We start from the raw sequence: 454,459 nt of genomic DNA, 5'->3' as shown, positions 1-454,459 counted from the left end.
GGCGATGGGGCGCTATGTCGCAGGTACCACGATCGGTGGCCTGGTCGGGAGGCTGATCCCGTCGGGGGTGCTCGACGTCGCGAGCTGGCGGTGGGCGATGCTGACGGCCACGGCGGTGGCGGCGGCGTTCGCGTTGGTGATGCTGCGCACGTTGCCGCCGTCGCGCCGTTTCCGGCCGCAGCCGGTGGGCCCCCGGGTGCTGGCGTCGAATCTGGTGGAACACCTGCGCAACCCGCGGTTGCGGATCCTGTTCGCGCTCGGATTCATTCTGATGGGCGGGTTCGTCTCGGCGTACAACCTGCTCGGCTTCCGGCTGCTCGACGAACCGTTCGCCCTGTCGGAGGCCGTCGTCGGCCTGGTGTTCCTGATGTACCTGGCCGGCACGGTGACCTCGTCGGCGGCGGGCCGGGTCGCCGACCGGTTCGGCAGGCGCTGGGTGCTGCTCGTGAGCATCGCGATCGCACTCGGGGGGTTGGCCTGCACTCTCGTCGACTCCCTGCCGTGGGTGCTGATCGGCATGTTGCTGTTCACCGGCGCGTTCTTCGCCGCACACTCGGTGGCCAGCGGCTGGGTCGGGGTACTGGCGACGCGGCACCGCGCCGAGGCGTCGGCGCTGTACCTGTGCGCGTACTACCTGGGATCGAGCCTGGCCGGGGCGGGCGCCGGAGTCGCGTACGGCCTCGGTGGATGGCCCGGCGCGGTCGGCTGCATCGGGGTCCTGCTCGTGATCGGTCTCGCGCTCGCGACACGGATGGCCCGGCTGGGCCGGGCATTCGCCGCGTCCGGTACCGGGTGCTGACCGCGGGTCACCAGCCGCGGGGAGCCCACGGGTCGGTCATTCGGGCCTCGCGACGATGCCGCGCGGGCGTCGGCTCGTCACGCCGCGTGGCCAGGCCGACGATCCCGACGGCGAGGACGATCACCCCCGCGACGACGGACACGACGGCTGCGCCGGTGGTCCCGGACGGAAACGCCATCGCGACCGGGGTGAGCAGCAGTGCCACACCGAGAATCACCAGTCCCCAGTGGCTGGTGCGCGACTCGGTCGTCATCGCCCACAGGCCGGCCGAGTAGGCGATCATCCCGAGGATCAGGATGGCGCCGGTGATCTGGTCGTCTCCCTGCGTCGGCAGCCACAGGCTCAGCAGGACGAGCGCCACACCCGTGGTGACGACGAAGATGTCCCTGCGCACCTCGCGGGCATGGGCGGTGTTCCGGGTGCTCGTGTAGGAGTTGTTCGAGTCGGCGACATCCACGGTCATGACGGCCTCCCTGCGTCCAGAGCTCTGGAAACCATTTTGATCCCGGAATGCTCGCGGTGTCGACCCGTATCTGCCCGGTCGGGGCGTCGGCGGATCGACACCGCGGTGAGGAGTGGGATCGATACCCGTCAGGCGCCGGGTGTGCGGAGTCGCTCGAGGGTCCGCTGCATGGCGGCCTTGGTCTGATCGCCTGTCGGGGCGGACAGCTGCCGGTCCAGGTAGCCGCGGCACAGGTCCTCGACGGTGTCGAATCCGTTCGGAAGGCCGGTGGGGCTGTTGACGATGCGGCGCACCAGTCGTCCGAGGCCGGCGGCCTGGTCGGTGGTGAGTGGGGACGTCTCCGCGTTCTCCAGTGTGCGGAAGGTGGCATGGCCGAGGTCGACGTCGGTCGATCGTGTTGTTGCGGAGTCGGCGATGCGTTCGCCGTGACGGGGTCGGGCCAGTGCTGCGGAGCGAGGGGACATCGGGGATGTGACGTGGGGAGACTTCATTTCCACCCACCGCCTTTCGGGGCCTCATCGGAAGTGCTCGTGCCAGGACAAAGGGCCAGGACTCGACCGTGAATCATGTTGATTCATAGTCAAGTTGGCCAATACGCAACGATCACCGCCCCCTCAGTGGTATCAGACGGCTCGCCGTTCGGAAATCCCTGCGGGGAGGATCGGGGGAAAGCGTTACCAAGTCGAGTCCGGGGTGACGGACCTTCCGGGATGCTCGGCATCTCACGGCGTCGATCGAAACTTGTTGTGGCACTGCGTGTTACAGAATCCATTTCGCGACGGAGGTGAGCGCTTGGACGCGCGTCCAACGTGATGATCGCCACAACGGTTGGTTAACGGGAGGCAAACAGCAGAACGTCCCGCCGGATGTTCCGGCGGGACGTGCGGTGCCCCCTCTCGGGCTCGAACCGAGGACCTGCGGATTAAAAGTCCGTAGCTCTACCAACTGAGCTAAAGGGGCAGTGCTGCTGAAGTCTAGTGCGCGCGTAGTGAACGCGAGAACAGCACCCCCGCCAGCAGGACCGCACCGATGGCCGCGATGGCCGCCCCGGTGCGGTGCAGGCCCGGGTCGGTGGCGCCGCCGTGCATCGTGACCTCGATGACGACCGCGGCCAGGTTGGCGCCGACGTACTGGACCGTCCGGTACATCCCGATGGCCGTTCCGACGTCCCGGACACCGGTCGCGGCGTTGACCAGGTTCTGGTTTCCCATGTTGTTGAAGCCGTTGGGGATGCCGACGATCGCGGCGACGACCAGCATCAGCCACACCGGGGAGTTCGAGTCCTCGACCAGCGCGAGCAGCAGCCCGCCGGCCAGCAGCCCGGTCGTGCCGACGAGCAGCGTGCGGCGGGCGCCGTACCGGCCGTAGACGCGCGAGGCGGTCATCGTCGCGAACACCCCGACCCCGGCGACGGGCAGCATCATCAACCCGGCCTCGGCCGGCGAAAGCCCGCGGCCGCCCTGTAGCCACTGCGGCAGCCCGAAGAAGACGCAGTAGAACGCGGTGTAGGTGACCAGTGTGCGGGCGAGGGTGGCGCTCAGCACGCCGTTGGACGCCAGCGCCCGCACGTCGATGAACGGTGCCGCGCAGTGCGCCTCCCATCCGACGAACGTCACCCACGCGATGGCCGACACGCCCGCGGTCCACCACCGCGGGGTCGTTGTCAGCGACAGCAGGAACAGCATCAGCGTCGACGTGCCGATCACGAACAGAACCGTCCCGGCCGGGTCGAGCGACCGCAGGACCTCGGCGGCACCGTGGCCGGCCCGGCGCGGGCCGTCGGGTGGAGCGACGGTGAGTACCCAGATCGCGCTGATCGCGACGACCGGAAGGTTGACCCACATGATCGACTGCCAGCCGAACGCCCCGACGAGCAGACCGCCGAGCGTCGGCCCGAGCGCCACCACGACCTGCGCGCAGGCCGCGAGCGTGGCGATGGCCGTCCGAGGCGCGGCGCCGTGCCGGTCGGCGTACTCGCGGACGATCGTCATGGCGGTCGGGTACTGGGTGGCGGTCCCGAGTCCGAGCAGCACCCGGGCGGCGATCAGCCAGCCCAGGCTCGGTGCAAGCGCCCCTGCGATGGCGCCGATCGCGATCAGTGCCAGGCCGGCGAGGTAGACGCGCCGCGCACCGAACAGGGCGCCGAGGCGGCCGGCGGTCGGTGCGGCGACGGCGGTCGCGATGTACAGCGCGGAGATCACCCACGCGGTGCCCGCCGTGGAGCCGAAGTGTGCGCCGATCCCGACGATCGCGACGGCGATCATCGACGAGTTCAGCGGTTGCAGAATGGTGCCGGACCCGAGACCGATGCTCAGCCGGCGGGGGACCGCGCGCTCGCGGACGTCGACGGTCGAGGTCACGAGCGTTGCTCTCCCAGTCTGCCCAGGATCCGGCCCGCGATGTACAGCAGTTCCCGCTCGGCTTCGGTGCAGTCCGCTTCCAGGGCGTCCGCGAGCCAGCGGGTGCGGCGCTCGCGGTCCGCGGCCAGGACTGCCCGGCCGTGGTCGGTGAGGCTGATCAGGCTGGCGCGCGCGTCGGTGGGGTCGGATCGGCGTGCGATCGCGCCGGCGTCCTCCAGCAGTGTCACGGTCCGCGAGATCGACTGTGGGGTGACCTGTTCGTGCGCGGCGAGGGTGGACGCCGTCATCGGTCCGCCGCGTTCGAGGTGCCCGAGGGCTTGCAGCTGGGACGGCGTGAGCATGTGCTCGGCGCGTTGCGCGCGGAGTCGGCGGAGGAAGGTGGCGATGTTCTCGCGGAGTTCGATCGCCGCGTCTCCGGTGTCGGTCATCGATCGCCTCGGTCCGTGTCGGTGTGTCCAGATCAATTCAGGGTAGCTGAATTGTTCCGAGCCAAATTCTGCCGATTTTCTGGACTGTATCGAAAGAAGTAGAAAGCAAGACTGAGTATATGCGTCGCGGGCTCGGATCGGTTCCGCCGGCACCCCGCGGGCACGGGCGAAGATGGGGTGGATCGACGATGCGGAGGGCCGATGGAGTCAACTGGGGTGCAGGTGTCGTGCGGGATTCGCAACCGTCTGTACGTCGACGGAGTGCTGTCGGGCACCGATCTGCCGCTGGACGAACTCGCCGCGCATCGCGCCGACGAGAACGCGCTGATCTGGGTGGACCTGCTCGCGCCGTCGGTTGCGGACATCGTCGCGCTGTCGCCGCTGGTCGGTGGTGAGGTCGAGTTGCATCCGCTCGCTGTCGAGGGCGCGATCTCGGGCAGGCAGCGGCCGCGGCTGGTCCGGTTTCGCGACCACAGCCTGCTGCACACCCGCGCGGTGCACTTCGACGCGACGACCGACCGCCTCACAGGCACCGACATCTCGGTCTTCATCCTGACTCGGGCTCTGATCACGATCCGCGGCGACGATCGGTTCTCGCTCGACCCGATCCTCGCCGACTGGGACGACAACCCGGACCTGACGACATACGGCGTGGGGTTCCTGCTGCACAGCGTGCTCGACAATCTGGTCGACGGCTATTTCGAGGCGATCGACGCCCTCGACGACCGGATCCAGTTACTGGAGGACGAACTGCTGCTCGGCTCGGGGCGGAAGAACGCCGTGCAGTTGCGGAGCTTCGTGTTGCGCAAGGCGGTGGCCCAGCTCGGCCGGGCGGTGCTGCCGATGAACGAGGCGTTCAGTGCCCTGTTGCGGCAGGGGGTCCACGTGCTGGACGGCAGTCTGGTGCCGTACTACCAGGACGTCTACGACCACACCCTGCGGGCGACCGAGCGGATCGACGGCTTGCGCGACACGATCGAGTCGATTCTCGCGACTCATCTTGCCATGCAAGGAAATTCGCTCAACGAGATCATGAAGAGGTTGACGGCCTGGGCGGCGATCATCGCGATTCCGACCGGTGTCACCGGCTACTTCGGGCAGAACATCCCGTTCCCCGGGTACGGCGAGCCGTCGGGCTTCTGGTTCAGCGTCGCGCTGCTTTTGGGATTGGGGCTCGGCCTGTGGTGGAACTTCCGGCGGAGGGGCTGGTTGTGACCGCCTCGGTGGTTGGGCAACTCGGGTGCGCACCCCCCTCCGGCGCACCCGAGTCACTCAAAGCGTACCACTCGGTGTGTTATCGCTCGGCCAACCCTACTGGCCGGTAAGGAGCATACCTGTTCGACCCCCGTGCGGCGATGTGTCCAATCCGCCGTGCCCGGGGTTAGTGTTGTTCGAGGTCTTCTGTGGCCTGTCGGGGCGCACTACACGACTTGCAGGTTTCGGAGGCGAGACAAGCTCACATGGCACGTCAACAGGAACGCGCGCGACGGACCCGCGCAGCGATTGTCGAGGCCGCGGCGGTCGAATTCGCTCGGCGCGGCTATGCGGCGGCATCGGTGAACACCATCCTCGAGGGCTCACACGCGACCAAGGGCGCGATGTACTTCCACTTCGAGTCGAAGGAGGATCTCGCGCGGGCGGTGTTGACCGCTGCGCTCGAGAAGTACACCGAGTCCACCGACCGCTGGAGGAGGGTCGACGCGGATCCCTTCCAGGTGCTGCGCGCGATCATCGTCGAGCTGGCCGATCGATTCGCCGCGGAGGTGATCGTCCAGGCCGAATTCCGGCTGATCATCGAGCCGGAGTTCTACTCCGACGTGCGTGCCGGAGGCAGCCAGGTGTGGGGGCACACCGCGCACGAGCTGGTGTTGCGGGCCCAGCGGGAGGGGCACCTGCGGCCGGGTGCCGACCCGGTCGTGTTCTCGCGGGTGCTCGGGGCCTGCCTGGCCGGCCAGCGCTACATGCTCGACATGTCCACCGACAGCACTGGCCTGCGGGAGCGGTTCGAGGAGGCGTTCGAGGTGCTGCTGCAGGCCATGGCGTCCGAGGAGTGGCTGGAGAACTGGCGTCGCGAAGGCTGGCAGGACCTCACCCCGCTGGCCGAGGCGGCCGCCGAGAGTGCCGAAAACGAGCCGAAAACCGGCGATGACCAGCCGATTTGAGTTCTGCGAAAGATGTGTCCTAAGCTATGCGAGCTCCCAACGGAACAGCCGTTGAGGGTACTTGCCGGAGAGATTCGGCGGGCCCCCTTCGTCTAGCGGCCTAGGACGCCGCCCTTTCAAGGCGGTAGCGCGGGTTCGAATCCCGTAGGGGGTACGGATTTTGGAAGTAGCGGGTTCGCCTGCTAGGTTTCAAACCGAGCAAGACCGAGAGCCACAAGCCAGTGGTTCTCAAGAAAAAGAGGTACAGCAAGGCCCTGTGGCGCAGTTGGTTAGCGCGCCGCCCTGTCACGGCGGAGGTCGCGGGTTCGAGTCCCGTCAGGGTCGCTTCACAAGCGATGGCATTCGGTTCGGGTGCCGCCCGGCCAGGTAGCTCAGTTGGTACGAGCGTCCGCCTGAAAAGCGGAAGGTCGCCGGTTCGATCCCGGCCCTGGCCACGAGGTCATGAAAACGGCCACCAGGTCATGAAACTCCCAACTCGTTTCGAGTTGGGAGTTTTCTGCATTTCGGGGTTCCGCCGCACCCATCGGTTTATGCGCATAGAAGTCTTTGACAATGATTTTCATGAGCGGCGAAGCTGTTGGCATGACGAAGACACTCCACGCCCTCGCCTCGGTGACGGTGTTCACAGCCGTGTTGTCGGGATGCTCCGCCGCCGCCGACGAATCCGGACCCGTGTCGGCCACCGCCACGTCGGCACCCGCCGAGCAGCCCTCGCCGCAGCCGCGACTGGCACTTTCCTACGAGGGCGGGGTGATGGTGGTCGACGCGACCACCCTGCGGGTCGTCGACACCCTGCCCGTCGACGGGTTCACCCGACTCAATCCCGCCGGCGACGGCCGGCACGTGCTGGTCACGGCCGGGTCGCAGTTCCGGGTGCTCGACACCGGAACCTGGTCCCAGACGCACGGTGACCACGCCCACCACCGCACCGCCGCGCCCGCGGTCGCGGACTGGGCGTTCGACGCGGACGAGCCGGGGCACGTCGTCCGCCACGCCGGGCGCACCACCCTGTTCGCGGACGGGTCGGGCGAGGTCGTGTCCTTCGATCCCGCCGACCTCGCCGCGGGCAGGCCGGACGTCGACGAGTACTCGGTCCCCATCCCGCACCACGGGGTCGCGGTCACTCTTCCCGACGGTGGGCTGATCACCACGATCGGCGACGACAAGGCCCGCACCGGCATCGTCGTGCTCGACCGCGACCGCCGCGAGATCGCGCGCAACGAGCAGTGCCCGGGCGTGCACGGGGAGGCGGCGGCCGCCGACGAGACGTTCGTGTTCGGCTGCCAGGACGGCATCCTCGTCGTCCGGGACGGTGTGATCACCAAGGTGCAGAGCCCGGACGCGTACGGACGCATCGGAAACCAGGCCGGCAGCGAGGCCTCGCCGATCGTGCTGGGGGACTACAAGACCGACCCGGATGCCGAGCTGGAACGGCCGCAGCGGGTGATGCTCGTCGACACCGTGGCACATCGAGTGACACCGGTCGATCTCGGGGCCAGTTACAGCTTCCGGTCGCTCGGCCGCGGGCCGGACGGCGAGGGCGTGGTGCTCGGCACCGACGGGGCCCTGCACGTGATCGACCCCGAGTCCGGCGCGGTGAGCCGCCGGATCGCGGTGGTCGACCCGTGGACGGAACCGGAGCGCTGGCAGGATCCGCGGCCGACCCTGTTCGTCGAGGGCGCGACCGCCTACGTCACCGACCCGGCCCGCAACGCGCTCACCGCGGTGAACCTGCACACCGGCGAGACGGTCGCGACGACGGAGCTGCCCGAGACGCCGAACGAGTTGACCGGCGTCACCGGCTGACGGCACGACCGGGCCCCCGGCTGAAGATCGAACCGGGGGCCCGGCGAGCATCTGCCGATCAGGCGAGGTCGAACCGATCGAGGTTCATCACCTTCGTCCAGGCCGCGACGAAGTCCGTCACGAACTTCTGCTTTGCGTCGTCGGCGGCGTACACCTCGGCGAGCGCCCGCAGCTGCGAGTTCGAGCCGAAGATGAGATCGACGGCGGTAGCGGTCCACTTCGCCTCTCCGGTGGCACGATCGCGACCCTCGTACACGTTCTCCCCGGACTCCGCAGCCGACCACTCCGTTCCCATGTCGAGGAGATTGACGAAGAAGTCGTTGCTCAACGCCCCGGGCCGGTCGGTCAACACGCCGTGCTTGGTGTCGCCGTGGTTGACGCCGATGCCGCGCAGACCACCGACGAGCACCGTCGCCTCGGGGGCGGTCAGGTTCAGCATGTAGGCCCGATCGAGCAGCAACCGCTCCAGCGGTGCCTTCTCGCCGGTCCGGGCGTAGTTGCGGAACCCGTCCGCCCTGGGTTCCAGCACCGCGAACGACTCCACGTCGGTCTCGTCCTGGGAGGCGTCGGTCCGGCCCGGTGCAAAGGGGACCGTGATGTCGAACCCGGCGTCCTCGGCCGCCTTCTCGACGCCCGCGGATCCGGCCAGCACGATCACGTCGGCCAGTGAAACCTTCTTGCCGCCGGAGGCCGAGCCGTTGAAGTCCTGCGCAATCCGCTCGAGTACGGGCAGTACGTCGGCGAGCCCGGCCGGGTTGTTGACCTCCCAGTCCTTCTGCGGCGCGAGGCGGATCCGCGCACCGTTGGCCCCGCCGCGCTTGTCGGTGCCTCGGAAACTGGCCGCCGCGGCCCAGGCGGTCCCGACCAGTTGCGCGACCGACAGGCCGGACTGCAGCACCTTGCCCTTCAGGTCCGCGATGTCCTTGTCGTCGATCAGCGGGTGGTCGACCGCGGGAACCGGGTCCTGCCACAGCTGGGGCTCCGGAACCCAGGGGCCGAGGTAGCGGGTGACCGGTCCCATGTCGCGGTGCAGCAGCTTGTACCAGGCCTTGGCGAATTCCACGGCCAGCTCTTCGGGATGATCCAGCCAACGTCGGGTGATCTCCCCGTAGATCGGGTCCACCCGCAGCGTGATGTCGGTGACCAACATCGTGGGGGCGCGTCCCGGACCGCCGAACGGATCGGGGATCGTGCCCGCGCCGGCGCCGTCCTTCGCCACGTACTGCCAGGCTCCGGCCGGGCTCTTGGTCAGCTCCCACTCGTAGCCGTAGAGCGTTTCGAGGAAGGTGTTGTCCCACTTGGTCGGGGTCGGCGTCCACACCACCTCGATGCCGCTGGTGATCGCGTCCTTGCCCACGCCGGTGCCGTAGGCGCTCTTCCAGCCGAGTCCCTGCTGCTCGAGAGGCGCGGCCTCCGGTTCCGGTCCGACGAGGGCGGCGTCACCGGCGCCGTGTGTCTTGCCGAAGCTGTGGCCGCCGACGATCAGCGCGGCGGTCTCGACGTCGTTCATCGCCATTCGGCCGAAGGTCTCGCGGACGTCCTTGCCTGCGGCGAGCGCATCGGGTTTCCCGTTCGGCCCCTCCGGATTGACGTAGATCAACCCCATTTGGACCGCGCCAAGGGGATTGTCGAGGTCGCGTTCGCCGCTGTATCGCTCGTCGCCGAGCCACGTGTCCTCCGGCCCCCAGTAGATTTCCTCCGGTTCCCAGATGTCCTCCCGGCCGAAGCCGAAGCCGAAGGTCTCGAAGCCCATCGACTCCAGCGCGCAGTTGCCGGCGAAGACCAGCAGGTCGGCCCACGAGATCTTCTGGCCGTACTTCTGTTTGACCGGCCACAGCAGCCGACGAGCCTTGTCCAGGCTCGCGTTGTCGGGCCAGCTGTTGAGTGGGGCGAAACGTTGGGCGCCCTGGCCGCCGCCACCGCGGCCGTCCGCGATGCGGTAGGTGCCCGCGGCGTGCCAGCTCATCCGGATGAAGAGCGGTCCGTAGTGTCCGTAGTCGGCGGGCCACCAGTCCTGGGAGGTGGTCATCACCTCGAAGACGTCACGTTTGAGTGCGTCGACGTCGAGGCCGGCGAATGCCTCGGTGTAGTCGAAGTTCTCGCCGAGGGGATTGGCGCCGGGCGTCTGTCGGTCGAGGACGCGCAGGTCGAGTTGGTTCGGCCACCAGTCCCGGTTCGTCTGCGGTCGGTGCGCCTGGGGGGTGGGAGACGCGATCGCCGGATTCTCGCTTTCGCTGCGATCGGCGCGGGGTTCCTCGGCGATGGGCTTGGTTTCTTCGGACACGGCATTCCTTCCGGGAGGGGGTGAATCGACGTGTGCTCAGGTGTGCGGTCTCGACGAGAACGAACCTTCGAGAAGCGTGTCCGCATAGGCCGGGTGTACCGGGGCCGCCTCCATCGCCGCGACCCGTGGAGGGGCCGTCCGTGGACCTGCGTCACGCAGCGGTGCTGCGTGGTCCGGCATCGAGGACACATAGTCAATATGGCACTTTTCTGGAATCAGTCAACACTTTGACGGGCCACGAATTGGTCGTGTCACCGGCGGAAAGCGCCGCGGCCCCCGGCTCGAATAGAGCCGGGGGCCGCGGGAGTTCACCGGCGGGGTCTCGCCGGATGGAGCGTCAGATCGAGGCGGTCCAGCTGTCCGGACCGAACACCTCGTAGTGGATCGACGACGCCGGCACCTGCCGCTCGAGGAGCGATTCCCGCACCGCGAGCATGAACGGCATGGGCCCGCACAGGTACACCTGGGTGCCGTCGGCGATGTCCACCGACGCCAGGTCGGCCAGCCCGAGGTGGAGGTTGGCGTCCTGTTCGCGCTGCCCGAGGTCCTCGTACCAGCGGTGCATGGTGGCGAACGGGATCCGCTGCACGAGCTCGGTGAGCTCCGCCCGGTGGGCGTGCCGGCTGGGGGAGCGGTCCGCGTGCAGGACCGAGACCTGCCGTTCGTCGGCGGTGGTCGCGAGGTGGTGGAGGATGCCGATCATCGGAGTGCACCCGATGCCGGCGGAGACCAGCAGCAGCGGGGCGTCGCTCTCCTCGAGCACCAGGTCGCCGAAGGGCAGCGAGACCTGCAGGACGTCGCCTTCGAAGACGTTGTCGTACAGGAAGTTCGAGACCTCTCCTGCCGGCGAGGTGGCCGTCGCCGCGACCGCCTTGACGCTGATCTGCCAGTCGTCCGCGGTGGGAGATCCGACCAGGCTGTACTGCCGGATCTGGCGGGCTCCGTCCGGGAGTGTGACGCCGACCGAGATGTACTGGCCGGGAAGGTAGTCCGGCAGTGGGTGGCCGTCGGCCCGGCTCAGGACGAACGAGGCGGTGTCGGCGGACTGCAGGACCCGCCGGCTCACCACGACCTTCCGCCAGACATCCCCGTCTTCCACCCCGGCATCGGTGTAGAGGCCGTGTTCCATCGCGATCAGGGTGTCGGCCATGAGCCAGTAGAGCTCGTCCCAGGCCGCGGCGACCTCGGGGGTGACGGCGGCGCCGAGCACCTCCACGATCGCCTCGAAGAGGTACTTGTGCACGATCTGGTACTGGTCGGCGGTGATGCCGAGCGAAGCGTGCTTGTTCGCGATGCGCGACATGATCAGGTCGGTGCTCGCGGCGTCGCCGCCGACCTGCATCGCGGCGAAGGCGGCGATCGAACCGGCCAGCGCCTTCTGCTGCTGGCCCTGCTGCTGGTTGCCGCGGTTGAACAGGTCGCGTTCGAGCTCCGGGTGGGCCGCGAACATCTTCTTGTAGAAGAGCGGGGTGATGTCCTCGATGGCTGCCCCGACGACGGGAAGGGTGGCTCGGATGACTTCGGTGGACGCTGCGGAGAGGCTCATGACCTGACGGTATTAATCTTGCATTTGAGATGCAAGATAGTGTGACGCAGTCCACTACGGCATGTAGTAGTCGATGACGGTACTGGTCAGCGCCACGCGGCGAGGCGTCGGCGGCTGGTGAAGGTGCGGGGGCGTCCGCTCAGGGGGTCGGTGAAGGTCAGCGACCGGGCGAGCAGTTGGAGCGGGTTCGAGTAGTCGTCCGGGGCGATGTCGTGCAGCGTCGGATAGAAGTTGTCCCCGACGATCGGGATGCCGAGCGAGTTCAGGTGCACCCGCAACTGGTGCATCTTCCCCGTGTGTGGCAGCAGCCGGTACCGGGCCAACTCGCCGCGGGACTCGATCAGCTCGACCCGGGTCTCCGCATTCGGTTCGCCGGGTACCTCGACGCACCGGAGCTCGCCGTCCGGCTTGACGATGCGGCTGCGGACGGTCCGGGGAAGGGCGAGGCCCGGATCGAACCCGGCGATCGCCTCGTACTCCTTGTGAATCTGCCGGTGCGCGAACAATTCCTGATAGGCGCGGCGCACCTGTGGACGGACCGTGAACACCAGTACTCCCGCGGTCACCCGGTCCAGTCGGTGCACCGGCGTCAGGTCCGGCAGGTCGAGGTCGCGGCGCAGCCGGACCAGCGCCGACTCCACCACGTGCCGGCCACGGGGTGTGCTGGCGAGGAAATGTGGCTTGTCGACGACGAGGAGATCCTCGTCGCGGTGCAGGATCTCCACCTCGAACGGCACCCGCGGCTCGGCGGGTGGGTCTCGGTACAGGTACACGAAAGTGTGTGCCCGATAAGGAGTTTCGCAGGTGATGGGGGTCCCGTGCTCGTCGACGACCTCGGCGGCGTCGACCTTCTCCCGCAGTCGGGTCGTGTCGTCCGGGAACCTGCCGAGGAGGTAGTCGAGCACCGTCGGCCAGGCGCCGTCGGCGGGCAGCCGCAACCGCGTCGGGTTGAGGCCGTCGCGCACGGGCAGTGGAGCGGAGGACACGTGAGAACCGTATGCGGCTCCGCCACCCTTGCGTGAATTTCTCCCCAGAGGGGCCCACTCGGCCGGGGTGAAACATGCACGGATCGGAGGCATTGACGCTGTAACCGGTCGCCGCTACCCTCCGGTAGGTTTGTGGCGCCGGTCACCGGTCTGGGTGGGCCTGGTCGCCTTCCTGACACGAGGGGGTTGTCGGTTGCGCGTGCGTACGAGGTTCCGATGGGGGTCGTTGATCACCGTCCTCGCGGTGGGGGTGGGCATGGCGGTGAGCCCCACCGTCGCCGCCGCGGATCCGTCCGGTGGCGCCGCCGCGCAGCGGTGGCAGGCCACCGCTGACGAGGCGCCGCAGTATCCCGGGATCGCGATCGAGTGGGACGTGCCGATCACGATGAGCGACGGCACCGTGCTGCGGGCCAACGTCTATCGCCCCGCGGACGCGCAGGGCCGCGCCGTCGAGGAGAAGCTGCCGGCGATCCTCAACGTCACCCCGTACACCAAGCTCGTGAGCGCAGTCTCCGACGCGGGCTTGTCGCTTCCCGGGGTGGACGCCACGCTGGTGCCCTTCCTGAACCAGCTCAACCTGACCGGTACTCCGCTCGACGGGCTTCCGGAGCTGACCGGGCTGGTCGCGAGCGGCGGCATGAAGGCGTTCGGCGTCAACCGGCCCCTGGTGCAGAGCGGGTACACGCAGGTCGTCGTCGACGCCCGCGGCACCGGATTCTCCCAGGGCGTATGGGACGTGCTCGGGCCGCGCGAGCAGCAGGACAGCGTGGAGATCATCGACTGGGCGAGCAGGCAGCCGTGGTCCAACGGTGCGGTCGGGATGGGTGGGGTCTCGTACTCCGGTATCAACTCCGTCCAGGCCGCCGGACACCGGCCGCAGGCACTGCAGGCGATCTTTCCCGTGGAACCGGGCAACGATCTCCTTCGCGACATCGTCGGTACCGGCGGCGGGCTCGGCGTCGGTTTCATGCCGCTGTGGCTGACTCTGGTGAACGGAACGAAGCTCATTCCCAACGCCCAGGACATCCTGCGCGGCACCATCGATCAGAAGTGGCTCGCCGATCGCCTCGCCGACCCTGCCGTCAAGATCCCCGAGCTCGTGCAGGCGGTGACGGCGCCGACCGTCGACGAGGTCACCCCGTCCACCCTCGACGTCGCGCAGGACGGGCCGTTCTATCAGCAGCGGCTGGCCGACCTGGACAACATCACCGTGCCGACGATGGTGTTCGGTGGCTGGCACGACATCTTCGCCAACAGCGAGCCGCGGATCTACAACGGCATCAACCTGCCGCCCGGCCGCAAGCAGCTCGTCATGGGCGACACCTATCACCTGAACCCCGGCCAGGGCTTCGGCACCGCCGGTGCGCCGCCCCGGATCGACGTCCTCGAGCGGGCCTGGTTCGACAAGTGGCTCAAGGGGATCGACAACGGCATCGACGAGTACGGCCCGGTGACACTGTGGCAGCAGGGCGGCGGCTGGACCACCACCGACCAGTTCCCCCGTGCGGGATCGGAGTACCAGCGCCTGTATCTGTCGGCGGCACCCAGCGGAACCGCCGGGCACAGCGTGCACGACGGCAGCCTGGTCGTGCAGGCGCCCGGTGACAGCACCCGGCTCACGGTCGCGCCCGGCGTGCGTGGTTTCTGCTCGCGGGACTCCGCGCAGGGAACCGCCGGAGTCACCGTGATCCTGGGCAGCGTGTGCAGCAAGGACTCCCGGATCCAGGAGGGCGACGGTCTGACCTTCACCGGCGCGCCGGTCACCGAACCGACCGCGATCTCCGGCCCGATCAACGTGCACCTCAACACCGTTCACGACGCGCCGGACGGATTCTGGGCGGTGACCGTCAACGACGTCGCGCCCGACGGCACCTCGACCGTTGTCACCAGCGGTGCCCTCACGTCGTCGCTGCGTGCGGTGGACGACGCGAAGTCCGGGAAGGCGCCGAATGGCGACTACACCGACACCCGTCACCACCTGACCCTGGCGCAGCGGCAGCCGACGGTGCCGGGGCAGCGCACGGTCCTCGACGTGAACATGGTGCCCACCGATGCGGTCCTCGCGCCGGGGCATCGGCTGCGCGTGGACGTGTACGCACTCAGCGTGCCTCGGTACCTGCCGCTCGGTCCGATGCGCGCCGACGGCGGGCTCCTCCCGCAGCACCTGCAGTTGGACCCGGCGCAGCCGAGCTTCGTGACCTTCCCGACCCTTGGTGTTGAACACTAAATCCTCTGCATCGGAGTTCCTTTCGTTTCGGTTCTGTGATCGGGCGATTTGCGGTACCGTCCTCCGGCAAAGCCGGTGCCGACGGGCGGCAACGGCCACACGAAATGGAGATGGGTATGGCCCTGGGTTTCATCGCCGACGAGACCACCGACGAGACCGGGGGCGGCGGTTCGTCCCTCACCACGATCATCGACCTGCTCAACTGGATCGCGAGCATGACCCAGGCCGGTGGGGTCACCGCCCCCCAGATCCCCGTGTAGACGGGCTGGGAAGCCGATCGTCGCAGGGGCGCGGAGTGATCCGCGCCCCTACCGTCGTTTTGTGGACGGCTTCCGCGTCAGTCCAGGTCGGTCAGCCGCACCGAGCGTCGCTCGGCCGCTGAGATCCGAATCGCATCCAGGACAGCCTGCCCGGCCACTCCGTCCTCGAAGGTGGCCGGTCGCGGCTCGCCCGCGCCGACCGGCTCGCCGAGGATGCGGCGCCGGAAGGCGTCCGCGAGCCTGGTGTACGGCGCGCGGTCGATCCCGGAGGCGTGCAGCCAGTCGTACGTGGTGGAGAACAGGTCGAACGGCGGCGGTACCGGTGCCCCGGACACCAGGTCGTCCGGCATCGGTACTTCGTGGTCGCCGCTCGCGTCGGCGCGGCGGACCCGGTCCCCGTCGAGCCACAGCGTGCCGGCCGTTCCCGCGACCCGGGTCGTCATCATCATCGGTCCCCAGGCGCCGACGGTGCTCTGCAGTACCCCGTCCACACCGGTGACCGTCCGGAAGTGGACAGTGAACGAGTCCTCGGCGGTCTGTCCGCGATCGGCCACGACCGGAAGCCCTGCGCTGACGGTGTCGAATTCGCCGAGCGTGCAGCGGATCTGGTCGATCATGTGGGTGCCCTGCGCCCCGAGCCACCCGCCGCCGGAGGCTCCGTCCGTCCACCAGTCCGGCGCCTCGGCGCCGTCGGCGGCGAACATCGGCAGGTGCAGCAGCAGAGTGGCCAGTTTGGGCGTGCCGATCACCCCTGCCGCGATCTGCCGGGCCAGTAGCGCCTGGGGCGGCGCGTACCTGAACTCGGTGCCCACCTGGTGCACCACGCCCGCGCGTTCCGCCGCGTCGAGCATCTTGCGTGCCTGCGACAGGTCCGCGGCGAACGGCTTCTCGCAGACCACGTGCAGGCCGTGGCCGACCGCCTCGATCACCAGGTCGGCATGGGTGTGTGGGGGAGTGGCGACGGTGACGGCGTCGATCTCGGTCAGCGACAGCGCCTCCTCGAGCGAGGTGGCCGCATGCGGAATGCCGAACCGCTCCGCCCGCGCGGCGGTGCGCTCCCGATCGCGGCCGATCAGGACTCGAACCTCGAAGCCTGCGTCGCGGAAGGCGGGAACGTGGGTGATGCAGCCGAATCCGGTGCCGATGACGGCGAGTCCGAGTGATCGACCAGGGCTGAGCGGTCCGGTTGTCCGGCTGTCTTGGGCGTCGGTCATGCGAGGGGACGATAGCCGCTTCGTATCCCGCTCGGAGGAACTTCCCGTCTCCCGGGACGGGTCACCGACGTAGGCTGGCGACATGGGGAAATGGACCACTCGCGACATCGCCGACCAGACCGGCCGCACGTTCGTGGTGACCGGTGCGAACAGTGGGCTCGGGGCGGAGGCGGCGACGGCGCTCGGTGCTGCCGGTGCGACCGTGATCCTGGCCTGCCGCAACGTGGACAAGGCCGCCCCGGTGGCCGCACGCATCGGCTCCAACGCGCAGGTCAGACGCCTGGACCTCGCCGACCTCGCGTCGGTGCGCGAGTTCGCGGACGGCGTCGAGCAGGTCGACGTGCTGATCAACAACGCCGGCATCATGGCCGTGCCGAAGTCCACCACCGTCGACGGCTTCGAGTCGCAGTTCGGCACCAACCACCTCGGACACTTCGCCCTGACCGGACTGCTCCTGGACCGGATCGCCGACCGGGTGGTGACCATGTCGAGTCTCATGCACCGGATGGGCGCGATCAACCTCGACGACCCGAACTGGCGGCGCCGCCGGTACAACCGGTGGGCGGCGTACGGACAGTCGAAACTGGCGAATCTGATGTTCGCCTACGAACTCGACCGTCGGCTGACGGCGTCCGGATCGAAGGTGAAATCGCTTGCCGCGCATCCCGGGTACGCGGTGACCGGGCTGCAGAGCCACACCAAGTCGTTCTGGGACCGGTTGATGGTCGTCGGAAACCTGTTCGGGCAGAGCGCCGCGATGGGTGCCCTGCCCGAGTTGTACGCGGCGACCGACGAGTCGGTGACCTCCGGCAGTTACGTCGGCCCGAACGGTCCGTTCGAGCAGCGCGGGTACCCGAAGGTGGTGGGTTCGTCCGGCCGGTCCCACGACCGGGCCGTCGCGGCGTCGCTGTGGGGCGAGTCGGAACGGTTGACCGGCGTCACCTACCGGTTCGAAAAGTAAGAGGAGCAAAGTGATTCGTCGTCTGAACCATGCCGTCCTGTTCGTCTCCGATCTGCAGCGCAGCCTCGCGTTCTACCGCGATGTGCTGGGCTTCCGTCCGCTGCCGGGCGGGTTCGCCGGGGCGGCGTTTCTGCAGGCCTCGGATTCGGCCAACGACCATGACCTCGGGCTGTTCCAGAGCCCGAACGGCCCCGGGGTGCGCCGGCCGGGCGACGTCGGTCTCTACCACCTGGCGTGGGAGGTGGGCACTCTGGCCGAACTCCGGACGATGGCCGAAAAGCTTGGTGCCGCAGGTGTGCTGACCGGTGCGAGCAACCACGGCTCGACGAAGGCGCTGTACGCGAGCGATCCCGACGGCATCGAGTTCGAGGTGTGCTGGCTGGTTCCCGACGACCGGATCGAGGAGGAACTGGTACCGGGGATGCCGCCGACCCGGCCGCTGGACTTCGCCGCCGAGATCGATCGCTACGGAGCCGACACCCTCGGCGGACCGCGCGAAGACCCGGCCGTGTGGCAGCGAATCTTCGCGGGCCGCTGAGGGACCGACGGGCTCAGTCCTCCGTGACGAGGACGGTGACGTCGATGTTCCCGCGGGTGGCGTTCGAGTACGGGCACACCTGGTGTGCCTTGTCGGCGAGCTCCTGTGCCTGATCGCGCGACAGGTGCGGCAGCGACACCTCGAGGGTAACCGCGAGTCCGAAGCCACCGCCCTCGATCTGGCCGATGTCGACGCGGGCGCCGACCGCGGAGTCGGTGACGTCGGCGCCGGCCTGGCGGGCCACCATCCGCAGTGCGGAGTGGTAGCAGGCCGCGTAGCCGATCGCGAACAGCTGTTCCGGGTTGGTGCCCTCGCCGGTGCCGCCCATCTCGACCGGGATCGCGAGGGTCAGGTCGAGGCGCCCGTCGGAGCTGCGGCCCTGGCCGTTGCGGCCGTCGCCGGTGACGAGGGCTTCGGCGGTGTAGATGGCTTCCATTCGATTCTCCTTGCGGTGTCGGGTTATTCGGGTGAAACGTTCGGTTGCGCCGCTTCGCGCAGAGCGGCGGTGAGGCGCTCGAGGGTCGACCGCAGCGCGATGGCCTCCTCGGCCGGCAGCCCGATGCACCCGGCGAGGTGCCGGGGTATGCCCAGTGCGCGTCCGCGCAGCGCCCGCCCGGCGTCGGTGAGGTGGATCTGGACGCGGCGTTCGTCCTCCGGCAGCCGGCGCCGCTCGATCAGATCGAGCGTCTCCATCCGCTTGAGCAGCGGGGAGAGGGTGCCGGTGTCGAGGTCGAGCGCGTCGCCGATCTCGCGCACGCCGCGCCCGTCGCGCTCCCAGAGCACGAGCAGCACCAGGTACTGCGGGTAGGTGATGCCGAGTTCGTCGAGCAGCGGGCGGTAGACCGCGGTGGTGGCCCGCGACGCCGCGTACAACGCGAAGCACAGCTGATTGTCGAGGGCGAGTTCGTCGGTCACCCGCACAAAGGTAGTGCACGGTTTGATTGTGCACAACCTTTCTGCACGAGGGGTATCGGTATCCGTAGCGGCGCGGACCGCCGCACCCGGGCAACGGGCGACTCGGCCCGCCCCTGACGTGGGACGGGCCGAGTCGCGCAAATGCCTCAGACCGTGGTCGGCTTCCAGGTCGACACGGCCCAGATCACCACGATGTCGAGAGCGATGATCAGGATCGACCACCACGGGTAGTAGGGAATCCAGAGGAAGTTCGCGATGATCGAGATCGCGGCGACCACGATCGCCGACACCCGCGCCCACCCAGCGCCCGTGAACAGTGCGAAGCCGACCCCTGCGACGATCACACCGAGCACGATGTGGATCCAACCCCAGGTGGTCAGGTCGAATTTGTAGACGTAGTCGATGCCCACCACGAACACTTCGTTCTCGGCGACCGCGGCGATCCCCTGGAAGAACTGGACGATGCCGACGGTCACCATGATGATGGCCGCTCCGAGCGACGTCCCCGCCGCCCAGCCCTGCTTCGTTGACATAGTTTCGGACATGATCGTCCCCTTCCGTAGGACTGATCGATCCTGAGCGCGGGCGGGCGCCCGACGCTCCCATTGTCGGCGACAGTTCGCCAATCCGCCTGTTGGCGAGTCCGGTTCGTGTCCTGACCAAGGTCACGCCCAGGGGACACGCCTGTCCCACCACGGCAGGGTGGCGGGTGCCTCGACTTCGACCGTCGCGTCCCGGTACCGCTCGTCGAGGCGGGTCACCGCCGCGCGGAGACGATGGGCGCGGCGGCCGTCGCGTCGCATGAGGCTCTCCAACCGGTCCCGGGGACCGTCGCCGAGGAGCCGGGCGTCGCACGCGGGGCAATCGGTGAGTTCGCCGCTGATGACGGTCCTGGCGGCGATCGCGTTGTCGATCACCGGTCCCCGTCGTGGGCCGCGTTCGACGGAGCGTTCGACCGACTCCACGCGTTGACGCCATTGCGCCAGGTAGCGGATCGCCGCGCCGTCCTGACGCGCGGCGCGCGTGCGGTGCCGGTTCACCGGCGAGGAAGGGACGCGGCCCCTTCGTGGATGGGCGCACGTACTGCGCGCGTGGGTGTGTCGGTAACGCTGTTGCGGTGGCGGCCCGCATCGTCCGGGATGCGGCGTGCGCGTTCGGAGTTCATTGTTCAGCCCCGCACACTCGGCAAGGTCCGAGCGTCGACGCACTCGGGTGCGGGGTCACCGTGACGGGCAGCGTAACAGGCTCGCCGGAGAATGATGTGGTGTGGCTACCGGCGGTGAACCCGGTGTTTGCGAAGCCTAACGACCAGTGACAACCGCACATCCGGGAGAGCAGGATGAACGCACCTGCCTTTCAGGGGTTGTCGCCCATGGAGATGGGGATCCGGCAGTCGACGGCCCAGGTCCACGACGGCTTTTCATTACTCCACGGATCTGTCCACTTTCCGGTAGGGGAGGTCGAACGATGCGTCGTCTCGTCATGTGCTGCGACGGAACCTGGAACACGCCGGGCCAGTTGGCACCTTCGAATGTGCGCCGCTTCTACAGCGCCCTGGTGGATACCGCGACGGACGGGGAGGCCGCGACCGACGGGCACGAGCAGTTGACGCAGTACCAGCCCGGGGTGGGGACCACCGGTGGTGGCCTGTTCGGCTGGCTGCTGGGGGGAGCCGCCGGGGTCGGGCTGTCGAGCGACGTGATGGACGCCTACCACTGGCTGACCACTGTGTACCGGCCCGGGGACACCATCGCGCTGTTCGGGTTCAGCCGCGGCGCGTTCACCGCGCGGAGCCTCGCCGGGATGATCGCGGCGTGCGGGCTGATCGACACCACCTGCCTGGACGAGGCCGCGACCTGGCGTCAGATCCGGGACGCGTATCTGCGGCGATACCGGCGCGGACGGGACGCCGATCCGGGCTGGAGCGACGGTCTCCGCTTCACGTACAGCGCCGAGCATCCGGATCGGATCCCGGTGGACTTCATCGGGGTGTGGGACACCGTCGGAGCGTTGGGTGTCCCGGACACGCTCGGGTGGACCAACCTGCTGGACCCGCCGACCCGGTACGCCTTCCACGACGTCAAGTTCAACCGCCATGTGCGGCACGGAAGGCACGCGGTGGCGCTGGACGAGCTGCGGGCACCGTTCACACCGACGTTGTGGTCCGATCTGGAGCCGGGCCAGGACGTCAAGCAGGTGTGGTTCCCTGGCAGCCACATGGATGTCGGTGGCGGGCACCCGCAGACGGGGCTGAGTGATGGTGCGCTGCAATGGATGATCGACGAGTCACACGAGGCGATCGAGCTCGCGTTCCGCGGTGCGGTCGAAAAACAGATCCAACCCGACCCGCTCGGCATGCTGCACGACGACAACCAAGGTATCTACGGCCTGCTCGAGCCGCTGTACGAGCCCGTCCTGCGCTCGCTGATCGAGCCGTTCATGCAGCCGCGGCCCCGCGCCATCCCCAAGATCGAGGCGAGCGAGAGAAACCCCTCGGTGCACGAGTCGGTGTACGACCGGCAGGATGAACCACCGATCACCAGCGGCCCGTACCGGACCACCCGGACCCTCGCGCCCGGCGCGTCCGCCACGGTAGGCGTATCCGCCCGCGATCCGTGGAACTGGACCGGCCTCTACCTCGACGCCGGCGAGTACACCTTCGCCGCCACCGGCGAATGGACGGACCAGAACGTCGCGTCCGGCCCGGCCGGCACCACCGGCTGGGCGCGGTTCCATCCCCGGGAGGCGCTCCGCCTCGCCGGCACCGTGCTCGGTCAGGGCGAGCGGTTGTTCCGGCGCGTGACCGGGAACCCACAGGCCGACTTCCTGCTGGCCCGCCGGGACGAAGACCAGCCGTGGATGTCGCTGATCGGCGTCGTCGCCAACGACGCGATCGCCGTCAAGGGTGCGCAGGCCCTGCACGAGCGCATCGCCATCGGTGCGGGAACCGTCCACCGGGTGTGCCGCTCCGGATATCTGTACGCCTTCGCGAACGACGCGTGGGGCTTCTACGGCAACAACAAGGGCAGTGTGCACCTCAGGGTGACCAGGACGCGGTGACGGCGGTGGTCCCGCGGGGCGACCGAAACAAAGGCCGGCGCGACCACCTCGACCCAGTGAATGGCAGGGTCAGCCGAGAGCCTGAAGGCGGCCCTGCTTCCGGGCCTGCGCCAGTCCGCGCCGTGCCAGAAAGCCGTTGGCCAACAGGATGATCGTCTTGTTCGCCGGCGCGCGGAATCCGGACTCGGTGTGCGGCGCGTACACCGCCCCGTCGTCGGTGACCTCGATCCAGCCGGTGTTCTGGCGGGACTCGAGGCCGATGAGCTGGGCTCCGTAGGAATGCGCGAGCAAGCCGGCGCGGCGGCCGCCGTGAGGAACCCAGGTGGGCACCCGCAGGTGCACACCCGCGGAATCCGCCGACATCACCTCGACCGGGGCGACGGCGGGAGATCCGTCTCCCTGCCGGTACGCGAGCAGCACGTGCGGCAGCGTCGCTGCACGTGCGCCGGTCCGTGCGGCATCCACTCGTGGGCCGGTGCCCTTCTTCGGCGGGGTCTGCGGTTCGGCGGGACGGTCGGGCAGCAGCTCACCGAATATCTCCGGTTCGCCCGCCGCGCGCAGGTCTGGCCAGGAGACGACCCGGGACGCCGTCACCGTCACCAGTACCCGATCCTCGTAGTAGGCGTGTAGCCAGCGACTCCAGAACCAGCCCCGTCGCGGTGCGCCCAGGTACGGCTCCGAACGCCGGCCGATGTCCTCGACGGTGGAGCGGTCGGGGTGGGCGTCGAAGTTCGCCTCGCCCTGGACGAGCACGAACCGTCGATTGCTGGTGTCGCCGAGGCCGTGTTCGCGTGCGTGGTAGGCCAGCGCGACCCGGGGATTGTCCCTGATGCGTTCGAGTTTGCGGCCGAAGCCGAGGGAGGTGGTGAAACTGACGGTGCCGCGTTCGCGGTCGCGCGGACCGAATGGCGAGACGCTCGTCACCACCGCACCCCCTGTCGGGGTCAGGCAGGCGAGACCGCAGGTGAGATCGCCGCCGAGGATGTCGTCGACGCCGTCCGACCAGGTGACCGGCATGATGCGAGCCTACCCGCCCGATCGGCAGCGGAGCGATGCGCAGCTGTTGGGAAGGATTTTCCCCGTACGGTGGAGCGATCCTTCCCGATCGACCGCGTTCGCTGCGTGGGCCTCGACGCGGGTAGTGGTTGGCGTGAGTTTCCTTCCAGCACCGGTGACTTCGCAGGGAATGGGGGTGGTGGAGTTGGCGCCTGGCGAGCAGAGGTCACCCCTGGAGTATTCGGCGGGACAGGAACTCGATCTGGTCGCGCAGGACGGTCGTCTGCCAGGGATCGCGGTACACGTCGAAGTGGTCCACGGGATAATTCCGCAGTTCGCTCGGAGCGGTCGCCTTGCGCGCGGCCCGCTCGGCAGCAGGTGACGAGACGACCGTGTCGAGGTCGCCGACCTGTATCAGCAGTGGCACAGCAATCTTGCGGACACTCAGCACCGGGCGGTTGAACGCGACGTCGAGGGTGCAACGGGCGCGCACTTCGTTGCGCCACGACGGACCCACCACTGCGAGAAACTCCTCCAGCGCACCGTCTTTGGCGATCACGGCCGACGATCCGGCCGGTCCCACCGCGGGAAGCATGTGCGGGCGTCGACCGACGCGGTCGCGCAGGCCGGCCCAGGTGAGTGCGAGAATCTTGCCGATCCCCTCAGACTTGACGACCATGCCGAGCACCGGCACTCCGTCGACCGCGGGTGTGAGCGAGAGGACCGCGGCGATCCGCTGGTCGTGCGCGGCGACGTCCAGCACGTGTCCACCGGAGTACGACGTACCCCACAGGACGATCCGGTCGGGGTCGACCCCGGCCAGTCGCCGGGCGGCAGCGACCGCGGCACGGTAATCGGCCCGCTGGCCGCGGTAGTCGACGTGCTGGCGCATCTCACCATCGGACCCGCCGAACCCGCGATAGTCGAAGAGCAGTACGTCGAGGCCTGCCGCGGCGAACCCCTCGGCGTAACCCTCGAGGCCGGCATCCCGTGTGCAGCTGAAGCCGTGGGCCATCACGACACACGGGCGACCGGCCTCGGTTTCGAACGCCGCGCCTTGCCCGGTGTAATGCCATGCGGCACAGGTGGTGCCCGCGCTGCGGAAGGTGACGTCGGTGCGGCTCATGCCACACTCCCCGCCGCGGTCAGCCGCACACGGTCGGCGCTGCGCCCGAATTCCAGGGTGCCGTCGTCGATCGGACCCGCGAGGCGTTCGAGGTCGAAACCGTAGTGGCTCTTGAAACTCCACGGCCCGTCCTTGACCTGGCGCGGGAAGGCGGTGATGCTTCGGTTCACGTAGTTGGCCTTGAGATCGTCGATCATCGGCTCTCGCTCGGCGTCGGCGTCGTCGAGCCGAGGTACGACGGTGTCGAAGCCTCGAGCGTCCATCAGCTCGAGCAGCCGTGCGAGGTAGTCGCTGGCGAGGTCGATCTTGAGGGTCCACGAGTTGTTGGTGTAGCCGAATCCGAAGAAGAAGTTCGGTACGCCACTGAGCATCACCGACTTGTGGGCGACGGTATCGGACCAGTCGATAGGCTCGCCGTCCACCTCGACCGCGATGCCACCGAAGGGCAGCAACTTCAGGCCGGTGGCAGCGACCACGATGTCGGCGGCCAGGAACTGACCCGACGTCAGTTCGATGCCCTCCGGGACGAACCGCTCGATCGTGTCGGTGGCGATCGTGGCGCGTCCGCGCTTGATGGCCCCGTATAGGTCGGCATCGGGGACGAAGCACATCCGCTGTTCCCACGGGTTGTAGGAGGGGTTCAGATGGGTGTCGACGTCGAAGCCGCTCGGCAGGAACGCCTTGTTGATCTGCCGGACCAGCTTCCGCATGAGACGCGGATAGCGTCGGCTGAGGCTCACCACCGTGCGCAGTCGCTGGATGTTGGCCTTGCGGGTCAGCTCGAAAGCGGTGGTGGTGGGCAGGAAGCGCCGCAGCAGATCGAAGACCACGTCCTTGGCCGGGAGCGGCAGGATGTAACTGGGCGAGCGCTGCAGCATCGTGACGAACTCGGCCTTCTCCGCCAAGGCGGGCAGCAGGGTCACGGCCGTGGCGCCACTGCCGATCACCACCACGCGCTTGCCCGCGTAGTCCAGGTCCTCGGGCCACTGCTGTGCGTGGACCAGTGTTCCGGCGAAGTCCTGCTCGCCCTCCCACGTCGGGCGGTGGCCGCCGGCGTGATCGAAATACCCTGTGCCGGAAACGATCCACCGCGCCCGTAGTGTATCCACCTCTCCGGTGGCGACGTCGCGCAGCGTCACCGTCCACTGCGACTCCGCCGACGACCAGGCCAGTGATTCGACGCGGGTGCCCAGGCGCAGTCGGTCGGCGAGGCCGAATTCGTCGACCGTCTCGACGAGGTACTCCTTGATTTCGGCGCCCGGCGCGATGGCCTTCTCCTTGGTCCACGGCTTGTACTGGTAGCCGTAGGTGATCAGGTCGGAGTCCGACCGGATGCCGGGATAGCGGAACAGGTGCCAGGTGCCTCCGACTTCCTCGTGGGCGTCGACGATCAGCACGGACTTCTCGGGCTTCTCGACTTTCAGGCGCGACGCGAATCCGAGTCCGGTGAGGCCGGCGCCGATGACGAGCAGATCAACCTCGGGGGCGCCCGAGGGGTGCGCATGTGCTTCCGCGGTGCGAGTGGGGACGGGTCGCGTTGTCTTCGTCACGACAACTCCTATCTGGTCGATATGCCCATCGTCACGTGACGTAGATCACCAGGCAACGGCGATATGCACAGAAATTGGAGAAGGAATAGGCAGATGCACAAGAGGGGTAGGGTTCAGTCGTGCCGACCGGTAACGAACCGAATCCTCGACAGGCGTCGAGCGCACAGCGCCGGGGCGTCGAGAATCTTGTGCGCACAGTGGCGACCTGGTCACTCGACCCGGACAGCGGAGCGCTGTCTCGCGTCGAGGACGCAGCGCTCACCGGGGTCGGCGATCCGTTCAACACCGATCCCGTGATGGTGCAGGAGGTACGGGAGTCGACCCGCCTCAACGTCCAGCACTGGGCGACGACGATTGCGGCCAACCCATACGATCCCGTGATGCCGACGCTCGCACTGCCCGTTGTCGGCATCGCCCGAGAGGTGATCCGGCGGGGCGCCGATCGCGCGATATGGAAGGCGTACCACGTCGCGAAGGAGGAGGCCTGGCGGCTGTGTATGCAGCGAATCTTCGAACTGGAAGCGGATCCGGCGATCCTGGCCCCGGCGCTGGATCTGATCTCCCGCTCGCTGGAATCGTTGATCGAAACCACCCTCGACCAGCTGACGGCGCTCGTCCAGCGGGAACGTGAGGACTACCTGTGGCAGTCGCACACCGAGCGACTCGCGACCGTCACCCAACTCCTGGACGAGGACCCGACGGACATCGGTGTCGCCGAGCGCCGCCTGGGCTACCGACTGGGCGGCAACCAACTCGCCGGTGTGCTGTGGACCGTCGCCTCCATGCCCGACCAAGCCGCGCTGATGAGAACGGCGACCGAACTGATGCGGCGCGCCGGGGCGACGCAGGTGTTGGCCGTGCCCGCCAGTTCCTCCTCGCTGTGGCTCTGGCTGGGGTCCCACGAGCCACTGGACCCGCGGGTCCTCGCCGACGCCTTCGGCGACGGCTCTGTTGCGCCCGAAGAGCGTGCAGTGCGTCTGGCGGTGGGGGGCAACGGCATCGACGTCGAGGGCTTCCGGCGCAGCCATTTCGAGGCGGTGAGCGCCCAACTGCTCCTGCTCCGCACGCATCAGGTGCGCGCGGCGGCCTTCGACGACGTCGCCCTGGTCCACCTCGCGACCCAGAACGAGCAGGCGGCTCGCGCTTACGTCTCCCGGGTCCTGGGGCGGCTGTCCACCGCCGACCCGGACCTGCGCAAGACCGTGCGTGTCTACGTCCGCGAGGGCCACAGCGCCGCTCGTGCCGCCCGTGCCCTGTTCACGCACCGGAACACGGTGCTCAATCGTGTGCAGCGCGCCGAGCAGCTGCTGCCTCAGCGTTGGGCCGCAGGCTCATTGGAGGTCGGCGTGGCCCTCGAGATCGACCACTGGCTCGGACCACGAGGCTGATTCACCTGGCTCGGAGGCCTCGAAGGCCTCGGAGCCGCGAGGGTCGTGGCTGGGCGTTCGCCGGTCACAGTGCGGTCGGAGATCGGTGCCCTGCCCGACGGGCGCGGCAGCGGCCTTTCATCGTTGTCGAGTCTGAACGTGCTCGTCGAGGAATCGCTGTGTCATCTCGGCAATCGCGCCCGCGTGGGCGTGGAACAGGTAGTGGTGGCCGTTCATGATCGTGATCCGTTGGATTGCCGGGTTGCTGATCGCGGCGCGGTGCGAGGGTTCCCACTCCGGTTCCACTTCGAGGGAGGATGCGACGAGGATCGACAGGGCGGGCAGAGTCGGTGGGAACATGGCGCCCTCGGCTGCTCGCACGTTCTCCGCCCCGCGGGCCATTTCGTCCAGCACGGTTGGGTTCAACACCCACGCGTACGCACGCAGGTACAGGTCCTGCTGGTCCGGGGTGTATTCGGCCGCGTCGCCGAGGCTGTCCCGGTAGTCGGCCACCAGCCCCAGGTAGTCGGTGCTCTTGTCGAGGGCGATCAGGTCCCGGGTTCCGCCGATTGCGTTGACGCCGGCCATCCACCTCGGCCAGTCGGGGGAGTCCTGGGCGCCGGCCGAGGTGTAGCGCTCGTCGTCCAGGCCCACCACTGCGGCGACCTCGTCCGGGTGGTGGGTGGCCCACCGCATCGCATACAGACCCGAAATCGAGTGGGGCATCAGGACGTAGGGGCCGTTGAGTCCCAGTTCTCGGAGCGCGGACCGGGTCTCGTCGACGATCGCCTCGCTGGTGCGGCGGTTGTCGGTGCCGTCGCTGAGACCGAGCCCGAACGGCTCGACGGTGACGACCGTGTTCTGCGCGGCCAGGTTCCGAGCCAGTGGGGTGAAGCCGAGGATCGGTTCCGGTGTGGCCAGGCCGGGCATCAGTACGATGGTTCGCGGTCCTGAACCCTGGACCGCGACGCTCATCCGGTGCCCGTTGACGTCGACGTACCGGTGCTCGGGGCCGATCAGTCGTTCGATGGCCTGCTTGTCACGTGGCGTCTGCCACCAGTGGACCGTCGTTGAAGTTGCAACGGCAACAACGACTATCGAAACAAGTCCGATGAACATCCATCGCATGACACGTAACAGCATGCGTCGCGGCTTCAGGATCGGTGAATCCGTCTCTGCCCCTGGTTGATCGCCATCCGCTCGCTCGCCTGTCTCCGCATCGGCGGCAGACGGATCAGACCTCCCCGGTATCCCCATTCGCCCAACCTAGCCGACGTCGCGTTCGCAGCCGAGAGGTTTACTACAATTCGTAGTAAACAAGTCTTCGCGCCAGGCACCGGGTGCCAATCGCTCGAACCTGACCGCAACTGCGTCGACGGGCGGTGGCCGCCCCAGAAGATCCGGGTCGGCCACCGACCGTCAGGGTCGCGGCGATCGACGGGAACAGGGCACGTTCATGGGCGCAGAACGCAGTGCGCCCCACCGTAGATGGTTGTGATGCATTTGTTGCAGTGGATGCACAACGACTGCCCGCCGCCGCTGGACTGAATGGTGTTGACGAGGTCGGGATCACTCAGCAGCGCGCGTCCCATCTCGACGAACTCGAAGCCCTCGGTCATCGCCCGGTCGATCGACTCCTTGCCGGTGACCCCTCCGAGCAGCACCAGCGGCAGATCGACCGCCGCCCGGACCTGACGCGCGTAGTCGAGCAGATACGTGTCCTGGTACGGGTAGGTCCGCAGGAAATGCTTGCCCACCAGCTTGATTCCAAGCTTCTGGGGCTGCTTCATCAGTGCCCCGAACTCCCGCAGTGGCGCATCGCCGCGGAACGTGTAGAGCGGGTTCTCGAGGGAACTGCCGGCGGTGAGGACGACCGCATCCACGGACCCGTCCTGCTCGAGCCACTTGACCAGTTCGATGGCTTCGGCGAGCCAGAATCCGCCGGGCGCACCGTCGTCCATGCTGACCTTCGCCATGATCGCGATCCGGTCGCCCACCGCGGCGCGGACCGCGACGGCCGTCTCCCGGGCGAACCGGGCCCGGTTCTCGAGGCTGCCGCCGTACTCATCAGTGCGGTGGTTGAGCCGCTTGCTCAGGAACGAGCTGATCAGATAGCCGTGGCCGAAGTGCATTTCGATGGCGTCGAATCCGGCCTCGACTGCCTTGAGGGCGGCATCGACGTGTGCCTGTCTGATCCGTGCGATGTCCGCTGCCGTTGCTGCCTGCGCGAAACTCAGTGTGGTCAGGTGGAAGTGGCGGCTAGGTGCCAGGGAGGCGCTCCCGAGTGCCTTCGGCGGCGCCACCGCACCGGCGTGGCCGATCTGCGCGGACACCGCCGTACCCTCGGCGTGCATGGCGTCGGTGAGGCGGCGCAAGCCCGGCATGGCCTCGTCGGTCCAGAGGATCTGGCCCGGCGACGTGCGACCTTCGGGGGCGACTGCGCAATACGCCACCGTCGTCATTCCGACTCCGCCCGTGGCGAACTGGCGATGGAACTCGATCAGTTCGTCGGTGACCAGACCCTTGGGGGTTCGCCCTTCGAACGTCGCGGACTTGATGATGCGGTTGCGCAGGGTGATCGGGCCGAGCCGGGCGGGTGCGAACGCGTCCGGGACAACGGTTTCCGTATCGGTGCTCATGGAACTCCTTCTTGGGTTGGTCATCCGGCCGTCGTCGCCGTCGATTCGAGCTGCTGTTCGAGCAGGCCGATGCGATGTGTCAGCCATCCCGATTCCCAGAAGTTCTCGGCCGTAACCGGATCGGCGAGAAGTGCACGGTGGCAGTCGAGGAGGAGCGCGGTCGCCGCCGAGTCGTTCGGCGCATGCGCCAGCACCGCCTCGGCGAGTGCGGTCGCCTCCTCGGGTCGGCCCCCGTCCAGATGTGAGCGACCAAGCTCGAGGACGGCCTCGTTGCCGGCGAGGCGGACCAGGTCGGCAAGCGTCCGCTCGCGCGGAACGGCGTGCAGTTCAGAGGTTGCCTTGTGGTGGAACCAGCCCAGGTAGGTCTCCCAGATCGTCTTCACGCCCCACTTGACCTGACCGTAGCCCTGTCCGACGTACAGGTGGTCCGGCAGCGTCACTTCGCGAACGAGAGTCTCGACATCCTTGCCCGCGTTAATGCCGTCGAGGGTCGTCTGGTGGATGTAGGACACGGCGTCGTGCATTCGCTCGAGCACCGCGTCGATGAGGTCCTCTCCCTCGATCGGCTCGCCGCGTCCCGTGATCAGCGTTGCGGGTCGCAGATCGCGCAGCTTGGTGATCGTTGCGAGGTACGGCTCCGCGAAGCGGTAGCGCTGCCCTCGAATGGTGTTGAGGTTCGGGAAGTGTCCGAACAGCGGCCCGAGCAGGTTGCTGATCAGCGCGATGCGGTGCTGGGGAAGCCAGACCATCGCCCCGTCGACCGTCTCGCCGACGCCGGAGTGCAGTTCAATCTGCAGCCCGCCGACGTTGAACTCGAGACGCTCGTCGAACATCAGGTCCGGGGTGGGAATGTCCTGCGCGGGCGACACGTCGGGGCGGGCCTCGATGAAGCCGCGGACCGTCTCGGCGTCGCGGCCGAACCACACCGGCGCCCACTGGCGCATCCGCGTGATGACACGTTCGTCGTCGTGTTGCACCGCCGGGTTGAGCGCATTGGCCACATAGATCGCGCCTGGCTCACGGAATCCCGCGACGCCGCCGACATGGTCGGTGTGCCCCTGAGTTGTGACGATGTAGCGAGTGGGCCCCGCGTAGACGTCGTCGAACAGTTTGCGGTGGTGCGGCGCCTCGTAGCCGAGCCCGGTGTTGACGATCACCCGTCCTGCCGGTGTGACCAGCATGTAGGCGGCGCTCGAGCCCGGCGACATGTAGATGAAGTCGCCCAGGCGGACCGCCTCGGAGGCGTAGACGTGGTCGAGTAGGACCTTGCCGGGACGATTCTTGATGAACTCGTCGATCTGGGCGGCGGACACGGGGCTCACTGGACCTCCACTTTCACGGGAAATGTTTCGCAGTACTCGGTGAATCGGGTTCTGAGCTCGGCCGGCTCGCGACCGAAGTCGGCGCGCAGGTCGTAGACGACCTGACCGTTCGCGCCGCGCGGATGATGTGCGATGTGATCGTCGACGGCCGCACGGGCCTCGTCGGTGAACTCGATCCCGCTGTGCGCGTAAATGCGTTCGACGGTGCCGACGTCGTCGGCCATGAACCTGTCGAAGTACACGTCGATCCGGCGCTCCGCGGGAATGAGTGCGAGGTCCCGGGTTCCGGCATCGAGGAGGCGGCCGACGCGGTCGGTCCAGTAGTCGCACACGGCATCCATGTCCGGCACGAGGAAGTTCGAGCGGGCACCGTATCCGACCATCGTCGCCGCAGACTGCACCACCGACACCGGATCCCGGTGAGTCATCACGACCGTCGCGTCGGGGAAGGTATCCATCAGCGGACCGAGCTGCTCGAGATGTTGCGGGCACTTGAGGATCCATCGACTCGGTCCCCGCTGCCACTGCAGGACCTTGAGCATCGTCGCCATGAAGGCGTAGTGCGGGCGCTGGTCGTGCGACAGGTAGTAGTCCCGCCACCGAGGCGCCATCGACGATCCCCACTCGAAGTTGTAGCTGGAGAAGTCCAGGCACTCGAGTTCGAGTTCCTCGTGGATGTGGTCGGGGTTCATCGGGTGCATGGCGGCGACAAGCGGGCTCTTGGCCTGCATCTGATCCCACCTGCGCTGGGAGCGGACGATGCGGGGGTCGATCCCGTCCGGGCCCACCACGTCTCCGGCGAACGGCACCGGCTCCTGGCTCTCCCACAGCGGCAGCGACCGGAAGCGCGTGTCCGCCGCCAGTAGGTTCACCAGGTGCGTCGTTCCCGAACGCGGCAGCCCGACCACGACGATCGGTGCCTCGATCTCGATATCGCGGATCTCGGGATGTCTCTTGAGCAGGTCCAGCACACGCAGCCGGTTGGCCGCGTAGCGCACGCTGCCTGCAAACGTCACCATGCGCGAGACCGGGGAGCGGTTGGGATCGGAGTCGATCTCGTCGAGCTGCAAGGCGAGGCGCTCGTGGAAGTCATCAGGTCCGAAGTCGTCGAGACCGGCCTGCTCCGCGGCCGCCGCGAGGACCGCATCGACGCTGAGTTCCACCGGATTCGCCTCGGCGTACGCCCAGGTCTCGCGTTGGGAGTCGGTCAGGACCGGGTTGCGCAGATCGGTGATCCGGATCCGCCCACCGGTGGTAGTGGTCACCGGGATCAGCCCTGAATCGAGAAGCCGCCGTCGACCGGCAGAGTCTGGCCGGTGACGAATCGGGCGGCCGGGCTGGCGAGGAACAGCGCCACCGGCGCGACGTCGATCTCGGGATCGGCCCACCGACCCATCGGGGTGCGATCGAGCGACGGCTTGCTGTGCTCGGGTCGCTGCTGCAATCCGGATGTCATGTTCGTGGCGGTCAGGCCGGGGGCGATCGCGTTGACCCGCACGTTCTCGGTCGCCCACTGGGCGCCCATGGTCTTGGTCATCTGCACGATGCCGGCCTTCGACGCGCCGTAGCCCGGCACCATGCCGACCGCGAAGAAACTCGCCATGGAGGCGACATTGACGATGGCTCCGCCGCCGTCGAGTTCGCTGGCCGTCAGGAGCGGCAGGCATGCGGTGGCCATGCGGAATCCGCTCACGAGGTTCACCGAGAGCGATTCCTCGAAGACTTCCGGGTTCCATTCGCCCTTCTGTGTGAGGGTCTGCCCCGCGTTGTTCACCAGGACATCCAGCGCCGACAGCCCTGCCGCGACGTCGGCGATCTGCTCCCGGTCGGTCATGACGCACTGCCGGTATCCGAAGTCGTCCAGATCGTGCTCGTAGTCGCCGGCTGCGGGTCGCGTACCGGTGATGGTGACCTTCGCCCCGGCTGCCACGAAGCTCCGTGCGATCGCCAGGCCCAGCCCGTTGGATCCGCCGGTGACCAAAACCTGTGATCCCGAAAAGTTGTATGTCACAACACTGTTCACATCATGCGTCGTCATGGGTGTGACTGTAGGCACAGATTGATCATTGGTCAATCCATATTGACCATTGATCAATCTGTGCCTACAGTGGCTCCATGAGAGCAACGAACGGCGGCAATTCGGCCTACGGAGACGCCGAGGCGCGACGTCGCGGAGTCTTGGATGCCGCGGCTGAACTACTCGACGAAGGCGGCTACGGCGCCCTCACGAACCGTGCGGTCGCCAAACGGGCCGGCATCAGCCCCGGGCTGATCTACCAGTACTTCGTCGACAAGCAGGACATCTTCATCGCACTGCTCCACGAGAGCCAGGTGGAGTTGGCCGAGTTCATCGCCGCGTTGCCTCGCGACGAGGGTGTTGCGGCGCTCATTGCCGGAATAGTGCCCGCATCGACCCGACAATGGGCGCGCGTGGGACATCTCGTGGGGACCTGGCGCGACGTCGACGGCGAGACGGGTGAGCGTGAATCGGTTCACGTGTTGCGTAAATCGACAGATCACCAGTTCGCCGAACTGCGGCGCGCACTGATGGAAGCGGCCGGAGCCGAAGGGCTCCGACTTCGTGACGACCCCGCGCTCATCCCCTTCGTCTGGTCCGGCTTGATGGGCCTGGCCGACACCCTCGTCAACAACTGGGCCCGAGACGTCGAATCGGACGCGTTGATCGCGTACTCCGCTGACACCGTGGCAAGGGCCATCACCGAATGACTGGAGCTGTGAATGAACAGAGCAGACAACCCCGCCCGCCCCCGGGCGGGGTCGGGCAGTAGTGCCGCCGCGGCCACGGAGTTGGCGACCGAGGCGGGGTACCTGCTACTCGCCCATCGCGAAAACCTCTCCGCAGGAATGGGTCCCGCCGAGCTGAGGAACTCTGGCGATCGACTCAGTCACGAACTGCTCGCCGCGCTGTTGGCCGAGCGATTCCCCGGCGACGCTGTGCTCTCCGAGGAGGGCGCCGATGATCTCGTCCGCCTCGGCGCCGACCGCGTCTGGATCGTCGATCCGCTCGACGGCACTCGGGAGTTCGGCGAGCAGGGCCGGACCGACTGGGCTGTGCACGTCGCGTTGGTCGAAGGCGGTGAGCTGACGGCCGGTGCGGTGGCGATGCCGGCGCTCGGCGTCACCTACTCGAGTGACGGGCATCTCGACGCCACCGCGCAACCGATCCCGTCTGTGCCGCGCGTCGTCGTCAGCCGCACCCGCCGGCCCGAACCGGTGATGGCGATGGCCGCCGCGCTCGGCGCGGAGCTGGTCGAAATGGGCTCGGCGGGCGCGAAGGCGATGGCGGTGGTGCGAGGTGAGGCGGATGTGTACGCGCATTCCGGTGGGCAGTACGAGTGGGACTCGGCAGCCCCCGTTGCGGTGGCCCGTGCTGCGGGACTACATGTTTCGCGAATCGACGGCTCCACGCTGATCTACAACCAGGAGAACCCCTGGCTTCCCGACCTACTGATCTGCCGGCCCGAACTGGCCGGCGAAGCCTTGGAGGCACTTCGGCGATGAGCAGTCCCACGACGAGCAAGACCTTGACCCACCTCGAGCGGCTCGAAGCCGAGAGCATCCACATCATGAGGGAGGCCGTCGCGGGGAGCGAGAACCCCGTGATGCTGTACTCGGTCGGCAAGGACAGCGCGGTGATGCTGCACCTGGCCCGCAAGGCGTTCTTCCCGTCCCGGTTGCCGTTCCCGCTGCTGCACGTCGACACCACCTGGAAGTTCCAGGAGATGTACAAGCTGCGTGACGAGTCCGCTGCCGCAGGAGATTTCGATCTGCTGGTGTACCAGAACCCCGAGTGCGTGGAGAAGGGGATCAACCCGTTCACACACGGTTCGTCGACGCACACCGACATGTGGAAGACCGAGGGCCTCAAGCAGGCACTCGACCTCCACAAGTTCGACACCGCCTTCGGTGGTGCGCGGCGCGACGAGGAGAAGTCCCGCGCGAAGGAGCGGGTCTTCTCGGTTCGCTCCGCCGAGCACCGGTGGGATCCGAAGCGGCAGCGACCCGAACTGTGGCACATGTACAACGTCCGGCGGTCGCCGGGGGAGACGCTGCGGGTGTTCCCGCTGTCGAACTGGACCGAACTGGACGTGTGGGAGTACATCCGGCAGGAGAACATCCCGATCGTGCCGCTCTACTTCGCCGCCGAACGGCCGGTCGTCGAACGGGACGGCACCCTGATCATGGTCGACGACGACCGGATGCCGTTGCGGCCCGGGGAGGTTCCCGAACTCAAGAGCGTCCGCTTCCGGACCCTCGGCTGCTACCCGCTCACCGGGGCCGTCGAATCCACGGCCGCGACCCTGACCGACGTCATCCAGGAAATGTTGCTCACCACCACGTCGGAGCGTCAGGGCCGCGTCATCGACCACGACAGCAGCGCCTCGATGGAGAAGAAGAAGCAGGAAGGGTACTTCTGATGTCCCACTCGTCCAACCTGATCGCCGAGGACATCGAGCAGTACCTCGCCCAGCACGCCACCAAGTCCATGCTGCGCTTCATCACCTGCGGCAGCGTCGACGACGGCAAGTCCACCCTGATCGGGCGGCTGCTGTACGAGTCGAAGCTGGTGTTCGAGGACCAGCTCAGCGCGCTCGAGAGCGACTCGAAGAAGGTCGGCACCCAGGGGGAGGGTCTCGACTTCGCCCTCCTCGTGGACGGTCTCGCCGCCGAACGCGAGCAGGGCATCACCATCGACGTCGCCTACCGCTACTTCACCACCGAGCGGCGCAAGTTCGTCGTCGCCGACACCCCGGGCCACGAGCAGTACACCCGCAACATGGTCACCGGCGCCTCGACGGCCGACCTCGCGGTGATCCTGATCGACGCCCGCAAGGGCGTGCTCACGCAGACCCGCCGGCACTCGTACCTGGTCTCGCTGCTCGGCATCCGGCACGTGGTGCTCGCGGTCAACAAGCTCGACCTCGTCGACTACTCGCAGGAGGTGTTCGAGCAGATCGTCGACGAGTACACGGCGTTCGCGGCCGAGATCGGGCTGGGGAGCGTCGTCCCGATCCCGATGTCCGCGTACATGGGCGACAACCTCACCGACCGCAGCCCGAACACGCCCTGGTACCGGGGTCCGTCGCTGATCGAGCACCTGGAGACGGTCGAGATCGAGGACGAACTGTTGGGCGGTCCGTTCCGGATGCCCGTGCAGTGGGTGAACCGCCCGGATCTCGACTTCCGGGGGTTCTCCGGGCAGATCGTCGGCGGCGCGGTGCGTCCGGGTGACCGACTGCGGGTGCTGCCCAGTGGGAAGGAGTCCACGGTTGCCCGGATCGTGACGATGGACGGCGACCTGGACGAAGCGGTCGCGGGCCGGTCGGTGACGATCACCCTCGCCGACGAGATCGACGTCAGCCGTGGTGACGTGTTGGTCGCGGCGGACGCGCTGCCCGGCATCGCGGATCAGTTCGAGGCGCAGTTGGTGTGGATGGGCGAGCACGAGATGCTGCCCGAGCGTCCGTACGTCTGCCAGATCGGCACGATGACGGTGCAGGCCCGCATCACCAAGCCGAAGTACAAGATCAACGTCAACACGCTCGAGCAGACTGCCACCAACACGTTGGCGCTCAACGAGATCGGCGTGTGCAACATCAGCTTCGACCGGCCGGTCCCGTTCGACGCCTACGCCGACAACCGCGACACGGGCGGCTTCATCCTGATCGACCGGCTGACGAACACGACGGTCGGTGCGGGCATGATCGCGCATTCGCTGCGCCGGTCGGACAACATCCACTGGCAGACGGTCGATGTGAACGACGAGGCCAGGACCGTGCTGAACGGTCACCGGCCGCAGATCGTCTGGTTCACCGGACTCTCGGGGTCGGGCAAGTCGACGATCGCGAACGAGCTCGAGCGTCGTCTCTACGGGCTCGGCGTCCGCACCTATCTGCTCGACGGCGACAACGTCCGCCACGGCCTGAACCGGGACCTCGGCTTCACCGAGGCCGACCGGGTGGAGAACATCCGGCGGGTCACCGAGGTCGCTCGGTTGATGGCCGATGCCGGTCTGATCGTGTTGGCGTCGTTCATCTCCCCGTTCCGGGCGGAGCGTGACGCGGCCCGCGAGCTGATCGGCGAGGACCGCTTCTGCGAGGTGTTCGTCGACACTCCGATGGACGTGGCGGAGGAGCGGGATCCCAAGGGGCTCTATCGCAAGGCGCGGCGCGGTGAACTCGTCAACTTCACCGGCATCGACTCCCCGTACGAGGAGCCCGAGTCCCCCGCGCTGCGCATCGACACCACGACGACGAGCCCCGCGGAGGCGAGCGCCCTGCTCGTGGACCTTCTGCGCAGCCGCGGCGTCATCGCCTGATCGCGGACGGTGTCGTCCGAAGTCTTCGCCGGTTTCCACTCCGTCCATGCAAGTTTCAACCCAACAAGAAGGAGAGTCCCCATGCCCAACCGTGACGAAGTCCGCTCTGCTGTCGAGACCTATGTCAAGTTGCTTGCCGTTCACGACACCGACGGCCTGATGGAGCTGTTCGCCGCGGACGCGGTCCAGCACGAACCTGTGGGTGTCCGGACCAACCGGGGTCACGACGAGATCCGGGCGTTCTTCGCCGAATCCGAGAACACACCGTTCACGGTCAGCCTGCTGACGCCCGTCACCGTCGTCGGCAAGTTCGCCGCAATGATGATGCGCGTCGAGCGCGAGGGTCTGAAGGACTTCGGCTCCACCGACCTGTTCGAGTTCGACGACGAGTGCAAGATCCTCTCGATCACCGCGGTGCCGGACATCAAGGCGCTCGTCGACTGATCTGCCGAGATGTCCGACGCAAGACCGGTTCAGTGGTCCCGCACCCGCTGCGGGGCCACTGAACCTTGCGAGCACCATCAGGTCTCGGGCCGGGTCACTGCTGAAGACTGCGATGACGGCTCCCAAGTGCACGGAGACTGCACAGTATTCGAGCGGACGCTCTGATTCCCGACACTCGAGGGTCGAGCGGATGACGATGATCCTCGACGCCTTCGGCCAACGGCATTGGCTATCGCGGTGGTTCGTTGTTCGAGCCATGCTTAGAGCGCGTCGGCCGACCGCCCTTCAACGGATCGGCGTGCCCCCGTCATCGTCAGCGTCCGACGGTGGTTGGGTCTCAGCGAGCCGCTTGATGTTGAGTAGTTGCCTTCTCGCCATGACGAGGTCCCCGACCGACAGGACAGGAGCCAGCCAGCCGCACCCACTCATGACGACCTTCAGCAACAACCTCGTGTCTGAGCCGACAGGGACGAGCACGTATGACATGACAGCACCCAGAATGGAACCGGTGTAGTGCACCTGCGTTTCCACCGACAACAGTCGCCCTCGCGGGCGGTTCGCCGTACTCGTGAAATGTTGACCGGGTGCCGGCGCGGGACTGTCGAGCAGCTGCTGTGGAGAGCGACGTCCAAAGTTGTCGATCCAGTCATAGGAGTAGGGCGCCAGCTGGATCTGGGTGACCCAGGACCAGACCACCGCTGGAGTCGCGTGCACGGTGACGCCTCGCCACACCTGCAGATTCGGAGCGGGAACCACCTTGTCACACGGGTAGCGGCGAGCGACCTCATCGTCGGTCACACCCCAACGGTCGCCGAACATGCATCCCCTCCCGCCGCCACTTCGTCCAAATCGGTCCAGTATCACTACCAAGCGGACCGAGATCTTGTCCTCATCCTCCAGTGGCGGTGCTGGAGCTGTGAATCGTCAAAGTTTTTGGTGACTCCCGAGGACTTGACCTGTGGTGTGCCAACTACGGTGACCACCTTCGGGCGCGATCGTGATCGAGAGTTGGCAATTGATCGCGGATTCGCCGCGTGAATTCGGTCGCTTTGGCTGACGAACCGCATGTTGGTCAGGTGTCAACGAGCGAAAAGGTGACCCATCAGTTGTCCCAGGGTGCCCTCATCCAAACGGGGGAGGACGTCCATCCACACACGCAGTGGCGGCCGCCCGATCATGGGAAGGTCGACGAACGCGAGGTCACGCTGCGGTGAGGACCAGTCGCGCATATCGAGTGTCGAGCACCCGGGCGTCGGCTCGAAGCCGCTTGCGCAATACACCCTCACCCCGGGCTCGACCGGCGTCAGAACACGGGTTCCCCGGACATCGGGGTTCCAGAAACCAGGGTCCTGCGGACCGAGCACGTCGTTGACGGTCACGAGGGAGCCGCGGGGAATCGACGGGGTGGCCGGCTCGGCACCGGCAGGGGCCGATGCGAGCCAAACCGTCGCACCGGCAAGGGCGAGAACGACGCCGAGGCGCCGTCTCGAGGGAGTCGGTAGGGCCATGCCGGAGCTCCTTGATCATCGACCGTGGGAAATCGCATCCTCACGTTAGCCGTCCGTTCGAGCGTGGCGAAGCCTAATGGTTCGCAGGTCAGTTTGCCCCGGGCAGACCAAGCCTCCCGTTCTGCCCGATCCCGATCAGGCCCAGGGCCATCCAGAGCCGTACGCGCACGGGGCTCTGCGGACTCGACGCCGACGTAACGGCGGTTAGATCCGCTTCGCCGCAGCCTCGAGCGACGCACGGCACCCCTTGACCAGGCGCTGCACAACCTCGGCAGCGGGCCGCTCCGGCGCGAGCCGGTAGGCCTGTCCGGCCCAGAGATTCACCGCTTCGCTGTCTTCCCTCTCACGCGCGGCCTTACGCAGCGGCGACGTCGCGTAGTGGATCTCGGGATAGGCCGCGGGTGCGGTGGCGGTGTGCTCGTCGAGGAATCGGTTGCGGATGCCACGCGCCCACCGTCCGGTGAACGCACGAGTGAGCGCGGTCGACCGCGCCCCGGTGAGGGCGTCGCGCACCACCGCCGAGGTACCCGCCTCCGGGCAGCGCAGGAAGACCGTTCCGAGCTGCGCGGCGGCCGCGCCGGCCGCCAGCGCCGCGGCCAGCCCAGCGCCGGTGGTGATGCCGCCGGTGGCCACAAGGGGGACCGAGAAGACAGTGCCGCGCAACAACTGCATCAACGCGATCAGGCCGATCGGATCGGTGAGATCGTCGCCCGGACGGGAGAGGAAGCTCGCGCGATGCCCGCCGGCTTCGGCTCCTTGCGCGATCAGTACATCCGCACGCGCATTCACGGCGACCTGCGCCTCGATTGTCGATGTCACGGTGACCCACACCTCGGACCCGACGCCGTGCAGTCGCTCGATCTCTGCTGGCGACGGACAGCCGAACGTGAACGACACCACCGCAACGGGATTGGCGGTAAGTAGATCGAGCTTGGCGGACCAGTCGTCGTCGTCGAAACGCGGTTCGCCGACTTCGGCTCCGGTCGCGGCGAGCTCGTCGAGATACGGCGCGATCTGCTCGACCGGTGTCGGCGTCCCCGGTGCGAACACGTTCACACCGAACCGCGCCGAGGTGAGCTGCCGCGTCTCCGAAATCCGCTGCGCCAGTGTGTCAGCGCTCAGATATCCGGCCGCGAGGATGCCGAACCCGCCCGCCTCGGCGACGGCCGCGGTGAGTTCCGGCGTTGACGGCCCGCCGGCCATCGGGGCAAGAACGATGGGCGCAGGGATGTCGTCGAGGATCACGCGGAACTCCGTTTCTTCGAGTACCAACCCGACGGCACCGAGAATCAACACGGTCCGCTTTTCACCAGTATCCCCCGGCCGTCGGGGCGGTCGCGGGCGAATCGAGGTCCCGCCTGGCGGCGATGCCGCCGCGAGGACACCAGGAGCGGTGCTCCGCGTAGTCCGTCGACGCACCGGATCGATGCGGCCGTGAGCGCGGACAAGACGGCCATTTCTCGCATCCGAACTCGCCCGCTCCGGCACGTGTCGGGATTCATGCGGGGGCGCCGACCCTGTGGGGGAGCGGCGCGGCGGGTGACCTCACCGTGCGGTCATCGCCACAGTCGGCGCGCAGCTTTGCGTGCCGCTTTCCACTCGCTGCTCACGTGGTCGGCGCGTTCGTCGCCGATCTGCTGTTCCAGCTGGTGGAGAATGCCGAGTCCGAAGCTCGACTCGGCGGTGTGATCGTGTGCTGTGGCGATGGCCAGCAGGTGCTCCCTCGCCACCGTCGAGTCCTGAAATTCTCCGAGGACGTCCTGGAAGTCGTTGAAGCGCTTGAGCGCCCGTGCCGTCTTCTTCGGCGCGCGGTGGCGAATCACCTCCATCGCGTAGCGCATCCGCTTGGCTCGCTTTCGGGCGCGGTGGATCCGTTCGCCGCGTTCTCGGCGTGTCGCTGCGTCACCCGCCTTGTCCACCCGTTTGGACACCGTGGCGGCGAGACGTTTGAGGATCCGGACCGAATCCTCGGCACTCACCTCGCTGCGCGTGTCCCGGTCTGGTGCCTGCGCGGTCGGGGTGGACCCGGCCGGGGTGGCGAGGTCCTCGACGAAGACGTCGAGTGCATCGAGGAGAGTGAGATAGCGCTCGGAGTCGAGACCCGCGAGCGCCGAGGCCCGGGCCGTATCCGCCTGTTCGGAGAAGTACTCGTTCACGCGGGCGTACACGGTTTCCTGCCTGGGCAGGGCCGCCGATTCGGCGATCCGGGTGCTGATCCGTGCCCATTGGACCTCGACGTCACGCGCCGGGCCCAGTCGTCTGCCGAGCCAGCGCAGGTCGAGGATCAGCGGCTGCGCCCGCTCGTCGAGTCCGAACCCCGGGGCGTAGGCCTGCAGCGCGCTGCGGGCGCGCCGCGCCGCCTTGCGCATCTTGTGGACCGCCTCCGGTTCGTCTCGGCGGACAGCGATGTCGGCGAGGCCGAGACGGCGGATCTGCTTCTGCAGGTAACGGCGGAGGCATTCTCGGGGTTCGTCCGTCTTGCGGGCGCGCCGCTCCTCGAGGTCGGATGCGGTGACGACCTCGGCGAGCGCGCGGTTGAGCTTGGTGGGGTGGGTCGATCGTTCGATGCCGGCCTCGAGCAACCTCGTTTCGATGGCGTCGGCGAGCGTTCGCCCGGCGCCGGCCTGCTCCACCTCGATTTCGGTCCAGATTCGTTGCTCGCCGGTGTCGGGCAGCACTGCGGTGACGGTGTCCTCGACGATGTCGGCCTGTGGTGCACCGGCAGCGTCGAGGAGCCGGTTGCGGCGGCGTCGGGTGTCGAGCCGCGCGATCGGTGCCAACGCATGTGCGTGGGTGATTCCATGGACGAGAGCTGTGAGCTGTCGAGGTGGGGTGTCGCCGGCGGAGAGGGGGAGCCGCGTTTCGGTACGGGTGTCGTCGTCGCCGGCGGGGATCTTGAGGTGCCATCCCGCATCGTCACCACCGGTGCGTTTGCGGAGGGTGATCCCGTTACGTAGCAGTCGGTAGTCGGAGGTGTCGAAGTACTGGGCCGACAGTTGTTGCACCTCGACCACGGGTCGCCCGGCGATGCCGGGCAGATCCGACAACGGAGGCAGCTCCTGGTCCGGAGCGGCGTCGTACTTTCGTTCCGTTTCTGCCGATTCCTCGGGAATGCTGGCCTGCGCGGCGGTCATCGGACCCCTCCTCGGTGGTCGGCGCACCACACGACTCCACAAGACTGGTTCAGTGGTCGTGGTGTAGTTCGTTGTGCAGTTGCTCCTGTTCACTGATCTGTTCGTCCTCGACGTCGATCAGTTCGTTGTGTGCGCGGGCTGACGAGTGGATGAGTTCGTCGAGTTTGACCAGGATGGCGTGCGATTCTCGGTTGGTGGTGTGCTGGACGACGAACAGCATGAACACGCTGATGAAGGCGCCAGCGGTGTGTACGGCGTACGCCCACCCAGTCGAGAAGTCGCCGAGAGCGCCGACGACCAGAAGCGCAGCGATCACGGCCGCGGCCGCCGCGGGTGCCCAGGCAGAGCCGGACCAGCGAGCGACCGCTTCGGTGGCGGCAGCCAGGCGTGACTCGGCCCCTCGAACGGACATGTATGCCGCGTGCCCACAGCTGTCACCCACGAAACGTCAGTGGGCACATCTCCTTCGCTCACTGACGATGGTTGGACCCATGTCGCCGAACGCGGTGGGAACCGTTAGGCGCGAGGCCGGGTGACCTGACTGTTCCCACGATCACACGGTGGCGGCCGCAGCAGACGAGGCTCCTGCTACAGTGGCGGCCATGCAGCGCGCATATTTCTGGTTTAGCAGGCCGGCCCCGGGTGGGTCGGTCGGCGTAACCGCGCGCTGACCTCTCCACCCCGAGCCGGAACAGACCGGCTCGCGGATGCATTCAAGTCTCCTGGGTCGGCCTCCAACGAACAGCCGCCAAGAACAGGACGACGAATGACTCTCACGATCGACACCGCCCGCGATCTCGACGATCAGCGGACCATCTCGATCTCGCCACTGGCCCCGCCCGTCGAGGTTCGGGGCGAGCACCCCGCCGCTGACGCCGTCGCCGCCACCGTGCGCGCCGGTCGCGCCGCCACCGTCGACATCCTCACCGGTCGCGACGACCGGCTGATGGTCGTGGTCGGCCCCTGCTCGGTGCACGACACCGAAGCTGCGCTCGACTACGCGCGCCGGCTGGCCGCGAAGGCGGAGGAGCACCGCGACAACCTGCACGTCGTGATGCGCGTGTACTTCGAGAAGCCGCGCACCACCCTCGGGTGGAAGGGCCTGATCAACGACCCGCGCCTCGACGGCAGCTTCGACATCAACACCGGCCTGCGCATGGGCCGCAAGCTGCTCGTCGACATCACCGAGATCGGGCTGCCGGTCGGCTGCGAGTTCCTCGACCCGATCACCCCGCAGTACATCGCGGACCTGGTCAGCTACGGCTCGATCGGCGCCCGCACCGCCGCCAGCCAGGTGCACCGCCAGCTGTGCAGCGCGCTGTCCATGCCGGTCGGCATCAAGAACTCCACCGAGGGTGACGTGCAGGTCGCAGTGGACGGCACCCGCGCCGCCGGCGCCAGCCACGTGTTCCCCGGCACCGACCTCAACGGGCAGTCCGCACTGATCCGCACGGTCGGCAACCCGGATTGCCACGTCATCCTGCGCGGCAGCAGCGCCGGCCCGAACTACGACCGGGAGTCCGTCGCGGACACCCTTGCGCGCCTTGCGAAGTCGGGCCTTCCGGAGCGGGTGGTCATCGACGCCAGCCACGGCAACAGTCAGAAGAACCACGAACGTCAGGTCGACGTCGTCACCGACATCGCGAACCGGATCGCGGGCGGTGAGAAGGGCGTCGTCGGCATCATGCTGGAGAGCTTCATCGAGGCGGGCCGGCAGGACCTGACCCTCGGCAAGGCGGACGAGCTGACCTACGGCCAGTCCATCACCGATGCGTGCATCGACTGGAACACCACGGCAGCCCAGCTGGATCGGCTCGCCGAGGCGGTCGTCACCGCACGCCGCGCGTCCGGAACTGCACGCTGATCCGCGGGCCGGTGGGGCGCGCCGTCTTCGGGACGGCGTGCTCCCAGGTCCGCTGACAGGACCCGCCCATCACCAGTAGGTCGCCGTGGCCGAGGGAGAATCGGATCGTCTCTCCTCCACCGCCGCGGGGACGCAGCGTCAGCGGGCGGGCCTCGCCGAGCGAGAGGATCGCGACCATGGTGTCCTCGGTGGCGCTGCGGCCGATGGTGTCGCCGTGCCAGGCGACGCTGTCGGAGCCGTCGCGGTACCAGCACATGCCGGCAGTCGTGAACGGTTCGCCGAGTTCGGGTAGGTAGTGCGCGCTCAGTGCGTCCCGGGCCTCGGTGAGCACCGGGTCCGGCAGGGGCATGCCCTCGTCGTAGAAGCTCACCAGGCGGGGGACGTCGACCACGCGGTCGTACATCCGGCGGCGCTCCGCCCGCCACGGCACGGCGTCGGGTCGCGACGCGTCGATCAGGTCGGTGAACACCCGCTCGGAGCCGGTGAGCCAGCCGGGCCGCACGTCCACCCAGGCACCCGCGGTCAGGAGGCGACGCCGGATCGTCCCGCCGAGCGTCCCCAGGCGCGGGCCGCCGGTCGGGTCGTCGAACAGCGACGATTGCATCGCAATCTCCACGCGTCGGATCCTACACCCGAAATCGAACATTTGTTCGTAAAGCGCGGTCGGATGCCCGCACGGATATGATCTGGATCACATAATGCTGTCGAGCGGATGGATCGAGGTATCCGGATGCGAATTGCGGATGTACTGCGCGGCAAGGGCCCGGCCGTGGTCACCGTGGACCCCGGCACCTCGGTCGACGCGCTGATCGGAGAACTGACCAGGCGAAACCTCGGGGCCCTGGTCGTCGTGCAGGAGAATTCGATGGTCGGCATCGTGACCGAACGCGACGTGGTGCACCAGATCCACCAGCGAGGGCCCGGCGTGCTGAGCGCCACGGTCGGCGAGATCATGACCCCGTCGGTGTTCACGTGCGCGCCGACGGACACCGTCGACAGCCTCGCCGCGACGATGACCGAGAGAAGGATCCGGCACCTGCCGGTGCTCGACGACGGCCGGCTGGTCGGCATCGTCAGCATCGGTGATGTCGTCAAGAGCCGGATCGACGAACTGCAGAGCGAACGAGACCAGCTCGAGGCCTACATCGACCGTCGCTGACCGTCACCCGCGGCGGCAGCCGGCTCGGGACCTTACGTCCGCTGATCGGGTTCGCGCGTGCTCAGGATCGCTGCCGCGGTGGCCGAGACCGTCCGGTCACCGTCCTCGACCAGTGCGACGAGCGCGTCCCGCGCCGCTGCGCCCGGAATCTCCGCCAGCGCCTGGGTGATCCGCAACCGCGTGGCGAGATCGACCGTCCCGGCGAGCCTGTCCCGCATCGCCCCGACGATGGCGTCGTCCGAGGTCGACACCGCCGACAGTCGTCCAAGCACCTCGGCGGCCTCGACATCGCTGCGCCCGTCGAAGACCATCTCGAGGAGGGCTGGGACCGCGTCGGCCCCGCCCCTCGTGCCGAGAGCGAGGGCAGCACGGTCGCGGACCGTGTCGTCCTCATCCCCGAGCGCCCGCCTCAGCAGCACCGTCGCCTCCGCGGAGGGTAACGCCGCGATCGCCGACGTCGCGCGCCGCCGGACGGCGACCACCTCCGAGTCGAGGCCGACGGCGAGATCGGCGAGGCCCCGGCCTGCCCTCGCCAGCGACCACTGCAGCGCGCCGGCCACATTGGGGTCGTCCTCCGTCAGGGCCGCCAGGGCCAGTGCTTCGACGGGCAGCGCCGCACTTCCGTCGTGCGACAGGATCGCCTGCTGCCGGTGGGCCCCGGACTCCGATTCGAGCGCCCGCAGCAGCGCGACGAGGTGCAGGACGTCCGCCCACTCCGCGGGCCCGGCCGCGTCGACGTGCTCTAGCCGCGTGAGCAGTTCCTCCTCGGCGGCAATGCGTGCTCGCGTGTGCCGGATGAGGTTGCCCACCAGCTCGGCCGGCGCGAAGCCGGGCTCGTCCAGCGCGCGGCCGACATCGTGCAACGACAGCCCCAGCGTCCGCAGGCTCTCGACGTGGAAGAGGCGACGGATGTCGCCGGCGGAGTACTCGCGGTAGCCGCCGGACGTGCGCCCCGTCGGCGTCACCAGTCCGAGCGCGTCGTAGTGGCGCAGCATGCGCGTGCTGACGCCGCAGCGCCGCGAGACCTCACCGATCAACATCGCGTCTCCTCCTCACGCGTCCGGACCGGCGGCGGCAACGCGTTTCGCCAACTCGAGCGAGAGGGTGAACCCGCTGTCGGGGTCGTGGCAGAGCCGTTCGGTGGCCTCCGCGTGCGCGCGAACCCGCGGATCGGGACTCGCCGCCGCGGCGTCCAGGACCGGGAGGACGACCTCCCCGAGTCCCACCAGCGCGCGGCTCAGGCTGAGCTGCATGTCGCGGTCGCCCCGGCCCAGCTCCGACGCCAAGTCGGCCGCGAGCCCGCCCTCTGCACCGGGCGCCACGAGCGCCACGGCGGCCCGCCAGGCGCTGCGCGCGACCTCGTCATGCTCGTCGTGCAGCAGCGCCGCCACCGCGGGCCAGGCCCGCCGATCGCCGATCTTGGACAGGGTGTGGAGCGCCTGGCTGCGCGCCTGGTCGACGTCGGTCCCGAGCTCGTCGAGCAGCCGCGGCACCGTGTCCTCGGCGGGCATCCGGCACAGCGCCCAGGTCAGCATGTCGCGGACGAAGAAATCCGGTTCGACGGCGCACCGGGCGACGAGCGCCTCCGTGAGACGCGGGTCGCGGTCCGTACCCGCCGTCAGCGCCGCCCGCAGCCGGGCCGACGGGTGGTCACCGGCCAGAGCAGTGACGAGGTGAGTGTTCGACCCACCGTGGTTGATTGCGTTCATCGTCAACCACCTCCTTCGCCGATCACTACAGGTCTTGACACTGTGTCAGGGTCAAGGGCCCGGTGGCGCGGATCACTCGTGATGTCAGTGGGTCGACGTAGTGTCCGGGCATGAGCTACGACTTTCAGGTGACGGTGGATTCGCAACGCCCGCACGAACTGGCGAAGTGGTGGGCGCAGACCCTCGGCTGGCGGGTGGAGCCGAGCGACGAGGACTTCATCCGCGGCGTCGTCGCCGCGGGTCAGGCCAGTGAGGACGACACCGAGATCTTCGAAGGGGTGCTGGTGTGGAAGGCCGGCGCCGGGATCAGCGATCCGGAACATCCGGAACACCCGCGGGTCCTGTTCCAGTGGGTGCCCGAGGGCAAGACGGTGAAGAACCGGATGCACCTCGACCTGCGGGTGGGTGACGACAGGCAGGCGGTCGCCGACGCGCTCGTCGAACGCGGTGCGACGGTCCTTCACCACGCCGAGCAGGGCCCGTTCCGGTGGATCACCATGACCGACCCCCAGGGCAACGAGTTCTGCCTCACCTGAGGCCCGGAGTCAGCGGTAGGCGCCGGGGGTGCTGCCGGTCCAGCGCTTGAAGGCGCGGCGGAACGCGCTCGGCTCGGAGAACCCGAGCCGGGCGGACAGCTCGTCGACGGACTCGCCGCGGGCCAGGCCCGAAATGGCGGTGTCGCGGAGCACCTCCTCGCGCAGCTGATTCAGCGAGGTGCCCTCGTGCCGGAGCAGCCGCCGCAGGTGCGCGGCGCTGATCGAGAGCATGTCCGCGATGTCGTCGGCGGACGCGGTACGCCCCGCCACGCCGCGCTCGAGCGCCTTCCGGACCTGCGCCGCTGCGCTGCTGTCGTAATCCCGTTCGGAGAACAGCAGATTCGGGGACTCGCGCAGGTACTCCTCGAGGGCCTCCTCGGTCTGGATGATCGGCGCCCGCAACACCGCGTTGTCCAGTTCGATCGCGGCGTGATCGGCGCCGAAGCTGACCCGGACGCCGAAGATGGCGTCGTACGCGCGAGCGAGCACCCGGTCCGGTTCGGGAAGGGGGAGACGCACCGCGACGAGCTTCACGCGGCGACCCACCAGCCACGCCGCGAACCGGTGCAACAGCATCAGGACGAAGTCGGTGAGCAACTGGTCGGCCGCGTCCGCGATCTCCCGCGGCACCGCCGGATCCCGGTGCGGCATCTCCGCGTGCAGCGCGGTGGTCTCCGGACCGGTCTCCAGGCGGAGCGGCGACAGCCCCGGCATCACCCGGATCACGTCGACGAGCCGTTCGAGCGCGCTGCCGAGGTCGGGCCGGTGGATCAGGGTCAGGCAGATCACCCGGAACGTGCCTCGCGGGACCGGCGCGGCGCCGAGCCCGAACAGTTCGTCGTCGGTCAGGTGCCACGCCGCCTGCGTGAACCGCGTCAACTGGGCGGGGGTGATGCGCTCGGCGCCCTCGCCGAGGACCGTCGGGGCGATCCCGGCCGCCGACAGCGGCGCGGCCATGTCGAACCCGGCGCCGGCCGCGAGCACGGCGGCGCGGCGCACGAAGTCGGCGGGAACGGTGCGACCGGTCATCGCCGGATCACCACCGCCCCGCCAGCCGGTGCAGCCGCTCGACCGCTTCGGTCAGCACGTCGTCGCGTTTGCAGAATGCGAAGCGCACCAAATGATTCCACGGATCCTTGTGGTCGGCGAACACGCTGACCGGTACCGCGGCGACGCCGATGCGTTCGGGCAGCGCGCGGCAGAACGACTCGCCGTCGACGTCGCTCAGCGGGGAGATGTCCGCGCACACGAAATAGGTTCCGGCACTGGAGCGGACACCGAAACCGGCCTCGGCGAGGGCGGTGGACAGCATGTCCCGCTTGCGCTGCAACGTCTTCCGCTGCTCGCTGACCCAGGGCATCTCGTGCCGCAGGGCGTGCGCGACCGCAGGCTGGAACGGTCCGCCCGCGACGAACGACATGAACTGCTTCGCCGTGCGCACCGCGTCGACGAGCTCCGCCGGCCCGCACGCCCACCCGGTCTTCCAGCCGGTGACCGCGAACGTCTTCGCCGCGCTCGACACCGTCACCGTCCGCTCCGCCATGCCCGGCAGCATGCCGATCGGCGTGTGGCTGCGGCCGTCGAACAGCAGGTGCTCGTACACCTCGTCGCTGAGCAACAGCACGTCGTGCCGGACGGCGACCTCCGCGATCGCGGCCAGCTCGGCGTCGGACAGCACGGTGCCGGTCGGATTGTGCGGGGTGTTCACCACGATCATCCGGGTGTCCGGGCCGACCGCGGCCTGCAGCGCGTCCAGGTCAAGGGCGAAGCCGTCGCCGTCCGCGACGAGGGGCACGGTCCGGCGCACCCCGCCGGCCAACGCCACCGCGGCGGCGTACGAGTCGTAGTACGGCTCGATCAGCACCACCTCCTGGCCCGGTTCGACCAGGCCGAGCAGGGTCGCACTGATCGCCTCCGTCGCACCGACCGTGACCAGCACCTCGGTGTCCGGGTCGAAACGCTGGCCGTACCGGTCGGCCCGATCCGCAGCGATCGCCTCGCGCAGCACCGGCATGCCCGGACCGGGCGGGTACTGGTTCAGCCCATCGGAGATGGCGGTGCGCGCGACGTCGAGCATCGCGGCGGGTCCGTCGGTGTCGGGGAAGCCCTGCCCGAGGTTGATCGCCCCGTTCCGGACCGCGAGCGCCGTCATCTCGGCGAAGATCGTCGAGGCGAACGGCTGCAGTCGGGTCACCGTCTGAACACGTGGTGCGGGCATTGTCACAGCTTATCGGCCGTGTATCGGGCTACTTCGACGACCGCTGTCACGTTTACTGGTCCTGTCTCGTCCACAAGTCGAAGGCCCCTCTCGGGCGCCCGCCGCGAACAGGAGAAGACATGACCCGCATCGCCCCCCTCGCCCCGAAGGATGCCGGAGTGCTGGCCCGGATCGCGTACCGGTTCGCCACCCGCCGGTTCGGTGTCGTACCGGAACCGTTCACCGTCGTCGCGCATCACCGGAAGCTGCTGATGGCGTCCGCCGTGCAGGAACTGGCCGCGGAGAAGGCCTCGACGGTGCTGCCCGCCGCGGTCCGCGATCTCGCCGTGTACCGCGTCGCGTGGACCGTCGGGTGCTCGTGGTGCGTCGACTTCGGCGCGATGCTGATGCGCCTCGAGGATCTCGACGTCGATCGGCTGCAGCACATCGACGACTACGCGACCTCGCCGCTGTACAGCGAGGACGAACGCGCGGCGATCGCGTACGCCGACGCGATGACCGCGACCCCCACCACCACGACCGACGAGCAGGTCGCCGACCTCGAACGCCGCTTCGGGAAGGCCGGCGTCGTCGAGCTGACATTCCAGATCGCATTGGAGAACCAGCGGTCGCGGATGAACTCCGCGCTCGGGATCGTCGACCAGGGGTTCAGCACGGACTCGTGCCGGGTGCCGTGGGCCGACCAGCCGGCGGCCGTCACGTCGTCGGATTCGCCATCCTGACCCCGCCCAGCTTGGCGGGATTCGCGAAGTCGTAGGCGGCACAGACCTTTCCGTCGCGGACGGTGAACCCTTCCGCCCGCGCCGGAAAGCCGCGGTGGGCGCCATCGCCCGGAATTCCGCGCGAGTAGAACCCCAGACGCCCGTTGACCATCGCCGGTTCGAGGCTCTCGAACGCCCGGTCGCCGTACTTGGCGGCCAGGCCGAGGAAGAACCGCGCGAAGCGGTCCGCGCCGTGCAGCACGTTCAGGGCGGTGCTCGTGGTGCCGCCGGCGTCCCCGATCACCACCGCCTCCGGATGGAGCGCATCGATCACGGCGCGCAGGTCCCCGGTGGCCATCGCGGCCAGCAACCGTCCCACCGCGGCGTCGTGATCGGGGTCGGGCGGTGGCACGTCGGCGGCCGCCACCGTGCGCCGGGCCCGCGACGCGAGTTGCCTGCAGCCCGCGACGGAGTTCCCGAGCAGCCCCGCGATCTCGTCGAACGGGACCCCGAATCCGTCGTGCAGCACGAAAGCAACGCGCTGGTCCGGGCCCAGGGTGTCGAGGACGACCAGCGCGGCCAGCCGGGAGTCCTCGTCGCGGACCACGGCCTCCAACGGGTCGACGGCCGCACCCGACCCGACCGGAGTCACGATCGGCTCCGGAAGCCACTGTCCCACATACGTTTCCCGGCGTACCGCGGCGCTGCGCAGATGGTCGAGGCAGATCCGACCGACCACCGTCGTCAGCCAGGCCCGCAGATCCCGGATCGAGTCGGTGTCGGCGTCGGCCAGGCGAAGCCACGTCTCCTGCACCGCGTCCTCGGCGTCGCTGACGCTGCCGGTCAGCCGATAGGCCGCGGACAGCAGGTGCCGACGATGCTCCTCGAACTCCACGGTCGGTGTGGCGGTGGGCATGATCCGATACTGCCCCATCGGGCGGAGGTGCGTCATCCCTCGTAGGATTCACGGTCATGCGATTCGGAATGTTCGTGCCGCAGGGCTGGCGGCTGGACCTGGTGGGTATCGACCCCGCCGAGCAGTGGAACGCGATGAAGTCGGTGGCGCTGCGCGCCGAGGCCGGACCGTGGGAGTCGGTGTGGGTGTACGACCACTTCCACACCGTGCCGACGCCGACGGACGAGGCCACTCACGAGGCGTGGTCGCTGATGTCGGCGCTCGGCGCGGTGACGTCGTCGGTCCGGCTGGGGCAGATGTGCACCGCCATGAGCTACCGGAATCCGGCCTACCTGGCGAAGGTCGCCGCGACCGCCGATCTGATCTCCGGCGGCCGGATCGAAATGGGCATCGGCGCCGGCTGGTACGAACACGAGTGGCGCGCCTACGGTTACGGGTTCCCGGCGGCGGGGGAGCGGCTCGGCCGGCTCGACGAGGGCGTGCAGATCCTGCGGCAGGCGTGGACCACCGGTCGCGCCACGCTGGACGGGAAGCACTACCGGGTCGACGGTGCGATCGTGGCTCCGAAACCGCTGCAGGACGGCGGTATTCCGCTGTGGATCGCCGGTGGTGGCGAGAAGGTCACGCTGAAGATCGCCGCGAAGTACGCGCAGTACACGAACTTCGACGGCACCCTCGACGGGTTCACCCACAAGTCCGAGGTGTTGCGCGAGCACTGCGCCGCGGTCGGCACCGACTTCGGTGCGATCGTCCGCTCGGCGAACTACAACATCGCGATCGGCGCCACCGAGGCCGAGGTGGAGCAGCGGCTGGCGCAGATCAAGGCACAGATCGCGCAGTTCTCGGGGGAGGAGGTCGCCGAGGCGGCACTGTCGGCGTACCGCGGCATGCCCGGCGTGGGTACCCCGGAGCAGATCGTCGAGAACCTCACCGCACTGCGTGAGCGTGGCCTCGACTACGCGATCTGCTACTTCGCCGAGGCCGCCCACGACACCTCCGGCATCGAACTGTTCGAACGTGAGGTGATTCCCGCACTGGAGGCGTGAACGCGATGTTCGTGGTGGGCCTGTCCGGGCCCGGACTGTCACTGACGCCGCCGACCGAGGCGGACGTCGCGTCGATCACCAGCTGCTGCCAGGACGAGGCGATCGGACGGTGGACGACGATGCCGGTGCCGTATCGGCGGGCGGACGCGGAGGCGTTCGTGACGAGGGTGGTTCCGGCGGGCTGGGCCGACCGCAGTCCCACCTGGGCGGTGCGACACGGCCCCGACGGTCCGGCCGTCGGGATGATCGGTCTCGGCGCCCGTGACGAATCGGCCGCCGAGATCGGGTTCTGGCTCGACCCCGCCGAGCGTGGTCGAGGGCTGATGACCGCGGCGCTGAACCTGGTGTGCGACTTCGCCTTCCGTTCGGACACGCTGGCCCTCGAACGGATCGAGTGGCGGGCGTTCGTCGGGAACACGGCGTCCGCTGCGGTCGCGCGGCGGGTGGGATTTCGGTTCGAGGGCATCGCCCGCCGCGGGGGACTGCAGCGCGGCGTCCGCCGGGACGTGTGGGTCGCGGGACTGCTGGCCACGGACCGGCGCACACCCGACGAGGGCTGGCCCCCGCTCGTCTAGCGGATGTCGTTGGCGGAGACCGGGATCTGCTGGTTCTGCGCCTTCGCCACGTCGTCGACCAGCGGGATCGACTTGGTCAGCAGCTTCCACTCGGCGTTCGGGATCTGCTCGATCGCCCGGCGGAGGACCTTCGGGTCGCGGGTGCCCCACGCGATCGGCATCGGGCTGACCATCTGCCAGGTGTCGGCATGGGAGTTCGTGGTGCGGTCCGAGAGCACCGAGATCGACGGGACGCGTTCGCCGACATTGGTCAGCGAATGCCCCGGCAGGGTGCGGATCGTGCGGGTGACCAGCGCGTAGTGCGGCGCGTCGGCGCTCGGCTTGGCGGTGTTCACCAGCGCCAGCAGCGTCGCGCCGCGCGGGCGGGACACCGCGACGATCGCCGGGACCAGTTCCCCGTTCGCGTACAGGTCCTCGACCGACCCGACCTTGCGGGGCGCCCAGAACGCCATCCACAACGAGGCCACCGCGACCACGACCGCGACCGCGGCGAGGATGTACGACCACGGGTGCGCGAGCACGACGAACCAGGCGGCGAGCGCGGCGAACAGCAGGGCGGTGATGATCGCGGACCAGCGCAGGCGGCGAACGTCACCGACCGTCTCGTTGACCGACTTGGCGTGGGCGGTGTCTACCGGGAACTCGAAGCGACGCACAGTCCTATTCCTACCCGATCGCCGGTCCGAGGAGGTCGTCCGCGTCGGTGATCCGGTACGCGTACCCCTGCTCCGCCAGGAACCGCTGCCGGTGCGCCGCGTACTCGGCGTCGAGCGTGTCGCGGGCGACGACCGAGTAGAAGTGCGCCTGCCCGCCGTCGTGTTTGGGCCGCAACAGCCGGCCCAGCCGCTGCGCCTCCTCTTGCCGGGACCCGAACGTGCCCGACACCTGGACGGCGACCGACGCCTCCGGCAGGTCGATGGAGAAGTTCGCGACCTTGCTGACGACGAGGGTCTTGATCTCGCCCGCCCGGAACGCGTCGAACAGCGCCTCACGCTCCCGGGTCTTCGTCGACCCCTTGATCACCGGTGCGTCCAGCGCCTCGCCGAGCTCGTCGAGCTGGTCGATGTAGGCACCGATCACCAGGGCCGGCGAGTCGGTGTGCCGGTCCAGGATCGACTTGACCACCGCGTTCTTGGTGTGCGCGGTCGAGCACAGCTTGTAGCGCTCCTCCGGTTCGGCGGTCGCGTACGCCATCCGCTCGGCGTCGGTGAGCGTGACCCGCACCTCGATGCAGTCGGCGGGGGCGATCCAGCCCTGCGACTCGATGTCCTTCCACGGGGCGTCGTAGCGCTTCGGACCGATCAGCGAGAACACGTCGCCCTCGCGGCCGTCCTCGCGGACCAGCGTCGCGGTGAGGCCGAGGCGTCGCCGCGACTGCAGGTCCGCCGTCATCCGGAAGACCGGCGCGGGCAGCAGGTGCACCTCGTCGTAGATCACCAGGCCCCAGTCGCGGGAGTCGAACAGTTCGAGGTGCTTGTACTCGCCCTTCGTCTTCCGGGTGATCACCTGGTAGGTCGCGATCGTGACCGGGCGGATCTCCTTCTTCTCACCCGAGTACTCGCCGATCTCGTCCTCGGTCAGCGAGGTCCGCGCGATCAGTTCCCGCTTCCACTGCCTGCCCGCGACGGTGTTGGTGACCAGGATCAGGGTCGTCGCCTTCGCCTTCGCCATCGCGGCCGCGCCGACCATCGTCTTGCCCGCACCACACGGCAGCACCACCACACCGGAGCCGCCCGCCCAGAACGAGTCCGCCGCCATCTCCTGGTAGTCGCGCAGGTGCCAGCCGCCGTCCGCGGAACCGGGGAACCGGCCCTCGTAGTCCAGCTCGATCGGGTGCGCCTCACCGTTCACGTAGCCGGCGAGGTCCTCGGCCGGCCAGCCGATCTTGAGCAGCATCTGCTTGAGGTGCCCCCGCTCGGAGGGATGGACGACGACGGTGTCCTCGTCCACCTGCGCGCCGAGCATCGGGCCGATCTTCTTGTGCCTGCGCACCTCCGTGAGCACCGCCCGGTCCAGGCTGACCAGCACCAGTCCGTGGGCCGGGTTCTTCACCAGCTGCAGCCGTCCGTAGCGGGCCATCGTGTCGACGACGTCGACGAGCAGCGGCTGAGGCACCGCGAACCTCGAATAGGTGACGAGGGCGTCGACCACCTGCTCGGCGTCGTGCCCGGCGGCACGGGCGTTCCACAGCGCGAGCGGCGTGACGCGATAGGTGTGCACGTGCTCGGGCGCGCGCTCGAGTTCGGCGAACGGCGCGATCGCCTGCCGGGCCTGATCGGCCATCGGGTGGTCGACCTCGAGCAGCAGGGTCTTGTCGGACTGGACGATGAGCGGTCCGTCGGTCACGTACGCCTCCTAGCGATGACAACCACTCCATTGTCCACGCTTCGCGCAGGAGGCGACGTGACCCGACGTCGGGACCGCCGGGCATCCGCGGGGTGTGCCGGAAACAGGTGCGAATCGCGCCGGGTTCGTGCGCAACACCACGGAAGTGTTTCCGCAAGGCCGAATTTCTCGAAATCTTCGGCCGACCGCTTCCTTTTTCTAGCGCCCGAGATCCTGTCGAATATCCATCACCTGGACCAGCGCCTCGGAAATTCCGGCACGGTATCCGGCTTCGCGTTCGGTGTGCCCCGACGTGGCATCGAGTTCGTTTTCCAGTCGGTCCTTGATTCGATCAAGGGCCAAGAGTGTCTTTTTCACGAGGGGGCCTTCTGTTGTGTTCGATGCGGCGTGGATCGGGAATATCCAGTCCTGTGCGCACTCGTCGAGGACGAAGATTCGCGCGGAGGTCAGCGCCGCGAGCCGTCCGCGGGACCTGGGGCTCGGGGGTGCCGCACCGCCGGCGGACCCGCGCAACTGTCGGTAGAGGGTGTCGAGAACTCGGGAGGCCGCCGGTGCGGCGGTGTCGCAGTGCACGGAAATTCGGTCCGTCAGTGGCGCTTGCGTTTCCGGATCAACTCGCCGGACTCCGCCGTCCGGTCCCGCTTTTCCGCGCGCCTTTCCTTCAACGACTGTGCCGGTTTCTTGAGGTTTTTGCCGGGTTTCTTGTCTGCCATTGTCGCTCCTGAATTCGAAGAGGCAATCACTGGGCCCGACCATACTTCATTTTCCGAAGAAAGCCAGCCGTGCAGGCAGGCGGTCTTTTTCGAATTTTTTTCGGGTCAGTCGACCAGTGAGACCGACGTCACCCGGTGCAGGGTGAACCGGCGGATCGCGCCGTCGGCGGGGTCGAAGGCGTCGAGTTGGCCGCCACCGACGCTGACCGGGTCGACGATGCGTTCCGAGGCGATGCCCTGCGCGTCGACGTAGCCGATCCGGACGCTGCGCCCCACCTTCACCGCGAGCTGCAGCAGCGCCATCGTTGCGGCACTGCCGGCGCGGGTGCCGTCCGAGCGGACCGCCTCACCGCGCGGGGTGGAGGCCGCGCGCTGACCGGCCCGCAGCTGCCGGACCAGGAGGTCGAGCTGCTCGTCGGTCGGCGGGGCGGGTATCCGCCGGACGCCGCGCGCGCGGCGCCTGGGCACCCGGGCCCCCGGCGGGCGCAGATCCACGATCGCGCCCGAGGAGTCCTCCCCGGCCGGGGCGAAACCGGCCGCCCGCAACTGTTCGAGCACCTCGCCGAGCGACGCCTGCGAGACCGCAACGGTCGGCGCCAGCGCCCGCAACGCCAGCGCCTCGGCGACCGGGGAGGACAGCACCTCCGCCAGCATCGCCGGGTCGTCGCAACGGACGAATGCCTGCGCGATACCGGCCCGCAGTCGGCCGTGCCTGCGCGCCACGTCGTCGATCAGGTACGTCAGGGCCTGCGGGACCGGGGTTCGCGAATGCGACGCGAACAGGGCGTGCAGTTCGGCGGCGGTCCGCCCGGCGTCGAGGGCGCGCCGCACGCTGGCCTCCCCGACCCGGTACACCGTCGCCGCGCCCGCCGACTCGACGTCGGCGACCAGCGTGATCTGGGCGAGCAGATCCGGCACCAGCGGCCCCGGCGCGATCACCGTCAGGTCCGCCTGAACCAGCACGTGGTCGATCGGTTTCGGCAACGCCGCGACCATCTCGGCGAGCACCGACTCCGGAGGGCCGCCGTGCAGCAGGCTGCGGCCCGGTGACGACAGGGCCCCGCGGCCGATCAGCCCGACCACGGTCGCCTCCCGCAGGGTGTGCTCGATCGCGGACACCCCGAGCCGGCCCGCCCAGCGGGGCCGGCGCCACGCCACCACCGCCGCCACCGCCGCGGCGCTCGCACCCACCCCGGTGCCGAGTTCGGCGACGACGTCGAGCACGAACCGGCGATCCCGCGGGGCGCCGGACGCCCGCACCTCGTCGGAGAGGGCGGCGATCGGCTTGTCGTGTGGGTCGCGCAGCCCCACCGTCCACGGTCGGCGCGGCAGGTCCAGCCACACCTGCGCGAGCAGCTGCCACCGATGCCCCGGGGTGCCCTCGAGCCACGCGTCCGCGGCCGTGGTGGGCGCCCAGTACTCGTCGCCGGTGTCGGCCGCGGGCAGCGGGTCGGGGACACCTGCGGCGATCAGCCCGGCGGCGGACAACAGTTCGACGAGCAGGCTCACCCTGACCTCGTCGATCCCGACGACCTTGGCCAGCCGCCGCGCCTCGCGCACCCCGAGACCCCCGGCCTTGAGGGTCGGTGCGGGATGGTCACCGAGCGCGCCGAGCAGTTCCTCACAGTGCCGGATCAGTTCCAGCGCCTCGCCGGCGGCGGCCGCGTTCACCTCGGCGATCTTGTGCTTGGTCCCGCGGACCGCGGGCGGGGCCAGCACGGACGGGTCGGTGACGGTCTCGCCGCGCAGCACCTGGCCCACCTGGTGGGGCAGTTCGACGGTCTGCTCGTCGAGCCAGGTCAGCAGGCCCGATGCGAGGAGCCGCTGCACCGGCCGATCCGGCGAGGTGCCGGGGGCCGCGTCGCGGGTCCGGCCGATCGGTGAGCTGGTGGCGAGGGTGTCGAGCAACCGTCGTTCGTCCTCGGTGAGCCCCGCCACCGCCGCGGCGATCTGATCCGCGGTCAGCGTGGTGGTGGCCGGGTCGATCCGCCAGGTGACCGCATCGCGCGCCGCCGGTGTCACCCGCAGCGCCTTGGTGCCCCACACCAGCGCCCGGTCGCGCAGCACCGTCAGCGCGCGATCCACGGCCCGCGCCGGTGCCCGGCCCGCGACCGCGTCGGCGAGCTGGTCGCGCCGCACCCCGGACTCGGCGGCGCCGTCCCGGGCGAGCAAGCCGATCAACGTGAGTTCGAGCACGCTGAGGTCGTCCGCCACCCGCAACACCGACGCCCGCTGCTCGGCGCGGGACGCCAGCACCGACAGGTTCGCCGGCGGGGGGACCGCCAGGTCCGGGCGCAGTCGCAGCAATTCCGCCAGCTCGCGGTCGCTCCGCGTGCTGAGCCAGGTCGCCAGGCTGTCGGTCACGGCGGCGGGATCGGTTTCGGTCATCGATTGTCAGATTAGTGACCTGGGCTGTACCGGATGCCGACTCGGTGTCAAAATGGCCTCGTGGCTAACAATTCGAGCAAGCGTTACGTTGATCCAGGCTGGCCGGAGCACGTCAAGGAAGGTGACCACGCGGTCACCGAGCTCTCGTCGACTCGTTCCGGAGGGTTGTCCCCGTTCGGTGAGGAGACCGAGTTCCCGCGGCCGCTGTCCGAGCTGCCCTACACCCATCCCGTCACCGTCATCAACCGCTGACCGGACCGAACGGCAGAAGGGCCCCGCACCGAAACGGTGCGGGGCCCTTCTCGCGTTCTGGGTGGCTCAGCGCGGAGCGACGGACTTTAGGAAGTCGATGACCTGCGGGTTGAGCTTGGCCTGCTCGTACAGGTTCTCGATCTGCGGGTCGACGGCGATGCCGCGGGCCTTGACGGCCTGGATGGTGCTGTCGAGCGAATCGAACACGTCGGCGGTGCCGTCGGTGGTCGGGATGCTGGTGACGGCCGGGGCCGGCGCCGGCGCGGGGGTCTCGGCCTGGGCGGCCGGTGCGCTGCGCTGGGTCGGGGCGCTGGTGAGGCCGAGGCTGGAGGAGCAGGACGGCCAGGCGCCCCAGCCCTGCGAGGCGAGGACCTTCTCGGCGACCGCGATCTGCTGCTCGCGGGTGGCCTGGTTGGCGGTGGCCGCGTACTGGCCGCCGCCGTGGGCGGTCCAGGTGCTGGGGGAGAACTGCAGGCCGCCCTGGTAGCCGTTGCCGGTGTTGATGGACCAGTTGCCGCCGGCCTCGCACTGGGCCAGGCGGTCCCAGTCGGAGTCCGGGGCGGCACCTGCGGGGGCCGCGAAGGCCGCACCCGCCGCGCCGAACACCGCGGTGGTGACGACGACCTTGGCGGCGGTCTTGCGCGTGTTCGTGGGCTTGCGATGGCGTCCAGCGCTCATGGAGGTTTTCCTCTCCGCACGCGCCTGCGAGGTCAGCTGTCGGGTTCGGGCTGAGAGGTCGCCCGGCCGTGATCGCTCCGTGATCGGCGCGAAAAACGGCTTCACCCCAAGGAAGGCCGGTTGCTCGCCTCCCGGTGTCCACTGGGGACGTGGGTCCCCCGTCCTTGTCCCTGGTTTCCTCTGGGGAATCCGTTCCGCGGGACAAGGTTTGGCGCGGCGGTCCGGACTGGCCGGAACACCGACCGCTGACGACCGTACGTGGCCGATCGCGGTGAGTCACCTCCTACGAAATCGGCGTGTTTCTCGGCGTTTCGCCAGGAGAGGTGGGCGTTTTCGCAGGTCAGCTGGCCGCTGCGTGGTCGAGACCGGTCCGTGACTCAACCGTTATGTGAGGTAGATCACAAGACTTCTCGGGGGTGTCCTGGGGCTTCGAGCGGCCGCGACCCCGCGGCGCGATCAACGTCGCCGCCGCAATCACCACGAACAGCAACGGATACACCGCCGCGAAGAGCGGGACGAGGGCCGCAGGCGCCGGGATCATGAACAGCCCGATCGCGTACACGTCGTCCGGGAACCGGTGCGCCCAGCACAGCAGCGGCACCGCCAGCGCGACAGGAAGCAGCCAAGGCGTCGCCCGCCCGGCCCGCAGCGCCCGATCCAGCGCCAGGATCAGCAACGGCACGAACCACACCCAGTGGTGGCCCCACGAGAACGGAGAGACGGCGCACGAGGTGAGACCGCACAGTGTCGTGGCGAGGAGGGTCTGCCCGCGTCGGTGCGCGAGTCGCGCCGAGGCCAGCCCGAGCGCGGCGAGCGCGATCGCAACGCCCAGCCACAGCAGCCGCGGCGGCTCGTCGAGGTTCAGCCACCGTGCCAGGACACCCGACGCGGACTGGTTCGCCGGCCACGCCGTCTCGCCGATCCGGGTCGAATGCCAGATCACGCCGGTCCAGTACGCCCTGGAGTCGGAGAAGATGACCGCGAAGCCGAGGGCGACGGTGGCCGCGAAACCCGCGACCGCCGTCGCGGCCGCCCGCCACTGCCGGGTGAGCAGCAGATGGACGACGAACAGCGCCGGGGTCAACTTGATGCCCGCCGCGACGCCCACCCCGAATCCCCGCAGCCTGCTGCCCTCGGGGCGACCGAGATCCCACAGGATCAGGAGCATGAGCAGCAGGTTCACCTGGCCGAGCCAGATCGTGGTCCGTACCGGCTCGAGCCAGCTGAGGATCACCGTCAGCAATCCGGTGGTGACATACAGCGTGCGGTCGGTGCGGTAGCCGAGCAGGCGCCAGCACAGCAGCACGACCAGGTACAGCGCCACGAAGTTCGTCAGGTGGCCGAGCAGGGTCGTCATCTCCGGCGTGAACAGACCCAGCGGGGCGAACAGCACCGCGGAGAACGGGGGATACGTCCACCACATCCCGCCGTGCAGTGCATGGTCGTAGAGTCCGGCGCCGGTCAGGACGGTGGCGCCGCCGCTGCGGTAGACGAGTAGGTCCAGGCCGTTGCGGAAGAAGCCCCACAGTGGGTGGCCGAGCGGGACGACCCGGTCGTGGGCGACGAGGGCAGCGGCGGCGAGCACCGCGAGCGCGCCGAGGAAAAGGGGATGTGTGGGGAGCGACCGCCCCGCATCCGGGTCGGTGCGGGGCGGTCGGCTCATGCGGGGCTACCGGGTTGGTACGAGCGGACCGAGCGGACGTCCACGATGTCCTTGCCGAGTGGCATCAGTGAGATCGGGACCATCTTCAGGTTCGCGACGGCGAGCGGGATGCCGATGATGGTGATCGCCATCGCGACGGCGCTCAGGACGTGACCGATCGCGAGCCAGATGCCGCAGAGAACCAGCCAGATCACGTTCCCGATCAGGGACCCGACGCCGGAGGTCGGTTTCTCGACGACGGTCTTGCCGAACGGCCACAGCGCGTAGACGCCGATCCGGAACGAGGCGATGCCGAACGGAATCGTGATGATCAGGATGCAGCACAGGACGCCGGCGACGAAGTAGCCGAGCGCGAGCCACAGCCCGCCGAAGACCAGCCAGATGATGTTCAGGAGGATCCTCATGTCTTGTCCTCTCCACGTACACGCCGGCCTGCCATCAGTGCGGAGATGATTCCGAACAGGAAGCCGAGCGGACAGAGCAGCGCCAGCAGGTACAGCGCGAGTCCGGGGGTGTGGCCGGTCGCCGCGACGACGAAGATCGCGATGATCGCGACCAGGCCAAGGAAGAACAGGGCGATGGCGGCGCGGAACAGGATGCCGCCGCCGGAGGCGGGGGTGCCGTTGGTGGATTCGGTGCCGGGGGTCTGTGGTGCCACACCCCCACGTTATCCCCGGCAAACCCGAGTGCCCGGGAGGGGCACGCGGAGGTAGACTGCCGACCATCGCGTCCCACACACGGTGGGGCGCGTTCGTTTATATGGTCGTTTTACGTGGATGAGCAGGTGACGCGGTGCCTACCGGCAAGGTGAAGTGGTACGACGTTGAAAAGGGCTTCGGCTTCCTCTCCCAGGACGAGGGAGAGGACGTCTACGTCCGGTCGTCGGCGTTGCCCGAGGGGGTCGAGGGCCTCAAGGCCGGCCAACGGGTGGAGTTCGGCATGGCCGCCGGCCGTCGCGGTCCCCAGGCGCTGAGCCTGAAGGTGCTCGATCCGGCGCCGAACCTGCGCCAGACCGGTCGCCGCGACGACGCCGCTCGCAAGCACACCCCCGACGAGCTGCACGGAATGGTCGAGGACATGATCACCCTGCTCGAGGCGAAGGTGCAGCCGGACCTGCGCAAGGGCCGGTACCCGGACCGCAAGACCGCGCAGCGCATCTCCGAGGTGGTCCGCGCCGTCGCCCGGGAACTCGACAGCTGAGTTCGTCCGACTGAACGCGCGGAGCCCCCGGTCACCTGGACCGGGGGCTCCGCTGCTGTTCGGGCGTCTTACTGGACGGCTGCCGGTTCGGGCAGGTCCGGCAGGGTCTGGATCGCCCACACCGGGGCGAAGTCGCGCGACGACGGCTGCTGGATGATCACGCCGAGCAGCTGCTCGTTCTCACGCGTGGGGATCGTCACCGAGTACTTCTCGCCCGCGGTGTAGTCGCGGTATCCCTCGAACACCTCGCCGGTGCGGGGGTCGCCGAACTGGACGTTCAGTCGCCAGTCGCCCTCGGCGATGTCCTTCGGCAACGACAGCTGCAGCGACGAGCCGGCAGGCACCGGAAGGTTGGCGACAGCGAGGTCGGCGCAGCGCATGTTCGCGTCACAGATCCCGGCGTCGACGTCGACGGTCCGGCCGTGTGCGTACGCGGTCACTGTGGGCAGCTGCTCGGGTGCGTCGCGGACGAGCATCGTGACGACCGCGGCGAGTGCGCCGGCAGCCACCAGCGCCACCACGACCACCGCTGCGAGGATCTTCTTCGTCCGGGCTTGCAAGGTCATCGGTTTCCTTGTTCTCGTTCGTACCCGCCCGGTGTGGCGGGTTCGGTGTCAGTCGGCCCGGGAGCCGGGACCGACGGGTGCTTCCTGGTTCACGTGTTCGGGGCGTTTGCCGCCGAGCCCCGGCAGCAACGTGCGGCCACGGTACGTGAGGAACGTCTGGACCAATCCGAGGACCAGCACCACCGACACGACGGTGAAGCCGATCCAGTACTCGGTGGGCAGCAGGACGCCGAGCGCGCCACCGATGACCCAGCTCAGCTGTAGCACCGTCTCCGAGCGGCCGAATCCGGAGGCGATGGACTCCTCGGGCAGGTCCTGCTGCAACGAGGCGTCGAGGGAGACCTTCGCCAGTGCGCTCGCCGCGGACGCGACGAGCGCGGCCAGGGCCGCGGTGAGCAGGCTGTCGGTGAAGGCCACGAGGATCGCCACCACCGTCACGGCCGCGGTGCACCGCAGCACGACGAGCGCGGGCCGGCCGAGCTTGAGCCGGGCGCCGGTCGCATTGCCGGCGAAGTTGCCGATGCCGGCCGCGGCGCCGACGAGGCCGAGCATCGCGGCCTGCATCCATGGTTCGTGTTCGGTGCGGGACTTCGCGACGAACGCGATGTACAGGGTGAGGAAACCGGTGAGCACGCGGATGGTCCCGTTGCCCCAGAGTCCGGTGATCGTGGCGCGGCCGAGCGGTTGGCGCCGCTTGTCCGGGGCGATCGTCTCCTTCTGCTCGCGGGTGATCACCTCGGTGACGGCGTCGTCGCCGTGGTAGGCGAGGGTCGCCGGGACCTCGCCCTCGGTGACCTCCACCCACGCCGGGATGCGCATGCTCAGGTAGGCGCCGAGAACCGTGATCGCGGCGGTGAACCACAGCACGCCGGTCGAGTGGAAGGCGAACGCGATCGCGCCCGCGATGCCGCCGGCGACGATGGTGCCGCCGATCAGGCCGAACACCGTCAGCCGCGAGTTGGTGCGCACCAGGTCGATGTCCGGGGGCAGCACGCGTGGGGTGACGGCGCTCTTGAGCACCGAGAAGGACTTGCTGAGCACCATCATCCCCAGTGCACAGGGGTACAGCGCCCAACTGTCGAAGTTGAACACCAGCAGCACCGCGAGCACGGTGCGCAGCGCGAACGAGGAGGCCAGCGCGATGCGGCGACCTCGCTGCAGCCGATCCAGGGCCGGGCCGATCAGCGGGGCGATCACCGCGAACGGCGCGATCGTGATCAGCAGGTACAGCGCCACCTTGGTCTTGTCCTCGCCGGTGGCGGCGGAGAAGAACAGGGTGTTGGCCAGTGCGACGGCGACGGCGGCGTCGGTGGCGAAGTTCGCCATCACCGCGTAGGTCAGGTGGGTCAGACCGGACTTGTCGGCGCCGTCGGCGGTCGCGGCCCGGCGGAACGTCGCGATCCCGCGGTTGGTCAGCTCCCGGCTGCGCATCGCCGCGACCCGGGTGACCGTCAGCTTGCGCGGGATCGGCGGCGGCTTCGGGCCACCGGACCGGGACGACGGCCGGATCTGCTCGGTGGGGGGCTCTCCGGCGTCGTTGCCACCGGCGGTTGCGCTCGTGTCCGTCGGGTGCAGCGGCGGCAGCGGTTCGCGGCGTCCGGACGGCCGGCGGGGCGGGTAGTTCGTGTACCCGGGATGCACCGCACCGCGGCCGGCGTCGGCGGCTGCCCGACGCCCGTCGGGTTCGGAGGGGTGGCGCGGTCCGGTCACAGGTCCAATTCTGTCCTAGGAGCCGGACAAACAACCACAGGCCCCGCTGACCGTGGCGCGGTCACGAGACGAAGCGCACATCGAAGATCGCCGGATAGAGCTTGCCGGTGATCAGGAAGCGATCGGTGCCGGGGATCGCGGCGATGCCGTTGAGCACGTCGACGCCCTTCTGTTGCTCCTCGGTCAGCAGCCCCGACGCGTCGATCACCGCCACCACCGCGCCGGTGGCGGGGTCGATCCGCACGATGTCGGTGGTCTGCCACACGTTGGCGTAGACCAGACCGTCCGCGGTGCATTCGAGTTCGTTGAGCCGGTCCACCGGCTCGCCGTTGAGGGTGACCGTGACGGCGCCGACGGAGGCGAACGTCGCCGGGTCGCGGAACGTCAGGGTGGCACTGCCGTCGCTCATCACCAGACGGTCGGGCTGCGCGCACAGGCCCCAGCCCTCGCCGGCGTAGGAGACGCGGGACCGCTCCGCGAGGGTGTCGCGGTCGCGTGCGAACGCGACCCCGTTCCGCCAAGTCAGCTGCCACACGGTGTCCCCTGCGACCGTGATCCCCTCGCCGAACATCCCGTCGGGGAGCGGGACACGGGCACGCTCGACATCGGTGTCGAGGTCGCGCGCGGCAATGTAGGAGCGGCCCACCAGTCCGGTGCCCTCGAGCAGCTCACCGCCCGACACCTCGAGCCCCTGGGTGAATGCCGCGGTGTCGTGTGGTCGGGTGCCCAGGACCTCGACGCGCAGCTGGGGCACCGAACTCGACGATCCGAGCCACGAGGAGCCGCTGTCGTCGGAGGATCCGGCAGCGCAGCCGCCGAGGGTCAGCGCCGTCGCGGCCGCGACGACGCTGAGCAGTCGGTACCGGGTCACGACCCAAGCATGGCAGCCCGAACGGGCACACCACCCACTCGATACGGCAAAATGGGGGTGTGAGTGCGCAGTCTGCCCCCGAGCTTGCCCCCGTGCGTCCCCTTCTGGCCGAGGCCGTGGAGTTCGCACGCCAGGCGCTGACCGACCTCGGTGAGGTGCACATCGGCGCACACCTCGGTGTCACCGCCGAGGACGAGAACACCGCGACCCACCGGTTCGCGGCGACCCTGCCGGGCTACCACGGCTGGCAGTGGGCGGTGGTGCTGTCCGCTCTGCCGGACTCCGATCGGGTGACGGTCAACGAGTCCGCGCTGCTGCCCGGCCCGGACGCCCTCGTCGCTCCCGAATGGCTCCCGTGGGATCAGCGGGTGCGCCCCGGCGATCTCTCGCCCGGGGACCTGCTCGCCCCCCGTGCCCACGATCCGCGACTCGCGCCGGGGTACGTCGCGACCGGCGACCCGGTCGTCGACGACCTGGCCCGCGAGGTCGGGCTGGGACGCAAGACGGTGCTCAGCCTCGAAGGCCGGCTCGACGCCGCGCAGCGGTGGCACGACGGCGACTTCGGCCCCGACTCGGAGATGGCGAAGGCCGCGCCGTCGATCTGCGCACTGTGCGGGTTCTATCTGCCGCTGGCCGGGTCGCTGCGCGCCGCGTTCGGGGTCTGCGGCAACGAGCTGTCCGCCGACGGTCACGTGGTGCACGCCGAGTACGGCTGCGGCGCCCACTCGGACACCGAGCTGCCCTCCGGCGCCGGAACCCCGCGCTACGACGCCTACGACGACGGCGCGCTCGAGGTCGTCGAGGTACCCAAGCCGGCCGGGACCGGCCCCACCGACGCGGAGACCGGCGAGGCCGCGACAGTCGAGGTCGAGAACGCCGAGCCTGCTGCGGTCGAGACCGCCGAGGCCGCCGAGACCGGAACGGACACGGCATCGACCGAGTGACCGATCCCTTCGGCACCGACGCGCTGCGGGCCGCGACGCTGCTCGCCTGGACGTCGTCGCCGACGCGGTTGCGGGAGGACGCGGCCACCGAGGCCGACCTCGTGCGCGGCGGCTACCGGGATCGGGTGCTGACCGAGCTGGCCCAGAACGCCGCCGACGCGGCCGAGCGGGCCGGGGTGCCCGGGCGGCTCGAGGTCCGGTTGGACGACGGGGAGTTGCACGTCGCCAACGTGGGTGCGCCGCTGGACGAGGCCGGTGTCCAGGCGCTGTCCGCGCTGCGGGTCTCCGGCAAGAGTGCGGGTGTCGGGCGCTTCGGCGTCGGGTTCACCGCGGTGCTCGCGGTCGGTGACGAGATCGAACTGCGCTCGACGACCGGATCGATCGCGTTCTCTGCGGACCGCACCCGTGACGAGATCGTCCGGGCCGGACTGTCCGAGCCCGAGTCCGGGATCCCGGTGTTGCGACTGGTGTGGCCCATCGACGCGGCTCCCGCCGCCGGGTGCGACACCGAGATCGTGGTGACGCTTCGTTCCGGACTCGACGGGGAGGCACTCCTCGACGCGATGCCCGGCGAAGCGGTGGACCTGCTGCTGGAACTGCCTGCACTGCACTCCATCCGAATCGGGGAACGCGAGTTCGTGCGCAGCGAAAGGGATCTCGGTGACGGTCTGACCGAGGTCTCCGTCGGCGACCGCACCTGGTGGCAGTACACCGGACCGTCGGCGCGATGGCTGGTGTCGGTGTCCGGGGGTGCGGTGCGGGCGTCGGACGGTGACGTGCTGCGCGCCCCGACCCGCTCCGACGAGGAACTGTCACTGCCCGCGCTGGTGGTGGCGAACACCGACCTGCAACCCGACCGCCGCCGCATCCTGCCGGGGGCCGCCATCGCACACCTCGCGGACGGATACACGGAATTCGTTGCGGCGCTGCCGCACTCGCAGCGCCTGGCGTTGGTGCCGCTGCCCGGGTTCGCCCGCGGCGCGGTCGACGAGCAGCTGCGCGAGGCGGTGCTGCGTCAGCTCGCCGACCACCCGTGGCTGCCCGGTGTCGCCGGTCGCGACCTGCGCCCCGGGGACGCGACGATGCTGCCCGGGCTCGGAGACGACCTCGCGGAACTGCTCGTCGACACGGTGCCCGGGTTGCTCGCGCCCGAGATGTCGGGTCCCGGCGGGGTCCGCGCGCTCGCCGCGGTCGGGGTGCACCGGCTCGGTCTCGCCCGTCTCGCGGAGCTGCTCGCCGGCCTCGAACGCGAACCCGCGTGGTGGGGACGGCTCTACGAGGCGCTGACGCCACTGGTGGTCGACGCCCTCGCGGTCGAGGAACTCGCCGCGATTCCGGTGCCGCTGACCGACGGGCGCACCGTCACCGGTCCGCGGACGGTGGTGCTCGGCCACGACCTCGCGGCCGCGGGGCGCGGCGTGGACTGGATTCGGCTGGTCCATCCCGACGCGGCGCACCCCCTGCTGACCCGGCTGGGTGCCGGCACCGTCGGCGCGCTCGACGTGCTCACCGATCCGGCGTTGCGGGAGCGGATCGAGGATCATGCCGACGGCCCGCCCGGGGCGGACGACTGGCCGGGCGAGAGTGGTCGCGGTGCAACCGAACTCGCGGACGCGGTGCTGCCACTGGTCGAGGCGGCCGCCGCGCAGGGTGCCCTGCCCGGCTGGCTGGGTGCGCTGCCGCTGCCCGACGAGGTGGGCGACGTCCGGCCCGCGGACGAACTGCTGCTGCCGGGCGCACCGCTGGCGACCGTGCTGGACGTGGACTCCCCCTTCGGCACCGTCGCGTCCGCCCTCGTCGAGACACACGGCGCCGAAGCGCTGCGAGCGCTCGGGGTCGGATGGGGGTTCACGGTCCTGCGCGCGGAGCTGCCGACCGGACCCGAGCACGACCTCGACGACGAATCCGACTGGTGGGCGACGCTGCCCGACGACCCCGAGGTGCTGATCGCGGTCCGCGACCTCGATCTGGTGGACCCCGACACCTGGCCCGCCGCGCTGGCGCTGCTGGCGTCGCAGCCGGAGACCGCGTCCCTGCTCGCGGACCGGTCCGGGTACACGGCGTGGTGGTTGCGGCGGCACGCGCGCGTGCGGGGTGTCGCGTTGGGATCGCTGCGCGCTCCGGACGACCGCACCTTCGAGGGACTGCTGGACGTGCTGGACCATCCGGACGCCGCGACCCTGTCCGGTGCGTTGGCGGCGGACCGCGTCGAGGGCACCGAGATGGCGGAGCTGTTGCTGGGCCGGCTGGCGGATCCGGATCGGGATCCCGGCCCCGCGGTGGTCGTGCGGGCCCACCGGCTGCTGGCGGAGGCCACCGCGGCCGGGGTACTCGACCTGGACGCGCTGATGCCGCCCGCGCGGGTGCGTGCGATCGACGGCACGGTCGCCGACCCCGCCGAGGCGCTGGTGCTCGACCGGGCGTGGCTGGCGGCCGCGATCCCGGCGGATCGGCTGGTCGTCGGCGACCTGGTGTCGGTGGATGCGCTCGCGGAGCTGCTGGACCTGCCGCCGGCCTCGGAGCGGGTGAGCGGGGAGGTTCTCGGCGTGGGCCGCGCCGGCGACTGGGCGCGTGAACCGGCGGCGGTGCTCGCGTCCGTGGCGTCCGGTCGCGCGTTGCCGTCCGGCGCCGTCGTGCTGCACGAGACGCTGACGGTGCGGCTGTCCGGCGCCGTGGAGGCCGACGTCGAGGTGCCGTGGTGGGTGGACGGGTCGGGCCGCACGCACGTCGACGAACGCAGGCTCGGGCCGGGGGTGACCGGTGGGTGGTGACCCGTTCGACCAGGCGGTCCTCGACCAGATGCTGCGCTGGCGCACGCCGTGGCTGACCGACGTGGTCACCGCGATCACCCATCTCGGTGACACGCTCGTCGCGTCCGTGATCACCACCGCCATCGTGATCGCGCTGCTCGTGCGCGGTCGCCGGGTCGAGGCGGTCATGGTCGGGGGTGCCATGGTCAGCGGGTTCCTGCTGATGAGCGGTCTGAAGCTGGTCTTCGGCCGGGAGCGCCCGCCGTTCCCGGAGCGTCTGGTCGAGGAGGTCACCCACTCGTTCCCGTCCGGGCACGCGATGATGTCGGCGATCCTGGTCTGCGTGGTCGGGTCGACGGTGGTCCGGTTGACCGGTCGGCTCGGCCCGGTCCTGGCCTGCGGGCTCGCGCTGTGGACCGTCTCCATCGGACTGTCGCGGGTGTATCTGGGCGCGCACTGGCTCACCGACGTGCTGGCCGGTTGGCTGCTCGGGATCGCGTGGGCGGCGTTGTGGATCTGGGCCGCGCCGCGGGTCGCCCGGCGCGGTACACCCACCCTCCGCCGACCTGGGCCGACGAGATCTGGCGAATCGGCCCCGGAACGGGACTGAACTCTCTACCCTGACCAACTTGGACGTGTGTCCAGCGGTTTGCCGGGGAGAGAGAAGCCAATGTCGCGACGAATCCATCTGACCCGTATCGCCCTCGCGATGCTGGTCATCGCCCCGTTGGCGCTGCTCGGCTTCTACATGTGGGCGTTGTGGAACCCCGGTGACACCGTCTCGCGGTTGCCGGTCGCCATCGTCAACACCGACGCAGGCGCCGACCTCGACGGCAGCCGGCTGACCGCGGGTGCCGACGTCACCGCCGCGCTCGTCGAGGGCGGCGACGTCAACTGGCACGAGGTGACCCTCGACCAGGCCCGGGAGGGCGTCGAGGACGGCCACTACTACTTCTCGGTCGTCATCCCCGAGGACTTCAGCCGGGACATCGCCAGCGCTGCGAGTGGCGCAGGCGAGAAGGCGCGGCTCGAGGTCGTCTACAACGATCACAACAGCCTGGTCGCGACCCCTGTCGGCGAATCGGTGATGGCGCAGGTGCGTTCCGCGGTCTCGGAGACCATCGGGGAACAGTCCGTGGACCAGGTGCTGCTCGGTCTCGCCGATGTCGGCAAGGGCCTGTCCGACGCCGCCGCGGGTGCGCAGCAGCTCAACGACGGCACCGGTGAGGCCCTCGCGGGGACCACCGAACTGGCCGCGGGCAGCGTCGAACTCTCGAACGGGCTCGGCCAGGCGCATGCGGGCAGCCTCGAACTCGCCGACGGCACCGGGCAGCTGGCGGCAGGTGCGGGGGAGGCCGCCGCCGGCTCGGGTGAGCTCAGCGCTGGGCTCGGACAGCTCGTGGCAGGCACCGATCAGCTCGGGGCCGGGGCGGCGCAGATCAGCGAGGTCATCGACACCGTCGTCGGCCCGCTGGTGGACGCGGTGGTCGCCGCCGGGCTCCCGATCGCGGACGACGACATCGTCGGGCAGCTCCAGCAGCTGCGCGACGGGGCCAGGCAGATTGCGTACGAACTCTCCGATCCGAACGCCGAGTACCGCGGCGGACTGGAAGCGGCCGCCGCGGGCGCCGCAGAACTCAACACAGGTCTCGGCCAGCTCACCGATGGCGCGGGTCAGCTCGACGCGGGTGCGCGCGAGCTCTCGACCGGACTCGGCCAACTCGACGAGGGGGGCGTCCAGCTCCGCGACGGTCTCGGCCAGCTGCTGGACGGCGTCGGTCAACTCGACGCGGGCAGCGCCGAACTCGCGACCGGTCTCGCCGACGGCGCCGGCCAGGTGCCCCAGTTCACCGACGACGAGCGCGTCGCCACCGCGGGCGTCATCTCGTCGCCGGTCACCGTCAGCGCCAAGAACATCGCGCCGGCGGTGGGATTCGGGCCGGGTGCGATCCCGGCGGTGATGTCGGTCCTGCTGTTCCTGATCGGCATCCTCACCTGGTTCGTGGTGCGCCCGCCGCTGCAGCCGCACGGGCGGGTGCACGAGTCGATCATTCGTGAGGGGCTGCGCCGTTACCGGACACCCGCCGTGATCACCGTCGCCGCCGCCGCGCTGATGGCGGTGCTGTCGATGACCGTTGCGAAGGCCGAGCCGCCGAGCGCGCTGGCGCTGTTCGCTGTCATGGTGCTGGTCGGGGCGGCCGCGGTCGCGACGGCCCGGCTGTTCACGGTGGTGTTCGGGGCGGTCGGTGGCACCTTCGTCGGCCTCGGGACCCTGATGATCCAGATCTTCGCGTTCGGCGCCGTCTACCCGATCGAGCAGATGGCCGCACCCCTGCGGTGGCTCCACGCCCTGATGCCGCTCACATACGCCCGCAACGCGATCCGCATGTCACTCGTCGGCTACTGGGGCCCCCGGTTCTGGCTGGCGATCGCGGTTCTGCTGGTGCTGGTCGCCGGGTCGGTGGCGCTGACCATCTGGTGGCGCAGCCGGCACCGGGACGAGGAGGCCGACGTCAACCCGGATCCCGACACCATCACCGAACGCTTCCCGGTGCCGGCCTACTGATCCGGGGCGCGCGTCCGGCCGGAGGGAACTCAGCCGAGCCCGCGTTGCGCGGTCCGGCTGCCACGCCGGGCCGCGCGGCGCTGCAGCAGGAACAGGCCCGAGCCGAGCGCTCCGAGCGCCAGGCCGGCCCAGCAGATCGGCAGCCACGACTCCCACCGGTCGCCCGAGGTCAGGACCACGACCGTGACGACCAGCCAGGCCGCGGCGCCGATCGCGATCACCGGGCGCGGATCGGTCAGGCGATCGGGTAGGAGGGGGTCCTTGCGGGTCTCGTCCACGGACACGACGGTACCGTTGTGCCGGTCACACCGACCCCGTGCCCTAGTCTGCCGGGGGCGAGCATTGTGCTTGCACCCCGGTTACTGAGGAATGGCTGATGGCGGGAACACCGCGGATACTGGACAACTACTTCAAGATCACCGAGCGTGGATCGACGCTGAGCACGGAAGTGCGCGGCGGCCTGGTCACGTTCGTCGCGATGTCCTACATCATCGTGCTGAACCCGCTCATCCTGGGCAGCTTCTCGGCGGAGGACGCCGTCGCGAAGACGGACGTCCTCGGCAACATCCTGCCGGTCAGCCAGGTCGCGGCGGTGACCGCGCTCGTCGCGGGCCTGATGAGCATCCTGTTCGGCATCATCGCGAATTATCCGTTCGCCATCGCCGCCGGCCTCGGCATCAACACCCTCCTCGCGGTGACCATCGCCCCGCAGGTGACGTGGCCGGAGGCCATGGGTCTGGTGGTGATCGACGGCCTCATCATCGTCGCGTTGGCCGTCACGGGGTTCCGGACCGCGGTGTTCAACGCGATCCCCGACGCACTCAAGTCCGCGATCGCCGCCGGTATCGGCATGTTCATCGCGTTCATCGGCTTCGTCGACGCCGGGTTCGTGCGCCGCATCCCGGACGAGGCCAAGACCACGGTGCCGGTTGGGCTCGGCATCAACGGCTCGATCGGGTCGTGGCCGACGGTGGTGTTCGTCTTCGGTGTGCTGGTGATGGGAGTCCTGGTCGCGCGGAAGGTGCGCGGTGGTCTGCTGATCGGCATTGTGGCCACCACGGTGCTCGCGGCCGTGCTCGAGGCGATCTTCGACGTGGGCCCGTCGGCGGGTGTGGACCCGAAGGGCTGGAACCTGAGCGTGCCCGGGCTGCCGGACGTGCTGTTCCAGATGCCGGACCTGTCCCTGGTCGGGAACGTCGACCTGTTCGGCGCGTTCACCCGCATCGGGGTGCTGGCCGCGAGTTTGCTGGTGTTCACCCTGGTGCTGGCCAACTTCTTCGACGCGATGGGCACGATGACCGGGCTCGGCAAGGAGGGCGACCTCGCCGACGAGCACGGCAACCTGCCGAACATCGGCAAGGCACTGGTCGTCGAGGGCACCGGCGCGATCGTCGGCGGCGGAGCCTCGGCGTCGTCGAACACGGTGTTCGCGGAGTCGGCCTCGGGTATCGCGGAGGGCGCGCGGACCGGTCTGGCGAATGTGGTCACCGGCCTGCTGTTCCTGGCCGCGATGTTCCTGACCCCGCTGTACGAGATGGTGCCGATCGAGGCGGCGGCGCCGGCCCTGGTCGTGGTCGGTGCGCTGATGATCGGTCAGGTCCGCGACATCGACTTCTCCCGGTTCGACGTGGCACTGCCTGCGTTCCTGACGATCGTCGTCATGCCGTTCACCTACTCGATCGCCAACGGCATCGGCGTCGGATTCATCACGTGGGTGGTGATTCACGCCGCCAGCGGCAAGTTCAAGCAGATTCATCCGCTGATGTGGGTTGTCGCCGCCCTGTTTGTCGCGTATTTTGCTGTCGGTCCTATAACTGACGCGATTACCTGAACCAGTTGTGTCCCAGTGCCGTATCCTCCGTGAGTGACCTTGGATACACGCTCACTAGCCAGTGATCTCTCCCTGGCCGTCGTGCGCCTGTCGCGGCACCTCCGCGGCCGTCGGGCAGATTCTCCGGTGTCGTTGACTCAGCTCTCCGCGCTCGCCAGCCTGGACGAGCACGGGCCGATGACCCCCGGGGGGCTGGCGGCGAAGGAACGGGTGCAGCCGCCGTCGATGACCCGGGTCATCGCCTCCCTCGCCGAGGCAGGCATGGTCGCTCGCACCCCGCATCCCACGGACGGGCGGCAGATCATCGTTTCCCTGACCGACACCGGTCACGCGCTGCTCGCCGACGAGACCAGCGCGCGGGAAAAGTGGATGACCGACCAGCTGGCGGGACTCGATGCGGAGCAACTGCAGGTCCTTCGTCAGTCGATCGACATCATCGGTGGGTTCGTCAACAACTCCGAGTAGGTGGGCACCGCTCGGGAGTGGGGGTTGAAACAGGGGGAGGTCGAGTGGGTCGGGGTGCCCGCTCGCGGTGCGGCAAGATGGTCGCGTGGCTGACGTTATCGACATCGACAATCCTGCGGACCCCAGGCTGGACGACTTCCGGGATCTGAACTCCTCGGACCGTCGACCCGACCTGCCCGACGGGAAGGGCCTCGTCATCGCCGAGGGCGTGCTCGTGGCGCAGCGCCTGTTGTCGTCACGGTTCCAGCCGATCAGCCTGCTCGGGGTCGATCGCCGACTCGACGAACTGTCAGCCGACCTCGACGGCGTCGAGGTGCCGTTCTACCGGACCTCGGCAGAGGTGATGGCGGAGGTTGTCGGGTTCCACCTCAACCGCGGCGTGCTCGCTGCCGCGCATCGTCCGCCCGCTCTCGATCTCGACGCCGTGCTCGAGGGTGCTCGCACCGTCGCGGTGCTCGAGGGAGTCAACGACCACGAGAACATCGGTTCGATGTTCCGAAATGCTGCCGGGCTCGGGGTGGACGCGGTGCTGTTCGGTGACCGCTGCGCAGATCCGCTGTACCGGCGCGCCGTGCGGGTGTCGATGGGACACGTGCTGCGGGTGCCGTTCGCCCGGGTTCCGGAGTGGCCGCACGGGCTTCAGCGGCTGCGGGACAAGGGTTTTCAACTCATCTCCCTGACACCGAACCCCTCGGCGACCACGCTGGCGGAGGCGATGACGGGGGAGAAGGTGGCGTTGCTGCTCGGCGCGGAGGGGCCCGGGCTGTCGGAGTACACGATGCGCAAGACCGATGTCCGGGCCCGGATCCCGATGGCCCCGGGCACCGATTCGCTCAACGTGGCGACGGCGGCGGCGATGGCGTTCTACGAGCGGGTCCGGCTCGGATGAGCGGTCCGGCGCTCGTTGTCGCCGGATTCTCGGCGGTGCTCGTCACCGTGGCGGTGATCGCCTGCGGCGCAGCGATGATCGCGGTTCACCCACTGCTCGCCCTCGTGGTGAACGTGGTGGTGGTCGCCGGGGTGGCCCCGACGGTCTGGCAGTGGCGCCAGGTGCCGGTGTGGCGCTGGGTGGTGTACGGCGCGGTCGCGGGTGTCGTGGCCGGTTGGCTCGCGCTGGTGTTCGGCGCCCGCTGAGCGCCGGTCAGCCGGCCAGTCGGCGCCACCACTTGCGCAGTCCCCGGATCTCGGGTTCGTCCGGCGAGGTGAGCGGTTCCTCCCCGGACGCGTACAGGGCGAATCCGCACACGGCGAGGTCACCTGCCGAGAGTTCGGCGTCGGGCGTCGGCGGACAGTGGCTGAATCCGAGCCATTGTGCGTTCGCGGCGTCCGCGAACTCGCCGGGATCGAAGGGCAACGACTGGGGGTCGGGGAGCGTGGCGATCGGGTGGTGCGCCGGATGCTCACCCGCCCAGAACTCGCGCTCCCAGACCAGTGGCAGGCCGACGTTCTCGTGGATGAAGGACGAGGTCGCGCTGAACGAGCGACGAAGCGCGCCGCGTTCCCAGTACGCGAACGCACCCCACGGTGTCGCGGCGTCCGCACTGACCAGGTAGGTCCGTTCGGAAGCCAGTGGGCGCGTCCATGATTCGTCGAGCAGTGACGGCTTGTTCAGGGCCAGATTCGGTCCGCACACCACGGTCAGTCCCGGGTAGCTGCCGATGAAGATCTCGCGACCGGTGGGCGCGGCGGAGCCGGCGAGCGGAGCGGAATGCAGTGGCACGGCCACCGTTTCGGGATACATCCGTCCGGCGAGGGCGTGGGCGGCCTCGGCGTCGGGTTCGGGGAGTTCCCGGAGCACCGCGGCGGGGTCGGGGGCGTCGACGTACCAGATCGTTGATGCAGTCGGCCCCACCGCGTACCCCGCTTTCGTCACCTTCCTACGAGGGTACGACGCTCACGCCCGATTTCTCGTCGGCGCACCGTGCGTCCGCCGAGTCGCGGTCGGCGCCGGGGTGTGGGGCGGTGAGCGGATCCACGCCGGGACGGTGCGGCACCGTCCCGAGGAACTCGTCGAGGATCGTCCAGGTGGTGTCCCGTGCTCCGGGGCCGGCGACGAGGCCGAGGTGGCTGCCGGGCACCGCCTCGAACCGGACGTACGGCGACCCGGTCAGCAGGTCGGTGATCGGGGCGACCGCCGCGGCCGGCGCGATCACATCGGTGGTGCCGCCGACGCCCAGCACCGGCACGGTCACGTCGGACAGTGTCACCGTCCGGGACCCGAACCGGAATCGACCTTCCGCCAAGGAGTTTCCGAGGATCAGCTGCGAGCACATCTGGTGGAAGACGCGGGCCGGGTAGCCGGGCATCTCGGCCATGAACCGGTCGATCGCCTCCATCCGTGCGAGGGATTCGGTGTTGCGCAGGTTGCGGGCGACGAACCACGGCTTGAGCAGTTCCCGGTGCGGCGCGGTGGCCCGGTACGTGGCCTGGACGATCGGTGCCGGGAGGCCCCCGAGCATGCGGGTGACCGCCGTCAGCGGGCGTTCCGTCGTGATCCGGCCGATCACCCGTAGTGGACTGATCACGGGGATCCGGGTGTAGTCGACGGGGGTTCCGATCACGGTCACGGAGCGGATCGGAAGGTCGGCGTGGGCGGCGGCGGTGAGCAGTGAGATGGTCCCGCCGAGACTCCAGCCGACGAGATCGACCTCGGCGCCGGCGTGCCGGTCGCTGATGTGACGGAGTGCCTCCGGCACGATGTCGTCGGCCCACGCCTCGAAGCCGAGGTCGCGGTCGGCGGCGGTCATGGTGCCGTAGTCGAGGAGATACGGCGCGTGCCCCCCGTCGGCCAGGTGTGCGGCCAGGCTCTGCCCGGGCCGCAGGTCGTAGCAGGTCGCGGGTACCGCCAGCGGGGGAACGAGCAGGATCGGCCGCGTTCCCGGCGTGGGCTGGGGGCCGAACCGGTACAGGTCGCGGTGCGGGCCGGAGCGGAGCAGTTCGGACGGTGTGCGGCGGATCGGGGCGACGCCATCGCCCAGCGTGAGCGCCCAGGCATTGCGGGCGGCGACGGCGACCTCGTCGAGGGTCGGCAGTCCGGCTGTGAGTCGCGTCCAGTCGAGCGTGAGCAACGTTCGTCCCCCTCCAGTAAATGTGACCGAAGGTTACAATAAGTTGCCTGTGGAGCGATAGGCGTCCCGGTCGGCGGGGTCGCGCGGAGTCGAAATCCGGGACCGGAAAACTTGCGGCAGCAGGTGTGGCCCGGCGGGCCATCGGGCACACCAGAGCCATGACACCCATCGGAGGCGGAGCGCACCGGGGGGCCGACATCGGAGGCCGGTTGCTCACACACGCCGGCGACCGCGACACCGAAGCCTTCCTCGACGAGGTTGCGTCACTGGTGATGCCCGACGGGGTCCATCACGGCCACTACGGGTGCGTGGTCGACTGGGTGGTGACCGCTCTTGCCCGAGTGGTCGTCGACAAAGTGGATCCCCTGGTCGACGCCGGTGACCTGGTCATCGCCGTCGAGGTGCCGGACGGTCGGATGGTGCCGGTCGATCGGCTGCCCGCACCGGCCTGCCACGTATGGACCGGTGTCGTCGACGTGCTCACCGGACAGGGCGACAAGGTGTCGGCCGATCTCGCGCCGCTGGTGTACGCGACCGCGGAGTCGGGGCAGGCTCGCGCGCTGATCGATGCGGTCGCCTGGCTGGACCAACTCCTCGCCATGCCGTCACCCGAGCCGGATCCGGACGCGGCCGCCGGCTAGCCGAGAGTTGCCGGGACGCGAGCTTATCGACGGGGTCGGCTAGCCGCGTCCACTGCTCCGAACGCCGAGCAGCACGTCGTCCCAGGACGGCAGGTGCGGCTTGCCGCGCTTGTCCTTGCCGCCCTGGTGCTGCGGGGCCTGCCGGGGCTGCGGTGCCTCTTCGTCGCTGTCCCCGACGTCGCCGACCGCGTCGGCGTCGAGGTCGGCCTCGACCTCGGGTTCGGCAGGTCCCTCCGGCTCGTCGGCGGGGGCGGGGGACTCGATCGCGAGGGGCGCGAGACCGCGCAGCGGCCGGCCGAAGTCGGGATCGATCAGGTCGGTTGCCGCAGCGTCCAGCGCGGCGATGGTCCCGCCGTGCGTGTCCGGCTGGTACCGCCAGTGTGCGGCATTGCGGGTGCGGCCCGCCTGCCACTGCAACTGGGCCACCCAGTGGCCGTCCTCGTCGCGCCAGGCATCCCAGCTCGCGTCGTCGAGGTTGTGGCCGCGAGCGCGGAAGGCCATCGCCACGATCTCGGCCAGGGTCTGAACGGTCGGGCCGTTGTCCCGAACCGGATGACCGCCCTGCGCCAACTGCGCGGCACGGGCACGCTCGAGCAGGACCGGATGCGCGAACCCTTCGATGCGCTTGATCGAGACGCCCGCCTCGCCGGCGACCTGTTCGACGGTCGCACCGGCCCGGATGCGGGCCTGGATTTCGCGAGGGCGCATCTGGCTCTCGGACTCGATTTCGATCTGCCCGAAACGGGCTATGTCGCCGCGGGATGCGGCTCGCAGCTTGTCGTCGGCGGGGATCCGGAACCGTTCTCCGGTCTCGGGATCGGCGCACACCACGTGCGATCCGCCGGGCTCGAGTCCGATTACGGAGAGCTCTCGCACATTGACCTCCTCATCGCGTCGATTTCGCGACATTGCCCGCGCCGACTGTAATCCACCCGTGATGCCGAGGGGGTGGCGACACGCCACTCCCGGTGAGGTCGTTGCGAACGCGGCGAGCTATAGTCTCTAGTTCTCCTTGAGGGTTGGGTGCTTTGCGGCGTGTCCGGCCGGCCGCGGCGTTACGATCGACACACCGATGTCGTCGACGCCAACGAAGGTCATCAGCGATGGTCGAGCGCAGTCCGCAGGTGTCCGGAACCGCTTCGCCCGCACGGCGTGCCTTCGATGCGTTCGCATCGCTGCTCGACGGTCCGCTGACCGGACTGACGCCGTGGATCGTGCTCGCGGTGTTCGAGGGGCCGGGTCGCCTGGAAGTGGCCGCCGGCGTCGCACTCGCCATATCGGTGCTCTTCCTCGTCGTGGATCGGCTGCGAGGGCGGTCCACGAAACTGCTCGCGGTCGTCGACGTCCTCTTCTTCGCCGGATTGGTCGCACTCCATTTCGCGCTGGACGAGGCCGGGCAGGAATGGATGGAGACGTGGATCGGTGAGATCGCCACCATCACGCTGTTCCTGATCGCCGTGGGCTCCATGCTCGCTCGGGTGCCGTTCACGGTGCAGTACGCCCGCGAGGAGGTCGACCGGGAGTTCTGGGAGACGCCCCTGTTCCTGCGGGTGAACTACGTGATCACCGGCGCGTGGGCTGTCGCGTTCCTGGTCGCCGCGATCGCCGGGTTCTACGGGGACGCGGTGCTCGGCGACAGCGACAACATCTGGACCGGTTGGGTGATCCAGACCGCCGCCATGCTCTGCGCGCTGCAGTTCAGCCAGTGGTACCCGGACGTCGCGACGGCCCGTGCCGCCGCGACGGCGGGCGAACCCGGCGAACCCGCGCCGGGGTGGGCCGAGTTCGTCGGCCCGCTGACCACCTGGCTGATCCCGATCGGCATCATCACTCTTGCGATGGACGGTGGTCCGACCTGGCTCGGCGTGGCGTTCATCGTGGCAGGGATCGGAGCAAATGCGTTGCTGCGCAACGTCGGTACGAAAGAGAAGGTGGTGTCGTGACCGAATTGACCTCGGACGACCTGGCCTATCTGCACAGGGCGCTCGCATTGGCCGTCGAGACCGGCGACGCCGGTAACCGGCCGTTCGGCGCGGTCGTCGTGGACGCCGCCGGCGTGGTCGTCAGTGAGGGTGCGAACTCGGTGGCCACCTCGGGGGACGTGACCGAACACGCCGAACTCGACGCGATCACCACCGCGTGCGAGGAGGGCAACGCCGACCGGCTGGAGGGCGCAGTCGTCTACGCGTCCGGGGAACCGTGCCCGATGTGCGCCGCGGCGATGGTGTGGGCCGGGGTGCGCCGGGTGGTGTACGCGGCCTCGGCCGCTGGGTTCGGTGAAATCCTCACCGGTGGGCCGCGATTCGACCTCGGTTGCGCGGACGTCATTCGGTCCGCTCACGCCGGGGTGGAGGTGAGTGGCCCGCATCTCGGGGACGATGCCCTCGAACCGTTCCACCGCTTCGTCGCCGAACAGCACACCCGGCCCTGACGGCGTGCAGTCGTCCTCGCGCCGCCCGACCCGCGGTCCCGCCAGGATCTGCGGTCCTGACAGAATCTGGGGAATGTCGAATCGAAACAACATCTCCTCCGGCTCCGACTGGGAGGCGAAGATCGGGTACTCGCGTGCCGTCCGCATCGGGCAGCAGGTGTCGGTGTCCGGCACCACCGCCTCGGGCCCGGACGGACCGGTCGGCGGCGACAGCCTGGCCGAGCAGACCCGCGAGGCGCTGCGCCGCATCGTCGGTGCGCTCGCCGAGGCCGGTGCCAAGCCCGAGGACGTCATCCGTACCCGCATGTTCCTCACGGACATGAGCCGTTGGGAGGAGGCCGGCCTCGCGCACGGCGAGGTGTTCGGCGAGATCCGCCCCGCCACCACCATCCTCGAGGTCAGCAAGCTCATCGACGCGGACCTGCTCATCGAGATCGAGGCCGACGCGATCGTCTCGGAGTAGTCCCCACCGTGTAGTCCCCACCGTGTAGTCCCCACCGCGCGGGTCAACCACCCCCCTTGTTGACCGAATGTGGGATTCGATCAGTTCAACTGACCGAATCCCACATTCGGTAGGTGGGGTGGGGTAGGTGGGGTGGGGTCAGGCCGTGCGTACTTCGGGACGTAGTTGGACATCGGGCCGGGGCCGTGATCGGGCGAGCTCGTAGTGGTCGCGGAGCTCTTGAAGCACGAGGTGCGGATTCTCGCGAACGGTCCGAGGTAGGTGTGAGAGCACGATGATGCCGTGGCTCTGCATGCGTGCGCGCCGGGTGAGGGTGCGCTCGTGGTCGCGGGGTGTGAAGTGATGTTTGAGCGAGTCGATTTCCCAGGCCATCGCCACGTCGTCGATCCATCCGTCGGGGGTGGCGATGAATTCTGAGGTTGCGGTTTCTACCGGGCGATTGTGAACCATCGGCGGGAGTCCGCTGCGGGCGTAGAGTTTCTGCGCCTCGATCTCGGCGACGGAATGTGCGCCTGCTCCCAGCTCTCGCAGCACCGATCGCGGCAGCGCGGTACCACGGCAGGAACCTTCGGAGAGTTCGATTGCCAATTCGTCCACCGTCGTTCCACCGCGCTGGACGACCTCCGACAGCAGTGCCCGGCAGTCGTTCGTGACCCGCGAACGGCGGGCGGCGTCGAGCGCTGCTCGGGTGATCGGGGCGCATCGGAGGGTTCCCTTGGTCACGGGTTCAGGCAGGCGCCACGTGCGTTCGATTCTGACGAATGCGTTCGACAGCTTGTATCGCTCCGCGGGTATCAGCAGCAGGATGTCGCTCATCGACGCCGACCCCCGGTAGCCGTGGGCGGTGAGTGCGGCATGTCCCGTCAGCACACTGTCGTTGCCGCCGTACATGAGCGCTGCCGTATTGCGTTGGAGTGTCGTCGGAAATCCGTTGTGCAGGAGAATTATTCCGGGGAGGAGGCGCTGCCAGAGGCCGCCCGGCCGGCATCGCCCGGTGATGGTTCCAGGAGCCACCCCGAGGGCGAGCAAGCGTGCGGTGCGGATGACACCGTTGCGGCTGTGCGCCGACAGGTACTCGACGTCCGAGGCCCAAGTTCCTCGTTTCATCCGGCCATGGTGCATGCAGCTCCTGTCGGAGGATCCGTCCCGACCAGGGGGTTCGGCGGACCTGTGGATGCGCGACCGGCCCTGTGGACAAGAGGAGGCCCGCGGCCGGCGATCTGACCGAATGTGGGATTCGATCAGTCCAACTGACCGAATCCCACATTCGGTGGGGCCTGGGGGAGGTGGGTGGCGACGGTGCGGTGGGATCCCGGCCGGAATCCCGCACGATCAACTGAACCGCATCACGCCGTCGTCGAGAGTGCGGTGGCGCAGGGTGACGAGGTCGTGGACGTAGCTCATCCCGAGCTGCCACGGCGCGCGGGACCCGGACCGCGGGAACTGGTCGACCGAGCGCTGCACGTACCCGGCCTCGAAGTCGAGCAGCGGGCGGGTGGTCAGCGTCGAATCGTTGTTGACGGGCACGCATACCGTCTCGCCGCGCTCGTCCATCCGCGTGAGCAGCCGGCAGAAGTACTCGGCGACGAGGTCGGCCTTGAGCGTCCACGAGGCGTTGGTGTAGCCGATCGTGAACACGAAGTTCGGGACACCGCTGAGCATCATGCCCTTGTAGGCCAGCGTGTCCGGCAGCGACACCGGCTCACCGTCGACCGACAGCTCCGCGCCGCCGAAGATGAGCAGGTTCAGCCCGGTCGCGGTGACGATCACGTCGGCGTCGAGTTCGGTGCCGGACTCGAGCGCGAGGCCACGTTCGGTGAACGACGCGATGCGGTCGGTGACGATGGACGCCCTGCCGTGACGGATGGCGCGGAACAGGTCGCCGTCGGGCACCAGGCACATCCGCTGGTCCCACGGGTTGTAGCGCGGGGTGAAGTGGGTGTCGATGTCGTAGCCGGCGGGCAGCTGCCGCTCCTGCGCCCTGCGCAGCACCTTCTTGACCACCCCGGGCAGGCGTTGGCTGAGCTGGTAGGTGACGGTCGAGAACCCGATATTCTTCCAGCGGGCGATCGGGTACGCGAGCCGGTTGCCCAGCACCCGGCGCAGCGTGTTGGCGATCGGGTCCCGCGCAGGCAGCGACGCGATGTAGGTGGGGGAGCGCTGCAGCATGGTGACGTGCTCGGCGTCGGTGGCCATCGACGGAACCAGGGTGACGGCGGTGGCGCCGCTGCCGATCACCACCACCTTCTTGCCGGTGTGGTCGAGATCGGCGGGCCAGTGCTGCGGGTGGACGATCTCGCCGCGGAAGCGCTCGGTGCCCTCGAACTTCGGGGTGAATCCCTCGTCGTAGCGGTAGTACCCGGTGCAGGCGTACAGGAAGCGGGCGGTCAGCGTCACCGTCTCGGCGCCGTGCTCGGCCGTCACCGTCCACAGTCCGTCGTCCGACGACCAGTCGGCGCGAACCATGCGGTGCCCGAACAGGATTCGCTTGTCGATCCCGGCCTCTGCCGCGGTCGCGCGGACGTACTCGAGGATCGCGGGGCCGTCCGCGATGGACTTCTCGTCGGTCCACGGCCGGAACCGGTAGCCGAGGGTCTGCATGTCGGAGTCGGAGCGGATGCCGGGGTAGCGGAACAGGTCCCAGGTGCCGCCGATCGCGTCGCGGGCCTCGAGGATCGTGTACGGCCGGCCGGGGAACGCGTCCTGGAGGTGGTGGGCGGCGCCGATGCCGGACAGTCCCGCTCCGATGATCAGGACGTCGACGGACTCCTCGGGCGAAGCCTCGGGCAAGGATTCCGGGGTTCTGGCGCTCACGGCGTTCTCCGATTCTATGCCAAAATGTGTGTGAATCACGGTATCACTCACATCTGCGGGTGGAAACGAAAACAGCCCCCGGCGTGCGGCCGGGGGCTGTTCACAGGGCGATCGGGGCTCAGAGCTGGCCGACAACCCAGTCGATGCTCTTGGTCAGCTGGCTGACGTCCTCGGGGTCGATCGCCGGGAACATGCCGATGCGCAGCTGGTTGCGGCCCAGCTTGCGGTACGGCTCGGTGTCGACGATGCCGTTGGCGCGCAGGATCTTCGCGACCGCCGCGGCGTCCACCTCGTCCTTGAAGTCGATGGTGCCGACGACCTGCGAGCGCAGCGCCGGATCCGTCACGAACGGGGTGGCGAACTCGGACGCCTCGGCCCACTCGTACAGCCGCGACGACGAGTCCTTGGTGCGCGCGGTGGTCCACTCCAGGCCGCCGTTGCCGTTCATCCACTCGATCTGGTTGGCGAACATCAGCAGGGTGGCCAGCGCCGGGGTGTTGTACGTCTGGTCCTTGCTGGAGTTGTCGACCGCGATCGGCAGCGACAGGAAGTCGGGGGTCCAGCGACCCGAGTCCTTGATCTCCGCGACCCGCTCGAGCGCCTTCGGGCTCATCAGCGCGATCCACAGGCCGCCGTCGGCGGCGAAGCACTTCTGCGGCGCGAAGTAGTAGACGTCCGCGTCGGTGATGGTGACGGGCAGGCCGCCCGCACCCGAGGTGGCGTCGATCGCGATGAGCGCGTTCTCCGAACCGGCCGGACGGCTCACCGGGACCGCGACACCGGTCGAGGTCTCGTTGTGCGCCCACCCGATCAGGTCCACCGAGGAGTCGGCGACGATCTCCGGTGCGCTGCCCGGATCGGCCGAGACCACGATCGGGTCGCCGATGAACGGGTTGCCCTTGGCGACGGAGGCGAACTTCGACGAGAACTCGCCGTACGTGAAGTGCTGCGACCGCTCACGGATCAGGCCGAACGCCGCGGCGTCCCAGAATGCGGTGGAGCCGCCGTTGCCGAGCACGACCTCGTAGCCCTCGGGCAGCGAGAACAGATCGCGCAGGCCGGAACGCACACGCGCCACGACGTCCTTGACCGGCTTCTGGCGGTGGCTGGTGCCGAAAACGGAGGCGCCCACCTCCACCAGCGACTGCAACTGCTCGGGACGGACCTTGGAGGGTCCGCAACCGAAACGGCCGTCGACGGGCTTGAGGTCGGCGGGGATGATCGGGGTGCTCATCAGCGATGTGTCCTTACTGCGTTGGAGTGACGAGACGTGCGAGGTGGGCGGGGACGGCCGGGCCTGCGGCTCAGCGGGCGATCTTGTCCCAGCCGGCGACGGACTCGGGGGAGCGCGGCGCGGGGCCGGTGTAGATGGCGGCCGGGCGGACCAGCTTGCCGAGACGCTTCTGCTCGAGGATGTGCGCGCACCAGCCTGCGGTGCGGCCACAGGTGAACATCGCGGGCATCATCGCAGCCGGGACCTCGGCGAAGTCGAGGATCACCGCCGCCCAGAACTCGACGTTGGTCTCGATCGCGCGGTCCGGGCGACGCTCGCGCAGCTCGGCGAGGGCGGCCTGCTCGAGCGCGGCCGCGACCTCGAAGCGCGGCGCGTTCAGACGCTTGGCGGTGTTGCGCAGCACCCGGGCCCGCGGGTCCTCCGCGCGGTACACGCGGTGCCCGAAGCCCATCAGCTTCTCCTTGCGGTCGAGGATGCCCTTGACCAGCGCGCGGGCGTCGCCGCTGCGCTCGGTCTCCTCGATCATCGGCAGCACGCGCGCCGGGGCGCCGCCGTGCAGCGGGCCGGACATCGCGCCGACCGCGCCGGACAGCGAGGCCGCCACGTCCGCGCCGGTGGACGCGATGACGCGGGCGGTGAAGGTGGAGGCGTTCATGCCGTGCTCGGCGGCCGAGACCCAGTAGGCGTCGATCGCGGCGACGTGCGCCGGATCCGGGTCGCCCTTCCAGCGGACCATGAACCGCTCGGTGACGGTCTTGGCCTCGTCGATGCGCTGCTGCGGCACCGCGGGCTGGTAGATGCCGCGCGCGGACTGCGCGACGTAGGACAGTGCCATGACGGCGGCGCGGGCCAGGTTCTCCCGGGCGGTCTCGTCGTCGATGTCGAGGAGCGGCTGGAAGCCCCAGATCGGCGCGAGCATCGCCAGGCCGGCCTGCACGTCGACGCGGACGTCGCCGGTGTGGATGGGCAGCGGGAACGGCTCGGCCGGCGGCAGGCCCTGGCCGAACTCGCCGTCGACGAGCAGTGCCCACACGTCGCCGAAGGTCACGCCCTGGCCGACGAGGTCCTCGATGTCGACGCCGCGGTAGCGCAGCGCGCCACCGTCCTTGTCGGGTTCGGCGATGTCACTGGTGAAGGCGACGACGCCCTCGAGTCCTGCGACGAAATCCTCGGGTACTGCCGCGCTGGATGCCATTTCTCGTGGATTCTCCTCGTCCGAGTGCCGCCGGTCCGGGCCGCACTGAGCCATCACCGTCCTGCGGGTGTGCATGCATGGTGTGCAGCACGTGTCGCCGCGGTCACCGAAGAACTCTATCCCGTTCGGCGTCGCCGATGAGCAGGGCATACCCGGGAGTAACGTGTTCGGCTGTGTCGTCCGATGCCGAACCTCCCGCCGCGGAACCCGTCGATCTCGCCGCGATGCGGGTCGCGTACCAGGCGCAGGAAGTGAATTCGCCTGCCCACGAATTGAACCTGGATGTCGTGACAGTCGCCGACGGCTGGCTGCCGCTGCTGCAACGGTGGATCGACCAGGCGACGGCTGCGGGCATCGCCGAGCCGAACGCGATGGTGCTGGCGACCGTCGACGCCGACGGCAGGCCCGCGTCGCGCACGGTGCTCTGCAAGGGCCTGTCCGAGGACGGGCTGGTCTTCTACACCAACTACGGCTCGAACAAGGCTCGGCAGCTGGACCGGTTCCCGCACGCGTCGGCGACGTTCGCCTGGACCGCATTCGCGCATCAGGTCACGGTGCGCGGCGAGGTGGGCCGGGTACCGGACGAGGTCACTTCGGAGTACTGGCGGACCCGCCCGCGCGGCTCCCAGCTCGGGGCGTGGGCGTCGGAACAGTCCACCCCCATCGACTCGCGCGCCGCGCTCGACGCCCGCCTGGTCGAGGTCACCGAACGTTTCGCCGACCTGGACGAGGTCCCACGACTGCCGGACTGGGGCGGCTTCCTGCTCCGGCCGCGGACGGTCGAGTTCTGGCAGGGCCGCGCCAACCGCATGCACAACCGGGTGCTCGTCACCCGTACCGGCTCTGGCTGGACCGCGGAGCGCCTGCAACCGTGACCGGGGGACCCCGGCGTCGGCTGCTCGCCGACGTCACACCGCTGCGCGAACCGCACTACCGGCGCCTGTGGGTGTCCGGCATCGTCACGGTGATCGGCGCCCAGCTCAGCGTCGTCGCGGTGCCGCAGCAGGTGTACGAGATCACTCGCAGCTCCGCGTACGTGGGGCTGACCGGGGTGTTCGGCCTGGTCCCGCTCGTCGTGTTCGGGTTGTGGGGCGGCGCGCTGGCCGACGTGATGGACCGGCGCCGGCTGATCACGATCACCACGATCGGGCTGATCGCGACGTCGGTGCTGTTCTGGCTCCAGGCCGCGGCGGGCACGAACAACGTGTGGCTGGTGCTCGGGCTGTTCTCGCTGCAGCAGGCGTTCTTCGCGGTGAACCAGCCGACCCGGGCGGCGATCATTCCGCGGCTGCTGCCGGGGGAGCAGCTGCCTGCGGCGAACTCGCTGAACATGACGGTCGTGCAGTTCGGGGCGATCGCAGGCCCGCTGCTCGCGGGGGTGCTGATCCCGACCGTCGGCCTGCCGAGCCTGTACCTGATCGATTCGATCGCGCTGCTGGCGACGCTGTGGGCGGTGTCGCGGCTGCCTGCGTTGCGCCCGACCGGTCCCACCCGGGCGGGCCTGCGGTCGGTCCTCGACGGGTTCTCCTACCTGTCCACCCAGAAGGTGTTGCTCGCGTCGTTCGTCGTCGACATCATCGCGATGGTGTTCGGGATGCCGCGGGCCCTGTTCCCGCAGATCGCGCACGAGACGTTCGGCGACCCGGCGTCCGGGGGTGTGGCGCTCGGCCTGCTGTTCGCGGCGATGTCTGCGGGTGCGGTGGTCGGCGGCGTGTTCTCCGGCTGGCTGCCCCGCGTCCGGTACCAGGGCCGCGCGGTCGTCGCCTGCATCGTGGCGTGGGGCCTGGCGATGGTCGGTTTCGGTGTGGCGGTCGGTCTCGCGGACCCGGAGGGCGGTCCGCTGCTGCTGTGGATCGCGCTGGCGTTCCTCGCGTTCGGCGGCGCCGTCGACATGATCTCCGCGGCGTTCCGCTCGACGATGCTCCAGCAGGTCGCCCCCGACGACATGCGCGGCCGGCTGCAAGGCGTGTTCATCGTCGTCGTCGCGGGCGGTCCGCGGATCGGCGACGTGCTGCACGGCGCGGCGGCGTACGCGTTCGGGACCGCGGTCGCCGCCGCGGGCGGTGGAGTCCTGGTCGTGATCGGGGTGGTCGTCGCCTGCCTGCTGTTGCCGGCCTTCCTGCGGTACCGGGTCGAGCGCGCCCAGCTCGTGTGAAACACCCCGCCGCCCGAAAGTTGTCGCGATGTCGTGCGATTCGTGGACACTGGCCTCATGCGTGTGCCCGTGTACGAGATCCGATTCGGCGACTACCAGGCGGAGGTGGTGGCCCGCGGTGCGGGCCTGCGGCTGCTCACCCACGCGGGACGGGCACTGACCGAGACCTGGCCCGCGCAGGAACGGCCACCGCTGTCCGCGGGGCTGGTCCTCGCGCCGTGGCCGAACCGGATCCGCGACGGCAAGTTCTGGTTCGACGGCGTCGACCACCAGTTGGCGCTGACCGAGCCGTCCCGCGGCAACGCGATCCACGGCCTGGTCCGCCGCGACGACTGGGAACTCGTCGAGCACTCCGAGCACCGGGTCGAACAGCGCATCCGGATCGGGCTGCACAAGGGCTGGCCGTACCCGTTGCAGCTGACCGTCGTACACGAACTCGGCGCGGACGGGCTCACCGTCTCGCACACCGCGACCAACGTCGGCGCCACCCCCGCACCGTTCGGTCTCGGGGTGCACGCGTACCTGCGGGCCGGTGACGTCCCTCTCGACGAGTGCACCCTGCGGCTGACCGCGGGCACCAGGCTTCCGCTCGACCCCGACCGGATGCTGCCGAGCGGACCGTCGCAGTCGGTGTACGACACCGAGTACGACTTCACCGTGCCGCGCCCGCTCGTGGGGGTCTCGCTGGACACCCCCTTCAGCTCGATCGTCCCCGACCCCGACGGCCGGGCCAGGCACGAGCTGCGTGCCCCGGACGGGTCCGGGGCGATGCTGTGGACGGACCGGGCATTCGGTTGGGTGCAGGTGTTCATCGCCGACCCCGCGAACGGTCAGGGCTACCCGGACCGCGGCCGGGCGTTGGCCGTCGAACCGATGACGTGCCCGCCGGACGCGTTCAACACCGGGATCGACCAGGTTGTGCTCGCGCCGGGCGAACGCTGGTCGGGCAGCTGGGGCATCGCCGCGGCGTGACCCAATCGCCAGGTCAGGGCATTTCGTTACGTCCTGACCCGGGCGAAACGGTGACCCACCCTGGGCGGGCACGGGTAACTGCGACTAGGTTCTCTAAGCGACTGACTATTGCAACTCGCAAAGCCTCGAGTTTGAGAGGGATCCTCCGTGCCCGCTGTCGATGACACCACGCCCACGCTCAGCTACCCGGGTGGCGCACACTCGATGTCCATTGCCAAGGCAACCGAAGGCAATGACGGCATCGAGCTGGGCAAGCTCCTTTCCGCGACGGGGTACACCACCCTCGATCCCGGATTCGTCAACACCGCCTCCACCAAGTCGGCGATCACCTACATCGACGGCGACCAGGGCATCCTGCGTTACCGCGGGTACCCGATCGAGCAGCTGGCGGAGAGCTCGACCTTCATCGAGGTCAGCTACCTGCTCATCTACGGCGAGCTGCCGACCACCGACGAGCTGGCGGCGTTCACCACCCGTATCCAGCGGCACACCCTGCTGCACGAGGACCTCAAGCGGTTCTTCGACGGCTTCCCGCGCAACGCGCACCCGATGCCGGTGCTCTCGTCCGCGGTGAACGCGCTGTCGGCGTACTACCAGGACTCCCTGGACCCCGACGATCCGGAGCAGGTGGAGCTGTCCACCACGCGCCTGCTGGCGAAGCTCCCGACGATCGCGGCGTACGCGTACAAGAAGTCCGTGGGCCAGCCGTTCCTGTACCCGGACAACTCGCTGTCGCTGGTGGAGAACTTCCTGCGGATGACCTTCGGGTTCCCCGCCGAGCCGTACGCGGTGGACCCGGAGATCGCCAAGGCCCTCGACATGCTGCTGATCCTGCACGCCGACCACGAGCAGAACTGCTCGACGTCGACGGTGCGCATGGTCGGCTCGTCGGACGCGAACCTGTTCACCTCGGTGTCCGCGGGCATCAACGCGCTGTGGGGCCCGCTGCACGGTGGTGCCAACCAGGCCGTGCTCGAGATGCTCGACGAGATCAAGGCCAGCGGCGGCGACACCAAGGAGTTCGTCCGCAAGGTCAAGAACAAGGAAGACGGCGTGAAGCTCATGGGCTTCGGGCACCGCGTCTACCGCAACTACGACCCGCGTGCCGCGCTGGTCAAGAAGGCCGCGGACACCATCCTGTCCAAGCTCGGCGGCGACGACGAACTCCTCGACATCGCGAAGGCCCTCGAGGAGACCGCGCTCACCGATGAGTACTTCATCGAGCGCAAGCTGTACCCGAACGTGGACTTCTACACGGGTCTGATCTACCGCGCGATGGGCTTCCCGACGCGCATGTTCACCGTCCTGTTCGCGATGGGCCGGCTGCCCGGCTGGATCGCGCACTGGCGCGAGATGCACGAGGATCCGGCCACCAAGATCGGCCGCCCGCGGCAGATCTACACCGGCTACACCGAGCGCAACTACGTCGATCTGGGGAACCGCTGATGAGCAACGCACCCGAAATCGAGCCCTGGGAGGGCCCCGCGCCCACCGAGCTGGTCATCGAGGACATCACCGTCGGTGACGGCGCCGAGGCTACGCCCGGCGCCAAGGTCGAGGTCGACTACCACGGTGTCGAGCTCGACAGTGGCGAGGTGTTCGACTCCTCGTTCCTGCGCGGCGAGTCCATCACCTTCCCGCTCGCCGGCCTGATCGCCGGTTGGCAGGAGGGCATCCCCGGCATGAAGGTCGGCGGTCGCCGCAAGCTGGTCATCCCGCCGGAGCTCGCCTACGGCCCGGCCGGCTCCGGCCACCAGCTGTCCGGCAAGACTCTGATCTTCGTCATCGACCTGCACGACGTCGTGGTGCCGCCGCCGGTGCCCGAGGTGGCTCCGGCCACCGGCCCGGCGCCGACCGAGCTGGTCATCGAGGACATCACCGTCGGTGACGGCGCCGAGGCGCAGCGCGGCGGGGTCGTGGACGTGCACTACCACGGTGTCGAGTACGACACGAACGCCGTGTTCGACTCCTCGTTCCAGCGGGGCGACTCGGTGAAGTTCCCGCTCGGCCGGCTGATCCCGGGCTGGCAGGAGGGCATCCCCGGCATGAAGGTCGGCGGTCGCCGCAAGCTGACCGTCCCGCCGGAGCTCGCCTACGGCGCCGCCGGCTCCGGGCACCCGCTCGGTGGCAAGACGCTGGTCTTCATCATCGACCTGCTCGGCACCAACTAGGTCACTCGCTCGAAAGGCCCCGTACCGCAAGCGGTACGGGGCCTTTCGCGTCCTGTGCCCTGCCACGCGCGGCTCGACAGGAGAAGCACGCAGCCTGCTCAGGGGCGATTGGGGAATTCGAACACCAGCCGCACTCCGCCGAGTTTGCTGTCCTCGAACCATGCTCGGCCGCCGTGCAATTGGGCCTGCTGGGCGACCAGGGCCAGGCCCAGCCCCGAGCCGCCCGTCGCGGCGCCGGAGCCGCGGCGGAACCGTTCGAAGACGATCTCGCGCTCGGTCGCCGGGATGCCGCGGCCGTTGTCGTCGACGGTGAGCCGGACCGTGCCGTCCCACCGCCGGTGCACCGCAAGCACCACCTCGGTGGCGCCGCCGTGCCGGACCGCGTTCGCGGTCGCGTTGTCCACCGCCAGGCGCATCCCGGCGGGCAGGCCGCGGATCACCAGTGACGGGTCGGCTTCGACGCGGACCGTCAGGTCCGGGTGCAGACGCTCCGCGTCGTGCGCGGCGGCATCGCACAGTTCGGCGAGGTCGGTGGGCACGTGGTCCCGGTCGCTGGACAGTTCGCCGGACGCGAGGCGTTCGAGCGCGGACAGCGTGGACTCCACCCGGCCCTGGGTGCGCGCGAGGTCGGCGAGGATCTCGCGGCGCTGCGTCTCGTCGAGTTCGAGGGTGGACAGCACCTCGATGTCGGTGCGCATCGCGGTCAGCGGGGTGCGCAGCTCGTGCGCGGACGCGGCCGCGAAGTCTCGGGCGGTCTCGAGTGCGGCCTCCGTCTGGCCCTGCGCCTCGGCGATCCGGGTGAGCATCTTCTCGATCGCGAGGGCCAGTTCCTCGGCCTCCCGGACGCCGGAGACCTTCGTGGGTTGCGGTGCGTCACTGCCGATCTGCTGGGTCAGCTTCACGATCGGGCGCACCGCACGACCACCGAACACCCAGCCGAGCCCGAGGGCCGCGGCGATCGCGAACACCCCGGCGATCAGGACCCACTTCCGCTGATCGGTGGTCACGTCCTGGGCCTCCGAGGCGGGCACCGCGAGCGACATCAGCATCGGTGTACCGGGAATCTCGTTGGTCGACACGCGATAGTCTGTGCCGTCGACCCGAACGGTCTCGGCGCCGACGCCCACGGCGGGCAGCCGGGTGGGGGTACTGGCGATGACGTCGCCGGTGCCCGTGGAGCGGATGGTGATCGCGAACGCGCCGCCGTCGCCGAAGGACGGCAGGAACGACGCGGCCGTCGCGATGTTGGCGACCAGCACGCTGGACGCGGTGTCGAGTCGACGGTCCAGTTGGGCGATGTTGTTCCGCGAGATCGCGATCGAGACGAAGATGCCGAGCAGCGCGACGATGACGGTGGCGCCGAGCGCGGCCGCGGCGGCGACGCGGGCCCGCAGCGAGTAGGAGCGCCGCCTGCTCACCGCGGCGCCCTCACGGCCGTCGTCCTCACGCGGGGTCCCGGAGCACGAAGCCGACTCCGCGGACGGTCTGCAGGATGCGGGGGTGCCCGTGTGCCTCGAGCTTGCGGCGCAGGTATCCGACGAACACGTCGACGACGTTGGTGTCGGCGACGAAGTCGTACCCCCAGACCAGCTCCAGCAGTCGTTCGCGGGTGAGGACGACGCCGTGGTTGCGGACCAGGACCGCCAGGAGCTCGAATTCCCTTTTGGTGAGATCGATTTCGTGGCCGTCCAGGACGGCGCGCCGCCCCGGCATGTCCATGACGAGCGACCCGACGGTGAGGCTGCCCTGGGCCGTCCCGGTCGGTCCGGCGGGCGGAACCGGTGCCGCGCGCCGGCGCAGCATCGCGTTGATCCGGGCGACGAGTTCGGCGAGCACGAACGGTTTGACGAGGTAGTCGTCCGCGCCCGCTTCGAGTCCGGCCACCCGGTCGCCCACCGAGGAGCGGGCACTGAGCACGCAGATGGGGATGTCGTTGCCCATCGCCCGCAGCGCCGTGACGACGCTGGCCCCGTCGAGGACGGGCATGTTCATGTCCAGCACCACGGCGTCGGGCGCGCGGTCCGCGACCACGGACAGCGCCTCCGCCCCGTCGCCGGCCGTCAGGATCGTGAACCCGGACAGGCGCAGGCCACGGCGAAGGGAGGAGAGCACGTCCTCGTCGTCGTCGACTACCAGGACGGTGGCGGATGCGGTCTCGGTCACCCCGCCATTGTGCATGTTGCGGGGGTCCGGGCGGTCCGCGTGACCCCGGCGGTGGTGTACGGGCCGAGCGCCACGGCCACCGGCCCCGGTCCCGGTCGCCGGGTGCGGGTCGGTGGCCGTGCCCGGCGACCTACGAGGTCGGGCCGAGGAGTCGCGCGAGCGCGTCGAGGACGGCGGGGTCCTCGATGGTCGACGGGACCGCGTAGTCCTCGTGGTCGGCGATCTGCCGCATCGTCTTGCGCAGGATCTTGCCGGAGCGGGTCTTCGGCAGTGCCTGCACAACCGTCACGTCGCGGAACGTGGCGACCGCGCCGATCTGGTCGCGGACCATCGCCACCAGTTCGGTGCGCAGCACCTCGTGGTCGATGTCGGCGCCTGCCTTGAGCACCACGTAGCCGCTGGGCCGCTGACCCTTGAGGTCGTCCTTGATGCCGACCACCGCGCACTCGGCGACCGCCACGTGCTGCGCGACGACCGCTTCCATCGCGCCGGTGGAGAGCCGGTGCCCGGCGACGTTGATCACATCGTCGCTGCGGCCGAGGACGAAGACGTAGCCGTCGGCGTCGATGTAGCCGGAGTCGCCGGTCAGGTAGTAGCCCTGGAACGTCGACAGGTACGACTTGACGTAGCGCTCCTCGTCGCGCCACAACCCGGCCAGCGTGCCCGGCGGCAACGGCAGCTTGATCACGATGTTGCCCTCGGTGCCCGGCGCGACCTCGGTGCCCTCACCGTCGACGATCTGCACCCGGTAGCCGGGCACCGACACCGTCGGCGAGCCCGCCTTGATCGGCATCGGCTCGAGCCCGCGCAGGTTCGCGCAGATCGCCCAGCCGGTCTCGGTCTGCCACCAGTGGTCGATCACCGGGACACCCAGCTTGGCGCCGGCCCACTCATAGGTGTCGGGGTCGAGCCGCTCGCCTGCCGCGAACAGTGTGGTCAGCGAGGAGATGTCGTACTTGGCGAGCTCGGTGGCCTCCGGGTCCTCCTTGCGGATGGCGCGGATCGCGGTCGGCGCGGTGAACAGCGCACGGACCCGGTGCTGCTCGATGACGCGCCAGAACGCGCCGGCGTCGGGGGTGCCGACCGGCTTGCCCTCGTAGACGATCGTGGTCGCGCCGACCAGCAGCGGTGCGTACACGATGTAGGAGTGCCCGACGACCCAGCCGACGTCGGAGGCCGTCCACATCACCTGACCGGCGCCGATGTCGTAGATGTTGCGCATCGACCAGGCCAGCGCGACCGCGTGCCCGCCGTTGTCGCGGACCACGCCCTTGGGCTTTCCGGTGGTGCCCGAGGTGTAGAGGATGTACAGCGGGTCGGTGGCGGCGACCGGGACGCAGTCGGCCGGGGCGCCCTCGGCGATCGCGGCGTCCCAGTCCAGCCAGCCGTCGTGGTCGGCGGCGCTGCCGGGGATCTGTTCGCGGTCCTTGACGATGATCGTGGCGGGAGCCTTGCCGGTCAGCCCGAGGGCCCGCTCCACCATCGGCAGGTACTCGATGGTTCGGCCCGGCTCGAGGCCGCCTGACGCGGTGATCAGGGCCTTCGGCTCGGCGTCGTCGATGCGGGCGGCGAGCTCGGCGGCGGCGAACCCGCCGAACACGACCGAGTGCACGGCACCGATGCGGGCGCACGCCAGCATCGCGATCGCGGCCTCCGGGATCATCGGCATGTAGACCACGACGCGGTCGCCCGCGGAGATGCCCTGGGCGGCGAGGACTCCCGCGAACCGGGACACCTGGTCGAGCAGTTCCGCGTAGGTGTAGGTGCGGGTGGTGCCGATCATCGCGGAGTCGTAGATCAGCGCGGCCTGGTCGCCGCGCCCGGCGGCGACGTGCCGGTCCAGCGCGTTGAAGCAGGTGTTGAGGCGGGCGTCGGGGAACCACCGGTACATCGGCGCCGTGGAGTCGTCGAGCGCCTTGGTCGGAGCGGTCACCCAGTCGATGGCCTCGGCAGCCTTGAGCCAGAAGCTCTCCGGTTGCTCGATGCTCTCGCGGAATGCCTCGGCGTAGGCGCCGTTCGCGTGCTCGACTGCACTCATCGACTCGTGTCCTCTCCTTGCCCGTGTGCCCGCATCTGCGATGCGCATTGCACAGCATCTGTGATGCGCACTACACCCTAGGGGATTTGCCCGCCCCCACATGCCTGGTCGGCGGGTCGGGCCGACACGGTGCGGCGGGCGGCGGTGAATTGTCGGTGAACGGCGCCGTCGGGCGTTGCGCGTCTGCGCCGGTTCCTGCCCGTACGGTGGGAACCATGACGCTGCTCGCCGAGGACCTGCTGCTGCTCCTGCTCGACGACGACACCGGCAAGCCCGTCGTGGACGGGGCCACGCTGCCCCGGGTCCTCGCGGGAGCGGTCCTGCTCGATCTCGCCATCGACGGGATCGTCGAACCGGCGACGGGGGACGGGGACGTGAAGAAGGGGCGGCTGGTACTGACCAATCGGACGGCGCCGCTGGACCCGATCCTCGCGCACGCCGTCGCGCAGCTGCGCGGATCGAAGCCGATGAAGCCGGAGCGGGCCATCGAGAAGCTCGGCACCGGCCTGAAGGAGGCGGTGCTCGGCCGGATCGTCGAGCGCGGCTGGGTGCACGAGTCCAAGGGCAGGCTGCTCGGCATCTTCCCGACGAAGACGTGGCCGTCCGTGGACGCCACCCACGAGCGGGTGGTCCGCGACAGGCTGTGGACGGTCCTCGTCGACGGTGCCGCGCCCGACCCACGCACCTCCGCGCTGGTCTCGCTGCTGTCCGCCGTCGACGCGGCGCCGAAGGTGTTCCCCGACGCCGGAAAGAAGGCGATCCGTAAGCGCGCCAAGGAGATCGCGAACGGTGACTGGGCCGCCGTCGCCGTCCATCGGGCCGTCGAGGCCGTGAACGCGGCCGTCATCGCCGCGGTGATCGTGCCGTCCGTCGCGGCGGGTGGCAGCTAGCCGGGTTCCGGATGAGTTGTGTGGGATTCCTCCCGGAATGCGGCAGGAATCCCGCACTTTCATCCGAGCGCGGCGACGATCTGCCTGAGGACCCGGTCCGGGTCGTGGTGCAGCTGGTGCCAGCTGAACCGCAATAGGTGCCAGCCTGCGTTCACCAGGACGTTCTGCCTCTCGAGATCGTGGTTGAACCGTTCGACGTCACGGTGCCAGGCCCAGCCGTCCACCTCTATTGCGACCCGGGCGCGGACGAAGGCGACGTCGATCTCGTAGCCGCAACTGGTCAAGTGCGGTTTCCATCCGGTGATCCCAGCCCGCCGCAGCAGTCGGTGGATCATCCGCTCGGCTTCCGACGCACCGCCCTCGCCCGCCGAGTGGAGTAGTTTCGCGGCGGCCACCGTGCCGCGCCGACCGGAGTTCCGCTCGTGCACGGCCTGCAGGATCGGCAGGGTCGTGTGCCTTTGCAGCGCGCGGTCCATCATCACTGAACCCGACCTCAATTCGACCGCCGCTTCGAGGACGGTCAGGGGCAGTTCGGTGCAGCGCAACGATTTCAGGTGCCCGATGTCGACCCACTCCAGGTCACGCCTGCGGATCCGTACGTTCTTGCGGGAGCGGACTGTGCGACATCGAGGAACGGTCACGTCGCACCGAGCCGGCGGTCTCTCGGTCAGTCCGTGCCACCAGGCTGCGCTCGGGCCGCATGCGACGGAGTCCGACCCGGCGCCGTATACGGCCGCCCGGAGTCGGACCGCGGCGCTATGGGGTCGATCGGCGCGAAGGTAGATGCCGGTATCCAGGCGTCGCCATTCACCCGACGCGACCCGTCTGCTGACGGCGGAGTCGCTCATCCCGGCGTGCAGTGCTTGGCGCAGTGTGATCACGCCGTCCTGCTTGGCCATGGTCGAGTGCACACGATTCGGGGTCATGCCCGGTTTGGACGCACCGAACGGCCGCGGGTTCCGTTCGACACGGAAGATGTGGGATTCCTCCCGGAATGCGGGAGTAGTTCCACACTTTCTCAGGCCGGCTGTTTCACCGCCCCGTCCTCCTCCGCGCGGATCGCGAGCCGGAGGCAGCCGAGCATCGCGAGGGACAGCACGAATCCGGTGAGCGCACCGAGCTGTTCCTGGGCGAACAGGAAGACCTGCGTCACCAGGAGATTGACGACGATCGAGGCGTACAGCAGCCGCAGTGCACGCAGGTACGGGCCGCGCCACAGGAACCACACACCGAGCACGGCCAGGGCTCCGGACACCGTGCTCGACAGTTGGACCATGGTGTCGGAGAGATCGTCGACCGCGGTCTCGTTGTCGGCGAACAGTGCGGCGGCCACCGACGCTACGGCGAACACGGCCTGGATCACGAACAGCGCCAGCACCAGCCGGCGCACGACGCGGTGCCCGAGCACCCGGTCGGTGCGCCGGGTGATGGTGTCGCGCACGCGGGCGATCCGCGTACCCGCGCTGTTGTCGGCGACCGCCTCCGAGATCAGCGCCGCGCGGAGGGTGGCCGCCAGATCGGCGAATCGCGGATCGCGGACCCCGTCGAGCACCCCGATCACGGCGCGGCGGCGGACGTCGTCGAGTTGCCCGAGAGCGAGATCGGTGATCGCGCCCGCACCGATCGCCACCCGCCGCTCGTCGGGCAGTCCGGCCCGGGTGATCGCCTCGCGGGCAATCAGATAGAACAGCACGAACACGACGTAGATCATCGCGATCGCGGGCTGGAAGAAGTAGTTGACGTCGGCGGTGACGAACTTGCCGATCTCGTCGACGAACAGGCCGAAGCCGATTCCGCCGACGAGGGCCGACAGCAGTCGGACCCGGCTGCCCTCGGAGATCCCGAGCGCGACGAGGGCCATCGCCATCAGCAGTCCACCCCACAGCACGTGCGCGACGTGCAGTGCGCCGCCCCCGATCTGCGGGTAGCCCGTCGCGGCGAGGTAGGCGCGGGTGACCAGGACCGTGGCCACCGCCGCGACCAGGAACAGTTCGAATCGGGCCAGCGCCGCCGAGTCGTGGTCCCGGGTGTCGGCCCTCATCGCTGCAGTCCGAGGTTGCGGTAGCGGGCGGTGCGGGCGGCGGCCCGCCGCTCGGCGGGGACGGCGGCGAGGGAGGCGAGTTCGCGCGCGATGGCCTCGCCGACGCGCTTGGAGAAGCCGATCGGTTCCTCGGCGGCGTCGGGCAGTTCGGGAATGATCGCGTCGACAACGCCGTCGCGCAACAGGTCGCGGGACCGGATTCCCTGTGCCTCGGCCATTCGCGGCGCGTGGGTGGTGTCGCGGTGCACGATCGCGCTGGCGCCCTCCGGCGGCAGGGGCGCGAGCCAGCCGTTCTGCGCGGCGAGCACGCGGTCCGCGGGCAGCAGTGCCAGTGCGCCACCACCCGTGCCCTGACCGAGCAGCACCGACACCGTCGGGGTGTCGAGGGTGACGAGATCCGCCAGGCAGCGGGCGATCTCGGGGGCGAGGCCCCGCTCCTCGGCCTCCTTCGACAGCGACGCTCCGAGGGTGTCGATCACCGACACCAGCGGGATGCGAAGTTCCCCGGCCAGTTTCATCGCCCGCCGGGCCTCGCGCAGGGCGCCGGGACCCATCGTCGTCTCGGGGGACTGGCCGCTGCGGTCCTGTCCGAACAGCACGCACGGTTGTCCCCGGAACCGTGCCAGCGACACCAGCACCGTCTTGTCGGCCTCGCCCTGCCCGGTGCCCGACAGCGGCACCTGCTCGGTTGCGGCGTACCGCAACAGTTGCCGGATACCGGGGCGGTCGGCGCGCCGCGACAGCATCACCGACTGCCAGGCGGGCACGTCCGGGATGGCGGCGGGTTCTGGGCGCGTGTCGACGAACTCGTCCGTCTCGCCGGTCATCACCCGCAGTGCGCGGGGGACCAGGTGCCGCAGCTCCCTCGGCTCGACCACGCCGTCGATGACGCCGTTGGCGTACAGGTTCTCCGACGTCTGCACCCCCTCGGGAAACGCCTCCCCGTACAGGGCCTGGTAGACGCGCGGACCGAGGAACCCGACCAGGGCGCCCGGCTGCGCGACGGTGACGTGCCCGAGCGAGCCCCACGACGCGAACACGCCGCCGGTCGTCGGATTCCGCAGGTACACCAGGTACGGCAGGCCCGCCGCCTTGTGCACGGTGATCGCCGCGGCGATCTTCACCATCTGCACGAACGCGAGGGTCCCCTCCTGCATCCGGGTGCCACCCGAGGTCGGGGAGGCAAGCAGCGGCAACCGCTGCGCGGTCGCGCGTTCGACGGCGGTGACGATGCGCTCGGCCGCCGCGACGCCGATCGAGCCGGCGAGGAAGCCGAACTCGCAGGCGATCACCGCGACCCGACGACCACGGACGGTGCCCTCCCCGGTGATCACGGACTCGTCGAGTCCGGTCTTCGCCCGCGCGGCCTCGAGGTCGGCACGGTAGCCGGCGTCGGCGTCCACCTCGAGCGGTGCGGTGTCCCAGGAGCGGTAGCTGTCCTCGTCGAGGACCAGGTCGAGAACGTCGTGGGCGGACAGTCGCGCGGGCATGTGCTCGACATTAGCCAACGGTCCCGGCCGTCAGCGGGTACAGGTTCGTTCGCGAGGGGGGTCGCGGCCGGGAACTCGCGGCACCCCTATGGTGGGGCACCCGAGAAGGTTGCGACGGACGGGGAGGATTGCGGTGGGTGTCTGGGGTCCGGGGAATTTCGAGAGTGACACCGTTGCGGACGGATTGAGTGCGCTGACGGACGGGATCATCGCCGACATTGCCGAGCAGTTCGGTGACGGATCCGACGATTCGGCTCTCGAACCGGATGAGTGGGGCGGGGAGATGGTGCCGGCGTGGCTCGAGATCCTGGTCGGGATCGTCGAGCCGGGACGGGTTGGTGCGACCTTTCCGGCGGTGGCGGTGGTGGCCGATTGGCGTGACCGGTACCTGCGTGCATGGGACGGGTACATCGACGATCTCGATCCGGATGCCGACTACAAGGAAGCCCGACGTGCGGTGCTCGTCGACACCTTCGAGCGAGCTGTGTCGCTCGCGGCGCAGCGCGAACAGGGCTGAAGCCCTCGAGAAGTCGGCCGGCCGGCGGAGCCCGGGCCGTTCACCGCCCGAATGCCTCCCGCCAGGAGACCGTCTTGCCGACCCGCAGGATCGAGCGCTGGTAGATCTTCGCCGCGATCAGCGAGGCACCGACGGTGGCGGCCAGCATGATCGCGACGGTGCCGATCACCTGCCCCGGGCCGGCCACCCCGGCCGCGATCCGCAGCGGCATCAGGATCGCGGAGAACGGTGGAATCCAGCTCAGCACGTTGCTCAGGGTGCCGTCGGGGTTGCCGACGGCGGAGAAGGCGGTGAAGAACATCGCCATGATCAGCAGCATCAGGGGCATGGCAGTGGAGTTGACGTCCTCCTGCCTGGACACCATCGACCCGGCCGCCGCATACAGCACCGCGAAGAAGGCGAAGCCGAGCACGAACCATCCGAGGGTGGACGCGAACACCGCCAGCGCGGTGCCGGTGACGGTGAGCAGTCCGGTCGCCAGGCCCGCGGCGACCCCCACGACGCCGTACGCGGTCAACTGCACCAGGCCGACCGCGCCGATGCCGATGATCTTGCCCCAGAGCAACTGCAGAGGCCGCAGCGTCGAGAGCAGCAGTTCGACCACCCGGCTCGACTTCTCCTCGACCACGCCCATCGCGACGTACATACCGAACCCGAGGATCTGCATGTACAGCAGGATCACCGCCGTGACGGACAGCGCCACCCGCTGTCCGCGTTCGGGATCCGGCGGGTCGAGTGCGTCGACGGTGACCACTGCACCCGAGGTGGCCGCGGCCAGCCGCGCGGTGTCGACGCCCTGCGCGGCGAGGGCCTCCTGCTGGGCCCGGGTGGCGACGGCGACGTCGAGGACGGTGCGCAGGCCTGCCTCCAGCTCGGATTCGGTGACGGCGGTGGCGGATCCGTCCGGGCGCGGGATCAGCGCGACGTCCAGGTCGCCGGAGGTGACGCGGTCGCGGGCGGTCTGTTCGTCGTCGACCGCGGTGACCTCGATGCCGGTGCCGACCTGGTCGCCCGCGGTCACGAGTGCGGCGCCGAGGGACTGGTCGCCGACGAGTCCCACGGAGGCCAGGTCGGGTTCGTCGGCGCCGGAGAAGAGCGAGTAGCCCACCACCGCGCCGACGATCGCGATCAGCACGATCAGGTTGCTGACCACGAAGCTCTTCTTGCGGGTCTGCGCACGGAACTCGCGCCGGGCGACCAGCGCGATGGCGCGGGCGTGGCTCGGCGACGGATCCTGGGCCTGCGCCACAGTCCGAGTCGGCGCGCTCATCCGGACACCACCTCTCGGAACAGTTCGGTCAGGGACGGCCGGTGTTGGGAGAACTCGTGCACGGGACCGGTTTTCAGCGCGGCGGCGAGGACTTCCTGATCGTCGACGCCGGGGTCGAGTTCGAGGACGGTTCGGCCGTCGCGGTGCTCGAGCGTGCGGATGCCTGCCAGGTGGTCCACCCATCCGGGTGGGGCGTCGGGGGCCCGCACGACCAGTTGGGTGCCGCCGCCCCCGCGCAGTTCGTCGACCGTCCCGAGCGCCCGCATCCGACCCGACGCGATGATGCCGACGCGGTGGCACAGACGCTGCACCAGGTCGAGCTGGTGGCTCGAGAAGACCACCGGCACGCCGGTGTTCGCCTTCTCCACCAGCACGTCGCTCATCACGTCGACGGCCACCGGGTCGAGTCCGGAGAACGGTTCGTCGAGGACCAGTACCGCGGGGTCGTGCACCAGCGCGGCGGCCAGCTGCACCCGCTGCTGGTTGCCGAGGCTCAGGGAGTCGACGGTGTCACCGAGCCGCTCGGCGATGCCGAGGCGGTCCGTCCACCGGGTCACCGCGGTCCTGGCCGCGGATCGGGAAAGACCGTGCAGTTCAGCGAGGTACGACAGCTGCTCGCCGACCTTCATCTTCGGGTACAGGCCCCGTTCCTCGGGCATGTAGCCGATGGTGCGGCGCACCTCGAGGTCGACCGGGCGGCCCCCGAGTGTGACCTTGCCTGCGTCGGCGGCGAGCACGCCGAGGACGATCCGCATCGTGGTGGTCTTGCCGGCCCCGTTGGATCCGACGAAACCGAAGATCTCGCCGGGGTGGACCTCGAAACTCAGGTCGTCGAGGGCGACCACATCGCCGTAGCGTTTCGAAAGATGATCGATGGCAAGGGTGTTCCCGCTCACAACGCCTCCTGGCGATCGTCGAGGTACGGGTCGGGTCTGGGGCAGCATCGACTGCCACTTCTCGGAGTTGGCGAGGAAGCGTCGCGCCCGGCCTGCCTGGTAGCGCTCGATCAGATTCTGTTCAGGCACTGCGGCCCTCTCCTGCCTCTCGGTCGCGCCGGTAGAGCTCGGTGGAGAGTGGGGTGAACGGGTGTCTGGAGAACACCGCTTCGACCGGCAGTTCGAAGACGTCGCAGATCCGCATCGCCAGGTCGAGGCTTGGGTAGTGGTCGCCCCGTTCGAGTGCGCCGACGGTCTGCGGGTTCACCTCGATCAGCTCCGCCAACCCCACCCGGCTCAGGGCACGTTCCGCGCGGAGCACGGCGATGCGGTTGAAGATGGGGCGGGACTCCCCGCGCCGTACCGGGCTCATGCCGTCAGTGTTGAAAAAACACAACAACTCGTCAAGTTGTCTCAATGCGCTGAGTCGTGCTCCCCGTCGTTCTACGACGAGATGTAGTAGCCTGTGGGCGTGTGCACCACCGCCGGGGGCGAGCTGTCCGCTCGGGTGCGCGGTGGTGCCGTCGGCGCAACCACCGTGGCCCTGGCCGTCGCGGCCCACGGCGCGGCCGGCGGGGGTCTTCCGGCGGGTTCCACGCTGGTCCTGCTCGTCGGGACGGCGACCGTCCTCGCTGCCCTGACCGCGGCCGTCCCCGTGCTGCGCCGGGGCACGGCGTTCCTGCCTGTCGTGCTCGCCACCGGGCAGGTGCTGTCCCATCTGACCCTGGCGGTCGGCGGTGGCCACCATCCCGCCGACCCGGTCGTGGCCGGCGGCCCGATGCTCGCCGCGCACGGCCTCGCGCTCCTCGTCTGTGCGGGCCTGATCGCCGCCGCGGAGCGGATCGGCCCCGCCTCCGCGGCGGCGCTGCGAGCGGTGGTCGCCGTTCGACTCGCGCGGATCGACCCCGTCGGCCCTGCTGTTTCCGCGCCGGTCGCGGTCCGGACCAGGCCGCTCGCCGAGATGTTCTGCCGCACGGGCCTGCCGCGTCGCGGTCCTCCAGTCCTCGTCTGATCCTCAGAGACCACCCCTGCGTGCCGACGACCCGGTCGGCACGTCACTTCGGCGCGCGCGTGCGCGCCCCTCGATCTTCAGCGAAGGACAACCGAATCATGATGACGAAGAACCGTTTTCGTCGGACCCTGCTCGCCGGCAGCGTCGCGTTCACGATGGGCGCGGCCCTGCTGGGCTGCTCCTCCGACTCCGAATCGGCCACATCCGCGGCGGCCGCGGTGAGCGTCACCGACGCCTGGGCGAAGGCCGCGGACACCGGCATGACCGCGGTGTTCGGCACCCTGGCCAACAGCTCCGGCTCCCCGGTCACGCTCACCTCGGTCGACACCGCGGTCTCGCCGCGGGTGGAGCTGCACGAGATGGCGTCCGACGGCGCCGGCTCGATGTCGATGCGGGAGAAGGAGGGCGGGTTCGAGATCCCCGCGCGCGGTGAGCAGGTGCTCGAACCCGGCGGCGAGCACATCATGCTGTTCGACCTGACCGCCCCCGTCCGCGCCGGCACCCGACTGCCGCTGACCCTGACCTTCTCGGACGGCAGCACCGCCGAGATCGAGGCCCAGGTCCGCGATTTCACCGGGGCGAAGGAGGAGTACTCGGAGCAGCACGGTGGCTGAGCTGAGCCGGCGCCGACTGCTCGGAGTCGGCGCCGTCGCGCTCGGCGGGGCCGCGGTGGGCGGGGCCGCGGTGGGACTGGGCACCGCAGCGGTCCGGGCCGAGACACCCGTCGCCGCGACCGTGCCGTTCCACGGTGAGCATCAGTCGGGGATCGCCACCGCGCCGCCCGCGCACGCCGTTTTCGTCGGGCTGGACCTGCGGCCCGACGTGGATCGGGAGGCGCTGATCCGCCTGATGAGGGTGTGGACCGACGACGCCGTGCGCCTGGCGGCGGGCCGTCCTGCCCTGGCGGACACCGAACCCGACCTGGCGACGGTGCCCGCCCGGCTGACCGTCACCGTCGGGTTCGGGCCGGGTGCGTTCGCGGCCGCGGCGATCGAGGAGCGTCGGCCCGCGTGGCTGGCGCCGTTGCCGCCGTTCGGGATCGACCGGCTCGACCCGAGGTGGAGCGACGGGGACCTGCTGTTGCAGCTCGGCTCCGACGATCCCGTGGCCCTCGCGCACGCCCAACGTGTTCTGCTCAAGGGTGCCCGTTCGGTCGCGACGGTCCGGTGGACACAGCGCGGTTTCCGCCGGGCCCGTGGCAGCGAACCCGACGGCACCACGATGCGGAACCTGATGGGACAGGTGGACGGCACTGTCAATCCGCGGGCAGGCACCGCCGACTTCGACGACCTGGTGTGGATCACCGACGGGTCGTCACTGGCGGGAGGCACGTCGGTGGTGATCCGCCGGATTCGGCTCGACCTCGACGCGTGGGACGAACTGGACCGTCCGGGACGCGAGATCGTCATGGGACGCAGGCTGTCCGACGGCGCACCCCTGACCGGGGACGCCGAGCACGACGAGCCGGACTTCACCGCGCGGGGACCGGGCGGCCTGACGGTGATCGCCCCGAACTCGCACATCGCCCTCGCCCGATCGGCGGACACCGCGGAACGGATGCACCGTCGCTCGTACAACTACGACGAGGCGCCGGCGGGGGAGGACGTGTCCGACTCCGGGCTGATCTTCGTCTCGTACCAGGCGGATCCGGTCACCCAGTTCGTCCCGGTGCAGCAACGGCTGGCGGACGCGGACCTGTTCAACACCTGGTCCACCCCCGTCGGGTCCGCGGTCTTCGCGATCCTGCCCGGCTGCCGGGAGGGGGAGTACCTGGGGCAGTCGCTGCTCGGCATCGGCTGAGCCGCCACTTCAACCGCGGCCGGTGGGTGCCGGGCATGAGGCCCGGCACCCACCGGCGCGGGCATCCGCGTCTTCCCTTCTGGAAGAATTCCGCTCGGGTGGGCACGTGGATACCGCGGTTGCGGTATGGAAGTCCATCCTGTCGGGGGACGCCCGGTGACCCGGCGTCGGCGATAGTCGACGATCCGGCAACCGAGAGGAGACGCAGTGGCGCGCATTCACACTCCGTCGGGTCGTCCGACGATGCACTGGATCGGGCATCTCGCCGTCGCAGTCGTGGTGCTGGTTTCGGGCACGCTTGCGCCCCGCCCCGGTGACGGGTTCGTCTGGTCCCCACCCGTGATGGCCCTGGACGTCGCCGTGGTTGTGATCCTGCTCGCCCGGCATCGCGCCCCGTTCGTGGTGCTGCCCGCCCTGGTCGCTCTCGTCGTCGTGAGTGTTCCGCTCGACCTGTTCAATCCCGGCATCGCCACGGCCACGGCAATCGCGGTCTACGCCGCGACGGTACGGGTGTCCCGTCCCCGAGGCGTGCTGATCGCCGTCGGCGTCGCCGCCGTCATGCTCGTCGCGGTCACGGTCGACGGGTACAACGGCTTCCAGAACGTTCTGACCGTCCTGCTCGGAGGCGCCGTTGGCGATGCGGTCCGCACCCAACGCGACTACGTCACATCGATCACCGAGCGAGCGGAACGCGCCGAGCGCACGCGCGAAGCACTCGCCCGTCAGCGGGTCGCCGAGGCCCGTCTGGCGATCGCACGGGACCTGCACGATGTTGTCGCGCATCAGATCTCGGTGATAAACCTGCACGCCGGCGTCGCCTCGTCGGCCCTGCGCGACCGGCCCCTCGATGCCGAGCGGTCACTGACCGTCATTCGTCGCGCCTCGCGCGCCGCCCTGACCGAGATCGGCGACCTGATGGCCACGCTGAGGGACCCCGCCGCCGCTGCAGCCGGTCCCGCGGGCCTGTCCCAACTCGACGACGTCGTACGCGAATTCGCCGGTCACGGAGTGGATGTCACGGTCCGGATCGACGGAGATCGGTACGAACTGCCCCCCACTGTCGACGTCACCGCGCTGCGGGTGATCCAGGAAGCGCTCACGAACGCTCACAAACACGGCACCGGACGCGAAGCCGACGTGCTCGTCGAGTACCTGCCCCGTTCGCTGCGCATCACCGTGACCAACCCGACCGCGCCGGACGGTGCGGCGCGTGCCGCGCCCGGTACGAGGCAGGGCCTGATCGGCATGGGTGAACGGGTGGAGTCGGTGCGCGGAACACTGTCCTACGGACTCGACGGGATCGGTACCTGGATTCTCGTCGCGGAGTTGCCCGTCGAACCCGTCGATCCGGTGGACACTGTCGACGACCGACCCGCCGCCCCGGAAGATCGCCCGTGACCACCGGGCCGGACCCCGCCCACCGCCGAGACCCACGTGAAGCGCGTCGTGACCGGGCTCCACGCCCACGACCGCGCGCAGCTCGTCGTCGCGGCCCAGTGATCGCGGGCCGGTCCATCCGCGAATCGACCTATCTCGATCCGGGATTCGGCGTTCCCGGAAGAACTCGGCCACGTCGCGGATACCGCGTCCGCGGTACGTGAAAATCCCCCGGTGGCGGGACGACGCGGCACGCTGCACCGAGCAGACTCGTGGCCATGACAACGGACAGCCTGACCGCCGGGCACGGCAGCGGTGGCCCGGTCGGGGACACCGCACGCAAGGGGCACATCGGCGCGGTGTTCGCCGGGCTGCTCGTCGCGATGCTCCTCGCGTCGCTCGACCAGACGATCTTCGCGACCGCACTGCCGACGATCGTCGGTGAACTGAACGGCGTCGATCACATGCTGTGGGTCACCACCGCATATCTCGTCGCCGCGACCGTCATGATGCCGATCTACGGCAAGCTCGGCGACCTGGTGGGCCGCAAGTCCATATTCATCGGCGCGCTGATCCTGTTCCTGATCGGCTCGATCATCGGCGGGCTGGCAGCCGACATGACATGGCTGATCGTCGGGCGCGCCGTGCAGGGCCTCGGCGGCGGCGGACTGATGATCCTGGCGCAGGCCATCATCGCCGACGTCGTTCCGGTGCGGGAACGGTCGAAGTACATGGGCGCCATGGGTGCCGTGTTCGGTGTCTCCGCCGTCGCAGGACCGCTGCTCGGCGGCTGGTTCACCGAGAGCATCGGCTGGCGATGGGCGTTCTGGATCAACATCCCGCTCGGTATCGCTGCGATCGCATGCGCTGCGATCTTCCTGAAACTTCCCAAGCACGATGTGAAGGTCAGGCTCGACGTCTGGGGCATCCTCACGATGGCCGTCGCGGTCACGTCGCTGATCCTCGTCACCTCGTGGGGCGGCACCGAACACGAGTGGGACTCACCGCTGATCATCGGCCTGATCGTCACCACGGTCGTGTTCTGGGCACTGTTCGTGCTCGCCGAGTACAAGGCGGACGAGCCGATCATCCCGCTCGCACTGTTCAAGAGCCGGAACTTCGTGCTCGCCACGACCGCCGGACTGTTCGTCGGCATTGCCATGTTCGGCGCGATCTCCTACATGCCGACCTACCTTCAGATGGTCACCGGCGTGAGCGCCACGGTGTCCGGCCTGCTCCTGCTCCCGATGGTCGTGGGCCTGATGGTCACGTCGGTGACCAGCGGCGCCATCGCCTCCCGCACCGGCAGGTACAAGTGGATGCCGATCGTCGGCATGATCGTCCTCGCCATCGGCTTCCTGCTGTTGTCGACGCTCTCCCCGTCCACCCCGCTGGCGTTGCTGCTGACCTACCTGTTCGTTCTCGGCGCGGGTATAGGCTTCGCCATGCAGATCCTCGTCCTGATCGTGCAGAACTCGTTTCCGGACAGGGTCGTCGGCACGGCGACCGCGGCAAACAATTTCTTCCGCGAGATCGGTGCGTCCCTGGGCGGCGCGGTGGTCGGCGCCCTGTTCACCAGCCGGCTCACCGACCTGCTCACCGAGCGGCTGCCTGTCGACACCGCGGCGAGCGGTGTCGACACGAACTCGCTCACTCCCGCGGCCGTCAACGCGTTGCCGGACGCCCTCGAGGACCTGATTGTCGGCGCCTACAACGACGCGTTGACCCCGGTGTTCACGATGCTGCTGCCGATGGTCGCGGTCGGCTTCGTCCTCGTGGTGTTCATCAAGCAGGTGCCGCTGCGCGCGAGCAGCGACGACGCCGAAGCCGCCACCGCGCTCACTCCTCGCTGAGCCGCCCGCCGTCCATCCGCCACCGGCGGGTGCTGCGCATCGTGTCCAGCATCCGCCGGTCGTGGGTGACGAGCAGCAGGGTTCCGGTGTAGGACTCCATCGCCTGTTCGAGCTGCTCGATGGCGGGCAGGTCGAGGTGGTTGGTCGGCTCGTCGAGGACGAGCAGGTTCACGCCGCGTGCCTGGAGGAGGGCGAGCGCGGCGCGGGTGCGTTCGCCGGGGGACAGGGAATTCGCCGACCGCAGGACGTGGTGGCCCTTGAGGCCGAACTTCGCGAGCAGGGTGCGCACGTCCGCGTCCGGCCAGTCCGGGACCTGCGCGCCGAACGCGGCCGCGAGGGTCTGGTCTCCCTCGAACAGTCCGCGGGCCTGGTCCACCTCGCCGACCGCCACGCCGGAACCGAGTGTCGCGGTGCCCTCGTCGGGGGCGAGTCGGCCGAGCAGGACGCGGAGCAGCGTCGTCTTGCCGGAGCCGTTGGGTCCGGTGACGAGAATGCGGTCACCCCAGTCGATCTGGGCGTGGATCGGGCCGAGCCGGAAGGTTTCACGTTGAACCACCACGCCGGTCAGTGTCGCCACGACCGCGCCGCTGCGGGGTGCGTCCGCGATCTCCATCCGCAGTTCCCACTCCTTGCGCGGCTCCTCGACGACGTCCAACCGTTCGATTCGGCGTTGCGTCTGACGGGCTTTCGCGGCCTGCTTCTCGGTGGACTCGGCGCGCGCCTTGCGGCCCATCTTGTCCGAGTCGGCGCCCTTGGCCTTGCGTCGGGTGTTGCGGACGCCGTGCTCGAGCCAGTTGCGCTGCATCTGCGCGCGGGCCTCGAGGCCGGCCTTGGTGTCCGCGTACTCGTCGTAGCGTTCGCGGGCGTGCCTGCGGGCGACGGCCCGTTCGGTCAGGTACGACTCGTAGCCGCCGTCGTACACGGCGATCTGCTGCTGCGCGAGATCGAGTTCGACGATCCCGGTCACGGTGCGCGCCAGGAACTCCCGGTCGTGGCTGACCACCACGACGCCGGTGCGGGTCTCGGCGACGAACCGTTCCAGGCGTTCGAGGCCGTCGAGGTCCAGGTCGTTGGTCGGCTCGTCGAGCAGCAGCACGTCGTAGCGGGAGAGCAGCAGTGCGGCGAGCCCGACGCGGGCGGCCTGCCCGCCGGACAGGGACGTCATCTCGGCGTGCAGTCCGACGGTGAGCCCGAGGTCGTCGAGTACCTGTTCTGCGCGCTCGTGCAGATCGGCGCCGCCCAGCCCGAGCCAGCGTTCCAGTGCGTGGGCGTAGCGGTCGTCGCCTCCCGGCTCCGTGAGGGTCTCCGCGGCCGCGTTCATCTCCGTCTCGGAATCGGTGACGCCGGTGCGCCGGCCCAGGTACGCCTCGACGGTCTCGCCGGGGATTCGCTCCGGCTCCTGCACCAGGTGCCCGACCGTCGCGTCCGGCGGGCTGAGGGTGACGGTGCCCTCCACGTCGGCGGTGGTGCGCCCGGACAGGATGGACAGCAGCGTCGACTTCCCCGCCCCGTTGGCGCCGACCAGCCCGATCACGTCTCCCGGCGCCACCACGAGATCGAGTCCGGTGAACAGGGTGCGCTCGCCGCGGGCGGCGGAGACGTCGTCGGCGTGCAGCGTGGCGGTCATGCCGGCCAGTCTCTCAGGGGGCGATGTCGCGCCGGACGGGGTGGAGGCCGGTGCCGGGTCGAAGGGTGACGACGGTCACGACGTGCGGTGGCGGTGCCGTGAGCACGGTGGAGCCGCGATTTCCGGCGATGTGGCCACCGTCACGGGGTGTGAATGCGCGTGGTGGGGGAACAACGAGAGCGCTCTCGTGGTTGTGTCGAGCCATGACCGCTGCCTCGGTACCGAACGTCCCCCTCAATGACGGCAACACGATCCCGCAGATCGGGTTCGGGGTGTGGCAGGTGCCCGACGACGAGAGCTACACGGCGGTGACCAGCGCGTTGAGCATCGGCTACCGGAGCATCGACACGGCCGCCGTGTACGGCAACGAGGTGGGCACGGGCCGGGCGATCGCGCACTCCGGGGTGCCGCGGGACGAGCTGTTCGTCACCACCAAGCTGTGGAACAACTCCGCACAGCCGTGGACCCGCGATGCGGTGTTCTTCGAGTTCGACGCCTCCCTGGACCGGCTCGGCCTCGACTACCTCGACCTGTACCTGATCCACTGGCCCCGGCCGATGCGGGACGACTACCGCGCCATCTGGCGGGCCTTCACCGAGCTGCGCGCGGACGGGCGGGTGCGGTCGATCGGCGTCTCCAACTTCGAGCCGGCGCAGTTGCGCACGATCATCGACGACACCGGTGTGGTGCCGGTGATCAATCAGGTCGAGCTGCACCCCGACTTCGCGCAGCCGGAGCTGCGGGCCGTGCACGCCGAACTCGGCATCGTCACCGAGGCGTGGTCGCCGCTCGGTCAGGGCCGAGGTCTGCTCGACGACCCGACGCTCGCCCGCATCGCCGAGAAGCATCAACGGTCGACCGCGCAGGTGGCACTGCGGTGGCATCTCCAGCTGGGCAACGTCGCGATCCCGAAGTCCGTGACCCCCTATCGGATTCGGCAGAACATCGAGGTGCTCGACTTCGAACTCGACGGCGACGACCTCGCTGACATCGCGGGCATGGACGCCGGCAACCGACTCGGTGGCGATCCCGCGACCTTCGATATGGGATAGTTGAGCAGGTATTTTCTGATCACGATTCGGCTTTCCGCGCACGGGCATTCCACGAAATCCGCACGGTCCGCGAAACCGGAGAAACTGGACAGACCGGTGGGTCTTTCGTGCTGCGAAGATTCGAGTCGTGACATGAGCCGTGCGCCGACCGCTGCGCGCGACGCACGGCTTCGGTGATGAGGGAGGGATGAGCATGCGGACGGAAACCGGCTCGAAGGTGGTGACCCGGCCGGTGGCCGCACCGGTGACCCCGCAGTCCACCCGGCCGGCTGCTCGGGAGACCGCGGCGTCGACCGGCCCGGTCTCGGCGGCCGCGCCCGCCGGAACTCCGCTCAGGGACGCGTCGGGTGCGGTGCCGGCCGCCGGTGCGGCGCGGGTGCCGGTCAAGTCACTCGTGCCCGCCCGTTCGGCGACGCGTACCCCGACCCGTCCGCCGGTCTGGGCGCTGGTCCCGGGCTCCCAGTTCGCGGGCGATCGTTACCGGTTGCTCGAACGTTGCGGGGGAAGCACCGACATCGCCTACTGGCGGGCTCGTGACACCGTCCTGGCTCGGGACGTCGCTCTGACCGTGGTCGAATTCCCGGAGGCCGACGGTGCCGCGGCGTTCTTCGACCGCACCGGCTGGCTGTGCCGGATCCGGTCCGACGCGACGGCCGCGATCCTGGACATGTTCGAGATCGACGGCCGCGCGGTGATCGTCGCGCAGTGGAAGCAGAGCCATGCGCTTGGGCTCGTGCGGGCGGGTCGACCGGCGGATGCGGCGGCGGCCGTCGTTCCTCTCGCCCGGCTGGTGCGGGATGCGAACGGCGAGGGGGCCCTCGTCGCGATCGACAACCCCGGACGGGTCCGGGTCGACGCCGACGGCGTGGCGTACCTGGCCTTTCCCGGGGTACCGGCCGACGCGACCGCGCGCGGCGACGTTCGCGGCCTCGGCAACGTCCTGTGCGAGCTGCTCACCGGCATGCATCACACCGGTGACGGTCGGCCGCTCTCGCCGAGTGCGGTTCGCCCCGACGTGCCTGCCGAGTTGTCGGAACTGATCGTGCGTGCGGTCGGTGCGGACGACGTCGCGGCCGGGCGGGTGGTGGACGTGCTCGGCGAGACGGTCGCCGAGGCTGCCGTCGTGCCCGCGGTGCCCGCCGCAGCCGCGTCGGAGATCGGGGCGTTCGTCGCGGCTCCGGCGGCCGAGCCCGAGCGGGACCGGACGTTCTGGAACACGTGGGGTCCGTTTGTCGCCGGGGGTGTGCTGCTGGTCGTGCTGGCCGTCATCGGATGGTTCGTCGGGGTCTCGGTGATCTGACCCACGGCGGTCCCGGTCCTGCTCTCTGGCGTGTTGCCGGGGTGTGCGCCCGACCCGAGTTAGGGTCGAGCAAACTTCTGTGGGCAGGCAGGGGATCGAGCGGTTGGACAGTGGCGGCACCGGAGCGCTGACGGAGCGCTTCCGGGGTGGAATCAGCATGGTCGGACGCGACGGCCTCGAGATGCTGTCCGGGATGTGTCGCTTCAGTTCGGATGATCCCAGTTCCTTTGCGGCCTCGATGATCTCGGTGGACCTCGGGTCCATCAGGGTGAACCGGATGCGCTCGACCGCCGTCCTCGGTGTCCGGGGGGCCGGTCAGCTCGGGGACGTCATGTCCGGCTACGTCGCCGTCGCCTGTGTGCGGTCGGGTTCCGTTGTGGTGGAACAGAATCAGGTGATTCACCACGCAGGTCCCGGCGATGCGGTGTGCGTCGACTTCGGGTGCTCCCTGTTCCTCGACATCGCCGACGGCAGCGACCTGGCCTTCGTCTACCTCCCGCGGTCCGTCGTGTTGTCCCGGTCCGTCGATCGGCGCCGGATCGCCGGAGCGGTGCTGACGGACTCCCCGACCGTGGCGGCTCTCGCGGGAGTGCTGGAACCGTTGACCACCAGTCGGGCTCGGGTGGAGCAGGCCTCGCTGATCGCGCACGCGGTCACGGACCTCGCTCTGGCGGTGCTGAGGGCGGCGCACCCGTCCGACGCCCGACCCGATGACGGTGCCACGGACCTGCGGTCCCGGGTGTACGAGTTCATCGAGCGGAACTTCACCGATCCGACGCTCACGGTCGAACGGGTCGCCGCCGGCGTCAATGTCAGCAGTCGCTACCTGCACAAACTGATGGAGTCGGAGGTCCAGTCGGTCTACGGCGTGATCCGCAGGAGGCGGGTGCGGTGCGGAGTCGACCTGCTCGCCGACCCGGCGCTGGCGGGACTGTCGATCGGGCAGATCGCGCGCCGCAGCGGGTTTTCCGGCCTGAGTCAGTTCGGCCGCGCGGTGCGCGACCTCACCGGTGAGACACCGCGGGACGTGCGTCGGCGGGCCGCGGCGGGTCCGTGACGCCACCCTCGACGTCGAGGCGGGGCAACGCCCGGTGCAGCCAGGGCGGCAGCCACCAGTTGGCCCGTCCGAGGAGCGCCATCGTGGCAGGCACCAGCACCATCCGCACCACGGTCGCGTCGATCAGCACGGCCACCGCCAATCCGACACCCATCATCTTCACCGTGATGTCCCCGTCGAGTGCGAACCCGGTGAACACCGCGATCATGATGGCGGCGGCGCAGGTGATGACCCGGCCGGTGGATGCCAGACCCCGGACCACGGAGCCGTGGGGGTCACCGGTGCGCAGCCAGAACTCCCGGACCCGTGAGAGCAGGAACACCTCGTAGTCCATCGACAGGCCGAACAGGATCGTGAACATCAGGATCGGTACCCAACTCGACACCGGTACCGCTCCGGGAAGGCCGAGAATGCCTGCACCCCAACCCCACTGGAACACCATCACCATCACGCCATAGGCGGCGGCCACCGAGAGCAGGTTCATCGCCGCCGCCTTCACCGCGACCACCGGTGCCCGGAACACCACCGTGAGCAACACCACCGACAACGCGACCACCACGGCGACCACCAGCCACAGGCGCTCGGCGAGCCGCTGGGAGATGTCCGCGAACAGGGCGGTCAGTCCGGTGACGTGGGTGCCCTCCGGCAGCTGTGCACGTAGCCGCTCCAGCGTGTCGGCGGTCGAGGGGTCCGGTGGCGCGGTGGTCGGTTCCACCCGCAGCACCGCCGCGGTGCCCGCGGCGTTCGACACGGGACCGTCGACCCGCGCGACGCCCGGGTCCGCCCGCAGCACGGCGGCCACGGCGGCCGGGTCCGCACCGCGGTCGAGATCCAACGCCACCAGCAGCGGGCCGTTGGCGCCGGGGCCGAACTCCCTCGCCACCAGGTCGTGGGCGACCCGGACGGTGCTGGTGGACGGCTGGCTGCCCGCGTCCTGGGGCCAGGTCCGCATCTGCAGGACCGGCGCCGCCAGCGCCAGCAGCACCAGCAGCGCGCCGAGGGCCCACGGCCACGGCTTGCTTCCCACCCGGTGCGCCCAGCGCGCGGTCGCGGTGTCCGAGTCGGCCCGGCGCGTTCGCGGCCGGCCGAGCACCCGATGTCCGGCCAGTCCGCACAGGGCCGGGACCAACGTCACCGCGGCCAGCATCACCGCGCCGACCGTGAGGAACGTCGCGTACCCGAACGACGAGTACACCGGAAGCCCGGCCAGCCGGAGACCGAACAGCGACACCAGCACCGTCGACCCGGCGAACAGCACCGACACCCCGGCGGTCCCGTTCGCGTGCCCGGCCGCCCGCCGCGGCGTCAACCCGTCCCGCAGGCCGTCCGCGAACCGGGTCACCAGCAGTAGGGCGTAGTCGATGCCGACACCGATCCCGACCATCGTCGCGATCGTCGGAGCGGTGGTGCTGACGTCGGTGAACCCGGCCAGGGCCGTGATCAGCGCGCCGCCGACCCCGACCCCGATCAGTGCCACCGCCAGTGGCAGGCCGGCCGCCACCACCGAGCCGAACGCGAACACCAGGATCAACAGCGCGATCCCGATGCCGATGGACTCCGCCGTCCCGGACGGCGCCGACTGATTCTCGTGGACCTGGCCCCCGAACTCGACCTGCAGGCCCGCGGCACGGGTGTCCTCGGCGGCGGCCTCGAGCGCGCCGGTGCCCTCGCCACCTGCGAAGTCGGTGACCGGCACCGTGTACCGCACGTCGAGGATCGCCGTGTCCCCGCCGGCCGACAGTCGCGGCGGCGCCACGACACCGACCCCGGGCAGGGCGGACAGCCGCGCACCCAGCGCGGACAGGTCGGCGGTCGGGACCGCGCCGTCCGGGGAGTGCACGACCACCCGGGCGTCGGCCCCGGACATCTCCGGGAACCGGTCGGAGAGCAGGTGACTGCCCGGGGTGGAGGCCAGCCCCTCGATGTCGTAGTCGTCGTGCGGGTCACCGCCGACCGTGGCGGCGAGCGTCACGGCGATCGCGAGGACCGCCAGCCAGGCCGACACGACGCGCCAGGGGTGCGCGGCGGCGGCGGATCCGATTCGACTCAGGAAGGTGCTCATGGCACCACCGTCGCGCCGGTCGCTAGTGAACGACTTGCAGCCTGCTGCGGGCGGCCTCGATCCACTGCGGGCACCCGCACCGCTCGGCGAGTTCGAGCGCCGCGGTCAGGTGGGTGCCGGCGGCCTCGGGGCGGTCCAGCAGCAGCGCGAGGTCGGCGAGCACGGTGTCCACCGGTCCGAGCGCGAACGAACCGGTGTCGGCGCCGCCGATCTGGCCGGAATACGCCGACAGCGCCGGATACAGGTCGGCGGCCTCGTCCCGGGATCCCAGCGCGGCCACCGCCACGCCCCGCAGGGTGAGCAGCAGTCCGTGGAAGAAGTCGGACCGTACCGGCCGCATGCCCACCCGCAGCGGGGGCGCGCTGCCTGCCTTGCCGTTGGCGACGAGCGCGAGGGTCAGCGGGTCGATCAGCATGTCCGGTGCCGCGGTGTCGAGCGATTCCAGCAGCACCTCGAACTCGCCGGTCCGGCCCTGCGTCACCCGCAGCGAGAGCAGCGCCATCAGCAGGATGCCGTCGGCATCGAATCCGCCGTGTCCCAGGAACTCCCGGTGTGCGCGCAGATAGCGGGACTCGGCGCCGTCGAGGTCGCCGGTCGCGTGCGCGAGCATGCCGTGCACCATCGCGTTGGTGGCCTGCGCCTGCCGCCACCGATACCGGTCGGCGAGCGCCTCGTTGTGCCGCAGATGCTCGCGCGCGGAGTCCAGATCACCGCGGGCGCAGAGCATCTGCAGAGTGTTGTAGTGACCGATCAGCGCGAAGACCGCGAGATCGTCGTCGCTGCCGATCGCGATCAGTTCCGCGGCGATCGCGGCCCGCATCGCCGCCGGATACGCGCCGTGCCGCAGGGCCAGTCGTGCGTTCAGCGCAAGGCCGAGCAGATGCGGGTCGCCGAGACGGCGGGCCAGTGACTCGGCCTCGACCCCAGCCACCTCGGTGCGGGCATCGTCCTCGCCGTACACCTCGTCGACGAGGATCACCAGGAGCCGGCAGCGTTGCTCGTCCGTGAGCGCGGGCAGTTCCAACGCCCGCTCGATCGCCGTCACGACCCGCAGGTCCACCAGCCCGTAGGGGCGGTTGATCCACGGTGTCGGACTGTCCCAGGCCGTGAGGGCAAGGACCGCGAGGTCGGGCCGCGCGGCGGACTCCGCGGCCGTCAGGGCACGGTCGCGGGCGTCGCGGGCCGGTTGCGCCGCCCCCGCCGCGAGGTGGCTGCGGCCGAGCCTGGCCAGCGCCTGGACGCGGTCGTCCACGTCCCCTCCGCCCGGCAGTCGGTCCATTGCGGCGAGCGCCTGCTCGTAGTGCGCGGCCGCCGCGTCGTGGGCGAAGCGCGCCTCTGCCTGACGGGCGGCCTCGAGTGCGTGGTTCGCGGCCCGGCGCGCGGTGCTCGCCGACAACGCGGCTCCGAAGTGATGGGCAAGCGCGGGCGCGTCGTGCGGATGCACCTGCTCGATGGCCTCGGCGACCCGCAGGTGCCAGCGGGCCCGGCGAACCTGGGCCAGATCGCCGAACAGGGTGTCCCGGACGAGGGCGTGGGTGAACCGCACGGTCATCGCGTCCGGCTCGTCGAGCAGTCCTGCCACCACACCCGCCTCGACGGCTTCGAGGGTTGCCTCCTCGTCGAGTTCCACGGCCCGCAGCAGCACCTCGACGTCCGCCTGCCTGCCGATCACCGCGATCAGCCGCAGCACCGCGACCGTCACCTCCGGCAGCCGGGCAAACCGCCTGCGCAGCACGTCACGGACCCCCGCGGGCACCTCCGAGGTTGCGACGAGTCCGCCCTCACTGCCCAGCAGTCGGGCACTTTCGCGCAGGTAGAAGGGATTTCCGCCGGTGCGTTCGGTGAGCGCCGCGACGGTCGCATCGTCGGCGTCGACCCCGGCGACCTCCCGCACCAGGGCCGCGGCGTCCACCGCCCCGAGACCGCCGAGCCGGATCCGTTCCGGCGTCAGCGGGGCGAGCACCGCGAGCGCCTCCTCGAGTGCCGGGGTCACCTCGTCCGGACGGTACGCGACGACGAGCAGCAGTGGCACGGACTCCGCGACCCGGGTCAGCAGGGTGAGAGTCTCGGTGTCGGCGCGGTGGAGGTCGTCGAGGAACACCGCCAGCGGTCGGTCCCGCCGCGCGAGGTCGAGGTAGTCGGTGACGGCCCGGTGCAGCAGGAACCGGCCGTGCGCCGAGGAGGCGGCCTCGTCGGCGGCCATCCGCGCGTCGTCGAGCAGCGGTGCGAGGGCGGCGGCCAGGGGACCGGGGTCGACCTCGGGTACGAGGGCACGCAGGATCTCGACCCACGCCCAGGCCGGCGGGGCGCCCTCGGCTTCGGGACAGCGCCCCACCAGGACCAGGCTGTCGTCGAGCGCCGCCCGAAGGCGCAGCAGCAACTCGGTCTTGCCGCCGCCCGCCTCACCCGAGACGAGGGCGACACGGGCCCGGTCCGAGACCGAACGCGACGCGGCGAGCAGGGAGTCGAGTTCGTCTCGGCGGCCGACGAATCCGGGCGCCGCAGGCATCGGAGCGGGCGTGGCCGCCGCCTCCTCCGTCACCCCCACGGTCCGTTCGCGCCGCGGGCCGGGGAGCGGCAGACGCTGGGCGAGCAGGTCCGCCTCGAGTTGCTGCAACGGCTGCCCGGGGTCCAGGCCGAGTTCGTCGGCGAGGGTCCCGCGGGCACGGCGCAGCGCGGCCAGCGCGTCGGCTTGCCTGCCGCCGGCGTGCAGCGCCAATGCCAGCAGCCGCCAGCCCTCCTCGCGCAACGGATGCGTACGGGTCAGCGCGCCGGCCTCGGCCGCGGCCGCCGCCGCGTCACCGGTGTCGAGCATCGCCGCGGCGAGCCGTTGATGCGCCACCAGCCGCAGCTCCTCGAGCCGCGCGACCTCCGGCGCGGCCCAGTCGTGGGCCGCGAACTCGGCGTGGGCCGTCCCGCGCCACAGCGCGACCGCCTCTTCGAGCAGCCGGCGCCGATCCGGTGCGGGCGCACCGTCAGCCGCCCGCAGCAGCGACTCGAACCGCCAGGCGTCCACGTCGTCGGTCCCCAGCGTGAGGCAGTACCCCGGCGCGCGGCTGACCAGGACCGCCGCCGGCGTGCGGGGCGCGCGGTCGGGTTCGAGTACGCGACGCAGGTTCGAGACGTACGCCTGCAGGGCGCCCAGTGCCCGCGGCGGGGGTTCGCCGTGCCACAGGTCGTCGATCAGCCGATCCACCGACACGACCGCGCCGCGGGCGATCAGCAGCAGGGTGAGCACGGCGCGCTGGCGGGGGCCGCCGAGATCGAGGACCCCGGTCCCGGTCTCCGCGTCCATCGAGCCGAGCACCCGTATGTACACCGCACAAGGGTAGGGGTTGCGGGGTACTGGCGCGGTACAAGTCGGCGCCAAGAGGGCCGCAAGTGGCGCGGGTGATCGTGACGAGGTCAGCGAACCCGACCCAGGAGGACACCATGAGCACCGCCCTCACCACCGATCGCCCGGACACCGGGGACATGCTCCTCGCCCACAACATCTTCCGACGCGGGTTCGGCTCGCTGCCCGAGCTGGTGCGTGCCGTCCCTGCGGGGGACACCGCCCGCGCTCGCCGGCTGGTCGCCTTCCATGCCGAGATGTGCACCGGACTGCACCATCACCACACCGGTGAGGACGAGCTGATGTGGCCGCTCCTGCTCGACCGGGCGCCCACGGATCACGCGCTGGTGCTGCGGATGGAGGAACAGCACGAACGGATCGGGGAGCTGGTCGAGCGCAGCCAGACCCGCGCGGCCAGGTTCGAGCAGACTGCGGCCGCGGACGACGGTGAGGCACTCGCGGCCACACTCACCGCGCTGGTCGCAGTGCTCGACGAGCATCTCGCCGAGGAGGAGAGCCACATCCTGCCGCTCGTCGAGCAGACCATGTCGGTGGCCGAGTGGGAGAAGCTGGGCGAACGTGGCCGCGCCGCGATCCCACGGAACCGGCAGCTCGTGTTCCTCGGCTTCATGATGCTCGGGGCGCCGCCGGAGCAGCGCACCCGACTGCTCGCGGACATGCCGCTGTCGGCCCGGCTCGCCTGGCGGCTGTTCGGGAACCGGGCCTTCACCAAGGAGTACCGGGAGATCTTCGGCGTCGACCCGAGTTGAGTTCCCGGGCTGCAGAACGTGTGTGCACACGGGTCTTCGTGCGTGCACAGGGGAGTTCGGCGTGCAGAAGGGGCGTGCATGCCGCAGAACCCGTGTGCACCGGGGTTCTGCCGGGGCGGGTCAGCCTGCCGTCAGGTGGTCGATCAGCTCCGCCGCCGCGGCGCGCCCGCCGCGGTTTGCGCCGATCGTGCTCGCGGACGGGCCGTACCCGAGCAGGTGCACGCGCGGATCGGCTGCGACCTGGGTGGCGAGCCGCCCGGTCATCGTGATCCCACCGCCGGGCCCGCGCAGTCGCAGCGGGGCGAGATGGTCGAGGGAGCTGCGAAAACCGGTGCACCACAGGATCACGTCGGCCTTCTGCTCGGTCCCGTCGGCCCACCGCACCCCGTCGGCGGTGATCTCGGAGAACATCGGCAACCGGTCCAGTGCCCCGCGCTCGCGGGCCGCCCGCAGCGCGGGAGTGAGCGGCAACCCGGTCACCGACACCACCGACCCCGGCGGCAGGCCGCGGCGTACCCGATCCTCCACGATCGCGACCGCGGCGCGGCCCTCGTCGCCGGTGAACGGGGTGTCCCGGAACTCCGGCGCCCGGCGGGTCACCCAGGTCGTGGCGGTGACCCGGGAGATCTCGTCGAGCAGCTGCACCGCGGAGATGCCGCCGCCGACCACCAGGACGTGCTTGCCGGCGAACTCGTCGGCGCTCTTGTAGTCGCGGGTGTGCAGCATCCGGCCGCGAAACCTCTCCGCGCCCGGGTACCGCGGCACGAAGGGCCGCTCCCAGGTGCCGGTGGCGTTGACGATGCCGCGCGCCGTCAGGGTCCCGGCGTCGGTCTCCACGGTCAGCGGGCCACTGCGATCATCGGCGGCTCCGACGCGGTGATCGCCGTGATCGCACACGACCCGGGTGTGGACGGGCCGGCGCACCGGCAGCTCGAACCGGCGTTCGTACTCGGCGTAGTACCGCGGTACCGCCTCGGCGGCCTCGACCTGCTCGGGAGCGGACGCGTCGAGTACGTCCGAGAAGGGCATGCCGGGCAGGTCGTGGACCCGATTGACGGTGCTCAGGGTCAGTGACGGCCAGCGGAACTGCCAGGCGCCACCCGGCCCGGGGGCATGGTCGAGGATCACGAACCGGATGCCCGCGTCGGCTCCCAGCTTGCGCAGGTAGTAGCCGGCGGACAGCCCCGACTGGCCCGCGCCGATCACCGCGACATCCACGGACTCGAGCATGCTGGCAACCTCCCAGGTCAAAACGGTACGGTCACCATCATGATCGGGACCAGCCGGGACGGCGACGTGGTGACCCTGGAGTTGCAGCGCGAGGAACGACGGAACGCGCTCAACACCGAACTGTGCGTGCTTCTGCGGGACGCCGTCGACGAGGCGGTCGGCGACGGCGCGCGGGTGATCGTGCTGACCGGCCAGGGCAGCGCGTTCTGCGCGGGCGCCGACCTGTCCGGCGACGTGTACGCGGACGGTTTCACCGACACGCTCCTGGAGATGCTGCACACCGTCGACTCGGCGCCGATCCCGGTGATCGCCGCGATCAACGGTCCCGCCGTCGGCGCGGGCACCCAGTTGGCGCTCGCGTCCGATCTGCGGGTGGTCGCGCCGGATGCGTTCTTCGCGGTGCCGGCCGTGAAGCTCGGCATCTCCGTGGATTCGTGGACCGTCCGGCGCCTGGTGTCCCTCGTCGGTGGTGGACCGGCCCGGACCGTCCTGCTCGGCGCGGAACAGATCGGTGCCGACGACGCCTACAACTTCGGTCTGGCGAACAAGATCGGCGACCTGACGGTCGCGCAGGACTGGGCCAAGCGGATCTCCGCGCTGGCGCCGCTGTCGCTGCGGCACCTCAAGCTCGTGCTCAATGACGATGGCACCCAGGACGAACCGACACCGGAGCAGCTCGAGGCGCTGCACGCCGCGTGGTCGAGCGAGGACATGCTCGAGGCGTCGCGGGCCCGGCAGGAGAAGCGCACTCCCACCTTCCGGGGGCGCTGAGGTGCGGGCGCGGGGAGCGGTCGTCGCGACGCTCGCGGCAGTCGGTGCCGCGGCGCTCGGGCGCGCGGCGTGGGGGGTCCCCGGACAGATCGGTGCCTCGGTCGCGGCGATCACACCGCGGGCGACCGGCTCGTCGCGCTACCGGGACAACCGATTTCACAACACCGACCCCGGCACCCAGATCGTCCGAGGCGACGAGTCGAGCCTGCTGTCGTCGGTGCTGACGCGACGCGGGCTCGGCCGCCCTCGTCGCCCGATCCCGCTCGCGACGCCCCTGGCCCCCGCCGAGGCCGCGGAACTCGCCGTCACCTGGTACGGCCACGCGAGCGCTCTGGTCGAGATCGACGGGTACCGGGTGCTGACCGATCCGGTGTGGAGCCAACGGGTTTCGCCGTCCACCGTGTTCGGCCCGGCCCGGTTGCACCCGACGCCGGTGGACGTCGCGGCGCTGCCGCGGGTGGACGCTGTGCTCATCTCACACGACCACTACGACCATCTCGACAAGGCCACGGTCACCGCGCTGCTGCGCACCCAGGACGCACCCTTCGTGGTGCCCAAGGGAATCGGGGCGCACCTGCGGCACTGGCGGGTGCCCGAGGAGCGGATCGTCGAACTCGACTGGGACGAGCAGACGACCGTCGGCGAGCTGGTCCTCACCTGCACCGAGGCGCGGCACTTCTCCGGGCGCGGCCTGCGGCGCAACACCACCCTGTGGTCGTCGTGGGCGGTGCGGGGGCCGAGTCACAGCGTGTTCTTCGGCGGCGACACCGGTTACACGCCGCGGTTCGCGGAGATCGGGGACCGGCACGGCCCGTTCGATCTGACGCTGCTGCCGGTCGGGGCGTACGACGAGCACTGGCCGGACGTGCACATGAACCCGGAGGAAGCGGTGCGCATGCACGCCGACCTCGGCCTCGGGGACGCCGCGGCCGGAGTGCTGGTGCCGGTGCACTGGGCGACGTTCAACCTGGCGTTCCACCCGTGGGCGGAGCCGATCACCCGGCTGCTCGCCGCGGCCGAGCCGCTCGGCACCACCGTCCGGGTGCCGATGCCCGGCCAGCGAATCGACGTGCTCCGCCCGAGCACCCAACGTCACTGGTGGCTCAGGCTGGCATAACCTGACTGGCATGGCCAACGACGAGACCCGCGCTGTCGGGACCCTCCCGCCCACCGAGGTGGACGTTCGGACCGGACTGACCGCCGCCGAGGTGGCGCAGCGCCGCGCGGACGGCAGGACCAACGATGTGCCTGGTCGCGCCAGCCGCTCGGTCCGGGAGATCGTCCGGGCCAACGTGTTCACCCGGATCAACGCCATCCTCGGTGTCCTGCTGGTGATCGTGCTGGCGACCGGATCGATCATCGACGGCATGTTCGGGTTGCTGATCATCGCGAACAGCGCGATCGGCATCATCCAGGAGACCCGCGCGAAGCGCACCCTCGACAAACTGGCGATCGTCAGCCAGTCGCGGCCGGTCGTCCGCCGCGACGGCACCGCCTCGGCGGTCGCGCCGAGCGACGTCGTCCTCGACGACATCATCGAACTCGGCGCCGGCGACCAGGTGGTGGTCGACGGCACGGTCGTCGAGGGGGAGCTGCTCGAAATCGACGAGTCGTTGCTGACCGGCGAGGCCGACCCGGTGCACAAGCGGCCCGGCGATCAGGTGCTCTCGGGCAGCTTCGTGGCGTCCGGCAGCGGCGCCTACCGGGCGACCAAGGTGGGCCGGGACGCCTACGCCGCCAAGCTCGCGGAGGAGGCCAGCAAGTTCACCCTGGTCCACTCGGAGCTGCGCAGCGGCGTCGACAAGATCCTCAAGGTCATCACGTACATGATGATCCCGGCGGGTGCGCTGATCATCTACAACCAGCTGTTCGTCAGCGAGCAGAACCTGGGAGAGGCCCTGAGCGGCATGGTCGCCGCGTTGGTCCCGATGGTGCCCGAGGGCCTGGTGCTGATGACGTCGCTGGCGTTCGCGGTCGGTGTCATCCGGCTCGGCCGCAGGCAGTGCCTGGTGCAGGAACTGCCTGCCATCGAGGGCCTGGCCCGGGTGGACGTGGTGTGCGCGGACAAGACCGGCACCCTCACCGAGAACGGCATGCGGCTGTCCGAACTGCGGCTGCTCACCGCCGACGAACCGGGCGGCGCCAAGGCCCGGTTGGAGAACGCGCTGGCCGCGCAGGCGGCCGACGACCCGCGGCCGAACGCGAGCGTGCAGGCGATCGCCGAGGCGTTCGACCACGACCCGGGCTGGACCCAGACCGCGGTCGCGCCGTTCTCGTCGGCGAAGAAGTGGAGCGGAAACTCCTACAGCGACAACGGGAACTGGGTACTGGGCGCGCCCGACGTGCTGCTCGACCCCGAGTCGGAGGCGGCCCGCACCGCGGAGTCGATCGGGGCCACCGGGCTGCGGGTGCTGCTGCTCGGCGAGAGCGACCTGCCGGTGGACGACGCGGCGGCGCCCGGCCGGGTCACCCCGCGGGCGCTGGTGGTGCTCGAGCAGCGGGTCCGGCCCGACGCGGCCGACACGCTCGCGTACTTCGCCGAGCAGAAGGTCGAGGTCAAGGTCATCTCCGGCGACAACGCGGTCTCCGTCGGCGCGGTCGCCGGGTCCCTCGGGCTGCCCGGCGGGGACCGGGCCGTCGACGCCCGCGAGCTGCCGGAGGACCGTGAGGCGCTCGCCGACGTGCTCGACTCCTCGACCACGTTCGGCCGGGTGCGCCCGGACCAGAAGCGGGCGATGGTCGGGGCTCTGCAGTCGCGCGGGCACACCGTCGCGATGACCGGCGACGGCGTCAACGACGTGCTCGCGCTCAAGGACGCCGACATCGGCGTCTCGATGGGATCGGGCAGCCCCGCCACCCGAGCCGTCGCGCAGATCGTGTTGCTGGACAACAGCTTCGCCACGTTGCCCCACGTCGTCGGCGAGGGCCGCCGGGTGATCGGCAACATCGAGCGGGTCTCGCAGCTGTTCCTGACCAAGACGGTGTACTCGGTGTTGCTGGCGCTGCTCGTCGGCCTGTCCGGGGTCGCCGCACAGCTGTTCGCCTTCGATCCGATGCCCTACCCGTTCCTGCCGCGGCACGTGACCATCGCGGCGTGGTTCACGATCGGCATCCCGGCGTTCATCCTGTCCCTCGCGCCGAACAACGAGCGGGCGCGCACCGGCTTCGTCCCCCGGGTGATGCGGTTCGCGATCCCGTCGGGACTGGTCATCGGCATCGCCACGTTCGTGTCCTACGCCCTCGTCTACGCCGGCCCCGAGCAGACCGAGACGCAGCAGGTGCAGGCGGGCACGACGGCGCTGATCACGTTGATCATGATCGCGCTGTGGGTGCTGGCGATCGTGGCCCGCCCGTACGTGTGGTGGAAGATCGTGCTCATCGCCGGATCCGCCGCCGGGTATGTGATCTTGTTCTCGATTCCCTTCGCCCGCGAGTTCTTCAAGCTCGACCCGTCGAACGTCGCGGCGACCACCACCGCGTTCGTGTGCGGTGCGGTGGGCATCGTTCTGGTCGAAATCGGCTGGTGGGTCTCGGGACGTCTGCACGGGGAACATCGGCGGCTGTTCTCACTGCCGGAGACCCCCAGCCGGTCGGCGGACTGACCGCGCCACGCCGGGAGGATCGATGTCGTGGCAAACAAACGGCACACCTGTGAAAATGGGGGAACGCGGGGGAGTGACCCCCGGCAGCTGGGTGTGTGCTCTGTGCACTGAGAGGAGACGGCATGGGCTTCGAGGACAAGGTCAAGGATCTCGTCGACAAGGGTAAGCAGCTCGTCGCCGACAACGCCGACAAGATCGAGGACGCGGTCGAGAAGGCCGGCGACTTCATCGACGAGAAGACGGGCGGCAAGTTCGCCGAGCACGTCGACAAGGTGCAGGACGCCGCCAAGAAGATCCTCCCGGACAGCGACCCGGTCGACGAGGTCAAGGACGCCGCCGCGGACGCCAAGGACGCGGTGCAGGACGCTGCCGCGGACGTCAAGGACGCCGCCGCGGATGCTGCTGACAAGGTCAAGGACGCCGTCGACGGCAAGTAGTCATTCCGCACAGGAGCCGCAATGTCCGACCGCACACCCACCGCGGACCGCCGCGTGGAGCTGATGTTCGATCGGGATTGCGGCTTCTGTGTGTGGTGCGTCGGGTGGCTCGGCCGGCTGGACCGCCGCGGTCGGGTCACCGCGACACCGCTGCAGGCGCCGGGCGCGGTCGACCACTTCGGGGTCAGCCTCGATCAGGCCCTCGAGCAGGCCTGGGCGCTGGACTGGCGCGGTGAGCGGCATCACGGAGCCGGCGCCGTCAACGCCGCCCTGTCGGGGATTCTCGGCAGCCGACTTCCCTTGCGCGTGTATGCGATTCCAGTCATCCGCCAGTTACAGGACGTGCTGTACCGGATCGTCGCACGGAACCGCCACAGGCTGCCCGGGCGGGGCGGGAGCTGCGCGCTCGGCTGACGCCGATCGACGACATGAACGGGGGCACGGGCAATGCCCGTGCCCCCGACTCATCGGACTCCCTACGCCACCTGCAGCTCCAGCTCGCCGTCGGCGACCTCGACCCGGACCTCGGCGCCCTCGGCGATCACGTCGTCGATCAGCAGGTCCGCGACCCGGTCGTCGACGACCCGCTGGATCGACCGGCGCAGCGGCCGGGCCCCGAACTCGGGCTGGTGCCCGTGCTCGGCGATCCAGTCGACGGCCGCGTCGCTGAACGTGATCCCGATGCCCTTGTCCGCCAGCCGCTTCCGGCTGTCGTCGAGCATGAGGTCGGTGATCCGGTGCAGCTGGTCGGCGTCGAGCTTGCGGAACACCACGATCTCGTCGATCCGGTTCAGGAACTCCGGCCGCATCGATTCACGCAGCCGGGCCATCACCCGGTCCCGCAGCGGCTTCTCGGCCGCGGCCTGATCGCCGGTGATGAAGCCGAGTGCGCCGCCCTTGCTCGAGATCAGGTCGGAACCGAGGTTGCTGGTCATGATCACCACGGTGTTGGTGAAATCGACCGTGCGACCGTGACCGTCGGTGAGCCGGCCGTCGTCGAGCACCTGCAACAGGGTGTTGAACAGGTCCGGGTGCGCCTTCTCGATCTCGTCGAGCAGGATCACCGAGTACGGGTTGCGCCGCACCTGTTCGGTGAGCTGGCCCGCCTCGTCGTAGCCGACGTACCCGGGAGGGGCGCCGACCAGACGGGAGACGGTGTGCCGCTCGCCGAACTCGCTCATGTCGAAACGGATCATCTTGTCCTCGTCACCGAACAGCGACGCCGCCAGTGCCTTCGCGAGTTCGGTCTTGCCGACGCCGGTCGGGCCGAGGAACAGGAAGCTGCCCACCGGACGATTCGGGTCGCCCATGCCGGCCCGGGAGCGGCGCACCGCCCGCGCGACCGCGTGCACGGCGTCGTCCTGGCCGACGACCCGCTGATGCAGCTCGTCCTCGAGCGACCGCAGCCGGTCCTTCTCCTCCTGCGTCATCCGGCTCGCCGGGATGCCCGTCGCACGCGCCACGACCTCCGCGATCGACTCGGCCGTCACCTCGGGGGTGTCGGCGGACGCCGAGGTCGCCGTGCCGTCGATCCGGCTCTGCACCTGCGCGATCCGGTCCCGCAGCTGCGATGCCTTCTCGTACGCCTCGTCGGCGACGGCCTGCTCCTTGTCCTTCTCCAGCTGTGCGAGCTGGGATTTCAGGGCGTCGGTGTCGACCTTCGGTGAGCGCAGCGACAGCCGGGCGCCGGCCTGGTCGATCAGGTCGATCGCCTTGTCCGGCAGGAAACGGTCGCCGATGTACCGGTGCGAGAGTTCGACGGCGGCGACGATCGCGTCGTCGGTGTACCGGACGCCGTGATGCTCCTCGTACCGGTCCTTCAACCCGGACAGGATCGTGATCGCGTCCGCCGTGCTCGGCTCGTCCACGATCACCGGCTGGAACCGGCGCTCGAGGGCGGGGTCCTTCTCGATGTGCTTGCGGTACTCGTCGAGGGTGGTGGCGCCGACGACGTGCAGATCCCCACGTGCGAGCTTCGGCTTGAGGATGTTGCCTGCGTCCATCGCGCCGTCCGCACCCGCGCCTGCCCCGGCGATGGTGTGGATCTCGTCGATGAACACGATCAGTTCGCCCTTGTGGGCGGTGATCTCGTCGACCAGCTTCGTCAGCCGCTCTTCGAAGTCGCCGCGGTAGCGGGTGCCGGAGACCATCGACGACATCTCCACCTGGACGATGCGCTTGCCGAGCAGGCGGTCGGGGACGTCTCCGTCAACGATGCGCTGCGCCAGACCCTCCACGATCGCGGTCTTGCCGACACCGGCCTCGCCGATCAGCACCGGGTTGTTCTTGGTGCGCCGGGACAGGATCTCGACGGTCTGCTCGATCTCCAGTGCACGACCGATCACCGGGTCGATCTCCCCGGCGCGGGCGCGCGCGGTGAGGTCGACGCCGTACTGGTCGAGCGTCGGGGTGTCGGTCGGGTTCTCGGCTGCGGTCTCGGGGCCGGCCTGGACGGCGCGCTGCAGGGACTCGAGAGTGATGCCCAGCTCGGCGAGCACCCGGCCGACCTTGTGGTCACGGTCGGAGGCGAGCGCGAGGAACAGGTGCTCGGGGTCGATGTAGGTCGAACCGAGGGCGCGCGCGAGCTGGTGCGCCTCGAGCAGCGCGGTCTTCAGGGCCGGGCTCAGCGAGGGCGAGGCGGTGAATCCGTCGCGGCCCTGCGGCAGGAGTGCCTCGGCGGCCTCGGCCACGGCCGACGGCTCGGCGCCGGAGCGCTGCATCAGGGTCCGGATCGGGTCCTGCCCGGCCATCACGTGGATGACGTGCAGGGCGTCGAGTTCGGCGTCACCGCGGCCCGCGGCGAAGCGGGCGGCCGCGTTCACGAGCTCCTGGGTGGACCGGCTCATGAGTCGGCTGATGTCGATGCGGCCGGGGCCCTGGGGGCCGAAGAATGCAGGCATTGACGAGCCTCCTGAAAGTTGAGTGATTCTGACTCAACTAACGTGTCTGATCCGCAATCAATTCCCGGGTGGTGAGATCGAGCTGTGATCCGCGGCACGACACCGTCCGGTGCGGGCCGCGGAGCGGCGCGAGACCGTGGGCGCGACGTTCACGGGAGCAGCCGGGCGCCGCGGCGCCAGACGGCGCGGGTGTCGAGCGTGTCGCTGATCGTCGTGGTGGGGTCCCCGGCCACCAGGACCAGGTCGGCGCGCAGTCCCTTCGCGATCCGCCCACGGTCCGTGAGGCCGAACCGGCGTGCGGGCGTACTGGTGGCGGCGCGCAGGGCCTCGACGGGGGTGAGGCCGGCGCGGACCAGGTACTGCAGCTCCTGGTGGACGCTCGCGCCGTGGGCGAGGCCACCCATGAACTCGACCGGAACCGAGGCGTCGGTGCCGACCAGGAGGTCGACACCCGCGTCGTGCAGGGCCTTGACGGAGGCGAGCACGTCGTCGATGTCGCCCTGTGGGTAATGGCCGAAGCTGGAGCGTAGCGTCGCGAGCCAGGCGTCGTCCAGCCGCGAGGACACCCGGGGGTCGGCGGCGAGCTCCGCGCCGGTGATGCCCATCATCGAGGCGTCGAGGACGACGCACGGCACGACGAAGGCGCCGGACGCGGCGATCTGCTCGATGATCCGCGGGGTGTGGGGGCGGTCCATGAACAGGTGGGTGAGGCCGCCGATGCCGGCGTCGATCGCCATCCGGGTCGCGTCGATCGTCAGGGCGTGCGCGACCGTCAGCATGCCGCGCCGGGTCGCCTCGGCGACGCCCGCGTCGAGGGTGGCCTGGTCGAGCATGGGGATTCCTGGGTGCCCCTCGACGCTCCCGTCGTCGACCATGAACTTGATGTAGTCCGAACCCGCCTCTATCAGTTGCGGGATGTAGGCGACCGCCTGCTCCGGGGTGGTCGAGTACGGGATCAGCGGCGGTGCCTGCCGGGCACCCGCGGGAGGACGGGCGCCGGGCGGCGGGCCGGGGTGGAAGTCCTCGGGGAAGAGCTCGTCGGGGTGGCCGCCGGGTGGGGTGATGGCGAACCCGGAGGAGCGGACGTCGGCCACGGTGTCGTCGTCCTCGATCGGTGCGCGGTTCGGGCGCGTGTTGGTGCCCTGCATCTCGAGTTCGGTGGTCACGCCGAACCGGAGGGCGACCGCCAGACTCTGCCGGCTGGTGTGGACGTGCGCGTCGATCAGGCCGGGCAGCAGGGTCGCTCCGGCGGCATTGACGATCTCGGCACCGGGCGGGACGGGTCCACCGACGGAAGCGATGGTCGGGCCGTCGATGACGACGGTGGTCGCCTCCAGCACCTCGACTCCGTCGAAGACGTTGGCGTTGACGATGGCGGTGGTGGGCATGGTGGTCCTCCTTCGGGGGGGTCGGGGAAGCGGTCTGTGGTCACCGTATGGCATGACGAACATGTTCGCAACGAACATGTTCGTTCCGAGATGCAGATCTTGCGAACGTGTTCGTTAGGGTTGGGGTCATGGCCGCAGTTCGAAGCAGGCGTGAGCGCCCCGCGAAGCCCGCACTCTCCCGCGAGTGGATCGTTGCCGAGACGATCGAGATCATGCGGGCAGAAGGCCTCGACAAGGTCACGATGCGTCGCGTCGCCCAGGCGCTCGACACCGGCCCGGCATCGTTGTACGTCTACGTCGCCAACGTCGCGGAGCTGCACGCGGCAGTCCTCGACGAGCTCATCACCTCGCTCCAGCCCGGCGACGGCGACTGGAGGACACGACTCGAGGGCCTGCTCTGCGGCTACGCCGACGTGCTGTACGCCCACCCGGGCCTGGCCCGATCGGCGCTCGTGATGCGTCCGACCGGCCCGGCCGCGCTGCGCCTCTACGACTGGATCCTCGCGCTGCTGCTGGAAGGCGGGATCGTCGCGAGCCGCGCCGCATGGGGCGTCGATCTCCTGTTGCAGCACGTCACGGCCACCGCCGCCGAGCACGATGCGCCGGCCCGAGGCGACGCCCGCGACTCCGCCGCTGACAAGGTCCACGCGCTGGCCGAGGCGTTCCGCGCGGCCGACCCGCAGGCCACGCCGCACGTTGCGGCACACGCCGGGGAGCTCGTCTCCGGAACACCGAGCGAGCGGACCCGCTGGGCGATCCGAGCCCTCGTCGCAGGCATCGCCGACACCCCGGTCCCCGCGACCGCGGCGACGGGACCGGACGCCGGGGAGCACGCCTGAGCGCTCCGCTCGGTTGCGCGTTGGCCCGGGCGGCGCGTTTCGGCCGCTGACGGCGCGATCCCGGCCGACTGTCGTAGCGTTGTCCCGTGACAGTCCCCAACTCCCTCGACCGGCTCCGGGCACTGTGCCTGCGCCTGCCCGAGGCCACCGAACGGATCAGTCACGGTGAGCCCGCGTGGTTCGTGCGGCGGGCGCCGCAGTTCGCCACCTACGCCGACCGGCACCACGACGACCGGGTTGCGTTCTGGGCGGCCGCACCGTCCGGCGCGCAACAGGATTGGGTGGCCCGCGACCCGGGGCGCTTCTTCGTACCGCCCTATGTCGGCGGCCGTGGCTGGATCGGGGTGTATCTCGACGTCGGCGCGAACGGCATTCCCGGGCAAGAGGATTGGCGGGACATCGAGGACATCGTCGAGGACGCGTACCGAACCGTGGCCCCGAAGACGCTGCTCGCCCGGCTCGACACGCCTGCGGGCGAGCGCTGATGTCCGGGACCGCCCTCGTTGCGTTGCTGGTCGCGGTGGCGGTCGTCGCCCTCGCTGCGGCGATGCTGCGCCTGCGCACCCGCCGCACCCTGACCACCCCGGAGGAGCGGGCCGTGCACGCGACCCTGCACACGGCGTCACTCGCGGCGCGGCCACTCCGGCGCGGACTGGACGCCACCTCCGCCGCCGAGGCGGCGCCGCACCTGCGCCGGCTCACCGCCGCCGATTCGCTGGCCCTCGCCGACGGCGACGGCACCGTCCTCGCGTGGAACGGTCCCAACGACCATCTCACCGACACGTTCGCGGTTGCCGCCCGCGCCGCCGCCGAGACGGGTCGGCGGGAACTCATCGCCCACCCGGACCCGGGGATCCGCGCGTTGATCGTGCAGCCGCTGGTGGTCGACGACGTCGGGGTGGTCGGCGTGATGGGGGTGCTCACCGGAGCCGAACCGGGGCCCGGGATGCTCGGGGCCATCAGCGAGGTCGCGCGGTACGCGTGCAGCCAGATCGAACTCGCCGAGCTCGACGCATCCCGCGCCCGCCTCGACCGCGCCGAGGTCCGCGCCCTGCGCGCCCAGATCAGCCCGCACTTCATCTACAACGCCCTCAACACCGTCGCGTCGTTCGTGCGGACCGACCCGGATCGGGCCCGCGAACTGATCCTCGAGTTCGCCGACTTCACGCGCTACTCCTTCCGCTCCGCCGGCGAGTACACCCTGCTCTCGGACGAACTGCGCAACATCGACCGCTACCTGACCCTGGAACGGGCCAGGTTCGGCAGCGCGCTCGAGGTGCGCCTGCAGGTGGCACCGGAGGTGCTCGGCGTGGTGCTCCCGTTCCTGGCACTGCAGCCGCTGGTCGAGAACGCCGTACGCCACGGCCTCGCCGGGCAGACCCACGGCACCGTCACCATCGTCGCCGCCGACGAGGGCACCGACTGCGTGATCAGCGTCGAGGACGACGGGGTCGGCATGGACCCGGAGCTGCTGCGGTCCGGCTCGCTCGACGCCGTCGCCTCCGGCACCGGTGGTCCGGCCGCGAAGGAATCCGCGCACGTCGGGCTCGCGAACGTCGACGACCGGCTGCGGGCCGCGTTCGGCAACGACTACGGCCTGGTGGTCGAGACCGCACCCGGCGCGGGCACACGGGTGAGCATGCGGGTGCCGAAGTTCCGGCCCGGGATCCGGGTCTGAGGGTTCCCGGCTCCACCGGACGGGGCCCGAAGGTCCCGGCTACGCCGGACGGTGCCCGGGGTTCCCGGCTCCGCCGGGGTGGGTGTGAGCCGTTCGACCCGGTCCGGCGTGGCACCATTGACCTGTTGTGACACAGACTCCCGAAGGGGTTTCCGAAACCCCGCTGACCGTGCTGGCCGTGGACGACGAGCGCCCCGCGCTCGACGAACTGGCGTATCTGCTGCGCGCCCAGGACGACGTCGGCGAGATCCTCACCGCCGGTGACGCGACCACCGCCCTGCGGGTGATCAAGGACCGGCTCGGTGCGGCAGCGCCGATCGACGCGGTGTTCCTCGACATCAACATGCCCGGACTGGACGGTCTCGAACTCGCCGGGGTGCTCGCGGCGTTCGCGACCCCGCCCGCGGTGGTGTTCGTGACCGCCCACGACGACCGCGCGGTCGACGCCTTCGACCTCGGTGCCGTTGACTACCTGCTCAAGCCGCTGCGGGAGGAGCGACTGACCGAGTCGGTGCGCCGGATCCGTGCCACCCGCCGAACCTCCGAGCCGGCGCCCCCGGAACCCGACGCGACCCAGGCGGACGAGGTGATCCCCGTCGAACTCGGCGGCGTCACCACACTCGTGCACCGATCCGACGTGGCGTGGGTGGAAGCGGACGGAGACTACGCGCGCCTGCACACCGCCACCGGCTCACACCTGGTCCGGATCCCGATCTCGTCGCTCGAATCCCGTTGGCAGCCCGCCGGGTTCCTGCGCGTGCACCGCTCGTACCTCGTCGCGCTGCCGCTGGTCACCGGCATCCGCAGCGTGGGAACCGGAACGGTGGTGTGCCTGCGGGTCGGTGAGGACACCCCGGTGGTGGAGCTGCCCGTCAGTCGCAGGCACACCCGCGAACTCAAGGACCGTCTGGTCCGGGTGCCGCGGCAGAGCTGGACGAGCCGATGAGCGGACCGCCGGACGGTCGACCCCGGGCGCGTGAGCGAGTGGTGCTCGCGCACCGGCAGGGAGCCCGGACGGTCCGCACTCGCGTCGAGGTCCAGGAACAGACCGAGGTGGGCGAGGCCATGATCCGGGCGCTGGTGCGCGCGCAGCTCGGCCTGGCGTTGCGGTTCGCGGCCGCGGTGGTGCTGGTGGCCGCTGCGATCCCCCTGCTGCTCGCGGCCTTCCCGTCTCTCGGGGACGTCACCGTCGCGGGGGCGCGGCTGCCCTGGCTGGTGCTCGGGGTGGCGGCCTATCCGGTGCTGTACGGGGCGGGACGGCTCTACATCCGCCTCGCCGAGCGCACCGAACAGGAATTCGTCGACCTGGCCGACGACTGAGCGGCGGAGGTGACGCGTGTCGGGGCAGCCGATTCCACTCGTGACCGTCGTCGCGCTCGCGATCGCGGCCGTGGCGACCGTCGCGATCGGCTTCTACGGCGTTCGCCTGGCGCGCACCACCTCCGATTTCCTCGTCGCCTCCCGCAGCGTCGGGCCGCGGTGGAACGCCGCCGCGATCTCCGGTGAGTACCTGTCCGCCGCCTCGTTTCTCGGGGTCGCGGGACTGATCGCCAAGTACGGCGCGGACGCGCTGTGGTACCCGGTTGGATTCACCGCCGGTTACCTCGGGCTGCTGTTGTTCGTGGCGGCCCCGCTGCGCCGCTCGGGCGCGTACACCGTGCCGGACTTCGCCGAATTCCGGCTCGGCAGTAAGCGATTACGCCTGCTGGCGATGGTCGTGGTCGCGGTGATCTGCATCCTGTACATGGTTCCGCAGTTCCAGGGCGCGGGCCTGGCGCTCGGGATCCTGCTCGGATGGCCCACCTGGGTGGGTGCGGTGGTGGTGGCGTTGATCGTGATCGCGAACGTCGTCGGCGGCGGCATGCGGTCGATCACCTTCGTGCAGGCGTTCCAGTACTGGCTCAAACTGACCGCCGTCGCGGTGCCCGCGCTCGTCCTCGCGGGCCATCTCGCCGGTGCCGGCGGTGCCCTCGGCACACCCGCGCCGCCAACGGTCGCCGAGCGCACCACCGTCGACATCACCACGGACGTGGTCGTGCAGGTGTCGGAACCGTTGCCCGCCAAGATGTCCGGCACCCTCGACGGGCAGCAGGTGGACGGTCCGGTCGCGCTGGCGGTCGGGGAGCACACGCTCGGGGCGGGCACCGCGCTGGTGCTCGACGCGGGCGCCGCGGTGCCCGTCGTCGCGGGGGCGCCGCCCACCGGACAGCAGTGGCTCGAGCCGGGCTGGGGCCTCGGCGGCGCCCACCCGCTCTTCCAGGTGTACTCGCTGATCGTCGGAATCTTCCTGGGCACCATGGGATTGCCGCACGTGCTGGTGCGCTTCTACACCAATCCCGACGGCCGGGCGGGGCGGCGGACCGCGCTGGTCGTGATCGGCCTGGTCGGCGGCTTCTACCTGTTCCCGACCCTGCTCGGGGTGTTCGCCCGGCTGTGGGTGCCGCAGCTGCTCATCACCGGGACCTCCGATGCCGCGGTGCTGCTGCTGCCCGCGTCGGTGGTGTCCGGGGTCGGGGGGCAGCTGCTGGCGGCGCTCGTCGCGGCCGGCGCGATCGCCGCGTTCCTGGCCACGTCGTCCGGTCTGCTGGTCAGCGTCGCGGGCGTGCTCAGCACCGACGTGCTGCGCGGCCGGATCCGCGACTTCCGGGTGGCTGCCGTCGTCGCGGGTGTGGTGCCGCTCGCGATGGCGATCGGGGTGTCCTCGATCGACCTGTCGCGGACCGTCGGGATGGTCTTCGCGGTCGCTGCATCGACCCTGTGCCCGCTGCTGGTGCTCGGCATCTGGTGGCGCGGCCTGACCGCCACGGGCGCCGCGGCCGGGCTGATCGTCGGTGGACTGGCGTCCGGATCGGCGGCGCTGGTGACCGCGTTCGGCGGTGTCGGCGCGGGTCCGTGGAGTGGCTGGCTGCAGGTGCTGGTCGGGTATCCGGCCGCGGTGACGGTGCCGCTGGCGTTCGTGACGATGGTGGCGGTCAGCCGCGCGACCCGCGGCAGCGTGCCCGCCGATGTCGGGCGCACCTTCACCCGCATGCACGCCCCGGAACGGCTCGGCGTCGGCCGCGACCGTGAGCGCGACCTGTAGCCAGCTCCGCTGCCTTTGAGTGCTTTTGGTCCCGGTGCGGGCCAGAAGTACTCACGGGCGCCGGACGCTCCTGCGCCGTTCGTCGCGCCGAACCGACCGTCCGGCGCGCGATCCGGCAGCTGGGCGTGTGACTGACGTCACGGTCTTCTTTTGTGACCTGGATCTCAATAACGTCTGTGGCCTGCCGGTCCTCACAGCCGGCCCCACAGACCGAGGAGTCCGACGTGACCACAGCAGACCTGAGTTCGGAGGCGACGCCGTCCCGGCGCACCCCGGACGCGCAGGCCTTCATCGAGATGCAGGCGAGTCCTGAATTTCAGGACCTGCGACGCAGGCTGCGCCGCTTCGTCTTCCCGATGACGGCGTTCTTCCTGACCTGGTACGCCGTCTACGTGCTGCTGGCGACCTACGCCTCGGACTTCATGGCGACCAAGGTGATCGGCAACGTCAACCTGGGCATCGTTCTCGGTCTGGGCCAGTTCGTGACGACGTTCGTCATCACCGCGCTGTACGTGAAGTTCGCGAACCGCGAGCTGGACCCGCGTGCCGCCGCCATCCGTGACGAGCTGGAGGGATAGAACCGATGACGACCATCCTCGCCGCCGGCGGCTCCCAGGTGGGCAACCCGGCCCTCAACATCGCCATCTTCGTGGCGTTCGTGGTGATCACGATGGGCATCGTGATCCGCGCGAGCCGCACCACGAAGAAGGCCTCCGACTTCTACACCGGTGGCGGCCAGTTCTCCGGCCCGCAGAACGGTTTCGCGATCGCCGGTGACTACCTGTCCGCGGCGTCGTTCCTCGGCATCGCCGGTGCCATCGCCGTCTACGGCTACGACGGCTTCCTGTACTCGATCGGCTTCCTGGTCGCCTGGCTGGTGGCGCTGCTGCTGGTCGCCGAGATGCTGCGCAACACCGGCCGGTTCACGATGGCCGACGTGCTCAGCTTCCGGCTCAAGCAGCGGCCGGTCCGGATGGCCGCCGCACTGTCCACGCTGGTGGTCTCGCTGTTCTACCTGCTCGCGCAGATGGCCGGCGCCGGTGGCCTCGTCGCACTGCTGCTCGACATCCACGACAAGGCCGGTCAGGCCATCGTGGTCGCGGTGGTCGGCGTCCTGATGATCGTGTACGTGCTGGTCGGCGGCATGAAGGGCACCACCTACGTGCAGATGGTCAAGGCCGTCCTGCTGATCGCCGGTGCAGGCATCATGTTCGTGCTGGTCCTGCTCGCCGTCCGCGGCAACTTCTCGCAGCTGCTCGCCGACGCACAGGACATGGTCACGAACTCGACCAACGAGGCCGTCGCCGGCCGCGACGTGCTCGCGCCGGGCGCCAAGTACGGCATCAGCTCGATGTCGCGACTGGACTTCGTCTCGCTCGGCATCGCCCTGGTGCTCGGCACCGCCGGCCTGCCGCACGTGCTGATGCGCTTCTACACGGTGCCCACCGCGAAGGAGGCCCGCCGCTCGGTGACCTGGGCGATCGGCCTGATCGGCGCCTTCTACCTGTTCACCCTGGTCCTCGGCTACGGTGCGGCCCGGATGGTCGGCCCGGACAAGATCCTCGCCGCCCCCGGCAAGGAGAACGCCGCCGCCCCGCTGCTCGCGTTCGAACTCGGCGGCACGCTGTTCCTGTCGATCATCTCCGCGGTCGCGTTCGCCACCATCCTCGCCGTCGTCGCCGGTCTGGCGATCACCGCGTCGGCATCGTTCGCCCACGACATCTACGCCAGCGTCATCAAGCGCGGCAACGCATCCGAGGAGCAGCAGGTCAAGGTCTCGCGGATCACCGTCGTCGTGATCGGCCTGGCGTCCATCGTGCTCGGCATCCTCGCGATGGGTCAGAACATCGCGTTCCTGGTGGCACTCGCCTTCGCCGTCGCGGCGTCCGCGAACCTGCCGACGCTGCTGTACTCGCTGTTCTGGAAGAACTTCAACACCACCGGCGCCCTGTGGAGCATCTACGGCGGCCTGGTCAGCTGCCTGGTGCTGATCGTCTTCTCCCCGGCCGTCTCCGGCGCCAAGAGCTCGATGTTCCCCAACAGCGACTTCTCCTGGTTCCCATTGGCCAACCCGGGGATCGTCTCCATCCCGCTGGCCTTCGTGCTCGGCATCGTCGGCACCTACGTCGGCCGCCGCAAGCTCGAGGACCCGGCCAAGCAGGCCGAGATGGAGGTCCGATCCCTCACCGGTGTCGGTGTGGAGAAGGCGGTCGCGCACTAGCTGCACCCCGGGGCTCGGCCCCACCAGATCCGTCCCGCACCTCGGAGCCCTCGCCCGAGGTGCGGGACGTTCGCACGACGGGGTCACCTGGAACGAGCGGGCCGCTACGATTCGCCCATGGCAAAGCTGAAGGTCTCGGTCGATGTGCCGCTCGCTCCCGACGCCGCGTGGGAAAAGGCAAGCGATCTGGCGGAATTCGAGAAGTGGCTGTCGATCCACGACGGCTGGCGCTGCGAGCTCCCGGTGGAGCTGGCCACCGGCATCACGGCCGAGTCGGTGGTCTCGGTCAAGGGACTGCGCAACCGCGTCCGCTGGACCATCACCGACTACGCGCCCCCGCAGAAGCTCGTCCTCAAGGGGGACGGCAAGGGCGGCGTGAAGATCGGGCTCGTGCTGTCGGTGGCGCCGAAGCACGACGGCGCCGAGGTCGGATTGAACATCGACCTCGGCGGCGCTCCATTGTTCGGTCCGATCGGCTCCGGAGTGGCCCGTGCCCTCAAGGGAGACATCGAATCATCGCTGAAGACGTTCGTCGCCCTCTACGGGTGACCGGCCGGCCATCCTGTGTTCCTGACGGCCGGCCGTCAGGAACACAGGTGCCTGGGCGTCAGCGGCGTTCCCGCACGATCATCAGCGGTCGTTCGGCGCGGTGCAGCAGGGTCCGGCTCGTCGAGCCGAGCAGCATGCCGCGGAAACCACCGCGTCCGTGGCTGCCGACGACCGTGAGCTGAGCCGACTTCGACTGGTCGAGCAGCTGTTCGACCGCGCGGTCCCGGACCACGACACGCTGCACGGCGACGTCGGGGAAGCGTTCCTGCCAGCCGGCGAGGCTCTCGGCCAGCGCCGCCTCCTCGTTCTCGGCCAGGCCCTCCCACGGCAGGTCCTCGACCGCGGCGGGCAGGGTGTCGAAGTCGACGTCGCTCCAGGCGTGCACCGCCACGAGGGACGTACCGCGCAGCGAGGCCTCGGTGAACGCGGCCTCGATGGCGGGCACGCTGTTCGCGGACCCGTCGACACCGACGACGACCGGGCCTGCGTCGGGCACGGTCTCCGCGCCGGGGACGACCACGAGCGGGCAGCGCGCGTGCGTGGCCAGTGCCGAGGTCACCGAGCCGAGCAGTGCGCCCCGGACGGCGCCGAGCCCTCGGCAGCCGAGCACGATCATGCGGGCGGACTCCGACAGGTCCAGCAGGGAGGGAATCGGAGAGCCGCGGAGCACCGCCGTCTCGACCTCGACGCCGGGGGCGGCCTTCTTGGCGAGCTCCGTTGCCGCGGCGAGGATCCGCTGCGTCTCGGCGGCGAGGTCGTCGAAGTATTCCTGGGACGTGACCAGGACCCCGCCGTACACGACCGGCGTCGGGAGTGCGGACACCACTCGTAGCGGTGCCTTGTGTCGCGCCGCGGCGTGGGCCCCCCACAGGGCCGCCGCGTTCGAGGTCTCCGATCCGTCGACGCCCACCACGATCGGGGGATTGATGATCATGTCGCCTCCTCCGCGGAGCGGGTCGGCGGTCGGTCCGTCGGTGCCCCGCAGATCCCATGCTCGTCGAGATGGGCCGCGGCGGCTAGGGGCGAACGTCCCGCCTCGTCGGTGTCCTCGATCACGGTGGCCGATCGCCCCGTGGACCGGGCGATCAGGAGCGGGTTGCAGCGCAGGTGACGGGCACGCCGAGTCGCTGCATCACCAGGCTCGCCGGACACCAGCCCATCGCGGCGTAGAACACCAGGTTGGCGCCGACGAACCCGGTGAGTACCAGCCACCAGGGGGACAGGACCGCGGCGAGGGCAGCGCTCAGCAGCACCAGCACGCCGGCGAGCAGCGGGACGACACGTGCGACGGTCCAGCCGTCGTGGCGGGGCAGGGGCATGACACTCTCCGGGGTCGGGTTCGACATCACGGCCCAGCATACCCCTGGGGGTATAAATTCGGCCGTGTCGGATCGGTCACGCTCCCGCAGGAGCCGATCGGGTGGCGGCTATTCCAGGATCGGGGTGGAGACGGAGTCGACCAGCCACGCCTGCGCGAGTTCGTCGAGAGTGCCGTCGGCGTAGAGCGAATCGACCGCTGCGGAGACGCACGGGGTCAACGGGCTGTTCTTCTCGAGCACCAGCCCGAAGAACTCGGTCACGGTGTTCGGCCGCGGGAACTGGCCGACCAGAATACTTTCCGGCAGATCCGACTCGGTGATCTGGAAGCCCGTCGGAATGTCCACCACCAGCGCGTCGATCCGGCCGTCGGCGAGTGCGGCCTTCGCCTCGTCGGTGGTGGCGAACGCGAGCGGCTCGTCGCCCGGCCGGATGGTTCCCTCGATGGCGGCGAGGCTCGTCGAGCCGGCCTGGGCCCCGAGCTGAAACCCGGTGAGGTCGTTGAGATTGCGGGCCGAGGCGGCGGGGGTGCCCGCCATCGCGACGATCGCCTGCGTCACCGCGTAATACGGGGACGAGAAGTCGACGGCGTCTCGGCGGTCGCCGACGATCGTCACCTGGTTGATGTCGAAGTCGAAGGATTTCGGTCCGGGCGCGATCGCCTCCGCCCACGGCACCCGGACGAACGTCACCTGCGTGGGGTCGTAGCCGAGGCGCTCCGACACCGCGCGCGCGACCGCACCCTCGAAGCCCTTGCCGTTGGCCGGGTCGTCGTCGACGAACCACGGTGCGTATGCGGGGGAGTCGGTGGCGACGGTGAGGGTCCCCGGGGTTGTCGTGGCCCCGGTGTCGGGGCCGCAGTCGCCGATCGCCGCGGTCGACGGCAGCTTCGTGTACGCGTTCGGAACCGGGGTCGACGTGGGTGCGGCCGAGGTGCCTGCGTCCGACGACGAGCAGCCGGACACTGCGAGGACCGCGGCCAGTGCGAGCGGAAACAGGGCGGCGGGTCGATGTCCGATTCTGGGCACCCGGACATAGTGCCTGCGTGGACGACCGGCGGCAACAGATGATGCAACGCCGGGTAACGGGTGTCTGCGGAGTCGGCAGTTCGCCATGCGGCGGGCGTGTCCGTGCGGCCCGTGGGCGCGCCTGGCTTCAGTGGGTGGCAGGCATTGAATCCAGGTCACGAGGACAGCGTGGGTCCGGACGTGATGAGTGCGATTCCGATGCTCGGTCCGCCGCCGAGCAGTTGTACCGGTGGGCTGTTGGTGAAGCGCTGATCGGTGGGCTCGAATTCCACCATCGGGAAGCCGACGTTCTCTTGGTGTCGCCAGGTCCGATTGATGTCGATCACGCTGGGGATCGAGTCAGGGGACACCCAGAAGGTGTCCGGCCCGGTCTCGCCGAACGTCACGAACTTCGTGGTCGGGGAACTCAGGTCGTAGTCGCTGGACACTCGCCGATATTCGATCATCCAGAACGCCCTCTTCGGGGATTGGTACTGCACCCTTTCGGCCGCCTCGTAGATCGGGAAACCCGCATTCCGGGCGGCGATCAGGGATTGAAGGGTCATGCTTGGAGGATTGATGAGGCTGGAAGCCGATGCGGTGATCGACTCCAACGAATCCGTGGATGTGGCACCCGCCGGAGCCGCCACCCCAACGCCGACCGCGACCGCGACCAGGCCCCCCGCGAATACGCGCTTGACCGAGATGTCGATCATCGATGAATTCCCCCTACCGTGATTGGCTGCAACCTACCAACCGGTATGTCGGTTTACTCCGATGAGCGTTACGTGGGTCGATTGCCTGGGGCGGCTCGGCGGCGTCAGGAACCCTCGCGGGCGCGCCGTGCGGCGAGTGATACTGCGTATGGGCGTGCAGGAGGTCGGCGGATGGGCGACGGTCGCGGCAGCGCGGTTCTCTCCACCTATCGGTACCTGAGGCTGGCCATGGTCGTGCTGGTCGTCACGCTCGCCGCCTCGGTGCTCGTCGCGACGGCGAAGTCCGGTTGCTGGCGGGACTCGATCAGTGCGTATTACTACAGCACGGCGCACAACGTCCTCGTCGCGGTCCTCTGTGCGCTCGGCGTCTGTCTATCGTCTACAAGGGCAGTTCGGACACCGAGGACGTCGCGCTGAACCTGTCCGGATTTCTCGCGTTCGTCGTCGCGGTCGTGCCCACCGCACCGCCGGAGCCGGGTTCGTGTGGCTGGCGGGAGATCGCGTTCGAGGGTGGCCTGTCGGACGCGATGCGCAACAGTGTCTGGGCGATCCTGATCGCTGCGGTGATCGCCCAGGTGGTGACATTGGTGATCGCGTGGCGGACGGGCGCCGACCGGTCGCTCAAACCGGTGGCCCGGTGGGTCCGCAACTTCGGGTGGGTGCTGCTGGCGGCCGGGGTGTCCTGCTTCCTGTTCTTTCCGGACTTCTTCGCGGCACACGGCCACACGATCGCGGCATCGCTCATGTTCGCGGGAATCGTCGGTGTGGCCGTGGCCAGCGCTGTCTCGGCCTCGTACACGCCGAACGCCGGGACCTACGTCCGCGCGTACCAGGCGATCGCCGGCTGGATGTTCGCCACCCTCGTGGCGGTCCTCGTCGTGCATCTGGCGTTCCCTGACTTCGGGCATCTGGTCCTCGTCGCGGAGGTCCTGCTCATCGCGGAGTTCGCGACGTTCTGGATCGTGCAGACCGTCGAACTGTGGAACGTCGTGGACCGGACGGACCTGTACGAGCGCGGTCAGGCGCCGGAGAAGTTGTGATCGACCGGCCGAATATCCGGTTGACCTGGGAAGATGTTGTGCCCTCGGCAGGATTCGAACCTGCGACACCGGCTTTAGGAGAGCCGTGCTCTATCCCCTGAGCTACGAGGGCGTGGGGTGCGGGCATCGCTGCCCGTCCCCGCTGCAGTAGGCAGTGTAGCGGGGACGGGTGGGGTGGGACGCCATCGCCCGTGGCGGGCGCTCCGGGTGAACGGTCTTGACGCCGCTCACCCGAGTGGTATGTTAACCGCAATTCGCATAGGTGCCGATCGTGACCGTGGAGGGGCGGCCACGATCGGGTTCGAGAACTGTTGGTGTGCCGACCGTTTCGCCCACGGGGGATCCATCGAAGGAGGGGCGTATGCCTCGCAGCTATGTCAATCTCGACGAGCGGCCGCGGCTGACCACCGCGCGGACCCGCATCACGATCACCAGCACCCGCAAGCGGTGGACCCGGAAGAACCCGGACCTCACCGATGCGCTGGACTTCTGGTCGTTCGCCGGCGCCGCCGCGAACGTGGCCATGCAGATCGGCTGGCCGGAGGTCGCATACGGGGTGATGGAGAGCAAGGTGCCGTCCGGCGCGCTGATGCATCATCCGTGGAAGCGGGCCCGCACCACCACCCAGTACCTGGCGGTCGCGATCCTCGGCACCGACGCCGAGCGGGAAGCGTACCGGGAGGCGGTCAACGGCGCGCACCGGCAGGTGCGGTCCGACGAGACCAGCCCGGTCAGGTACAACGCCTTCAACCGGGAACTCCAGTTGTGGGTCGCGGCGTGCCTGTACATCGGCTTCGAGGACTCGCACCAACTGCTGCACGGGAAGCTGTCCGCCGAGGACCTCGAGCACTTCTACCAGCGGTCCTCCACGCTCGGCACGACCCTGCAGGTGACCGAGGACATGTGGCCGGCCACCCGCGCCGACTTCGACGTGTACTGGAACACCGCCTGCGAGCGGGTGGTCTTCGACGAGCGGACGAAGGAGTTCTTCGAGGACCTCGTGGGCCTGCGGATGATCGCGTGGCCGCTGCGGGCGACCTTCCGGAACCTGCTCAGGTTCCTGACGATCGGGTTCCTGTCGCCGCTGTTCCGCGAGCAGCTCGACCTGGAGTGGACCGAGGACGACCGCCGACGGTTCGAGCACCTGTTCATCTTCGTCTCGTTCGTCAACCGGTTCCTGCCTGGCTTCATCCGCAACGGGGGCAGCTACCTGTTGATGCGAGACCTGCGCCGGCGAATCGGCAAGGGCTCGAACCTGATCTGATGGCGCGCGTCGACGACGAACTGGGCCCGGGGAGCCTGCTCTGGGACTACCTCGGAGACCGCCGATTCCTGCTCACCCTGCCCCGCGCGGTGTCGCTGCAGATGCTGCACCCGGTGATCGCGCGCGGCATCCGTGAGCACTCGCGCACCCCGCGGCACGTGTGGATGCACGCCCAGGCACACCGTCCCGCAACTGATCGCGATCGCCTACGAGGACCGGGACCTGTCCTCGGTGATCCGGTTCGGGCACGAGCAGGTCAAGGGGCGCCTGGAGAGCGGAGTCCGCTACCACGCGCTGAACCCGGACGTCTTCTTCTTTCAGCATGCCACCTACGTCGACACCCTGATGACGATGGTGGACACCTTCATCCGGCCGCTGCACGGTGACGAGCGGGAGCAGCTGTACCGCGAGTGCTGCTCGTGGTACCGCCGGTACGGGATCTCGGCGCGGGCGATGCCGGAGACGTGGGGCGGCTTCGAGAAGTGGTTCGCCGACGCCTGTGCCCGGGAACTGGCACTCGGTCCGGACGGTGAGTACTACCGCGACCAGGTGCTGCGGCCGGATCACTGGGTGGTCAAACGCGTGCCGTCCGCCGCGGTACGGCAGATGATGCATCCGCGGGCACGGGAACTGTACGGGGTGCAGTCCTCGGGGTCCGGTGGCCTCACCCGGTATGCGCTGCGGCGCAGGCTCGTTGCCGCCGCGGTGCCCGATCGTCGTCACATCGCCGTCGCCACCCGGGCGTTCGCCCGCGTGGATCAGGCGGCAGGATCGGGTTCGGCGACCGGTGCGGGGGTCGCGACCCCTCGGTGAAATCCCTTGCGGTCGTAGAGCGTCGTCACGACCGCGCCGAGTGCCAGTCCGATCACCAGACCGATCGTCGTCATCGCGACCGCGTGCGTCATCTCCCGTGAACCGCCCTCACCGAAGTACAGCAGCGCCCGCACCCCGAGGAACACCTGGTGCATCGGCTCGAAACTCGCCAGCCAACCGAAGAACGGCGGCGTCGCCTCGATGGGGATGGTGCCGCCGGCCGACGGCAGCCCGAGCACGATGAACAGGATCAGGTTGAGGATCATGCCCACACTGCCGAAAACGGCGAGGACCGACATCGCGGTGACACCCACGGCGATGATTGCGAAGCTGCCGTACATCCACAGCCCCAACGCGTTCGGCAGCGGCATCGACAGCAGGTGCGAGATCCACAGGTACAGACCCGACACGAGCGGACCGACGACGACCATGACCCCCCATTTGACGGCGAGCGTCTGCAGGCGGGAGATCTCCACCCTCGGGTTGTGGACGTAGCGGGGGCCGAACTCGGTGGGAGCGAAGCCGAGCATGCCGTCGACGAGGGTGTTCACGATCATCGCGCCGGTGAACCCGGCGAGGATGACCAGCAGTGCGTAATAGAAGGCGGACAGCCCGTTTCCGGTGCCGTCCGGCAGTGGCTTGTGCTGCACCGTCAGCACCTCGATCGGGTGCGCCAGCGTCAACCGGGCCGCACCGGCAACCGGCGTGTCGCCGACCGCGGCCGCGACCTGGTCGGACAGCTGGGTGCCGACCTTCTCGTTCACCGTGGTCAACGCCGGGCCGGCGATCGCACCGACGAGCGCGGTCCCGAACGTCCCCGCCCGCGGGTTGGTGTAGACGGTGATGACGGGTTTCTCCACGTCGCCGGGGACAACGCTGGACTGGGCCAGGATCATCAGCCGCTTGGTGAAATCGGACGGGATGACGATCGCGCCGTACACCTCCGCGGAGTCGAGCATCGACTGCGCGGTCCCGATCCCCACCTGCTTCAGATCCACCTTGTCGGAAGGAACCCCGGCGACGAGTCCGTCCACGATCTGGTCGCCGATGTTCTGCCGCGTGTCCGAACCCGGGGTGACGTCCCCCTCGTCCTGGTTGACCACAGCGATCGGGAAGCCGCGCAGGTTTCCCTTCGGATCGAGGATGCTGCCCAGGTACAGCGTGGCCAGCAGCGACATCAGCAGTGCCACGACCACGATCGGGGCCGCCCAGAACAGCGGACTACGCAGTTTTCCGGTCCGCTGCCCCGGAAGGATCGGCTCCGGTGCTTCGTGCTTGGGGGAGGTCACGGCCACTCGCTCACACTCTCGCTCTTGTCGCTGTCTACGAACGTGGGGTCCGCGCCCGGACCGCGTCGACCAGTTCGTCGACCAGATCGGCACTCATCGCGGGGCTGAACGAGGACAGCTTGGCCAGCGGCGCGCCCATCACCATCTGGAGCACGAGGGGGCTGACCTCGCCCATCCCGAGGGCGTCGTCGCCACCGGCCGCCGCGAACGCCTCCATCAACAGGGGTCCGCCGACCGGATGCGCGAACCAGTCGCCGAGCGTCGACATCCCGGTCAGGGTCGGCGGAATGCCGTCACCGGGGGAGGCGTGGGTCGCGGTCAGCCGGATGTCGCGGGAGGAGGCGCCGACCCGGATCTCGAAGTCGCCGGCCTCGACCACCCAGCGGTGTTCGCGCGACGACCAGAACGCGAACGCCCGGGAATCGAGGGTGATCGTCACCTCCCTGGCCTCGCCGGGAGCCAGGTGCACCTTGGTGAACCCCTTCAGTTCGTGCACGGGCCGGTCCACGCTCGCGTCCACGTCGCGCACGTACAACTGCGGCACCTCTGCCCCGGCCCGGTCGCCGGTGTTGGTGACGGTGAACGTCACCTCGAGCGCGTCCCCGGCGGGGGTGAGGGTGAGGTCGGAGTACTCGAAGGTGGTGTAGGACAACCCGAATCCAAACGGGTACGCCACCGGCATGTCGAGGGTGTCGAACCAGCGGTAGCCGACGTGGATCCGTTCGCCGTAGACGACGACACCGTCCGAACCGGGGAAGTTCATCCGGCTGGGGGTGTCCGCCAGGTCCAGCGGGATCGTCTCGGTCAGCCGCCCCGACGGGTTCGCCAGGCCGAACAGCAGGTCAGCGAGCGCCGGGCCGCCGGCCTGCCCGAGCAGCCAGCCCTCCAGGATCGCCTGTGCGCGGTCCTGCCAGCCCGCCGTCGCGACGACCGCACCGTTCGAGAGCACCACGGCGACACGGGGATTGACCGCCGCGACTGCGTCGAGCAGGGCCAGCTGGTTGGCGGGGATGTCGATGTCGGTGCGGTCGAAGCCCTCCGACTCCACCTCGGTCGGCAGCCCGAGGAACAGCAGCACCGTCTTCGCGGACTCGGCGAGGGCCACGGCCTCGGCGACCAGGTCGGCGTCGGCGGTGCCGTCGAATCGGAAGCCGGGCGCGAAGCGCACCGAGGCACCCTCCCCGCCGAGGGCGGCGATGGCGTCGAGCGCCGAGTCGACGCGGGTCGGCACGACCTGGGAACTGCCCGATCCCTGGAACCGCGGGGAGCGGGCGAACTCGCCGATCACCGCGACCGAGTCGAGGTCGGCGATGTCGAGGGGGAGCAGCCCCTCGTTCTTGAGCAGAACCGCCGACTCGGTGGCCGCGACCGCGGCAAGCTCGTGGTGGGCGTCGGCATCGTAGGCGCGCGCGGCGCCGGTGGGGGCCGTGGTGCGCTCGATCAGGGTGAGCAGTCGGCCGACCGAGTCGTCGAGCGCCGACTCGTCGAGTTCGCCCGACTCGACCGCCGCGACCACCCTCTCGTCGCCGGCCGCGGCGGGCATCGTCAGGTCCAGGCCCGCGGCCAGCGCCCGCGCCCGGTCGTTGACCGCGCCCCAGTCCGAGACGACCAGGCCGTCGAATCCCCACTCGTCGCGCAGCACTTCGGTGAGGAGCCAACGGTTCTCGCTGACCTGCACGCCGCGGACCTTGTTGTACGAGCACATCACGGTCCACGGCCTTGCGGTGGTGACGATCCGCTCGAAGGCGGGCAGGTAGATCTCGCGGAGGGTGCGCTCGTCCGCCTGGACGTCGATGCGCATCCGGTCGGTTTCCTGGTTGTTGGCGGCGAAATGCTTCAGCGACGCGGCGACCCCGCGGGACTGCACGCCCTGCACCCATGCCGCGCCGAGGACACCGGCGAGGAACGGATCCTCCGAGTAGTACTCGAAATTTCGTCCGCACAGCGGCGACCGGCGGATGTTCACGCCGGGGCCGAGCAATACGGAGACCCCCTCGGCGCGGGCCTCGTCACCCAGCGCGGTGCCGACGGTGCGGATCAGGTCGACGTTCCAGCTCGAACCGAGCCCGACGGCGGGCGGGAAGCAGGTGGCGGGGACGCTGTCGCCCAGTCCAAGCGCGTCACCGCCCTCGGACTGCTTGCGCAGACCGTGCGGGCCGTCGGTCAGCATGATCGACGGGATCGCGGCATCGGGCACGGAGGCGGTGTGCCAGAAGTCGGCGCCCGTGGTCAGGGCGGCCTTCTGGATACGGTTCAGGCCGGAGATGACGCCCGAATGCTTCTGGTGTGCCATGGAATTCCTAGTCTGCCGCCGGACGCGGGCCTCCGCCCGCACTGATCAGGACTTCAGCCTAGGTGGGGAACCGGGGCCGGACACGACGACACCCCCGGTCGTGTCGGGTGATCCGACAGGGCCGGGGGTGCCTCGAGTGCCGCGGTCTACGCGGTGGCCGGAACCTCCGCGGTGTCCTGCTCCGCCGGCAGTTCGCGGCGCAGCTTCTCGCCTTCGATGTCGACGTTCGGCAGGATCTTGTCCAGCCACTTCGGCAGCCACCACGCCTTGTCGCCGAGCAGGGCCATCACCGCGGGGATGATCACCATGCGGACGATGAAGGCGTCGAAGAAGACCGCCGAGGCGAGCGCGAAGCCGATCGACTTGATGAACGCGTTGTCCTCGAGGATGAACGCGCCGAACACCGAGATCATGATCAGTGCGGCGGCGGCCACCACGCGGGCGCCGTGGCTGAAGCCGATGGTCATTGCCTTCTTCGCGGAGGCGCCGTGCACGTACTCCTCCCGCATCCGGGTGACCAGGAAGACCTGGTAGTCCATCGCGAGACCGAAGACCACACCGATCAGGAAGATCGGCATGAAGCTGACCAGCGGCTGCGGGTTGGCGATCAGGCCGCCCCAGCCCTCCTGGAAGATCGCGACGGTGGCACCGAACGTGGCGGCGACGCTGAGCAGGAAGCCGAGGGCCGCGGTCAGCGGCACCAGGATCGACCGGAACACCAGCATCAGCAGGATGAACGCGAGCCCGACCACGATGATCAGATACGGGACCAGTGCGCCCTGCAGTCGGTCCGAGACGTCGGTCTCGAGCGCGGTCTGCCCGGTGACGCCGTAGTTGACGCCGATCTGCTCGTGCAGCGCGCCCTCGCCGTCGCGGATGGACTGCATCAGGTCGACGGTCTTCTGGTCGGTCGGCGCGCTGCCGGGGGTGACCAGGATCTGCGCGGTGTCCCCGGCCGGGTTCATCGCGACGATCTGCGCGTTGACGACGTCGTTCTGCGCGGAGATGGTCTTGACCACCTCGCCGAACGCCTCCGCCGCCGGGACGGTGGCGTCCTTGGCGTCGACGACGACCACGAGCGGGGAGTTGCGGCCCGGACCGAAGGCGTCGGAGACCAGGTCGTAGGCCTGACGCGAACTGGTGGCGGGATCGCCGGTGCTCTCGGACGGCAGGGCCAGCTTCAGCCCGGCTGCGGGCAGCGCCAGCGCACCGAGAACGGCGATGCCGGCGATCAGCGGGATCAGGGGCTTGCGCGCGACCCAGCCGGCGTAGCGGGTGGCCGGGCCGGGGGCCGCGTCCTCGGCCTCGGCGTCCGGGGCCTTGACGAACGGGATCCTGCCGGCGAACGCCTTACGGCCGAGCAGGCCGAGGAAGGCGGGCAGGAAGGTCAGCGCGACGAGCACCGCGACGAACACCGCGAACGCGGCAGCCATGCCCATGTCGCTGAGGAACTTGATGCCGACCACGCGCAGCGCGACGAGCGCGATGATCACCGTCAGGCCGGCGAACACGACCGCCGAGCCTGCGGTGCCGACCGCGCGGCCGGCGGCCTCCTCCCGGTTACCGGTGACGCTGACCTCGTGCTTGAAGCGCGAGACGATGAACAGCGAGTAGTCGATCGCGACGGCGAGGCCGATCATCACCGCCAGCGTCGGGGTCATCGAACCCAGTTCGGTGAATCCGGTGGCGATCGTGATGCCGAGGCTGCCGATACCGACGCCGATGATCGCGGCGATCAGCGGCAGCCCCGCAGCGACCAGCGAGCCGAAGGTCAGCATCAGGACCACCGCGGCCACGGCCAGGCCGATCAGCTCGGCGGATCCGCCGGGTGCCTCCTGGGTGGCGGCGGCGGTGCCACTGACCTTGACGGTCAGACCGGCGTCCCGGGCGGCCTGCGCGGCCGCGTCGATCTGATCGGTCAGTTCCGTGGTGACGTCCTTGAAATCACCGCTGAACGGCACCTCGACGTAACCGACGGTCCGGTCCGGGCTCAGCGGGGACAGGGCCTGCGCGTCGGCGGCCGCCTGGTCGAGCGGCTTGCCGGTCTGCTCGGCCTGTGCCTTCGTCATCTCCGTCAGGCCTGCGTCGGCGACGACCGGATTGACCAGAGCGCCCTGGGCGGCCTCGGGGGAGGCGGTGGCCGGGTCGACCTTCGCGGCCGGATCGACGAGGTCGATGGCGCGGACCTTGGCCAGGGTCGCATCCATCGCGGCCTGGCTCTCCTCGCTGTCGAGGGTCTGGCCCTCGGGAGCGGCGAAGACGAACCGGGCGGAGATGGAGTTGAACGGATCCTTGCCCGAGGACGGGAACCGCTCGGCCATCAGGTCCTGCGCCTTCTGCGCCGGGGTCCCGGGGATCGAGAACGAATCGTTGGTCGGACCCGACAGCGTTCCGGCGCCGACGCCCATCAGGACGAGCAGAGCGAGCCAGATCGCCAGGACGGTGCCCTTGCGCCGGTAGGCGAATTTGCCGATCCGGTACAGGTAGGTGGCCATGAAGGACCCTTCGGGTTGCGTGGGGACGGGTGTCTCGGGTGGGCGGTGTCGTCGGTGGGCGCGCTAGGGGACAGGTGGTTCGACGGTCGGTTGGGGTATGCCGGCGCGCAGCATCGCGAACGCCTCGCGTACGAGGGGTTCGGGGGTGTCGTGGCCGGTGTCGCCCTGCAACCACAGCTCGATCGCGCACTTGCAGGACGCCCCGATCGCCATCTGCAGGAGATTCGGGTACAGGTCGGTCGCAACGTTCGTGCCGGTCCGTTCCGCGATCGCCTCGCCGAGGATCCGGCTGACCCGGCCGTGCAGTTCCAGGTGGCAGGCCAGCAGGGCGGGGCTCTCCTCGATCAGCATCATTTCGGCGGCCATCTCGCCGAGGTCGCGGATCGGATCGAGCACGATCGACAGGACGACCGCCTCGAGCGAATCCCAGATCGGCTCGTCGGCGGGCCGTTCGCGCAGCCGCTGCGCCCAATGGGTGACGTCGGTTTCGAATCGGTACAGGACCGCTTCTTCCTTCGACGCGAAGTAGTTGTGGAAGGTCCGGGTGGAGACCCCGGCCTCGGAGGCGATGGCCTCGGCGGTGACGGCGTCGAGGCCGGCGGGCTTGGCCAGCCGGATCGCCGCCTCGCTGAGTGCGAGGCGGGTGGCGGCCTTCTTCTGGTCGCGCAGGCCGGGTTGGGTGCTCACCCCATTCAAGGTACGGAAGTTGCACAACCCTGCAAACTTGCACACCTATGCAATTTTGTGCGGTTGCCCACATGGAGCCGTGTGCTGTGACCGCCCTCACCGGCCGGCGGTCATCGATCCCGCTCGCCTCGGTCCTACGGTTTCGCGGCGACCCTGCGTAATGTCCCTCCCGAGCAGTCCCTCACAGCCGATTGGAGTGTCCCGGTGCGCATCGGAACGCAGATCACCTACAGCGGCGGGTTCGCCGAAACGGTCGCCGAGGTCGCGGACCTCGAACGCGCCGGACTCGACATCGCCTTCATGGCGGAGGCGTACTCGTTCGACGCCGTCAGTCAGCTGGGCTACCTCGCCGCCAAGACGACGACGCTCAAGCTCGCATCGGGCATCTTCCAGATCTACACCCGCACCCCGTCGCTGATGGCGATGACCGCCGCCGGCCTGGACTTCGTCTCGAACGGGCGGTTCGTGCTGGGGCTGGGGGCGTCGGGCCCGCAGGTCATCGAGGGCTTCCACGGGGTGCCGTACGACGCGCCGCTGGGCCGGACCCGTGAACTCGTCGACATCTGCCGCCAGGTGTGGCGCCGCGAGAAGGTGCAGTACGACGGCAAGTACTACCAGATCCCGCTGCCCCCGGAGAAGGGCACGGGGCTCGGCAAGCCGCTCAAGCTGATCAACCATCCTGTGCGCGAACGCATCCCGATCGTCATCGCCGCGATCGGCCCGAAGAACGTGGCGTTGACGGCGGAGATCGCGGAGGGCTGGCAGCCGATCTTCTTCCACCCGGAGCGTGCCATGGACGTGTGGGGTGAGTCGGTGGCCAAGGGCAAGGCCAAGCGTGACGCGTCGCTCGGCGAGCTGGAGATCTTCGCCGGCCCCGCGCTCGCGATCGGCGACGACGTCGACCACATGATCGACTGGATCAAGCCGCACCTGGCGCTCTACATCGGCGGCATGGGCGCCCGCGGCAAGAACTTCTACAACGACCTCGCCTGCCGCTACGGCTACGAGGCCGAGGCGAAAACCATCCAGGACCTCTACCTGGACGGCAAGAAGCAGGAGGCTGCGGCCGCCGTCCCGGACGAGCTGGTTCGCTCGATCTCGCTGATCGGCCCCGAGGGCTACGTCCGAGAGCGGGTGGCGGCGTTCAAGGAGGCGGGTGCCACGACCCTGACCGTCAACGCGATGGCCCCCGACACCGCCGGTCGGGTCGCGCAGATCGAGAAGCTGCGCGCAATCATCGACGCGTAGCCCCGACAGTTCGCCGAGTGTGCACTCGGGTGCGCACTCGGCGTCGGTCAGCGGGACAGTCGGGTCAGGATCGCGGTGAACACGTCGGCCAGCTCGCCCGGCACCGTCACCTCGTCGACGCCGAAGCGGCGCTCGTGCTCGGACAGGGCCTGCGCCGCGCGGTGCGGGTCGGCGTCCAGCAGTCCGATCCCGCCGGTCGCCCGGATCCGATCCGCGGTGAGGCCGTCGCGGCCGATCCAGGACGGCATCCGGTCGCCGACCCCGACGAGGGACAAGGTGAACGGCATTGCCGGACCACAGGACTCGCGGGCCCGGGTGACGGCGTCCGCCAGTTCGGGCACCGTGGTGGCGGGTCCCAGCGCGAGCGCCACCCGGTCCGCCACCCGCCCGGCCGCCGCCAGCATTCGCGGCCCGGCCGCCGACGCCACCACCTCGGGGGCCGGATCGACGCCCGCGCGCACCGCCGCGACGGACTCCTCGACCTGCGCGATCCGTTCGGTGGCGCCGCCCCAGGGCATTGCCAGCCGCCGTGCCTCCTCCTCGGCGTCCGGTCGGCCCGCGCCGATGCCGAGTTCGAACCGCGCGTCCGAGAGTGATTGCAGAGCAGCGACTTCCCGAACCAGCGCGGCCGAGGTGCGGAGCGGAGCCGCCGCCACCCAGGTGCGCAACCGCAGGCGTGAGGTCACGGCCGCCGCGGCGGCGAGGGCCGGGAACGGGGACGGTGTCCACAGGGTGTCCGGCACCAGAACGGCGTGAAATCCCATGTCCTCGAACAGTTTCACGCGGTCCGTCCAGGCGGCGCCGCCGACGCGAGGGGTGTCGACCACCACGAACCTCATCGTCGGGTCTCCCGCAGAACGGCGAGGCGGGCCCGGTACTCCGCCTCGGTGATCTCGCCGCGGGCGTAGACGTCGCGCAGCGTGGATTCGCCGTGGCGGCCGCGGCGCCGCCGCCCGAGGAGAACGAACGCGGCAATGACGATCAGCCAGAAGGTGATCGGGATCAGGATGAACCACGGGCCGACGCCCCATCCCGGTCCCCAGGGGCCGTCCCAGTGGTCGGCCAGTAACAGGGTTGTCTGTGCGTTCACGGTGTTCATGACGTCGAGCCTGCGCCGGTTCGGGTGCCGACGCGTCGGTCCGTGTGCGGAATCGTCGGTACGTCCGGATGCGTACGGCCGGTGTGCAGTTGCCGTCGCAATTCGCGGGTACCGGCGACGGCGACGGCATCTCAGCGCCAGCCGGGCCGGACCAGACCGGACTCGTAGGCCAGGACCACGAGCTGGGTGCGGTCTCGGGCGCCGAGCTTGAGCAGGATCCGGCCGACGTGCGTGCGCGCGGTGGCCGGGCTCAGCACCAGCCGCTCGGCGATCTCGGCGTTGCTCAGGCCCTCCGCAACCAGCGTCATCACCTCGCGTTCCCGGGCGGTCAGCGTGGCCAGCAACGTGCCGTCCGGGGCGGCCTTGGCGCGGGCGGCGAACTCGGCGAGCAACCGCCGGGTGACGGTGGGGGAGAGCAGCGCCTCCCCGTCAGCCACCACCCGCACCGCCCGGACCAGGTCGGCGGGTTCGGTGTGTTTGACCAGGAACCCGGCGGCACCGGCGCGGATCGCCTCGAAGACGTACTCGTCGAGCTCGAAGGTGGTCAGCACCACGACCCGGACCCCGGCCAGCTCCGGGCGGTCCGCGATCCGGCGGGTGGCCTCGAGGCCGTCGAGCACCGGCATCCGGATGTCCATCAGCACCACGTCCGGCCTCAGCTCCTCGGCCAGTCGCACCGCCTGCGCGCCGTCCTCGGCCTCGCCGACCACCTCGATCCCGCTCTGTGCGTCGAGCAGCGCCACGAAGCCGGCACGAACCAGCGCCTGGTCGTCGGCGACGAGCACCCGGACCGTCATGACGCGCCGGCCCCGTCGGCGGGCAGGGGAAGCCTGGCGCGCACCCGGAATCCGCCGTCCGGTCGCGTCCCCGCCGACAGCGTGCCGCCGAGGGCGCGGCTGCGTTCGGTCATCCCGGTGATGCCGTTGCCGGGAGGGTTCGCCGCGGCGGTGTGGCCGTCGTCGTCGACCTGGACCTCCAGCAGCCCAGGCAGGTACCGCAGGGTCACCCGGGCGGTCGACTGCCCGGAGTGCCGGGCCACGTTGGTCAGCGACTCCTGCACGATCCGGGCCGCCGCGAGGTCCACCCCCGTCGGTACGGGGCGGATGGTCCCGGAAATGTCTGTGGTGACATCGATTCCGGCATCGCGTGCCCGCGCGACGAGACCGTCGAGATCGGTGATCGACGGCGCAGGCGCCACCGGCGGCGCCTCGGGGCCCCGGCGCAGGGACTGCAGCATTGCGTGGACCTGGACGAGGGCGTCGCGGCTGGCCTCCTTGATCGACGCCAGCGCCATCCCGGCCTGTTCGGGTCGGCTGTCGAGCAGCTCGAGCGCGACCCCGGACTGCACGTTGATCATCGACAGACTGTGTGCCAGCACGTCGTGCAGTTCGCGGGCGATGTCCAGCCGTTCCTCGCTGGCCCGCCTCAGCCGCTCCTCCTCGGCGGCCCGGGCCAGTTCGCGGGCCCGCTGGCGCCGGGCCCGGATCGCCTCGCGCCGTTGCCGGATGACCTCGGCGATCGCCAGCAGGGTCAGCAGCCACGCCCCGATGCCGATCGCCGCGGCCGGCGTCGGGTACTCGCGGCCGGTCACCCACGGCACACCCCACACGTACACCACGTAGCCGACCGCCGGTGCCGCGTACAGCGGCCAGCGCGGGTACAGGGGCGCCGCGGTGAGAAACGCGATGACGATCGGCAGGAAGATCGGGCCCATCGGGTATCCGCGCAGCAGGAACACCAGCGCGGCCGCCAGCGTCACCGCCAGCACCGTCAACGGTGCGACCCTGCGCCACACCAACGCGGCCGACGCGGCCGCGATCAGGACGAACGCGTAGACGTCGAGTGGGTGGGCCGCGTTCTGATGGCGGGCCGAACCCACCGTGCCTGCGGCTGCGACGGCACCGACGACGAGTGCGACCGCGACGTCGACCGGACGGGCTGCCATGGACTCGAACCTAGCCGCGGATCGACCGGGCGGCGTCGTCCCACGTACGTAGTCGCGGGTCCGCCGGACGGCCGATGTGGACAATCGGGCCGGTCAGCTGCCGGACTTCCGCCGGCCGACCAGCCAGCCGGCGATCCACCCGATCACGAACACGGCCAGCAGGAAGACCCACAGCGCCGCCTCGAAGCTGAACCAGGCCAACTGGATCGTGGTCGTCGCGGTGTTCTGGAAGATGAAGATCACCGCCAGCACCACCAGGGCCAGCGCCAACCATCTGCCCGGGGTCATCCGCGACATCAGCGAGGTCTTCGCGCTTCCCTGATCGGACATCGCACACTCCTGCCTGGCTGCGCCCACCGGTGCCGGGCTGTCGACCCGACGGGTGAATCCGCAGGTCACACACCCCATGGTAGCCGCGGAGGCGGCCGATCCGGCGTCAAACGGGACTGTGTCGCACGGTCGCACCGGCCCCGCGTGCGACCCGGTGTGGGGCTCGTCCCGAGACGCATTTCACCGCCGCGAGCGCGACCGAGACGCGACACGGGGACCTTCGACCCACGCGAACCCGGCGCAGAACCCGGACAATAGGTGCGGGGCACACGATGCCCCGACTGTCGGTGACGGATCTCCAGTGAGGAAGCAGCATGAGCGCAAGCAATCCAGTCGTGGTGGGAGTGGACGGATCGGAGTCGGCGTCGACGGCCGTTGTGTGGGCCGCCCGTACCGCCGCGGCCCGCAAGCTTCCCCTGCTGCTGGTCTCCGTCGTGCACGTGCCCGCTTACTACTACACCGAGCCCTACCTGGTGCGCGGCTACGGCGACGACCTGAAGAACGCCGGCCGCGCCCACCTCGACAGCGCCGCGGTGCTCGCCCGGGAGGTCGCCGAGGAGGTCGGCGACCTGGACATCGACACCAAGCTGCACGAGGGGCGGATCGCGGAGATCCTGCTGCAGTACGCGCCGCAGGCGTCGATGATCGTGCTCGGCAGCCGTGGGCTCGGAGAGTTCAGCGGCGCACTCCTCGGTTCGGTGGCCCGTGCCGTCACCTCGCACTCGACCGCGCCGGTCGCGGTGGTCCGTGGTCGCACGCTCGAAGGCCGGCCGCCGACCGAGGGCCCGGTCGTCGTCGGTGTCGACGGTTCGGAGATCAGTGAGGACGCCCTCGCCGCGGCGTTCCAGGAGGCATCGGCGCTGGGTGCGCAGCTCATCGCGGTGAACGTGTGGAGTGACGTGTCCGTACAGCCGTCGCTCGGTGCGACCGAGGACGACCCGCACTGGACTTCCATCCAGGCCGCCGAGGAGGCGGTGCTGTCCGAGCGGCTCGCCGGGTGGATCGAACAGTATCCGGACGTGCCCGTGCAGCGGGTGGTCCGCCGCGACCGTCCGGTGCGGGTGCTCAGCGAATTCTCCGAGCAGGCGCAGCTTCTCGTGGTGGGAAGCCACGGCCGCGGCGGTTTCAAGGGCATGCTCCTCGGCTCCACCAGCGCGGCACTGATGAGCACCGCCGACTGCCCGGTGCTGATCGTGCGCCCGGCACAGTTGGCCGGATAGTTCACCGAACACGAAACGAAGGGTCGGTCCCCGGGAGGGACCGACCCTTCGTTTCGTGCGGACGAGTCTGCCCCGGATGTCGGTTCAGGGCCGTTGTCGGTTCAGCCGAACTCGTCGAGCCCCCCCGCCCGCAGCCGCGCCCACACATCGGTGGGGTGCACACCACGCCGGACGGCGTCATTTTCGATGAGCACGCCGAGCAGAACCGAGTTCAGGAACGCGAGCGCATCCGGGTCGTGCCGGGCGGACTTGGCCTCCGCCCATCGGGTGACGTTGCCGCGCTTGGCCGCGGACGCCATCTCCAGCGCCGTTTCGAACAGCGCCTGGGTGTCGGTCGATGGTCGTTCGGTCGTCAGATCCGTCATCACACACCCACCTTCTGTCCACGGGCCGCCGCACGGGCCAGCGCCCGGTCGCGGGACTCCTCGAACCTGGCCGCATCGGCGTGCAGGCTCTCGAGGAACACCGCCAGCTCCTCGCGGAGCGTCTCCGCCTCCCCGGTGAAATCGGTGCGGTCGAACACCTTCCACGTGCGCAGCACCGGCATCACCACGTCGTCGAGGTGTTGACGCAGATCGTAGATGCCGCCCTTGGCGATGAGCACCGCGTTGCGGCGGAACTGCGGCATCGTCGCGCCCGGCATCTGGAAGTTGGTGAGGATCTTGAGGATTGCGCGCATCGCCTGTGCCGGAGCGACGTCCAGTGCCGCACCGGTGATGTTGCGGTAGAACATCATGTGCAGGTTCTCGTCGGCTGCGACCCGTGCCAGCATCCGGTCGGCGATCGGGTCACCGCACGCCTTGCCGGTGTTGCGGTGCGACACCCGGGTCGCCAGCTCCTGGAACGTCACGTAGGTGACCGCGTCGAGGATGCCCTCCTGCAGGTTCGGGTTGAACCCGTGCGTCATGTGGGCCATCCGCGCGTCCTCCAACGCCACCGGATCCACCCCGCGAGTGACCACCAGGTAGTCCCGCATCACCACCGAGTGCTTGTTCTCCTCCGCGGTCCAGCGGCCCACCCACGTACCCCAGGCTCCGTCCCGGGAGAAGTTCTCCGCGATGACCCGGTGATACGACGGCAGGTTGTCCTCGGTGAGCAGATTCGTGATCATCGCGGCCTTCGCGACGTCCGTCAGCTGCGACTGCTCGGGGTCCCAGTCGACGCCGCCGAGTGCCGCGAAATTGCGGCCGTCGTCCCACGGCACGTAGTCGTGTGGATGCCAGTCCTTCGCCATCGACAGGTGCCGGTGCACATTCTCCTCGGCGACGGGCTCGAGTTCGTGCAGCAACTCGAGTTGGGTCAGTTCTCGTGCCACGGTGTCCTCGTCCCCATTCGCAGTGCCGGAAGTCCAGCGATGAGCCTGGCGGATCGAGACCCCTGGCCGATAGTGCCGAAAGTCCCGATGTGTTGGGATTGAGAAATGCAGACACGGCTTTTCCTGGTCGACGACCACGAGATCGTCCGGCGGGGCCTGGTGGACCTCCTCGGCGGCGCCCCCGACTTCACGGTGGTAGGGGAAGCCTCCTCCGTCGCGGAAGCGCTGGCGACGTTCCCGGCGTCGGGGGTCGACGTCGCGGTCCTCGACGTGCGGTTGCCGGACGGCTCCGGGGTGGAGCTCTGCCGGGAACTGCGGTCGGCGAACCCGGAGCTGCGGTGCCTGATGCTCACCTCGTACTCCGACGACGAAGCCCTCTTCGACGCGGTGCTCGCCGGAGCGTCCGGCTACCTGCTCAAGCAGATCCTCGGCACCGACCTGATCGCCGCGGTCCGGACCGTCGGAGCCGGCGGGTCGCTGCTCGACGACCGGGCCACGTCCGCCGTCCTGGCGCGGATTCGGGCCCAGCGCAACAAGAGTGGGCTCGTCGACGAACTGACCGACCAGGAGAAGGTGGTGCTCGATCTCATCGGTGAGGGTCTGACGAACCGGGAGATCGGCGCCCGCATGCATCTCGCCGAGAAGACGGTGAAGAACTACGTGTCGCGGTTGCTGTCGAAGCTGGGGATGCAGCGTCGCACCCAGGCCGCGGTCCTGGCCACCGAGCTGCGCGGTCGACCCGAGCGGGGACGGTGACCCGGTCCGGGGGTCAGGACGTCAGCCCGCCCGCGACCGCACGCTCGGCGAGGAGTCGACCGAGCAGGAAGTCGAGCTGGGTGCGGGCGTCGTCGAAGGGGCGGGTCGACTTGAGCGCGCGGCTCTGCACGATGGCGCCCTCGATCGCCGACAGCAGCAGTCCCGCCGTCGACCGCGCGGTCGCCTCGTCGAGGCCCGCCGCGACCATGCCGCCGGCGAGGCGGGAGGTCCACTCGGTGAACGCCTGGCCTGCCGCGGACCGGACCGCCGGATCCGGTTCGTCCAGTGCCGCCGCCATCATGAACGAACCGAGCCGGTAGTCGCTCGACTCGAGCGGTTCGAGCCAGAACGCGAACAGCTCGTCCAGCCACCGGTCCATCGACGGTGCGGTCGCGAACTTGTCCGCCATCACGGTCAGGTGTGACTGCACCAGGCGGGACACGATCCGGGTGGCGGTTTCCACGAGCTGGCCCTTGCCTTCGGGGAAGTGCTGGTAGAGCGAGTTGCGCGACGCGTTGCTGCGTTTGAGCAATTCCGTCAATCCGGCCGCATTCACGCCGAGTTCCTGCACCATCGTGATGGTGGTCGCGAGCAGGCGAGCGCGCGGTCGCGCCGTCGTCATGTGAGCTCCTTCCGAAACGCTTGTGTGGACCGATCGGTTCATGTTAGACCTGGAGATGAACCGATCGGTTCACATGGAGAGGATGTCATGCCCGCGAAGATCGCCACCGCCAGTCCCGTCACCCACGCGGCCCTTCTCGGCCTCGGTGTGTACCGACCCCGGCGCGTCGTTCCCAACGCCGAGATCGTCGACCTCATCGACTCCTCCGACGAATGGATCCGGACCCGATCCGGCATCACGGCCCGCGGCTGGGCCGAGCCCGACGAGACCATCGTCTCGATGAGCGTCGCCGCCGCCCGTGACGCGCTCGCGGCCTCGGGTCTGGTGGCCGAGCAGATCGACGCCGTCGTGCTGGCGACCTCGTCGCAGATGGTGCTTGGCCCGTCGGCGGGCGCGATCGTGGCCAGCGAACTCGGAATGCAGGACACCGCTGCCTACGACATCTCCGCCGGGTGCGCGGGCTTCTGCTACGCGCTCGGCAACGCCGCGAGCCTCGTTCGTGCCGGGCAGGCCCGCCACGTGTTGGTGATCGGCGTGGAAAGGCTGTCCGACCTGCTCGATCCGACGGACCGGACATGCGCGTTCATCTTCGCCGACGGCGCGGGCGCGGTCGTGGTGGGTCCCTCCGACGCCGAGGGGATCGGGCCGGTCGCGTGGGGTTCGGACGGTACCCAGACCACGGCGATCAAGCAGGACAAGGACTTCAAGGAGTTCTTCGCCGACGTTCTCGAGCGCGGCGCCGAGGCGGAGCGCCCGTACATCCGGATGAACGGTCAGGCCGTGTTCCGCTGGGCGGTCACCTTCCTGGAGAAGGCGTGCCGCGACGCGCTGGAGAAGGCCGGGGTCGCGGCCGACGACCTGGACGCGTTCGTGCCGCACCAGGCCAACAGCCGGATCACCGACGCGCTGATCCGGACGCTGGCCCTGCCCGACACCGTCGCGGTCGCCCGGGACATCGTGGAGACCGGCAACACCAGCGCGGCGTCGATCCCGATGGCGATGGAGCAGCTGCTCCGTTCCGGGGCCTCGCAGCCCGGTGACACCGCGTTGCTGCTCGGATTCGGTGCCGGACTGGCCTACGCCGGGCAGGTGGTCCGGCTCCCCGCGATCGCCTGAGCCGTCGGACCGCCCGCTCCGCGTCAGTGGAGCGGGACCCGCCAGGTGAGCCTGGTTCCCGCGCCGGGCTCCGAGCGGACCTCGCAGCGGCCGCCGCAGGCGGCCGCACGCCGGTCCAGGTTCGCCAGCCCGCTGTGGGGTTCGGTGCCGGTCATCCCGATGCCGTCGTCGTCGACGACGATCGTGAAGTCCTCGGCCGCGGACACCGTCACCGTGAGGGTGGTGGCGTTCGCGTGCCGACGCGCGTTCGAGAGTCCTTCCCGCAGAACCGCTTCCGCATGTGGGGCGACCGACGTCGGAACCAGGGTGTCGATCGGGCCGGAGAACTGTACGGACGGGGTGACGTCGGCGGTGAGCTCGCCGATCACGTCGAGTAGCCGGCGCCGCAGACCGGCGGCCGGCGCCGCGTCGGCGGACTGCAGGTCGAAGATGGTGGTGCGGATCTCGCGCACCGTCTGATCGAGCTGCTCCACCGCCCGGGCGAGCACCTCGGCGGTGCGGCCCTCCGTCGCAGCGGACACCGACTGCAAGCTCATGCCGGTGGCGAACAGACGCTGGATGACGTTGTCGTGCAGGTCCCGTGCGATCCGGTCGCGGTCGGCGAGGACGTCCAGCAGGCGCTGCTGGCGCTGCTGATGCGCGAATTCGAGGGCCACCGCCGCCAGGTCCGCCATCGACGCGAGCCGCTGCAGCTCGTCCGGATCCCATTCGGGCCCACCGGTTTCGCCGCTGACCACCAGGGCGCCCTGGACGTGCTGCGGACCGGCCACCGGCAGCGTCGCCGACCGGGTCGTGCCCGCGCTCAAGTCCGCGAAGTCCACGTCCTGCCCGACCGTCAGCCGCGAATCGGTGGTCGCGAGGACGGTGCTCCCGTCGTCCACCGTGTCGACGAGCGTGACCGCGTCGGCCGTGCCCAGCTCCCGTGCCTGCCGGACCAGCAGGTCAAGGGTCTCGGGCACCGACCCGCCGATCAGCAGCCGCGAGGTGATCGACGACATCGCGCTCAGCCAGCGTTCCCGGGTGCGGGACTGCTCGAACAGGCGCGCGTTGTCGATCGCGAGGGCCGCGGACTCGGCGAGCACCGTCAGGATCGTCTGGTCCTCGTCGCTGAACTCCGGTGCGCCGCGCTTCTCGGTGAGGTAGATGCTGCCGAACGCCTCCCCTCGCACGATGATCGGCATGCCCAGGAAGCTGTGCATCGGGGGATGGTTGGGCGGAAACCCGACCGACGCGGCATGGGTGGCGAGTTCCCGGATCCGCACCGGGCGGGGTTCGTTGATCAGCAGGCCGAGCAGGCCGCGCCCCTCGGGCAGATGTCCCATCGTCGCGCGAGTTCCGGGGTCGATGCCCTCGTACACGAATTCCGACAACCCGCCGCCGGGGGCGCGGACACCGAGCGCGCCGTAGCGGGCGCCGAGCAGTTCGGTTGCCGCGCGCACGATCCGCTGCAGCGTGGTGTCCAGGTCGAGGCCGGCGCCGACCACCAGTACCGCCTCGAGCAGATCGCGCAGGGTGCCGGGGGAGCTGACGTCCTCGCCGAGTCGCCGGTGCACGGTGTCGAGCAGGCCGTTCAGGCTGCCTGCGGGATCGTCGACCATGCCCCGAGCCTACTGGGGGCGAGCGCGCGTTCGGTCGTGGGCACTCCCGCCGCTCGGCCCGGGCGTGCGGCCCCGGCCGCCACGGCGCCCGCTCGGCGGTGGTCCGTCAGCGCAGGCCGAAGGCGGTGGCGGCGGCGTCGACGGCAGAGGGCACGGCCTGGCTCTTGTCGGGCGCGAGGTCGTGGCCCTTGCCTTCGACCAGGACGAGGGTGTGCGGTGCGGTGATCAGGTCCATGGCGGCGCGCATCTCGTCGGGGGTGCCGAACGGGTCGCGGGTGCCGTGTACGAACACGCACGGGCAGCGCAGGTCCGGAAGGTGTGCGGTGCGAGCCTTCTCCGGCTTGCCCGGTGGGTGCAGGGGGTACGAGAAGAGCAGCAGGCCGTCGCAGACGTCGGGACGTTCCGCCGCGAGCATCGACGACTGCCGGCCACCGTACGAGTGTCCACCGAGAATCAGTGGACCCGAGAACGATTCACGGATCGCGGCCGCGGCGGCGGCGATGCCGTCCCGGTCCTTGTCCGCGGTCGACGGACTGGGCGGGCCCTTCGGCCGGCGCTGACGGAAGGGTAGGTCGTAGCGCAGCACCAGCAGCCCTGCATCGGCGAACTCGGATGCCGCGCGCTGCAACAGTTTCGCGTTGCGGTCGCCGCCGGCGCCGTGCGCCAGTAGCAGCGCCGCGACCGGATCGCCGTCGGGTCGATGCAGGTCCCCGACCACGTCGTCGCGCTCGAACAACTCGCTCATGAGACACGAAACTACGGGATCGGCACGTCCAGTTCGACCTCGTCGAGCGGGTACGGCGGTGCGCCGGTGCCGCTGATCCGCAGGTGCCCCCACGGATCCTGCTCCCCGAGGACGGCCGGGCGCGGCTGCCCGGCGTCGATCGTCAGCGTCAACCGCGCCCGGTCGCGGCCGGAGAGACCGGCCAGATCCGGGCCGTCGACACGTCCGTACCAGTGGAAGTGCCCGTCCAGCGGTTCGAAGTGTCCGCCCAGGTGAACGACGACGTCGAGGGCGGCGGTGCCGGTGGCGAGCACGGCCGGGCCGTCGTAGGCGGTGTCGGGCTCGAGCATCTCGGAGGCAAGCGCCGCGGGGGGCTGCGTCGGGGCCCGCTTCCGGCGCCCTCGGATCACAGGAACCCTGCCCGTCGCCACATCGCGCGCGAGGGCGCCCGCATCAGTCCCGTTTCCTCGAGGAATGCGGCCAGGCTCGCGAACCCGCGGCGCTGGTTCGCGCGGAAGTGTGGATTCGCCAACGCCTGTCGCCGCGCCTCCTTGGGGTCCAGGCCCGCCCGCTTGTACATCGCGGGATTGGTGAACAGGCGCTGCAGCAGCGGGCCGCCGACTCCCTGCATCGTGCCCACCCACCGCTTCTCGATCGGGTGGGTGCCTGCCACCCGCCGCCGCACGCCCTCGCGAGCGAACGTGATGTGCCGGGCCTCCTCGGTGACGTGGATCCGCATCAGCCTCGACACCATCGGCTGCAGTTGTGGGTCGTCCATGACCCGGCGCTGGGTGGCGTCGAAGATCTCCTCGCCGATCAGCGCGGCCACCCACAGCATGGTGCCGCGGAACGTCTTCGGGAGCAGATTCGCCACCACGGCCTGGTGCGGTCGCAGCTGGAACGGCTTGGCGCCCATGGCTGCAATGGCGCGGCCGAACATCGTCATGTGCCGGCACTCGTCACCCATCTCGGTGAGCGTGTACCGGGTGTGCAGCGACGTCGGGTCGCGGTGCAGCAGGTCGCGCAGCAGTGCCTGCAGCAGGATGTTCTCGAACCAGGCGCCGACACTGAGAATGTTCGCGGCCTCCTGCCGGGACAGCTCGATGCGCTGGTCCTCGCTCATCGACTCCCACATCGGCGTGCCGTACAGCGACAGCACAGTCGGCGGCAGGAAGTACCGGTCCTCGGCCAGCGGGGCGTCCCAGTCGAGATCGACGACCGGGTTGTAGGAGCGTTTGATCGACCCGGCGAGCAGTCGGGCGGCCACGACCTCACGGTCCGTGGGAGTGGTACTTGGCATGCGGTGACCCTCCGTGTGCATCGGAGACTTCCGTGACACCTGGAAAGGTAGGCCCGCCCGCTCGCCGGGTCAAGAGGTGTGTGTGACCAAAATTCACACTTTTTGTCGTGGTCCCTATTTCTTGGCGACGGTCAGCAGGAACGCGACGTCCTCGACGGCCTCCACGCGGTGCCGGGCGGCGGGGATGACCAGCAGGTCGCCCGTCGAACCCTTCCACGAGTCGTCGCCGGCGATCAGCGTCAGGGTGCCGCTGAGCACCAGCAGCGTCGCCTCGCCCGGGGAGTCGTGCTCGGCCAGTTCCTGTCCGGCGGTCAGGGCGACGACCGTCTGCCGCAGGCTGCGCTGGTGGCCGCCGTAGATCGTCTGCGAACTGCGTCCGCTGGTGGCCGCGGTCGCGAGCTTGAGTTGTTGCCGTGCAACGGCGGTCAGCGACTTCTTGTCCATGTGGCTGCCTCTCGCTGGGAAAGACCGAATGGGGTCGTCGTGCCCATGCAGTATGGACCACCGAGCGGCGTATGGCGCCGCACTCGCCGAACGGGTCAGCGGGCGTAGGTCACGAATCGGAACCGGACACCGTCGCGGCTCGACGTCTGCCAGTCGCCGGTGCTCTCGGCGACCCACTCGCCGCCGAGGGCGGGTGCGTACGCGTCGCCGTCGACGTCGAGGTCCACCTCGGTGACCTCGATCCGGTCGGCCCGGTCCAGGGCGGCCGCGTAGATCTCGCCACCCCCGATCACCCAGGTCTCGGTGTCGCCGGCCAGGGCGAGGGCGTCGTCGACGGAGTGCGCGACCTCGACGCCGTCCGCCGACCAGTTCCGGTCGCGGGTGACGACGATGTTGCGGCGGTCGGTCAGCGGCCGGAACCGTGGCGGCAGCGAATCCCACGTGCGGCGGCCCATCACGACCGGGTGCCCGGTGGTGACGTCCACGAAGTGCGCCATGTCCTCCGGGATGCGCCACGGGATCGTGTTGTCGCGGCCGATGACGCCGCGGTGGGCCTGTGCCCAGATCACACCGATCACTAGACGGCCACCGGCGCCTTGATTCCGGGGTGGTGTCGGTAGCCGGTGATCTCGACGTCCTCGAAGGTGTAGTCGAAGATCGAGTCCCGCTTGTGCAGGGTCAGCGTCGGGTACGGGTACGGCTCCCGCGACAACTGCTCGGTGACCTGCTCGACGTGGTTGTCGTAGATGTGGCAGTCGCCGCCGGTCCAGACGAACTCGCCCACCTCGAGCCCGGCCTGCTGCGCGACCATGTGGGTGAGCAGCGCGTAGCTGGCGATGTTGAACGGGACGCCGAGGAACAGGTCGGCGCTGCGCTGGTACAGCTGGCAGCTGAGCCGGCCGTCGGCGACGTAGAACTGGAAGAACGCATGGCACGGCTGCAACGCCATCTCGTCCAGGTCGGCGACGTTCCACGCCGAGACGATCATCCGCCGCGAGTCGGGGTTGGAGCGCAGGGTCTCGATGACCTTGGTGATCTGGTCGATGTGCTCGCCGCCCGGCGTCGGCCACGACCGCCACTGCACGCCGTACACCGGCCCCAGCTCGCCGTCGGCGTCCGCCCACTCGTCCCAGATCGTGACGCCGTGCTCGCGCAGCCACGTGACGTTGGAGTCGCCGCGCAGGAACCACAGCAGCTCGTACACGACGGACTTCAGGTGCACCTTCTTGGTGGTGATCAGCGGGAAGCCCTCGCGCAGGTCGAAGCGCATCTGGTGCCCGAACACGCTGCGCGTGCCGGTGCCCGTGCGGTCCGCCTTCGGGGTCCCGGTATTCATGACCAGGCGCAATAGATCTTCGTAGGGCGTGTGCACGGCAGCCAGTCTAGTGGGCGGGCACCTTTGCGCCGGGCACCGGCAGGTAGCGTCGCCGAACATGCGTGAACTCCTCGTGATCGGCGTCGGCGCCGGTGACCCCGACCAGGTGACTGTGCAGGCGATCAAGGCGATGAACCGGGCCGAGGTGTTCTTCGTCATCGGCAAGGGCGAGCAGAAGCAGGACCTGGTCGACCTGCGGACCGGTCTCCTCGACGAGCACATGCGCGGCGACTACCGGATCGTCGACATCGTCGACCCACCCCGGGACCGGACCCCGAGCAACTACGAGGGCGTCGTCGACGACTGGCACGACCGCCGCGCGCAGGTGTTCGAGGACGCGTTCGCCGCGGTCGACGGCGTCGGCGCGATCCTGGTCTGGGGTGATCCGTCGCTGTACGACAGCACCCTGCGGATCGTCGAGCGCGTGCTGCGCCGCGGAGTCGTGGACTTCGAGTACTCGGTGATCCCGGGCGTGACGAGCGTGTCGTCGCTGGCGGCGCAGCACCGGATCGTGCTCAACAGGATCGGCGAGCCGGTGCTGACCACCACCGGCCGCCGACTGCGTGAGGGCCTGCCGGACGGCGTCCGGGACGCAGTGGTGATGCTCGACGCCGAGAACAGCTTCACCACCCTCGACGGGGACTGGGACATCTGGTGGGGCGCCTACCTCGGGACCGCGGACGAGACGCTGATCGCCGGGGACCTGCGCTCTGTCTCGGACGAGATCGTCCGGACGCGCGCCGAACTGCGCGAACGCAAGGGCTGGATCATGGACACCTACCTGGTCCGCAGGCGCTGACGCACCTGTGCGCGGTTTGCGGGTCTCTGGACCCGTAAACCGCGCACGAGCGCCGGAGGCGCCTAGTGTGGTGGGCATGCCCGAACTGCCCGAGGTGGAGGCCCTGGCCCAGTTCCTGCGCGACCACGCGGTCGGCGCGGTGATCGGACGGGTGGACGTCGCGGCGCTGAGCGTGCTCAAGACGTTCGACCCGCCGATCTCGGATCTGCAGGGCCGCGACATCAGCGGTGCCGCCCGGTTCGGCAAGCATCTCGGGCTGCGGTGCGGCGCCGAGGACGGGCTCTGGCTGATCACCCACCTGTCCCGGGCGGGCTGGCTGCGCTGGCAGGACAACCCGAGCGCGACACCACCGAAACCCGGCAAGGGTCCGCTCGCGCTGCGGGTGCACCTGTTCGCGCCGGACGGCACCACCCCCGCCATCGACCTCACCGAGGCGGGCACGCAGAAACGGCTCGCGGTGTGGCTGGTGCGCACCCCCGCCGAGGTGCCCGGCATCGCGAAACTCGGACCCGACGCCCTCGGCGTCACCGCGCCCGCGTTCGGCGAGCTGCTCTCGAAGTCCACGGCGCGGATCAAGACCGTGCTCACCGACCAGTCCGTGCTCGCCGGTGTCGGCAATGCCTATTCCGACGAGATACTGCACGAGGCGAAGCTGTCGCCGTTCGCGACCGCGAACAAGCTGACCGACGAACAGGTTTCGACGCTGCACGCGGTGATGCGGTCGGTGCTCACCGACGCGGTGACCCGCTCCGTCGGTCAGGATGCAGCCCGCCTCAAGGGCGAGAAGCGGTCCGGGATGCAGGTGCACGCCCGCACCGGGATGCCCTGTCCGGTGTGCGGGGACACGGTGCGGGAGGTCTCCTTCGTGGACCGCTCCTTCCAGTACTGCCCCACCTGCCAGACCGGGGGCAAGATCCTCGCCGACCGGCGGATGTCGAAGCTGCTCAAGTAGCGACGGGTCGAGTGGGGTCCCGCGCCCGGGGTGAACCCACTCGACCCGTGTGCCGCGACGCCGGGCTCTACCCGAGCAGCTCCTCGGCCGCCCCGGCGGAACCGGTGAAGAAGCTCACCGCACCGAGCAGATCGCTTGCCGCGCCGGTGAAATCGGCGGCGAAGTCGAGGAACGGAATGATCTCGGCGGAACCCATCAGTGCTCTCCTGTGTTGTTGCACGGAACATGTACGGGACCTCGGTCCCTCGATGAGCCTCCGTCGCCGCGGCGAGCCGTCGCAATGGTGTCGACGCGACCTTTATGGTGACCGCCGCGAATCTTGACGGGTCCTTTTCGTCGACGGTGCCGGTAGCCGATCTCACGTCGGGTTCTGCGGAACGGCGCTGGGTGGGCCTTCGTCACCGACGGTGCCGGTACCCGATCCACGCGCGGCGTTTGTCGCCGTCGGGATCGTTCTCGACGTGGGTGTCGGTGTCCACGATCAGGGTCTCCCGACGTTCGATGCTGTAGCGGGGCCAGGTTTCCCGGGGATGGCCGTGGCGGGCGAAGTGCAACCAGTGCGACTGCAGGACGTTGGTGACCGCGCGCAGGCCGTCTCGGCCGCCGACCGCGGTGGCGGCCTTGCCGAGCGGGTGGTCGACGGCGCCGAACACGGCGAGCAGTTCCGTGGCGTGAGTGGCGCCGAAACCGGTCCAGTTCAGCAGGTTCGGCGCGTAGTCGTAGCGGTAGGCGTAGGTGGGCGCCGTCGTGGTGTGTGCCTGCGCGACGAGGATCGCCGGCTCCCAGAAGGTGACGTCGCCGCCGAGTTGGACCGCGGCGTGGCGGTCGGGATAGCGGGGGTAGGCCGCGAGGATGCGGGCCTTCACCCGGGGTTCGGTCTCGGCGAACATCTTCTCGATCCGCACGGGGTCGGTCGGGATGATGTCGAGGAACCGCGGAAACATCGTCCCCTCGCGGGCATTGGTGCCGACGATGAGCGGGACGGGATGGGCGAGGCCCGCGGCGAACGCGTCGAGCGGATGTCGGGGCAGAAGTTCCCCGTCGACGACCGGGGCGAATGCGCGGGTGCCTGGTGCCTCGTCGGCGCCGCGCGCGGCGAGGGCGTCCCCGGCCCGGACCAACGCCTCGGGGGTCGCCTCATCGAGGGCACGGACGGGGTCGTCGGTGCCGCCGAGGAGTTCGAGGAACTCGGCGGCCCACACCCGGGCGCGGTCCGGTCCGTAGGCGGACGCGGCGGGGGGACTCTCGGCGATCGCCCGCTGGAACAGGCCCGCCGCGGAGGGCGTGCACATCAGGGTGGTGACGGCGTTGGCGCCCGACGACTCCCCGAACACCGTGACGTTGTCCGGGTCGCCGCCGAATGCGGCGATGTTGCGGCGCACCCACTGCAGTGCCGCGACCTGGTCGCGCAGTCCCAGGTTCGAGTCGAATGTTCTTTCGGGTGTGGAGTATTCGGTGAAGTCGAGGTAGCCGAGGGCGCCGAGCCGGTAGCCGATCGACACGTAGACGACGTCGCCGCGGCGGACGAGTGCGTCGCCCCGGTACAGCGGCGTGGACGTCGCGCCGCCGCTGTACGCGCCGCCGTGGATGAACACCATCACCGGATGCGGCTGCACACTGCGGGACGCGGGGGCCAGGACATTGAGGGTCAGGCAGTCCTCGCCCATCCGGCCGGATCGGCCGACGCGCCCGGACTGCGGTGGCGCGCTGCCGAACTCGAGTGTGTCGCGCACCGCGGTCCACGGCGTCACCGGTTGTGTTGCGCGCAGCCGGAATTCGCCGACGGGCGGCGCCGCGTACGGGATGCCCCGCCAGGACCGCAGGCCGTGGTGTTCGCGTCCCTGCACCGGGCCGTCGGCGGTGGCGATCACCAGCGGGTCAGGCACGGTGCGCCTCGAGCAGGCGCAGCCACACCTCGGAGACGGTCGGGTATGCGGGGACCGCGTGCCACATCGCGCTCAGCGGCACGGCGCCGACCACCGCGACGGTCGCCGCGTGCAGCAGTTCGGCGACCTCGGTGCCCACGAACGTCGCCCCGAGCAGGGTGTCGCCGGCGCGGTCGATCACCAGCTTCGCGTGCCCGGTGAAATCGTCGCGGGAGAGCGAGGAACCGGCGACGGAGATGTCGACCTCCACCGTATCGACGTCGAATCCCGCTGCGCGGGCGGCATGTTCGGTGCGACCGACGGACGCGACCTCCGGTGCGGTGAACACCACCTGCGGGACCGCGGATCCGTCGGCGCTCGCCAGGTAGCGGGCACCGTCGAGCGGGCGGGACTCGGTGCGTGCGGCGATGACGTCACCGCAGACCCGGCCGTGGTACTTGCCCATGTGGGTCAACGGGGTGCGGCCGCTGGCGTCGCCGACCGCGTACAACCAGTCGCCCGGCACACCCGCGACGGTGAGGTGGTCGTCGGTGTGGACCGCGTCGAGCCCGACCGTGTCCAGGCCGAGTGACGCCGTGGCGGGTCGGCGTCCGGCCGCGACGAGGATCTCGTCGACGACGAGGCCGGAGCCGTCGTCGAGGGTCAGTGTCACAGGGCCGCCGCGGATCCGGCCGATGCCGGTCTCGCGGGGAGCGTCGCGGTGGACTGCGGTCACGGAGGTGCCGGTACGCACCGCCGCGCCCCTGGCCCGCAGCGCCGTCGCGACGGCCTCGCCGGCGAACGGTTCCGCCGACGCGAGCAGCGCCGGTCCGCGGACCAGCAGCGTCACCTCCCTGGCGCCGAGGTCGAGCAGCCAGGTCGCGGCCTCGCACGCGACGACCCCGCCGCCGACGATGGCGATCCGCTCCGGAACGTCCACCAGGTTGGTCGCGTCCCGCGACGTCCACGGCAACGCCTCGCGCAGTCCCGGGGTGGCGGGCACCGTCGCGGTGGACCCGGTGGCCAGGACGACGGCGACGCGGGCCCGCACCGTGCGGGGGCCGTCCGGTCCGGTGACCTCGACGGTGCGCTCGCCCGCGAGCCTTCCGGACCCGCGGATCACGTCGACACCGACGCCGGACGCCCATCGCACCTGACCCGAGTCGTCGTGGTGGGAGGTGAACGCGTCGCGGCGGCGCAACACCGCGGGGACGTCGAGTGCGCTCGCGCCGAGTGGCTCCCGGACGCCGGGCATCGCCCGCCCCGCACCGAGGACGTTGCCGGGTCGCAGCAGCGCCTTGCTCGGCATGCACGCCCAGTAGGAGCATTCGCCGCCGAGCAACTCGTGTTCGACGATCACCGCGGTGCGTTCGGAACCGGCGACGGCGTACTGGGCCGCGATCTCACCTGCCGGGCCACCACCGATCACGACGACGTCGAACTCGTTCTCCGGTGTCGGGGACATGCCAACACCGTAGAACGGCCGGCGGCGAGCCGCTGAGTTACCTCATGGCGGCGAGCCGCTGGGTGACACCACAGAGGCGGGCTGCCGTCCTACTGCAGGTAGCCCTCGACCTGGCCGGCCGGGCTGACCGGCACCTCGTCCGGTGGCAGGCCGGCGTCGGCGCGGGCCCGGCGCTGCCGCAGCAGGTCCCAGCACTGGTCGAGGGTCTGCTCCACGGCGGCGAGCCGGGCCTGTTCGGTGTCGGGGTCGAGTTGGCCGGTCTCGATCTTGGCGCGCAACTCGTGTTCGGTGTCGACGAGTTCGCGGATGCGGGTCAGGATCTCGTGTTCACTCATCGGTGACTCCACTCGGTCGGTGGGACGTCCGCTGTCGGTTCCACCCTATGCCGGTGCGTCCCAATGCTGCGCGCGGAGGCCGTGGGCGGTCAGCTCGGTATCGGCGCGTTCCCGCAGGCCGGGGTCCTTCGAGACCAGGGCGAGGGTGTATCTGTCGCCGAACCGGCACAGGTACGCAGACAACCGGGTGCGGGACGTCGCCAGCTGCCGCGCCGTGATGCCCGGGTGCACCGCCCGGGTCGCGATCGCGTCGGCACGCTGCCCGCCCACCGAGCCGAGCGCGGTGGGGATCGTCCCGATGTTCGAGCACAGCACGTCGCGTTCGCCGGGGTCCGGGGCTAGCCGGTACGCGACGCGCTCGGGAACGAGCTGGAGAAGTTCGGGTGGGAACCCGGCGGGACTCGACATCGGGGGCTGGGCATACGCCTGCCGCAGCAGCGACCGCACCAGGGTGGGGGAGTCGCCGCGGCACACCGCGACCTCGGTCATGTCGACGGCATTGTCCGCCGGGCCCGCGCCGCGCCGCCGGTCCACCGGCACGCTGACCTGCAGCGGCGCTTCCCCGGTCGCCGCGATCCCGACCGCCAGCGTGACCAGCAGCGAGTTCGGCGTGCCGTCGGCGCGGGCCGCCTCCTCGTCCCAGTCGCCGGCGTCGATGTCCATGATCAGCGCCTCCGGCACCCGTGCGTGCACTCCACCCTCGTCGGGGCGAAATTCACGGACCGGCGCGGAGCGCAACTCGGCGCGGCGCGACGGGTGCAGCGCCAGTCCGGCGACGGCGCGGAGCGTGCGGGCGCCGACGGTGGTGACCATCCGGGCGGCGTCGGAGAGATCGTCGAGCAGGGGCCGGGCCGGGTCGGCCGGCATCGGTGCCGCGGTCCCGGACATCGCCGCTGCCAGCACCGCCGCGAGACCGCGGGCGTCGGCGAGCACGTGCGAACACACCAGCGACACCACCGTCCCACCGCCGGCGAGACGAGCCGCGGCCAGGCGCCACCCGGCGCCGGCCTCGGGGTCCACCGGGAGACCGGCCGCTGCGTCCGCCCAGCGCACCACCTCGTCCCGGGGGATCGGTTCGGGCGCCCAGTCGACCGGCCACACCCTCGCCCCGGACTGCCATCGCGGCCGGGCGCCAGGGACGGCGGCACGAATCACGATGCGCGACAAAGGTCCCCGGGCCAACTCCCGGTGCACGCCGAGCAGGTCGGTGGGGTCGACGTCGCCGCCGCGCCACAGCCCCTGCATCACCACCGGGGTCCCGAGACCGTGGTGGGCGCGCAGGAACATCTCGTCGACGACCGACAGGCGTTGCGCGCGGACCTTCGGCGGCGTCGGCGGGGACATGCCGGCGACGGTACCGCACCGCAAAAACCCTCGGTCCGTCCACAGAAACAGGGCGCATACTGAGAGTTCAACACCCTGCTGACCAAGGGTTTTCATAGCCGAGTTCGTCGTGGAGCGCAGGATCATGGCCCCGAGCACAGTCTGGAACACCTGGGGGAGCGAGATCGAGGTGCGCGTCACCGAGTGGGCCGCCCTGTCCGAGGCCGCATCCATCGTGGAGGCGGTCCTGTCGCAGGTCAGGGCCGTCTGCGACCTGGGATGCGGGGATGCGGAGATTCACGCCGTCAACCAGGCTCAGGGCACTCCGGTGCGGGTCAGTGACGAACTGGGTGGCCTGATTCGTGCGGCGCTGTGGGCGGCCCGGATGACCGACGGCGCCGTTACGCCGGTGTCGATCGAGGCAATGGACCCGGACCGGACCGTGCCGTCGTTGCCGGAAGTCGGCTTCCACGACGTGCGGATGGACGGCGACACCGTGTTCGCGCCGTTCGGGGTGTTCCTCGACGTCACCAGCACCGCCAAGGCCGGGGCCGCGCACCGGGTGGCCCGGCGCGCGGCGGACACCCTCGAGTGCGGCGTGCTGGTGCGAGTCGACGACGTCGTCGCGACCTGGGGGCACTGCCCGATCGGGGGGTGGCAGGTCGAGACCGGGACCGTCGTGCCGGGTCACGGACTGCATGTCGAGGTGCGGTCGGGTAGTGCGATGGCGTCCGCGAGGGCGCCGGCGCCGCACCCCGACGTCCCGGACACCGGTCTCGACTGCGTCACGGTGATCACCGACGACGGTCTGTGGGCGTACGCGGCTGCCGTCGCCGCGGTGCGGAGAGGCGTGGCGGCGTTGCGGTGGCTCGGCGAGAACGACCTCGCCGGGCGGGTCACCTATCGGCACGGCAGTGTGCGGACGACCGACGCGTGGGTGCACCTACTCCCGCACGATCACGTCGCCTGAGCCGTCTCAGGCCTGCCGGCCGCGGCGGTTGCGGTACCAGCGCACCAGCGTGTCGGTCGACGAATCACCTTGCTGCGCCGGTGCTTCCGGGTCGGTCAGGACCGGCTCCAGTTCGAGGGCCTGGACCTTGCCCAGTTCGACGCCCCACTGATCGAACGAGTCGATCCCGAACACCACGCCCTCGACGAACACCTGGTGCTCGTACAGCGCGATCAGCTGACCGAGCACGGACGGGGTGATCTTCGGCGCGAGGATGGTCGTCGACGGGCGGTTGCCCGGCATCACCTTGTGCGGCACCAGTTCCGGATCGGTGCCCTCGGCCGCGATCTCCTCCGCCGTCTTGCCGAAGGCGAGGACCTTCGTCTGCGCGAACAGGTTGCTCATCAGCACGTCGTGCATCGAACCCTCGCCGTCGATCGTCGCGAGATCGTCTGTGGGCTCGGCGAACCCGATGAAGTCCGCCGGCGACAGCCGGGTGCCCTGGTGCAGCAGCTGGTAGAAGGCGTGCTGGCCGTTGGTGCCGGGCTCGCCCCAGAAGATCTCCCCGGTCGGCGTCGACACCGGCGACCCGTCCGCGCGAACCGACTTGCCGTTCGACTCCATCGTCAGCTGCTGCAGGTAGGCGGCGAACCGGCCCAGATCGTTCGAATAGGGCAGCACCGCACGCGAATCCGAATCGAAGAAGGTCGAGTACCACAGGCCGATCATGCCGAGCAGGACCGGCGCGTTGGATTCCAGCGGCTGCTCGGCGAAGTGCCGGTCGAGGGTGTGGAAGCCGGCCAGGAACTCGCCGAACGCCTCCCGGCCGATCACGCACATCAGCGACAGCCCGATCGCCGAGTCCACCGAGTACCGTCCGCCGACCCAGTCCCAGAACTCGAACATGTTGACGGGGTCGATGCCGAACTCGGCGACCCGCTCGGCGTGGGTGGACACGGCGACGAAGTGCTTCGGCACCGCGTCCTCGCCGAGCGCGTCGACCAGCCAGCGCCGCGCCGCGGTCGCGTTGGTGAGCGTCTCCAGGGTGGAGAACGTCTTCGACGCCACGATGAACAGGGTGGTCGCCGGGTCCAGGCCGGCGAGCTTGCCGACCAGGTCGGCGGGGTCGATGTTGGAGACGAACCGGGCGGTGACCCCGGCGTCGACGTAGTGCCGCAGCGCCCGGAACGCCATCACCGGGCCCAGGTCGGAACCGCCGATGCCGATGTTGACGACGGTGGTGATGCGCTCGCCGGTGGCGCCCCGCCACTCACCCGACCGGAGCCGGTCTGTGAAGTCACCCATCCGGCTCAGCACGTTGTGCACGTCCGCGACCACGTCCTGCCCGTCGACGGTCAGTTCGGCGTCCTGGGGCAACCGCAACGCCGTGTGCAGCGCCGCCCGGTCCTCGGAGGTGTTCACGTGCTCACCGCGCAACATCGCGTCCCTGCGCTCCTCGACACCGGCCGCGCGCGCCACCTCGACCAGCAGCTGCAGCGTCTCCCGCTCCACCCGGTGCTTGCTGTAGTCGATGTACAGGTCACCGGCGGTGAGGGTGAGCTCGCGGCCCCGCTCCGGGTCCTCGGCGAAGAGCTCGCGCAGGTGCCGGTCGGCGACCAGCTCGTGGTGCGCGCGCAGCTTCTGCCAGGCCGAGGTCGCGGTGATGTCGAGGCTCATGCACTCGACACTAATGCCCGCGGATCGGGAGCGCTGGGGTGCTGTCGGCAATCGAGAGCGGCTGAATCGAACCAGGCCCGGCTCCGGCGGTCCTGGTACGCACGGTCGGTTCGCCGCACCCGGCCGTGAGGAGGCCCGCAGGTCGGGCGCGGAGTCGAATCCCCGTCGAGACGGCGGCGGTGAAGGAATCCGGCATGATCCGGGACTGCGGGGCTGTACGCCGGCGCTCTTCGCCACGCAATCGCGTGCTTCGAGGATGCCTCGGCAGTCTTCCGCGCCGACGGCGATCTGTGACGACAGATCCCGGCATTGGTCGGGCTCGTGGTCGCGTACGGACTGCGCGGTGCCGCGCGCCCGCAGTCCGGCGTCGACCCCGTCAGTTCCGGCGCACCGCGGTGTGCGCGGCCTGGCGCACCGCCGTCGGTCACGCCGCCAACCAGCTGTCGGTGATCCTGCGTGACACGGTGATTGGTCCTGCTGCACGTTCACGCGCCGACCCGGTGAGAAAACCTCAGGGGGTGAGCGGATTCCACACCTTGGTCGGCTTCTGGACCCCGCGACGACGGCGCAGTCTTGTTCATGTCACATCGAGCACAGAAAGGAGGTGGAGGAAATGCGTCGCATCAAGTTCACCGTCGCAGCGCTCGTCGGCTTCGTGCCGCGAAAAGCGCCGGGCATGTACGAATGGTCCTGAGAATTTCACACGTGCGGGCGGTGGACTTTGTTTCGCCGCCCGCACTCTCGTTAGGAGTTTCACATGGCAAGGCCACCAGTCCTCGGGGCGTCGCGAGCAGCACTGGCGGAAACGTACGATCGCGGGCGGCTGACCTTTCTGCTCGACGCCGCAGAACTCGGGCCGATAGTCGAACTCTGGCCGGGAACCTTCCTGGTCTCGGGTCACCGCGAGGTACACGACGTACTCGTCGGGTCGAATCGCAAGTTCTTGTCGACGCAGAATTTCCTCCGGAACAAGGTGTCGGGCGACCTCGGATCCGAATCGGTGCAGCGGTGGATGACGTCACGCAAGGCGGCGTCCGCGGCATTGGCTTCGCGTGATCGTCTCGAGGACCACCAGGTCGAACTTGTGCACGACACACACGCGATCCTCCGGGGTTGGCTGGGGAGGACGGTCGACGATCGCGAACTGATCGACACATTGCAGGTGCTCACGTCCGCGTCCATCAGTCGGTACTGCTTCGGAACGCGGAACTTCGACGAGATACCCCCTCTCGCACAAGAACTTCTCGATGCTCTCTTCCCGATCACGGCGAGCCCATTCGTCCTGCCCCGATGGTTGCGCTGGCGGCCTTCCGATCTGCGGGTCCGCAGGGCCCTGCGCAATCTCGAATCGGTCGTGGCGAAGCTGGTGCGGGCGCCGGGCTCGGACGGATTGTGTGACGACCTGCGACGCGCATCTCTTCCATTCAAAGACGTTGTGCAGATGGTTATTTCGACACTCTTGGCCGCGCACGGCGTTCCGGCGGCGGCGATCCTGTGGGGGATGGTCGAGCTCGGTGGACGCGGCGCCGTGCAAGAGCAGCTCCGAGGTGAGGGCGGTGCCGACGCACTCGGACACGTCGTGTCCGAGACGCTCCGCCTGTGGCCGCCGTCGTGGATGCTGGGCCGTGACGCGGCCGAGGACATCCGATTCGGGGACTGGGAGATGAAGAAGGGCAGCGTGGTGATGGTATCCAGTTGGGTCACCCACCGGGTATCGCCCACCTTCGCGCCGACCGGTGGCGACTTCAGGCCCGAGCGGTGGATCGATGCGGCGCCACAGCGCGGCGAGTTCATACCGTTCGGCGGTGGGCCGCGATGGTGTGTGGGCGCGAAGTTCGCGGAACGCGAGCTGTCAACCGTCCTGGGTGAGATCGTCCGAAACTCCACGATGCGAATTCAGCTGTCGGGTGCCGAACTGAAGGTGAACGAGCGCAGAACTCTCACCCCCGAGGGCTTCTCGATGAGGTTCTACGTCCCGGTAGGAACGTGATGCGCGGAAAACTCCGGTCCAGGCTGGGGTTCGTCTTCCTCCTCGCCGGTCCGGTCGCAGATTCCGCCATCGTGGTGATTACGGCCGGGTTGGTTGTTTCGGCCGGCGGAGACGCGGCGCTGCTTTCGCTGGCATTCGGTGCTCGATGCATCGGAATTCTCGGAGCCGGGGTCATCGCCGGCACGTTGGCGGACCGGCTCGACAAACGGGCGATCATCCTGTCGACCTATGCTGGTCGTGGTGCGCTGATCGCCATACTGCCTGCACTTGCGGGTGGACTTCACGTTCTGCCCGTCATGATCGCCTTGGGCGTGTGTAGTGGGCTCTCGCAGCCGGCCGCGACGACTGCGGTTTATCTTTCGGTGCCACGCGACGATCGGGCCGACCGGCTGGCGATCTGGCACTCGTTGAGCCTGACCGTACAAGTGGTTTCGCCCGCTGCAGCGGCACTGCTGATCTCGGCCACCGGACCCGCGGTGTCGGCAATTCTGCTCGTCGCGGCTGTGGCCGTGGGTGCCACGTGCGCGGGTGCGGTCCCCCCGGGCCCGTCGCGAACGGACCCGCCCACAGGGATTGTTCAGGACACGCGTGCGGGTCTCCGCTACGTCGGCGAATGTCGTTGGCTGCGCACGGTGATCCTGGTGTCTGCGGCACAAACCGCACTACCGGTCCCGGCCTGGCTTCTGATCGTCAACGCTGGGTCGAGCGAGCGATGGTTCGCGGGCGCCCAGGGATACATCATGGCGCTGTTCGCGCTCGGTGGCATCGGCGCCACGAGCCTGCTGGGAAAGCGGATTCCGTCTCGCACAGCGCAGTCGGCGCTGCTGGCGCAGGGGGCGATCTGCGTCGGCCTCGTGGCGTTGAGCCTGTATCCACCGTTCTCCGTCATGGCCGTGGTTGCATTGTTCGTCGGAGCCGCGATTCGGGTGGGCAGCGTCTGGGCGGATGTCCTCGTGGCGACGCGGGTGCCCGAAGCGATGCTCGGACGAGTCGCGGGACTGGGTGCGACCCTCGCCAATGTGTGCATGCCGGTCGGTTACATGATCGCCGGCGCGCTACAGGCGCCACTCGGTTCGGCGGTGACCGCGGGTCTCGCGGCCGCGGTGAGTGCGGCCGTGACGGCCGTCGGCGTCGTGCTGGTTTCGGCGCCTGCACGGACGGCGCCGGTGCGGACAACGGTCTGACGCCGCGGCGTTCATGTGCGCGTCGGCGGCGCAACCGCGGCGACCTCTCCACGAATCGGACCCCGGCAGTCAGGCCGGTCGGCCCTGTGCGGGGGACCTTCGACCCTGCCGCGAGGACGTCCGGACGACGAGGATGTGAAGAAGAGGGGGTCACGACGACAACACCCGGAGTCGACGACGGGAGGAGTCATGGGACATCTGGAACTGCACGCACACCTGAAGATCCGTCCAGGTCAACTGGAAGGGTTCAAGGCTCAAGCGGTCGAGATCATGCGGCTGACCCGAGAGCAGGACACGCAGACCCTTCGCTACGACTGGTTCATCAGCGAGGACGGAACCGAGTGCGAGGTCCACGAGACGTACCCGAGCGGAGAAGCGCTGATCGAGCACAACACACACATCATGGACGCGCGGGCGCTCCTCTTCGAGAAGTACGCGTACGACCACCGCATGACAGCCTTCGGCGAGGTCTCCCAGGAGCTCAGGGACCTCGCACGCAAACACGCCGGAGGAATCGCCGTCTACTCGTTCCTCCAAGGCCTCGGAACCGCGGCGGCCGTCTAGGCCACGGGGAAGGGACGTGAGGTCATGGCCGAGAGGCGGCTCCTGGAACGGGTGACTGCTTCGGACCTGTTCCTGCTGCTCTGGGACGACTACGGCTGGTCCACCGACATCGGTGGGCTCGCCGTCCTCGACGGCACGAGCCTGCTCGACGAGGATGGCGGCGTCCGGCTCGACGAGGTTCGGCGACACCTCGAGCCGAGAATGCACCTGGTGCCTCGCTTCAGACAGCTGCTGTACCGGCCTCGCCTCGGTCTGGGCTGGCCGCTGTGGGTCGACGCGCCCTCCTTCGACGTCGCCGAGCACGTCCATGTCCGTGCGCTCGCCGCGCCCGGGGGCCAGGACCAGCTGCTGGAGACATGCCGGCAGCTGGCCCGGCGACCGTTCGATCCCGCCAGGCCGCTGTGGGAGCTGTGGCTGTTACCCGGCCTGCCGGACCGACGGGTCGGCGCGTTCCTGAAGCTGCATCACGTCCTCGCCGACGGCCCCGCCGCGATGGCCGCCTTCGGGGCGCTGCTCGACCGGACCGCCGACGCGCCCGTCGAGGGTGCACCGGCGTGGACGCCGACACCCGCCCCGTCCACCGGTGAGCTGCTTCGCGACAACCTGCGACGCCGGCGACGGGAACTGGCGCGCGGGTGGTCGGGCCTCGTCCATCCGAGCAGAACGCTGCGGTTGGCGCGCCGCGCGTTGCCGGCCTGGCGGGAGGTGCTCACCGACAAGCCCGCCCCGCGGACCAGCCTCAACCGCCCCGTGGGCCCGGAGCGTCGATTGGCGGTCGTCCGCGCCCGCCTCGACCCCACCAAACACCTCGCCCACATCCATCACGCCACGGTCAACGACGTGGTGCTGACCGCGGTGGCCGGCGGTGTGCGCCAGCTGCTGGCCGGCCGCGGCGAGGATGTCCACGGGCTCGTCCAGCGCGCGATGGTGACCATCTCCCACCACGAAGCGCGCCCCGGGGAAGCGCAAGGCAACACCCCCGGATGGATGATGGTGCCGCTGCCGGTCGGTGAGCCGGACCCGGTGCGCCGGCTCACGTCGATCGCAACAGAGACCGGCGCACGGAAGGGCAAGGCTCGCCCCGAGGCGGGCAGCGGGATCTTCAGATTCGTTGCTTGCCAACGAATCTGGTACCGGCTGTTTCCGCGGCAGCGTTCGGTGAACCTGGTCGTGAGCAACGTCCCCGGTCCGCCGATGCGGCTGTATCTCGCCGGCGCGCCGCTGCTGGAGGTCTTCCCCCTGCTGCCGCCCATGGGCAACCTGACGCTGGTGGTCGCCGCCCTGTCGTACGCCGGCCAGCTCAACCTCACTGCCGCCGCTGACCAGGACAGCTGCCCGGACGTGGAGGTGTTCGCCCGCGGGGTGCGCAGCGCCCTCGACGAACTCGCGCAACCGGTCCCGGCGTCTGCTGGTGTCCGACCACACCGATGACGGGGACGCGCAACAATGACGGGGACGCGCAACGATGACGGGGACGCGGAAGTGTGCACCGGACGATGGAGGGGAGGACTCGGCGATGGGTGAGGGAACAGGCCTGGTTCGAGGCTGGCGGTATCGGGCGCGGCGTCGAATGTACCGTGGCGGACGGCCCGGGAACCTGGCCCGAGCTCTCAACCGGATCTCCGCGCTCCAGTTCGCGGCCGGCGTGCTGTCACCGAAACGCGCGGTGACGCTGGAGGTACGCGGGCGACGCACGGGCCGTCCCATTTCGTTTCCGTTGGTGGTGGCCGACTACGAGGGGGAGCGGTACCTGGTGTCGATGCTCGGCAACAACGCGAACTGGGTGCGCAACGTCCGCGCGGCCGAGGGGAGGGCGGTGCTCACGCGTGGCCGAAGCGAAATGGTGCGCCTCGAGGAGGTCGCCCCGGATGCCCGCGCGCCGATCCTGCGCCGCTACCTCGCCCTCGCCCCCGGAGCCCGGCCGCACCTTCCGGTGGACCGCGACGCCCCGCTCGAGGAGTTCGAGCGGATCGCCGCGCAGTACCCGGTCTTTCGCATCGTCGTCAGCTGAGTGCGACCAGCTCGTGCAGGGTCCGGCCGCGGCGCACATCGGTGGTGCCCTCGCGCTCGACCGTCAACTCGAACGACGACAGGAACCTGAAGTAGCCGGGGTGGCCGATGATCCGGTGGGCAAGCGGTCGCACCAGCCGGGTGCGGGCCACCGGGACGTCGTCGAGCAGGTCGTGCGCGTGCACCACCTCCTCGACGTCGAGCCGCAGCGACAGCCGCTCGGGAACCTCGAGGGTGAGCCACTCGGGTCGGGTGCGTCCCGCGCGGTCGTCGAAGACCGGCGGCCCCTCGGTCAGCACGACCTTGCCGGTGCTCAGGACGACCTCGCCCTGGTAGGCGAGCATCAGCGGCTGACTGCGGTGCCGTCCCTGCCGTTCCTGCGTCAGGACGGAGGCGAACAGCAGGGAGTAGTCGTCGTCGTACAACCGTCCCCAGTGCCAGTGGTCGATCACCTTGGTCATGTCGCCGAAACCCCAGTTGTGGTCGGCGTAGCCGCGCCCGGTGACCTCGGAGCTCACGCCGTCGATCGTGACGGTGCCGGTCACCGCGGCGCGGGGAGCGCCGACGCACCACCCGAACACCTCGGTGTTGCCGAAGCGGGTCTCGCCGCCGCCGGGCATCCAGCTCGGCAGCTCGTTCACGAACGTCAGGTCCAGCGTGATGCCGTCCTCGGACACGTGCACCTTGTGCACCGGCAGGCCGCCGTCGGGGAACTCGGCGTGCGCATGGTTGCCGCCGATCCGCACGTCGCACTTGCGGATCGACGCACTCGCCTGCGACCGCGGGAACCGCTTGCGCACCTGCCTGCGCGTGCCGTCCGGTTGATAGATCAGGATCTCGACGTTCGGCCGCGCCACCGCCGCGGGTTCCTCGGGACGGCGCATGTTGAGGAACGCGATGACGGTGCGTCCGTCGGCGAGGGTGGCGTCGAAGTACCAGTGCTCGAACGCCAGGTTCCGCGGGACCGGGTGCGCGGCGTTGTGGCGCGGCAGGACGGTGGTGAGGGTGTCGTCCTCGCCGTCGAGGCCGTTCCAGGCCTCCGTGATTTCCAGATCTGTTCCCGCGCTGGGGGACATGGGAGCGTTCCTCTCGGTGACGGTCATCGGCTCACAATCCCGTGTAGCCGATGTGGACGGTCTTCTCTTCGGTGTCGGCCTCGATGCCCGAACGCCCGAGTTCGCGGCCGATGCCGCTGCCGCCGCGCCCACCCCACGGCAGCGCGGGATCCGGGACGCCCCAGCCGTTGACCCACACCATCCCGACGCGCAGCTTCTCGATCACCGAGTGGATGCGGCCGATGTCGGAGGAGTAGATCATCGCGTTCAGACCGAACTCGGTGGCGTTCGCCAGCGCGACCGCCTCCTCGGTGGTGCGGAAGGTCATCACGGTGGCGACGGGGCCGAAGATCTCCTCACGGGCGATGGTCAGGTCGTTGTGGCCGCGGAAGACGGTGGGCTGGACGAACAGCCCGGGCCCGTCGAGGCGCCGGCCGCCGGTGACGAGTTCGGCGCCCTCGCTGCGGCCCGTCTCGATGTAGCCGACGATCCGGTCCATCTGCTTGGCGTTGACGATGGTGCCCATGGTGCTGGTCTCGGCGAACGGGTCGCCCATGACGGCCTGTTCGGCGGCGGCGACGAGGCCGTCGACGACCTGGTCGGCGATGGACTCGTGCACGATCACCCGGGTGCCGGCGGCGCAGACCTGGCCCTGGTGGTAGAAGTTGCCCATCGCGATCCAGGGCAGCGCCTCCTCGAGGTTGGCGTCCGGGAAGATCAACTGCGGTGACTTGCCGCCCAATTCGAGCGTCACCTTCCGGAACGTGGTGCCCGCGTAGGAGTGGATGCCGCGTCCGACCCGCGGGCTGCCGGTGAACGAGACCTTGTCCACACCGGGGTGTCCGGCCAGCGCGGCGCCGGCCTCGGGCCCGAGGCCGGTGACCACGTTGACCACCCCGTCCGGCAGCCCGGCCTCGGTGAGCAGATCCGCCAGACGCAGGGTCGACAGCGACGCGTCCTCGGCCGGCTTGACGACGGCGGTGCAGCCGGCGGCCAGCGCCGGCGCCAGCTTCCAGGCGGCGATGACGGCGGGGTTGTTCCACGGGGTGATCGCGGCGACCACGCCGAGCGGCTGGCGCATCGTGAATCCGAAGCGCTTCTGCGGGCCGATGTCGCACAGGGCGGCCGACTGCCCGGTCAGCTTGTCCGCCCACCCGGCGAAGTGCCGGAACACCGCGGCGGTGGCGGGGATGTCGCCGGCGACGGAGTCGCGGTACAGCTTGCCCATCTCGACGGCCTCGAGCGCGGCGAGGGTCTGCGCGTCCCGCTCGATCAGGTCGGCGGCGCGATTGAGGATCTTGCCGCGTTCGGCGGCGGGCAACCTCGACCACTCGCCGTCCTCGAACTGGGCCCGGGCGGCGGCGACCGCGGTGTCGACGTCGGCCGCGGTGCCCGCCGCGAGTTCGGCGACCTGCTCGCCGGTGGTGGGGTCGGTGGAGACGAACGTGGCGGCGCCGTCACCGGCGGTGGCACGACCGCCGATCCGGTGCACCGGTTCCGGCATGGTGAAGTCGGGGATGTTGCGCACGGTGGTGGTCATCTGCTCGTCCTCTCGTCGGGTCGATCGGGATGCACTGCTTGTGGGGAAACTGATTCAGGAGGCCGGGAAGTGGCGCCGCAGATCGCGCCAGGAGGAGTCGTAGTCGGGCTGCCGGTGCTCGGCGGTGTGGGCGAAGTCGGTGACGTGCAGCGGCCGCCGCGTCTCGAACATGAACGGCAGTGAGCCGTCGAGTTTCTGGGGTGTCAGGTCGGCCGCGACGGCCGCCTCGTAGGTCGTCGAGTCGGGGCCGTGCGGCGCCCACATGTTGTGCAGGCTCGCCCCACCGGGCACGAAGCCTTCCGCCTTCGCGTCGTGCACGCCGGTGACCAGCCCCATGAACTCGGTCATCACGTTGCGGTGGAAATACGGTGGGCGGAAGGAGTGTTCGATGACGTTCCATCGCGGCGGAAAGACCACCACGTCGACGTCGGCGACACCGGGGCGGCCCGACGGGGAGGTCAGCAGAGTGAAGATCGACGGATCGGGGTGGTCCCAGGTCACCGAACTCATCACGTGAAACCGGGCGGTGTCGTACTTGTAGGCCCCGTGGGTGCCGTGCCAGGCCACCACGTCGAGGGGCGAGTGGTCGAGTTCGCAGGCCCACAGGTGCCCGCCGAACTTGCGCACCACCTCGACCGTCTCCGGTCGGTCCTCGTACGCGGCAACGGGATACAGGAAGTCACGCGGGTGGGCGAGGCCGTTGGCGCCGATCGGCCCGAGTTCGGGCAGGGCGAGATACGCGCCGTAGTTCTCCAGCACGTATCCGCGGGCGCCGCCGTCCGGCAGTTCGACGCGGAAGCCGATCGCCCGCCCGATCACCGCGATCTCGCCCGGGGCGACGTCGAGAATGCCCACCTCTGTGTGGACCCGGAGCCGGCCGGACTGCGGAACCAGCAGGAGCTCGCCGTCGAGGTCGAACAGGTACCGCGACTCCATCGATCGTGTGCAGGCGTAGGTGTGGATCGCGATGCCGGTCTGCGAGGTGACGTCGCCGTTCGCGGCGAGGGTGTAGAGCCCGTCGAGGAAGTCGACGCCCGGACCGGCGTCCGGCATCGGGTCCCAGCGCAGCCGGTTGACGTCGAGGATCCCGTCGGCCAGCGGCGCCGCACGCAGGTTCCCGTCGGCGATGCGCCGGAACGCCCCGTGCCGGGCGGACGGCAGGATCCGGTACACCCACGTGCGGCGGCCCCGCCCGCGCGGCTCGGTGAACGCGGTGGCCGACAGTTGCTCCGCGTACAGGCCGTGCGGGGCGTGCTGGGGTCCGTTCTGGCCCCACGGCAGGGCGCCGGCCACGGCTTCGGAGTGGTGCTCGTTGCCGAAGCCGTGCAGGTAGTCCAGGGTGGCGATGGGTGTGGTCATCGGCGCAATCCGCTGCGCGCCTGGAACTCCGCCTCCCGGCCTGCCATCTGCGCGCGGTACCAGCTCTCGCGGTGCCGGGAGGTGATCCGGTCCCAGAGCCGGTCGACCCGGGGCGAGACGCGGCGGACGTACTCGGCGGCGGTGAGCAGCGGCCAGCGCGCGATGACCACCAGGATCCACGGCAGCGGCGACGGCATGTCGTAGCGGGCGCGGGTCACCGGGCTCATGAACAGGGTGGTGTAGGCGCTGTACATGCCGTAGGTGTAGCGGGCGCGCAGGCGCTGCAGTCCGCGCTGCTCCGGTCGGGGCGCGAATGCGGCGGGGAACGACTCGATGAGCTCCTTGCCGTGCACCCCGGCGTCGTAGCTGCGGCTGAAGGAGACCATGGCGTTCAGTCGCATCGAGTCCGCGATGGTCTCGGGGAACAGGCGCACGTCGACGCCGAGCAGGTACCCCATGTACTTCTGGAAGTGCAGCAACGCCGTCATGTCCGAGCGGCTGGTGTGGATGCCGACGAGCCGGAGCGCCAGTGCCGGAACGGTGCTGCCGCCGAGCAGGGTCAACATCTGGTAGCCCTGGCTGATCGGGTATCCCCACTTCTCGGTGTCCCACTCGGCGTGACCGTCGACCCGCCGCCGGACCGCGACATGCATGACCCGAACCCGCATCGCGGTGGCGCGGCCCGCCGAACCCGGGGTGAGGAGTGCGCCCGGCTCGGAGACGTCGATCCAGAACCGGGACGTCTCGAGGTAGCGGCGCAGCGCGTTGTCACCGGCGTAGCCGCCGGCGAGGGAGAGCGGCGTGGCGACCGCGGCCTCGGTGTACATCTCCAGCGTGATTCCGCCGGCGACGGTGAACAGCATGGTGCCCCACCGCCGCCAGATGGCGGCGCCGCGCTCGACGAGGACCGGGTCGACCCAGTCCGGGACGGTCTCGAACTCGGTGAACAGCTCGCGCATGCTCTCGGGAGCCTCGGGGATCGAGTCCAGGCCCTCGGTCAGCGCCCGGTCGAGCAGTGCCCGTCCGGTCGCGGGGTCGGCGCCGTACACCTGGTCGACGAAGTGCTCGGCCAGCGGGTCGCCGTGGAACAGGCTCTCGCAGAAGGCATGTGCCAGCTCGTCCGGGGGGAACAGTTCGTAGCCGAAGGTGCGGCGCAGCACCCGCTCGGCGCGCCGGACGCGTGGACCGGTCTTGCGGTCCCAGTAGGTGAACGCGCTGGGGCAGCGCTGCTCGCGGATCGGTGGCACCGCGGTCGTGGTGCTGTCCGTCTCGGGGTGAATGCCCATGTTCTCTCGCTCCCGCGAATCGTCTTTCGATGAGCTGGTTGAGGATTCAGGCGGCGAGGCCGTGGCCCGCCAGCCAGGTGCGAACCGCGCCGGTGACGTGTGCGACGCCGTGCGGCTGGTCCACCAGGTAGTGGTTCAGGTCGGGGACCTCGATCAGGGTCGCGGGCGCGCCGGTGAGTGCGGCGTGCATGGCCCGCGACTCCGAGGCGAACGCCGCCTGGTCGCCGAGCAGCGACATCACCAGGGTCGGGCAGGTGACGCCGGGCAGGTTGCGGAGGGCGTCGGCGTTGCTGTGGTCCACGCTCCAGGTGCTCAGCCAGCTGCGGACCGTGACGAACCGGGCCAGCCCGCCGGCGGCGGTGTTCGCGCGGGCCGGGTCGCCGTACATGCTGCCGGCGGCGCGGTCGCTCGGATCCAGAGTGACGTCCACGAACCGGGGATCCGCGACCGTGCGGTGCACGACGAAGCCGTGGTCGGACTCGCCGGTGCGGTTCAGCTCCGCGAGCCGGTCGAGTGCCCACGCGTCGATGCGACGCATCCGGTCCAGTTGCGCCAGCCGGTATTTCGTGACCCATCCGCGGTCCAGCGGTGCGGTCCGGTCCGGTGCGTACAGATCCAGGTCCGGGTCGGTGCGGTCCGGCTGCTCGTCGTCGGTCACCGCCGGGTCGATCCAGTGCCGGAGGACGTGGGCGCGGCCGGTGTGCGCGCCGATCAGCAGCAGTGCGTCGGCGGGGGGCATGTCGGCCTCGGCGAACCCGCTCGGGTCGCCGGCCGGGGTGTGGGTGACGGTCCGGTTCTCCGCCTGGTCCTGGTAGAAGGCGGCGAGCGAGCCTCCGCCGCTGAACCCGAGCAGGATCACCCGTTCGAAGCCGAGTTGCTCACGCATCCAGCGCACCGCCGAGCCGAGGTCGAGCGCGGCGCGTTCCATGATGAGCGCCGGCTCGTTCGAGTTGTAGCGGGTGTTCACCCCGAGTGCGGGAATCCCGGCGTCGGCGAACCCGCGAAGCAGGAAGTGGGACAGGAAGTCCGAGGCCGGGTGCGCCATCACGATGCCGACGGAACGGTCGTGGTCCTGGGTGGCCACGAGGTTCGCGTGCAGGGTCGGATAGTGGCGGGACAGGCCGGAGTGCATCTCCACCCTGCCGTCGCGGGCAGGCTCGTACGGAATGCGTTGGAACTGGTCGACGATCACTGCTCGGTCACACCTTCCGGGACGGACGGTAGAACACGGATGCGCGGCGCGCTGACAGCGCGAACCATACCGTACTCGATGGTATGGAGAGGTGTTTTCGGAATCATCGTGGGGCGTCCGATTCGGCGGCCTCCCGGCACAATTGGACGGTCGCGGCCCGGTACCCGGGATGCTCCAGGCACGGCAGATTGCGCGCCCCGCGGACCGCGGCCGGATCATCCGGTGCCACCGAGCAATACAGGCCCGGCGGCGTCGGAACCGTGTCCGTCTCGGTCGGGGACCTGCGCTCGGACGCGGACAGGAAGCCCGTCGTGCAGGGCGGGGGGTCGTTCAGTTGCGCGAGGAAGAAGGTGTTCTGCCCCGGATCGTCGGCGTTGACCAGTCCCGCGCTCTGGGTGGACGCGATGATCGGCGGGTACAGCACCAGGAGCTGCTCGATCGCCGGATCGTAGACCTGCGCCACCTGAGCGACGCTCGTCAGGTTCGCCAGCAGCACAGGGAGAGTCGGACGCAGTCGGTCCAGCAGTGCGGTTGCCTCCACCGTCGCCGGGCCACCACGCTCGAGCACCGATCGGAGAGCAGGATCGACCCCGGCGAGGGTCGCGGTGACATCCGCGAGGGACGCCGCCCACGAGCGAATCGGCGCACTGCTCGCCGCCAGCGGGTCGAGAACGGTGGCCGCGTCCGTGACGAGGCCGGTCAGCGCATCGCGATCGGCCGCGGCGGCCGCCGCGAACGAGGATGTCGAGGCCAGCAGCGCGGCCAGGTCCGGCCCGGCTCCGTCGACGGCGGTGAAGGATTCGTCGAGCACCCGGCGCAGGGCGCCCGGGTCCACCGACGCCAGGGCCGCGTGCAGGTGGTCGAGGGTGGGGCCGATCCGCGGCGGAACGGTGGTCCGCTCCCGCGCGACGACCGCGCCCTCCGTCAGTGGCGGCCCGTCCGCCGACCGGGGGAGAAGGTCGACGTACTGCTCGCCGATCGCCGACATGCTGTGCACCTCGGCGTCGAGGTCCGCCGGGACCGGAACACCGGATTCGAGCGAGAGGACGGCCCGCGCCCCGCCCGGAGCGGCGCGCAGTTCGGCGACGGTGCCGATCGTGGTGCCGCGATAGGTGACGTTCGCCCGCGGGTACAGTCCCGCCCCGTCCGGCAGCAGCACGGTGACGTGGTACCGGCCGACGCCGGCCTGCGCGGGCAACTGCGCATACCGCACCGCGGCGAACGCGATCGCCACCACGCCGAGCAGGCCGAAGGCGAGCAGCCGCAGGCGGATCGATCGGGTCATGGCGTGCCTCCGGGCGAAACGGGCGGGGCCGGGGAGAACAGACGATCGAGGCCCGGCAGGGTGATCGCGGTTGCGGGTGCCAGCGCACCGACCGCGCCCTCCGGTCCGGCGAGCCGGCCCGCCAGCGGTGTCCCGAGCAGCAGGGCGTTGTCCAGGGTGGCAGCCCGCAGGTCGAGGGTGACCTCCCCGTTGGCGTAGTCCCCGCGCACCGCGTTCCGGTAGGTGTCGATCGGGAACGGGTAGGTGAGCAGGTATCTCAGCGACTCGGTGAGCGACGGACCGGAGTCGGCCAGCGAACGCAGGACCGGTTGCAGCGAACGCAGATTCGCGGTGAGGTCCTCGCCGGTGCTCGTCACCAGGGTGGTCGCGGCGGCCCCGAGCCGGCCCACCGAGTCGAGGGCGCGGACCAGATCCTCGCGCCGGTCGGCGAGGGTGCCCAGCGTCGGGGCCAGACTGTCGATCGCGCGGGTCACGTCGTCGCGATTCGCCGCGACCTCGGCGGCCAGGCGATCGAGACCGTCGATCGCCCGCACGATGTCGAACTTCTGGACGTCGAGGGTGGCGAGCAGGGTGTCGAGCCGGCCGAGCAGGTCGCGCACCGTGTCCTCGCGGCCGCCCAGCGCGGCGTCCACCTCCGTCATGATCTCCTGCACCTGCGCCAGTCCGCTGCCGCCGAGCACCAGCGACAGCGAGGACAGCGTCTGCTCGGTGGTCGGATATGCACCGGCCCGGTCGATCCCGATCCGCGCGCCGTCGCCGAGCCGGCCCACCGGCGCTTCCCCGGTCGGCGCGGCCAGCTCGACGTGGGTGGCGCCGAGCAGGCTGGTCTGGCCGATCCGGGCGGTCGCGTTGGCGGGCAGGTTCACGTCGTCGCGCAGACCGACCGTCACCACGGCGTGCCCGTCGCCGAGCGCGATGTCGGTGACCGACCCGACGGTCACGTCGTCGACCAGTACCCGTGAGTTGGGTGTGATGGTCGAGACGTCCGGCAACTCGATCCGCACCGTGAACGCGCCCTCGCCGCGGCCCTCGGTCGCGGGCAGCGGCAGCGACTCCACCCCGCGCCACCCGCACCCGGTGCACAGCACGGCCACGGTGAGCGCCACACCGGCCAGCCTGTTCATTCGCCGTCTCCGCTCTGCACGACCTGACCCGGCAGGGCGGTCACCCCTCGGGTCGGATTCGACTGCAGCGGAAGGGAGTCGATCGTGAGGGTCTTCAGGACCGGCCCGAGGTACTGGACGCACAGTTCCGCGCCGCGCTCGGCACCGACCTGCTCCGCCGCCGCGAGCGCCGAACAGATGAAGTCGACCGGATTGGCGAAGTTGTCGGGCGCCAACGCGGAGACCACCGCGTTGTGGGCGGGCTGGTAGATGTTGCTCATGTTCGCCAGCGCGGTCGGCGCGACGTGCAGGATCTGCGCGATACCGTCGCGCTGCGCGGCGAGGGTCGCGAGCACGTCGGACAGTTGGTCGGCCGACGCGCCGACCGCGTCCCGGTTGTCCCGGACGAACCGGGTCACGTTGCCGACCGCCGTGTCCAGGGTCGTGATCGCCGCCCCGATGGTGTCGGTGTCGGAGCCGAGAACCTCCGTGACCGTGGCCATCCGGTCGTTGAACTCGACTATCTGCCGATCGCTGTCGGCCAGCGCGGCGACGAACACCTGCAGGTTGCGCACCGTCGCGAACAGGTCGGTGCGGCCGTCGGAGAGGATCCGCATCGCCTCGGAGAGCCGGGCGAGGGTGGTGCGCAGATTCTCGCCCTCCCCGCCGAGGGTCGCGTCGAGCGCGTCGACCAGGTCCCCGGCCGGTCCGGTGTCGGGGTGCGTGGCATCCGGCGGGCCGAGGGCGGTGGCCAGCCGGTCGAGCTGCGCGGTCATCGCGTCCCACTCCACCGGAACCGCGGTGTGCGACAGGCCGATCGTGTCCCCGTCCCGGAGCCGCTCGCCCCCGGTCCAGGCGGGGGTCAGCTGGACGAACCGCGCCGAGACGAGACTCTGGTTGACGATGATCGCGTCGGCGTTCGCCGGGATCGGCTGGGACCGCTGGATCCGCATCCGCACCCGGGCGGCCGTGGGACCGGGCCGGATCGACTCGATCCGGCCGACGGACACCCCCATGACACGGACGTCGTCCCCGGGATACAGGCCGGTGGTGCCGGTGAACTCGGCCTCCACGACCATCGTCGTCACCCGAGGCACCACCAGGTACGAGGCCGCGACGAGGACCGCGACGACGATTCCGAGCACCACCCAGGTGCGGCGGATCCTGCGAACCGGCTCCATGACCTCTCCGTTCGCCTCGGCGTCGCTCATCGTGGTGCCCCGTCCAGCGCGGACAGGGGATTGACGGTGCTGTTCTCGCCCGGCGCCGGTCCCATCCCGAGGGCGGCCCGCACGAACGGGGCGATCACCTGCCCCGGGATCAGGTTCTGGATGTACGAGTTGAAGAACGGTCCGCTCGACACCGCCTCGCCGAGCTCGGTGATGTACGGACCGAGCCGCTCGATCGCGGTCGCGATGGACGCCCGGTTCGTCTGCAGCACCGCGAGCACCGACCGCAGCGACGTCAGCGTCGGTCCGATCGCCGCCTCGTTGTCGGCGACCAGCCCGTCCAGTTGCCGGGACAGCGCGGCGACGCTGTCGAACAGGGAGTCGATCACGGCGCGACGCTCCCGCAGCTCGCCGAGCACGGCGGTGGCGTCGGTCAGCAGCGTGTCGATCTGCCCGCTGCGCTCGGCCAGGACGCCGGTGACGCTCTCGGCCGAGGCGAGCAGGTCGCGGAGCGACTCGTCGCGTTCGGCCACCGTCGCGGACAGTCGTCCCACGCCGTCGACCGCGGCCCGCACGTCGTCCGGAACGCGGTGCAGGGTCGACGTCAGGACGCGCATCGACTCCGCGAGCCGGTCGGTGTCGATCCGCTCCGCCCGATCGGTGAGGTCGCCGAGCGCCTCGGTCAGCTGGTAGGGGGACGTGGTGGACTCGGTGCCGATCGTCGAGCCCGGTCGCAGCGGCACCTCGCCGCCCGGCGTGACCCGAAGGTTCTTGGCGCCGAGCACGGTTGCGGTTGCGATGTCGACCCGGGTCCGGTCGCCGATCCGGACGGGGGCGTCGAGACGGAACGTCACGGCGACCGCAGCGCCCTCGATCTCGATTCCGGTGACCCGACCGGCATCGACACCGGCGACGCGGACCGCGTCACCGACCCGCAGTCCGCCGGTGTCGAGGAACAGGGCCCGGTAGCCGGCTCCGGACGCGACGAACGGCAGGGACCGGACCTGCAGGGCCGCCAGGACCGCGGCGAGGACGACGACGGTGCCGATGATGCCCAGCCGCAGGGTGTTCCGTTGCCGGTACCTTTCGTTCACCGGGGACCACACCTTCCGGTCGGCTGGCCGAACAGCGGGGTGGTGGCATCGGCGCCGTCGGGCCCGGTGTACTTGATCCGCAACGCGCACAGGTAGTAGTTGAAGAAGTTGCCGTAGACGCCGAGCCTGCTCAGCGCCGCGTAGGTGTCCGGCAGTCGCGTCAGCACGCTGTCGAGGGTGTCGCGTCCACTGTCGAGTTGCGCTGCCGTGCGGCCCAACTCGCCGACGGTGCCGTGCAGCGGAGGGCGAGACGTGTCGAGCAGGTCGGCGACCTCCCCGGCCGCGGTGTCGATCCGTTCGAGCGCCACGCCCCAGGACTGTCGCTCGCGGGCCAGTCCGCTGCTCAGCTGCGCGGCCCGATCGATTGCGGTGGCGAGGGTGTCGCGGCGGCCGGCCAGGGTCTCGACGGTGCTGTCGAGGTTGTCGATGACCCGCCCGATCACCTCCTCCCGGTCGGCGAGGGTCGTGGTCAACGAAGCCGTTTGCGCCAGAACCGATTCCACGGTCCCGCCCTGATCCTGCAGTACCGCGATCAGCTCGCCGGACAGCGCGTTCACCTGATCGGGCGCGAGCACCCCGAACAGGGGCTTGAACCCGCCGAGCAGTGCGTCGAGGTCGAGAGCCGGCTCGGTGCGCTCCGGAGGCAGGGTCGCCCCGCCGGGCAGGGTGCCCGCGCCGGTGCCGGGGCGGACCTCCAGGTACCGGTCGCCGACGAGGTTCTGGTAGCGCACCGCGGCGGACGCGTCGCCGGTGAGGGTGACCGCCCGGTCGACGGTGAATGCGACGAGCGCAGCGCCGTCCGGGGTGATCGTGACGTCGCGGACCCGCCCGGACTCGACGCCGGAGATGCGGACGAAATCGCCCGCATGCAAACCGGATGCGTCGACGAACAGCGCCCGGTACCCGGTGGTCGGCTGGAATCGGAACTGGCCGAACACCAGCACCAGTGCGGCGGTGACCGCCAGCGTCACGACGGTGAACACCGCCACCCCCACCGCCCGGCCCGTCATCGTGCACCGCCGGGCAGACCTGGGACCAGCACTGTCAGCAGCGAGTTCGGGTCGACGGTGGGGCCGGTGCGACCGTGGCCGAACACGTCCGCCCCCGTGTCCGCGGCGACGTACGGCGCGGGAACGTCCGCGGCCGTCAGTTCCGGAAGCGCCCCGCACCGGGGTCCGCCGGTCGCCCGCACCTCCGGCAGGTCGGTCGGGTAGCGGTATGCGTCGACGCCGAACAGGATGGTGCTGTTGAGCAGCATCGACCGGCCGTTGCCCCCGGACACCTTCTCGGCCCCGACCCGTGCCACGTCGGCGCCCTGGATGAAGCAGGTCAACCCGGACGAGTACTCCGCGAACAGCGCAGTCGTCGGACGCGACAGTGACGCGGCATCGGTGAGGGCTCGCGTGTTGTCGGCCAGCACCGGTGTCCCGGTGTCGGCGAGACCGATCACGCCGAGCAGCAGAGCGTCGAGGGACTGTCGGTGCGAGACCACGCTGTCGGCCGTGACGGTCGCCGACCGCGCCGATGCCACCAGGTTCGGGGCGACGTCGCCCAGTGTTCCGGACACCTCTGCGCCCGCGGAGATGTCGGTGGACAGGGCTCCGAGTGCCGGGTCGAGCGTGGCCAGCACCGCGTCGATGTCGTCCAGCGCCAGGCCGAGGTCCGTTCCCCTGCCCCGCAGTGCGGTCGCGGCGGCGCTCAGGGTGGCCTGCAACTGCTGCGGCTGGACGACGTCGAGGACGGCGGTGAGCCGGTCGAGGATCGAATTCGTTTCGGCGGTGACCGAATCCGCGCGGATCACCGCGCCGTCGGCGATCGGGCCCGTGGCCGCGACGGCAGGATCGGTGAGCACGACCTGCTTGGCACCGAACACGGTGGTCGCGGTGATGTCGGCGCCGACCCCGGCCGGGACGTCGGTCGCGGCGTCGGGGGCCAGTTCGACCCGGACCACCGCGCCCTGCTCCTCCCGGGACACCTCGACCACCCGTCCGACCTCGACGCCGTGGTACTTGACCAGGGACCCGTTCTGGAGCAGCAGGCCGGCGCGCCGCACCTCGAGCCACACCCGCACCGGATCGGCGGCCAGGATTCCGGTGTACGCCGCACAGGTCAGGACGGCGAGACCGACGAGCAAGGCCGCCAACACGATTGCCGCGAATCTGGTTGCCATCACGCCGCCAGGTGCACCGCGCGGGCGCTGCCGTACAGCGCCAGCGCGACGGCCAGGGTCACGGTCACCACCGCGATCAGCGACAGGCGCACCGCGCGGCCGGTCGCCGTGCCAACCCCGGCCGGGCCGCCACTCGCGTGGTAGCCGTAGTACGTGTGGATCAGCATCACCGCGAACGCCATCACGATCACCTGAACGAACGACCACAGCACGTCCGAGGGGACGAGGAACGTCGAGAAGTAGTGGTCGTACACGCCACCGGACTGGCCGAGCAGCAGGACGGTGGTGATCCGGCTCGACACGAACGAGGTGACCAGCGCGACGGCGTACAGCGGAACGACGGTGGCCAGGCCCGCGAGCAGCCGGGTGCCGACGAGGTAGGGGACCGATCGGATCGCCATCACCTCGAGGGCGTCGATCTCCTCGCTGATCCGCATCGCACCGAGCTGGGCGGTGGTGCCGGCACCGATCGTCGCCGCCAGTCCGATCCCGGCGGTGACCGGACATACGACCCGCACGTTCACGTACGCGGCGAGGAACCCGGTGAGGGCGTCGATGCCGATGTTGTCGAGCGAGTGGTAGCCCTGCACCGCGACGGTCGCACCGGCGAACAGGGTGATGAAGCCGATGATGACGACGCTGCCGCCGACCGCGGCGAGCAGTCCGGTGCCGAGCCCCACCTCGGCGATCGCCCTCAGGGTCTCGGGTCGGTACCGGCGCAACGCCTTGCCGGTCGACCACACCGCCGCCGCGAAGAAGAGGGCACGCCGGCCGAAGTCGTCGACCGCCCGGAGCGCCGACCGCGCCCCGCGCTTGATGCGATGTGTCGCAGTGGTCGTCAGAATGCTCGCCACGAACCCCCCTGTCGGTTGTGCGTTGTCACGCTCCGGTCAATGCCAGCCCGATCGATGTCAGCAGCATGTTCACCAGGAACAGCGCCACGAACGCGAACACCACCGTCTCGTTGACGGCCTGTCCGACACTCTTCGGCCCGCCGGTGACGGCGAGCCCGCGGTAGCAGGCGATCAAGCCCGCGACCGCACCGAACACGGCGGCCTTCGCCTCCGACAGCAGCAGTTCCGGCAGTCCCACGAGCAGGGTCAATCCCTGCACGTAGGCGCCGGGGTTCACGTCCTGCAGGTACACGGAGAAGACGAATCCGCCGACCAGGCCGATCGCGCACACCGCGCCGTTGAGCAGGGTGGCGATCACCGTCGCGGCGAGCACCCGGGGAAGCACCAGCCGGTGCACGGGGTCGATGCCGAGCACCTCCATCGCGTCGATCTCCTCGCGGATCGCCCGCGATCCCAGGTCGGCGGTGATCGCCGTCGCGGCGGCACCCGCGACCACGAGAACCGTGACCAGCGGACCGATCTGGGTGATCGTGCCGAGCCCGGCGCCGGCGCCGGACAGGTCGCTCGCCCCGATCTCGGTGAGCAACGAGTTCAGGGTGAACACCACCAGCACCGTGAACGGGATCGACATCACGATCGTCGGCAGCAGCGCCACCCGGATCACGGCCCAGCACTGGTCGAGGAATTCGCGCCACTGGAACGGTGTGCGCCACAGGGCCGCCGCCGTGTCCACGGTCAGCGCGTAGAACTCGCCGAGCGCGGAGACAGCGGCCGCTCCGGGACGGGTGGTCACGCGCACCTCATGTGACCACCCGGTACCGCAGCATCATTTCGTGGTCCTCGTGATCGAGGATGTGGCAGTGCCACATGTAGCCCTGCAGATCACCGCCCGCGGGGTGGGAGGCGTGGTCCGCGTGCTCGGTGGTGGCGTTCTCGGTGTCGGCCACGGGATCGCCGTGCCCGGTTCCGTGATCGATCCCGTTGTGGATCGGCGTCCAGGACCCCTGCATCGTCGGCGCAGGCGCCGACGGTGCAGGGAAGGAGGCGTCCGGGTCGAAGCCCAGCTCGTCGGCCGTCGGGAAACGCACCAGGATCCGGGTGACGGTCCCGCGGTCGACCCGCACCGTGTCCTTCCATCCCGCCTCCCACGGCGCGGGTGGCAGCATCGGTCCCGCGAGGTACGGCTCCGGGTCGGGTGTCCAGCGGATTCCCAACGGCGGCTGGAGATTCGTCGCCTGCAGTTCCACGGTGCGCAGCGGCGCGCGGCCGAGGATGCGGAACATCACCAGGTGCAGGTGGATCGGGTGGGGGTCGTCGGTGACGTTGACGATGTTCCACTGCTCAACCGTGCCTGCGCGGGGCATCTCGATGTCGGGATCTGTGTAGCGAAGGTTGTTCAATGCCATATACGCCGGAGGAATCCGCAAGGCGTACGGCTGGCTGACCGAGACGTTCCGGATCACGGACGGTGTCGGCAGCGGTGGCAGCGGATCGGGTGTGCGTCCTCCCGCCCGCAGCGTGGCCGGGACGGGTCCGCGGAACCCGCGCTCCGAACCGACGGTGAAGCGGCAGAACAGCGGCATCGCGACCTCGCCGAGCATCGCCGCCTGGAATGGGGGTGCCTCGTCGTTGCAGAGGTGCACCGAACCGCCCGCGTCGAAATCGGAGAAGTCGACCAGCAGGTCGTAGCGCTCGCCCGGCGACATGCGGATCGACGTCGTGGGGACCGGTGCGTCGAGCAGACCGCCGTCGTTGCCGATGACCCAGAACCGCATGTGGTTGTCGAAATGCAGGTTCCACACGCTGTACGACGAGCCGTTGATCGCCCGAAACCGGTACAGCCCGCGCGCCACCGGAATGTCCGGCCACACCGCCCCGTTCACCAGGCCGAGATCTCCGACGGCACCGCCCTCCCACGAACCGGAGGGGACGACGGGCGTCGACCGCAGGCTCAGGCCGCCGTCGGCACGGAGAATCCGCTCCTGCAGGATCAGCGGCATCTCGAACTCGCCGGCGGGTAGGCCCAGGGGATTGTCGGCGGTTCCGGTGTCGAAGCGGTCGCGCAGGAAATAGGTGCCGGCGAGACCGGCGTACACGTTGGCGCGGGTGATGCCCATGGCGTGATCGTGATACCAGAGGTGCGCGGCCTCTTGGTGATTCGGAAACCGGTGCGTCAGCGTGGTGCCCGGATGGATCAGTTGCTCGGCGTGGCCGTCGCTGTCGGGTGGCGTCTCGCCGCCGTGCAGGTGCAGCACGATCGGCGGGGACGACCGGTAGCTGTGCGAGACGCCGTGCAGGCTGAGGTCGAGGTCCGCGGCGAGCGGATGGCCCTGAATCTCGTTGGTCACCTCCATCACGACGGGTTGGTCGACGTGCGCCTCGATCGTCGGGCCGAGGTACGAGACGGCGGTGTCGTCGACCCGGTAGGCGAGTGTCGAGGCCGGGCCGTGGTCGGGGTGGAACCGATGGGAGGCGTTGACCGCGGCGACTCGGAGCCTCGAACCGGACACCGTCGGCAATGGTTCGAGGCCGGCACGGAACGGTGTCGTCGGCGGTGAATGGAAAAGCAGGGGGCTCGTGAACCCGCCGGCCTGGGCGCTCCCCGTCGCGACCGGACGTGCCACGCCGAGCCCGAACGCGACCCCGCCGACTCCGAGTGCGCGCAACACACTTCGGCGTCCAATTGCCCGTCCCTGCACGGTGACACCCCTTGTCGAGACTCTCGGTTCCCTCGGACCGAGGACCATACCGCACTGTATGGTATGGACCGGGGTTTGTGTGGAGATTCGCCGCACACGTGCGCGGTGTGCCGGGATTGCCCACCGAACGGTTCGTGAACGGGCCGCGGGCGCCGTAGCTTGGAATGGCAGTGCGGCATTCGAAGAGAGGCGAGATGGTGGCGAAACAGGGCGTGGCGGGTGCGAAGAAGCCGGCCCGCGCCGCCGGTGGCAAGGCCAGGCTGTCCGTCGACGACTGGATCGAGGCAGCCCTCGACCTACTGGTCCGGGAAGGCGTCGCCGGGGTGAAGATCACCCGGCTGTGCGAGGAGCTCGGCGTCACCAAGGGCAGCTTCTACTGGCACTTCACCGACATCGACCACCTGATGAAGGCGGTGGCCGACCGGTGGTGCGAGATCCAGAACGAGACACTGCAGGCGCTCAAGGAGACGACGTCGATCCCCGGCGACCAACGACTCGAGGCGATGGCCGCGCAATTGACCTCGCAGCGCGGCTGGGCGGTCGAAGTCGCGGTCCGGGACTGGGCGCGCAGCGACGCACAGGTCGCCGATTCCGTTGCCCGACTGGACAACCAGGTGTTCGCCGTCGTCCAGAGCGCTCTCCTCGACCTGGGATTCGACGCGGAGGAGGCCCGGCTGCGCAGTGGGGTGCTGGTCTACGCGGGTGTCGGATTCCTGCACGCGCGCGACCACCTGCCCGAGCCGACGGTGGACGAGCTGCGGCGCATCTTCGCGCTCCTCACCGCCCGAGACTGACGACCTCGACCGGCTGAGGGGCCTGTCGCAACCCGATCGCGCCCGGCTATTGTCGTCGGTGCAGTCGGTTCGCCGCGTCCCGGTCATGAGGAGCCCCTAAGCACGGAGCGCGGCGTCGAATCCCGGTCGAGCACGCTCGGTCGGGGTGAGAGGGAACCCGGTGAGAATCCGGGACTGTCCCGCAGCGGTATGCAGGAACGACCGCCGTCATCAGCACTGGGCATCCCGCCCGGGAAGCGACGGCCAGTAGGTCGGGTCGAGTACGACCCGGTGCCCGCGAGTCCGAAGACCTGCCCTCTGCGCCGGGCACGCCGTGCCCGGCGGTTCGCCGCCTCGTGGATCGGGCGGGTGGGCCTGCATGCGGCACAGTGCCGTCCCCGTCGTGGGCGGTATCGGCTGCTGCCCGACCTCGGGCGGCAGGTGGGCTTCGTCAGGTGTACCCGTCTCTCGGCGGCGGCCACACCTACGCACGCCATGGAGCACTTTCGTGACCGCAACACCTGACGATCAGCCTCGTTTCACCGCGACGGTGCTGGGATCGCCGCGGATCGGGCCGCGCCGCGAACTCAAACGCGCAGTCGAGTCCTACTGGGCCGGACGAATCGACCGCGCCGCACTGGACGACGTGGCCCGGACGCTGCGCGCCCAGACGTGGGCGCAGCTGCAGGACGCCGGGTTGGACTCGGTTCCGGTGGGTACGTTCTCCTACTACGACCAGGTCCTGGACACCGCCGCGATGCTCGGTGCCCTGCCCGCTCGGGTACAGGGGATCTCGGACCCGCTCGACCGCTACTTCGCCGCGGCCCGCGGCACCGCGGACGTCGCGCCGCTCGAGATGACCAAGTGGTTCGACACCAACTACCACTATCTGGTCCCCGAAATCGGGCCCGGGACGACCTTCGCGCTGGACCCGGGCAAGGTGCTCGGCGAGCTGGAAGAGGCCCTGGCGCAGGGTGTCCCGGCGCGGCCCGTCGTCATCGGACCCGTCACCTTCCTGCTGCTGTCGAAGGGTGTCGACGGTGCCGACGAGCTGCTCGGCCGGATCGACGAGCTGGTTCCGCTGTACCAGGACCTGCTGGGGCAGCTGTCCCGGGCGGGCGCGACCTGGGTGCAGATCGACGAACCTGCCCTCGTCACCGACCGCACCGATGCCGAGATCGAGACGGCCCGCCGGGTCTACGAGCAGCTGTCCGCGTCCGCGGAGCGACCGGCGATCCTCGTCGCCTCCTACTTCGGGGACCTCGGTCCGGCGCTACCCGCGCTGGCGAGCACCGCCGTCGAGGCGATCGCCGTCGACCTCGTCGCGGGCAACCCCGACGCCGGCGCGTGGTCGGTGCCCGCGCTGGCGGACAAGCTGGTGGTCGCCGGCATCGTCGACGGGCGCAACGTCTGGCGCACCGACCTCGACCGCGCCCTGGCCTCCCTCGGTGCACTCCTCGGGTCGGCCGGCGCGCTTGCGGTGTCGACCTCGTGCTCGCTGCTGCACGTGCCATACGGACTCGACGCGGAATCGAACCTCGACGAGGCCCTGCGCTCGTGGCTGGCGTTCGGAACGGAGAAGATCTCGGAGGTCGCGACCCTCGCGACCTCCCTGGCCCAGGGCCGCGACGCGGTGGCCGCGGCGTTCGAGGCGTCCGAGGCCGCTGTCGCATCGCGGACGAGCGACCCGCGTCTGCGCAACGACGAGATCCGGCGCCGGCTCGACGAGATCGCCGGCGAGGCCGGTCGTGCATCTGCCCCTCAACGTCGGGAACTGCAGTCGCAGCGGCTGGGTCTGCCGCTGCTGCCGACCACCACGATCGGCTCGTACCCGCAGACCTCGCGTATCCGGGTCGCTCGTGCGGAGCTGCGCTCGGGCACGATCGACCAGGCCGAGTACGTTGCGCGGATGCGCGCCGAGATCGCGGACGTCATTGCGCTGCAGGAGAAGCTGGGCCTGGACGTGCTGGTGCACGGCGAGTCGGAGCGCAACGACATGGTGCAGTACTTCGCCGAGCAGCTCGACGGTTTCGCGGCCACCGAGTTCGGGTGGGTGCAGTCCTACGGCTCCCGATGCGTGCGTCCGCCGATCCTCTTCGGTGACATCTCCCGCCCGCGTCCGATGACCGTCGACTGGACCGGATACGCGCAGTCGCTCACCGACAAACGGGTCAAGGGCATGCTCACCGGTCCGGTCACGATCCTCGCGTGGTCGTTCGTTCGGGACGACCAGCCGCTGGCGGACAGTGCGCGTCAGATCGCGCTCGCCATCCGCGACGAGGCGGTCGATCTCGAAGCGGCCGGGGCGGTGATCGTACAGATCGACGAGCCCGCGCTGCGGGAGCTCCTGCCTCTGCGGATCGCCGACCAGCGTGCGTACCTGGACTGGTCGGTGGGGGCATTCCGGCTGGCGAGCTCGGGAGTGGCCGATCACACCCAGATACACACCCATCTGTGCTACTCGGAGTTCGGTGAGGTCATCGACGCGATCGCGGGCCTGGATGCGGACGTCACCTCGATCGAGGCGGCCCGCTCGCACATGGAGGTGCTCGGCGACCTCAACGCGGTCGGGTTCGACCTGGGCGTCGGTCCCGGTGTCTACGACATCCACTCGCCGCGGGTCCCGTCCGCCGACGAGATCGCGGAATCCCTGCGCGAGGCGCTGAAATCCGTTCCGGCCGAGCGTCTGTGGGTCAATCCGGACTGCGGCCTCAAGACCCGCGGGCCCGTGGAGGTGGAGGCGTCGCTGCGCAACATGGTCGAGGCGACCGTCGCCGTCCGCAGCGAACTCTAGGCGCCTGCGGCACCTGTGCGCGAGTTTGGCAGCGGGAGTTACTGTTCAGTCCGGGTTGATGTGAGACACGAGATGTCTACCCAGATGTGAGACACGGTGCTGTGGTCGTAGGTGTGGACACCGAGACCGGTTACGGACATGTCCGTGACCAGATCGGATGCCCGCATGAAGCTGCTCGATGCTGCGTTGAGGTTGGCAATCACCGAGGGAGCCGACGTGTTCGGCGGCGACTTCCAGGCATGGTGCGCGGCGAACGGCATCGCCCGCGCCACCGCGTACCGGCACAGGAAACGGATCGAGGAGGAGGGTCGGTGGACCCCACGGTCACACCGGCCCTCCTCCTGCCCGCACCGCACCCCGTTCTGGGTGGAGGTCGAGGTCGTCCGCGCGCGCCTGCACCTGGGCCGCGACAACGGCGCCGACTCCATTCGATACCACCTGGAAACGGTGGCCCGGGAACAGGACTGGAAGTCTGAGGGGTGGACGATTCCGTCCCGCGCGACGATCAACAACATCCTGCGCCGTCACGGGCTGGTGGTCGCCGAGCCACGCAAACGCCCGAAGTCCTCGTACCGACGATTCGCCTACGCGCGGCCGCGGGACTGCTATCAGATCGACGCCACCCAGGTCGCTCTCGCGATCGGGGGTAAGGCGGTGGTCTTCGAGGTCCTCGACGACTGCACCCGCACCCTCGTCGCGTCGGTGGCCGCCGACGCGGAAACCGCGGCCGGTGCCATCGCCGCGATCGAGGCCGCGTTCACCGAGTTCGGGGTGCCCGCGATCGTGCTCTCGGACAACGGGGCCGCGTTCACCTCCCGGCTCCGCGCGGGAGGGGTGTCCCGGTTCACCCGACACGTCACCACCGCTGGTGCCCGGTTGATCCACTCGAGCCCGTATCACCCGCAGACGTGCGGCAAGGTCGAACGTCACCACCGCACCTTCAAGCAGTGGCTCGGTGACCAGCCGCCCCCGGCGACCGTGACGGCGCTGCAGGTCCTGTGCGACGCCTACCGCGCGTTCTACAACATCGAGCGTCGTCACAGCGCTTGGAACATGCCACCGCGGCGGGCCTGGGACACCGCCCCCGCCCTCGGTGGTCCCGACCGGCTCCCGGCCCAGCAGGACGCCACCATCGCCTCCCTGACGGTTGCCGCCACCGGGGTGATCAACGTCGGCGGCGCCGACATCAGCGTCGGCCGGCCACGCGCCGGCCAGAAGGTCACCGTCCTACGGGACGGTGACCACGTCACCGCCTACGACCAGAACGGAGCCGTCCTCGGCCACCTCCACCTGGATATGACCAGGCGATACCAAGGACGACTCCGCCCTGCCGCCTAAACTCGTGTCTCACATCTACGTAGACACCCGTGTCTCACATCTACGTAGACAGCACAGCAGCGGGAGTTACCGCACTCGCGCACAGGTGCCGAGCGCCTACGGGTAGGGCAGCCGGCTGCTGAGGTTCACGTCCACCCGGGTCGACCGGCCGATCTGCGGGAACGCACGCTGCGCGCAGTCCGTTCGCTCGCAGATCTTGCAGCCGGCGCCGATCGGCACCGGGGACATTCGGTCGTCCAGTCGCAGGCCGCGCGAGTAGACGAGCCGCGCGGCATGGGTGATGTCGCAGCCCAGACCGACGGCGAAGCTGCGCTGCGGCGTTCCGTACGGCCCGGCACCGTCGTCCGTCGTGCGCGCGATCCACAGGTATGTGCGACCGTCGGGCATCTGCGCCACCTGGGTGACGATGCGCCCCGGTGTGCCGAATGCGTCGTGCACCACCCACAGGGGGCAGCTCCCGCCGACGCGTGAGAAATGGAAGGCCGTGGCGGACTGTCGTTTCGAGATGTTTCCGGCTCGGTCGGTCCGGACGAAGAAGAACGGCACTCCGCGCCTGGTCGGGCGCTGCATCGTCGACAGCCGGTGGCAGACCGTCTCGAACCCGACCTCGAATTGCAATGCGAGCATCTCGATGTCGTAGTTCAGTTGCTCGGCCGCGTCGAGAAGCAGGTTGTACGGCAGCAGGAGTGCACCTGCGAAGTAGTTCGCCAGACCGATCCGCGCCAGTTCCCGGGCGTTGTCGCTCAACCCGACCGCCGATGCGACCTGCCGATCGATCTCCGTTGCCTGGGTGAGGAATGCCAGTTGCGTGGCGATCTGAAAGGCCCGCTGGCCCGCAGTGAGGTGGCGGGACAGCGTCAGGATCCGATTGGTCGCGTCGTACAACCGTTTCGGGCCCGGGCGGTCCGGGGGATCGGTGCGCAGCCGCACGACGATGTCGTGTTCCGATTCGAGGAGAGCGGTCAACTGGGTGTCCAGTGAGCCCAGGCGGAGGCCGCTTCCGGCGAACAGGCGCTCGGCGGCGTCGTCGAGTTCGGCGATGTGGTTGTGCCTGTCGTAGAAGAAGTCTCGCACCTCCTCGAACGGCATGGGGAGCGATTGTCCTGCGCCCGACTCGGACGGGGTGGCCAGGTGCGCGCTGTACTGTTCCAGTTGCTCGGTCGCCGCCAGGAGACGACGGTGCACGTTCACCAGCGCCGTGCCGATCTCCGGCATGCGCGCGACGAACTCTTCGACGAGGGTCGGCGTCGGTGGCGTCGTCCCCATCGCCGCGAGGACCTCTTGGAGATCCGCTGCGAGGCGGGCGTCTTCCTCCGCCGCGAAGAACTGGGCGTCCAGGTTGAACGTGGCGTTGAGCTTGAGAAGCACCGCCACCGTCAACGGGCGCTGGTCGTTCTCGATCTGATTCACGTAGCTCGCCGACAGGTCCAGGATCCGGGCGAGTTCGAGTTGGGTGAGGCCGCGTTCCTCCCGCAGTCGGCGCAGGCGCGGGCCGCCGTAGATCTTCTGCATCCTCGTCGCCCCTCGGCCGGTGCCACCTGGTTGTCGATCGTCCACCCAACCACGATCCGGGTGATTCGCACCATTCGCAAACTGAGCGGACACACACCACTCAAATACGCATATTCAGTGTCTTCACCTCGCTGGATCATCTGCATACGCTGCAACTATCGCCGCGTCGCCCGTCGTTATCGAGCGGCACAGATTCATCGGAGGACACACGTTGAAGACCCATTCCGTTCGCACACGCCGATCCGCCGAGGACTTCCCTCGGGACGAGCACCTGGCGTGGAAGGTCGCCGAGGTCGCGACCGACCCGGTGGAGGTCCCGGCCGACACCGCCGAGATGGTGATCAACAGGATCATCGACAACGCGGCCGTCGCGGCGGCATCCTTGACCCGGCGTCCGGTGTCCAATGCCCGGGCCCAGGCGCAGTCGCATCCGTACAGCCGGTCGCCATCGAACGGACGCGGATCGACTGTGTTCGGGATCGGTGGAACGTTCTCGCCGGAGTGGGCGGCATGGGCGAACGGGGTTGCTGTGCGCGAACTCGACTTCCACGACACGTTCCTGGCCGCGGAATACTCGCACCCCGGTGACAACATTCCGCCGATCCTCGCGGTCGCGCAGCACGCCGGCCGCAGCGGCGCCGACCTGATCCGCGGCCTGGCAACGGGATACGAGATCCAGGTGGATCTGGTCCGGGCGATTTGCCTGCACGAGCACAAGATCGACCACGTCGCCCACCTCGGGCCGTCCGCTGCGGCCGGCATCGGCACGCTGCTCGGCCTCGACACCGAGACCGTCTACCAGGCCGTCGGGCAGGCCCTGCACACCACGACCGCGACCCGACAGTCCCGGAAGGGTGAGATCTCCAGCTGGAAGGCGTACGCGCCTGCGTTCGCCGGCAAGATGGCGGTCGAGGCCGTCGATCGCGCGATGCGTGGCGAGGGCGCGCCGTCCCCGATCTGGGAGGGTGAGGACGGCGTCATTGCATGGCTGCTCGGCGGGCCGAAGGCGGAATACGCTGTGCCCCTGCCCGGTCCGGGTGAGGCTAAGCGTGCCATCCTCGACACCTACACCAAGGAGCACTCGGCCGAGTACCAGAGCCAGGCGCCGATCGACCTCGCCCGTCGGATGCGCGAGCGGATCGGGGACCTGGACCAGATCGCGTCGATCGTGCTGCACACCAGCCATCACACCCACTATGTGATCGGCACCGGATCGAACGATCCGCAGAAGTTCGATCCGTCCGCCAGCCGCGAGACGCTCGACCACTCGGTGATGTACACCTTCGCCGTTGCGCTGCAGGACGGGACGTGGCACCACGAGCTGTCCTACGCACCGGAGCGGGCGCAGCGCCCCGACACCATCGAGCTGTGGAAGAAGATCTCCACCGCAGAGGACCCGGAGTGGACCCGTCGCTACCACTCGACCGACCCCGACGAGAAGGCGTTCGGCGCCCGCGCCGAGGTCACCCTCAAGAGCGGCGAGGTGATCGTCGACGAGCTGGCGATCGCCGACGCGCATCCGCTCGGCGCCCGGCCCTTTGCACGGGACCAGTACATCGCGAAGTTCCGCACGCTCGCCGAGGGTGTCGTCGCCCCGGCGGAGCAGGACCGCTTCCTCGACGCCGCCCAGCGCACCGCCGACCTCGGCGCAGGCGAGCTGAACGAGCTCACCTTCACCGTCACCGACGAGGTGCTCGCCCGCGCCCCGAAGTCGCCGAAGGGACTGTTCTGAGATGACCGGACTCATCGCCGCCGCGACGTCCGCGGCCGACAAGCGTGTCGCACTCCGGGCGAGCTTGACCTCGACCGGGATCACGCGCCTCCCCGGTGCCATCAACCCGTTGACCGCCAAGCTGATCCAGGAGATCGGCTTCGAGGGCGTGTATGTCTCGGGTGGCGCCTTCTCCGCCGGACTCGGCCTGCCCGACATCGGGCTGACCACCCTCACCGAGGTCGTCTCGCACAGTCAGCAGATCGCCCGCGTGACCGACCTGCCCGTGCTGATCGATGCGGACACCGGTTTCGGTGAACCGATGTCGGCGGCGCGCACCGTCCTCGTTGCCGAGGATGCCGGCATCGCCGGCCTGCACCTCGAGGATCAGGTGAACCCGAAGCGGTGTGGGCACCTGGACGGCAAGGCAATCGTGCCGACGGACGAGATGGTCCGCCGCCTCCGTGCTGCCGTTTCGGCCCGCCGCGATCCGAGCTTCGTGATCTGCGCCCGCACGGACGCGGCGGGGATCGACGGGATCGACGCGGCGATCGAGCGCGCCAAGGCCTACGCCGACGCCGGGGCCGACCTGATCTTCACCGAGGCCCTGCACACCGAGGCCGACTTCGCGAAGTTCCGGGCCGCCGTCGATATCCCGCTACTTGCGAACATGACCGAGTTCGGCAAGTCGCAGCTGATCCCGGCGCAGACCCTGGAGAGCATCGGCTACAACGCCGTGATCTATCCGGTCACCACGCTGAGGCTGGCGATGGGCGCGATCGAGGTCGGCCTGCGCGAGATCCACTCGACGGGAACTCAGGAGGGATTGCTCGACCAGATGCAGACCCGCTCCCGCCTGTACGAGGTGCTCGAGTACCAGCGCTACAACGAGTTCGACTCCGGAGTCTTCAACTTCACCCTCTCGAGGAGCCAGTGATGACCGAAACCGCTGTCCCCACCATCTACAAGGGCCTGGCCGGCGTCGTCGTCGACACCACCGCGATCTCCAAGGTGGTGCCCGAGACGAACTCGCTGACCTACCGCGGCTACGCGGTACAGGACCTCGCGGCGCACTGCAGCTTCGAGCAGGTTGCCTACTTGCTGTGGAACGGCGAGCTACCCACCGACGCGCAGCTCGAACTGTTCTGCCAGCGTGAGCGCGCGAGCCGTCGTGCCGACCGTTCCTTGCTGGCGCTGGTCGCGAAGATGCCCGACAACTGTCATCCGATGGACGTGGTCCGCACCGCGATCAGCTACCTCGGTGCCGAGGACCCGGAGGAGTGGGACAACGATCCGAAGGCCAATCGCGAGAAGGCGCTTCGCATGATGGCTGTGCTGCCCACCATCGTCGCGGCCGATCATCGCCGGCGCCACGGTCTCGACCCGGTCGCACCGCACAGCCATCTCGGATTCGCCGAGAACTTCCTCAACATGTGCTTCGGGAGGGTTCCGGACCAGGAGATCGTGAGGGCGTTCGAGGTCTCGCTGATTCTGTACGCGGAGCACAGCTTCAACGCCTCCACCTTCGCGGCGCGGGTCGTCACCTCGACCCTTTCGGACATCTACAGTGCCGTCACCGCCGCCATCGGCACCCTCAAGGGGCCACTGCACGGCGGTGCGAACGAGGCCGTCATGCACGACATGCTCGATATCGGCGAGCCCGAGCTGGCCGAGGAGTGGATGCGGGGCAAGCTGGCCCGCAAGGAAAAGGTGATGGGCTTCGGTCACCGGGTCTACAAGAACGGTGATTCCCGGGTGCCGACGATGAAGAAGGCCTTCCTCGACGTCGCTGCTCACACCGGTGGCGAGAAGTGGGTGCAGATCTACGAGATCCTCGAGCGGACCATGAACGAGGCCACGGGAATCAAGCCGAACCTCGATTTCCCGACCGGCCCTGCTTACTACCTGATGGGCTTCGACATCGAGGTGTTCACGCCCATCTTCGTGATGAGCCGCATCACCGGATGGACGGCGCACATCATCGAACAGGGTGAATCCAACGCCCTGATCCGACCGCTGAGCGAATACACCGGCGTGCCCCAGCGCTCGGTGGTTGCCTGACCGCCGAGCGCCGTTGGTTGGCCACGAGATCTACTGATACGAGAGTCAAGTGTTACGCCGACGTCGTCGGCGCAATGCCGGCTCGGGCGGCGGCGTACGTCGATTGTCACCTCTGGACTCGGTCCGCACTAACTCTGCGAGACCGCCGCCGCCTGATCGCCCTGGCAGTGTCTCGGTCTGCTCCGAGTATGGCGGTCGCGCGGTTGACGTTGCACGTCCTCCGACGCACGGAGGTCTGTGCCGCCTGGCACTCCCAGGCCGGACGAACAACGGATGAGCTCGCGGACGTACTCCGGGACACTTCGATCCGCGAACACCACCTGGAAGCCGCGCTCGGTGCGAACTGGAGAAGCATCGTGGCCGGTGTCGCCGCGAAGGACTTGGCCGACAGTTGGCGGAACCAAGACCCACGCCCCCACGATGAGAACATCGCGGCGAGTACCGGAGTCCCATCGACACCCTCGCTTGCTAGAGTCGAGCGGCCTGGCGAGGGAATCCGGTGTGAATCCGGAACTGACGCGCAGCGGTGAGGGAGAAATCCCGAGTCCGAATGCTCGCCGGCGCGGCATCCGACGATGCCGGATTGTCTCGGCGGGCCCCGCGAAAGGGCCCTCAACGAAAAGGAAGCCCCAATGGTGCTCCATCTTGCTCGCCGCCTTGCGGTCACAGCATGTTCCGCAGCCCTCCTCGCGGGCTGCAGCAGCCCATCCGATGGTGAAACCGACTCCGTCCGGCCGATCGACGCCGTGGGCGCAACCGCGTACCCGTTGACGATCGACAACTGCGGGGAGCAGGTCGTGTTCGAGGCGCCCCCGAAGCGAGCGGTGTCGCTGTATCAGAGTTCGACGGAAATCCTTCTCTCCCTTGGTCTCGCGGATCGGATGGTCGGCACGTCGACCTGGTTCGACCCGGTTCTGCCCGGTCTCGAGGCCGACAACCAGCGGGTGCCCCGGCTGGCCGACAACGATCCGTCGCTCGAGACGGTGCTGGCCACCGAGCCGGATCTGGTGACCTCGGCCAGCGCGCACACTTTCACATCGGCGGTCGTCGCCGATCGTGCCCGTTTCGCCCAGCTCGGAGTGCCGACCTACCAGTCACCGTCCGTGTGTGTCGATTCCACGGTCAGTGGCGAGACCGTCACCAGGGACGCGCCGCTGGCGATCGACACGCTCTACCGGGAGATCCGCGAGCTGGCCGCCATCTTCGACGTCCGTGATCGCGGAGCGGCGCTGGTGGCGCAACTCGAGGAACGTATGGCTGCCGCGCGCGCGGACGCCGGTGAAGCGACACGGGACGGCACGGGGCCGACCGTCGCGTTCTGGTTCTCGGGTCTCGAGGCGCCCTACATGGCCGGATGCTGCTCCGCCCCGGGACTTCTCGCTGAAGAGACCGGAGCGGTCAACGTGTTCGCCGATGCGCGTGACGACTGGCCCGAGGTGAATTGGGAGACCCTCGCCGACCGGGACCCGGATGTTCTGGTGCTCGGCGACCTCAGCCGCAAGCGGGTCGACGGCGACTCATTGGATACGAAGATCGCCTTCCTGGAATCGAATCCGGTGACGAAGGAGCTGTCTGCCGTGCGCGAACGACGCTACGTCGTGCTCACCGGCTCCGAACTGGACCCCGGAATCCGCGAGGTCGACGCGGTGGAGAAACTTGCTGCGGGGTTGCGTTCGACACGGCAGTGACCGACCCGGACTCCCGTCACGGTGTGGTCGGGACGGGAGTCCGGGTGGCGCGCCGGTAGCTGACCGACGGAACCCCGTCGTCGAGGGTGACGGTGGCCCGGACCCGGTACACGTGCTCGACGAGTTCCTCGGTGACCACCTCGGCGGGTGTGCCCGCAGCGACGACGGACCCGTGGGCCAGCACCACCACCCGGTCGCAGAACATCGCGGCCAGGTTCAGGTCGTGCAGCGCAATGTAACTGGTCATCGGGAGCTCCGAGACCAGCGCGAGGATGTCGAGCTGGTGCGCGATGTCGAGGTGATTCGTCGGCTCGTCGAGCAGGATCTCGTCCGGTTCCTGCGCGAGCGCGCGGGCGATCTGCACGCGCTGGCGTTCGCCGCCGGAGAGGGTGTGCCACCGTCGATGCGCGTGCTCGGTCATACCGGTGTGGGCCAACGCCCACTCGATCGCGGTCGAGTCCGCGGCCTCGTCGCCGCCGAACGCGCCACGGTGCGGGATCCGGCCGAGACGAACGACATCGGCGACGGTGATGTCGACCTCGGTGTCGGCGTGCTGCTCGACGGTGGCGACCCGGCGGGCGATCTGGCGCCGCCGCATCGACCGGATGTCGCTGCCGTCCAGAAGGACCCGGCCGGAGTCGGGTCGGTGGACGCCGGCGAGAACGCCGAGGAGCGAGGACTTCCCGGACCCGTTCGGCCCGAGCAGCCCGATGGTCTCGCCCGGGACGGGTTCGACGGTCACCCCGTCGAGGACCAGATTTCCGCCCCGGCTCCACCCGATGTGCTTGGCGTGCAGAGGCATCAGTGGCACCGTCCTTCGCGTGTCATGAGGTTTTCCGCATCCGGAACAGGATGACCGCGAACGCGGGGACACCGATCAGCGCGGTGACGACACCGACCGGGATCTCCTGCGGTGCGAACAGGGTGCGGGCGACCGCGTCCACCCACACCATGAAGATCGCGCCGATCAGCGCGGTCGCGGGGAGCAGGCGGCTGTGGCGCGGGCCGACGAGGAACCGCGCGGCGTGCGGCAGCACCAGACCGACGAAACCGATCGCACCGGCCGCACTGACGAGCGCCGCGGTGATCAGCGCGGTGACCGTGAGCAGGAGGAGTCGGATCTTGCGCACCGACACCCCCAGCGACATCGCCGCGGAGTTGCCGAAGGTCAGCGCATCCAGAGACGAGGCCACCGCCAGGCAGATCACGATGCCGAGTACCGTCACACCCCCACACAGCAGCACATCGGTCCAGTCCGCCCCACTGAGCGAACCCAACAGCCAGAACAGCACCCCGCGCGTCTGCTCGGCGTCCGCCGAGGACATCACGATGAACGAGGTCAGCGCGGAGAAGAGCTGGGTACCGGCGACACCGGCGAGGATCACTCGCGCCGTGCCACCGCCGGCCCCCGCGGCGAGCGCGATCACCGCGGCGAACGCCACCACAGCGCCTGCGAAGGCACCCATCGACAGCGAGATGGCGCCGCCACCGATGCCGAGCACCGCCACCAGCACCGCACCCGTGGACGCGCCGGAGGAGATGCCGAGGACGAACGGATCGGCGAGTGGATTGCGCAGGAGCGACTGCATGATCGCGCCGCACAGGGCCAGCCCGGCTCCGCACACCGCTGCCAGCAGTGTCCGCGGGAGTCGCAGATCCCAGACGATGCCGTCCTGCAGTCGGCTCAAGCCCGACGAGCCGACACCCAGATGCTCGAGCACCACCGCGTACACGTCCCGCACCGACAGGTTCGCCGGTCCGATCGTGATCGTGACCGCGATCGAGGCGACGAGCAGGATCAGGCCGCCGCCGAGCACCGCGGTGAGGAACGGCCGCGACTCGGTGCGAGGTGACCCGGCCGACGAACCGGGTACGTCGGTGCTCCGTGTGCCGCCGGCCGGAGTCGTCACCACGCGGTTCACTGCCGCGGAGCGGCGAGGTTCCACTGCTCGAGCGCGGTTGCCAGTTTCTCCACACCGTCGACTGTGCGGATGGTCGGGTTCAGGTCGGCGCCATTGACGATGATGTACCGCTTGTCCCGCACCGCGGGCATCTGCGACGTCACCGGATTCGATTCGAGGAAGGCGATCTTGCTGTCCAGCGCGTCGCCGTCGATGCTGCGCCGGCTCAGGTCGGCGAGGACAAGCGCGGTCGGATTGCGGTCCGCGACCGTCTCCCAGCTGACCTGCGGCCATTCGTCGGTGGTGTCGGCGAAGACGTTGGTCGCGCCGACCGAGTTCGCGATGATCCCGGAGGACCCGCAGCAGCCCGCCATGTACGGGGTCTTGGTGTCGGCGAACCAGAACGCCAGAGATACGCCCGACGCGTCGACCGACTCGGCGGCCCGCGTGTACCGCTGCTGCAGCTCGGCGACGAACGCCTCGCCGCGCTCACGGACGTCGAAGATCGCTGCGAGTTCCCGGATCTCCCGGTAGACGCTCTCGAGCGTCAGCGGTTCGGTGCGGGCGCCATCGGCGTTCGATGCCGAGTTCGCGGTGCCGCTGCAGCCGTTGTCGGTGGGGGACAGGTAGGTCGGCACGCCGAGCGATTCGTACTGGTCGCGGCCGGCGTTCCCGCCGTCGCCGATCGACGACGCGAAGGACGCGGTGACGAAGTCCGGGTCGGCGTCCAGGACGACCTCGAGGGACGGCTTCTTGTCCGCGAGCCGCGGCACCGTGGCATTGGCCTCGGCGAGGTTCTCCCGGACCGGGTCGGTCCAGGTGGCGGTGCCGACCATCCGGTCCGCCAGACCGAGGGAGAGCAGGATCTCGGTCGACGCCTGGTTCAGCGAGACCACCCGCTCCGGTGGCGCGTCGACGGTGACGGTGCGGCCGCAGTTCGGGGTCGTCATCGGGTGGACACCGGTGGTGGCGTTCTCGGAGGCAGCCGAGTGGGGAGCGGGGGAGCCGGAACCGGAGCATCCGGTGAGTGCGAGAACCGCGGCGGTGGAGACGGCGGCGTATGCGGAACGAAGGCGCATGGGAGCGGAACTTCCTGGTGCGGGGCCCGGTCGCGGGGCCTGAGTCAACCTGACCCGATCCGGAGAGCATTCGGACTTCGGCCACTCGTGCCGTTACCGTTGCGCGTCAGTCCCGGATTCTCACCGGGTTCCCTCGCCGATCGGGGCCGCGGGGCGGCCGAGGCCACCGTATACCGCGGGTCGCTGCCCGATTTGTCCGGGCAGCCGCTCCGTCATTCCTGCGTGATCTTCACCGGCTGGGTGAGGATCGCGCACAGGCACCGAGCGCGGCGGAGCCGCCGCTCTGCACAGGCGCGAAGCGCAGCGGAGCCGCCGCTCTGCACAGGCGCGAAGCGCAGCGGAGCCGCCGCTCTGCACAGGCGCGAAGCGCAGCGGAGCCGCCGCGCTGCACAGGTGCGAAGCGCAGGTGCGTCAGCGACCCAGGCGACCGCGGCCGAGGCGCAGCAGCAGCATCGCGAGGGTGTGGCCCTCCTGGCCGAGCTCGCTGAACCGCTCGAGCACCTTCATCTCGCGGCTGTGCACGAGACGGGGGCCGCCGGACGCCATCCGGGTGCGGCCGATGATCCGGGAGACCTCGCTGCGGCGCTTGATCGCCGCGAGGATCTCGGCGTCGAGCCGGTCGATCTCCTTGCGGAGTTCGTCGATCTCGGCCTCGGTGGTCGGCAGGCCGGTGGTGTCGTCGGCGTCGGTGTTCTTCGTCGCGTCGTCGTTCGATGGGATGGGGGCGCCCATTTGTACTCCTCGTGTCACTCACTGGATCGTCGTCGGTCCCGCGGGTCGTTACCCGATCCAGGCCGTCTCACGAAAAAGCCCCGGATCCGTAGTCGGACCGCGGGGCTCGTGGGGTTGATCAGGCCACGGGCACCGGAGTCCGGTACCCGTAGAAAAATCGCCAGGGGTGGCGATCATCGGCGCTGAGCATGACCCCATTTTGCCATGCGTGACGAGGTGCACCCACGTGTGGGTGCCGCGCGGCGCCGATTGTCGGTGCGCGGCGGTAGCGTGGACGGGCGATGAACACATTCTCCGCTGCAGCCCAGGCCGGCCCCCGCACCTCGACCGCTGATCTCCTCGCGGGACTGAATCCGCCGCAGCGGGACGCGGTCGTGCACACCGGATCGCCGCTGCTGATCGTGGCCGGGGCCGGGTCGGGCAAGACCGCGGTCCTGACCCGCCGCATCGCGTACCTGCTCGCCGAACGCGATGTCACCCCGGGACAGATCCTGGCCATCACGTTCACCAACAAGGCCGCCGCGGAGATGCGCGAACGGGTGGCCCAGCTCGTCGGGCCCCGCGCGAACAGCATGTGGGTGGCGACGTTCCACTCCACCTGCGTGCGGATCCTGCGGATGCAGGCCGCGCTGCTGCCTGGACTCAACTCGAACTTCACCATTTACGACGCCGACGACTCGCGCCGGCTGCTGACGATGATCTCGAAGGACCTCGAGATCGACCAGAAGAAGTACTCGGCGCGGCTGCTGGCCACCCACATCTCGAACCTGAAGAACGAGCTGATCGGGCCGGAGCAGGCCACCGCCGACGCAGACCGCGACACCAACGAGGTGGTCCGGCTGGTCGCGCGGGTGTACGGGCACTATCAAGCTCGGCTCCGTGCGGCGAACGCGCTCGACTTCGACGACCTGATCGGCGAGACTGTCGCGCTCCTGCAGAACCATCCGCAGGTCGCCGAGTACTACCGGCGCCGCTTCCGGCACGTCCTGGTCGACGAGTACCAGGACACCAACCACGCCCAGTACGTGCTGGTGCGCACGCTGGTCGGGGAGGACGGCACGGCGGCGGTGCCGCCTTCTGGCCCTGCGCCGGTACCGGCGTCCGAGTTGTGCGTGGTCGGCGACGCCGACCAGTCCATCTACGCGTTCCGCGGCGCCACCATCCGCAACATCGAGGAGTTCGAACGGGACTATCCACAGGCCCGCACGATCCTGCTCGAACAGAACTACCGCTCCACGCAGAACATCCTGACCGCCGCCAATGCGGTGATCGCCCGCAACACCGGCAGGCGGGACAAGAAGTTGTGGACCGACTCCGGCGAGGGTGAGCTGATCACCGGCTACGTCGCCGACAACGAACACGACGAGGCGTCGTTCGTGGCGTCGGAGATCGACCGGCTCGTCGACGGCGGCGACACGAGGTTCGGTGACGTCGCGGTGTTCTACCGCACCAACAACTCCTCCCGCGCGCTGGAGGAGGTGTTCATCCGGCTCGGCCTGCCCTACAAGGTGGTCGGCGGCGTCCGGTTCTACGAGCGCAAGGAGGTGCGCGACGTCGTCGCGTACCTGCGGGTGCTGGAGAACCCCGACGACACCGTCAGCCTGCGCCGCATCCTCAACACCCCGCGTCGCGGGATCGGCGACCGCGCCGAGGCATGCGTCGCGGTGCATTCGGAGCAGCGCGGCATCGGGTTCGCCGCCGCACTGCGCGACGCCGCGGCGGGTACCGTCCCGCTGCTGAACACCCGATCCCAGAAGGCGATCGCCGCGTTCATCGACATGATGGACGAGATCCGCGAGTCGATGCAGCCCGACGACACCGGCCTGATCGACATCGGCGAGATCGTCGAGTCCGTCCTCGACAAGACCCGCTACCGTGCCGAACTGGAGGCCAGCAGCGACCCGCAGGACGGCGCCCGGCTGGACAACCTCAACGAACTCGTCAGCGTCGCACGTGAATTCAGCTCCGATGCGCGCAACGCCGCCGGGCTCGACACCGAGATCGACGAGGCTCTCGAGGGCGCGCTGGCCGCGGCAGGCGAGGACGACCCGGCGCTCACCGACGGCGAACCCGATCCGGGGTCGTTGGCTGCGTTCCTCGAACGGGTGTCCCTGGTGGCGGACTCGGATCAGTTGCCGGACAACGGTGACGGCGTGGTGACGCTGATGACGCTGCACACCGCGAAGGGCCTCGAGTTCCCGGTCGTGTTCGTCACCGGCTGGGAGGACGGTCAGTTCCCGCACATGCGCGCCCTCGGGGACCCCGCGGAACTGTCCGAGGAGCGGCGCCTCGCCTATGTCGGTATCACCCGCGCCCGGCAACGGCTGTACGTGACCCGCGCCGTGATGCGGTCGGCGTGGGGTCAGCCCATCACCAACCCGGAATCGAGGTTCCTGCAGGAGATTCCGCAGGATCTCATCGACTGGCGGCGGGAGGATCCCGGGCCGGGGCTCGGCGGCGCGATCGGTGGCGGCCGGTTCCGTGGCGGCCAGGGGTACGGCGGCGGCTACGGCAGTGGTGGCTTCGGTGGCGGCGGCTACGGTGGCGGCTTCGGCGGACGGGAGAAGGCCGAGCCGACACCCAGCTTCGGTGCCGCCCGGCCCCGTAACAACCACCTCGTGCTCGCGGTCGGGGATCGGGTCAGCCACGACAAGTACGGGCTCGGCACCGTCATCGAGACCAAGGGGGCGGGCACCACCGCCACGGTCACCGTCGACTTCGGCTCCTCCGGCAAGGTCCGGCTGATGCTCATCGGCGGCGTGCCGATGGTCAAGCTCTGACCCCTCCACCGTTCGTCGTTTCCCTCGCCCTTCAGCCGGGGGGTGCGGAGCCGAGGGGAGGCGCGCCCGGGGTGACGATCCCGTGGTCGAAGGCGTACACGATCGCCGCCGCTCGGTCACGGAGGCCGAGCTTGACGAATATGTGGCCGACGTGGCTCTTCACCGTGACCTCCGAAATACCGAGGGCCCGGGCGATCTCGGTGTTGGACCGGCCGCGTCCGATCAGCGCCAGCACCTCGGTCTCGCGCGCCGTCAGGTCCGAGGCGCCGCGTCCGTCCGTGACGGGAGCCGCCGAACGGTAGGTGTGCAGCACCCGTCCGGTCACCGACGGATCGAGGCACGACCCACCGGCCGCGACCGTGCGCACCCCGCGGATCAGCTCCTCGGCGGGGGAGTCCTTGAGGATGAACCCGGCCGCCCCGGCCCGCAGCGCACCCGACAGCAGTTCGTCGTCGTCGAAGGTGGTCAGCACCAGCACCGGTGGATGCGCGTTCCGGGCCCGGAGCTCGCGGGTCGCGGTGATGCCGTCGACGTTCTTCATCCGCAGGTCCATCAGCACCACGTCCGGGGCGTGCTCGCGCACCGCCGCCGGGACCTGCGACCCGTCCGAACACTCGCCGGCGATCACGAAACCGTCCTTGCGGCGCAGGATCCGACGGAGCCCCGACCGGACCAGCTCCTGATCGTCGACCAGCAGCACCCGCACCTCCGGAGCTGTCACGACAGCCCTGGAATCCGGCGCAGGATCCCGGTCGGGCAGGGGCCGCCGGGCAGCGGCATCCGCGCATGCACCCGCCAGCCGTCCCCGTCCGGTCCGGCGCGCAGGTCCCCGCCGAGCAACGTGACCCGCTCACGCATGCCGCGCAGCCCGCTGCCCGTCGACCTCGGCGCAGCCGGCACCCGAAGCCGATTGCGAACGTCGACGGTCACCGCGTCGGTCCCGATCGCGACCCGAACGTCGGCGTCGGTGCCGGGGGCGTGTTTGACCACGTTGGCGAGGGATTCCTGGGAGACGCGATAGATTCCGAGCCCGGTCGCGGCGGTGACCGCGGACGGATCTCCGTGCAACTCGAACCGGACCGGAAGTCCAGCGCGCCGGAAGTCGTCGACCAGATCGGGGACGTCGCCGATACCCGGTTCCGGATGCGCGCCGGACGGCCCCGTACCGAGCAGGCCCACCGTGCGGCGGATGTCGGCCATGGCCTGCCTGCCGAGCCGCTCCGCATCGGTCAGCGCGTCGACCGCTTCGTCCACGTCGCGGTCCTGTTCGAGTGCGCGGCGCGCCGCGGTCAGGTGCAGCAGGGTCACGCTGAGCGAGTGCGCGATCACGTCGTGCACTTCGCGTGCGATGCGATGCCGCTCCGCCGCGGCCGACTGTTCGGCCTGGATGGCGCGCGCCTCACGTTCCTGCTGCAGCAACCGGAGCTGGATCTGCATGAGCCGCCCGATGATCCAGCCCAGTCCGATGGTCAGGACGTACCAGGTCGCGGTCCCGTCGAGTCGGCCGCCGGCCGCGAAGGCGATCGGGACCGCCGCGGCCGCGGCCGCGGCAACCAGGCTCACCGCCGGTCTCGACGTGGCCGCCACCTCGCCGGCCGTCATCGCCAGCAGTAGTGGCGCGAAGTCGAACTGTGTGGCAGGAGGGTCGAGCATCAGCAGCGTCGTCGCGGTGATGACGAGGGCGGCGAGTGCCGGCCGTGGCATCAGCATCCCGGGTCTGACCATGTCGCCGATCATCGGGGTGATCGTGACGATCGCCCCGACCAGGAGCGGCCAGCCCGGAGGCACGAGGGCATCGCGCTGCGCGACCGCGATCACCGCGATCACCGCCGTGGCGGCGTGTTCGAACAGCGGGACGGCCATCGGGTAGTCGTACCCGCTCTCCGCCAGCCGTTGACGGAAGAACTCCGTGACCTGCACAGGGGCAGCGTAAACGCCGGTCGGGGGCCCGCGCATCCGTTCGGGGGTGGAGTCGGCCTCCGCCCTGGGTAGGAGAGCAAGTCCCGACTCCGGCACGGCGACGAGACCTGCGCCGAGTTCGTAGCGTGGGTGAAACGACGTTCCATGGAGGTGGCGAGATGTCCTGGACCGAATTCCGAGAACGACGACGAGTGCTCGAGGATGTGCTGGACCGAGCCGCGACGGATCCGGGCGTGGTGCATCGGCTCGGCGAGATACCCGGCGCCCGAGCGTATTTCAGGTCGCCCGACGAGATCCTGCTCGCCTTGCAGCATCGGTGGACCGGTCACCTCGCGGCACTGCTCGACCAGGCGGTCGAGGACGGCACGGCACCCCGGGACGCCTGGCTGCGTCTGGCGAACGAGCAACCGGCGCTGCGCGCGGTGCTCGACGCCGGGGCCGCGGTGTCCGCGGCACTGCGCCGGGAACAACGAGGGGAACAGCGGATGGCGGACGCCTACCTGACCGGCCGCACCACGGCGGCGGTGTCGGGGTAGAGCCTCAGTCGCGCTCGACGCCCAGGCTGATGCCACGGGTGGCCAGCCACGGGATGGGGTCGATCTTGTTGTCGCCGGCCAGGTGCACCTCGAAGTGCAGGTGCGGGCCGGTCGAGAAGCCGCGGTTGCCCATGCGGGCGATCTGGTCTCCGGCCATGACCTGCTGGCCGACGGAGACGAGCGAGGAATCGATGTGTCCGTACACCGTGATGGTGCCGTCGGCGTGCTGCAGACGCACCCACATGCCGAATCCGGATGCGGGCCCGGAGTCGATGACGACGCCGTCGGCGACCGCGTAGATCGGGGTACCGATCGCATTGGCGATGTCCACGCCGGCGTGCAGGGTGCCCCAGCGGGAGCCGTACCCGGAGGTGTAGGTGCCGAGCGCCGGGAGCACGAACAGCGGACGCCGCGCCGCGGCCTCGCGGGCGGCACGCTCCTCGCTGAACCGCTGGCCCTTGGCGAGCAGGTTCGAGAACTGGGTCAGGTCCGCGGGGTCGGCGACGTTGAGGACCTGCGGGGCCTGGGACGGCGTGGTGCTCGAGGTGGTCGCGGCGAACTGGGCGGCCTGCGGCTCGGCGGTGGACGCGATCGTCGAGGCGTCGTCGGCGGCGAGCGCGACTTCGGGGGCCTGCTCCGGGCCGCTGTTCGCGGCCTGTCCCGCGGCGACCACGGCGCCGGCGGCGACGGCCACGACCGCGGCGCGGCCCTTGAGGGCGGTGGGGGGAGTGGGGATGCGGTGCGCTCCACCGCGGCGAGCGGGAGCTGCGACATTCGCGAGGTCGGACCCGGTGGGGTCCGTGGTGGGCTTCGCGTGGGGAAGCGCCGTGACGACCGCGGTCGGGTCGTCGTCGAACGAGTCGATCTGCTGGAGGGGGGTGCTGCGGTAATCGGTGCCGGCGTAATCCGTGCCGGGGTAATCGGTGCCGGGGTAATCCGTGCTGCGGTAATCAGTGGTGCGGTAATTCATGGAGCCGTGGGTCTCGAAACGTGATGACCCGGTGTAACGCTGTGCCGAGTACTGCGGATATGACTGATTGCTCGCGTCGTCGGCGGCGAACCAGTCCCTCGGTTTACTGGGGGCAGGTGCCGTTCCCGGATGGGCTGCGACGGTCTGAGCTGCGAATTCTTCGGCGTATGCGGTGTCCGGTACTGGGACGGTGCCGAATTGGCTGGTCGTGGAGGGCGCGCGGTGCCTGGACAAGAACCTGCCGTCCTTCCGTTCGTGACCTGCCTGTGACTTGGACTCAGCGACGGTAACGAAACGGTCGCAACACCCGCAACCTTTGGAGGGGACCCGCCGAGCCATTGTGATATCCATCACAAATTGATCACGGACGAGCTGGGGCGCTGCTCCGCTGTGTGGGGCGGCGGACAGCACTCCCGGAGAGATTTCGTCGCGTGAGCCATGGCGCAACGGGAGGCTGCGGTGGGCGTGGCGATCGCGATGGCGTATACCTGATCGGGTGGCCCTTGACCAATGGTCGGGTCGCCGAGTCGGAGATCGCGCCGACGGACCGGCTCGCGATCGCCGGTGCGGCGCTTTTCCACGAGTCAGCCGCCGAGGCCCTTGTGTCCGGCGGCCGTGACCTGCGGCGCACGCACCCCAGGCCGTGACATATGCCACATAGCATCGACGCGAGGGCTGTGTCGCGGAATCAACTAGATATTGTCCCGAACGGACCCGCTCCTACCCCTCGAGCGGGCGTCAACGCAGACGAGACGGTGAGCAGATGGATCTCTTCGAATACCAGGCGAAGGAACTCTTCGCCAAGCACGACGTGCCGACGTCGGCCGGCCGTGTTACCGACACTGTCGCCGGTGCCCGCGAGATCGCCGAGGAAATCGGCAAGCCCGTGATGGTCAAGGCGCAGGTGAAGGTCGGCGGCCGCGGCAAGGCCGGCGGCGTCAAGTACTCGGCAGACGCGGATGCAGCGCAGGCGAACGCCGAGGCCATCCTGGGCCTCGACATCAAGGGCCACGTCGTCAAGAAGCTGCTCGTCGCCGAGGCGAGTGAGATCGCGGAGGAGTACTACATCTCCTTCCTGCTCGACCGCACCAACCGCACCTACCTGGCGATGTGCTCGGTCGAGGGTGGCGTCGAGATCGAGGTCACCGCCGAGGAGAACCCCGACGCCCTCGCGAAGATCCCCGTGGACGCCGTCAAGGGTGTCGACCTCGCGTTCGCGCGCAGCATCGCCGAGGCGGGCAAGCTGCCTGCCGAGGTCCTCGACGCCGCGGCCAACACGATCCAGAAGCTGTGGGAGGTCTTCATCAAGGAAGACGCTCTCCTCGTCGAGGTCAACCCGCTCGTCCGCACCCCTGACGACCAGATCCTCGCCCTCGACGGCAAGGTCACCCTGGACGCCAACGCCGACTTCCGTCAGGCCGGCCACGCCGAGTTCGAGGACCGGGACGCCACCGACCCGCTCGAGCTCAAGGCCAAGGAGAACGACCTCAACTACGTCAAGCTCGACGGCGAGGTCGGCATCATCGGTAACGGCGCCGGCCTGGTCATGTCGACCCTGGACGTCGTCGCGTACGCCGGTGAGAAGCACGGTGGCGTCAAGCCCGCCAACTTCCTCGACATCGGTGGCGGCGCCTCGGCTGCGGTCATGGCCGCCGGCCTCGACGTCATCCTGAACGACGCCCAGGTCAAGAGCGTCTTCGTCAACGTCTTCGGCGGCATCACCGCCTGTGACGCGGTCGCCAACGGCATCGTCGGTGCCCTGCAGACCCTCGGTGACGAGGCCAACAAGCCGCTCGTCGTCCGTCTCGACGGCAACAACGTCGAAGAGGGCCGCCGCATCCTGGCCGAGGCCAACCACCCGCTGGTCACGGTTGTCGCCACCATGGACGAGGCCGCCGACAAGGCCGCCGAACTCGCGTTCGCCGCGAAGTAAGGGACTAGAACAATGGCAATCTTCCTCACCAAGGACTCCAAGGTCATCGTCCAGGGCATCACCGGCGGCGAGGGCACCAAGCACACCGCCCTGATGCTCAAGGCAGGCACCCAGGTCGTCGGCGGCGTCAACGCCCGCAAGGCCGGCACCACGGTCTCGCACACCGACAAGGACGGCAACGCCGTCGAGCTCCCGGTCTTCGCGACCGTCGCCGAGGCCATGAAGGAGACCGGCGCGGACGTCTCCATCGCGTTCGTCCCGCCGGCGTTCTCGAAGGACGCCATCGTCGAGGCCATCGACGCGGAGATCCCGCTGCTCGTGGTCATCACCGAGGGCATCCCGGTGCAGGACTCCGCGTACGCGTGGGCCTACAACGTCGAGAAGGGCAACAAGACCCGGATCATCGGCCCCAACTGCCCCGGCATCATCACCCCGGGCGAGGCCCTCGTCGGCATCACGCCGGCCAACATCGCGGGCAAGGGCCCGGTCGGCCTGGTGTCGAAGTCCGGCACCCTCACCTACCAGATGATGTTCGAGCTGCGTGAGTACGGCTTCTCCACCGCCATCGGCATCGGCGGCGACCCGGTCATCGGCACCACCCACATCGACGCCATCGAGGCGTTCGAGAAGGACCCGGAGACCAAGCTCATCGTCATGATCGGCGAGATCGGCGGCGACGCCGAGGAGCGTGCGGCCGACTACATCAAGGCCAACGTCACCAAGCCGGTCGTCGGCTACGTCGCGGGCTTCACCGCCCCCGAGGGCAAGACCATGGGCCACGCCGGCGCCATCGTCTCCGGCTCCTCGGGCACCGCCCAGGCCAAGAAGGACGCCCTCGAGGCGGCCGGCGTCAAGGTCGGCAAGACGCCGTCCGAGACCGCCGCTCTCGCGCGCGAGATCCTCGAGACCCTGACCGTGGGCGCGTAACACCCCCTCGTTCACGCCGACGGGCACCTGCATCGCGCAGGTGCCCGTCGGCGTTTTCGTGTCCGTGTCCGGTAGGCCCGGCCGACGCCGTGGTCCACCCGTGCAGCGCGCCATCGGCCCACCGCGACGAGGTGCGCTAGCGTTGGTTCACCGACCTGCCCGAGAGCCCAGTGCCGCGTATCGACGAGGAGCCGACGATGACGTATCCGCCCACAGGACCCGGCTATCCGTCCGCGGGCCCCGCGGGTCCGGGCCTGCCGCCGGTCCCGCCGGCGCAGCCGGCGGGCGGTCTCGCCGCCAAGCCGCTGCCGCACCTGCTGTGCATCGCGGTGCTCGCCCTCGGCGTGGTGAACTTCCTGGTCGGGTTCGCGCCCTTCGCGAAGGTCACCACCTTCAGCGAGACCCCGCTGACGCAGAGTTCCTTCGAAGGCGGCTACCCGGTGATCGCCCTGGCGCTGCTGCTGGTCGGCGGACTGCTGGCCGGGCTGTCGCTGCTGCCCGGGCAGGACCAGTACCCGATCGTTGCGGTGACCTCCCTGGTGGGCTTCCTGGTCTCGCTGTTCTTCCTGTTCACCCTCTCGGATGGGGTGAGCCTGGCGTGGGGCGGCATCCTCAACCTGATCCTGGGGTTCGTGCAGGCGGCGGTCGCGATCGCCGCGCTCGCCCTCACCCTGGGCCTGGTCCGTATGCCGGCGCCGCGCCCGGTCGCGTACCCGGCGCAGCCGTACGGCCCTCCCGCGCCCGGCTACGGTCCGCCGCCCGGCTTCCCTCCCGGCTACGGTCCGGGGCAGCCGCCCGCGCCGGGGCAGCCGGTCGGCTACGGCCAGCCCGCCGGTTACGGTCAGCCGCAGCCCGGCTACGGCCAGGTGCCCAACCCGTACGCGCCGCCGCAGCCCGCGTCCCCGCCGCCCGCGCCCGGCCACGGCGCGCCGACCCAGCAGACCCCGCCGCAGCCCTACGGGCCGCCGCCGCAGCAGCCGTACGGTCAGCCGCCGGCCGGCAGCGCACCGGCCTCGCCGGATGAGGCCGCGGCAGGCGAGGACTCCGCGGCGCAGACTCGTGCCTTCGGCGTCGACCAGCCCGAACGTACCGACGACTGACGCAGTCGGCCCGATGAATTCCGCGCTCAGCCGCGCCGCCACCCGTCCCGACGGTCAGCGGCGCACCCCGCGCCCCCCGATCCGCAAACCCGCGACCGGCACCCGCCCCAGCCCGACCCCGGAGCAGGTGCGGGCCCTGCTCGGGCTCGGTCTGCGGCCTGCGCTGCTCGCCCTCGTCGTCATCGCCACGTGCATGCTCGTCACCCTCGTCGCGGCGAACAGCGACCTGACCGGGACGAGCGGTGCGATCGCGGCCGGGTGGCTCGCCGTCCACCAGGTGCCGCTGACCATCGGCGGCGCGTCGCTCGGGGTGTTGCCACTGCTGCCGACGCTGGTGATGGTCGCGGCGGTGGCCCGGGGCTGCTCCCGCGTCGTCCACGCGTCCACCCCGCGGCACGAGTGCTGGTGGGTGCTCGGCGCCGCGGTCGCGGGTCCGCTGGTGGTCACCGCGATCGCCCTGGCCGTGGTCGCCGACGCCGCATCGGTGATCGCCCTGTCGACGCCGAACCCGCTGTCCGCGTTCGCGTGGGTGGCTGCGGTGCACCTGACCGGCGCCGGGATCGGGATCGGAATGCGACTGTGGCGGCCGGCCGTGACCTTCCTCGGCGTGCCCGACTGGGTGCTCGCCGCCGCGCGTCCGGCGATGCGGGCTGCGATGGCGCTGTTGGCCACCGGCGCGGCGATCACGGTCGCCTCGCTGCTCGCATCCTGGTCGACGGTCGGGATGCTCGTCGAGGCCGGGGACGGTTTCACCGGTGGGCTCGGGCTGACCCTGCTGTCGATCCTGTACCTGCCGAACGTCGTCGTCGGGGCCACCGCGGTGCTGGTCGGGTCGGCCGTCCACGTGGGATCCGCGTCGGTGAGCCTGTTCGACGTGGTCGGTGGGCCGGTTCCCGCCCTGCCGGTGCTCGGCGCGTTGCCGGAGCAGTCCTGGGGTGACGGCTGGCTGGCGGCACTGGTGATCCCCGCTGCGATCGGCGTGCTGTTCGGCCGCGAATGCGCCCGCCGGTCCGGTTCCCCGCTGCTGGCCGCGAAGACCGCGCTCGTCGGGGCGTTCGCCGTCGCCGTGGTGTTCGCGGTGCTCGGGTTCGTCGCCGGGGGTGCGCTCGGGTCGTTCGGTTCGGTCGGCGTCACCGTGGCCACGTTCGCCGGCGCCACCTTCGGTTGGCTCGCCCTGTGCGGCGCTGCCGCGGCGGCGGTGACCCGATGGCGGGCCCGGCCGGAACCGGAACCGGAACCGGCACCCGAGCGGGCGCCGCGACCGCCGCGGCCGAACGTCGTCCCGGAAACCCCGGCACTGCCCGGTGGACGCATCGCCGACGGCACCGCGGCTGCGGAGTCCGAGGCAGGCGGGGGCGAGGTCCCACCGCCGTCCGAGGCTCCCGGGCCCGGCGACGGGACGGACGCGCCGGACGGCGCGGCTCCGCGGACCGCGGTGATCGAGGCCGAACTGCTCGAGGACGCCGAGACCGCCCCACCGGTCGTCGACATCGAACCGGGGTCGGTGGTCGACGCCGAGGTGGTCGACGAACCCGGCGACACCGGGGCGACCGAGGCCGGGGTGGTGCAGGTCACGGAGCCGAAGCCGGAGGAGGACCTGCCCGAGGGCACCCGGACCAGCAGCGACTAGTCTTACCGGGTGTCGGCGGCAGCCGACGGTATTCACGGCCGGGCCCCGGCCGATGCCCCGAGGAGTAGAGCGCTGACTGCCCCGCATGTGTTCCGGCCCGATGACACCGGTACGCCGGTCCGGGTCGTGGTCCTCGCTTCCGGCACGGGAAGCCTGCTGCAGTCGCTGATCGCGGCCGCCACCGACGACTACCCGGCACGGATCGTCGCGGTCGGCGTGGACCGTGAGTGCGCCGCCACCAAGCACGCCGAGGCCGCCGGAATCCCTGCCTTCAAGGTCGCGTTGGGGCAGCACCCCGACCGTGCCGCCTGGGACCTGGCGCTGACCGAGGCCGTCGCCGCGCACACCCCCGACCTGATCGTCTCCGCCGGGTTCATGAAGATCCTCGGCCCGGAGTTCATGTCGCGGTTCGGTGGCCGGATCATCAACACACATCCCGCGCTGCTGCCGTCCTTCCCCGGCGCGCACGCCGTCCCCGACGCCCTCGCCTACGGCGTCAAGGTGACGGGATCGACCGTGCACCTTGTGGATTCGGGTGTCGACACCGGGCCCGTGCTGGCCCAGGAGGCGGTGATCGTGCTCGACGACGATGACGAGTCGACGCTGCACGAACGCATCAAGACCGTGGAACGGCGACTGCTGGTCGAGGTCATCGCCGCCGTCGCTACCCGAGGAGTTGTTTCCGATGGACGAAAGGCCGTGATCCCGAAGTGACCGAACGTAAGGCACTGCGCCGCGCACTGGTGAGCGTGTACGACAAGAGCGGTCTGGTGGAGCTCGCCACCGGCCTGCACGAGGCCGGCGTCGAGCTGGTCTCGACCGGATCGACCGCCGCGAAGATCGCAGAGGCCGGCATCCCGGTCACGCCGGTCGAGTCGCTGACCGGGTTCCCCGAATGCCTCGAGGGTCGCGTGAAGACGCTGCACCCGCGCGTGCACGCGGGCATCCTCGCCGACACCCGCAAGCCCGACCACCTCGCGCAGCTCGAGGAGCTCGGCATCGAGGCGTTCCAGCTGGTCGTGGTGAACCTGTACCCGTTCACGCAGACCGTCGCCTCGGGTGCCACTCCGGACGAGTGCGTCGAGCAGATCGACATCGGCGGCCCGTCGATGGTGCGTGCCGCGGCGAAGAACCACCCCTCGGTCGCGGTCGTCGTCGACCCCGCCAAGTACTCCGACGTGCTGGCCGCCGTCGCCGCCGGCGGGTTCACTCTCGCCGAGCGCACCGCGCTCGCCGCGCAGGCGTTCCAGCACACCGCCGCCTACGACGTCGCGGTCGCGTCCTGGATGACGTCGACGCTGGTCGAGTCGGACTCGCAGTTCCCGGAGTGGACCGGCGCCAGCTGGGACCGCACCGCGGTGCTGCGTTATGGCGAGAACCCGCACCAGGCCGCCGCGCTGTACGTGAACCCGGCCGCGCCCGCGGGCCTCGCGCAGGCGACGCAGTTGCACGGCAAGGAGATGTCGTACAACAACTACACCGACGGTGACGCCGCGTGGCGCGCCGCCCACGACTTCGACGCTCCCGCGGTCGCGATCATCAAGCACGCCAACCCGTGCGGTATCGCGGTGGGAGCGGACATCGCCGAGGCGCACCGCAAGGCACACGCCTGCGACCCGGTCAGCGCGTTCGGCGGCGTCATCGCCGCGAACCGCGAGATCACCGTCGAGATGGCGGAGCAGGTCGCGGAGATCTTCACCGAGGTCATCATCGCCCCGTCCTATGCGCCCGGTGCCGTCGAGGTGCTGGCGCGCAAGAAGAACGTGCGCGTGCTCGAAGCGGTCGCGCCGACCGAGACGGGCGTCGAACTGCGGCCGATCTCCGGTGGCGCGCTGCTGCAGCAGCGGGACGTCCTCGACGCCGAGGGCGACGACCCGAAGAACTGGACCCTCGCGGTCGGCGAGGCGGCCGACGAGCAGACCCTCAAGGACCTCGAATTCGCTTGGCGGGCTTGCCGTTCGGTGAAGTCCAACGCGATCCTGCTGGCGTCCGACGGGGCGTCGATCGGTGTCGGCATGGGGCAGGTCAACCGGGTCGACTCCGCGCACCTCGCGGTGAACCGCGGTGGTGACCGGGTGGCCGGGTCGGTCGCCGCATCCGACGCCTTCTTCCCGTTCCCCGACGGCCTGCAGGTGCTGGCGAACGCCGGCGTGAAGGCGGTCGTGCAGCCGGGTGGATCCGTCCGGGACAACGAGGTCATCGAGGCCGCACGTGAAGCCGGCATCACCATGTACCTGACCGGGGCGCGTCACTTCGCGCACTGATCGACACGACACACGAGAGGTGTGCACCCTGCCGGGTGCGCACCTCTCGTGCGTTTCAGGCGGCGTTACCCGAGATGACGATCCGGGCGGCGCCGCGGTCGAGCAGTTCGCGGGCCAGATCGGTGGCCGCGGCGCGCTGCCCGGCGTCGGTGTGCGACAGGTCCAGCGTGACGGCGTGGCCGGTGAGGTCCGCAGGCAGGTCCGCCAGCGGTTGCGTCGGGGACAGTTGGTTGAAGCGAAGTTTCATGTCGGAGCTCCTTAGCTCGGTCTCGCGCCTTCGAGTGTGTCGGCGGCGTGTGTTCGGAAGGTTTCGTCGGGGCGACGGTTCGGGAAAAACTCGGGACAAAAGAAAAGGCACCCGGGCTGTGTGCCCTGGGTGCCGAGAACTCGATCCGCTTGTCGTCAGAATGGTTCTCGGCGCACACGCTTGGCAAAAATGCAGGAACGCCACATGGCCACGTGTGCTGCCGATACGTGCGCAAACTTCGACATGGCCGGGTTCCCTTCTTCTCGCAGCTGGTTGTTAGCCGAGAACGGTACATCACCGGGTGGGGTCCACGCATCCCGGTATTCGATTCCGGCGTGTCCCGCCGGGTGTTCACCCGATGTTGCGACCGTCGGCCGCGGCGGTTCGCTGTCGACGAGCGTCGGCCGGGTTCGAGTCTCGGGCGGCGACTCGGCGCCGCCGTCGATCAGATCGAGAACCTGGCGGAGACCAACGATTTCCCTTGTGCCACGGTACTTCTCGGTGGTTCGAGCCGACGATGCAGATCTTGTCGCGCGCCCCGGTGGTACCGCGACGCGGGCTGTGGACAACCCGCGCCGTCGTCCACAGCCTGCGAGTGTGCACCCCCGCCGCGGGCACCGACTGCGCGCGAGGGCGGTGCACACTCGGCGTCAGCGGGGGAGAGCGCCCAGCCAGTTCACGAACGCGGTCCGGAACTCCGGCGAGTACGGCAGGTCCTCGACGTAGTCGGCGCCGGTGGAGGGGCGCTCGCCGATCTCCTTGAGCACGTGGTTCGCCGTCGTCATCCGGACCGGGGTGACCTTCGCGCCGGTCAGGGCGGCATCGAGGGCGTCGACGTCCTCGAGGGAGACCTGGATGTCGCGGTCCGAGCAGCTCGTCAGCACGGGCAGGCCGGCGGGCAGCTGTGCGGCCAGTGCGCGAGGGTCGAGCGCATCCTCCTCGGCGAGGGCCTTGGCGTTGACGGAGACCAGGCCGGCGAGCCGGAGCGGTTCCGGCAGGTCGTCGGAGACGGTGCCGTCGGCGCGGAGCGACTCGACCGCGTCGGCGAGGCCGGTGCGCAGCTGGTCGGCGAGCTCGACGGGCAGCTGGCCGCCCGCGACGGCCGCGTCCATCTGTCCGGTGATCTGCCGGGTCAGCAGATCCAGCAACCGCACCGCGAGGGGCTCGAGCAGGCCCAGCCCGATCAGGTCGGGGGTGTCGTCGCGGACGGCGACGGCCATCGCGACCAGCGCGCCCTCGCTGTGGCCGATCACCAGCAGCCGGCGCGAATCGATGTCGGGCTGCGCGGCGAGGTTGCGCAGCGCGTCGGCCGCGGCGTCGACGAAGACGGAGAACCCCAGGTCGGCGACGTCGTCGACCGAGTAGGGACCGAGCCCGGTCACGCCGCTGCCGAGCTTGTCGTACCGCAGGCTCGCGATGCCCGCCTCGGCGAGGGTGTCGGCGAGGAATCGCAGGGTGCCGATCGAGCCGGGCATCACCGCGCTGTCGCCGTTGCGGTCGGTGGGGCCGCTGCCCGCGAGCAGCAGCGCGGCGGGTGCCGGGCCGTCGAGGCCGTCGGGGACGAGGAGGCTGCCGTGGACGGTGACGTCGCCGCTGGTGAACGTGATCTCGGTGTCGGCCATGTGGGCCAGTCTCTCAGGTCGGCGGGGCGGGCCCGGGTGCGACCCGCGTCAGCCGTTCACCGGGCGCCGGAGCCGGCGAACACCCTTCCACGCGAACCACAGCGCGAACGCGAGCACAGCCGGGATCAGCAGCGGCAGCAGGAAAGCCACCAGGACCAGCGTGAAGGCGGCGCCGTCCTCGGCGACGGAGAGCACAGGATTCGCCACCCCCGCCGTCGACGCGGTGCTGACCGCCCGGGCACCGGTCTGGGCGGTGCTGAACGCGAGTGCGGTCGGTGCGCCGACGATGATGCCCGCGATCACCGCTGTCGACGGTTCGAGATCGGTGAACACGGCCCCGGCGGCGATCGCGGCCGCGATCGGGCGGCTGACGGTGCCGAACACGCCGAGTGCGTTGTCCACGAACGGGATCAGGTCCGCGAGGAGTTCGACGGCGGTCGCGATCGTGAGCGCCACCAGTGCACCTGCCGATCCCACCCAGGCGAAGGACTCGCCCAGCGAGATGCCGAACAGTCCGAAATATGCGGCGGCGCTGAGCATCAGCAGCGGCAGGAAGGTCCGCAGCCCGGTCGCGGCGGCGAGGCCGAGACCGAGGAGAGCGGGAAGCACCCAGGTGTCCATGGGCGCAGTGTACGAATCGGGGACCGCCGAGGGCGCCTCCGGCGCTCGCGCGTGTCTCGTGAGTTCCTGGACTCGCCGAAGCGCACACGAGCGGCGCAGCCGCCTCAGGGACTCGGCGTGGCCTCCGTCGGGGTGGTGGGTAGCGGTTTCACGCGGGGGTCGCCGGTGTCCGCGAAGTAGTCGCCGGTGACGGTCGCGTCGATGCCGTCGGGTGCGTTCAGTGCCCGCAGTGCCAGGGTGAGCACGGCCGCGACGACGATGTTGATCACGAACGCGGTCAGCGCGATGTATCCCATCTGCGCGATCCCGGGGATCGAGGCGAGCGACCCGGCGAAGTGCTCCGTGGTCGGGGACGAGGTGTTGTAGGCGACGACGGTGCCGTAGACCATGCCCACCGCCCAGCCCGCGAGCAGCGCCCAGCGGTGGAACCAGCGGGTATAGAGCCCGAACACGATTGCCGGGAAGGTCTGCAGGATCCAGATCCCGCCGAGCAGCTGGAAGTTGATCGCGTTCTGCTTGTCGAGGGTGAGCACGAAGATCAGCGCCACGAACTTGACCACCAGGGAGACGATCTTGCCGACCTTCGCCTCCTGCGCGGGCGTCGCGGACGGCCGGAACCATTCGCGATACACGTTGCGGGTGAACAGGTTCGCCGCGGCGATGGACATGATCGCGGCGGGCACGAGGGCACCGATCGCGATAGCGGAGAACGCGACACCCGCGAACCAGGACGGGAATGCGTCCTCGAACAGTTGCGGCACCACCAACTGGGCGTTGGGCTTGCCGTCGAGCCCGATCGGTTTGGTACCCGCGGCGATCGCCACCCAGCCGAGCAGGGCGAGCAGGCCGAGCAGGAACGTGTAGGCGGGCAGGATCGAGGCGTTGCGCCGGATCGTGTTGCGGGACTTCGCCGACAGCGTCGCCGTCACCGAGTGCGGGTACATGAACAGTGCCAGCGCGGACCCCAGCGACAGGGTGGCGTACGCCCAGAACTGCTGGCTGCTCGGAATGAACGTCCCGGTGGGTTTGCCGGTGGCCGGGTTGGGGGTCTCCATCTTGGTCTGCGCGGCGTCGAAGATGTGCGCCCAGCCGCCGAACTTCGACGGCAGGTAGATCACCGCGACGATGATCACCAGGTAGATCAGCGTGTCCTTGACGAACGCGATGATCGCGGGCGCCCGCAGCCCCGACGAGTACGTGTACGCCGCGAGGACCGCGAACGCGATGAACAACGGCAGGTCCCTCGCGATCACGTTGTCCGCGCCGCCGATGCCGATCACCTCGAGGACCGCCTGGATGCCGACCAGTTGCAGCGCGACATACGGCATCGTCGCGAGGATCCCGGTCAGCGCCATCGCGAGCGACAGCCAGCGCGACCCGTACCGCCCGCGCACGAAGTCCGCGGTGGTCACGTAGCCGTGACGGTGGCTGACCGACCACAGCCGGGACATGAACACGAAGATGATCGGGTACACGACGATCGCGTAGGGGATGGCGAAGAACCCACTCACCGCGCCGAGGGCGAACATCGCGGCGGGCACCGCGATGAACGTGTACGCGGTGTAGATGTCGCCGCCGATCAGGAACCACGTCACCCAGGTGCCGAAACTGCGGCCGCCGAGTCCCCACTCGTCGAGGCTGGCCAGGTTCGCCGCCCGCCGCCACCGGGACGCGAGGAATCCGAGCACCGTGACCAGGGCGAACAGTGCGACCAGCACCGCAAGCGCGACCCCGTCGACCCCGTCGCCGGGGCCGGCCGCCAGCACCTCGGCGGTCACCGGTCGCCGTCCTCGTCGGCGCCCCGCATCGGGCGGTGCGGGCGGGCCCTGAGCACGATCCGGTACGCCGCGAAAGTGGCTCCGGCGCAGAGGAACACCCACACGAACTGATACCAGAAGAAGAACGGGAAGCCGCCCCACCTCGGTTCCTCGCGGGCATAGAACGGCACCCACAGGATCGCGACGATCGGGATCAGCAGGAGCACCGCGGCCAGGGCGAGCAGTGCCCTGTTCGCGGGTGGTGCGGTGGTCTCGTCCGGCTCGGTCACGGCGGTCTCCGTCCCCAACGGGTAGGTGTCGATGGCACAGCTCGGCGCCCTCGCTGGTCGGGTCCGAACTCGCCCCGCCCGCGCGGAAAGCTACTCCGACCGGGCGGCCGGCGTCGGCGGATCCGAATCTCGAATCGGCGACAGGGGTGCCGATTCGGCGGAAGCCTCGTAGCGTGGAGTGGTGACTGCGCCCAGCCCCGAGTTCCGGTCGCCGCGCCCCACCGCCGCCACGGTGGGCGAGTTGCGCGCGTCCGGCCACGTCCAGCGTCCGGTCAAGGACGAGATCCGCGACAACCTGCTCGCCGCCCTGCGCGACGGCCGCGACCCCTGGCCGGGGATCGTCGGCTTCGAGGGCACCGTCCTGCCGCAGCTCGAACGCGCCCTGATCGCCGGCCACGACATCGTGCTGCTCGGCGAGCGCGGGCAGGGCAAGACCCGGCTGCTGCGCACGCTGCCGCTGCTGCTGGACGAGTGGACGCCGGTGATCGCCGGTTCGGAGCTCGGTGAGCACCCGTACGAACCGATCACCCCCGCCTCCATCCGGCGGGCCGCCGAACTCGGCGACGACCTGCCGATCGCCTGGCGCGGACGCGACGAACGGTACTCGGAGAAGCTCGCGACCCCGGACACGTCGGTCGCGGACCTGGTCGGCGACGTCGACCCGGTCAAGGTCGCGGAGGGGCGCAGTCTCGGCGACCCCGAGACCATCCACTTCGGACTGGTGCCGCGGGCGCATCGCGGCATCGTCGCGGTCAACGAGCTGCCCGACCTCGCCGAGCGGATCCAGGTGTCACTGCTGAACGTGATGGAGGAGCGTGACATCCAGGTCCGCGGCTACACGCTGCGGCTGCCGCTCGACGTGTTGCTGGTGGCCAGCGCGAACCCGGAGGACTACACGAACCGCGGACGCATCATCACCCCGATCAAGGACCGGTTCGGTGCCGAGATCCGCACCCACTACCCGCTCGAGGTCGACGACGAGGTCGCCGTCATCGAGCAGGAGGCGCAGCTGCGCGCCGAGGTGCCGTTGCACCTGCTCGAGATCCTCGCCCGGTTCACCCGGCTGCTGCGCGAGTCCCCGTCGATCGACCAGCGCTCCGGCGTCTCGGCCCGGTTCGCGGTCGCGGCGGCGGAGACGGTCGGCGCGGCGGCGGTGCACCGTGGTGCGATCCTCGGCGAGTCCGACCCGACCGCGCGCCCCGTCGATCTCGGGACGGTGATCGACGTCCTGCGCGGAAAGCTCGAGTTCGAGTCCGGCGAGGAGGGCCGCGAGAGCGAGATCCTCGAGCACCTGCTGCGGCGGGCCACCGCGGAGACCGTCCGTGAACGGCTCGGCGGCATCGATCTCGGGCAGCTGGTGGCGGCGGTCGAGGAGGGATCGCCCGTCGTGACCGGCGACCGGGTCACCGCGAAGGACCTGCTCGGTGAACTGCCGGACCTGGCGGTGGTCGACCAGGTGGCCGAGCGGCTCGGTGCCCGGACGGTCGGCGCCCGCGCATCGGCCGTGGAACTGGCCCTCGAAGGGCTGTATCTGGCACGTCGGATCGCGAAGGACCCCGACGACGACGGGCAGCTGGTGTACAGCTGATGTACCAGCGTTACGGCCGCTACCACGGGGGACCGGATCCACTGGCACCCCCGGTGGACCTGCGCGAGGCGCTCGAGGCGATCGGCAACGACGTCCTCGAGGGCTCGTCGCCGCGGCAGGCGCTCCGCGAGCTGCTCCGGCGCGGCACCTCGACGATGCGCGGGCTGGACCGGCTTGCCGCGCAGGCCAACCGGCGTCGCCGCGAGCTTCTGGGCGAGCACAACCTCGGCGGCACCCTCGACGAGGTTCGCGAGCTGCTCGACCGTGCCGTGCTCGCCGAACGCAAGGAGTTGGCACGGTCGCTCGACGACGACGCCCGCTTCGCGGAGATGCAGCTCGCGGAGCTGCCGCCGTCCACCGCGCAGGCGGTGCGGGACCTGTCCGACTACGACTGGCGCGATCCGCAGGCCCGCGCCGACTACGAGAAGATCCGGGACCTGCTCGGCCGGGAACTGCTCGACCAGCGGTTCGACGGCATGAAGCAGGCGCTCGAGAACGCCACCGACGAGGACCGCCGGCGCGTCGACGAGATGCTGTCGGACCTGAACGACCTGCTGGACAAGCACTCTCGGGGTGAGGACACCCCGGAGGATTTCGAGCAGTTCATGGCCGATCACGGCGAGTTCTTCCCCGAGAACCCGCGGGACGTGGAGGAGCTGCTCGACGCGCTCGCCCGCCGCGCGGCCGCTGCACAGCGCCTCCGGAACTCGCTGACCCCCGAGCAGCGCGCCGAACTGGATGCGTTGGCGCAGCAGGCGTTCGGCAGCCCCGGCCTGATGCAGCAGTTGGACCGGCTGGACGCGAACCTGCGGGCGGCGCGGCCGGGCGAGGACTGGGACGGCAGTCGCCGGTTCCGCGGCGACGACGGCATGGGCCTCGGTGACGGCACGTCCGCGCTGGCGGACATCGCCGAACTCGAACAGCTCGGTGAGCAGCTGTCGCAGGAGTACGCGGGCGCGCAACTCGACGACATCGACCCGGAGGCGTTGCTGCGGCAGCTCGGACCGGAGGCGGCCGCCGACGCCCGCACCCTCGCCGACCTCGAGCGGGCGCTGCACCAGCAGGGCTTCCTCGACCGCGGTGCGGACGGCCAGTGGCGACTGTCGCCGAGGGCGATGCGCAAGCTGGGCCAGTCGGCGTTGCGTGATGTCGCGCAGCGGTTGTCCGGGCGCGACGGTGCCCGCGACACCCGCCGGGCGGGGGCGATGGGGGAGCCCACCGGATCCAGCCGTCCGTGGGAGTTCGGGGACACCGAACCGTGGGACGTCACGCGGACGGTCACCAATGCCGTTCTCCGCGAGGCGGGTTCCGGGCAGGTGTCGGTTCCGGTTCGGTTGCGGGTCTCCGACGTCGAGATCGCCGAGACGGAGCAGCGCACCCGGGCCGCGGTGGCGCTGCTGGTGGACACCTCGTTCTCGATGGTGATGGACGGGCGCTGGGTGCCGATGAAGCGGACGGCGCTGGCGCTGAACCATCTGGTGCGCACCCGATTCCGCGGCGACGACCTGCAGTTGATCGCGTTCGGCAGGCAGGCCCGCACCGTCACCCCGGAGGAGTTGGCGGGCCTGGACGGCGCGTGGGACCAGGGCACCAACCTGCATCACGCCCTGCTGTTGGCGGGCAGGCACCTGCGCCGGAACCCGAACGCCCAACCGGTGGTCCTGATCGTCACCGACGGTGAGCCGACGGCACATCTGGAGCCGGACGGCCGGGCGTTCTTCGACTATCCGCCGCACCCCAAGACTCTGGGCCTGACGGTCCGGGAACTGGACAATCTCGCCAAGCTGGGCGCGCAGGTGACGATCTTCCGGCTCGGTGACGATCCCGGCCTGGCCCGGGTGGTGGACAGAATGGCGCAGCGTGTCGGCGGGCGCGTCGTGGCGCCCGATCTCGACGGTCTGGGAGCCGCGGTGGTCAGCGACTTCGTGCGGCTCCGCCGCCTGTGAGTGATTTTCGCCCCGGTGAGCGGGCACTTCACGCACGGGCGGCGCGGTCGCGTCACGCCAGCAGTGCGGCGACCAGTCCGATGGCGGGGATCGAGGCGAGGGTGGTGACCAGGGCGGTGTCGCGGGCCAGGACCATGCCGCGCTGGTACCGGCTGGCGTAGACGAAGACGTTCTGCGCGGTCGGCAGGGCCGCCACCACGACCACCGCGAACAGCTCGTGACCGTCCAGGCCGAGGGCGAACCGTCCCATCAGGTACGCGAGGACCGGCTGCACGACGATTTTCAGCACCGAGGCGAGCGCGATCTCGCGGCGTGGCGCGACACCGCGCTGCAGCACCCGTACGCCATACAGCGAGATGCCGAACGCCAGCAGCGCGCCCGGCACCGATGCACCGCCGACGATGCGGAACGGTTCGGTGATCGCGGCCGGGGGCGTCCACCCGGTGATCGAGACCGCCAGCCCGGCGAGGCCGGCCAGCACGATCGGGTTCTTGAACGGCGTCGTCACCGTCTCGACCCAGGAACTGCTCTTTCGTCCGGTGGTCAGATCGAGCATGGTCAGGGCGATCGGGGAGTAGACGACGATCTGGAACAGCAGCAGCGGCGCGACGAACGAGGCGTCGCCGAGCACGAACACCGCGATGGGGATGCCGAGGTTCGCCGAGTTCACGTACGACGCCGCCAACGCGCCGATCGTCGACTCCGGGACCGGCCGGCGCATGACGGTGCGGGTGATCGCGAAGTAGGTGATGCCGAGCGCGAACGCGGTGGCCGCAGCGACGGCGAGGGTGGGGGAGAAGATCACCGACAGGTCGGCGTTCGCGAGCGAGTCGAACAGCAGCGCGGGCGTCGCGACGAAGAACACCAGCCGGCTGAGGACGAACTCGCCCTGCTCGCCGAGAACCCGGGAGCGGCCGAGCACGTAGCCGATGGCGATGACGACGAAGATGACGGCGAATCCCGAGAGCACTCCGGACACCGTGACCTCCTCGACGAACAAACCCCGAGGAGTCTAGTCGTCAGCCTTTCTAACGAATCCGGCCGCCGCCGAGCGTGCATCCGCCGGGTACGCGAAAGGCCGCACGGTCGGGGACCGTGCGGCCTTTCGGGAAACTCTTGCTACCGGCTGGTGAACGGCAGCAGTGCCATCTCGCGGGCGTTCTTCACCGCGACGGCAACCTGACGCTGCTGCTGCGGGGTCAGGCCGGTGACGCGACGGCTGCGGATCTTGCCGCGGTCGGAGATGAACGTGCGGAGCAGGTTCACGTCCTTGTAGTCGACGTGCTCGATCTTGGCCGCGAACAGCGGGTTCTTCTTGGGCTTGCGGCCGGTGTCCGCGCCGCGGGACTTCTTGGACGGGCCCCTCTTGACTGCCATTGCTTCCCTCTCGAGTGTTACCAGCTGGACTTGCGTACGCCGGGCAGTTCCCCACGATGAGCCAATTCGCGCACGCGCACGCGAGAGAGCCCGAACTTTCGCAGGTGACCGCGCGGACGACCGTCCGCAGCGTCACGATTACGCAATCGTACCGGACTGGCATCGCGGGGAAGACGCTGCAGTGCCGCCTGGGCCCGGGACCTCTCCTCGAGCGAGCTGGACGGCCGGCGCACGATCTCCTTCAGTTCCGCGCGCCGGGTCGCGTAGCGCGCGACGACCAGCGCTCGCTGCTCGTTTCTCACGATCTTCGACCTCCTCGCCACTAGGACATACCTCCCGAATCCCTACCGGCGCCCCTGGCGCCCGATCGCCGCCCGGCGGCGTTGTCGTCGTCGTCGATACAACCCCGGTATCGCCTCCTTCTCCGCCTTGCCGGACGACGATCGTTCGGCCAGGTGCATCCGGCTGGATTCGCGAGGCATGTCCTCACTTCTCCTCTCTGAAGTCGACATGGCGGCGGACGACGGGGTCGTACTTGCGCAGGACCAGCCGGTCGGGATCGTTGCGACGGTTCTTCCGGGTGACGTAGGTGTGGCCCGTGCCCGCGGTGGACTTCAGCCTCACGATCGGGCGGACCTCGGTGCTGCGGGCCATCAGATCCGCACCCCCTCGGCGCGGATGCGCGCGACGACGGCCTCGATGCCGTCGCGGTCGATGGTCCGGATCCCCTTCGCGGAGACGGTGAGCGTGATCCGGCGGCCCTCGCTCGGCAGGAAGTAGGTCTTGCGCTGGATGTTCGGATCCCACCGCCGACTCGTCCGTGTGTGTGAGTGCGATACCGACCTGCCGAATCCGGGTTTGCGCCCGGTCACCTGGCAATGCGCCGACATGCTGCCTCCTTTCACCCATTGTTGAAAATGGTTTTCGACAAATGCCGCCTGGGACGCTACCGTTCCTTCAGTGAAATGACAATCGTTGTCGAAAGGAGTGATAGTGACCGACCGCCGAACCCCGGTCGTCCTCGTCGCCGGCTGGGCCGACACCGAGGCCACTGCGGCGAGCCTGCTGACCGCCGGAACCGTCCTCGTCCACCACGACCTCGACCACCTGCGGGAGGGGGTGGTCCGGCGCACCGTCACCGGGTCGGACGGGGTGGTCGACACCACGCTGCTCGAACTCGCCCACGGCTGCGTCGGCTGCACCCTGCGGGAAGACCTCGTGCCCCTGCTGCGGCGACTGCACACGCGCGGCTCGGTGCGCCGGATCGTGCTGCAGCTCGATCGCACACTCGAACCGGAGGCGGTGTGCGAGGCGATCGAACACGTCCACGTGGGCGGGGTGATCGGGCAACTCGACGGTCCGGCATCCCGCGACGTCCGCATCGAGGCGGTGCTGACCTGCGTGGACGCGGCGACCTGGCTGGACGACGCGACCGGTGACGACGACCTCGCGGACCGCGGACTCGCCACCACCGCCGACGACGACCGCACCGTCGCGCAGGTCGTGGTCGGGCAGGTCGCCTGCGCCGACGCCCTGGTCGTCGCCGGACGCGGTGCGGACGGGTGGAGCCAGGCCCGACTGCACGCCGTCCTGACCCGACTGGCCCCGACCGCGCCGATCGACTGGATCGGCGACGACCTCGCGCCGGACGGCGACCGTGTGCTCGCGCGGGTGCCCTCCGATGCCCGGCGCGGAGCCGTCGGGGGCGCGCACGAGCCGTTGCTGCGTGGCCAGCCGCCGCTGGCCACCGACTGCGGCGTCACCCTCGTCGAGTTCACCGCGGACCGGCCGTTTCACCCGGAGCGCCTGCACGAGGCGGTCGACGTACTGCTCGGCGGTGTCGTCACCGCGCGCGGCCGCATGTGGCTGGCGACCCAGCCCGAGCACGTGCTGTGGCTCGAATCCGCCGGTGGCGGCCTCCGCGTCGGCCGGGCCGGACGCTGGCTCGCCGCGATGAGCACCGATGAACAGTCCGGTGCGGACGCGACGCGCCGTGCACTGGCCGCGCTGCGCTGGGACACCCGGCACGGCGACCGTCACACCTCCCTCGTGGTGCTGGTCCACGACACCGATCCGCGCGCCGTCGACCGGGCGCTGCGTCACGCGGTGCTCACCGATGCCGAGTTCGGGCGCGAGCACGCCTGGCCCACCTGGCCGGACCCCTTCGGCGACTGGCACGCCGAGCCCTGCGACGAGGGCCGATCCGACACCCGTTTCCAGCAGGCACACCGAGAGGACAAGGCATGAAGACATCGACGCACCCCGACTACCGCCCCGTCGTCTTCCAGGACGGCAGCACCGGCACGAGGTTCCTGACCCGGTCCACCGCCACCGCTGAGCGGACCACGGTGTGGGAGGACGGCAACACCTATCCGCTGATCGTCGTCGACGTCACCAGCGCGTCACACCCGTTCTGGACCGGTTCGGCCCGCGTCGTCGACAGTGCCGGGCAGGTGGAGAAGTTCGAACGCCGCTACGGATCGCGCCGCCCGCAGGAGCGCTGACCACCCACAACGAGGAGGCACAACCATGGCAGTACCGAAGCGACGCATGTCGCGGTCGAACACCCGCAGCCGGCGCGCCCGGTGGAAGGCGCAGGCCCCGGACCTGGTCGACGTGACCGTCGGCGGCGTCACGCACCGGGTGCCGAGACGGCTGGTCCGGGCGGTGCGGCTCGGCCTGTACGACCCCGCGCGGAGGTGATGCCCGACCGGTCGGTGCCCGGGCGCCGACCGGTCGTTCGCTACGATAACTACCGCCTGACGTCGTCCAACGCGCTCGGGCCCGACGTCCGCCGACGTCCAACGCATTCATTCACGGCGCCGCCGTGGCGAGGAGCATCCGTGTCCGAAGACACCCAGATCACCCGTGCGACAGAGCAGCAGCCGGGCCTGTCCCGGCAGCTGACCAACCGGCACATCCAGCTGATGGCGATCGGCGGCGCGATCGGGACCGGCCTGTTCATGGGCTCGGGCAAGACCATCTCGCTGGCCGGACCGTCGGTGCTGTTCGTCTACATGATCATCGGCACGATGCTGTTCTTCGTCATGCGGGCGATGGGTGAGCTGCTGCTGTCGAACACCGGCTACCGCTCGTTCGCCGACTTCGCCGGCGATCTGCTCGGGCCGTGGGCCGGGTTCTTCACCGGCTGGACCTACTGGTTCTGCTGGATCGTCACCGGCATCGCCGACGTCATCGCGATCGCAGGCTACGTCTCCTACTGGTGGGGCTCGCTGCCGCTGTGGATTCCCGCACTGGTCTCCGTCGCGCTGCTGATCGGGCTGAACCTGCCGACCGTCAAGGCGTTCGGCGAGACCGAGTTCTGGTTCGCCCTGATCAAGATCGTCGCGATCGTCGCCCTGATCGTGGTCGGCCTGGCGATGGTGTTCACCCACTTCATCGCGCCGAACGGGGCCGAGTCGTCCTTCGCGAACATGTGGAACGACGGCGGCTTCTTCCCGACCGGGCCGATGGGCTTCGTCGCAGGATTCCAGATCGCGACCTTCGCGTTCGTCGGGATCGAACTGGTCGGCACCGCCGCCGCCGAGACCAAGGACCCGGAGAAGAACCTGCCGAAGGCGATCAACTCGATCCCGATCCGCGTGATGCTGTTCTACGTCGTCGCGCTCGCGGTGATCATCTCGGTCACCCCGTGGCGGGAGATCAGCGCCGACCGCAGCCCCTTCGTCGCGATGTTCGGCCTCGCCGGCCTCGGCATCGCCGCGTCCGTCGTCAACTTCGTGGTGCTCACCTCGGCCACCTCGTCGGCGAACTCCGGCATCTACTCGACGTCCCGGATGGTCTACGGCCTCGCCCGCAACGGCGACGCGCCGTCGGCGTTCGCGCGGCTGACCAAACGGAGGGTGCCCGCCAACGCGCTGTACCTCTCGGGTGTGTTCCTGCTGTCCGGCGTGGTGATGGTCGCGGTCGGCGACTCGATCATCGGCGCGTTCACCATCGTGACCACCATCTCGTCGCTGTGCTTCATGTTCGTGTGGTCGATGATCCTGATCAGCTACATCGTCTACCGTCGGCGCCGGCCCGAGCTGCACGAGCGATCCACCTTCAAGATGCCGGGCGGCGTCGCGATGTGCTACGTGGTGCTCGCGTTCTTCGCGTTCCTGGTGTGGGCGTTCACCCAGAAGTCCGACACCCTGCAGGCGCTGCTCGTGACCCCGGTCTGGTTCGCGGTGCTCGGCCTCGTGTGGGCGGTGCTGCGGCGCCGGCCGGTGCAGATGGCGAGGGCCGCGGCGTTCGAGGCCACGCGGGTCGCGCCGATCGATACCGACACGCACGGACGCTGACGCGTTCCCCCGCCGCGGCTGGGCAAGATGAGACCGACGGGAGGGTGACGCGTGCTGCTGAAGGTGCTCGAGCTGGTCGGGGTGATCGCGTTCGCGGCCTCCGGTGCGCTGGTCGCGGTCACCAAACGCCTCGACTTCTTCGGGGTGTGCCTGATCGGCGTGTTCACCGCGATCGGTGGCGGTGTGCTGCGCGACGTCCTGCTCGGCATCACCCCGCCGACCTCGCTGAACACCTGGAAGTACTTCACCACCGCGCTGGTCACCTCGGTGGTGGTGTTCTTCGCGCACGCCGCCGTGCGCCGGCTGCGCCGCGAAATCCTCGTGCTCGACGCGGTCGGGATGGGACTGTTCGCAAGTAGCGGGGCGACGATCGCCCTCGACGTCGGTGCGAGCAGTCAGGCCGCGATGCTGATCGGCGCCACCACCGCGATCGGGGGCGGTGTCCTGCGCGACATCCTGGTCAACGAGATGCCGCTGCTGCTGCACCGTGACCTGTACGCGATCCCGGCGCTGATCGGTTCGACCGTGGTGGTCGCGTGCGCGGCGCTGGGGCTGACGGCCAACGCGGGCCTGGTGATCGGCACGGTGTCGGCGTCGGTGCTGCGATTGCTCGCGCTGTGGCGCAAATGGAACCTGCCCGGGCCGCGGCACGTGGACGACTGAGGGACACCGACTTGAGCGACACGGCTCAGCCGCCTCTCAGCGCGATCTCAGTTGCCGGGTAGAAACTATGGTCATGCGCATCCTGGTGGTCGACGACGACCGAGCCGTGCGGGACTCCCTCCGCCGATCCCTGACCTTCAACGGGTACACCGTCGACCTCGCGGTGGACGGGTTGAACGCGCTGGAGCAGGTCGCCGCGGCGCGACCCGACGCCGTGGTGCTCGACGTGATGATGCCGCGTCTCGACGGACTGGAAGTGTGCCGGCGCCTGCGCAGCGCCGGTGACGACCTGCCGATCCTGGTGCTCACAGCCCGGGATTCGGTGTCCGAGCGGGTTGCCGGACTCGACGCGGGCGCCGACGACTACCTGCCGAAGCCGTTCGCGCTCGAGGAACTTCTCGCGCGGCTGCGGGCGCTGCTGCGGAGGGCGGTGCCGGACGTCGGCGAGGATTCGGAGGCGCTCACGTTCGAGGACCTGACCCTCGATCCGGTCACCCGCGAGGTCGACCGCGGCGGTCGCTCGATCAGCCTGACCCGCACCGAGTTCTCGCTGCTGGAGATGCTGATGGCGAATCCGCGCCGGGTGCTCTCGCGCAGCCGGATCCTCGAGGAGGTGTGGGGATACGACTTCCCGACCTCCGGCAACGCCCTGGAGGTGTACGTCGGCTACCTGCGTCGCAAGACGGAGGCGGACGGCGAGCCGCGGCTGATCCACACGGTCCGCGGTGTCGGTTACGTGCTGCGGGAGACGCCGCCGTGATGGCTGCCCCGTTCGGCCGCTCGGCCACGAATTCGTCCGTACCGCACGAGATTCCCGAGATGCGGCCGCCGATGCCGCTGACTCGGTCCGTCTCGCTGCGGTGGCGGGTGACGCTGCTCGCCGCGTCGGTGGTCGCGATCGCGGTCGCCGTGATGGCGATCGCGGCGTACGCCGTCGTCTCCCGCGCGCTGTACAACGACGTCGACTCGCAGCTGCGCAGCCGGTCGACGACGCTGATCGCCAACAACTTCGACGCCCTCGACGTGCGGACCATCTCGCTGGCGACGGTGTACTCCAACGACATCAGTGTCGCGCTCATCTTCCCGGACCTGAAGGTGTACATGCCGCCGGGCTCGAACGCGCCCATCGGTGAGGCCGAGATGTCCGTTGCCCGAGGTGAACACGACTCGACGCTGCGCACGTTCGCCGGTCAGCGGGTGTTCGCCCAGCGGACCAATCTCGGGTCGACCCTGGTGATCGCGCAGCGGCTCGCGCCGACCGGAGAGGTGCTCGAGCGGCTCGCGTGGGTGCTGTTCGTCGTTGGCGGGTGCGGTGTCGGCCTGGCTGCCCTCGCGGGAATGGCCGTGGGGCGCACCGGGTTGCGACCCGTCGCGCGGCTGACCGCGGCGACCGAACAGATCGCCCGTACCGACGAGCTGACGCCGATCCCGGTCACCGGTAACGACGAGCTCGCCCGGCTCACCGTCTCGTTCAACACGATGCTCCGGGCCCTGGCGGAGTCCCGCGACCGGCAGAGCCGGCTGGTCGCCGACGCCGGCCACGAGCTGCGCACCCCGCTGACGTCGCTGCGCACCAACATGGAGCTGCTGATCGCGGCCGGTCGACCGGGCGCCCCGCAGATCCCGGACCAGGACATGGCCGATCTGCGTGCCGACGTGATGGCGCAGATCGAGGAGCTGTCCACGCTGGTGGGTGACCTCGTCGACCTGGCCCGCGAGGACGCACCCGAGACGGTGCACGAGCGAATCGATCTGGCGGACACCGTCGAACGCTCGCTGGAGCGGGTACGTCGCCGCCGCAACGAGGTGGACTTCGAGGCAGAGGTCGTGCCGTGGTTCGTCCACGGCGACGGTGCCGGGCTGGCCCGGGCGGTCCTCAACGTGCTCGACAACGCGGCCAAGTGGAGCCCTCCGGGTGCCGAGGTGCGGGTGCGGATGCGGGTGCTGGACGACGGGCATCTCGCGTTGACCGTCGACGACGCCGGGCCCGGAATTCCCGAGGAGGACCGGCAGCTGGTGTTCGAGCGGTTCTACCGGTCCACCGAGGCCCGGTCGATGCCCGGCTCGGGGCTCGGGTTGGCGATCGTTCGCCAGGTCGTCGTCAAGCACGGCGGCACCGTCGAAGCCGGCGCATCCGATCGCGGTGGTGCGCTGATCACCATCGTCCTGCCCGGCGAGGCGCCGGCCGAGCGCGTCGAGCGTATGGGCAGCAAGGTCTCGGCAAACTGAAAGCGCAGTCTCAGGTCCCTCTAAGCCCGACCCGACAGGCTGGAGTCAACGAGATCGCATCGCAGTCGCACCCACAGGTGCGCAGGGGAGAACGGACCACACAACGATGACCGAGGATCGCAGCGGCCGGAGCGACTCCGGACAGGAGAACTCGCCCTGGGCTCAGAACCAGCCCGCCACCCCGAACCAGCCGCCGAGCAGCGAGCAGCCGACGTCCCAGTACCCGGCCGGCGAGAACCCGACCTCGCGGTACCCGGCGGGGGAGCAGCCGACCGCCCAGTACCCGGCGGGTGGCAACCCGACGTCGCAGTACCCGACCGGCGACCACCCGACGTCGCAGTACCCCAGCGGCGACCATCCGACGTCGCAGTACCCGACCGGCGACCACCCGACCGCCCAGTACCCGACCGCGGCGCAGCACTACCAGCGGCCCGGCTACGGACAGGCCCCGTACGGCTCCTACCAGCCGCAGGGCGCGACGCAGGCCACCGACCCGCAGGCCGCCGGGCAGTTCCCGGCCGCCACCAAGCCGAAGTCGGGTCGCGCCGCGCTGGCGGCGGGCGCGATCGCGTTGGCGCTGGTCAGCGGTGGCGTCGGCGGTGCCGTAGGTGCCTGGACCCAGAGCGGGAACAGCTCCGGGACGGTGACGAACTCGCTCGACGCCCCGCGCACGAACGCCACCCAGACCGCGAACGCCCCGGCCGGCACGGTCCAGGCGGTCGCCCAGAAGGTGCTGCCGAGCGTGGTTCAGATCCAGGTCGCGGGCGCCCGCGCCGAGGGTGAGGGATCGGGCATCGTGCTCTCCTCCGACGGCCTGATCCTGACCAACAACCACGTCGCGACAGGTGCCGGTGCCGACGGCAAGCTCACCGTCGCGTTCTCGGACGGTACGACCGCGACCGCGAAGCTCGTCGGGGCCGACCCGATGTCGGACATCGCGGTGGTCAAGGTGGAGGGCCGCACCGACCTGACCCCGATCGAGCTCGGCACATCCGCGGACGTGCAGGTCGGGCAGCCGGTCGTGGCGATCGGTTCCCCGCTCGGCCTGGCGGGAACGGTCACCAGCGGAATCGTGTCCGCGCTCAACCGCCCGGTGTCGACGAGCGGTGAGTCCGGCAACCAGAACACGGTGATCGACGCCATCCAGACCGACGCGGCGATCAACCCCGGCAACTCGGGCGGTGCGCTGGTGAACATGGAGGGCAAGCTGGTCGGCGTCAACACCGCGATCGCCACCCTCGGCGGGGACGCGGCGGCCGGCCAGCAGGGCGGGTCGATCGGCCTCGGCTTCGCGATCCCGGTGGACCAGGCCCGGCGGGTCGCCGACGAACTGGTCAAGACCGGCAAGGCGACCCAGGCGATCATCGGGGTGTCGGTGTCCTCGCGGGACGTCACCAACGGTGCCGCGGTGCAGGACGTCACGGCAGGCGGTCCCGCCGAGCAGGCAGGCATCCCGCGCGGCGTGGTGATCACCCGGGTCGACGACCGTGTCGTCAACAGCGGAGACGCCCTGATCGCGGCCATTCGCTCGCACGCGCCCGGCGACAAGGTCCAGATCACCTACACCGATCCCAATGGGGGCAACGCGAAGACCGTCGAGGTCACCCTCGCTGCCGCACCCACCCAGGGTGGCCGTTGATGCCGACCCGACCGGCGTGGTTTGACCGGCACCCGGAGCCGGTGCGCGCCCGTACCACTACCGTAGGAGTCATGGACATCGAAGCCCCGCTGGCCGGCCGCGCACTCGTGGTGATCGTCGACGACCGAACCGCTCACGGTGACGGAGTGGATTCGACGGGACCACTGGTCACCGAGCTGCTCACCGAGGCCGGATTCTTCGTCGACGCGGTGGTCGCGGTCGCCGCGGACGAGGTCGAGATCCGCAACGCACTCAACACGGCGGTCATCGGCGGCGTGGACCTGGTGATCTCCGTCGGCGGCACCGGGGTGTCACCCCGCGATGTCACCCCCGACGCCACCGTTGCGGTGCTGGACCGGGAGATTCCCGGGATCAGCGAGGCGCTGCGGTCCTCCGGTCTGGCCGCCGGTGCGCTCGACGCCGGCCTCTCGCGCGGAGTCGTCGGGGTGTCGGGCAGTACCCTGGTGGCGAACCTGGCGTCGTCCCGCGCTGCCGTTCGCGACGGGATGGCGACCCTGACGCCGCTCGCCAGTGCCGTGATCGGCGAGCTGTCCCGAATCGAGGAATGACGAACACCGACGACGCACGAGGCGCGCACCCCAGCCGGGACCCGAAAGTTCGGGCCCGGCTGGCGCGCATCTTCGGAGAAGTGCTGCCCGAGACCACCCGCGACGAGCGGTCCGATTCCGACGGGGCCGGAGCCGAAGCGTCCACGGACGAGTGGCTGCGTCGCCAGGTCCCCCCACATCACGGTTGACGCCGCCTTCGTCGACTGCCGGCGCGCCGCGTTGCCAGGCGGTCGCTGATCGGCCGGCCACGCCCAGGCTCGTTCGTCCGTCCAGGTGACGGTGGACTCGGATACGGTCTCGGGCAGTGTCACCCTGTGGGGACAGCCGTTCAGCATCTGGTGAGCCGGAACCGCTTCTCCCGACACGACTGAAAAGAGTTGGGGCCGTGACGAAAGCGTCACGGCCCCAACTCTTTCCGATTCGGTGTGCGGACCGTCAGTCGACGGAGCGCTCGACCGGGCGCTCGGAGAGCAGGTCGCGGATCTCGGTGAGGAGTTCGATGTCCGTCGCCGCCTTCTCCTCCTTGGTCATGAACCGTTCCTTGGCGTGGTTGTACGGCACGATGAGGATGAAGTAGACGACCGCGGCGATGATCACGAAGTTGATGGCGGCGCTGATCACGGCGCCGATGTTGACGAAGGTCTCCGGGCTGTCGGTGATCTGGAATCCGAAGCCCATGTCTGCGCTGCCGACGGACGCGACGAGCGGGTTGACGATGTTGTCCGTGAAAGAGGTCACGATGGCCGTGAAGGCCGCGCCGACGACGACCGCGACCGCGAGGTCGAGCACGTTGCCTTTGAGCAGGAAATCCTTGAAGCCTTTGAGCATGCCTGGTCCTCGCTTCGATTGGGTACGGGGGCTCGGATCTTTCAAATGCTAAGGACAACCGTTACCCACTGGCAAAACGGACACGCGGTAATTTCCGGTGTGAGACCCGTGTGCGGGAGTCGCTGGGATCCCGGATGCCGAGCGGGGGCCGAGCCGAATCCGACGCGGCCGGTGCTCCGTCGGCGGCGGTGCGGTCAGGCCCGTTCGATGCGGCGATCGGCGAGGAGATCGCGGATCTCGGTGAGCAGTTCGATGTCCGTCGCGGTCTTCTCCTCCTTGGTCATGAACCGTTCCTTGGCGTGGTTGTACGGCACGATGAGGACGAAGTAGACGACCGCGGCGATGATCACGAAGTTGATGGCGGCGCTGATCACGGCGCCGATGTTGACGAAAGTCTCTGGGCTGTCGGTGATCTGGAATCCGAAGCCCATTTCCTGACTGCCGCCGAGTGCAGCGATGAGAGGCTCGATGAGGTTGGCGGTGAAAGCGGTCACGATGGCGGTGAACGCGGTGCCGACGACGACCGCGACCGCGAGGTCGAGCACGTTGCCTTTGAGCAGGAAATCCTTGAAGCCCTTGAGCATGGCCAGTCCTCGTTTCGATTCGATTCGATCTGACAAGGGAATCGGACACCCAAGATGCTAGGGACTGTCCGGGAAGGGCGGCAACCGCACGAACACGGACCGGCCGGCGCGCTGTGACGGTCACCGCAGTGTGACGGTCAGCGCACCGGTGAGGGATGCCGCTGCCACCGCGGTCGCGGTGGCCTCGGGAAGTGCCGCGAGAACCACCGGCGCGGGCGCCGACCGTCCACCGTCCCGCTGTCCCACCAGGACCACCGTCGCGGCGGAGGCGAGCACGCGCGGTGCGGCGCCGCCCTCGGCGTCGACGGCGAGGATGTCGACGCGGTCTCCGGCCCGCAACAGTCCGGCGACCTCGGAGTCGTCGATCCGCAGGGGCACGATCCGGGCATCGGGTCCAGCGGTGCCCTCGGCCAGGCGGGAGCCGAGCAGGCGGACGTCGGTCAGCGCCTCCCCGGACCGGGCGGGACCGGCCAGGGTGTGCCCGAGGGCGTCGTCGAGGCCCCGGAGCGCGCCGCCCGGGACGGCGGCAGAGGGCAGGGCTGCCAGTCGCAGATCGGATTCGTGGAGGACGGCACCCGGGCTCAGGTCGTGGGCCGCCGTCACGACCTCGACGCGGTCGTCGCCGGGATGATCGCGCACCGCCAGCAGCAGGGCCAGCACGGTCAGTGCGCCGGCGAGCACCCGGCGGGCGAGCGCGGTGCGGGTCCAGTCGGGGCGGATGAGCCGCGCGAACCTGTCGACCGGCGTGGGGGACAGGACGTCGCGGAGCCGCTCGAAGTCTCGGGTCATGTGCTCACGCTAGGGTGGGCACGACCGCGCAGGGCTGCTCCCGGACCCGTCCTGTGGAGGGATCCGGGGGCTGTGGAGAAACGAGAACTAGCTGGTGGTGGCGCTGGCGGCGGGGGCCGGGGTGCTCGACGAGGACGACGACGAGGAGTCGGACGTCGACGTGCTCGACTTGGCCGGCTCGCTGGCGGTGCTGCCGCCGCCGCGGCTGTCGGTGCGGTAGAAGCCGCTGCCCTTGAACACGATGCCCACCGAGTTGAACAGCTTGCGCAGCTTCCCGTTGCACTCGTTGCAGACGGTCAGGGTGTCGTCGGTGAACGACTGCACGATGTCGAAGCGGTTGTCGCATTCGGTGCAGGCATAGGAGTAGGTGGGCACTGCAGGTTCCTCCGCGCGGGTACTCGAAGCCTGGGCAAGTGATACCGCAGGCACTGGCACTTTACAGTCCTGAGTGCCAACGCCGGTAATCCGCTGCCTATTCCGCCGCCCCGAGCAGGCGCAGTCCGCCGGCCGGCGTCAACACCGCCTGCATCCGGATGTCGTGCGGATCCTCCGGCAGTTCGTCCACCAGTTCGTCATCGCGAACGACGGCGACGAGCCGGGTGCCCGTCCCGTCTCCGGTGGCCGCGAGTGACAGCGTGCGGTCGTAGAACCCCGCGCCGCGCCCGAGCCGCACCCCGCGGCGGTCCACCGCCAGGGCGGGGACAAGCAGCAGCGCGGCCTCGGCGACGGTCTCGGGCGGCAGGTACGGCGGCGCGGGTTCCCTCAGCCCGAAGGGGGCCGGGACCAGGGCGTCCACGCCGAGGTAGGTGGCCCACCGCAGGGGGCCCGGCTCGTGTGCGACCGGCAGGAGAACCCGGCCGACGAGGGCGGCCAGGGCGTCGAGCATCGCCGTCGAACCCGGCTCGCGCCCCACAGGCACGTATGCGCAGACCGTCGCGTCCGGCCCGAGCTGTGCACCGAGACCGGCGACAGCGGCAGCGATCGCGTTGTCCTCGTCGGCCTTCGCTCCGGGAGCCACGTCACGACGACGGGCCAGGATCTCCGTGCGCCACTGCGTCTTCGTCACCGGCACGGGCCGACTGTCCGACTTCTCATACCGGTAACCCTAAGAGCCCGGGCCGAGAGTCGGCACGGATAGGGTGTGCCCATGACAGACACCGGCACCAACACGAACAGGGCCTTCCGCACCGCGGTGGTCCCAGCGGCGGGACTCGGTACCCGATTCCTGCCCGCGACGAAGACGGTGCCGAAGGAACTGCTGCCGGTCGTCGACACTCCCGGAATCGAACTCGTCGCCGGCGAGGCGGCCGATTCGGGTGCCAGCCGACTGGTCATCGTCACCTCCGAGGGCAAGGACGGGGTCGTCGCGCATTTCGTCGAGGACCTGGTGCTGGAGAGCAAGCTCGAGGCGAGCGGCAAGTCACACCTGCTCGAGAAGGTGCGCAAGGCGCAGGGCCTGCTGAAGGTGGAGTCGGTCGTGCAGGACGAGCCGCTCGGGCTCGGCCACGCGGTCGCGTGTGCGGAGTCCGTCCTCGACGACGACGAGGACGCCATCGCGGTGCTGCTGCCGGACGATCTGGTGATGCCGCGTGGCGTGCTCGAGACCATGGCCCGGGTCCGGGCCAAGCGTGGGGGCAGTGTCCTGTGCGCGATCGACGTCCCGAAGGACCAGGTCGGCGCCTACGGGGTGTTCGAGGTCGAAGAGCTCCCGGACGCGGTCAACCCGGATGTGCTCAAGGTGACCGGCATGGTCGAGAAGCCGAAGCCGGAGGACGCCCCGTCGACCTTCGCCGCAGCCGGCCGCTACCTGCTCGACCGTGCCGTCTTCGACGCGCTGCGGCGGATCACGCCGGGCCAGGGTGGGGAGCTGCAGCTGACCGACGCGATCGCGTTGCTGATCGCGGAGGGGCATCCCGTGCACGTGGTGGTGCACCGGGGTGGGAGACACGACCTCGGAAATCCCGGCGGCTACCTGCGCGCTGCGGTTGACTTTGCGCTCGACAGCGAAGAATACGGTCCGTCGCTGCGTGAGTGGCTCGTCGAGAGACTGCAGCAGACGGAGCGGTAGTGGGGTCGGGAGGCAGCGTCTACATGCGCTCGGTTGAGGAGCAGCAGGCCAGGGTGACCGCCGCCGCAGTCGCACCCCGTCCCGTGCGGGTCGCCATCTCCGAGGCACAGGGGTTGCTGTGCGCGGAGGAAGTGGTTGCCGAGCGCCCCCTTCCCGGTTTCGACCAGGCCGCGATCGACGGCTACGCGGTCCGCAGTGTGGACGTGTCCGCGGCCGGTGGCGGGCACGTCGGTGACGACGGTGAACCGATCGAGGTCGTGCTGCCCGTCGTCGGCGAGGTGAGTGCGGGGTCGCGCCAGCCCACTCGGCTGCAGCCGCGGCAGGCGGTGCGCGTGGACACCGGCGCGCCGATGCCGACCCTCGCGGACGCCGTGCTTCCGCTCGATCGCACGGACGGAAACCAGAACCGGGTGCGGGTGCTGCGGCCGGTGCGATCCGGCGACTACGTGCGCCGCGTCGGCGACGACGTGCAGCCCGGTGACGTCGCGGTCCGTGCGGGCACCATCATCGGTGCCGCGCAGGTCGGCCTGCTCGCCGCGGTCGGTCGCGACAAGGTGCTCGTGCATCCGCGGCCCCGGCTGTCGGTGATCAGCGTCGGCGGCGAACTCGTCGACGTCGACCGCACGCCGGGTCCCGGTCAGGTGTACGACGTGAACTCGTACGCGCTGGCGGCCGCCGCCCGCGACGCCGGAGCGGACGTGAACCGGGTCGGTATCGCCGGCACCGACCTGCGGCGGCTGCGGGAGGTCGTCGAGGGCCAGTTGATTCGCTCGGAGATCGTGGTCATCGCGGGTGCGGTGGGTGGCGGTGCCTCCGACCAGGTCCGGGAGGCGCTGCGTGAACTCGGCGACCTCGAGGTCGAGCGGGTCGCGATGCATCCGGGATCCGTGCAGGGCTTCGGTCAGCTCGGGCGCGACGAGGTCCCGACCTTCCTGTTGCCGTCCAATCCGGTGAGCGCACTGGTGGTGTTCGAGGTGATGGTGCGGCCGCTGATCCGCATCGCGCTCGGACGCAGGCAGCCGATGCGCCGGGTGGTCACCGCCCGGACCGTCGCACCGATCACGTCGATCGAGGACCGCAAGGGATTCCTGCGGGGGCAGTTGATGCGCGACGAGACGAGCGGCGAGTATCTGGTCCAGGCGCTCGGCGGGGCCCCCGGCTCGTCCTCGCACCTGCTGGCGACCCTCGCGGAGGCGAACTGCCTGGTGCTGGTCGATCCGGAAGTGACCGACATCCGTACCGGCGACCGCGTGGACGTCGCCTTCCTCGCTCAGCGGGGCTGACCCGGTGTCGACGGCCCTGCGCCGGTACACCGTTCATCCCGGGTGGCCGGCCCGACTCGGCCCGCTCGTGGTGCCCGCGGGACAGGTCACCCTCCGACCCATCCGGTTGCGGGACGCGGCGACGTGGAGCCGGCTGCGGATCCGGGACGAGGACCACCTGCGGCCGTGGGAGCCGACCGGTGAGGGGCCGTGGGACGCCCGGCACCACATCGGGAACTGGCCCGGCCTGTGTTCGTCGCTGCGGGCGGAGGCCCGGAAGGGCCGGATGCTGCCGATGGTCATCGAGCTCGACGGGCGGTTCTGCGGCCAACTGACGATCGGCAACATCGTGCGGGGCGCATTGCGGTCGGCGTGGATCGGCTACTGGGTGTCGAAGGAGGACGGTGGTCGCGGGGTGGCGACTGCGGCACTCGCCCTCGGGCTCGACCACGGCTTCGGTCCCGTCGGACTGCATCGCATCGAGGCGACCGTCCGTCCGGAGAACCTGCCCAGCCGGGCGGTGCTCCGCAATGTCGGCTTCCGGGAGGAAGGCCTGCTGGAGCGGTATCTGGACGTGGACGGTCAGTGGCGTGACCACTTCCTGGTGGGGATGACCGTCGAGGAGGTCGAGGCTACCGTCGCGGATCGACTGGTCCGGGCGGGCCGGGCGTCGTGGGGCTGAAAGTAGCCCTGGCTACATATCCGTTACCCGGGGTGCGCCAATGCGGCAGCAGTGACTAATGTGGCATATGAGAAAGCTGAGTCGGCGCGTCTGCGGGGAACAGCGCGCCGACGCAACTAGCCTGAGTGGACCAACCGGGTCGAATACGCAGGTGACAGCTGTGCTGGCAGCCGACAGGGAGGGAGGTCGCCCGACATGCCGAACTCGCTGGTCGTCGTCGCGCTGGTGGCGATGTGGCTGTTCGTGCTGCTTCCGATGCAGGCCAAGCGCCGCCCCCGGATCCGGCAAACCACAGACGCGGCACTCGCCACTCGCGTACTCGATCGCGAACAACACGCCCGTCAGAACCGGCGCGGCCCGGCGAGCGGGCACCGGAGCGATCCGAACTGGCGCCCAGACCCCAATCGCCCGATGCACGCGGAGGACTGGATGGAAGCGCACGCTCGAGCAGACGTGGACCACCACAACCTCGACTACGACGACCCCGACCTGGGAGACGCCGAGTACGCCGACGAGGACGACCGGGAGGTGCCGCGGTACGACGACGGTGGCTCGGTTCCGTACCGCCGGGGACGCGGCGGCTTCGATCCCGAGGCCGATGCCATCGCCCGCGCGACCCGCTACGCCTTCCGGCAGCGGGCGGTTCTCGGGTTGGTGCTCGCCGCGATCATGGCGGCGGCACTGGCCCTGATCATCTCCCCGGCCCTGTGGTGGGCCTGTGTGGCCGCGGTCCTCGGTCTGGGCGGGTATCTCGCGTACCTACGTCGCCAGGTCCAGATCGAGCAGGAGATCCGGCTCCGCCGGATGGCTCGGCTGACTCGTTCCCGGCTCGGCGTGGAATCGCACGACGACGAGGAACTGCGGCTGGTGCCGTCCCGCCTGCGCCGTCCCGGTGCGGTGGTGCTCGAGGTCGACGACGAGGACCCGGTCTTCGATCACCTCGACCATCACGATCCGCACTTCGAAGAGGACGAGGGCCCGCAGGACGTGCGCCGGGTGGTCGGTCAGTAGCCGCGCAGGGTCCGCCGGAAACGGCGCCGACCAGCCGATTTCATGGTTGACGGATGGGCCTGTTAGAGTTGCCGGGCACTCCTTCGGAGGGCAAGGATTGGGGCTGTGGCGCAGTTGGTAGCGCGCTTCGTTCGCATCGAAGAGGTCAGGGGTTCGATTCCCCTCAGCTCCACCAGTTGGACACGAAAGGCGTCACCCGCACCGCGGGTGACGCCTTTCGTGCATCCGGCCCGTGTGGTAATTGCTGCCAGATAGCTCGTTTGGTGAAACATCGGTCGCTCCCCGTTTTTCGTGTGTCGGACGTTCGTCCATGTTCTCCTCCGAAACGCCTCTGAACTGACGAACAGTGTGATCTACTCCTCTCCGACTTTGTGCCCGCGAGGCCACATGCCGAGGTAACTGGCGCACCGAGACAGGAGTACGACGGGCCCGACGACCCTCCGGTCGCGGTCCGCCGTGGAGGAAACGCATGTCAGATGTGAACATTCGCCGTTTCGTCGGTGGGGTCAGCGCGTTTGCGGTGGCTGCCGGCTTCGCCGTGACGGCCGGTGCCGGCGCCGCGGGTGCGGCGCCCGCGACTGTCGACTGGTGGGATGGCAGCAGTCATTTCACGCGGACGATCAGTGATGCGAATCCGGCTGAGGGCGACGTGATCACGTCGTCGACGAAGTTCGAGCGCAAGGCGTTGACCGTGCTCGAGATCCTCTATCAGGTGAAGGACGTGCACCCGACGTGCCTGACCTATGTCGAGGGTTCGGCGAAGGTCGATGGGTCGCCGCGTGCGCTGGACAGTCAGGCCGCGGACTTCGCGAAGGTTGCCGGTAGCTGGACGGTGTACCCGAACATCGATCCGAAGTCGCACACGTTCGAGTTCTCGTACAAGGTCGGGCCGGACTGCGCGCGCGGCGTGCCGTTGATGACGACGATGCACTATGCGGGCAGCCTCGGTGAGGGTGTCTACCAGGACAAGGGGCCGGCGATCACGGTCCGTAAGAATGTCTCCACGACCACGTTGGCGGCGGTGTCGGGGGCGCAGGTCGGTCAGGCGGTGAGCCTGTCGGCGTCGGTGACCGGTGGGGCGAACGGTGACACCGTCGAGTTCTACGACGGCGGTACCAAGGTCGGTACCGGCACGTTGAACAACGGTGTCGCGACCTACAACTGGACCCCGACCGCGGGCGGTGCGCACTCGCTGACTGCGAAGTTCCTCGGCAACGCGCGCACCGACGGCTCGACCTCGGCCGCGCAGAACGTCACCGCCACCGTGCCCGACACGTCCACCACGACCACCGTCTCCGGTCCCGCGACCGTTGTCGACGGGCAGTCCGTCACGCTGACCGCCCAGGTTGCGCCGACCCCGACGGGTGGCACGGTCCAGTTCAAGGACGGTGCCACCGAGCTCGGGGCCGCGGTCACGGTCGGTGCGGACGGCAAGGCGTCTGTCACCGTGCCGTCGCTGAGCGCTGGAGCCCACCAGATCACCGCGGTCTACACCGGAGCGACCGGGTTCACCGGTTCGACGTCCGCACCGTTCACCGTGACGGTGTCGGTCCCGGACGAGGCCACGACCACCACCCTGACCGCGCCGGCAACGGCCACCGAGGGTCAGGCCGTCACGCTGACCGCCCAGGTCGCGCCGACCCCGGCCGGCGGCACGGTCCAGTTCAAGGACGGTGACACCAACATCGGTGCGGCCGAGCCCGTCGGATCCGACGGCACCGCGTCGATCAGCCGGGCACTGTCTCTGGGTGCCCATCAGCTGACCGCTGTGTACTCGGGTGCGCCCGGGTTCATCGCCTCGGTGTCCGAGGCTCGTACCTTGACCGTGTCGGCCGTCGTCCCGACGGACAAGGCCACCACCACGACGCTGAACGTCCCCGGTAGCGCGAAGACCGGGCAGGCCGTTCACCTCTACGCGACGGTCGCGGGCCCGGACAGTGCCCCGATCGGATCCGTCGGCACCGTGGAGCTCACCGTCGACGGCCAGGTGCTCGCGCCCGTGAACGTCGTCGCCGGCGTCGCCGATGTCACCCACACCTTCGCCACCCCGGGCGTCAAGAGCGTCAAGGCTCGGTTCACCGGCGGCACCGGCTTCACGGCGTCGACGGCGGCGGACGCGTCCATCACGGTCAGCGATCCGGATCCGTCCGACGTCGCGACCAGCACGGCGCTGACCGTCCCCGCGACCGCCGTCAAGGGCGCCGCGGTGGACCTCGTTGCGACCGTCACCCCGAGCCCGGCCGGAGGCACCGTCCAGTTCTTCGACGGGACCGCACCGATCGGAGGCCCGGTCGTGGTGACCGACGGCAAGGCGACCCTGTCGCACGCGTTCGCGCTCACCGGGGGCCGCGAGATCGTCGCGGTCTACAGCGGTGCGCAGGGCCATCTGGGCTCCACCTCCGCGGCGGCCACGGTGACGGTGTCCGATCCGGGCACCGATCCCGGCACCGATCCGGGCACCGGATCGCTCGACAACATCTTCGGCTCCTGAGCCGGTTCCGACACAGTCCAGAGCAGACGGGCCGTCCCGGCTCATCCTTGAGAGGAACAGCATGTCCGACAAGAACATTCGCCGCGTCGTCGGTGGGGTCAGCGCGTTTGCGGTGGCCGCCGGCTTCGCCGTGACGGCCGGTGCCGGCGCCGCGGGTGCGGCGCCCGCGACTGTCGACTGGTGGGATGGCAGCAGTCATTTCACGCGGACGATCAGTGATGCGAATCCGGCTGAGGGCGACGTGATCACGTCGTCGACGAAGTTCGAGCGCAAGGCGTTGACCGTGCTCGAGATCCTCTATCAGGTGAAGGACGTGCACCCGACGTGCCTGACCTATGTCGAGGGTTCGGCGAAGGTCGATGGGTCGCCGCGTGCGCTGGACAGTCAGGCCGCGGACTTCGCGAAGGTTGCCGGTAGCTGGACGGTGTACCCGAACATCGATCCGAAGTCGCACACGTTCGAGTTCTCGTACAAGGTCGGGCCGGACTGCGCGCGCGGCGTGCCGTTGATGACGACGATGCACTATGCGGGCAGCCTCGGTGAGGGTGTCTACCAGGACAAGGGGCCGGCGATCACGGTCCGTAAGAATGTCTCCACGACCACGTTGGCGGCGGTGTCGGGGGCGCAGGTCGGTCAGGCGGTGAGCCTGTCGGCGTCGGTGACCGGTGCGGCGAACGGTGACACCGTCGAGTTCTACGACGGCGGTACCAAGGTCGGTACCGGCACGTTGAACAACGGTGTCGCGACCTACAACTGGACTCCGGGCAACCGGGGCTCGCACTCCCTCGTCGCGAAGTTCCCGGCCACCGCGAAGGCGGACGCCTCGGAGTCGGCCGCGCAGAGCGTGCAGGTCTCCGACTCCGACGTCGCGTCGTCGACGGCTCTGGCCGCGGTCACCGGCGCACAGGTGGGTAGCCCGAGTGTGCTGAAGGCGACGGTCACCCCGGCCGCCGCGGGTGGCACCGTGGTGTTCAAGGACGGCGGTGCCACCCTCGCCGAGGTCCCGGTTGCCGCGAACGGCGAGGCCGCCTACACCTGGGTGCCGTCGACCGCGGGCAGCCACGCGATCAGTGCGACCTTCTCGGGCCGAACCGGCGTGACCGGGTCGGCCGCGAACGCGACCGTCGACGTCGCGCAGGCGCCGGCGGGCAACGTCTCGTCCAGCACCGCCCTCGCGGTCGGTGCGAACCCGCAGGTCGGCGTGGCGAACATGCTCTCCGCGCAGGTCACCCCGGGCAATGCGGGCGGCACCGTCACCTTCAAGGACGGCGACACCGTGATCGGGACCGCGCAGGTCGACGCAAATGGCGCCGCCAGCCTGTCGTGGACCCCGGCGACCGCCGGCCAGCGCGTGATCAAGGCCGAATACTCGGGGGCGGGCAACGTGAACGCCTCCGCCGACTCGGAGTCCGTGCAGGTCGCGGCAGGCAACGGTGGTGGCGACGGCGGTGACGGCGGCTCCGGCAGCCTGGGTTCGCTGTTCGGTTCCAGCTAGTCCGCTGAAACTCGGATCCCCGTCACCGTTCGCGGTGGCGGGGATCCGTGCTGTCCGGGGAGGGTCAGTGCGCCGTGTAGAGGTCCTCGATCTGCCGGGCGTACTTCGCGTCGATCGGCTTGCGCCGCAACTTCATCGTGGGAGTCAACTCATCGCCCCCCGGCTCCCAGACGTCGGGCAGCAGGGCCCATTTCTTGACCTGTTCGACGTGCGACAGATGGGTGTTGGCGGCCTCGACGGCGCGCGCGATCTCGGCGCGCACCTCCGGGTCCTCGGCGAGCGCGCTCGGCGAGTCGTCGGTGCCCCCGGTGCGGATCGCGAACGCCGCCGCCATCTCGGGGTCGAGGGTGAGCAGCGCGGTCACATACGGCCGTTCGTTGCCGATGGCGACTGCTCCGGCGATCAGAGGGCTCGCCGCGTGCAGTGCGTCCTCGATCGCCGCGGGTGACACGTTCTTCCCTCCGGTGGTGACGAGCAGCTCCTTCTTCCGGTCGACGATCGTGACGTAACCGTCGGCGTCGATGGTTGCGATGTCGCCGGTGTGCAGCCAGCCGTCGGCATCGAGGGCCTCGGCGGTCTTCTCCGGTTCGCCGCGGTACCCGCGCATCACGGTCGGCCCGGACACCAGGAGCTCGCCGTCGTCGGCCAGTTTCAGGGTCACGCCCGTCACCGCCTCGCCCACGGTCCCGATCCTGATCGAGCCGGGCCGGTTCGCGGCCCCCATCGCCGTGGTTTCCGACATCCCCCACAGCTCGTAGCACGGAATGCCGAGTCCGAGAATGAATGTCAGGACATCGGGCGAGATCGGCGCGGCCCCGGAGACGGCGAATCGCGCCTCGTCCATGCCGAGCCTTCGCCGGATCGGGGCGAGTACCAGCCGATCTGCGGCCGCGTGCTGCAGCTCCAATCGGTGGGGGATCGGGGTGCCTGCGGACCGCATGCGGGCGGTGCGCCTGCCGACGTCCAACGCCCACGTTGCCAGTCGCCGCCTGGCCGAGCTGGGCTCGGCGTCGAGCGCGGCCTCGACTCCGGCCTTGACCTTGTACCAGACCTGCGGGACCCCGAAGAAGATCGTGGGGCGCACCTTCGGCAGCGTCGTCACGATCTGTTTCGGATCGGCAAGGGTGGTCACCTCCTCCGCGAAGAAGATCGGGAGGTAGTGGGCCGCTCCGCGATTGCCGATGTGGGCGTCGGGCAGGTAGGACAGCACCCGGTCGTCCGAGGTCACATAGGCCACATCGGCGATCGCGTCGCGGAGCGCGACGGCATTCGCGTGGGTGAGCTCCACGCCCTTCGGTGGCCCGGTGGTGCCGGAGGTGTAGATGATGGTGATCAGGTCGTCGGGGCGGACCGCGCGCCAGCTGGCCTCGAAGTCGAAGTCCGGGTCGGGGTTCGCCTCGAGCTCCGAGAGTCCGACAGTGCCGTCGGGGGCGTCGTCGACGCAGACGATGTGCTCGACCGCGGTTCCCGGCACGGCCTCGCGGAGCACCGGCAGGAACTGTCTTTCGCACACCATGACCCGGTTGCCCGCGTTGGTGAGCACGTAGGTCAGCTGCTCGGCGGCGAGGGTGTTGTAGACCGAGAAGGGGGTGCCGCCCGCGTGCAGAGTGGCGGTGTCGACCAGGTGGAACTCGGGTCGGTTGGTCATCATCAGGCCAACCGTGTCGCCGTGGCGGACACCCAGCTTCGCGAGGCCGGCGGCGATGGCGCGGACTCTCTCGGAGTACTGGTGCCAGGTGATCGCCACCTCGTCGTCGGGCGTGCGCAGTGCCACCTTGTCGGGGTGCCGGGCGGCCGTGTCCTGGAACGCCGCGCAGAGGGTGTCGAGGCTCATGGTGGATCCTCCTTAGATCGCGCGCCGGCGAACCCGGACGGACTTGTGACCCACGTCACCTCTCAGGATAACGCTGCGCGGTCTGCTGTTCCGGGTTGTTGGCCGGTGCCGGGAAACGGGGCACACTGGGTGACATGGATCACAGGATGTCGGACGACGAACTGCGCAGGGCGATCCGGATGTTGCGGGATCGCGCCGACTACGCCCGCGGTCACGACGACCCGGCCACGGCCGAGGAACTCGAACGGACGATCCGCGGCTACCAGGAGGAGATGGCGACCCGGTCTTGAGAGCGCTGCGGCGAGCGGCGGCCTCGGCCGCTCGTATCGTGCTGCTCGTAGCGCCGTCCACGTAGAATCCGCCCCACTCGGATCGTCCGGACGGCAGGGGGCAGCGTGAAGGATCTCGGCGGCAAGAAGTGCCTCATCACCGGGGCGGGCAGCGGCATCGGTCGTGCGACGGCGCTGGCCTGTGCAGCCGAAGGCGCCCATCTGTTCCTCACCGACATCAACGAGTCCGGATTGTCCGAGACGGTTGCGCTGGTCACCGACCGAGGCGGCGTGGTGGCCGACTCGCGTGCGCTCGACGTGTCCGACTACGAGGCCGTCACCGAGTGGGCGAAGCAGGTCGACGCCGAGCACGGTGCCCTGGATGTCGTGATGAATGTTGCGGGCATCTCCGCCTGGGGCACCGTGGAGAATCTCGAACACCGGCACTGGAAGTCGATGGTCGACGTGAACCTGATGGGGCCGATCCACGTCATCGAGAACTTCGTCCCCCCGATGGTCCGAGCCGGTCGCGGCGGTCACCTCGTCAACGTCTCCTCGGCGGCGGGGCTGCTTGCGCTGCCGTGGCACGCCGCCTACAGCGCCAGCAAGTTCGGTCTGCGCGGGGTGTCGGAGGTGCTGCGTTTCGACCTGAAGCGGCACGGGATCGGGGTGTCCCTGGTCGTCCCCGGAGCGGTGCAGACACCGTTGGTCGGGACCGTCGAGATCGCGGGTGTGGACCGGGACGACCCGCGGGTGCGCAAGGCGGTGCACCGGTTCGAGAAGCGGGCGGCGTCGCCGGAGAAGGTCGCCCGGTGCATCGTGCGGGGGATCGAGAAAAACCGTTTCCTGGTGTACACGTCGGCTGACGTCCGCTTCGGCTACTGGTGGGCACGCAAGTTCGCCCCGCCGTACGAGTTCGTCATGCAGTTCGCCAACGACCAGTTCGGCAAATTCCTGCGTTAGCCTGCGGCGATCTTGAGCAGACCGAAAAGTCTGCTTGGCCGTGATCGGTCTGGGGTGGACGTCCGACCAACTTTGTCGAATCCACCGTCGCCGGTGATCGAACCGTGATCTACTGCTCCCCGATTTCGGAGCATTTCGTCCATTCACGCGGTGGACGTCGGGCTCCGTTTGCCACAGTCGGGGGCTCATCTGGGTCGCCCACCGGTTCGGAAGGAATGACATGTCGGGGATGTCTGGACGCCGTGCGATCGCGACAGCGAGCGCGCTGGCCGTGGCCGCCGGATTCGCGGTGACGATGGGAGCGGGAGCGGCGGGAGCCGACCCCGCCACCGTGACGTGGTCGGACGGCGCGGTGAGCTTCGGTCGCACCGTGAGCAACGCGACGCCGGGTGAGGGCGAGGTGGTCACCGCGACCACGACGATCACCGGCGCCGGGAACACCGTCAACTGGGTCGAGGACGTCCGGCCGACCTGCCTGAACTACAAGAACGACTCGGCCAAGGTCAACGGACTTCCGGTTGCGGTGTCGAGCCTCGGCGCCGGCACCGTCAGGGTCTCCGGCTCGTGGGACGCCACCACCGCGCAGACCTTCGAGTTCCAGTACACCGTCGGTGAGAACTGCACCCGCGAGGTCGCCCAGAACACCGGCGTCGCCTACGGCGGCACCACGGCATCCGGCGAATACCGCAACCAGGGCCCGGCATACACGGTCACGAAGAACGTCACCACCACCGAACTGAAGCCGGTCGGCGCACTGAAGGGCGGCGTGAAGTCGACGCTGACCGCGAACGTTCTCGGCGGCCGCAACGGCGACCTGGTCAAGTTCTACAAGGGTACCGACGAGGTCGGGACCGGCACGCTCAACGGCGGCGTCGCGACCTTCGACTGGACGCCGTCCAACACCGACGCGGGCACTTTCGACATCACCGCGAAGTTCCTGGCCACCGGCTACGCGCTCGAGTCGGTCTCGCCGGCGCAGTCCATCGCCATCGAGGCGGGCGACCAGAGCACCCAGACCACGTTGATCATCCCGACCACGTCGCTGATCAACACCGATGTGGCACTCCAGGCGCAGGTCTCGCCCTTCCCGGGCGCGGGCACGGTCACGTTCAAGAACGGCATGACGGTGCTCGGCACCGCCGACGTCGGTGCCGACGGCACTGCCGGCATCGTGCAGAACTTCAACGTCACCGGTGCCAAGTCCATCGTCGCGGTGTTCTCCGGCGCCCCCGGATTCACCGGTTCGACCTCGGCGGCGCAGACCATCACCGTCACCGCCCCTGGCGCCACCGATGTCGCGACGACTCTCACCCTGAACATCCCGGCGCAGGCGCAGAAGGGTCACTACCTCTTCCTGCGCTCGAGCGTCACGCCGAAGCCCACCGCGGGGACCGTGCAGTACTTCAGCGGTACCGAGCCGCTCGGCAACCCGGCGAACCTGTCCGACGGGCAAGCGCAGCAGAGCTACATGTTCAGCCAGAGCGGGACGTACGACATCCGAGCCGTCTACAGCGGTGCCCCCGGCTACCTCAGTTCCGAGAGCACGACGACGATCACCGTCACCGACGAGCCGGTGCCCAGCACCGGCGGCGGCAGCCTGGACCTGAACAGTCTCTTCGCTTCGTAGCGCATCATCGACCGCACACCCCCGCCCCGCCCCGGAACCTCCGGGGCGGGGCGGGAGTGCGTTCAGGCGGCTGCGGTCGTGGGACGGGCGCCGAGTGTCAGCGCCCCGCTGTGCATCTCGTACACATCGTCGACCAGGTCCAGCTGTCCGAGGTCGTGGGTGACCATCACGACCGCGACGCCCCGCTCGCGGGCAAGGGATGCCAGCAATCCGACGATCTCCCGGCTCCTGGCCTCGTCCAACGCGGAGGTCGGCTCGTCGACGAGCAGTACGGACGGGTCGTTCATCAGACTGCGGGCGATCGCCACTCGCTGCCGCTGGCCGCCCGAGAGCTGGTGCGGCCGCTTGTCGAGGTGCCCGCCGAGCCCGAGGGTGGTCAGCAGGTCCCGGGCACGGTCCCGCTCGCGCCGGACCCGGCCTCCGCTCAGGTGGGTCATCATCAGCAGCTGCTCCGTCGCGGTCAGCGAGGCGAGCAGATTGGACTGCTGGAACACGAACCCGAGTCGTTCGCGGCGCACCGTCGTGCGTTCGGACCGGCCGAGCCCGGTGACGTCGACGCCGTCGATGCTGACGGTGCCCGAGTCGGGGGTGATCAACAGCCCGGCAACTGCGAGCAGGCTCGACTTGCCGGACCCCGACGGGCCGGTCACTGCGACCAGTTGTCCGCGGTCGACCGCGAAGGAGACGTCGTCGAGGGCGCGCAGTCTGGTCTCCCCGTCGGGGTAGGTCAGGACGGTGTTGCTGAGCGAGATGCTCATCGAGGGTTCCTTCCTTCGAGTGTGTCAGCGGGCCGCGCCGAGCGCGGTGAGGGGGTCGACCGAGACGATGCGGACCAGGGCTGCGGTGGCGCCGAGGGTGCCCAGAGCGATCAGGGCGAGGAATGGCAGCAGGGTACCGGTGACCGTCAGCGTGAACGGGACTGCCTGGGCGGCAAGGGTTCCCAATCCGACGGCGGCGGCGGTACCGAGTCCGGCGCCGAGGACCAGCACCACCAGGCCCTGCCCCAGCGCGTCGCGCAGGAGGTAACCGGTCGAGGCGCCGACGGCCTTGAGAACCGCGATGTCCTGAGCGCGCTGGATGGTCCAGATCGTGAAGAAGGCACCGACAACGAGGGCGCTGACGGCCAGCAGCATGGTCTGCATCAACAGCAGCGACCCGTGCTCCGAGCTGTAGCCGCCGATCGCGTCGAACGCACCGTCCACGTCGGTGATCACGGTTCCGGTGGCCGCTGCGGTGGCCGCGGCGTCGAACCCGCCGGAGGTCCGCAGCGCGAGGACGGTGCCCTCGCTGCCACCGGCGGTCGGCAGCGCCAGCCAGTCGTCGCGGTCGAACCAGGCCACGGGCTGGTGGCTGTAGTAGGAGTCGTCGACCAGTGCCGTGACGGTGAAGGGGCGCCCGCCCGCCTCGACGCGCTGCCCGACCGACCAGCCGTTGTCGTCGGCGAACGCCCGGTCGACCGCGATCGTGCCCGCGGTGAGCGGAACGGGTGCGGCGAACGAGGACCCGTCGACACCGAACGCGCTGGCGCTGACATCGCGGCCGTCGACCGTCATGCGGGTCGGGGCGATACCGACGATCGCGGCGTCGTCGACGCCGGGACGTGCAGCTGCGGCGTCGCGCTCAGCCGCGGTCACCCGGGAATCGGAGAACGACAGTGGCTGCCCCTCGGCGGGCTCCCCGAAAGCGAAGTGGTCCGCGCCCATGTTCTGCACCGCGGCGATGGACTGGTTGCCCAGGCCCGCGGTCAGTCCCGACAGCATCACCACCATCAGCGAGATGAGGAACAGAACCGCGCTCATCAAGGCGAAGCGGCCCTTGGCGAACCTGAGGTCACGAATACTGAGGAACATGGCTTCCAGCGTCGTCGCCGAGGGCGGGTGCCGGCATCGCGCAACGGTTGAGTTTCGTGCTCAATCGAAAGTTGGAATCCGGCGGCTCCTGCCGCCCAGCGGCCCGGGGCGGTGTTAGCGTGGACGAAATGCAACTCCCTGTGCCTCGTGATCGGGGCTCGGCCTCGGTGCTCCACGAGCGCGGCCCGGCATCGGTGCTGCGCGTCATGGCGCTCGGCGCGCACGCACTGTTCGTGCTGCTGCTGGCCGTCGGGGTCGCTCGCGCTGTCGTCGACGACCCGAATCCCGTTCCGGCAGTTGCCCTCGCCGTCCTGGTACTCCTCTGGTATGTGACGGGTGTCTGGTTCGCCCGCAGGTCCGCGGCCACCGGCCGGGGCGGGTACGGGGCAGTGTGGCTCGCGATCCTCGTTGCAGGATGGCTGGGGCTGGCCGTGCTGAATCCGGACTTCGCGTGGGTGGCGTTCCCGCTGTTCTTCCTGTGTTTTCACCTGTTGTCGACGGTCGCGGCACTGACTGCGACGGTGGTGATCACCGCGATGGCGATCACGACGATCCTGTGGCACGGCACCGCCAACACGGTCGCATCGATCCTGGGGCCGATCTTCGGTGCCGGCGCGGCCGCAGGCATGGCGCTGGTGTACAAGCAGTTGGTCCGCGATGCCCAGCAGCGACACCGGTTGTACGACGAACTCACCCGCTCGCACAACGAATTGCTCAGCGCCCAGGACGAACTCGCGTCCGTTCAGCGTGAGGCCGGCGCGGTCGCCGAGCGGGCGCGACTTGCCCGCGACATCCACGACACTCTCGCGCAGGGGTTTTCGTCGATAGTCCTGCTCGCCCGCGCGGGTCAGCGTGGGCCGGACCCGGTCGCGGCACTCGAGCAGATCGCGGACACCGCGCAGGACAACCTGGTCGAGGCGCGACGGGTGGTCGGGGCGCTGACGCCGTCCGCGTTGGAGGACGCCTCGCTCGCGTCCGCGCTCGGTCGTCTGGTCGGACAACTGCGCGAGCACACCGGCATCGACGGTGAGTTCGTCGTCGACGGCGACCCGACGGTGCTGCCGATGGAGTACGACGTCGCACTGCTGCGCGTCGCACAGAGTGCGCTGTCGAACGTGCGACTGCATGCGCGGGCGCGGCACGTGCGGTTAACGCTGACGTACGCCCCCGACGAGGTGCGTCTCGACGTCGTCGACGACGGCGTCGGGTTCGACCCGGCCGCCGGGCCCGCTCCCGGCACGTTCGGCCTGCAGGCGATGCGGGACCGTCTCGACTCACTCGGTGGGTCGTTGGTGGTCGAGTCCGCCATCGGTGACGGGACGGCCTTGGCCGCAACGCTTCCGGTGCCGTCATGATGCCCGCGGTGGGTCGCGTCATGACGCCCGCGGTGGGTCGCGTCATGACACCGCGGTGGGCCGCGTCATGACACCGCGGTGGGCCGCGTCATGACACTGACGGTCGTGTTGGTGGACGATCATCCCGTCGTCCGGGCCGGACTGCGTGCACTGCTGGCCTCCCAGGACGGACTCGAGGTGGTCGGTGAGGCGGCCTCCGGCGAGGAAGCGCTGGCGGTGGTCCGGGCCCGGCGGCCCGACGTGGTGCTCATGGACCTGCGTCTCGGGGAAGGCGCAGACGGCGCGCAGGTCACCGAGGCGCTCCTCGCGGACCCCGACCCGCCCCGGGTGGTCGTGCTCACCACCTACGACACCGACGCCGACATCCTGCGCGCGGTGGAGGCGGGGGCGTCGGGGTATCTGCTCAAGGACAGCGACCCGCAGGTGCTGGTCGACGCGGTGCGCGCGGCGGCGCGAGGTGAGACGGTCCTCAACCCGGCTGTCGCACAACGTCTCTACCGCCGGATCAGCTCTCCCCGAGTGGAGTTGAGTGCGCGCGAGACGGAGATCGTCGGACTCGTCGCCCGGGGTCTGTCCAACCGCGCCATCGCCAAAGAACTGTTCGTCACCGAGGCGACCGTGAAATCACACCTCGTGCACGTGTTCTCGAAGCTGGGCGTGGACAGCCGCACCGCTGCGGTGGCGGTGGCACGCGAACGCGGCCTGATCGGCTGAGGGCCAACGCGGGCCCGCCGCGGCCGTGATTCGCGGCCCGCCGCGGCCGTAGTTAGCGGCCCGCCAGGGTGGGGACTACCGTTTAACCATGAGCGAGCACGAGTCTCCGAGGGTCGATTCCGAGGTGGGGCGGCTGCGTACCGTGCTGCTGCACAGGCCCGGCGACGAGCTCAAGCGGCTGACTCCGCGCAACAACGACCAACTGCTCTTCGACGGGCTGCCATGGGTCGATCGTGCCCAGGACGAACACGATGCGTTCGCCGACCTGCTGCGCTCGCGCGGGGTGGAGGTGCTGCTGCTCTCACAGGTGCTGACCGAGGCGCTCACGGTCAGCGGCGCGGCCCGCATCCAGGGCATCGCGGCCGCTGTCGATCCGCGTCGGCTCGGACACACCCTCGCCCAGGAGCTTTCGGCCTACCTGCGCACCGTCGACCCGGCCGCGCTCGCCACCGTCCTGACCGCCGGGATGACATTCGACGAGCTGCCCATCGGGCCGGGTGGCCCCTCGCTGGTGCGCCGGATGCACCACGGTGGGGACTTCGTCATCGAACCGCTGCCCAACCTGCTGTTCACCCGCGACTCGTCGTTCTGGATCGGGGACCGGGTGGCGATCACCTCGCTGGCGCTGCCCGCGCGGGTGCGCGAGGCGTCGCTGACCGACCTGATCTACGCCCACCATCCCCGGTTCCGCGGGGTGCGCCGTGCGTACGAGTCGCACACCGCGCCGGTGGAGGGCGGCGACGTGCTGCTGCTCGCGCCCGGGGTGATCGCCGTCGGGGTGGGGGAGCGGACCACCCCCGCCGGTGCGGAGGCGTTGGCGCGCAGCGTCTTCGAAGACGGTCTCGCACACACCGTGCTCGTCGTGCCGATCGAGCAGCGGCGCGCGTCGATGCACCTGGACACCGTGTGCACGATGGTCGATGTCGACGCCGTGGTGATGTACCCGGCGGCCGCGCACACCCTGTCCGCGTTCACGCTGCGCCACGAGGATGGTGGTGTGTCGATCCGCGGTGCCGAGCCGTTCATCGACGCGGCGGCCGCGGCGATGGGAATCGACAAGCTCCGCGTCATCGACACCGGCCTTGACCACGTCACCGCCGAACGCGAGCAGTGGGACGACGGGAACAACACCCTTGCGCTCGCACCGGGCGTCGTGGTCGCGTACGAACGCAACGTCGAGACCAACGCCCGGCTCGAGGCGTCCGGCATCGAGGTCCTGCGTATTGCCGGTTCCGAACTCGGTTCCGGTCGCGGTGGACCCCGCTGCATGTCCTGCCCGATCCTCCGGGACCCGGGCGCGTCCTAGCGCAGGTCACCCAATCCCCATTCCGGCTCATCCGAGAGGGATCAGGAGACACGCCCTAGAGGATCGTGGTGACCTTCTCGACGGGGCGGGCGAGGACCGTCCCGCGGTCGGTGACGACGAGGGGGCGTTCGATCAGGATCGGGTTCTCCACCATCGCGTCGAGCAGTTCGTCCTCACTCGCGTCGGCGAGCCCGAGTTCCTTGAAGACTGCCTCCTTCTTGCGGATGGCCTCGCTCGGGTGCAGGCCGGCGTCGTCGAGGAGCTTGCGCAGGCCGTCCCGCGACGGCGGGGTCTCGAGGTACTTGACGACGGTCGGGACGATGCCCGCCTCCTCGATCAGTGCCAGCACCTTGCGGGAGGTGCTGCAGCGCTGGTTGTGGTAGATCGTCGCCCTGCTTGCCGGAGAACTGGTTGCGGAAGTCGTTGCCATGAACCACATTGTGCCCGCTCGGCCGGAACGCCGGACGGAGGCGGCCTCGGTGCGGTTTCATGGCCCGATGGATACCGCGTACCTGCATTTCTGGATCGAGGCCCATGATCTGTTGACCCGGTACGCCCGTGCCGTCGACAGCAGGGACTGGGATCTCTACCGCACCGTGTTCGCCGCGGACGCACACATCGACTACAGCACGTCCGGTGGGCCGACGGGGGACCGCGAGACGGTCATCACCCAGCTGGAGCCGATGCTCGCGCTCTTCACCCGCACCCAGCACTACGTCACGAACGTCGACATCCGACGTTTCGACGCCGTCACCGGGACCGCGGAGGTCAGTGCGATGTTCTACAACCCGATGATCGTGACGCCCGGAAAGCAGTTCTTCTGCGGGGGCTGGTACCACCACGAGTTGGTCCGAACCCCGAACGGCTGGCGGAGTGTCCGGCTCGTAGAGGACGGGGCCTGGTTCGACCGGGCCGAGGACGCGTTCGCGCAGTGAGTTTCTTTGCGCACGTGCAGGCTCTCGGCGGGTTAGCCTCGCGACATGCGCATCGACATCGATCCGACTGCGGCGACGGCCCCGTTCGAACAGCTCAGGCTGCAGATTCTCGAACAGGTGCGTGACGGTCGGCTTATCGCAGGCACGAAGTTGCCGACCGTGCGGGCCCTGGCCGAGCAGTTGGGGCTGGCCGCCAACACGGTCGCCAAGGCGTACCGGGAACTCGAGTCGATGGGGGCGATCGAGACGAGGGGCAGGCTCGGGTCGTTCGTCGCGTCGATGGGCGACGCGTCGACCGGACTGGCCGAACGCGCGGCGACCGAGTACGTCGCGACGGTGCGCGGTCTCGGACTGTCCGACGACGTGGTTCGGGCACTGGTCGAAGCCGCGATTCGCGGGGCCTGAGGGGCCTACTCTCGAACCGTGGGGGTGTGCCCGCGGAGGTGGTGATGTTCTACCGCGCGATCGAGGTGCTCAGCGTCGTCGTGCACTTCGCATTCATCGGGTACCTGGTGTTCGGTGGCTTCCTGGCCTGGCGGTGGCCGCGGACGATCGTGCTGCACGTCGTCGCGGTCGTGTGGGGAGCGGGTTCGGTGCTGGTCGGCTACGAGTGTCCGCTGACGGCGGTCGAGAACTGGGCGCGGATCGCCGACGGCCGACCGCCGCTGCCCTCGTCGGGTTTCATCGCGCACTACATCACCGGTGTGCTCTATCCGGCCGACGCGGTGAACCTGGTGCGGCTCCTGGTCGTCGCGGTGGTTGCGCTCTCGTGGGCCGGATACCCGCGCCACGTCCGACGTCGGAACGCGCGGTCGGCGATAGTTGACGCTTCAACTTAGTCGTGCCACAGTTGGTGCGTTCCGTTCCCACCGTGGGAACCCGCGCCGTACCTCGCAAAGGACCACGACATGAAATCCAGCGCACTCCGCGACCTCGCCCTTCTCGTTGCCCGACTCGGGATCGGCGTGATCTTCGTCGCGCACGGCTGGCAGAAGTTCTTCACCTACGGCATCAGCGGTGTCCAGGCGTCGTTCGAGCAGATGGGTGCGCCCCTGCACAACCTGTCCGCGATCCTCGCGGCGACGATCGAGCTGGTGGGCGGCTTCGCACTCATTGCGGGCATCGCCACACCGATCGTCGGCATCCTGCTGTTTCTCGACATGCTCGGTGCGTTCTTCATCACGCATACCGGCAACGGCATCTTCGTCTCCGAAGGAGGCTACGAGCTGGTCCTCGCCCTCGGCGTCTCCTCGCTGCTGATCGCGGCGATCGGTGCCGGTCGGTTCAGCGTCGACGCCCTGATCGGCGGCGCACGGCAGGCGAAGGTGAAGGTCTAGCACGCACTCACCCGCGCGGGCGGTTCCGGCCCCGGCCGAACCCGCCCGCGCGTGACCGGGATCAGCGCCAGCTCGGCAGCCAGAGCTGCTGCTGCCACATCTCCGGGGTGATCGGCACGGCCGTCAGGATCGGCCACAGCCACACGAAGTTCGCCACCACCAGGCCCAGATACAGCGCGACGGCGAGCAGGCCTGTGCCGCGACGTTCGGCTGCGGCTCGGGCCGTGCCGATCACCTCGCCGCACACCAGCGCCAGGCCCATCACCAGGAACGGCGCCAGCGCGACCGCGTAGAAGTAGTACATCTGACGATCCATCGTCACGAACCACGGCAGCCAGCCGGCGGCGTAGCCGACGAGAACAGCCGCATACCGCCAGTCCCGTCCGGCCACGGTGCGCCACAGCGCCCACCCCAGCATCGGCAGCGCCAGCCACCACATCGCAGGCGTGCCGATCAGCATCACCGCCTTGACGCAGCTCGCAGCGCCGCAGCCGGACACGTGATCGCCCTCGGCGAAGTAGTAGAGCATCGGCCGCAGCCCCATGGGCCACGTCCACGGCTTCGACTCCCACGGATGGTGATTGCCCGCGGAGTTCGTCAGGTTCCCGTGAAACTCGAGCACGTTGGCGCTGTAGTACCAGAGCGAGCGCAGCGCGCCCGGCACGAACGAGAAGGATCCGCCGAACCCGATCTGGTCGCCGACCGCGTGCCGATTCACTCCGGTCTCCGATGCGAACCACGCCCAGTACGACGCCAGATACACCCCGATCGGCACCAGCACCAGCGCGTACAGCGACGGTCCGATGTCACGGAGGGCGGTGCCGACCCAGGGGCGCCGCACCCCGTGGTACCGCCGGGCGGCGACGTCGAAGGCCACGCACATCAGACCGAAGAACGCGATGAAGTACACGCCCGACCACTTGGTCCCGCAGGCCAGGCCGAGCAGGATGCCCGCACCGAACCGCCACCACCGCACACCGAGCCGCGGCCCGTACACCGAGTCCGCGATCCGGCCTTCGGCGAACACGGTCGCCATCCGGGCCCGCACCTGATCGCGGTCGACGATCAGGCAGCCGAACGCGGCCACCACGAACAGCGCCATGAAGATGTCGAGCATCCCGATCCGGGAGGAGACGAAGGTGACGCCGTCTGCGATCAGCAGGATTCCCGCGATCGCGCCGACCAGGGTGGACCGGGTCATCCGGCGGACGATCCGGATCACCAGCAGCACCATCACCGTGCCCGCGACCGCGGCCGCGAACCGCCAGCCCCACCCGTTGTATCCGAAGATCGCCTCACCGAGCGCGATCATCTGCTTGCCGACCGGCGGATGAACCACCAGGCCGTAGCCGGGGTTGTCCTCGAGCCCGCCTCCGGTCAGCACCTGCCAGCCCTGCGGCGCGTAGTGCTTCTCGTCGAACACGGGGGTGCCCGCATCGGTCGGGTAGCCGAGCATCGTGAACCGGGTGACGGCGGCGACGAAGGTCAGGAACAGGGTGACCACCCAGCCGCGCAGCCGGTCGGTCGGGCCGGGGTCCGACAGCGGTGCGGCGGGACCGGGGCTCACCAGGACGCGGCGGTCGACGCGGGGCGTCGCGCGCTCGTCGGTCAACTGGGTCACCGCACGATCGTAGGCTGTCGGGCATGAACGGTTGCCTGGTCCTCGCTGCGACACCGATGGGAGAGGTGCGCGACGCCTCGGAGCGACTGCGGGAGGCCCTCGCGACCGCCGACGTCGTTGCCGCGGAGGACACCCGGCGCACCCGGCACCTGGCGTCGGCGCTCGGGGTCACCATCACCGGAAAGGTGGTCAGCTTCTACGACCAGGTCGAGACCACGCGGCTGCCCGCCCTCGTCGAGGACGTCGCCGAGGGACGCACGGTCCTGTTGGTCACGGACGCCGGCATGCCGTCGGTGAGCGACCCCGGGTATCGGCTGGTCGCCGCGTGCGTCGCGCGGGACCTGCCGGTCACCTGCCTGCCCGGACCCTCCGCGGTGACGACGGCGTTGGCGCTGTCGGGGCTGCCGGTCGAGAGATTCTGCTTCGACGGCTTCCCGCCGCGGAAGCAGGGGCCGCGACGGGCCTGGCTGGAGACGTTGAAGGCCGAGGCGCGGGCGTGCGTCTTCTTCGAGGCTCCGCACCGTCTCGCGGACTGCCTCGCCGACGCGGTCGACGTACTGGGCGGCGAGCGCCGCGCCGCGGTGTGCCGGGAGCTGACGAAGACCTACGAGGAGGTTCGGCGGGGCACCCTGGCCGAACTCGCGCAGTGGGCGCGCGACGGCGCCCGCGGCGAGATCACCGTGGTTCTGGAGGGCGCGACTCCGGTGGCGGCGCGGCCCGAGGACCTCGTCGGTGAGGTGGAGCGGCTCGTCTCCGACGGGGCACGGCTCAAGGACGCGTGCGCGACGGTGGCGACCGCCGGCGTGTCCAAGCGCGAGGTGTACGAAGCGGTCCTGGCCGCGCGTAAGGAATGACGCCGCGGCCGCGGACGGTGGCGCCGCGGGCCGGGGCCCGGCGGTCAGTTCGGCATGCCTGCCAGAACGACGATCAAGGCGACCGAGGCCGCGATGACAAGCGCGGCGGCAAGGGTCGGCGGAATCATGGCGACGATCTTGACGGCGATTCGGCTCATGGTCGGCTCCTCGGGTTCCCGGTCGCATTCGCCTGAACGAATGTGCGCGCCCGGCGGGAACTACCCCTCGAAAATCGTCAGTCCCCGCCGGCGCCGCGTGTGGCGCAGGACCCCACCTGCACCGCCGACAACTGTGCCGGTCCAGCCGGACCCGACCAATCGGTGTGAAGCCGGAACCCGGTATTCTCCCTGTTCACAACGCGTGAGGAACTATTCCGCAGCGGATTTTCCGCACGTGGGAACGAGGAGTGGACGGACCGGATGGCGGATGAACCCAGCGCCAGGCTGCACTTTGCCGACCATTTGCGGCTGCTGTTCGCGACCGCCGGTGGGCCGCCCCTGAAGACCGTCGTATCGGAGGCGAGTGCCCTCGGCCGAGCCATCGGCGCGGACAAACTGGTGTCGATCCAGCGGCTGAGTGACTGGCGGTCCGGCAAGCGGGTGCCGGCGAGTTTCGACGCACTCCGGCCGGTCCTCGTCGTCCTCATTCGCACCGCGCAGTCCCTGCACGGCAACCAGCCACCCTCGCCCGGTCTGTACTCGCTCAAGCAATGGCACGCGTGGTGGCAGGCCGCCCGCGACGGCGGCACCGCGACGCGGGCCAGGTCCGAGTCGGAGAGGGCGGAGGCGTCCCCGCCGCTGGCAGGCGTGCGGCCGTACCGCGGACTCGAGCCGTACCGTGCGGAGGACGCCCGCCTGTTCTTCGGCCGGACCGCGAGCCTGCAGCGGTTGGTCGACGTCGTGACCGCAGCGCGGGGACGGGGCATGACGATCGTCACCGGTGCGTCCGGGGTCGGGAAGTCCTCCATCGTCCAGGCCGGTCTCGTACCGGAACTCCTCCGCGGCGGATCGCTCCGGTCCGAGACGGGAACCTCGACCGGGGCCGCGATCGTCCTCACCCCGGGACCGTCCCCCCTCGCAGCACTCGCCGCGGCCGTTCCCGAACTCGGGGAGCTGTCCGCCGATGCGGATCGAACGGCCGTCCGGCAGGCCGTGCGGGCCGCCGCGAACCGGCTCGGTACCTCGCAACTGGTGATCATCGTCGACCAGATCGAGGAACTGTTCACCCAGTGCGACGACGCCCGCGCGCGACACCGCTTCCTGACGATCCTCGACCAGGCCGCCACCACTCTCGACGCCGACGAGACCTCCGACGCGGCGCCGATGGTGATCGCGACGATGCGGTCGGATTTCTATGCGCAGGCGATCGCCCATCCGGTCCTCGCCGACGCTCTCGAGCGGCGCAGCCGTGCGGTGTCACCGCTGTCCCGTGCTGACATGGTCGAGGTCATCACCCGGCCGGCGCAGCTGATCGGTCTGAAGCTGGAGTCGGGTCTGGTCGACCTGATCCTGCACGACCTCGGTGTACTGACCTCCGACGACGGCGGCAGCACCGTGCTTCCGCTCCTCTCGCATCTCCTCGATTCGATGTGGGAACGCCGTCGCGGGGGCCAGCTGACGGTGTCCGCTTACCGCGCGACCGGCGGCGTCCGCGGGTCCGTCGCGGCGACCGCGGAGCGCACCTGGGAGGACCTCGACGAACGGGGACGGGTGCTGGCCCGCGCGATCATGGTGCATCTGGTGTACGTGACGCAGACGGGAACCGACGTCAAGATCCGCCGGACTCTGCCGCAGTTGCTGGCGTTCGCCGGGGACGATGCGGACGCGGCCCGCAAGGTGGTCGACCAGTTCATCGCGGCGCGTGTGCTGGTCGCGGACGCCGACAGCGTCGAGCTGATCCACGATGCGGTGATCGAGGCGTGGCCGCGGCTGAAGACCTGGATCCAGGAGGACGGGTCGTATTCGGCGGTCCGGCAGCAGATCGAGGAGGATGCGGTCCGCTGGGAGGAGTCGAACCGCGACAGCAGCCTGCTGTACCAGCGCGGACGCCTCGACATCGTGCGCGAGTACGACGCGCCGCGGATCGCCGCCGAGGGGTATCCGGGTGCCACGCGTGACCCGGGCCGGGTGGCGGCGACGCTGACCCCGTCGGCGACCGAGTTCCTGTCGACCTCGACGAGGCACGTGCGTCGCAACACGTGGGTCGCGCGAACTGTGATGGCCGCGCTGGTGTTGTCCACCGTCGTCGCGTTGGTTGCGGTGTCGATGGCGGTGTCGGCGAAGAACCGCGCCGAATCGGAGCGCAGCGCCGCCCAGTTCCGCCAGGTCGTGGCGCTGGCCGATTCGCTGCGCGCCACCGACCCGACGACCGCGGCGCGATTGTCGCTGGCAGCGTGGCAGATGCGTCCCGGCAGCGACGCCGCCTACTCGCGGCTGATCGCGACCGAGGCGACGCCGATCGGGCAGACTCTCGACGGTCATGCCGGGCCGGTCTACGGGGTCGCGATCTCCGCCGACGGCGCGATGATGGCCTCGGCCAGTGACGACCGCACGGTCCGGTTGTGGGACCTGAAGGACCCCGCCGGACCCAGCCCTGTCGGGGCGCCGCTGACCGGGTCGGCGAAGTACATGGCCTCGGTGTCGTTCGCTCCGACCGGAAAGGTTCTGGCCGCCGGTACCGGAGACGGCACGGTGTTCCTGTGGGACGTCTCCGACCCGGCTGCGCCGCGCCTGCTGCTCGATGGTGTGCGGGCGGGAACGAAGTCCGTCCACAACATCCGCTTCAGCCCGGACGGCCGCACCCTCGCCGTGCCGAACGACGACGGCACCGTGAGCCTGTTCGACACCTCGGCCGCGTTGGCGTCACCGCCGGCGCCGGGTCCGTTTCCGGTGACGACGCTGCAGGCGCACCCGGCGGGGGTGCGGACCATCTCGTTCCGCGCGGACTCCGCCGTGATGGCGACCTCCAGCGACGACCGCAGCATCCGGTTGTGGGACATGGCGAACCGGGCGGCGCCGGTGCAACTGCCGCCGGTGCACGCCGACTTCGGGGACGTGGTGCACTCGGTGTCCTTTGCGCCGGACGGACGGACCCTCGCTGCCAGCAGTGACGACGGCGTGATCCGGCTCTTCGACACCACGGATGTCCGCGCGGTCCGGGAGATCGGCACGCCGGTCCAGGCGCACACCGGCGCCATTTGGACGATCGCTTTCGCGGAGGACGGCGCCACGCTGGTCAGCGCGTCCTGGGATGGCACTGTCAAGCGATGGTCGGTCGCCGCGGGCCGCGGCACAATGCGTGAGCTGAAGCCGGCGATGACCGGCAACGGTGGCGGGGTCCCGGCGTTGGCGTTGTCGCCGGACGGCGCGACCGTCGTCACCGGCGGTCAGGACTCGAACCTGCGGGTGTGGACGTTGCCGAGGTCCGCGCTGTCGGTGTCGGAGTCGGCGCTGACGTTGCCGTCGATCAGCCACGACGGATCGCTGATGGCCACCGGCGGCTATGACTCGGTGATCAGGTTGTGGGGTGTCGGCAGGGACGGGCGCGCCCGCATGGTGGGCTCGGTGCCCCTGCCCCGGCCGTTCGGCGGGGCGCACATGGTGGCCTTGTCGCCGGACGGAACACTGATGGCGACTGCCGCCACGACCGGTGGACAGGTGCAGATCTGGGATGTCCGCGACCCGGTGCGGCCGCAACCGTTGGGCGAGCCGATCGCGACGCAAACCCGATACACCTGGGAGTTGGCGTTCAGTCCGGACAACCGGACGCTGGCCACGGGCGACGACGACACCAGCGTGAGGTTGTGGAACCTCGCCGATCCGGCGCACCCGGTGCCGTGGGGGGAGCGTCTCGACGGTCCGAGCAACCTGGTGCGGACCGTCGTGTTCAGCCCCGACGGTGCGTCGCTGGTGGCCGTCGATGCCGACGGCGGCGTGTTCGCGTGGACGGTCACGGATCCGGCCCGGCCGGAGCAACGCGACGTCGAGGACGGCGGTGGCGGTGCCGGGATCAACGGGGTGTCGTTCAACCCGGAGGGCACGGTGATGGCGACCGGGACCGACGACCAGACGCTGGTGCTGTGGGACCGTGCCGCGGACGGGTCGATGACGGTGCGGGAGCCGGAACTGCGCGGGCACAGCGGCACCGTCTACTCGGTGTCGTTCGACTCGGACGGCCGCCATGTCGTGTCAGGCAGCGACGACGGCACGGTCCGCCTGTGGGACGTGTCCGATCAGGCGCAGATGCGGGAGGTGGGCGGTCCGATCGCCACCGACGGGTCGGGACGCTGGCAGGTGGCGTTCCTGCCGGGCTCGGACACCGTGGTCGCCGCCGACGGGGACGGCGTGCTGCGGGCCTGGCGGCTGGACGTGGACTCGATCATCGAACGGATCTGCGCGGCGTCGTCCCCGCTGACCGGTCCGCAGGAGACCGACTTCGAACTGACCGGATCCGCGCGAGGGGAGTGTTAGGAGGACTGGCTCCTCGTGGGGAACCCGTTGTGCGCCGAGCGCAACGTCACGATGCTCGACGCCTTGTCCAGACACTCCTGCCACTCCGCGTCGGGGTCCGAGTCGATGGTGATGCCGCCGCCGACGCCGAGCGCTGCCTGACCGTGCGGGTCGAATTCGACCGTCCGGATGGCCACGTTCAGTTCGGTGCCCGCCAGCGGGGAGGCGAACCCGACGGTGCCGCAGTACACCCCGCGCGGATACGGCTCCCACGCGGAGAGCAGTTGCCGGGCACGGTGTTTCGGGCACCCGGTCACCGAGGCGGGCGGGAAGCTGGCGTCGAACAGATCGGCGGCGGAGGTTTCGGGCGGTACGGTTGCCGCGACTGTGGACACCAGGTGCCACACGCCCGGTGCCGGGTGGACGCCAAGCAGGTCGGTGACGGTCACCGTGCCCGGGATCGCCAGGTGGCCCAGGTCATTGCGGACCAGGTCGACGATCATGACGTTCTCGGCGACATCCTTCACCGAGGCGCGCAGCAGGTCCGGGTCGGCGCCGATCGGCAGCGTGCCCTTGATCGGGCTCGATGTCACGCGGTCGCCGTGGCGCGAGAGGTACAGCTCCGGCGACAGTGACGCCACCGCACCCCACCGTCCCTGCAGGAAGACGGCTCGAGCCGGGCGGGTCGCTTCCACCGCGTCGGCGAAGAAGTCGAGGGGGGCGCCGTCGATCCTTCCGGTGTATCGGGCGCACACGCATGCCTGGTACACCTCGCCGGCAGCGATCGCGTCGAGGCACTGCCTCACACCGGACTGATGCGCAGAGCGGTCGGGTGGCGTCCACTCGAGTCGCCAGGATCGCGGCGACACCTCCGGTCGGGTGACCGCCGCGAACCAGTCTGGGGGACAGGGGGTCTCGGTGAGTGACTCGTACCACCAGCAGTCGTCGGAGTCGAGGCGCAGGATGCTGTCGGTCCAGCCGCCCGCGGATTCCGGCAGCTCCGGCATCCGGCCGCTGTCGGGGAGGTCGGGGTAGCCGCGGTAACCGATCCACCCACCGCCGAGCAGTGGCCCGGCCACTCCGCCGTCGGTGGGGTGCCCGGGGGCCGGGCGCCCCGTCACGGCGAATGCCTCTCGGGGAGCCACCGAACGGGTGGCCACGCTGGGGGCGAGGATCGCCCTGGCCCCGAACCAGTCGCCGATCAGTGCGGCCGGAGCCGGGGTGTCACCGACGGCGGCGAGGTGCGCGAGTGCTCGCAACACCGCTGCCGGGGTGCCGCCCGTGCCCAACCGTTCGATCCGCATTCGGAAAGGGTGTCACGAGCGCACCCGGGTCCGGCAAACCGGCAGGTGCGGGTGGTCCCTGTCATCCGGCGACCGCCCGCCGGTCGGGGGCCAGGCGTGCGGCGTCCGCCGCCGACCGGCCGGCCGCGACCCCGCCGAGATCGCTGACGGTGAAGCCCCACGACCGCAGTTTCGGGCCGAACAGGCGGTCCACCTCGACCTGCACCGCGTCGGAGCGCCGGGCGAGGATTGGCAGCAGGTCACCGAACTCTGCGCGGGCGTCGACGACCGCCTGCGCGGTCGCCGCCTTCTCGGCTTCGGTCAGTCGTTGCCCGATCCGGATGGCGAAGCCGTACAGGAATGCCCGCCGGAAGGCCGCCGATGTCGCGCCGCGCGCCTGTTCGGCGTGCATCGCCCGCGTCGCCTGCACCAGCAGCGAGGTGAACAGCAGGTCCACCTTCTCGAGGTCGGACGGGGTGCCCAGCACCGTCGCGATGTCATCGACGGCGTTGTAGAGGGTGCGGATGTGGTTGGCCTCGCCAACCGTGGTCAGGAGCAGGCCCTTCTGTTTGCTGTAGGGCCGGTCCAGGTGAATGCGCCGCGCATGCACCGTGATGTCCCGACCGGTGATGCCCCGTTCGGACGCGGCCTCGAGCAGCGTGGCCGTCACGGAGTGACGGGTCATCAGTTCCTGCGCCTTGGCCGTGAGGGTTTCGGCTTCCTCGGTGAACTCGGTGCTCTCCGCCTTGGCCAGCAGGCCGCGAATCCGATTCAGCACCTTGGCATCCGCGATCTCGGCGTCCGTTCCGTCGCCGGGTTGCGGTGCCCGGACCTCGGGCCACAGGGACGGCGGTGGGCACAGTCGCCGCAGTGGCTGCAGGCGCCGCAACAGACGCAGTGCGGACACGGTTAGTGGTGGCTCGTCGACCCGCCGCGGATAGGTGTGGGCGAGGACCTTGAGTTGGTCCGCCCAGTGCAGTGGGGCACGCGCCCACGCCCCGCTGCGGTTGGCCTCCCGCAGGATCAGCAGCGCGACCGGCGCGACCTCGACGGAGGCCAGGCCCCGCCGGGCGACGTGTACGACGTCGCCCGGCTGCCAGCCGTTCTCGTAGGCGCGGCGCAGCGCCTCCTCGGCGCCGAGGCCGTCACGCGTCCCGGCCTCGGCAGCATCCCCACGGTCTCGAATACCTGTTCGATTGGTCCCCATGGGGGCAGTCTGCCCCGGGGGTACGACAAGTTCTCTCGCCGCAGGTCACGGCGTGATTTTCAGGCGTCTTCGGGCTCGACGTAGCGGGGGAAGACCGGGGCCGGTGCGGGCAGGGGGGTGCCGGCGACGATCCGCGTGCCGAGATCGGAGAACTGACGGTTCTCTGACGCCTGGCCGAGCACCGCCAGGATCTTGTCGGCGGCGTCGGGCATCACCGGCTGCACCAGGATGCCGACGATGCGCACCACCTCGAGCGTCGTGTACAGCACGGTCGCCATCCGCGCGGGGTCGGTCTTGCGCAGGACCCACGGCTCCTGGGCGCTGAAGTACCGATTGGTCTCGGCGAGCACGTGCCAGAGCGCCTCGAGGCCGAGATGGATGGCCTGCACGTCGAACTCGGCCCGCACCTTCTCCAGGAGCGCGTCGGCCTGCGCGAGGAGCGCGGTGTCGGCGTCGGTGAACTCGCCGGGAGTCGGTACCTGTCCGTCGCAGTTCTTCGCGACCATCGACAGCGACCGCTGCGCGAGGTTGCCCAGTTCGTTCGACAGGTCGGCGTTCATCCGGGTGACGATCGCCTCGTGGCTGTAGCTGCCGTCCTGGCCGAACGAGATCTCCCGCAGCAGGAAGTAGCGGACGGCGTCGAGCCCGTACTCCTCGACCATCTCGAGCGGGTCGACGACGTTGCCGACCGACTTCGACATCTTCTCGCCCTTGTTGTAGAGGAACCCGTGTACGAACACGCGCTCGGGCAGTTCGATGCCGGCCGACATCAGGAACGCGGGCCAGTACACGGTGTGGAAGCGGCTGATGTCCTTGCCGATGATGTGCAGGTTCGCCGGCCAGTACTTCCCGAACGACTCGGAGTCGACGTCCGGGAAGCCGACACCCGTCAGGTAGTTGGTCAGCGCGTCCACCCACACGTACATCACGTGGTCGGGATCGCCCGGAACCGGCACACCCCAGTCGAACGTGGTCCGGGACACCGAGAGGTCCTTGAGTCCGCCGGAGACGAAGCTGACGATCTCGTTGCGGCGGGTCGCGGGAGCGATGAACTCGGGGTGCGACTCGTACAGGGCGAGCAGCCGGTCCTGGTAGGCGGACAGCTTGAAGAAGTAGGTCGACTCCTCGGTCCACACCACCGGTGTGCCGGTGTCGGTGGAGATCCGGCTGCCGTCCTCCTGCAGCGTCGTCTCGGCCTCGGTGTAGTACGCCTCGTCGCGCACCGAGTACCAACCGGCGTAGGTGTCGAGGTAGATGTCGCCGGCCGCGACCATCCGCTCCCAGATGGCCTGACTGGCCGTGGTGTGGTCGCTGTCGGTGGTGCGGATGAACCGGTCGTACGAGATGTTCAGCACCTTGTCCATGGCCTGGAACACGTCGGAGTTGCGGGTGGCGAGGTCGCGGACGTCGACGCCCTCCTTCGCCGCGGTCTGCTGCATCTTCAGTCCGTGCTCGTCCGTGCCCGTCATGAAGAAAACGTCGAACCCGTCGAGCCGCTTGAAGCGGGCGAGCGCGTCCGAGGCGATGTACTCGTAGGCGTGCCCGATGTGCGGGGCGCCGTTGGGGTACGCGATCGCAGTGGTGATGAAGAACGGGGGCCGGGTCGCTGCAGTCATGGTGGCCTTACTCTATCTGCGTGCCCAAGGATCGTCCGGCTCCGGACCTGCCCGAGCCTCTAGCGCCGCTGATCGACGCCCACACCCACCTCGATGCGTGCGGGGCGAACGACGCCGCGTCGGTCGGCGAGATCGTCGACCGCGCCGAGAAGGTCGGCGTCGGCCGGGTGGTCACCGTCGCCGACGACCTGGCCGCCGCGCGGTTCGCGGTCGACGCCGCCACCTGGGATCCGCGGGTGTACGCCGCGGTCGCCATCCATCCCACCCGCGCGAACGTCCTCGACGACGCGACCAAGGCCGAGATCGAGCGGCTCGCCGCGCACCCGCGCACGGTCGCGGTCGGGGAGACCGGGCTCGACTACTACTGGCCCGGCAAGCTCGACGGCTGCGCCGAGATCGAGGATCAGGTCGAGGGATTCCGCTGGCACATCGACCTCGCCAAACGTCTGGGCAAGCCGCTGATGATCCACAACCGTGAGGCCGACCACGACCTGCTGACCGTGCTGCTCGACGAGGGCGCGCCCGAGACGGTGATCTTCCACTGCTTCTCGTCGGACGCGACGATGGCGCTGGCCTGCGTCGAGGCGGGATACGTGCTCAGCTTCTCCGGCACGGTCAGCTTCCGCAATGCCCGCGAACTGCACGAGGCGGCGAAGCTGGTGCCGGACGACCAGCTGCTGGTCGAGACCGACGCGCCGTTCCTGACCCCGCACCCGTTCCGCGGCGCCCCCAACGAGCCGTACTGCCTGCCGTACACGGTCCGGTCGCTTGCCGCGACCCGCGGTCAGGACCCGTTCGAGCTCGCCGCCGCCGCAACCGCCAATGCGGAGCGCGTTTACCGCCTCTGACGTCGCTAGAGCACCTTCCGCAGGAAGTCCTGGGTGCGCGGTTGCTGTGGGTTGCCGAAGACCTCCTCGGGGGTGCCCTCCTCGACGATGTAGCCGTCGGCCATGAAGATGACCCGGTCCGAGACCTCGCGGGCGAAACCCATCTCGTGGGTGACGACGACCATGGTCATGCCCTCGGCGGCGAGGTCGCGCAGGACCTGTAGCACCTCGCCGACCATCTCGGGGTCCAGCGCGCTGGTGGCCTCGTCGAAGAGCATCACGTCGGGGTTCATCGCGAGCGCCCGGGCGATCGCGACGCGCTGCTTCTGTCCGCCGGAGAGGTTGGCGGGCTTGGCGTCCTTCTTGTCGGAGAGCCCGACCTGTCCGAGGAGCCGGATCCCGATGTCGCGGGCCTCGTCCTTGGTGGCCTTCTTCGTCTGCACCGGCGCGAGCATGACGTTCTCGAGGGCGGTCATGTGGGGGAAGAGGTTGAAGTGCTGGAAGACCATCCCGATGTGCTGGCGCACCTTGTCGATGTCGACCTTCTTGGCGGTCAGGTCGACGCCGTCGACAACGACGCTGCCCTCGGTGATGTCCTCGAGCCGGTTCAGGCAGCGCAGGAAGGTGCTCTTGCCGGAGCCCGACGGCCCGATCACACACACCACCTCGCCCGCGGCGATGTCGACGTCGATGCCCTTGAGGACCTCGTTGTCACCGTAGGACTTCTTCAGCCCGGCGACCCGGATCTTGCTTTCGGTGGTGACGGACTCGCTCACGCGTTGATCCTCTTCTCGAGCCGGGCGGACAGCTTGGTCAGGGCCATGATGATGACGAAGTAGAAGATGCCGACGATCAGCCACATGTTGAACGACTCGAAATTCCTGGCGATGATGATCTTGCCGGTCTGGGTCAGTTCGGCGATGCCGATCACCGACAGGATCGAGGTGTCCTTGAGCGTGATGACGGCCTGGTTGACGAACGACGGCATCATCGTCCGCACCGCTTGTGGCAGCACCACCTTGCGCATCGCGGGCAGGTAGCCCATGCCGAGGCTGCGGGCGGCCTCCATCTGTCCCTTGTCGACGGCCTGGATGCCGCCGCGGATGATCTCGGTGATGTACGCACCGGCGTTCAGGCTCAGGGTGATGATGCCCGCCGTCATCGCGGGCATCTGGAAGTCCAGTGCGGCGGGGATGCCGAAGTAGATGAAGAACGCCTGCACCAGCAGTGGGGTGCCGCGGAAGATGTCGACGTAGGTGACGCCGATGCCGCGCAGGATCCTGCTGGTCGAAACCCGGAAGAAGCCGAAGATCAGGCCGAGCACCAGCGCGATCGCCAGCGAGACGACGGTGAGCACGAGCGTCAGCCACAGACCCTTCATCAGCAGCGAGAAGTTGTCCTTCAGCAGCGAGAAGAAGGTGTTGCCGCCCTGCACCTCGGGCTGTTCGCCGAGGTAGCGGTTCAGGATCTCGTCGTACTCGCCACTGGCCCGCAGGTTGGCGAGGCCGGCGTTGAACTTCGACAGCAGTTCCGCGTTCTGGCCCTTCGAGACCGCGAAGCCGTACGAGTTGCCCGCCTCCTTGCCCGTGACGGTCTTGAGGCCGTTGCCCTGTGCGATGCCGTAGAGCAGTACCGGGTAGTCGTCGAAGACCGCGACGGAGTTCCCGGTCTTGACGTCGTCGTACATGCTGGCCGAGTCGTCGAAGGTGACGATCGTGAAGCCGTACCGGTCGCGAATGGACTCGGCGAACGCGGCTCCCTCGGTCCCGGTCTTGACCGCGACCCGCTTGCCCCTCAGATCCTCGTAGGACTTCATCGAGTCGTTGTTCTTCGCGACGGCCATCTGGACGCCGGAGTCGAAGTACGGGTCGGAGAAGTCGAAGACCATCTTGCGTTCGTCGGTGATGGACATGCCCGCGATGACGCCGTCCACCTGCCGCGACTGCAGCGCCTGCACGGCCGCGTTGAAGCCGAGCGGTTTGATCTCGTATTGGAAACCCTGGTCTGCCGCGGTGGCGGATAACAGATCCATGTCGATGCCGACGAAGTTGCCCTGCTCGTTCTGGAACTCGAACGGCGCGAACGTGACGTCGGTGGCGATCACGTAGGTCTTGCCGGATCCCGACTGCGCGGCGGCGGAGCCCTGTCCGAGCAACATGCCGAGCAGCCCGACCAGGGCGACGACCGCGGCGGTGACCAGGCGTCGACGGCGGCCGAGCCGATCCCGTGAGGACTGCCGAAGGTTCATCCAACTGCTCATCCAAACCAGCTTTCGTGGTCGCCGTGCATTGGTTGTGCCTGGGTCTCGACCCTAGTGAGCTTCACCCCTTTTTTACTGCTCACGAACGGCAGCGGTTGCCGGAGCTCCGCCCTTTCGTTACCGTACTGTGATCGCTTAAGGCCGGGATCACATCCCGGTAACCGACAGCACAGGACTTCTTCGTGTCACCTCTCACTCGGATCAACAAGGCCAATTCGCCGCTGCTGCGTCTCGTCGTCGGGGCACTTCTCCTCACCCTCATCGCCGGCGGTGCGCTGGCGGTCAGCCGACACAAGACCGTGCTCGTCGACGTCGACGGCGAGACCATCTCGCTCAGCACGATGTCCACCGACGTCGACTCGGTCCTCGCCGATGCCGGCTACGCGATCGGGGACAAGGACGCCGTGGCGCCGTCGAAGGGCGCCTCGGTTTCCGACGGTGACACCGTCGTGTTGCGCCGTGCCCGCGAGGTGACCCTGACCGTCGACGGCGAGCCCCGCACCCTGTGGACCACCGCGCTGACCGTCGACGAGGCGCTCGCACAGGAACGCCTCGCGGGTGACGTGCACGTGTCGGCGTCGCGCTCGGAGAGGTTGCCCCTCGACGGCACGGACCTCGAGGTCATCAGCCCCAAGATGGTGCGCCTGCTCGACGGCGCCGCCGCGGCCGCCGACATCCGACTGGCCGCCCCGACCGTCGGTGACCTGCTCACCGCGCAGGGTGCGCCGCTCGAACAGCAGGACACCGTCGAGCCCGCCGCCGACGCCCCGGTCACCGAGGGTCTCGAGGTGAAGGTCACCCGCATCCGCACCGAGAGTCGGACCGAAACCCAGCCGGTGGCTCCGCCGGAGCAGCGGATCGAGGACCCGACGATGAACATGAGCCGCACCGTCCAGGAATCCGCGGGCGCCCCCGGCGTTCGGGACGTGACGTTCGCGGTGACCACCGTCAACGGTGTCGAGACCGGTCGTGAGGAGTTGTCCGAGAACGTGACGACACCCGCGCAGCCGAAGGTGGTGCGGGTCGGTGCCAAGCCGGGCACGGAGGTGCCGCCGGTGAGCAATGGCGCAACCTGGGACGCGCTCGCGCAGTGCGAGGCGACGGGCAACTGGCACATCAACAGCGGCAACGGCTTCTACGGCGGCGTGCAGTTCGACCAGAACACCTGGGAGCGGCAGGGCGGCCTGAAGTACGCGCCCCGCGCCGACCTCGCCACCCGCGAGGAGCAGATCGCGATCGCCATGAAGACGCAGCAGACGCAGGGGTGGGGTGCGTGGCCGTCCTGCTCGTCCCGGCTCGGCGTACGGTGAATTTCGCCGCCGTGACACCTGCCCGCTAAGTTCGATCCGTGTCGGATTCACAGCCCCGCGGCCAAGCCGCCCTGCTCGGCCCCGCCGAGGTGCGTGCGCTCGCGGCGGAGTTCGACATCCGCCCGACCAAGCAGCTCGGGCAGAACTTCGTGCACGACGGCAACACCGTCCGCAAGATCGTCGCGGTCTCCGGTGTCGCCCGTGACGACGTGGTCCTCGAGGTGGGACCCGGTCTCGGCTCGCTGACCCTGGCGCTCCTCGACGTGGTGGAGAAGGTCGTCGCCGTCGAGATCGATCCGAAGCTGGCGGCCAGGCTGCCCACGACCGTCGCCGAACGTGCCCCGGAGCTGTCGAGCCGGCTCGACGTGGTGCTCGAGGACGCCATGCGGGTGATGCCGTCGCAGGTCCCGGCCGAGCCGACCGCCCTCGTCGCGAATCTCCCGTACAACGTCGCGGTGCCGGTGCTGCTGCACCTGTTCGCCGAGTTCCCGTCGCTCCGGACCGCGTTGGTCATGGTGCAGGCGGAGGTCGCCGATCGGCTCGCCGCGCGACCCGGCAACAAGATCTACGGCGTGCCGAGCGTGAAGGCGTGCTTCTTCGGGCAGGTACGGCGCGCGGGATCCGTTGGGCGACAGGTCTTCTGGCCGGAACCGAAGATCGAGTCCGGGCTGGTCCGCATCGACCGGTACGAGGACGCGCCGTGGTCGATGGACGAGGAACATCGCAAGCGTGTGTTCGCTGTCGTCGACGCCGCGTTCGCGCAGCGTCGCAAGACGCTGCGTGCAGCCCTGGCGACGTGGGCAGGATCGCCCGCCGAGGCGGAGCGACGTCTGGTCGCGGCGGGCATCGAACCCTCCGCACGCGGCGAGGTTCTGGACGCGGCAGCCTTCGTGCGCCTGGCGAACGTCGAGCCGTCTGCCTGATTCGTTTGTGTTGAACGAATCAACAAGTACTGCTTGGTGATTCAAACCATCCGCGTGGTATGTCTCGTTCCGGTACGGTGGCGGCGGCGTCGGATCCGACGCCGCCAGCGTGCGCTTGTGGGGCGCTCATCGTTGTCGAGGGGTAGGTCATGTCTCGTTTCGCAGGACGTCGTATCGCATCCGCTGTTGTCGCCGCGGCCGCGTTGGCCGGTGGTCTCGCCGCCGGCGCCGGTACCGCCGGGGCCGCCGACGGGTCGTCAAGCCTCGACCCGGGGTCGTTCACACTGTTGTCTGACGGGTCGCTGGAAGCCCTGTACCTCACCGGATCGGCGGATAGTGAGTCCGCAGCGAGCGTGCTCGGCATGTTCCCCTACTGTGGTGGGGGCGCAATCGAGGGAGTGGAGGGCGGCGGAATGCAGTATGGTTGTGTGCTCTTCGGGCACTACGTCCATATCCCCGGGTTGACGCCCGGGTTGTCGTAGAGCGGATTGGAGCGACACTGTCGCTGCTGCGCCCGGCTGCCGCTGCATCGACCGGCGTTCGTGCCCCTGGCGAACGTCCAACCCCCCGCGTGATTCGTTTGTGTTGAACGAATCAACAAGTACTGCTTGGTGATTCAAACCATCCGCGTGGTATGTCTCGTTCCGGTACGGTGGCGGCGGCGTCGGATCCGACGCCGCCAGCGTGCGCTTGTGGGGCGCTCACCGTTGTCGAGGGGTAGGTCATGTCTCGTTTCGCAGGACGTCGTATCGCATCCGCTGTGGTCGCCGGGGTCGTGTTGGCCGGTGGTCTCGCTGCGGGCGCGGGTTCCGCATCCGCCGCCGGATCGGTCTCCGGCGAGTCGGTGAACAGCGCGGGATCGTTCGAGGGGGCGACTGACGATCCCGTGCTGTTTCTCGTCGAGGCGGTGGGTGCAATTCCTGGTGTTTTCTTGATGGTTGGATCCGGGGCCATCTGTGGGAGTTTGATGGTCACCGGAGACGACGATCCCTGCGGGTGGCGGGAGGGGCCTTGGTGATCTGACATTCGCGAGTGGCTCGGTGCAGGGACTTACGGTGTGTCGAGTGTGAAGGCATGCTTCTTCGGTCGGGTGCGCCGGGCGGGTCCGTTGGCAGGCGGGTCTTCTGGCCGGAACCGAAGATCGAGTCCGGACTGGTCCGCATCGACCGGTACGAGGAGGCCCCGTGGCCGCTCGGCGCCGAGCACCGCAAGCGGGTGTTCGCGGTTGTCGATGCCGCATTCGCCCAGCGCCGCACGACCCTTCGCGCCGCACTGGCCAGCTGGGCCGGCTCCCTCGCCGAGGCCGAGCGTCGCCTCGTCGCGGCCGGTATCGACCCGACCGCCCGCGGCGAGGTTCTCGACGCGGCTGCCTTCGTGCGTCTGGCGAACGTCCAGTCGCTCCCGGGACCGGGTTACGTATAACGAATAGTCAATTACTGCAAGGGAATGCGAGAGTCATCCTCTCGACGCAGTGCGCGGTCGTGCAGTGACGCATTGCGTCGGATCGGCGCAACCGACAGTGCGCGAGAAGCCCTGTCGGTGCCACTATCGGCGGGGGTTTGTCATGTCTCATTCCTTGGGGCTTCGCATCGCATCCACTGCTGTTGCTGCGGCCGTGTTGGCTGGTGGTTTCGCTGCGGGTGCGGGCAGCGCGTCGGCCGCTGAGTCGTCGACCGACGAAAACGTGGGATCGTACGAGACAGTGACACACGATTTCGTGGGATCGTACGAGGGAGTGGCGGACGATCCCGCCAGCTTCCTCCTCGATGCGGTGGGCGCAATCCCCGGTGTTTTCGTGCTGGTTGGAAGCATCGCCATCTGCTCGAGCCTGGTCGATGACGAGAACCCGTACCCCTGCGGGGGAGGAGCGGACGACAATCTCCCCGGGTAGTGAGACAGTGACGGCCCGCTGGTAGCGGCAGCGCCGGGTCGGTCCGCTTGCCCCGACCTGTGATATTGATAAATCATTTGTGAGTTAGCATGCGGGCGTGCCTCAGGACCTGGACTCGCACGGCAGCGCGTTCGCCGACTACGACCGCCCGTCGGTCGCGGTGGACGTCGCCGTCCTGACCTACCGAGACGGTGCGCTCCGGGTTCTGGTGGTCGAGCACGAGAAGCTCGGCGGCCGAGCACTGCCGGGGACGTTCTTGCATTCAGGAGAGCGGCTCTCGGACGCTGCGGCGCGAGCGCTCACCGACAAGGCGGGGCTCTCCGGCGCGGCGTTCCGACAGCTGGCGATGTTCGACGATCCGCAGCGCGACGACCGCGGCTGGGTGATCTCGATGGCGCACGCGGCGGTGCTGCCGGCTCGCGCCCTGCCCGACACCGCGCTCCTCGTGGAGGTGGCTGACGGTCGGGTCGCCGAGGACCTGCTCTTCGACCACGCCGACATGGTGCGGCTCGCCATCGACGACCTCCGCAATCGCTACGCGCAGCAGGTCGACCCCGACGGTCTGCTGGGGGAGAAGTTCACGATGCTCGCACTAAACGAGCTCTACCGGGTCGTGTTCGGGCTCGACAGGCTGCAGAAGGACTCGTTCCGCCGGCACGTGATCGCGGCGCTGGAGCCGACGGACGAGCTGGTGACCACGGGCGCGGGCCGGCCGGCCGAGCTCTTCCGGCGTAACGGTGAGGCTTACCTCTCGCCCAAGGCCGCGGCTCTGTTCACGAAATAGCCTGTGCGCCTTTCCGGCAGCCGGAGCTACCGGAAAGACGCACAGGCGGCGCAGACGACTACGTGAAGCGCCGCAGCCGCAGGCTGTTGCTGACGACGAAGACGCTGGAGAACGCCATTGCGGCGCCCGCGAGCATCGGGTTGAGCAGGCCGGCGGCGGCCAGCGGCAGGGCGGCGACGTTGTAGGCGAACGCCCAGAACAGGTTGCCCTTGACGGTGCGCAAGGTCTTGCGGGACAGGCGGATCGCGTCCGCCGCGGCCCTCAGATCACCGCGCACCAGGGTCAGGTCGCTGGCCTCGATCGCGACGTCGGTGCCGGTGCCCATCGACAGACCGAGATCGGCCTGGGCCAGCGCGGCGGCGTCGTTGACGCCGTCACCGACCATCGCGACCACCTTGCCCTCCGCCTGCAGACGTTTGACGGCCTCGACCTTGTCCTGCGGCAGCACCTCGGCGATCACCTCGTCGATGCCGACCTGGTCGGCGACCGCGCGGGCGGCGGCGGCGTTGTCGCCGGTGAGCATGATCGGCGTCAGGCCGAGCGCCTTCAGCTGTGAGATCGCCTCCGCCGACGTCGGTTTGACGGCATCCGCGACCACGAGTACGCCGCGGGCCCTGCCGTCCCAGCCGACCGCGACCGCGGTCCGGCCCGCGGATTGGGCCGTGTGCAGCGCCCTTTCGAGATCGGGTGTGAGGGCCTGGGCCCAGTCGGCGAGCAGCCGTGGCCGGCCCACGATCACCGCGTGCCCGTCGACGACGCCCTGCACGCCGAGACCCTCCACGTTCGCGAACTCCGCGACGGTCGGCAGTGCCCCGGCACCGGCGGCCGCAGTCGAGATCGCCCGCGCGATCGGGTGCTCGGAGGAGTGCTCGAGTGCACCGGCCAAACGCAGCACGTCGTCGGCCGACTCGCCGTCCGCCGCGTGCACCTCGAGCAGCGTCATGGTTCCGGTGGTGACGGTGCCGGTCTTGTCCAGCACGACCGTGTCGACGCGGCGGGTCGACTCGAGCACCTCGGGTCCCTTGATCAGGATTCCCAGCTGGGCACCCCGGCCGGTGCCGACCATGAGCGCGGTCGGGGTGGCCAGACCCAGGGCGCAGGGGCAGGCGATGATGAGCACCGCGACAGCGGCGGTGAAGGCCGCGGCGACGGAACCTCCGGTGCCGAGCCAGAATCCGAGTGTCGCGACGGCCAGTGCGATGACGACGGGCACGAAGATGCCGGAGATGCGGTCGGCGAGCCGCTGGGCCTGCGCCTTCCCCGTCTGCGCGTCCTCGACCAGCTTCGCCATCTGCGCGAGCTGGGTGTCGGATCCGATTCGGGCGGCGCGCACCACGATCCGTCCGCCGACGTTGACGGTGGCGCCGACGACCGCATCGCCCGGGCCGACCTCGACCGGTACCGACTCGCCGGTCAGCATCGACGCGTCGACGGCCGATGCCCCCTCGATCACCTCGCCGTCGGTGGCGATCTTCTCGCCGGGCCGGACCACGAACTCGTCACCGACCGCGAGTTGGTCGACGCCGATCCGCTGTTCGACACCGCCGCGAAGCACCGACACCTCCTTGGCGCCCATCTCGAGCAGCGCGCGCAGGGCGGCCCCGGAGCGACGCTTGGCGCGGGCCTCGAAATAGCGGCCGGCCAGGATGAACGTCGTCACGCCGGCGGCGGCCTCGAGGTAGATGTTTCCGGTGCCGTCGGTGCGCGCGATGGTGAACTCGAACGGGTGCGTCATGCCGGCGACCCCGGCGGTGCCCCAGAACAGCGCGTACAGCGACCAGCCGAGCGCGGCGAGTGTGCCCATCGACACCAGGGTGTCCATCGTGGCGGTGCCGTGCTTCAGGTTGGTCCACGCGGCCTGGTGGAACGGCCAGGCGCCCCACACCACGACCGGGGCGGCGAGGGTGAGGGAGAGCCACTGCCAGTTGGTGAACTGCAGTGCCGGGATCATCGCCATCGCGATCACCGGCACGCTCAGTGCCAGCGAGATCAGCAGTCGTCGGCGGAGCCCGGCCGTCGGATCGTCTTCGGCGGTGGCGGCATCGGTGTCGTCGGCGGTCGACGGCGGTGCCGGGAGTGCGGCGGTGTACCCGGCGGACTCGACGGCGGCGACGAGGTCGTCGGGGGTGATGTCGCCGGTGAAGTCGACGCGGGCCTTCTCGGTGGCGTAGTTGACGGTGGCGGTCACCCCGTCGAGCTTGTTGAGCTTGCGCTCGATGCGGTTCGCGCAGGACGCGCAGGTCATGCCACCGATCAGCAGTTCGACCTGTCCCTCGGTCGGCGCGGGTGCGACGGGGTTCATCGTGACTCCTCTCCGGGTGGTGTGTCAGTGCCCGTGGCCGGCCGGTGCGGCAGGTGCGGCGGGTGCGGTGTCTGCGTCGGCTTCGACGGTGAATTCGGCTGTGCGGACGGTGTTCTCGTGCTGGAAGTCGAGGAACAGTCGATAGGTGCCGGGGCTCGGAGCCTGCGCGTGGAACACCACGTCGGGTCCGGGCGCGGTGACGCCGTCGCCGGGCGCGCCCTGCGGGTGCACGTGCAGGTAGGCGAGGTCGCCGGTGCGCAGCGCGACCAGATGTCCGTAGGCGCCGAGGTAGGGCTGCAGGTCGGTGACCGGGCCGCCGTCGCGGGTGACCGCCAGGGTGAGCGCGCCACCGGCGGTGGTCAGATCGCCGGACAGTTCGACCCGGTATCCGTCGACCTCCGCGGTCCGCGAGGGTGCAGGCAGCGGGACCGGGGTCAGGTCGCCGGCGACGTCGACGTTGCGGCCCAGCGTCAGTGCGGGCCCGTCGACGGGCTGGAAGTCCGCGAACACGCGGTAGGTGCCGCCGGTCGGCCAGGTCCAGTCGATCGCCCAGGTGCCGTCGGCGGCCAGGGCCGGGTGCACGTGCCGGAACTCGCTGGTGTCGGCGCGGACGACGATCAGGTGCAGCTGCTTCTCGTGCTGGTCGGTGAACGCGGTGACGGGGTCGCCGGACGGTCCGGTGATCCGGAAGGTCAGTGCGCCCGGGGTGCGGGCCGTACCCGGCGCGGAGATCTCCGAGAGCGTGTATCCCTGTTCGCTGACCTGCAGGCCGGCCGGAATCCCGGTCTCCGTGGCGGCGGTGGGTTCCTCGGTGTGGGTGTCGTGCGTGGTGGTGGACATGTCGGTCGGGCTCCCCACGGCCGCCCCGACACCGAGGGCCGCCGCGAAGATCACGGCGAGGCCCCCGGTGTAGGCGGCCAGCTTGGTGGCGGTGTTCATGACTGTGCGGTGTAGCCGGCCTCTTCCACCGCGGCGCGAACCGCGGCGGGGTCGACGGGGTCGATCGAGGTGACGGTCAGCAGCCCGGTGGGGACGTCGACGGTGATCTCGGTGACCCCGTCGAGCTTGGCGACCTCCTCGCGGACCGAGCTCGCGCAATGCCCGCAGGTCATCCCGGTGACGGTGTAGTTCGCGATCTCCATGGCGTTCTCCTTCGTCTGCTTCGTATACCCACTGGGGGTATATGACCAACGAGTCGAAACATACCCCCCGAGGGCATGTGACGCAACCCTCTGGTTGGGATTGTGTCAGATACCCATGGGGGGTATAAACCGAACGGCGACGGTCGAACCACGGTCATCGCTCACCGATGCAGGGAGGGATCGAGATGAATCAGGAAACGGGCCGGGTGCAATCGCGAAAGTGGTTGGCGCTCGGATTGATTGCGCTCGCGCAGTTCATGGTCATCATGGACACGTCGATCATCGGCGTCGCGCTGCCACGGATGGGTGAGGATCTCGGCTTCACACAGGAGGACCTCACCTGGGTTTTCAACGCCTATGTGGTGGTGTTCGGCGGGCTGCTTCTGCTCGGCGGCAGGCTGTCCGACCTGTTCGGCGCTCGTCGCATGTTCGGCCTGGGGTGGCTGATCCTGCTGGTCGGCTCCCTGGCGGCCGGGCTGGCCACGAACGTCCCCGCCGAACTCGTCGGCCGCGCCGTCCAGGGGGTCGGCGCGGCCCTCATCGCGCCGGCCGCGCTGACACTGCTGATGATGCTGTTCGGGTCGAACCCGCGCGACCTGACCAGGGCGCTCGCCGTGTACGGGGCCGCGGCGCCTGCCGGTGGGACCGCGGGCGTGTTCCTCGGCGGGCTGCTCACCGAGTACGCCTCGTGGCCATGGGTGTTCTTCGTCAACATCCCGGTCTCGGTCCTCGCCCTGGTCGCGGCGCCGGCGCTGCTGCCGGGCGGGCGCGGCACCGGAACGGGTGGCGTCGACCTGCTCGGCGCGGTCACCGTGACGCTCGGCATCGGTACGGCGGTCTACGCGATCGTCCGGGCGCCCGAGGTGGGCTGGCTGTCCGTGCAGACCTGGGGTGTCCTGCTCGCCGCGGCCGCGTTGCTCGCGGGATTCCTGGTGATCCAGGCGATGCGGCGCGAGCCGCTCGTCCGGTTGGCGATCTTCCGCACCCCCAACCTGGGTGCCGCGAACCTCGCCCAGTTCCTGCTCGGCGCCGCGTGGATTCCGATGTGGTTCTTCCTGAACCTGTACCTGCAGCAGGTGCTCGGCCTCTCGGCGTTCCCGAGCGGGGCCGCGCTGATCCCGATGACGGCACTGATCATGGTCGGGATGATCGTGCTCGCGCCACGTCTGATCGCACGGTTCGGGCCGAAGCCTGCGGTGGTGGCCGGGCTGCTAGTGCTCGCGGCGGGCCTGGGCTGGCTCTCACTGGTGCGTCCGGACGGCAGCTTCTGGGTGGACGTCCTGCCCGCCTCGCTGATCTCCGCGCTGGGGATGGCCCTCGCCTTCATCCCGTCGCTCGGCACCGCCATCTCCAGTGCCCGCCCCGAGGAGGGTGGTCTCGCCTCGGGCATCGTCAACACCAGCTACCAGTTGGGTTCGGCGCTGGGCCTCGCCGCCGCCACCGCCGTCGCGGCGGTCGCCGGAGCGGGGCGGGTGGGTGATCACGCGGCCCTGACCGACGGGTTCTCGGCCGCGTTCCTCACGGCCGCGGTGATCGCTCTCGTCGGCGCGGCACTGGCGGCCGTGACGCTCCGCCCGGCCCGGGCCGCCGAGACGGTGCCGGTCCGATGAGGCCCGTCGAGGTGCTCGACGATCCGCGGCTGCGGGCGGTGTTGCGGTGCGCGGGCGGATGTCTGCTCGCGGCGCTGCACGCCTGGATCCGTCCACGTCCGCGGGATCTGCGGGACGTGTCCCAATAGCGGACGGCGCCAACGGAGTTCGCTCCGATGGCGCCGTTCGGTGGTGAAATCAGTGGGCGCCGCCGGAATCCCTCCGGCGGCGCCCACTGCGTTGGCTGATCGTGCTTACTGGGCGGCGAGAACCTTGCCCATGCCGCGCTCGACAGCGGAGACCAGACGCGGCCGCAGGTCCGCGGCGGCCACGATGTCGTGCACGGAGCCGACCTCGCGGGCGCGTTCGATGTTGTGGATGCCCTCGAACTCCGCGGCCACCTCGCCGAGCTTGGCGTTGCGGACGGCGACCCGCTCGGCGGCGAGCTCGACGCGCAGCGTGGCGCGCTCGGCGTCGTCGTCGCTGGCGGCGAGCCGGGCCTCGAGGTCGCGCACCGCCGGGTCGGCGTCGGTGCGGGCGTTGACCTCGCGGGTGAACACGACGGCCGCGGCAGGGGCGCCACCGAGCACCGAGGCGAACGAGCCCTCGACCGCGAGCACCTCCATGTTCTCGTTCAGGGCGCCGGAGAACACCACGAACGCACCGCCGTGGTAGCGCGAGATCACGACGAACACGATCGGGCCGTCGAAGTTGACGATCGCGCGGCCGATCTCGGCGCCGTATTCGAGCTGCAGGTTCCGCAGCGACTCCGGGGAGCCGTCGAATCCGGACAGGTTCGCCAGCACCACGACCGGACGGTTTCCTGACGCCGCGTTGATCGCGCGAGCCGTCTTCTTCGACGAACGCGGGAACAGCGTGCCCGAGGTCCACTGGTCCGGGCCGTCGGTCGGGAACCAGCCCTTGCGGGCGATGGCCCGGGACTCGATGCCGACGACGGTGACGGCGTTGCCGCCGAGGTGCGCGTCGAACACCACCGACGTGTCGGCGTCGGCCATGTCGGCCCAGCGTTCGAGCACGGCGTGGTCCTGGTCGACCACGGCGTGCATCACCGTGCGGATGTCGAACGGCTTCTTGCGGTCCGGGTTCGTCTCGGCGGAGAAGATCTCACCGACCGTGGTGAACTCGCTCGACGGGTGCACGTGCGGGAACGAGCGCACGTCACGGTCGATCGGGTCCGACGACTCCGCCTTGCGCGGGAAACGTTCCCCGACAGCGAGGTACGCGTGCTCGTAGTGCGCGAACAGGACGCCGATCGCGGCGGTCAGGTCCGGTGCCCAGTACTGCGCCTGGCCGTTCGGGCCCATCACTCGGTCGTAGCCGCCGATACCGAAGTTGTCCTCCGCCGAGACGCCACCGGAGTAGTCCAGGGACTGCTTGCCGGTGAGCACCATCGCCGACTCCGGGGTCATCACAAGGATGCCCTTGGTGTGCATCAGCATCGTGGCCTCGGCGTTCCAGTACGGCTGGGCGCCGACGTTGATGCCCGCGACGATGACGTTGATCTCGCCGCCGTTCTGGGTGAACGTGATGATCCGGCGCAGGCCGCGCGAGACCCAGTCCATGTTCTCGGTGCCGGACTCCATGGAGATGGTGGCGCCGGAGGAGAGCGCGAACCATTCCACCGGGGCGCCGAGCGACTCCGCGAGGTCGATGGCCGCGACGATGCGCGAGCACTCCGCCTCGGCGACGGTGCCGAGAGCCTTCGTCGGGTCGCCGAACAATGCGACCCGGGTCATGCCCTCGGGGTAGCGCTCGGTGGGCGTGGTGACCAGGCCGACGATGACACCGGCCTTGTTGCGGCCGTAGGGGCGGTCGACGGGCACCAGCGCGCCGGTGTCGTCGAGGTCGTACTCGACGAAGCTGCCGCCCGCGCTCAGCGCGGGGATCAGCTCGTACGGGTAGACGGTGCCGCGCGCCCGCGACCGCTGCACCTTCTGGGTGTACTCGTCGAGCGGCTTGAGCGGCTGGGTCGGCGGTTCGGTGACCGCGACCTGCAGGCCGGCGCCGGAGCGGTACGAGAACCGGATGGCGACCTGGCGCGGCTTCGCCGTCGGCGATTCCTGCATGCGGCAGATCAGGGTGATCTGCTCGATGCCCGCGCCGACGGTGAGCGGTGCGACGTGGCTGGCGATCGCGGACAACCGGTCGGCGGCGACGTCGAGCCGCGGCCACACGTAGAGCACGACGCGGTTGTTGTCGAGACGCTTGCGACCGCGCTCGGCCTGGGCGCTGCGGATGCCGGCGAGGCACGACGCGAGGGCTCGCTCGATCGCCGGGGCGGCCTCGATCTCGCCGGCCTCGTCGAACTGCAGCGTGAGGTCGCGCACCTGAGCCATCGCGATCAGGCGCTGGTCGGCCGGGTTGTCCTTGGCCGCAAGGTGATACACGTAGGTGTCGGCCGGGGCGGGCAGGCGCGTGCCGTTGAAGTTCTTCAGGCGCCACATGTCCAGGCGCTGCGCGGTCAACGGGTGCATACCGCGGATGATGCGGTCCTCGTCCAGCCCGCCGGACTCGGCGGGACGGAAGGTGGCCTGACGCTGAGTCGTCATCGCGCCGGGCACGGTGACGGTCACGGTGACGCGTCGCCACGGCACGGACGTGTTGTGCGACAACAGCTCCGACCGCAGCGACTCGGCGAGTGCGTCGTCGTCGGCGGGCGCGTCCGGCCACGTGACGTACAGGTCGGCGACCAGGTTCACGGGCGACGGGCCGGCGACCGCGTCCACGACGCGGAGCGCCTCGGTCAGCTGCCCCTGGTCCGCGGCGACCGACACCAGGCGCAGCTGCTCACCGGAGAGTTCGAAAGTGCCGGTGACGCAGGGCAGTCCGTGGCCGTCGATGGCCTTGACGTCGGAGAGTCCGCGGATCTTGTAGTACTGCCGGGTGACCACCTCGAGCAGGTCGGCGGGAGCGGACCACGGCTCGGCGAGAAGGCCGACGAGCGGCTCCGGGGTGTCGACCATCGCGTCGATGCGGGCGGCGCGATCGGTGGCGCCGGGCTGCTCCGCCAGGTACTGCAGGCTGCCGCGGACGCCGTCGTAGATCTGCTCGCGCGACTTGCGGACCACCGGCTCGTCGAAGATGCGGAAGTGCAGGCCGCGGGCCATGTCGCCGATCAGCGGGTAGCGCAGCTGGGTGGCGACGATCAGCCGGTTGAGGACCTCCTCGAACTCGCCGGCGAGCTCCTCGCCGATCGGGCACTCCCGCTGCCAGTGCGCGAGCAGGCCTGCGACGGTCGGGACCTGCGCCTCGAGCCGCTGCAGGGCGACGAACAGCCGGTGCACGGCCTCCTCGAGCTCCGGGGTGCGGTCCAGCTCGGTCACGTCGTAGTGGCGCAGCGAGCGGGACAGCTTGGCGCGGAACGACTCCGGCAGGCCCTCCAGCTCGACGTCGAGCGAACGCAGGAAGGAATGGAAGTGCTCGCGGGGGGAGTGCACCCGCTCGTCGTTGTCGTCGCCGCCGGCGGGCCGGTTGCGCGACAGCTCGCACAGGTCGGCGAACGTGGTCAGCAGCGCCAGCTCCGCGCGAGCCAGGGTGGGGTCGGATTCGGGCAGCCGGTCGCGCAGGGTCGCGTACTCGGTGCGCAGTGCGGTGGCGCGGGTGTCGTCGACGTCGAATCCGGTGATCATCGCGGTCAGCGCGTCGAGCCGGGCGAGTGCCTCGGTCAGGTCGTCGCGGTCGCTGGTCTCGGGGGCCGTGAACTCGACCCGCGGGGCCTGGGTGGTGACGGTCTCCTCGGCCACCGGGTCCACCCGCAGCAGTGCGGCGCCGGCGTCGACCTGCGCATTGACGATGGCGAGGACTTCCCGGACAGTGCCCGCGTTCTGCGCGCGGATCGCGGTCTCCATCTTCATCGCCTCGAGCACCACGAGGGTGTCGCCTGCCTCGACCTCGTCGCCGACCGCGACGGGCAGCGCCACGACGACGGCGGGGGAGGGTGCGCGGACGACGCCGGCCTCGTCCTGGCTGATCTGGTGGCTGACACCGTCGACCTCGACGAGGTGGTGGGCGGGCCCGGTGACGGAGACGACATGGTGGCGCCGTCCGCCGACGACGATCCGGCGCTCGTACTCGCTGAGCCGGTCCACGTCGACTTCGACCTCGCCGCTGTCGCCGTCGATGCGGTAGCGGTGCGGGCCGATCTGGCCGACCTCGAACTGGTACGCCTGCCCCTGGTAGCTCAGCTCGACGCCGCGCCCGACGGTGTTCTTGGTGCGGGGCCGTCCGCCGCGGGCGGCGGCGAGGAACGCGCTGCGCTCGTGCGCCTCCTCGGTCTCGTAGACCTCGATCGCGGTGGCGAGCAGGGCGACGGCCGCGGCGGGGGTGGGGCCGTTCGCGGTCCCGGCGCCGGTCCGGTCGAGCCACCCGGTGTCGGCGGAGGCGGTGATGACCTCCTCGCGGTCGAGGAGGTCGAGCAGGAACGACTTGGTGGTGGTGCCGCCGTCGAGGACGACGGTGGTCTCGCGCAGCGCGGTGCGCAGCCGGGCGAGGGCCTCGGAGCGGTCCCGGCCCCAGGCGATGACCTTCGCGACCATCGAGTCGTAGTCGGGCGGGATGACGTCGCCCTGGGCGATGCCGGTGTCGACGCGCAGGCCGGAGCCGAGCGGGAACTTCAGCAGCTGGACGGTGCCGGGGGCGGGCGCGAAACCGTTGTCGGCGTCCTCGGCGTTGAGGCGGGCCTCGACGGCGTGACCGAACTCGGTCGGGCACTCGCCGACCAGCGGCTCGCCGCTCGCGACGTGGATCTGCAGCTTGACCAGGTCGAGTCCGGTGGTGAACTCGGTGATCGGGTGCTCGACCTGCAGGCGGGTGTTGACCTCGAGGAAGGTGAACACCTGCTGCGACGGCTGGTAGAGGTACTCGACGGTGGCGGCGCCGCAGTACCCGGCGGCCTTGACCAGTTCCGCGGACACCTTCCGCAGCTGCGCGGACTGCTCGGCCGTCAGCAGCGGGGAAGCGGACTCCTCGATGACCTTCTGGTTCTTGCGCTGGATCGAGCAGTCGCGCACGCCGGGCGCCCACACGTTGCCGTGCGCGTCGGCGATGACCTGGACCTCGACGTGGCGGGCCTCGGTGACGAGGCGCTCGATGAACACGACGGGGTCGCCGAAGGAGCGCTCGGCCTCGCCCTGGGTGCGCTCGAGGGCGAGTTCGAGCTCGTCCTCGGAGTAGACCTTGCGGATGCCTCGGCCGCCGCCGCCGGAGCGCGCCTTGATGATGAGCGGGTAGCCGATGGCCTGGGCGTGCCTGCGGGCGTCGGCGCGGGTCTCGACCGGTCCGCCGGACCACGGGGCGACGGGGACACCGACCTTCTCGGCGAGCAGTTTCGCCTCGACCTTGTCGCCGAGCAGCCGCATCGCCTCGGCGGAGGGGCCGATGAAGGTGATGCCGAGGCGGGCGCAGACGTCGGCGAAGGCCGGGTCCTCGGCGACGAATCCCCAGCCGACCCAGACGGCGTCGGCGCGCGCCTCGATCAGGGCGCGCTCGAGTTCGGCGTGGTCGAGGTAGGGCGTGGCCGCGGTGGTCGAGGGGCGCAGTGTGACGCCCTCGTCGGCTTGCCGGACGAACATGGCGCGGCGCTCGGCCTCGGTGTGCAGGGCGATGACGGTGAGGGGCTGGTCGCGTTCGGCGTTGAGTTCCCGGACGGCGCGGATCAGGCGGACCGCCGCCTCGCCCCGGTTGACGACTGCAATTCGTCTGAACATCTGGTTGGCCACCGTTCCTCGTACCTCGTTGTTCACAGTTGTCGTCCACACGTGTGCGCGGGCACCCGGTACGGACAGGCCGTGGCGCGTCGAGCCACTCGGGGCTGAGCGCGGGCCGCTCGACTGCCCGTGACAGGACGGACGGCCGCTTGATCACCGGAACACCGAGCGGTCGGAGGGTCGTCGCGAGGCGACTGTCGACCGGAGAATTCCGGTCTTCCTCCGGTGCGTTGATCGGCGCTACCGGTATGCCAGCATCCATTATTTCGGCGGCTCTGTCATGTCGTTACAGAGTCGCCCAACGTCGTTTTGCCGCAACGCGATTCGTGTAGGAATCGATCCTTTGTATCGTGTCGGCAGGCTACTTTCGAGTAGCTTTACGCGTACTGGTCAGTAGGCATTTGCCGGCCGATCGGATCCCGCTCCGTGGACTTGCTGTGACCGCGCGTAGCGAGGTGTGGCGAACGCGTCGCGTCCGTGCAGGTGAGCGACGCGACCGGCCGGCGAGGCGGAATGGCCGGTCCGGACATTCGGGGCATCGGCCGGCGTGACGCTCGACGCCTGGACGTTTGCCCAGGTGGTGACGCATCTCTCGATGGGGTAGAACATCTACATCCCGACTCGGTCGTGACCATTCTCACATCCGTTTGTGACCAAAGGTGACGCACATCACTCTTGCTCGATCCCGCGATCCGGTGCCCCGAGACTTGATAGGTCAGAACATGCTGCTTCCGATGTCGCCCACCGACTCGATGTTCCTGCTAGCCGAATCCCGCGAACACCCGATGCACGTCGGGGGGCTCGTGCTCCTCGAGCCTCCCGAGGGCGGTGATGCCGGGGACGTGCGCGCGATGCTCGACGCCGCCCTCGAACGCAACCTGGTCGCCCCGCGGCTGCGGCGCCGCCCCCGGCGCTCGGTGACCACCCTCGGGCAGTGGGGGTGGGAGACCGACGACGACCTCGATCTCGCGCACCACGTGCAACACGACGCGCTGCCGCGGCCGGGTGGCATGCGGGAGCTGATGGATCTGGTGTCCCGCCTGCATGCCGGCCTGCTGGACCGCAGTCGTCCGCTGTGGGAGATGCACCTGATCGAGGGGCTCGCCGACGGCAGGTTCGCCGTGTACATGAAGATCCACCACGCCCTGGCCGACGGGGTGTCCGCGATGCGCATGCTGCGACGGGCGCTCAGTGAGGATCCCGAGGCTCGGGAGATGTCCGCGCCGTGGGAGCCGGGTGCGCCGCGCCTCGGATCGGCGGAGCCCGCGTCGACCGTCGGCGCGTCGGACATCGCCGGTGCCGCGGTCCGGGCGGCGCGGGACGTGGTCGGGGAAGTGGCCGGACTGGTGCCTGCATTGGCCGACACGGTCGATCGCGCGCTGCACGGTCGCGGAGGCGCGTTGTCGTTGGCCGCGCCGTCGTCGCTGCTCAACGTGCCGATCGGGGGTGCGCGCCGCTTCGCGGCGGGCTCGTGGCAGCTCGAACGCCTCCGGCTGGTGGCCAAGTGCGCCGACGCGACGATCAACGACGTGGTGCTCGCCATGTGCTCGGGTGCGCTGCGCACGTTCCTCGCGGGGGTGGATGCCCTGCCCCTCGAGCCGCTGCTGGCGATGGTCCCGGTCTCGCTGCGCGATCAGCGGCGGACCGGCGGCGAGGGGAACGAAATCGGTCTGCTGACCTGCAATCTCGGCACGAACCTGTCCGACGCCGGCGACCGGCTCGACACCGTGCGGACGTCGATGCGCGAGGGCAAGGAGACGATGCGGGCCCGGAGCGCCACCCAGATCCGTGCGATGAGTGCGCTCGGGGTTGCGCCGCTGGCGATGGGGATCGTGCTCGGGCGGGGCCTTCCGATCCGGTCGGCGAACGTGATGATTTCCAACGTGCCGGGCCCGCGTGCGCCGCTGTACTGGAACGGGGCGCGGATGACCGCGCTCTATCCGCTGTCCATCCCGGTGGACGGCCAGGCGCTGAACATCACCTGCACGAGTACGGACGAGGAGATCGCGTTCGGTCTCACCAGCTGCCGGCGCAGCCTGCCGGAGTTGGCGCCGATGCTCGGCCATCTCGACGACGAGCTCGCCTCGCTCGAGCGAGTGGTGGGTCTGTGAATCAGAAAGGTATTGCTGCACAGATGAATTCATCCGATGTCGGCGCGGCCGACGAGCGAGTGGCGGGCCCGGGGATGCGGGCGGCGACACCACTCGCGCACCGCTCGGCCATGAGCACCGCCGAGATCAAGGCCAGGATCGAGGCGATGTTCGAGGACCGCCCGCGCCGGTAGAGGCCGCCGGGTGCGCGTCCGGGAGTTCGCCACCCGTGGCGCCTCCACTAGGCTGATTCCCCGTGCTGTCCGTAGTTCCGCGCCCGGTGACCGTCCGGGCGCCGTCGAAGGTGAACCTCCACCTGGGAGTCGGTGACCTGCGCGAGGACGGCTATCACGAGCTGACCTCGGTGTTCCAGGCGCTGTCGCTCAGTGACGACGTCGTGCTCGCCGACGCCGACGGGCTGTCGGTGCAGGTGCGGGGCGAGGACGCCGCGTCGGTGCCGACCGATCGGACGAACCTCGTGTGGCGGGCGGCGGAACTGCTCGCCGAGCGTGCGGGCCGGGCCGCGGACGTCGCGATCACCATCGTCAAGGGTGTGCCGGTGGCCGGCGGCATGGCGGGCGGCAGTGCCGACGCGGCGGCCACCCTCGTCGGACTCAACGAGCTGTGGCGGCTCGGCCTCGGCCGCGACGAGCTGTTCACGCTCGGCGCGGAGCTCGGCAGCGACGTCCCGTTCACTCTGCACGGTATGACCGCGCTCGGGACCGGACGTGGGGAGAAGTTGCTTCCTGTCCTGTCCCGCAACAGCTTTCACTGGGTTCTCGCGCTCGCAAAGGGTGGACTGAGCACTCCGGCGGTGTTCCGTGAACTCGACCGTCTCCGCGCTGCGGGCAGCCCGCCGCGGATCGGCGGCGCGGAGGGCCTGATCCAGGCGCTCGCCTCGGGTGACGCCAATCAGCTCGCACCGCTGCTCGGCAACGACCTGCAGCCCGCCGCGCTCTCCCTCAAACCGGAACTGCGGCGCACCCTGCGTGCGGGGACCACTGCAGGGGCGTTGGCCGGCATCGTCTCCGGGTCCGGACCGACCTGTGCATTCCTGTGCGCCGACTCCGACTCGGCGGTCGCCGTCGGGGCGGAACTGGCCGGGGCGGGCGTGTGCCGCACCGTGCGGGTGGCCCACGGCCCGGTGCCGGGTGCGCACATTGTCGACGTCGAGAACGATCACCGGGGAACGGAACGCTGATGGCCAATCTGATCAACCTGGAGCAGGTGTCGAAGTCGTTCGGCATCAAGCCGCTGCTCGACTCCGTGTCCCTCGGCGTGCAGGAGGGCGAACGGATCGGTGTCGTCGGCCTCAACGGCGGCGGCAAGACCACGATGCTCGAGGTGCTCGCCGGCCTCGAGGAACCCGACTCCGGCCGGGTCAGCCGGGTCGGTGGCCTGCGCATGGCCGTGGTCACCCAGCGGGGTGTCCTCCCGGCCGGTGCCACTGTCTCCGACGTGGTGCTCGCCCCGCTCGGGCTGGCCGAGCACGAGTGGGCGGGTGATGCGCGGATCCGTTCCATCCTCGCCGGTATCGGCATCGACTCCGTCGGCCTCGACCGCGGCGTCGAGGGCCTCTCCGGCGGGGAGCGGCGGCGCGTCGCCCTGGCGGCGGCGCTGGTGCAGGACCTGGACCTGCTGGTCCTCGACGAACCCACCAACCACCTCGACGTCGAGGGCGTGCAGTGGCTGGCCGAACACCTGCTGGGCCGTCGCAGCGCGCTGGTGGTCGTCACCCACGACCGCTGGTTCCTCGACACCGTCGCCACCCGCACCTGGGAGGTCGTCGGCGGCAAGGTCGAGAGCTACGACGGCGGCTACAACGACTGGATCTTCGCGCGCGCCGAGCGGGCCCGGCAGGCCGACGCCGCCGAGGAACGCAGGCAGAACCTGGCCCGCAAGGAGCTCGCGTGGCTGCGTCGCGGCCCTCAGGCCCGCACCTCGAAGCCCCGCTACCGGGTCGAGGCGGCGGAGGCCCTGATCGCGAACGTCCCACCGCCGCGGGACTCCGTCGCGCTGGCGTCGTTCGCCAAGCGGCGGCTCGGCCGCGTCGTCATCGAACTCGAGGACGTCCGCCTCGAAACGCCCGACGGCCGGGAACTCGTCCACGACCTGACCTGGCGGCTCGCGCCGGGCGAGCGGGTGGGTCTGGTCGGTGTGAACGGTTCGGGCAAGACGACGCTGCTGCGTACCCTCGCCGGCGAGCTCGAACCCGCCACGGGTCGGCGCATCCAGGGGCAGACCGTCAAGATCGGGTGGCTGCGCCAGGAACTCGACGACCTGCCGACGGACATGCGGGTGCTCGAGGCGGTCAAGGACGTCGCGGAGCGAATCGTGCTGGGGGACAAGGAGATGTCCGCCGGTCAGCTCGCCGAGCGACTCGGCTTCACCCCGGCCCGCCAGCGCACCCCGGTCGGCGACCTGTCCGGCGGTGAGCGGCGTCGGCTGCAGCTGACCCGGGTGCTGATGAGCGAGCCGAACGTGCTGCTGCTCGACGAGCCGACCAACGACCTCGACATCGACACGCTGCAGCAGCTCGAGGACATCCTCGACGGCTGGGCGGGAACGCTGGTGGTGATCAGCCACGACCGCTACCTGGTCGAGCGGATCTGCGACAGCACCTGGGCGCTGTTCGGGGACGGCAAGCTGACGAACCTGCCGGGTGGGATCGAGGAATACCTGAGGCGTCGCGAGGCGGTCGCCGCTGCCGCCACGCCCGGCCCCGCCCCGGTGAGCGGGCCTGCGGCCGCGAGTGTCGGCGAGCCCGTCGCCGTCCGCGACGGTGCCGCGGACCGGGCCGCCCGCAAGGAGCTGAGCCGCATCGAACGGCAGGTCGCCAAGCTGTCCGATCGGGAGGCCGTCCTGCACGAGGCGCTCGCCGCCGCGGCCACCGATCCGCAGGAGCTGCAGAAGCTCGACGCGGAACTGCGGACGGTGGTGGCGGAGAAGGAGACCGCGGAGGAGCGCTGGATGGAGCTGGCCGCCGACCTCGAGTGATCGGTCTCGCGTGCCTGACACCGTGACGTGTTCACCGCCCGGCGGGGCGGGAAGGCGACTAGGCTGCCTGAAAGATCGGTCTTGTCGTTTCATGGTCCCTGTCATGGAAGGCTCGCGCGATGGATCTCGAGGCTCTCGCTGAGATAACGAAGCTCAAACATCGCTACACGCGCGCGCTGGACACCAAGGATTGGGCACTGTTCCGCGAGACCCTGCTGCCCGACGCGACCGCCACGTACGGCGAGCACCTCCGATTCGAGGACCGGGACGCGTTGTGCTCGTTCATGGAGATCACGCTCGGCCCGCACGTACTGTCCGAACACCTCTGCGGCCAACCGGAAATCGACATCACCGGGGACAGTGCGACCGGGACGTGGGTTCTCGCGGACACGGTCATCTTCCCCGAGGACGGAATGCTGTTGCGTGGTGCGGCTTTCTACCACGACCGATACGCCCGCGACGACGGCGGCCAGTGGCGGATCGCGCACACCGGGTACGAGCGGACGTACGAGATCGTGGTGTCCTTGTCCGACCTGCCGAGCCTGCAGTTGATCTCGAACCGGTGGGCGATGGCGATCACCCCACAACCCGAGGCCGAGTCGTCCGCCTGATCCGCCTGATCCGCCGACTGCCCACCTGCCTCCATCCCCACCCGGGCGACGCGCCGGTGGGTGCACACTCGATGCCATGATCCGTGAGTTGGTTGCCCGCGCCGCCCTCAACCCGCTGCCGTCGTTGCGGTCCGTCCGCGCCCGCGTCCGGCCGGGGCCGGACCGTGTCAGCGGCCGCACGGTCCTGATCACCGGCGCGTCCTCCGGGGTCGGGGAGGCGGCCGCGACGGCGTTCGCCGCGCTGGGGGCCGAGGTGATCCTGGTGGCCCGCGGCGCCGGCGACCTCGCCGTGGTTCGCGACCGGATCCGGGCCGACGGCGGGGTCGCGCACAGCATCGCGTGTGACCTCACGGATCCGGACGCCGTCGCGGCACTGGTGGCGACCGTCGCCGCCGACCACGGACCGCTCGACGTGCTGATCAACAACGCCGGACGCTCCATCCGCCGCCCCGTCGTCGACACCGTGGACCGATTCCACGACTACGAGCGGACGATGGCGCTCAACTACTTCGGCCCGGTGCGGCTGACGCTGGCGGTGCTGCCCGGAATGCTCGACCGCGGGTGCGGGCACATCGTCAATGTCGCGACGTGGGGTGTGCCCGGCGGGGTGATGCCGAAGTTCGCCGCCTACCACGCGTCGAAGGCGGCCATCGGGGCGTTCGGCCGCGATCTGGGCGCCGAGATCGCCGGGCGCGGTGTCGCGGTCACCACGGTGCACTTCCCGCTGATCCGCACCCCGATGATCACCCCGACCAGGGACTACGACGCGATGCCTGCCCTGACCCCTGAACGGGCGGCCGGCTGGCTGGTCGAGGCGGTCCGGACCCGCCCGGTGGAACTGCTGCCCGGCTACGCCGAACTGCTGCGCCACCTCGGTGCGGTGTCGCCCACGTTCGCGGACTCCCTCGTCCGCCGCGCCGGGATCTGAGCGTCGGTCAGGGGGCGGACCGGGCGACCCCCGCGCGGCGCTGGACCCGCAGCCACACCGCGAACCCCCACAGCACGAAGGCGCCGTACACGAGGTAGAGGATCGCGGACGGGTAGTACCCGGCCACGAACAGCTGCGGCACCCCGACGGCGTCGACGGCGATCCAGATCAGCCAGAACTCGGTCCACCCGCGCGCCATGCCGTAGGTGGCGAGCAGCGACCCGGTGAAGATCCACGCCTCCGGCCAAGGCCCGTAGGACCCGATGCGTTCGAAGATCTGCGCGAAGACGACGGTCCCGCAGATCATCGCCGCGACCAGAAGAAACCGGTCGCGGCGCGGCGCCCAGTGCGGCAGCACCGCCTCGCCGGACGCATGCCGGGACCGCAACCACTGGGTCCAGCCGTACACGCTGACGGAGATGAACATCAGCTGCCGTCCGGCCTGTCCGTACAGGTTCAGCTCCTGCGGGGTGTGGAACAGCGCACCCATGAACACCGTGAACAGCAGTGCATTTCCCGCGATGCCGACGGGCCACGCCCACACCACGCGCTTCATGCCGCCGATCGCGGACGCGATCCCGAACCCGTTGCCGATGATCTCGCGCCACAGGATGGTGGCGTCCCCGATGTGCAGTTCGGCGTCGAACAGGGTCTGCAGCGGGCTCATACGTGCAGCTCTCCCGGATCCCGGGGGGTCAGTCGGCGGTCGCGACGAGCGGTTCCAGGGTCAGCTCCGGGTGCTCCTTCTGGATGTACTGCAGTCGCCACTTGTCGCTGACGAGGGCCAGCATCACACCGTCGGAGCGGGTGAAGACCTCGACGCCGCGCTGGCGGCCGAGCTCGGTGGCGGACTCGGAGTCGGTGCGCCGCGCGAGCTGGTACGGCAGGCCCTCCATCCGCGCCTCGACGTTGAACTCGGCCTTCATCCGGGCCGCGACGACCTCGAACTGCATCGGGCCGACCGCCGCCATCACCGGCGACGCATCGCCGCGGATGTCGTTGCGCAGGATCTGCACGACGCCCTCGGAGTCGAGCTGTTCGACCGCGCGCCGGAACTGCTTGTACTTGCTCGCGCTCTCCGCGCGCAGCACCGAGAAGTGTTCGGGTGCGAACGACGGGATCGGCGGGAACTCGACCTTCTTGTCGGAGAACAGGGTGTGGCCGGGCGCCAGGGCGGTCGCGTTGACGAGGCCGACGACGTCACCGGGGTAGGCGCTGTCCACGGTCGAGCGTTCCCGGCCGAACACGGTCTGCGCGTACTTCGTCGCGAACGGCTTCCCGGTCTGTGCGTGTGTGACGACCATGCCGCGTTCGAAGACCCCGGAGACGACGCGCATGAACGCCAGCCGGTCGCGGTGTGCTGTGTCCATGCCGGCCTGCACCTTGAACACGACCGCGCTGAACGGGTCGGTCACCGCGCGCGCGGCGCCTGCCACGTCGTCGCGCGCACCCGGCGGCGGCGCGAGCGCGACCAGGGTGTCGAGGATCTGCCGGACGCCGAAGTTCAGCATCGCGGACGCGAAGATCACCGGAGACGTCTGTCCGGCGAGGAACATCTCCTGGTCGTGGTCCTGGCCGGACGCCGAGAGCAGTTCGCTCTCCTCGACCGCCGTCTCCCAGGCGTCCCCGTCTCGTTCTGCGGCCCCGTCGGCGTCGAGGATCTCCTCGGGCGCGATCTTCGCGCCGCCGGCCGTACGGGTGAAACGGACGTATTCGCGGGGGGCGCCGTCCTCGCCGCGGCGCAGCAGGCCGCGGAAGTCACCGGCGATGCCCACCGGCCAGTACAGCGGCGTCGGGGTCAGGCCGATCCGCTCCTGGATCTCGTCGAGCAGTTCCAGCGGCGACTGGCCGGGCCGGTCCCACTTGTTGATGACCGTCACCACCGGGATACCGCGGTGGCGGCACACCTGGAACAGCTTCAGGGTCTGCGGCTCGAGGCCCTTCGCCGCGTCGATCAGCATGACCGCGGCGTCGACGGCGGTGAGGACCCGGTAGGTGTCCTCGGAGAAGTCGGAGTGACCGGGGGTGTCGACGAGGTTTACGACGTTCGGTTCCTCGTCCGGATCGGTCTCCGGGGACTTGTAGTTGAACTGCAGCGCGGTGGAGCTGACGGAGATGCCACGGGCCTTCTCCATCTCCATCCAGTCGGACACCGTCGACTTGCGGCCGGCCTTGCCGTGCACGGCGCCGGCCTCCGCGATCATCTTCGCGTGCAGCGCGAGCGCCTCGGTGAGCGTCGACTTGCCCGCGTCGGGGTGGGAGATGACGGCGAAGGTGCGCCGTCTCCCGGCCTCCCCGGCGAGTGCCCGGACCGACTTGTCGGCGGTGCCGACCTCGGGGACGTCGGCGGTGCCGACTTCGGGGTCGGTGGCGGCGGTCGTCGATGCGGGATCGGTGGTCACCGGGGAGTTTCCTTTGCTGACGGACTTCGGTCTGCTCACCAGGCGTGGGAGCAGTGGCGATACGCCGGTAGTCCAGATTACCCGCCGCGGGATCGCCCGATTCGACACGCTCCTCCGAACCGCGGGCGCATGCTTTGCGTGTAACACCACGACAGGTGTGGCGCGTAACACAACGGCGGCAATCGAGGGATATTACGTATAGCGGCCCGGTGAGGAGAACGCGATGAGCAGATTCACCGACGAGATGTACGAGGCGTCCGCGACCAGCATTCGAGGGGTGGTCACCGGCGAACCTGGGGTGCCGCTGCGGCAGACCTGGGACCAGATCCACGACATCGCCCGCCGCATCGCGGGCGGACTCGCCGCCGTCGGGGTCGGTCCCGGTGACTCGGTCGGAGTGCTGGCGGGGTTGCCCGTCGACGTCGCGCCGACGTGCCAGGCCGTCTGGATGCGCCGTGCCGCGCTGACGATGCTGCACCAGCCGACCCCGCGGACCGACCTCGAGGCGTGGGCCCGCGACACCGAGGTCGTGGTGGCGATGATCGGCGCGCACGCCGTGGTGCTCGGGGAGCCGTTCGGAGCCGCTGCCCCCCTGCTCGCGGCGCGTGGCATCACCGTCGTGACGGTCGACGAGTTGAGAGGTGGCTCCGCGGTGGATCCGCTGGACGCCCTCGAATCCGATATTGCCTTGCAGCAGTTGACTTCCGGCTCCACCGGGTCGCCGAAGGCCGTGCGGATCACGCACGCGAATTTCTACTCCAACGCCAACGCGATGCTCAACCGGCTCAAGATCGATGTCACCACCGACGTGATGATCAGTTGGCTACCGCTGTTCCACGACATGGGGATGGTCGGGTTCCTGACGCTGCCCATGCAGATGGGCGCCGAGATCGTCTGCGTCACTCCACTCGACTTCCTGCACAACCCGCTGCTGTGGGCAGAGTTGATGGACAAGTATCGCGGAACTGTCACCGCCGCACCGAATTTCGCGTACTCGCTGCTGGCCCGTCGGCTCGAGCAGGCGCCGGACGGGGCATACGACCTGTCGACGATGCGGTGCCTGATCAACGGTGCCGAACCCATCGACGCCGACACGATGCTCGCACTCGCGGCGGCGGGAAAGCGGTTCGGCCTCGACCAGGCGGCCCTCGCGCCGACCTACGGGATGGCGGAGGTGACGCTTGCGGTGTCGTTGCCCTCACCCGGCCGGGGGCTGGTCCTCGATCTGGTCGATCCGGACCTGCTCGAGGCGATGCAGCATGCCGTGCCGTCCACCAAGCACAATGCGCGCAAGATGGTCACCCTCGGCAAGATGGTGCCCGACCTCGAGGGACGCGTGGTCGACGAGGAACGCCGGGAACTCAGCGCCCGCAACGTCGGGGTCATCGAGGTCCGCGGCAAGCCCGTCACGCCCGGCTACCTCACCGTCGACGGACCTCGTCCCGCGCAGGACGAGGACGGCTGGCTCGACACCGGCGACGTCGGTTACTTCACCGAGGACGGGCTCGTGGTGGTGTGCGGCAGGGTCAAGGACGTCATCATCATGGGCGGCCGCAACATCTACCCGACCGACATCGAACGGGCCGCGCTCACGGTCCGGGGCGTCCGGCCCGGCAACGCGGTCGCGGTCCGGCTCGAGGCCGGGCAGAAACGAGAGTCGTTCGCTGTCGCTGTCGAGACCAACGCGATCGACGACCCGGCCGAGGTGCATCGCATCGAACACGCCGTGGCGCACGCGGTGTTCACAGAGGTCGGGGTGCGGCCGCGCACGGTCGCGGTCCTCGGCCCCGGCAGCATCCCGAAGACCTCGTCCGGAAAGCTGCGCCGCACCCACTCGGCGGCGCTGCTGCGCTGACACCGCGCGGGTGTGGGGTGCGCCCTCCGCCGGCCAACCCCACACCCGGCAGCGGGATCAGCGCACGTCCCGCAGTTCCCGTCGCAGGATCTTGCCGGTGACCGTCTTCGGCAGTTCGCCGACGAACTCCACCTGGCGCGGATACTTGTAGGCGGCCATCTGTTCCTTGCAGTACGCGATGATCTCGTCCGGTTCCACCGACGCGCCGGGCTGGAGGGAGACGTAGGCCTTGACCGTCTCGCCGCGGTAGTCGTCCGGCACACCGACGACGGCGGCCTCCCGGACAGCGGGATGTGCGTAGAGCACGTCCTCGACCTCCCGCGGCCACACCTTGTACCCCGAGGCGTTGATCATGTCCTTCTTGCGATCGACGACGTAGAACCACCCGTCGGCGTCCATGAATCCGACGTCGCCGGTCTTCAGTTCGCCGTTCGGGATCGACTCGGCGGTCTTGTCGGGCTTGTTCCAGTACCCCTTCACCACCTGGGGTCCGGAGGTGACGAACTCGCCGACCTCGCCGACCGGGACGTCCTCGCCGTCCTCACCGACGACCCGCACGACCGTGTTGAACACGGGGACGCCGACCGACAGGGCGCCCGAGGTCGGGTCGACGGGGGCGCGGACACCGAGCGGGACGCCGTGGGAGGGCGACGATGTCTCGGTGAGGCCGTAGATGTTGTGGATGTAGGCGCCGAACACCTTCTCGAGCCGGTCCGCCATGGCGGGCGCGATCGGGGCGCCGCCCGAGTAGAGCACGCGCAGACTCTGGAAGTCCTCGGGTGTGGCACCGGGGGCGGTGGACAGTGCGTTGTACGCGGTGATCGCCGCGACGGTGAACGCCGGCTTCCATTCGCGGATCGCGTCGAGTGCCACCTCCGGGGTGAACCGGTGCGTGAGCGTCAGCGGTGCCCGCGCCGACATCGCGACCATGATGTGCCCGACGAGCCCGGTGATGTGGAACAGCGGGGCGATGCCGAGCACCCCCTCGCCGGGGGCGAGCCCGGTCCAGTCCCGGTAGGTCTGCGCGTTGAATGCCAGGTTTCCGTGGGTGTTCATGGCGCCCTTGGGTTCTCCGGTCGTCCCCGAGGTGTAGGTGAGCACGGCGACGTCGTCGGACGTCAGTGCTGGTGCGGGCGGTGGGGTGCCGTCGTACGACGCGACGGTCTCGACGAGGTCGCGGGTGCCCTCGCTGCGATGCCGGTCGGCCGAATCGAACAGGCGCGGATCGTTCCGTGTCTGGAAGTCGAGCGCGGACGTCGTGTACACCGTCCGCACCGAAGTCTTCCCGGTCTCGAGCACCGTTGCGGCGACGTCGCGGTACAGGTCGTCGAGGGTGAGGAGAGCCGTTGCCCCGGAATCGATCAGCATGTACGTCAGTTCCCGCTGGCGGTTCATCGGGTTGATCGCGACCGCGACGCCGCCCGCCTTCCAGGCCGCGACGAGGCCGATCGCATAGGAGGGGTTGTTCTGCACGTACACCGCGAGTCGCTCCCCCGCGGCGAACCCGTCCGCGACCAGTGCTGCGGCGAGCGCGTCCGCGGCCCGGTCGACGTCGGCGAAGGTCAGCGTCGCGTCGAAGTAGTGCAGGAAGGGCCGATCGGGGTCCGACGCCACCGCCGCGTCGAAGACCTCGAGCGCGGTGGCGTGCTCGGCCTCGATGTCGGAGGGGGTGCCCTCCGGATACCGGGCCAGCCACGGCCGGTCGGTGTAGGTCACTTGATCACCACCGGGTTCACCGGGGCGCCGCTGGCGCGGTGGATCTTCAACGGTGCTGCGACGTAGAAGAACTCGTAGACACCGTCGGCGGCGCAGTCCTCGGCGAGCTTCTCCAGGTCGCAGATCTCGGTGAACGCGATTCCCAGGTTGCGCATGAGTGCGTTGTGCAGCACGAGGGCGACGCCGTTGTGCGGGTCGGTGGTGATTTCGTTGGCGATCGTGTCGGTGACGAGGTTCGGGATCTCCTTGTCCTGGAACCACTGCACCAGCTCGGGGGAGTAGACCAGGCCGGGCTCGCAGAAATCGCCGTAGAAGGCATCCGCATCCTGGAAGAACAGCTCGAGGTGATTGGTGCGGATCAGTATGATGTCGCGCGGCTTGATCTCGATTCCCTGTGCGGCGGCACATTTTTCGAGGTCGGTGTGGTCGAATGTCTCTCCCGCGCACAGATGCTCCACACCCCGGAAGCGGGCCATGTCCAGCAGTACCGCACGGCCGGCGACACCGCGCTGGGCGATCGGCTCGACGCTGGCCTTGTCCAGGCCGCCGACGGTGGTGCGGGCGTCGTACCCGTTGTAGATCCGGCCGTCGTACCAGACGTGACCGAGTGCGTCGTACTGTGTGCTGCCCTGCAGGAATGCGTTGATCTTGTCGTCGGCGTAGTGCAACCCGCCGGGGAACTCGGGGCCCTCGCCGCCCTCGTCCCAGTCGGACTCGTCGAGGATCATCTCCCGGGTCGCCGGGCTGCGGCCGGGCCACACCGGGTCGCCGTTGGGATCCCCGATGAGACGCTGGAGGGTGAACAGGGCGCCCTTCCGGATGAGGCCGACGCCGCTCAGAACCTGTTCGGGGGTCAGGTAGTTCAGGCTGCCGACCTCGTCGTCGGCGCCCCACTTGCCCCAGTTGGACGGGGAGTCGGCGAGAAGTTCGGTGAGATCGGGCGTGGTGGACATCGGCACCTCTTCAGTGAGTCGATCCTGCGGAACTGAACTATCCGATCGATCGTTCGAACGGTTCAGTGAGATCAGGATCACACCGAATCGAGCCGCCGTCAAGGGGGTGGCGGAACGCGAAAATGATTGGCGGTCAGCGGATCTCGATGTTCAGCGAGGCTGAACCTGCATCATCGCCAGCGCGTGACCGGCGTAGTCGCGGGCGACCTCGGCCGGGGTCATCGGTCCGGTGGGGGAGTACCAGTAGGTCAGTGCCATGCACAGGGTCGTCACGGCCCGGGCCGTGCCGCGCGGGTCGGGTGTCGTGAAGGTCCCGTCGGCGGTGGCGGCGACCGCCGCGGCGTCGAGCCGTGCCTGCAGGCGTCGGCGCGCGTCCGCGACGGTGCCGCGGACGGGCTCCTCGAGGCTCCGCATCTCGGTGGCGGTGATGAAGGCCAGGTCCCGGCGGACCGCATGGCACAGGGCGAGCGCTTCGACCATGAGGGCGAACTTCTCGGCCGGGGCCCGCCCCTCGGCATCGGCGGCCGCGACACGCCACTCGATGTCCTCCATCGTCCGCGTCACCAACGTCGCAAGAAGGTGCTGCTTGCTGCGGTGATAGTGGTAGATGCCGGCCACGCTGCTGTCTGCGGCGGTCGCCACCAGGCGCATCGTGGCGCCGTGGTAGCCGAGGTCCGTGAACACCTCGACGGCCGCCCGGAGCGCCGGGTCGAGGTCGAGTGCGGAGAAGTGTCGCCAGTCCGTGTCGCCGGGAGTCGCCGGTCCTCCGATCGGTGCCCGGTCCGGGGGTGGGCTGAGTAGGCGGGCGGAGGGGACGCCGAGGTGTCTGGCGATCTCGTGCAGGCGGTCGATCGTCAGCGCCACCTTCCCGTTCTCGATCGCGCTCATGGTCCCGACGCTCACGCCGACCGCCGAGGCGAGGGCGCGCAGGGTCATGCCGGACTGCTGTCGGGCCCGACGCACGGCGGGCCCGGTCGAGTTCTGTTCGGCCATGCTGAACACGGTAGCGTGGGTCCGATCGCGCCGGGGACCGGCGGCCGGACGGACGAGTGACGGAGTTGGGGGTCGGGTGAGCGCATACGACGACCGGCCGTGGCTCGCACACTACGGTGATCGGCCGTCGCATCTGCGCGTCGAATTCGGTACCGCGATGGACATGTTCGACGCGGCGGTCGCGGCGGCCTCGGACGATCCGGCCGTGCAGTACTTCGATGGCACGATCTCATGGGCTGAACTGGATCGGGCGTCGGATGCGCTCGCCGCGCTGCTCGCGGCGCGCGGGTTCCGGCCCGGGGACCGGTGTGCGCTGTACGTGCAGAACGACCCGGCGTTCGTGATCGGATTGGTCGCCGCCTGGAAGGTCGGGGGTGTTCCGGTCGCAATCAGCCCGATGAGCAAGGCCGGCGAACTCGAGTGGTTTCTGCGCCGTTACCGGCCCACGGCATTGCTGGCGCTCGACGACCTGTACGTCGAGGTGGTCCGCCCGGTCCTGGCAACCGATCCCGACCTCGCGGTCCCCGTCGTGGTCACGGTGTCCGGGCTGGACGGCCAGTCCCGCACCGACCCGCGAGTGTTCGCGGGCGTCGAGCGGCTCCGGCCACCCGACACGATCGACCTCGCCGCGCTGATCGCCGGGCACGACGGCGCGGTCGTGCAGCGGCGTCCGGTCGGACCCGGCGATGTGGCCGTGTTGCTGGGCACTTCGGGAACGACGGGGTTCCCGAAGGGCGCGCGGATCAGCCACGCGAACCTGACGTTCAGCACCCAGATGTACCGCGCCTGGACGGGAGTGGGTCCGGGGGAACCGATCCTGGCGCTGGCACCGGTGTTCCACGTGACCGGCCTCGTCGGTGCCGTCACGCTCGCGATGCTGCTGAGATCGCCTGTCGTGCTGACCCATCGCATTCATCCGGGGGTGATCGCCGACGCGATCCGGGAACATCGCCCCGTGTTCGCGGTCGCGGCGATCACCGCCTACATCGCGCTCGCCGACGAATCCGACATCACCGCGGCCGAGATGACGTCACTCCGGCTGCGCTATTCGGGCGGCGCGCCGGTCGATCCCGTCGTCGCGGACCGGCTCGAGGCCGCGCTCGGTGGCTACATCCGCAACGTGTACGGACAGACCGAGACGACGTCGCCGACGCACATCGTGCCGCCCGAGTCGCGTGCACCCGTCGATCCGGAGACCGGGGTGCTGTCGGTCGGGGTGCCGGTGTCGAACACCATGGTCCGGGTTGTCGACGACGACGGTCGAGATCTCCCCGTCGGTGAGATCGGCGAGCTGGTCACGAGCGGTCCGCAGGTGATCGGTTCGTACTGGGACGACCCGGAGGCGACCGCGGCGGCGCTGACCGGTGGCGAGTTGCGTACCGGCGACATCGGGTTCATGGACGCCGACGGCTGGTTCTACGTCGTCGACCGCAGCAAGGACGTCATCAACGCCGCCGGATACAAGATCTGGCCGCACGAGGTCGAGTTGGTGCTCGCGGGGCATCCCGACGTTGCGGAGGCCGCGGTCGTCGGTATCCCCGACGACTACCGGGGCGAGTCGGCCAAGGCCTTCGTCGTGACGCGCCCCGGGAGCACGGTCACCGAGGGCGACCTCGTCGACTATTGCCGGGAGCGGTTGGCGGCCTACAAGTACCCGCGCGAAGTGGAGCTGGTCGGAGCCCTGCCCCGGTCGGCGACGGGGAAGCTGTTGCGGCGCAAGCTGCGTGGATGAGCACACCTGCAACGGCGCCCGCGTAGGAGAGTGGAGCTGCGAGAAGGGCTGTGGAAGCGCTCGTCGCCCGCCCGCTCGAGCACTCGGCGGCCGCAGCGGGCGAGGTGCCCGGTATGGCTCGGATTCGTGCCGAGGGTGACGAGCCGAGCGATCACGAGGTGGCGCAGGCGTCGCTGACGGGAACCTCGGCGGACCAGCGGTTGGACGCGATGTCGCGGGCCCGGACGTAGACGTCGGCATTTCCGTCGCAGTCGTCGAGCACCGAGGACTCGTAGCTGAACGCGCCGGCGACGAATTCGGGCAGGGTCCGGGTCGTCGTGGTGAACGTGGAGGCCGTGCCGTCGGACCGCCGGACGGTGAGGTCGACCGGGCTCTTCACGGTGAAATGGTCGCCGTTGATCCTCACCCGGGCGACACCGTCACCCACCGGGGCACAGACGCCGTCGCCGCACACGATGGACTGCCGATAGGTGGTCAGCCAGATCGCGGGGACGTCGGGTCCGTGGTTCTGGGCGGTCGCGGCCGGTGCGACCGCGAACTGGGGCAGCGCGAGGACCGCCCCGATTGCGAGAGGCGCGAAGAGTTTCATGACGTGTCCCTTCCTCGTGGGTGGTGTCCCGGGCCTCGGGAGTTGTCCCGAGGGCGTGGGGTGAAGGAACTTCATCGTCCGGCCCGCCGAGGAGTGGCACACGCGTAGTCGGCTACGCGATCAGGTGTTCAGTGCAGCTGGTTCTGTGCCGCCTCCAGTCCGACGCGCAGCAGCAGTTCGACGGCGTCGGCGGCCTCCTCGCGGACGAGGTCCAGTTCCTTGCGCTCCACCGACGAGAACGGCTTGAGCACGTAGTCGGCGGGGTCCATGCGGCCGGGCGGGCGTCCGATGCCGACGCGGGTGCGCAGGTAGTCCTTGGTGCCGAGGGCCTGCGAGATGGACCGCAGGCCGTTGTGGCCGCCTTCTCCGCCCCCGAGTTTCAGGCGCAGGGTGCCGAAATCGAGGTCGAGTTCGTCGTGCACGACGACGATGTTGCCGGGGTCGACGGAGAAGAAGCGGGCGAGCGCGGCGACCGGCTTACCGGACAGGTTCATGTACGACCGGGGCTTCGCGAGGATCACCTGACGGCCCGCGATGCGGACGGTGACGGCGTCGGCGCCGGACTTCTTGTGGACGCCGAAGCGGGACCGCTCCCGGTCCGCCAGGGTCTCGACGACCATGAATCCGATGTTGTGCCGGGTCTTCTCGTACTGGGGTCCGGGGTTGCCCAGCCCGACGACGAGTGCGGTGTCGTTCGGCTCGCTCAACGCTCAAGTTCCTGTCCTGGTGAAACGCGACGACGCGCCGCCCGGAGTGGGCGACGCGTCGTCGACGTCAACTGATGTGTTCCGAGGTTGGGAGACTAAGCCTCCGACTCGCCCTCGGCAGCGGCCTCGGCGGGAGCCGCGGCGCCCTCCTCGCCTGCACCCTCGCCCTCGAGGGACTCGGCGGACGGGGCCTCGACGATGTTGACGAGCAGCAGCTCGGCGTCGTCCTGCAGGGCCGCACCGGCGGGCAGCTCGACGCCGCCGGCCAGGATCTGGGTGCCGGCCTCGGCGCCCTCGATGGAGATCTCGATCTGCTCGGGGATGTGCAGGGCCTCGGCCTCGAGCTTGATGGTGGTGACGTCCTGGGTGACCAGGGCGCCGGAAGCGGCCTCACCGGTGAGGACGACGGGAACCTCGACGGTGACCTTCTCGCCCTTCTTCACGACGAGCAGGTCGGCGTGCTCGATGTGGCGGCGGATCGGGTGCACGACGACCGACTTGGTCAGCGCGAGCTGCTCGGTGCCCTCGATGTCCAGGGTGACGACGGCGTTGGTGCCGTGCGCGCGCAGAATGGCAGCGAACTCACGGGCGTTCACGCTCAGGTGCTGCGGCTCGGTGCCGTGGCCGTACAGCACGGCGGGAACGTTGCCGTCGCGGCGGGCACGGCGGGCAGCACCCTTGCCGAACTCGGTGCGGACGGCGGCCTTGAGGTTGTTGACGTCGGTCGACATGGGGAATGGCTCCTACGGATCACATCAGAATTTGCTTGGGGTGCCGGCTCGACGGGGGCAGACGGACGCGCACGGCCCCGGAGCACTGCTCGAAGGAGTAGCCATGGCCGCGTCGATCACGGTGAGCCTGCGCATGCGGGTTCACCCTCGCCGAGACAACGCAGGACAGCATACCCGACGAGGGGATGCCCCGCTATCCGCCGGTGAGCGCACGGATGCCGGGACTGGTGGACTGCAGGACGAATGCGCAGTCCGCGAGGCGTTCCGCGTCCCCGAGGACCAGTCGCAACTGCACGGAGTCTGCGAGCCGGTACGGACGGCCGTCGACCACGGATCCGAGTGCGCGGCGCAGTCGGGAGATCTCCGCTCGCACCGCGACCGCGTGGTCCGGGTCTCCGTATATGCCGGAGCTCAGTTCGGTGACGGACAGACCCCGAGGGCCGCTGTGGTGCAGCAGCAGCAGGATCTCGGCGTGCCGTCGCGGCAGGGGGGCGCGCCAGGTGGACTCGGAGCCGGTCACGACCACGACCGGCGGTCCGGACAGGTCGAGTTCCATCGCGATGCGGGTGCCGGGGCCGTCCGGTCGCACCAGCCAGCCGTCGCCGATGCGTTCGGGGGTACACACGCCCAGGCCGGGGACGGTCAGGGTGCGGTCGGTCCGGGGTGCGGCGATCCGTTTGGTGGCCGCGACTCCGGAGGATTGCGCGACCCAGCCGTGCTCGTCGACGAGGAGGACGGGCCCGGACGTCGACGCCAGCAGTGGCGCGGCCACCGAACGCAGGCGTTCCAGGTTCGACTGGTGGTGCCGCCACAGTTGTGCTTCCGCCAGTCGCACGGCGGTCTCGACGAGGGCGGTGACGGCGGGGTGCAGCGTCAGTGCGGGACCGCTGACGTCGACGACACCGAGCAGTTCGCCGGTGCGGGGGTCGTGGATCGGGGCGGCGGTGCAGTACCAGGGATGCTGGGACTGCTCGAAGTGTTCCCCCGAGAACAGTTGCACCGGAGCGGCTTCCGTCAGTGCCGTGCCGATCGCGTTGGTGCCGACGGTGGTCTCGGTCCAGTCGGCGCCCTCCCGGAACCCGAGTGAGTCGGCGCGACTGCGCACCTTCGCCGAACCCGAGCGCCAGAGGATGACGCCGTCGGCGTCGGCCACGACCATGAGCATGTGCGATACCTCGGCGACCGTGGAGATCACCTGGTCCAGATCGGCGATCACCTCTGCCAACGCGGAGCGCCTACGGCGCCCTTCGATCTCGTCGAGGGGGAGTAGCGAGCGGGTGTTGGCGCCGTCCGGGGCGAGTCCGGAGCCGAGAACCCGACTCCACGACCGCTGCACCACCGCGCGTGGTTGCAGCGCGGAGCGGCCCCCGCCGATCACCGCCTCGTGCATGCGGACCAGGTCACGGGCGTGCCGGGACAGGTCCGTACCCGGCTCGATCGCCCCGTAACCCGTGGCACTGAAATTGCCCACGACCTCCACTTTCGTTGCTGGTCCCGCGAGCATAGGCCGTGCTGTGGCGGGTGTCACAGCCCCCGGCCGTGTGATGCAACGCGCTGCAACGCTTGTTGCCCGGCCCGGGACGCGGTGTGCTCTGCATCACACGGCAAACGGAAGGGATTGCGCCATGACTCAGACACTCGAACCGGTCACGAGCGAAGCGACGGGGAGCGTGGTGGCGACTCGATACGGCACCGGTACCCCCCAGCAGCGGGTCGACGCCTGGCTGGCGGCGTTCGAGTCCGCGCTCGCGGCCCGTGATGTCGATGCCGCGGCCGGTCTCTTCGCCACCGACAGCTTCTGGCGTGACCTGGTCTCGTTCACGTGGAACATCACGACGGTCGAGGGCCGGGACGGCGTCACGGACATGCTCCGTGATCGCCTCGACGACACCGACCCGTCCGGTTTCCACACGATCGAGGTGCCGACCGAGGCGGACGGTGTGGTGACCGCGTGGATCGGGTTCGAGACCGCAACCGGGCGCGGTGAGGGCCACCTGCGACTCGGCGACGAGGGGGCGTGGACGCTGCTGACCACGCTTCAGGAGCTCAAGGGCCACGAGGAGGGGCTGGGCGTGCGCCGGCCGAAGGGTGCCGAGCACGGCGCCGACCGGGACCGGGTGACCTGGTCCGAGCGACGGGAGATCGAGGAACGCGAGCTCGGGTACACGACCCAGCCGTACGTGGTGATCGTCGGCGGTGGTCAGGGCGGCATCGCTCTCGGCGCCCGCATGCGTCAGCTCGGGGTGCCGACCCTGGTGCTGGACAAGCACGACCGTCCCGGCGACCAGTGGCGGGGGCGCTACAAGTCGCTGTGCCTGCACGACCCGGTCTGGTACGACCACCTTCCGTACCTGCCGTTCCCCGCCAACTGGCCGGTGTTCGCGCCGAAGGACAAGATCGGCGACTGGCTCGAGATGTACACGAAGGTGATGGAGGTGCCGTACTGGTCGAAGACCAGCTGCACGTCCGCGTCCTACGACGAGAAGCTCGGGGTGTGGACGGTCGAGGTGGAGCGGGACGGTGAGCCGATCACGTTGCGGCCCAGGCAGCTGGTGCTGGCGACCGGCATGTCCGGCAAGGCAAACGTGCCGTCCTTCCCCGGCATGGAGAAGTTCACGGGCGACCAGCACCACTCCAGCGCGCATCCCGGCCCGGACGCCTACGCGGGCAAGAAGGCCGTGGTGATCGGCGCCAACAACTCCGCCCACGACATCTGCGGCGCACTGTGGGAGCACGGCGCGGATGTGACGATGGTGCAGCGGTCCTCGACGCACATCGTCAAGTCCGATTCGCTGATGGAACTCGGGCTCGGCGACCTGTACTCCGAGCGGGCCCTGGCTGCCGGAATGACCACGCACAAGGCGGATCTGACGTTCGCGTCGATGCCGTACCGGATCATGCACGAGTTCCAGATCCCGGTCTACGACGCGATCCGGCAGCGGGACAAGGACTTCTACGACCGTCTCGAGTCGGTCGGCTTCGAACACGACTGGGGGGACGACGGGTCCGGCCTGTTCATGAAGTACCTGCGCCGCGGGTCGGGCTACTACATCGACGTCGGCGCCGCCGAGCTGGTCGCGAACGGCGACATCAAGCTCGCACACGGCAACGTTCGTGAACTCACCGAGACGTCCGTGATCCTCGAGGACGGTACCGAACTCGAAGCGGACGTGGTGGTCTACGCGACCGGCTACGGATCGATGAACGGCTGGGCCGCCGACCTGATGGGCCAGGAGATCGCCGACAGGGTCGGCAAGTGCTGGGGTCTCGGGTCGGACACCACCAAGGATCCGGGGCCGTGGGAGGGCGAGCAGCGCAACATGTGGAAGCCCACCCAGCAGGAGGCGCTCTGGTTCCACGGCGGCAACCTGCACCAGTCCCGGCACTACTCGCTGTACCTGGCACTCCAGCTCAAGGCCCGCTACGAGGGGATCCCGACCCCGGTCTACGGGATGCAGGAAGTCCACCACCTGAGCTGACCCGCTTCCGCGTCGAGCCCGGGGTGCGGGCGCGGACCGAAACATGCCGACGAGCCGTCACGGGGTGATCCACACCCCGTGACGGCTCGCGTCGCCCACCCCGAGCGTCTCCCTCAACCACCGAGCCTCCTCCCGGGTTGCGTGCTCGAGCCGCATGCGCCGGGCCCGCACCGGCACCATCCGCAGCTCCCGCAGTTCCCGCGTGTCCGCGGCGAAGACCGGCAGGTACAGCAGCCGCAGGTCGTCCCGGAACCGCTCGTACCCGCCGATGCCCTCATAGTCGTTGATCAGGTCACCGCAGCCGTACAGCACCGGGCGCCCGTGATGAATCTCGACCGGCCGCGGGTGGTGCGACGAGTGGCCGTACACGACGTCGACACCGCCGTCGACGAGTCGGTGCGCGAACCGAACCTGGTCGCCGGGAACGTCGTATCCCCAGTTCGATCCCCAGTGCACCGAGACCACCACGAGGTCGGTGGGGCCACGGATCGTGTCGATCCGGTCGAGCACATGGGCAGCGGTCGCGTCCGACAGGTTCGGCAGCATTGCCACCCCGGGACGCCCCGGAGCGGCCGCGGACCGGCGGGAGATTCCGCTGGACGCCGATCCCGTCGACCACACCAGCACCCGACCGGAACCAACTGGGATCGTCGCCGGCGCCCAGGCCCGGCGGTCGTCGCGGCCGGCCCCGGCGGGCCGCAGACCCGCAGACTCCAGCACGTCCACTGTCTCGAGCAGTCCGCGCCTGCCGAAGTCGAGGACGTGATTGTTCGCCAACGCGCACACGTCGATCCGCGCGATGTCGAGCACCCCGATGTTCTCCGGGTGCATCCGATAGTGAATGCCCTTGCCCGGCGCGTAGTTCCGCGACGTGGTCACCGATGTCTCGAGGTTCACGATCCGTGCGTCCGGCTCGGCGCCGTCGAGCACGGACAGCGCGACACCCCATGGGTGGTCGAATCCGACCGGGTGTGGGATCGGTCCGTTCCTCCGTTCGGCCAGTGCGACGTAGTCTCGTGCGTCCCGCACCAGTCCTTCGCGCAGCTGTGGGTTGCCCGGATGCGGCAGGATCTGATCGACACCCCGTCCGGTCATCACGTCCCCGGCGAGGAACAGTGTCACCGTGCTCGGCACACCTCAACGCTAGCGTCCGGAGCGCCGGACGGAGAGTGTGGATCGCGGCCGATCACAGTCCCGCGACCGCCGCGACCAGGCGCTCGAGGTCGTCGAAGGTGTTGAAGTAGTGCGGGGACGCGCGCAGCACGCCGTCGAGCCCTCGGCGGGTCATGTCGACGAACGTCGAACCGCGGCCGCTCACCGTGACGGTGATCTTCCTGTCCGCCAGCGCTTCTCGTGCGCTGTTGGGGTCGAGGCCATCGACGGTGAACGAGACGATGCCGGTGCGGTGACCGCCGAGGTCGCGAACGGTGACCCCGGGCAGTGCCGCGAGCTCGGTGCGGGCGAACTCCGCTCTCGCCGACACCGCGGCCTCGACCTCGTCGACCCCGAGGTCGAGGAGGTAGCGGACAGCGGCACCGAGACCGAGGCGGCCCGCGACCGAGCATTCCCAGAACTCGAATCGGGAGGCGTCCGGCGCGAGCCGGTACCCGGATTCCTCCGCCCACTGTGCGCCGTGCAGGTCGAGGGTCGCCGGTTCCATCGTCCGGGCCAGTTCGGGGCGCAGGTAGAGGAAGCCGGTGCCGCGGGGAGCGCGCAACCACTTGCGCCCGGTGGCGGACAGGGCATCGACGCCCAGGTCGTGGACGTCGATCGGTACCTGCCCGACCGACTGGCAGGCGTCGAGCAGCACCAGCGCGCCGACCCCGTGTGCGAGGTCGACCACCTCCCGCACGGGGTTGAGCAGGCCGCCGTTGGTCGGGGCGTGCACCAGGGAGACGATCCGCACCCGTTCGTCGAGCATCCGGTGGAGGGCGTCGAGGTCGATCTCGCCGGCAGGCGTGGACGGCACCACTTCGACGATCGCGCCGGTCGACCGGGCGCGTTGCAGCGCGGCGATGGCGTTGCTCGCGTACTCGACCTCGGTGATCAGGATCCGGTCACCGGCCGACAGGGGGACCGCGTAGAAGAAGTCGGCCCAGGCGCGGGTGGCGCTCTCGACCAGCGCCAGGTCGGTGGGCTGGGCGCCGAGAAGCTGCGCCAGCGCGACCTTGACCTCGGCCAGGTCGTCGGCGCGTTCCGCCGCCGCGAGGTAGCCGCCGATCTCGGCCTCCCGGCGCAGGTGGGCTATCACCTCGTCCAGAACCGGTGCGGGTGGCAGCGACGATCCGGCACTGTCGAGGAAGACGCGATCCACGCAGCCGGGTGTGTCGGCTCGGACACGGTCCTGATCGAGCATCGGGTCCTCCCGCGGTGGTCGACGGCTGGCGTCGACGCTACCCGCGCGTCGGCTTCCGCACGGGTGACACGGACGGCGGAACCGGTCTACCCTCGGTCACGTTCTGTGATCCGTACATGCCGCACGAGTGCCGTCCGAGGATCGGAGCACGGCGATGACCATGGCCACACACACGGGATCGGCCCGGCTCACCACCAGGGCCGCGGCGGAGGCGTACGTCGGTGGGGTCTGTTTCAAACTCGGCCCGCCCGCGCTGATCGGCGCCGAACTGGAATGGCTGACCTTCGCCCGCGACGGCGGGCGCCCGCGCCCCTCGGATTTCACGGACGCACTCGGATCACACGCCCCGACCACGATCGACCCCACCTCGCCGGCCGACCCGCTGCCCGGCGGCAGTCGCGTCACCCTCGAGCCCGGCGGACAGATCGAACTCTCCAGTCCGCCATCGACCACGGTCGACGACCTGTGCAGCGGGCTCGGCTCGGACACCGAGCACCTGCGCCGATTGCTCGCCGGCGCCGGGATCACCACCTGCGATGCGGCCGCGGACGTCGACCGCCCGGCCGAGCGGATCCTCCCCGCACCCAGATACGCGGCGATGCAGAGGCGTTTCGACCGGATTGGTCCGTTCGGGCGGTTGATGATGTGCAACACCACCGCCACCCAGGTCAGTGTCGATGCCGGCACCGACACCGGCGAGGTCGCGGCCCGCTGGACGGCGTTGTACGCGGTCGGTCCGGCGCTGCTGGCAGCGTTCGCCTGTTCGCCCCGGATGCGGGGCATCCCGGCCGGGACGTGGTCCTCGCAGCGGATGCGGTCGTGGCTCGAACTCGATCGCGGACGCACCGATCCGCCGCCGCTGGCCGATCCGATCGGCGATTACGCGCGCTGGGCGTTGGATGCACCACTGCTGTGCGTACGCGGCGGGTCCGAGGACCGGCCGGACGACTGGTCGGTCGCAGGGGACGCGAGTTTCGCGGATTGGCTTTCCGGCGAACTCGATTCGGAGATCGGTCGGCGACCCGGCCGGGACGACCTGGACTACCACCTGACCACCCTCTTCCCGCCCGTCCGCGCCGCGGGTCACCTGGAGGTCCGGTACCTCGACGCTCAGCCGGGCGGGTCGTGGCGGGTTCCGATCGCGGCGATCGGCGCGCTGCTCGGCGACCCGGCGACGATCGCGGAGGCGACCGCGCTGGCAGCGGGCACCGCGGGACGCTGGCGCGACGCCGCCGAATGTGGCCTGCGGGACTACGAATTACGTGCCGCCGCAGCAGATCTGCTCGACCTCGCGGCGTCCGGATCCGCATGCTACGCCGACGACCTCGGCCTCGCCGCCCGGCGATGTCGTCGGGGCCGCACCGTCACCGAGGACACGGACCGATGAGAGAGGCGACCCGCGAGATCCTCGCGGCGCACCTGACCCGGGCGCGTGACCGCAGTCGCACGTTGACCGACTCCGTCGACGACGGCGATCTGGTCGCGCAGCACTCGCCGCTGATGTCACCACTGGTGTGGGACCTCGCGCACATCGGCAACCAGGAGGAGTTGTGGCTGGTGCGCGACGTCGGTGGATGTGAGCCGGTGCGCAACGACATCGACGATCTATACGACGCGTTCCGGCATGCAAGATCCACGAGACCTGCTCTGCCGCTGTTGAATCCGAGTGAGGCGCGCCGATATGTGGCGCAGGTGCGGGAGAAGTCCTGGGAGGTCCTGGATCGCTCGACGCTGCGGGGCAGGCGACTCGAACAGGACGGGTTCGCGTTCGCGATGATCGCCCAGCACGAGCAGCAGCACGACGAGACGATGCTCGCCACCCACCAGTTGCGCAGCGGGCCGCCGGTGCTGACCGCCCCGGTTGCGCCGGGACGGGCCGTGGCGCTCCCGGAGGAGGTGGTGGTGCCCGGCGGCGGGTTCGAGATGGGCACGTCGACCGACCCGTGGGCGCTGGACAACGAGCGTCCCGCACACCGGGTGACGACGGCGTCCTTCGCGATCGACACCGCGCCGGTGACCAACGGCCGGTACCTGGAGTTCGTCGCGGACGGTGGCTACGAACGACCCGAGCTGTGGAGCGAGCGCGGCTGGTCGCACCGGCAGTCGGCGGGGCTGGAGGCGCCGCAGTTCTGGGAGCAGGACTCGTCCGGCACCTGGTGGCGTCGGGCGTTCGGGGTGATGACTCCGCTGAACCCGCTGCAACCGGTGGTGCACGTGTGCTTCTTCGAGGCGCAGGCGTTCGCGCGGTGGGCGGGCCGGCGCCTGCCCACCGAGGTGGAATGGGAGCGGGCGGCCCGGTGGGATCCGGCGACGCAGCGGTCACGGCGGTTTCCGTGGGGCGATTCGGAACCCGCCGAGGCGAACGCGAACCTGGGGCAGCGGCACCTCGAACCGGCCGAGGTCGGCGCCTACCCGGCCGGGGCGTCTCCGCTCGGCGTCCATCAGCTGATCGGCGACGTGTGGGAGTGGACGAGCTCGGATTTTCTTCCGTACCCAGGGTTTTCGGCCTTCCCGTACCGGGAGTACTCGGAGGTTTTCTTCGGCGGCGACTACAAGGTGCTGCGCGGAGGATCGTTCGGCACCGACCCGGTGGCGTGCCGCGGGACCTTCCGGAACTGGGATCACCCGATCCGCAGGCAGATCTTCGCCGGGTTCCGCTGCGCACGAGACGTCGCCGCGGATGTGTAGACACATCGCGTACCTGGGCCCACGGCGGTCCGTCGCAGACGTTCTCGCCGCGGGGTCGCACAGCCTCGTGACGCAGTCCTGGGCGCCGACCGACATGCGCGGCGGCGGCACGATCAACGCCGATGGATTCGGTGTCGCGTGGTGGCCCGAGAGTGGCGCCGGCGCGACCGCGTATCGAAACGCGAGGCCGATCTGGTCGGACCCCGCGGTCGTCGGTGTCCTGACCCAGGTCGCGTCGTCGGGCGTGATGGGAGCCGTCAGGTCTGCGACGGAGGGTATGCCCATCGTCGCCGAGGCGTGTGCGCCGTTCACCCACGAGCGGTGGGCGTTCAGCCACAACGGAAGAATCGATGGCTGGCCGGATTCTGTTGCTGCCCTTGCCGAGTGGCTCCCCGCGGTGGAGCTGCTCAGGATGCCCGCGCTGACGGACTCGGCGTTGCTGTGGACGCTGGTGCGCCGGCGACTCGCCGTGACGGCGCCGGCCGACGCGCTGCGTGAGGTGGTTGCGGAGGTGCTGGAGGCGGCACCGCGGTCGCGGCTGAACCTGTTGCTCAGCGACGGCGTCGGGGTGTGGGCGACCGCGGTCGATCATGCGCTGTCGGTGCGGGTGGAGGAAGCGAGCGTGCTGGTGGCTTCGGAGCCGATCGACGACCACGACGGCTGGGTGACGGTGCCGGACCTGCACGCCGTGGACGCCCGGCCCGGGCATCTGCGGATCACGGAACTGGCCATGGTGGGCACGGAAGGGGAGAAGCGGTCATGATCGAACCGACGATCGAGGTACACCTGTCGCCGGAACAGCTGGACGAGAACCTGCGAGTCGATGCCCGGATCGGGCTGACCTCGGTGCCGAAGTGGCTGCCGCCGAAATGGTTCTACGACGCCCGCGGCAGCCGGCTGTTCGAGCAGATCACCCGGCTGCCCGAGTACTACCCGACCCGGACCGAGCGGGAACTGCTGAGAGCCAGTGCCGGGCACATCGCCGAGGCGACGTCGGCCGAGATCCTGGTCGAATTGGGTTCCGGGTCGTCGGAGAAGACCCGGCTGCTGCTCGATGCCCTCGCTGCCCGGGGGACGCTGGAAAGATACGTGCCGCAGGACGTGTCAGTGGCCGCACTGGATTCCTCGGTGCACGATCTGGCCCGGGAGTTTCCGTCGTTGACGGTGCACGGGATCGTCAGCGACTTCACCGACACCCTGCACAACCTTCCGCGCGGCGGGCGGCGGATGATCGCGTTTCTCGGTGGGACGCTGGGGAATCTGGTGCCCGACGACCGGGCGGAGTTCCTGGGGTCCGTCGCCGAGGTGCTCGAGGAGGGGGAGCAGCTGCTGCTCGGTGTCGGTCTGGTGACCGATCCTTCGGTCATGGTGCCGGCGTACGACGACGCGGCCGGGGTGACTGCGGAATTCAACCTGAACGTGCTGTCGGTGCTGAACGAGCGACTGGGAGCGAACTTCGACCTGTCGAGTTTCCGGCATGTGGCCCTGTGGGATTCACGCAACGAGTGGATCGAGATGCGGGTGGAGGCGGTCGAACCGGTCAAGGTTCGGATTCCGGCGCTCGACCTTCACGTGGCCTTCGCGGAGGGGGAGCAGATGCGGACCGAGATCTCCGCGAAGTTCCGGGTCGAGGGCATCTGCAAGGAGCTCGACGCCGCGGGTTTCGGCAGCGATCGGGTGTGGACCGATTCCGGGGAGCGCTTCGCGCTCATCCTCGCCGATCGAGTGGGGTGAGACGCCGAAACCGGATCCGTCAACATTGAGGGGGGCGACGACGGATCCGGTTCGCGAGTCAGCGTGAATCAGGCAGCGCTGGCCGAGTTGATGGCGAGGCCGAGGCCGACGAGGGCACCGACGCCGACGAGGACGCCACCGAGGCCGGCGATGATCTTCTGGGCGTCGGCCAGGTCGCCGAGGGCAGCGGGGTCTTCAATGGAACCCATGTGAGGTCTCCTGTGTGTTTGAGGGGGTAAGTGACGCAGGTCTCAGCGCCGAGATATTCGTACCACAAGGTAAACAACTTCATAACAATGCGTATCAATATCTGAGAAGGCGCAGCTCGGAGGTGTTGAGCTTCGGTAACGGTTAGGTTGCGTTTCTCGATGGGTGGCGTGACCTGTGGGTTCTCGTCTTCGGCGCCGGTGGTCGGTCCGCGCACGGAGGGACGCGAACCGACCACCGAGCCCGCCGAAATCGAGTCCCACTCACCGAGACTCGCTGGATATCGCGAGTACGGGGTCGGGGACTTCGGGCGGCCCGGTCATCGCTCCGGGCCGGGAATGGTGCGGGTAAATCAGATGCGACCTCCAACGGCAACGTGCCACCATGGGCGTCCCCCACGCTGAGCGTCCTTCCGAAGAACGCCCGCGTCCCCGCCAGACCTCGGTCACGGAAAGGAACCGGCAGATGCACGCCCGTCACGGTAGTTACACGCCACTCTTGTGGCCACACGTGATTCGGCGACAGATGTACTCCGGATTCCACTCGAATCGCTCCCGACCCACCTGACGCGCCCGAACCCGCACGGTTCCCGGCGCCGCACCCCGACCCGAGAACAGTGACGAGAGTTCCGATGCGCACCCCACCGACCACCGTCGACACCAGTACCTGGCACCGAACCCGCGTCCTCGTGCTCAACGCCACCTACCAGGCGCTGTGCGAGGTTCCCGCCGAACGCGCCGTCACGCTTCTCGCCGTCGGTGCGGCCGAATCCGTTGCCGACCACGACCCGGCCGTCCCGATCCGTTCTCAGCACACCGTGATCCCACTCCCCGCGACGATCCGGCTGCTCGAGTACGTCTACGTACCGCACGTCCGCACCGTCACCGACCACAGTCATGCGACCTACGCGGGGGTGTTCCGGCGCGACCGGCACAGCTGCGCCTACTGCGCCAGTCCGGTGGCCACCACCATCGACCACGTGCTACCCCGCAGTCGCGGTGGCGCAAACAGTTGGTCGAACCTCGTCGCCTGCTGCCGCCCGTGCAATCAGCGCAAGGCCGACCGGACTCCCGAGGAGGCCGGGATGTCCCTGTTGTGGGAACCCAAGGTGCCCAACCACATCGACAAGGCGCAGGACCGGATCTGGCGCCGCCTGGCCGCCGTCTGAACCACATTCGGACACGAAAGGAGCAGCCGTGACAACGGCGCTGTCCCTCGACGACCCCACCCGGTGGCGCGATGCCGCCTGCCGCGACGATCCGAACCCCGAGAGCTGGTTCCCGTACCCCGCCGACGACTTCGTGCACGCCCGCACTGTCTGCGCCGGATGTCCGATCCGATTGCAGTGTGCTCACTTCGCCGTCGTCACCGCGCAGTCCGGGGTGTGGGGCGGAACCGAGTTCGATCGCGGCAGGCCGCGGCGTTGAATTCGCGGCCTGCCGCGGCGTTGAATTCGCGGCCTGCCGCGGCGATGAGCTACAGGATCAACTGCATGTAGGTCATGTCCAGCCAGCGGCCGAACTTGACCCCCACCTCGGGCATGACGCCGACCACTATGAAGCCGAATCGCTCGTGCAGGGCGATCGAGACGGTGTTGCCGGACTCGATGCTGGCGACCATGACGTGGACCCGGCCGGCGCGGGCGCGCGAGATCAGCTCGGTCATCAGCGCCGACGCGATCCCGCGCCGGTGATGGTCCGGATGCACGTACACCGAGTTCTCGACCGTGTGCCGGTAGCCGCTCTTTGCCCGCCACACCCCGTACGAGGCGTGGCCGGCGACCCGGCCCCCCGAGATCGCGACGATCACGGGGAACCCCTGCCTGCGCCGATCCTCGAGCCAGGCCCGGCGGTCGGCGACGTCGACGGTCTCCTCGTCCCAGATGGCGGTGGTGTTGCGGACTGCCTCGTTGTGGATCTCCAGGATGCCGGGCAGGTCCTCGTCGCGGGCGTCGCGGATCTCGATGGTCACCGTTCCATCGTGCCCTAGCGTTGGGCGCTCAGTCGCGCCTTCTCCAGCGCGCCGAGGGTGCGCATGATGGTCGCCTTCTGCTTCTCCAGGTCGCTGCGCCGCGCCCGCGCCGCCAGACCGGCCTGATCCGCCACCTGCGCCAGCTGGGCGTCGACCTGGGTCATCTGGTCCAACAGGGCCAGGGCCCGCGACTGGATCTCCTCGAGGTCCACGGCATCGGAGCGGACCGGAGCCGGCGGCGGAGTGGCCGCCGTGCGGGTGCTGCGGGCCGGGGAAGCCGAACCGCTCGCGGACGCGGAGCGGGATGCGGCAGTGGGGGACTCGGCGACGACGGCCGCGGCGCGGGGACGCAACGCCTTGCGGACCAGGGCCGGGTCGGGCGGCGTCGCGAGCTTGATCTGATTGAGCACCTGACGGGCGTCGCGGGCATTGACGCGCCACTCACGCTCTTCCTCGTCGTCCGACTGCAAGGTGCCACCGAGCGGACGCAGACCGTACATGCCGAGGAACCGGCGCGCGCCCTCGATGATCTCTTCCTTCTCGCGGCAGGTGCCGCACCGCGGCTCGTTGCGGTACATGTCGACCGCATCTTCGTCTCCGCACCAGACGCACGCTCCGGGAACCCAACGTCGGCCCGTCTGCATCTTCGTGGTTACGGCCGGAACATCGAGAGTCTGCGCGTCAATCACGACGCATGACAATAAAGCAGACCTTCCCGACCCTTCACACCGGCTCGGCACTGCACCTGGGGTTCTGCCTCCGGCCGTGATCAATCTCATGTTCGCTTGCGTTCCCCGTCCGGCCGTGAACAGGCAAACAGTTGTCGCGCAAGAGGTTTGCATCACTGCGGCGGCGCAGGCGGAGCATCGTCGGGGGCCAGCACGGCGCCGATCCTCCGGAACATCACGTCGGCCTGGTTCGAGTAGTTCCCGGCCGAGTCGAACGCGGCCTCGTCGTAGGTGACCGCGACGGCGATCGCCGCCTTCTGGGACGGCAGATACGCCATGACGCCGGCGGCTCCGGCGAACATCGGGTTCTGCATCAGCCAGTTGCCGGTGATGACGAGTCCGAGCCCATAGGTGTAGTGGTTGGACATCGGGCCGCACGTCGTGCAGCCCGGTAGCGTCGTGGTCCTGCCGATCAGATCCCGCGACACCATCTTCTGGTACGACCCCTGCGACAACAACGTCCCGGATCCGATCGCGACGGCGGTGTCGTGCAGGTCGTGGATGTTCGTGGTCTGGATGGCGCCACGGGCGAGTGTCCACGACGGGTTCCAGTACGTCGACTCCTCGTAGAACGGGACACCGGTGGGCACCTTCAACGCCTCGCGCCGCTCCGAGGTGTATGCGTGCAGTGCCGGGTCGGTGATTGCCGGTGTCCCCGGGTCGGTGGTGTTCGACAGGCCCAGCGGGTCGAGAACCTTCTCACGCATCAACGGCGCCATCGGCTGCCCGGTGATCTTCTCCACAGCCATGCCGAGGAGCACGTAGTTGGTGTGCGAGTAGTTCCAATTGGTGCCCGGCTCGTACAGCAACGGCTTCGAGGTGCTGAACGAGATCAGCTCCTCCGGGTTCCACTGCCGGAACGGGTTCTCGTAGAGCGCCGCCTCGAACGGTTCGTTCCCGATCACGTAGTCCACGTACCCGGACGTCATCTGGGCCAGCTGTCCGAGCGTCACCCTCTCACTGTGCGGGACCTCCGGTAGCCAGGTCGACACCTTGTCGTCAAGGCTCACCTTTCCTTCGTCCACCAACTGCAGCAGCAGCGTGGACAGGTAGGAGATCGCGACCGCGCCGTTGCGGAAATGCATGTCGGTGGTCGCGGTCACCCCGGGCATCGACTCGCCGAGCGCCTGCGTCACGACGTGGTGCCCGTCGACCGAGACGCTGACGATCGCCGCCTTCAGGTGCGCGTCCGCCATCGTCTCGCGGACCACCTGCAACACCGCGTCGGCCTGAGCCTGCGTTGCGTGGTCGGGGCTCGCATTGTCGGTCGCCGAGCAGGCTGCGACGAGCACGAGCGCTGCCAGCACCACCGTTGCACGCCGCATGATCGCCATGACCAGATGGTGGCACCTGGAGGGGGTACGCGCAGGGCTTCAGCGCGGGACGCGGCGCGGGGTGGTGTCAGCCGAGGACGTCGGCGAACCAGTCGACGAGAGGCCGCATCGTCTCCCACGCGGCGCGGACCTCCTTGACCGCGCGACGGCTGTCGATCCAGGAGGGGGAGGTGAACAGCCGGCCCGCGGTCAGCGACTTGTGTCGCAGCAGCTCGATCCTCGGATGATCGGTGGTGTAGCCGCGCGGCGCGGTCTTGAGGGTCTCGCCGCCGATCTCGAATCCCGCCGACTCGAGGTCGGCGGTGATCGTCTCGAGCTGCCCACCGCGCAGGTCCGTGTCCACCGCTGTGCGATAGCGGGCGACCCGTTCCGGGGTGTGTGCCCAGTGCCCACCGGCCACGAACAGTCCCCGGGCATCGATCTGGACGTAGAACCCTGCACCCGCACAGGCCTCGACGTACGCGCCCTGATGGGTCTTGTAAGGCGACTTGTCCTTGGCGAAGCGGACGTCGCGGTAGGGCCGAAAGAGCTTGCCGGAGCCGAACTCCGGCTCCAGCTCTCCGAGGAGTGCGGCCATCGGCGTGCGCACCGACTCGTCGTAGACGGCCTTGTGCGCGGTCCAGAAGCTCTTGCTGTTGTCCGACTCGAGGTCCTCGTAGAAGTCGAGCGCGGTGACGGGGAAACCGGTGAACACATACAAAAGGCTAGCGCCCGTGAGCCTTTCTGGCCCCTTCACGGACCAGAAAGGCTCACGGGCGCAGAATGCCTACGCGACGCCGTTGAACAGTGAGGTCACCGAGCCGTTCTCGAAGACCTCCTTGATGGTGCGTGCGAGCAGCGGGGCGATGGACAGCACCGTCAGGGTGGGGAAGCGCTTCTCCTCCGGGATCGGCAGCGTGTTGGTCGCGATGACCTCCTTGGCGCCGCAGGTGGCGAGGCGCTCGGCGGCGGGATCGGAGAACACGCCGTGCGTGGTGGCGATGACGACGTCACCGGCGCCGGCGTCCTTGAGGACCTTCACCGCACCGGCGATCGTGCCGCCGGTGTCGATCATGTCGTCGATCAGCACGCAGGTACGGCCCTTGACGTCACCGACGACGCGGTTCGACTTGACCTGGTTCGGGACCAGCGGGTCGCGGGTCTTGTGCACGAATGCCAGCGGCGCGCCGTCGAGGGCGTCGGCCCACTTCTCTGCGACCTTGACGCGACCGGCGTCGGGGGAGACCACGCAGACGTTGTCGGTGCCGTAGTTCTCGCGCACGTACTGGGCGAGCTGGCCGAGGGCGTGCATGTGGTCGACCGGTCCGTCGAAGAAGCCCTGGATCTGGTCGGTGTGCAGGTCGACGGTGATGATGCGATCCGCACCTGCGGTCTTGAGCAGGTCCGCGATCAGGCGGGCCGAGATCGGCTCACGGCCGCGGTGCTTCTTGTCCTGGCGGGCGTACGGGTAGAACGGCAGGATCGCGGTGATGCGCTTCGCGGAGCCCCGCTTGAGCGCGTCGATCATGATCAGCTGCTCCATCACCCACTGGTTCAGCGGCGCCGGGTGGCTCTGCAGCACGAATGCGTCGGAGCCGCGCACCGACTCCTCGAACCGGACGAAGATCTCACCGTTGGCGAAGTCGGTGGCGGTCTGCGGGGTGACCTGGATGTCCAGCTCCTTGGCAACCTGTTCTGCCAGTTCCGGGTGTGCGCGACCGGAGAAGAGCATCAGGTTCTTCTGGTTGTCGATCCAATTCGCGGTCACTGCTCTTCGCCGTCCTTGCTCGTGTTCTCGTTGTGCTGCTGCTGTGCGGAAGCGGCCGCCTCGGCGGCCGCGGTGCCGGGACGATTGCGCTCGACCCAGCCTTCAATATTGCGCTGCTTGCCTCCGGAGACGGCCAGCGCCCCCGGCGGAACATCCTCGCGCAGGACGGTGCCCGCCCCGGTGTACGCGCCGTCGCCCACCCGGACCGGGGCGACGAACATCGTGTCCGAGCCGGTCCGCACGTGCGACCCCACCACGGTACGGGTCTTGTTGACGCCGTCGTAATTGACGAAGACGCTCGACGCCCCGATGTTGCTGTGCGAGCCGATGCTCGCGTCGCCGACGTACGTCAGGTGCGGGACCTTCGTGTGATCGCCGATGTCGGAATTCTTGACCTCGACGAATGCACCCAGTTTGCCGGACTCGCCGAGCACGGTGCCCGGGCGCAGGTAGGTGAACGGGCCGACCGTGGCGCCGGCGCCGATCACCGCGTCGTCGCCGTGCGTGCGGACCACCGACGCGCGGGCACCGACCTTCACGTCGGTGAGGGTGCAGTCGGGTCCGACCACGGCGTCCTCACCGATCCACGTGCGCCCGTGCAGTTGGACGCCGGGCCGGATCGTCGCGTCCCGTTCGATGGTCACCTCGACGTCGATCCAGGTGGTCGCCGGGTCGACGATGGTCACCCCGGCGCGCATGTGGGCCTCGAGGATCCGCCGGTTCATGTCCCGCGCGAGCTCGGACAGCTGAACCCGGTCGTTGGCGCCGGCCACCTTGCCCGAGTCGGCCAGCTGCGCGGCGTACACGTCGCGGCCCGACTGCCGGGCGATCTTCACCACGTCGGTGAGGTAGAACTCGTGCTGCGCGTTGCTCGAATCCAGCCGCGACACGGCGTCCCTTAGTACCTGGGCGTCGAAGGCGTACACGCCGGAGTTGACCTCGGTGATCGCGACCTGTTCCGGGGTGGCGTCCACGTGCTCGACGATCTCCGACACCTCCCCGTCGGCGTCCCGCACGATCCGGCCGTATCCGTTGGCGTCGGTGGGGACGAAGGTCAGGACCGTCGCACCCGCCTGCGTCGGCTCCGCGAGATGCTCGTCGAGCAGCCCGCGGAGGGTGTGGCCGTCGAGCAGCGGCACATCGGCCGAGGTGACCACGACGGTCCCGGTGAAGTCCTCCGCCAACGCGGACAGGCCGCACTCGACGGCGTGGCCGGTGCCGTTCTGCTCCTCCTGGACGGTGGTGACGATCTTCCGGCCCAGTTCCGCGGCCACCTCCGCGACCGCGGCGCCGACCGCGTCCCGCTCGTGTCCGACGACGACCACCAGGTGTGCCGGGTCCAACTCCGCTGCCGCGTGCAGCGAGTGCGCGAGCATCGAGCGGCCGGAGAGGGTGTGCAAGACCTTCGGGGTCTTCGACCGCATCCGTGTCCCCGCACCCGCGGCAAGGACGATCACGGCGGTCTCGATCGGCATGAAGCTCCCTCGGAATCGACAGTGTTCTGCATCTGCAGGGTCGTGCACCTGCAGTTTTGTGGCCCTGCGTCGTTGTCTTCTCGTGAATGCGCGCGCATGCGTCAACTCCGCAAGCCTCGCTCCGCCGCCAGGACTCGAACCTGAACTATCTGAACCAAAATCAGAGGTGCTGCCATTACACTACGGCGGATTGCCTGCGGATTCGCAGAACATCCAGGGATCGAAACCCCGGCTTCGGCGGTCCGCTGTGCGCCCTAGATCCTCGCATGACGACTGGCGTCCTTGCCAACCGCCTCGCCGGAAATTCTTCCGAGGGCGCCTCGGCCGGTTCGGCGAGACCTGCCGATACGCTGACGGCATGTCGCGACCACCGCAGGCCCCCGCCGGCAAGCAGGCTCCCGCCGACAAACCGCCGCGGACCCGGATGACCGGAACGCAGCGCCGCGAGCAGCTGATCGAGATCGGGCGCAGTGTGTTCGCCGAGCGCGGTTACGACGCCACCTCGATCGAGGAGATCTCCGCTCGCGCCAATGTGTCCAAGCCGGTCGTCTACGAGCACTTCGGCGGCAAGGAAGGCCTCTACGCGGTGGTCGTCGATCGCGAGATGTCCGTGCTCTTGGAGATGGTGACCAGTTCCCTGGAACAGAACCGGTCCCGGGTCAGGGTCGAGCGTGCGGCGCTGGCACTGCTCACGTACGTCGAGGAACGGACCGAGGGCTTCCGCATCCTGGTCCGCGACTCACCCGTCTCCGCCGAGGAGGGGACCTATTCGAGCCTGCTCAACGAGGCGGTCTCTCGGGTCGGGCACATCCTGGCGGGCGACTTCTCGCGGCGCGGCTTCGATCCCGAGCTGGCACAGCTGTACGCGCAGGCGCTGGTGGGGATGGTCGCGACGACCGCGACGTGGTGGCTCGACGAGCGCACCCCGTCCAAAGAGGTCGTGGCCGCGCACCTGGTGAACCTCTGCTGGAACGGACTGACGAACCTGGAAGCGGATCCGCAACTCGGCGAGTGAGAGGGTCTGCCGCCGAGTTCGTCCGACCCGCCCGAATACAACTTCTGGTTCGAATGTACGAGTGCTGACCAGTTGCGTGTTACGTTTCGTACACACTTGACGTGGAGCGTGGTGCTTCACGCGGCGTTCATCACGAGGGCGGTCATGGTCAGGCAGGAACGCGCCGAGGCGACCAGGAACGCGGTCCTGTCGGCGGCGGCGGAGATCTTCGCCCGCGACGGCTACGCGGCGGCGAACCTCAGCGACATCATCGCCAAGTCCGGGGTCACCAAGGGCTCACTGTACTTCCATTTCGCGTCCAAGGAAGACCTCGCGCGCGGGGTGATCGACGAGGGCACGCGCAAGGTCGAGGCCGCAGGCGCGCCGCTGACGGATCTGCGCGACCCGGCCCTCGAAGTCATGATCGGGCTGTCCTACCTGGTCACCGATGTCGCGGCAGCCGATCCGGTCGTCGCCGCGATGTTCCGCCTCCACCACGAGATCGGCGACCACCGGGGGACCGGCGACAATGTCGTCGCCACCTGGCAGCGGTACCAGGTCGCGCTGGCGCGCCGGGCCCAGGAGGAGGGGGACGTCGACCCCGCCACCGATCCCGACGAGGTCGGGACCTTCATCTTCGAGACGTTGTTCGGCGTGCGAGTGGTCGCGCACGCGACCGGAACGCTCGACCAGGTGTCCGCCCGCCTGGAACGGGCGTGGCACTTCATGCTGCCCGCCCTCGTCGAGCCGTCGAAGGTCGAGTACTTCCGGCAGTTCGCCCACCGCCGCTCGCGGCGGTGACATCGCGCCGTTCCCGGCCATGACACGGCCCCGACCCGGCGGTGGCCGGGGTCCGGGACGGTCGGTCACCCGGCCTAGAATCGACCGTGGTCGTCGACACGGCGGCCGTACTCGTTCGGCGATCCAGGGGCGGTCACATTCACATGCCATCGACGCTGTCCACGGCCAACCCGGATTCCGGGCAGGCGCATCTTCCGCTCGCGGGCATTGCCCGGGTCGCGCTCGCAGGTGCGGCCTTCGACGCGGTCCGGGACGCCCTCGGTCGTGCGGAACTCGCGCTTGTCGCACCGAACCCCGTCCGGCCCTTCCTCGCGACGGCGATCGCCGAGCACAGTCAGCTGCTGTTGGTGACCGCGACCGGACGCGAGGCCGACGACCTGACGACGGAACTCCGGGAGATCCTCGGTGACGCGGTCGCCCAGTTCCCCTCGTGGGAGACCCTGCCGCACGAGCGGCTCTCGCCCGGAGCCGACACCGTCGGTCGCCGGCTGGAGGTGCTGCGTCGGCTGGCGCACCCCGAGAACGCCGACTACGGTCCGCCGCTTCGGATCGTCGTCACCACCGTGCGTTCGTTGGTGCAGCCGATGGCTCCGGGCCTCGGCGAGATCGAACCGGTCAACCTGCGGGTCGGGAGCGAGGTCCCGTTCGAGGAACTGATCACGCGGCTCGTCGAGATGGCGTACACGCGGGTCGACATGGTCGGTAAGCGCGGCGAGTTCGCCGTCCGCGGCGGCATCCTCGACATCTTCTCGCCGACCGCCGATCACCCTGTGCGTGTGGAGTTCTGGGGCGACGAGGTCACCGAGCTGAGGTCCTTCTCGGTCGCGGACCAGCGCTCGCTGCCGGAGCTGACCGTGACCACCCTCATCGCGCCGCCGTGCCGGGAGCTGTTGCTCACCGAGAAGGTCCGGGACCGCGCGTCGGCCCTGGCGCAGGACAACCAGGCCGACGCGGCCCTGGTCGAAATGCTCGACAAGCTCTCCGCCGGTATCCCCGTCGACGGCATGGAGGCGCTGCTGCCCGTGCTGCAGAACGGGGAGCTGGTGCTGCTGACCGAGGCGCTGCCTGCCGGAACCCACGTCCTGCTGTGCGATCCGGAGAAGATCCGCACCCGTGCAACCGATCTGGTGCGCACCGGGCAGGAGTTCCTGGAGGCGTCCTGGACCGCGGCCTCGATCGGTGCCGCCGCCCCGCTGGACACCTCCACCCTCGACACCTCCAGCGTCGGGGTGTCCGGCGTGGACCTGGCGGCATCGGCGTACCGGACGCTGCGACAGGTCCACGAGAGCGCGGTGGAGCAGGGACGGCCCTGGTGGACGGTCAGTCCGCTGGCTTCGGGCAGTGACACCGAACTTGTCCTCGACCTGCAGGCCGCCCCCGAGGTCCGCGGGTCGGACGAACTGCTCGCCGAGTTGTTCGTGATGCTGCGGGCCCACGTCACCACCGGCGGCCGCGCCGCGATCGTCGTCGCCGGATCGGGCACCGCGCAGCGGGTACTCGAACGCCTGTGGGACGCCGAGGTGCCCGCGGCACTGCTGGCGCCGGGCGCCGAACCGGCACGCGGGCAGGTGTCCGTGCTGTGCGGCACCCTGCAGAGCGGACTGATCCTTCCGGCGCAGCGCCCCGACGTCGGGCTGGTGCTGGTCTCCGAGTCGGATCTGACCGGCAACCGGGTCGCCGCGGCCGGTGACGGCCGGAAGCTGCCGCCGAAGCGGCGCAACCAGGTGGACCCGCTGGCACTGACCGCCGGCGACATGGTGGTGCACGACCAGCACGGAATCGGCCGATTCGTCGAGATGGTCGAGCGCACCGTCGGCGGCGCGCGCCGCGAGTACCTGGTGATCGAGTACGCGGCGAGCAAACGCGGCCACCCCGGCGACCGGCTGTTCGTCCCGATGGAATCCCTCGACCAACTCTCCCGCTACGTCGGCGGCGAGATGCCCGCGCTGAGCAAGCTCGGCGGATCAGACTGGGCGAACACGAAACGCAAGGCACGCAAGGCGGTTCGGGAGATTGCCGGCGAGCTCGTCCAGCTGTACGCCGCCCGGCAGGCGGCGCCCGGTCACGCCTTCGGCCCGGACACCCCGTGGCAGAAGGAGATGGAGGACGCCTTCGCGTTCACCGAGACCCAGGACCAGCTGACCGTCATCGACGAGGTCAAGGCGGACATGGAGAAGCCGGTCCCGATGGACCGGGTCGTCATCGGCGACGTCGGCTACGGCAAGACCGAGGTCGCGGTGCGGGCCGCCTTCAAGGCCGTCCAGGACGGCAAGCAGGTCGCGGTGCTGGTGCCGACCACCCTCCTCGCGCAACAGCACCTGCAGACCTTCACCGAGCGGATGGCCAGCTTCCCCGTCAAGGTGCGGGGGCTGTCCCGGTTCACCGATCCCGGTGAGTCGAAGGAGATCATCGCGCAGCTGGCCGACGGCGAGATCGACGTGGTGGTCGGGACCCACCGGTTGCTGCAGACCGGGGTGCGGTGGAAGGACCTCGGTCTCGTCGTCGTCGACGAGGAGCAGCGGTTCGGCGTCGAACACAAGGAGCACATCAAGGCGCTGCGGACCCATGTCGACGTGCTCACGATGTCGGCCACCCCGATTCCGCGCACGCTGGAGATGAGCATGGCCGGCATCCGGGAGATGTCGACGATTCTCACTCCGCCGGAGGAACGGCACCCGATCCTCACGTACGTCGGTGCCTACGCCGACAAGCAGGTCGCTGCCGCGATCCGGCGTGAGCTGCTCCGCGATGGCCAGGTGTTCTACGTGCACAACCGGGTCAGCTCGATCGACAAGGCTGCCAAGCGGATTCGTGACCTGGTGCCGGAGGCTCGGGTGGTGGTCGCGCACGGTCAGATGAACGAGGAGACCCTGGAGAAGACCGTGCAGGGCTTCTGGGAGCGCGAGTTCGACGTGCTGGTGTGCACCACGATCATCGAGACCGGGCTCGACATCTCCAACGCCAACACCCTGATCGTCGAGCGGGCAGATTCGCTCGGTCTCTCGCAGCTGCACCAGCTGCGCGGTCGGGTCGGGCGCAGCCGGGAACGTGGGTACGCCTACTTCCTGTATCCGCCGGAGAAGCCGCTCACCGAGACCGCGTACGACCGGCTCGCGACCATCTCGCAGAACTCGGACCTCGGTGCGGGCATGGCCGTCGCGATGAAGGACCTCGAGATCCGTGGCGCCGGAAACGTGTTGGGTGCCGAGCAGTCCGGGCACGTCGCCGGTGTCGGTTTCGATCTGTACGTGCGCCTGGTCGGTGAGGCGGTGGAGGCGTACCGCGCCGTCGCGGACGGCCGGCCGATCACCACCGACGAGGCACCGAAGGAGGTGCGGATCGACCTGCCGGTGGACGCGCACATCCCTCCGGACTACGTCACCAGCGACCGGTTGCGGCTCGAGGCCTATCGCAAGCTGGCGGCCGCGGGCAACGACGACGAGATCACCGCCGTCATCGACGAACTCGTCGACCGTTACGGTGCGCTGCCGGAGGAGGTCGGTCGGTTGGTGTCGGTGGCGAAGCTGCGGTTGCTGTGCCGTGAGTACGGGATCGAGGAGGTGGCCGTCACCGGTACCCAGCTGAAGATCTCGCCGATGCAGCTGCCGGACTCGAAGCAGTTGCGGCTCAAGAGGTTGTACTCGGCGGCGCAGTACCGGGCGACCACCGGCATGGTGCAGATGCCGTTGCCGCGGACCGGGGGTGTCGGTTCCGACCGGGTGCGGGATGTGCAGCTGTTGCAGTACATCGCGGACTTCCTGCTGGCGATGGACGGCAAGGCCGCGGGAGCCGTGGACGTGTCCGTCCCGGTGGGGGCGCCCGCGTGAGCGCCGAGGGCGGTCGACTCGGGGACGGCCTCGTCGAGGCCGCCGAGGTGATGGACCAGCTGTGGTCGTACGGCGGCTGGGAGGTCACCCAGACCCACGACTCGCTGCGCCGGTACCTGCTCGAGGAGACCTACGAGCTGCTCGACGCGATCGAGGAGGGCGACCCGGTCGGTCTGCGTGAGGAGCTGGGCGATCTGCTGCTGCAGGTGCTGTTCCATTCGCGGATCGCACAGGAGTCGGCCACCGACCCGTTCACCGTCGACGACGTGGCACGGGGGCTGGTCACCAAGCTCGCCCTGCGCAGTCCCCATCTGACCAACGGTCACACCGGCCCGATCGATGTCGCCGAGCAGGAGCGGGCGTGGGAGGTCGCGAAGGCGGCGGAGAAGGCGCGCGCCTCCTGTCTGGACGGGATCGCGATGGCGCAGCCGGCTCTTGCGTTGGCGGAGAAGGTGATCGAGCGGGCCACCAGGGCGGGGCTGCCTGCCGAGCTGGTGCCCGAGGAGTTGCGGGTGGTGCGGATCGTGGTGGGCGAGAACGCCGAGGACATGCTTCGCAAGGCCGTCCTGGCCTTCGCTGCGCGGATCCGGGCGGCCGAGCAGGCGGCGCGCAGGGCCGGGCCGGACTCCGGGGCGATCGCACCCGCGACCTGGTCGCAGGTCTGGTGACGGCGAGCCGACGGTCCGACCGTGGGACGGTGTGCAGCGTGAGGGTGCCTCCTGCACGCGTCACGTGGTGACGAAGTTCTCCGAGGTGACCTCACTACGGCCGGGCGTGACGGGGGATAGTGAAGGCCGTGCGAATACTCGTGGTGGAGGATGACCGCAACGTCGCGGAGACGGTGCGCCGCATGCTCGTGGCCGAGAGTTGGGTCGTCGACGTGGTCCATGACGGTCGCGAGGGCCTGGAGAAGGCGAGCACAGAGCATTTCGACGTCGTGGTCCTCGACATCATGATGCCCGGCCTCAACGGGTACGAGGTGGTGCGGCAGATGCGGCACGAGGGTGTGTGGACGCCCGTGATGATGCTGACCGCAAAGGACGGCGAGTACGACCAGGCCGATGCGTTCGATTTCGGTGCCGACGACTACCTGACGAAACCCTTCTCGTTCGTCGTGCTGATCGCGCGGCTGCGGGCGCTGGTGCGCCGTGGTGCACCGGTACGACCGGCGGTGCTGACCGCAGGATCCCTCACCGTCGACCCGGCGGCTCATGTCGCCAGGCGAGGCGATGTCGAACTGAACTTGACACCAAGGGAATTCGGAATGCTCGAGTACCTGATGCGGCACAAGGGTGAAGTTGTGACGAAGGCCGGGATCCTCGAGTCCGTGTGGGACGTCAACTATCGCGGTGACGAGAACGTCGTGGAGGTCTACGTCAGCTACCTCCGAAAGCGGATCGACGCGCCGTTCGGGTGCAAGGCGATCGAGACGGTCCGCGGTGTCGGGTATCGGCTTGCCGCCGACGGCGGCGGCTAGCCATCCTGCAACGGCAGGGTGAATCCGACGGTGGCACCGTCTCGTCCGTCGGCGACGACCACCTGTCCGTGGTGTGCATGCACGATCTCGCTGACGATCGCCAGACCGAGCCCCGAACCGCCGCTACCCCGTTCGCGGGCGGTGTCGAGGCGGACGAACCGTTGCAGGACACGTTCCTTGTCGGCGTCGGCGATGCCGGGCCCGTTGTCGGAGACGGTCACGCACACGTGGCCGCGATCGGCGTCGACGGTGATGGCGAAGTCGAGGTGGTCACGGGTGTGGCGGGCAGCGTTGTCCGCGATGTTTCGCAGGGCGCGGGCCAGTTTCTCCCCGTCGCCTCGCACTCGGGCCGCCACGATGCTCGCCGTGATCGTGTGGCGACCGAGTGCCTCGAGGCGGGCGACCTCCGCGCTGACCACCTCGTCGAGGTCCACATCGGCGACTCGCAGCGGGACGCCCTTTTCGTCGGCGCGTGCCAGGAACAACAGATCCGAGACCATGCCCTGGAGGCGGAGGGCTTCGGGCAGCATGACCGTCTCGACGGTCTCGGGATCGATGGGCAGCTGCTTCGTTCGGGACAGATCGAGCAGGCCGACCAGCGTGGTGAGCGGGCTGTTCAGCTCGTGTGACGCATCGTTCACGAACCGCATCTGCTGGGTCCGGGCGGTGTCGATGCGGTCGAGCATCGCGTTCATGGTGCTGGCCAGCGTCGCGATCTCGTCGCCGGTGTCCGGTACGGGGACACGCTGATCGAGGTTTCCGCCCGAGATGTCGTCCACCCGTTTGCGGATGTCGTCGACCGGTTTCAGGGTGCGCGCGACGAACCAGTAGGTCAGCAGCGCCGTCCCGAGCACGATGAGCGGGATCACGACGGCGCCCAGCTTGGCGACTAGGTGGACGAGCGAGTCGAGGCGTCCTTCGGATGCGCCCACCTCGACCGTGACCGGCCCGTCGTCGGGGGTGGTCACGCCGACCAGCGCGGCTCGGAATCCCGGACCGTCGGGCGTCGTCCTGAGGCCGCCGACCCGCGTCTCCTCGCCAGGCGCCAGACCGGGACTGAGCGGTCCGGTCGGGTAGCGCACGTCGCTGAAGACGACCCGCCCGGCACCGTCGACGACCTGGATGATGTCGACATACCGGCTTGCGGTCAGCAGCGACGCGTCGAGAGCGCCGAGTCCCTCGGACTCGGCGACCGCCGCGATCTGCCTGGCTCTCGCAGTGGTGGCCACGTCGGCGGAGTGCCGTGACGAGTTGTGGATGGCGACGAGCACCACCGCGGCGGCGGCGGTCAGCGTGACCGCAACCAACAGGGTGGCCAGCAGCGTCAGGCGGATGCGGACCGGTTTCGCCCGCCGCCGGGCCCGGCTCGCCCACGCCGGGATTCGGGATAGCACGGCTCCGACAGTAACCGTGCCGCCCGGACCGTCTGTAGCGCTACTCAGCGTCCCCTAAGTATTCCTGGGTCAGGATGAATTCGCGCACAGCGCACCACACCTGCCGCCACCCGCTGTGACGGGCTGACCAGCATCGTTCGCGACGATCGTCGCGGCGAGGCCGAAGGGACAACCTTCATGGCTACTCGTACCGGACGCCGCCTGGCCGCCGTAGGCACGCAGAGCCTGCTCGGCGGCGTCCTGAGCCAGTTCAGCAGCTAGGGGTGGTCGACACCGAGCCGAAGGAACTGTCGATGACGATGCCCGCGCGTGTTCGCGCCGCGTACTCCGCCGAGATGTACGACGCCCGCACGGCGTACGACGAAGCACAGAAGTGGACGCACCTCGAGCAGGCCCACATCCTGTCCCAGCACCACGCGTGGCCGCACACCCGCAATCACATCGCGATGCTCGCCTTTGCTCTGCGGCAACGGGATTGGCGCGAAGCCGCCGGACAGGTCCTGCGGATCGTCGTGGCCGCGCCCGCCGCCGCCCTGCGGCGATACCCCTCCGGCAACACCGGACGTACGGCCGTGGGACTCACGACGCACGTCCCGATCCCGGAGGACATGGCTCGGTTCCTCTCCGAGGCCGCCTAGACCGTCGGCGACCGCCTGGAACCCCGTGAGTGGCTCCCGGCGGTCGGCGACGAAGGGCAGACCCGCTCGGAGCGGGTCAGCCCTCCCGCACGGTCTTCGTCAGCCAGTCGATCGTCTGCATGCCGAACAGGTCCGTTCCCCAGCCGTACATGTTCTCGGTGAAACGCTCGATGCTGCAGTCGCTGCCCGCGTAGGTGACATCGGTGCCGCCGGCCCGGTACCGGTCGGCGAGATCTCGCGAATCCTGCGCCGGTACCAGCGACATCGGGGAGTCGTCGGCGCGGCACGACGCGATCAGCACCTTCGACCGGGGCGCGTCACCGCGGCCGAGTTCGTTGTCGGCGTAGACGTGCTGGAAGTCCGGGATGTCGGCGGGGGAGGCGCCGCCTGTGAACAGTGCATTCAGCGGTGCGAACGGCAACGTGAAGTAGGCGGGGGTCTGGCACTGCGTGCGGTACCAGTCGGCGACTTCCTTGCCGAGTGGGGTCAGCTTCTCGTCGATACGCATCTCCGGGTAACGGGGTTCGAGGCCGAGCAACGTGGCGAAGGCGAATCCCGCGCCGACCGACCCGTCCGCCATCCGGATGAAGTTCCGCTGTTCGACCACCATCCCCTCGAGTACCGTCGCGCGGATGTCGAGCTCCGGCGCATAGGAGTCGTGGTACTCGGCGGCGAAGGCCGCCCCGACACCGCCACCGGCGACGCCGAACAGTCCGACCGGTGCCTTCGGGTTCAGCCCGGCCGCGTCGAGGGTGAGCGCCGCGCGGATCGCGTCCAGTTGTGCCTTGCCGCCGAACCGGCCCGCGAACACGCCGTGCGGGTTCGGATCCGCGTCGTTGCCGACGTCACTGATCACCACGGCCTGGCCCCGGTTGAACATCTGTGCCAGCGGGCCGAGCGCGGACCACGACGATCCGTCGAGCGGGTTGGCGCCCGTCCACTGCGAGCTCGGATGACACTTCGCGCCGATGCTGTCGTTGGCCTGCTGGTAGGAGATCACCTGACGTTCGGAGTTCGGGGTGCCGTCCACCGGAATCATCACGATGCCGGTGCTGATGGTGGGGCTGCCATCGAGATCCGACGTGACGTACATCAGCTTCCACGCGTCGAGGTTCGCCGGTCGATAAGCGGCGAACTGGACGTCGACCTTCTTCGCCTTGAGTAGGGTGCCGGGACGTTCGGAGCCCGTCAGCGCCGGCTCGGCGTAGAACGGGTCGTCGGCGGCCAGACCCGCGTCGAACTCGGCGCGGGTTGCGAATCGTCCCTGTTCGAGCGCCTCCAGCGAGAAGCCGGTCACGACCTCGCCGATCGCGGGCGTGGACACCGGCGGCGCGGCCGGGTCCGCGGACGCCGGTCCGGCGAAGGCGAGTGCGGCCACCGCCGCCATCGCAGCAGTGGGGACCAGGGGAGCGATCCGCATCAGGACACCTCGACCTTCGTGTTGCGCAGGGCGGAGTCGAAGAACTGCGGCAACGTCAGCAGGGGACGCTTCGACTCGAACTGGGTCTCGTAGGGTACCTGTAGTTGCGCCTCGAGCACCGGCCAGTTGTTCTCCAGCTGGAACTTGTAGCGCGGCAACAACTCCGCGCTGATGTAGTCCCAACGATCCTCGAAGACCGACCAGTTCCACGAGGGCAGCGGTGTCGTCACTGTAGTGGCACGACCGTCGGGCAGCGTGACGCTCACCTGGATCGGGCGGATGGACCGCGGCGGCGTCACTCCCGCGACCGACGGCGAGGCGGCAACGGTCGACAGGTAGGTGATCGCCTCGCCGACATCGCCCTTGTAGCTGCGCACAGCGTCCCACTGATCCTTGATGATGACGCCCTGTTCGCGGCGCAGCAGCGTCCCGTTGCCCCGGGCGACACGCTCGGCATCATTCGACGCGATGTCGTACCAGGCGTCGAGGATGTCGTCGCCGAACAGGCCGGCGCGGTGCATCTCCTCGAGCGCCGGCAGGCCACCGGTCACGTATGCGCGGTGCATCGGCATCAGGTCGGAGAAGATGTTCTTCTGCATCACCAGGATCATGCCCAGGATGTAGCGCAGGTCCTCGGTCGTGATCCTCTCGCCCGCCGAGGCCAGGGCGCGCAGGCCCGCGGGGAGTTGGGCCACGGCCTGCGGGCCCGCGGCATCGACGACGGCGGTGACGACGGCCCGCGACAGCCGGCTCAGCCCGGGCAGGTCGTAGCCGTCGGTGAGGAGGTCGAAGTCGGCGAGACCGCCACCGAAGTCGGCACCGACCTGGCCGCCCATCCCGGCCCACTGCAGCTCGCGGTGGTCGAGTTGCAGGTCCTCGTAGTAGCGGTACGAGCGGATCAGGTTGTCCCGGTTGGCCTTCACGCCGGCCCGCGGATCCCACGACGCGAGGTCGATACCGGCAGTGCGGGTGACGTCGGTGAGCCAGTACTGGTGCAGCAGGGCCGCGTAGCTGGTCGGCGCGACACCCGCGGCGCGGGCCTGGTCGAGGAACCCGCGCAGCACATCGGGGTCATTGGGCAGAGCGGGATTTACGCCGCCCGGTGAGACCGAGGCATCTCGGTTGACCAGCGGCAGGTCGAGGTAGTTGTCGAGGTTGTCGGCCTGCGCGGCAGGTGCGACCGGGGCGACGGTCGTGGTGACCGCCGCGGCGAGCGCGATGGCCGCGATGGCGCGGGCGGCGCGGGTGGCGAGCTTCATTGGTCCCCCCGGACATTGTTCCTACTTTCCAGTAAGTATCCGAGGGGGCAGCTGAAGTGTTACTGCAATGCGATTGGGTGTCTGGGTGGCCGACGCGGACGGCGGTCGCACCTGGTGCGTCGCGTGTTCGATGGGCCGACTGCGCATGTTGGAGATTTCCATGCCGGCGTCAGGGAGATGTCGACGACCCTCACTCCGCCGGAGGAGCGGCACCGGATCCTCACGTACGTCGGTGCGCACGCGGACAAGCAGGTCGCTGCCGCGATCCGGCGTGAGCTGGTGCGCGACGGTCAGGTGTTCTATGTGCACGACCGGGTCAGCTCGATCGACATGGCTGCCAAGCGGATTCGTGACCTGGTTCCGGAGGCTCGGGTGGTGGTCGCGCACGGTCAGATGAACGAGGAGACCCTGGAGAAGACCGTGCAGGGCTTCTGGGAGCGCGAGTTCGACGTGCTGGTGTGCACCACGATTATCGAGACCGGGCCCGACATCTCCAACGCCAACACCCTGATCGTCGAGCGGGCAGATTCGCTCGGTCTATCGCAGCTGCACCAGCTGCGCGGTCGGGTCGGGCGCAGCCGGGAACGCGGGTACGCCTACTCGGGGACAGCCTCGTCGAGGCTGCCGTTGTGATGGACCGGCTGTGATCGTAGCGCGGCTGGGAGGTCACCCAGACCCATGACTCGCTGCGCAGGAAGCAGACGGGCGAGGATCCAAGACGAGCCGGCTTGACGGACTGGCGCGGGTATTGGTCGTCCGACTGCACCGGTCAGCGCGCGCGCCGTGGGGGACAAGTCAGCACCTCGTTCCTGATTTTCTGGCACACCGACGCCCAGTTGTCCTGTTCCCGGTCGGTGCTAGGCGAAGGCTTGTACCGGCCGCTCGCGACAAGGCGGATGCCCTCGGCGATTGCGGCCTCGTCGGTGGGATTCACCAGTAGCGCGTGCGTACCGACCGTTTCCCGGAAAACCGGAATGTCACTTGCCAGCACCTGTGCACCGCAATTGAGGGCCTCGACCGGTGGCAGGCCGAACCCCTCGTCCAGCGCCAGGTACACGAATGCCAGGCACCGCTGATACAGCCACTTCAGTTCCGGATAGGAAACTGCGCCGACCAAGACAACCGTCTGGTCGTTGATCGGGCCACGGAATTCGGAGTTGATCGCGGTGAGTCGACCGGAGGGCTCACCCACGATGACAAGGGGGCAGGACTCGGACACCGCGCCGGACCGCAACGCGGAGCGGATCGTTCGTTCGAGGTTCTTGCGCACGTTCAGTCGTCCGACGCAGAGCAGGTACCGGCCCGGAGTGAGACCCAGGCCCGGATCCCGTGCGGGACCGACAGACAGGGCGGTCGGGGTTGACAGGCCGCAGCCAACGACGCGATGGAGAGCCGGGTTGCAGCGCATGATGCGGCGGCACTCGGATTCAGAGGTCGTTATGACGCAGGTGGCCCTGCGCGCAAGGAGCGGGATCGCCGAAAAATATGCACGCTCACGCGAGGTGAACCACTCGGGGTTGGACTGGAAGAGCACATCGTGGATGAAGACGACTCCGCGTCCGGTGTATGCGGCAAAGTTGAACGCCAGCACTGCGTCGAGCCCCCGCCTCCGCGCGATGGCGGGCAGTTCCAGAATGTTGATGACAGGATGCCGGCGCAGGTGCGTTCGTGTAACCGCAATGCCGGGCGGAATGGGTTCCCCCGGTCGCGAATTTCGTCGCGCAGGTACTGCGAGAAGGAGGTCATCGTCCGGATGGCTTCGCACCCACTCTCGAACGATTTCGTGGAGAACCATTCGATTCGAGTGCGGGCCGTCCTCCCACCAGTACCCGTCGATCAGCAGTTTCATCCGATACCCCCCGGGACAGGGCGTGCCAGACTCCGGGGCGGATCGGACACCGCCTGAGCACCAGGCGGTCGCGTCTCGGGGATTGTTGGCGGATCCGCAAACGCTGCGCCGACGGACAGCGCCCACAGGCTCAGGATGCCCAACCATGAATGAATGGACAGGTAGTAGCCCGCGGCCGTGATCAGTACTGCTGTCAGTGTCCACCAGCGGTCCCATCTCAGCCGCAAGGCGACGACGACGATGGCGACGATCAGCGCCAGGGCGCCCAGGTACCCGAACTCGACCAACAGTTGGACGAACTCGGAATCCAGACTGTCAGATGCGTCGATAAGTCCGAAAGGCGATCGGAAAGTGTAGATGCCCGGAGGCAGCCCCTGAATGCCCCAGCCCCACGGCCGGTCGGACAGGGTTCGACCCGCGATCGAGTACAGCGCGCCGCGGTACTGTTGGCTGGCAGTCGCCGGATCGGAACTCGTGATTCCGGCGAAGCCCGCGTACCGCGTCATCATCATAAATGGCGCCACCGCAGATGCAGTGACAAATATTGCGCGGAATAGCTTTTCGTGTTCGTGGAGGCGCGGGAAGCGTTCCCAGATGACTGCGAGTGCAAGGAACACGAACGTCAAACCCAGGGCGCCTCGGCTGTCGGTCGCCGCCACTCCCGAAACGAGGATGGCGATCGCGATCCACCGAAGGTGTCCACGGAGCATGACGAACGCGATCGCCACGGCGCACAGCAGGAGTATCGCGAGAACGAGTGGTTGCCCCGACAAGAGGCTCGCGCGGTATTGTTCACCGAGATATGTCTCGAAGCGTCCTCGATTCGCGAAGAGCGGCCGATTGATCACGTACTCGACCACCGCGAGGGGTGATGCGACGAGGCCGATCGCCAAGAAGGCCTGGCCGAATTGCCGTGCCCGCCCGCCACGCACGAGGAGGTGGCCGTACGCCGCGGACAGCGGCACGATGGCCACGTATCGGAAGTACGAATCGGCGATCGCCGGGGAGGCGACCTCGAATCCGAGAAACTCGGTCAACACGATCGCCGCAAAGCAAGTGATGACCACGGACGCGAAGGTCTTGGTCGCGATGGAGGCGCCGCCACACATAATGCACCCGACTGATCCGACGGCGAGCAGCACGGCGAGCACGACGCGAGGGGCGAATGCGATCTCGACCGCAAGCGGAAACCAGATGCACAGGACGATCGCGACGGCCAGTATGTTGGCGAACGGTCGGGGTTCCACTGCACAGCACACCGCTCCGACGACGAGCATCGAGAGCAGGCCGATCAGCGCTATGTCGGGTGGCACTGGGTGGGACTCCTCTCGGCTTTCCGTCCCCACGGACACTTGCCGAACGTCCGATCACGTCACGGTCCGAATGACTGCTCGAAGTGGAGCGGCGCGCCACACCGGTCGTGGGTACCGCAGCACCTGCGACTGGATCGATGGCGTCCTGGACCGATCAGACGATGGGTGGTGATTGACCAGGACTTCAAGCCTACGTCGACCGTCGGTCGCTGTGGTGATATTTTGGGCTCGCGTGGAATGACGAATCGGACCGTGAAAACGGCGGTCGAATTCCTTTCCCTTGCTGAGTGTGCCTTGCGGATCTTCATGGCGAAGAGGTGGCGGCTGCTGTCGAACAGGTGTAGGTGACGGCCGGTGTCGGCGGAGTCGTAGGGGCGGTTCGCGGGTCGGTCCACCGTCGCGGTGCATCAGGGAGGTGCCCCCGTGCTCGAACTGCGAGAGTTTCTTCAGATCGCGCGTTTTCGCTGGCGAATCATCGTTGCGACAACCGCGTTGGGCGCTGTCGCACTGGGTCTGGTGGCCTTCCTGACCCCCACTCAGTACACGGCGTCCACCCGTCTGTTCGTGTCGAGCGCGAGCGACATCTCGCGGTATGACGCCCAGCAGGGGGGCATCTACGCCCAGGAGCGAGTGGTCTCCTACCAGAATCTCATCAACAGCAGGGTCCTGGCCCAGCGCACGATAGATGCGCTTGGGTTGGACGTCGATGCCGACTCGCTGGCGGCCGGCGTGACAGCGAGGTCTGCCCCCGACGCCGCGGTGATGGACGTGTCGGCGGTCGGTGACTCGCCTGAACAGGCGCGGGACGTCACCAACACCCTGGCGAGCGAGTTCGTGAGACTTGCCTCCGAACTCGAGACGCCGCAGAACGGCGGGGCGCCAGTCGCGAAGGTAGTGATCATCGACCCTGCCGAGGACGGCGTGCCAGGTGGGCTCCACCTGGGGCCGAGAAGCATTGCGCTCGGTGCGCTGCTCGGGATGCTCGTCGGACTGGTCCTCGCCTTCATCAGGGAACGGCTCGACGACAGAATCCGCAATCGCGATGCAGTGGAACGGGTCACCGGTGCGGCGCCACTTGCCGAATTGCCGTCCGAGGATGAGGCGGACTCGTCACTGCAGGCGGACACCGCGGAGGCTTATCGTCGGCTGAGGGTGAATCTCCCGGCGTCCGGCTCCGACGTGATTCCCGTGGTGATCGCGGTGTCGAGTGTGGGTTGCGGGGCGAGTGGCCCGCGGACGGTCGTACGGATGGCAGAAGGGCTAGCGGTCTCCTGCGCGGAGGAGGGGACGCCGACATTGCTCGTCGTCGCGGACCCGGCGTTCGACGATACCGAGCGTGCATATGTCGCTGGCACCGGTCGCACGAGTGAGATCCCCCAGCACGTCGCGAGTGCGGTCGAGGCGGTGCGCTCGAGCCTGGACATCCCCAGGCCGACCCAGTTCACCGGGGTCTTCGCCATGACCAGACTCCCCGATGCCGCGCCCGGTGCGCTCAGTAACCGCGAGGGTGTCACCGAGCTCTTCGGCGTGTTGCGAACGCACTTCCGCCGGATAGTGGTCGCGATCCCCGAGGCGGCCGGCTCTACCGAGGCTGTGGTGATCGCCTCCGCAGCCGATGGCGTCATTCTCGTGGGTGCCTATCGGAGTACAACAGGGCGTGAGCTGCAGGGCAGCATCGAGTATCTCGGTCGAACCGATGCGACGGTTCTCGGGAGCGTATTCGTCCGACGCCTCGTCAAGCACGTCGGACCGCGACCCCTCCAGTCCGCGCGTGAGTTGAGTTTCCCGCTTCAACCGGAGACCGTTGCGGGTGCCGAATCATGATCGATCGACGAGGCTTTATCAAAGTGTCGGCCGCGGCAGGTGCGGCTTTCGTGCTGGCCCCGATGGTGGCATCGAGTGCTCAAATGTCGAACACCGCCCTTCCTGGGTGTGGCGATGTCCCACCCTGTGAATGGGATCCTGCGACGATGCACGGCCTGGACCTGCACTTCGATGCGACCCAGCTGTGCGTCTTCCCAGTGGACAGCTCCGAATTTGCCGGAACCAGCGCAGGCGACCTGGGGGTGTCCCTCGGCGGCAACGGGTGGTCCCAGACCGGTGACCTGGCCCGGGTTGATGCCGGCGTGGCGATGCTCTCAGGGCATTCCGCGTCGGGCGAATTACCGGCGGCCAAGCCGTCGGATGTCGCTATCGATCTGACGGCGGCTCTCGGGCTCGAGCGTGCCTGCATCTGCGTGGTCCTCGAGGGGCGAGACCACTCGCGGCGCGAGATCGTCCTGGCGAAATCAAGCGACTTCGACGGCGTCACGGTCACGGGCGGCTCGCGGTCCGCCCCGCCCTCGCGCCGGGGATCGGGGCTGAGACTGGGTGAGGCGAACGTGATTCGCGTCGAGGTCGGACGGATGCGATTCGTCGTTATGTCGAACGGGACTCGCGCTGCTGCCGGTAGCCTGCCCGCGGACTGGGAACTACAGCGATACGGCTTCGGTTTTCGCGACGCCGACACCAGCTCCGTGGTCAGCAGTTTCGTGGTGCGCGACCTCGATGCGGTGCATCTGAACGACGGCCAACGTGTCGCGGCGATACCGCAGCTCGCACAGCCGAGTCGATGTGTGGAGGCCACTCAGGACGTCGAGGCATGGAAACCCCGGTTCTCGGCCGGCGGCCGTGGGATTGGGCCGGCGCTCTGTTTTGATGGGAGGGGGATGTCTCTCACATCGAATGCGTTTTGCGGCGCAGGCGCTTTCACGGTCTTCGCGGTTGTATGTTGCGGGCCGGGTGGGGGAGGGACGATCGTTGGATCGAACGAGGCGAATGGTGGCTTCCAGCTCCGCGTCGACGACGACGGTTCGGTGGTGGCGCTCAACTCCGGGAAGCGCGCGATTGCTTGGTCTGCGGCGGGGGCGGTCGGCGATATGCCAGCCATCATTGGATTCAGCCTGGACGCGGGGGGCAATGCCCACATCTATGTGAACGGGCAGCCGGTGGGTTGGGCGGCGGCACCGGATGTCGCACTCCCGCTGGAGGTGACGATGTCGATCGGCGTGACGAATGGCGGCGAGTACTTTTCCGGCCAGGTGTGTGAGATCGTGCGCTGGAATCGACCTCTCACTGGTGAGGAGTTGCGCACCGCTTTCCGGGGCCTTGCCGGCAAGTGGGGGATCGCGGTCGGCCCGGCCATCGCGGATCGAGTTGCCGCTCCGCTACTCGCGGTCGGGATAAAGGGCAGCAATATCATTCCCTCCCGTGTCGATCTCGCGGATGCGGACCCCACCGCGTCCGCATGGTTCAATCTCTGGTCGCGGTGGGACTGGAACTGGATCGATCGATCGGTTCGTCGGGCGGTCGACCAGGGGGCGAACGTGATCCGGCTGATCGGAGATGTCAACGCGGTCTACACCGGCGCCATCACCGAGGCGACCTACCACGACCGGCTCGAGCAGGTGATTAGTCGGTGCGCCGAGTTCGGTCGTGGGTTCTACTACTGTGCAATCGACCTGCGGCACAAGCGCAATGCCGACGCGGACTTCATTGCACGCTTCCTCGGTGGTGTGGGCGGTGTGCTCGCGCGCAACCCGAACGTACTCGCCGTCGACCTGTGCAATGAGGTCGCCAGTGGGTATCCTCTGTTTTCCGAGGCCCAGGTCGTGCGGTGGATCGGTTCCTGGAGCGCGGCAATCCGCAGGGCCGCGCCGCAGATCCCACAGTCCATCAGTGATGTCGCGCCCGGTGGACTGCTGGACAAGGTTTCGGCGGTCCGCTACTACGAGCTGTACGCCGATATGGTGGACTTCTTCGACCTGCACGTCTACGAAGGTGCGGTACTGGGTGAGGATTCTCGGATCCTCACTCCATACGAGCTCTCTGTGAACAGGCCGCTGCTAATCGGGGAATTCGGCGAGAATCGTCACGCGCCCGGCGCGCGCCCGGGTCCGTTCTATGCCCAGGTGAGGCGGCTGCGAGATTCGAGCCCGGTCGTGCGGGGAGCTGTTCAATGGGGTGCCGTAAACGACGACTATGGCCTGTACTCCGAAACCGGCGACATCCTTCAGATGGACATCGCGCCGGAATGGGCGCGGTTCTAGGGCACGACTCGATGGCCAGGGAGTGCGCACTGCCGAGGCGGGGCTGTTCTGGGTACCCCGGTATCCGGGTGATCTGCCTCGATGTGTCCTTGCGGCGGCTCGACGGTGGCGGGCGGCGGGTCCACGCGTTCATTCGGGCGCTCGAACACATGGGTCTGGAGGTGGAAATCACCGGGGTTGGTCCGCCTGGTGCCGGGGGCACCGGACGTGCGGTCACCTCCCGTGTGCACAGGCTCAAGCGCCGCATCCTGCCCATCGCTTTCCGGCGTCCGGTGGATGCGGCGCTCGCGGGCTTGGAAAGCCGATGTTGTCCCACGCTGAGCCTGGTTCCGTCGGCACACCGTTGGAGCCTCGATCACGGCCCTGCCTGGCTGGACTACCCGGACCTTTGGAGTGCGATCGCGCGGACTCAGGCCCGTACCGTCGACCCGGTGTCAGGCACCGTAACTGCTGCTCAGGCACGACTGTGGGAGTGGCGGGAGAGGTCGGAATCCAGGAGAGCCGCAATGGTTTCTGCTGCGTCCTGGTGCGATCGTGACCTTATCGGCGGAGACGCGGTCTGGCTCCCGACCCCGGTCACGGACACTCTCGAACGCGACCGGCGCGTTGGCCCCGTGTCGAACGGCGGTTGCACCTACGGAATGCTCGCGAATTTCGACTATCCACCCAATCGCGATGCATACGTGCGACTCGTGAAGCAGTGGCTCCCGGTGCTGCGCCCACTCGAGCGCAGAGTCGTGGTGGCGGGATTTGGGTCCGAGTCGCTGCCTCGAGTCGATGGCGTCGATGTGTGGGGGCCGGTCGACACAGTGTCGCGGTTCTATGACGCGGTGGACGCGGTGTTCGCGCCCATCGAACTCGGCGGTGGGATGAAGGTCAAGGTGGTCGAGGCGATGATGCACGGGGTGCCAGTCGTGGCGACTGAGCATGCCAGAGGCGGGTTGCCGCCTGCCATCGCGGGTGCATGCATCAGGTGGGGGCGGCGGCCCTTTGTATTGCGTGATCCTCGCTGCGACGAAGCGGTGGTCGACGAGCTCCGCGATTTCACCTTCGAGCGGTTCCAGCGCAGGTTAGGTGCGCTGTGGCGCGATCGGATGGGTGCGGGATGACAGGCTACGAACCGGAAGGCACGCCGATTGACACGGGAGGCGGCGCGGCCGAGCCCACCGTGTCGGTGATCGTCGTGACCTACAACTCTGAGCCAACGATCGCGCGCTGCCTGCGATCGATCCCAGAGGGGTGCGAGGTCGTGGTCGTTGACCAGTCCTCGCATGACGGTAGTGTCCGGGAGGCGGTCCGCGTACGCCCCGACGCGAGGGTGATCCGGGCGGGCGCAAACCGCGGATTCGGGGCGGGCTGCAACCTGGGGGCCGCAAATTCTCACGGCGAGGTGCTTATCTTTCTCAATCCGGACGCGTCGTTCGGCGCTGGCGCCACAGGGATCCTCGCAGGAACGGTGCTGCGCGAGAACGCACTGGTCGGGCCGAGGATCGTCGATGCGTCGGGGGCAGAGCAGACCCGTGCACGGCGCTGGTCTCGAGTGCCGTCGGACCTCGGGGAGGTCTTTATGCCGACCGTTCTCTCACAGCGGATGCTGCCTCGCGACATCCCGCCGGACGTTGCGGTATACCGGACCGGGGGACCGGTGCCTTACGTGCAGGGCGCGTGTATGGCGATTGGCGCCGAGAACTTCTGCAGGTCAGGCGGATTCGACGAACGGTACTTTCTGTACCACGAGGAGGAGGCGATCGCCCGCAAGCTTGCGCGGCTCGGCGTCGGGGTCGTGCTGGAGCCGCGGGCGGTAATCACCCATCTCGGGGGCGCTTCCACTGCGCCGGTCCGGGAATTCGCTGCTGGACAGTACTTCCGCTCCAAGGCGCTTTTCTACCTGGAGTTCTATGCCGCTCCTGTCGCGTTTGGTGCGGCGCTCGCGCTGTGGGGCACGCTACTGGCGATGGCGGCGCTGACCCCGCTACGGCGCATCATCGGCCTGCGGGCGGAGAATGGCTCCTCCTGGTATCGCGCCGCGGCCGCTGGCGTCGTCAGTGGCTGCTGTGGGCGAATGGTATTGCCGCCCTGACGCGGACGTGCCACGGCGGGTGTGGTGTTCGCGTCCGCGCGGGCTGGGTCCGCATTGCTCTGCGCAGCGTGCTTGCATAGCCCGCACAGATAGACTCCCAGGAATAGCAGTCACGTGCCCGCTGCTGTGCCCGTGATCCGAGTGACCGCTGCTGTGAACGGCTGGTCATCACTCCGTCGATTGCGGACTCGATGTCGCGGGGGTTGGGCTCGACAAAGACCGCGCAGCCCTGGAGGACCTCGCGGTTGAACGCGGTATCGAGGGCCACTGTCGGGGCCCCGCATGCCATTGCCTGGACGAGAGCCGGGTTGGTGCCGCCGACGCTGTGTCCGTGAAAGTACGTTCCGGCGTTTTGCCACAGGGAAAACAGCTTGGCATCGTCACATACGTGTCCCATCCAATGCACCCGATCGTTCGCTCGATCGAGCGCCCGCACGCGTTCCTCCAGCTGCCCGCCATAGCCGGACGAACCTACGATGACGATCTCGTGCCGGCTGGAAAGGGCCTCGGCGGCATCGATGAATTCGTTCACGGTATTTTCCGGCACGAAACGGGCGACCAGCAATACGTAACCGTGCCTGTGGAGCCCCGCGACGGGCTCGAGGTCTCGGTTCGGTGAATCGCCCCCGTACGGGAGGAACACGCTCTCACGCCGAAACTGTGCCATCCAATAGTCGGCTATCTCGTGCGAGTCGCAGACGAGGATATCGCCGTAGCGCGCGGTGAGGGCGGCCCCCTGCCGGAACATCGACTTCGCCACGCGGCCCCACTTGGCACGTTCCCACTCGATTCCGTCCACATTCACCACCGACGGGATGTGGCGGGCGCGCAGCACCGGCAGCCAGAAACCGTTGGCGACGTTCAGTATCAGCGCGACATCGGGGCGGACGCGGGCCGCGTCCAGGACCGACGTGGCGCCGTACGACAGCGTGCTTGCCGACCTCGACTCGATTCCCCTGGTGCTCCGCGTTCGCACGGCCGGGTGGCGATCGGCTGACAAGTCTGCGGTCGCGCCGGGGCGACCATAGACCGTAACGTCCCAGCCGTGATCGGCCAGATAGGGCGCGAGCTGGCGGACCAGGGTCTCGAAGCCACCGTAAAAGCTTGGATAGCCTCGCGAGCCGATTATTGCGACGGATCCAACGGTCATTGCGGATGTCCTCTGGGATCGGCGATCGCGGCGCGGCGAGTGACAGAGGCTCGGCCCCTCGTCTACCGACTTCTAGTCTGTTTCTACACTCCTAAACGGGATACCGGTAGGGTATGCTGGTCGAGTCTGTAGAGGTCGGATCGCGGGCTAGTTCTACCTTCGCGTGCAGACGGCGCGGACGTGCTCGCCGAGCTGACGGAATCGATTGGTGCGCTGTCCTTTCGGGAACGATAGTGTGGTTCGGGAGATTCCGAGTACACCGCGGGCCCACAGTGTGAGTGCGCGAAGTCGTACCTTCGCATCGAGGTCGGTGTTGTGCGCGAGACCCGAGAGCAGCCACAGGTGATCAAGCGATCCGGTCCTGGTGGTGTCGTGATGTGCGGTGAACGAGTTGTCGTGGTGCCAGCGCACCGTGAGCTCCTCGTCGACCCACGCGGCATCGGCCCGCGCCAGTATCCGAAGCCACGCGTCGATGTCCTGGAGGGTCGGCAGCTGTGGCCGGAAACCTCCAACCGCGACAAGGAGTTCGCGCCGTACCATCACGGATGTCGGCTCTCCGATCCAGTTGCCTACGGCACCCCCCGCGACGAATCGGCGCACTATCTGCGGTCCGCTGTTGACCGGTTCGAGCGGTTCGAGCGGACGATGCAACTGCGCATACCGCGCGTGCCATTGGGCGTCGGTGCTCTCCACGCGTCGCGGTGCGAAGGCGAGCCCGACATTGCCGGCCGAGAACCTCGGGACGAGCCGACTGAAGCAGTCGGGGAGCAGCCAGTCGTCGCCGTGGACGAACTGGAGCAGTTCGCCGCGGGCGAGGTGCAGGCACTTGTTGTGGTTACCCACCAGCCCGATGTTCGACTCGTTGCGCACCAACCTGAGCCGCTGGTCCACTGTGTAGCGCTCGGCTCGTTCAGCGGTTGTATCGTCGGAGTGGTTGTCGACCACGATGCACTCGAAATCCCGGAACGACTGCGCCAGTATGCTGTCGAGGCTGCGCTCGACGGTGTCCTCACTGTTGTACACAGGTACGCACACGCTGAGTCTGGGCACCGCGATCCCTCTCCGCCGGAGTGCAGGCCTGCGCTCACGCGCGTGGCCACCGCCATCATCGCACTGCGTCGTTGTGAGCCTACGCTTCGCCGGCCGGCGTTGTGCCGCGTTCGAGACAGCTAGCGATTCGAGGGAGAAGGCGATGCCTGCCGTTCTCGGCGTCCACTCACTCAAGCTCGGCGCGACAGCCCAGATGTTGCCGCTGTCTGTCGGCTTCGGCGCCAACCTGCTCGCGACACCGTTCGTGGTGTCCCGGCTCGGCCTGCACGACTACGGTATCTGGTCCATGACCGGCGCGATGGCTCAGTACGCGGCGCTGCTCGACCTGGGGGTTTCGCGGGCCGCCAATCGATTTGTCGCGCTTGACCATGCGCGCGGTGACAACGAGCACGAACGTGCGGTGGTTGGTGTGTGCGTCAGCGTCCTCGTCATGCTCGGTGCCGTCCTGTTGGCGATTCCACTGCTCGTCCCCGACCGGTTGGAGAGTGTGCTGCGTACAGGCGACGTGAGCGTGACCAGGACACTGTTCGTCTGTGCGGCAACGGTGCTGGCGACTGGCATGCTGGCTCGTGCGTTGGCAGCCGCCTCGTTCGGGCGGGGCCGGATGGTGGCTGCGAGCTTGGGGCTTTCGGTGCTGGGAGGCGCTCAGGTCATGGGCGGTGTCGTCGGGTTGCTACTTTCGCCCACGCTGAGCGCGTTCGCCCTCGGGACCGCGGTGGGTGCGGGTGTAGGACTATGTGCAGTTGTCGTCTCGATCCTGCTCGACGAGCGGCGCATCGTGATTGGAAGGCCACGGCTGGCGATCGCGCGGGAGATCGTCGTATTCGGCGTGAAGGGCCAGGCGCTGGGGGTCGCCGACATTGTGATTTTCCAGTCCGGCAAGCTGATTGCGGGTTTCGTGGTCGGGCCGGCTGCCGCTGGCGCTTACGAACTGGGAAGCCGGCTGGCGTTGGGAGCACAGGCATTCGGTTCGGCCGCTTCAGTGGCGCTGACCACCCATCTCACACGGGCGTTTGCGGCTGGTGGACTCGCGGGGATCCTGCGGGACTATGCGCGGTTGACCCAGCGGAACGCCGCGGTCGGGATGTTCCTGCCGCTGATACTCGCAACGACGGCGACGAGCGCCGTCCCGCTGTGGTTGGGGGCGAGCGATCCGCGAATCGTGGCGGTGGTAACGGCGCTGTGTATCGCGGTGGCTGTGAACGTCTCGACCGGTGTGTGCTCGGCGACCCTCTTCGCGATTGGGCGGGCCGGCTTGATTGCGATGACGGCGCTCGCTGATGCCGCGCTCTGCGTCGTGGTCGTTGTTCCGCTTGCTCTGGCGTTCGGATTTCCCGGGATCTTGGCCGGGTCGGCCGGATGGATCGTGGTTGCGAACGTGCTCGGAGTGGGGTTCCTGCACTGGCGTGTTGGCATCGGACAGGAACTCTATCTGCGATCGGTCGCGGGGCCGTGCGCGGCCGGAATGCTCGCGACGGCGGTCGCGCTTCCGATAAGCGCGACTGCTGCGCCAGGAGATCGCGCGTCCGCGGTGGTGCCGGGTACGGTCGCTGCCCTGACGTTCGCAATCGTATACATCGGGATCGGCCGCTGGCGGGGCTATCTCCCGCGGCTCGCCCCAGGAACGGTCGGCGACGAGCGAGGTCGTACCGAACCGCCACCTGGGAGTTCCCCTGGGCATGGGAGTTCCCCTGGGCATGAGGTGGATGGAAGTCCCATGTCGGCGAACTCCGTGGTTCGGAGATCTCCGTAGTCGGGCCCCGGAAATGGTCGGACGAAAGGACGGACCGATGGCATTCGTGATATCAACACCGACGGACGCATTCGTGACATCAACACCGACGGACGACAGTCCAAATAATCATCTGCTGATCGGCGGAATCCCCACGGGCAGTCGTGCCTGGTCGGCCAGCAACTCGTCGACAAGCCTTCCCTCGGGAAGTTGGACGTCGTCGTAGGTGAGCGTTGCGTCCTTCGGAATGTCTCGAATCACCGTGCAGTCTTGGGCCGCACCGATCGGGAGCAGTTGCTCCGACCTTGTAATGTGCGCCTTCTCGGCCTCGCCGTAGTAGTCGTACCCTCCGAGTCGATCGAGCACCGTGCCGGCCTTCAGATCATGCTTGGCAGTGGTGACCGCTTCGACGTGACGTGTGGGGAGCCCCCGCACGGTCGCGTCGCCGAGCAGAGCCGCACGCGCGATGGATTGCGGAACTTCGAAGTGGCACAGATGGTATGGAGTGTAGAAGCTGTAGAGGGGGCCCTTCCCGAGTTTGTACAACTCCAGGTAGTGCCTCTGCTTCGGGTCATCCTGAGCCGCCAGAACGTAGATCCCCGGATTCGGCTTGGCATATACGACATAGTCGACAGCCCCGCCGAGTGCGCGTAACTCGTCGAGGTCGTACATCTCCGTCAACTCGTCGACGTGGCCTTCATGATCGCGGCCCAGCATCCCGCGCCGGTGTACCGACATTCCGGTCGCATTGGCAACGATCGACTGCTCGACACTCATTTTGGTGCCATCGGCGAAGCTGGTCACCATCCACGGATCTTGACCCCATCTCTCGGCGAACCCTTGCTGGGTGGTCGGGTTTCGGTACGGGTCCTGGAGCCCCTTGATGTTTCCGCACACCAGCGGTGTCATTCCGATGCTGCGTACAAAGCGGTAAAGGTTCATCTCCACGCCGGGCTGATCGCCGTCGCATCCGGTGAAGACCACGCCTGCGGAATCGGCCCTGCGTCCCAGCTCCGCTCCGACGGTGGCGTCGACCTCGGCGTTCATCAGTACCAGGTGCTTGCCGTTCTGGAAGCAATCGAGGGCAAGGTGGCATCCGAACTCGACGGCACCCGTGACGTCGACGACCACATCGATTGCATCGGCCTGGGTGATCGCCTGGAAGTCTTGGGTCACCGCGGGTGTTCCGCGGTCGATTGCGCGGTTGAGGTCGGCGAGGCTGGTCACTTCGACTGATTCGACCACCCCGGCATCGTTGAGTGCGCGCAATGCCTGCTCGGGTCTGCGCACGGCGATTGCGGAAACAACCATTCCCGCAATGCTGTTGACGATCTGATTGACGAGACCCCGCCCCATGAAGCCGCATCCGGCGATCGCCACCCGAATCGGCTTGTCGGCAAGATGGCGCTCTTGCAGGAGAGTATCGATGTAGATCATTGTCGTGGCCTCTCGATGTCTGCAACCAACGGCCAGCTGGCGTCCTTGTCCGAGATGACGGTCACCGGGAGTGGCCACGCGATGCCGAACTCGGAGTCGTCGTAACGGAATCCCTCTTCGCCTTCCGGTTCGTACGGGCCGCTGACCTGGTAGATCACCTCGGTGTTGTCGGCCAGCGTCAGGAATCCGTGCGCAACGTATGGCGGCAGGAAGAGTGCGCGATGGTTGTCGGAGGTGAGTTGCACCATGACGTGTTTGCCGTACGTTGCCGAGTCTTCGCGCACATCAACAGCGACATCGACGATCGCGCCCCGCGTGCATCGCACAAGCTTCGCCTCGCTGTACGGCGGGCGCTGACGATGGAGGCCACGTAGCGTTCCGGTCACGTGATTGAAGGAGATGTTGGTTTGGATCACGGCGGACGCGAGATCGTGTGACTCGAACTCGTGGGTGTCGAAGGAGCGGGAGAAGAACCCACGGGAGTCCAGATGCGGTTCGATGTCGACGATCGTCACGCCGTCCACGTCGGTACGGCTGTATTCCATTGCCGGTCCTTCCAGAAGAGCTCCTCGTCGACCTGTCCGGTCTTCATCAGGTATTCGATCTGCTTCAGTCGCGTGTGACCCCGACCCCGGAATGTCGGTGCATCCAAGTCGATTCTGGCGAAGACGCGGTGCAGCTGCGCGGCGCCCGCCGCAAGGTCCCATTCGGTCCGAAATTCGGGAAAGTGGCGGTGAATCTTGGCGAACGACACGCGATAGCTGCGGTTGTCGGGGTTCGGTGCTCCGAAACTCACCGAACATCCAGGGAATTCACGACCGACTGCTTCGGCGATCGAGCGCACGGTGTAATTATTCTCGTCGGAACCAACATTGACAATCAGTGAATTCACCTCTGACTTGTCCGCTCGGAGTGCGCACCGGATTGCACCGGCTATGTCGAGAGCGTGCACCAAGGGGCGCCACGGGGTGCCGTCACTGGTCATGGCGATCTCGTGTTCGGTCCACGCGAGACCGGCGAGGTTGTTCAGCACGATGTCGAATCGCATCCGAGGCGAGGCGCCGAAGGCGGTCGCGTTGCGGAGGATGGTCGGGGAGAAAGTGTTGTCGGCCAACCCTGCGAGATCGCGCTCTACCAGTGCCTTGCATTTTGCATACGCGGTGAGCGGATTGATCGGACTCGTCTCGTCGACGGTGCCCTCGGCGACGCCGTAAACGCTGCAGGAGGACATGTATACGAAGCGGCTGACGCCGGCCTCTTTGGCCCGCCTTGCCAGGTGCATCGAGCCCCGATGGTTTATGTCGAAGGTGACGTCGCCGATCAGGTCGCCGATCGGGTCGTTGCTGAGCTCGGCCATGTGAACAATCGCGTCGTAACCCAGTAGATCGTGGGCGGTGACGTCACGGATGTCCTTGACCAGCGTGTGCGGTATCCGCGCCACGCCGTCGTAGAGCCATCCCGCTTTGTAGTAGCCGGTGTCCAGTCCGTCTACCTCGTGCCCGTCGTAGATCAGCGTTGGCGCGACCAGGCAGCCCAGATAGCCTTCGGTTCCCGTGACGAGTACGCGCATGGTCAGCTCCCTGCGAATCGGATGGTCGCCTTCTCCACCACGAACGCCTCCGCGTGCGGCTGGTGGCACTGCACTCCCCGCAGCCGCGACAGCCCGAGGAAGGCGCGTTCGTCGAACCAGTCATGGTCGGTCTGGGACGGGTAGTGCTTGAGGAGGATTCGGGCCTTCTCCTCGGCGATTTTCGCGGCGAGTGGATGGAACACCGTAGGCGTCGGCGCATCCGTCTCCCACTTGAGGATCTCGTAGCCGAGCACAAGATGATCACGGAATACCGTCGGAACCAGCTCGGCGAGTAGCCGGTGGTCCTGGTGTGCGTCGCTGCGATGCGGTGCGAACACCACGTCAGGTTCGACAGTGCACCTGAATGCCTCAAGGGCGTTCTTTATCGGCTCCCAGTATCCGGGTGCTCGTCCGTCTGGTACGTCGAGCACCGTCACTTCGAGGTCTGCGTCGGGGCATAGGGCGGCGAGTGCGTGCCGCTCCTCAATCTCTCGACCGGTATCGGTCCCGGACAGCGTCAGGGCCCGCACCCGCAGTCCGGGATGTGAGGTGGTGAGTGTGAGGAGTGTTCCGCCCGCACCGATGGCAATGTCGTCGCAGTGCGCGCCGAGGACGGCCACTTCGACGAGGTCGGTCGCGCGGAGACTGATCATGAGCTCGGAACGCCTGCTGAGTCGGCCCAGACCATCCACGGATGCTCGCCTCGGGCGTATCCCGCGTCCAGCTCAGCCCGTTCCTTGAAAGTGTCCGCAGGCTTCCAGAAGCCCTCGTGCCGGTAGCCGTACAGCCGGCCCTGACCGGCGAGGGTTCCACAAACGTCTGCGACGAGGTCGCCGCCGGGGGGAAGCAGCTCGAAGATCTCCTGGGTGAGCACGAAGTACCCGCCATTCTCCCAGATCGGGAACTGGCCGATCGGCGTCAGTTGTTTGATCTCACCGTTCTCGGCTACGTCCACGCAGTGGAAGGACGACTGCGGCGGAACCACGAGCAATGAGGCGACAGCACCCGACTCGTGAAATCTTTCGATCACCTTGTCGAGCGGCGCGTCGGTGAGTACGTCCGCGTAGTTGGCGAGGAAGCACGTGTCGCCGTTCAGGTGCTGTCGGACTCGACGTAGCCTTTCGCCGATCGGGGATTCGAGGCCGGTATCGACGAAGGTGATCGACCAGTCGCTGATATCGGTATGCAGCAGTTCGACACGGTTGCCGTGGAGCACGAAGTCATTGGACTGCTCCTCGTGATAGTCGAGGAAGTAGTCCTTGATCTTGGCGGCCCCGTACCCCAGGCAGAGGATGAACTCGGTGTGTCCGAAGTGCGCGTAGTACCGCATGATGTGCCATAGCAACGGCCGGGGGCCGACCATCTGCATTGGTTTGGGGATCTCGTCGTTGCGAGAATTTCTCATGCGCATTCCGTAACCCCCACAGAACAGCACGACCTTCATGGCGTTCGCCTTCCTCTGCGCTCTGTGTGGCCGGCCAACGGGCTGGAGGGTGGCCGCGTGGAGACCGGGCGGGGAACACGTGTTTCTCGCGCTGCTGCGCTACGTGCCGGCCTTGCTGGCGAGTCGATGGACGTGCCGCGTTGGCGACGGCGGCGGCGATGAGCCGAGTCGCACAGTCTGCACCGCATTGGTCTGTCTTCCCCTCGTTCGGACCCTCGAGTGGTGGACTCCGTCCAACTAACCACACTCTTCACCCGCTTTCAAGGGCAATAAAGTACTTGAAGTTTGTTTACATCCGACTTTTGAATCGTCGAGTTTGGTGCTCGAATGGTCTGGCGGGAATAGGCATTTCGTCATCCGGTCATGTCTCCCCAACGCCACGAATTCGCGGTTATGGTGGATCTGCTGTGACCGGACCGGGTGTCGACGCGAGCAAAGGGAAACCCGTTCCGGGGAGGGAGCGTGGTGGAATTGCGGTCCGGGGAGATTGAAGTCGTCGAACTCGGCCAGACGTTCGTGGGGGGACTGCCGGTGCGAAGTCCCAAGCGTCCGTTGGGGATGCTGCGGGATCCGAATCTCGAGCGAGCCTGGTCCTCGGTGCTCAAGCAGAATCCCCCAGGGCCGCTCGCGTCGATCTACACGGATCATTCAGCCGAGGCCGGATCCTTCTACACCCAGGTCGTGGGTTACCGGTGCGAGTCGATCGAGGACGTGATGCGCGGTCATGTCATGGCCAGGATTCCGGGCGGACGGTATGCGCGGTTCGTGTCGACCGGCGAATTTCCCGACGTAGTGAGCAACCTGTGGCAGCAGGTGCGGGAGGCGGAGGATGCGGGGCGGATCGGCAGGGTCGCCGCTGGCGCTTACGAGTGCTACCCGCACGCGTACCGAATCGACCTCTACATCGCGGTCGACGCCCCGTCCCGGAGATCTGGTCATGAGCTTTGAGATCGTCAAGTGCGGCGTCGTCGACATCGGAGGACTGGTCCTGCCGAATGTGGATCCAGCGTCGGGGGAACGGTCGGGCGGGCTGATGGAGTTCACCCGCGAACGCATGCGTGAACGCGGCGTCGCCGAGATCGTGACGGTGTACGCGCCGAACAAGGAGGGCGATTCGATCGCGGTCGTCGGGTACCGGTGCGACGGTGCGGAGCACCTTGCTGAAGGTGACGTGATGGTGCGGGTTCCGGCCGGCTACTTCGCGCGATTCGTCCCGGACGGACCTGTCGACGATCCGGCGGCCGATGTGTGGAACCAGGTGGAGGTCGCGGCAAAGGAAGGGATGATCGACCGTGCCTTCGCCGAGGAAATCGAGATCACCCGCGCGCCGAACGGGTTCGAACTCTTCATCTCGCTGACCTAGGCGCACGCTCCGCGGATGGTCGGGTTTCCGGTACGAATCCGAACTCGAACAGTCCGAAACTGGAGGCAGTGATGGCCCGTGCACTCTCCTGTGCAATTCGGGGGGCCGAGAAGAAATTCGAAGAGACCAGTGTGTGGGATCCGAGGTCGGAATGTCGATTCGTTGCAGCGCGACCGGACGAGGAACCCGAATTGTGGTCGGCATATCTCGCCGGTGCGTTCGAGAGTTACTCGAAGCACGGTGTGGTCGAGGCACTCGAGTACGACCGGATCCGCGACGGCAGGACGACCACGCTGTTCTTCGTCGCAGTCGCGGCGGACGGCACCGTGAACGGCGGCCTGCGGGCGCAGGGGCCGTACGACGTTCCGGAACAGTCCCACGTGATGGAGGAATGGTCGAACCAGGTCGGTGAGGGTGCCGCGCGCGAGATGATCGCGGACCGCATTCCATTCGGCGTGGTGGAGATGAAGGCGGCCTGGGTTCGCGACGGGGCACCGAATCGGCGGGCCCTCACCCAGTCGTTGGCCTCCGTCGGGGTGTGCGCGCTCGAGTTGCTCGACGTCCAGTTCCTGATGGCATCGGCCGCCGATCACGTGCTGGACCTGTGGGCGTCGTCGGGGGGAGTGGTGGCCACCCGGATTCCTCCGGCGGCCTACCCGGACGACCGCTACCGCACGCAAATGATGTGGTGGGACCGTGACAGCCGCCGTATCCGAGCGGTGGCGCAGCAGTTCGCCCGCCTGTGGGCGGTGCACGAACCGGGCCGGTCCGGGCCGGTCCGGCAGACCGACGAGGATTGCGATGCCAGTGCATGAGCATGAGGATGACTACACGGCAACGCTTCTCGACGAGGGGTCGCCTGCCGACACTCCGTGCATCGCGGAGCTGTGTCAGGGCGACGGGGTGCGATGTCACGACGAGCTCGAGGCCCAGCGTGCAGCGCTGCGCGCACTCGTCCCGGAGCCGCACCCGTCGGTTCTCGACGAGTCGGCCCGGTGGGCCTACTACCCATGGCGGCGGGCGGCGGTACGGATCCTCGGCCCGACCGGCTACCGGCTGCTACGGCTCGACCGGAACCGGAACAAGATCACCGACGACGAGCAGTTGCGCCTGGCCGAGCTGCACGTCGGCATAGTCGGGCTCAGCGTCGGACACGCCGTCGCCCTCGCCCTCGCCCTGGAGTCCTCGGTCGGCGCGATTCGGCTCGCGGACTTCGACACCCTCGAGCTGTCCAACCTGAACCGAGTGCCCGCCACGGTGTTCGACCTCGGCGTGAACAAGGCGATCGCAGCCGCACGCCGGATTGCGGAGATCGACCCGTACCTGCAGGTGTCCGTCTGGCCGGACGGGGTCACCGCGGACACGGTCGGTGCCTTCTTCGACGGCCTCGACCTCGTGGTCGAGGAATGCGATTCGCTCGACGTGAAGGTCGCGGTGCGGGAGGAGGCCCGTCGTCGTCGCCTGCCGGTTCTGATGGAGACCAGCGACCGGGGCCTGATCGATGTCGAGCGATACGACCTGGAGCCTGGCCGCGCACTGTTCCACGGTCTGCTCGGTGAACGCGACAGCGCGGAGCTGTCCGGGCTGTCGGCACGGGACAAGATCCCGCACATCCTGCGAATCCTCGGCGCGGCGGACCTGTCGACCAGGATGGTTGCCTCCCTCATCGAGGTCGGCAGCACGATCTCCACCTGGCCACAGCTCGGCGGCGACGTCCTCCTCGGCGGCGCCAGCGTGGCTGCGGCCGTCCGTCGGATCGGTCTGGGGCGTCCCCTGTCGTCAGGGAGGGTTCGGGTCGACCTCGACGAGCGACTCGACGACGTGCGCGCCCCGATCGTCGAGGCCGGCGGCGACGCAGTCCCGGACCAGGCTGTCGAGGTCCTGCCGACGGACGGTCCGACCGCGGTTGCGCGGGCCGCCTGCCTTGCTCCGTCGGGAGGCAATGCCCAGCCGTGGCGGGTCGTGGTGACGCGGGACGAGTTGCGGCTGTACCTCGACCCCAGCCGGTCGACGGCGATGGATGTGCAGTACCGCGGGAGCCACGTGGCGATCGGCGCGGCGCTCTTCAACGCGCGAGTCGCCGCCGCCACCCAGGGACTGCTCGGGCCGGTCGAACTGTTCGGCGACGTCACCACGCCCACCCTGGTAGCGACGATGACCTTCGGCTCCGGCACGGACCCGGAGCTGGCCCGCCGTTTCGACGGCGTGGTTCGGCGAGGGACCAACCGGCGGGCAGGCTCACGCCGACCGTTACCAGGTGAGGTACGTGAGGCGCTGGCCGGATCCGCGAGGACCGAAGGAGTGCGGCTGGCCATCGTCACCGAGCGGTCTGCCATCGACACGGCGGCGACGGTGTTCGCCGCCGCCGAGCGGATCCGGTTTCTCGATCCGCGCCTGCACGCCGAGATGATCGGTGAATTGCGTTGGCCCGGTGTGGATCGCATGGCCACCGGCATCGACGTGCGATCGCTCGAACTCGATGACGCGGATCTCTCGGCGCTGCGGGTGCTGTGCCGAGCCGACGCGATGGAGACTCTGGCCGACTGGGGACTGGGGCACTCGCTGGGCGCGGCCAGCCGCGATCGGATCATGTCCAGCACCGCACTGGCGGCCATCGTGGTGAGCGGGACGGATCCGGCGGATTTCGTCCGCGGCGGGTGCGCGGTGGAGTCCGTGTGGATCACGGCCGAGGACCATGGCCTGGCCGTGCAGCCGATCTCGCCGGTGTTCCTCTACGGACTGGAGGAGGATGAGTTGGCGGGGTTGGCTCCCGCGTACGCGGAGGAACTGGCTGTGGGTAGCGCAGCATGGCATGAGTTGTTCGAGGTCGGTCCGGGCGAGGCTGTCGCATTGGTGCTTCGAGTCAGCCACTCTGCTGCCGCATCGGTCCGGAGCCGGCGGCGCCCTGCGGATCCTGCGACGCCCTGAGGAGCCCGCCATGTCAGCGCACACACTCGAGGAACTCGTCACCGTCGTCGCCTCCCGCCTGACCGCGACCACCGCCCGCACCTGGGTGAACAGTGCCGAGGAGGTTCTGCACGACCTGGTCGACTACTTCGAACTGGACGCGTGTTTCCTACGACGCAACGACCATGACATCCGTGCGACGATCCTCGTCGCGGAATGGCCGCACCGAACGAACGTACCGGACCCGGATCCCCTCGCGGTCGTCTACTTCGAGGATGCCGACCCGGAATTCGCCAGGGCCGAACACCTCAAGGAGATCGGCTTCGTCCGGCCGGGAGGGGAGGACACCGGCTATCAGGATCGGGTGACCGCTGGATCCGGCGTACCGCGGGTGACACTGGCGGCGATACCGCTGCTGTCCGGCGACGTGACGACCGGGACACTCGGATTCGTTCGATTCGGTGACCGGGACTGGAGTCCCGCGGAGGTCAACGTGCTCAAGGCCATCGCCGCCCTCCTCACCCAGGTGCAGGAACGAGTCCGTGCCGAGGGTCTGCTTCTCTACTGGGCGCACAACGACGCGCTGACCGGGCTGGCCAACCGGCGGTCACTGCTCGAACAGCTCGATCGCCGAATGATGCCCGGGCAAAGGGGCCCGGTGGCGATGATGTTCCTCGACCTGGATCGGCTCAAGACCCTCAACGACTTCCTGGGGCACACCGCGGGTGACAGGTTCATCGTCGAGATCGGTGCCCGGTTGTCGGGCCGTTGCTCGTCGCAGGACCTGGTGGCGCGGCTCGGGGGGGACGAGTTCGTGGTCGTCCTCGGTGGGGAGGTCGACGTGGACGGGGCGTGCCGCGAAGCGGAACGGATCAGCGAGCTCGTCAACGAGCGGGTGACGCTCGGCACCGTGTCCTTCGGTCGCAGCGTGAGTATCGGCATCGCGGTTGGGGTGCCCGGTGAGTGCACGGCAGTCGATCTGCTGTGGCAGGCCGATCAGGCCGTCATCGCGGCGAAAGCGCGGGGTGGCAACGCGATCGCTGCGTTCACCGAGGACATGCGCGCGGAGATCGAGGCCCGGAGCATAATCGAACTGAGCCTCAGGTCGTCGATCGACGAAGATCGGCTTCACCTCGTGTACCAGCCGGAGGTCGACCTGCGGACCGGTGAGATCCTTGCCGTCGAAGCGCTGGCGCGGTGGGACCACCCGGCGCTGGGCCTGCTGTTGCCGCAGTCGTTCATCTCGGTTGCCGAGTCGACCAATCTCGCTGGCGAACTCGGGGCGTGGGTGTTGCGTCGGGCGTGCAGTGATTACGCGAGGTGGTGCGCGGACATTCCCGGGCTCGACGTCACGCTTCGGGTGAACGTGTCACCGGCGCAACTGGTGGGGCTCGAGTTCCTCGACGTCGTCTCGCGGATCCTCGACGAGTACGGTGTGACCGGGGATCGGATGTGCCTCGAGATCACCGAGAATGCGGTCGTCGGCGATCTCGATCGCACCCGGGTCGCGCTCCAGGGGCTGGCCGACCTCGGGGTGCGGGTGGCGATCGACGACTTCGGGACCGGGTACAGCTCCCTGGCCCAACTCAAACAGCTACGGTTCAACGTTCTCAAGATCGATCGCGAGTTCGTGCGCGACCTCGGCCATTCCTCGGGTGATCTTGCGATTGTCAAATCCATTGTGGGACTGGCCAAGTCGTTCGATCTTGATCTGGTTGCCGAGGGTGTGGAGACCGATCTGGCTGCGGGAGTGCTGCTCGGGTTGGGTTGCAACCGCGCTCAGGGTTACCTGCTCAGTCCTCCCGTTGCGGCGGAGCGCTGCGCCGACCTGCTCCGGGCCGGGTGGATTCCGGTGGCCGCGTCTCGATCCGCAGGTCCCAGTCTCAACGTCTAGTTAACCTCCTATAAGCGGGGTATGAACGTCCCTTGAGCGCTATAACCAACTTGAGGTATGTTTTAGCCCACGTTTGTTGGGGTGGATTATGAGCAACGGGTTGGGCATTCCAGATGTGTGAATGCGATGCAGTGGCCGATACGGGGAACAAGGCGGTCCGGGGCGGGCCGAGGCTCGTGTGCCCGATGTGTGGACGACTGCTCGCGGACGCGGTTCGCCCCTCTGGCGCATGGCGGCTACCGCTACCGCTTCCGCCCCCGCCACGGCCGGGCTGGGAATCGCGCTACGGCCTGATGGCGCTCGGTGTCGACACGCTGGGCGTGCTTGCCGCCGACGTACTCGTGTCGGCGGTCTACCACGATCCGGTCGTTCTCGACACTCACTCCAATCTGTTTGTTGCGCTGGCAGTCCCGATTCTGACGTTGCTGGCGCTCGCGTTGAATCACGCCTGGGATCCGAGGGTGCTCGGCTGTGGCTCCGAGGAATTCCGCCGGGTGATGTCGGCGTACGTGATGGTGATCGCGGTGATGGCGGTCGTCGGGTATGCCGTCGAGACCGCGGGCGGACACTCCTGGGTCTTCGGTGCACTGCCGCTCGGCGCCGCGCTGACGCTGTCCGGTCGGTACCTTCTGCGGCGGTGGCTGCATCGCCGCCGGAGGTCGGGTGCCTTCCTGCGGTCCGTGGTGGCTGCCGGCGACCAGGCGTCGGTGCGTGAGCTGATCAACCGAACCAGAGGGGCCACCTACGCGGGGTGGAAGGTCGAGGCGGTCTGCCTTGCCGGCGTCACGGCTTCGGAGGGCCTGCCGGTCGACGTCGACGGGGTGCCCGTGGTGGGCACCGAACAGGACATCGTCGGGATTGTCGCTCTGCGTGGCTACGCCGCCGTGGCCCTGCTGCCCTCGGTCGGTTGGTCGCAGTCGCGCACTCAGCGGCTCGCGTGGGACCTCGAGGGCACGGGGGCGGATCTGCTGATCGCTCCGGCGCTCATGGACATCGTCGGGCCGCGGCTGCACATCAGCCCGGTGGCGGGCACGCCGCTGCTGCAGTTGAGCGCGCCGCGTTTCACCGGACCCGCATGGGTGGTCAAGTCGGTTCTGGATCGCGTTCTGGCGTTGGCGCTGCTGGTCGCGTTGTCGCCGTTGCTGGTCTCGGTGGGCTGTGCGGTCCGGCTGACCAGTCCCGGTCCCGTGTTCTACCGGCAGACCCGGGTCGGACGCGCAGGCACGACATTCGAAATGATCAAGTTTCGGAGCATGTTTCGGGACGCCGACGCACGCTTGGCCGAGCTGGCCCGTGCCAACGAGGGAGCCGGTGTCCTGTTCAAGATCCGCGACGATCCACGCGTGACCAGGGTCGGTCACTTCATCCGGCGGTACTCGATCGACGAGCTGCCACAGTTGTTCAACGTCGTCGCCGGGCACATGTCCCTCGTCGGCCCCCGGCCGCCGCTGATCGCCGAGGTCGAGAAGTACGACGACGGCGGTGTGCGCAGGCGGATGCTCGTCAAACCCGGTCTGACGGGCCTGTGGCAGGTCAGCGGCCGTAGCGACCTCTCCTGGGAGGAATCGGTGCGGATGGACCTGCGGTACGTCGAGAACTGGTCGATAGCGCTCGACGTGATGATCCTGTGGAAGACCGCCGCCGCCGTGTTCCGCGCCGAGGGCGCCTACTGACCGCTCACTTCTCCGCCTGACCGTTCTGGGCGAGGGAGCCGCCGAACAGCGAGGATCCCCAGAACGCGTCGCCCTCGACGCCCGGCGGCACCGCGAACACCGCGGAGCCGACGTGCTTGATGTACTCGTTCATCGCGTCGTTGCGGGCCAGGTTCTGCTGCATCGGCACGAACTGCTTCTGCGGATCCCGGCAGTAGGCGATGAAGAACAGTCCCGCGTCGAGGTGGCCGAAACCGTCGGAGCCGTCGGTGAAGTTGTATCCGCGGCGCAGGATTTCGATGCCGCCGAGTTCCTCCTTCGATGCCAGGCGCACGTGCGCGGCCTCGTCCACGAGCGGGCCCTTCGGGCCCTTCGAGTCGAGGTCGAGCTCGTCGAACTCGTCCTGCTGTCCGAGCGGAGCGCCACTGCCCTTGGCGCGGCCGATGACCCGCTCCTGTTCGGTCAGCACGGTGCGGTCCCACGACTCGATCAGCATCCGGATGCGCCGGGCCACCAGGTAGGAGCCGCCGCCCATCCAGGACTGGTCGTCGGCCGGGTCCACCCAGACGAACTGGTTGACCGAGGCGTCCTCCTCGGCCTTGATGTTGCGCGTCCCATCCTTGAACCCGAACAGGTTTCGCGGAGTGGTCTGGCTCGTCGACGTGGACGAGGTGCGTCCGAACCCGAGCTGCGACCACCGGACCGCGACGGTGCCGAACCCGACCCGGGCCAGGTTCCGCACCGCGTGCACGGCGACCTGCGGGTCGTTCGCGCACGCCTGGATGCAGATGTCGCCGCCGCTGCGGGCCGGCTCCAGCGCGTCACCGGTGAACTTCGGCAGATCGACCAGGGCTGCGGGCCGCTTGTCCGCGATGCCGAAGCGGTCCTTGCCGTCCTTCTCGAACAGCGACGGGCCGAAGCCGATCGTCAGTGTCAGCTGGCAGGCGTCGAGATCGAGGGCCTCGCCGGTGTCGGAGGGCGGGTTGTGCGCGCCGGCACCCAGTGCGCCGTCCTCGGCCGCCTCCTTGCCCGCGGTCATCCGCTCGGCCATCACGGTCCACTTCTGCAGCAGCGCCACCAGGTCGTCCCGCGAGTCGGTGGTCACGTCGAATGCGACGAAGTGCATCCGGTCCTGCGCGGGGGTGACGATGCCGGCCTGGTGGGCTCCGCGGAACTCGACCACCTCGCCGTAGGAGGAGCCGGTGTCGGGTGCGGTGAGGCGACCGACGGCAGCGCCCGCCCCGGCGGCAACGACGCCCGCTCCGACCGCGCCGAACAGGGCACGGCGGGAGATCCCGGGCCGGGAATCAGACATGGAATCAGGCTTCGGCGACGACACCTTGCACCTGGCTGACCTCGACGGACAGTGCGTCGATCTTGTGCGATAGTTCCTGACGCTGCGGCTCGGTCACCGTGTCGTACGAGACGAACCCGTCACCGGCGCGGAACTGGGCGAGGGCGGCGTCGAGGTCGGCGAACCGCTGGTCGATCCGCTGACCCAGCTCCGGGTTGCGCTCGTCGATGATCGGACGGACGGAGGCGATCGCGGCCTGGGAGCCGTCCACGTTGGCCTGGAAGTCGTACAGGTCGGTGTGGCTGAAGATGTCCTCCTCGCCGGTGATCTTGGTGCGGGAGATCTCGTCGAGCAGGGTCTGGGCGCCGCCCGCGACCTGGATCGGGTCGACGGTGAAGTCCTCGGCGGCGATGCCGTCGGCGAGTTCCTGCAGGTCGGCGATCAGCTGGTCGGCCATCGCGTTGGTGTCGGGCTGCAAGCCCGTCACCCACAGGTCCTTCTCGAGCCGGTGGAAGCCGGTCCACTTCTGGCCCGGCTCGACGTCGACCTCCCGCAGGTCGATGCGGGGGTCGAGGTCGTCGGGGAAGGACTCGGCGATCGGCTCGATGCGCTCGTAGTAGGTGCGGGTGGTCGGGTACTGCGCCTTCGCGGCCGCGACGTCGCCGGCCTTGATCGCGGCCACGAAGTTCGCCGCCGTCTCCTGCAGTGCGGTGACCTGGCTGGTGACGTAGCGCTTGTAGCCGTCGGCGGCCTCGGCGAGCCGGCCCGACTCGTCGGTGGAGACCTTCGCCTCGCCGGTGACGGTGAACTCCGAGCGGATGCCCTCGCCGACCATGCCCGGCTTGCAGGCGGTGTGGAAGGTGCCGGGCTCGGGCAGGTTCACGATCAGCTGCCGGGTCAGACCCGGACCGACGTTCTCGACCTCACCCATTACCCGGTCACCTGCGCCGTAGACGTAGAACTCGGTGACCTTCGATCCGTTGTTGGTGATCGAGAAGGTGGTGGTGCCTGTGGTCGCGGTGTTCGCCGCGATGTCGCAGGTGGTGTCGGTCGCGGTGACCGCGATCGCGTCGGCGTCCGACTCGGTCTTCGCGGTGCACGCCGCGAGCGCGAGCGGGGTCAGCGCCAGCAGGGCCAGGGCGGGGGTGGATCGACGCACGGTGGTGGTGCCTTTCGGTTACGCGGGAAGGTCGGACGTTGCGGATGACGCGGGCTTCGGCGCCGCGGGCTGCTTCCTGGTGACCGGGCGCAGGAACAGCGGCAGCACGATCACGATGTAGGCCACCCACGCGACGACCTGCAGCACCGTCGGGTCGGGGCGGAAGTTGAAGATGCCCTGCAGCACGGTGCCGTACCAGCTGGAGGTGTCGAAGCTCGCGGACGCGTCGAACGCGAGGTTCGAGCCGCCGGGCAGCCAGCCGGCGATCTGCAGGGCGCGGACACCGTAGGCGAGGATGCCTGCCGCGACGACGATCAGGAAGACGCCGGTGTACTTGAAGAACTTCGCGAAGTTGATCCGGACGGCGCCGAAGTACAGCAGCACGGTCAGCACCGCGGCGACCGCGATGCCGAGCAGGAGTCCGATGAGCGGCCAGACGCTGTTGCCCGCGTTCTCCGCGTACCCGACGAGCAGTAGCGCGGTCTCGACGCCCTCGCGGCCGACGGCGAAGAACGCCATCGCGGCGACGGCGACCGGGCCGACCGCGAGGGCTTTCCCGAGGCTGTCCTTGAGGTGGCCGGAGATGGACGCGGCGGCGGTGCGCATCCACAGCACCATCGCGGTCACGATCGCGACCGCGACGAGAGAGGCGATGCCGCTGATCAATTCGGCCGCGGTGCCGGTGACGGTGGAGGTGCCGAAGTGGATGGCGGCGAAGATGATCGCCACCATCGCGACGGCGGCGCCGACGCCGAGCCACACCCACTTGAGGGCGTCGCGGCGGTCCGACTTGACCAGGAACGCGATCAGGATCATGACCACGATGCCGGTTTCGAGGCCTTCGCGGAGTCCGATGAGGCCGCTGCCGAACAGCTGGGTCGCGATGCTCGGCGCGGTGGCGTCGGCGGCGAGTGCGAGCACGGGTGGCCCCTCATTCTGTGCGTGGTCACCCGCCCGAATTCAGGGAAGGCGAACCTTGGTAGCTCCCGGATAAGGTAGCACTTACCACAAGCCGGATTCGGGGTGGTTGCCGGGGTGCCCGATATGCCCGGATTGGTTGCCGAGGGTTCGCGGTGTGGATGATGGACACGGTGACCCGCCGAACCGTGACAATGGGAGGCGTCGCTGCCTCGCTCACCTTCGCGGCCGTCCTTTCCGGCTGCTCGCAGCAGCCGACGGTGCCGATTCCGCAGGACGTCCCACCGCGGCCCGGCGCGCCGCTGCCGCCGATCGACGTCGACGGTCCCGGCCGCACCGCCGACCGGCTCGCCGACTGGGCCTCCGGGGTGTCGGACGCGATCGGCGTCTCGGGGACCGCGCTGGAGGCGTACGGGTACGCCGCTGCGGTGATGGCGCAGTCGCGGCCCGACTGCGGGCTCGCCTGGACCACACTCGCCGGCATCGCCGGGGTGGAGAGCAGGCACGGCACTCATCGGGGTGCCCGGGTGGCCGCCGACGGCACCGTCGCCCCGCCGATCCGCGGCATCCCGCTCGACGGCGGACCGGGGGTCGCCGAGATCCCCGACACCGACGGCGGTGCGATGGACGGCGACCCGGTGCACGACCGGGCCATGGGACCGCTGCAGTTCATCCCGGAGACCTGGCGCCGCTGGGGCGTCGACGCCAACGGTGACGGGGTGGCGGACCCCGACAACATCGACGACGCCGCGCTGACCGCCGGTCGGTACCTGTGCGCCCGCGGCGGCGACCTCACCACCGAAGCGGGCTGGCGGCAGGCGCTGATGGCGTACAACCTGTCCGGCCAGTACCTGCTCGACGTCCGGGACCGGGCCAACACCTATGCCGTGAAGAGTGCACCGTGAGTCGCCGTGTGGGGCGCGCTGTGACTCTCGGCCCGGCGTGTGCCACGGCACTGCAGCCGGTTGCCGCGGTTAGGCTCAGACCTGGCACTATGTAGCGAAATCGTCAACGCCCCGCGCAGCCGGGCCGTGTTGGCGTCGCCCACACAACGAAAAGCCGCCAATAAGGAGAACCATCCGTGGCCATCATTGAGCAGGTCGGAGCCCGCGAGATCCTCGATTCGCGAGGCAACCCCACGGTCGAGGTCGAGGTGCTGCTCGACGACGGCACGTTCGCACGTGCCGCGGTGCCGTCGGGTGCGTCGACCGGCGAGCACGAGGCCGTCGAGCTGCGTGACGGTGGCGACCGCTACAACGGCAAGGGCGTGCAGAAGGCCGTCGAGGCCGTGCTCGGTGAGATCGCACCGGCCATCATCGGCATCGACGCCGCCGAGCAGCGCGCCGTCGACCAGGCCCTCCTCGACGAGGACGGCACCCCGGACAAGTCCCGCCTCGGCGCCAACGCGCTGCTCGGCGCGTCGCTGGCCGTCGCGCGTGCTGCTGCCGAGTCCTCCGGCCTCGAGCTCTTCCGCTACGTCGGTGGCCCGAACGCGCACGTGCTGCCCGTGCCGATGATGAACATCCTCAACGGTGGCGCGCACGCCGACACCGGTGTCGACGTCCAGGAGTTCATGGTCGCGCCGGTCGGCGCCGCCACCTTCAAGGAGTCGCTGCGCTGGGGCGCCGAGGTCTACCACTCGCTCAAGTCGGTGCTCAAGGCCAAGGGCCTGTCCACCGGCCTCGGCGACGAGGGCGGCTTCGCGCCCGACGTCGCGGGCACCAAGGCCGCGCTCGACCTGATCAGCGAGGCCGTCGGCAAGACCGGCCTGAAGCTGGGCACCGACGTCGCGCTCGCTCTCGACGTCGCGGCCACCGAGTTCTACACCGACGGCACCGGCTACAAGTTCGAGGGCCAGAACCGCACGGCCGCCGAGATGGGCGCGTTCTACGCGGAGCTGCTCGGCGCGTACCCGCTCGTGTCCATCGAGGACCCGCTCAGCGAGGACGATTGGGAGGGCTGGGTCGCGCTCACCGAGGCGATCGGCGACAAGATCCAGCTCGTCGGCGACGACCTGTTCGTCACCAACCCGGAGCGCCTCGAGGACGGCATCGTCAAGGGTGCGGCGAACGCGCTCCTGGTGAAGGTCAACCAGATCGGCACCCTGACCGAGACCCTCGACGCCGTCGACCTCGCGCACCGCAACGGCTACAAGACGATGATGAGCCACCGGTCCGGCGAGACCGAGGACACCACCATCGCCGACCTCGCCGTCGCCGTCGGCAGCGGCCAGATCAAGACCGGTGCCCCCGCCCGCTCCGAGCGCGTCGCCAAGTACAACCAGCTCCTGCGGATCGAGGAGTCCCTCGGGGACGCCGCCCGCTACGCCGGCGAGCTCGCGTTCCCGCGTTTCGCGTTCGGCGCCTGATCCGGCCGACCGATCATGAGCCAGCGCGGCAGGTCCCGACCGGGCGGTAGCCCGGGAGGCCGTGATCCCCGTCGCAGCCGCGGCGGGGAGGGGGCGCGACGCCCGTCGTCGCGGACCCGCCCCACGGGATCTGCCGCGCCCGGCGACCCGGACACCTCCGGCCCGCCGGAGGCCGCCGGAGCAACACCGTCGCCGACCGAGAAGCCGGTCGGCGCACGGTCCCGTCGTCGCCGACCGGTGGCGCCGACCCCCGAACGGACCATCCTCGGGCTGTCCACCGCCCGTGCGGTCGTCCTCGCGATGGTGATCTGCGCGCTGGCACTGACCCTGGCGGTCCCGCTGCGCACCTACCTCACCCAGCGCAGCGAGGCCGAGCAGGTCGCCGAGCAGCGGGAGCAGCTCGAAGCCGACGTCGCGCGGCTCACGCGCGAGAACCAGCAGGCCGACGACCCGGCCTACGTTCGGGCGCAGGCCCGCGAACGGTTGCAGTACGTGATGCCGGGGGAGACCCCGTACCAGGTGCAGTTGCCGGGCGCGACCGCCCCGCCCGTCGAGGACCTCACCAAGCCCAAGCACGACGGCGACCCCTGGTACACGGACCTGTGGCGGCCGATCGTCGAGCCGCAACCCGACCCGACCGCGACCCCCGCACCGGCGCCGCAGGCACCCGCCCCCGCACCCGACGGTGCCGGGTCGATGACCATTCCACAAGATCAAGGAGGGCCCACCGGGTGACCGAGCCGGCCGAGAACAACGTTCCCCAGGCGGACCTGGAGGTCGTCGCAGCGCAGCTGGGCCGCGAGCCGCGCGGTGTGCTCGCGATCGCGTACCGCGCACCCGACGGCACCCCCGGAGTCGTCAAGACGGCGCCGCGCCTGCCCGACGGCACGCCTTTCCCCACGCTCTACTACCTCACCGACCCGCGGTTGACCGCCGAGGCGAGCAGGCAGGAGTCGGCCGGCGTGATGAAGGAGATGACCGAGCGCCTGTCCAGCGACCCCGAACTCGCTGACGCGTATCGCCGCGCGCACGAGTCGTATCTCGCCGAGCGCAACGAAATCGACTCGCTCGGAACGGATTTCACCGGCGGAGGGATGCCGGACCGGGTCAAGTGCCTGCACGTGCTGATGGCGCACGCCCTGGCCAAGGGGCCGGGCGTGAACCCGTTTGGTGACGAGTCCGTCGCCCTCGCCGCCGACGCCGGGCTGCGTGGCACCGCCATTCCCGAGGACTGGCCGCGGTACGTCGCACCCGAAGGCCGCGGCGAATGAGCAGCGTTGCCGGGCAGCGGGTCGCCGCGATCGACTGCGGCACCAACTCGATCCGTCTGCTCGTCGCGGACGCCGACGAGAGCGGCCGCCTCACCGACGTGGTCCGGGAGATGCGTGTCAACCGACTCGGCCAGGGCGTCGACGCCAACGGGCGGTTCGCCCCCGAGGCGATCGAACGCACCCGGGTTGCGCTGGAGGAGTACGCGGGGATGATCCGCGAGACCGGTGCCGGCAAGGTCCGGATGGTCGCGACATCCGCCACACGGGATGCCGCGAACCGTGAGGACTTCTTCGCGATGACGCGTGAGGTGCTCGGCGCCGTGATCCCCGGCGCCGGCGCCGAGGTGATCACCGGCGACGAAGAGGCGCGGCTGTCGTTCGCCGGTGCGGTCGGCGAACTCGACCCGGCGACAGGACCTTTCGTCGTCGTGGACCTCGGTGGCGGTTCCACCGAGGTGGTCCTCGGCGACGGGGGAGGGGTACACGCCGCATATTCCACCGACATCGGTTGCGTTCGGCTCACCGAACGGTGCCTGCACGACGATCCGCCCACCGAGGACCAGGTCGTGGCGGCGCAGGCCTTCGCGGCCGAGAAGCTCGGCGAGGCGTTCGACCGGGTACCCGTCGAGCAGGCGCGCACCTGGGTCGGTGTCGCGGGCACCATGACCACCCTCGCCGCGGTGTCTCTGGACCTGCCGCACTACGACGCCGAGCAGGTGCACCTGTCGCGGATGTCGCTGGAGCGGCTGCACGAGGTCAACCACAGCCTTCTGCACATGACGCACGAGCAGCGCGCCGCGATCGCCACGATCCATCCGGGCCGGGTCGACGTGATCGGTGGCGGCGCGATCGTCGCCGACGTTCTCGGCCGGGAACTCTCCCGCCGCGCCGGCATCACCGAGCTGATCGTCAGCGAGCACGACATCCTGGACGGGATCGCACTCTCGGTGCTCTGATTTCCACCACGGCTTCGGCCGGCCCCCATAGCCCAATTGGCAGAGGCAGCGGACTTAAAATCCGCAAAGTGTCGGTTCGAGTCCGACTGGGGGCACTCAATCGCCGCAGGTAGAAGCGGTTTCGGGCTCCTCGGCGTTCGCTGACCTGCTGGCCGTGATACCCCCGTGCTACCCGCCAGGGTGGCGCAGCGATCTTGTCGGTGGGCGGGGATATGCTCCTGGGCATGGAGCTGAGCACCGCCACCGCCTTCTGGAGCTACGCGCACGCGGACAATGACGCGACCGGGGGCCATGTACGCGAATTGGCGAAGCAAGTTGCCGGGAGCTACCAGCTGGAGACCGGGGAGAAGCTCACCCTCTTCGTTGATAGGGATGAAGAGTCTGGACTGAAGTGGGGGGACGAGTGGCAGGAGAAAATTTCCTCAACGATTGCTGGGACGACCTTCTTTATTCCTATCATTTCGCCGAGCTACCTTAATAGCGAGAACTGTCGAAATGAGTTTCTTGAGTTTTGGTCCCGAGCGAGCGAGTCCAACCTCGGGGAGCTGCTCTTGCCGATTCTGTATGCAGATGTAGACCTGTCGGCCGATAGCAGCGACGAAATCTGTAGGATCGTCGAGAAGATTCAGTTTTTGGACTGGCGAGAAACTCGGTTGGAGGAATTCAACTCCAAGATCTATAAGACGGAGCTGGCGAAAATCGGCAGGCGACTCAAAGAAGTTGCCACGATTGTCGAATTGAAGCCTGAATCCGTGGCTGAGGAGGAGTCGTCTGACGATGAGCCCGGGCTGTTTGAACTCCTAGCTTCCGCGGAGGCTGCTATGGAGTCGCTGCAAGGCGACATGGACCGTGTGAAACTGTCGTTCGGCCTTGTTGGAGCCACGTTTGAAGGGATCTCCCAGGCGCCGGCGAGATCATCGATGTCTGCGCATTTGAGTGATATTGTGCGAGTTGCGAACGCCCTGAAAGCTCCGACGAAGGAGTTTGATGATGCTTGCAAGATTCTAGAGGGGAAGACGCGCGAGATCGATTCGGCAGTGGTCGCGATGGTTGAATTCTCGGAGGATCCGATCCTTGGTGCGGCCAATTCTGATGCGATTGCGAAGATGCATGAGAATTTTGTGGAAATGCGTGATCAAATGGCTGGCCAGATTGGGGAATTCGCCTCGATGCGTCGGCAGATGAGTTCGCTGGGCAGGATGAGTAGGGCGATGAAAGCTCCGAGTAGGAACCTTCAGGCGGGGTTCCTGTCCTTGGAAAGCGCTATGGCCATAATCTCGGGTTGGGCCGAGGCGACAGCGAAAGTCGTTGGTAAAGGGGACTAACGTCCAAACAGTTGGATGACGTTGGTGCGCTGAGGTTCTGGGGTGGGTATAGGAACTGGCACCGCCTCGGGCTCGGGAAGGTTGTTGCCAGCGCCGCCTTCCTCCTCTGGAATCCAGTCGCCGTAGGTGTCCAGGGTCAGCGTGAACGTGCTGTGCCCCAGCCACCGCGACACCTGCATGAAGTGAACCCCGGCCATCAGCTGCATCACAGCGAACGAATGGCGCAGGTCATGCAGCCGGACGCCTTGCTGGGCCGGGGCGGTGGTGGTTGCGGGGCGGCTGGCCGGGAGACCGATCGCCTCCAATGCGGGCTTCATGATGGTGTCGTAGAAGGTGCCCATCGCCAGCGGCTGAGACCATTCCAACGGCACCGCGTACCGCTCGCCGTGCGCACGGTAGCCCCCGCCGTTCTTCCTCGACGGCCACAGGGGAGCGGTGGGCTCGTCGGCTCGGGGGTGGTCCATCAGGTAGGCGTGCATCCGCTCGGCCAGCCACGGCGGCAACGGCACCGACCGGCGCGACTTCCGCGACTTCGGCGTGCTGGTGACCCACTCGCCGCCCTTGCGATCCTTGGTCCGCCGGACGTTGACGACGCATCGCGCGGACTGGCCGGGGCGGGTGGTGAAGTCGAGGTCTTGCACTTCCAGACCGGCGTTCTCGCTCGCCCGGAGTCCGCTGTATGCAAGGAATTCCACCATCAGCGCGTACACCGGGTAGGCGGGCAGACCGTCCACGTTCCCTGCGATTGCCGCGCTCAGCTGTGCCACCTGTTGTGCAGTCAGCGGGTGGTGGTGGAACTTCTCGCGGTCGCCGGTGGCACGCTTGCCGTCGAAGTCGACGCGGTCGCACGGGTTGGAGGTCAGCGCGTCGTGCTGCATCGCGTAGCGCATCACCCGGCCGAACCTTCCCCATGCGTGCTTCACGGTCGCGGGAGTGATCGGCTTACCGCCATTCTGCCGCGACTGTTGCCCGACGAGCGCCGTGAGGAACTCCTCGCAGTCCTTCGGGGTGATGCTGGCAATCGCCTTCCCGCCGAAGCGATCCAGCGAGTACCGCCGCAGGGTCTTGTCGTAGTCGTCCAGGGTCCGTTGCTTCAACCGGCCCTGCGCCACCTTCGCCTGCTGGCTCTCGATCCACGCCTGCGCGTAGTACCCGAACGGTAGATCGCCGGCTCTCCGCTGCTCGGCGAGGGCGCTGGTCCGGCCGGTGTGCTTGGCGGCGTTCAGCTCGTCGCGGCGCGTCTCGGCTGCCTCGCGGGTGGCAAACGACTCCTGCCGGTTGCGGGTGCGTTTGCGGCCTTCGGGCTTTTCGGGGTCAACCGGGATCGGCAGGCCGTAGGCGTCGCGCTCGACCTCCTTCCAGATGACCGTGTAGGTCTTCACTGGCTTGCCCCGGTGCCGCTGCGTGGTCTCGTACGCCTTCACCCATGCCATGTCAGGCCACCGCCTTCGCTGCGGCGAGACGCTGGAGCACTCGCCGGACCGTCGAGTAGTGCCAGGTGTCGCCTCCGGTGGCCGTGGGCACGCCTTCCTCGGTGAGTCGCGAGGCAATCGCCTTGGCCCCGAGTCCTTCTGCACGGAGAACCTGGATGCGACGCTGCGCGCTCATGGCGACCAGGCCCGGCTCGCCCTTCTTGCGCTTGGCGTCGAGGGCTTCGCGGGTGCGGGTGCCGATCTTCCGGCGTTCCTCGGCTGCCATTGCGAGCCGGATATCGGCCGCGAAACGCTGGCTGGGTTCGCCGCTGTCGGCACCTTCGCAGTCCATGAGCCGCCAGCCGTAGTTCTCGGCCCGCTTCATGAGCTGCGCGGCGTCCAGCTGGTCGCGGCTCGCCCTGTCCAGTGCCCGGACGAGCAACGCCTGCGCCACGCCGTTCTCGACGGCCGCAATGGCGACCTCACGCCCGTGCATGGCGTCGGCCTTGGCTCCGCTGATGACGTCGGTGGTGACGGTCAGCAGCTCGTGCCCGCGAGCAATGCACCACTGCTCCAACGATTCCCGCTGCGCCTCCAAGCCAAGGCCGCTGACTCCCTGTTCCTTCGTGCTCACTCGCACGTATCCGATGATCCTCATACCCGTTGTCTCCCTTGCTGTTGCGGGGTGCGTGGGGTGCTGCGCTGGTTGCGCCCCTGCACCCTCACCCTACATCGCACACCTGTTCGAAACGGCGGCGTATTCGCAGGTCAGAGCGCCGCGCGTGGACTGCTGGACGGCTCGGGTGTGGCCCGGTTGTCGACTTCCGATTTGAGCGGTTGCGGCCAGCCGGGCGGGTAGTTGCCCACCTGGCCTGCGCTGCTCCGATGTGGCGATGCTCAGGCCGCTCTAATCGGGGTCAGGTGTGCCTGCGGCGGCGGGCCTGCGGGGCCGGGGGCGGTGATGTGCGACGCAAGGCTGCCAAGGCGTCCTCCATCGACATGAGGCCGTTGTCGGTCGCAGGCTCAGGCGACGTGGGCTCCGGAGCCAGGGCGGGGACGGGGTGATCGTCCACCTCCACCACCTCGGCGTCGAGCACGTCCGGTGCGTCGTCGGCGTCCACGGCTCTCGCGGTGTCCAGCTCGTCGGCCAGCCAGTCCGGCACGGCCTTCTCCTCGATGCCACGGGCCGCGCGAGATTCGGCACGGCTACCGCCCGAGAGCGCGGTCGTCAGGATCTCCTCGAAGGGCTTGCTCGGCCCAACCTCCACCGAGACCGCCGTCTTGGCGCTGAGTCCGGCGCGGTCCAGGATCGTCTCGGCCGCGCGCAGCTTTACGGAGTCGCTTACGTTGGGATCCTTCATCATCCGAATGAGTTCGCGGGCAGCAGGATCCGATGCCATCACCAGCCTCGTCTGCGCCTTGGCGCGGACAGCCGGTGCAGCTCCGCCGTGGGTCATGCAGACAGTGCCGCCCTTGATCGCCGTCTTACGGCACGGTTCACCGTTCGTCCTGCGCGCGGTGCAGATGCGCGACGGATCAGGCGTCCGCCCGTCCTTCCACAGTGGCTCCATGGGTACTCGGCTCGATGTCTCCGCCGTCGACTTCTCGCCGTATTCGCCGGCGATCTCGTCGACGACTTCGCTCTCCCGGTTCTCGTTCTGTTCGATCATGATCCGTTCCTCTCTCCGAATGACCCGCCCGAGGCGGACCGATCTGCGACTGCCGAAGTGACTCACTTTGGGCAAGTGACTCAGATGTGGCTCACCCCAAAACACCTGGTAGGCAGCACTTTGAGCCACTTAGCCACTTCAAGCCACTAATTTGAATAGGTATTAATAGGGCGCTGCGCCTATTGACTGTTTTGTATTACCCTTTGTGCAATGGCAATGCCTTTGCGCTACTACGCCAGCAATGCCAAAACCAAGTGGCTCAAGTGGCACAGTGGCTCAAACCCCTATCTACCAGGGGTTTTAGGTGAGCCACCGCACGCCGGCGAATCCATGTCGATAGGGACGCCCTGGTCCTTCATCCCTCCGCGGGTCAGGTACTGGACCCACTTGGTCGGCAGGATCGCCAATTCGTCGGCGTAGGGGATCTTCGGATCATGTCGGCGAGTGAATCGGATCTTCCCCTCGGCGGACTGCCCAGCCACAGTCAGATTGGACGAGTACCACGGGCTCGGCTTGCCGTCGGGGCATCGACCCGGCGCGTACCACAGGTACTGACCGCCGTCGGGATGCCACGACGGATACACCACCGCGTATCGATGCACCTTCTGGATGATGTCGACGCCGTCGCCAACCTCGCTGAGGTTGCCCCGCCAGGCCAACCCCACCGGAACCAGGAAGTACCTGATACCGCTCACACCGTCAGTCCGGGCTGAGCTGGTCCACGTCTCGGGCAGCGGCCCGAGCTGGCCCTCCAACTCCCGAATGATGTCGTCGCCGCGCTTGCCGTTGTAGTTGTCGGAGTCGATACCGACGACCTCCCACGCCTTGCCGTCAACATCCACCTGGCCGAGATGGAGGCCTATGTTGGCCTTCGGTCGGTACGCCGACACGCGGTTCTCGTTCTCGCCGGTGGCGTCCTTGTCCTTGCGCGCCAACCAGAAATCGATCTGCGCGGAGTCGGGATAGCCACCGTTTCGGCCGGTCCATCCCCTCGGCGGAGGGAACTTATCTTGCGACGGAAGGGGAATGGGTCCGGCCCAGCCCTTCGAGAGGTACTCGTGCGCGGAGGTCTTGAATGGTTCGGCAGACTTGATCTCGCGTACGTTGTCTGGATCAGACTGCGGCTGAGACGATTCCAGGTCGTCGGCGATTGCTGGCGGTACGGGCGTACTGCTATGCTGATGCGGCATTGATGGAGCCTTTCGTAGGGGTCTTCATTTGGTTCCGAGCTGGCGGCTCGGGATCTGGTCGGAATACGCCCAGCCACACCATTTTACCGGCGTGGCTGGGCGTATTTCTTTTTACTGCAACGCTTTACGAACGCCGCGCTCGCTCAGAATTGGCAGCAGTGGGACCACCACGAATCCGCGGGGTGCGAGCGAGGGGTTGTTCGGCGAGCCGTAGACCTCGGCGACGAACAGATCCGCCCGGTCGCGCTTGACCTGGGGTGGTGCCGCACCTTCGGTGAACCACCACACCCGCTCGAACAGATCCGGGTCCAGGTGCTCCAGTTCCTCTCGGGCGCGGTTGATGACGGACGTCTTGCCGATGCCGGGGCTTCCCATCACCGCAATGTCGCAGCCGCAGCGGAGCAAGTCGATCACCCACCGCGCACGATCATCAACCCACGTTTCCACTAGGTCTCGGGTTTGGACGTTCTCACTCATAGTTCTCTCCAAATCTGTTTGTTTGCAGTGCTATACGCTGATATTGCCCGCCTCAGGCGGGGGTTAAGAGAAGTGCTCAGCACTTCCGCGTCGAACGAGGGGTCGTCCAGGTCAGAGGCCGGGCGACCCCTCATCCATCGAGATCGCGGTTGACCTACCCGGCACCTCTGGCCGGTACCCCCGCAGCCGGTGCGGGTCGGCCTCCGTCGGCGTCAGGTGCCAGGGATAGGCAACCTGGCAGCCCTGCGCGGTACCCGCCGCAGCGCATCAGATGTACCGGTCGTCCGGGCCACCCGCGACCCGGAACCAGTCGTCACTGAGGATGTTCCAGTCGAGGCCGCGATAGTCCGTAGCGCGGTCGAACCGATCACGGCAACCCGAGCACGTCGGGAACACCCGCAGGAACCCCGTGTCGACCATCAGGTAGTCGTCCAGCGGAGCCGGCGACCGATCACCACACCAAAAGCACACCCTGGACGACTGCCCGGCCAGCCGGACGATCCGCCGCGCCGACATTCCCGCCACCACCGGAACCGTCAGGGCTCCTTCCTCGTCCGTCAACTCGGCGAAGTGGAACACCACCGCGCCGGTAGGCTGCCCGCCGTAGGCGGCCAGGTCGAGCATCCTCTCGTACTCGGCATCGAGCTGGGCTTGCTGCCGCCGTGTGATCCCCAGCCGCTTCAGCTCCTCGGCTCGCAGCTCGTCCGCTGTGTACCCGCCCCGGCGGAACGGCAGCACCCGCCGTCCGACGTTGCTGTAGATGCGATCGACCGAAGCCAACCCGGCCACGTCCCAATCCAGCCGTATCTTCCCCGCCCGAAGAAGACCCGCGCTGATCTCAGGGTGCCCCAGAGCTGCCGGTGACGACCTCCGCTGCGGACGGACGAGGAGAGACCCATCCTTGTCGAGGTCGAGCATCTGAGGGTTCCTGGCAGCGCCAGTCTGATCCACCATCGAATTACCCGGCCCTCGCATCGCGGTGTGGTCGTCGCGGTACAGCGCATCGAGCGCGGGGTGGTCCAGGCACGCCTGTTCTAGGGTGTACGCGGCGCTCATGCGGCATCACCGCCCTGGCGAGAACCCTTCGCAAGGCTCATGATCCAGTCGTACAGATCGCGCTCAGCGGTGAAGTTGGCCCCGCTGATCTTGTAGACCGGCAGCTCGCGACCCTCGATTGCCGCCCTCATGCGGGTGGGCGTCATCGGCACACCGAGAACCTCGTTGATGAACCGCACCGCTGCGTCGCGACCTTTGATCGTCGGCAGTTGATTGAGCTCGACGCGGTTGACGAGCGCGCGGCGCTGCTGATGGGGTGCGCTCGGCCGGAAGCCGGGTGCGTTGACCTGCTGACTCATGGGGAACCTCCTGGTCGGGTCCCCTGGAACGCAAGAATCCCAGGAGACCATCACGATTGGATGGAGACCTGGGAGTTCCGATTTCGTCCCGGCTAGTCGTGGGCCGTTCCGTGAGCCAACAGTGATCGGTCTCGCCCCGGAGGGCGACCGGCATCTTCGCTCGGTCGGGCTTGTTCTCGGTATGTCACTGAGCTGCGCTCAGCCACGACATTCACCGCACCCGGTACCGCCGTGGCGGTGTTGGTGCTGCCGCAAATGTAGCGCAACTAAGCCAATAGGCGCAACCAGTGCGCTGTCAGAATGCATTCCACTGCAACAGCTTTCGTGAATCTAGTTCGGTTTGGCGTGTCGGGGCGGTCTGTGATTTGAGCCCGAGATCGACGGAGGCGACCCAAACGCGATCGACGCATCCCGAGTGGCCGCGAGAACTTGGCAAGGAGCGTTTCCGCGTGACGTTCGAACGCAGCAGAACGGCCCCGCGAGAGGCAAGGATCGCGGGGCCGTTCTGTGAGTAGCCACCCGGAGGACACGTCGACTCCTGGCCTTACTCTCGCCGACCGCCAGAACAGGTTCACGTCCGATCGGCTTGTAATCCGCGCGGAGGGTGTCCTGAACGAAAGGCCGCGCGGAGTCTGTGAAGTTGTTGGCTGCGCCCCGGTGGCTCGGTGAACCGGGACGCAGCCGCGACCACGGGAGGGGTGTGGTCGTTTCCTCGGGAGGAGTGGCCCGAGGCCTCGCGGGCTCTGCCCTGCGAAGTGTTGTGGTGGCCGTGCTGGCCGGTGGGTGCCGCCGCCTCTGGTTGCTGGTTGCGCTGGCCTGGGCGTCGCGGTGGCTCGGTTGCGCGTGCCGGTGGGGGTATGCGCCCACCCACGGCCTGAGCTCAAGCGCGGTGTCGCCAGGTTGGGACTGGCTCAGGTGCCAGCTCTGCGGTCGAGGGCGTCGGCCAAGGCGCGCAGGGCGGGGTCGTCGACCGTCGCCGGCGACTTTCCTCGGTACCGCCCGCCTTGGCTTGGCGGGGCGACTTCGAGGTCCTTCGGCGTCAGCCCCGACCCCCACGAGTACTCCGACTCGAACTCGGAACCACGGCGGCGAGCCATCAGGACCACGACCAGGTCGGCGCGGTGTAGGTGGTTCCGGCGGTCACCTGGACCACGCAGGCCGCGCTCCGGTAGCGGACGCCGCAGCCGAACGACCGCTGGAAGAAGCTGTCCTGCAGTGGGTACCGCTGGTCCCGGCCCGGAATCATTCGGAGGCCGGAGTAGGCCGGGTTCACGTGCTGCCGGAACGCGATCGGGTTCAGCGACGAGTTCGGCCCGCCCGTCGCAACTACGGCGAGGTACCCCTGCGGGATGAAATATGACGGCACGATCCACGCCGGACCGTAGCCGCCGAGGACCTTCAGGCCGCCGAACTCGCCCGGCGCAACCTGGCCGACCACGTTCTCCTCGGTTAGGTATGCCGGGGCGCTGGCCGATGGGATGTAGTCGAACTTCGACGTGACGCCGCCGGACTCTATCCCAGCCTTGAAGGTCGAAATCTCCTCAGCTTCGGCGGGATTGCACAGGACGATCAGGTAGGTGTTCGCGCTGGTGCCGAATCCCTTGCTGCGCACCGCGTTGATCGCGTCGAGGAGGTCGCCGGGGTCGATCACGGAGTTGCCGGACGCGAGGTAGTGGCTCGTGGTGCTTGGGAACGTCAGCCCGGCGTGAGGGGGAGGCGTCATGCCGTCGGTTCCGTTCCAAAGTCCGAAGACGCGGTGCCCGTGCTCGTTCAGTGCCTGGGTGGGATCGAACAAGCGCCGCAACAGTTTCCCTGTCACCAGGCGGTTGTCGGCCTCGAACGCGCGGTTGATGTTGTCGCGGACTTGCTCAGAAGTGGCTTCCCGCAAGAACTTCCACGAACACCTGCTAGCCAGATCATAGTCCCTGAAGTCGTAGCCGAGGACCAACGCATCGGGGTTGCTACGGATACCCTCGGGCTCACCGTATTCCGAGGCGAGCTCGAAGTTGTCGGACGCCAGGGCCTGCGGGACGGCATCGCCAACGGCGGTCGTGGGGTAGGAGATCAGCGCCGCCAGGGCCGTGCGCTCCTTGTTGTAGAACGACATCGCCGCCGCGGCTTCTTCCCACAGCTTGCCGAGGTCGACGCCGTCGGCGGTCTTGTTGACGAGGACGTCGCCCTGCGTCGAGTAGCCGGAGTCGCCGCCCGAGGCGAGCAGTGCTGCCACGGCCTTGACGGTCGCGGGGGTGGCGGCACGGAAGGGGTGCAAGTAGAGCGGGTGGGTGATCGTCATTGGAAGCTCCATTCGGTGGCGCGCCGCGTGGGCGCAAGTGGAATAGGGGCGAGGTTCCGGCTGCATCTGGTCGCTTACCGATGCGTTCGTGGTTCCTCAGAAGCCCGGTCTCCGACCGAACTGGCATTGCTGTGACGCGGCACCACCGCGTTTCGAACTGACCGCCCCGGCCACTGACCGGAGGTGCTGCACCGGCTGCCGGGTGCGGCCCGGTGGTGCCGTGCTGGCAACCACGCTACGGCCTACTTCCGATGCCGCGCCAGCAGTGCGCCATGCAACCCCCGTGCTACCCACCGGCGCTACCTCAGGGGTGCTTTCGGGGTAGCCGCAGGTGCGCAGTAGGTGGCGATATATGGGTCTTTACCTGCGGAAATTCGACGGACTGGTCGTCGATGGCGCTGGTTGGGGCTCTCGGAAAACAGCCCACCGTCCTTACTTAAAATCCGCAAAGTGTCGGTTCGAGTCCGACTGGGGGCACTCGATCGCCACCCCGCGGGACACCTCCGACGTGGTCGCCGACTGACGCCGCCGGCGAGCCCGGACCGTACGTGTTCGGTTGGACACCGCGCTTCGTGGGTCGTTGCAGGCTCTCTGCGCGGCCATTCTGTCCCCAGGTCGGTCGCCGGCCTCGTCACCGTCCCGGGGCGCGCCTCACATCGGGACCATCGCCATGGATTCTCAGCCGCCCATTCGCGTAATACCCGGTCATTCTTCACATTTGGAACCGCCTGCTGTGGTGTGACCGGGAGGGGTGCCTCTTCATGTCGGGTCTGTTGGGGAAACTCCCGGTGGTGCGGAGGTTGCGTGCAGCCGAACTTTGAGTGCTCGTCCAGGGTGTTTGCCTGAGGTTCATGTAGAGGGCGCCAATACGGTGCTTTTCCTCTGGTACCAATGTGTCCGGCGCGCGAGAGATGCGCCGAAATCACCTCTCGATCAACAGGAGTCGTTCCATGGGTTCGTCCGAAGAAGACCTCAAGCTCATCAAGCAGATCCAGCCGATCGTCAGCGGTGTCGGCACCATCGTCGGTGGTCTGGGTGCAGTCCTGACCGTCGTCGGTGCGGCTGCTGCCTTCAGCTGATCGACGCTGACCGAGCTCCAAACGAAACGCCTCCCACCGCAGCCCCCCTCAGGTGGGGGGCGTTTCGTCGTTTCGGGGGGTCTGCATCCACCCGCATACCCCGTTGCGACGGGTGCGGCGACGAGATCGATGTCGAGATGGTCGGTTCAGATTCCCACTGCCGCAGCCGTTCTCGTTGCATCTACGTGCCCGGGAAGCGGTGACCAGAGGTGCCGGCGCGGCGTACCGGGGAGTGATGTGATGGAGGCCGGCGCGAGATATCCATAGCGAACTTTTAGCCGATGACGGCAGGAGGAGCCCGATCGGGTGCTCCGGCGCCGACTGGCGGCGCCGGAGCGCGGCGCACCCCAAGAGTCCCATCCCGGGCGCGCCGCGGTAACTGTAGCCAATCGTCGGTGAAAAATGTTGCAGCCGATTTGAACAGTGTGGAACGCGCGCTTCGGTCGACTCGAGGTTGACCAGAGAGGTCTCTGTCGGTTGGGGGTGGTCTGTGAGATCGCCGGGGTGTGCACTCGCCGGCCGGACGGAGTTTGCCTGTCGATAGCACGGGCGAATCGGCGCGGGGTGGTCAGCTGGACCGCCGACGGGTCCGGCCGTACGGTCGCCTGCGGTGGTGACGTAGCGCGAGTTTCTGCCAGGCGAACCGGTCTGTCGGTCGAACGGGGGCCGGGTCGAACCCGTCGGGTCGCGCCCGGCGGCCGTCCGGCACCCGAGCGGTCATCAACTTTTGGACGACTGTTCAGTTGAAACACACCCACGGGGCGCCTCGGTGTCGTACCGTTCCGTTCGACAGTACGAAATGCACCGAAGGAGCAATCATGGGTAGCGCGGAAACCATTCTCATCGGCGTTCTCTCGCAGGTTCTGACCGATCTGCTCAAGGATGCGCTGGGCTCGTAGGTGCCGACGGCCTCTGGGGTCGAATTCGCCGCGAAACGCGCGCGGGCGCGCCTGCGCCGGGACGTGCGGATCGATGCCCGCCACTCCGTCTGGAGTGGCGGGCATCGATCGTTCCGGGTGGGGATGCGCCCTGCGACGCGTGTCGTTCAAACGTCAGATAGCAACGCTGGAGCAAAATGGTGTGCGATGCTGTGCGCGCGCGGCCTGGACCACGGGTTCGGGGTGCGTTCCCTCGGGGGCGCGGTTCGTCCCTCGAAGTGCGTTGCCCCGTCCCGGACCACGGGGTGGGTCCTCCTCGTGAAAGTGGTTGCACCTCATGCTCGACTCGTTCTGGGAACTGCTCTGGTACACCCTGCTCGTCTTCGCCTTCGTCGCGTACCTGATCGTCCTGTTCCAGATCATCGGTGACCTGTTCCGGGACCGGAAGACCAGCGGCTGGATCAAGGTCGTGTGGATCATCTTCCTCGTCGTGTTCCCGTACCTGACCGCGTTCGTGTACCTCATTGCCCGTGGCCGGGGCATGACCGAACGGTCCGTCGCGGCGCATGCGGAGGCGCAGGAGGCAGCCGACGCGTACATCAAGAAGGTTGCGGGCGCCACGCCGGCCGACGCGATCGCGTCGGCGAAGTCGCTGCTCGATGCGGGCACCATCACGCCGGCCGAATACGACCAGCTCAAGGCCAAGGCGCTGGCCTAGGCCTCCAGGGCCCCGAAGGCCCCTGCCCCGCGTCCCCGAGGACGCGCGGCGGGGGCCTTTTTCGTGTCCGGAACCGAGCACGGCCGAGCCGGATCTCGCCGCGAAACGGCGATACTGTGACCGACGTCACTGTGCAGTGTACGAACTTCGGGAAGGTGCTGGACCTGCCGTTTTCGGCATCGGCCTCATCAAGATCAATTTTTGATAAATATTTGGACACGATCGACGTGTCGAGATGACTTCGTTACGTTCGTCTGCGTTCCGGGGGATCCCGGTCGTGCTGGGGAAGTGCGCGACCGAGCCAGTGGATGACGACGCGCCCCGCGTCGCGACGAAGATTGAAGGAAACAACTGTGGCCAACACCCACAGGACGGTTACTCGTTCTCACACGCTCACCCGCCGCTTCACTCTCTCGGCTGCCGCAGTCGTGACCGGCGCCATCGCCGTCGCCGGTGTCCAGTTCGGCGCCGGCGCCGCCTCGGCCCAGCCGATTCAGGTCCCGGCCGGCGTCCTGCCCGCCGGGGTTCAGGTCCCCGCGATCGACGTGCCCGCCGGTCCCACCGCGGACTGGGCCGCGGGATTGCTCGCCGCGGTCGGCCCCGGCAGCGGCACGCCCTTCAAGGCCCGGACGGTGCAGCCGGTCTCCGGGACCCTGAGTTCCGGCTACGGCGCGCGCTGGGGGACTCACCACGGCGGTATCGACATCGCCGCGCCGATCGGCACGCCGATCCAGGCCGCTGCCGACGGCGAGGTCATCAACGCCGGACCCGCGTCCGGGTTCGGGCAGTGGGTTCGCATCCGGCACGACGACGGCACGGTCACCGTCTACGGCCACGTCGACACGTACTCGGTGCACGTGGGTCAGCGGGTCGCGGCCGGGCAGCAGATCGCCACCGTCGGCAACCGAGGCCAGTCGACCGGCCCGCACCTGCACTTCGAGGCGTGGGACGCCGCAGGCAACCGGCTGAACCCGAATGCCTGGCTCGGCGACCGCGGCGTCGTGCCCACCTGGGGTTCCTGATCCGACCCGACATCAAGGTTCGGTAAATGTAGACGGGGCCGAGACCATCTTGTTATCTTCGGACGCGGACAAACGGTGCGCAGGAACCTGCGGGCCGCCGACCGAAGAAACGGATGAGGTATCGCCCGTGGCAGATCATCGCAGTTCAGGGGCGCGCACCGTCGCGTTCGCCGTCGTCGATCCCGACGCCGTCCGCGGTCGTCACCGCGCTCCTGCTCAAGGTCACGGAACGGGCGTCAAGGCCGCCACCGTGGCCGCTGCGACCGGTGCGATCATCGTCGGCGGTGCTCAGCTCGGCGGTGCCACCGCCGGGGCGGCCACCGTCGACATTCCGGTTCTGCCGTCCGACGTCACCGCTGGTCTGCGCTCGGTCGGTGTCGAGGTGCCCGCGACGGTGGAGGTGCCGGACCTCGCCGCGGACTCGATCCCCGGATTCGCGACCGCCAAGCAGTGGGTCGAGGACCAGAACTTCGGTTCCACGAACCCGTTGCCCGCGCGCACCGTCCAACCGGTCAACGGCACGCTGACCTCCGACTTCGGTTCCCGGTGGGGCGCGCACCACGGCGGCCTCGACATCGCCGCGCCGATCGGCACCCCGATCCTCGCCGCCGAGGACGGAACCGTGATCTCCGCGGGGCAGGCATCCGGCTTCGGGTTGTGGGTGCGGGTGATGCACGCCGACCGGACGATCACCGTCTACGGCCACGTCAACGACTACCAGGTGGCCGTCGGGCAGCAGGTCTCCGCCGGCCAGCAGATCGCGACCGTCGGCAACCGTGGCCAGTCCACGGGGCCGCACCTGCACTTCGAGGTGTGGGATCCGCAGGGCAACAAGGTCGACCCGTCGGCGTGGCTGCGCGACAACGGCGTCTCGGTCACCTGGGGCAACAACGGCCGCAACGTCTGAGTGGGACCGGTCGTGACGCCCCGGAATTCGACTCTCTAGGATCGGAATTCGTGACCGACACCGCCGTGGAACCCGCAACCCTCGCGACCCTGCTCTCATCGCGATTCAGTTGCCGAGCGTTCCTTCCCGATCCCGTCCCCGAGGACGTGATCGTCGAGATCCTCACGATGGCCCAGCGAACGCCGTCGTGGTGCAACACCCAGCCGTGGCAGGTCGCCGTCACCGACGGTGACGCCACCGAACGCTTCCGGCGCGGGCTCGCCGAGGCCGTGCGCTCGGTCGCGCAGGCCCCGGACATCGAGTTCCCCAGCGGATACCACGGGGTGTACCAGGATCGGCGCAAGGAGTGCGCGCTGCAGCTGTACTCGAGCCTCGGCATCGCCGGAGATCGGCAGGCATCTGCCGAGCAGACGTTGAAGAACTTCGACCTGTTCGGTGCCCCGCACGTCGCGATCGTCACCACCGACGCCGCTCTCGGCACCTACGCCGCCGTCGACTGCGGGCTCTACGTCAACACCTTCCTGCTCGCCGCGCAGAGCCTCGGGGTTGCCACCGTGCCGCAGGCGGCGTTGGCCGGATGCGCCCCGTACGTGCGGGACTTCTTCGAGATCCCCGACGACCGGAACGTGCTGTGCGCCATCTCCTTCGGGTATCCCGACCTGGCCCATCCGGCGAACACGTTCCGCACCGGCCGCGCCGACCTGGATTCCGTCGTCACCTGGGTGTCCTAGCGGCGGATCCGGGGACGGATCGGGAGACCTGCCGCGCACCTGAGAGACTGGGCGGGTGCCGGTCCCCGAGGAACTCTTCGCCACCCTGCGTCGCCATCCCGACGTCGAGGCGCCCAACCTGTACGCCGTCGACGGCGCCGATCGGCTGATCCTCGACGAGGCCGCTGTGGCGCTCGCGGCGGCGCCGCCGGGCGCGGTCGCGGTGATCGGCGACCGGTACGGCGCGCTGACCCTGGGGGCGGTCGCCGGGTTCGGGGCGAGCAAGGTTCGGGTGCATCAGGATCCGTTGACCGGGGAGCTCGCGCTCGCGGGCAACGCCGACCGCGCGGGCCTCGTCGGCAGGTACCGGCAGTGCGCGCTGGGGGAGGAGCTGCTCGCCGGTGCGACCGTGGTGCTCGTGCAACTGCCGCGCAGCCTGAGCGCACTCACGGAGATGGCGGAAACCGTTGCGCGGTATGCGGATCCGTCGGTGGTCGTGTACGCGGGCGGTCGCGACAAGCACCTCACCCACGCCTTCAACGACGTGCTCGCCTCGTGCTTCGCCGACGTGCACGCAACCCGGGGACGGCAGAAGTCCCGCGTCCTCGTCGCCACGAAGCCGACACCGGTGCCGGGGACCTATCCACGGCGTGAACGCCTCGCGGAACTGGGGCTCGACGTGGTCGCGCACGGTGCGGCGTTCGCCGGACCGGCGCTCGACATCGGCACCCGGTTCCTGCTCGATTTCCTGCCTCGCACCGACCCGACCGCACGCACGGCCGTCGACCTGGGCTGTGGCACCGGGATCCTCGCGGTCTCCCTCGCGCGGCTGCGACCGGACCTGACCGTGATCGCCACCGACCAGTCGGCGGCCGCCGTCGCGTCCGCCGCGGCCACCGCCCACGCCAACGGGGTGGCCGGGCGCGTCACCGCGCTGCGCGACGACGCGATGTCGACCCTCCCCGACGGCAGCGTGGACCTGATCGTGTGCAACCCGCCGTTCCACGTCGGTGCCGCGGTGCACACCGGTGCCGCTCTGGCGATGTTCCGGGCCGCCGGCCGCGTCCTGCGCCCCGGCGGTGAGCTGTGGACGGTGTACAACTCGCATCTCGGCTACAAACCCGAGCTGACCGCGGCCGTCGGGCCCACCGAGCAGGTCGGGCGTAACCCGAAGTTCACCGTCACCCGCTCCGTGGCGCGGTGATCCGGAGGTCGGGACGGTAGAGTCCGAATTGTCCGTCCCCGGGAACTTACTCGCAGGGCGCGGTCGTTGTACGGACAAGTGGGCGGGACAGACCCGCCGCGGTCGCGTCAAAATGACACGACGGGCCCACGGGCCATGAAAGAAGGGACACGCACGGTGCGCACCACCAGCAACCCGGTGTTCCGCAACCTCCCGAAGCAGGAGGGCGGATACGCCTCGTTCGGTTCTGCCGCGGCGGGCGCCGGGCAGATGACCCAGCAGTTCGGCCAGCCGCAGTACACGCAGGCCGAGCCCTACACCACCGGACCCGCTCAGCGGTCCATGACAATCGACGACGTCGTCACCAAGACGGGCATCACGCTCGGTGTGCTGACGATCGCCGCGATCATCTCGTACTCGCTCTCGCACGGGAACCCGGGCCTGGCGTCGGCGTTCGTCATCGGTGGCGGTCTCGTTGGCCTCGTGCTGGTGATGGTCGCCAGCTTCGGCCGCAAGATGGACAATCCGGCGATCGTGCTGGCGTACGCGGCCTGCGAGGGCCTGTTCCTGGGCGCGCTGTCGCTGATGTTCACCGACGTCCAGTTCGGCGGGGTCGGCGGAGCCGCACTGATCGCGCAGGCCGTGCTCGGTACGTTCGGTGTGTTCTTCGGCATGCTCGTCGTCTACAAGACCGGCGCCATCCGCGTCACGCCGCGGCTGACCCGGATGATCATCGGCGCCCTGATCGGTGTCGTGGTGCTCTCGCTCGGCAACCTGATCGCCAGCTTCTTCATCGATGGTGGACTGGGTCTGCGGGACGGCGGCGGGCTGGCGATCATCTTCAGCCTCGTCTGCATCGGCATCGCCGCGTTCAGCTTCCTGCTGGACTTCGACGCCGCCGACCAGCTGATCCGCGCCCAGGCGCCGGAGAAGGCGGCGTGGGGCGTCGCCCTCGGCCTGACCGTCACCCTGGTCTGGCTGTACGTCGAGATCCTGCGTCTGCTGAGCTACTTCAACAACGACTAGCGGACCCCGCCGAACGGGCGGTTACCGGGCAGGCACTGAAGCCGATGCTCAGGTAACCGCCCGTTCGGCGCATCCGGGGGGCATCATCGGGCGGGTGGACCACGACTTCTGCGTCATCGGCGGTGGGATCGTCGGGCTGGCGACGGCGCGGGCGCTGCTACGACGCAACCCCGGCGCGTCGGTGGTGGTGCTCGAGAAGGAACGTGAGGTCGCGGCCCACCAGACCGGGCACAACAGCGGTGTCATCCATGCGGGCATCTACTACGAGCCCGGCAGCCTGAAGGCGGACCTGTGCAAGCGCGGTGCCGAGGCGACGAAACGGTTCGCCGAGCGCCACGGCATCGAGTACCGCGTCACCGGGAAACTACTGGTGGCGACCGACCCGACGGAACTCGCACGGATGGACGCGCTCGTCGACCGCGCCCGGATCAACGGCATCGACCACGAACGGCTCGGCGCCGCCGAACTCCACCACCGCGAACCCCTGGTGTCAGGTCTCGGGGCGCTGCTCGTCAAGGCGACCGGCATCATCGACTACCGACAGGTGTGCCGCGCGCTCGCCGAGGGCGTCACGGCGTCCGGCGGCGAGGTCCGCACCGGTGCCGAGGTTGTCGAGATCTCCGAACGCTCCGACGCGGTCACCGTCTCGACGGCGGACACGACCGTCCGGGCCCGCACCCTGATCGCCTGTGCCGGTCTGCAGGCCGACCGGATCGCGCGGCTGGCGGGGCTGCACACCGACTTCCAGATCGTGCCCTTCCGCGGTGAGTACTACCGGTTGCGGCCGGAGAAGTCGTCGATCGTGCGGCACCTGATCTACCCGATCCCGGATCCCGACCTGCCGTTCCTCGGGGTGCACCTGAGCCCCACGGTCGACGGCGACATCACCGTCGGCCCCAACGCGGTCCTCGGGTTCGCACGGGAGAAGTACCGGCCCTTCGGGGTCGACCGCCGCGACGTCATGGAAATGTTGCGCTTCCCCGGGATGCGCCGGGTCGCCGCGGCGAACGTGCGCACCGGGATCCGCGAGATGCGCAACGCGGTCTTCAAGCGCGGCTACCTCGCGGAGTGCCGGAAGTACTGTCCGTCGCTCGAACTCGACGACCTGCAGGGCCGGCACGCGGGCATCCGCGCGCAGGCGGTCCGAGGTGACGGCAGCTTCGTGCACGACTTCCTGATCCGGTCCACCGACCGGATGGTGCACGTCGTCAACGCGCCCTCGCCCGCCGCCACGTCGGCGCTGCCGATCGGTGAGTTGATCGCGGACCGCACCGACCGCTGAGACGCCGAACGGGCGGCCACCTGGGCGGCTGCCCGGTGACCGCCCGTTCGGCGGAGGTGACTAGCTCAGGCGCTCGAGCACCATCGCCATGCCCTGGCCGCCGCCGACGCACATGGTCTCGACGCCGAAGGTCTTGTCCTGCTCACGCAGGTTGTTGAGCAGGGTGTTGGTGATGCGGGCACCGGTCATGCCGAACGGGTGCCCGAGGGCGATCGCGCCGCCCGAGACGTTGATCTTGTCCTCGTCGAGGTCGAGCGCGCGGGCCGAGCCGAGCACCTGGACCGCGAAGGCCTCGTTGATCTCGAACAGGTCGATGTCCGAGACGGACATCTTCGCGAACCCGAGTGCCTTCTTGACCGCCTCGATCGGGCCGAGGCCCATGATCTCGGGGGACAGGCCGGTCGCGGCGGTGGAGACGATGCGCGCGAGCGGGGTCAGGCCGAGGGCCTTGGCCTTGGTGTCGGACATGATCACCAGCGCGGCCGCGCCGTCGTTGAGCGGGCAGGCGTTGCCGGCGGTGACGGTGCCGTCCGGGCGGAAGACCGGCTTGAGCTGGCTGATCTTCTCGTAGCTGGTGCCCGCGCGCGGGCCGTCGTCGGTGGAGACGACGGTGCCGTCGGGCAGCGTGATCGGGGTGATCTCGTTGGCGAAGAAGCCGCGGTTGATGGCCTCCTCCGCGCGGTTCTGGCTGCGGACGCCCCAGCGGTCCTGGTCCTCGCGGCTGATGCCGGTGTAGGTCGCGACGTTCTCGGCGGTCTGGCCCATGCCCAGGTAGACGTCGGGGACGAGGCCCTTCTCTCGGGGATCGCTCCACACGACGCCGCCCTCGGCGTCCTTGAGCGAGCGCTCCATTGCCTCGCCGTAGCGGCCGGTGTTCTTGGTGTCCGGCCAGCCGTCGGCGTTGCCGGAGGTGAACGACGACACCGACTCGACGCCGGCGGAGATGAAGACGTCACCCTCACCGGCACGGATCGCGTGCATCGCCATGCGGGTGGTCTGCAGCGAGGACGAGCAGTAGCGGTTCACCGTCACGCCGGGAAGGAAGTCGTAGCCCAGGTTGACGGCGGTGACGCGACCGATGTTGAAGCCGGCCTGGCCGCCGGGCTGGCCGGAGCCCATGATCAGATCGTCGATGTCCCGGGGATCGAGCTCGGGCACCTTGGCGAGCGCCGCCGCGACCATCTGGGTGGCCAGCTCGTCCGGACGCATGTCCTTGAGCGATCCCTTGCCGGCGCGGCCGATCGGCGAGCGCACGGCGGAGACGATGACTGCCTCGGGCATGAGTACTCCATTCATTCGTGCTGTCGTGTCAGCTACGACAGCGGTGTCCTGTGTCAGACGTTACGTGGCGATGCCGCTGTTCCTACCATGCGCTTGCTTGGCCACCGGGACGGAGTGCGATCGCACCGGGTTCCCTCGAACGTCGTGGTGGAAGGTGCGGCGTCGAAATGGACTGGCCGTGAATCTGATTCGCAAGCGTATCCGGGGCGCCCGCAGAAGCAGGGCGTGCGGGGTGGAGTGTGAGCTCGCTCGCCCGTCCCACTCATCGAGAACCGGCAGGGGATCGCCGCCGTTCGCGACGGTCCGCCCAGGTGTTGCCGACCGGGCGCGCTCTGGGACGATGGGGGCATGCGCATCGCGGATCACGTCGTCGACCTCATCGGAAACACCCCACTGGTGAAGCTGAACTCGGTGGTCTCACCCGGCTCCGGCCTGGTGGCCGCGAAGATCGAGTACCTCAACCCGGGCGGCAGCTCCAAGGACCGGATCGCGGTCAAGATGGTCGACGCGGCCGAGGCGTCCGGCGCGCTGAAGCCGGGCGGGACGATCGTCGAACCGACGTCCGGCAACACCGGCATCGGTCTGGCGCTGGTCGCGCAGCAGCGCGGCTACAAGTGCGTGTTCGTCTGCCCCGACAAGGTCAGCGAGGACAAGCGCAACGTGCTCAAGGCGTACGGCGCCGAGGTCGTGGTGTGCCCGACCGCGGTCGCGCCGGAGCACCCCGACAGCTACTACAACGTCTCGGACCGCCTCGTGAAGGAGATCCCCGGCGCCTGGAAGCCGGACCAGTACTCCAACCCGGGTGGCCCGGACAGCCACTACGAGACCACCGGCCCGGAGATCTGGCGCGACACCGACGGCAAGGTCACGCACTTCGTCGCGGGTGTCGGCACCGGCGGCACCATCACCGGCACCGGTCGCTACCTTAAGGAGGTCTCGGGCGGGAAGGTCAAGGTCATCGGCGCCGACCCCGAGGGCTCGGTGTACTCGGGAGGCACCGGGCGGCCGTACCTTGTCGAGGGTGTCGGCGAGGACTTCTGGCCCACCGCCTACGACCCGTCGATCCCGGACGAGATCATCGCCGTCTCGGACGCCGACTCGTTCGACATGACCCGCCGCCTGGCACGCGAGGAAGGGTTGCTGGTCGGTGGCTCCTGCGGCATGGCCGTGGTCGCGGCGCTGCGGGTCGCCGAGCGGGACCCGGACGCGGTGGTCGTGGTGCTGCTGCCCGACGGCGGTCGCGGCTACCTGTCGAAGATCTTCAACGACAAGTGGATGGCGTCCTACGGCTTCCTGCGCACCCCCCTCGACGGCAGCAAGCCCGCCGAGCCGACCGTCGGGGACGTGCTGCGGGGCAAGTCGGGAGAGCTTCCGGACCTGGTGCACACCCACCCGACCGAAACGCTGCGCGACGCGATCGAGATCCTGCGCGAATACGGCGTCTCGCAGATGCCGGTGGTCGGTGCCGAGCCGCCCGTCATGGCCGGTGAGGTCGCGGGCAGTGTCACCGAACGGGAACTGCTCTCCGCGGTGTTCGAGGGGCGCGCGCAGCTGGCGGATCCGGTGGCCAAGCACATGAGCCCGGCGTTTCCTCTGATCGGTTCCGGGGAGCCGGTCAGCGCCGCGACGAAGGCGCTCGGCGACACCGACGCGCTGATGGTCGTCGACGACGGCAAGCCGGTCGGCGTCATCACCCGGCACGACCTGCTCGGGTTCCTCAGCGCCGGTGCGTAGTGACATCGGGTCGCCGGCGGCTCAGTGACATTGGGTCGCCGGGGCTCCAGGGACATGGCTCGCAGACGGCTCAGCGACATCGGTTGCCGGCGGCTCAGTAGGCTGAGCGGATGAGCGAGCAGCAGCAGGGATTCTCCACCAGGGCAGTTCACGCCGGGTACGAGCCGGATCCGCAGACCGGCGCGGTGAACGTGCCGATCTACGCCAGTTCCACGTTCGCGCAGGACGGGGTCGGCGGCATGCGCGGCGGCTTCGAGTACGCGCGCACCGGAAACCCGACCCGCCGGCCGCTCGAGGCGAACCTCGCCGCTATCGAGGGCGCGGCGTTCGGGCGGGCGTTCTCGTCGGGTATGGCAGCCACGGACTGCCTGCTGCGGTCGGTGCTCCGGCCCGGCGACCACCTGGTGATCCCGAACGACGCCTACGGCGGCACGTTCCGGCTCATCGACAAGGTGTTCACACAGTGGGGCATCGAGCACACCCCGGCGCCGATCAACGACGTGGACGCCGTCCGGGCGGCGATCCGGCCGAACACCAAGCTGGTGTGGGTCGAGACCCCGACCAACCCGCTGCTGAACATCGGCGACATCGAGGCGCTGTCCGCGGTCGCCCACGAGGCCGGGGCGAAGATCGTGGTCGACAACACCTTCGCGTCGCCGTACCTGCAGCAGCCGCTCGCGCTCGGTGCCGACGTCGCGCTGCACTCGACCACCAAGTACCTCGGCGGCCACTCCGACGTCGTCGGCGGTGCGCTGGTGACCGACGACGAGGATCTCGACACCAAGTTCGCGTTCCTGCAGAACGGTGCCGGTGCGGTGCCCGGTCCGTTCGACGCCTACCTGACCATGCGCGGTATCAAGACGCTGGCGCTGCGGATGGAGCGGCACAGCGACAATGCCGAGAAGATCGTCGACCTGCTGACCGGGCACTCCGCGGTCGAGAAGGTGATCTACCCGGGCCTGGCGTCGCATCCGGGCCACGCGGTGGCGGCGCGGCAGATGCGCCGGTTCGGCGGAATGGTCTCGGTGCGGCTCAAGGGCGGCAAGCAGGCGGCGCTCGACTTCTGCTCACGCACAAAGATCTTCACCCTCGCCGAGTCGCTCGGCGGCGTCGAGTCGCTGATCGAGCACCCGGGCGCGATGACCCACGCCTCGACCGCCGGTTCCGAACTCGAGGTTCCCGAGGATCTGGTGCGCCTGTCCGTCGGCATCGAAGACGCCGCCGATTTGCTGGCCGACGTCGAGCAGGCGCTGGGCTAGACACTTCCCGCCGGCGCGCGGCGCACGGGTCTCCGGACCCGTACGCCGCGCGCGAGCGGCGCAGCCGATCTAGGCTGGCCGCGTGGAGCCCGCGACGCTCGCCCGCAACATGACGGTGCGGCGCGCGCGGGTGCCGATGAACGGTGGCGACGACCATTTCCGTGCCGGTCGGCGCGTCGCTGCCGAACCTTGCCGTGACCCGTGCCTATCGTGCGATCGTGCACCTGCGGGGGAACATCGTCGACGCCGCCCCGACCGCCGCGTCCGAGTTCGCCGCCGTGAGTGGGTCGGGCCACCCCTTCGGCCAGGCCGGCAGCGCTTCCGTGATCGGCCGTGCCCACGTCGCGACACGGGTGGTGCGGTAGCCGTGGTGCAGGTCGACGGCTGTTTTCTCCGGGCGGGTGCTCGCGGTGCCCGACAACCTGAAGGCCGTCTAAGAGTTCGCTCGAAATGCGCCCGTTGCCGCGACATGCGTCATACGGTGATCCGAGTCACATACAGGGGGCGGCCCAGGGGCTGACGCGCCTCGGTCGAGATGAGGGAGGATGCGCATGGCGGTTGACCCATCGGCGGTCATCGTTGCCGTTGCCACGGCACTTGGCGGTCTCGTGCAGGGCGCGGACCTACCAGCCCCGGTCAAAGATCAAGCAGCACAAGCCATCCAATCCTTCCAAGCCACATCTCCCGCAGCGGATCAGCAGGTCGCCGACGTCATCGGCATGCTGCCCGAGCAGCTGCAGGGGCAGGCCACCCAGGCCGTGCAGGACGCGACGGCCGCCGCGCAGAGCGCTATCGAACCGTTACTGCCGCCGGCGCCTCCCGCTCCGCCCGCTCCGGAACCGGCTCCCGAACCGCCGCCGGCCCCGCCCGTCGCGCCGTCGACGCCGCAAGTTGACGCCTACGGCGGTGACGTCGCCGAGGTGCCGTTCGGCGGCGACCTGTCCCGCGCGGTGACCTCGCTCGACGCCGCATTCCCGGGCGGCAACATCGCCCCGATCGGCTCCATCGCGGTGTTCGTGCCCTGGTTCAACAAGGCAGGCGCGCTCTGCGACGGCATCAAGGCCCCGATCCTGGCCGCGCTGTACAACGCCGAGAACGGCTTCCGTTACGGCCCGACCGCTCCGGTGTCCCGGACCGGCGCCCGCGGTCCCGGCCAGTTCATGCCGGGCACCTGGGAGAAGTGGGGCAAGGACGCCGACGGAGACGGCAAGGTCGACATCCTCGGCGTCGCGGACCCGGTGATGGCGTCCGGGCACCTGCTGTGTGACATGTACGGCCAGATCGACGAGTGGAAGCGCCAGGGCGTCGTCCAGGGCGACACCCTGGACCTGACCCTCGCCGGATACAACGCGGGAGTCGAGGCCGTGCGCCGTGCCGGCGGCATGCCCAACGGCGCCTTCGATTACGAGCACCAGACCAAGCCCTACGTGAAGAAGATTCGGGATTCGGAACCGGTGTTCGCGGCGATCCTGGCTCCGCTGAGCGGGTCCGACGGCAGCATCGGCGGCAAGGTGGTCGAGGCGGCGCTGCGCTACCTGGGCCTGCCGTACGTGTGGGGCGGCGGCAACATCAACGGCCCGTCCGGTGGCGGCTTCGACTGCTCCGGCCTGACCTCCTACGCGTTGTACGCGGCGACCGGCGACACGCTCGTGCTGCCGCGGACGTCGGAGACGCAGTGGAACATCGGCACCGAGATCGCGCTCGCCGATGCGCGGCCCGGCGACCTGCTGTTCGGCAACTGGCAGTCCGGCGGCCCCGGCCACGTCGCGATCTACATCGGCAACGGACAGATGGTGCACGCCCCGCAGACCGGTGACGTGGTCAAGGTCGGGCCGGTGTTCGACGGGATGAAGGCCCGCCGGATCGTGTAGTGCGGCTTCGCTGCCCGTGAGTGAATTTCACCCCGGCCGGGGTGAAATTCACTCACGGTTCCGGGGGTTGTCGTCGCCGCCTACGATCACAGGGTGAGCGTGAATCCTGATCCCCGTGACCCGATTGCCGACATCGCACTGGCGGTGTTGCGACAGCATGGTCCGCTGACATCCGAGGACTGGGCGGAGATGCTTGCCGACGCCGGGCACGGCACTGCCGAGGAACTCCTCGAATCGGTCGACCTGCTCGACGACGCACTGCTGGTCGTCCTCGCCGACGGGCGCAATGCGGTCGTCGACACCCTGGTCGAGGGACGGGTGTTCACGCACCGGCTCACCGACCCGGAGATCGCGTCCGGTCTCCTGCACGCCGAACCGGATCTCGCTCCGCTGGTGCTGGCGACAATGGCCGACGACGGCCCGGTGCGGGCATTGTTCTCCGACTACGACGCCGACGAACTCGACGCGCTCGGGCTGTCGGACGAGGACTTTCCGGACGGATCCGGTCTGCTGTTCGGGCCCGAAGCGCTGCAACAGTATTCGTCGGGTGATCTGGTGTCCGTCACGGTCCGGGACGGTGCATTGGAGCTGGCCGCCGTCGCCGGAGGGGTCGCCGCGGCGCCGGACCTGTCCGCGGCGCTGGACCGGATCGTCGGAGACGACAACGCCGACAACCTCGAGACCGTCGCCTGGCAGATGCTCTCCGACGACCCCGCGCTGTTCACGGAGCCGACGGTGCCGCTCGGTGAGCTGATCGACTCGGCCGGATACACCCGGGAGGGCGACTACATCGCCGCCCGTGGATTCGATTTCGCCGCACATCATTTCGCTTCGCACATCGCGATGGTCGCGCGCCAGCACGAACTGCACCCGGAAGAGGTGGATGCGGTGATCGCGTTCGTCGACCTGGTCGCGGTGGTACGCGAGGACGAACTCGACCTGTCCGGCGCGCGCAGCTGCATCGACGGGGTCGTCGAATCCCTTGTCGGGCTGGAGGATCCGTCTGCAGCGGGTGCCGCGCTTGATGTGATCAACGGATTCGAAGAGGATCATCTGCCCGCGTTGTACACCGCGGCGCTGGCGGTGGCCGACCGGGCGCCGCGCCGGGTGAAGGCGTCCGGGCACTGGCTGGCCGGAATGGCCGCGGACTCGCTCGGCGACGTGCGAGAGGCGGAGCGGCACTTCGAGGATGCCGCCGCGATGGACGAGGAATGGACGCCGGCACTGTTCGAACTGGCGCAGATCGCCTCCGACCGCGGCGATGCGGAGCGAGCACTGTCGTTGCTGAGCCGGATCGAGGGCGGCGACAGTGAACACCTCCACGCGGTGCTGCTGCGTTTCGCTCCGGCCGAGCATCCGGAACTCGGCCGCAACGACAAGTGCTGGTGCGGATCGGGACGCAAGTACAAGGTCTGCCACCTCGGTAAGTCCGACAGCACCCTCGACGACCGCGCGCACTGGCTGTACGAGAAGGCCGGGCTCTACGCGCAGTCGACGTCGTTGTTCGATCTGGTGCTCGAGCTGGCGCAGCTGCGTGCCGAGCACTGGGAGAGTGAGGACGCGGTCGCGCGGGCGTTCGAGGATCCGCTGGTGCTCGACGTCGCGCTTTTCGAGGGGCGGCTGTTCGAGTTGTTCGTGTCCCGGCGCGGGGTCCTGCTGCCCGCCGACGAACTCGAACTTGCCGCCCGATGGCTGACGGCGCGGCGATCGGTGCACGAGGTCGTGGCGGCCGTCGGCGACGCGGTGGCGCTGCGGGACCTGCGTACCGGCGACCGGGCCGAGGTCGCGGTGGACGAGCCGCTGGACGTCGGCAATCTCGTCTGTGCACGGGTGGTCCCCACCGGTGACCGGATGCAGATCCTCGGTGGAGTCGAACCGGTGCCGGCCGAGAACCGGGACGAGGTGCTCGCCGTCCTGTCCGGCGACACCGTCGAACCCGAGGACGTCATCGCCGTGCTCGGCGCGAGGTTCCTGGGGTGACCGTCTCGACCGAACCCCGCGGTGACCGGCATCTCGAGATCGTGGGTCGTTCCCGCGTCGACACCGATCCCGACGCGGGCGACGTTGCCGAGAGGGCGATCGCGGTGCTGCGTCGACGCGGCCCGTTCACCACCGAAGGCTGGGTGGCCGCACTGGTCGACCTCGGGCTCGGCGCCGCCGCGGAGATGACCGAGCTGGTGCGCGGCCTCGACGGCCCGGCGCTCGGGATGCTCGCCGACGGGCGAATCGCCGCCATCGACGGCCTGCTCGAGGGTCGGGTGTTCACGCATCGGCTCTCCGCTGAGGAGATCGCCTCGGGCGTCGTCGACATCGATCCGGACCTGTCGCCGCTGACGGGCCTCGTCGGATCCGATGCGCACGTCGGCGACTGCGAGGTCGACGTCGTGTTCCCGACGTCGGACGCCGCGTTGTTGGCCGAGCGCGGCCGCACCGACGTCACCGCTCCGGAAGTCGAGCGGCTGCTGCTCGATCGCGACATGCTCGTCGGATACACCGCGGGGGACATGATCGGTCTGGGCCTGGCGGGCGGCACGCTGCGGTTGGTTCGCGTCGACCGGACCGTCGCGACCCCGGATCTCGCCGAGTCTCTGCGCAGGATCATCGCCGAGGGCACCGCCGAGCACACCGACCCCGTCATCTGGCAGCTCGTCGCCGACGACCGGGGCATGGACCTGTTCACCGCGCCCACCCTGCCGCTGGCGGAGCTGCTCGATCACGCCGGGTACGACTGCGAACGCAACTACCTGGCGCCGCGCGGCTTCGATTTCGACGCCTATCACCGCGCCACCCTCATCGAGTCGATCGCCCGGCAGAACAAACTGCACGTCGCCGACGCCGGCGCGGTCGTCGATTTCACCGACCTCGTCCACGAGATCACCGAGGGCGCGGAACGGGGCGAGCAGCCGAGCATCGTCGCCGCCGCCCGCGTTGCCGCCGATCCGGCCGTCTTCCTGCGGCTCGAGTCCCCGTCGACCGCGGCGGTCGCGCTCGACCTCGCCACCACCGGCGACGCGCGCGCCGAGTCGCTGCAGGCCGCCGCATCGGCATTGGTCGAGCACGCGCCGCGCCGACTGAAGGCGGCCGCGCACTGGCTGGCCGGCAAGGCCGCCGATCAGCTGGGTGATGTACGGATCGCCATGACGCATTACGAGCGCGCCCTGGACCGGGACCCGGACTGGATGCTGGCGGCGTTCGACCTGGCGTTGCTCGCCTCCGACGCAGGTGACGTCACTCGCGCACAGTCGCTGCTCGCCCGAGTCGAGGGCGGCGACGCGGAGACCCTGCAGGAGGTGCTCGCGCGCTACCAACCGGTGGAACGTCCAGAGCTGGGCCGCAACGACCGCTGCTGGTGCGGGTCCGGCCGCAAGTACAAGGCGTGCCACCTCGGCAGGTCCGATCTCACGGTCGACGCACGCGCAACCTGGTTGTACACGAAAGCCCTGATGTTCGCGCGGACGCCGGAACTGTTCGACCTGGTACACCGGCTCGCCGAGATCCGGGCCTCGCACGCCGACGAGGCCGAGGACGCCACCATCGCGGCGCTCGAAGGCGGTCTCGTCATCGATGCGGCGCTGTTCGAGGGCGGCGTCCTCGAACAGTTCGTCGCCCGCCGCGCGCAGGTGCTGCCCGCAGCGGAACTCGAACTCGCGCGCCGGTGGCTGGCCGGCAGGCGCGGCCTGTACGAGGTGACGGCGGTGGTGCCGAGCCGGTCGCTGACTCTGCGCGAGGTGACCGGCGGGGCGACCGTGGAGGTGATCGACTCCGTTGCGGGCCACAACTTCGCAGTGGGGGCACTGGTGTGCGCCCGGCTGCTGCCGACCGGCGAGTCGATCCGGGCGTTCGGCGGAATCGAACCGATCGACCCTCGGTATCGGGACGAACTGGCGGAGATTTGCGGGTCCGCGAACGCGGATCCGGACGAGTTGGTGGACGTGCTCAGCCTCGCGTTCCCCGCGGACTGAGTTCGGGAGTCCGGATTTTCCGGCGCGACGCTGGAACCGATCGAAGCTTCGCCGCGTCTGATCTGTTGTGAGCCGATGAGTGCAGGTCCTTGGGGAGGGGGCCGCGCTCGCGGATCCGGTTGCCGGTGGGGCAGTCATGCAGGGGGTGACTGCCCCACCGTGCGTCAGTACGAACGAGAAAACCCCGGTCCGGGCGGATGCCCTGGCCGGGGTTTCGTCGTGTGGAGCCGACTCAGCTGTGGTACGGCTCGGCGCTGAGCAGGGTGACCTTCATGGTCTTGCCGTTGGGCAGGATGTACTCGCGGGTCTCGCCGACCTTCGCGTTGATCAGGGCGCCACCGAGCGGGGAGCTGGGGGAGTAGATCTCGAGCTTGTCGTTGCGAGCACCCTCTTCGCGGGTGGCGATCAGGAAGGTCTCGGTGTCGGATTCGTCACCGTCGTAGAACACCTTCACCACGGACCCGGGCAGGGCGACACCGGACTGGGTGGGGGCCTCGCCGACCTTGGCGCTGTTCAGCAGCTCCTGCAGCTGGCGGATACGGGACTCCTGCTGACCCTGCTCCTCGCGTGCCGCGTGGTAGCCACCGTTCTCCTTGAGGTCACCCTCTTCGCGCCGCTCGTTGATCTCGGCCGCGATGACCGGACGGTTGGCAATGAGCTGGTCGAGTTCGCTCTTGAGCCGGTCGTGCGACTCCTGGGTCAGCCAGGTCACCTGGGTCTCGGTCATGCTCGATCACTCCTCGTAGTCGGAACCCGGACGGATCCCCTGGACGGACCACCGAAAACCGGTGGTCGGCTGCGGCTGGGCGCGCGTCTCCCCGGACGAATGTCATCCCCCGGTCGGCTCACCGTGAGGTGAGTACGCGTCCCGCCGCCTGATGCAGCTGGCCGCCGTGCATCCGGGTCCGCGTCACATGCGCATCCGGATGCAAATGCAGCAATACACGGCTCCAACGCGGAACCGTGTATCGCCGTATTCTAGCACGAGCTGGGATTTCCCCACGAAGATCGAGGTCGGGGGTGTGGCCGCAGCGGCCACGATTGGTCAGCCGACGTTCAGATATGAGGGGATGGTCGAGCCGCAGCCGTAGATGTCGGCAACGGCCGGTGACTGCGACGTCTTGATCTGGGTGTCGATCTGTACCGTTCCGTGTTCGGACGGTTGCACGACGATCTCGCGGCGGCCGGTCTCCGACCCGTCCCGTGACCTGACGCGCACGATGCACAGCGCAGCTTCGGTCGGTTCCTCGCGGGTGACGGTGAAGCTCAGCGCCATGGTCGAGTCGTCGACGATCGAGTACTGCACGACATTCGCTTCGATGTCCTTCGCGGCGAACTTGTTGTACCCGAGCCAGGCGACTGCCAGGCCGAGGAGGATGACACCGATGGTCAGCACGATCGCGGTGATCCGGGATCCGCGCACACTGCCCTGCGGCGTGGGGTAGCGGTCGGAGGGGATCGTCTCGGTCATCTGCTCGACTCTCGTGCATCGGTCCGGGCGAGCTCGCGTTGCCCGGGTGGGGCGCCCTCCACGCGGTGATCCGGACAGGGTCACGGTGACGCTGGAGGTGTCGGGTGGAACTATAGGGGAAGGGCACCGGGCCTCCGCTCGCGCGGTCGACGCGACGGACGGGCGGTGTCCGGCAGGCCGCCAGTGCCCGAAGGGGCCGGCCACCACACGGTAGGTTCCACGCGAAGCTGAGGTGAAGGAAGACTGTGAGCGGATTGCGTCTCATGGCCGTGCACGCCCATCCCGACGACGAGTCCAGCAAGGGCGCTGCGACGACTGCCCGCTATGCCGCCGAGGGCAACGACGTGCTCGTCGTGACGCTGACCGGCGGCGAGCGCGGCGACATCCTCAACCCCGCGATGGACGTGCCGGGGATCCGGGACCGCATCAGCGAGGTCCGCAAGGAGGAGATGGCCGAGGCGGCCCGCATCCTCGGGGTCCGGCAGACCTGGCTCGGGTTCGTCGACTCGGGACTGCCGGAGGGCGACCCGAAGCCGCCGCTGCCGGAGGGGTCGTTCGCGCTGGTCCCGCTGGAGGAGTCCACCGAGGCGCTGGTCCGGGTGATCCGCGAGTTCCGTCCGCACGTGATGACCACCTACGACGAGAACGGTGGCTACCCCCACCCCGACCACATCCGCTGCCACGAGGTGTCGATGGCCGCGTACGAGGCGGCAGGTGATCCGGAGCGATTCCCGGACGCGGGGGAGCCGTGGGAAGTGCAGAAGGTCTACTACTCGCACGGGTTCATCCGGAAGCGCCTGCAGTTGTTCCAGGAGGAGTACGACAGCCGAGGCGAAGAGTTCCCGATGGCGGAATGGCTCAAGAAGTGGAAGACCGAGCAGGGTGACCTGATGGCACGGGTGACCACCCAGATCACCTGTGGTGACTACTTCCCGCAGCGGGACGATGCCCTGCGCGCGCACGCCACCCAGATCGACCCCAACGGGTCCTTCTTCGCGGTGCCCCTCGACATTCAGCAGAAGATCTGGCCGACCGAGGAGTTCGAGTTGGCGAAGACCCGGGTGCGGACCGCCATCCCGGAAACCGATCTGTTCGCCGGCATCGACCACGTCGGCGCAGCGCCGGGACAAGAGGAGAAGAAGTGAATCTGGCAAGTGCGGCCGTCGGGTGGCTGGCGCAGACCCCCGGCTCGCCGACCGGCCCCGAGTTCGGCAAGGCGTCGCCGGTCGGCCTGGTCATCATCGTCGTGCTGCTGGTCGGCACCGTGCTGCTGATCCGGTCGATGAACAAGCAGCTGCGCAAGCTGCCCGACACCTTCGAACCGGACCACCCCGAAGCGGATCAGGCCGCCGACGAGGGCACCGACCGCGGTGCAGCGGGCCCGGCGGTCGACGGCGGATCGTCGACCCCCGAGAAGAAGGCCGAGCCGCCCACCCAGGCTCCGAGCTAGGCACCCGGCTGTGACGCGGTCCAGGAACACCCTCGGCGGCGCGACGAGCCCGTACCTGCGTCAGCACGCCGACAATCCGGTGCACTGGCAGCAGTGGGGACCCGAGGCGCTGGCATGGGCGCGGGAACGCGACGTGCCGGTGTTGCTGTCGGTCGGCTACGCGGCGTGCCACTGGTGCCACGTGATGGCGCACGAGTCGTTCGAGGACGAGGCGACCGCCGCGCTGATGAACGAGCATTTCGTGTGCATCAAGGTGGACCGCGAGGAACGGCCCGACCTGGACGCGATCTACATGAACGCCACCGTCGCGATGACCGGTCAGGGCGGCTGGCCGATGACCTGTTTCCTGACCCCGGACACCGAGCCGTTCTACTGCGGCACCTACTACCCCCGCACCCCCCGCGGGGGCATGCCCTCGTTCACACAGCTGCTGGAGGCGATCGCCGACACCTGGCGCACCCGCCGCGAGGACGTGCAGCGCGCCGCCGCGTCGATCACTGCGGAGCTGCGCGGCTCCGGTGGCGCGCTCCCGGCCGGCGCGGGGCCGCTGGACGCGGCACTGCTGGACCGGGCGGTGGCCGCGGTCCGCGCCGACGAGGACGTCGAGCGCGGCGGCTTCGGCGGGGCCCCGAAGTTCCCGCCGTCCGCGCTGTTGGAGGGGTTGCTGCGCAGTCACGAGCGCACCGGGTCGGCCCTCGTGCTCGAATCGGTGACGCGCACCGCGGAGGCGATGGCCCGCGGCGGCATCCACGACCAACTCGGTGGCGGGTTCGCGCGGTACTCCGTCGACGCCGAGTGGGTGGTGCCGCACTTCGAGAAGATGCTCTACGACAATGCCCAGCTGCTGCGGGTGTACGCGCACCTGGCCAGGCGCACCGGATGGCCGCTGGCGTTGCGGGTGGCCGAGCAGACCGCGGAATTTCTATTGCGCGACCTGCGCACCGACTCGGGTTGCTTCGCATCCGCCCTCGACGCCGACACCGACGGGGTCGAGGGGCTGACCTACGCCTGGACCGCCGAACAGCTGATCGAGGCGCTCGGGTTCGAGGACGGGGTGTGGGCGGTCGGGCTGCTCGCGGTCAGTTCGGCCGGCACCTTCGAGGCGGGCACCTCGGTGCTGCAGTTGCCGGAGGACCCGGACGACTGGACGCGGTGGAACAGGCTGCGTCGCACGCTCTTCGAGGTCCGCGCGGGTCGGCCGCAGCCCGCGCGGGACGACAAGGTGGTCACCGCGTGGAACGGGCTGGCGATCACCGCCCTGGCCGAGGCCGGTGCGGGGCTGGGCAGGGCGGAGTGGGTGGACGCCGCCGCGCGGTGTGCCCGGGTGCTGATCGACGAGCACCTCGTCGACGGCCGGCTGCGCCGCGCGTCCCTGGGTGGCGTGATCGGGGATGCCGCCGCGGTCCTCGACGATCACGCCGCGTTCGCGACGGGGCTGCTGAGCCTGCACCAGGCGACCGGTGAACTCGAGTGGCTCACCCGCGCACAGCAACTGCTCGACATCGCGCTCGACCACTTCGCCGACCCGGACGAGCCGGGCTGCTGGTTCGACACCGCCGACGACGCCGAGGCCCTGATCTCGCGGCCCCGCGACCCGGTCGACGGTGCCACGCCGTCGGGTGCCTCGTCCATGGCGGAGGCGCTGCTTACCGCGGCGGCGCTCTCACAACCGGAACAGGCCGAGCGGTACGCCGTCGCGGCTTCCGCCACGCTCGACCGTGGTGTCCTCCTGCTCCAGCGGGCCGCGCGGTCGGCCGGGCACTGGCTCGCGGTCGCCGAGGCGGCCGTGCGGGGACCCGTTCAGGTGGCGGTCTCGACGGACGGCGGGGCGGCCCCGATCGACGGTGCTCTGCTGGACGCGGCCCGCCGGCACGCACCGGGTGGCGCGGTCGTCGTCGGCGGAGGCCCGGACTCGGTGCCCCTGCTCGTCGACCGTCCCCGCGTCGACGGTGCGGATGCCGCCTATGTGTGCCGTGGGTTCGTCTGCGACCGGCCCGTCACCGTTGTCGACGACCTGATCGAGGCACTGAATCGCTAGGAAGTGGCGGCCTGGACCGTCGGCCAGGACCTGGCCAGCTCGTCACGCCAGTACGGCCAGGAATGGGTGCCGACCGGGGTGGAGCTTCGGGTGACCGTGGCACCGGCCGCGCGCAACGCGTGTTCGAGCTGGTCGGTGCACAGTCTCGACCCCAGTTCCAGGCCGCCGCCGACAACAACGGTCCGCGCGAATCCCGGCGCGGCCGGATCGTCGTGGGGGCCCGGCAGGCCGGATCCGGACGAGAGGTAGACGGGCTTGCCCGCGAGGGCGCCGGCACCGGCGATCGGGTCGTGCGCCTTCCAGGTGTCCCCGAACTGGGGTCCCCACATCTGCTCGGAGCGGGCACCGCCGTTGATGACCACCAGATCCGTGACCGCCTTCCCGACGGGGCCGTCGGTCAGGTAGCAGCCGCTGTAGCCGGCAGCGCCGGAGAACACGTGGGGAAACCGTTCCGCGAGCAGCACCGCGCCGGTCGCGCCGGACGAGATGCCGCCCACGGCGATCCGGCCGTTGGTGCCGAACTCGGCCTCGATCAGCGAGGGCAGCTCCTCGCCGAGGAAGGTCTCCCACCGGGTCCGCCCGAACGTCGGATGGTCCTGTTCCCAGTCGGTGTAGTTGGTCCCGGTCCCGCCGATCGGGAGGACTACGTCGACGTCCTTGTCCGCGAAGAACTCCCGCGCGTTGCCACGCTCGGGGTCGAGCCAGTTGGTGTCCGTGACCTGTCCGGAGTTGCCGTCGAGCAGGAGATACGCGCCGTGTGGGCGGCTCCCGTCGGCCGCGCGCAGGACCTTCACCGGGACCTGGCGTTGCATCGCAGGCGAGTCGACCTGGAGAAGCACCAATCGGTCGTCGAGTTCGGAGACCGACGCGATCGCGGCGGTGGCCTCGGGCGACACCGGGACGTAGTCGGGTACCACCGTCTGCGCCGTCGCGGCGGGCGGGACGGCGAAGGTCAGGCCGGTTGCCGTCAGCAGCGCAGCGATCACGCCGCCGGGGAACGATCGCCGCATCACCCTGCGACCCCGAGCGCGCCGCCGAGCAGTGGCCACGACTTGTGCAGGTCGTCCTCCCAGTACCCCCACGAGTGGGTGCCGTTGGGGCGGAAGTCGAACACCACATTGGTCATGCCGAGTTCGCGCGTGCGGTCGGCGAGTCGGTGCGTGCAGTAGTTCGTCGCGGCCTCGATGGCTCCGCCGAGGACGAACTGGCTGCCGAGGGTGATCGCATTTCCCTTCAGGCGCGGGTTGGCCAGGGAATCGTGATGTCCGGGCAGGCCGTTGCCGCTCGCGACGTAGATCGGAATCGGCGGAAGGGCAGCGGCATTGAGATACGGGTCGTGTGCCGCCCACTCGGGGTCGCCCGGCGGGCCCCACATGTTGTCCGCGTCCCCGGTTCCGGCGCCGACGACCATCGTCACGAACTGCCTGCCCGGGGTCTCGCTCGTCATCGCGCACCCGCTGTACGAGGCGACGGCGCTGTACAGGGACGGTGCCTGTATCGCCAGGTCGAGTACCGACGTACCTGCCATCGACAGTCCTGCAAGGGCATTCACGCCGGTGGTGCCGAGACGCGCATCGATCACCGCTGGTAGTTCCCGGGTCAGGAAGGTGGTCCACATGTTCCGGCCGTTGTTGCCGCTCGTCTTCGCGAGCCCGGGGTCCGGCAGCCGCCAGTCGGTGTAATAGCTGAACGCGCCCTCCATGGGCGTGACCACGTTGACGTGCTTGTCGGCGAAGAACTCCGCGACGTCGGTCTGCACGTCCCACGAGGCGCCGTCCTCGCCGCCGCCGGCCCCGTTGAGCAGGTACAGCGTCGGCGCCGGGGTGGTTGTGTCTGCCGGCCGCAGGATCTCCAGCGGGATGGTCCGGTCCATCGCGGGCGAGTACACCTCGATGGTCGCGCGCCGCTTGTCGGCTGCAGCGATGTCGGATGAATCCTGTTGTTTCTGAAGCGCGTTCGATGTCGGTGCGACGGCGACGGTGACGGCGGTCAGAGTCGACACGGCTACGAGAGCGATGCGCAGGCGGGACGAGGCGCTCAACGGCGATCCTTCGCTGGCTGTCGAATCGTCGCGGCCGGTCGGCCGCGGGAATGGGGCGGGGCGCGGACCCGCGCGGAGGGGAGCGCGGGTCCGCGCCGGACCTCGTGCTACTTGCCCGCGCCGGGGGTGCCGCCACTCAGTGAGATGAGCGCGTTGATGACCTTCATCCCCGAGTCGTTGACGCTGGTGACCAGGGGGCCGAGAACATCGCTGATCGATCCCATGCTGCTCCTCGAATTTGAGCGAGGGAAGCCTTCTGCCGCCCTCGTGTGAACACGTTGCGAAACAGATGAATTATTTTGCCGCGAGCGGTGATTGCGACGTCCGGTCAGGTTACGCGGGCGGCGTGCCGATGCTGCCCTCGACCGATCCCAGGAATACTTCGGACAGCCCGTCGGCTGCGATCATCGATCCCAGTCCGGGAATGATGGCAATGATGATGTCGGAAAGAGAACCCACGTGTGCCTCCTCGAGTCGAACCTTCGGACGGCGGTGCGCAATCTCGCAATCCACGGGCTCACGCACCGTATGGATCGTTACGACCGGTTTGTTTTCGTAACAACGGCACGGTAACAACTCTCCGTATACAACGTAAAGACCAGCAACGTAAATATTTTCGGCGTGTCGTGTCGATCACACGATCGACGCTCTGACCAGGTCGTTCAGCGAGGTCGTGAGCAGGCGCTTGTACGGCCGCGTGTCGGCCATCATCGCGGTGTCGGTGGTGAAGGTGAGGTCGACGGCACCCGGGTCCGAGGTCACGGCCAGGTGACGCAACCCGGAGCCGTCGACGACGCCGAGAACGCCGAGGATCCGTACGAGGGGCTCGCCGAGGAAGGTCAGGTCGGTGCCCGCCCACGGCACGTTGCTCACCATCGTGTTGTGCAGCGCCACCGTCGCGCCGGAACTCGGCGCGATGCGGCGCGCATGCCCGGCCAATCTGAGCAGCCAGGCCGGGCTGCTCTCGATCCGCCGGGACGCTCGACGGACATGCTCGTTGCCGTGTCGGGCCTTCTCGTTGCGCGCGGAGGTCATGATGGCGTGCAGGCGGGTGAGCGGATCGGCTGTGCCGGTGTGCAAGTCCACCGACATCAGCGCCAGGTGGGTGGCCCGGGGTCCGTCGGTGTCGGCCCCGGCTCCGGCCGCCGTCCCGCGCAGCGACATCGGGACCATCGCCGCGAGCGATCCGGCAGGGGATTCGCCGACCTCGGCCAGGTAGCCCGCGAGTGCCCCCGACACCGTGGCGAGCAGGACATCATTGACCGTCGCGCCGGGCGTTTCGGCGCGCACGGCATCGATCGCCCGGCGCGGCAGCCGCACGTGGTCGAAGGTGGGGTCGGGGGTGATCCTGCCGTTGAATCGGCACGCGGGCCTGGATGCGAGTGGTTCGACGATCTCGCCGGCGGCGGACAGTTCGCGCACCCGGCGCGCGGCCGCGCTGGTGTCGCCGAGACCTCGCCCGAACCGGATGAGTTGTCCGGGCAGGGTGGCCGCGGCCCGGGCGAATTCGGTCACGTCGCTGCCGGCGCCGGCCGGGGGCGGAGGCCGAGTGGCCTCCGGAGCGGGCCCGAACAGGCGCAGGCCGAGGTCGCGCGTGGCGATGCCGTCGCCGGCGCTGTGATGGAACTTGAGCACCACCGCGGTCATTCGGTCGGGGGAGTCGTCGATATCGGTGATCCCCGTGATCACGTGCAGTTCCCACGGTGGCCGCGTCAGGTCGAGCGGCGAACCCACGATGTGGGAGATCCTGCGCCGCACCGGCTCCCACCCCGGGCCGTCGATCGGTTCGACGGTCACGTGCCGACTCGCGTCCACGCCCGGATCTCGCTCCCAGCGGGGCAGGTCGAGGTCCAACGGGACGCGGCGGATTCGGTGGGTGAACATGCGGGCCTGCCCGAGTCGCTCGCGCATCCAGGCGGTCACCTCGGCCGTGCCGACAGCGGTGTCCGCGGTGGAGTCGAACAGGTAGATCGCGACGACATTCGAGCGGTGCCGTTCGAATTCGTTGTAGTAGTACTCGGCGTCCTGCGGTGCCAGGCGTGCAGGTGCCGGCTGTCGGCGAAACGATGTCACAAGTGCTCCCTTCGGACTCCCGGACAGCGCCAGGGTAGCCGCGAATGAGCGAACGGCGTGCGAAACCCGTGGCAGGCAAAGGGTTCAGCGTGTTCGCGGTGTCGATGCCACGGCGTTCGGGGCGCCCCCACGCGGCTCTGGAGCGTCGCCTTGTCGTTGCAATCGTGGAACCGATAGCGCCCGCCCTGCGTCTGAGTGGTGTGAGTGGACTGTTCGTCGTTGGCGAAGGCGTGGTCCGGGCTTCGAGAAATCAGAGGGGTTGACAGTGGCAGTGTCCGATTCGGGTCGGCGCACGACCGCGGCGATCGCCGGCCGGTGGCGGTTCACCGCACTGGAGTTCGATCTGCTGTGGCGACTGCACGGGCGGGATCGGCTGCCCTATCCGATGCAGTTCCGTGGTGACGCCGTCACCGTGGCCGCGCACGATCGTGCCCGCCGCGACGCGGCCCGGAGAATCCGCACGCTGCTCGACGAGGAACTCCACGCGGCGCTGTCGGTGCTGCTCGCCCCGACCGTGCGGGTCGAGGTGTGCGGCTTCCATGGCGCCGCGCTCGCGTCGGTGACTCGCCTCCATGCAGGGATCGGCGGCGAAGTGGGAGTCGTGGCCCAGCAGTTGCCGGGAACCGACCTCGACTGCGGCGGGGAAGTGTTGGTCTCGTCAGGGCCGGCAGCGAGGGTCGCCGAGGCCGTCGTCGCGGCTGTACCCGCGACCGCTCGCGGGTCGGGTCGGGGCGTGACGCCCCGGCGGGCGGGGGCGTCGCCGGCCGCGGGATCGCTGCTGCGCCAGGTCGGTGGTCGGGACCGGGAGGAGAACCTGCGGACCTTCTTCGCTCGGCCGCGCACCGGTGTCGGTGAAATCGGCGTCCACCCCGGCCCGGCGGTGGACTGGCGGCCCACCGAGGACGGCAGTGTCGTGCACTGGATCGACTTCGCGGACGGACGCTATCTCGTGCGCGGCGGCGACGAGGTCGAGGCACTGCCGGTGTCGGGGGAGGAGTTCACCGCCCACCTCCGGACGCTCATTGCCCGGACCGGCTGAACCGGTCGCGGTCAGGCGTACACCACCAGCCACACCGCGATGTAGTGGCACAGTGCGGCGACCACCGTGCCCGCGTGGAAGAACTCGTGGTGACCGAAGGTCGCGGGCCACGGATCCGGCCACCTCGTGGCGTAGAGGATCGCGCCGACGCTGTACAGCACGCCGCCCACCGCGAGCAGCACCAGCGGCGCCCACCCCACCTGGCGCACCAGGTCTCCCGCGACCGGGACGATCGCCCAGCCCAGCACCAGGTACAGCGGTACGCCCACCCAGCGGGGAGCGGTGGGCCACAACATCTTCAGGGCGACCCCGGCGAGCGCCCCCACCCACACCACGGCCAGTAGGGGTCTGCCGGAGTCGGCGGGCAGGGCGAGCAACGCGAACGGCGTGTAACTGCCTGCGATGAACAGGAAGATCATCGAGTGGTCGGCCCGCTTCATCCAGGTCCGCGCCCGAACCGTCGACCAGTGCACGCGGTGATACGCGGCGCTGACGCCGAACACCCCGCACACCGTCACCGCGTAGATCGCCGTCGCAAGGGCGGCTCGGGGGGACACGGTCGCCGCGCACGCCACCAGGACCGCACCGGCGACGACGGCCACCGCGAACGCCCAGAGGTGGATCCAGCCACGCAGTCGGGGTTTGACTGGTGCGAGCGGGTGGTCCAGCACGGTCATGCGGTGCTCCCGGTGTCGACGGAACCTAACCTACGGAACCGTAGGTTAGGGATTTTCCGGTCACTGTACGCCTGTCGAGTGCCGCCGCGACCGCAATGAGACCGCGGTTACGGCGCGAGGGGCACCGGTGCCCGACGACGGCTCGCCGGCCCGGCGTAATGTGGCCTCCCGTGCTGCTCGGGAACTCGGCGGAGAAGGCGGGCTGCTCGGGAACTCGGCGGAGGAGACGGTGGTGATGTCCAGGTGATGGTCTCGAACCTGCTGTACAGCATCTACGAGCGTCGCCTGGCACGGCAGCTCGACGGGATGCAGCGACCTCGGCACGTCGCCGTCATGTGCGACGGCAATCGCCGGTGGGCGCGGGAGAACGGCTTCACCGATGTCGCGCACGGCCACCGCATGGGTGCACTCAAGATCGCCGACCTGCTGCGCTGGTGCGGCGAGGCGGGGATCGAGATGGCCACCATCTACCTGCTCTCGACCGAGAACCTGCGCCGCGACCCGGAGGAGCTCGACACCCTGATCGAGATCATCACCGATGTCGTCGAGGAGATCTCCGGTCCCGACCAGAACTGGTCCGTCAAGATCGTCGGCACCCTCGACCTGCTGCCCGAGGACTCGGCCCGCCGTTTGCGTGAAGCCGCCGACCGGACCACGGGCCGAACGGGTACCCACGTGAACGTCGCGGTCGGCTACGGCGGCAGGCAGGAGATCACCGACGCGGTCCGGTCCCTGGTGCGGCAGAAGCAGGCCGAGGGGCTCGACGGTGCCGAGCTGGTCGACGCGATCACCGTCGAGGGCATCGACGGACACCTCTACACCTCCGGTCAGCCGGACCCGGATCTGGTGATCCGCACCTCGGGTGAACAGCGACTGTCCGGCTTCCTGCTGTGGCAGAGCGCCTACTCGGAGATCTGGTTCACCGAGGCGTACTGGCCCGAGTTCCGTCGGGTCGACTTCCTTCGCGCGCTCCGGGACTATGCGGCAAGGCATCGTCGATTCGGGGCGTGAGCGCGGGGAACCAGATGTCCGTCAGCACCGCTGCGGCCTGATCTCGCGGAAAGTCGAGGGTGCCGTGCACGGCCCATCGGGTGAAGAACCGCTCCAGTTGCGCCACGAGCAGCTCGATCCGCAGCCGTGCCTCGTCGCGCAGCGGCTCGGGCCATCGGGACAGGTACGACGGCATGGCGTCGGGTAGCGCGCGATAGGCGTCCCGGGCGATCTCCCGGAGGTCGGGTTCGAGTGCGATCGCTTCGTCCCAGGCGGGCAGGATCGCGCGGTGGGCGTCGAACCAGTCGAGTGCGCGCTCGAGCCACGCGGTGAACTCGGCGCGCGAGCCCGTCGCGAGCACGTCGTCGAGGTCCTCGTACACGGTCTCCGGGCGCGGGGCCCGCGCCTGCACCCCGACCGTCCTCAGCGCGTCCGCCTTGCTGGTGAAGTGCAGGTAGAACGTGGCTCGGCTGCACCCCGCGGCGGACGCGATGTCGTCGACCTTCACCGCGGCGTAGCCGTGTTCGGTGAACAGGGCGTGGGCGTGGGTGAGCAGGGCGGCCCGCGTCCGCAGTCGTTGCTCGTCCCGCCGCGTCGGCCGGCGACCGCCCTTCGTCTCGTTCATCGGATCCTCCGAACTCCATCGGGCAAGGCGAGTTTCCCGGTTTCGCTTGACAGCACGTCAGCGAGTGGGCTTGTATGGCGCAGATCACAGGCCCTCGGGTGTCACCGGTCCTGATCGTCGCAGGTTCACGAACGGCACGGGGTTCCAGGGAGGGAATTCATGGCGGCAATGCCCAGGGTGTGCATCATCGGTGCCGGCTGCTCCGGCTTCACCACGGCCAAACGGCTCAAGGACCACGGCATCTCCTACGACTGCTTCGAGGAGTCGGACGAGGTCGGTGGCAACTGGTACTACCGGAATCCCACGGGCCGCTCGGCCTGCTACGAGAGCCTGCACATCGACACGTCCTCCACCCGACTTCAGTTCGAGGACTTCCCGGTCCCCGAGGACTGGCCGCACTTCCCGCACCACACGCTGATGCACGGCTACTTCCGGGACTACGTCGACTATTTCGGTCTGCGTGAGACCATCACGTTCAACACCCGGGTCGAGTCGGCCCGCAGGCAGGCGGACGGCACCTGGACGGTCACCCTCGACAACGGTGAGAGCCGGTCCTACGAGGCGCTCGTCGTGGCCAACGGTCACCATTGGGACCCGCGGATGCCGGACTACCCCGGTCGGTTCGCCGGGACGATCATGCACAGTCACCAGTACCGGAGCCCGTTCGACCCCGTGGACATGCGCGGCAAGAAGGTCGTCGTCGTCGGACTGGGGAATTCGGCACTGGACATCGCGTCCGAACTTTCGCATCGTTCGATCGCCGAGCACGTCTGGGTCTCGGCCCGCCGCGGGGTGTGGGTGCTGAGCAAGTACCGCGAGGGCAAGCCGGCGGACAAGATGATGATGCCGCCGTGGATGCCGCGCAAGCTCGGACTGTCCATCGCGCGCAGGAAGATCAAGAAGTCGCTCGGCCGGATGGAGGACTACGGCCTGCCCACGCCCGACCACGAGCCGCTCGGTGCGCACCCGTCGGTCAGCGTCGACTTCCTCGCCAAGGCGGGCTCAGGGGACCTGACCTGCGTCCCGGCGATCGAGGCCCTCGACGGTGACCACGTGCGCCTCGTCGACGGACGCCGGATCCCCGCCGATGTGATCATCTGCGCGACCGGGTACAAGATGAGCTTCCCGTTCTTCGACGATCCGGCGCTGCAACCCGATGCGCGGCACCGCTTCCCGCTGTTCAAGCGGATCGTGCGGCCCGGGGTGGACAACCTGTTCTTCATGGGGCTGGCGCAGGCATCGCCGACGATCGTCAACCTCGCCGAGCAGCAGAGCAAACTCGTCGCCGGAATCCTCGCCGGCACATACGCGTTGCCCTCCGTCGCCGAGATGAACCGGATCGTCGAGGCCGACGAGGGTGCCAGCCTCGCCCAGTACTACCAGGCGCCGCGGCACACCATTCAGGTCGACTTCGCTCGCTACGTTCGTGACCTGACGAAGGAGATCGACGCCGGCCGGAAGCGGGTCAGAGCTTCCGCAGTCGTAGCCGGTTGATGGAGTGGTCGGCGTCCTTGCGCAGCACCAGGGTTGCGCGGGGGCGGGTCGGCAGGATGTTCTCCACCAGGTTCGGCCGGTTGATCGAGTTCCAGATGTCCTCGGCGGCGATCGTCGCGTGTGCGTCGGACAGGTTCGAGTAGTGGTGGAAGTGGGCGTTCGGGTCCGCGAACGCCGTCTTGCGCAGCGCCAGGAACCGTTTGATGTACCAGCGCTCGATGTCCTCCACCTTCGCGTCGACGTAGATCGAGAAGTCGAACAGGTCCGAGACCATCAGCCGGGGCCCGGTCTGCAGGACGTTCAGTCCCTCCAGGATCAGGATGTCGGGCTGGCGGATCAGGTGGTACTGGCCGGGCACCACGTCGTAGGATCGGTGCGAATAGACCGGCGCGGCAACCTCTTCCGCCCCCGACTTGACCTCGGTGACGAAGCGGAGCAACTTGCGTCGGTCATAGCTCTCCGGAAAACCCTTGCGGTGCATGATGCCGCGCCGGGTCAGTTCTGCTGTCGGGTAGAGGAACCCGTCGGTGGTCACCAGGTCCACCCGAGGGTGGTGGTCCCAGCGGGCGAGCAGGGCCTGCAGGACGCGGGCGGTGGTGGACTTGCCGACCGCGACCGACCCGGCCACCCCGATCACGAACGGCACCTGACGGTCCGGGTGCTTCTCGCCGAGGAACGTCGCGGTCGCGGCGAACAGGCGCTGCCGGGCGGCGACCTGCAGGTGGATCAGCCGGGACAGCGGCAGGTACACCTCGGCGACCTCGTCGAGGTCGATCTGCTCGCCGAGGCCGCGCATGCCCTGGAGCTCTTCCTCCGTGAGCACGAGCGGTGTCGACTTGCGCAGTGTCCGCCACTGCTTTCGGTCGAATTCGACGTACGGGCTGCTTTCGCTCACCCTCGCCATGCGCGCGTCCCGGCCTCGATCTGCATAGGGGAATTGTGCGCGTCCCCACACCGGAGCGCCGCGCCGGGTCCGGACACTAGGGTTCACAGGTATGGACGCCGCCACCTTCGTACGCGAGTATCTGCTGCTCGGACTCGGTTTCGATCGCATCGAGGAGGGGTTCGTCGACGCCTTCACCGGTGACCCGGCGTTGCGGCGTCAGGTGGACAACGCGCCGCCTCCGGAGCCCCGCGAACTGGCCCGCCGCGCCGCGCACCTGCGGGGCGAACTGCCGAACGTCGACCTGCCCGCCGATCGCGCTGAGTTCCTCGGCGTCCATCTGCGCGCACTCGAATGCTCGGCCCGCACGTTCGCGGGGGAGAAGATCGGCTTCGTCGACGAGGTTCACGCCTACTTCGACGTGCGGATCGAACCGGGGTCGGTCGAGGACTACCGGGACGCGCACCGGGCGATGGACGAGGTGCTCGCCGGCGACGGGAACCAGCCGCTGGCCCAGCGACTTCAGGCGCACCGTGCGGCCGACGAGATCCCACCGGAACGGCTCGCCGACTGCGTCGAGGCGTTCTCGTCCGCACTGCGCGACCTGGTGCGGGCCCGCTACCCGCTCCCGGAGACCGAACGCGTCGAGTACGAGGTGGTCGGCGACAAGCCCTGGTCGGGCTTCAACTACTACCTCGGCAACTACCGGTCCAAGGTCGCGATCAACTCGGACCTCAAGCAGCACATGGCGAATCTGCCGCATCTGATCGCGCACGAGGCATACCCGGGACACCACACCGAGCACTGCCGCAAGGAAGCCGGCCTGGTCGACGCCGGCCAGATCGAACACACCATCTTCCTGGTCAACACCCCACAATGCCTGATGGCGGAGGGGCTCGCGGACCTCGCGCTCGGTGCGATCGTCGGTCGCGGGAGCGGAGCCGGCGGGGTGACCCAGGGGCAGGGCTGGGGGAAGTGGGCGCAGGAGATCTACGCCGACCTCGGGCTGCGGTTCGACGGCGAGCGTGCGGAGGCGCTGTCGAACGCGTCCTCGAAGCTGCTCGGGGTGCGGCAGGACGCGGCGCTGCTGCTGCACGATCGGGGTCGTTCGCACGACGACGTCGCGCAGTTCCTGCAGACGTGGAACCTCACCACCCCGGAACGGGCCCGGCAGTCCCTGCGGTTCCTGTCGTCGCCGTTGTGGCGGGCCTACACCTCCACCTATGTGGAGGGGTATCGCCTGCTCGGATCGTGGCTCGACCGCGGCGGGAACGCCGAGGACCGCTCCGAACGGTTCCGGCGGCTGCTCGACGAGCCGCTCATCCCGTCCGTTTTGCGCTGACCGGGGTCCGGTCGCATACACTGGGGCCGCTTCACGAGTGCCGTCGCCAAGCCCCGACTGGACGGCCGCCAACCCCACGCTCGCGGGTGGCTCGGGTGACGAAGTGGCTGACACCGACCGGTGCCGGCACGAGCGCCCCCGGGATTCCGGGAGGCCCGAGGAACTCGGGAGTTTCACATGCCCCATCCGTCCAACGACGTTCCGGCCGTCGACCACCGCTGCACCAGCTACGGGCCCGGTCACCAGGTGCACTTCATCCACGCCCGCAAGAGCTGGGAGGACGAGCGGTCGATCGACGTCCTCGCCGTGGTGCAGTCCGACGGTCTGATCCGACTGGAATGGCCCGACGAAGTGGTGGTTCGCTGGCACCACGACGCGCGTCGACTCGCGGCCGCGCTGCGGCGCACCGGCGGCTTCGCCCGCTGGAAGTCGGGGTGGCACGCGCTGGCTGTGCCGTCCGGCCCCGGAGGGAACCTCCTGTTCAACCTCGCCGCTCCGCAGCAGGCCGCCGTCTGTGGAGCGTCGCGGGTGGCGCCCTCAGCCGCGCGGTGACCAGCCCTCGGGGCCGGGGCCGAGGACGGCGAAGGATCCGACGTGCCCGCGGGAGAGTTTGACGCGGCGGGCCAGCAGCCACGCGTCGCCGCGCCGGACCCAGGTGTCGTGGTAGTCGCCGAGGGTCTGGAAGGTCACGCCCGCGCGCTCACCGGTTCCGAGGTGCAGATCCGAGACGTACGCGCGGCTGGTCGCGGTGTCCCCGTCGACGTCGACGACGACATTGCCGAGCAGGTGCTGCGTCGGCCCGCAGGCGTCCAGGAACGACCGGATGCTTGCGACCATCTCGACGCGTCCATCCAGCTCGCCGGTGCCCAGGTTCGCGGTCGCGTCCGGGAGGACCAGGTGGTCGAGGGCCTCCCAGGCGCGGTCGTCCATCGCACGGGCAATCAAGGTCAGGGCGCGGGTGATCGCGCGTTCGGCGAGCAGATCGTCGAGGGTCATCCGTGTGCTCCCGAGGTCGGTGGCGGGTGGGATCGCCGTGGACGTTAACCGCGGCCGTGCCGGTGCCGGCGGCCCGTCCCGGCGATCGGGACGGTGCCGCGGGTCTCGTTCCCGGGAACCCGTGGTTGGGGGTCACTGACCTGGCCCTACAATGAGACCTGCCCCTGCCCGGCCTTTCGCTTGGAGATCCCTCGATGACCGCTGTGCCCAGCACCGACGTGAACAACGCTTCGCTCGCCGAACTCGACCCCGAGGTCGCCGCGGCAATGAACGGTGAGCTGGCCCGTCAGCGCGACACCCTGGAAATGATCGCCTCGGAGAACTTCGTTCCCCGCGCGGTGCTGCAGGCCCAGGGCAGTGTGCTGACCAACAAGTACGCCGAGGGCTACCCCGGCCGTCGCTACTACGGCGGCTGCGAGCACGTCGACGTCGTCGAGAACCTCGCGCGTGAGCGCGCCAAGGCCGTCTTCGGTGCGGAGTTCGCGAACGTGCAGCCGCATGCCGGCGCGCAGGCCAACGCCGCGGTGCTGATGGCGCTGATGAACCCGGGCGAGAAGCTGCTCGGCATGGACCTCGCGCACGGCGGTCACCTCACCCACGGCATGAAGCTCAACTTCTCCGGCAAGCTGTACCAGGTCGCGTCGTACGGCGTCCGCGAGGACACCCACGTCGTCGACATGGACAAGGTCCGCGAGATCGCCCTCGCCGAGCGTCCCCAGGTCCTGATCGCAGGCTGGTCCGCCTACCCGCGGCACCTCGACTTCGCGGCGTTCCGGTCGATCGCGGACGAGATCGACGCCAAGCTGTGGGTCGACATGGCGCACTTCGCCGGCCTCGTCGCCGCCGGTCTGCACCCGTCGCCGGTGCCGCACGCCGACGTCGTCTCCACCACCGTCCACAAGACCCTCGGCGGTCCGCGCTCGGGCATGATCCTCGCCAAGCAGGAGTGGGCCAAGAAGCTGAACTCCGCGGTGTTCCCCGGCCAGCAGGGCGGCCCGCTGATGCACGCGATCGCCGCGAAGGCCGTCGCCATGAAGATCGCAGGCACCGAGGAGTTCAAGAACCGGCAGGAGCGCACCCTCGCCGGCGCGAAGATCCTCGCCGAGCGTCTCGGTGGTTCCGACGTCGCCGGTAACGGCATCTCCGTCCTCACCGGCGGCACCGACGTGCACCTGGTGCTGGTGGACCTGCGCAACTCCGAGCTCGACGGCCAGCAGGGCGAGGACCTGCTCCACGAGATCGGCATCACCGTCAACCGCAACGCCGTGCCGTTCGACCCGCGCCCGCCGATGAACCCGTCGGGCCTGCGAATCGGCACCCCGGCGCTGGCCACCCGTGGCTTCGGCGATGCCGAGTTCGCCGAGGTCGCCGACATCATCGCCACCGCCCTCGCGAACGGTCAGGACTCCGACATCACCGCCCTGCGCGCGCGGGTGTCCAAGCTGGCCCTCGACTTCCCGCTCTACGACGGGCTCGAGGACTGGGGCATGCTCTCCAAGAACGTCTAGGCTTTCCGCGCGAAACGGCCCGCACCCCTTGGGGTGCGGGCCGTTTCGCGTGTTCTGCTGTGTCGTCGTTCAGCTTCCGAAGATGTTCTCGAGGCTGCCGGTGGTGGGCTCCTCGGTGCCCGGATCGGTGTCTGCGGTCGCGGTGAACGATGCGTCGTCCCGGGTCGGTGCGAAGAAGGAGACGGTGAACGGTGCGCTGGCGACCTGCCTTCCGTCTCCGTCCTCGAGTGAGTAGTGGTGCTCACCGTCGGTGATGTCGTTGGGGAGGGCGTCGGGGAAGGTGCCCTGGCCCTGTGCGTTGGTAGTGACGGTGCCGAGCCGGACCGGCGTCGAGTTGCGGTAGATGGTGTACTCGGTGTTCGGGGTGAGGCCGTCGACGGTGACTCGGATGTTCTGTTGTCCGGGTGCGAGGGAGGTTGCGGGGTCGATGCCCTCGGTGCTGCCGCCGGTTTCGGGGTCGGCATTCAACGCCAAGTACAGACCCCCATAGGGGGAGACGTTGCCACCGGTTTCGGGATCGGAGGCGACCACACCCTCGGGGAGGTAGAGGGCAAGGGCGAGGTGAGAGCCGGGCAGGGTCGTGTCGCATTGGAAGGTGCCGACACCTTGTTCGAGGGCGGCGCCACCCTCGCCGAACGCTGACCGGATACCCGCTGGGAGTTGGGGAGCGTCGCCGATCTGACCGGCGTCGAACCACGCCTCGTAGTCGGACCGGAATTGGTCGACAAGGCTACGCGCAGCGCATCCACCGCGAACGATTCCTGTTGCGTCAGAGGGAAGGCGGACGGTGACCGTCGAGTGGGGGGTTCCAGGTGTCAGGGTCAGTGACCCGGTCGGGATCAGCCTGCCGTTGGCCGGCATGATCGGGATCATGGTGGTCTTGCTCGCGGGACGGTAGTTGGCGTCTCCGGAATAGGTGACGGTTTCGGGTTCGTTGCCATAGAAGCCTTCGTCGAAACCGCCTCTCACGTATGGCTGGCCCGGTGAATCATGCAACCAGCCGTCGTTGAACGGGCCTTGGACCGGATCCGACTCGACGAAGGATGGGAGCGCCGAACTCGGATAGAGCTGTCCGACATAGCGCAGGAGCGAGTCGGGGGTGTCGGTCCTCAGTACGACTTGTCCGGTGGGTGTCTCGTTGTAGCCGTTTGCGGGGGTTATCTGCCGCCCGGATTCGTCCTGCAGTACGTATCGGTCGCGGTTGGTGGTGCTGTCGCGGACGATCCCGATCTGTGTGGTGATCGGAGCGGCCGGTTGCGCGCTGGCCGTTTCTGTTGCCAGTGCCGCGACGCACACCGCTGTCGCTCCGAGTGCGAGTACCCGCTGTCGGAGGGTCGCCCTTGTCATCCTCGTTGCCCCTACGTCTCGGTTTCGGGTCCGTGTGATTTGCGGCAGGTGATGCCAGGGAACTGTAAGGCGTGGTCGCGTTTGTGCGAGTCGTGCGAACGGATGATTCTGGCGACGTCGGTTTACGTAACGTTCACCGTGTTGCTCACGTGTCGGTGCGGGAGTTGGACGTAGCGTTCAGTTCAACGGGTGACAGGGGAAGTTGCCCGTCCGGGAGGTTCGAGTCGTGACTGACTTCGTTCAGGGCGAGGGGACCGGCGCCCGGTCCCCGTGGGTCGCAGACCCACCCGGACCGACCGGCCCAGCGAACCGCCGCCTGCGCGGGCGCCGTGCAGGTGTAGGAGCCACCGTGACCGCAAACCGCTCCGTCCGCACCTACGTCCTCGACACCTCGGTCCTGCTCTCCGATCCGTGGGCCGTCACCCGGTTCGCCGAGCACGACGTGATCATGCCGCTGGTCGTGATCAGTGAACTGGAGGGCAAGCGCCACCACCACGAGCTGGGATGGTTTGCGCGCGAGGCGCTTCGGATGCTCGACGATCTCAGACTCGAGCACGGTCGGCTGGACCAACCGGTGCCGATCGGCACCGACGGCGGCACCCTGCAGGTCGAACTGAATCACACCGACCCGAGCGTGCTGCCGGTCGGCTTCCGCACCGACTCGAACGACTCCCGGATCCTGGCCTGCGCACTGAACCTGGCCGCCGAGGGGCGCGACGTGGTGCTGGTCAGCAAGGACATCCCGTTGCGCGTCAAGGCCGGTGCCGTAGGGCTGCCGGCCGACGAGTACCACGCACAGGACGTGGTGCCCTCCGGGTGGACCGGGATGGCCGAACTCGACGTCGCCTCCGAGCGCATCGACGAGCTGTTCGCGGAAGGGGTTGTCGACCTCGACGAGGCGCGGGAGTTGCCGTGCCACACAGGGATCCGTCTCCTCGGTGGCCGATCGAGCGCTCTGGGCCGGGTCACCCCGGACAAGCGGGTGCAGCTGGTGCGGGGGGAGCGGGAGGCGTTCGGCCTGCACGGGCGCTCCGCCGAACAGCGGATCGCGCTGGACCTGCTGCTCGACGAGAGCGTCGGCATCGTCTCACTCGGCGGCAAGGCGGGCACCGGCAAGTCGGCGCTCGCCCTGACCGCCGGCCTGGAGGCGGTGCTCGAACGCCGCACGCACCGCAAGGTCGTGGTGTTCCGGCCGCTGTACGCGGTCGGCGGTCAGGATCTCGGCTACCTGCCGGGTAGTGAGAGCGAGAAGATGGGCCCGTGGGGGCAGGCCGTCTTCGACACCCTCGACGGCCTCGCCAGCCCCGAGGTGATGGACGAGGTCATCGGCCGCGGAATGCTGGAAGTGCTGCCGCTCACCCACATTCGTGGACGGTCGCTGCACGACTCGTTCGTGATCGTCGACGAGGCCCAGTCGCTCGAACGCAACGTGCTGCTCACCGTGCTGTCCCGGCTCGGTAGCGGATCGAGAGTGGTGCTCACCCACGACGTCGCACAACGCGACAACCTGCGGGTCGGCAGGCACGACGGTGTGGCTGCGGTGATCGAAAAGCTGAAGGGGCACCCGCTTTTCGCGCACATCACCCTGACCCGAAGCGAACGCTCCCCGATCGCGGCACTCGTCACCGAGATGCTCGAGGAGTTCGGGCCGACGCCGTAGAGCATGCCGGGCTCGTGCGGGTGCCGGCGACATGCCCCGCACGAGCCCGGGCCGGTGGTCAGCCGATGGTGACGTACGTGGCTGCCGCCACGTCGGCGAGGATCGCCGGGATCCGGGACGTCGCGCGACCGGTCTCGAACTGGACGTCGTACGGGGTGCGCAGGATCCTCTCCAGTGCAGGCCAGTCGTTCTCGACCATGTTCCGGTACCGCGGCAGCAGTTCGGTGCTGACGTACTGCCAGCGCTGGTCGTAGACCGACCAGTCCCAGCCGGGCAGCGGAGTGTGCAGCGTGGCTGTTCGCCCGTCGGGGAGGGTTGTCTCGACTTCGATCGACCGGTGGCTGCGCAGCGGTGGCACTCCCGCCACCGAGGGGGACCCGGCGAGCGTCATCACATAGGTCAGTGCGCTGCCGACGCCGGCGCCGTAGGCACGGACCTCGTCCCACTTGGCGCCGACGACATCTCGCTGTTCACGCCGCAGCAGGCTCATGTTGCCGTCCGCGACGCGGTCGGGTTCCCCTGAGGCGATGGCGTACCACGCCTCGCGGACGTCCTCCGGGATCAGCCCGGCGTCGTGGAACTCGTCGATCCCGGCGAGACCGTCGTGGGTGTAGGCGTAGTGCATGGGCATCAGGTCGGCGAAGATCGCCTTCTGCATCACCACGACCTGCTCGGTGAACCAGCGCAGGTCGGTCGGGGTGATCCTGCCGGCCGAGTTCGCGAGATCGCGCAACCCCTGTGGCAACCGGTCGACGACCTGCGGCCCGGCCACCGCGACGGCCTGGTTGATCACCGTGCTCGCCATCTGCTGCAACCCTGGGAGGCTGTAGATGTCGGAGACCAGGTCGATGTCGGCGATGCCGCCGCCGAAGTCGGCGCCGACCTGTCCGCCCATGCCCGCCCACTGCAGCTCACGGTGGGCGAGCTGGAAGTCCTCGTAGTACCGGTAGGACCGGATCATGTTGGAGCGGTTCACCGGGAAGCCTCGAGCCGGGTCCCATCCGGCGAGGTCGATGCCGGCGTCGGTGGTGGCCTGCGCCAGCCGGTACTGGAGCAGCAGCCCCGCGTACGAGCTCGGGGGCCTGCCGGACGACCGCGCCGCGTCGACGAGGGCCGCCAGTGCGCCGACGCCGGTCGGTAGTTGCGGGTTGACCCCGCCCGGGCCGCGGTCGAACGTGCGGTTCGGCATCGGCAGGTTCAGGTACTGCGAGACGTCGTCCGCGCCCGCCTGCGGGGGGAGCGCGATCGAGCAGGCGACGATCGCGGGCGCGAACAGTCCGGCGAGGACTCGGGCGGACACGCGAGGGAGCGGCATACGATTCCTTTCGGTTCGTCGGCAGCGGTCGACCGCGGAAGTCGTTTTGGGGCAACGGTTGTCAGGACCCGAGTTCGGTGGCGAGCCAGTCGACGGTGTGCATGCCGAACAACTCGGTGCCCCATCGGTAGGGGTCGGTGAGCAGTACGTCCGTGCCGCACTCGAGGGGGTGGTATCGCACGTCGGCTCCTCCCGCGCGGTACCGGTCGACGAGATCTCGGGAGTCCGACGCCGGTGTCACCACCATGAACGAGTCGTCGTCGGCGCACGAGCTGACGAGGACCTTCGACGTCGGTGCGCCACCGTCGCCGAGCCTGTTGTCCGCGTAGACGGGCAGGAAGTCCGCGATGTCCGCGGGATGCTCACCCGACCTGAAGAGCGCCTGCGTCGGTAGGAACGGTGTCGCGAAGTAGAGGACCTGGCAGCTACCGCGGAACGCGTCGGCAAGGACCTTGCCTGCGGGCGTGAGCTTCTCGTCGATCTGCATCTGTGGGTACTTCGCTTCCAGGCCGAGCAACGTGGCAAGGACGAATCCCGACCCGAGGCCGCCGGACGCGAACCTGACGAAGTTGCGCTGATCGGCCGCCATCGCCCCGAGGACCGTGGCCCGAAGATTGATCTCCGGCGCGTACCAGGGCTGGTACTCGGCGGCGAAGCCCCCGCCGACGCCCCCGCCGGCGATGCCGAAGATGCCGACCGGATTGGCCGGATTCAGCGAGGCGTCCGAAACCTGGTACGCGGCGCGAACGCCGTTGAGCAGCGCCATGGCCGCGTAGCGTCCGGCGAACACCCCGTGTGGATTCGGGTCGGCGTCGTTGCCGATGTCGGAGATCACCACGCCCAGCCCTCGACCCCACATCAGTGCAAGTGGTCCCAGGGCGGACCAGGCCGAGGCCTCGCTGAATGCACCACCCGACCATTGGGTCGACGGATGACAGCCGGCTCCGACGGAGTCGTTTGCCTCCTGGTACGCGACGATCGACCGCGTGCGGTTGTCGCGGCCGTCCTCCGGAAGCATGACGACACCGGTGGAGACATCGAGTCCGCCGTCGAGGGTCTCGGTGACGTACATCGTCTTCCACGCGGCGATGTTCCCCGGCTGGACGCCGCTGAAGAGCACGTCGAACGGCTCGGCTTTGAGCAGTGTGCCCGGTGTTTCGGTGCCGAGCAGTTCGGGCTCGACGAAGAACGGATCGGACGCGAACAGGCCGTCGAAGTTCTCCTGCGGCGTCGCGAGCGCACCGTGCCGGAGCGTTCCGAGGGTGAAGCCGTTGAAGACCTCGTCCGGTGTCGGCACGTCGAGCGGAACGCCGCCGGTCTGGGCGACCTGCGCGGCCGCGGGAACCGCCGCTGTGATCAGCGTTGCAGCGGCGGCAGCGGCAACCGCGATGCGGCGAACGGCACGGCCCCCCGTGCAGTGCCGGCTCACCCTATCGCCCTGTGTCCGCTCGACCCAGGTACCCGTGCGAGCGGCCGCCGCGGCGGCCGAGTGCCGCTCGGACGATGCCGACAGCGGTGCCGCGAGCGAGGTCGCGGACGCTGAAGTAGTCGCGCCAGACCGTGATCTTCCCGTCGCGCAGTTCGAACGTGCCGCAGACCCAGAATTCGATGCTCACCGGTCCGACGGTCAGCAGGTCGGTGCGCTCGGTCAGCACCACGCCGTCGGTCGCGGCGATATTGTGCATGATCGCGTCGAACTTCAGCCACGGGCTGTTCATCGCGCGGATGGACCGCCCGACCAGTCGAGCGCCGCGAAGGGAGGGAAACCCGACGTTGGTCCACTCGATGTCGTCGGCGATCAGCGCCAGTGCCGCGTCGGCGTCGCCGTGGGCGAGGTCGGTGAGGAAGGTCTCGACGACCGCGACCCCGTCGGTGCTGTCGAGTGCTGGTGAGTCCATGCCGGCCTCCGGAGCGGATCGGGTGTCGGGTTGCGGAGCAGATCCTTCCAGGCGATCCCCGCATTCGTGGCCGAATTCGGTTGCCCGTCCCGTCGATCCCGAGGGACGGGCAACCGTGCGAGCCGTGCGACCACCCGCCCGTCAGCGGTCAGGTGCCTCCCCATCACCCAGGGAGCCCCGGGGGTGGGCCGCACTCCCGTGCACCGCGACCGCAGCCGGCTCGAAGCCCGGCACGCTCGGCAGGGCGAACAGGAGTTCGTCCTGGTGCCGAGCCGGTGCAGGGTGGGCGGGTCGACTGTGCGACACCCCGAGGAGAACGAGGTCGGCGGCCAGCCGCACCGACCACGGTCCCGGGTCGATCACCGGGACGGGAAGCCGATCCGCCAGCGTGCTCGCTGCCTGGTGCATCGTGGTGCTCGCGAGGACGATGGCGTCGGCGCCGTCGTCGACGACGGCCGAGTGAGCGAGGGCGGCCAGAGCATCGATGACCTCGGGCTTGTCTGTCAGCAGTCTCGACACGTCGGGAGTCTCCGAGGACAGCGATCGGATCGAGGCGACCTTGTGGGACATCTCGTAGGTCACCAGGTTCTTGCGGCAGTTGTCCGCCCACCGCTCGAACGTGCTGACGATCGAGAAGCGCCGGCCCAGCAGGCTCGCCGTGTGGGCCGCGACCTGACCGGGACCGATGACCGGGATCGACAGTCGTGAACGAAGCGCGGCCACACCCGAATCCGATGCGGTGTCGACGCACACGGCATCGTAGCCGTCGGCCTCGGCGCCGATACCGGCCTCGACAACGAACAACTCGATCAGCAGATTGTCGTAGGCGCTGTCGGCCAGGACACCGCTGTTGCGCACGGGCACGTAGTCGACTGTGACGTCGGGGCCGAGCATCGTGGGTGACAGTTGCGCGGCGCGGCGGGCGATGGCTTCCTCGTCCAACGGGAAGGGCACGATCACTTTGATTCGCACGGTCGGGTGTCCCTGTCTCATTCCGGCCTGGCGGGCGCGGCTTCGGTGCCGAGCGTGCCTGCGGGTTCGAGTCCGGCGTCGAGTGTCGCCGAGCGGCCGCGCACGGCGAACGAGACCGCGCTGTACACCACGAATCCGAAGGCCAGTCCGAGGAACCAGCTGTAGGTGTAGAGGCTGCTGGTGGCCTCGACGAACTTGAGCAGGATCAGGCACAGCGTGCCGGCGGCGAGGGTGCCGATCGCGACCGGGTTGAATCCCTTGACGTAGCGGTACCGCCCGTTCGGGTCGTAGAGCGCGTCGACGTCGAGCCGGCCGCGGCGCAGCAACAGGAAGTCCGCGATCAGGATGCCGGTCGCCGGGCCGAGGAAGGTGCCGAGGTTGTCGAGCAACGAGTAGAGCGAATCGGCGTCACGCATCCACACCCACGGGCAGTAGACGAACGCGAGCAGGATGGCGACGACCGCACCGCTCTTGAAGGTGAACCGGCGGGGGAACAGGTTGACCAGGTCGTAGGCGGGGGAGATGAGGTTGGCGGGGATGTTGACGGAGATCGTGGCGACCGTGAGCAGGATGGCGCCGACGATCGTGACGAAGGGATTGCCGATGGCGGTCAGGACCTCGCCCGGATCCCAGATCGCGGTGCCGTAGGCGGCCTGCGTGCCGGAGACGATGATCGCCGCCATGCCGTAGTAGACGAACGTGCCCACCGGCAGGCCGACGAAGGTGCCGATGGCCTGGGCGCGATTGGATCTCGCGAAGCGCGAGATGTCCGGGTAGTTGAGGATCATCGTGATGAAGCCGGCATTCATGAAGACGGCGACGGCGGGAATCAGTCCGAAGGCGACGAAGTTCGAGACGGTCGGGTAGTCGGAGGGGGAGTCGAAGACCGGTCCGAGACCGTTGCCCACTTTCAACGCCCAGATGACCAGGCCGACCATGACGACGAGAACCAGGGGACCGGCCCAGGACTCGAACTTGCGGATGGTCTCGATGCCGTGCCGGATGACGATGAAGTTGACCGACCAGAACACCAGCAGACAGATCCACAGGTTCAACGACAGCCCGAAGACGTCGTGCTCGGTCAGGCTTGCCCAGAAGGGGAAGACCTCGCCGAACAGGGCGTTGAGGACGGAGGCACCCAGATAGTTCTGGATGCCGAACCAGAAGATCGCCGTGATGCCGCGAAGCACGGCGGGAATGTTGCTGCCGTAGGTCCCGAAGGCGGCACGGGCCCACACCGGGAACGGGATGCCGAACCGGCTGCCCACGCGCCCGGTGAGGGTGAGAAAGACGAGCTGGATGAGGCAGGCGATGAAGACCGCGGTCAGTGCCTGGAAGGCGGACAGGCCGGTTCCCATCATGCTGCCGATGACGGTGAAGCCGAAGATGTTGTGCACCATGCCCAGCCAGAGAGCGGTGAAGTTCCACGCGCCCCAGGTGCGTTTCGCTGCGGGGACGGGGAGCAGATCGTCGCTGGAGAGCGGGGAATCGGTTGGGGAGACGGGTGCCGGGTCGGGGGTCGATGGCGGGGCCGCAGGGTGGACGTGCACTGGTGTCAAGCTGTCGGTCATGGGAACCTCGTGTCGTGGTTGCCGGAACAGGCGACGCGAACCCGTGATCGGGGCGTCAGAAGGCGAAGAGGGTGAACCGTCGGATAGGACGTATGTTGTATGTCAACATTTGTCTGTTAAAGGTGTGTGACGCGGATGTACCTGCGCGGGAAATGATTTCGCCGGGTCGTGGTCAGAGCCGTGCCGCGGTCGTTGCGACGGACACGGCGAGCGGCACGGCATCGAGAACCGGTCGCCCGAACCTCGCGCTCAGCAGTGACCCGGCCGGGCCGAGCGCGGAACACCCCAGGCAGATGCTCGCCGCGCCGTGATCACGGAGGAGGTCACCGCACCGCTCCTCGACGGCAGGAAGGTACCGGTCCGGGTTCGCGGACAGCTCCCCGACCCCGACCCCGACGGCGGTCACGCCGCGGCACCAGGGGGCGAGTCCGTAGGATGCGACGAGCCGCTCCATGATCGGGACGGCATCCTGGGAGGCGGCGACGATGCCGAAGCTGCCGTATGCCGTTGCCGCGAAAGTCATTGCGGCCTGGGCCATACCGATGACCGGCTTCGATGTCAGCGTCCGGAGCTCCCCGAGTCCCGGATCGCCGAAACAGGCAATGCAGATGGCGTCGAAGTCATCCGGGTGCTCGAGCTGAGGGAGGGCAAGCATGGCTTCGACGGCACGGCGCTCGTCAAGTGCGGTGTCGATCGCGGTCGGGGCGCCCGGGGTGTGCGTCACGGTGATCGTGTGCGAGCGGTCCGAGGCGGACGCGGCGCTCCGCCGGATCGTGTCGGTCATGGTCTGCGACGAGTTCGGATTGATCACGAGAATCCGGGACATGGACTGCCTCTCAATCGTTTCGGGTGACCTCGTGCCTCAGGCCGCGGTCGATCGCGCGGTCTTGAGCAGGTAGTTGTCCCCGGAGGTGATCGGGTCGTACCGGGCTCCGTCCGCGCCCACGCAGGTCGGGATGGCCTCGATCAGCGCGTCGGCGTCGGGCTGGTGGAAGAAGGGAATCGACAGCCGCCGGCGGCCCAGCGCGATCCGAGGCGGGTTGGCCACCCGGTGCACCGTCGAGACCCACCGGTCGTTGGTCCACCGGGCCATCAGGTCGCCGATGTTCACCACGAACGAGCCGGGGATGTCGGGGACGTGCCGCCACTCGTCGTCCTGCAGAACCTGGAGGCCGCTCGGGTTCTCGTTGCGATAGAGGATCGTCACGCTGCCGTAGTCGGTGTGCGCGCCCAGCCGCGTGGTTCCCGGAGCGGGCTGGGCGTCGACAGGGGGAAAGCCGTTGGCGAACAGGACCGAGCAGTGATCCGAGCAGTAGGTGTCGAAGAAGTTCTCGTCCAGGTCGAGTCCGAGTGCGAAGCCTCGCAGGAGGGTGGTGGTCAGCGACTCCATCGCTTCGAAGTACGCCGTCCAGACCTCGCGGAACCGGTCGTCGTGCGTCGGCCACAGGTTGTGGTGGTCGAAGATGCCCGTGCCGGTCCGGTGTGTCGGTCCCATCGCGAAGTACTCCACGAAGTCCTTCTCGCCCATTCCGGTGCCGGACGCGGCCAGTGAGCGGGCGTGCGGTGCCATGTAGCCGCGGCTGATCGAGGGGTCGGGTTGCCGGACGGGAAGTTTCACGCCGTCGCTCTTGGCGAAGAAGTCCTCGCAGACGGTGTGCATCTCGGCGATGAGGTCGGCCGGCACGCCGTGGTCGGTGATGACCAGGAAGCCGACCCGGCGGTTGGCCTCGTCGATCCGCTCACCAACTGCTCGGCGGACCGCGGGGTCGGGGGAATGCAGGTCGGCGAGCGCGATGATCGGGATGTCGGCCTGGCGGATGACGGGTTCGTGCACGACGGAGTTCGACACGGTGTGCTCCTCTTTCGATGTCTGGTGGCGGTGGGCTCAGCGGGGCTCGGTGGCGGTGACCGGGGTGAACATCTCGACGCCCCAGCCCTTGTCGTAGGGGGTGGCGAACAGGGTGTCGACTCGCAGATGGTCGATCAGCCACTGCCCGTCACGGAGAACGAAGTCGTTCTCGTACCGCAGCCCGATCCACACCGGCATGGTGCCGCCTCGGATCGTCGACGGTTCGAAGCACAGCCAGCGACCCGTGCCGGTGCCTGCGGCGACGTCCACGTGGATCTCCGGGTTGGTGAGGTAGTGGATCGTGAACGGTTGGCGCACGTGGACGGTCCGGAAGTTGTCGGCGATCGCGGCCTTGCCGGTCGAGCGGCCGAACTCGACGTTGCGGCCGACGCCCTCCCAGACCGCGTCGTCGGTGAAGTGGCCGACGATGTCGTCGACGTTCTTCGTGATGTCGCAGCTGTGGATGTACGCGGACATCCGGTTCTCGATGGCGTTGCGGGCTTCCACTGTGGCGAGGCGTGCCTCGAGGTCGGTGGTCATGCTGCCTCTTTCGATGTCGGGTGGGAGCGGTAGTGGGACGCGCGCCGGTCAGGTCACCGCACGGCGGGCGACGAAACGCCCGCGTCCGGGTCGGCGTCCGGTGTCGGTGAGGGCGCCGCCGGAGACGACGAGTTCGCCGCGGGACCAGACGGCCTCGATGCGACCGTGCAGCTCCCAGCCCTCCCAGAGCGTGTAGTCCACGTTCTGGGTTTGGGTCGCGGCGGACACCGCGGTGGTGCCCCCGGGATCGAACACGACCAGGTCGGCGTCGGCGCCCGGGGCCAGGACGCCCTTGCGGGGATACATTCCGAACTGGCGTGCCGGTTCGGCGGCGGTGATCGTGACGAACGTGCCGATGTCGATGCGGCCGGCCCGCACTCCCTCGGACCAGGTCACGAGCATGCGGTGCTCGACACCCGGGCCGCCGTTGGGGATCTCGCGGAAGTCGTTGCGGCCGAGTGTTTTCTGTCCGTCGAAGCAGTAGGGGCAGTGGTCGGAACTGACGATGCCGAGAACGCCCGACGACAGCCCGGTCCACAGTGCCTTGCGGTGCGGCTCCTCGCGGAGCGGCGGGGTGAGCACGGCCTTCGCGCCCTCGAAGTCCGGCCGGTAGTAGATCTCCGGGTCGAGGGTGAGGTAGTGCGTGCAGGTCTCACCGCCGATGGGGCGGTTCGACAGCTTCGCCTCACCGATCAGGTCCACCGAATCCGAGGTGGACATGTGCACGAAGTACAGCGGTGCATCGGCCATGCCCGCGATGCGGATCGCGCGTGCGACGGCCTCGGCCTCGGTGGCCGGGGGACGGGAGAGCAGGTGGCCCTCCGGCCCGCGGACACCCTGCTTGACGAGGTCCGCGGCGAGGACGTCGATGATGTCGCCGTTCTCGGCGTGCACACACACCTGCATGCCGTTGTGTCCGGCACGTGAGAGGACACGGAACAGGTCGCCGTCGTCGAGCATCAGCGCCCCGCGGTAGGCCATGAACGTCTTCACGCTCGTGACCCCCGAATCGGCGAGGGACCGGAACTCCTTCTCGAACCCGTCGTAGAGCCGGGTGACGCAGGCGTGCAGTCCGTAGTCGATGACGGCCCGCCCGGCGGCCGCCTCGCCGTGGGTGTGCACCGATTCCGCGACGCTCGCCTCCGGCAGTTGCGGGGCGTAGTCGACGATCGTTGTGGTGCCTCCGACCGCGGCCGCCATCGTGCCGGAGTAGAAGTCGTCGGAGGTGACCGCGGCGAACGAGCGGGACTGCATGTGGGTGTGGACGTCGACCCCGCCCGGCAGCAGGAGGCGGCCGGTGCAGTCGACGACGTGGTAGTTGGACATGTCATGTCCGGCAAGCGACCCCACGGCGATGATCTCACCATGGTCGACGAGCACGTCGGCGCGCGTCAGGCCGGACTCGGAGGCGACGTCGCCGCCGACGAAGGCGATCGATTGAGACATGGCGTCAGGCTCCTGTGAGGGTCGCGCTCGCGGCGATGATGTCGGCGTAGGCGTCCGGGTCGGTGATGCCCTCGGTGCTGACGAGCAGGACGATGTCGTCGGGAGAGAGCAGTTCGGGCGCCCGGAGCAGGCCGGCCAGCCCGGCGGCACCACTCTCACCCGACGTGACGCCTTCGGCGTGCAGCAGCCGCATCGCCTCGCGGGCGGCGTCGTCGTCGACGGTCACGCACGCGGTCACGCCCGCCTGCAGTTCCGGCCACGCGAGCGGGGAGACCTCCCCGCAGTTGAGGCCTGCCATGATCGAGTCGAGGGCGCCGTCCGCGACCGTGCGACGGCCCAGCTCGAGGCTCGGCGCGAGGCACGCCGCGGCGGTGGGCTCGACGGCGATCGCCCGGACACCCCGCGGCACGAGCGCCCGCACCATGGATGAGGCGAAGGCTCCGACGCCCACCTGGAGCGAGACGACCGTCGGCTCCGGCTCGCCGGCGTCGTCGAGCTGCTCGAGCGTTTCCGCCGCAATGGTCGAATAGCCCTCGATCACCCACCGGGGAATCCGGTCGTAGCCCTCCCATGCGGTGTCGGAGACGACGATGTGCGTGGCTGTTTCCTGTGCCGCCGCAGCACGGACGGTTTCGTCGTAGTTGCCCTGGTGCACAACGACTTCGGCGCCCTCTTCCGCGATGGCCGTGATCCGGGCGGGTACGGTGCCTGCGGGGACGAGGATGCGGGACCGCAGGCCGAGCAACGCGGCCATGCGCGCGACCGCTCGGCCGTGATTGCCGTCGGTCGCGGCGATCAGGGTGGTCGGGGTCCGGTCGGGGTGGGAGGCACGCCGGGTCTCGAGTTCGATTCTCAGGTCGTCGAGACGGGTCTCCGGCCCGCCCGGGAGTTCCGTCAGGTCGGCGAGGGCCCGGAACACCGCCCACGACGCCCCGAGGATCTTGAAGGCGGGCAGTCCGAGTCGCGACGACTCGTCCTTGAGCCAGACGGTCCGCACACCGAGGCGTTCGGCCACCGCGGGGAGGGAGAGAAGCGGGGTGGTGTCGTACCCGTCCAGGTCGCGGTGGAATCGAATGATGTCGTCCGGGTCGACGGGGGTGACCTCCCCAGGGGCGCGTTCGGCGTTGACGACCACGTTCATCGGGCACCGCCCGGCAGCGCCGTCACGATCGCCTCGGCGATCGCCGCGTAGCCGAGGGCCGCGCGCGCGAGGTCCGCGACGGGGACCGACTCGTCGACGGTGTGCGCCTGGTCCTCCTCGCCGGGACCGTACCCGATGCTGGGGATGCCGAGAACGCCCGCCGAACCCGATGCGTTGGTGCAGAACTTGTAGACACCGAGGTCGTCGGGCAACCCGATCTCACGCAGGGCGGAGGTGGCCGCGACCACCAGATCCGAATCCGTCGGGGTGAGCCAGGCGGGAGCGAAGTTCGGGCAGACGACGGGTGTTCCGGTGTAGGTCGTGTAGTCGTCGGTCGCGATCCGGACCTCGCCGGTGGTGCCGTGCGCGGCGCAGACCCGATCGACGATGGCACGGACCGGGTCGAGCACGTTCGCCTCGGTCTCGCCCACGAGCAGGCGGCGGTCGTACGTCGCGGTGCACAGGTCGGGCTGGACGGACAGACCCGGATACGGCCGGCTGATGACGTCGGTGAGGACCTGGATTCCGGGGCCGAGGATCGGGTCGGTCGGCGGGGTGATCTCGCGCAGCGCCGCGATGACGTCGACCATCACCTCGGCGGCATTGATGCCTGCGGTCGGGTGGGCCGAGTGGCTCGACTTGCCGTGCACGTTGACGAGGATCTCGGCCCGGCCGCGCTGGCCGTGGTTGAGGGCGAGGTTCGTCGCCTCGGCGGTGATGACGTAGTCGGGACGGACGGTTTCGCACACCTTGACCAGCGCGGGTCCCTCCGCGAGTTCCTCGCCGATGGTTCCGGACAGCACCAGGGTGCCGATGGACCCGTCCTTGAGGGCGGCGAGTCCGTAGAGGGCGGCGGCGGTGGGACCCTTCATGTCCATCGAGCCGCGGCCGTAGAGTCGGCCGTCCTCCACCTCGCCCCAGGGGCTGTGCTTCCATTCGGTTGCGTCGGTGACGACGACGGTGTCCATATGTCCGTCGATCAGCACGGTGGGGCCGTCGCCGAGTCGGAGCGTGCCGATGACGTTGCCCCAGTCGTCGACCTCGACGGTGAAGCCGAGTCGCTCCATCTCGGCGCGCAGGACCGCGGCGGCGGCACCCTCGTCCGTCGAATAGCTCTGTGCGGCAATGTAACGCAGCAGGAAGTTCATCATCGCGTCTTCGTCGATGGCATGGTGGGTGGGGGTGTTCACGGGTGTCTCCGATCTCTGGGGTGGGTAAGTTCGGGCGGGCGCCGCCGGCGTCAGGCCGGGCTGGTGCGCACGGTTCCGTTGCGGGTCCCGGTGTGGGTGCCGTTCTCCCACGCGGTTTCTCCGCCGACGACCACGAGGTCGATGCCGTCGGGGCCCGCGGTGGGGTCTGCGAAGGTGGCCCGGTCCACGAAGGCGGCCGGGTCGAGGAGGACGAGGTCGGCTCGCAGGCCCTCGGCGACCAGTCCACGGTCGTGCAGCCCGAGCCGTTCGGCGGGTCGGCTGGTCAGCCGGGCCACCGCTTCCTGCACCGGGACGAGGTGATCGCGGAAGACGTAGCGGCCGAGGACCCGGCCGGTGGTGCCGTACAGGCGCGGATGCGGGGACTGGTTGAACACGCCGTCCGAGCCGACCATCGCGAGGCGGTGACCGAAGATCGAGCGGACGGTCTCCTCGGCCGCGTAGTGGTCGATCATCGCTGCGTCGAGCTCGGTGTCGACGAGTAGATCGAAGACCGCTTCCTCCGGGCTGGTGTGCCCTTCGTCGGCGATCTCCTCGATCGTGCGGCCGACGTCGGTGGACCGGGAACCGGTGGCCTGGGTGACGTCGACCCGACCCGGGCCGACGCTGCCGAGGATGTTCTCCCAGCCGCTCAGCCCGGTCCGCATGTCCCGGGCCATCCGCCGCCGCTCGGACGGATCGCCCAGCCGGCACAACAGCGCGTCGGCGCCGCCCTCGAACGCGTAGGGCGGGAGCAGCGCCGACAGCAGGGTGCTGCCCGCTCCGTAGGGGTACTGGTCGAAGGTGATGTCGATGCGGTCGGCGGCCTCGTCGATCAGGTTCATCAGGTCGTCGAGCAGGTGCGCGTTGCCGATGATCTTCAGGTGGGACAGGTGCAACGGCGCGCCGGTCCGTTCGCACACGTCGACGAACTCCCGGACGGAGTGCACGACCTGATCCGCCTCGTTGCGGATGTGGGGGATCAGCGGCACGCCGTACTCGGCCGCGGCGTCCGCGACGACGGTCAGTTCCTCGGTGTTCGCGTACAGGCCGGGGGCGTAGATGAGGCCGAACGACACGGCGGCGCCGCCCGCGGCCAGGCATTCGCCGACCAGGTCGCGCATCCGGTGCAATTCGTCGAGCGTGGCCTCCCGCGCCACGTTGCCCATGACGACCTCGCGGACCGCGCTGTGGGGGACGCAGGAGACGATGCTGGTGGCGGGGCGCGCGGAGTCGACCGCACCGAGGTAGTCGGCGAACGATTCCCACTCCCACGAGGCGGTTCCCGGTTCGAGGCCGGCCAGATAGCGGCGGCGGCCGTCTCGCTCCTCGGCTCGGACCGGCGCCGGACCCAGTCCGTCCGGGCAGATCAGTTCGGTGGTGAAGCCGGACGAGATCTTCGCGGCGAGTTGGGGTTCCGAGAACAGCCGGATCGCGCTGTGGGCGTGCATGTCGATGAAACCCGGCATCAGGTACCGGCCGGTGCCGTCGACGATCCGGGCGCCGGCCCCGTGTGTCCGGGCCAGGCCGTCGCCGACGGCGCAGATCCGGCCGTCCGCGACGGCGACGTCGACGACGTCGAATCGATGTGCATCGATCACCGTTGCCCCGGTGATCACCATGTCTACGCTCATTGCTCTCCTTTCGGAGACCAATCTGTACTACTTGTATTACGACTTACGACTGATGTCCGTTAACGCCTTGTTACGTGTGCGACACTGTCGGCATGTCTCGAGATTCCCGTTCGCCGCGCCGCTCGGAGTCGTTGCCGCCCACCACTGTTCAAGGGAGCAGGAGGAGCCTTGCGACCGAGATCAGAGAGGCGATCCTCCGCGAGCTGATCCTGTCCGGAGCCGTCGAGCCGGGTAACTACCTGCCGGCCGAGTCCGAGCTGTGCGCGCGGTACGGGGTGTCGCGCATCACGGTGCGTGCGGCGCTGGCCGGCCTGAGCGAGGCCGGGTACATCGAACCCAAGCACGGCAAGGGCAGCCTGGTGTTGCCGCGGCCGCACACGCTCTCGTCCGGACTGTCGCAGTTGTGCTCGTTCGAGGCGTACGCCGCCAAGCAGGGGCAGACCGTCACGAGCGCCAATCTGCGGATCCACGAACAGGATGCGGACGAGGACATCGCCGAGGCGATGGGGCTCGAGCCCGGCACTGGTCTCGTCTACGTGGAGCGGGTCAAGCTGTACGGCAAGAATAGGGTCGGATGGATCGTCGACGCGGTGCCCACGGCGGTGCTCTCCCGCGACGAACTCTCCGGCGCCTTCGAGGGGTCGGTGCTCGACCTCCTCTTCGCCAAGCCGGAACTCGACGTCGCCTACAGCGACTGCACCCTCGCGGCCGTCGCCCTCGACTCCGGGATCGCCGACGCGCTCGATGTGGCGCCCGGGCATCCGGCGATGTACATGGAGGAGCTCACCTGCGACAACGACGGCAGAATCGTGAACCGCAGCCAGGCGTGGATGTTGAACGAGTACTTCCACTTCACACTGCGCCGGCGGCGCTGACGATGGCGCCGTGCCGGCGGCGCCGAATCGCTGCAGCGTTTGACGGCGCGATGCCCGCCGGTCAGGATGTGGTGTGCGCAGTGTGATGTACGTCATACTCTCGACCGTTGTGGCGACGGTGCTCGCCCTGCTGACGGCGCCGATGGCGGCCGCGCAGGGGCCCTGGTTCGCGGATCGGGTCGGCGGCGCCAGCCAGGTGGTCGCGGTGGGCGGCACGGGTGGCTCGCAGGCGACGGTCGAGGCGTGGCAGCGGTCCCCGGTCGGCTGGCACCGTGTCTCCCCGGCGCTGCCCGCGACCGTCGGCGCGGACGGGTTCGCCGACCGCGCCCGGGACGGCATCCCCGCCACCCCGACCGGTGTGTTCACGCTCGACGAGGCGTTCGGCACGGCCCCGTTCCCCGGGGGTGGGCTCCCGTACCGCACCGTCGGCCCCGACGACTGGTGGGACGGCGACCCGGACAGTCCGACCTACAACACCCATCAGGTCTGCGTGCCCGGCACCTGCGCGTTCGACGAGGACTCCGCCGAGCAACTGCAGATCCCGGCCTACCGGTACGCGGTGGTGATGGGCGTCAACAAGGACCGGATCCCCGGCGACGGCGGCGCGTTCTTCCTGCACGTCGCCAACGGTCAGCCCACCGAGGGCTGCGTCGCGATCGACGAGGCCGCGCTGGTCTGGCTGATCCGATGGCTGCAGCCCGGTGCGGTCATCGCCATCGAGGCGTGACCGCGCAGGAAACCGGCCTGCTCAGCGGGCGCTGAGCACCCGCCGCAGTTCCTTGCGGCTGGTCTTGCCGACGCCGGTCTCCGGGAACGACTCCAGCACCTGCACCTTGTCGGGGATCTTCCACGCCGCGAGCCCGCGTTCGCGCACGAACGCCCGGATCTGCCCGGTTTTCGGCGGATTCGCCTCGTCGGCGGCGAGCACGAACGCGCATGTGCGCTCGCCGAGATACTCGTCGGGTATCGCGACGACCACCGCGTCCCGCACCGCAGGATGTGCCAGCAGGTGCTCCTCGACCTCCTCCGCGGAAACCTTCTCTCCGCCCCGGTTGATCCGGTCCACCGCGCGGCCGCAGACGGTGATGTTCCCGCCCGCGTCGACACGGACCACATCGCCGGTGCGGTACCAGCCGTCGGCGGTGAACGACCGGGCGTTGGCGTCGGAATTGCGGTAGTAGCCGCGAATTGTATAGGGGCCCTTGGTTAGTAGTGCGCCCTCGGTGCCGGCGGGGACATCCTCGTCGTTTTCGTCCACCACACGGATTCGGTCGAACGGCGACATCGGCCGGCCCTGGGTGGTGGTCACCACCTCGTCGGGATCGTCGAGCCGGGTGTAGCAGACGAGGCCCTCCGCCATCCCGAACACCTGCTGCAACCGGGCGCCGAGCGCAGGGCCGATCCGGGCGGCCAACTCGTCGGGGCAGCGCGCCCCGCCGACCTGGACGGTGGCCAGGGTGGAGATGTCGTGCGGGTGGCCGCGTTCGGCGGCCTCGGTCCACAGCCGGGCCAGTGGCGGCACCAGTCCGGTCATCGTCACGCCGGCTCGTTCGATCATCGCGAACGCCGCGGACGGGCTGGGCGACGGCGTCAGCGCGATCGTCCCACCGGCCGCGACCGCGCCGAGGATGCCCGGGGAACTCATCGGGAAGTTGTGCGCGACAGGCAGAGTCGCCATGTACACGGTGTCCTCGGTGACGCCGCACAGCTCGTTGCTGCGCACCACGCTGTAGAGGTAGTCGTCGTGGGTGCGGGGGATCAGCTTCGGGATTCCCGTGCTGCCGCCCGACAGTTGCAGGAACGCCACCGCGCCGGGATCGACCGCCGGGAACTCGCGCGGCTCGCCGTGATGTTGGATGCGCGGCTCGCCGCGGTGTTCGATGGGCGGCTCGCCGCGGTGCTCGCCGAAGGCCACCGTTCCCTCCGGTGCCGCGGCGCCCGCATCGGGCACGCAGACGACGATGCGCAGCGAGGGCGAGGCGGCCGCGACTTCGGCGGCGAGCGCCGCGTGGTCGAAGCCCTCGTGGTGGTGGGCGACGACGATCGCGACGGCCTCGGAGGCCGCTGCCAGCGCGGTCAGTTCCGCGGAGCGATGCGCGGGCAGGCAGAACACCGGTAGTGCGCCGATCCGGAACAGGGCGAAGACCGTCGCGACGTACTCGGCCCGGTTCGGCAGCTGCACCATCACCCGGTCGCGTGGAACGACGCCGAGGTCGGCGAGCCAGGCGGCCAGGGCGTCCACCCGGGCGTCGAGTTCGGTGTACGTCCAGGACGTCTCGGCGTCGATCACCGCGACCGCGTCGCCGCGCGCGGCCACCGTGTCGCGCAGGACCTGATCGAATGTCCGCCCGGCCCAGATGCCGTTGTCGCGGAAGCGGCTCGCCTCCTCGTCGGGCCACGGAGTGAACTCGACCGGACCCCGTGAGGACACCGACACCACTGGACTCCCATCTCGCGAAGCGCACACCGCGTGCGCGGCAAAGCGAAGCTAAGGATAGCCTAGGCTCATGGTGGTGGATGGAGTGACCGGACGGTCCGTGCTCGTGACGGGCGCCGCGGGTGGCATCGGGGCCGCCGTGGCGCGGGTGTTCGAGCAGGCCGGCGCGACCGTGGCACGGTGGGACATCGCCGGTGACGAGCAGGCCGACCCGCGCACGGGCGGGGTCCTCGCCGTCGACGTGACCGACCCCGACGCGGTCGCCGCCGGATTCACCACGACCGAGGACGCGATCGGGCCGGTCTCCATTCTGGTCCACGCCGCCGGCGTCCTGCGCACCGGCTCCGGGCTGGACCGCGGCGACGACTGGGACATCTGCATGGCGGTCAACGCGACCGGCACCCGCAATGTCGCCGGCGAAGCGGCCCGGCGTTTCGTGGCCGCCGTCGACGCGGGCGCGCGGCCGGGCGTGATCGTCGGGGTCTCCTCGAACGCCGCACCGACCCCGCGCACCTCGATGGCCGCCTACGGCGCGTCGAAGGCCGCGGCGACGGCCTACCTGCGCAGCCTCGGTCTCGAGCTCGCGCCGCACGGAATCCGGTGCAACATCGTCTCTCCCGGTTCCACCGACACCCCGATGCTGCGCGGCATGTGGTCGCGCGAGGACGAATCCGCCGCCGTGATCGCCGGTGACGCGTCCGCATTCCGGCTCGGGATACCTCTCGGTCGCCTCGCGCAGCCGGAGGACATCGCGCAGACGGTGCTGTTCCTCTGCTCGGACGCCGCCCGGCACGTGACGCTGCACGACCTGCGGGTCGACGGCGGCGCCACCCTCGACATATGAATCGCCACAACCGAACTCGACCACCGAACACGACAAAGGAGTAACCGGATGGCCATTCCTCCGATCGCGCCGTACCAGCTGCCGGGCCGCGACGAAGTGTCCGCCGACCGCGTCGACTGGGCGCTGGACTCCTCACGCTGCGCGCTGCTGATCCACGACATGCAGAAGTACTTCATCGACGCGTACGAGCCGGGTACCGAGCCGATCAGCTCGGTGGTGGCGAACATCGCCGCCATCCGGGATGCCTGTGCACGCGCCGGAATCCCGGTGATCTACACGATGCAGCCGGGCGATCAGCACCCGTCCCGCCGCGGCATCCTCGCCGACTTCTGGGGCGTCGGCATGGCCACCGGTCGTGACACCGAGGTGATCGACGAACTCACCCCGCGGCCGTCCGACATTCAGGTCACCAAGTGGCGGTATTCCGCGTTCCAGCGCACCGACCTCCGGCAGCTGCTGGGGCATTTCGGTCGCGACCAGCTGATCGTGACCGGGGTCTACGCACACATGGGGTGCATGCTCAGCGCCACCGAGGCGTTCATGAGCGATGTCGCGCCGTTCCTGGTGCTGGACGCGACCGCCGACTTCACCCGCGACGAGCACCTGATGGCGCTCGAATACGTGGCCAAGCGGGCCGGGCGGGTGCCGACGACGGCGGAGGTGGTCTCCGCGATCGACGCGACCACGGCGGTGGCGGATCCGGAGGCCGAGTCGGCCACCGCCTGACCGCAGGCTGCCGGGCCGGGATGAAGGTGAGGGGCGGGTCGGGCACCGCCTGGCGCGGAGGGGTCAGGCGGTGACGCCGAGTGCCGCCATGATGGTGCCGAATTTCGTTGTGGTCTCGTCGAGTTCGCTCTTCGGGTCGGACGCCTCGACGATCCCGCCACCGGCGTGTGCGGTGGCGCTGAGGCCGTCCGCGGCGATCTGCGCGCAGCGGATGGTCACCATCCACTCGCCGTCGCCGGACGCGTCGCACCATCCGACCGTGCCGGCGTAGAAACCGCGGCTGCCCTCGACGGCCAGGATCGTGCGCATCGCCTCCGGGGTCGGGGTGCCGCACACCGCAGGCGTGGGGTGCACCGCGAGCGCGAGCTCCAGTGCGCCCACTGCCCGGTCGCGCAGCGTCGCCCGGATGGGGGTGCCGAGGTGCCACAGCTGGGGCGTGTTGGTCAGCACCGGACTGCGCGGGGCGTCGATGTCGGTGCACAGCGGCTCGAGGGCGGCGCGCAAGAAGTCGATCACGTAGGCGTGCTCGGTGAGGTCCTTGGCCGAGGCCGCCAGCGCGCGGCCGCGGGCCGCGTCGATCTCCGGATCGGGATGGCGAGGTGCGGACCCGGCGAGGGGATGGCAGGTGACGAGGTCGCCGCGGCGCCGGATCAGCACCTCGGGACTGGACCCGACCAGGCGCACGCCCCGGTGCGCCTCGCCGGCTGCGCTGAGGTCCACCGAGAAGCCGTTCCCCGCGGGGTCCGCGGCGACGAGGCGTTCGAGGATCGTGGTGTGGTCGAGCGGTGCGGCGGCGTCGAGTTCGACGGCACGGGCGAGAACGACCTTCCGGAGCGCGGATTCGCGGAGCAGCGCGACCGTGTCGGCGACCCGACGGGCGTGGTCCGCGGGGGACGGGACGCGGCGCCGGATCGACACGGCGGGCACGGCGGCGTCGGGGCTGGCGACGGGCAGCGGCGCCGACGTGACGTCGAGGCGGTGCGGCACGGTGAGCGCGGCCGGTTCGCGGACGTCGAACGGCAGCGCCCCGACGATCGCGGGGATCCGTCCCGCGCGCAGGCGCGCCACCGCGTCGTTCGGGTCAATGGTGGTGTCGGCCACCCCGTGCCCGCTGACGGTGCCGTGCGGCCGGGACAGGACGAAATGCGGCCCGGTCGGGTGCGGTGCGTCCTGTGTGGTGGCCGGGTTCGTGGCCGCGGCGGTTGTCATCACCTGTTTCCTCGCCGGGGTGGCGCCTGAGCCAACCCCTGTCGCACTCTACTTCGCTTAGGCTAACCTATCGGTCGTGAACCGCATCATGCTCTCCGGGAAGATCCACCGTGCCACCGTCACCCAGGCCGACCTGCACTACGTCGGCTCCGTGACCATCGACGAGGACCTGATGGATGCCGCCGACGTGCTCGAGGGTGAGCAGGTGCACATCGTCGACATCGACAACGGCGCCAGGCTGGAGACCTACGCGATCGCCGGTGCCCGCGGATCGGGCGTGATCGGCATCAACGGTGCTGCGGCACACCTCATCTCACCCGGTGACCTGGTGATCATCATGGCCTACCGGCACGTCGACACCCGTGAGGCCGCGGACTTCGTGCCCCGGGTCGTGCACGTCGACGCGAGCAACGGCATCGTCGAACTCGGATCGGATCCGGCCGAGCCCGTGCCCGGCGCGGTGGATCAGCTCGCCACCCGCTGAGCGGATCCGGCCGCGCCGGCCGTCAGGCGTGCTCGCGCCGCCGGTGGTCGAGCGACTCGACGGCCTGATCGCGGAGCGCCCGTACCCGGGCGAGCGCGCCGGCGACCGGTGCGCGCCAGTACCCGGAGGCGTCGAGCAGTTGCTTCTGCACCCCGAGCTCCTTGGCGACCGCGCGCAACTCCCGCACGATCGCGGCCTCGCCGGCGATCCACATCCAGCCCTCACCGGTGGCGGGGGCGACCTGCCGCACCGCATCGGCGAGCAGCTTCGCGTCGGCGACGCCCTCGCGACGGTGCACCCAGGTGACACCGGTCAGGTCGGCCTGCTCCTCTTCGGGGCCGTCCACCAGGACGACGGCGTGCAGGGTCGCGGAATCGGCGTGCGTGTCGACGTAGCGGCCGATCGCGGGCAACGCGGTCTCGTCCCCCGCCAGCAGCCACCAGTCCGCGCCGGTCGGCGGGATGGTCGAGACCTTCGGCCCGGCCAGGTGCAGCACGTCGCCCGGCTTCGCGTCGCGTGCCCAGTTCCCGGCGACGCCGTGGCCGTGCACCACGAAGTCGAGGTCGAGTTCGCCGTTGACGGGGTCGAATCGGCGGACGGTGTAGGCGCGGGCGACCGGTGCGGGTTTGCGAGGCCAGTGCAGGTGGCCGTCGTGCTGCTCGGGCAGCACGGGCTCGGTCTCGCCCTCCTCCGGCAGGAAGATCTTCACGTAGTCGTCGGCGCCCTCGGTGCGGAACGCGGTCACGTCGAACTCGCCGGAGCGGAAGCCTTCCAGCTGCTCGCCGCCGACGGTGATCCGGCGCATCCGCGGAGTCACCTCGGTGGTGCGGATTACCCGCAACTCGCGCAGGACGATCGGGAGATCGAGCCGCCTGGACGGGGTGGTCACCGGCATGCGCTGGGTCCTTTCGTTGACCGAAACTCGCCTTGGGTAGGGTAGGTAATCCTAACCTGTAGGTGTCTGTGGTGGACCCCCGGGTTTTCACTGAGTGATCGCGAGGAGCCGTCGGTGGAGTCGAGTGTGCAGTACGCGCTGTCGTGCGCGCAGGCCGGTATGTGGTTCGCACAGCAGCTCGACCCGGAGAACCCGACTTTCGTCACCGGCCAGTGCATCGAGATCGCAGGCCCCCTCGACCCCGGTCTCCTCGCCCGGGCCGTGGACCGGGTCGTCGACGAGTCGCCGGAGCTCCGCACCCGCATCGACACCGTCGCCGGCGAGGTGGTCCAGGTGCCCGGCGGATGGCCGGGCCCGCCGACGGGCATCGTGACGACCGACGGGCTGGACGCGGCACTCGCCGACATGCGCACCCGGCTGCGGGAACCGATGGACCCCGCCGCGGCGCCCGCATTCGGCGCCACCGTCCACGTTCTCGGCGTGGACCATCACGCGCTGTTCCTGCGCGCCCACCACCTGCTGCTCGACGTCTACGGGTACAGCCTGCTCGGGCGGCGGATCGCCGCGGTGTACAACGCGTTCGCGGCCGGAGCGCAGCCCCCGGCGCCGCGTCTGGACCCGATCGCGAAGGTCGTCGCCGAGGACGCCGCCTACGCCGAGCGGACGGCCGTCGACCGCGACTTCTGGGCCGCGGAACTGCGCGGCGCCCCCGACGCGCCGACCCCTGCGCTCGCCCCGGCTCCACCCGCCTCTGCGGTGGCGTGGCAGCTGCGGCAGCGGGCCGTCACCGTCGGCGCCGAGGTCGGGGACCGGCTCGACGAGATCGGCCGCGCCGCCGGAGGTGGCTGGGTGGACGCGGTCACCGCGGTGATCGCCGCCTACCTGGCCCGGACCACCGGGGAACTCGATGTGACACTGGGCTTCCCCTCGATGAACCGGATGGGAACGGCCGCGGCGAAGGTGCTGACCACCGCGGTCAACATCGCCCCACTGCGGGTTCCGGTCGACCCCGGGGCAGGGGTGGCAACGCTGACCGGGGCGGTGCGCGCGGCGATCGCCCGGACCGCACCGCACAGCCGCTACCGCGCCGAGGACATCCACCGCGACCTGCGTCTGCCCGCGACCGCCGCCGGCCCGGTCGGCCCCACCGTCAACATCAAGCCGTTCGGCGACTCGCTGCGCTTCACCGGCGCCACCGCCACGGTGCATTCGCTGGCCCGCGGGCCGGTCCGCGACATCACGTTCGTGGTCCGCCGGCTCGACGACAGCCGTGAGCTCGAGATCCAGATCGACGCCGACGCCGCGCGGTACACCGATGCGGACGTGGAACGGCACGCCACCGGACTGGCCCGGATGCTGGACGCCGCGGTCGGTGCCGACCCCGCCGTCGCCCGGGTGTCGCTCCTCGACCCCTCGTCGCCGCAGTCGGTTCCGGTCGACTGGGAGGGCACGGTCGCCGCCGATGAATGCCCGGACGTGCTGACGCGGTTCGACGAGCAGGTCGCGACCCGACCCGACGCCCCGGCACTGGTCGCCGGCGCCGAGCGGCTGACCTACCGCCACCTCGCCGGCCGGGTCGACGCACTGGCCGCCGAACTCGCGGCCCGTGGCGCCGGACCGGAGTCGCTGGTCGCGCTCGCCCTGCCCCGCACCGCGGACGTGGTGGTGGCGCTGCTCGCGGTGCTGCGTACCG

General features: G+C 69.2%; 415 protein-coding genes, 8 tRNA genes, 5 pseudogenes and 4 riboswitches (2 of these 432 cut by a window edge). Of the genes and pseudogenes, 211 read left to right on the top strand and 217 right to left on the bottom strand.

The genetic code is table 11. The features are described from left to right. Positions 1-799, top strand: partial view of an MFS transporter gene (locus tag ACWDUM_RS04510; protein WP_450133034.1) — the 3' portion only. Its footprint begins 446 nt before the window's first position; only the last 799 of its 1,245 coding nucleotides appear in the window; its start codon lies beyond the left edge, outside the window; its stop codon occupies positions 797-799. A gap of 7 nt (positions 800-806) precedes the next feature. On the opposite strand, the gene ACWDUM_RS04505 is transcribed toward ACWDUM_RS04510, so the two are convergent. From ACWDUM_RS04505 to ACWDUM_RS04485, 5 genes are all read right to left on the bottom strand, one after another. After that, positions 807-1,262 carry an SPW repeat domain-containing protein gene (locus tag ACWDUM_RS04505; protein WP_450133033.1) on the bottom strand — a complete coding sequence of 152 codons (456 nt, stop codon included), beginning with the start codon at positions 1,260-1,262 and terminating at the stop codon, positions 807-809. A 128-nt stretch (positions 1,263-1,390) separates the two neighbouring features. Beyond that, positions 1,391-1,753: a hypothetical protein gene (locus ACWDUM_RS04500; RefSeq protein WP_450115156.1), complete on the bottom strand. Its 363-nt coding sequence runs from the start codon at positions 1,751-1,753 to the stop codon at positions 1,391-1,393. A 396-nt stretch (positions 1,754-2,149) separates the two neighbouring features. Next, a tRNA-Lys gene (locus tag ACWDUM_RS04495) sits at positions 2,150-2,222 on the bottom strand. 14 nt (positions 2,223-2,236) lie between these two features. Further along, positions 2,237-3,622: an MFS transporter gene (locus ACWDUM_RS04490; protein ID WP_450133032.1), complete on the bottom strand. Its 1,386-nt coding sequence runs from the start codon at positions 3,620-3,622 to the stop codon at positions 2,237-2,239. Continuing rightward, positions 3,619-4,050 (bottom strand): MarR family winged helix-turn-helix transcriptional regulator, encoded by a 432-nt coding sequence (locus ACWDUM_RS04485; protein ID WP_450133031.1) that lies wholly within the window; start codon positions 4,048-4,050, stop codon positions 3,619-3,621. Before ACWDUM_RS04485 ends, ACWDUM_RS04490 begins: the two co-directional genes overlap by 4 nt. A gap of 201 nt (positions 4,051-4,251) precedes the next feature. Here ACWDUM_RS04485 and ACWDUM_RS04480 point away from each other — a divergent pair, with 201 nt between their 5' ends. From ACWDUM_RS04480 to aztD, 6 genes are all read left to right on the top strand, one after another. After that, positions 4,252-5,265 (top strand): magnesium transporter CorA family protein, encoded by a 1,014-nt coding sequence (locus ACWDUM_RS04480; protein ID WP_450115097.1) that lies wholly within the window; start codon positions 4,252-4,254, stop codon positions 5,263-5,265. 245 nt (positions 5,266-5,510) lie between these two features. Continuing rightward, positions 5,511-6,212, top strand: a complete 702-nt coding sequence (locus ACWDUM_RS04475; protein WP_450133030.1) for a ScbR family autoregulator-binding transcription factor — start codon at positions 5,511-5,513, stop codon at positions 6,210-6,212. A gap of 81 nt (positions 6,213-6,293) precedes the next feature. After that, a tRNA-Glu gene (locus ACWDUM_RS04470) sits at positions 6,294-6,366 on the top strand. 96 nt (positions 6,367-6,462) lie between these two features. After that, positions 6,463-6,536 (top strand) — tRNA-Asp (locus tag ACWDUM_RS04465). Between the two features lie 36 nt (positions 6,537-6,572). Beyond that, positions 6,573-6,646: transfer RNA gene (locus tag ACWDUM_RS04460), tRNA-Phe, on the top strand. A 148-nt stretch (positions 6,647-6,794) separates the two neighbouring features. After that, the gene (aztD, locus tag ACWDUM_RS04455; protein WP_450133029.1) at positions 6,795-8,018 is read left to right on the top strand and encodes a zinc metallochaperone AztD; all 1,224 of its coding nucleotides are present in this window, start codon (positions 6,795-6,797) and stop codon (positions 8,016-8,018) included. Positions 8,019-8,076: 58 nt separating this feature from the next. Here aztD and katG read toward each other — a convergent pair whose 3' ends face one another. The 3 genes from katG to ACWDUM_RS04440 all read right to left on the bottom strand — a co-directional run bounded on the left by katG (position 8,077) and on the right by ACWDUM_RS04440 (position 12,834). After that, positions 8,077-10,302 carry a catalase/peroxidase HPI gene (gene katG, locus ACWDUM_RS04450; protein ID WP_450133028.1) on the bottom strand — a complete coding sequence of 742 codons (2,226 nt, stop codon included), beginning with the start codon at positions 10,300-10,302 and terminating at the stop codon, positions 8,077-8,079. Between the two features lie 337 nt (positions 10,303-10,639). Next, the gene (locus ACWDUM_RS04445) at positions 10,640-11,848 is read right to left on the bottom strand and encodes a globin domain-containing protein (RefSeq protein WP_450133027.1); all 1,209 of its coding nucleotides are present in this window, start codon (positions 11,846-11,848) and stop codon (positions 10,640-10,642) included. 86 nt (positions 11,849-11,934) lie between these two features. Further along, positions 11,935-12,834, bottom strand: a complete 900-nt coding sequence (locus ACWDUM_RS04440; RefSeq protein WP_450133026.1) for an RluA family pseudouridine synthase — start codon at positions 12,832-12,834, stop codon at positions 11,935-11,937. A gap of 256 nt (positions 12,835-13,090) precedes the next feature. On the opposite strand from ACWDUM_RS04440, the gene ACWDUM_RS04435 reads away from it, so the two are divergent. Both ACWDUM_RS04435 and ACWDUM_RS04430 read left to right on the top strand, forming a co-directional pair. Further along, positions 13,091-15,061 (top strand): CocE/NonD family hydrolase, encoded by a 1,971-nt coding sequence (locus ACWDUM_RS04435; protein WP_450133327.1) that lies wholly within the window; start codon positions 13,091-13,093, stop codon positions 15,059-15,061. Positions 15,062-15,177: 116 nt separating this feature from the next. Continuing rightward, a complete protein-coding gene (locus ACWDUM_RS04430) occupies positions 15,178-15,321 on the top strand; it encodes a hypothetical protein (RefSeq protein WP_450115091.1) in 144 nt (47 codons plus the stop codon). Positions 15,322-15,398: 77 nt separating this feature from the next. Here the strand turns inward: ACWDUM_RS04430 and ACWDUM_RS04425 are convergent, their stop codons facing one another. Continuing rightward, positions 15,399-16,535 carry a Gfo/Idh/MocA family protein gene (locus tag ACWDUM_RS04425; protein WP_450133025.1) on the bottom strand — a complete coding sequence of 379 codons (1,137 nt, stop codon included), beginning with the start codon at positions 16,533-16,535 and terminating at the stop codon, positions 15,399-15,401. A gap of 82 nt (positions 16,536-16,617) precedes the next feature. Here ACWDUM_RS04425 and ACWDUM_RS04420 point away from each other — a divergent pair, with 82 nt between their 5' ends. Beyond that, a complete protein-coding gene (locus tag ACWDUM_RS04420; RefSeq protein ID WP_450133024.1) occupies positions 16,618-17,496 on the top strand; it encodes an oxidoreductase in 879 nt (292 codons plus the stop codon). A gap of 13 nt (positions 17,497-17,509) precedes the next feature. Continuing rightward, positions 17,510-18,034, top strand: a complete 525-nt coding sequence (locus ACWDUM_RS04415; protein WP_450133326.1) for a VOC family protein — start codon at positions 17,510-17,512, stop codon at positions 18,032-18,034. Positions 18,035-18,047: 13 nt separating this feature from the next. On the opposite strand, the gene ACWDUM_RS04410 is transcribed toward ACWDUM_RS04415, so the two are convergent. The 4 genes from ACWDUM_RS04410 to ACWDUM_RS04395 all read right to left on the bottom strand — a co-directional run bounded on the left by ACWDUM_RS04410 (position 18,048) and on the right by ACWDUM_RS04395 (position 19,989). Further along, positions 18,048-18,470 (bottom strand): organic hydroperoxide resistance protein, encoded by a 423-nt coding sequence (locus ACWDUM_RS04410; protein WP_450115088.1) that lies wholly within the window; start codon positions 18,468-18,470, stop codon positions 18,048-18,050. Between the two features lie 23 nt (positions 18,471-18,493). After that, positions 18,494-18,949: a MarR family winged helix-turn-helix transcriptional regulator gene (locus tag ACWDUM_RS04405; protein WP_450115087.1), complete on the bottom strand. Its 456-nt coding sequence runs from the start codon at positions 18,947-18,949 to the stop codon at positions 18,494-18,496. A gap of 146 nt (positions 18,950-19,095) precedes the next feature. After that, a complete protein-coding gene (locus ACWDUM_RS04400; RefSeq protein WP_450115086.1) occupies positions 19,096-19,494 on the bottom strand; it encodes a DUF7144 family membrane protein in 399 nt (132 codons plus the stop codon). 120 nt (positions 19,495-19,614) lie between these two features. Further along, positions 19,615-19,989: a hypothetical protein gene (locus tag ACWDUM_RS04395; protein WP_450133023.1), complete on the bottom strand. Its 375-nt coding sequence runs from the start codon at positions 19,987-19,989 to the stop codon at positions 19,615-19,617. Between the two features lie 427 nt (positions 19,990-20,416). On the opposite strand from ACWDUM_RS04395, the gene ACWDUM_RS04390 reads away from it, so the two are divergent. After that, a complete protein-coding gene (locus tag ACWDUM_RS04390) occupies positions 20,417-22,009 on the top strand; it encodes a DUF2235 domain-containing protein (protein ID WP_450133022.1) in 1,593 nt (530 codons plus the stop codon). A gap of 69 nt (positions 22,010-22,078) precedes the next feature. On the opposite strand, the gene ACWDUM_RS04385 is transcribed toward ACWDUM_RS04390, so the two are convergent. The 3 genes from ACWDUM_RS04385 to ACWDUM_RS04375 all read right to left on the bottom strand — a co-directional run bounded on the left by ACWDUM_RS04385 (position 22,079) and on the right by ACWDUM_RS04375 (position 25,681). Then, positions 22,079-23,026 carry a hypothetical protein gene (locus tag ACWDUM_RS04385; protein ID WP_450133021.1) on the bottom strand — a complete coding sequence of 316 codons (948 nt, stop codon included), beginning with the start codon at positions 23,024-23,026 and terminating at the stop codon, positions 22,079-22,081. Positions 23,027-23,231: 205 nt separating this feature from the next. Next, positions 23,232-24,131 (bottom strand): alpha/beta hydrolase, encoded by a 900-nt coding sequence (locus ACWDUM_RS04380; RefSeq protein ID WP_450133020.1) that lies wholly within the window; start codon positions 24,129-24,131, stop codon positions 23,232-23,234. Further along, on the bottom strand, positions 24,128-25,681 hold the full coding sequence (locus tag ACWDUM_RS04375; protein WP_450133019.1) for a flavin-containing monooxygenase: 1,554 nt from the start codon (positions 25,679-25,681) through the stop codon (positions 24,128-24,130). Before ACWDUM_RS04375 ends, ACWDUM_RS04380 begins: the two co-directional genes overlap by 4 nt. A gap of 197 nt (positions 25,682-25,878) precedes the next feature. Between ACWDUM_RS04375 and ACWDUM_RS04370 the strand changes: the two genes are divergently transcribed. Beyond that, a complete protein-coding gene (locus tag ACWDUM_RS04370; RefSeq protein ID WP_450133018.1) occupies positions 25,879-27,069 on the top strand; it encodes a PucR family transcriptional regulator in 1,191 nt (396 codons plus the stop codon). Between the two features lie 117 nt (positions 27,070-27,186). Here the strand turns inward: ACWDUM_RS04370 and ACWDUM_RS04365 are convergent, their stop codons facing one another. From ACWDUM_RS04365 to ACWDUM_RS04345, 5 genes are all read right to left on the bottom strand, one after another. Beyond that, positions 27,187-28,167, bottom strand: coding sequence for an alpha/beta fold hydrolase (locus ACWDUM_RS04365; protein ID WP_450133017.1), 981 nt, complete (start codon positions 28,165-28,167; stop codon positions 27,187-27,189). A gap of 335 nt (positions 28,168-28,502) precedes the next feature. Beyond that, positions 28,503-29,687, bottom strand: coding sequence for an NADH:flavin oxidoreductase (locus ACWDUM_RS04360; protein ID WP_450133016.1), 1,185 nt, complete (start codon positions 29,685-29,687; stop codon positions 28,503-28,505). 20 nt (positions 29,688-29,707) lie between these two features. Further along, positions 29,708-31,009: an alkyl sulfatase dimerization domain-containing protein gene (locus ACWDUM_RS04355; RefSeq protein WP_450133015.1), complete on the bottom strand. Its 1,302-nt coding sequence runs from the start codon at positions 31,007-31,009 to the stop codon at positions 29,708-29,710. Then, complete coding sequence (locus tag ACWDUM_RS04350) at positions 31,006-32,274, bottom strand: sulfotransferase family protein (protein WP_450133014.1); 1,269 nt, start codon at positions 32,272-32,274, stop codon at positions 31,006-31,008. The genes ACWDUM_RS04355 and ACWDUM_RS04350 overlap by 4 nt, the downstream gene beginning before the upstream one ends. A 5-nt stretch (positions 32,275-32,279) precedes the next feature. After that, the gene (locus ACWDUM_RS04345; RefSeq protein ID WP_450133013.1) at positions 32,280-33,047 is read right to left on the bottom strand and encodes an SDR family NAD(P)-dependent oxidoreductase; all 768 of its coding nucleotides are present in this window, start codon (positions 33,045-33,047) and stop codon (positions 32,280-32,282) included. A 77-nt stretch (positions 33,048-33,124) separates the two neighbouring features. On the opposite strand from ACWDUM_RS04345, the gene ACWDUM_RS04340 reads away from it, so the two are divergent. The 5 genes from ACWDUM_RS04340 (at position 33,125) to ACWDUM_RS04320 (ending at position 37,793) form a co-directional block, all read left to right on the top strand. Next, positions 33,125-33,736 carry a TetR/AcrR family transcriptional regulator gene (locus ACWDUM_RS04340; protein WP_450133012.1) on the top strand — a complete coding sequence of 204 codons (612 nt, stop codon included), beginning with the start codon at positions 33,125-33,127 and terminating at the stop codon, positions 33,734-33,736. Positions 33,737-33,748: 12 nt separating this feature from the next. Beyond that, complete coding sequence (locus ACWDUM_RS04335; RefSeq protein WP_450133011.1) at positions 33,749-34,531, top strand: 3'(2'),5'-bisphosphate nucleotidase CysQ; 783 nt, start codon at positions 33,749-33,751, stop codon at positions 34,529-34,531. Next, positions 34,528-35,448 carry a sulfate adenylyltransferase subunit CysD gene (gene cysD / locus ACWDUM_RS04330; RefSeq protein ID WP_450133010.1) on the top strand — a complete coding sequence of 307 codons (921 nt, stop codon included), beginning with the start codon at positions 34,528-34,530 and terminating at the stop codon, positions 35,446-35,448. Before ACWDUM_RS04335 ends, cysD begins: the two co-directional genes overlap by 4 nt. Beyond that, entirely contained in the window at positions 35,448-37,349 is a 1,902-nt protein-coding gene (gene cysN, locus ACWDUM_RS04325) for a sulfate adenylyltransferase subunit CysN (protein WP_450133009.1), read from the top strand. The genes cysD and cysN overlap by 1 nt, the downstream gene beginning before the upstream one ends. Before the next feature lie 81 nt (positions 37,350-37,430). Continuing rightward, positions 37,431-37,793, top strand: a complete 363-nt coding sequence (locus ACWDUM_RS04320) for a nuclear transport factor 2 family protein (protein WP_450133008.1) — start codon at positions 37,431-37,433, stop codon at positions 37,791-37,793. 285 nt (positions 37,794-38,078) lie between these two features. On the opposite strand, the gene ACWDUM_RS04315 is transcribed toward ACWDUM_RS04320, so the two are convergent. The 5 genes from ACWDUM_RS04315 to ACWDUM_RS04295 form a co-directional block, all read right to left on the bottom strand. Beyond that, complete coding sequence (locus ACWDUM_RS04315) at positions 38,079-38,591, bottom strand: polyketide cyclase (RefSeq protein ID WP_450133007.1); 513 nt, start codon at positions 38,589-38,591, stop codon at positions 38,079-38,081. 281 nt (positions 38,592-38,872) lie between these two features. Then, entirely contained in the window at positions 38,873-39,172 is a 300-nt protein-coding gene (locus ACWDUM_RS04310; RefSeq protein ID WP_450133006.1) for a hypothetical protein, read from the bottom strand. A 333-nt stretch (positions 39,173-39,505) separates the two neighbouring features. Beyond that, complete coding sequence (locus tag ACWDUM_RS04305; protein WP_450133005.1) at positions 39,506-40,546, bottom strand: NAD(P)H-dependent flavin oxidoreductase; 1,041 nt, start codon at positions 40,544-40,546, stop codon at positions 39,506-39,508. A 311-nt stretch (positions 40,547-40,857) separates the two neighbouring features. After that, positions 40,858-42,435, bottom strand: a complete 1,578-nt coding sequence (locus ACWDUM_RS04300; protein ID WP_450133004.1) for a CYTH and CHAD domain-containing protein — start codon at positions 42,433-42,435, stop codon at positions 40,858-40,860. 49 nt (positions 42,436-42,484) lie between these two features. Beyond that, positions 42,485-42,847 carry a low affinity iron permease family protein gene (locus ACWDUM_RS04295; RefSeq protein WP_450133003.1) on the bottom strand — a complete coding sequence of 121 codons (363 nt, stop codon included), beginning with the start codon at positions 42,845-42,847 and terminating at the stop codon, positions 42,485-42,487. Between the two features lie 354 nt (positions 42,848-43,201). On the opposite strand from ACWDUM_RS04295, the gene ACWDUM_RS04290 reads away from it, so the two are divergent. Beyond that, positions 43,202-44,299: a 3-deoxy-7-phosphoheptulonate synthase gene (locus ACWDUM_RS04290; RefSeq protein WP_450133002.1), complete on the top strand. Its 1,098-nt coding sequence runs from the start codon at positions 43,202-43,204 to the stop codon at positions 44,297-44,299. On the opposite strand, the gene ACWDUM_RS04285 is transcribed toward ACWDUM_RS04290, so the two are convergent. After that, positions 44,265-44,945 carry an alpha-ketoglutarate-dependent dioxygenase AlkB gene (locus tag ACWDUM_RS04285; RefSeq protein ID WP_450133001.1) on the bottom strand — a complete coding sequence of 227 codons (681 nt, stop codon included), beginning with the start codon at positions 44,943-44,945 and terminating at the stop codon, positions 44,265-44,267. The genes ACWDUM_RS04290 and ACWDUM_RS04285 overlap by 35 nt on opposite strands. Positions 44,946-45,029: 84 nt before the next feature. Here ACWDUM_RS04285 and ACWDUM_RS04280 point away from each other — a divergent pair, with 84 nt between their 5' ends. Beyond that, on the top strand, positions 45,030-45,458 hold the full coding sequence (locus ACWDUM_RS04280) for a CBS domain-containing protein (RefSeq protein WP_450115179.1): 429 nt from the start codon (positions 45,030-45,032) through the stop codon (positions 45,456-45,458). A gap of 32 nt (positions 45,459-45,490) precedes the next feature. On the opposite strand, the gene ACWDUM_RS04275 is transcribed toward ACWDUM_RS04280, so the two are convergent. Both ACWDUM_RS04275 and ACWDUM_RS04270 read right to left on the bottom strand, forming a co-directional pair. Further along, complete coding sequence (locus ACWDUM_RS04275) at positions 45,491-46,498, bottom strand: MerR family DNA-binding transcriptional regulator (RefSeq protein ID WP_450133000.1); 1,008 nt, start codon at positions 46,496-46,498, stop codon at positions 45,491-45,493. Between the two features lie 12 nt (positions 46,499-46,510). After that, positions 46,511-47,167: a HEAT repeat domain-containing protein gene (locus ACWDUM_RS04270; protein WP_450132999.1), complete on the bottom strand. Its 657-nt coding sequence runs from the start codon at positions 47,165-47,167 to the stop codon at positions 46,511-46,513. A 110-nt stretch (positions 47,168-47,277) separates the two neighbouring features. Here ACWDUM_RS04270 and ACWDUM_RS04265 point away from each other — a divergent pair, with 110 nt between their 5' ends. Then, positions 47,278-47,703, top strand: a complete 426-nt coding sequence (locus ACWDUM_RS04265) for a VOC family protein (RefSeq protein WP_450132998.1) — start codon at positions 47,278-47,280, stop codon at positions 47,701-47,703. 9 nt (positions 47,704-47,712) lie between these two features. On the opposite strand, the gene ACWDUM_RS04260 is transcribed toward ACWDUM_RS04265, so the two are convergent. Next, positions 47,713-48,732: an AraC family transcriptional regulator gene (locus ACWDUM_RS04260; RefSeq protein ID WP_450132997.1), complete on the bottom strand. Its 1,020-nt coding sequence runs from the start codon at positions 48,730-48,732 to the stop codon at positions 47,713-47,715. A 7-nt stretch (positions 48,733-48,739) separates the two neighbouring features. Continuing rightward, a complete protein-coding gene (locus ACWDUM_RS04255; RefSeq protein ID WP_450132996.1) occupies positions 48,740-49,921 on the bottom strand; it encodes a pyridoxal phosphate-dependent aminotransferase in 1,182 nt (393 codons plus the stop codon). 119 nt (positions 49,922-50,040) lie between these two features. Between ACWDUM_RS04255 and ACWDUM_RS04250 the strand changes: the two genes are divergently transcribed. Beyond that, the gene (locus tag ACWDUM_RS04250; RefSeq protein WP_450115195.1) at positions 50,041-50,643 is read left to right on the top strand and encodes a carboxymuconolactone decarboxylase family protein; all 603 of its coding nucleotides are present in this window, start codon (positions 50,041-50,043) and stop codon (positions 50,641-50,643) included. On the opposite strand, the gene ACWDUM_RS04245 is transcribed toward ACWDUM_RS04250, so the two are convergent. Further along, positions 50,618-51,538, bottom strand: coding sequence for a sigma-70 family RNA polymerase sigma factor (locus ACWDUM_RS04245; RefSeq protein WP_450132995.1), 921 nt, complete (start codon positions 51,536-51,538; stop codon positions 50,618-50,620). The genes ACWDUM_RS04250 and ACWDUM_RS04245 overlap by 26 nt on opposite strands. 56 nt (positions 51,539-51,594) lie before the next feature. On the opposite strand from ACWDUM_RS04245, the gene ACWDUM_RS04240 reads away from it, so the two are divergent. Together ACWDUM_RS04240 and ACWDUM_RS04235 are read left to right on the top strand one after the other, a co-directional pair. Next, the gene (locus tag ACWDUM_RS04240; RefSeq protein WP_450132994.1) at positions 51,595-52,584 is read left to right on the top strand and encodes an LLM class F420-dependent oxidoreductase; all 990 of its coding nucleotides are present in this window, start codon (positions 51,595-51,597) and stop codon (positions 52,582-52,584) included. A 5-nt stretch (positions 52,585-52,589) separates the two neighbouring features. Next, the gene (locus tag ACWDUM_RS04235) at positions 52,590-53,159 is read left to right on the top strand and encodes a GNAT family N-acetyltransferase (RefSeq protein WP_450133325.1); all 570 of its coding nucleotides are present in this window, start codon (positions 52,590-52,592) and stop codon (positions 53,157-53,159) included. On the opposite strand, the gene ACWDUM_RS04230 is transcribed toward ACWDUM_RS04235, so the two are convergent. From ACWDUM_RS04230 to ACWDUM_RS04215, 4 genes are all read right to left on the bottom strand, one after another. After that, positions 53,156-53,815, bottom strand: a complete 660-nt coding sequence (locus tag ACWDUM_RS04230) for a DUF3239 domain-containing protein (RefSeq protein WP_450115203.1) — start codon at positions 53,813-53,815, stop codon at positions 53,156-53,158. The two genes, ACWDUM_RS04235 and ACWDUM_RS04230, sit on opposite strands and share 4 nt — an antisense overlap. Positions 53,816-53,825: 10 nt before the next feature. Then, complete coding sequence (locus ACWDUM_RS04225) at positions 53,826-55,505, bottom strand: DNA repair helicase XPB (protein ID WP_450132993.1); 1,680 nt, start codon at positions 55,503-55,505, stop codon at positions 53,826-53,828. Positions 55,506-55,703: 198 nt separating this feature from the next. After that, positions 55,704-56,261, bottom strand: coding sequence for a hypothetical protein (locus tag ACWDUM_RS04220; RefSeq protein WP_450132992.1), 558 nt, complete (start codon positions 56,259-56,261; stop codon positions 55,704-55,706). Positions 56,262-56,323: 62 nt separating this feature from the next. Continuing rightward, the gene (locus ACWDUM_RS04215; protein WP_450132991.1) at positions 56,324-58,606 is read right to left on the bottom strand and encodes a helicase-associated domain-containing protein; all 2,283 of its coding nucleotides are present in this window, start codon (positions 58,604-58,606) and stop codon (positions 56,324-56,326) included. 60 nt (positions 58,607-58,666) lie between these two features. Between ACWDUM_RS04215 and ACWDUM_RS04210 the strand changes: the two genes are divergently transcribed. Next, a complete protein-coding gene (locus tag ACWDUM_RS04210; RefSeq protein ID WP_450115208.1) occupies positions 58,667-58,858 on the top strand; it encodes a hypothetical protein in 192 nt (63 codons plus the stop codon). A gap of 66 nt (positions 58,859-58,924) precedes the next feature. On the opposite strand, the gene ACWDUM_RS04205 is transcribed toward ACWDUM_RS04210, so the two are convergent. From ACWDUM_RS04205 to ACWDUM_RS04190, 4 genes are all read right to left on the bottom strand, one after another. Next, on the bottom strand, positions 58,925-59,536 hold the full coding sequence (locus ACWDUM_RS04205; RefSeq protein WP_450132990.1) for a transglycosylase family protein: 612 nt from the start codon (positions 59,534-59,536) through the stop codon (positions 58,925-58,927). Positions 59,537-59,541: 5 nt separating this feature from the next. Continuing rightward, positions 59,542-59,745, bottom strand: a riboswitch (cyclic di-AMP (ydaO/yuaA leader). A gap of 131 nt (positions 59,746-59,876) precedes the next feature. Then, positions 59,877-61,199 carry a glycosyltransferase 87 family protein gene (locus ACWDUM_RS04200; protein ID WP_450132989.1) on the bottom strand — a complete coding sequence of 441 codons (1,323 nt, stop codon included), beginning with the start codon at positions 61,197-61,199 and terminating at the stop codon, positions 59,877-59,879. Then, positions 61,196-61,603: a YccF domain-containing protein gene (locus ACWDUM_RS04195; RefSeq protein ID WP_450115211.1), complete on the bottom strand. Its 408-nt coding sequence runs from the start codon at positions 61,601-61,603 to the stop codon at positions 61,196-61,198. Before ACWDUM_RS04195 ends, ACWDUM_RS04200 begins: the two co-directional genes overlap by 4 nt. Further along, positions 61,600-61,857: a hypothetical protein gene (locus ACWDUM_RS04190; RefSeq protein ID WP_450115212.1), complete on the bottom strand. Its 258-nt coding sequence runs from the start codon at positions 61,855-61,857 to the stop codon at positions 61,600-61,602. The genes ACWDUM_RS04195 and ACWDUM_RS04190 overlap by 4 nt, the downstream gene beginning before the upstream one ends. A 134-nt stretch (positions 61,858-61,991) precedes the next feature. Here ACWDUM_RS04190 and ACWDUM_RS04185 point away from each other — a divergent pair, with 134 nt between their 5' ends. Then, positions 61,992-62,399, top strand: coding sequence for a cold-shock protein (locus ACWDUM_RS04185; protein WP_450115213.1), 408 nt, complete (start codon positions 61,992-61,994; stop codon positions 62,397-62,399). A 68-nt stretch (positions 62,400-62,467) separates the two neighbouring features. Here the strand turns inward: ACWDUM_RS04185 and ACWDUM_RS04180 are convergent, their stop codons facing one another. From ACWDUM_RS04180 to ACWDUM_RS04170, 3 genes are all read right to left on the bottom strand, one after another. After that, complete coding sequence (locus tag ACWDUM_RS04180; RefSeq protein WP_450132988.1) at positions 62,468-62,965, bottom strand: DUF2771 family protein; 498 nt, start codon at positions 62,963-62,965, stop codon at positions 62,468-62,470. A gap of 48 nt (positions 62,966-63,013) precedes the next feature. Beyond that, positions 63,014-64,675: an MFS transporter gene (locus ACWDUM_RS04175; protein ID WP_450115215.1), complete on the bottom strand. Its 1,662-nt coding sequence runs from the start codon at positions 64,673-64,675 to the stop codon at positions 63,014-63,016. 61 nt (positions 64,676-64,736) lie between these two features. Continuing rightward, complete coding sequence (locus tag ACWDUM_RS04170) at positions 64,737-65,546, bottom strand: glutaminyl-peptide cyclotransferase (protein ID WP_450132987.1); 810 nt, start codon at positions 65,544-65,546, stop codon at positions 64,737-64,739. A 59-nt stretch (positions 65,547-65,605) separates the two neighbouring features. Here ACWDUM_RS04170 and ACWDUM_RS04165 point away from each other — a divergent pair, with 59 nt between their 5' ends. The 4 genes from ACWDUM_RS04165 to ACWDUM_RS04150 are packed head-to-tail and all read left to right on the top strand — an operon-like array spanning position 65,606 to position 71,806. Continuing rightward, a complete protein-coding gene (locus ACWDUM_RS04165; RefSeq protein WP_450132986.1) occupies positions 65,606-66,490 on the top strand; it encodes a DUF3027 domain-containing protein in 885 nt (294 codons plus the stop codon). Further along, positions 66,487-69,261 (top strand): sacsin N-terminal ATP-binding-like domain-containing protein, encoded by a 2,775-nt coding sequence (locus ACWDUM_RS04160; protein ID WP_450132985.1) that lies wholly within the window; start codon positions 66,487-66,489, stop codon positions 69,259-69,261. The genes ACWDUM_RS04165 and ACWDUM_RS04160 overlap by 4 nt, the downstream gene beginning before the upstream one ends. 28 nt (positions 69,262-69,289) lie before the next feature. Then, positions 69,290-69,850: a phosphatase PAP2 family protein gene (locus ACWDUM_RS04155; RefSeq protein ID WP_450133324.1), complete on the top strand. Its 561-nt coding sequence runs from the start codon at positions 69,290-69,292 to the stop codon at positions 69,848-69,850. Between the two features lie 60 nt (positions 69,851-69,910). Next, entirely contained in the window at positions 69,911-71,806 is a 1,896-nt protein-coding gene (locus tag ACWDUM_RS04150) for a YhgE/Pip family protein (RefSeq protein WP_450132984.1), read from the top strand. A 29-nt stretch (positions 71,807-71,835) separates the two neighbouring features. On the opposite strand, the gene ACWDUM_RS04145 is transcribed toward ACWDUM_RS04150, so the two are convergent. Further along, complete coding sequence (locus tag ACWDUM_RS04145; protein ID WP_450115220.1) at positions 71,836-72,084, bottom strand: DUF2530 domain-containing protein; 249 nt, start codon at positions 72,082-72,084, stop codon at positions 71,836-71,838. Positions 72,085-72,182: 98 nt separating this feature from the next. On the opposite strand from ACWDUM_RS04145, the gene ACWDUM_RS04140 reads away from it, so the two are divergent. The 4 genes from ACWDUM_RS04140 to ACWDUM_RS04125 all read left to right on the top strand — a co-directional run bounded on the left by ACWDUM_RS04140 (position 72,183) and on the right by ACWDUM_RS04125 (position 75,236). Continuing rightward, the gene (locus ACWDUM_RS04140; protein WP_450115221.1) at positions 72,183-73,637 is read left to right on the top strand and encodes an NCS2 family permease; all 1,455 of its coding nucleotides are present in this window, start codon (positions 72,183-72,185) and stop codon (positions 73,635-73,637) included. A gap of 33 nt (positions 73,638-73,670) precedes the next feature. Further along, positions 73,671-74,102: a MarR family winged helix-turn-helix transcriptional regulator gene (locus ACWDUM_RS04135; protein ID WP_450115222.1), complete on the top strand. Its 432-nt coding sequence runs from the start codon at positions 73,671-73,673 to the stop codon at positions 74,100-74,102. Between the two features lie 85 nt (positions 74,103-74,187). Continuing rightward, positions 74,188-74,991, top strand: coding sequence for a TrmH family RNA methyltransferase (locus ACWDUM_RS04130; protein WP_450115223.1), 804 nt, complete (start codon positions 74,188-74,190; stop codon positions 74,989-74,991). Next, complete coding sequence (locus ACWDUM_RS04125) at positions 74,988-75,236, top strand: DUF2537 domain-containing protein (RefSeq protein ID WP_450132983.1); 249 nt, start codon at positions 74,988-74,990, stop codon at positions 75,234-75,236. Before ACWDUM_RS04130 ends, ACWDUM_RS04125 begins: the two co-directional genes overlap by 4 nt. Before the next feature lie 7 nt (positions 75,237-75,243). On the opposite strand, the gene ACWDUM_RS04120 is transcribed toward ACWDUM_RS04125, so the two are convergent. Both ACWDUM_RS04120 and ACWDUM_RS04115 read right to left on the bottom strand, forming a co-directional pair. Next, positions 75,244-75,975, bottom strand: coding sequence for a DUF6928 family protein (locus ACWDUM_RS04120; protein ID WP_450132982.1), 732 nt, complete (start codon positions 75,973-75,975; stop codon positions 75,244-75,246). 4 nt (positions 75,976-75,979) lie between these two features. Then, positions 75,980-77,170 carry an alpha/beta hydrolase gene (locus ACWDUM_RS04115; RefSeq protein WP_450132981.1) on the bottom strand — a complete coding sequence of 397 codons (1,191 nt, stop codon included), beginning with the start codon at positions 77,168-77,170 and terminating at the stop codon, positions 75,980-75,982. A 158-nt stretch (positions 77,171-77,328) separates the two neighbouring features. Here ACWDUM_RS04115 and ACWDUM_RS04110 point away from each other — a divergent pair, with 158 nt between their 5' ends. Continuing rightward, complete coding sequence (locus ACWDUM_RS04110) at positions 77,329-77,811, top strand: hypothetical protein (protein ID WP_450132980.1); 483 nt, start codon at positions 77,329-77,331, stop codon at positions 77,809-77,811. A 39-nt stretch (positions 77,812-77,850) separates the two neighbouring features. Here the strand turns inward: ACWDUM_RS04110 and sepH are convergent, their stop codons facing one another. Next, positions 77,851-78,687, bottom strand: a complete 837-nt coding sequence (gene sepH / locus ACWDUM_RS04105; RefSeq protein ID WP_450132979.1) for a septation protein SepH — start codon at positions 78,685-78,687, stop codon at positions 77,851-77,853. Positions 78,688-78,914: 227 nt separating this feature from the next. Here sepH and ACWDUM_RS04100 point away from each other — a divergent pair, with 227 nt between their 5' ends. The 3 genes from ACWDUM_RS04100 (at position 78,915) to ACWDUM_RS04090 (ending at position 80,705) form a co-directional block, all read left to right on the top strand. After that, positions 78,915-79,754: a hypothetical protein gene (locus ACWDUM_RS04100; protein ID WP_450132978.1), complete on the top strand. Its 840-nt coding sequence runs from the start codon at positions 78,915-78,917 to the stop codon at positions 79,752-79,754. Next, entirely contained in the window at positions 79,751-80,242 is a 492-nt protein-coding gene (locus ACWDUM_RS04095) for a nucleoside deaminase (RefSeq protein ID WP_450132977.1), read from the top strand. The genes ACWDUM_RS04100 and ACWDUM_RS04095 overlap by 4 nt, the downstream gene beginning before the upstream one ends. Before the next feature lie 73 nt (positions 80,243-80,315). Further along, positions 80,316-80,705, top strand: coding sequence for a RidA family protein (locus ACWDUM_RS04090; RefSeq protein WP_450115230.1), 390 nt, complete (start codon positions 80,316-80,318; stop codon positions 80,703-80,705). Between the two features lie 138 nt (positions 80,706-80,843). Here the strand turns inward: ACWDUM_RS04090 and ACWDUM_RS04085 are convergent, their stop codons facing one another. The 4 genes from ACWDUM_RS04085 to ACWDUM_RS04070 all read right to left on the bottom strand — a co-directional run bounded on the left by ACWDUM_RS04085 (position 80,844) and on the right by ACWDUM_RS04070 (position 85,948). Continuing rightward, complete coding sequence (locus tag ACWDUM_RS04085; protein ID WP_450133323.1) at positions 80,844-81,812, bottom strand: hypothetical protein; 969 nt, start codon at positions 81,810-81,812, stop codon at positions 80,844-80,846. Between the two features lie 225 nt (positions 81,813-82,037). After that, complete coding sequence (locus ACWDUM_RS04080; protein WP_450132976.1) at positions 82,038-83,519, bottom strand: flavin-containing monooxygenase; 1,482 nt, start codon at positions 83,517-83,519, stop codon at positions 82,038-82,040. 118 nt (positions 83,520-83,637) lie between these two features. Beyond that, positions 83,638-84,753 (bottom strand): phosphoserine transaminase, encoded by a 1,116-nt coding sequence (serC, locus tag ACWDUM_RS04075; RefSeq protein ID WP_450132975.1) that lies wholly within the window; start codon positions 84,751-84,753, stop codon positions 83,638-83,640. A gap of 70 nt (positions 84,754-84,823) precedes the next feature. Beyond that, entirely contained in the window at positions 84,824-85,948 is a 1,125-nt protein-coding gene (locus ACWDUM_RS04070; RefSeq protein WP_450132974.1) for a citrate synthase 2, read from the bottom strand. Between the two features lie 173 nt (positions 85,949-86,121). Between ACWDUM_RS04070 and pdxH the strand changes: the two genes are divergently transcribed. From pdxH to ACWDUM_RS04040, 6 genes and pseudogenes are all read left to right on the top strand, one after another. Continuing rightward, on the top strand, positions 86,122-86,823 hold the full coding sequence (gene pdxH / locus ACWDUM_RS04065; RefSeq protein ID WP_450132973.1) for a pyridoxamine 5'-phosphate oxidase: 702 nt from the start codon (positions 86,122-86,124) through the stop codon (positions 86,821-86,823). Then, positions 86,820-88,103, top strand: coding sequence for an MFS transporter (locus tag ACWDUM_RS04060; RefSeq protein WP_450132972.1), 1,284 nt, complete (start codon positions 86,820-86,822; stop codon positions 88,101-88,103). The genes pdxH and ACWDUM_RS04060 overlap by 4 nt, the downstream gene beginning before the upstream one ends. 57 nt (positions 88,104-88,160) lie before the next feature. Next, positions 88,161-89,075, top strand: a complete 915-nt coding sequence (locus ACWDUM_RS04055; protein WP_450115237.1) for an aldose 1-epimerase family protein — start codon at positions 88,161-88,163, stop codon at positions 89,073-89,075. Between the two features lie 147 nt (positions 89,076-89,222). Beyond that, positions 89,223-90,521 (top strand): citrate synthase, encoded by a 1,299-nt coding sequence (locus ACWDUM_RS04050; protein WP_450115238.1) that lies wholly within the window; start codon positions 89,223-89,225, stop codon positions 90,519-90,521. Then, positions 90,521-90,874: pseudogene (locus ACWDUM_RS04045) on the top strand (FKBP-type peptidyl-prolyl cis-trans isomerase); the annotation flags it as partial. The gene ACWDUM_RS04050 and the pseudogene ACWDUM_RS04045, both read left to right, overlap by 1 nt. An 18-nt stretch (positions 90,875-90,892) precedes the next feature. After that, a complete protein-coding gene (locus tag ACWDUM_RS04040; RefSeq protein ID WP_450115256.1) occupies positions 90,893-91,246 on the top strand; it encodes an FKBP-type peptidyl-prolyl cis-trans isomerase in 354 nt (117 codons plus the stop codon). 98 nt (positions 91,247-91,344) lie between these two features. Here ACWDUM_RS04040 and ACWDUM_RS04035 read toward each other — a convergent pair whose 3' ends face one another. The 3 genes from ACWDUM_RS04035 to ACWDUM_RS04025 all read right to left on the bottom strand — a co-directional run bounded on the left by ACWDUM_RS04035 (position 91,345) and on the right by ACWDUM_RS04025 (position 95,447). Further along, positions 91,345-92,664: a sensor histidine kinase gene (locus tag ACWDUM_RS04035; protein ID WP_450132971.1), complete on the bottom strand. Its 1,320-nt coding sequence runs from the start codon at positions 92,662-92,664 to the stop codon at positions 91,345-91,347. Between the two features lie 25 nt (positions 92,665-92,689). After that, entirely contained in the window at positions 92,690-93,424 is a 735-nt protein-coding gene (locus ACWDUM_RS04030; RefSeq protein WP_450132970.1) for a response regulator transcription factor, read from the bottom strand. Between the two features lie 115 nt (positions 93,425-93,539). Next, the gene (locus ACWDUM_RS04025) at positions 93,540-95,447 is read right to left on the bottom strand and encodes a propionyl-CoA synthetase (RefSeq protein ID WP_450132969.1); all 1,908 of its coding nucleotides are present in this window, start codon (positions 95,445-95,447) and stop codon (positions 93,540-93,542) included. A gap of 215 nt (positions 95,448-95,662) precedes the next feature. On the opposite strand from ACWDUM_RS04025, the gene ACWDUM_RS04020 reads away from it, so the two are divergent. Beyond that, positions 95,663-96,337, top strand: coding sequence for a GOLPH3/VPS74 family protein (locus tag ACWDUM_RS04020; RefSeq protein WP_450115242.1), 675 nt, complete (start codon positions 95,663-95,665; stop codon positions 96,335-96,337). A gap of 59 nt (positions 96,338-96,396) precedes the next feature. On the opposite strand, the gene ACWDUM_RS04015 is transcribed toward ACWDUM_RS04020, so the two are convergent. The 4 genes and pseudogenes from ACWDUM_RS04015 to ACWDUM_RS04000 form a co-directional block, all read right to left on the bottom strand. Further along, positions 96,397-96,978: an endonuclease domain-containing protein gene (locus tag ACWDUM_RS04015; RefSeq protein ID WP_450133322.1), complete on the bottom strand. Its 582-nt coding sequence runs from the start codon at positions 96,976-96,978 to the stop codon at positions 96,397-96,399. 144 nt (positions 96,979-97,122) lie between these two features. Continuing rightward, positions 97,123-97,236, bottom strand: a pseudogene (locus tag ACWDUM_RS04010) (type IV toxin-antitoxin system AbiEi family antitoxin domain-containing protein); the annotation flags it as partial. 119 nt (positions 97,237-97,355) lie between these two features. Next, the gene (locus tag ACWDUM_RS04005) at positions 97,356-98,378 is read right to left on the bottom strand and encodes a hypothetical protein (protein ID WP_450132968.1); all 1,023 of its coding nucleotides are present in this window, start codon (positions 98,376-98,378) and stop codon (positions 97,356-97,358) included. Continuing rightward, positions 98,375-99,868: a carboxyl transferase domain-containing protein gene (locus ACWDUM_RS04000; protein WP_450132967.1), complete on the bottom strand. Its 1,494-nt coding sequence runs from the start codon at positions 99,866-99,868 to the stop codon at positions 98,375-98,377. Before ACWDUM_RS04000 ends, ACWDUM_RS04005 begins: the two co-directional genes overlap by 4 nt. A gap of 133 nt (positions 99,869-100,001) precedes the next feature. Between ACWDUM_RS04000 and ACWDUM_RS03995 the strand changes: the two genes are divergently transcribed. Continuing rightward, positions 100,002-100,385, top strand: a complete 384-nt coding sequence (locus ACWDUM_RS03995; protein WP_450132966.1) for a DUF4259 domain-containing protein — start codon at positions 100,002-100,004, stop codon at positions 100,383-100,385. 40 nt (positions 100,386-100,425) lie between these two features. Here ACWDUM_RS03995 and ACWDUM_RS03990 read toward each other — a convergent pair whose 3' ends face one another. The 3 genes from ACWDUM_RS03990 to ACWDUM_RS03980 all read right to left on the bottom strand — a co-directional run bounded on the left by ACWDUM_RS03990 (position 100,426) and on the right by ACWDUM_RS03980 (position 102,963). Next, complete coding sequence (locus tag ACWDUM_RS03990) at positions 100,426-101,655, bottom strand: ABC transporter permease (RefSeq protein WP_450132965.1); 1,230 nt, start codon at positions 101,653-101,655, stop codon at positions 100,426-100,428. Continuing rightward, entirely contained in the window at positions 101,652-102,599 is a 948-nt protein-coding gene (locus ACWDUM_RS03985; protein WP_450133321.1) for an ABC transporter ATP-binding protein, read from the bottom strand. Before ACWDUM_RS03985 ends, ACWDUM_RS03990 begins: the two co-directional genes overlap by 4 nt. 73 nt (positions 102,600-102,672) lie before the next feature. Next, positions 102,673-102,963, bottom strand: coding sequence for a helix-turn-helix transcriptional regulator (locus ACWDUM_RS03980; RefSeq protein WP_450132964.1), 291 nt, complete (start codon positions 102,961-102,963; stop codon positions 102,673-102,675). A gap of 99 nt (positions 102,964-103,062) precedes the next feature. Here ACWDUM_RS03980 and ACWDUM_RS03975 point away from each other — a divergent pair, with 99 nt between their 5' ends. The 5 genes from ACWDUM_RS03975 to ACWDUM_RS03955 all read left to right on the top strand — a co-directional run bounded on the left by ACWDUM_RS03975 (position 103,063) and on the right by ACWDUM_RS03955 (position 108,632). Further along, positions 103,063-103,602, top strand: a complete 540-nt coding sequence (locus tag ACWDUM_RS03975) for a hypothetical protein (RefSeq protein WP_450132963.1) — start codon at positions 103,063-103,065, stop codon at positions 103,600-103,602. A gap of 98 nt (positions 103,603-103,700) precedes the next feature. Beyond that, entirely contained in the window at positions 103,701-104,216 is a 516-nt protein-coding gene (locus ACWDUM_RS03970; protein WP_450132962.1) for a copper chaperone PCu(A)C, read from the top strand. Further along, positions 104,209-105,402, top strand: coding sequence for a Dyp-type peroxidase (locus ACWDUM_RS03965; RefSeq protein ID WP_450132961.1), 1,194 nt, complete (start codon positions 104,209-104,211; stop codon positions 105,400-105,402). Before ACWDUM_RS03970 ends, ACWDUM_RS03965 begins: the two co-directional genes overlap by 8 nt. Before the next feature lie 207 nt (positions 105,403-105,609). Continuing rightward, complete coding sequence (locus tag ACWDUM_RS03960; RefSeq protein ID WP_450132960.1) at positions 105,610-106,800, top strand: sensor histidine kinase; 1,191 nt, start codon at positions 105,610-105,612, stop codon at positions 106,798-106,800. A gap of 257 nt (positions 106,801-107,057) precedes the next feature. Further along, positions 107,058-108,632 (top strand): MDR family MFS transporter, encoded by a 1,575-nt coding sequence (locus ACWDUM_RS03955; RefSeq protein ID WP_450132959.1) that lies wholly within the window; start codon positions 107,058-107,060, stop codon positions 108,630-108,632. Here the strand turns inward: ACWDUM_RS03955 and ACWDUM_RS03950 are convergent. Next, positions 108,619-110,259 (bottom strand): ABC-F family ATP-binding cassette domain-containing protein, encoded by a 1,641-nt coding sequence (locus ACWDUM_RS03950; protein WP_450132958.1) that lies wholly within the window; start codon positions 110,257-110,259, stop codon positions 108,619-108,621. The two genes, ACWDUM_RS03955 and ACWDUM_RS03950, sit on opposite strands and share 14 nt — an antisense overlap. A gap of 203 nt (positions 110,260-110,462) precedes the next feature. On the opposite strand from ACWDUM_RS03950, the gene ACWDUM_RS03945 reads away from it, so the two are divergent. From ACWDUM_RS03945 to ACWDUM_RS03935, 3 genes are all read left to right on the top strand, one after another. Then, a complete protein-coding gene (locus ACWDUM_RS03945) occupies positions 110,463-111,311 on the top strand; it encodes an aldo/keto reductase (RefSeq protein ID WP_450132957.1) in 849 nt (282 codons plus the stop codon). A gap of 187 nt (positions 111,312-111,498) precedes the next feature. Next, complete coding sequence (locus tag ACWDUM_RS03940; protein ID WP_450132956.1) at positions 111,499-112,611, top strand: hypothetical protein; 1,113 nt, start codon at positions 111,499-111,501, stop codon at positions 112,609-112,611. A 157-nt stretch (positions 112,612-112,768) separates the two neighbouring features. Next, a complete protein-coding gene (locus ACWDUM_RS03935) occupies positions 112,769-113,668 on the top strand; it encodes a helix-turn-helix domain-containing protein (protein WP_450132955.1) in 900 nt (299 codons plus the stop codon). On the opposite strand, the gene ACWDUM_RS03930 is transcribed toward ACWDUM_RS03935, so the two are convergent. Together ACWDUM_RS03930 and ACWDUM_RS03925 are read right to left on the bottom strand one after the other, a co-directional pair. Then, on the bottom strand, positions 113,616-115,730 hold the full coding sequence (locus ACWDUM_RS03930) for an MMPL family transporter (protein ID WP_450132954.1): 2,115 nt from the start codon (positions 115,728-115,730) through the stop codon (positions 113,616-113,618). The genes ACWDUM_RS03935 and ACWDUM_RS03930 overlap by 53 nt on opposite strands. 22 nt (positions 115,731-115,752) lie before the next feature. Next, complete coding sequence (locus tag ACWDUM_RS03925) at positions 115,753-119,049, bottom strand: BTAD domain-containing putative transcriptional regulator (protein WP_450132953.1); 3,297 nt, start codon at positions 119,047-119,049, stop codon at positions 115,753-115,755. 113 nt (positions 119,050-119,162) lie between these two features. Between ACWDUM_RS03925 and ACWDUM_RS03920 the strand changes: the two genes are divergently transcribed. After that, complete coding sequence (locus ACWDUM_RS03920; RefSeq protein ID WP_450132952.1) at positions 119,163-119,834, top strand: hemerythrin domain-containing protein; 672 nt, start codon at positions 119,163-119,165, stop codon at positions 119,832-119,834. 120 nt (positions 119,835-119,954) lie between these two features. On the opposite strand, the gene ACWDUM_RS03915 is transcribed toward ACWDUM_RS03920, so the two are convergent. Beyond that, the gene (locus ACWDUM_RS03915) at positions 119,955-121,064 is read right to left on the bottom strand and encodes an NAD(P)-binding domain-containing protein (protein WP_450132951.1); all 1,110 of its coding nucleotides are present in this window, start codon (positions 121,062-121,064) and stop codon (positions 119,955-119,957) included. A 39-nt stretch (positions 121,065-121,103) separates the two neighbouring features. Between ACWDUM_RS03915 and ACWDUM_RS03910 the strand changes: the two genes are divergently transcribed. From ACWDUM_RS03910 to ACWDUM_RS03890, 5 genes are all read left to right on the top strand, one after another. After that, on the top strand, positions 121,104-121,835 hold the full coding sequence (locus tag ACWDUM_RS03910) for an enoyl-CoA hydratase (RefSeq protein ID WP_450113371.1): 732 nt from the start codon (positions 121,104-121,106) through the stop codon (positions 121,833-121,835). A gap of 1 nt (position 121,836) precedes the next feature. Then, positions 121,837-122,952 carry an MBL fold metallo-hydrolase gene (locus ACWDUM_RS03905; RefSeq protein WP_450132950.1) on the top strand — a complete coding sequence of 372 codons (1,116 nt, stop codon included), beginning with the start codon at positions 121,837-121,839 and terminating at the stop codon, positions 122,950-122,952. Positions 122,953-122,962: 10 nt separating this feature from the next. After that, positions 122,963-125,437: a cation-translocating P-type ATPase gene (locus tag ACWDUM_RS03900; RefSeq protein ID WP_450132949.1), complete on the top strand. Its 2,475-nt coding sequence runs from the start codon at positions 122,963-122,965 to the stop codon at positions 125,435-125,437. A gap of 122 nt (positions 125,438-125,559) precedes the next feature. After that, complete coding sequence (locus tag ACWDUM_RS03895) at positions 125,560-125,874, top strand: antitoxin (RefSeq protein WP_450132948.1); 315 nt, start codon at positions 125,560-125,562, stop codon at positions 125,872-125,874. Between the two features lie 21 nt (positions 125,875-125,895). Beyond that, positions 125,896-126,288, top strand: a complete 393-nt coding sequence (locus ACWDUM_RS03890) for a thiol-disulfide oxidoreductase DCC family protein (RefSeq protein WP_450132947.1) — start codon at positions 125,896-125,898, stop codon at positions 126,286-126,288. A 62-nt stretch (positions 126,289-126,350) separates the two neighbouring features. Here ACWDUM_RS03890 and ACWDUM_RS03885 read toward each other — a convergent pair whose 3' ends face one another. After that, on the bottom strand, positions 126,351-128,774 hold the full coding sequence (locus ACWDUM_RS03885) for an ATP-dependent Clp protease ATP-binding subunit (RefSeq protein ID WP_450132946.1): 2,424 nt from the start codon (positions 128,772-128,774) through the stop codon (positions 126,351-126,353). A gap of 149 nt (positions 128,775-128,923) precedes the next feature. Then, the gene (locus tag ACWDUM_RS03880) at positions 128,924-130,162 is read right to left on the bottom strand and encodes an amidohydrolase family protein (protein ID WP_450132945.1); all 1,239 of its coding nucleotides are present in this window, start codon (positions 130,160-130,162) and stop codon (positions 128,924-128,926) included. A gap of 128 nt (positions 130,163-130,290) precedes the next feature. On the opposite strand from ACWDUM_RS03880, the gene ACWDUM_RS03875 reads away from it, so the two are divergent. The 9 genes from ACWDUM_RS03875 to ACWDUM_RS03835 all read left to right on the top strand — a co-directional run bounded on the left by ACWDUM_RS03875 (position 130,291) and on the right by ACWDUM_RS03835 (position 138,531). Beyond that, a complete protein-coding gene (locus ACWDUM_RS03875; protein WP_450132944.1) occupies positions 130,291-131,001 on the top strand; it encodes a TetR/AcrR family transcriptional regulator in 711 nt (236 codons plus the stop codon). 86 nt (positions 131,002-131,087) lie between these two features. Beyond that, positions 131,088-131,486, top strand: coding sequence for an MmcQ/YjbR family DNA-binding protein (locus ACWDUM_RS03870; protein ID WP_450132943.1), 399 nt, complete (start codon positions 131,088-131,090; stop codon positions 131,484-131,486). Beyond that, a complete protein-coding gene (locus ACWDUM_RS03865; protein WP_450132942.1) occupies positions 131,486-132,679 on the top strand; it encodes a sensor histidine kinase in 1,194 nt (397 codons plus the stop codon). Before ACWDUM_RS03870 ends, ACWDUM_RS03865 begins: the two co-directional genes overlap by 1 nt. A 127-nt stretch (positions 132,680-132,806) precedes the next feature. After that, complete coding sequence (locus ACWDUM_RS03860; RefSeq protein ID WP_450132941.1) at positions 132,807-133,625, top strand: LytR/AlgR family response regulator transcription factor; 819 nt, start codon at positions 132,807-132,809, stop codon at positions 133,623-133,625. Next, the gene (locus ACWDUM_RS03855) at positions 133,622-133,999 is read left to right on the top strand and encodes a hypothetical protein (protein ID WP_450132940.1); all 378 of its coding nucleotides are present in this window, start codon (positions 133,622-133,624) and stop codon (positions 133,997-133,999) included. The genes ACWDUM_RS03860 and ACWDUM_RS03855 overlap by 4 nt, the downstream gene beginning before the upstream one ends. 16 nt (positions 134,000-134,015) lie before the next feature. Beyond that, positions 134,016-135,761 carry a sodium/solute symporter gene (locus tag ACWDUM_RS03850; RefSeq protein ID WP_450132939.1) on the top strand — a complete coding sequence of 582 codons (1,746 nt, stop codon included), beginning with the start codon at positions 134,016-134,018 and terminating at the stop codon, positions 135,759-135,761. A 224-nt stretch (positions 135,762-135,985) separates the two neighbouring features. After that, entirely contained in the window at positions 135,986-136,339 is a 354-nt protein-coding gene (locus ACWDUM_RS03845; protein ID WP_450113359.1) for a DUF485 domain-containing protein, read from the top strand. A gap of 5 nt (positions 136,340-136,344) precedes the next feature. Then, the gene (locus ACWDUM_RS03840; RefSeq protein WP_450113358.1) at positions 136,345-137,982 is read left to right on the top strand and encodes a solute symporter family protein; all 1,638 of its coding nucleotides are present in this window, start codon (positions 136,345-136,347) and stop codon (positions 137,980-137,982) included. 117 nt (positions 137,983-138,099) lie between these two features. After that, positions 138,100-138,531: a type II toxin-antitoxin system Rv0910 family toxin gene (locus ACWDUM_RS03835; protein ID WP_450132938.1), complete on the top strand. Its 432-nt coding sequence runs from the start codon at positions 138,100-138,102 to the stop codon at positions 138,529-138,531. Positions 138,532-138,589: 58 nt separating this feature from the next. On the opposite strand, the gene ACWDUM_RS03830 is transcribed toward ACWDUM_RS03835, so the two are convergent. From ACWDUM_RS03830 to ACWDUM_RS03815, 4 genes are all read right to left on the bottom strand, one after another. Beyond that, positions 138,590-139,465 (bottom strand): universal stress protein, encoded by an 876-nt coding sequence (locus ACWDUM_RS03830; RefSeq protein WP_450113356.1) that lies wholly within the window; start codon positions 139,463-139,465, stop codon positions 138,590-138,592. 151 nt (positions 139,466-139,616) lie between these two features. Further along, positions 139,617-139,877, bottom strand: coding sequence for a YgaP family membrane protein (locus ACWDUM_RS03825; RefSeq protein ID WP_450113355.1), 261 nt, complete (start codon positions 139,875-139,877; stop codon positions 139,617-139,619). A gap of 81 nt (positions 139,878-139,958) precedes the next feature. Next, on the bottom strand, positions 139,959-140,867 hold the full coding sequence (locus ACWDUM_RS03820; RefSeq protein ID WP_450133320.1) for an ABC transporter substrate-binding protein: 909 nt from the start codon (positions 140,865-140,867) through the stop codon (positions 139,959-139,961). A gap of 164 nt (positions 140,868-141,031) precedes the next feature. Beyond that, entirely contained in the window at positions 141,032-141,421 is a 390-nt protein-coding gene (locus ACWDUM_RS03815) for a hypothetical protein (protein WP_450132937.1), read from the bottom strand. Between the two features lie 321 nt (positions 141,422-141,742). Here ACWDUM_RS03815 and ACWDUM_RS03810 point away from each other — a divergent pair, with 321 nt between their 5' ends. Then, positions 141,743-141,988 carry a hypothetical protein gene (locus ACWDUM_RS03810; RefSeq protein ID WP_450132936.1) on the top strand — a complete coding sequence of 82 codons (246 nt, stop codon included), beginning with the start codon at positions 141,743-141,745 and terminating at the stop codon, positions 141,986-141,988. A 35-nt stretch (positions 141,989-142,023) separates the two neighbouring features. Then, positions 142,024-142,611, top strand: coding sequence for a hypothetical protein (locus tag ACWDUM_RS03805; protein WP_450132935.1), 588 nt, complete (start codon positions 142,024-142,026; stop codon positions 142,609-142,611). 39 nt (positions 142,612-142,650) lie between these two features. On the opposite strand, the gene ACWDUM_RS03800 is transcribed toward ACWDUM_RS03805, so the two are convergent. Then, a tRNA-Arg gene (locus ACWDUM_RS03800) sits at positions 142,651-142,723 on the bottom strand. Between the two features lie 249 nt (positions 142,724-142,972). Here ACWDUM_RS03800 and ACWDUM_RS03795 point away from each other — a divergent pair. Together ACWDUM_RS03795 and ACWDUM_RS03790 are read left to right on the top strand one after the other, a co-directional pair. After that, complete coding sequence (locus ACWDUM_RS03795; RefSeq protein ID WP_450113352.1) at positions 142,973-143,875, top strand: oxygenase MpaB family protein; 903 nt, start codon at positions 142,973-142,975, stop codon at positions 143,873-143,875. Positions 143,876-144,007: 132 nt separating this feature from the next. Next, on the top strand, positions 144,008-144,688 hold the full coding sequence (locus ACWDUM_RS03790) for an oxygenase MpaB family protein (RefSeq protein ID WP_450132934.1): 681 nt from the start codon (positions 144,008-144,010) through the stop codon (positions 144,686-144,688). Here the strand turns inward: ACWDUM_RS03790 and ACWDUM_RS03785 are convergent. The 4 genes from ACWDUM_RS03785 to ACWDUM_RS03770 all read right to left on the bottom strand — a co-directional run bounded on the left by ACWDUM_RS03785 (position 144,634) and on the right by ACWDUM_RS03770 (position 151,452). After that, positions 144,634-145,977, bottom strand: coding sequence for a YhgE/Pip domain-containing protein (locus ACWDUM_RS03785; RefSeq protein ID WP_450132933.1), 1,344 nt, complete (start codon positions 145,975-145,977; stop codon positions 144,634-144,636). The genes ACWDUM_RS03790 and ACWDUM_RS03785 overlap by 55 nt on opposite strands. Positions 145,978-146,011: 34 nt before the next feature. Beyond that, positions 146,012-148,312 (bottom strand): glycoside hydrolase family 3 C-terminal domain-containing protein, encoded by a 2,301-nt coding sequence (locus tag ACWDUM_RS03780; protein ID WP_450132932.1) that lies wholly within the window; start codon positions 148,310-148,312, stop codon positions 146,012-146,014. Between the two features lie 104 nt (positions 148,313-148,416). After that, positions 148,417-150,765 carry an MMPL family transporter gene (locus tag ACWDUM_RS03775; RefSeq protein ID WP_450132931.1) on the bottom strand — a complete coding sequence of 783 codons (2,349 nt, stop codon included), beginning with the start codon at positions 150,763-150,765 and terminating at the stop codon, positions 148,417-148,419. A gap of 63 nt (positions 150,766-150,828) precedes the next feature. Next, on the bottom strand, positions 150,829-151,452 hold the full coding sequence (locus ACWDUM_RS03770) for a TetR/AcrR family transcriptional regulator (RefSeq protein ID WP_450113347.1): 624 nt from the start codon (positions 151,450-151,452) through the stop codon (positions 150,829-150,831). 204 nt (positions 151,453-151,656) lie between these two features. Here ACWDUM_RS03770 and ACWDUM_RS03765 point away from each other — a divergent pair, with 204 nt between their 5' ends. Continuing rightward, complete coding sequence (locus tag ACWDUM_RS03765; RefSeq protein ID WP_450113346.1) at positions 151,657-152,700, top strand: LLM class F420-dependent oxidoreductase; 1,044 nt, start codon at positions 151,657-151,659, stop codon at positions 152,698-152,700. A gap of 47 nt (positions 152,701-152,747) precedes the next feature. Here ACWDUM_RS03765 and ACWDUM_RS03760 read toward each other — a convergent pair whose 3' ends face one another. The 5 genes from ACWDUM_RS03760 to ACWDUM_RS03740 form a co-directional block, all read right to left on the bottom strand. After that, positions 152,748-153,539, bottom strand: coding sequence for an LLM class flavin-dependent oxidoreductase (locus ACWDUM_RS03760; RefSeq protein WP_450132930.1), 792 nt, complete (start codon positions 153,537-153,539; stop codon positions 152,748-152,750). Further along, on the bottom strand, positions 153,536-153,799 hold the full coding sequence (locus ACWDUM_RS03755) for an SHOCT domain-containing protein (RefSeq protein ID WP_450113344.1): 264 nt from the start codon (positions 153,797-153,799) through the stop codon (positions 153,536-153,538). The genes ACWDUM_RS03760 and ACWDUM_RS03755 overlap by 4 nt, the downstream gene beginning before the upstream one ends. A 131-nt stretch (positions 153,800-153,930) precedes the next feature. Beyond that, a complete protein-coding gene (locus ACWDUM_RS03750) occupies positions 153,931-154,596 on the bottom strand; it encodes a response regulator transcription factor (RefSeq protein ID WP_450132929.1) in 666 nt (221 codons plus the stop codon). Further along, entirely contained in the window at positions 154,593-155,744 is a 1,152-nt protein-coding gene (locus tag ACWDUM_RS03745) for a sensor histidine kinase (protein ID WP_450132928.1), read from the bottom strand. The genes ACWDUM_RS03750 and ACWDUM_RS03745 overlap by 4 nt, the downstream gene beginning before the upstream one ends. A 93-nt stretch (positions 155,745-155,837) precedes the next feature. Further along, positions 155,838-156,074, bottom strand: a complete 237-nt coding sequence (locus ACWDUM_RS03740) for a LapA family protein (protein WP_450132927.1) — start codon at positions 156,072-156,074, stop codon at positions 155,838-155,840. Between the two features lie 314 nt (positions 156,075-156,388). Between ACWDUM_RS03740 and ACWDUM_RS03735 the strand changes: the two genes are divergently transcribed. Further along, positions 156,389-157,294: a universal stress protein gene (locus tag ACWDUM_RS03735; protein WP_450113340.1), complete on the top strand. Its 906-nt coding sequence runs from the start codon at positions 156,389-156,391 to the stop codon at positions 157,292-157,294. 101 nt (positions 157,295-157,395) lie between these two features. Here the strand turns inward: ACWDUM_RS03735 and ACWDUM_RS03730 are convergent, their stop codons facing one another. Next, on the bottom strand, positions 157,396-157,659 hold the full coding sequence (locus ACWDUM_RS03730) for a hypothetical protein (RefSeq protein ID WP_450113339.1): 264 nt from the start codon (positions 157,657-157,659) through the stop codon (positions 157,396-157,398). Then, entirely contained in the window at positions 157,659-158,609 is a 951-nt protein-coding gene (locus ACWDUM_RS03725) for an acyl-ACP desaturase (protein ID WP_450132926.1), read from the bottom strand. Before ACWDUM_RS03725 ends, ACWDUM_RS03730 begins: the two co-directional genes overlap by 1 nt. Positions 158,610-158,714: 105 nt before the next feature. Here ACWDUM_RS03725 and ACWDUM_RS03720 point away from each other — a divergent pair, with 105 nt between their 5' ends. After that, positions 158,715-159,365, top strand: a complete 651-nt coding sequence (locus ACWDUM_RS03720) for a response regulator (protein ID WP_450113337.1) — start codon at positions 158,715-158,717, stop codon at positions 159,363-159,365. A 13-nt stretch (positions 159,366-159,378) separates the two neighbouring features. Here ACWDUM_RS03720 and ACWDUM_RS03715 read toward each other — a convergent pair whose 3' ends face one another. Next, the gene (locus ACWDUM_RS03715) at positions 159,379-159,987 is read right to left on the bottom strand and encodes a TetR/AcrR family transcriptional regulator (protein WP_450113336.1); all 609 of its coding nucleotides are present in this window, start codon (positions 159,985-159,987) and stop codon (positions 159,379-159,381) included. Positions 159,988-160,074: 87 nt separating this feature from the next. On the opposite strand from ACWDUM_RS03715, the gene ACWDUM_RS03710 reads away from it, so the two are divergent. Next, positions 160,075-161,103: a beta-ketoacyl-ACP synthase III gene (locus tag ACWDUM_RS03710; RefSeq protein ID WP_450113335.1), complete on the top strand. Its 1,029-nt coding sequence runs from the start codon at positions 160,075-160,077 to the stop codon at positions 161,101-161,103. A gap of 23 nt (positions 161,104-161,126) precedes the next feature. On the opposite strand, the gene ACWDUM_RS03705 is transcribed toward ACWDUM_RS03710, so the two are convergent. The 7 genes from ACWDUM_RS03705 to ACWDUM_RS03675 form a co-directional block, all read right to left on the bottom strand. Beyond that, positions 161,127-162,701: a sensor histidine kinase gene (locus ACWDUM_RS03705; RefSeq protein WP_450132925.1), complete on the bottom strand. Its 1,575-nt coding sequence runs from the start codon at positions 162,699-162,701 to the stop codon at positions 161,127-161,129. Between the two features lie 106 nt (positions 162,702-162,807). Beyond that, positions 162,808-163,446: an alpha/beta hydrolase family protein gene (locus ACWDUM_RS03700; RefSeq protein WP_450113333.1), complete on the bottom strand. Its 639-nt coding sequence runs from the start codon at positions 163,444-163,446 to the stop codon at positions 162,808-162,810. Between the two features lie 11 nt (positions 163,447-163,457). Further along, positions 163,458-163,775: a DUF4873 domain-containing protein gene (locus ACWDUM_RS03695; protein WP_450132924.1), complete on the bottom strand. Its 318-nt coding sequence runs from the start codon at positions 163,773-163,775 to the stop codon at positions 163,458-163,460. Between the two features lie 56 nt (positions 163,776-163,831). Next, positions 163,832-164,725, bottom strand: a complete 894-nt coding sequence (locus ACWDUM_RS03690) for an AurF N-oxygenase family protein (RefSeq protein ID WP_450132923.1) — start codon at positions 164,723-164,725, stop codon at positions 163,832-163,834. A 114-nt stretch (positions 164,726-164,839) separates the two neighbouring features. Beyond that, entirely contained in the window at positions 164,840-165,169 is a 330-nt protein-coding gene (locus ACWDUM_RS03685; protein WP_450113330.1) for a cupin domain-containing protein, read from the bottom strand. 95 nt (positions 165,170-165,264) lie between these two features. Beyond that, on the bottom strand, positions 165,265-165,747 hold the full coding sequence (locus ACWDUM_RS03680) for a dihydrofolate reductase (RefSeq protein WP_450132922.1): 483 nt from the start codon (positions 165,745-165,747) through the stop codon (positions 165,265-165,267). Continuing rightward, positions 165,747-166,505, bottom strand: coding sequence for a thymidylate synthase (locus ACWDUM_RS03675; protein ID WP_450113328.1), 759 nt, complete (start codon positions 166,503-166,505; stop codon positions 165,747-165,749). Before ACWDUM_RS03675 ends, ACWDUM_RS03680 begins: the two co-directional genes overlap by 1 nt. A 97-nt stretch (positions 166,506-166,602) precedes the next feature. Here ACWDUM_RS03675 and cobF point away from each other — a divergent pair, with 97 nt between their 5' ends. Both cobF and ACWDUM_RS03665 read left to right on the top strand, forming a co-directional pair. Then, the gene (cobF, locus tag ACWDUM_RS03670) at positions 166,603-167,343 is read left to right on the top strand and encodes a precorrin-6A synthase (deacetylating) (protein ID WP_450132921.1); all 741 of its coding nucleotides are present in this window, start codon (positions 166,603-166,605) and stop codon (positions 167,341-167,343) included. 76 nt (positions 167,344-167,419) lie between these two features. Continuing rightward, positions 167,420-168,295 (top strand): Fpg/Nei family DNA glycosylase, encoded by an 876-nt coding sequence (locus tag ACWDUM_RS03665; RefSeq protein ID WP_450132920.1) that lies wholly within the window; start codon positions 167,420-167,422, stop codon positions 168,293-168,295. A 67-nt stretch (positions 168,296-168,362) separates the two neighbouring features. Here ACWDUM_RS03665 and ACWDUM_RS03660 read toward each other — a convergent pair whose 3' ends face one another. The 5 genes from ACWDUM_RS03660 to ACWDUM_RS03640 form a co-directional block, all read right to left on the bottom strand. Then, a complete protein-coding gene (locus tag ACWDUM_RS03660; RefSeq protein ID WP_450113325.1) occupies positions 168,363-168,491 on the bottom strand; it encodes a hypothetical protein in 129 nt (42 codons plus the stop codon). Between the two features lie 202 nt (positions 168,492-168,693). Beyond that, positions 168,694-170,181 carry a carboxylesterase/lipase family protein gene (locus tag ACWDUM_RS03655; RefSeq protein WP_450132919.1) on the bottom strand — a complete coding sequence of 496 codons (1,488 nt, stop codon included), beginning with the start codon at positions 170,179-170,181 and terminating at the stop codon, positions 168,694-168,696. Next, a complete protein-coding gene (locus ACWDUM_RS03650) occupies positions 170,174-171,625 on the bottom strand; it encodes a dihydrolipoyl dehydrogenase family protein (RefSeq protein WP_450132918.1) in 1,452 nt (483 codons plus the stop codon). The genes ACWDUM_RS03655 and ACWDUM_RS03650 overlap by 8 nt, the downstream gene beginning before the upstream one ends. A gap of 89 nt (positions 171,626-171,714) precedes the next feature. Then, positions 171,715-171,960, bottom strand: a complete 246-nt coding sequence (locus ACWDUM_RS03645; protein ID WP_450113322.1) for a DUF2630 family protein — start codon at positions 171,958-171,960, stop codon at positions 171,715-171,717. Between the two features lie 45 nt (positions 171,961-172,005). Next, a complete protein-coding gene (locus ACWDUM_RS03640; RefSeq protein ID WP_450132917.1) occupies positions 172,006-173,304 on the bottom strand; it encodes a hypothetical protein in 1,299 nt (432 codons plus the stop codon). Positions 173,305-173,428: 124 nt separating this feature from the next. On the opposite strand from ACWDUM_RS03640, the gene ACWDUM_RS03635 reads away from it, so the two are divergent. Further along, entirely contained in the window at positions 173,429-174,253 is an 825-nt protein-coding gene (locus ACWDUM_RS03635; RefSeq protein ID WP_450113320.1) for an FAD:protein FMN transferase, read from the top strand. A 6-nt stretch (positions 174,254-174,259) separates the two neighbouring features. On the opposite strand, the gene pgi is transcribed toward ACWDUM_RS03635, so the two are convergent. After that, positions 174,260-175,909 carry a glucose-6-phosphate isomerase gene (gene pgi / locus ACWDUM_RS03630; protein WP_450113319.1) on the bottom strand — a complete coding sequence of 550 codons (1,650 nt, stop codon included), beginning with the start codon at positions 175,907-175,909 and terminating at the stop codon, positions 174,260-174,262. Positions 175,910-176,666: 757 nt separating this feature from the next. Here pgi and ACWDUM_RS03625 point away from each other — a divergent pair. The 5 genes from ACWDUM_RS03625 to ACWDUM_RS03605 all read left to right on the top strand — a co-directional run bounded on the left by ACWDUM_RS03625 (position 176,667) and on the right by ACWDUM_RS03605 (position 181,658). Next, on the top strand, positions 176,667-177,899 hold the full coding sequence (locus tag ACWDUM_RS03625; protein ID WP_450132916.1) for a cytochrome P450: 1,233 nt from the start codon (positions 176,667-176,669) through the stop codon (positions 177,897-177,899). Then, positions 177,899-179,083, top strand: a complete 1,185-nt coding sequence (locus tag ACWDUM_RS03620) for an MFS transporter (protein WP_450132915.1) — start codon at positions 177,899-177,901, stop codon at positions 179,081-179,083. Before ACWDUM_RS03625 ends, ACWDUM_RS03620 begins: the two co-directional genes overlap by 1 nt. 189 nt (positions 179,084-179,272) lie before the next feature. Then, the gene (locus ACWDUM_RS03615; RefSeq protein WP_450113317.1) at positions 179,273-179,647 is read left to right on the top strand and encodes a putative quinol monooxygenase; all 375 of its coding nucleotides are present in this window, start codon (positions 179,273-179,275) and stop codon (positions 179,645-179,647) included. 24 nt (positions 179,648-179,671) lie between these two features. Further along, the gene (locus tag ACWDUM_RS03610) at positions 179,672-181,078 is read left to right on the top strand and encodes a wax ester/triacylglycerol synthase family O-acyltransferase (protein WP_450132914.1); all 1,407 of its coding nucleotides are present in this window, start codon (positions 179,672-179,674) and stop codon (positions 181,076-181,078) included. 85 nt (positions 181,079-181,163) lie between these two features. Further along, complete coding sequence (locus ACWDUM_RS03605; protein ID WP_450132913.1) at positions 181,164-181,658, top strand: nitroreductase/quinone reductase family protein; 495 nt, start codon at positions 181,164-181,166, stop codon at positions 181,656-181,658. Here ACWDUM_RS03605 and ACWDUM_RS03600 read toward each other — a convergent pair. The 14 genes from ACWDUM_RS03600 to ACWDUM_RS03535 all read right to left on the bottom strand — a co-directional run bounded on the left by ACWDUM_RS03600 (position 181,651) and on the right by ACWDUM_RS03535 (position 198,511). Continuing rightward, entirely contained in the window at positions 181,651-182,733 is a 1,083-nt protein-coding gene (locus ACWDUM_RS03600; RefSeq protein WP_450132912.1) for a lipocalin-like domain-containing protein, read from the bottom strand. The two genes, ACWDUM_RS03605 and ACWDUM_RS03600, sit on opposite strands and share 8 nt — an antisense overlap. A 31-nt stretch (positions 182,734-182,764) precedes the next feature. Then, on the bottom strand, positions 182,765-184,252 hold the full coding sequence (locus ACWDUM_RS03595) for an aldehyde dehydrogenase family protein (protein ID WP_450132911.1): 1,488 nt from the start codon (positions 184,250-184,252) through the stop codon (positions 182,765-182,767). A 54-nt stretch (positions 184,253-184,306) separates the two neighbouring features. Next, complete coding sequence (gene hmgA, locus ACWDUM_RS03590) at positions 184,307-185,611, bottom strand: homogentisate 1,2-dioxygenase (RefSeq protein WP_450132910.1); 1,305 nt, start codon at positions 185,609-185,611, stop codon at positions 184,307-184,309. Further along, positions 185,608-186,897 (bottom strand): oxygenase MpaB family protein, encoded by a 1,290-nt coding sequence (locus ACWDUM_RS03585; RefSeq protein WP_450132909.1) that lies wholly within the window; start codon positions 186,895-186,897, stop codon positions 185,608-185,610. The genes hmgA and ACWDUM_RS03585 overlap by 4 nt, the downstream gene beginning before the upstream one ends. A gap of 46 nt (positions 186,898-186,943) precedes the next feature. Beyond that, complete coding sequence (locus ACWDUM_RS03580; protein ID WP_450132908.1) at positions 186,944-188,089, bottom strand: alpha/beta hydrolase; 1,146 nt, start codon at positions 188,087-188,089, stop codon at positions 186,944-186,946. A gap of 103 nt (positions 188,090-188,192) precedes the next feature. Continuing rightward, complete coding sequence (locus ACWDUM_RS03575; RefSeq protein WP_450132907.1) at positions 188,193-189,374, bottom strand: MCE family protein; 1,182 nt, start codon at positions 189,372-189,374, stop codon at positions 188,193-188,195. After that, on the bottom strand, positions 189,371-190,498 hold the full coding sequence (locus tag ACWDUM_RS03570) for an MCE family protein (protein ID WP_450132906.1): 1,128 nt from the start codon (positions 190,496-190,498) through the stop codon (positions 189,371-189,373). The genes ACWDUM_RS03575 and ACWDUM_RS03570 overlap by 4 nt, the downstream gene beginning before the upstream one ends. Next, a complete protein-coding gene (locus ACWDUM_RS03565) occupies positions 190,495-191,688 on the bottom strand; it encodes an MCE family protein (RefSeq protein ID WP_450132905.1) in 1,194 nt (397 codons plus the stop codon). Before ACWDUM_RS03565 ends, ACWDUM_RS03570 begins: the two co-directional genes overlap by 4 nt. Next, entirely contained in the window at positions 191,685-192,740 is a 1,056-nt protein-coding gene (locus ACWDUM_RS03560) for an MCE family protein (protein ID WP_450132904.1), read from the bottom strand. Before ACWDUM_RS03560 ends, ACWDUM_RS03565 begins: the two co-directional genes overlap by 4 nt. Next, the gene (locus ACWDUM_RS03555) at positions 192,737-193,750 is read right to left on the bottom strand and encodes an MCE family protein (protein WP_450132903.1); all 1,014 of its coding nucleotides are present in this window, start codon (positions 193,748-193,750) and stop codon (positions 192,737-192,739) included. Before ACWDUM_RS03555 ends, ACWDUM_RS03560 begins: the two co-directional genes overlap by 4 nt. Next, positions 193,747-194,910, bottom strand: a complete 1,164-nt coding sequence (locus ACWDUM_RS03550; protein WP_450132902.1) for an MCE family protein — start codon at positions 194,908-194,910, stop codon at positions 193,747-193,749. The genes ACWDUM_RS03555 and ACWDUM_RS03550 overlap by 4 nt, the downstream gene beginning before the upstream one ends. Beyond that, positions 194,910-195,764: an MlaE family ABC transporter permease gene (locus ACWDUM_RS03545; protein ID WP_450132901.1), complete on the bottom strand. Its 855-nt coding sequence runs from the start codon at positions 195,762-195,764 to the stop codon at positions 194,910-194,912. Before ACWDUM_RS03545 ends, ACWDUM_RS03550 begins: the two co-directional genes overlap by 1 nt. Before the next feature lie 25 nt (positions 195,765-195,789). Continuing rightward, positions 195,790-196,557 (bottom strand): MlaE family ABC transporter permease, encoded by a 768-nt coding sequence (locus tag ACWDUM_RS03540; protein WP_450132900.1) that lies wholly within the window; start codon positions 196,555-196,557, stop codon positions 195,790-195,792. A gap of 7 nt (positions 196,558-196,564) precedes the next feature. Next, positions 196,565-198,511 carry a multicopper oxidase family protein gene (locus tag ACWDUM_RS03535; protein WP_450132899.1) on the bottom strand — a complete coding sequence of 649 codons (1,947 nt, stop codon included), beginning with the start codon at positions 198,509-198,511 and terminating at the stop codon, positions 196,565-196,567. Between the two features lie 146 nt (positions 198,512-198,657). Between ACWDUM_RS03535 and ACWDUM_RS03530 the strand changes: the two genes are divergently transcribed. From ACWDUM_RS03530 to ACWDUM_RS03520, 3 genes are all read left to right on the top strand, one after another. Then, positions 198,658-199,257, top strand: a complete 600-nt coding sequence (locus ACWDUM_RS03530; protein WP_450132898.1) for a TetR/AcrR family transcriptional regulator — start codon at positions 198,658-198,660, stop codon at positions 199,255-199,257. Positions 199,258-199,377: 120 nt separating this feature from the next. Further along, a riboswitch (cobalamin riboswitch) is annotated at positions 199,378-199,550 on the top strand. A gap of 194 nt (positions 199,551-199,744) precedes the next feature. Continuing rightward, entirely contained in the window at positions 199,745-202,030 is a 2,286-nt protein-coding gene (metE, locus tag ACWDUM_RS03525) for a 5-methyltetrahydropteroyltriglutamate--homocysteine S-methyltransferase (protein WP_450113299.1), read from the top strand. Between the two features lie 138 nt (positions 202,031-202,168). Then, on the top strand, positions 202,169-203,368 hold the full coding sequence (locus tag ACWDUM_RS03520) for a DDE-type integrase/transposase/recombinase (protein WP_450132897.1): 1,200 nt from the start codon (positions 202,169-202,171) through the stop codon (positions 203,366-203,368). Between the two features lie 96 nt (positions 203,369-203,464). Here the strand turns inward: ACWDUM_RS03520 and ACWDUM_RS03515 are convergent, their stop codons facing one another. After that, positions 203,465-204,880 carry a short-chain fatty acyl-CoA regulator family protein gene (locus tag ACWDUM_RS03515; protein ID WP_450113298.1) on the bottom strand — a complete coding sequence of 472 codons (1,416 nt, stop codon included), beginning with the start codon at positions 204,878-204,880 and terminating at the stop codon, positions 203,465-203,467. 211 nt (positions 204,881-205,091) lie between these two features. On the opposite strand from ACWDUM_RS03515, the gene prpD reads away from it, so the two are divergent. From prpD to ACWDUM_RS03495, 4 genes are all read left to right on the top strand, one after another. After that, on the top strand, positions 205,092-206,612 hold the full coding sequence (gene prpD / locus ACWDUM_RS03510; protein WP_450132896.1) for a 2-methylcitrate dehydratase PrpD: 1,521 nt from the start codon (positions 205,092-205,094) through the stop codon (positions 206,610-206,612). A 1-nt stretch (position 206,613) separates the two neighbouring features. Next, positions 206,614-207,528, top strand: a complete 915-nt coding sequence (gene prpB / locus ACWDUM_RS03505; protein WP_450132895.1) for a methylisocitrate lyase — start codon at positions 206,614-206,616, stop codon at positions 207,526-207,528. Continuing rightward, positions 207,528-208,652, top strand: a complete 1,125-nt coding sequence (locus ACWDUM_RS03500; RefSeq protein ID WP_450132894.1) for a bifunctional 2-methylcitrate synthase/citrate synthase — start codon at positions 207,528-207,530, stop codon at positions 208,650-208,652. The genes prpB and ACWDUM_RS03500 overlap by 1 nt, the downstream gene beginning before the upstream one ends. Positions 208,653-209,143: 491 nt before the next feature. Next, a riboswitch (cobalamin riboswitch) is annotated at positions 209,144-209,206 on the top strand. 78 nt (positions 209,207-209,284) lie between these two features. Beyond that, positions 209,285-210,340, top strand: coding sequence for an ABC transporter substrate-binding protein (locus ACWDUM_RS03495; protein ID WP_450132893.1), 1,056 nt, complete (start codon positions 209,285-209,287; stop codon positions 210,338-210,340). A gap of 16 nt (positions 210,341-210,356) precedes the next feature. Here ACWDUM_RS03495 and ACWDUM_RS03490 read toward each other — a convergent pair whose 3' ends face one another. From ACWDUM_RS03490 to ACWDUM_RS03475, 4 genes are all read right to left on the bottom strand, one after another. Further along, the gene (locus ACWDUM_RS03490) at positions 210,357-211,142 is read right to left on the bottom strand and encodes an ABC transporter ATP-binding protein (protein WP_450132892.1); all 786 of its coding nucleotides are present in this window, start codon (positions 211,140-211,142) and stop codon (positions 210,357-210,359) included. 22 nt (positions 211,143-211,164) lie between these two features. Continuing rightward, complete coding sequence (locus ACWDUM_RS03485; protein ID WP_450133319.1) at positions 211,165-212,157, bottom strand: FecCD family ABC transporter permease; 993 nt, start codon at positions 212,155-212,157, stop codon at positions 211,165-211,167. Positions 212,158-212,258: 101 nt separating this feature from the next. Continuing rightward, positions 212,259-213,320, bottom strand: coding sequence for an ABC transporter substrate-binding protein (locus tag ACWDUM_RS03480; RefSeq protein ID WP_450132891.1), 1,062 nt, complete (start codon positions 213,318-213,320; stop codon positions 212,259-212,261). A 411-nt stretch (positions 213,321-213,731) separates the two neighbouring features. Further along, the gene (locus tag ACWDUM_RS03475) at positions 213,732-214,052 is read right to left on the bottom strand and encodes a chorismate mutase (protein WP_450132890.1); all 321 of its coding nucleotides are present in this window, start codon (positions 214,050-214,052) and stop codon (positions 213,732-213,734) included. A gap of 281 nt (positions 214,053-214,333) precedes the next feature. On the opposite strand from ACWDUM_RS03475, the gene pcrA reads away from it, so the two are divergent. Then, entirely contained in the window at positions 214,334-216,832 is a 2,499-nt protein-coding gene (pcrA, locus tag ACWDUM_RS03470) for a DNA helicase PcrA (RefSeq protein WP_450113290.1), read from the top strand. Between the two features lie 31 nt (positions 216,833-216,863). Here the strand turns inward: pcrA and ACWDUM_RS03465 are convergent, their stop codons facing one another. Beyond that, positions 216,864-217,532, bottom strand: coding sequence for a response regulator transcription factor (locus ACWDUM_RS03465; RefSeq protein WP_450133318.1), 669 nt, complete (start codon positions 217,530-217,532; stop codon positions 216,864-216,866). A gap of 17 nt (positions 217,533-217,549) precedes the next feature. Continuing rightward, positions 217,550-218,752: a sensor histidine kinase gene (locus ACWDUM_RS03460; protein ID WP_450132889.1), complete on the bottom strand. Its 1,203-nt coding sequence runs from the start codon at positions 218,750-218,752 to the stop codon at positions 217,550-217,552. A gap of 158 nt (positions 218,753-218,910) precedes the next feature. Between ACWDUM_RS03460 and ACWDUM_RS03455 the strand changes: the two genes are divergently transcribed. Next, positions 218,911-219,288, top strand: coding sequence for a hypothetical protein (locus ACWDUM_RS03455; protein ID WP_450132888.1), 378 nt, complete (start codon positions 218,911-218,913; stop codon positions 219,286-219,288). 4 nt (positions 219,289-219,292) lie between these two features. Here the strand turns inward: ACWDUM_RS03455 and ACWDUM_RS03450 are convergent, their stop codons facing one another. Next, the gene (locus ACWDUM_RS03450; RefSeq protein WP_450132887.1) at positions 219,293-220,258 is read right to left on the bottom strand and encodes a M23 family metallopeptidase; all 966 of its coding nucleotides are present in this window, start codon (positions 220,256-220,258) and stop codon (positions 219,293-219,295) included. A gap of 763 nt (positions 220,259-221,021) precedes the next feature. On the opposite strand from ACWDUM_RS03450, the gene sucC reads away from it, so the two are divergent. From sucC to purH, 6 genes are all read left to right on the top strand, one after another. Continuing rightward, positions 221,022-222,191, top strand: coding sequence for an ADP-forming succinate--CoA ligase subunit beta (sucC, locus tag ACWDUM_RS03445; protein ID WP_450113286.1), 1,170 nt, complete (start codon positions 221,022-221,024; stop codon positions 222,189-222,191). 12 nt (positions 222,192-222,203) lie between these two features. Continuing rightward, positions 222,204-223,118, top strand: coding sequence for a succinate--CoA ligase subunit alpha (gene sucD, locus ACWDUM_RS03440; RefSeq protein WP_450132886.1), 915 nt, complete (start codon positions 222,204-222,206; stop codon positions 223,116-223,118). Positions 223,119-223,315: 197 nt separating this feature from the next. Then, the gene (locus ACWDUM_RS03435; RefSeq protein ID WP_450113284.1) at positions 223,316-224,218 is read left to right on the top strand and encodes a DUF5336 domain-containing protein; all 903 of its coding nucleotides are present in this window, start codon (positions 223,316-223,318) and stop codon (positions 224,216-224,218) included. Positions 224,219-224,231: 13 nt separating this feature from the next. Continuing rightward, positions 224,232-225,848: a cell division protein PerM gene (locus tag ACWDUM_RS03430; RefSeq protein ID WP_450132885.1), complete on the top strand. Its 1,617-nt coding sequence runs from the start codon at positions 224,232-224,234 to the stop codon at positions 225,846-225,848. Between the two features lie 72 nt (positions 225,849-225,920). Beyond that, the gene (purN, locus tag ACWDUM_RS03425; RefSeq protein ID WP_450113384.1) at positions 225,921-226,562 is read left to right on the top strand and encodes a phosphoribosylglycinamide formyltransferase; all 642 of its coding nucleotides are present in this window, start codon (positions 225,921-225,923) and stop codon (positions 226,560-226,562) included. Further along, positions 226,559-228,112, top strand: a complete 1,554-nt coding sequence (purH, locus tag ACWDUM_RS03420) for a bifunctional phosphoribosylaminoimidazolecarboxamide formyltransferase/IMP cyclohydrolase (RefSeq protein ID WP_450132884.1) — start codon at positions 226,559-226,561, stop codon at positions 228,110-228,112. Before purN ends, purH begins: the two co-directional genes overlap by 4 nt. Positions 228,113-228,167: 55 nt before the next feature. Here purH and ACWDUM_RS03415 read toward each other — a convergent pair whose 3' ends face one another. The 5 genes from ACWDUM_RS03415 to ACWDUM_RS03395 form a co-directional block, all read right to left on the bottom strand. Continuing rightward, positions 228,168-228,359, bottom strand: a complete 192-nt coding sequence (locus ACWDUM_RS03415; RefSeq protein WP_450113281.1) for a hypothetical protein — start codon at positions 228,357-228,359, stop codon at positions 228,168-228,170. A gap of 650 nt (positions 228,360-229,009) precedes the next feature. Continuing rightward, entirely contained in the window at positions 229,010-229,981 is a 972-nt protein-coding gene (locus ACWDUM_RS03410; protein ID WP_450132883.1) for an alpha/beta hydrolase family protein, read from the bottom strand. Between the two features lie 48 nt (positions 229,982-230,029). After that, positions 230,030-230,602, bottom strand: coding sequence for a DUF4126 domain-containing protein (locus ACWDUM_RS03405; RefSeq protein WP_450113279.1), 573 nt, complete (start codon positions 230,600-230,602; stop codon positions 230,030-230,032). Positions 230,603-230,706: 104 nt separating this feature from the next. Next, complete coding sequence (mctP, locus tag ACWDUM_RS03400; RefSeq protein WP_450132882.1) at positions 230,707-232,380, bottom strand: monocarboxylate uptake permease MctP; 1,674 nt, start codon at positions 232,378-232,380, stop codon at positions 230,707-230,709. Further along, positions 232,377-232,649 carry a DUF3311 domain-containing protein gene (locus tag ACWDUM_RS03395; RefSeq protein WP_450132881.1) on the bottom strand — a complete coding sequence of 91 codons (273 nt, stop codon included), beginning with the start codon at positions 232,647-232,649 and terminating at the stop codon, positions 232,377-232,379. The genes mctP and ACWDUM_RS03395 overlap by 4 nt, the downstream gene beginning before the upstream one ends. A 178-nt stretch (positions 232,650-232,827) precedes the next feature. Between ACWDUM_RS03395 and ACWDUM_RS03390 the strand changes: the two genes are divergently transcribed. Together ACWDUM_RS03390 and ACWDUM_RS03385 are read left to right on the top strand one after the other, a co-directional pair. Further along, complete coding sequence (locus ACWDUM_RS03390; RefSeq protein ID WP_450132880.1) at positions 232,828-234,237, top strand: ATP-binding protein; 1,410 nt, start codon at positions 232,828-232,830, stop codon at positions 234,235-234,237. Continuing rightward, positions 234,237-236,183: a VWA domain-containing protein gene (locus ACWDUM_RS03385; protein WP_450113275.1), complete on the top strand. Its 1,947-nt coding sequence runs from the start codon at positions 234,237-234,239 to the stop codon at positions 236,181-236,183. Before ACWDUM_RS03390 ends, ACWDUM_RS03385 begins: the two co-directional genes overlap by 1 nt. A gap of 52 nt (positions 236,184-236,235) precedes the next feature. On the opposite strand, the gene ACWDUM_RS03380 is transcribed toward ACWDUM_RS03385, so the two are convergent. The 5 genes from ACWDUM_RS03380 to rpmB form a co-directional block, all read right to left on the bottom strand. Then, complete coding sequence (locus tag ACWDUM_RS03380) at positions 236,236-237,162, bottom strand: AEC family transporter (protein WP_450113274.1); 927 nt, start codon at positions 237,160-237,162, stop codon at positions 236,236-236,238. Positions 237,163-237,302: 140 nt separating this feature from the next. Next, positions 237,303-237,560 carry a 30S ribosomal protein S18 gene (gene rpsR, locus ACWDUM_RS03375; RefSeq protein WP_050062834.1) on the bottom strand — a complete coding sequence of 86 codons (258 nt, stop codon included), beginning with the start codon at positions 237,558-237,560 and terminating at the stop codon, positions 237,303-237,305. A 17-nt stretch (positions 237,561-237,577) separates the two neighbouring features. Continuing rightward, the gene (rpsN, locus tag ACWDUM_RS03370; RefSeq protein WP_450113273.1) at positions 237,578-237,883 is read right to left on the bottom strand and encodes a 30S ribosomal protein S14; all 306 of its coding nucleotides are present in this window, start codon (positions 237,881-237,883) and stop codon (positions 237,578-237,580) included. Positions 237,884-238,046: 163 nt separating this feature from the next. Continuing rightward, positions 238,047-238,217 (bottom strand): 50S ribosomal protein L33, encoded by a 171-nt coding sequence (rpmG, locus tag ACWDUM_RS03365; RefSeq protein ID WP_450133317.1) that lies wholly within the window; start codon positions 238,215-238,217, stop codon positions 238,047-238,049. Further along, positions 238,214-238,450 (bottom strand): 50S ribosomal protein L28, encoded by a 237-nt coding sequence (gene rpmB, locus ACWDUM_RS03360; RefSeq protein ID WP_450113272.1) that lies wholly within the window; start codon positions 238,448-238,450, stop codon positions 238,214-238,216. Before rpmB ends, rpmG begins: the two co-directional genes overlap by 4 nt. 103 nt (positions 238,451-238,553) lie before the next feature. Between rpmB and mrf the strand changes: the two genes are divergently transcribed. From mrf to ACWDUM_RS03305, 11 genes and pseudogenes are all read left to right on the top strand, one after another. Beyond that, a complete protein-coding gene (gene mrf, locus ACWDUM_RS03355) occupies positions 238,554-239,807 on the top strand; it encodes a ribosome hibernation factor-recruiting GTPase MRF (protein WP_450132879.1) in 1,254 nt (417 codons plus the stop codon). Continuing rightward, positions 239,804-240,064, top strand: a complete 261-nt coding sequence (locus tag ACWDUM_RS03350) for a type B 50S ribosomal protein L31 (protein ID WP_450132878.1) — start codon at positions 239,804-239,806, stop codon at positions 240,062-240,064. Before mrf ends, ACWDUM_RS03350 begins: the two co-directional genes overlap by 4 nt. Before the next feature lie 25 nt (positions 240,065-240,089). Beyond that, positions 240,090-240,263, top strand: coding sequence for a 50S ribosomal protein L32 (gene rpmF, locus ACWDUM_RS03345; RefSeq protein ID WP_450132877.1), 174 nt, complete (start codon positions 240,090-240,092; stop codon positions 240,261-240,263). A gap of 140 nt (positions 240,264-240,403) precedes the next feature. Further along, positions 240,404-241,864, top strand: coding sequence for a D-serine/D-alanine/glycine transporter (gene cycA, locus ACWDUM_RS03340; protein ID WP_450132876.1), 1,461 nt, complete (start codon positions 240,404-240,406; stop codon positions 241,862-241,864). A gap of 51 nt (positions 241,865-241,915) precedes the next feature. Continuing rightward, the gene (locus ACWDUM_RS03335; RefSeq protein ID WP_450113267.1) at positions 241,916-242,527 is read left to right on the top strand and encodes a trimeric intracellular cation channel family protein; all 612 of its coding nucleotides are present in this window, start codon (positions 241,916-241,918) and stop codon (positions 242,525-242,527) included. Positions 242,528-242,600: 73 nt separating this feature from the next. After that, positions 242,601-243,287 carry a response regulator transcription factor gene (locus ACWDUM_RS03330; RefSeq protein WP_450113266.1) on the top strand — a complete coding sequence of 229 codons (687 nt, stop codon included), beginning with the start codon at positions 242,601-242,603 and terminating at the stop codon, positions 243,285-243,287. Then, the gene (locus tag ACWDUM_RS03325) at positions 243,287-244,756 is read left to right on the top strand and encodes an ATP-binding protein (protein WP_450132875.1); all 1,470 of its coding nucleotides are present in this window, start codon (positions 243,287-243,289) and stop codon (positions 244,754-244,756) included. The genes ACWDUM_RS03330 and ACWDUM_RS03325 overlap by 1 nt, the downstream gene beginning before the upstream one ends. Before the next feature lie 106 nt (positions 244,757-244,862). Beyond that, entirely contained in the window at positions 244,863-246,395 is a 1,533-nt protein-coding gene (locus ACWDUM_RS03320; RefSeq protein ID WP_450132874.1) for a trypsin-like peptidase domain-containing protein, read from the top strand. 71 nt (positions 246,396-246,466) lie between these two features. After that, complete coding sequence (locus ACWDUM_RS03315) at positions 246,467-246,964, top strand: MogA/MoaB family molybdenum cofactor biosynthesis protein (RefSeq protein WP_450113263.1); 498 nt, start codon at positions 246,467-246,469, stop codon at positions 246,962-246,964. Then, a complete protein-coding gene (locus ACWDUM_RS03310) occupies positions 246,961-247,152 on the top strand; it encodes a hypothetical protein (RefSeq protein WP_450113262.1) in 192 nt (63 codons plus the stop codon). The genes ACWDUM_RS03315 and ACWDUM_RS03310 overlap by 4 nt, the downstream gene beginning before the upstream one ends. A 52-nt stretch (positions 247,153-247,204) precedes the next feature. After that, positions 247,205-247,306, top strand: a pseudogene (locus tag ACWDUM_RS03305) (MspA family porin); the annotation flags it as partial. A gap of 93 nt (positions 247,307-247,399) precedes the next feature. Here the strand turns inward: ACWDUM_RS03305 and mscL (ACWDUM_RS03300) are convergent. The 5 genes from mscL (ACWDUM_RS03300) to ACWDUM_RS03280 all read right to left on the bottom strand — a co-directional run bounded on the left by mscL (ACWDUM_RS03300) (position 247,400) and on the right by ACWDUM_RS03280 (position 250,237). Next, positions 247,400-247,792 carry a large conductance mechanosensitive channel protein MscL gene (gene mscL / locus ACWDUM_RS03300; protein WP_450132873.1) on the bottom strand — a complete coding sequence of 131 codons (393 nt, stop codon included), beginning with the start codon at positions 247,790-247,792 and terminating at the stop codon, positions 247,400-247,402. A gap of 194 nt (positions 247,793-247,986) precedes the next feature. Continuing rightward, positions 247,987-248,376 (bottom strand): large conductance mechanosensitive channel protein MscL, encoded by a 390-nt coding sequence (gene mscL / locus ACWDUM_RS03295; protein WP_450113260.1) that lies wholly within the window; start codon positions 248,374-248,376, stop codon positions 247,987-247,989. A 120-nt stretch (positions 248,377-248,496) separates the two neighbouring features. Then, positions 248,497-249,165: an SAF domain-containing protein gene (locus tag ACWDUM_RS03290; RefSeq protein WP_450132872.1), complete on the bottom strand. Its 669-nt coding sequence runs from the start codon at positions 249,163-249,165 to the stop codon at positions 248,497-248,499. A gap of 87 nt (positions 249,166-249,252) precedes the next feature. Beyond that, a complete protein-coding gene (locus ACWDUM_RS03285; protein WP_450132871.1) occupies positions 249,253-249,540 on the bottom strand; it encodes an FmdB family zinc ribbon protein in 288 nt (95 codons plus the stop codon). A gap of 97 nt (positions 249,541-249,637) precedes the next feature. Beyond that, positions 249,638-250,237, bottom strand: a complete 600-nt coding sequence (locus ACWDUM_RS03280; protein ID WP_450132870.1) for a 5-formyltetrahydrofolate cyclo-ligase — start codon at positions 250,235-250,237, stop codon at positions 249,638-249,640. 75 nt (positions 250,238-250,312) lie between these two features. Between ACWDUM_RS03280 and ACWDUM_RS03275 the strand changes: the two genes are divergently transcribed. The 7 genes from ACWDUM_RS03275 (at position 250,313) to ACWDUM_RS03245 (ending at position 258,174) form a co-directional block, all read left to right on the top strand. Next, positions 250,313-251,233: a UTP--glucose-1-phosphate uridylyltransferase gene (locus ACWDUM_RS03275; protein ID WP_450113256.1), complete on the top strand. Its 921-nt coding sequence runs from the start codon at positions 250,313-250,315 to the stop codon at positions 251,231-251,233. Between the two features lie 23 nt (positions 251,234-251,256). Then, positions 251,257-252,516, top strand: a complete 1,260-nt coding sequence (glp, locus tag ACWDUM_RS03270; protein WP_450113255.1) for a molybdotransferase-like divisome protein Glp — start codon at positions 251,257-251,259, stop codon at positions 252,514-252,516. A gap of 4 nt (positions 252,517-252,520) precedes the next feature. Beyond that, on the top strand, positions 252,521-253,177 hold the full coding sequence (locus ACWDUM_RS03265; protein WP_450132869.1) for a GNAT family N-acetyltransferase: 657 nt from the start codon (positions 252,521-252,523) through the stop codon (positions 253,175-253,177). A gap of 195 nt (positions 253,178-253,372) precedes the next feature. After that, positions 253,373-254,188 carry a divisome protein SepX/GlpR gene (gene sepX, locus ACWDUM_RS03260; protein ID WP_450113253.1) on the top strand — a complete coding sequence of 272 codons (816 nt, stop codon included), beginning with the start codon at positions 253,373-253,375 and terminating at the stop codon, positions 254,186-254,188. A gap of 99 nt (positions 254,189-254,287) precedes the next feature. Next, positions 254,288-254,363, top strand: a tRNA-Ala gene (locus tag ACWDUM_RS03255). Between the two features lie 294 nt (positions 254,364-254,657). Next, a complete protein-coding gene (locus ACWDUM_RS03250; protein ID WP_450132868.1) occupies positions 254,658-256,679 on the top strand; it encodes an Ig-like domain-containing protein in 2,022 nt (673 codons plus the stop codon). A gap of 61 nt (positions 256,680-256,740) precedes the next feature. Continuing rightward, on the top strand, positions 256,741-258,174 hold the full coding sequence (locus tag ACWDUM_RS03245) for an Ig-like domain-containing protein (RefSeq protein WP_450132867.1): 1,434 nt from the start codon (positions 256,741-256,743) through the stop codon (positions 258,172-258,174). Between the two features lie 64 nt (positions 258,175-258,238). Here ACWDUM_RS03245 and ACWDUM_RS03240 read toward each other — a convergent pair whose 3' ends face one another. Continuing rightward, positions 258,239-260,008 (bottom strand): AMP-dependent synthetase/ligase, encoded by a 1,770-nt coding sequence (locus ACWDUM_RS03240; protein ID WP_450113250.1) that lies wholly within the window; start codon positions 260,006-260,008, stop codon positions 258,239-258,241. 134 nt (positions 260,009-260,142) lie between these two features. Here ACWDUM_RS03240 and ACWDUM_RS03235 point away from each other — a divergent pair, with 134 nt between their 5' ends. From ACWDUM_RS03235 to ACWDUM_RS03225, 3 genes are all read left to right on the top strand, one after another. Next, positions 260,143-260,298: a hypothetical protein gene (locus ACWDUM_RS03235; protein WP_450113249.1), complete on the top strand. Its 156-nt coding sequence runs from the start codon at positions 260,143-260,145 to the stop codon at positions 260,296-260,298. A gap of 105 nt (positions 260,299-260,403) precedes the next feature. After that, the gene (locus tag ACWDUM_RS03230; protein ID WP_450113248.1) at positions 260,404-261,240 is read left to right on the top strand and encodes an SDR family oxidoreductase; all 837 of its coding nucleotides are present in this window, start codon (positions 260,404-260,406) and stop codon (positions 261,238-261,240) included. A gap of 229 nt (positions 261,241-261,469) precedes the next feature. Continuing rightward, complete coding sequence (locus ACWDUM_RS03225; RefSeq protein WP_450132866.1) at positions 261,470-262,867, top strand: Ig-like domain-containing protein; 1,398 nt, start codon at positions 261,470-261,472, stop codon at positions 262,865-262,867. Between the two features lie 62 nt (positions 262,868-262,929). On the opposite strand, the gene ACWDUM_RS03220 is transcribed toward ACWDUM_RS03225, so the two are convergent. Both ACWDUM_RS03220 and ACWDUM_RS03215 read right to left on the bottom strand, forming a co-directional pair. Next, positions 262,930-263,625 carry an ABC transporter ATP-binding protein gene (locus ACWDUM_RS03220; protein WP_450132865.1) on the bottom strand — a complete coding sequence of 232 codons (696 nt, stop codon included), beginning with the start codon at positions 263,623-263,625 and terminating at the stop codon, positions 262,930-262,932. 24 nt (positions 263,626-263,649) lie between these two features. Further along, the gene (locus ACWDUM_RS03215) at positions 263,650-264,717 is read right to left on the bottom strand and encodes an ABC transporter permease (protein ID WP_450113245.1); all 1,068 of its coding nucleotides are present in this window, start codon (positions 264,715-264,717) and stop codon (positions 263,650-263,652) included. A gap of 128 nt (positions 264,718-264,845) precedes the next feature. On the opposite strand from ACWDUM_RS03215, the gene ACWDUM_RS03210 reads away from it, so the two are divergent. The 3 genes from ACWDUM_RS03210 to ACWDUM_RS03200 all read left to right on the top strand — a co-directional run bounded on the left by ACWDUM_RS03210 (position 264,846) and on the right by ACWDUM_RS03200 (position 268,092). After that, positions 264,846-266,072 (top strand): sensor histidine kinase, encoded by a 1,227-nt coding sequence (locus tag ACWDUM_RS03210; RefSeq protein ID WP_450132864.1) that lies wholly within the window; start codon positions 264,846-264,848, stop codon positions 266,070-266,072. Positions 266,073-266,162: 90 nt separating this feature from the next. Next, on the top strand, positions 266,163-266,786 hold the full coding sequence (locus ACWDUM_RS03205) for a response regulator (RefSeq protein WP_450113243.1): 624 nt from the start codon (positions 266,163-266,165) through the stop codon (positions 266,784-266,786). A gap of 88 nt (positions 266,787-266,874) precedes the next feature. Beyond that, on the top strand, positions 266,875-268,092 hold the full coding sequence (locus ACWDUM_RS03200; RefSeq protein WP_450113242.1) for an arginine deiminase: 1,218 nt from the start codon (positions 266,875-266,877) through the stop codon (positions 268,090-268,092). Positions 268,093-268,147: 55 nt separating this feature from the next. Here ACWDUM_RS03200 and arsC read toward each other — a convergent pair whose 3' ends face one another. Further along, on the bottom strand, positions 268,148-268,522 hold the full coding sequence (gene arsC / locus ACWDUM_RS03195) for an arsenate reductase (glutaredoxin) (protein ID WP_450113241.1): 375 nt from the start codon (positions 268,520-268,522) through the stop codon (positions 268,148-268,150). A 67-nt stretch (positions 268,523-268,589) separates the two neighbouring features. Between arsC and ACWDUM_RS03190 the strand changes: the two genes are divergently transcribed. The 4 genes from ACWDUM_RS03190 (at position 268,590) to ACWDUM_RS03175 (ending at position 270,364) form a co-directional block, all read left to right on the top strand. Beyond that, positions 268,590-269,027, top strand: coding sequence for a nuclear transport factor 2 family protein (locus ACWDUM_RS03190; protein ID WP_450113240.1), 438 nt, complete (start codon positions 268,590-268,592; stop codon positions 269,025-269,027). A gap of 45 nt (positions 269,028-269,072) precedes the next feature. After that, the gene (locus ACWDUM_RS03185; RefSeq protein ID WP_450113239.1) at positions 269,073-269,432 is read left to right on the top strand and encodes a GntR family transcriptional regulator; all 360 of its coding nucleotides are present in this window, start codon (positions 269,073-269,075) and stop codon (positions 269,430-269,432) included. Between the two features lie 44 nt (positions 269,433-269,476). After that, positions 269,477-269,866: a DUF2784 domain-containing protein gene (locus tag ACWDUM_RS03180; RefSeq protein ID WP_450113382.1), complete on the top strand. Its 390-nt coding sequence runs from the start codon at positions 269,477-269,479 to the stop codon at positions 269,864-269,866. A gap of 69 nt (positions 269,867-269,935) precedes the next feature. Further along, on the top strand, positions 269,936-270,364 hold the full coding sequence (locus ACWDUM_RS03175; protein ID WP_450132863.1) for a DoxX family protein: 429 nt from the start codon (positions 269,936-269,938) through the stop codon (positions 270,362-270,364). A 61-nt stretch (positions 270,365-270,425) separates the two neighbouring features. Here ACWDUM_RS03175 and ACWDUM_RS03170 read toward each other — a convergent pair whose 3' ends face one another. Further along, complete coding sequence (locus ACWDUM_RS03170) at positions 270,426-271,985, bottom strand: dolichyl-phosphate-mannose--protein mannosyltransferase (protein ID WP_450132862.1); 1,560 nt, start codon at positions 271,983-271,985, stop codon at positions 270,426-270,428. Positions 271,986-272,008: 23 nt separating this feature from the next. Between ACWDUM_RS03170 and rsmI the strand changes: the two genes are divergently transcribed. Together rsmI and ACWDUM_RS03160 are read left to right on the top strand one after the other, a co-directional pair. Then, complete coding sequence (gene rsmI, locus ACWDUM_RS03165; protein ID WP_450113236.1) at positions 272,009-272,839, top strand: 16S rRNA (cytidine(1402)-2'-O)-methyltransferase; 831 nt, start codon at positions 272,009-272,011, stop codon at positions 272,837-272,839. A 419-nt stretch (positions 272,840-273,258) separates the two neighbouring features. Further along, positions 273,259-277,308 carry an nSTAND1 domain-containing NTPase gene (locus tag ACWDUM_RS03160; protein WP_450132861.1) on the top strand — a complete coding sequence of 1,350 codons (4,050 nt, stop codon included), beginning with the start codon at positions 273,259-273,261 and terminating at the stop codon, positions 277,306-277,308. Here ACWDUM_RS03160 and ACWDUM_RS03155 read toward each other — a convergent pair. The 3 genes from ACWDUM_RS03155 to metG all read right to left on the bottom strand — a co-directional run bounded on the left by ACWDUM_RS03155 (position 277,305) and on the right by metG (position 281,393). Further along, on the bottom strand, positions 277,305-278,591 hold the full coding sequence (locus tag ACWDUM_RS03155; protein ID WP_450132860.1) for an aminodeoxychorismate synthase component I: 1,287 nt from the start codon (positions 278,589-278,591) through the stop codon (positions 277,305-277,307). The two genes, ACWDUM_RS03160 and ACWDUM_RS03155, sit on opposite strands and share 4 nt — an antisense overlap. Before the next feature lie 61 nt (positions 278,592-278,652). After that, positions 278,653-279,777: a DUF2786 domain-containing protein gene (locus tag ACWDUM_RS03150; RefSeq protein ID WP_450132859.1), complete on the bottom strand. Its 1,125-nt coding sequence runs from the start codon at positions 279,775-279,777 to the stop codon at positions 278,653-278,655. Positions 279,778-279,836: 59 nt separating this feature from the next. Continuing rightward, positions 279,837-281,393 carry a methionine--tRNA ligase gene (gene metG, locus ACWDUM_RS03145; RefSeq protein ID WP_450132858.1) on the bottom strand — a complete coding sequence of 519 codons (1,557 nt, stop codon included), beginning with the start codon at positions 281,391-281,393 and terminating at the stop codon, positions 279,837-279,839. A 20-nt stretch (positions 281,394-281,413) separates the two neighbouring features. Between metG and ACWDUM_RS03140 the strand changes: the two genes are divergently transcribed. Further along, positions 281,414-282,241 carry a TatD family hydrolase gene (locus ACWDUM_RS03140; protein WP_450132857.1) on the top strand — a complete coding sequence of 276 codons (828 nt, stop codon included), beginning with the start codon at positions 281,414-281,416 and terminating at the stop codon, positions 282,239-282,241. Between the two features lie 5 nt (positions 282,242-282,246). Here ACWDUM_RS03140 and ACWDUM_RS03135 read toward each other — a convergent pair whose 3' ends face one another. Together ACWDUM_RS03135 and ACWDUM_RS03130 are read right to left on the bottom strand one after the other, a co-directional pair. After that, the gene (locus ACWDUM_RS03135) at positions 282,247-282,996 is read right to left on the bottom strand and encodes an amino acid ABC transporter ATP-binding protein (RefSeq protein ID WP_450132856.1); all 750 of its coding nucleotides are present in this window, start codon (positions 282,994-282,996) and stop codon (positions 282,247-282,249) included. Further along, positions 282,993-284,480, bottom strand: a complete 1,488-nt coding sequence (locus tag ACWDUM_RS03130; protein WP_450132855.1) for an amino acid ABC transporter substrate-binding protein/permease — start codon at positions 284,478-284,480, stop codon at positions 282,993-282,995. The genes ACWDUM_RS03135 and ACWDUM_RS03130 overlap by 4 nt, the downstream gene beginning before the upstream one ends. 182 nt (positions 284,481-284,662) lie before the next feature. Between ACWDUM_RS03130 and ACWDUM_RS03125 the strand changes: the two genes are divergently transcribed. The 6 genes and pseudogenes from ACWDUM_RS03125 to ACWDUM_RS03100 all read left to right on the top strand — a co-directional run bounded on the left by ACWDUM_RS03125 (position 284,663) and on the right by ACWDUM_RS03100 (position 289,388). Then, positions 284,663-285,790 carry a transglycosylase family protein gene (locus tag ACWDUM_RS03125; protein ID WP_450132854.1) on the top strand — a complete coding sequence of 376 codons (1,128 nt, stop codon included), beginning with the start codon at positions 284,663-284,665 and terminating at the stop codon, positions 285,788-285,790. A gap of 38 nt (positions 285,791-285,828) precedes the next feature. Continuing rightward, positions 285,829-286,713, top strand: a complete 885-nt coding sequence (gene rsmA / locus ACWDUM_RS03120) for a 16S rRNA (adenine(1518)-N(6)/adenine(1519)-N(6))-dimethyltransferase RsmA (protein ID WP_450132853.1) — start codon at positions 285,829-285,831, stop codon at positions 286,711-286,713. 149 nt (positions 286,714-286,862) lie between these two features. Further along, the gene (locus ACWDUM_RS03115) at positions 286,863-287,195 is read left to right on the top strand and encodes a hypothetical protein (RefSeq protein ID WP_450132852.1); all 333 of its coding nucleotides are present in this window, start codon (positions 286,863-286,865) and stop codon (positions 287,193-287,195) included. A 557-nt stretch (positions 287,196-287,752) separates the two neighbouring features. Beyond that, positions 287,753-288,135, top strand: a pseudogene (locus tag ACWDUM_RS03110) (rRNA adenine N-6-methyltransferase family protein); the annotation flags it as partial. A gap of 142 nt (positions 288,136-288,277) precedes the next feature. Further along, positions 288,278-288,604 carry a hypothetical protein gene (locus ACWDUM_RS03105; RefSeq protein ID WP_450132851.1) on the top strand — a complete coding sequence of 109 codons (327 nt, stop codon included), beginning with the start codon at positions 288,278-288,280 and terminating at the stop codon, positions 288,602-288,604. Positions 288,605-288,701: 97 nt separating this feature from the next. Next, complete coding sequence (locus ACWDUM_RS03100) at positions 288,702-289,388, top strand: NUDIX hydrolase (RefSeq protein ID WP_450132850.1); 687 nt, start codon at positions 288,702-288,704, stop codon at positions 289,386-289,388. A 58-nt stretch (positions 289,389-289,446) separates the two neighbouring features. On the opposite strand, the gene ACWDUM_RS03095 is transcribed toward ACWDUM_RS03100, so the two are convergent. The 3 genes from ACWDUM_RS03095 to ACWDUM_RS03085 are packed head-to-tail and all read right to left on the bottom strand — an operon-like array spanning position 289,447 to position 292,832. Beyond that, positions 289,447-291,690: a heavy metal translocating P-type ATPase gene (locus ACWDUM_RS03095; RefSeq protein ID WP_450132849.1), complete on the bottom strand. Its 2,244-nt coding sequence runs from the start codon at positions 291,688-291,690 to the stop codon at positions 289,447-289,449. Between the two features lie 24 nt (positions 291,691-291,714). After that, on the bottom strand, positions 291,715-292,629 hold the full coding sequence (locus ACWDUM_RS03090; protein WP_450132848.1) for a hypothetical protein: 915 nt from the start codon (positions 292,627-292,629) through the stop codon (positions 291,715-291,717). Beyond that, positions 292,626-292,832, bottom strand: a complete 207-nt coding sequence (locus ACWDUM_RS03085) for a heavy-metal-associated domain-containing protein (RefSeq protein WP_450132847.1) — start codon at positions 292,830-292,832, stop codon at positions 292,626-292,628. The genes ACWDUM_RS03090 and ACWDUM_RS03085 overlap by 4 nt, the downstream gene beginning before the upstream one ends. 185 nt (positions 292,833-293,017) lie before the next feature. Between ACWDUM_RS03085 and ACWDUM_RS03080 the strand changes: the two genes are divergently transcribed. Both ACWDUM_RS03080 and ACWDUM_RS03075 read left to right on the top strand, forming a co-directional pair. After that, on the top strand, positions 293,018-294,442 hold the full coding sequence (locus ACWDUM_RS03080) for an MFS transporter (RefSeq protein ID WP_450132846.1): 1,425 nt from the start codon (positions 293,018-293,020) through the stop codon (positions 294,440-294,442). Then, positions 294,439-294,570: a hypothetical protein gene (locus tag ACWDUM_RS03075; protein WP_450132845.1), complete on the top strand. Its 132-nt coding sequence runs from the start codon at positions 294,439-294,441 to the stop codon at positions 294,568-294,570. The genes ACWDUM_RS03080 and ACWDUM_RS03075 overlap by 4 nt, the downstream gene beginning before the upstream one ends. A gap of 105 nt (positions 294,571-294,675) precedes the next feature. Here the strand turns inward: ACWDUM_RS03075 and ACWDUM_RS03070 are convergent, their stop codons facing one another. Beyond that, on the bottom strand, positions 294,676-300,147 hold the full coding sequence (locus ACWDUM_RS03070) for an ATP-binding protein (RefSeq protein WP_450132844.1): 5,472 nt from the start codon (positions 300,145-300,147) through the stop codon (positions 294,676-294,678). A 722-nt stretch (positions 300,148-300,869) separates the two neighbouring features. On the opposite strand from ACWDUM_RS03070, the gene ACWDUM_RS03065 reads away from it, so the two are divergent. From ACWDUM_RS03065 to ACWDUM_RS03040, 6 genes are all read left to right on the top strand, one after another. Further along, a complete protein-coding gene (locus tag ACWDUM_RS03065) occupies positions 300,870-302,258 on the top strand; it encodes a WS/DGAT/MGAT family O-acyltransferase (protein WP_450132843.1) in 1,389 nt (462 codons plus the stop codon). A 23-nt stretch (positions 302,259-302,281) separates the two neighbouring features. Then, positions 302,282-302,431 carry a hypothetical protein gene (locus ACWDUM_RS03060; protein WP_450132842.1) on the top strand — a complete coding sequence of 50 codons (150 nt, stop codon included), beginning with the start codon at positions 302,282-302,284 and terminating at the stop codon, positions 302,429-302,431. A 62-nt stretch (positions 302,432-302,493) separates the two neighbouring features. Then, complete coding sequence (locus tag ACWDUM_RS03055; RefSeq protein ID WP_450114057.1) at positions 302,494-303,438, top strand: 4-(cytidine 5'-diphospho)-2-C-methyl-D-erythritol kinase; 945 nt, start codon at positions 302,494-302,496, stop codon at positions 303,436-303,438. Next, on the top strand, positions 303,438-305,234 hold the full coding sequence (locus ACWDUM_RS03050; RefSeq protein ID WP_450132841.1) for an ABC-F family ATP-binding cassette domain-containing protein: 1,797 nt from the start codon (positions 303,438-303,440) through the stop codon (positions 305,232-305,234). Before ACWDUM_RS03055 ends, ACWDUM_RS03050 begins: the two co-directional genes overlap by 1 nt. Before the next feature lie 119 nt (positions 305,235-305,353). After that, positions 305,354-305,845 carry a nuclear transport factor 2 family protein gene (locus ACWDUM_RS03045; protein ID WP_450114059.1) on the top strand — a complete coding sequence of 164 codons (492 nt, stop codon included), beginning with the start codon at positions 305,354-305,356 and terminating at the stop codon, positions 305,843-305,845. Positions 305,846-305,921: 76 nt separating this feature from the next. Beyond that, on the top strand, positions 305,922-306,773 hold the full coding sequence (locus ACWDUM_RS03040; protein WP_450132840.1) for an SDR family oxidoreductase: 852 nt from the start codon (positions 305,922-305,924) through the stop codon (positions 306,771-306,773). A 7-nt stretch (positions 306,774-306,780) separates the two neighbouring features. On the opposite strand, the gene pnuC is transcribed toward ACWDUM_RS03040, so the two are convergent. Then, entirely contained in the window at positions 306,781-307,440 is a 660-nt protein-coding gene (gene pnuC, locus ACWDUM_RS03035; RefSeq protein ID WP_450132839.1) for a nicotinamide riboside transporter PnuC, read from the bottom strand. Between the two features lie 28 nt (positions 307,441-307,468). Continuing rightward, the gene (locus ACWDUM_RS03030) at positions 307,469-309,175 is read right to left on the bottom strand and encodes a peptide chain release factor 3 (protein ID WP_450114062.1); all 1,707 of its coding nucleotides are present in this window, start codon (positions 309,173-309,175) and stop codon (positions 307,469-307,471) included. 223 nt (positions 309,176-309,398) lie between these two features. Between ACWDUM_RS03030 and ACWDUM_RS03025 the strand changes: the two genes are divergently transcribed. Next, positions 309,399-311,030: a fatty acyl-AMP ligase gene (locus tag ACWDUM_RS03025; RefSeq protein WP_450114063.1), complete on the top strand. Its 1,632-nt coding sequence runs from the start codon at positions 309,399-309,401 to the stop codon at positions 311,028-311,030. Positions 311,031-311,087: 57 nt separating this feature from the next. Here the strand turns inward: ACWDUM_RS03025 and ACWDUM_RS03020 are convergent, their stop codons facing one another. From ACWDUM_RS03020 to ACWDUM_RS03010, 3 genes are all read right to left on the bottom strand, one after another. Continuing rightward, on the bottom strand, positions 311,088-312,746 hold the full coding sequence (locus ACWDUM_RS03020; RefSeq protein WP_450132838.1) for an AMP-binding protein: 1,659 nt from the start codon (positions 312,744-312,746) through the stop codon (positions 311,088-311,090). Next, positions 312,743-313,699: a cyclase family protein gene (locus tag ACWDUM_RS03015; protein WP_450132837.1), complete on the bottom strand. Its 957-nt coding sequence runs from the start codon at positions 313,697-313,699 to the stop codon at positions 312,743-312,745. Before ACWDUM_RS03015 ends, ACWDUM_RS03020 begins: the two co-directional genes overlap by 4 nt. A 150-nt stretch (positions 313,700-313,849) precedes the next feature. Beyond that, positions 313,850-314,692 (bottom strand): TetR family transcriptional regulator, encoded by an 843-nt coding sequence (locus ACWDUM_RS03010; RefSeq protein ID WP_450132836.1) that lies wholly within the window; start codon positions 314,690-314,692, stop codon positions 313,850-313,852. A gap of 76 nt (positions 314,693-314,768) precedes the next feature. On the opposite strand from ACWDUM_RS03010, the gene ACWDUM_RS03005 reads away from it, so the two are divergent. Further along, positions 314,769-316,424, top strand: a complete 1,656-nt coding sequence (locus ACWDUM_RS03005) for a class I adenylate-forming enzyme family protein (protein ID WP_450132835.1) — start codon at positions 314,769-314,771, stop codon at positions 316,422-316,424. 151 nt (positions 316,425-316,575) lie between these two features. Here the strand turns inward: ACWDUM_RS03005 and ACWDUM_RS03000 are convergent, their stop codons facing one another. The 4 genes from ACWDUM_RS03000 to ACWDUM_RS02985 all read right to left on the bottom strand — a co-directional run bounded on the left by ACWDUM_RS03000 (position 316,576) and on the right by ACWDUM_RS02985 (position 319,922). Next, positions 316,576-317,013 (bottom strand): hypothetical protein, encoded by a 438-nt coding sequence (locus tag ACWDUM_RS03000; protein WP_450132834.1) that lies wholly within the window; start codon positions 317,011-317,013, stop codon positions 316,576-316,578. A gap of 128 nt (positions 317,014-317,141) precedes the next feature. Then, entirely contained in the window at positions 317,142-317,720 is a 579-nt protein-coding gene (pth, locus tag ACWDUM_RS02995) for an aminoacyl-tRNA hydrolase (protein WP_450114069.1), read from the bottom strand. A 95-nt stretch (positions 317,721-317,815) separates the two neighbouring features. Next, positions 317,816-318,451 (bottom strand): 50S ribosomal protein L25/general stress protein Ctc, encoded by a 636-nt coding sequence (locus ACWDUM_RS02990; protein ID WP_450114070.1) that lies wholly within the window; start codon positions 318,449-318,451, stop codon positions 317,816-317,818. A 193-nt stretch (positions 318,452-318,644) separates the two neighbouring features. Continuing rightward, on the bottom strand, positions 318,645-319,922 hold the full coding sequence (locus tag ACWDUM_RS02985; protein ID WP_450132833.1) for a GAF domain-containing protein: 1,278 nt from the start codon (positions 319,920-319,922) through the stop codon (positions 318,645-318,647). Between the two features lie 154 nt (positions 319,923-320,076). On the opposite strand from ACWDUM_RS02985, the gene ACWDUM_RS02980 reads away from it, so the two are divergent. Continuing rightward, positions 320,077-321,930, top strand: a complete 1,854-nt coding sequence (locus ACWDUM_RS02980; RefSeq protein ID WP_450132832.1) for an NAD(P)-binding domain-containing protein — start codon at positions 320,077-320,079, stop codon at positions 321,928-321,930. Between the two features lie 57 nt (positions 321,931-321,987). On the opposite strand, the gene ACWDUM_RS02975 is transcribed toward ACWDUM_RS02980, so the two are convergent. Both ACWDUM_RS02975 and ACWDUM_RS02970 read right to left on the bottom strand, forming a co-directional pair. Then, a complete protein-coding gene (locus tag ACWDUM_RS02975; protein ID WP_450132831.1) occupies positions 321,988-323,064 on the bottom strand; it encodes a CapA family protein in 1,077 nt (358 codons plus the stop codon). Between the two features lie 52 nt (positions 323,065-323,116). Then, complete coding sequence (locus ACWDUM_RS02970; RefSeq protein ID WP_450132830.1) at positions 323,117-324,286, bottom strand: aminotransferase class V-fold PLP-dependent enzyme; 1,170 nt, start codon at positions 324,284-324,286, stop codon at positions 323,117-323,119. Between the two features lie 154 nt (positions 324,287-324,440). Here ACWDUM_RS02970 and egtA point away from each other — a divergent pair, with 154 nt between their 5' ends. The 4 genes from egtA to egtD are packed head-to-tail and all read left to right on the top strand — an operon-like array spanning position 324,441 to position 328,708. After that, a complete protein-coding gene (egtA, locus tag ACWDUM_RS02965) occupies positions 324,441-325,673 on the top strand; it encodes an ergothioneine biosynthesis glutamate--cysteine ligase EgtA (protein WP_450132829.1) in 1,233 nt (410 codons plus the stop codon). Continuing rightward, positions 325,670-326,974 carry an ergothioneine biosynthesis protein EgtB gene (gene egtB / locus ACWDUM_RS02960; RefSeq protein WP_450132828.1) on the top strand — a complete coding sequence of 435 codons (1,305 nt, stop codon included), beginning with the start codon at positions 325,670-325,672 and terminating at the stop codon, positions 326,972-326,974. The genes egtA and egtB overlap by 4 nt, the downstream gene beginning before the upstream one ends. Continuing rightward, positions 326,967-327,737, top strand: coding sequence for an ergothioneine biosynthesis protein EgtC (egtC, locus tag ACWDUM_RS02955; RefSeq protein WP_450132827.1), 771 nt, complete (start codon positions 326,967-326,969; stop codon positions 327,735-327,737). The genes egtB and egtC overlap by 8 nt, the downstream gene beginning before the upstream one ends. Further along, positions 327,734-328,708, top strand: a complete 975-nt coding sequence (egtD, locus tag ACWDUM_RS02950; protein WP_450132826.1) for an L-histidine N(alpha)-methyltransferase — start codon at positions 327,734-327,736, stop codon at positions 328,706-328,708. The genes egtC and egtD overlap by 4 nt, the downstream gene beginning before the upstream one ends. 68 nt (positions 328,709-328,776) lie before the next feature. On the opposite strand, the gene ACWDUM_RS02945 is transcribed toward egtD, so the two are convergent. Beyond that, entirely contained in the window at positions 328,777-328,917 is a 141-nt protein-coding gene (locus tag ACWDUM_RS02945; RefSeq protein ID WP_450132825.1) for a hypothetical protein, read from the bottom strand. A gap of 629 nt (positions 328,918-329,546) precedes the next feature. On the opposite strand from ACWDUM_RS02945, the gene ACWDUM_RS02940 reads away from it, so the two are divergent. Both ACWDUM_RS02940 and ACWDUM_RS02935 read left to right on the top strand, forming a co-directional pair. Continuing rightward, positions 329,547-330,083 carry an HNH endonuclease gene (locus ACWDUM_RS02940; RefSeq protein WP_450132824.1) on the top strand — a complete coding sequence of 179 codons (537 nt, stop codon included), beginning with the start codon at positions 329,547-329,549 and terminating at the stop codon, positions 330,081-330,083. A gap of 28 nt (positions 330,084-330,111) precedes the next feature. Then, positions 330,112-330,342 (top strand): WhiB family transcriptional regulator, encoded by a 231-nt coding sequence (locus tag ACWDUM_RS02935; protein ID WP_450114080.1) that lies wholly within the window; start codon positions 330,112-330,114, stop codon positions 330,340-330,342. A 49-nt stretch (positions 330,343-330,391) separates the two neighbouring features. On the opposite strand, the gene ACWDUM_RS02930 is transcribed toward ACWDUM_RS02935, so the two are convergent. The 7 genes from ACWDUM_RS02930 to ACWDUM_RS02900 all read right to left on the bottom strand — a co-directional run bounded on the left by ACWDUM_RS02930 (position 330,392) and on the right by ACWDUM_RS02900 (position 336,360). Next, positions 330,392-330,880, bottom strand: coding sequence for an N-acetyltransferase family protein (locus ACWDUM_RS02930; RefSeq protein ID WP_450133316.1), 489 nt, complete (start codon positions 330,878-330,880; stop codon positions 330,392-330,394). A gap of 20 nt (positions 330,881-330,900) precedes the next feature. Continuing rightward, a complete protein-coding gene (locus tag ACWDUM_RS02925) occupies positions 330,901-331,575 on the bottom strand; it encodes a hypothetical protein (protein ID WP_450132823.1) in 675 nt (224 codons plus the stop codon). Positions 331,576-331,727: 152 nt separating this feature from the next. Continuing rightward, positions 331,728-332,948 carry a serine hydrolase domain-containing protein gene (locus ACWDUM_RS02920; RefSeq protein WP_450132822.1) on the bottom strand — a complete coding sequence of 407 codons (1,221 nt, stop codon included), beginning with the start codon at positions 332,946-332,948 and terminating at the stop codon, positions 331,728-331,730. A gap of 67 nt (positions 332,949-333,015) precedes the next feature. Continuing rightward, positions 333,016-333,642: a DUF2461 domain-containing protein gene (locus ACWDUM_RS02915; RefSeq protein ID WP_450132821.1), complete on the bottom strand. Its 627-nt coding sequence runs from the start codon at positions 333,640-333,642 to the stop codon at positions 333,016-333,018. A 72-nt stretch (positions 333,643-333,714) separates the two neighbouring features. Continuing rightward, complete coding sequence (locus tag ACWDUM_RS02910; protein ID WP_450114098.1) at positions 333,715-334,695, bottom strand: ribose-phosphate diphosphokinase; 981 nt, start codon at positions 334,693-334,695, stop codon at positions 333,715-333,717. Next, positions 334,692-336,170, bottom strand: a complete 1,479-nt coding sequence (gene glmU / locus ACWDUM_RS02905; RefSeq protein WP_450132820.1) for a bifunctional UDP-N-acetylglucosamine diphosphorylase/glucosamine-1-phosphate N-acetyltransferase GlmU — start codon at positions 336,168-336,170, stop codon at positions 334,692-334,694. The genes ACWDUM_RS02910 and glmU overlap by 4 nt, the downstream gene beginning before the upstream one ends. 119 nt (positions 336,171-336,289) lie before the next feature. Then, positions 336,290-336,360: transfer RNA gene (locus ACWDUM_RS02900), tRNA-Gln, on the bottom strand. Between the two features lie 234 nt (positions 336,361-336,594). On the opposite strand from ACWDUM_RS02900, the gene ACWDUM_RS02895 reads away from it, so the two are divergent. The 5 genes from ACWDUM_RS02895 (at position 336,595) to ACWDUM_RS02875 (ending at position 343,269) form a co-directional block, all read left to right on the top strand. Further along, on the top strand, positions 336,595-337,185 hold the full coding sequence (locus ACWDUM_RS02895; RefSeq protein WP_450114162.1) for a TetR/AcrR family transcriptional regulator: 591 nt from the start codon (positions 336,595-336,597) through the stop codon (positions 337,183-337,185). Between the two features lie 144 nt (positions 337,186-337,329). Continuing rightward, on the top strand, positions 337,330-337,965 hold the full coding sequence (locus tag ACWDUM_RS02890; protein ID WP_450132819.1) for a ScbR family autoregulator-binding transcription factor: 636 nt from the start codon (positions 337,330-337,332) through the stop codon (positions 337,963-337,965). A 143-nt stretch (positions 337,966-338,108) separates the two neighbouring features. After that, positions 338,109-341,792, top strand: coding sequence for a transcription-repair coupling factor (gene mfd, locus ACWDUM_RS02885; RefSeq protein WP_450132818.1), 3,684 nt, complete (start codon positions 338,109-338,111; stop codon positions 341,790-341,792). Further along, positions 341,789-342,460 carry a MazG family protein gene (locus ACWDUM_RS02880; RefSeq protein ID WP_450132817.1) on the top strand — a complete coding sequence of 224 codons (672 nt, stop codon included), beginning with the start codon at positions 341,789-341,791 and terminating at the stop codon, positions 342,458-342,460. Before mfd ends, ACWDUM_RS02880 begins: the two co-directional genes overlap by 4 nt. A 128-nt stretch (positions 342,461-342,588) precedes the next feature. Then, positions 342,589-343,269 carry a response regulator transcription factor gene (locus ACWDUM_RS02875; protein WP_450132816.1) on the top strand — a complete coding sequence of 227 codons (681 nt, stop codon included), beginning with the start codon at positions 342,589-342,591 and terminating at the stop codon, positions 343,267-343,269. Here the strand turns inward: ACWDUM_RS02875 and ACWDUM_RS02870 are convergent. Further along, a complete protein-coding gene (locus ACWDUM_RS02870) occupies positions 343,266-344,663 on the bottom strand; it encodes an ATP-binding protein (RefSeq protein WP_450132815.1) in 1,398 nt (465 codons plus the stop codon). The two genes, ACWDUM_RS02875 and ACWDUM_RS02870, sit on opposite strands and share 4 nt — an antisense overlap. A gap of 263 nt (positions 344,664-344,926) precedes the next feature. Between ACWDUM_RS02870 and ACWDUM_RS02865 the strand changes: the two genes are divergently transcribed. Continuing rightward, complete coding sequence (locus ACWDUM_RS02865; RefSeq protein WP_450132814.1) at positions 344,927-345,301, top strand: DUF3703 domain-containing protein; 375 nt, start codon at positions 344,927-344,929, stop codon at positions 345,299-345,301. A 76-nt stretch (positions 345,302-345,377) separates the two neighbouring features. Here the strand turns inward: ACWDUM_RS02865 and ACWDUM_RS02860 are convergent, their stop codons facing one another. Beyond that, entirely contained in the window at positions 345,378-346,721 is a 1,344-nt protein-coding gene (locus ACWDUM_RS02860) for a lipase family protein (protein ID WP_450132813.1), read from the bottom strand. Beyond that, the gene (locus tag ACWDUM_RS02855; RefSeq protein WP_450132812.1) at positions 346,721-347,980 is read right to left on the bottom strand and encodes a hypothetical protein; all 1,260 of its coding nucleotides are present in this window, start codon (positions 347,978-347,980) and stop codon (positions 346,721-346,723) included. The genes ACWDUM_RS02860 and ACWDUM_RS02855 overlap by 1 nt, the downstream gene beginning before the upstream one ends. A 162-nt stretch (positions 347,981-348,142) precedes the next feature. On the opposite strand from ACWDUM_RS02855, the pseudogene ACWDUM_RS02850 reads away from it, so the two are divergent. Continuing rightward, positions 348,143-348,580 (top strand): annotated as a pseudogene (locus ACWDUM_RS02850) (helicase-related protein); the annotation flags it as partial. 169 nt (positions 348,581-348,749) lie between these two features. Here ACWDUM_RS02850 and ACWDUM_RS02845 read toward each other — a convergent pair. Together ACWDUM_RS02845 and ACWDUM_RS02840 are read right to left on the bottom strand one after the other, a co-directional pair. Further along, the gene (locus tag ACWDUM_RS02845) at positions 348,750-349,829 is read right to left on the bottom strand and encodes a glycosyltransferase family 4 protein (protein ID WP_450132811.1); all 1,080 of its coding nucleotides are present in this window, start codon (positions 349,827-349,829) and stop codon (positions 348,750-348,752) included. After that, a complete protein-coding gene (locus ACWDUM_RS02840) occupies positions 349,826-351,142 on the bottom strand; it encodes an O-antigen ligase family protein (protein WP_450132810.1) in 1,317 nt (438 codons plus the stop codon). Before ACWDUM_RS02840 ends, ACWDUM_RS02845 begins: the two co-directional genes overlap by 4 nt. A gap of 423 nt (positions 351,143-351,565) precedes the next feature. Between ACWDUM_RS02840 and ACWDUM_RS02835 the strand changes: the two genes are divergently transcribed. The 4 genes from ACWDUM_RS02835 (at position 351,566) to ACWDUM_RS02820 (ending at position 357,310) form a co-directional block, all read left to right on the top strand. Next, complete coding sequence (locus ACWDUM_RS02835; protein ID WP_450132809.1) at positions 351,566-352,966, top strand: Wzz/FepE/Etk N-terminal domain-containing protein; 1,401 nt, start codon at positions 351,566-351,568, stop codon at positions 352,964-352,966. Continuing rightward, entirely contained in the window at positions 352,963-355,230 is a 2,268-nt protein-coding gene (locus ACWDUM_RS02830; protein ID WP_450132808.1) for a LamG-like jellyroll fold domain-containing protein, read from the top strand. Before ACWDUM_RS02835 ends, ACWDUM_RS02830 begins: the two co-directional genes overlap by 4 nt. Before the next feature lie 506 nt (positions 355,231-355,736). Next, positions 355,737-356,339, top strand: a complete 603-nt coding sequence (locus ACWDUM_RS02825) for a glycosyltransferase family 4 protein (RefSeq protein WP_450132807.1) — start codon at positions 355,737-355,739, stop codon at positions 356,337-356,339. Then, the gene (locus tag ACWDUM_RS02820; protein ID WP_450132806.1) at positions 356,336-357,310 is read left to right on the top strand and encodes a glycosyltransferase family 2 protein; all 975 of its coding nucleotides are present in this window, start codon (positions 356,336-356,338) and stop codon (positions 357,308-357,310) included. Before ACWDUM_RS02825 ends, ACWDUM_RS02820 begins: the two co-directional genes overlap by 4 nt. Here the strand turns inward: ACWDUM_RS02820 and ACWDUM_RS02815 are convergent. Next, entirely contained in the window at positions 357,273-358,460 is a 1,188-nt protein-coding gene (locus ACWDUM_RS02815; RefSeq protein ID WP_450132805.1) for a DUF1972 domain-containing protein, read from the bottom strand. The two genes, ACWDUM_RS02820 and ACWDUM_RS02815, sit on opposite strands and share 38 nt — an antisense overlap. A gap of 153 nt (positions 358,461-358,613) precedes the next feature. Further along, positions 358,614-359,510 carry a glycosyltransferase family 2 protein gene (locus tag ACWDUM_RS02810; RefSeq protein ID WP_450132804.1) on the bottom strand — a complete coding sequence of 299 codons (897 nt, stop codon included), beginning with the start codon at positions 359,508-359,510 and terminating at the stop codon, positions 358,614-358,616. A 142-nt stretch (positions 359,511-359,652) separates the two neighbouring features. Between ACWDUM_RS02810 and ACWDUM_RS02805 the strand changes: the two genes are divergently transcribed. Further along, positions 359,653-361,263 carry a lipopolysaccharide biosynthesis protein gene (locus tag ACWDUM_RS02805; protein ID WP_450132803.1) on the top strand — a complete coding sequence of 537 codons (1,611 nt, stop codon included), beginning with the start codon at positions 359,653-359,655 and terminating at the stop codon, positions 361,261-361,263. A 108-nt stretch (positions 361,264-361,371) separates the two neighbouring features. Here ACWDUM_RS02805 and ACWDUM_RS02800 read toward each other — a convergent pair whose 3' ends face one another. Genes ACWDUM_RS02800 through ACWDUM_RS02780 form a run of 5 tightly spaced genes read right to left on the bottom strand, consistent with a single transcriptional unit; the run spans position 361,372 to position 365,693 of the window. Then, the gene (locus ACWDUM_RS02800; RefSeq protein ID WP_450132802.1) at positions 361,372-362,679 is read right to left on the bottom strand and encodes an NAD(P)H-dependent oxidoreductase; all 1,308 of its coding nucleotides are present in this window, start codon (positions 362,677-362,679) and stop codon (positions 361,372-361,374) included. Beyond that, complete coding sequence (gene rfbC / locus ACWDUM_RS02795) at positions 362,676-363,224, bottom strand: dTDP-4-dehydrorhamnose 3,5-epimerase (protein WP_450132801.1); 549 nt, start codon at positions 363,222-363,224, stop codon at positions 362,676-362,678. The genes ACWDUM_RS02800 and rfbC overlap by 4 nt, the downstream gene beginning before the upstream one ends. Further along, positions 363,191-364,249 carry an NAD-dependent epimerase/dehydratase family protein gene (locus ACWDUM_RS02790; protein ID WP_450132800.1) on the bottom strand — a complete coding sequence of 353 codons (1,059 nt, stop codon included), beginning with the start codon at positions 364,247-364,249 and terminating at the stop codon, positions 363,191-363,193. Before ACWDUM_RS02790 ends, rfbC begins: the two co-directional genes overlap by 34 nt. 2 nt (positions 364,250-364,251) lie before the next feature. Then, entirely contained in the window at positions 364,252-364,902 is a 651-nt protein-coding gene (locus tag ACWDUM_RS02785; RefSeq protein ID WP_450132799.1) for a PIG-L deacetylase family protein, read from the bottom strand. Continuing rightward, complete coding sequence (locus ACWDUM_RS02780) at positions 364,899-365,693, bottom strand: glucose-1-phosphate cytidylyltransferase (RefSeq protein WP_450132798.1); 795 nt, start codon at positions 365,691-365,693, stop codon at positions 364,899-364,901. The genes ACWDUM_RS02785 and ACWDUM_RS02780 overlap by 4 nt, the downstream gene beginning before the upstream one ends. Positions 365,694-366,155: 462 nt before the next feature. On the opposite strand from ACWDUM_RS02780, the gene ACWDUM_RS02775 reads away from it, so the two are divergent. The 6 genes from ACWDUM_RS02775 to ACWDUM_RS02750 all read left to right on the top strand — a co-directional run bounded on the left by ACWDUM_RS02775 (position 366,156) and on the right by ACWDUM_RS02750 (position 373,530). Beyond that, the gene (locus ACWDUM_RS02775) at positions 366,156-366,641 is read left to right on the top strand and encodes a GyrI-like domain-containing protein (RefSeq protein WP_450114125.1); all 486 of its coding nucleotides are present in this window, start codon (positions 366,156-366,158) and stop codon (positions 366,639-366,641) included. After that, entirely contained in the window at positions 366,631-367,056 is a 426-nt protein-coding gene (locus ACWDUM_RS02770; RefSeq protein ID WP_450132797.1) for a hypothetical protein, read from the top strand. The genes ACWDUM_RS02775 and ACWDUM_RS02770 overlap by 11 nt, the downstream gene beginning before the upstream one ends. A 191-nt stretch (positions 367,057-367,247) precedes the next feature. Then, complete coding sequence (locus ACWDUM_RS02765; RefSeq protein WP_450132796.1) at positions 367,248-367,871, top strand: hypothetical protein; 624 nt, start codon at positions 367,248-367,250, stop codon at positions 367,869-367,871. Beyond that, complete coding sequence (locus tag ACWDUM_RS02760) at positions 367,864-369,984, top strand: Rv1355c family protein (protein ID WP_450132795.1); 2,121 nt, start codon at positions 367,864-367,866, stop codon at positions 369,982-369,984. The genes ACWDUM_RS02765 and ACWDUM_RS02760 overlap by 8 nt, the downstream gene beginning before the upstream one ends. Positions 369,985-369,994: 10 nt before the next feature. After that, positions 369,995-371,857 (top strand): putative bifunctional diguanylate cyclase/phosphodiesterase, encoded by a 1,863-nt coding sequence (locus tag ACWDUM_RS02755; protein ID WP_450132794.1) that lies wholly within the window; start codon positions 369,995-369,997, stop codon positions 371,855-371,857. Positions 371,858-372,150: 293 nt separating this feature from the next. After that, the gene (locus ACWDUM_RS02750) at positions 372,151-373,530 is read left to right on the top strand and encodes a sugar transferase (protein WP_450132793.1); all 1,380 of its coding nucleotides are present in this window, start codon (positions 372,151-372,153) and stop codon (positions 373,528-373,530) included. 4 nt (positions 373,531-373,534) lie between these two features. Here ACWDUM_RS02750 and efeB read toward each other — a convergent pair whose 3' ends face one another. Genes efeB through efeU form a run of 3 tightly spaced genes read right to left on the bottom strand, consistent with a single transcriptional unit; the run spans position 373,535 to position 376,883 of the window. After that, positions 373,535-374,824, bottom strand: a complete 1,290-nt coding sequence (gene efeB, locus ACWDUM_RS02745; RefSeq protein WP_450114131.1) for an iron uptake transporter deferrochelatase/peroxidase subunit — start codon at positions 374,822-374,824, stop codon at positions 373,535-373,537. 4 nt (positions 374,825-374,828) lie between these two features. Then, positions 374,829-375,962 (bottom strand): iron uptake system protein EfeO, encoded by a 1,134-nt coding sequence (efeO, locus tag ACWDUM_RS02740; RefSeq protein WP_450114132.1) that lies wholly within the window; start codon positions 375,960-375,962, stop codon positions 374,829-374,831. Positions 375,963-375,980: 18 nt separating this feature from the next. Then, complete coding sequence (gene efeU / locus ACWDUM_RS02735; RefSeq protein ID WP_450132792.1) at positions 375,981-376,883, bottom strand: iron uptake transporter permease EfeU; 903 nt, start codon at positions 376,881-376,883, stop codon at positions 375,981-375,983. Between the two features lie 191 nt (positions 376,884-377,074). Between efeU and ACWDUM_RS02730 the strand changes: the two genes are divergently transcribed. From ACWDUM_RS02730 to ACWDUM_RS02700, 7 genes are all read left to right on the top strand, one after another. After that, positions 377,075-377,785: a lytic transglycosylase domain-containing protein gene (locus tag ACWDUM_RS02730; protein WP_450114165.1), complete on the top strand. Its 711-nt coding sequence runs from the start codon at positions 377,075-377,077 to the stop codon at positions 377,783-377,785. A 176-nt stretch (positions 377,786-377,961) separates the two neighbouring features. Beyond that, positions 377,962-379,248, top strand: coding sequence for a phosphopyruvate hydratase (gene eno, locus ACWDUM_RS02725; protein WP_450132791.1), 1,287 nt, complete (start codon positions 377,962-377,964; stop codon positions 379,246-379,248). A 237-nt stretch (positions 379,249-379,485) separates the two neighbouring features. Next, positions 379,486-379,983, top strand: a complete 498-nt coding sequence (locus ACWDUM_RS02720) for an FtsB family cell division protein (protein WP_450114135.1) — start codon at positions 379,486-379,488, stop codon at positions 379,981-379,983. After that, positions 379,980-380,519 (top strand): DUF501 domain-containing protein, encoded by a 540-nt coding sequence (locus ACWDUM_RS02715; RefSeq protein ID WP_450132790.1) that lies wholly within the window; start codon positions 379,980-379,982, stop codon positions 380,517-380,519. The genes ACWDUM_RS02720 and ACWDUM_RS02715 overlap by 4 nt, the downstream gene beginning before the upstream one ends. Continuing rightward, complete coding sequence (locus ACWDUM_RS02710; protein ID WP_450132789.1) at positions 380,516-381,475, top strand: Ppx/GppA phosphatase family protein; 960 nt, start codon at positions 380,516-380,518, stop codon at positions 381,473-381,475. Before ACWDUM_RS02715 ends, ACWDUM_RS02710 begins: the two co-directional genes overlap by 4 nt. A gap of 21 nt (positions 381,476-381,496) precedes the next feature. Continuing rightward, positions 381,497-381,570 (top strand) — tRNA-Leu (locus ACWDUM_RS02705). 129 nt (positions 381,571-381,699) lie between these two features. Further along, on the top strand, positions 381,700-382,800 hold the full coding sequence (locus ACWDUM_RS02700) for a toll/interleukin-1 receptor domain-containing protein (RefSeq protein WP_450132788.1): 1,101 nt from the start codon (positions 381,700-381,702) through the stop codon (positions 382,798-382,800). Here ACWDUM_RS02700 and ACWDUM_RS02695 read toward each other — a convergent pair. The 8 genes from ACWDUM_RS02695 to ACWDUM_RS02660 all read right to left on the bottom strand — a co-directional run bounded on the left by ACWDUM_RS02695 (position 382,797) and on the right by ACWDUM_RS02660 (position 391,197). Continuing rightward, positions 382,797-384,233 carry a tyrosine-type recombinase/integrase gene (locus ACWDUM_RS02695; protein ID WP_450132787.1) on the bottom strand — a complete coding sequence of 479 codons (1,437 nt, stop codon included), beginning with the start codon at positions 384,231-384,233 and terminating at the stop codon, positions 382,797-382,799. The two genes, ACWDUM_RS02700 and ACWDUM_RS02695, sit on opposite strands and share 4 nt — an antisense overlap. 1 nt (position 384,234) lies before the next feature. Next, complete coding sequence (locus tag ACWDUM_RS02690; protein ID WP_450132786.1) at positions 384,235-384,870, bottom strand: recombinase family protein; 636 nt, start codon at positions 384,868-384,870, stop codon at positions 384,235-384,237. 259 nt (positions 384,871-385,129) lie between these two features. Further along, complete coding sequence (locus ACWDUM_RS02685) at positions 385,130-385,882, bottom strand: hypothetical protein (protein ID WP_450132785.1); 753 nt, start codon at positions 385,880-385,882, stop codon at positions 385,130-385,132. A gap of 284 nt (positions 385,883-386,166) precedes the next feature. Beyond that, on the bottom strand, positions 386,167-387,072 hold the full coding sequence (locus ACWDUM_RS02680; protein ID WP_450132784.1) for a bifunctional DNA primase/polymerase: 906 nt from the start codon (positions 387,070-387,072) through the stop codon (positions 386,167-386,169). A 111-nt stretch (positions 387,073-387,183) separates the two neighbouring features. Next, positions 387,184-387,549: a hypothetical protein gene (locus ACWDUM_RS02675; RefSeq protein ID WP_450132783.1), complete on the bottom strand. Its 366-nt coding sequence runs from the start codon at positions 387,547-387,549 to the stop codon at positions 387,184-387,186. 267 nt (positions 387,550-387,816) lie between these two features. Then, positions 387,817-388,605: a hypothetical protein gene (locus ACWDUM_RS02670; RefSeq protein WP_450132782.1), complete on the bottom strand. Its 789-nt coding sequence runs from the start codon at positions 388,603-388,605 to the stop codon at positions 387,817-387,819. Then, positions 388,602-388,904 (bottom strand): hypothetical protein, encoded by a 303-nt coding sequence (locus ACWDUM_RS02665; protein WP_450132781.1) that lies wholly within the window; start codon positions 388,902-388,904, stop codon positions 388,602-388,604. Before ACWDUM_RS02665 ends, ACWDUM_RS02670 begins: the two co-directional genes overlap by 4 nt. A 1,096-nt stretch (positions 388,905-390,000) precedes the next feature. Next, positions 390,001-391,197 (bottom strand): hypothetical protein, encoded by a 1,197-nt coding sequence (locus tag ACWDUM_RS02660; protein WP_450132780.1) that lies wholly within the window; start codon positions 391,195-391,197, stop codon positions 390,001-390,003. A 950-nt stretch (positions 391,198-392,147) separates the two neighbouring features. Between ACWDUM_RS02660 and ACWDUM_RS02655 the strand changes: the two genes are divergently transcribed. The 8 genes from ACWDUM_RS02655 (at position 392,148) to lhgO (ending at position 400,002) form a co-directional block, all read left to right on the top strand. After that, on the top strand, positions 392,148-392,276 hold the full coding sequence (locus ACWDUM_RS02655; protein ID WP_450114138.1) for a hypothetical protein: 129 nt from the start codon (positions 392,148-392,150) through the stop codon (positions 392,274-392,276). Between the two features lie 1,215 nt (positions 392,277-393,491). Continuing rightward, a complete protein-coding gene (locus tag ACWDUM_RS02650) occupies positions 393,492-393,872 on the top strand; it encodes an SHOCT domain-containing protein (protein ID WP_450114139.1) in 381 nt (126 codons plus the stop codon). 353 nt (positions 393,873-394,225) lie between these two features. Beyond that, positions 394,226-394,894, top strand: coding sequence for a M23 family metallopeptidase (locus ACWDUM_RS02645; RefSeq protein WP_450132779.1), 669 nt, complete (start codon positions 394,226-394,228; stop codon positions 394,892-394,894). 127 nt (positions 394,895-395,021) lie between these two features. Further along, positions 395,022-395,801, top strand: coding sequence for a M23 family metallopeptidase (locus tag ACWDUM_RS02640; protein ID WP_450114141.1), 780 nt, complete (start codon positions 395,022-395,024; stop codon positions 395,799-395,801). A 50-nt stretch (positions 395,802-395,851) separates the two neighbouring features. Further along, the gene (locus tag ACWDUM_RS02635; protein ID WP_450114142.1) at positions 395,852-396,532 is read left to right on the top strand and encodes a nitroreductase; all 681 of its coding nucleotides are present in this window, start codon (positions 395,852-395,854) and stop codon (positions 396,530-396,532) included. Between the two features lie 55 nt (positions 396,533-396,587). Beyond that, a complete protein-coding gene (locus ACWDUM_RS02630; protein WP_450132778.1) occupies positions 396,588-397,715 on the top strand; it encodes a class I SAM-dependent methyltransferase in 1,128 nt (375 codons plus the stop codon). A gap of 156 nt (positions 397,716-397,871) precedes the next feature. Beyond that, positions 397,872-398,720 (top strand): Bax inhibitor-1/YccA family protein, encoded by an 849-nt coding sequence (locus ACWDUM_RS02625; protein ID WP_450114144.1) that lies wholly within the window; start codon positions 397,872-397,874, stop codon positions 398,718-398,720. Positions 398,721-398,814: 94 nt separating this feature from the next. Further along, entirely contained in the window at positions 398,815-400,002 is a 1,188-nt protein-coding gene (gene lhgO, locus ACWDUM_RS02620; protein ID WP_450132777.1) for an L-2-hydroxyglutarate oxidase, read from the top strand. Between the two features lie 60 nt (positions 400,003-400,062). Here the strand turns inward: lhgO and ACWDUM_RS02615 are convergent, their stop codons facing one another. Then, the gene (locus ACWDUM_RS02615; protein ID WP_450114146.1) at positions 400,063-401,283 is read right to left on the bottom strand and encodes an acetyl-CoA C-acetyltransferase; all 1,221 of its coding nucleotides are present in this window, start codon (positions 401,281-401,283) and stop codon (positions 400,063-400,065) included. 348 nt (positions 401,284-401,631) lie between these two features. Between ACWDUM_RS02615 and ACWDUM_RS02610 the strand changes: the two genes are divergently transcribed. From ACWDUM_RS02610 to ACWDUM_RS02585, 6 genes are all read left to right on the top strand, one after another. Next, positions 401,632-403,017 carry a cystathionine beta-synthase gene (locus tag ACWDUM_RS02610; RefSeq protein ID WP_450132776.1) on the top strand — a complete coding sequence of 462 codons (1,386 nt, stop codon included), beginning with the start codon at positions 401,632-401,634 and terminating at the stop codon, positions 403,015-403,017. Between the two features lie 110 nt (positions 403,018-403,127). Further along, positions 403,128-404,276 (top strand): cystathionine gamma-synthase, encoded by a 1,149-nt coding sequence (locus ACWDUM_RS02605; RefSeq protein ID WP_450132775.1) that lies wholly within the window; start codon positions 403,128-403,130, stop codon positions 404,274-404,276. Between the two features lie 143 nt (positions 404,277-404,419). Then, positions 404,420-404,641, top strand: coding sequence for a hypothetical protein (locus ACWDUM_RS02600; RefSeq protein WP_450132774.1), 222 nt, complete (start codon positions 404,420-404,422; stop codon positions 404,639-404,641). 186 nt (positions 404,642-404,827) lie between these two features. Further along, on the top strand, positions 404,828-406,147 hold the full coding sequence (locus tag ACWDUM_RS02595) for a C40 family peptidase (RefSeq protein ID WP_450132773.1): 1,320 nt from the start codon (positions 404,828-404,830) through the stop codon (positions 406,145-406,147). 93 nt (positions 406,148-406,240) lie between these two features. Next, complete coding sequence (locus tag ACWDUM_RS02590; RefSeq protein WP_450132772.1) at positions 406,241-408,127, top strand: SEC-C metal-binding domain-containing protein; 1,887 nt, start codon at positions 406,241-406,243, stop codon at positions 408,125-408,127. Then, positions 408,124-410,109, top strand: a complete 1,986-nt coding sequence (locus tag ACWDUM_RS02585) for an SEC-C metal-binding domain-containing protein (RefSeq protein ID WP_450132771.1) — start codon at positions 408,124-408,126, stop codon at positions 410,107-410,109. The genes ACWDUM_RS02590 and ACWDUM_RS02585 overlap by 4 nt, the downstream gene beginning before the upstream one ends. Before the next feature lie 232 nt (positions 410,110-410,341). On the opposite strand, the gene greA is transcribed toward ACWDUM_RS02585, so the two are convergent. Beyond that, the gene (gene greA, locus ACWDUM_RS02580; protein WP_450114153.1) at positions 410,342-410,836 is read right to left on the bottom strand and encodes a transcription elongation factor GreA; all 495 of its coding nucleotides are present in this window, start codon (positions 410,834-410,836) and stop codon (positions 410,342-410,344) included. 318 nt (positions 410,837-411,154) lie between these two features. Further along, positions 411,155-411,580, bottom strand: coding sequence for a DUF4307 domain-containing protein (locus ACWDUM_RS02575; RefSeq protein ID WP_450132770.1), 426 nt, complete (start codon positions 411,578-411,580; stop codon positions 411,155-411,157). A gap of 245 nt (positions 411,581-411,825) precedes the next feature. On the opposite strand from ACWDUM_RS02575, the gene mca reads away from it, so the two are divergent. The 3 genes from mca to ACWDUM_RS02560 are packed head-to-tail and all read left to right on the top strand — an operon-like array spanning position 411,826 to position 415,068. Then, complete coding sequence (gene mca / locus ACWDUM_RS02570) at positions 411,826-412,725, top strand: mycothiol conjugate amidase Mca (protein WP_450114155.1); 900 nt, start codon at positions 411,826-411,828, stop codon at positions 412,723-412,725. After that, positions 412,722-413,030 carry a hypothetical protein gene (locus ACWDUM_RS02565; protein WP_450114156.1) on the top strand — a complete coding sequence of 103 codons (309 nt, stop codon included), beginning with the start codon at positions 412,722-412,724 and terminating at the stop codon, positions 413,028-413,030. The genes mca and ACWDUM_RS02565 overlap by 4 nt, the downstream gene beginning before the upstream one ends. A 10-nt stretch (positions 413,031-413,040) precedes the next feature. Then, the gene (locus ACWDUM_RS02560) at positions 413,041-415,068 is read left to right on the top strand and encodes a thioredoxin domain-containing protein (RefSeq protein ID WP_450132769.1); all 2,028 of its coding nucleotides are present in this window, start codon (positions 413,041-413,043) and stop codon (positions 415,066-415,068) included. Here the strand turns inward: ACWDUM_RS02560 and ACWDUM_RS02555 are convergent. From ACWDUM_RS02555 to ACWDUM_RS02540, 4 genes are all read right to left on the bottom strand, one after another. Beyond that, entirely contained in the window at positions 415,065-416,078 is a 1,014-nt protein-coding gene (locus ACWDUM_RS02555; protein WP_450114158.1) for an alpha/beta hydrolase, read from the bottom strand. The two genes, ACWDUM_RS02560 and ACWDUM_RS02555, sit on opposite strands and share 4 nt — an antisense overlap. Then, a complete protein-coding gene (locus ACWDUM_RS02550) occupies positions 416,078-417,109 on the bottom strand; it encodes an alpha/beta hydrolase (RefSeq protein ID WP_450132768.1) in 1,032 nt (343 codons plus the stop codon). The genes ACWDUM_RS02555 and ACWDUM_RS02550 overlap by 1 nt, the downstream gene beginning before the upstream one ends. A gap of 333 nt (positions 417,110-417,442) precedes the next feature. Further along, positions 417,443-417,568: a hypothetical protein gene (locus tag ACWDUM_RS02545; RefSeq protein ID WP_450132767.1), complete on the bottom strand. Its 126-nt coding sequence runs from the start codon at positions 417,566-417,568 to the stop codon at positions 417,443-417,445. A 174-nt stretch (positions 417,569-417,742) separates the two neighbouring features. Next, positions 417,743-419,182 (bottom strand): wax ester/triacylglycerol synthase domain-containing protein, encoded by a 1,440-nt coding sequence (locus ACWDUM_RS02540; protein WP_450132766.1) that lies wholly within the window; start codon positions 419,180-419,182, stop codon positions 417,743-417,745. 265 nt (positions 419,183-419,447) lie between these two features. Here ACWDUM_RS02540 and ACWDUM_RS02535 point away from each other — a divergent pair, with 265 nt between their 5' ends. Beyond that, positions 419,448-420,221 (top strand): ESX secretion-associated protein EspG, encoded by a 774-nt coding sequence (locus ACWDUM_RS02535; RefSeq protein WP_450132765.1) that lies wholly within the window; start codon positions 419,448-419,450, stop codon positions 420,219-420,221. Positions 420,222-420,232: 11 nt separating this feature from the next. Here the strand turns inward: ACWDUM_RS02535 and trhA are convergent, their stop codons facing one another. Continuing rightward, positions 420,233-420,898, bottom strand: coding sequence for a PAQR family membrane homeostasis protein TrhA (gene trhA / locus ACWDUM_RS02530; protein WP_450115820.1), 666 nt, complete (start codon positions 420,896-420,898; stop codon positions 420,233-420,235). A gap of 246 nt (positions 420,899-421,144) precedes the next feature. Between trhA and ACWDUM_RS02525 the strand changes: the two genes are divergently transcribed. Continuing rightward, positions 421,145-421,909, top strand: a complete 765-nt coding sequence (locus ACWDUM_RS02525) for an isoprenyl transferase (protein WP_450115859.1) — start codon at positions 421,145-421,147, stop codon at positions 421,907-421,909. Here ACWDUM_RS02525 and ACWDUM_RS02520 read toward each other — a convergent pair. Then, positions 421,818-422,513, bottom strand: a complete 696-nt coding sequence (locus ACWDUM_RS02520) for a TetR/AcrR family transcriptional regulator (RefSeq protein WP_450132764.1) — start codon at positions 422,511-422,513, stop codon at positions 421,818-421,820. The two genes, ACWDUM_RS02525 and ACWDUM_RS02520, sit on opposite strands and share 92 nt — an antisense overlap. A gap of 159 nt (positions 422,514-422,672) precedes the next feature. On the opposite strand from ACWDUM_RS02520, the gene ACWDUM_RS02515 reads away from it, so the two are divergent. Next, positions 422,673-424,007: a flavin-containing monooxygenase gene (locus ACWDUM_RS02515; RefSeq protein WP_450132763.1), complete on the top strand. Its 1,335-nt coding sequence runs from the start codon at positions 422,673-422,675 to the stop codon at positions 424,005-424,007. On the opposite strand, the gene coaA is transcribed toward ACWDUM_RS02515, so the two are convergent. Beyond that, positions 423,979-424,911 carry a type I pantothenate kinase gene (gene coaA / locus ACWDUM_RS02510; RefSeq protein ID WP_450115823.1) on the bottom strand — a complete coding sequence of 311 codons (933 nt, stop codon included), beginning with the start codon at positions 424,909-424,911 and terminating at the stop codon, positions 423,979-423,981. The genes ACWDUM_RS02515 and coaA overlap by 29 nt on opposite strands. 91 nt (positions 424,912-425,002) lie before the next feature. Between coaA and ACWDUM_RS02505 the strand changes: the two genes are divergently transcribed. Both ACWDUM_RS02505 and ACWDUM_RS02500 read left to right on the top strand, forming a co-directional pair. Further along, complete coding sequence (locus ACWDUM_RS02505) at positions 425,003-426,232, top strand: DUF885 domain-containing protein (protein WP_450132762.1); 1,230 nt, start codon at positions 425,003-425,005, stop codon at positions 426,230-426,232. A 29-nt stretch (positions 426,233-426,261) separates the two neighbouring features. Beyond that, positions 426,262-426,371, top strand: a riboswitch (SAM riboswitch). Positions 426,372-426,409: 38 nt separating this feature from the next. Continuing rightward, entirely contained in the window at positions 426,410-426,784 is a 375-nt protein-coding gene (locus ACWDUM_RS02500; protein WP_450115825.1) for a hypothetical protein, read from the top strand. On the opposite strand, the gene ACWDUM_RS02495 is transcribed toward ACWDUM_RS02500, so the two are convergent. Further along, positions 426,770-427,228 (bottom strand): nuclear transport factor 2 family protein, encoded by a 459-nt coding sequence (locus tag ACWDUM_RS02495; protein WP_450132761.1) that lies wholly within the window; start codon positions 427,226-427,228, stop codon positions 426,770-426,772. The genes ACWDUM_RS02500 and ACWDUM_RS02495 overlap by 15 nt on opposite strands. A 194-nt stretch (positions 427,229-427,422) precedes the next feature. Between ACWDUM_RS02495 and glyA the strand changes: the two genes are divergently transcribed. Continuing rightward, on the top strand, positions 427,423-428,736 hold the full coding sequence (gene glyA / locus ACWDUM_RS02490) for a serine hydroxymethyltransferase (protein ID WP_450132760.1): 1,314 nt from the start codon (positions 427,423-427,425) through the stop codon (positions 428,734-428,736). Positions 428,737-428,805: 69 nt separating this feature from the next. Here the strand turns inward: glyA and ACWDUM_RS02485 are convergent, their stop codons facing one another. Further along, positions 428,806-430,083 (bottom strand): hypothetical protein, encoded by a 1,278-nt coding sequence (locus ACWDUM_RS02485; protein WP_450132759.1) that lies wholly within the window; start codon positions 430,081-430,083, stop codon positions 428,806-428,808. 349 nt (positions 430,084-430,432) lie between these two features. Here ACWDUM_RS02485 and ACWDUM_RS02480 point away from each other — a divergent pair, with 349 nt between their 5' ends. After that, entirely contained in the window at positions 430,433-431,743 is a 1,311-nt protein-coding gene (locus ACWDUM_RS02480; RefSeq protein ID WP_450132758.1) for a PhoH family protein, read from the top strand. 58 nt (positions 431,744-431,801) lie between these two features. Here ACWDUM_RS02480 and ACWDUM_RS02475 read toward each other — a convergent pair whose 3' ends face one another. The 12 genes from ACWDUM_RS02475 to ACWDUM_RS02420 form a co-directional block, all read right to left on the bottom strand. Next, positions 431,802-433,058, bottom strand: a complete 1,257-nt coding sequence (locus ACWDUM_RS02475; protein WP_450132757.1) for a hypothetical protein — start codon at positions 433,056-433,058, stop codon at positions 431,802-431,804. A 61-nt stretch (positions 433,059-433,119) separates the two neighbouring features. Then, positions 433,120-434,487, bottom strand: coding sequence for a lipase family protein (locus tag ACWDUM_RS02470; protein ID WP_450132756.1), 1,368 nt, complete (start codon positions 434,485-434,487; stop codon positions 433,120-433,122). A 1-nt stretch (position 434,488) separates the two neighbouring features. Further along, entirely contained in the window at positions 434,489-434,956 is a 468-nt protein-coding gene (locus tag ACWDUM_RS02465; RefSeq protein WP_450132755.1) for a limonene-1,2-epoxide hydrolase family protein, read from the bottom strand. Positions 434,957-435,097: 141 nt separating this feature from the next. Next, complete coding sequence (locus ACWDUM_RS02460; RefSeq protein ID WP_450132754.1) at positions 435,098-435,928, bottom strand: aspartate/glutamate racemase family protein; 831 nt, start codon at positions 435,926-435,928, stop codon at positions 435,098-435,100. A 17-nt stretch (positions 435,929-435,945) separates the two neighbouring features. Then, complete coding sequence (locus ACWDUM_RS02455) at positions 435,946-437,499, bottom strand: NCS1 family nucleobase:cation symporter-1 (RefSeq protein WP_450132753.1); 1,554 nt, start codon at positions 437,497-437,499, stop codon at positions 435,946-435,948. A gap of 172 nt (positions 437,500-437,671) precedes the next feature. After that, positions 437,672-438,325, bottom strand: a complete 654-nt coding sequence (locus ACWDUM_RS02450) for an aspartate/glutamate racemase family protein (protein ID WP_450132752.1) — start codon at positions 438,323-438,325, stop codon at positions 437,672-437,674. Between the two features lie 36 nt (positions 438,326-438,361). Further along, positions 438,362-439,348 (bottom strand): isopenicillin N synthase family dioxygenase, encoded by a 987-nt coding sequence (locus ACWDUM_RS02445; RefSeq protein ID WP_450132751.1) that lies wholly within the window; start codon positions 439,346-439,348, stop codon positions 438,362-438,364. A 36-nt stretch (positions 439,349-439,384) separates the two neighbouring features. Further along, positions 439,385-439,888 carry a nuclear transport factor 2 family protein gene (locus ACWDUM_RS02440; protein WP_450132750.1) on the bottom strand — a complete coding sequence of 168 codons (504 nt, stop codon included), beginning with the start codon at positions 439,886-439,888 and terminating at the stop codon, positions 439,385-439,387. 48 nt (positions 439,889-439,936) lie between these two features. Continuing rightward, complete coding sequence (gene hydA, locus ACWDUM_RS02435; RefSeq protein WP_450132749.1) at positions 439,937-441,334, bottom strand: dihydropyrimidinase; 1,398 nt, start codon at positions 441,332-441,334, stop codon at positions 439,937-439,939. A gap of 4 nt (positions 441,335-441,338) precedes the next feature. Beyond that, the gene (locus tag ACWDUM_RS02430; protein ID WP_450132748.1) at positions 441,339-442,475 is read right to left on the bottom strand and encodes a diaminopropionate ammonia-lyase; all 1,137 of its coding nucleotides are present in this window, start codon (positions 442,473-442,475) and stop codon (positions 441,339-441,341) included. Next, positions 442,472-443,665, bottom strand: a complete 1,194-nt coding sequence (locus ACWDUM_RS02425; protein WP_450132747.1) for a YgeY family selenium metabolism-linked hydrolase — start codon at positions 443,663-443,665, stop codon at positions 442,472-442,474. Before ACWDUM_RS02425 ends, ACWDUM_RS02430 begins: the two co-directional genes overlap by 4 nt. A 50-nt stretch (positions 443,666-443,715) precedes the next feature. Beyond that, entirely contained in the window at positions 443,716-445,296 is a 1,581-nt protein-coding gene (locus tag ACWDUM_RS02420; RefSeq protein WP_450132746.1) for an N-acyl-D-amino-acid deacylase family protein, read from the bottom strand. Between the two features lie 92 nt (positions 445,297-445,388). Between ACWDUM_RS02420 and ACWDUM_RS02415 the strand changes: the two genes are divergently transcribed. Continuing rightward, positions 445,389-446,171, top strand: a complete 783-nt coding sequence (locus tag ACWDUM_RS02415) for a GntR family transcriptional regulator (protein WP_450132745.1) — start codon at positions 445,389-445,391, stop codon at positions 446,169-446,171. 85 nt (positions 446,172-446,256) lie between these two features. Continuing rightward, positions 446,257-446,898, top strand: coding sequence for a L,D-transpeptidase family protein (locus tag ACWDUM_RS02410; protein ID WP_450132744.1), 642 nt, complete (start codon positions 446,257-446,259; stop codon positions 446,896-446,898). A 21-nt stretch (positions 446,899-446,919) separates the two neighbouring features. Here the strand turns inward: ACWDUM_RS02410 and ACWDUM_RS02405 are convergent, their stop codons facing one another. Next, a complete protein-coding gene (locus tag ACWDUM_RS02405) occupies positions 446,920-448,602 on the bottom strand; it encodes a (2,3-dihydroxybenzoyl)adenylate synthase (RefSeq protein ID WP_450132743.1) in 1,683 nt (560 codons plus the stop codon). Between the two features lie 76 nt (positions 448,603-448,678). Between ACWDUM_RS02405 and ACWDUM_RS02400 the strand changes: the two genes are divergently transcribed. Both ACWDUM_RS02400 and ACWDUM_RS02395 read left to right on the top strand, forming a co-directional pair. Continuing rightward, positions 448,679-449,452 (top strand): SDR family oxidoreductase, encoded by a 774-nt coding sequence (locus tag ACWDUM_RS02400; protein ID WP_450132742.1) that lies wholly within the window; start codon positions 448,679-448,681, stop codon positions 449,450-449,452. Positions 449,453-449,500: 48 nt separating this feature from the next. Continuing rightward, the gene (locus ACWDUM_RS02395; protein WP_450115845.1) at positions 449,501-450,178 is read left to right on the top strand and encodes an isochorismatase family protein; all 678 of its coding nucleotides are present in this window, start codon (positions 449,501-449,503) and stop codon (positions 450,176-450,178) included. 63 nt (positions 450,179-450,241) lie between these two features. On the opposite strand, the gene ACWDUM_RS02390 is transcribed toward ACWDUM_RS02395, so the two are convergent. Continuing rightward, positions 450,242-451,387 carry an isochorismate synthase gene (locus tag ACWDUM_RS02390; RefSeq protein WP_450132741.1) on the bottom strand — a complete coding sequence of 382 codons (1,146 nt, stop codon included), beginning with the start codon at positions 451,385-451,387 and terminating at the stop codon, positions 450,242-450,244. A gap of 88 nt (positions 451,388-451,475) precedes the next feature. Between ACWDUM_RS02390 and panD the strand changes: the two genes are divergently transcribed. Further along, on the top strand, positions 451,476-451,871 hold the full coding sequence (panD, locus tag ACWDUM_RS02385; RefSeq protein ID WP_450115860.1) for an aspartate 1-decarboxylase: 396 nt from the start codon (positions 451,476-451,478) through the stop codon (positions 451,869-451,871). Between the two features lie 22 nt (positions 451,872-451,893). On the opposite strand, the gene ACWDUM_RS02380 is transcribed toward panD, so the two are convergent. After that, a complete protein-coding gene (locus ACWDUM_RS02380; RefSeq protein WP_450132740.1) occupies positions 451,894-452,766 on the bottom strand; it encodes a siderophore-interacting protein in 873 nt (290 codons plus the stop codon). 114 nt (positions 452,767-452,880) lie between these two features. Between ACWDUM_RS02380 and ACWDUM_RS02375 the strand changes: the two genes are divergently transcribed. Next, positions 452,881-454,459: the 5' end (the start) of an amino acid adenylation domain-containing protein gene (locus tag ACWDUM_RS02375; RefSeq protein ID WP_450132739.1), read on the top strand. 9,008 nt of this gene lie beyond the right edge of the window; 1,579 of the gene's 10,587 nt are visible here — the first part of the coding sequence; it begins with the start codon at positions 452,881-452,883; the stop codon falls past the right edge of the window.

Source organism: Rhodococcus sp. NPDC003322 (assembly GCF_053589555.1).
This window is presented reverse-complemented; position numbering and strand designations above follow the sequence as displayed.

What these genes read in the sequence shown, in the direction of transcription:
- glmU (WP_450132820.1), bottom strand. Translation starts at nt 336,170, where the DNA reads ATGCCGATCGAGACCGCCGTGATCGTCCTTGCCGCGGGTGCGGGGACA.
- ACWDUM_RS03760 (WP_450132930.1), bottom strand. Translation starts at nt 153,539, where the DNA reads ATGAGGTTCGTGGTGGTCGACACCCCTCGCGTCGGCGGCGCCGCCTGG.
- ACWDUM_RS03220 (WP_450132865.1), bottom strand. Translation starts at nt 263,625, where the DNA reads ATGAGCATCTCGCTCAGCAACACCGTCCTGACCTACCCCGACGGGGAG.
- coaA (WP_450115823.1), bottom strand. Translation starts at nt 424,911, where the DNA reads ATGGCGAGGGTGAGCGAAAGCAGCCCGTACGTCGAATTCGACCGAAAG.
- ACWDUM_RS02790 (WP_450132800.1), bottom strand. Translation starts at nt 364,249, where the DNA reads ATGCGCGTACTCGTCACGGGAACCGAAGGCTATCTGGGCTGCCTGGTC.
- ACWDUM_RS03455 (WP_450132888.1), top strand. Translation starts at nt 218,911, where the DNA reads ATGTCCTGGACCGAATTCCGAGAACGACGACGAGTGCTCGAGGATGTG.
- ACWDUM_RS03130 (WP_450132855.1), bottom strand. Translation starts at nt 284,480, where the DNA reads ATGAGCAGTTGGATGAACCTTCGGCAGTCCTCACGGGATCGGCTCGGC.
- ACWDUM_RS04475 (WP_450133030.1), top strand. Translation starts at nt 5,511, where the DNA reads ATGGCACGTCAACAGGAACGCGCGCGACGGACCCGCGCAGCGATTGTC.
- ACWDUM_RS03600 (WP_450132912.1), bottom strand. Translation starts at nt 182,733, where the DNA reads ATGTCCCCCAGCGCGGGAACAGATCTGGAAATCACGGAGGCCTGGAAC.
- ACWDUM_RS02415 (WP_450132745.1), top strand. Translation starts at nt 445,389, where the DNA reads ATGTCTCGAGATTCCCGTTCGCCGCGCCGCTCGGAGTCGTTGCCGCCC.
- ACWDUM_RS04000 (WP_450132967.1), bottom strand. Translation starts at nt 99,868, where the DNA reads ATGCCCGCGCGACTGTCCGCCCACGACGTTCTCGACCTGGTCCTCGAC.
- greA (WP_450114153.1), bottom strand. Translation starts at nt 410,836, where the DNA reads ATGACCGAGACCCAGGTGACCTGGCTGACCCAGGAGTCGCACGACCGG.
- ACWDUM_RS03430 (WP_450132885.1), top strand. Translation starts at nt 224,232, where the DNA reads ATGAATTCCGCGCTCAGCCGCGCCGCCACCCGTCCCGACGGTCAGCGG.
- ACWDUM_RS04245 (WP_450132995.1), bottom strand. Translation starts at nt 51,538, where the DNA reads ATGCCCACCGCCACACCGACCGTGGAGTTCGAGGAGCATCGTCGGCAC.
- ACWDUM_RS03350 (WP_450132878.1), top strand. Translation starts at nt 239,804, where the DNA reads ATGAAGACATCGACGCACCCCGACTACCGCCCCGTCGTCTTCCAGGAC.
- ACWDUM_RS03605 (WP_450132913.1), top strand. Translation starts at nt 181,164, where the DNA reads ATGGGTGAGGGAACAGGCCTGGTTCGAGGCTGGCGGTATCGGGCGCGG.
- ACWDUM_RS04335 (WP_450133011.1), top strand. Translation starts at nt 33,749, where the DNA reads ATGAACAGAGCAGACAACCCCGCCCGCCCCCGGGCGGGGTCGGGCAGT.
- ACWDUM_RS03865 (WP_450132942.1), top strand. Translation starts at nt 131,486, where the DNA reads ATGTCCGGGACCGCCCTCGTTGCGTTGCTGGTCGCGGTGGCGGTCGTC.
- ACWDUM_RS02465 (WP_450132755.1), bottom strand. Translation starts at nt 434,956, where the DNA reads ATGGACTCACCAGCACTCGACAGCACCGACGGGGTCGCGGTCGTCGAG.
- ACWDUM_RS02690 (WP_450132786.1), bottom strand. Translation starts at nt 384,870, where the DNA reads ATGAGGATCATCGGATACGTGCGAGTGAGCACGAAGGAACAGGGAGTC.
- ACWDUM_RS04435 (WP_450133327.1), top strand. Translation starts at nt 13,091, where the DNA reads ATGGCGGTGAGCCCCACCGTCGCCGCCGCGGATCCGTCCGGTGGCGCC.
- rpsR (WP_050062834.1), bottom strand. Translation starts at nt 237,560, where the DNA reads ATGGCAGTCAAGAGGGGCCCGTCCAAGAAGTCCCGCGGCGCGGACACC.
- ACWDUM_RS03290 (WP_450132872.1), bottom strand. Translation starts at nt 249,165, where the DNA reads ATGACCCGAGACTTCGAGCGGCTCCGCGACGTCCTGTCCCCCACGCCG.
- ACWDUM_RS03275 (WP_450113256.1), top strand. Translation starts at nt 250,313, where the DNA reads ATGACAGACACCGGCACCAACACGAACAGGGCCTTCCGCACCGCGGTG.
- ACWDUM_RS03910 (WP_450113371.1), top strand. Translation starts at nt 121,104, where the DNA reads ATGATCGGGACCAGCCGGGACGGCGACGTGGTGACCCTGGAGTTGCAG.
- ACWDUM_RS04295 (WP_450133003.1), bottom strand. Translation starts at nt 42,847, where the DNA reads ATGTCCGTTCGAGGGGCCGAGTCACGCCTGGCTGCCGCCACCGAAGCG.
- ACWDUM_RS03740 (WP_450132927.1), bottom strand. Translation starts at nt 156,074, where the DNA reads ATGTCCGATCAGGGAAGCGCGAAGACCTCGCTGATGTCGCGGATGACC.
- ACWDUM_RS02755 (WP_450132794.1), top strand. Translation starts at nt 369,995, where the DNA reads ATGTCAGCGCACACACTCGAGGAACTCGTCACCGTCGTCGCCTCCCGC.
- ACWDUM_RS02805 (WP_450132803.1), top strand. Translation starts at nt 359,653, where the DNA reads ATGCCTGCCGTTCTCGGCGTCCACTCACTCAAGCTCGGCGCGACAGCC.
- cysD (WP_450133010.1), top strand. Translation starts at nt 34,528, where the DNA reads ATGAGCAGTCCCACGACGAGCAAGACCTTGACCCACCTCGAGCGGCTC.
- ACWDUM_RS03080 (WP_450132846.1), top strand. Translation starts at nt 293,018, where the DNA reads ATGAATCAGGAAACGGGCCGGGTGCAATCGCGAAAGTGGTTGGCGCTC.
- ACWDUM_RS03200 (WP_450113242.1), top strand. Translation starts at nt 266,875, where the DNA reads ATGAGCGAGCACGAGTCTCCGAGGGTCGATTCCGAGGTGGGGCGGCTG.
- ACWDUM_RS02990 (WP_450114070.1), bottom strand. Translation starts at nt 318,451, where the DNA reads ATGTCGACCGACGTCAACAACCTCAAGGCCGCCGTCCGCACCGAGTTC.
- ACWDUM_RS03645 (WP_450113322.1), bottom strand. Translation starts at nt 171,960, where the DNA reads ATGAGTGAACACGAGATCCTGACCCGCATCCGCGAACTCGTCGACACC.
- ACWDUM_RS03150 (WP_450132859.1), bottom strand. Translation starts at nt 279,777, where the DNA reads ATGGGGACCAATCGAACAGGTATTCGAGACCGTGGGGATGCTGCCGAG.
- ACWDUM_RS04445 (WP_450133027.1), bottom strand. Translation starts at nt 11,848, where the DNA reads ATGAGCCTCTCCGCAGCGTCCACCGAAGTCATCCGAGCCACCCTTCCC.
- ACWDUM_RS04110 (WP_450132980.1), top strand. Translation starts at nt 77,329, where the DNA reads ATGACACCCATCGGAGGCGGAGCGCACCGGGGGGCCGACATCGGAGGC.
- ACWDUM_RS03565 (WP_450132905.1), bottom strand. Translation starts at nt 191,688, where the DNA reads ATGAGCGACGCCGAGGCGAACGGAGAGGTCATGGAGCCGGTTCGCAGG.
- ACWDUM_RS03685 (WP_450113330.1), bottom strand. Translation starts at nt 165,169, where the DNA reads ATGGACAAGAAGTCGCTGACCGCCGTTGCACGGCAACAACTCAAGCTC.
- ACWDUM_RS02920 (WP_450132822.1), bottom strand. Translation starts at nt 332,948, where the DNA reads ATGGCGATCATGCGGCGTGCAACGGTGGTGCTGGCAGCGCTCGTGCTC.
- ACWDUM_RS03705 (WP_450132925.1), bottom strand. Translation starts at nt 162,701, where the DNA reads ATGGTCGACGATCCCGCAGGCAGCCTGAACGGCCTGCTCGACACCGTG.
- ACWDUM_RS04150 (WP_450132984.1), top strand. Translation starts at nt 69,911, where the DNA reads ATGTCGCGACGAATCCATCTGACCCGTATCGCCCTCGCGATGCTGGTC.
- ACWDUM_RS04070 (WP_450132974.1), bottom strand. Translation starts at nt 85,948, where the DNA reads ATGGCATCCAGCGCGGCAGTACCCGAGGATTTCGTCGCAGGACTCGAG.
- ACWDUM_RS03810 (WP_450132936.1), top strand. Translation starts at nt 141,743, where the DNA reads ATGGGCGACGGTCGCGGCAGCGCGGTTCTCTCCACCTATCGGTACCTG.
- ACWDUM_RS03635 (WP_450113320.1), top strand. Translation starts at nt 173,429, where the DNA reads ATGGCCCCGAGCACAGTCTGGAACACCTGGGGGAGCGAGATCGAGGTG.
- sepX (WP_450113253.1), top strand. Translation starts at nt 253,373, where the DNA reads ATGCCGAACTCGCTGGTCGTCGTCGCGCTGGTGGCGATGTGGCTGTTC.
- mscL (WP_450132873.1), bottom strand. Translation starts at nt 247,792, where the DNA reads ATGCTCAAAGGCTTCAAGGATTTCCTGCTCAAAGGCAACGTGCTCGAC.
- ACWDUM_RS02380 (WP_450132740.1), bottom strand. Translation starts at nt 452,766, where the DNA reads ATGCCGGTGACCACCCCGTCCAGGCGGCTCGATCTCCCGATCGTCCTG.
- rpmB (WP_450113272.1), bottom strand. Translation starts at nt 238,450, where the DNA reads ATGTCGGCGCATTGCCAGGTGACCGGGCGCAAACCCGGATTCGGCAGG.
- ACWDUM_RS02390 (WP_450132741.1), bottom strand. Translation starts at nt 451,387, where the DNA reads ATGACAACCGCCGCGGCCACGAACCCGGCCACCACACAGGACGCACCG.
- ACWDUM_RS03585 (WP_450132909.1), bottom strand. Translation starts at nt 186,897, where the DNA reads ATGGGCATTCACCCCGAGACGGACAGCACCACGACCGCGGTGCCACCG.
- ACWDUM_RS03990 (WP_450132965.1), bottom strand. Translation starts at nt 101,655, where the DNA reads ATGAGCGCGCCGACTCGGACTGTGGCGCAGGCCCAGGATCCGTCGCCG.
- ACWDUM_RS03885 (WP_450132946.1), bottom strand. Translation starts at nt 128,774, where the DNA reads ATGCCTGCATTCTTCGGCCCCCAGGGCCCCGGCCGCATCGACATCAGC.
- prpB (WP_450132895.1), top strand. Translation starts at nt 206,614, where the DNA reads ATGACCGGACTCATCGCCGCCGCGACGTCCGCGGCCGACAAGCGTGTC.
- ACWDUM_RS03040 (WP_450132840.1), top strand. Translation starts at nt 305,922, where the DNA reads ATGATCCGTGAGTTGGTTGCCCGCGCCGCCCTCAACCCGCTGCCGTCG.
- ACWDUM_RS04025 (WP_450132969.1), bottom strand. Translation starts at nt 95,447, where the DNA reads ATGAGTGCAGTCGAGCACGCGAACGGCGCCTACGCCGAGGCATTCCGC.
- ACWDUM_RS02575 (WP_450132770.1), bottom strand. Translation starts at nt 411,580, where the DNA reads ATGACCGAGACGATCCCCTCCGACCGCTACCCCACGCCGCAGGGCAGT.
- ACWDUM_RS03190 (WP_450113240.1), top strand. Translation starts at nt 268,590, where the DNA reads ATGGATACCGCGTACCTGCATTTCTGGATCGAGGCCCATGATCTGTTG.
- ACWDUM_RS02475 (WP_450132757.1), bottom strand. Translation starts at nt 433,058, where the DNA reads ATGCCGCTCCCTCGCGTGTCCGCCCGAGTCCTCGCCGGACTGTTCGCG.
- ACWDUM_RS02855 (WP_450132812.1), bottom strand. Translation starts at nt 347,980, where the DNA reads ATGAAGCTCGCCACCCGCGCCGCCCGCGCCATCGCGGCCATCGCGCTC.
- ACWDUM_RS03240 (WP_450113250.1), bottom strand. Translation starts at nt 260,008, where the DNA reads ATGAGCCTCGACACCCTCTGCGCGGCGTTCCAGGACACGGCCGCCCGG.
- ACWDUM_RS02400 (WP_450132742.1), top strand. Translation starts at nt 448,679, where the DNA reads ATGGTGGTGGATGGAGTGACCGGACGGTCCGTGCTCGTGACGGGCGCC.
- ACWDUM_RS02420 (WP_450132746.1), bottom strand. Translation starts at nt 445,296, where the DNA reads ATGAGCGTAGACATGGTGATCACCGGGGCAACGGTGATCGATGCACAT.
- ACWDUM_RS02940 (WP_450132824.1), top strand. Translation starts at nt 329,547, where the DNA reads ATGCGCACCCCACCGACCACCGTCGACACCAGTACCTGGCACCGAACC.
- ACWDUM_RS02860 (WP_450132813.1), bottom strand. Translation starts at nt 346,721, where the DNA reads ATGCGGATCGCTCCCCTGGTCCCCACTGCTGCGATGGCGGCGGTGGCC.
- ACWDUM_RS03050 (WP_450132841.1), top strand. Translation starts at nt 303,438, where the DNA reads ATGGCCAATCTGATCAACCTGGAGCAGGTGTCGAAGTCGTTCGGCATC.
- ACWDUM_RS04340 (WP_450133012.1), top strand. Translation starts at nt 33,125, where the DNA reads ATGAGAGCAACGAACGGCGGCAATTCGGCCTACGGAGACGCCGAGGCG.
- ACWDUM_RS04200 (WP_450132989.1), bottom strand. Translation starts at nt 61,199, where the DNA reads ATGAGCCGACCGCCCCGCACCGACCCGGATGCGGGGCGGTCGCTCCCC.
- ACWDUM_RS02685 (WP_450132785.1), bottom strand. Translation starts at nt 385,882, where the DNA reads ATGATCGAACAGAACGAGAACCGGGAGAGCGAAGTCGTCGACGAGATC.
- ACWDUM_RS04100 (WP_450132978.1), top strand. Translation starts at nt 78,915, where the DNA reads ATGGTCGAGCGCAGTCCGCAGGTGTCCGGAACCGCTTCGCCCGCACGG.
- ACWDUM_RS03225 (WP_450132866.1), top strand. Translation starts at nt 261,470, where the DNA reads ATGTCTGGACGCCGTGCGATCGCGACAGCGAGCGCGCTGGCCGTGGCC.
- ACWDUM_RS03595 (WP_450132911.1), bottom strand. Translation starts at nt 184,252, where the DNA reads ATGACCACCACCGTGCGCAACATCCCCGACTTCACCATGCCGGAACCG.
- ACWDUM_RS03755 (WP_450113344.1), bottom strand. Translation starts at nt 153,799, where the DNA reads ATGAACACCGTGAACGCACAGACAACCCTGTTACTGGCCGACCACTGG.
- ACWDUM_RS03625 (WP_450132916.1), top strand. Translation starts at nt 176,667, where the DNA reads ATGGCAAGGCCACCAGTCCTCGGGGCGTCGCGAGCAGCACTGGCGGAA.
- ACWDUM_RS02650 (WP_450114139.1), top strand. Translation starts at nt 393,492, where the DNA reads ATGCTCGACTCGTTCTGGGAACTGCTCTGGTACACCCTGCTCGTCTTC.
- ACWDUM_RS04500 (WP_450115156.1), bottom strand. Translation starts at nt 1,753, where the DNA reads ATGAAGTCTCCCCACGTCACATCCCCGATGTCCCCTCGCTCCGCAGCA.
- ACWDUM_RS03155 (WP_450132860.1), bottom strand. Translation starts at nt 278,591, where the DNA reads ATGCGGATCGAACGGTTGGGCACGGGCGGCACCCCGGCAGCGGTGTTG.
- pcrA (WP_450113290.1), top strand. Translation starts at nt 214,334, where the DNA reads ATGAACACATTCTCCGCTGCAGCCCAGGCCGGCCCCCGCACCTCGACC.
- ACWDUM_RS03185 (WP_450113239.1), top strand. Translation starts at nt 269,073, where the DNA reads ATGCGCATCGACATCGATCCGACTGCGGCGACGGCCCCGTTCGAACAG.
- ACWDUM_RS03245 (WP_450132867.1), top strand. Translation starts at nt 256,741, where the DNA reads ATGTCCGACAAGAACATTCGCCGCGTCGTCGGTGGGGTCAGCGCGTTT.
- ACWDUM_RS02660 (WP_450132780.1), bottom strand. Translation starts at nt 391,197, where the DNA reads ATGACGATCACCCACCCGCTCTACTTGCACCCCTTCCGTGCCGCCACC.
- ACWDUM_RS04220 (WP_450132992.1), bottom strand. Translation starts at nt 56,261, where the DNA reads ATGGTCGGGCCCAGTGATTGCCTCTTCGAATTCAGGAGCGACAATGGC.
- ACWDUM_RS04270 (WP_450132999.1), bottom strand. Translation starts at nt 47,167, where the DNA reads ATGAACGCAATCAACCACGGTGGGTCGAACACTCACCTCGTCACTGCT.
- ACWDUM_RS04265 (WP_450132998.1), top strand. Translation starts at nt 47,278, where the DNA reads ATGAGCTACGACTTTCAGGTGACGGTGGATTCGCAACGCCCGCACGAA.
- ACWDUM_RS02825 (WP_450132807.1), top strand. Translation starts at nt 355,737, where the DNA reads ATGGTTTCTGCTGCGTCCTGGTGCGATCGTGACCTTATCGGCGGAGAC.
- ACWDUM_RS03945 (WP_450132957.1), top strand. Translation starts at nt 110,463, where the DNA reads ATGACCGCTGCCTCGGTACCGAACGTCCCCCTCAATGACGGCAACACG.
- ACWDUM_RS03060 (WP_450132842.1), top strand. Translation starts at nt 302,282, where the DNA reads ATGAATTCATCCGATGTCGGCGCGGCCGACGAGCGAGTGGCGGGCCCG.
- hydA (WP_450132749.1), bottom strand. Translation starts at nt 441,334, where the DNA reads ATGTCTCAATCGATCGCCTTCGTCGGCGGCGACGTCGCCTCCGAGTCC.
- ACWDUM_RS03530 (WP_450132898.1), top strand. Translation starts at nt 198,658, where the DNA reads ATGGTGGCGAAACAGGGCGTGGCGGGTGCGAAGAAGCCGGCCCGCGCC.
- ACWDUM_RS02970 (WP_450132830.1), bottom strand. Translation starts at nt 324,286, where the DNA reads ATGCTCGATCAGGACCGTGTCCGAGCCGACACACCCGGCTGCGTGGAT.
- ACWDUM_RS03415 (WP_450113281.1), bottom strand. Translation starts at nt 228,359, where the DNA reads ATGAAACTTCGCTTCAACCAACTGTCCCCGACGCAACCGCTGGCGGAC.
- ACWDUM_RS04425 (WP_450133025.1), bottom strand. Translation starts at nt 16,535, where the DNA reads ATGACCGACGCCCAAGACAGCCGGACAACCGGACCGCTCAGCCCTGGT.
- ACWDUM_RS02610 (WP_450132776.1), top strand. Translation starts at nt 401,632, where the DNA reads ATGCGCATCGCGGATCACGTCGTCGACCTCATCGGAAACACCCCACTG.
- ACWDUM_RS04085 (WP_450133323.1), bottom strand. Translation starts at nt 81,812, where the DNA reads ATGAAACGAGGAACTTGGGCCTCGGACGTCGAGTACCTGTCGGCGCAC.
- ACWDUM_RS03385 (WP_450113275.1), top strand. Translation starts at nt 234,237, where the DNA reads ATGTACCAGCGTTACGGCCGCTACCACGGGGGACCGGATCCACTGGCA.
- ACWDUM_RS03640 (WP_450132917.1), bottom strand. Translation starts at nt 173,304, where the DNA reads ATGTCCCCGCCGACGCCGCCGAAGGTCCGCGCGCAACGCCTGTCGGTC.
- ACWDUM_RS03330 (WP_450113266.1), top strand. Translation starts at nt 242,601, where the DNA reads ATGCGCATCCTGGTGGTCGACGACGACCGAGCCGTGCGGGACTCCCTC.
- rfbC (WP_450132801.1), bottom strand. Translation starts at nt 363,224, where the DNA reads ATGGAATACAGCCGTACCGACGTGGACGGCGTGACGATCGTCGACATC.
- panD (WP_450115860.1), top strand. Translation starts at nt 451,476, where the DNA reads ATGCTCTCCGGGAAGATCCACCGTGCCACCGTCACCCAGGCCGACCTG.
- ACWDUM_RS03955 (WP_450132959.1), top strand. Translation starts at nt 107,058, where the DNA reads ATGACAACGGACAGCCTGACCGCCGGGCACGGCAGCGGTGGCCCGGTC.
- ACWDUM_RS04275 (WP_450133000.1), bottom strand. Translation starts at nt 46,498, where the DNA reads ATGTTGATCGGTGAGGTCTCGCGGCGCTGCGGCGTCAGCACGCGCATG.
- ACWDUM_RS04155 (WP_450133324.1), top strand. Translation starts at nt 69,290, where the DNA reads ATGCTGCGCTGGCGCACGCCGTGGCTGACCGACGTGGTCACCGCGATC.
- ACWDUM_RS03795 (WP_450113352.1), top strand. Translation starts at nt 142,973, where the DNA reads ATGCCTCGCAGCTATGTCAATCTCGACGAGCGGCCGCGGCTGACCACC.
- cobF (WP_450132921.1), top strand. Translation starts at nt 166,603, where the DNA reads ATGCGTGAACTCCTCGTGATCGGCGTCGGCGCCGGTGACCCCGACCAG.
- ACWDUM_RS03495 (WP_450132893.1), top strand. Translation starts at nt 209,285, where the DNA reads ATGGTGCTCCATCTTGCTCGCCGCCTTGCGGTCACAGCATGTTCCGCA.
- ACWDUM_RS02655 (WP_450114138.1), top strand. Translation starts at nt 392,148, where the DNA reads ATGGGTTCGTCCGAAGAAGACCTCAAGCTCATCAAGCAGATCCAGCCG.
- ACWDUM_RS03750 (WP_450132929.1), bottom strand. Translation starts at nt 154,596, where the DNA reads ATGACGGTCCGGGTGCTCGTCGCCGACGACCAGGCGCTGGTTCGTGCC.
- ACWDUM_RS03235 (WP_450113249.1), top strand. Translation starts at nt 260,143, where the DNA reads ATGGATCACAGGATGTCGGACGACGAACTGCGCAGGGCGATCCGGATG.
- ACWDUM_RS04055 (WP_450115237.1), top strand. Translation starts at nt 88,161, where the DNA reads ATGCGTGTGCCCGTGTACGAGATCCGATTCGGCGACTACCAGGCGGAG.
- glp (WP_450113255.1), top strand. Translation starts at nt 251,257, where the DNA reads ATGCGCTCGGTTGAGGAGCAGCAGGCCAGGGTGACCGCCGCCGCAGTC.
- ACWDUM_RS04430 (WP_450115091.1), top strand. Translation starts at nt 15,178, where the DNA reads ATGGCCCTGGGTTTCATCGCCGACGAGACCACCGACGAGACCGGGGGC.
- ACWDUM_RS03310 (WP_450113262.1), top strand. Translation starts at nt 246,961, where the DNA reads ATGACGAACACCGACGACGCACGAGGCGCGCACCCCAGCCGGGACCCG.
- ACWDUM_RS04290 (WP_450133002.1), top strand. Translation starts at nt 43,202, where the DNA reads ATGACTCTCACGATCGACACCGCCCGCGATCTCGACGATCAGCGGACC.
- efeB (WP_450114131.1), bottom strand. Translation starts at nt 374,824, where the DNA reads ATGTCTGATTCCCGGCCCGGGATCTCCCGCCGTGCCCTGTTCGGCGCG.
- ACWDUM_RS04020 (WP_450115242.1), top strand. Translation starts at nt 95,663, where the DNA reads ATGACGCTGCTCGCCGAGGACCTGCTGCTGCTCCTGCTCGACGACGAC.
- ACWDUM_RS03070 (WP_450132844.1), bottom strand. Translation starts at nt 300,147, where the DNA reads ATGTTCAGACGAATTGCAGTCGTCAACCGGGGCGAGGCGGCGGTCCGC.
- ACWDUM_RS02780 (WP_450132798.1), bottom strand. Translation starts at nt 365,693, where the DNA reads ATGAAGGTCGTGCTGTTCTGTGGGGGTTACGGAATGCGCATGAGAAAT.
- ACWDUM_RS03615 (WP_450113317.1), top strand. Translation starts at nt 179,273, where the DNA reads ATGGGACATCTGGAACTGCACGCACACCTGAAGATCCGTCCAGGTCAA.
- ACWDUM_RS04390 (WP_450133022.1), top strand. Translation starts at nt 20,417, where the DNA reads ATGCGTCGTCTCGTCATGTGCTGCGACGGAACCTGGAACACGCCGGGC.
- ACWDUM_RS03720 (WP_450113337.1), top strand. Translation starts at nt 158,715, where the DNA reads ATGCAGACACGGCTTTTCCTGGTCGACGACCACGAGATCGTCCGGCGG.
- ACWDUM_RS02395 (WP_450115845.1), top strand. Translation starts at nt 449,501, where the DNA reads ATGGCCATTCCTCCGATCGCGCCGTACCAGCTGCCGGGCCGCGACGAA.
- ACWDUM_RS03695 (WP_450132924.1), bottom strand. Translation starts at nt 163,775, where the DNA reads ATGCTCGAGCCCGACACCGCCTACGACGGCCCGGCCGTGCTCGCCACC.
- mscL (WP_450113260.1), bottom strand. Translation starts at nt 248,376, where the DNA reads ATGCTCAAGGGCTTCAAGGATTTCCTGCTCAAAGGCAACGTGCTCGAC.
- ACWDUM_RS04400 (WP_450115086.1), bottom strand. Translation starts at nt 19,494, where the DNA reads ATGTCCGAAACTATGTCAACGAAGCAGGGCTGGGCGGCGGGGACGTCG.
- ACWDUM_RS02770 (WP_450132797.1), top strand. Translation starts at nt 366,631, where the DNA reads ATGAGCTTTGAGATCGTCAAGTGCGGCGTCGTCGACATCGGAGGACTG.
- ACWDUM_RS04235 (WP_450133325.1), top strand. Translation starts at nt 52,590, where the DNA reads ATGTTCGTGGTGGGCCTGTCCGGGCCCGGACTGTCACTGACGCCGCCG.
- pgi (WP_450113319.1), bottom strand. Translation starts at nt 175,909, where the DNA reads ATGAGCCTCGACATCACCGCGACCTCGGCCTGGCAGAAGCTGCGCGCG.
- ACWDUM_RS02430 (WP_450132748.1), bottom strand. Translation starts at nt 442,475, where the DNA reads ATGAACGTGGTCGTCAACGCCGAACGCGCCCCTGGGGAGGTCACCCCC.
- ACWDUM_RS03700 (WP_450113333.1), bottom strand. Translation starts at nt 163,446, where the DNA reads ATGAGCGAGTTGTTCGAGCGCGACGACGTGGTCGGGGACCTGCATCGA.
- ACWDUM_RS03930 (WP_450132954.1), bottom strand. Translation starts at nt 115,730, where the DNA reads ATGAGCACCTTCCTGAGTCGAATCGGATCCGCCGCCGCCGCGCACCCC.
- ACWDUM_RS03940 (WP_450132956.1), top strand. Translation starts at nt 111,499, where the DNA reads ATGAGCATGCGGACGGAAACCGGCTCGAAGGTGGTGACCCGGCCGGTG.
- ACWDUM_RS03315 (WP_450113263.1), top strand. Translation starts at nt 246,467, where the DNA reads ATGGACATCGAAGCCCCGCTGGCCGGCCGCGCACTCGTGGTGATCGTC.
- ACWDUM_RS02605 (WP_450132775.1), top strand. Translation starts at nt 403,128, where the DNA reads ATGAGCGAGCAGCAGCAGGGATTCTCCACCAGGGCAGTTCACGCCGGG.
- ACWDUM_RS02675 (WP_450132783.1), bottom strand. Translation starts at nt 387,549, where the DNA reads ATGAGTGAGAACGTCCAAACCCGAGACCTAGTGGAAACGTGGGTTGAT.
- ACWDUM_RS03815 (WP_450132937.1), bottom strand. Translation starts at nt 141,421, where the DNA reads ATGACCCTTCAATCCCTGATCGCCGCCCGGAATGCGGGTTTCCCGATC.
- ACWDUM_RS03730 (WP_450113339.1), bottom strand. Translation starts at nt 157,659, where the DNA reads ATGACGGATCTGACGACCGAACGACCATCGACCGACACCCAGGCGCTG.
- hmgA (WP_450132910.1), bottom strand. Translation starts at nt 185,611, where the DNA reads ATGACCACACCCATCGCCACCCTGGACTACCTGCACGGCTTCGGCAAC.
- egtC (WP_450132827.1), top strand. Translation starts at nt 326,967, where the DNA reads ATGTGTAGACACATCGCGTACCTGGGCCCACGGCGGTCCGTCGCAGAC.
- ACWDUM_RS02750 (WP_450132793.1), top strand. Translation starts at nt 372,151, where the DNA reads ATGGCGCTCGGTGTCGACACGCTGGGCGTGCTTGCCGCCGACGTACTC.
- ACWDUM_RS03575 (WP_450132907.1), bottom strand. Translation starts at nt 189,374, where the DNA reads ATGACCCGATCGATCCGCCTGCGGCTGCTCGCCTTCGGCCTGCTCGGC.
- ACWDUM_RS03610 (WP_450132914.1), top strand. Translation starts at nt 179,672, where the DNA reads ATGGCCGAGAGGCGGCTCCTGGAACGGGTGACTGCTTCGGACCTGTTC.
- ACWDUM_RS03095 (WP_450132849.1), bottom strand. Translation starts at nt 291,690, where the DNA reads ATGAACCCCGTCGCACCCGCGCCGACCGAGGGACAGGTCGAACTGCTG.
- ACWDUM_RS04125 (WP_450132983.1), top strand. Translation starts at nt 74,988, where the DNA reads ATGAGCGGTCCGGCGCTCGTTGTCGCCGGATTCTCGGCGGTGCTCGTC.
- ACWDUM_RS03745 (WP_450132928.1), bottom strand. Translation starts at nt 155,744, where the DNA reads ATGGCAGCCCGTCCGGTCGACGTCGCGGTCGCACTCGTCGTCGGTGCC.
- ACWDUM_RS02980 (WP_450132832.1), top strand. Translation starts at nt 320,077, where the DNA reads ATGACTCAGACACTCGAACCGGTCACGAGCGAAGCGACGGGGAGCGTG.
- ACWDUM_RS03180 (WP_450113382.1), top strand. Translation starts at nt 269,477, where the DNA reads ATGTTCTACCGCGCGATCGAGGTGCTCAGCGTCGTCGTGCACTTCGCA.
- serC (WP_450132975.1), bottom strand. Translation starts at nt 84,753, where the DNA reads ATGAGCACCCCGATCATCCCCGCCGACCTCAAGCCCGTCGACGGCCGT.
- ACWDUM_RS03115 (WP_450132852.1), top strand. Translation starts at nt 286,863, where the DNA reads ATGTCTCGTTTCGCAGGACGTCGTATCGCATCCGCTGTTGTCGCCGCG.
- ACWDUM_RS03000 (WP_450132834.1), bottom strand. Translation starts at nt 317,013, where the DNA reads ATGAAACTCTTCGCGCCTCTCGCAATCGGGGCGGTCCTCGCGCTGCCC.
- ACWDUM_RS03875 (WP_450132944.1), top strand. Translation starts at nt 130,291, where the DNA reads ATGGCCGCAGTTCGAAGCAGGCGTGAGCGCCCCGCGAAGCCCGCACTC.
- ACWDUM_RS04140 (WP_450115221.1), top strand. Translation starts at nt 72,183, where the DNA reads ATGGCGGGAACACCGCGGATACTGGACAACTACTTCAAGATCACCGAG.
- ACWDUM_RS03555 (WP_450132903.1), bottom strand. Translation starts at nt 193,750, where the DNA reads ATGACGGGCCGGGCGGTGGGGGTGGCGGTGTTCACCGTCGTGACGCTG.
- ACWDUM_RS04240 (WP_450132994.1), top strand. Translation starts at nt 51,595, where the DNA reads ATGCGATTCGGAATGTTCGTGCCGCAGGGCTGGCGGCTGGACCTGGTG.
- egtA (WP_450132829.1), top strand. Translation starts at nt 324,441, where the DNA reads ATGACCATGGCCACACACACGGGATCGGCCCGGCTCACCACCAGGGCC.
- ACWDUM_RS04180 (WP_450132988.1), bottom strand. Translation starts at nt 62,965, where the DNA reads ATGACCTTGCAAGCCCGGACGAAGAAGATCCTCGCAGCGGTGGTCGTG.
- ACWDUM_RS04195 (WP_450115211.1), bottom strand. Translation starts at nt 61,603, where the DNA reads ATGAGGATCCTCCTGAACATCATCTGGCTGGTCTTCGGCGGGCTGTGG.
- ACWDUM_RS03890 (WP_450132947.1), top strand. Translation starts at nt 125,896, where the DNA reads ATGTCCGACCGCACACCCACCGCGGACCGCCGCGTGGAGCTGATGTTC.
- ACWDUM_RS02520 (WP_450132764.1), bottom strand. Translation starts at nt 422,513, where the DNA reads ATGAACGAGACGAAGGGCGGTCGCCGGCCGACGCGGCGGGACGAGCAA.
- ACWDUM_RS02500 (WP_450115825.1), top strand. Translation starts at nt 426,410, where the DNA reads ATGCCCCATCCGTCCAACGACGTTCCGGCCGTCGACCACCGCTGCACC.
- ACWDUM_RS03405 (WP_450113279.1), bottom strand. Translation starts at nt 230,602, where the DNA reads ATGGACACCTGGGTGCTTCCCGCTCTCCTCGGTCTCGGCCTCGCCGCC.
- ACWDUM_RS02505 (WP_450132762.1), top strand. Translation starts at nt 425,003, where the DNA reads ATGGACGCCGCCACCTTCGTACGCGAGTATCTGCTGCTCGGACTCGGT.
- ACWDUM_RS03535 (WP_450132899.1), bottom strand. Translation starts at nt 198,511, where the DNA reads ATGGTCCTCGGTCCGAGGGAACCGAGAGTCTCGACAAGGGGTGTCACC.
- ACWDUM_RS02485 (WP_450132759.1), bottom strand. Translation starts at nt 430,083, where the DNA reads ATGACAAGGGCGACCCTCCGACAGCGGGTACTCGCACTCGGAGCGACA.
- ACWDUM_RS02555 (WP_450114158.1), bottom strand. Translation starts at nt 416,078, where the DNA reads ATGCGGCGATCGTTCCCCGGCGGCGTGATCGCTGCGCTGCTGACGGCA.
- ACWDUM_RS03950 (WP_450132958.1), bottom strand. Translation starts at nt 110,259, where the DNA reads ATGACCGCCACGCTGCACGCCGACGACGTCTCCGCCGCCCGCGGCGAG.
- ACWDUM_RS03570 (WP_450132906.1), bottom strand. Translation starts at nt 190,498, where the DNA reads ATGAACAGGCTGGCCGGTGTGGCGCTCACCGTGGCCGTGCTGTGCACC.
- ACWDUM_RS03325 (WP_450132875.1), top strand. Translation starts at nt 243,287, where the DNA reads ATGGCTGCCCCGTTCGGCCGCTCGGCCACGAATTCGTCCGTACCGCAC.
- ACWDUM_RS04380 (WP_450133020.1), bottom strand. Translation starts at nt 24,131, where the DNA reads ATGAGCCGCACCGACGTCACCTTCCGCAGCGCGGGCACCACCTGTGCC.
- ACWDUM_RS04260 (WP_450132997.1), bottom strand. Translation starts at nt 48,732, where the DNA reads ATGACCGGTCGCACCGTTCCCGCCGACTTCGTGCGCCGCGCCGCCGTG.
- ACWDUM_RS04215 (WP_450132991.1), bottom strand. Translation starts at nt 58,606, where the DNA reads ATGACCGAAACCGATCCCGCCGCCGTGACCGACAGCCTGGCGACCTGG.
- ACWDUM_RS04255 (WP_450132996.1), bottom strand. Translation starts at nt 49,921, where the DNA reads ATGCCCGCACCACGTGTTCAGACGGTGACCCGACTGCAGCCGTTCGCC.
- mfd (WP_450132818.1), top strand. Translation starts at nt 338,109, where the DNA reads ATGCCATCGACGCTGTCCACGGCCAACCCGGATTCCGGGCAGGCGCAT.
- glyA (WP_450132760.1), top strand. Translation starts at nt 427,423, where the DNA reads ATGACCGCTGTGCCCAGCACCGACGTGAACAACGCTTCGCTCGCCGAA.
- ACWDUM_RS03065 (WP_450132843.1), top strand. Translation starts at nt 300,870, where the DNA reads ATGCTGCTTCCGATGTCGCCCACCGACTCGATGTTCCTGCTAGCCGAA.
- ACWDUM_RS04300 (WP_450133004.1), bottom strand. Translation starts at nt 42,435, where the DNA reads ATGACCGCCGCGCAGGCCAGCATTCCCGAGGAATCGGCAGAAACGGAA.
- ACWDUM_RS03480 (WP_450132891.1), bottom strand. Translation starts at nt 213,320, where the DNA reads ATGCGCCTTCGTTCCGCATACGCCGCCGTCTCCACCGCCGCGGTTCTC.
- metG (WP_450132858.1), bottom strand. Translation starts at nt 281,393, where the DNA reads ATGACTGCAGCGACCCGGCCCCCGTTCTTCATCACCACTGCGATCGCG.
- ACWDUM_RS02895 (WP_450114162.1), top strand. Translation starts at nt 336,595, where the DNA reads ATGACCGGAACGCAGCGCCGCGAGCAGCTGATCGAGATCGGGCGCAGT.
- ACWDUM_RS03935 (WP_450132955.1), top strand. Translation starts at nt 112,769, where the DNA reads ATGGTCGGACGCGACGGCCTCGAGATGCTGTCCGGGATGTGTCGCTTC.
- cysN (WP_450133009.1), top strand. Translation starts at nt 35,448, where the DNA reads ATGTCCCACTCGTCCAACCTGATCGCCGAGGACATCGAGCAGTACCTC.
- ACWDUM_RS02845 (WP_450132811.1), bottom strand. Translation starts at nt 349,829, where the DNA reads ATGAAACTGCTGATCGACGGGTACTGGTGGGAGGACGGCCCGCACTCG.
- ACWDUM_RS03075 (WP_450132845.1), top strand. Translation starts at nt 294,439, where the DNA reads ATGAGGCCCGTCGAGGTGCTCGACGATCCGCGGCTGCGGGCGGTGTTG.
- sucD (WP_450132886.1), top strand. Translation starts at nt 222,204, where the DNA reads ATGGCAATCTTCCTCACCAAGGACTCCAAGGTCATCGTCCAGGGCATC.
- pnuC (WP_450132839.1), bottom strand. Translation starts at nt 307,440, where the DNA reads ATGAGCCCGCTGCAGACCCTGTTCGACGCCGAACTGCACATCGGGGAC.
- ACWDUM_RS03515 (WP_450113298.1), bottom strand. Translation starts at nt 204,880, where the DNA reads ATGCAGAAGATCTACGGCGGCCCGCGCCTGCGCCGACTGCGGGAGGAA.
- ACWDUM_RS03855 (WP_450132940.1), top strand. Translation starts at nt 133,622, where the DNA reads ATGAGCGGACCGCCGGACGGTCGACCCCGGGCGCGTGAGCGAGTGGTG.
- ACWDUM_RS03915 (WP_450132951.1), bottom strand. Translation starts at nt 121,064, where the DNA reads ATGCTCGAGTCCGTGGATGTCGCGGTGATCGGCGCGGGCCAGTCGGGG.
- ACWDUM_RS03320 (WP_450132874.1), top strand. Translation starts at nt 244,863, where the DNA reads ATGACCGAGGATCGCAGCGGCCGGAGCGACTCCGGACAGGAGAACTCG.
- ACWDUM_RS03830 (WP_450113356.1), bottom strand. Translation starts at nt 139,465, where the DNA reads ATGATCATCAATCCCCCGATCGTGGTGGGCGTCGACGGATCGGAGACC.
- ACWDUM_RS02785 (WP_450132799.1), bottom strand. Translation starts at nt 364,902, where the DNA reads ATGATCAGTCTCCGCGCGACCGACCTCGTCGAAGTGGCCGTCCTCGGC.
- ACWDUM_RS04030 (WP_450132970.1), bottom strand. Translation starts at nt 93,424, where the DNA reads ATGCACAATGGCGGGGTGACCGAGACCGCATCCGCCACCGTCCTGGTA.
- ACWDUM_RS04385 (WP_450133021.1), bottom strand. Translation starts at nt 23,026, where the DNA reads ATGCCGGTCACCTGGTCGGACGGCGTCGACGACATCCTCGGCGGCGAT.
- ACWDUM_RS04285 (WP_450133001.1), bottom strand. Translation starts at nt 44,945, where the DNA reads ATGTTCGATTTCGGGTGTAGGATCCGACGCGTGGAGATTGCGATGCAA.
- ACWDUM_RS02710 (WP_450132789.1), top strand. Translation starts at nt 380,516, where the DNA reads ATGAGCAGCGTTGCCGGGCAGCGGGTCGCCGCGATCGACTGCGGCACC.
- ACWDUM_RS02800 (WP_450132802.1), bottom strand. Translation starts at nt 362,679, where the DNA reads ATGATCTACATCGATACTCTCCTGCAAGAGCGCCATCTTGCCGACAAG.
- ACWDUM_RS03450 (WP_450132887.1), bottom strand. Translation starts at nt 220,258, where the DNA reads ATGAATTACCGCACCACTGATTACCGCAGCACGGATTACCCCGGCACC.
- ACWDUM_RS03435 (WP_450113284.1), top strand. Translation starts at nt 223,316, where the DNA reads ATGACGTATCCGCCCACAGGACCCGGCTATCCGTCCGCGGGCCCCGCG.
- arsC (WP_450113241.1), bottom strand. Translation starts at nt 268,522, where the DNA reads ATGGCAACGACTTCCGCAACCAGTTCTCCGGCAAGCAGGGCGACGATC.
- ACWDUM_RS03175 (WP_450132863.1), top strand. Translation starts at nt 269,936, where the DNA reads ATGAAATCCAGCGCACTCCGCGACCTCGCCCTTCTCGTTGCCCGACTC.
- ACWDUM_RS02495 (WP_450132761.1), bottom strand. Translation starts at nt 427,228, where the DNA reads ATGACCCTCGACGATCTGCTCGCCGAACGCGCGATCACCCGCGCCCTG.
- ACWDUM_RS04480 (WP_450115097.1), top strand. Translation starts at nt 4,252, where the DNA reads ATGGAGTCAACTGGGGTGCAGGTGTCGTGCGGGATTCGCAACCGTCTG.
- ACWDUM_RS02615 (WP_450114146.1), bottom strand. Translation starts at nt 401,283, where the DNA reads ATGCCCGAGGCAGTCATCGTCTCCGCCGTGCGCTCGCCGATCGGCCGC.
- ACWDUM_RS02820 (WP_450132806.1), top strand. Translation starts at nt 356,336, where the DNA reads ATGACAGGCTACGAACCGGAAGGCACGCCGATTGACACGGGAGGCGGC.
- ACWDUM_RS03010 (WP_450132836.1), bottom strand. Translation starts at nt 314,692, where the DNA reads ATGGCCGAACAGAACTCGACCGGGCCCGCCGTGCGTCGGGCCCGACAG.
- aztD (WP_450133029.1), top strand. Translation starts at nt 6,795, where the DNA reads ATGACGAAGACACTCCACGCCCTCGCCTCGGTGACGGTGTTCACAGCC.
- ACWDUM_RS02830 (WP_450132808.1), top strand. Translation starts at nt 352,963, where the DNA reads ATGATCGATCGACGAGGCTTTATCAAAGTGTCGGCCGCGGCAGGTGCG.
- ACWDUM_RS03835 (WP_450132938.1), top strand. Translation starts at nt 138,100, where the DNA reads ATGGCAAAGCTGAAGGTCTCGGTCGATGTGCCGCTCGCTCCCGACGCC.
- ACWDUM_RS03710 (WP_450113335.1), top strand. Translation starts at nt 160,075, where the DNA reads ATGCCCGCGAAGATCGCCACCGCCAGTCCCGTCACCCACGCGGCCCTT.
- ACWDUM_RS04090 (WP_450115230.1), top strand. Translation starts at nt 80,316, where the DNA reads ATGTCGAATCGAAACAACATCTCCTCCGGCTCCGACTGGGAGGCGAAG.
- ACWDUM_RS03550 (WP_450132902.1), bottom strand. Translation starts at nt 194,910, where the DNA reads ATGGCAACCAGATTCGCGGCAATCGTGTTGGCGGCCTTGCTCGTCGGT.
- ACWDUM_RS03015 (WP_450132837.1), bottom strand. Translation starts at nt 313,699, where the DNA reads ATGTCCACCACGCCCGATCTCACCGAACTTCTCGCCGACTCCCCGTCC.
- ACWDUM_RS02410 (WP_450132744.1), top strand. Translation starts at nt 446,257, where the DNA reads ATGTACGTCATACTCTCGACCGTTGTGGCGACGGTGCTCGCCCTGCTG.
- ACWDUM_RS03085 (WP_450132847.1), bottom strand. Translation starts at nt 292,832, where the DNA reads ATGGAGATCGCGAACTACACCGTCACCGGGATGACCTGCGGGCATTGC.
- ACWDUM_RS03090 (WP_450132848.1), bottom strand. Translation starts at nt 292,629, where the DNA reads ATGAACACCGCCACCAAGCTGGCCGCCTACACCGGGGGCCTCGCCGTG.
- ACWDUM_RS04365 (WP_450133017.1), bottom strand. Translation starts at nt 28,167, where the DNA reads ATGTTCATCGGACTTGTTTCGATAGTCGTTGTTGCCGTTGCAACTTCA.
- ACWDUM_RS03675 (WP_450113328.1), bottom strand. Translation starts at nt 166,505, where the DNA reads ATGAATACCGGGACCCCGAAGGCGGACCGCACGGGCACCGGCACGCGC.
- ACWDUM_RS04485 (WP_450133031.1), bottom strand. Translation starts at nt 4,050, where the DNA reads ATGACCGACACCGGAGACGCGGCGATCGAACTCCGCGAGAACATCGCC.
- ACWDUM_RS02515 (WP_450132763.1), top strand. Translation starts at nt 422,673, where the DNA reads ATGGCGGCAATGCCCAGGGTGTGCATCATCGGTGCCGGCTGCTCCGGC.
- ACWDUM_RS03660 (WP_450113325.1), bottom strand. Translation starts at nt 168,491, where the DNA reads ATGGGTTCCGCCGAGATCATTCCGTTCCTCGACTTCGCCGCCGATTTC.
- sucC (WP_450113286.1), top strand. Translation starts at nt 221,022, where the DNA reads ATGGATCTCTTCGAATACCAGGCGAAGGAACTCTTCGCCAAGCACGAC.
- ACWDUM_RS04250 (WP_450115195.1), top strand. Translation starts at nt 50,041, where the DNA reads ATGACCCGCATCGCCCCCCTCGCCCCGAAGGATGCCGGAGTGCTGGCC.
- ACWDUM_RS03620 (WP_450132915.1), top strand. Translation starts at nt 177,899, where the DNA reads ATGCGCGGAAAACTCCGGTCCAGGCTGGGGTTCGTCTTCCTCCTCGCC.
- ACWDUM_RS03840 (WP_450113358.1), top strand. Translation starts at nt 136,345, where the DNA reads ATGACGACCATCCTCGCCGCCGGCGGCTCCCAGGTGGGCAACCCGGCC.
- ACWDUM_RS03825 (WP_450113355.1), bottom strand. Translation starts at nt 139,877, where the DNA reads ATGTCGAACCCGACCCCGGAGAGTGTCATGCCCCTGCCCCGCCACGAC.
- ACWDUM_RS03970 (WP_450132962.1), top strand. Translation starts at nt 103,701, where the DNA reads ATGATGACGAAGAACCGTTTTCGTCGGACCCTGCTCGCCGGCAGCGTC.
- ACWDUM_RS02700 (WP_450132788.1), top strand. Translation starts at nt 381,700, where the DNA reads ATGGAGCTGAGCACCGCCACCGCCTTCTGGAGCTACGCGCACGCGGAC.
- ACWDUM_RS03490 (WP_450132892.1), bottom strand. Translation starts at nt 211,142, where the DNA reads ATGCCTCTGCACGCCAAGCACATCGGGTGGAGCCGGGGCGGAAATCTG.
- ACWDUM_RS02450 (WP_450132752.1), bottom strand. Translation starts at nt 438,325, where the DNA reads ATGTCCCGGATTCTCGTGATCAATCCGAACTCGTCGCAGACCATGACC.
- ACWDUM_RS03045 (WP_450114059.1), top strand. Translation starts at nt 305,354, where the DNA reads ATGGATCTCGAGGCTCTCGCTGAGATAACGAAGCTCAAACATCGCTAC.
- ACWDUM_RS03900 (WP_450132949.1), top strand. Translation starts at nt 122,963, where the DNA reads ATGGCCAACGACGAGACCCGCGCTGTCGGGACCCTCCCGCCCACCGAG.
- ACWDUM_RS02670 (WP_450132782.1), bottom strand. Translation starts at nt 388,605, where the DNA reads ATGAGCGCCGCGTACACCCTAGAACAGGCGTGCCTGGACCACCCCGCG.
- ACWDUM_RS02595 (WP_450132773.1), top strand. Translation starts at nt 404,828, where the DNA reads ATGGCGGTTGACCCATCGGCGGTCATCGTTGCCGTTGCCACGGCACTT.
- ACWDUM_RS04410 (WP_450115088.1), bottom strand. Translation starts at nt 18,470, where the DNA reads ATGGAAGCCATCTACACCGCCGAAGCCCTCGTCACCGGCGACGGCCGC.
- ACWDUM_RS03650 (WP_450132918.1), bottom strand. Translation starts at nt 171,625, where the DNA reads ATGTCCCCGACACCGGAGAACGAGTTCGACGTCGTCGTGATCGGTGGT.
- ACWDUM_RS03985 (WP_450133321.1), bottom strand. Translation starts at nt 102,599, where the DNA reads ATGCTGCCCCAGACCCGACCCGTACCTCGACGATCGCCAGGAGGCGTT.
- ACWDUM_RS02890 (WP_450132819.1), top strand. Translation starts at nt 337,330, where the DNA reads ATGGTCAGGCAGGAACGCGCCGAGGCGACCAGGAACGCGGTCCTGTCG.
- ACWDUM_RS04205 (WP_450132990.1), bottom strand. Translation starts at nt 59,536, where the DNA reads ATGAGCGCTGGACGCCATCGCAAGCCCACGAACACGCGCAAGACCGCC.
- ACWDUM_RS03735 (WP_450113340.1), top strand. Translation starts at nt 156,389, where the DNA reads ATGAGCGCAAGCAATCCAGTCGTGGTGGGAGTGGACGGATCGGAGTCG.
- ACWDUM_RS04505 (WP_450133033.1), bottom strand. Translation starts at nt 1,262, where the DNA reads ATGACCGTGGATGTCGCCGACTCGAACAACTCCTACACGAGCACCCGG.
- ACWDUM_RS03895 (WP_450132948.1), top strand. Translation starts at nt 125,560, where the DNA reads ATGGGCTTCGAGGACAAGGTCAAGGATCTCGTCGACAAGGGTAAGCAG.
- ACWDUM_RS02730 (WP_450114165.1), top strand. Translation starts at nt 377,075, where the DNA reads ATGGGAGGCGTCGCTGCCTCGCTCACCTTCGCGGCCGTCCTTTCCGGC.
- ACWDUM_RS02525 (WP_450115859.1), top strand. Translation starts at nt 421,145, where the DNA reads ATGGTCTCGAACCTGCTGTACAGCATCTACGAGCGTCGCCTGGCACGG.
- ACWDUM_RS03475 (WP_450132890.1), bottom strand. Translation starts at nt 214,052, where the DNA reads ATGGGCGCCCCCATCCCATCGAACGACGACGCGACGAAGAACACCGAC.
- ACWDUM_RS03690 (WP_450132923.1), bottom strand. Translation starts at nt 164,725, where the DNA reads ATGCCAAGTACCACTCCCACGGACCGTGAGGTCGTGGCCGCCCGACTG.
- ACWDUM_RS04320 (WP_450133008.1), top strand. Translation starts at nt 37,431, where the DNA reads ATGCCCAACCGTGACGAAGTCCGCTCTGCTGTCGAGACCTATGTCAAG.
- ACWDUM_RS02665 (WP_450132781.1), bottom strand. Translation starts at nt 388,904, where the DNA reads ATGAGTCAGCAGGTCAACGCACCCGGCTTCCGGCCGAGCGCACCCCAT.
- ACWDUM_RS03775 (WP_450132931.1), bottom strand. Translation starts at nt 150,765, where the DNA reads ATGGCCACCTACCTGTACCGGATCGGCAAATTCGCCTACCGGCGCAAG.
- trhA (WP_450115820.1), bottom strand. Translation starts at nt 420,898, where the DNA reads ATGACCGTGCTGGACCACCCGCTCGCACCAGTCAAACCCCGACTGCGT.
- ACWDUM_RS02945 (WP_450132825.1), bottom strand. Translation starts at nt 328,917, where the DNA reads ATGGGTTCCATTGAAGACCCCGCTGCCCTCGGCGACCTGGCCGACGCC.
- ACWDUM_RS03880 (WP_450132945.1), bottom strand. Translation starts at nt 130,162, where the DNA reads ATGCCCACCACCGCCATCGTCAACGCCAACGTCTTCGACGGAGTCGAG.
- ACWDUM_RS02680 (WP_450132784.1), bottom strand. Translation starts at nt 387,072, where the DNA reads ATGCCGCATCAGCATAGCAGTACGCCCGTACCGCCAGCAATCGCCGAC.
- ACWDUM_RS03160 (WP_450132861.1), top strand. Translation starts at nt 273,259, where the DNA reads ATGGCGGATGAACCCAGCGCCAGGCTGCACTTTGCCGACCATTTGCGG.
- egtB (WP_450132828.1), top strand. Translation starts at nt 325,670, where the DNA reads ATGAGAGAGGCGACCCGCGAGATCCTCGCGGCGCACCTGACCCGGGCG.
- ACWDUM_RS03980 (WP_450132964.1), bottom strand. Translation starts at nt 102,963, where the DNA reads ATGAGCCCGGTACGGCGCGGGGAGTCCCGCCCCATCTTCAACCGCATC.
- ACWDUM_RS03520 (WP_450132897.1), top strand. Translation starts at nt 202,169, where the DNA reads ATGTCCGTGACCAGATCGGATGCCCGCATGAAGCTGCTCGATGCTGCG.
- ACWDUM_RS04360 (WP_450133016.1), bottom strand. Translation starts at nt 29,687, where the DNA reads ATGAGCACCGATACGGAAACCGTTGTCCCGGACGCGTTCGCACCCGCC.
- ACWDUM_RS04345 (WP_450133013.1), bottom strand. Translation starts at nt 33,047, where the DNA reads ATGACGACGCATGATGTGAACAGTGTTGTGACATACAACTTTTCGGGA.
- ACWDUM_RS02695 (WP_450132787.1), bottom strand. Translation starts at nt 384,233, where the DNA reads ATGGCATGGGTGAAGGCGTACGAGACCACGCAGCGGCACCGGGGCAAG.
- ACWDUM_RS03665 (WP_450132920.1), top strand. Translation starts at nt 167,420, where the DNA reads ATGCCCGAACTGCCCGAGGTGGAGGCCCTGGCCCAGTTCCTGCGCGAC.
- ACWDUM_RS02815 (WP_450132805.1), bottom strand. Translation starts at nt 358,460, where the DNA reads ATGACCGTTGGATCCGTCGCAATAATCGGCTCGCGAGGCTATCCAAGC.
- ACWDUM_RS03715 (WP_450113336.1), bottom strand. Translation starts at nt 159,987, where the DNA reads ATGACGACGGCGCGACCGCGCGCTCGCCTGCTCGCGACCACCATCACG.
- ACWDUM_RS02455 (WP_450132753.1), bottom strand. Translation starts at nt 437,499, where the DNA reads ATGACCGACAGCTTGACACCAGTGCACGTCCACCCTGCGGCCCCGCCA.
- ACWDUM_RS03105 (WP_450132851.1), top strand. Translation starts at nt 288,278, where the DNA reads ATGTCTCATTCCTTGGGGCTTCGCATCGCATCCACTGCTGTTGCTGCG.
- ACWDUM_RS03205 (WP_450113243.1), top strand. Translation starts at nt 266,163, where the DNA reads ATGACACTGACGGTCGTGTTGGTGGACGATCATCCCGTCGTCCGGGCC.
- egtD (WP_450132826.1), top strand. Translation starts at nt 327,734, where the DNA reads ATGATCGAACCGACGATCGAGGTACACCTGTCGCCGGAACAGCTGGAC.
- ACWDUM_RS03410 (WP_450132883.1), bottom strand. Translation starts at nt 229,981, where the DNA reads ATGGCCGACACCGAGATCACGTTCACCAGCGGCGACGTCACCGTCCAC.
- ACWDUM_RS04280 (WP_450115179.1), top strand. Translation starts at nt 45,030, where the DNA reads ATGCGAATTGCGGATGTACTGCGCGGCAAGGGCCCGGCCGTGGTCACC.
- ACWDUM_RS03215 (WP_450113245.1), bottom strand. Translation starts at nt 264,717, where the DNA reads ATGTTCCTCAGTATTCGTGACCTCAGGTTCGCCAAGGGCCGCTTCGCC.
- ACWDUM_RS03920 (WP_450132952.1), top strand. Translation starts at nt 119,163, where the DNA reads ATGAGCACCGCCCTCACCACCGATCGCCCGGACACCGGGGACATGCTC.
- ACWDUM_RS03250 (WP_450132868.1), top strand. Translation starts at nt 254,658, where the DNA reads ATGTCAGATGTGAACATTCGCCGTTTCGTCGGTGGGGTCAGCGCGTTT.
- ACWDUM_RS03025 (WP_450114063.1), top strand. Translation starts at nt 309,399, where the DNA reads ATGAGCAGATTCACCGACGAGATGTACGAGGCGTCCGCGACCAGCATT.
- rpmF (WP_450132877.1), top strand. Translation starts at nt 240,090, where the DNA reads ATGGCAGTACCGAAGCGACGCATGTCGCGGTCGAACACCCGCAGCCGG.
- ACWDUM_RS04420 (WP_450133024.1), top strand. Translation starts at nt 16,618, where the DNA reads ATGGGGAAATGGACCACTCGCGACATCGCCGACCAGACCGGCCGCACG.
- rsmI (WP_450113236.1), top strand. Translation starts at nt 272,009, where the DNA reads ATGAACGGTTGCCTGGTCCTCGCTGCGACACCGATGGGAGAGGTGCGC.
- ACWDUM_RS03500 (WP_450132894.1), top strand. Translation starts at nt 207,528, where the DNA reads ATGACCGAAACCGCTGTCCCCACCATCTACAAGGGCCTGGCCGGCGTC.
- ACWDUM_RS03210 (WP_450132864.1), top strand. Translation starts at nt 264,846, where the DNA reads ATGCAACTCCCTGTGCCTCGTGATCGGGGCTCGGCCTCGGTGCTCCAC.
- ACWDUM_RS04005 (WP_450132968.1), bottom strand. Translation starts at nt 98,378, where the DNA reads ATGAGGGCCGACACCCGGGACCACGACTCGGCGGCGCTGGCCCGATTC.
- ACWDUM_RS02440 (WP_450132750.1), bottom strand. Translation starts at nt 439,888, where the DNA reads ATGACCACCGACCTCGAGGCACGCCTCGCCACAGTGGAAGCCCGCAAC.